Genomic DNA, 451,310 nt, shown 5'->3' on the forward strand with positions numbered 1-451,310 from the left:
CGCCCGCGCTACGCGATACCGCGCCGCCTGATTTCGGCGAGACATAGATCAGGTCCGTAGTCTCGCCGGTCACTGCACAATTGTCCAGCGCCAGCCCAAAGCCCAGCTCGGCGAGCATCGCCAGCTCGAAATGGATCAGGTGCACGGCCGCGCTGCCGATGTCGTCGAAATCGTCGAGCGAATGCTCGAGCAGCGCAAAGATCTCTTCGTGCGGATCGCGCTCCGGCAGCAGCCGCGCGACGGAGGCGAGATGGGTGACGCCATAGACGCCGTGGGACGATGCCAGCAGCGTTGCCGCGCGCAGCTTCAATCCCTCGATTGCGTAGGTGCCCAGATGCTCGTCGAGCCGCGCCCGCCACACCGCACTGACGCTGTTCCCCGGCTGCAGCAGCGGCCGCATCCGCGAGCCGGCGCCACCGCGGACGAGCCCGAGATGCCGGCCATGCGCGCGCGTCAACAGCTCGACAATGGCGCTGGACTCGCCATGCCGCCGCACCCCCAGCACGATGCCTTCGTCGGACCATTCCATAGGGGAAGTGTAGCGGATTCCGGCGTTCAATCGTAGGGCGGATTAGCCGAAGGCGTAACCCGCCAATCGCCCGTGCACGTCAAAGGTGGATTACGCTTCGCTAATCCACCCTACGGCGCCTCACGCGTTGAACCAGTCCCGCGCGTCGCCGCTGAAGGAGAAATACAGGCCCATCGTCGTCAGCGCGCAGGAGACGATCTCGATGGCGCTGTCGAGCTCCAGGCCCTTCTCGCCGATGATCTGGCCGAGCGAGATCACCGACAACACGAGGGCCGCCGCCAGCACCCAGCGTGGCCAGTTCTTGCGATGATGCGCGGCCAGCCGGACGAAATAGAGCAGCAGGAGGATCATGCCGCCGGCGAGCAGCGTCCCGGTCATGATCATCTGCTCGGTCACCGCGGCATTGGGCGTGCGGTCCTGCACGGCGATCGAGACGGCGTCCAGCATCAACGATGCATAGAGCAGCGCTTCGAAGCGCTGGACGTTGGTGGGTAGGCTCATCGAATGCCGATCTTTTCTTGGTTATTCTTTTGGGAAGTCCAGGCCCATCTCGCGATAGCGATCGGGATCGTCGCCCCAGTTCTCGCGCACCTTGACGAACAGGAACAGGTGCACCGGCACGTCCAGAATCTGCATCAGCTCTTTCCGCGAGTCGGCGCCGATCGACTTGATGGTGACGCCGCCCTTGCCGAGCACGATCTTGCGCTGGCTTTCGCGCTCGACGTAGATCGTCTGCTCGATCCGCACAGACTTGTCCTTGCGGTCCTCCCACTTGTCGGTCTCGACCGTGGACTGGTAGGGCAATTCCTGGTGCAGCTTCTGATAGATCTTCTCGCGGGTGATCTCGGCCGCCAGCTGCCGCATCGGCGCGTCCGACATCTGGTCCTCGGGGTAGAGAAACGGACCCGGCGGCACCATGTCCGCGAGCGTCTTGCGGATGTCGTCGACGCCATCGCCCGAGATCGCCGAAATCATGAACGTCCGCACGAAAGTCATGCGCTCGTTGGCGGCCTGCGCCAGCGCCAGCAGCTTCTCGCGCTGGACCAGGTCGACCTTGTTGATGACGAGAATCTTGTCGTGATTGACGCTGGCGGCCTTGGCGAGGATCGCCTCCGCCTCCTCGTCGATGCCCGTTTTGGCATCGAGCAGCACGCAGACCAGATCGGCATCATGCGCCCCGCTCCAGGCGGTCGAGACCATGGCGCGGTCGAGCCGGCGCTTGGGCGAGAAGATGCCGGGCGTGTCGACAAGGATAATTTGCGCGTTGTTCTCGATGACGATACCGCGGATCAGCGCGCGCGTGGTTTGCACCTTGCGCGAGACGATCGTGACCTTGGCGCCGACCAGCGCGTTGACCAGCGTCGACTTGCCGACATTCGGCGCGCCGATCAGCGCGACGAAGCCGCAGCGCGTCGCGCCGGGTGCCCCGCCGCTTGCTTCAACCGTCATTGCTGCCGCCGACGCCTTCGCGTTCGATCATCACTGAGGCTGCCACTTTCTCTGCCGCGCGCTTGCTGCCGCCGATACCCTCGGCCGGGGCCAGGCCCGGCAGATCGACGGCGACACGGAACTGCGGATTGTGATGCGGGCCAGTGCGCTCGACCTCGCGATAGACAGGCGTCGGCAGTCCCTTGCCTTGCGCCCATTCCTGCAGCACGGTCTTGGGATCGCGCAAGGGCCGGCGCGGCTTGTGCATCCGCTCGGTCCAGTTGCGCTTGACGAATTCGGCTGCCGCCGCATGGCCGCCATCGAGGTAGATGGCGCCGATCACGGCCTCGCAGATGTCGCCGAGGATGGATTTGCGCAGGCGGGCATCGGCACTGGAGCCGACCGAGCCCAGCTTGATGTCGTCGACGAGACCGAGCGACTTGGCGACGTCCGCGCAGCTCTCCTTGCGCACGAGCTCGGCGAGCCGCTTGGACAGCTCGCCCTCATCGGCGTTCGGGAAGGCGTGATAGAGCATGTCGGAGACGACGAGCCCGAGCACGTGGTCGCCGAGGAATTCCAGCCGCTGATAGCTGTCGCCTCGCTTGCGCCCGGACTTCAGGGCCGAGACATGCGTGATCGCCTGCATCAGCATATTTGGATCGGCGAAGCTGTGGCCGATCCGCGCCTCGAGCGCCGCGTTGGCATTCGTGCCCTTGGCCTTGCTGCTCCGCGGCCGCTTCTTCTTGGCAGGCGCCTTCGCCGCAGCATCGCCCTCGGGAGCGGCTTGCACCTCGGTCGGTTGGATCGCGATGTCCTTGGCTTCGTCTTTCATCGGACGATTTTGAAGAACCGATTCCAGCGCACCGCCCACGGCCAGCGCCAGAGCATCCAGGCGTGCTCGCCTTCAGCGATGGAGAAGAAGATCATCTGGGCGCGGCCGATCAAGTGCTCCTGCGGGACGTAGCCGACCTGGCCGAGAAAGCGGCTATCGGTGGAGTTGTCGCGGTTGTCACCCATCATGAAGAAGTGGCCGGCCGGGACGGTGTAGACGTTGGTGTTGTCCATGTAGCCGTTGTCGGCGCAGTCCAGCGTCTCATAGGACACGCCGTTCGGCAGCGTCTCCTTCCAGCGCTTCACCCGGGAGATGCCGCCGCCTTCCGAGCCGCAAGGGTCCTCGCCGACATATTCGCTCATGCGCTGCCGCTCGACGGGCGTATCGTTGATGTAGAGCAGCCCGTCCCGCATCTGGACACGGTCGCCGGGAAGGCCGATCACGCGCTTGATGTAGTCGGTGGAATCGTCCTTCGGCAGGCGAAACACGACGATGTCGCCACGAGCGGGGTCCGAGCCCCAGATCCGTCCCGAGAACAGTGGCGGCGAGAATGGAATCGAGTAATGGCTGTAGCCATAGGAATATTTCGAGACGAACAGATAGTCGCCGACCAGCAGCGTCGCCTTCATCGAGCCGGACGGGATGTTGAAAGGCTGAAACAGGAAGGTGCGGATCACGAGCGCGATCAGGAGAGCATGAATGACGACTCGGATCGTTTCGCCGACGCCGCTCTCAGTTTTCGTTCCCGAAGTCACGCTCATTGCTCTCTCAATTCCGGCCGGCGATCATAGAGCGCCCTCCTCCCGCGAACGGCCCACCGGTTCGCGGCGCAAGGAGATTGTCCTGATTCTGATAGTGAGGGCCAATTCCGGCGTAAAGCCGAATTCGCCCAGGCTGATTTGCGTTCGCGGACTTTTAGACGGTTGTCGGAGGCCACGCAATCAAGGATCGCATCAAAACTGATTAAGATATTGATTTATAAAGAAAATCACAAAACGCCCGAGCCGCGATCAAGGTTTCGGCAGCGGGACGGCGGAAATGACGACAAAAGCCTGCGCCAGCGGCCAGTCGTCGGTGATCGAAAGGTCGATCCGCGCCTCGAACCCCTCCGGTGTCAGGGCCTGGAGCCGGGCCAGCGCGCCGCCGGTCAGCTGCATGGTCGGCCGCCCGCCCGGCAGGTTGACCACCCCCATGTCGCGCCACCAGACGCCGCGCCTGATGCCGGTGCCGAGTGCCTTGGAGCAGGCCTCCTTGGCGGCGAAGCGCTTGGCGTAGGTCGCCACCACCATCTTCTCGTTCTTGGCGCGCCGTTCCGCCTTGGCGCGCTCGGCCGCGGTGAAGATGCGGTCGAGAAAACGCTCGCCGTGGCGCTCGATCACCTTGGCGACGCGGGTGATGTCGATCAGGTCGGAGCCGATGCCGATGATCATGCCCGGCTCCGGCCACGATCCATCGCCGCGCGCATGCTGCGCACGGTCTCGGCCAGCCCCACGAACAGCGCCTCGCCGATCATGTAATAGCCGATGTTCAGCTCCATGATTTCGGGCAAGCTCGCGATCTTCTCCGCCGTCGCATAGTCCAGCCCGTGGCCGGCGTGAACCTCGAGTCCCGCGTCCTTCGCCAGCTTCACCCCGGCCACGATCCGCTGCCATTCAGCCTCGGCCTTGTCGGTGTGGCCATCGACGACGGCATCGCACCAGGCACCGGTGTGGATCTCGATCACAGGGGCGCGCAGCCGTGCCGCCATCTCGATCTGGGCGGGATCGGCCGCAATGAACAGCGAGACGCGGATGCCGGCCTCGCTCAGCCGCGCGATATAGGGCGCGAGCGCGCTGCGCTGGCCGACCACGTCCAACCCGCCTTCGGTCGTTACCTCCTGGCGCCGCTCCGGCACCAGGCACACCGCGTGCGGCTTGGTGGCGAGCGAGATCCGCATCATGTCGTCCGTCGCGGCCATCTCGAAATTGAGCGGCTTGGAGATCTCCGCCTTCAGGCGCGCCATGTCCTCGTCGCGGATGTGCCGGCGGTCCTCGCGCAAATGTGCGGTGATGCCGTCGGCGCCGGCCTCGATCGCGAGCAGCGCGGCGCGCACCGGATCGGGATGGCGGCCGCCGCGCGCGTTACGCACGGTTGCGACGTGATCGATATTGACGCCGAGGCGGAGCGGAGGTGCGGGCATTTCAGAACTCGCGAAATCAGAGGGAACGGCGCATGCGAGATGCGCCTATCCATTAACACGTTCGACTTTGGCGACGACCGCCTTCGCGCGCAGCTGGGCCAGGATCGCGCTGAGGTGCTTCAAGTCGTAGACTTCGAGATCGATCGTCGTCTCCGTGAAATCGGGCGAGCGGCGCTGCATGCTGATGTTGTCGATGTTGCCGTCGTGCTCGGCGATCACGGTCGCGATCTGCGCCAGCGCGCCGGGCTCATTGACGTTCTCGACCTTGATGCGGGCCGGGAAGCGCTGCGGCGCGGAATCCTCGATGTCCCAGCGGACGTCGAGCCAGCGCTCCGGCTCCTCCTCGAAATCCTTCAGGGCCGGCGCCTGGATCGGATAGATCGTGATGCCCTCGCCCGGCGTGACGATGCCGACAATGCGATCGCCGGGGACGGCGCCGCCGTTCGGCGCGAACTTCACCGGAAGGTCGGAATTGATGCCGCGGATCGGGATCGCGACCGGGCTGCGCGACTGTTCGGAGACCCCCTTCTCCTTGAGCTTGGCGGCAAGGCCCTTCTTGACGCCGTAGCGCGCGATGCGCTCCTCCTTGTAATCCGGGTACATCGCACGCGCGACATGGGAGGCCTTGATCTCGCCGCGCCCGACCGCCGCCATGACGTCCTCGATCGATGTGCGCGCGAGCCGCGGCAGCGCGCCCTTGAGCTTGTCGTCGGCGTATTCAATCTTGGCGCGCTCGAACAAGCGCTCGACGATGCGCCGGCCGAGCCCGACATATTGGTCGCGCACCGCGGTGCGCGTGGCGCGGCGGATCGCGGCACGCGCCTTGCCGGTGACGGCGAGCGTTTCCCAGGCCGAGGGCGGCGCGGACTGCGCCTCCGAGGTCAGCACCTCGACCTCGTCGCCGTTCTGAAGCTCCGAGGACAGCGGCGCGAATTTGCCGTTGATCTTGCAGCCCACCGCGCTGTTGCCGACGTCGGTATGCACCGCATAGGCGAAGTCGATCACGTTGGCATGGCGCGGCAGCGCGATCAGCTTGCCCTTCGGGGTGAAGCAGAACACCTGGTCGTGGAACAGCTCGAGCTTGGTGTGCTCGAGGAATTCCTCCGGGTTCGCGCTTTCCGAGAGGATGCCGATGGTGTGGCGCAGCCAGGCGAACGCGTTGGACTCGCGCTTGAGGAATTCGGTCGGCGAACCCACGCCCTCCTTGTAGAAAACGTGCGCGGCGATGCCGCGCTCGGCGATCTGGTCCATCGCCTCGGTGCGGATCTGCAGCTCGACGCGCTGGTTGCCGGGGCCGATCACCGTGGTGTGGATCGAGCGGTAGTCGTTCTGCTTCGGCGTCGAGATATAGTCCTTGAAACGTCCGGGCACGACCGGCCAGGTGGTGTGGACGATCCCGAGCGCGCGATAGCAGGCCTCGACGTCGCTGACGACGAGGCGGAAGCCGAAGATGTCGGACAATTGCTCGAAGCCGACCGACTTGCGCTCCATCTTGGTCCAGATCGAGAACGGCTTCTTGCGCCGGCCATAGACCCGCGCCCCCAAGCCCCGGTGGCGCAGATTGTTGGAGAGCTGGTCCTCGATCTCGCCGATCAGGTTGCGATTGCGCTCAGCCAGCGCGTCGAGCCGCTGCATCACCACCGAATAGGCTTCGGGATCGAGGGTGCGGAAGGACAGATCCTCCAGCTCCTCGCGCATTTCCTGCATGCCCATGCGCCCCGCCAGCGGCGCATAGATGTCGAGCGTCTCCTCGGCGATGCGCCGGCGCGATTCCGTCGGCACGAAGTCCAGCGTGCGCATGTTGTGCAGACGGTCGGCGAGCTTGACCAGAAGCACGCGGACATCGTCGGCAATGGCCAGCAACAATTTGCGCAGATTCTCGGCCTGCTTAGCCTCCCGCGAGACCAGCTCGAGCCGCTTCAGCTTGGTCAGGCCATCGACCAGCGCGCCGATCTCCGAGCCGAAGATCTGGTCGATCTCGGCCCGCGTCGCCTCGGTGTCCTCGATCGTGTCGTGCAGCAGCGCCGCCACGATGGTGGCGTCGTCGAGCTTGAGGTCGGTGAGAATCGCAGCCACCTCGAGCGGATGCGAGAAATACGGATCGCCCGAGGCGCGGGTCTGCGAGCCGTGGGCCTTCATGGCGTAGACGTAGGCACGGTTCAGCAGGTCTTCGTTGGTGTTGGGATTGTAGGACCTGACGCGCTCGACGAGGTCATATTGACGCATCATCCGGGCGCGAGGCCTGGCGGGGCGCGCGACCGGCGCAGTCGGGGCCACGGCAACCGATTCGGTTGCGGCCTGCATCTGCGTGGATCTGCGGCGCCGATATACCATGCCGTCCTGCCTTCAAACGGGCTTGAGCCGGCCCGCTGCATACATCCTAACTCCGATCGCGCTCGTGTCCGATCAATTCAGTGACAGGGCCAAGCACCGACCGCAGCGCTATGGTAACCACGAAAAGGTCAACAAAAGCAAAGGCCCGAACGATCGTTCGGGCCTTTGATATGATCACAAGAAGAAGATGATCGCGATGGAGGAATTACTCGTCTTCCTCGGGCTGCTCCTCGGGAGGCGCGAGGCCTTCCAGGCCCTTCAGCAGCTCCTCCTCGGTCATGCGCTCCACGGCGACCTCGGTGTCGTCGGCATCGACGCTTGCCCCCGCGGAACCGATCAGCGGCACTGTATCCGGCTCGGGCTCGTCCACCTCGACGAACTTCTGCAACGAGTGGACCAGCTCCTCGCGGAGGTCCTCCGGCGAGATCGTCGTCTCGGCAATTTCACGCAAAGACACAACAGGGTTCTTGTCGTTATCGCGGTCAACCGTTAGTTGTGAACCGGATGAAATCATGCGGGCACGGTGGGCGGCCAGCAGGACCAAGTCAAACCGGTTGTCGACCTTGTCGATACAATCTTCTACGGTGACGCGAGCCATGGACTGTCGCTCCGTTGTGGGTGGGACGAAATATGTGGATGATTGGGGCTAGTTATAGGGGCCGGGACGGTTTCGCAAGACCATTTTGTGATTTGGCCTCGCCAAACCGCTCTGCTACCCCCACATTGGGGCTGGGACGGGTGGTTTTCCGGGCTGCCGTTGGGGGCGGCCCCGGGGTGTATGCAAGTCCGCCATAACTATACCTTGATTGCCCCGACTTCTCCGGATTTGCGGTTTCGACGGGTTTCTGCGGCACTCTAGAACTGCGCGGCCTGTTGTCGCCGCGCCAACAAAAAACGATCAATCACGAACGCTACGCGAGCAAACTGAATGTCACCTTCTCCTACCAACAAGATCGCGCTCTTCATCGACGGGGCCAATCTCTACGCGACGGCGAAAACCCTCGGCTTCGACATCGACTACAAGCGCCTGCTGAAGGAGTTTCAGAGCCGCGGGACGTTATTGCGGGCGTTCTATTACACCGCCATCATCGAGGACCAGGAATACTCCTCGATCCGCCCGCTGATCGACTGGCTGGACTACAACGGCTACACGGTCGTCACCAAGGCGACCAAGGAATTCATCGACGCCTCCGGGCGCCGCAAGGTGAAGGGCAACATGGACATCGAGCTCGCCGTCGACGCCATGGAGCTCGCCGAGCACATCGACCAGATGGTGCTGTTCTCGGGTGACGGCGACTTCCGCTCCCTGGTCGAGGCCGTCCAGCGCCGCGGCGTGCGGGTCACGGTGGTCTCCACCATCGCCAGCCAGCCGCCGATGATCGCCGACGAGCTGCGCCGCCAGGCCGACGTCTTCACCGACCTCGTCGAGCTGCAATCCAAGCTCGGCCGCGATCCGTCCGAGCGCCCCGCCCCGCGTGACCGCGGCGAGCGTGGTGAACGCCACCACGCCCCGCAATTCCTCCAGCGCGCGACCACGACGGCGCCGAGGGGCGATGACGACTTCGAGGAGTGAGGCGGCCCGGTCAAGCCGCCAGCCTCTCACAATCGTTCCCGACCGTGACTGCCCGCTCTGCCCGCGCCTGGTCGCCTTCCGCGAGGCGAACCGCGCGCGCGAGCCCTCGTGGCACAATGCGCCGGTTGCGCCCTTCGGCGACATCAAGGCCCGCCTCCTGATCGTGGGCCTCGCCCCGGGAATGCAGGGCGCCAACCGCACGGGGCGGCCGTTCACGGGCGATTATGCCGGCGACCTGCTCTATGCCACGCTGATCGAATACGGCTTTGCGAGGGGCACCTATCAGGCGAGTCCCGACGACGGCCTGAAACTCGTCGACTGCCGGATCGCCAATGCCGTGCATTGCGTGCCGCCGCAGAACAAGCCGCTGCCGATCGAGATCAACACCTGCCGCCAGTTTCTCGTGGCCAATCTGGCGACGATGCCGAAGCTGCGCGCGATCGTCGCGCTCGGGCGAATTGCGCACGACAGCGTGCTCAAGCCGCTGAATTTGAAGGCCTCGCAAGCCCCCTTCGGCCACGGCGCGGTGCATCAGGCCGGCGCGTTCAGGCTCTACGACAGCTATCACTGCTCCCGCTACAACACGAACACCGGCGTGCTGACGCCAGACATGTTCAGATCCGTGTTCGCGAAGGTGAAGGCGGATCTCGATTAGCTAGAGCATGATCCGGAAAAGTGCGTAGCGGTTTTCCGAAAAGATCATGCTCAAACAATAAGCTAAAGCGCGATGACGATTCATCCTAATCGCATCGCGCCTTATTGACGGGATTTGCCTTGAGCCAGGCCAGCACGTCGCCGGCGTTCCGGTCGGGCGGAAACACCGGATAGAACACGTGCGTGATCCTGGCGTCGTCGATAACAAGCGCGAGGCGCTTGATCAGCGTCAGGCCCGCGACCTCCATGGTCGGCAAGTTCAAGGCGCGCGTCAGCGCCAGCTTCTCGTCCGAAAGCACCGGGAACGGCAGATGCAGGCGCGACGCCATCTCGATCTGATAGTCGTTGCTCTGGGTCGAGAGGCCGAACACATGCGCGGCGCCGGCGGCCTTCAGCTCGGCGTAGAGATCGCGAAAGGCGCAGGTCTGGGGCGTGCAGCCGCGCGCTCCGGGGATCATGTCCCAATCGTCGACCAGCGCGATCTTGCCGGGCTCGCCGGTGCGGGGATAGGCGAACACCACGGTGCGGCCGCACAAAGCCGACAGGGTGACCGATGTGTCGTCGGTCGCGAGCAGGCCAATCGGCGGCAACGTCATGCCTTCGAGATGCGCGGCGGCGCCATCGTCGGAAGGCGCGGGAATCTGGCTCCAGTCGACCTCGAGCAGGTTCCGTTGATTCATCTCGTCATCCCCTCGCCCGCAGCAGCCTGCCCTTCTCCCGGCTCCAGTCGCGCTTCTTCTCGGACTCGCGCTTGTCGTGCAGCTTCTTGCCCTTCGCAACCGCCAGCTGCAGCTTGGCCCGGCCGCGCTCGTTGAAGTAAAGCTTGAGCGGGATCAGCGTCATGCCCTCGCGGTCGACCGCGCCGATCAGCTTGTTGATCTGCCGGCGGTGGAGCAGCAGCTTTCGCGGCCGCTTGGGCTCGTGGTTGAAGCGGTTGCCCTGCAGGTATTCGGGAATGGTGGCGTTGATCAGCCAGATCTCGCCGTTCTTGGAATCGGCATAGGATTCCGCGATCGTGCTCTTGCCGTTGCGGATCGACTTGACCTCAGTGCCGGTCAGCGCAATGCCCGCCTCGATCGTGTCCTCGATGGCGTAGTTGAAACGCGCCTTGCGATTTTCCGCCATCACCTTGATCGGACGTTCGTTCTTATCGGCCATGACGGGCAAACCTGATCGAGATGCGCTTGGATTCTAACAGTTCGGATGAAGTGGGCGCGTCACTTCTTGAGGAGATCGCGGATCTCGGTCAGCAACTCGACCTCGGCCGTCGGCTTGGGCGGAGCAGCGGGTGCCGCCTCCTCCCTGCGCTTCAAGGTGTTCATGGCGCGGATCACCAGGAACAGCACGAAGGCGACGATGATGAAGTTGATCGTCAGCGTCAGGAAGCTGCCGTAAGCAAGGACGGCGCCTTGCTTTTTGGCATCCGCCAAGTTGGTTGCGGTGACCGCCTTCGACAAGGGGATGAAGTAGTTCGAGAAGTCGAGGCCACCGGTGACCGCGCCGATGATCGGCATGATGACGTCACCGACCAGCGAGGTGACGATGCCGCCGAAGGCCGCGCCGATGATGACGCCGACCGCGAGATCGACGACGTTGCCCTTCATGGCGAACTCGCGGAACTCCTTGAGCATCCGCGCGCCCTTTTCCTCCACGCTCATGAAAGGCTCCCCCGAACGGCTAATGCGTCAGTTGACCAGACCTGCGTGAACCATCGCGCTGCGCACGGCAACCCGCGTCGGCTCGGACACCGGAACCATCGGCAGCCGCAGCGTCTCGTCCAGCTTGCCGAGCAGCGACATCGCGTACTTGATCGGCGCCGGATTGCTCTCGATGAAGAGGTTGTTGTGCAGCGGCATCAGCTTGTCGTGGATCGCGAGCGCCGCCTTGGTGTCGCCCTTCTGCCAGGCGGCGTGGAACTCCGAGCACAGGCGCGGCGCGACGTTCGAGGTCACCGAGATGCAGCCATGGCCGCCATGGGCCATGTAGCCGATGATGGTGGCGTCCTCGCCCGAGAGCTGGTTGAAGTCCTCGCCCATCGCCGCGCGCTGCTGCGACACGCGGACCATGCTGGCGGTGGCGTCCTTGACCCCGGCGATGTTCTTCAGCTCCCACAGCCGCTTCATGGTGTCGACCGACATGTCGATCACCGAGCGCGGTGGGATGTTGTAGATGATGATCGGAATGCCGATCGCATCGTTGATCGCCTTGAAGTGCTGGTACATGCCTTCTTGCGTCGGCTTGTTGTAATAGGGCGTGACGATCAGCACGGCGTCCGCGCCCGCCTTTTCGGCGTGCTGGGAGAGCTCGATCGCCTCCTTGGTCGAGTTGGAGCCGGCGCCGGCGATGACGGGCACGCGGCCCTTGGCTTCAGCGATGCACCATTCCACGACCTTCTTGTGCTCGTCATGGCTGAGCGTCGGGCTCTCGCCCGTAGTGCCGACCGGAACGAGGCCATTGGTGCCCTCGGAGATCTGCCAATTGACCAGGGAGCGGAATGCCGCCTCGTCGAGCGAGCCGTTCTTGAACGGGGTGACCAAGGCGGTGAACGACCCTCGGAATTTCGTCTTGGCTGCCATGGACTTCCTCCGTACGCGGCGATCTCTTGAGCAAGCCCCCTTCATATCGGGTCTATCCGGCCGGTAAAAGACCCGGGGTCGGTGCCAGGCTGGGTTTAGGCCGCGATTTTGCCGCGGTGCTGGTGCAAATCGGCCCGAGGTAAGCGGCTGTTGGTATTTTCTCCGCATATTCAAGCAAATTCAGCTAGGTCTTGAGCCACTTCACTGATTCGGGGCGACGAAACGCCGTGACCTCCTTTGCATCTGCCGCGTGGCGATCCCTGAGTATGGCATTGTGCCTGATGGCCGGGCTGTCGATGGACTGCGCCGCATTCGCCAAGTCCAACGAGACGGCCGCGGAGACCAAGGATCCCGCCAAGCCAGCAGCCAAGGACGCCGCGAATGGCTCGGCCAAAGGATCAACCAAGGAAACGGCGAAGGATACGGCCAAGGGAACCGGCAAGGACGCCGCGAAGGCCGCAAGCAAGGGTACGCCTGGCACCCCCGCCAAGGACGCCGCGAAGAAGCCGGACGCCGGCAAGAACGCCAGCAAGGAACCGGCGAAGGACAAGCCCAAAGACAAACCCAAGCCTGCGGCCACCGCTCCCGTTGCCACGGCACCTGCTTCCGCGCCAAAGGCAGCGCCGACTGCGAGCGGCGCGCCGCCCAAGGCAGCCCCCGCCCCGGCCGTGACTGCCACCGTCAAACCGACTGCGCCGGCCCCGGCCAGACCGGCCGCAGCTCCCATACTGGCGCCTGCAACGCGCCAGCATGCAGCGCCGCGCAAGCCGGTCATCCCGGCCGCCGTCGCTGCGACGTCGTCGACGTCGCAGGCCGACAAGGACACCCTGGAGAGCGTCATCGAGCTCGTGCGCAAGCGCAAGGCCGGCGACGCCACCAATGCCGCGGCCGGCATCTCCGATCCGGTCGCGCGAAAGCTCGCCGAATGGATCATCCTGCGCAGCGAGGACAACGGCGCGACCGTGGAACGCTATCGCGCCTTCCTCTCAGCCAATCCGAGCTGGCCGTCGCAGACCTTCCTGCGCCGGCGGCTCGAGGCCGCGATGTGGGACGACAGGCGCGACGAGTCGGTCGCGTGGTCGTGGTTCGAGAACGAGTCGCCGATCTCCGCCAAGGGACGCTTCACACTCGCCAGGGCGATGCTGGCGCGCGGCGACCGCGCCAATGCCGAGCGGCTGGTGCGGGACGCCTGGCGCGCCGATCCGATGTCGGAGGACACCGAGAACAACGCGCTCGACCAGTTCGGCGCCCTGCTCACGCCGGGCGACCAGAAAGCGCGGATGGACAACCTGCTCTACGGCAGCGAGAACGAGGCGGCGCTACGCGCCGCCAAGCGTCTCGGCGCCGGCTATGTCGCGCTCGCCAAGGCCCGCATCGCCGCGGTCAAGAAAGCGCCGAACGCGCGGGCGCTGCTCGATGCCGTGCCGCGCGAGCTGCACGGCGATCCCGGCTTCATCTTCAGCAAGATCCAGCTGCTGCGCCGCGAGGAGAAGTTCACTGAAGCCGCCCAGCTGATGCTGTCCGCGCCGAAGGATCCGGGTCGCCTCCACAATCTCGATGAATGGTGGATCGAGCGGCGCCTCCTGGCGCGCAAGATGATCGACACCGAGGAATTCCGTAGCGCCTATCTGATCGCGCGCGACGCCGCCCTGCCCTCGCGCGACATCTACAAGACCGAGCAGGAGTTTACCGCCGGCTGGATCGCGCTGCGCTTCCTCAACGATCCCGCGACCGCCGCCCAGCATTTTGCTCGCATCGGCGTCGGCAGCGTCAATCCCACCGCGCTGGCGCGTGCCGGCTATTGGCAGGGCCGCGCTGCCGAGGCGATGGGCCGCCAGCAGGAGGCACGCAATGCCTATGCGCGGGCGGCCGAGCAATCGACCAGCTATTACGGCCAGCTCGCGCGCGCAAAGCTCGGCCTGCCGCAGATCGAGCTCAACAGCCAGCCGCGCGGTCGCGGCGCCGAGCGGCTCGAGATCGTGCGCGCCGCGCAACTGCTCTACGAGCTGGACGAGCGCGAGTTCGCGATACCGCTGCTCGCCGACATGGGCGAGAACGGCGATCCCGAGGCGCTCGCGGGCCTCGGCGAGCTCACCCAGCGCTACAGCGACGCGCGCGGCATGCTGCTGCTCGGCAAGGCCGCGCTCAACCGCGGCCTCCCGTTCGACTTCTACGCCTACCCCGTCAACGGCATCCCTCAGTTCACGCCGATCGGCCCCGAGGTCGAACGCAGCATCATCTATGCGATTGCGCGGCAGGAGAGCGCGTTCAACCCGTCGGTGGTCTCGCCGGCGCAGGCCTACGGGCTGATGCAGGTGACGCCGGATGCCGCCCGCTACGTCTGCAAGCGCCACGGCGCAACCTACGACCTGGGGCGGCTGAAGAACGACTCCGTCTACAACGCCACGCTCGGCTCGGCCGAGCTCGGCGGACTGCTCGAGGATTATCGCGGCTCCTACATCATGACGTTCGCCGCCTACAATGCCGGCCGCGGCAGCGTGAAGAAGTGGGTCGAGCGTTACGGCGATCCGCGCGACCCCAAGGTCGACGCGGTCGACTGGGTCGAGCTGATTCCGTTCTCCGAGACGCGCAACTATGTGCAGCGGATCATGGAAAACCTTCAAGTCTACCGCGCCCGTTTCGGCGGCGGCACCCGCTTGCAGATCGAAGCCGATCTGCGCCGCGGCGCCGTCAGCGTGCAGTAACGGGCGTCGATGGCCCGTTAGAATCAGAGCCTGGTTGCTGGGCAGGGCTCGGCAGGATTCGTCGACGGCACCAGCGACCTGACGATAGAATTGCGCCAAGCGTTCCCACGCACCGGTTAGCTTATGCCTCACAAGGCTGGGAACGTGTCACGCTGCGCGTGGTCGGTGCGTTCCTGTTCGCAGCCGTGATCTCGTCGGGCCTCGCGACCGGCGGCTCCCCCCTTCGGCAAGAACCGCCATCCTGCCCAGCCACAGGTAACCGGCATCCAGGATCGCTATTGCCTGCAAGAACGGCGTTGGGAGAATCCTGGCAACTGCCAGTTGTCCAATTACAGCCAGTGCATGGCGACCGCGTCGGGCACAATCGATGCCTGCGGTCTCAACCCGACCTATGCCTTCAAGGAGTGGAAGGGCCTGAGATGGTAGTTTGATAGCACTTTGCCGACATTCCAGCTTGCGAGCCAACAAGGTCCGCACGTTAGGCGAAGCGCTACGCTCCAAAGAAAAACCCCGGCAGTTTCCTGCCGGGGTTCATGGATCAACCTAGGGCCGATCTTAGAAGTTGCGCTGAGCGCGCAGGAGCATCTGCAGGTTGCCCTGATCCTTCAGCTCGTAGGTGGCTGCGGGCTTGGCAACAGCCAGGTTGGCCGTGTTGGCGCCCGTGACAACGCCAGAGTGCTTCTGGTCGAGCCAGACGTAGCTCACGTCAGCCGTGAAGGCGAGACCCTTGACCGGAGTCCAGACCAAGTTGCCGCCGATAACCGCAAGGTTGAAGTCGGGGTTACAGGTCGAGCCAGCGGCGGGGGCCAGAGCAGCAGCGAAGTTGGCGCAGATCAGAGCCTTGCTTTGATCGCCGTAGCGGAGCGAAGCATAAGCACCGTAGATGCCCGACGCCCAGTTCGGGGACCAGTTGTGGGTATAACCACCGCGGAAGCCCCAGGTCTTGACGGTCTCGATACCGAGACCGGAACCGAACACGCCATCAGCGATACCGGCGAAGCCGATGCTCTGATAAGCGATGCCGCTGCCGCCGTAGATGAAGATGGTCTGCGGGAACAGGCTCTGGAAGTTGTACCGCGAAGCACCGTCGGTGTAGACCGCCTGCAAGTTGATCGAGTCACCCGCACCAGTCGGGATGTTCTTGATCGACAAGGCACCCTGCACCGCCCAGCCCCACTTGTCCGACGGATGACCCGTGAGCTCCGTCGTACCGTAATAAGCCGAGTGGAGTTCGTGCGCCGCCGCCGAGATCTGGAACAGACCCCAAGCCTGATCAACACGGACCTGACCGACGATGTCGGGCATGCGCGTGCCACCCCAATCGTTGACACCGTAGATGCCCTGGATGAAGGCAGCGCCCGCAGCTGCAGTCGTGGCGAAGCCACCCACTGCACCCGCAACGCCGGTCACGCTCGCGTTCCAAAGGTTCGACTGGCCGCCAGCAGCGGTCGTCATATCCTGCAACGCGACCGAACCCGTGATGCCCTGGCCGAAATCAGCCGTGTAGGCGACCTGGTTCACACCGGTGACGTTGTTGCTGCCGCCCGGAAGGAAGTCGGGACCGCCAGCCGGATAGCTCTGCCACGGTGCGTCAAAGATCGAAACCGTGCGGCCGAAGGTGAAACCAGCGAACTGGATGAACGCATGGTAGAGGCCGAGCGAAGCCGAACCGACCGAGAAGGCAGACGGGGCGCTGCCGGTCACCGAGGTGGCATCCCAGCTGAAAACCGTATCGGCGTAGGTGCGAACCACGCCATACTCGGTTGCCGTACGGGTATCGATGGTGAAGTCCAAACGAGCGCGGGTCTGATAGTAGTTGTCCAGACGGTTGTTGGCGCCGCCGGGAGCACCCTGGCCAATGCCGTAGTCGCTGTTCGTGTTAAACAGCATGTCGGCACGCAGATAACCGCCGAACTTGATGCAGGTGTCGGTGCCCGGGATGTAGTAGAATCCAGCACCGTACAGGGAGCAGATCTTCACGTACTCGACCGCCTTGGCCTTCACGGGGAGATCGGCTGCCTGAGCTCCGCCCACGGCGATCAGACCCGCCGCTGAGCCGAGCAAAAGGCTCTTAACCAACTTCATGTTAAACCTCCAAGTTGCTCTTCAGGGAAGGTCACTGACCGGACGGCCAATTCCCCAACCCCCTCTAAATCACCGCTTTCGGCGCCTTCGCGTCTTCGGACACACCCGCATGAACGCGAGGGACTTAAGCGAATGACCTAAACGGGACGACCTCGGGATGCCCCCCTCCGTCGCTCAGTCACAATTACCGAACGTCCTTGCACACACAACAAGAGAACGCTTCGAAACGGGCCGGTGCAGCGTGTTTTCCAACGGGTGTTGCACAAATAACACGCAGATGTGATCAAACCGCTCTCGTAACGCATTGTTTACATTAATGTTTTTGGAGCGGTTCCAAATGCCATCAAAGTTCCGCACATGAGGCGCCGCGCGCGAGAGCTCGGCTTGAGCCAGCTTTGGGGCGCTCGAATCGTGGAATCAGAAGGAGACTCAATGGGCAGGCATCGACCGCCTCCCCGCCGCGCAATCTGACCCAGGCAGCCTGCAAATACCTCCGCCGGCCGGGGCTCGCCATCACTCTTTATATGGAAGTCACGGCTGGCGGGATAATCGGGCCGGACAGCTCGGCGAGCGAGGACGCAGAGGTGCTAGTCCTCCTTTGCACCTTTGAATTTCCTCGAAAATTCAGCGCCACGCCCTGATCCGAGCGCAAACCCGTCTCGTTTCGCAAATCACTGGGAATATTCGAGCGAAAACACGCGCTTCCAAATTGACCAGCCCGAGCAAATAGATGCATAAGGCTCGCACCGGAGAGGTGGCCGAGTGGCTGAAGGCAACGCTTTGCTAAAGCGTCATACGGTCTCAAGCTGTATCGAGGGTTCGAATCCCTCCCTCTCCGCCACCCGGCAGCAGAATCCCCGGAAGCAGAATCAAGGTCCCTGCGCGCGTCCAGCGGAAGGCGATGGGCGACGCCGGTGCGAAAGTTCCGCACAAGGATGAGGGCGGCGAGCCCGCGCGATTCGCGCGCTCCTTATATATGTGAGCCCCCACCTAAATGCCGGATCGCCAGACCCGCCAATGCGAGGGCGCTATCAGCACGGCCTCATCGGCCCAAACATTGAACCAGATGCCGCCCTTACGCCGGCATGGAAAGGACCATGGCACAATACCTGTTTTGTGCAGACGCCCGAGTTCCAGGTCGCACTCGTCGGGAGCGATCTGAATCGGCAGCCATCGTCCATTCGTAGCCTGGTTGCTCATGCCGTCGGATTCTAGGCGACGCCATGAAGAAGAAACTTGCTTCAGCGCAAGCGCGTCCGCCCGTGCGAATGAGCGCAGGCGGCGCGGCCGTTGTTCTCGCCGGCAAAGGTGACTAGAGTTTTTGCACCATTTCGCCCGAGCACAGACCCCCTACGTCGGGTCGAGAACCCATTGCATGTCGCAACAAGGCCGCAACAAGGGAGCCTCGGCCCCCTCCTCACTCCATCCGTCAGCTATTCTGGACCAGGCAATTGCGGCGCACCGTTCGGGCAATCTGTCGGAAGCGGAACGGGCCTACACGACCATCCTGAAGGGGAGCAGAACGCATGCCGTCGCGCTCCATATGCTGGGGCTGCTGCACGCGCAGCGCGGCCGTTTTGCGGACGCCGAGCCTTTGCTGAAGAAGGCTGCACGCGTCGATCCCGGCAATCCCGACGTTCTTTTCAACTATGCCAACGTGCTGCGCGCGCTGAACAAGCCGGACGATGCGCTCGTCTGGCTTGCGAAAGTAATCGCCCTGGCTCCGAACTTCGCGGACGCGCATCTCAATCGCGGAGCGATCCTCATTGCACGGCAGCAGCTTCGCGACGCCATAGCCGAGTTTGATCGCGCCATTGCGATCGCACCGTCGAGCGCCGCGTTCGCCAACCGAGGCAGCGCGTTGCAGCAGCTTGGTCGACTCGAGGAAGCGCGTGACAGCTACGCCCGCGCCATCGAGCTTGCACCGGCCGACCCACAGAACCATTTCGCGTTGTCTGAGGTTCTTGGCCAGCTGGGGCGAGACGACGAAGCGATCGTGGCTCTGGAACGAACGGTCGCACTTGATAAGACGTTCCCGTTTGCGCTGAGCAACCTCGTTGCTTGCAAGCGGAAGCGCGCCGACTGGAGCAGCTTCGAACGTGAACAGGCCACCATGGAAGACGCTGCCGAGGCAGGCGTGCCGGTCGACCCCTTCACCTTCTTTCATGTCTCCTCATCGCCTGCACGCCAATTGACCTGCGCGAAGGCCTATGTCGCCAAGGTGACCCCCGACGGGGGTGCCGCCAGGCCCGGAACGCCGAGACCGGCGTCCCGGCTCCGGGTCGCGTACATGTCGGCCGATTTTCGCAGTCATGCCACCGCGTATTTGATGGCCGGAATCTTCGAGGCGCACGACCGCGAGCGCTTCGACGTCACCGCCATCTCCCACGGGCCCGACGACGACAGCCAGATGCGCAACCGCTTGAGGGCCGCATTCGAACGTTTTGAAGATGTCAGCGATCTCGCCGACGAGGACGTCGTCAAGCTGATCGGCCAGCTCGAGATCGAGGTTCTCGTCGATCTCGGCGGCTTCACCGCCGGTGCACGGCCGAAAATCATTGCGCGCCGGCCGGCTCCTATCCAGGTCAGCTATCTCGGCTTTCCCGGCACGATGGGCGCCCCCTATCTCGACTATCTCATGGCCGACCGGATCGTCATCCCCGAAGCAGAGCAGACTTATTACGCCGAGAAGGTGATCTATCTTCCCAATAGCTACCAGGCGACCGACGCGAAGCGACCGCTCCCGTCAAATCCACCGAGCCGGAGCCAGCTCGGACTGCCGGACGATGCGTTCGTCTACTGCGCGTTCAACAGAAGCCCCAAGATCACGCCCCCGTTGTTCGGCGTCTGGATGCGGCTGCTCGACAAGACCCCCGGAAGCGTCCTTTGGCTGCTAGATGGTGACCCGGTCGCCACGGAGAATCTGAAGCGCGAAGCCGTTGCGCGGGGGATTGTCGCCGAGAGAATCGTGTTCGCTCCGCGCGTCCCTGCTGAGGAGCATTTGGCGCGCCACCAGGTCGCCGATCTGTTCCTGGACACATTGCCCTACAACGCCCACACCGGGGCCAGCGACGCCCTCTGGGCCGGCTTGCCGGTCCTGACGTGCCTTGGGACCACTTTTGCCGGACGCGTTGCAGCCAGTCTCCTGAACGCCGTAGGCCTTCCCGAGCTGGTGACGCGATCACTGGAGGAATATGAGGCTTTGGCACTTCGAATCGCGCACCATTCCGAACTTCGCGTCGCGCTCAGGAGCAAGCTGGCGGCGCGCCGGACCACTTGCCCGCTTTTCGATACTGTCCGCATGACGCGGGATATCGAAAAGGCATTCGACGAAATCTGGCGCAGGCATTGCGCGGGCGAAGCGCCGGCCTCGTTTGCCGTGCAAACCTCGACCTGAAGCCGCCTCGGCGCGGTGGCGCCGCCCGGTCAAGGTCCGGTTCCCAAGCGAAGTGACGCTCAGTGCGCGCAGACCCAGGCTCTCGCCGCGCGCTGCGCGACGGAGATCTCGGCCTCCGACATCTGCCCGGCGATTTCCTGGCGCAGCGCCACGGCGTCCTTGCGGCCCTTCAGCGCGGCGAGATTGAACCATTTGTGCGCGGCGACGAGATCAACGATGCCGGAGCGGCCGCTCGCCCAATAGATCCCGCGCTCGAACAGCACGTCCGAGAGCGCGCTCGCATCGACCGGCGTTGCCGTCTCCAGATCGAAAGTACCCTGAAACATCACGCATCCCCTTTGTTCTTATGCCGCCCCGTCCGCCGAGCGCGGCTCCCGTCCAACCTCTGATGTGCATGACCCTTCCCGGGATCGTGCACTGTTCAACTCTTCCCCATCGCCGTTAGCCGGCTTGTTGAAGGCGATGATGGCGGGCAAATTTGAATGGCAGTTTAAGCATCGCGATGAAGCAGACGTAAACGCGCTCGCGCGCCTCCTGCGCCGAGAATCCAAGAAGTCCTTGATTCGCAGGCGCTTCTGTCATTCGTCAGATTCGGTTTACCTTGGGATTTCAGGACATCGATAACCATCGCGCGCGGTGGCGCGGTCATTGGCTGCTGTTTTTCAATCGGCGTCACCCGCGCCCCCGGCTACGCCATGGCTTCCGCGGTATGCGGTCTCGGGCCGCCGAAGCGGCGAAGGTGGCAGGCGGGTGACCCAGTATTCCAGCGGCCGCAATCGTTCCACGACAAGCCGCGCGTGCTGGATCGGCCCGTCGGAGCCGGGCGGCGACACCGCAGGGCGAAACGGCGCGCGATCACGCCACAGGCCGCCTCGCCTCTCCAAGCCACGCGATCAAGCCGGCATGACAGAAGCGCGCTCGGACGCGACGCGGTCAAATCAACGATGTGAGGGAGAGGAATGCCGGCAATGCCCCGGCTTCAAGGGAACGAGGGCGTCGGCGAACACGTCAGGACCAGATTCCACTTTGGCCCGAAGGCCTGTCGTGAAATTGCGGAGCCCGTTTGAGGAGAACCGCACCGAACGAAGAAAACTCGTTTCTTCTGCCGGACCGCGAAAGAGAACGGTCCGACCGTTGACCTGATGTCTCGCCGACACCCTCTATCGTCGACCAGAACCTTTAGGAGGCGCTGATGACGTGCCGGCTATCTGGAGCCGGCAACTTCAGAAGCGAAGTTACTTCTTCTTCTTCGCGACCTTGCGGGTCTTCTTCGCAGTCTTCTTCACTGCGCTCTTCGCCTTCTTCGCCTTCTTCGCTTTCTTGGCCATGTTGCCCTCCGATGTGTGAGATGGCTTTAATCGCTGCGTGCACTCGGGGATCGAATGCACTTCATCCCGAATACACCAACACGAAGAAAAAAACAGCTTCTCACTTAAAGAAGTGTTGACGCAGCAAGGCGCCTGCGCTTGGCGGGCGCGACGCAGGCGCTTCGTACGACGTGCACTTGCGATGATGCAGAGCGCTCGCATCGCCGACGTTCGCGAACGATGCGATTGCACGAAAACACTATGCAGCAAGTATTTTTTCGCACGCGCGTATCGCGCGCGACCAACGCAGCGATGCGCATCGACAATCGTGCGGTCGCCTCGCAAAGGCGTTTCGCGGACTCTGAGTCGCGATTTTTGGCAACGAAAATATTTTCATGCTTAACGGCGCGGGCGCTCGCCGGAGCGCGTTCAAGCCGCCGTTTCGGGCGAATCGCGCGGCGGCGATTCGCCCCGCCGCATCGCCGTCGATCAGGATGAAGTTTGCCGTCGAGGATGCGCGCGAACGTCGCAGCGAGAACCGAAAGCGAGGTGACGAAACGCGTCCGTCACCTCGTTCGAATGCGTGAGGCTTAGACGCCGAGCTTGGACTTGAGCAGGTCGTTGACGCTCTGCGGGTTGGCCTTGCCGCCGGATGCCTTCATGACCTGGCCGACGAACCAGCCGAGCGATTGCGGCTTGTCCTTCACCTGCGCCGCCTTGTCGGGATTGGCCGCGATGATGTCGTCGACCACCTTTTCGATCGCAGAGAGATCCGTGACCTGCTTCATGCCGCGGCTTTCGACCAGCGCGCGGGGATCGCCACCCTCCTGCCAGACGATTTCGAACAGATCCTTGGCGATCTTGCCCGAGATCGTACCCTCGCCGATCAGGTCGATGATCGCAGCCAGTTGCCCGGCATTGACGGGCGAGGCCGTAATATCCCGGCCTTCTTTGTTGAGACGGCCGAACAGCTCGTTGATCACCCAGTTCGCCGCCATCTTGCCGTCGCGGGCGCGGTTGGCGAGCTTGTCGAGCACCGTCTCGTAGAACAGCGCGCTCTCGCGCTCGGCGACCAGCACGCTCGCATCATAGGCCGAGAGGCCGAAATCGGCGACGAAGCGCGCCTTCTTCTGGTCCGGCAGCTCCGGCAGCTTCGCCTTCAGCGCGTCGACAAAGTCCTGGCTGAACTCCAGCGGCAACAGGTCGGGGTCGGGGAAGTAGCGATAGTCGTGCGCCTCCTCCTTCGACCGCATCGAGCGCGTCTCACCCTTGTTGGGATCGAACCGGCGCGTCTCCTGCTCGATCTCGCCCCCGTCCTCCAGGATCTCAATCTGGCGCCGCGCTTCATACTCGATCGCCTGGCCGATGAAGGCGATCGAGTTCATGTTCTTGATCTCGCAGCGGGTGCCGAGCGGCGCGCCGGGCTTGCGCACGGACACGTTGACGTCGGCGCGCAGGGATCCCTTCTCCATGTCACCGTCGCAGGTGCCGAGGTAGCGCATGATCGAGCGCAGCTTGGTCACATAGGCCTTGGCCTGCTCGGCGTCGCGGATATCAGGCTTCGAGACGATCTCCATCAGCGCCACGCCAGAGCGGTTGAAATCGATGTAGGACAGTGACGGCGACCGGTCGTGCAGCATCTTGCCGGGATCCTGCTCCAGATGCAGCCGCTCGATACCGATGGTGGCCGTCTTGCCGCCGTCGAGATCGATGATCACCTCACCCTCGCCCACGATGGGCGATTTGTACTGGCTGATCTGGTAGCCCTGCGGCAGGTCCGGATAGAAATAGTTCTTGCGGTCGAACACCGAGCGCAGGTTGATCTGCGCGTTGAGGCCGAGCCCGGTCCGGACAGCCTGCCTGACGCATTCCTCGTTGATGACCGGCAGCATGCCCGGCATCGCGACGTCGACCAGCGAGACGTGGCTGTTCGGCTCGCCGCCGAAAGCGGTAGACGCGCCCGAGAACAGTTTGGCGTTCGAGGTCACCTGGGCATGGATCTCCATGCCGATGACCATCTCCCAGTCACCAGTTGAGCCCTTGAGAAGCTTGTGCGTGGCCGTGCTCATGTCCTGCTCCCGAGCAGCGTGGCAGCGATCCGCTCCCACTCCGCTTCCAATGAATCCTTTGCCGCCGGCTGGCCGGCCTGGCGGTACCAATAGCCGGCATTGCCGAGATCGCCTTCGACGCGGTGCAAATAGGCATGCACCCAGGCGGCCTCGCGGCTGCTCTCGTCCTGAACGATCTTGTGCGCGCGGTCCCAGTCGCCCTTCGCCGCCCACCACAGGCCGGCGAGCGGCGCGTTCAGGTCCGGCGCGGGCGCCGAGCCACTGATGCTCGCGATGAAATCGGCGACATTCACCACCACCTCGCGGGCGTGAAGCGGCCGGCGGCCTGCTCGATCACCTCGCCGAGCGAGAACAGCGTCTCCTCGTCGAACGGACGGCCGATCAGTTGCAGTCCGAGCGGCAGGCCCTGCGCGTCCTTGCCGGCGGGAACTGCGATGCCCGGCAGGCCCGCCATGTTCACGGTCACCGTGAAGATGTCGTTGAGATACATCTCGACCGGGTCGGCGCCGCCCTTCTCGCCGATGCCGAAGGCCGCCGACGGCGTCGCCGGGGTGAGGATGGCGTCGACGCCTTTGGCGAAGCAGTCCTCAAAATCCTTCTTGATCAGCGTGCGCACCTTCTGCGCGCGCAGGTAATAGGCATCGTAATAGCCGGCCGAGAGCACGTAAGTGCCGATCATGACGCGGCGGCGCACCTCGGCGCCAAATCCCTCCGCACGGGTGTTCTCGTAGAGCTCGATGATGTTCTTACCCTGCTCGCGCAGGCCGTAGCGCACGCCGTCATAGCGCGCCAGGTTGGACGAGGCCTCTGCCGGCGCCACGATGTAATAGGCCGGCAGCGCGTATTTGGTGTGCGGCAGCGACACCTCGACCAGCTCGGCACCGGCCGCCTTCAGCCACGCCGCGCCCTCACTCCACAGTTTCTCGATCTCGGCCGGCATGCCGTCGAGGCGATACTCCCGGGGGATGCCGATCTTCATGCCCTTCACGGACTTGCCGATCGCCGCCTCGTAGTCCGGCACGGGGATATCGACCGACGTCGTGTCCTTGGGATCGTGGCCGGCCATCGAGCGCAGCAGCATCGCGGCATCGCGTACGCTGCGCGCGATAGGGCCCGCCTGGTCGAGCGAGGAGGCAAAGGCGACGATGCCCCAACGCGAGCAGCGGCCATAGGTCGGCTTGATGCCGACGGTCGCGGTGAACGCGGCCGGCTGGCGGATCGAGCCGCCGGTATCAGTCGCGGTCGCGCCCATGCAGAGCAGCGCCGCCACGGCCGAGGCCGAGCCGCCGGACGAGCCGCCCGGCACCAGCGTGGTGTTGCTGCCCTCGCGCCGCCAGGGATTGCCGACGGGGCCGAAGCACGAGGTCTCGTTCGCCGAGCCCATCGCGAACTCGTCATTGTTGAGCTTGCCGAGCATCACCGCGCCGTCGCGCCAGAGCTGCGAGGTGACGGTGGACTCGTAGGTCGGCACGAAATTGCCGAGGATCTTCGAGCACGCCGTGGTGCGCACGCCCCTGGTCGCGAACAGGTCCTTGATGCCGAGCGGGATGCCGGCGAGCGGGCCCGCATCGCCCTTGGCGATCTTGCTGTCCGCCTCGCGCGCCATGGCGCGCGCCTGGTCCGGCGTCTCTATCACGAAGGCGTTGAGCACGCGCGCTTTCTCGATCGCGGAAAGATGCGCGTCGGTCAGCTCGAGCGACGTGAAATTTTTTGCCGCGAGGCCCTTGCGGGCCTCGGCGAGCGTCAGCGATGTCAAATCGGTCATTTATTGATCGGGCTGCAGAAGAACGGAGACAGGGTCTTGTCGTTGGCCGGGTCCTCCTTTTTGGCGGCGGCTTTCGCGGCCGCCTCGATCTCGTCGAGCACGGCATTGACGGCGACATTGGGGTCGGCAGCCTTGCCCTGCCGCTCCATCTTGTCGAGGTAGTTCATGTAGGCCTGATAGGCCTTCTCATCGTCGCAAAGCAGGCACATCGGACCTAACCTGTCTATTCAACGACCTTCGGCACCAGGAAGAAGTGACCTTCGGTCGCGGGCGCGTTGGCAACGATATCGTCGGCGATCCCGCCGTCGTCGACCACGTCCTGCCGCTTCTTCATCTGCATCGGGGTGACCGAGGTCATCGGCTCCACGCCCTCGACATTGACCTCCGAGAGCTGCTCGACGAAAGCGAGCATGGCGTTGAGCTCGCCCTGCAGATGCGGAACCTCGCCCTCGGAAACCGCAATGCGCGCCAGATGCGCGATGCGGCGGACGGTAGCGGCGTCGACGGACATTATATAAGGCCTCTTACGGCAAAACCTATGTGCCGTATAGCAGAGGCCGGTTTTGCGCCGCAACCGGCGCTTCCCCCTATCCGGCGAGGGCCTTCATGCACCCCAGCGCCGATTTGGCGAGATCCCGGGTCAATTCGGCGGCGGGAAGCTCGCGGCCCAGCGCAACGGCCTGCCCTGCCCAGAGATTGGTGAAATCCACCCTGCCCTGCTTTTCGGCAGCCGCTTTCAGCGGCCCCAGCGCCGTCGCGCCGTGGGGAAACGGCGGCGCATCCGGCGAGATCGGACCGGCCTCGCGCATCAGCCGGTTCTGCACCCCGCGCGCAGGCCGGCCGGTCATGACATTGGTGATGACGGTGGAATCGTCCCGCGCCTCGGCAAGCGCCTTGCGGCCGCCCGCGCTGAGCTTGGATTCCGGGCAGCGCAGATAGGCGCTGCCGATCTGCACGCCGGCGGCACCGAGCGCGAAGGCTGCGGCAATGCCGCGTCCGTCGGCGATGCCGCCCGCCGCGATCACCGGCACCTTCACGGCATCGACGACCTGCGGCACCAGCGCGAAGGTGCCGGGCTGCTCGGCGATCTTGTCGGTCAGGAACATGCCGCGATGGCCGCCCGCCTCGGCACCTTGCGCGATCACGGCATCGACGCCGTGTTCTTCCAGCCAGACCGCCTCCTTCACCGTCGTCGCGGACGAGATGACGAGGCAACCCGCCGCCTTGACGCGCCGCAGCAGCGCTTGCTCCGGCAGGCCGAAATGGAAGCTGACGACCTCCGGCTTCAGCTCCTCGACCACTTCGCAGAACGCTGCATCGAACGGCGCGCGGTTCGCAGCCGCGATCGGCGCGGAGGGATCGAGACCGTGCTCGGAATAGTACCCTGCGAGCCGCTGCTTCCACCGCGCCTCGGCTTCGCGCGTCAGATCGACCGGCGTATGGCAGAAGAAGTTTATGTTGACCGGCGCCTTGACGCGCTGGCGGATGAGACCAACCTGCTCGCGCGCCTTCTCCGGCGAGATCATCGCACACGGCAGCGACCCCAGCGCCCCGCCCTGCGCAGCCGCAATCACCAGCTCCGCATCCATCACGCCAGCCATCGGCGCCAGCACGATCGGAAATTCGGTCTTGAAGAGATCGATCAGTCGACGGTCAGGCCACATGATGCTTGCCTCGCATTCGCTCTTCCCTCTCCCCTTGTGGGAGAGGGTGGATCGCCGCGATAGCGGCGAGACGGGTGAGGGGTTTGCATCCGCGGAAGCAGACCTCTCAGATTTGACTTCACTCTCCGCGGAAAGAACCCCTCATCCGGCGCTGCGCGCCACCTTCTCCCACAAGGGGAGAAGGAAGAACACCTCTCGCTGAATTCCGGCGTCCTGCCAGCAACTGCTCCGCCTCCGCCGCAATCCGCTCGACGATCTCCGCCGCCGGTGGGATATCATGAATCAACCCAACCGCCTCGCCGGCGATCACGGCCGCGACATCGAAATTGCCCGCCGCCCTTGCTGCCGCATACTCGGAAGCGACTGCGGCAACATTCTGCATCAGCTCGACCTCGCGGCCGATCCAGCGCTTGGCATGATCGTTGACCAGGCACCGCCCGGTAAACGGCGCCGGCCAGACATTGTTGCGGGAGAGATCGAAGAGGATGCCGCGCACGGTCGAACCGGAGTTCGCCGCGCAGATGCGGCGCTTGGCCTCCTCCGCACCGTCGGCCTCCTGGCTGGCATAGAAGCGCGTGCCGAGCAGCACGCCGCTCGCGCCCAGCATCATCATGGCCGCGAGGCCGCGCCCATCCGCGATGCCGCCAGCCGCCACCACTGGAACGCGCCCCGCGACGAGATCGACGATGGCGGGCACGAGATCGACAGTGGTGCGCGAAGCGCCATGACCGCCCGCCTCCGTGCCTTGCGCAATCAGGATGTCAGCACCGGCATCGAGCGCCTGCCGCGCCATCGCTTCGTCCTGCACCTGGCAAATCAGGCGCGCGCCGGCGGATTTGATCTTGGGCGCGAACGGCGCGGGATCGCCGAACGACAACATGATCGCAACTGGTTTTGCAGCGAGCGCGACATCGAGAAGCTCGGGCCGCTTGGCGAGGCTCCAGGTGATGAAGCCGATCCCGAACGGTGCACTGAGGTCGGCGAGCTTCGCCGTCTCCTGCTCCAGCCAGACCCGTTCGCCATAGCCGCCGCCAAGAATGCCGAACCCGCCGGCGCGGCTCACCGCCGCGACCAGGCGGCTGCCGGCAATGACATCCATCGGCGCCAACAGGATCGGATGCTCGATTCCCAGCAGCGTGGTCAGCGACGTCGTCATCGGCATGGCTCCTCCCCGATCTGGACAGCGAGACTAGGCGCGACTAGCATTCTCGAAAATTGAATTGTTACGAACGCTGCCATCTCAAAAGCGAAACGACACCATGGAACTCAGCGATATCAAGACCTTCGCCGCCGTCGCCCGCACCGGCGGCATCACCCGCGCCGCCGAAGAGCTCAACACCGTGCAGTCGAACGTCACCCAGCGCGTGAAGGCGCTGGAGGCGGAGATCGGCACGCCGCTGTTCGAGCGGCACTCGCGCGGCATGACGCTGACCGGCGCCGGCAAGCGCCTCCTCCCCTATGCGCAAAAGATGGCGGCGTTGTCGCGCGAAGCCTTGCTCGCCGCGCGCGACGATGGCGAGCCGAAAGGACCGCTCGCGATCGGCTCGATGGAGACCACGGCAGCCGTGCGATTGCCGCCGCTGCTCGCTGATTTCCACCGCCGCTTCCCTGCCGTGCGTCTTTCCTTGCGCACCGCACCGACCGCCGACCTCGTCGCACTCGTGCTCGACGGCACGCTCGACGGCGCCTTCATCGCCGGGCCCATCGCGCATGACGACCTCACCGCGACGAGCGCGTTCGGCGAAGAGCTGGTGCTGGTCAGCGCGCGCCGCTGGGCCTCGCTCGCCGAGCTGCGCGCCGGCACGCCGGAGTCGGGTCCGACCGCGCTGGTGTTCCGCACCGGCTGCACCTATCGCCAGCGGCTCGAACAGATCTTCGTCGAATTCGGCTGGCCGTCGGCGGCACGCTTCGAGCTCGGCACGCTCGACGGCATGATCGGCTGCGTCGCCGCCGACATGGGCGTGACCCTGCTGCCGCGCGCCGTCGTGGAACGCAGCGCGATGAACGGCGCCGTCGCCGTCCACACGCTGAGCCCGTCACATGCACGTGTCGAGACACTCTTCATCCAGCGCCGCGCCGGACATCAATACAGTGCGCTGAGCGGTTTTGCCGATTGCCTGAAGAAGGACGAGGACGTCATCGCAGCATGACGGAGCGCCAACGTTCCACGCTACGAAATTCGTCACAAATCCATCGCGTTTGAATCGATTCGCGCTGCGCCCTGCCATCGCAGCGCAGCACTTCGAAAAGCTTTGAAGCCCGCGCTTCTTCTACGTTAGGATAAGTGACTGGCCAGCGCGAAACCATAAACGAAGCCAAAACATCGGCAGAAAACATCGGGAGGACTATTGATGCGCAATACGCTCGTGTTGTGCTGCGTCGCCGCGTTGTCGGCGATTTCAGGAACTTCAAGCGCACAGGACTGGACCAAATCGAAATGGGGGCCGAACGACGAGATCGGCGCCGCCAACTACATGACGCCCGAGCTCGTGGTGAAGGCGGCATCGCTGGTGAAGACCGGCAAGACCTACGCTCTGGGCATCCCCGTCACGCCGCAGACGCCCGCCTACCCGCCGCGCACCTTCAAGCTCACCATCGTGCAGCCCGGACAGGCCGGCACCCCGGGTCTCGGTCCGAACAAGGCCACTTACAACGACGACATCCTCGACAGCTGGGTCGGCATCGGCAGTCAGCTCGACGGGCTCGGCCATCTCGGCGTCGAGCACGTCTACTACAACGGCAACAAGCTGGCCGATTTCGCCGATCCCAATGGCTTGAAGAAGCTCGGCATCGAGAAGGTGCCGCCGATGGTCGCCCGCGGCGTGCTGCTCGACATGGCCGCCTATTTCAAGACCGACGTGGTGAAGGAAGGCACCGCCTTCAACGTCAAGGAGATCGAGGAAGCCGCCAAGCAGCAGAACGTCGAGATCCGCCAGGGCGATGTCGTCATCTTCCACACCGGCTGGCTCAGCCTGATCGGCAAGGACGACAAGCGCTACTCGGCCGGCGAGCCCGGCCTCGGCGTCGAAGGCGCGAAGTACCTCGCCGGCAAGGGCGTCGTCGCGGTCGGCGCCGACACCTGGGGGCTCGAGGTGTTGCCGTTCGAAGGCAAGACCGTGTTCGAGGTCCACCAGATTCTGCTCGCGATGAACGGCACCTATATCCTCGAGAACATGGACACCGCCGCGCTCGCCCGGGACAAGGGCTACGAATTCCTGTTCGTGCTGGGCCAGCCGCGCTGGACCGGCGCCGTGCAGGCCATGATCAACCCGATCGCGATCCGCTGAGCTGAAAACCGGGCGAGGAGCCGCTTGCCGCGCGGCAGGCCCCTCGCCCACCCCTCCGTCACCGCGGCCTCACCTGCCACCGCCGCAATGCCACGACGGCCCAGATCGCCTCGACCAGGCCGAACGGCCAGGCGCCTTGCAGGAAGCCATAGGCCGACCCCAGCGCGCAGGACGCCGCGAACAGCAGCACGAACCAGTGGCTGCGATCCTCCAGGGCATAGCAGACCAGCATCGCCGTCACGGCAAACAGGCCGAATAGTGTCAGTGCATCCATGGTTATCAGTTCACCCCGCAGCGCGACGCATGATATGCGCTAAAGCCATGCCGGCTCCTATCCTGCCTCTCATCGATGCTGCAACCCACTGGCCCGCGCGCGGCGCGCTGGTCGGACTCGATTTGGGCACCAAGACCATCGGTGTTGCCGTATCCGACCCGGACCGGCGGCTGGCGACCGGAGTCGAGACGATCCAGCGCAAGCAGTTCAAGCAGGATGCCGCCAGGCTGCTGGCCGTCGCCACCGAGCGCAAGGTGGTCGGCTTCGTGCTCGGCCTGCCCATCAACATGGACGGCAGCGAAGGGCCGCGCGCGCAATCGACCCGCGCCTTCGCGCGCAATCTAGCCGGATTGACCGCGCTGCCCATCGGTCTCTGGGACGAACGTCTTTCGACCGCGGCGGTCGAGCGCGAGCTGATCGGCATGGACGTCAGCCGCGCCAAGCGGGCCGAGGTGATCGACGAGCACGCCGCGATCTTCATCCTGCAAGGCGCACTCGATCGCCTTGCCAATCTTCGCACGAGCCCGGGACCGGACTGATCCATGGCCGTCGTCATCGCGGCGCTGCTGCCGGTCTTCATCCTGATCGTGCTCGGCATCGTGCTGAAGCGCAGCCTGATGCGACTCGACACGCAATGGCACGGGTTGGAGCAGCTGACCTATTTCGTGTTGTTTCCGATGCTGCTGATCCAGACCCTGGTAAAAGCCGACCTCTCCAAGGTGCCGGTCGCCGGCGTCGGCGGCGCGCTGCTGCTGTCGGCGCTGGCGATGTCGCTGTTGTGCCTCGCATTGCGCCCCGCCCTGTCGCGGCTCGGCATCGACGGCCCCGCCTTCACCTCGATCTTCCAGGGGGCGACGCGCTGGCAGACCTTCGTTGCGCTGTCGATCGCCGCCAATCTGTTCGGCGATGTCGGGCTGGCGCTCGCCTCCGTTGCGATGGTGGCGATCATCCCGCTCGTCAACGTGTTCAGCGTGTCGGTGCTCGCTCGTTACGCATCGCCGGAAAAGCAATCCGGCCGCGCCATCTTCATGACGTTGGTGCGCAATCCCTTGATCTGGGCCTGCGTCATCGGCCTTACTGTCAATGTCACCCATCTGCCGCTGCCAAGGCTCTGGCACGAGATTGCAGACGCGCTCGGCAGTTCCTCCCTCGCCATCGGCCTGCTCGTCACCGGCGCAGGACTGCATCTCGAAGGGCTCTTCCGTCCAAGCCTCGGCGCAGCCCTCGGCGTCGTGTTCAAGCTCTTGCTGATGCCCGCGCTCGCGATGGGTCTCGGTCTCTGGTTCGGGCTTTCCGGCAACAGCCTGGCGATCGTGGCGATCTGCTCGGCGGTGCCGACCTCGTCCAGCGCCTATGTCCTCGCCCGCCAGATGGGCGGCGACGCCCCGCTGCTGGCGCAGATCATTACGCTGCAGACGATCTTTGCAGCCATCACGATGCCGATCGCAATCGGGCTGGCGGCCTAGCACTCGTCAATTCGAGCGCACCTCTCTGACCTCGTCATTGCGAGGAGCTCTTGCGACGAAGCAATCCAGACTGCCGCGGCGGAGAGATTATGGATTGCTTCGCTGCGCTCGCAATGACGAAGTTGCGGCCTAGCTCCCCAGCCACATCGTCAGCACCACCGCGGTGAGATTGTTCAGCGCATGCAGCACGATCGTGAGCCACAGCGAGCCGGAGCGGTAGCGCATGTAGCCGAACCACAGGCCGATGGCAAAAACTTCGGCGAGGAAGTACATGTCGTACTGCAGATGGACGATTGTCCACACCAGCGACGACATCAGGATCGCGCCGGGTGCGCGCAGGAAGCTCGCCGACCAGCCACGATAGAGGAAGCCTCGCGCCAGAACCTCTTCCGACATCGGCGCCGCCACCGCGAATGCGGCCAGCAGCAGCAGCGCGGCGCCCTTGTCGCGGCCCGTTTTCAACAGATCGGTCATGAAGCCCGGCGTCGCCTCGCGGCCGAGGGCGCGCGACATCGTCTCCCAGAGCAGCACGATCAGGATGAGGCCGACGGCGCCGAACAGCAGCTGCTTCCAGGACGGCCAATGCAGCGCGAGATAATCGATGAACGAAGCTTTCTTGATGCGAATGGCGAGCCAGACCGCGGCCAGTGTCGTCGGCAAGCCCATGATGACCGAGAGCGCAAGCGTCTGGGGCTCGCGGCCGACGACCTGCAGCGAAGCGAGGTCCATGGGTAGACCACGCTGCGCCGCCAGCAGAAGGACGGCGCCGATCTGCCCGACGAACATCGCGGCGAAGATGAAGAGGCCCCACAGCGCCGTGCCCCAAAACTTCCAGACACGCGGTGTCGCCGGCGTCGCGGTCAACGGCGGATGATCGGGATTGAGGGAGTGCATCGGGAGGCTTTCGTTTTGGAGGCTCACGGCAGCGCCCGCTCCAGCAGCGCGCGCACGGCGGCGCTGTCGAGCTCGACCGCGCCGTACATACCGGCATGGTTCGTCGCGAGGCGGGTCGCGGCAAACAATTCGGCCTGGCGCGGCGACACGCCATTGAGCGCGGCCGTCGCGGCCAGCAATGCCAGCTTCTCGACCGCAAGCCGCGCGACGCGCTCGCCGTCGGCGCGCCGAAACGTCTTGCCGATGAAGCTGGCCGCCTCGCCCGCCCCCGGCAGCCCCTTGGTCTCGGCCGCCAGCGCTTGCAGCACCGCCGTCGCCGCCTCGCCCTCGCGCGAGAGCGCGCGGAGCACGTCGAGGCACATCACGTTGCCCGAGCCCTCCCAGATCGCGTTGACCGGCGACTCCCGATAGTGGCGCGCCAGAATGCCGTCCTCGACATAACCGTTGCCGCCGAGGCACTCCATCGCCTCAAACAGGAACGGCGGCGCGCTCTTGCAGGTCCAGTATTTGATCGCGGGCGTGAGCAGCCGCATATAGGCCGCCTCCGCCGCATCGTGCGGCGTGCGGTCGAAGGCGCGGCAGAGCCGCATCACCAGCGCCGTGCTCGCCTCCACATGCAGCGCCATGTCCGACAGCACGGCCTGCATCAGGGGCTGATCGGCCAGATGCTTCTGGAACACGCTGCGATGCCGGGCGTGGTGCAGCGCATGCGCAAGCCCCGAGCGCATCAGGCCGACGGAGGCGATCGCGCAATCCTGGCGCGTCAGCTGCACCATCTGGATGATGGTGCGGATGCCCTTGCCTTCCTCGCCGACCCTTTCGGCATAGGCGCCTGTGAATTCGACCTCGGACGAGGCATTGGAGCGGTTGCCGAGCTTGTCCTTCAGCCGCTGGAACTGAATGGCGTTGACCGATCCGTCCGGCGCGAAGCGCGGCATGAAGAAGCAGGTCAGCCCGCCTTCGGCCTGCGCCAGCACCAGGAACGCATCGCACATCGGCGCCGACATGAACCATTTGTGGCCGGTGATGCGATAGCCGTCCCCGTCGCGCACCGCACGCGTCATGTTGGCGCGCACGTCGGTGCCGCCCTGCTTCTCGGTCATGCCCATGCCGAGCGTCATGCCGCGCTTGCCCCACCACGGCGCAAAGCTCGGATCGTAGCTCTTGGTCGACAGCACCGGCATCACCCGCGCGAGCAAGTCGGGCTGTAGCGCCAGGGCCCCGACGGAAGCGCGCGTCATCGTGATCGGACAAAGGTGGCCGGTCTCGACTTGCGCAGCCATGTAGAACTTTGCGGCGCGAATGACCTCGGCACCATCGCCCGCCGGCTTGCCATCCCCAGTCCAGGTAGAATTGTGCACGCCCGCATGCGCACTGTGCGCCATCAGCTCGTGATAGGCGGGATGAAACTCGACCTGGGCGCGGCGATTGCCTTTGGCATCGAAGCTGCGCAGCTTCGGCGTGTTCTCGTTCGCAAGGCGCCCGCGATCGGCCATTGCTGCCGAGCCCCAATGCCGGCCGAACTCCGACAGTTCCCGCTCCGCCGCTGCGCCGCCATTGGACCTGACCGCCTCGACCAGCGGCCGGTCCACGGCGAAAAGATCGACGTCCTCGAACGGCGGCGACTGGTTGAAGACCTCGTGGGTCGCAAATGTGGGCTGGGTCATTTTGCGTCCTCGGCGCGGAATCAGTTCCGCCGCGGCTGGATCGGGAAATCATAGGCCGCCCCGCCTGCCCCCGGCAGCGAAAAATGCCACCACTCCTTCGAATAGTTCACAAAGCCTTGCCTGGCCATCGCAGCCACCAGCCGCTTGCGCCAGGCGCGCTGCTCCGGAGTGATCGATGGTGCCGCAGTGTGCCCCTTCGGGTCGGTACAGTCGTAGCCTGTGCCCATGTCGACGCTGCCCTCGGGCGCCCGCGCCTCGACCGGCGCCGTGCAATCCGCGTAGGTCTTGGCGGGGTCATATTTGGCGGAATTGTCCGCCTTCAGATCGACCAGCGTGAGATCGAGCGCCGCACCGGTCGAATGCTGCGAACGGCTCGCAATGTAGCCGAGGCGGAACAGCTCGGTCTTCGGGATCTTCGGATTGTAGCGCCGCTCCGACGCGGTCTCGCGGCCGTTCTGCGACCACTTGACCATGTCGAGCGAGGCCCCCGCCGGCCGGTAGCAGTCGAACATCTTGAGCGAGAGATTTTGCGCCGCCAGCTCCTGCTGCACCGCTTTCAGCCGCAGCCCCACCTCGCGCTTCACCACGCATTCGCCGGCATCGTAGCCGGCGAGCGGACGGCCGACGAAATTGTTCGACGTGGCGTAACGGATGTCCTGGATGATGCTGGGATCGATGTCGCGCAGATAGACGAAGTCGCCGGGCAAGGGCTGCGCCCGCACGGGAACGAGAAACGATAGTGCGAGCAGCACGACAAGCGCGGCGCGCGCCGCGGTTCCGGTCCTTGCGGTCATTGCACCGGATCCGAGTTGACCAGAAGCTTCGTGATCGCGGTGTCCGTATATCTGTTGCCGGCCCAGACATCGTCGATGATGAACTGCATCCAATGGGCCGACACCGGCGGCCGCAATGTCAGCAATTGCGCCGACAGCTTGTCGTCGAGAATGAAGGTCTGCGACTCGCCGCCCGAGAACAGCACGCGGATCTGGCGAACCCTGTTGTTCTTGGCGAAGATGTCGGGGCTTTTCTGGTAGCCGTTCTGCACGTGGATCGACTTGACCCGCCGCAGGGTTTCGAACTCGATGGCGATCCATTCGCCGATGCCGTTGCCGGATGCGCCTTCGACCCAGGCCGTCCCCGTCGAGGCGTCGAACAAATTCGCTGCGTCGTACGAATTGCCGAATTGCGGCTTCAGCATCGAGCTGACGCAATAGGTCTCGAAGCCGCTGCGGGCGCAGCTTTCGCCTGCCGCGGAGGGACGCGGCGGACGCATGGTGGCGCGCTCCGCGACCGCAGGCCTTGTCGGCGGCTTCACCAGCATGCCCGCCACTTTCGGCGCCCCGTTCGACGATTCCGCATTCCAGAGAAAGATGCGCCCGCCGAGCGTCTGGTCGTAATAGGCGGGCGTCTGCTCGTGCGGTGCTGCTTGTCCTCCGGCATCCGTCGCCGTCAGCGCCAGCGCCGCCACGCGCTCGCGCACCTCGACCGCGAGGTCGCCGAGATGCAGCTCGGGCCGCTTGAGCTGCTCGACGAATATCCGCGTGAACACCGAATTGTGCGCCGTATCGTTGCTGCCGAGCTGGTCGAGCGCGGTCTGGCCGATGCCTGCGGAATAGAGCGTGAAGATCCCGCGCGCGGGCCGGGCGTCAGCAAGCCCCCGCGTGTTCCCGATCGAACGGCCGGCGGCGCGCGGAAACGGATTGTCACGGCAGGCATCGATGACGACGAAGGCGACCCGCACTGCCTTGGCCTGAAGCTCCGCGATCACGTCGGGCTCGGCGATCGAGGCCCCGCGCACCCGCGCCTCGGCGCCCTCGTTCACGGTGGGAACGTCGCTCGGCACGAGGTAGTTCACGCCTGCGATCGCAACGCCGTGTCCGGCATAGAAAACGGCGGCGGTATCGCCCGGCTCGAGCCGCGACGTGAAATCCGCAAGCCGGTCGATCATGCCCTGGCGGCCAAGATTGGTCCCGAGCACGATGTCGAACCCGAGCGACCTCAGCGCGTCGGCGACGGTCGTTGCGTCATTGGCGGCCTTCTTCAATTGCCGGTCGGCCGGCAGGTTCGGATAGAGATCGTTGCCGATCACGAGTGCGACGCGTTTTTCGGCCCAAGCCGGTGTCGCAAGGCCAGCCATGCACGCGGTCGCGAGCGCAGCAACATTGCGCGCCAGTCGATTAAAATACCGCGTGCCCGTCATGATCCAGCCCGTGACGCAACCAATGTTGCGAGTCTAGCGCAAAGCGGCTGCCCCGAACACCGGCTGGCGGCGCCGCCTCCGCCGCAAAGCGCCGTGGATAAGTCCGGCGGCGGGATTTGAAGCTTGCTCCCCCCGCCGTCCGCCCCTATAGCTCTGCTTTTAATGACATCGAAATCGACCTTCGTCCTCGGCCACCGGCATTTGCTGGGCATCGAGGGCCTTTCCGCGGCCGACATCAGCGGCCTCCTCGACCTGTCCGAAGAATATGTCGAGCTCAACCGCCAGGTTGACAAGAAGCGCACCGTCCTGCGCGGACGGACGCAGGTGAACCTGTTCTTCGAGGCCTCCACCCGGACCCAATCCTCGTTCGAGCTTGCGGGAAAGCGGCTGGGCGCCGACGTCATGAACATGTCGGTCGCCTCCTCGTCCATCAAGAAGGGCGAGACACTGATCGACACCGCGATGACGCTCAATGCGATGCACCCGGACATCCTGGTGATGCGCCATCACGCCTCCGGCGCCGTGGAACTGCTGGCCCGCAAGGTCGACGGTTCCGTGATCAATGCCGGCGACGGCGCGCACGAGCATCCGACCCAGGCGCTGCTCGACGCGCTCACCATCCGCCGCAACAAGGGTCGGATCGAGGGGCTCGTGGTCGCGATCTGCGGCGACGTGATGCATTCGCGCGTCGCCCGCTCCAACATCATCCTGCTTAACACCATGGGCGCCCGCGTCCGCGTCGTCGGGCCCTCCACGCTGCTGCCGCCGGGCATCGAGCGCATGGGCGTCGAGGTCGCGCGCGACATGCGCGAGGGTCTCAACGGCGCCGACATCGTCATGATGCTGCGGCTGCAGCGCGAGCGCATGAACGGCTCCTTCGTGCCCTCGTCGAGCGAATACTTCCACTATTTCGGGCTCGACCAGAAGAAGCTCGCTTACGCCAAGCCGGACGCGCTCGTGATGCATCCCGGCCCCATGAACCGCGGCGTCGAAATCGACACGGCCGTCGCCGACGGTGCGCAATCCCTGATCCGCGAGCAGGTGGAGATGGGCGTCGCCGTGCGCATGGCGGTGCTGGAAGCGCTCGCCCGTAACCTGCCGAACGCGTGATGCCGATGCTGACCGATCGCCGCCCCATCCTGCTGGCCAATGCCCGCGTCGTCGATCCCTCCAGGGATTTCGACGGCGTCGGCGACGTCCTGATCGCGGACGGCAGCATCCGCGAGACCCGCCGCGGCATCGGCGCGGCCGGCGTCCCCGAGGGCACCGACATCGTCAATTGCTCCGGCAAGATCGTCGCACCCGGCCTGATCGACATGCGCGCCTTCGTCGGCGAACCCGGCTTCAGCCACCGCGAGACCTTTGCCACCGCGAGCCAGGCGGCCGCGACCGGCGGCATCACCACCATCATCTGCCAGCCCGACACCTCGCCGGTGATCGACAATTCGGCAACGGTCGACTTCGTGATGCGCCGCGCCCGCGACACCGCGATCGTCAACATCCAGCCGATGGCCGCCCTCACCAAGGGCATGCACGGCCAGGAGATGACCGAGTTCGGCCTGCTCAAAGCCGCTGGCGCCGTCGCCTTCAGCGATGGCGCCAGAAGCGTGACCAATGCGCAGGTGATGCGCCGCGCGCTGACCTATGCGCGCGATTTCGACGCGCTGATCGTGCATTACACCGAGGACCCCGATCTTGTCGGCGAAGGCGTGATGAATGAGGGCGAGTTTGCCTCGCGGCTCGGCCTGATGGGCATCCCGAATGCCGCCGAAGCCGTGATGCTGGAGCGCGATCTGCGCCTCGTCGCCCTCACCGGCGGCCGCTACCACGCGGCGTCGCTGACCTGCATCGATTCCCTCGACATCCTTCAGCGCGCGCGCGATGCCGGGCTCGCCGTCAGCGCCTCGGTCTCGATCAATCATCTGGCGCTGAACGAGAACGACATCGGTCCTTACCGTTCGTTCCTGAAGCTGTCGCCGCCGCTGCGCACCGAGGACGACCGCCGCGCCCTGGTGGCGGCGATCGGCTCCGGTCTGCTCGATGTCATCATGTCCGACCACAATCCGCAGGACGTCGAGGGCAAGCGCCTGCCGTTCGCGGAAGCCGCGCCCGGCGCCGTCGGGCTCGAGACCATGCTGCCGGCCGGCCTGCGGCTGGTGCACAATGGCGAGATCGAGCTGAAGACGCTGATCCGCGCCATGTCGACCCGCCCGGCCGAGCTACTCGGCCTGTCGGGCGGAACCCTGCGCGCCGGCAGCCCCGCGGATGTCATCGTGATCGACCCCGACGTGCCCTGGGTGGTCGATCCCGCCGACCTCAAGTCGCCTTGCAAGAACACCCCGTTCGACGAGGCCCGCTTTACAGGCCGGGTGGTGCGCACCATTGTCGGCGGACGAACGGTATATGAGCATGTCTGACGTGCGGCTTCGTTCGACGTGGAGAATGGGCCTTTGGAGATGCCGCCATGGCACTTGAACCGTTTCTGCCGGTGGCTTTCGTCATCGGCTATCTCCTCGGCTCGATTCCGTTCGGGCTGATCCTGACCAGGCTCGCGGGCACCCAGGATATCCGCTCGATCGGCTCCGGCAGCATCGGCGCCACCAACGTGCTGCGCACCGGACGCAAGAGCCTCGCCGCGGGAACCCTGCTGTTCGACGCGCTCAAGGGCACCGTGGCGGTGGTGATCGCCGGCTACATCGCAGGCCCCTACGCCGCAATGGTAGCCGGGCTCGGCGCTTTCCTCGGCCACCTCTTCCCGGTCTGGCTGAAGTTCAAAGGCGGCAAGGGCGTCGCGGTGTATATCGGCATCCTGCTGGGGCTGTTCTGGCCGGGCGCCGTCGTGTTCTGCCTGCTCTGGCTGGCGACCGCCTTCACCACCCGCTATTCCTCGCTCTCGGCGCTGGTGGCGGCGTTCATCACACCGATGTTCCTCTGGTGGTTCGGTCATCTCGCATTGTCGGCGCTCGCCGCCGTGCTGACCCTGCTGTTGTTCTACGCGCATCGCGAGAACATCAAGCGCCTGCAAGCGGGCAAGGAAAGCCGGATCGGCGAGAAGGCCTAGAGCATGATCCGGAAAAGTGCGAAGCGGTTTTCCGAAAAGATCATGCTCAAACAATAACCTAAAGCGTGATGACGATTCCTAATCGCATCGCGCTTAGAGCGTTTTCGAGCGAATCGGATTCCGGTTCGCGTCGCGACAACGCCTCAAACAAGAATTTGAGGTCGGAAAAAGTACGGATACCGCCGCACCCCTTCCGCATTATATGCCAAATCCTGTTCGCAATTCTCCTGCGAGTCACGGCAGGCTGTAGCGAACTGGTTCCATGCCTGTCATCCTGATACGGGAAACGGCGTTAGGCGGTTGCTCAGAATGAGCGAGAAGATTGTCGGCGTGAATGACGGGATCGGCTCGCTCGGTGCTTCCGGCACTGCAGCAAGCCGGCTGCTCTCGGCGACCAATATCTGGTCCGACGCGCCGCTGCCCGCGCCCGCTGCACGGCCAGCGCCGCAGCCGGAGCCTGCAGTCAAGCCTGACGCTCCGCTCGATGTCGCCGTCGCCAAGGCTGCACCGGTCGCGCCCGCGCGGGCGCGTTCCGAGCAATGGCCGCCGCGAAAGCTTTCGCTGGCGCTGCAGGGCGGCGGCACCTTTGCGGCCTTCACCTGGGGCGTGCTGGAGCGCCTGCTCGAAGAGACCTCCATCGAGATCGACACCGTCAGCGGCGCCAGCGCCGGCGCCATCAATGCGCTGCTCCTCGCTTGCGGCCTGGCCGAAGGCGGCCGTGAAGGCGCACGCTCCCGGCTGAACCGGTTCTGGGTCCGGCTGATGCACGAGGCCTCGTTCCGCTCACTGATGCTGATCGGCGGCTTTTCGCCGGCGGGAAGCTCGGTCGCGTTCGGCCCGACCCTGCGCTCCGGGCAGTTCGATCCGTTCGATCTCGATCCGCTGCGGCAGGCGGTCTCCCGCGACATCAATTTTTCCGTCCTGCGCCATGCGCGGTGCCCAAAACTGCTGATCGCGGCGACGCGGATCCGCGACGGGCAGCAGCAGATTTTCGGCAACGAGGCCATCACCGCCGACGTCGCGCTGGCCTCGACCTGTCCTCCGCTGGTCCATTGTGCGGTCGAGATCGATGGCGAGGCCTATTGGGACGGCGGCTTCGGCGGCAATCCGCCGCTGCTGCGCCTGGTGCAGGACACGGCGGCAACGGATCTGCTGCTGGTCCAGGTCACGCCGACGCGCGACAGCTATGTGCCGATCACGCTCGCCGCGATCGACCGCCGGCTCGACCAGATCGCGGCGAACGCCGCGCTCAATGCCGAGATCTCCGCGATCGAATGGGCGCAGTCGCACATGGCCTCTCCGCTGCGGCTCACCAGGATCGCGGCGGAAGACTCCCTTGACGGCCTGGCGCAGCGCTCATCCACCGATCTCGGCCGCGGCTTCATTCGCCTGCTGCACCGGAGTGGCCGCGCAGCCGCCGAGCAATGGCTCGGGCAAGGTGCAGGAGCCGGCGCAGCGCCCTCAGCGCCCGCTCAGGCCCTCGCTCCTTCCGAACCTGTGCTAGCCTGATTTCGCCAGCGCGTCCTCCAGGAACCAAGCCGCCGCGAGCGCCAGCGGATCGTTGCCGAAGCGTGCGATCACCTGCACGCCAACAGGCAGGCCACCGACCTTGAGCACCGGCACGTTGACGCAAGGATTGCCCATCAGCGTCCACAGCCGGTTGTAGCGGGGATCGCCGGTGGTCGCGAGCTCCTTGGCCGGCGCGGTGCCGGGCGCGGAATAGGTCAGCAGCACGTCGAAGCCTTCGAACAATTCACTGAGCTCGCGGCGGCCGCGACGGCTGATGCGGCGCGCCTCGTCATAGTCTTTCGGCGTCAGCCCGACCGTCGCATCGAGACTGGTGCGCAGCATCGGCGCGATCTCGTCGTGACGTTCCGAAAATTCCCAGGCGAGCGCGCGATGCGCCTCATAGTCCTGGATGATCGGGTGGATGCGCCAGGCCTCCTGCACCGCCTTGGGCAGATCGATGGTCTGCACGCTGGCACCGACGCGCATAGCCGCCTTGATCGCAGCCTGCAGTCCCTCTTCAGCCGCCGGCTCCACGGCGCCTGCGAACTCCTGCCTGACCACGCCGATGCGCGGCGACTTCGCCGGGCTGATGCCGGAGAATTCCGTGCGCCCCGTCATCGCCAGGAGACCGCGCGCAAGATCCTCCGCGCGCGCGCCGAACAGGCCGACCGTGTCGAGCGCCCACGAATAGCACTTGACGCCGACGGTCGGCAGCATCCGGAACGACGGCTTGATCGCCGCCGTCCCGCAATAGGCCGCCGGCCGGATGACCGAGCCGCCGGTCTGAGTACCCAGCGCCAGCGGGATCATGCCGGCGCCGACGGCCGCCGCCGAGCCCGAGGACGAGCCGCCCGGCGAATGCGCCGTATTGTGCGGATTGCGCGTCGGCGTCGGATCGCGCGAGGCGAATGCGGTGGTCGTGGTCTTGCCGATGATGGTGGCCCCGGCCCGCTTCAGCATCATCACCACAGGCGCATCGCTGCGCGGCTGCCAACCGCGGTAGATCTCCGAGCCCATCTCGGTCGGCATGTCAGCGGTGTCGATGATGTCCTTGATGCCGACGGCAATGCCGCGCAGCGGGCCCGCGGCTTGCGCCCTCGCGGATTTATCGTGCCGGACGAAAGCCTGAACGTCCTTCTCCTTGGCTTCGATCGCCGCATGCGACTGGGCGATGGCGGCGTCGGGCGAAAGCTCCCCCGCTTCAATGCGGCGCTGGAGGTCGGCGAGTGAGATCATGACAACATCCTTCTTATTGGCATCGCTTTTAGCATCGCAGCAAGGTCGTGCAAGCGCACGTCCCTGTTGCGCAACGCCCTCAGGTTGTTCCATGCTGTCGCTGCAAGGAGACACCGTGGACGCCATCAACAGAAGCGTGGAGCTGACCGAGGCCGAGCGGATCGACTGCCTGCGGCTGATCCGTTCCGACAATGTCGGGCCGCGCACCTTCCGCTCGCTGGTCGATCATTTCGGCAGCCCGCGCGCCGCGCTGGAGCGGCTGCCCGATCTCGCCCGCCGCGGCGGCGCGGCGCGATCGGCGCGCATCTGCAGCGCGGATGAAGCAAAGGCCGAGCTCGCCGCGAGCCGCAAGTTCGGCATCGCCTGGCGCGCGCCCGGCGAGGACGGCTATCCGGCGCAGCTGGCGATGATCGACGATGCGCCGCCGCTGCTCGCGGTGCGCGGCGACACCAAATCCCTGATGCGGCCGATGATCGCGATCGTCGGCTCACGCAACGCCTCCGGCGCCGGCCTCAAATTTGCCGGCCAGCTCGCGCGCGAGCTCGGCGAAGCCGGCTTCGTGGTCATCTCCGGGCTCGCCCGCGGCGTCGACCAGGCCGCGCATCGCACCAGCGTCGAGAGCGGCACGATCGCGGTGCTCGCCGGCGGCCACGACTGCATCTATCCGCCCGAGCATGGCGACCTGCTCGCCGCGATCCTCGACCACGCCGGCGCTGCGATCTCCGAAATGCCGCTCGGCCATGAGCCGCGCGCCCGCGACTTTCCCCGGCGCAACCGATTGATCTCGGGCGCTTCGCTCGGCGTCGTCGTGGTCGAGGCGGCGCACCGCTCGGGCTCGCTGATCACGGCACGCATGGCGGCCGAACAGGGCCGCGAAGTGTTCGCCGTCCCGGGCTCGCCGCTCGATCCGCGCGCCGCCGGCACCAACGACCTGATCAAGCAGGGCGCAACGCTCGTCACGGAAGCTGCCGACATCGTCAACGCGGTTCAGCCGATCATGGAGCGGCCGCTGATGCATCCCGCGGGCGAGCCCGACAGCGAGCCGTTCGAGAGCGATCCGCAAAGCCATGATCGCGACCAGATCACCGGCCTGCTCGGCCCGGCCCCTGTTACGATCGACGACCTCGTCCGGATGTCCGGCGCGTCGCCCGCGATCGTGCGCACCGTGCTGCTGGAGCTCGAGCTCGCCGGCAAGCTCGAACGCCACGGCGGCGGGATGGTGTCGCTGGTTTAGCCTCCCCAGGTGTCATTCCGGGGCGCGACGAAGTCGCGAGCCCGGAATCCATTCATCCACTTGATCTGTGGCCAAATGGATTCCGAGCTCCCTCGCTTCGCTCAGGCCCCGGAATGACGGGATGAACTATCGAGGCGCAACGCTAGCCGTCGTTGCGCTGGTCGAACTTCGTGCGCGCGGCCTCGATCTGATCCAGATGGTCCTTCGCCCATTTGCCGAGCGCCTCGACGGGGCGCGACAGGCCGCGGCCGAGATCGGTCAGCTCATAGTCCACCCGCGGCGGGATGGTCGGAAAGATCGTGCGCGTAACGAGGCCGTCGCGCTCGAGGCCGCGCAGCGTCAGGGTCAACATCCGCTGCGAGATGCCGTTGATCATGCGCTTGAGCTCGTTGAAGCGCTTTGGCCCGTCGCTCAGCATCATGATGACGAACACGCTCCATTTGTCGCCGACGCGGGACAGCACGGAGGCGACCCCACGGCAATCCGCATGGTTGGGATCCGGCATGGGCCTGGTATCCAGTCTCGGATTTGGCCGCAGCATTGCGGGCAATTCGGTGTGCGCAGGTTTCAATGATGTGCCCATGGCTCAAAAAAGTGCGTTCTTGCGGGGATTTCGATAGTCACACATGTAGCGCTGGTTACAAACTTATACCAGGGTGACCCCACATGAAACTCCTCCATGTCGACTCCAGCGTGCTCGGCCCCCACTCCGTCAGCCGGCAGGTTTCCGCCGCCATCGTCGACCGGCTCCGGCAGGCGGCGCCCTCGCTTCAAGTCGTCTACCGCGACCTGACCCAGACTCCGCTCGCCCACCTCTCCGCCTCGCATCTGGCGGCCGCGCAAGGCGCCCCCGCGCCGGCGGAACTCGGGCCCGACCTTGCCGCAAGCGCGGCGGCGCTGGAGGAGTTCCTGGCCGCCGACATCGTCGTGATCGGCGCGCCCATGTACAATTTCACCATTCCGAGCCAGCTCAAGGCCTGGATCGACCGTATCCTGGTGGCGGGGAAGACTTTTAGGTACGGCGCGGCCGGGCCGGAGGGACTCGCCGGCAGCAAACGCGTGATCGTGGCCATCTCGCGCGGCGGCCACTACGGCGCAGAGACGCCTTACGCAGCCGGCGAGCATCTCGAAACCTACCTGCGCTGGGTGTTCGGCTTCATGGGTATCACCAGCGTCGAATTCATCCCGGCCGACGGTATCCAACTCGGGCCGGAGCACCGCGAGAAGGCGATCGCTGGTGCGCTCCAATCGGCAACAAGCCTGAGCGCAGCCTAGCCGTGGCTAACACTTCGGGCGCAACGCGAATGTTGCGCCCGAGCAAATTCGCTTGATTTGATCAGCCGCGATAGATCGGCGCGCCGCTCGGCGAGGCCACCGCGCCGCCATCGACGAAAATCTCCTGGCCCTGCACATGCGCGGAATCGTCGGAGGCGAGGAACAGCACCGTCTTCGCCACGTGATCCGTTTCACCGAGGCGGCCGAGCGGCGTCATCAGCCCGATCCGCTTCTCGAACGCCTTCTCGGCTTCCGGCGTCGCGGTCGCAGGCCCCCAGATCGGGGTGCGGATCGCACCCGGCGCGACCACGTTGACGCGGATGCCGCGCGGCGACAGTTCTGAAGCCATGATCCGCGCCATCGCCCGCACGCCGGCCTTCGCCGCGCCATAGGCCGAGTAGCCGGGAATGCCGAGCACCGAGATCACCGAGCCGTTGAGGATGATCGAGGAATTGTCGTTGAGATGGGGCAACGCGGATTGAACGGTGAAGAACACGCCTGTCAGATTGGTGCTGATCACCTTCTCGAACACCTCTGGTGTCGCCGATCCCAGCGGAGTGCCGCCGGCGATGCCGGCATTGGCGAACACGATGTCGAACCTGCCGAACTTCTCCGCGCCCTGCTTGATTGCAGCTTCCGTCGCCGCGATGTCCGTCGCGTCGGCTGGCAGCGCGAGCGCGTTCGGCCCGAGCTCCTTGGCGGCCGCCGCCAGCGTCTCCTTGTTGCGCCCGGTGATCACCACCTTGGCGCCTTCGGCCACGAACAGTTTTGCCGTTGCCAGCCCGATGCCGCTATTGCCGCCGGTGATCAGCGCCGTCTTGTCCTTCAGTCTCACGCTCGCCTCCAGTAGTTGCATGATGAAACTTGATTGCCATCTAGGCCAGCCGGTTTTATAATGCAACCACACAAGCGCGTGATCGGCGCTGGAGCCGTGCGAACGCGATAGGACGAGCGAGAATGGTGAAACGGACGAGCTTTGCCGGCGATGCCTGCCCGATCGCGCGGTCGCTGGAGGCGCTCGGCGACTGGTGGTCGCTCTTGATCATCCGCGAGGCGCTGTTCGGCGTCCGCCGCTTCGGCGAGTTTCAGAACAAGCTCGGCATGGCCAAGAACATCCTGGCGGCGCGGCTACGATCGCTGGTCGACCATGGCATTTTGGAAACCGCCCCCGCCTCCGACGGCAGTGCCTATCAGGAATATGTGCTGACGCCGAAGGGCCGCGGCACTTTCCCGATCCTGGTCGCGCTGCGGCAGTGGAGCGAGGAGTTCGACGACCGTCCCGAGGAGATTGCGACGATGCTGGTCGATCGCGAGAAGGGCCGTCCGGTGAAGAAGCTGGAAATGCGCGCCGAGGATGGCCGCCTGCTCACGCCGGCGGAGACCACGCTGAAGCCACGACCGTCGTCGCGACGTCGGTCGGCGTGATTGTGGCGCACCGCCCCACGACGTCATTGCGAGGAGCCCTTGCGACGAAGCAATCCAGAATCCCACCGCGGCAAGACTCTGGATTGCTTCGCTTCGCTCGCAATGACGGGGGAGAGAGCGGCGCTCAAGTCTCTCACGATCACCGGGGAGCCCACTCTCACGACAGCTTGCGCTTGGTCCGTAGCCGCAGGTGCTCGTCGGCCTCGAGCTTGGTCATGCCTAAGAGATAATGCAGCACGTCCAGCTTGTGGCGCTCGGCCAGCTTGCGTAAGGCCCCGGTCTGCTCGGCGATGAAGGCCACGGCCTCATCCGCACCGCCCTCCCCCGGTTCCTCGTGACGCGTGCCCCCCGCCGCACCGGATCCGGCGCGCGCCCGCTTTTTTCCTGGCCTGGTCACCAGTACCCCACCCGAATCCATGCCCCGACAGGACATTACGCCCACATCAACCGCAACTCCAAGGTGGTATTCTGCAACTATTTCGATATGAAACTTTTCCCATTGCGGCGCCTTTCAACACCCCACGAATTGACAGGGGGCCGCTCACCACCCATGTTCGGGTCGAAACGGCCGACCCGAGTCCTTTCGTTTTCGGCCCAAGATTTTCCCGTAAGCCACTGGAACTAAATGAATATCGTCATTGTGGAGTCGCCGGCGAAAGCCAAGACGATCAACAAATATCTGGGCTCGTCCTATGAGGTTCTGGCCTCGTTCGGCCATGTCCGCGATCTCCCGGCTAAGAACGGTTCCGTCGATCCCGACGCCAATTTCAAGATGATCTGGGAGGTCGACCCCAAGGCGGCCGGCCGGCTCAACGATATCGCGAAGTCGCTGAAGGGTGCCGACCGCCTGATTCTCGCCACCGACCCCGATCGCGAGGGCGAAGCCATCTCCTGGCACGTGCTCGAGGTGATGAAGGAGAAGCGCGCGCTGAAGGATCAGAAGATCGAGCGCGTGGTGTTCAACGCCATCACCAAGCAGGCCGTCTCGGAGGCGATGAAGCATCCGCGCGAGATCGACGGCGCCCTGGTCGACGCCTACATGGCGCGCCGTGCGCTCGACTATCTGGTCGGCTTCACCCTCTCCCCCGTGCTCTGGCGCAAGCTGCCGGGCGCCCGCTCGGCCGGCCGCGTGCAGTCGGTGGCGCTGCGCCTCGTCTGCGACCGCGAGCTCGAGATCGAGAAGTTCGTAGCCCGCGAATATTGGTCGCTGATCGCGACCCTGCTCACCCCGCGGGGCGACGCCTTCGAGGCCCGCCTCGTCGGCGCCGACGGCAAGAAGATCCAGCGCCTCGACATCGGCACCGGCGCGGAAGCCGAAGACTTCAAGAAGGCGCTGGAACTGGCGACTTACGCGGTCACCGCGGTCGACGCCAAGCCGGCCCGTCGCAATCCGCAGGCGCCCTTCACCACCTCGACGCTGCAGCAGGAAGCCAGCCGCAAATACGGCTTTGCGCCGGCGCATACGATGCGCATCGCCCAGCGTCTTTATGAAGGCATCGACATCGGTGGCGAGACCACCGGACTCATTACTTATATGCGTACCGACGGCGTGCAGATCGCCCCCGAGGCGATCACCCAGGCGCGCAAGGTGATCGGCGAGGATTACGGCAACGCCTACGTGCCGGATAGCCCGCGCCAGTACCAGGCCAAGGCCAAGAACGCCCAGGAAGCGCACGAAGCGATCCGCCCGACCGACCTCTCCCGCCGCCCCGACAGCATGAGCCGCAAGCTCGATGCCGATCAGGCCAAGCTGTATGAGCTGATCTGGAAGCGCACCATCGCGAGCCAGATGGAATCCGCCGAGCTCGAGCGGACCACCGTCGACATCACGGCGAAGGCGGGCTCTCGTACGCTGGAGCTGCGCGCCACCGGCCAGGTCGTCAAGTTCGACGGCTTCCTCGCGCTCTACCAGGAAGGCCGCGACGACGAGGAGGACGAGGATTCCCGCCGCCTGCCCGCGATGAGCCAGGGCGAGGCCGTGAAACGGCAGAGCCTGTCCGTCACCCAGCATTTCACCGAGCCGCCGCCGCGATTCTCGGAAGCATCGCTCGTCAAGCGCATGGAGGAGCTCGGCATCGGCCGGCCCTCGACCTATGCCTCGATCCTCCAGGTCCTGAAGGACCGCGGCTACGTCAAGCTGGAGAAGAAGCGTCTGCACGGCGAGGACAAGGGCCGCGTCGTGGTCGCCTTCCTCGAAAGCTTCTTTGCCCGCTATGTCGAGTACGACTTTACGGCGAGCCTCGAAGAGCAGCTCGACCGTATCTCCAACAACGAGATCTCCTGGCAGCAGGTTCTGAAGGACTTTTGGACCGGCTTCATCGGCGCCGTCGACGACATCAAGGAGCTGCGCGTCGCCCAGGTGCTCGACGTGCTCGACGACATGCTGGGCCAGCACATCTATCCGCCCCGCGCAGATGGTGGCGATATCAGGCAGTGCCCGAACTGCGGCACCGGCCGGCTGAACCTCAAGGCCGGCAAGTTCGGCGCCTTCGTCGGCTGCTCGAACTATCCGGAATGCCGCTACACCCGTCAGCTCGCCGCCGATGGCGAGGCGACTGCTGACCGTTCGCTCGGCCAGGATCCCGACACGGGTCGCGATGTCTGGGTCAAGGCCGGCCGCTTCGGCCCCTATATCCAGCTCGGCGAGCAGAAGGATTATGAGGAAGGCGAGAAGCCCAAGCGCGCCGGCATTCCGAAGGGCACCTCGCCCAGCGACGTCGATCTCGACCTTGCGCTGAAGCTGCTGTCGCTGCCGCGCGAGATCGGCAAGCATCCGGAGACCGGCCAGCCGATCACCGCGGGCCTCGGCCGCTTCGGACCGTTCGTGAAGCACGAGAAGACCTATGCGAGCTTAGAGGCCGGCGACGAGGTGTTCGACATCGGCCTCAATCGTGCGGTGACGCTGATCGCGGAGAAGGTTGCCAAGGGCCCGAGCCGCCGCTTCGGCGCCGATCCCGGCAAGGCGCTCGGCGATCATCCGACGCTTGGCACCGTCACCGTGAAGAGCGGCCGTTACGGCGCCTATGTCACCGCGGGCGGCGTCAACGCGACGATCCCGGCCGAGTTCGAGAAGGACACCATCACGCTGCCGCAGGCGATCACGCTGATCGACGAGCGCGCCGCCAAGGGTGGCGGCAAGGCCAAGAAGGCGGCGAAGCCGGCCAAGGCGAAGAAAGCGTCAGAGAAGGCTGCGGACGGCGAGGACGCCGCACCGAAGCCGAAGAAGCCGGTTGCGAAGAAAGCCGCGGCCAAATCCAAATCCGAATCCACCAGCAAGGCGCGCGCCGCCGTGCCGTCGACCGCAAAGACGTCGCCGACCAAGGCAGCCGCCACCAAGGCTCCGGCCAAGAAGAGTGCCGGCAAGACCTGAGATCAAGAATTAGAGGTTAAGTGAAACCAAAGAAAGACCGTGGCTTTCCCGACAGGCAAGCCATCGTCGCCTTCATCAAGGCAAATCCAGGAAAGGTCGGGACTCGCGACATAGCGCGCGAGTTCGGCCTGAAGAACGCCGATCGCGCCGAGCTCAGGCGCATGCTGCGCGAGCTCGCCGACGGCGGCATCATCAAGAAGAAGCGCCACAAGGTCTCCGAGCCGGACGCGCTGCCGCCGACGCTGCTCGCCGACATCACCGGCCGCGACTCCGATGGCGAATTGATCGCCTCCCCCGCCGAATGGGACGAGGTCGAGAACGGCGAGCCGCCAAAGATCCTCATCGAGATGCCGCGCCGGCCCAAGCCCGGCACCGCCGCCGGCGTCGGCGACCGCGCGCTGCTGCGCGTCGAACGCAGCGATGACGATGAAGGTCCCGCCTATCGCGGCCGCATCATCAAGGTCATCGACAAGGCCAAGAGCCGCATCCTCGGCGTCTTCCGCAGCCTGCCCGAGGGCGGCGGACGGCTCGTCCCCGTCGACAAGAAGTTCGCCGACCGCGAGCTGAACATCGCGAGGACCGATACGGGCGGCGCTGAGGATGGCGACCTCGTCAGCGTCGACATCGTCCGCACCCGCGGCTTTGGCCTCGCCTCCGGCCGGGTGAAAGAGAAGCTCGGCTCGGTCAAGTCGGAAAAGGCGATCAGCCTGATCGCGATCTACGCCCACGACATCCCCTTGCAATTCTCCTCCGCCGCCGAGCGCGAGGCGGAAGCGGCAGAGCCCGCCAATCTGAAAGGCCGCAAGGACTGGCGCGACGTCCCGCTCGTCACCATCGATCCGCCCGACGCCAAGGATCACGACGACGCGGTGCATGCCGAGCCCGATCCGGATCCCAACAACAAGGGCGGCTTCATCGTCAACGTCGCCATCGCCGATGTCAGCTTCTACGTGCGGCCGGGCACGGCGCTCGACCGCGACGCGCTCGACCGCGGCAACTCGGTCTATTTCCCGGACCGCGTCGTGCCGATGCTGCCCGAGCGCATCTCCAACAATCTCTGCTCGCTGGTGCCCGGCGAGCCGCGCGGCGCGCTGGCGGTGCGCATGGTGCTCGGCCCCGACGGCCGCAAGCGCTCGCACAGTTTTCATCGCATCCTGATGCGGTCGGCCGCCAAGCTCGCTTACGCGCAAGCGCAGGCCGCGATCGACGGCCGGCCTGATGACACCACCGGCCCCCTGCTCGATCCGATCCTGAGGCCGCTCTATGCCGCCTATGCCTGCGCCAAGCGCGCGCGTGACGAGCGTGATCCGCTCAATCTCGATCTGCCCGAGCGCAAGATCCTCCTGAAGAGCGACGGCACCGTGGATCGCGTCGTGGTCCCCGAGCGTCTCGATGCGCACAAGCTGATCGAGGAGTTCATGATCCTCGCCAACGTCGCCGCAGCGGAGACATTGGAGAAGAAATCTCTGCCGCTGATCTACCGCGTGCACGACGAGCCGACCTTGGAGAAGGTTCACGCGCTCGCGGAATTCCTGGAGACGCTGGACGTTCCCTTCGCCAAGTCCGGCGCGCTCCGCCCGACCACGTTCAACCGTGTGCTGGCCCAGCTTGAAGGCCACGACTATTACCCGCTGGTGAGCGAGGTGGTGCTGCGCGCGCAGGCGCAGGCCGAATATTCCTCGGAGAATTACGGTCACTTCGGCCTGAACCTGCGCCGCTATGCGCATTTCACCTCGCCGATCCGCCGCTATGCCGACCTCGTCGTGCACCGCGCGCTGGTACGTGCGCTTGGCCTTGGCGAAGGCGCCCTGCCCGACAGCGAGACGCCGGAAAGCTTGAGCGAAGTCGCCGCGCATATCTCGCTGACCGAGCGGCGCGCCATGAAGGCGGAGCGCGAGACCGTCGACCGCCTGATCGCCCATCACCTCGCCGACCGCATCGGCGCCAGCTTCCAGGGCCGCGTCTCCGGCGTCACCCGCGCCGGCCTGTTCGTGAAGCTCAGCGAGACCGGCGCTGACGGGCTGATCCCGATCCGATCCCTCGGCACGGAATATTTCAACTATGACGAAAGCCGCCATGCCCTCGTCGGCACGCGCAGCGGCACCATGTACCAGCTCGGCGACGTCGTCGACGTCCGCCTGATCGAGGCCGCTCCCATCGCGGGCGCGCTGCGTTTCGAGCTGCTGTCGTCCGAGACCGACAGCGGCCCGCGCCAGCGCAGGCCGCTCCGTCCGCAGCGCAAATCGTCCAAGCCGCAGCCCGGACGCAGCCCGGAGCGAAAACGCAAGCCGGAGAAGAAAAAGTCCGGCAAGGGAAGGAAGGCCAAAGGAAAGAACAAGGGTAAGGGCAAGAAGGGCAAGGCATGGTGACGATGAGCACGGCACCAAAGATCTGGACGCGCGAGAACGGTCTCGTCGAGAAGCGCGACGTCTGGTCAGCAATGAAGCGCGGCTTCCGCGGCCGCTGCCCGCGCTGCGGCGAAGGCAAGCTGTTCCGCGCCTTCCTGAAGACCGCCGACCATTGCGCCAAATGCGGCCTCGACTTCACGCCGCATCGCGCCGACGATCTGCCTGCCTATCTCGTCATCGTCATCGTCGGCCACATCGTGGTGCCGGCCATCCTCTGGATCGAGACCAATTATTCGACGCCGGTCTGGCTCAGCTTCGCAGCCTATCTGCCCTTCACCTTCGTCGCCTCGCTCGCGCTGCTGCAGCCCGTGAAGGGAGCTGTGGTCGGCTTGCAATGGGCTCTGCGCATGCACGGGTTTGACGACAACCCTCCCGATGGTATTCCGCCTGTGTAAACACGTAAAAGAACAGTTCGGGTGAGGACATGACCGATATTTCGCAGGCCGAGGAGAAGACCAGGGTTCACGAGGAGAAGGAAGCCGATCATCATCCTTACTTCCGCCCGAAGGATGCGGCGACGCTGATCCTGGTCGACCGCAGCGGCGCCATTCCGAAAGTGCTGGTCGGCAAGCGCCACGACAAGGTGGTGTTCATGCCGGGAAAATTCGTCTTCCCGGGCGGGCGCGTCGACAAGGCCGATTATCGCGTGCCCTGCGCCGCGCCCATCACCGCCGAACTGGAAGCCAATCTCGCCAAGGGCAGCCCGAAGACGCCGGCCTCGCGCGCGAAATCGCTCGCCATTGCCGCCATCCGCGAAGCCTGCGAGGAGACCGGCCTCTGCCTCGGCCGCAAGGCCGAAGGCAAAGTGCCGAAGCTCGAAGGTCCCTGGCAGCCGTTCGCGGATGCGGGCCTGCTGCCTGATCCCTCCAGCCTGTTCCTGATCGCGCGCGCAATCACCCCGCCCGGCCGCGTCAAGCGCTTCGACACGCGTTTCTTCACCGCCGATGCCTCTGCGATCACCCACCGCGTCGAAGGCGTGATCCATGCCGATGCGGAGCTGGTCGAATTGGTCTGGGTCGAGCTCGGCTCAAAACCGCTCGCCGATCTGCATCCGATGACGCGCAACGTGCTCAACGAGCTCGACACCCGCCTCGCCACCGGCCCGCTCCGTCACGACGCGCCGGTGCCGTTCTTCCACTTCTACGCCGGCAAGATGCAGAAGGACGTTTTGAGCTAGTTGGCGCGCTGGGGCGTAGTTCGATCAAGTCTATCCACCGTCATTCCGGGGTGCGCCTCTTGGCGCGAGCCCGGAATCCATACTCCGGATGGTGGTTATGGATTCCGGGCTCGCCGCTCCGCGTCGCCCCGGAATGACGTGCTGAGAGAGCTACGAAAAACAAAAAATTCTTCCCGTCTCCCCCAATGGCGGAGTTCCCACTCATGCCTATGTCTTTGCGAGCGTCACCAAGAACGGACACCGGGCGATGGCACAAAGGCAACTCAAGCTTGGCGCGTTCATGCGCCCGATCAGCATCCACACCGGCGCCTGGCGCTATCCCGGGGCCTGGCCCGACGCGAATTTCAATTTCGGCCATATCAAGACGCTGATCCGAAAGCTCGAGGCCGGCAAGTTCGACGCCTTCTTCATGGCCGATCACCTCGCCGTCCTGAACATGCCGATCAACGCGCTGAAGCGCAGCCACACCGTAACCTCGTTCGAGCCGTTCACGCTGCTGTCGGCTTTGTCAGCCGTGACCGAGCGCATCGGCCTGATCGCGACCGGCTCGACCACGTTCGACGAGCCCTATCACGTCGCGCGCCGCTTCGCCTCGCTCGACCATCTCAGCGGCGGCCGCGCCGGCTGGAACATCGTCACCACCTCGAACCCGGACGCGGCGCTGAATTTCGGCCTCGACGATCACATGGAGCACGCCGAGCGCTACAAGCGCGCCCGCGAGTTCTACGACGTCGTCACCGGCCTCTGGGACTCCTTCGCCGACGATGCCTTCATGCGCGACGTCGAGAGCGGCCTGTTCTTCGATCCCGCCAGGATGCATACCCTCGACCACAAGGGCAAATACTTCAAAGTGCGCGGCCCCCTCAACATCGCCCGCCCGGTGCAAGGCTGGCCCCTGATCGTGCAGGCCGGCGCCTCCGACGACGGCAAGCAGCTCGCCGCCGAGACCGCGGAAGCGGTGTTCACCGGCGGCGGCAGCCTCGCCGACGGCCAGAAACTCTATGCCGACATCAAAGGCCGCATGGAGAAGATCGGCCGCGACCCCGAGCACCTGAAGATCCTCCCCGGCGCCTTCGTCGTCGTGGGCGACAGCGTGGATGAGGCCAAGGAGAAGCGCGCTTTGCTCGACAGCCGCGTGCATTACGACAGCGCCATTGCCTCGCTCTCCGTCATCCTCGGCACCGATGCCTCCGGCTTCGATCCCGATGGGCCGCTTCCCGAAATCCCCGAGACCAATGCCAGCAAGAGCGGCCGGCAGCGCCTGGTCGATCTCGCCGCCCGTGAGAAGCTCACCGTGCGCCAGCTCGCCCAGCGCGTCGGCGGCTATGGCGGCCTGTCCTTCGTCGGCACCGCCAAGACCATCGCCGACCAGATGGAGGAATGGCTGGTCGGACGCGGCTCCGACGGCTTCAACATCATGTTCCCGTTCCTGCCTGCCGGTCTCGACGATTTCGTCGACAAGGTGGTCCCGGAGCTGCAGAAGCGCGGGATTTTCCGCAAAGAGTACGAAGGACCCACTTTGAGGGAGAATCTGGGCCTGCCGCGGCCGAAAAACCGGTTCTTTGAGGCCTAATGGGCCCGATTTGAGCGGTTTCCGCCGCCTGAAACCTTGACTTCCCGCCGTTTCTGACTAGGTTGCCGGCCAACGCGGGCCGTTTGGCCGGCTCCAGATTCCCCTGATATTCTGAGGTTCAGAACATGGCCAAAGCGGTCACCATCAAGGTCAAGCTCGTGTCCTCGGCCGACACCGGCTTCTACTACGTTGCCAAGAAGAATTCGCGCACCATGACCGACAAGCTGGTCAAGAAGAAGTACGACCCGGTCGCGCGCAAGCACGTCGAATTCCGCGAAGCCAAGATCAAGTAAGATCGCGGCGTAGCGCGCTAAGGTTTTTTTGCGGGGCCCTTGCGGGCCCCGTTGTCGTTTCGGCTCGCATGTCCCTGCTCATGTACCCTGCTACCCAGCGCTGCGCTGCTTAGCGCAGCGAAGCAAATCCGGACCGGCTCTGCGAGATCACACGTGGGACACTCCGGCGTGACGAGAGGAACTCGCTTGAGTCGTGGTTGTTGAGCCAGCATCGTCAAGCGGCTATCTTTCGGAGCGAACCTCTTGCGTTGCCGCTCAACTGACTTGATGGGAGAATCGCATGCGCATCGCTCTGCTCATTGTCGTTATGGTCATCGGATTTTCTTCCGCAGCAAACGCTCAGTATGACTATCCCTGGTGCGTTTTTGGCGGAGGGCTCGGCGCTTCCGGAGACTGCATGTATTCGACGCGGGAACAGTGCCTGGCGTCGGCATCCGGGCGGTCGAACACCTATTGCGATGTGAACCCGCGCGTGAGGTTCAAGCAGCACGCTCCGCAGCGGCCGCGCTGATCATGATGCGCGCGCTTGCCTGTCTGCTCTTCGTCCTGATCACCATGTCCGCGCCCGGTCCAGCGGCAGCGCAGCGGTTCGGCGGCAATTTTCCGGTATGTCTGCAGGAGTGGGAATGGGGCGGCGGCACCTACATCTCTTGCCAGTATCGTTCATTTGACGAATGCAGAGCCAGCGCGGCGGGCCGTTCGGCGATGTGCCTGGGAAACCCATATGTGCAGCGGCCGTCCCCTCCAGGCCGCAGCCCGCGTCCCCGGTAGGGCTAGAGCATGATCGGCCCGTGACGAGCGCCGATCCAGCCATCGTTCCGCGCCTTCCGGCCTGCCCGCAACGTCGACCTTCTCGGTTGAATCCCCTACATGAAACCCGGATTGCGCGGGAAATAGCTACCCCAATCTCCGAATGGTCGATTTGACATCAGCAGCATCGGGAACGTCAGCCGCATCCCGTGGTCGATTGCCGCCTTGAGCGCCGGCTCGCTCGCGCCCGGCACAAAAGCCGAAATGGCCGGACAATCGCTCTGTGCCGCGAACGATAACGCAGCGGCGAAAGCGGACTCAACCAGATCTGGCCTGTGGACTGCAAGCGGACCAATGTGTCCACCCGAAATGTAGACGTACCCGACGCACTCATTGCCGGCGTGGATGGTGAATCCGCGCGTCGTGCTGTCGCCAAGGAGAAATCGATGATGCTTCTCCCTGGAAACGCCGACTGCGCTGACATCGATCTGCGCCAGCCTGTCGTATGGGATCGCGTCGGCCGTGAGAGATTCAAGACGGAGCCGCGGCGCAGCCAACCGTGGCGCCAGGCGGTCACGAGGGACGCTGACCATGTAGATCGGAAAGCGCGGGAACAGTCCGTGGCGGATGTAGAGGCCTTGAGATACGTTGTTGAACGTGAAGGTGATCAGTGCCTTGATGGGTGCTCCGCGCATTTCTGCATGCGCGAATGCCTTGTTGATGAGTTGATTGCCGATGCCGTCGCTCTGACGATCAGGCGCGACGAACAATTGGGCCAGGAACCAAAGCTCGCCACAGACCCAACTCCACGCGAAGCCGACTATTTCTCCGTCGTCATCGGCCACCCATAAGCCCTCGGGATCATCCGCGAGCGAGAAGGCCTGAAAATTCGGCGGACGAGAGGATGCCATCTTCCCGAACCCCCGCCGTTCGGTTAGCTCATTGATGCTGGCGACCACGATGTCATCGGCCTGCTTCAAGTCGTCGATGCGAGCGGGCCTGCACACGACCGCCATTCTCAGTCCCTCCCGGGCGTCAGCTCGCCCCGCCCACGATGCATCGGGTCGCGGCTTAGTTTCTACTCACATCTTGATGAGAGCGAGAAATCGTCAGCCGGCAATCAGGCGAGCGGCCGGATGTTCTGGTTCATCCGGAAGAAGTTCGTAGGGTCGTATTTCGCTTTGATCTGCTGCAGGCGCCTGTAGTTCCGCCCATAAGCAGCGGCAACCGGATCGCCTGTCTCATCGTCGTCGAGATAATTGACATAGCGTCCTGAGGCAAAGAAGGGCCGCATCCTTTCATAGGTTGCGCGTGCCCACGAGATGCTGCGGCTGGTATCGCTGGCCTGCGTCCATTGCGCGAGGATCAGGAAATTGTAGCCCTCCTGCCGGTGCACAAATGCCGTATCCCCGGCACCCACGCGGGCCGCCGCACCGTGGATGTGCTCGAGCAGCAGCTGCCCCATCGGAGTCGGGCAGCGGGCGAAGCATTCGATCATCGTCGCGATCGCACCGTCGCTCAGCTCCGTGAGGAAGTTCGACTTCCAATAGTTGAACGCGCCTTTCGGATAGTTGGCGTCGAGCATGCGGTTGAGCTCGCAATAGGTCATCGGTCCGACCGCATCCAGAATGGGAGGCCCGAACTGTTTCAGCGGCTGCATCGCTCGTTCGGCCTCGGCGACTGGACCGCAGTGGCTGGTAACCAGGGCCGCGACCTCCCTGCCGGACCCGTCGGGCGCATGGGTCAGGGATGCGAACAGCATGTGCTCGTCCGTGAGCGATCGCGTGCTGGTCCGGAAAAATTCCAGCACGTCGCGGGAACGCTCGATAGGGTGAACGATCGGGCCGCCGGTGATGATCGGCCCTACCGTATGGAGGTCGTATTCAAGACTGGTGGCAATCCCGAAGTTTCCGCCGCCGCCGCGCACGGCCCAAAATAGATCGGGCTGCTCTTGCTTGCTGGCCCGCACAACCTTGCCATCGGCGGTGACGAGTTCGACAGCCCGCAGATTATCCAACGCGAGGCCGTACTTGCCCATCAGCCAGCCCAGTCCTCCGCCGAGCGTCAGGCCCGCGATGCCGGTGGTCGAGACCACGCCGCCGGTCACCGCAAGTCCGTGAAGCTGCGTTTCTCGATTGAGCTCGCCCCAGGTGACCCCGCCCTGCGCCCATACGGTCTTGCCGATCGCGTCGACCCGGACCCCCTTCATGGGTGAGAGGTCGATCATGATCCCGCCGTCGATGGTTGCGCGCCCGGCCACATTGTGGCCACCGCCGCGAACCGCGACCTCGAGGCCGAGCTTGGTCGCAAGTGCCACGGCATCCACGACATCAGCCGCACTGCGACATCTGGCAATCAATGCTGGCCGTTTGTCGACCAGCCCATTGTGAACCTTGCGCGCCTCGTCGTAGCCCTCGTCCGCTGGCTTGAGCAGTTCTCCTCCGAAGGAGGCGCTAAGTTCGGCGGCAGCGCTGGCAACAGATGCGATGGACATGACACGAACTCCCTAGCTTGGCCCGCCACATCCTCGATCGCGGGCTGTCTCAGAGCAAATCCGAAGAATTCAGGTGACGATGAACTGATTTCACCTACACTCGCCGCATGCACAAGCTGCCGCCCCTGATCGAGCTCCGCGCTTTTGAGGCTGCCGCGCGTCATCTGAGCTTCAAGAAAGCCGCGGCAGAACTCGGCGTCACGCCGACCGCGATCAGCCACCAGATCGGATTGCTCGAGCAGTATTGCGGCCGCGCCCTATTCCGGCGCAGACCACGCCCTCTTTCGTTGACCGATGCCGGCGCGCGGCTGTTTCCCGCCATTCGCGGCGGACTCGAGGCGTTTGCCGCTGCCATTGCGTCCCTCAAGCAGGAAGGTGACGAGCAGCCGCTCCGGGTTACGACGACCAACGCCTTCGCTAGCCGCTGGCTCGTGCCCCGCCTGCCCCTGTGGCGGAAGTTGCATCCTGACGTGCCATTGGAAGTGATCGGCACTGACACGGTGCTCGATCTGCAGGCCGGAGACAGTGACGTTGCCATCCGTTATGCGACCAGCCGCGTACCGCCGACAGACGGAATCGTCGATGAACTCTTCAGCGATACGTTCTGGCCGATCTGCAATCCGGATTTGCTTTCAACCGGACGGCTGATGAGACCAGTCGACCTCGCAAAGCACGTTCTGATCCACTCCTATTGGTCGCCGGCCGATCGTGAGCCACCGACGTGGCAGAGATGGCTCGGTTTGGCCCAGCGCCGGTGGCGCGAGGTGCCCCAATACAAGGACCTGCAGCACTTGAGTTTCCGGGAAGAACTGCACGCCATCGAGGCGGTGATCAGTGGGCAGGGCGTCGGGATCTTCAGTGATGTGCTCGTGGCACACGACCTCGCCGCCGGCACGCTCGTGAAGGCATTCTCGTTGAACCTACCCGGCTACAGCTTTTATGTGGTCAGCAGGCCAAGCCACCCGCGCGCGCGGACCATTCGGGTCTTTTCGCAGTGGTTGCGGTCGAGTACCTGATCCGGACTGGAAAGGGTCAGCACAAAGTGCGAAGCCGGGAGAGGTCATGCGAATAACCCGAAGCGCGACCAGCAGCGCGGACCAACTCCAGCTGCGAACCGGAGCGACGGGGCCGACCCGAGAATTGACGGCGCCGAGCAGGTCACCGTTGCCCTTACGTGTCTTTAGGGTGCAGCGGAGTCGCGAAAACCGAGAACGTTACGGAGCTCCAATGGAGCGCGCTTACGACAAGCTCCACGTTACACTCAGAGTTCTTCCAGCAGCGCCTTGCTTTCCTTCAAGTCGCGAACGTCGAAGCCCTCGTTGAACCAACCGTAGACCGGCGCGAGAAGACCGCGTGCTTCATCACCCCTGTCCTGATCACGCCAGAGCCGGGCGAGACTGACGGCGGAGCGAAGTTCCCAGAGTTTCGCCTCCTGCTGGTGAGCAATCGCAATGGCGTGGCGAAACTCGGTCTCCGCATCGGCCTCCGCGCCTGGCCGAGCCCTTAGCATCAACTCGCCTCGGCGCCGATGCAGCTCGGCCTCGAACCACCGCACCCCCGATTTCTGGGTTAGTGCCAAGGCGTCGGAGAGTTGGCCGAGCCCCGTTTCATATCGTGCTCTCTTTGCCTCGGCTGCTGCGAGCTGCGCAAGGTAGAACGGAAGAGTCCATGCTGCGCCGGACGCCTGGAATCCCTCGATGCCGCGCCGCAGTAAGTCCACCCCGGCCTCGGGGTCGCCGGCTTCGGCCAGCGTCCAGCCGCGATATGCCGTCCCCATCGCGAGAAAGAAGGCAAAGCGCTGCTCGGTGGTGAGCGCAACCAGCTCGTCCGCCCGTTGCCCAACCATGCCCGCGTCTTCGAGCACGAAATGCAACCGGCAGGCAACGCTCAGCGCGAATGCGAGGCTGATCGGGTGCGACGATTCGCGGGCCTCTGCCAGAGCGTCACTGCTCTGCACGCGCGCCTGATCGGCGAAGCCAAGAAGGCCACACGTAAGCGAAAGGAACGAAAGCATCGCCACGCGGGCGTTTTCTGCGAACAGGGCCGTCAGAGAGCGCTGCTGCGCCGGATCGTAAAGGGCGAGCCCCCGCTCGAGATGGGTGCGCGCCAAGGCCAATTGTCCGCGATGAAGCCAGCTATCGCCGACTGCCCGATGACCGGCGACAAGAATGGCCGCATCGTTCTGTCGCCCGGCCAAATCGAGCAGATTCTCGGCGATGCGATGCGATCGGTCCGTTTCACCACGGACGTGATAATGCACGAACTCGCCCCAGAGTGCCTTGAGCAGATTCGGCGTGTCGTTGAGTGCCTCGCAGAGGCAACGCGCCCGGGCGTAGGCCCTGCCGGTCTCTTCGGCCGCGTGGCCCTTCGCGGCGATCAGTGCACCGCCGAGCGCGAGTTGAAGTTCAGTTTCGGTGCGCTGGCGCCCGGGAGCATCCGGCAGTTGAGATAGCAAATCAAGCGCCTTTCGCATCTGCGCGATTGCTTCTGTCATTGCCGATCGAGCCTTTGAACGCTCACCAGCCTCCTGCCAATAGGAAATCGCCTTTTCGGCCAAGCCCGCATGTCCGCAGTGGTGGGCGAGGATTTCCGGCTGCTCTTGGATGCCTCTAGCGAGCCTCTCCTCGAGTGCGCCAGCGATCCGAGCGTGCAGCTCGCGGCGTTGGCCGCGCAACATTGTGCCGTATGCCGCATCCTGGACCAGTGCATGTTTGAACAAGAAATTGGCGTCGGGCGGCTCGACACTCCCAAACACGAGGCCGGTGTTGATCAGCCGGTCAAGCGCCGCCCGCAACTCGTTGTCGCACCGCTGTGCGACCGAGGCCAGCAGATCATAGGAGAACTCGCGGCCAATAGCTGCGCCGATTTGTGCCACCTCCTTGGCGATCGGCCCAATCCGGTCGAGCCGCGCCATCAACGAAGCATGTAGCGTGGCCGGTACGGCAAGTCCGGGCAGCGGCGCGAAGGAGATCGCTCGCGCGATACTCTGGGGGCTTGTTTCGAGCACCGCTTTGGTCAACTCCTCAACGAACAGCGGCACACCATCCGTACGTTCAGCAATTTCATTGACGATTTCGGTCGGCAGCGTCTGGCCACCTGCCACGCTCCGGATGAGCGCAGCGCCCGCATTCTGGTCGAGCCGGTTCAGCACGAGCAAGCTGACATGCGGCTTTCCGGTCCATACTAACTGGAACTCGGGACGGTAGGTGATCAAGACCAAAACCGGCAGGCTTGCTACGCGATCGACGGTTCGGTCCAGCAGCTCGCGCGAGCTTGGATCGATCCATTGCATGTCCTCGAACACGATCATGATTGGACGTCTTTGCGCGAGAGCTTCAAGCTGGCGAACCAGAGCGGCGAAGCTTCTCTCCTTCTTTTGTTGCGGCGTACTCGTAACCGGTAAGTATAGATTATCGTTGGGGATCGACAGAAACTCGGCCAGGATCGCCGCGTCCTCGTTGGGCGACAATGCAGGCGACAGGAGCGCTCGAAGTTTGTCGAGCTTGGTCGTCGGTGTGTCCTCACGATCGAAGCCAGCCGCTCGCTGGAGTTGTGCGATGAAGGGGTAAAGCGCGCTTTCCTGATGATGAGGCGAGCAGAAGTAGCGCAAGCAGGTGTGCGGCTCTCGCTCGATACGCTCCTGAAGAGCCGCAACGAGGCGCGACTTGCCGATCCCCGCCTCGCCGACAAGCAGCATGACTTGACCGGTACCCGCCCGCGCATGGCGCCAGCTCCGCTCCAACCGCGCGAGGTCTTCCTCACGCCCAACCAGCGGGGCGAGGACCGAAGGGTGCAACGCCTCGAACCGGCTCTCCGCTGTTCCCTCACGAAGCACCCGCCAGGCTTGCACCGGTGCGGCGAAGCCCTTCAGCGTCACGGCGCCGAGATTCTCGTAGTCAAAGAGCCCGCCGATGAGCCGCCGCGTGTCCTCAGGGATGACTACCCCATCCGGTTCGGCGAGCGCTTGCAGTCGAGCGGCAAGGTTCGGCGTCTCGCCAAGCACGGCCTGCGCCTCCGCCGCTTCGCTGCCGATAAGGTCACCTACGACGACGAGGCCAGTCGCGAGCCCAAGACGAACCCGCAGCTCGAACTCGGCTGGGGCTCCCGGCGCGTGCCTGGTCGCGGCGATCTCAAGCGCAGCGCGCACTGCGCGTTCGGCATCGTCCTCATGCGCTGAAGGATGACCGAATAGTATGAGCATGCCATCGCCGATGTAACGGCTGACGGTGCCACCGTATTTGCGGACGACCGCCGCTACGCTATCGCGGTACTCAGCAATTATGTCCCGTAGATCTTCCGGATCGAGCTTTGTCGCAAGTGCCGTCGAGCCGACGAGATCGCAGAACATCACTGTGAGCTGACGACGCTCGGCGGAAGAACTTGGTGCGGCCAACAAGCCTGCGCGCTCCGTGACCGGTGGCACGATGGACGTCGCTGCGCCGGCCCCTCTCGTCATTTGCGGCGGTACGGTCGGCGTGAGCGCGGCACCGCAGTCGCCACAGAAGTTCTTGCCTGTCGGATTGTCGCCCCCGCACGCAGGGCAGCGAAAGAACAGCGGCGCGCCGCAATCGCCGCAGACCTTCGTTCCCTCCGGGTTGACTCTGCCGCAATTCGCGCAATCCATGGCCGCACCCGATCGAATTCCGACCGACATGAGTTCGCGTCGGTCTATGGGCGAATCTTGAAAGCGCGCTCTTTCAAGATTCTCTTCCCTCAGCCGCCTACCAAGCGCCAAGCATGATCAAACTCACAATGACCAGGAAGTAGACACAGGCGATAGTCGCAGGGAAAATGAGCCAGCCGGGCGTCATCGTTGCCTCCCGAGCGGTTGTCTCGAAAGCTTAAGCTGGCCGGCGCGATTAGGATTATGAACTGGCTAACACTCTGCAACTCAAGCCCATTTTCAATCTGAGAAGGCTGACCACAGCCTGACACGACCCAAACGCGAAATTGGCAAGCCCATGAACGACCGCCTGCCGAGTCGACGAAAAGTTCTCTCGCACGTCAGCAACCGAGCGCTTTGAGGCAAATGCAAATTTGTGAGAACGGCAGCGGTGCAAGGCCAAGGAAAACGACCACCCGCCCCGCCCTACGCTGTCCGCAGCACTGGCGTGGGCGGCTGCGACGGCCTGACAAGCGCGAACGCGACCTGCACGATCCCGCCGGCAAGGCCGAGCGCGACGCCGATGCGCCAGGCCATGGTGTAGGAGCCGAGCGCGTCGTAGAGCAGCCCGCCTCCGTAAGCGCCGAGGAAGCTGCCGATCTGGTGGCTCATGAAGGCGAGGCCCTGGATCATCGCCTGCCAGCGCAGGCCGAACATCTCGGCGACCGCGCCCGCGACCAGCGGGCCGACGCCCATCCACAGAAAGCCCATGATCGCGCCGAACAGCAGCGTCGAGAACGGGCTTGCCGGCAGCATGAAGTACCAGGCGAGTGCGAGCGAGCGCAGGATGTAGATCCCGCCCAAGAGCGCCAGCTTGTTCCAGCGTTGGCCGGCCCAGCCGAAGAACAGCGAGCCCAGCACGTTGAAGCCGCCGATCATGCCGAGCGTCTGCGCGCTCAGCATCGGATCGAGGCCGCAGATCGCGAGATATGACGGCAGGTGCGTGGTGAGGAACACGAGCTGCATGCCGCAGACGAGATAGGCGCAGGTCATCACCACGAAGGAGGCATTGCCGAACGCGGTCCTCGCCGCGGCTGCAGCCGTGGCATCATCGATCTCGTCGGCCGCCGGCTTCGGCAACGGAATCTTGTCGACGCGCCCGGCATACCAGGCCGCAGGGATCATCAGCACCGACATGATGACGAAGCCCGCGAGCCCGACGCGCCAGCCAAAGCCCTCGTTGAGCATCTGTCCGATCGGCGCCGAAAGTAGCGCGCCGAGCGAGCCCGCGCCGGAGACGATGCCGAGCACGGTCGAGCGCACCGTCTCCGGCACCGCACGTGCCGCCACCGACATCGCGATCGCCGCCGCGGTGCAGGCGAGCGAGGTCCCGATCAGCACGCCGGCGCCGATCATGATGCTGAGAAGCCCATTCGCCGTTGCCATCAGCGCGAGGCCCGCGATGTACATCAGCGCGCCGGCGACCATGATCGGGCGGAAGCCGTAGCGCACGGTGAGTGCACCGGCGGGCGGCTGCAGGAAGCCCCAGGCGAGGTTTTGCACGGCCAGTGCAAGCGTGAAATCCGAGATCGAAATGTGGATGTCGTGCGTCAGCGGCTGCATGAAGATACCGAGCGACTGCCGCAGCCCCATGCTCAAGGTCAGCATGATCGAGGCGCCGATCAGGATCGGCAACGTCGGACGCAGAACCTGCAGCAGGGGCATTTTTCTTCTCCCTTTTGGGCGCGGCACGCGTGCCGTCGTCTGCTTTTGCCGATGTTTTTGGGTACACAGACCTGTGCACTTAGGCTATAGATGGAAGCGGCTGTCAAGCGAACAGGACGCTTAGCTCCGCATGGCTCCCCCGCCTGCCCCACAGACGATGAAAGAGCGGATCCTTCAGACCGCCGACAAGCTGTTCTATCTGCAAGGCATTCGCGCCATCGGCGTCGATACCATCGCGGCCGAGGTCGGCATCAGTAAGCGCACGCTCTACAATCACTTCCCGTCCAAGGACGCGCTGATCGCGGCCTATCTCGAGCGCCGCTTCGTCAGCGCACGCCTTTCGGACAAGCCGCCCGCCGAGCAGATCCTCGCGACGTTCGATTCGCTGGAGCGGCGCTTCGCGGCGAAAGACTTTCGCGGCTGCCCATTCGTCAATGCGGTCGCCGAGCTCGGCCCCGGCGACCGCGCCGTGAAGAAGATCGCGATCGCCTTCAAGGAAAGCCGCCGCCTCTGGTTTCGCGACCGCCTGACCGAGCTCGGCGTTGCCGAAGCGGACGCGCTCGCGACGCAGCTGGTGCTGCTGGTCGACGGCTCCATCGCGCAGGACCTCGTGCGCGATGATCCGGCGATGGCCAGAGCCGCGAAGGAAGCGGCGAAGGTGTTGTTGCGGAATGCGGGGGTGGATGTGGGCGAGGATGCGAACCCGGCGGAGAAACGGAGCAAGCGCGCTCCAGACTAACCGCTGTCGCCTGATCGCTCGCTGTCATCACCCGCGAAAGCGGGTGATCCAGTATTCCAGAGACAGTGAAGCTAGACCCGAGACGCTGCGGCGCACTGGATTCCCCGCTCCAGTGCGCGACTGCGCACAAGGCGGGGAATGACACCGGGATTTGTGGAGAAAGCGCGGGCGCCTGACTACCCGTCAGGACCATTTCGCGACCCTACCAATATGCTCCTGTTTTGCCCGACGGGTCAAACGACGCCGCTGCCGGCGCAAATTATCTCGCCACCCGCGTAACCCATTGACCCGCTCGCGCCGGCTACTGTGCATGGGGTTGTTTTCGCAACTTTGCGCGGACGGCCCTCACGCCGCCTGCGACACCACGCGATTGCGGCCGTCGTGCTTGGCGCGGTAGAGCGCGGTGTCGGCGCGCTTGAGGACGTCGGCCACCGCCTCGCCCTTTCGCTCCAGCGTGGTCAGCCCGATCGAGATCGTGACCTCGATGCGCTTCGCACCCTTGTGAATCGCGAAGGGCTCGCCCGCGATCGAGCGGCGCAGGCGCTCGGCGACCATGCCGGCGACGTGGAGATCCGTCTCCGGCATCACGATGACGAATTCCTCGCCGCCGTAGCGGCAGGCGAGATCAATGCCGCGGATCGATTTGCGCACCCGCACCGCGAACTCGCGCAGCACGTCGTCGCCGGCATCGTGGCCATAATTGTCGTTGATCGACTTGAAATAGTCGATGTCCAGGATCATCAGCGCCAGCGGCTTGCCGCGGGTCGCGGCCTGTTCGGCGAGCGTTGCCAGATGGCTCTCCATGTAGCGGCGATTGTGCAGGCCGGTGAGCGCGTCGGTGATCGCCATCTCGATCGAGTTCTGCACATTGTCGCGCAAATGATCGGTGTAGCGGCGGCGGCGGATCTGGGTGCGGGCGCGCGCCAAGAGCTCGGTCTTGTCGATCGGGCGCAGCAGGTAGTCGTTGACGCCGATCTCGAGGCCGCGCAGCAGCCGTGTCGAGTTCTCGGGGTCGGCGATCGCCAGGATCGGCACATGGCGCGTGCGCTCCAACGAGCGCGCCTGGCTGCACAGGCGCAGGCCGTCGAAATTGTTGAGGTCGAGCGAGACGATCAGGAGATCGTAGTTGCCCTCGGCGGCGTGGAACAGCGCCTCCGTCGGGTTCGGCTCGACGTCGATGGTGTGCTCGGCAGCGAGGATCGTCGCCAGCCGCTCGTAGGAGGACTGGCGGTCGTCGACCAGGAGGATGCGGCCGCCCTTGCCGGTGTCGGCGATCGCACTGCGCTCGGGCGCCTGCATGCCGATCTCGAGCGAGGTGATGGCGCGCATGCGCAGCTCATCCGTCATCATCTTCAGCCGCGTCAGCGAGCGCACCCGCGCGATCAGCACGACGTCGGAGACGGGTTTGGTCAGGAAGTCGTCGGCACCGGCCTCGAGCCCGCGATTGCGGTCGGCGGGGCTGTCGAGCGCGGTGACCATCACGACGGGAATGTGGTGCGTCGCCGGATCGGTCTTGAGGCGGCGGCAGACCTCGAAGCCGTCCATGTCGGGCATCATCACGTCGAGCAGGATGATGTCGCATTCGGCACGCCTTGAGATCGCGAGCGCCTCGGTGCCGTTCGCGGCGGTCATCACGTCGAAATATTCGGCGGAAAGGCGGGCCTCTAACAGCTTGACGTTGGCGGGAACGTCATCGACGACGAGGATACGCGCGGACACTGTGAACTCACTTCCTATCCGATAAAACGCCGGACCGTCTCAATGAATTTGCCGACCGAGATCGGCTTGGACAAATAGGCTTCGCAGCCGCCCTCGCGGATGCGCTCTTCGTCGCCCTTCATCGCGAACGCCGTGACCGCGACGACTGGAATGGCGCGCAGCTCCGGATCGTCCTTGATCCAGCGCGTCACCTCGAGGCCGGAGACCTGCGGCAGCTGGATGTCCATCAGCACGAGGTCGGGCCGCATCTTGCGCACGAGGTCGAGCGCCTCGTAGCCGTTGCTGGTGCCGGAGGTCTGGTACCCGTGCGCCTCCAACAGGTCGCGGAAGAGCTTCATGTTGAGCTCGTTGTCTTCCACGATCAGGACGGTCTTAGCCATCCCGCCCTCCTGATTGGTCCGAAGGACCGGTACATGTGACGCCTCAGACGCCGCTTCCCGGCGTTTCGAAAACTGGATTCAAACTAGCCTCAGATTCGCTTGAGTTTCGTTAAACCCGAGGGTCCACTTTCTGCGATGTGGTTTCCAGTTGCTTGTCCGGGGCCGGAAGACTTGAGCACGAGACTCGGGCATGATGATTCCAAATTAGAGACCGAAAGTTAACGGAAAGGCAAACCGTCCCCGTGAAAAAGCCTGTTCACAACCCCCGCGAAGTCGCTGAAATCGTTGCGATTCAGGCCCTGTCCTTCGTCGCGGGCGAGCCTGAGCGGCTGGGCCTGTTCCTGGCCGAGACGGGGGTCGGTCCGGAGACCCTGCGCAACGCCGCCGCGGACCCGAATTTCCTCCTCAGCGTGCTCGATTTCGTGATGCGGGACGATGCCACGGTGAAGGCCTTTGCCAAGGTGGCGGAACTGCACCCGACCAACGTTGCCGCGGCGCGGCAGGTCCTCGGCGATGCGCTCGGTGACCCCTCCTGGGAGCGCGACGTGCCGTGAGCGTCCCAGAGCCGGCCGGGCCCCGCTGCTTCTGCCGGGATTGTCTGGCCGATCTGGATATGGGCCTGCGGCGCTGCTCGGCCTGCGGTTCCCCCCGCCTCGTCCGCCACCGCTCGCTCGCCGGCCTGACCATCGCCCATATCGACTGCGACGCCTTCTATGCGACGGTCGAGAAGCGCGACAACCCTGACATCGCCGACAAGCCCGTCATCATCGGCGGGGGCAAGCGCGGCGTGGTGTCGGCGGCCTGCTACATCGCGCGCACCTATGGCGTTCGCTCGGCGATGCCGATGTTCAAGGCATTGGAAGCCTGCCCGCATGCGACCGTGATCCGCCCGGACATGGCAAAGTACGTCCGGGTCGGCCGCGAGGTCCGCCAGGCCATGCAGGCGCTGACGCCGCTGGTCGAGCCGCTCTCGATCGACGAGGCCTTCCTCGATCTCTCCGGCACCGAGCGGGTGCACGGCATGATCCCCGCCAAGGTGCTGGCGCGCTTTGCCCGCGACGTCGAGCGCGACATCGGCATCACCGTCTCGGTCGGCCTGTCCTGCAACAAGTTCCTGGCCAAGATCGCCTCCGACCTCGACAAGCCCAGAGGCTTTGCCGCGCTCGACCAGGAGGAAGCGCGGTTGATGCTGGCGGAAAAGCCGGTCGGCTTCATCTTCGGCGTCGGTCCCGCGACGCAGGAACGCCTGGTGCAGCGCGGCTTCCGCATCATCGCCGATCTGCAGAAGGCCGACGAGATCGAGATGATGCGGCAGTTTCCGAGCGAGGGCCGCAGGCTGTGGCGGCTCGCACGCGGCATCGACGACCGCCGCGTCGAGCCTGACCGCGGCGCCAAGACCATTTCAAGCGAGACGACGTTCGAGACCGACATCCGCGATTTCGCGACGCTGGAGAAGATCCTGTGGCGACTCTGCGAGAAGACGTCGTCGCGCCTGAAGAGCAGCGAACTCGCCGGCTCCACCGTGACGCTGAAGTTGAAGACCGCCGATTTCCGCCAGCGCACGCGCTCGCAATCGATCGCCGCCCCGACGCAGCTGGCCGCGAAGATCTTCTCGATCTGCCGCGAGATGCTGGCCAAGGAAATCGACGGCACCGCCTTCCGCCTGATGGGCGCCGGCGTCAGCGCGCTGCGCGAGGGCTCGGCGATCGACACCGACATGCTCGACCGCCGCGCCGCCCACGCCGAACGCGCGGTCGACAGCCTGCGCAAGAAGTTCGGCAGCGCCGCGGTGATCCGCGGCATTGCCTATGAGGGCCCGGAGAAGGCGCAGGAGTGATGACGGGTGAACGCGATCTCAATGCGCTGCTGAGACTGATGAAGCCGGAGCTGCGACCGGGCACCTTCGTATTTTGCACGATCGCGGCAGACGAGACTATTCCCGCAGCAGTCGATCCGCTCCTGATCTTCCGCGAGCCGGAGGGCACAACGGTCGTAGCACCGCTGGAGGATGCCGAACGCGCAGGACTGCGCTACGAATTCGCCTCACGCCTGATCACGCTCACTGTTCACTCCGCGCTCGATGCGGTCGGCTTCCTGGCGGCAATCACGGCGCGCCTCGCCGACGCCGGCATCAGCGTGAATGCCGTGTCGGCGTTCCACCACGACCATCTCTTCGTATCGTCCGACAGAGCCGACGAAGCGATGGCGGCTCTACAAGAGCTGTCAGAGGCGAAGCACTCATAGCAGCTGTAGCCCGGATGGAGCGGAGCGCAATCCGGGACAGTGCTCCGTGGCGACAGGCTTCCCGGATTACGCTTGCGCTTCATCCGGGCTACAGGAAAACCTCAATCCGCAACCGCGACCGCCTCGATCTCGATCAGCCATTCCGGCGCAGCGAGCGCGGAGACGCCGACGAGCGTCGAGGCCGGCGGCTCCATGCCTTCGAAGAAGGCCGAGCGGGCCTTGCCGATGATGGGCCGCAGCTCCGGCTTGTAGTTCACCACGAAGGTCGTGATCTTGACGATGTTGGAATAGCTCGCCCCCGCGGCCTTCAGCGCGAGGCCGAGATTCTGCATCACCTGGGTGGTCTGCGCAGCGATATCGCCCTCGCCGACGATCCGGCCCTCCTCGTCGGTCGAGACCTGGCCGGAAATGTAGATCGTGCGCGCCCCCGTCGCGGTGACGACGTGGGAATAGGCTGGATTGTGATGCAGGCCGCTGGGGCGGAGATGGTCGAGCTTCGGCATGGGCTGGCTCCCCGAATTTGTGGTTGGGAGGGAGCGTAGCGGGAGAGTGTGACGAGAGCTAGCCCCGTCATTGCGAGGAGCGAAGCGACCAAGAGAGATCTCGTAAGGTGGGCAAAGGCGCACTTGCGCCGTGCCCACCATCTATCAACGATTATCGAGAGAAAGCGTGGGCACGATCCGCTTTGCCCACCCTACGACGCTGCTCGCGACGAGAGACCTAGCCCTCAATTACAGGGCTTGCTGTCCTTCACGTCGAACTTGCCCATGGCGCCGGAGATGACGAAATCGTTGTAGTCGAGCATGAGCTGGCGCGAGACGCCGTTCTCGTAGAGCTCGAACGCCATCGCATAGACCGGCGTCTGCTCGCCCTCCTTCTGCTGGGCCTCGCGGTCGAAATAGCTGACGGTGACTGGCCAGCGCTTGAGCGACTTCATGTGCTCGTCCGCAGTCGACGGATCGGACGAGGTGGCGCGGTCGGCGGGGATCGGCTGACCGATCACGGTCAGCGTGTTGTAGACCTTCTGGCCGTCATCGGAGCCGTCATAGACGGAGAGCTCCAGCAGCGATTTGCCTTCCTTCGCGGCGGCGATGATGCGCTGGATCTGCTCGGTCGGGAACACGATCTTGCCGTCGAGCGTGAACGTCTTCGGCGCCGGCAGCCTGAGCTTGACGTTGATGTGGTCGCCGTCGCGCTCGGCCGAGCCGTCGACGCGGCCGGCATCCGTCTCGTTCATGCGCGTCTCGATCTTGAAACGGTAGCTCTTGCCGGCGGCGTCCTCCCAGGAGTTGGAGCGGAGGTCGCTGAGCGTGACCTTGCCCTCGCCGCTGTCGAGCTCGGAGACCTGGCGGAATTCCGAGGTATAGCCCTCGCAGGCGTTCCCCGTGAAATTGTAGAGGATCCGGCCGCGGGCGCTATTGACCGAATTGGTACGCGATTTGACGAGGCGGAGATCATACAGCGCCTGGTGCGCGAGAAACGGACCGTTGGCGGCCTCGGCTACGCCGCCAAGGCCGACACTGGCCGCGGCAAGCGCCATCACACCGAGCGAAGTCCGGAAAAGATGCACCATGTCTGTTCCCTGAGGAAAGCGCAGATTCGACATTTTAATGACCGTTCCATTGCGCCGCAACTGAGGCCGTCCACGTAAAATTGCCCCTCCACGTTGAACCTGCCGGCCAGCCTCAACAAAATGCAGCCCCTCCGGTTGCTTGCATGTGGCGGCACGATGGGCGAAACAGGGCGCGCCCGGCCATCCAGGGGACGCGCCGGAGCGAAGGATTTTTGGACAACGAGGTCGGACATGGCGGGCACGGTCGAGCAGAAACTGGCGGAGCAAGGCATCAAGCTGCACGAGGCCCCCTCCCCCGTCGCCAACTACGTGCCCTTTGTGCGCACGGGCAACCTCCTTTTCGTCTCCGGCCAGGTCTGCTTCGACCCCGCCGGCAAGCTGATCGCCAAGGGCAAGCTGGGCGCCGGCGTCTCGATCGAGGACGGCGCCGCAGCCGCGCGCGGCTGCGCCGTCAACCTGTTGGCCCAGGTCAAGGCGGCGCTCGGCGATCTCGACAAGGTCGTACGCGTGGTGCGCCTCGGCGGCTTCATCAACTCGGCCCCGGATTTCCTGGATGGGCCGAAGGTGCTCAACGGCGCCTCCGACCTGATGGTTGCCGCCTTCGGGGACAAGGGCCGCCACGCCCGCACCACCGTCGGCGTCGCCTCGCTGCCCGCGGATGCGGCGGTCGAGGTCGAAGGCGTGTTCGAGGTCGCCTGACGCCAAATGCGCGCTCCGGATTGGCTGACAGCGCGGCCGGTCGCCCATCGCGGCCTGCATGACATTTCGCGCGGCATCGTCGAGAACATGCCGGGCGCGGTGCAGGCTGCGATTGCTGGTAGTTTTGCGATCGAGGTCGATATCCAGCTCTCGGCCGACGGCGAGGCCATGGTCCATCACGACCATGCCCTGGGCCGACTCACCGAGGCCACCGGCGAGGTGATCGCAAAGACCGCGACCGAGCTGAAGGCCGTCAGGTTCAAGGACACCGACGAGCGGATGATGTCGCTCGCCGACCTCTGCGCCATGGTCGCCGGACGTGTGCCCCTGGTGATCGAGGTGAAGAGCCATTTCGGTGGCGATCGCAAGCTGGTGAAGCGGATGGCCGAGGTGTTGGCCTCGTATGACGGCCCCGCCGTCGGCATGTCCTTCGATCCCGACCAGGTGCTGGCGCTGCGTGACCTGTTGCCCAACCGTCCGCGCGGCATCGTCGCGCAGCGGAGCTATGAGGACGAGTACTGGGCCAACCTCACCCAAGAGCAGCGTGACAGCATGCTGTACTTGCGCCATGGCTTGCAGACCCAGCCGCATTTCGTCGCCTTCAAGGTCGACCACCTCCCGGCCCCCGCCCCCTGGATTGCCCGCAACCTGTTCGGCTGCGCCCTGCTCGGCTGGACCGTCCGCACCCCGGAGCAGCGGAGCCGGGTCGGGCGGTATGCGGACCAGATGATCTTCGAGGGATTCGTGCCGTAGCACCTCGCGTGTCCCGGACAAGCTGCAACGCTTCAGCGTTGCGGCGCAGAGCCGGGACCCATCTCTCCACGAGCGCGCTGCCACATGGGCCCCGGCTCTGCAGCGCCCGCTGAAGGAGCGCTGCGCTGCGTCCGGGGCACGAGAGCGAGCTTTCTCCACCCCTTGAAGTCGCTGCTGCAATGCACGATCTTGGGCACGATGCCATCATCCGAAATTACGCTCGAGGCCGTCCCGTCCATCGGCGAAGTCTCGCCCGAGGATTGGGACGCCTGCGCGAATCCGGGCAAAGCTTGTAATGGCCATGGCGCGGGAACCTCATCCGCTCTTCCAGGCGATTCCGCCAGCATCTTAAAACTCGCCTATAACCCGTTCGTCTCCCACGCCTTTCTCTCTGCGGCCGAGAAATCGGGTTCGGCCACGATCCGGACTGGCTGGGGACCCCGGCATCTGGTCGCCCGGCTCGGCGGCCGCGTGGCTGGCGTCGTGCCCTGCTATCTGAAATCGCACAGCCAGGGCGAGTACGTCTTCGATCGCGGCTGGGCGGATGCCTATGAGCGCGCCGGCGGGCGCTACTACCCGAAGCTCCAGGTCTCGGTTCCCTTCACGCCGGCCACGGGGCCGCGGCTGCTGGTGCGTGATGGCGTCGATCGCGAGCGTATCACCGAGGCGCTGGCGAGTGGACTCATAGCGCTGTGCGGCGTCAGCAAGGCCTCCTCCGTCCACGTCACCTTCGCGCGGGAGTCAGAATGGAAGCTGCTCGCCGAGCACGGCTTCCTCCAGCGCACCGACCAGCAGTTCCACTGGCACAATGAGGGCTTTGCGAGCTTCGACGACTTCCTGGCGACGCTGAACTCGCGCCACCGCAAATCGATCAAGCGCGAGCGGCGCGATGCACTCGCCGCCGGCGTCACCATTCACTGGCTCACCGGCAAGGACATCACCGAGGATGCCTGGGATGCCTTCTTCGCATTCTACATGGAGACCGGCTCGCGCAAATGGGGCCGGCCGTACCTGACGCGCGAGTTCTTCTCGCTGATCGGCGAGTCCATGAGCGAGGACGTGCTGCTGGTGATGGCCCGCCGAAACGGCCGCTGGATCGCGGGCGCGATCAACTTCATCGGCTCGGACACGCTGTTCGGCCGCAACTGGGGCGCGGTCGAGCATCACCCGTTCCTGCATTTCGAGGTCTGCTACTACCAGGCGATCGATTTCGCGATCAAGCGCGGCCTCAAACACGTCGAGGCCGGCGCGCAGGGCGAGCACAAGATCGCGCGCGGCTACCTGCCGCGCACCACTCATTCCGCCCACTTCATCGCCGATCCCGGCCTGCGCCGCGCCATCGACGATTACCTCAAGCGCGAGCGCGCCTATGTCGCGGAAGCCGGACGAGAGCTCGCCGAGCTCGGCCCGTTCCGCAAAGCGGCCGACGAGGCGCCTTGACGCGTCGCCACGGCTGGTGACAGTAAGCGCAAATCGTTCGAGGAGCCGCCGCCATGACCGCCTACGACACTAACAACATCTTCGCGAAAATCCTGCGCGGCGAGCTGCCCTGCTACAAGGTCTACGAGGATGAGCACGTCTTCGCCTTCCTCGACATCATGCCGCGCGTGCCCGGTCACACGCTGGTGATCCCGAAGGCTCCTGCCCGCAACATCCTCGACATCAAGCCCGACGATTACGCCCATGTCGCCCGAGGCGCGCACAAGATCGCGGCCGCCGCAATGAAGGCGTTCAATGCCGACGGCATCACAGTGCAGCAGTTCAACGAGCCTGCCGGCGGACAGGTGGTGTTTCACCTGCACATGCACGTGATGCCGCGCCACGACGGCGTCGCCATGCTGCCGCCTGCGAGCCGCAAGGAAGACGACAAGGTGCTGCAAGAGCACGCGGCGAAGCTGATGGCGGCGTTGAAGGGGTAGCCGGCGCTGCATCCTCGTCATTGCGAGGAGCTCTTGCGACGAAGCAATCCAGACTGCCTCGGTGGAGGGATCCTGGATTGCTTCGCTGCGCTCGCAATGACGAGGTTGGAGCGGAGGCCCCTCACTCCGTCTCGAAATCGCCCGTCTGCGGCGCGGCCAGCGGCGTGAACTCGCAGCGGTCGGGCTTGATGTCGATCAGCGGCGTGTTGTCGATGCAATCGAGGCCGCGCACCAGGATGGCATTGCCTTCGATGCCGACCAGCTTGACGATCGAGGTGCCGATCGGATTGGGCCGCACCGGCGAGCGCAGCGAAAACGTGCCGCGGGTCTTCTCGTTGTTCTTCGGGCTCTGCAGGACGATGTCGCGGCGCGAGCGGTCGAGCCAATAGAGCACTTCGAGGTTGCTGTAGAAGTCGACGCCCTTGATGGCCGGCACGAACGGCTCGAAGATCTCGAGGCGGCAGATCGGACCGTCGTGACGTCCCTGCCGCGGCGTCTCCAGCCGCGACGACCAGGGCGTGCGGATCCGGCCGATGAAGACGAGGCCGGCATCTTGCGTCGGCGGCAGCTCGATGGCGACCTCGCCCTCGCGGAGCTCCTGTTCGCGAACCATATGTCCTGTTCCCTGGCTGTTCGCTGGCGGTTTTAGCCCAACCACCACTTGCCGGCCAGCATGAAGACTTCGCCCGTGACCACGCCCGCGAAGATCGAACGGCGGGTCAGCAGGAAAACGACGAGCCCGGCACCGACCGCGCCATAGCGCAGGACATCAGGCACGCTGGCCAGCGCGCCCGGTGGCTGGACCACGATCTGGGCGATGACGCCGGCCAGGATCGCGGTGGCGACCGCTCTGACCCAGACCAGCAGCTCCGAGCCCTCGTCGATGCCGCCGCCGAACCACAGGCCCAGCATGCGCCAGATCTGGTTGGGAACGACGCCGGCGACGAACAGGACGGCCAGCGCGTGCCAGTCGCCGATCGCTTGCGCAAAGCTCATGCGCGTACCTCCCGCCACCAGTGCACGCCATAAGCGATCGTCCCGGCGACCACGCCGCTGACGAGGATATCGAGGCCGGAGTTCATCTTCGCCGCCAGCGGATAGAGCACGATGCCCAGCACGAGCGCGACGACGTCGGCGACCTCGCGGCTGTTGCGCGCCGTCGAGAACAGGAACGAAAGCGGCGTCAGCAACAGGATCGCCGCACCAAGCGTCTGCGTCAGGTTGGCGGCGAGGAAATAGCCGACGATATTGGCGACAAGGCACACGGAGACGAGCCCGCAGCCGAGCCCGTGGACGAAGGCGATCCGCCGTTCGCGCGGCACCTGCGGCAGGAAGCGGTGGCATTCGACCCACAGCGTCACTGCGGTGAGATGCGCGGCGAAAATCAGCTCGCGCCGCTTGGTCGTGGGTGTGCGCATCAGCGGCAGCACCGAGACCACCATTGGAAACAGGCGGATGGCGCTGACGGTCACCGCGATCGCCGACTGGATGATGGTGGCGCCCGAGCCGAGCGTGGTGATCAGGATGATCTGCGCCGGACCTGCCCAGACGAACAGCGTCGAGCACAATGCCCAGAGCAGGCTGAAATGGGTGTCGTGAGCGAGCGCACCGATGCCGAGATAGGTCACGAACAGCACGATGGTGAGGATCGTCTGCGTGATCGAGCGCAGTCCCCACCCGAAGGCGCGCCAGGGACTATTCCATTGCGGTGAATCGAGCGGAGGAAGCGCCACGGGAGCTTTGGCCGGTAAGGAATCGTGCCCGCATAACGGGCGAGACGGCGCCTCGCGTCAAGGAACCGCGCGGCGGGGCTGGCATGCGCGGCACATCCACCGCCGTCATTCCGGGGCGCTGCACTTGGCGCGAACCCGGAATGACGGCTCATCCTACCCCGCCACACCCCTGTTCCTCAGCACGAAACACGCCCCGCCCGCCTTGCGGATGCGGTTGCACAGATCATCAGCCTCGGCGCGCGTATCCGCGCCGATGCGGACCTGATAGAACGCGCGCGTGCCACGGCTGCGCATCACCGAGGAGAGCAGGCTCGGATCACGCTCGCCGATCACGGTGCTCAGTTTCGTCACGGCCCGGGAATACATCGCGAGCGCCCTGTTGCGGTCGAAGCCGGCCGCGAGCTGCACGCCCCAGATCTTTGCGGCTGCAAGCTCGACATGCTGCTCGAGCTCGGCGACGAATGGATTGGGAGCACGCTTGAGCAGCGCGATCAGATCACGGCAGCTCGTCGTCGGCGAGCTCGGTGGTCCCTTGCCGGTGCTCCCCGCCTTGGCCCAGGCATCGACGCTGGTGCCGGTGATGGCATACACGTAATTGCGGGTCTGCTCCGGCATCGGCCCGGTGCCGGCGAGCCATTCCTGCACGCGCCGAGGGCCGGCATTGTAGGCGGCCGCGGCAAGGCCGAGATTGCCGAACTGGTTGCGCAGCTCATTCAGGAATTCGGCCGACTTCGGCAAGGCCTGCACTGGATTGAAGGGATCGAGCAGCCCGCGCTCGCTGGCAGTGCCGGGCATGAACTGCGCGATCCCCTGCGCATGCTTGCCGCTGCGCGTCATCGGCCCGACCGCATCGGCCTGGAAGCGGCTTTCCTGCCAGATCACGCGCGCGAAGAATTCCAGCGGCAGGCTGTTGTCGCGCGCGGCTGCCTCCACGATCAGGCAAATTGACTCCCGCGTGTCGCTCGCGGGCGCGTCGTTCGGCTTCTCCGCCGGCTTCTCGGGTTCCGCGGCCTTCGGAGCCGCATCGGGGGACGGCGCCTCCTCTGCAAGCGCCGGCGCCAGCAGGAGGACTTGGGACAAGACAGCAATGACCCGAGCAATTTGCATGGCATTGACGCTATCGGACAAATCGGACCTTGACTTGGAACCAGAGCCAACTAGCAACAGACGGCAGTATCAACACCGGTCATGCCCGATGGTGACAATCTTTTTTGATCTCGACGGCACGCTGACGAACCCGAAGCCCGGGATCACCCGCTCGATCCAATATGCGCTGGAACGGCTCGGCGTTCCCGTGCCGAGCGAGGACGAACTGACCTGGTGCATCGGCCCTCCGCTGCTTGCCAGCCTTCGCAAGCTCACCGGAGCCGATGAGCTCGCCGACCGAGCACTGCTGCTCTATCGCGAGCGCTTTAGCGATATCGGCCTGTTCGAGAACGAGGCTTACAGCGGAATTACGGACACGTTATCTTCGCTCGCAGCGACACGTCAGCGCATGTTCGTGGCGACCAGCAAGCCCGCCGTCTACGCCAGCCGCATCGTCGATCATTTCGGCCTGAAGCCGTATTTCGAACGCGTGTTCGGCTCCGAGCTCGACGGCACGCGTGTCGACAAGCGCGACCTGCTTCGCTACGCGCTCGACGAGACCAGCGTCGATGCGAACAGCGCGCTCATGATCGGCGACCGCAGCCACGACGTGGTCGGCGCCCGCACCAACGGCATGACCGCCATCGGCGTGCTCTACGGCTATGGCAGCGAAAGCGAGCTGCGGGAGGCCGGCGCGCATCACATCTGCGCGGCACATCCCGAGCTGCTCGGCCATTGTGTCGCTTAGGTGCTGACAGTTTCGACCGCCGCTAGCATGCCTGTCTTCGGGTGACAGTTCAGATATTCGAAGAACTGTTCGTCGGCGGCCGCCACCGTCACTTCGTGATAGAGCCGCAGCTTGGCTGACGGCCCGAGCGTCGACAGATATTTCATGGCCGCGCCGAAGATCCTGACATGGGTCGGATGCGACTCCGCCCAGCGTTCGAGCGCGGCGAGGCTCTTCCACCAGCTCTGCCCGTAGGATTTTTCGCTCGCGCTTCCGTCGGCCGCCAGCACCTGCATGTAGCGGTTGGCATAGCAGCCAATCGCGAGGCCATCATCGCGCAGAAAGTCCATGCCTTCGCGTAGCACCGGTTCGACGTCGTCGAGATAGAGCTTTCGCTCGGATCCTTCCGTATCGCTCCAGTCCTGCCCGGACCGGATCAGGCAGAGATTATCGTGCGCCACGACTCTCAGCCGCGGGCCGTCGCAAATCAGCTCAGGCGCGCCACCAGGCGCCATCGCATCAGTCTGCGACAGCGGGATACGGTCGCGCATCCCGCCCCAATAGGCGTGCTCCTGCACCTCGCCGCTCATGCCCTCCGCAACGACGGCGACACCTTCCGGCCGATCGGGCGAGGAGAACAGCGTCTCGTGACGGGCCACAATAGGACGCAGCACCTCGACGAAGGTACCGATGCCTTCGCGTTGCCGCCCGGTCCACATCTCGCGAGCCTGCGCGAACCAGGCATCAAAGCGTGCGAGATCGTCCCAATAAGCGACCGTGACAACATTCTCGCTGCCGGACTGATCTCTATAGCTTGCCCGGTCCCAATGCGACGGACCGCCATCCATTGCGAACAGTCCTGCGAGTTCTTTCAACGCGTCAATTGCTGCCTCCGGTGCCGCACCGCCATACTGAACACCGAAATAGGCCATCACGACCCGGCTGACCGAAGGCTTGTAGCGCGCCACGAAGGACGGATATGGCGGCTGGTAATCGTCCGGCACGCGCTTGTGGCGCGTGCGTGGCGTTTCGAGATGCGCAGGAATTGCGGATTCCATAGCGATGCCCTCCCCGTGATCGCCGCGTTCAGCTTGCCGCCGCCGCAATGTCCATAGGCTCGACAGTGTCGACCGGCAGCGCGAACTGCTCGACCCGCTGGTACCGCTTCTTGTTGAGCAGCAGCCGTGTGACGTCGGGCCGCGAATAATGTCCGGCGGGATCGGCAGCATTCTTGGCAACGCCAATGGCGGCGAGATCGATCTCGGCGATCAGCAGGCCCTCCTGATCGGGCGCCAGCTTCTCCCCGATCTGACTGCCGTCGGGGCCGTAGATGGCCGCAAAGCCGCCGCCCGCATGCAGCAGCGCATTCTTGTCCGGCCGATCGCAGAGCTCGTCGATCATGGCCTGCGAGACGGTGGCGCAAGGCGCGAGCACGAAGCAGGAGCCTTCCACCGCATAGACGCGCGAAGCCGCGTTGTTGACCTCGGCCCCTAATGCCGGCGCGAAGGGATCGTAGAGCGAGAAGCTCGGCCAGGCCGCGACATGGACCTGCTCGTTCTGAGCGTACATCGCGTATTTCGACAGCGGCTGCAGATGCTCCCAGCAGCACAGGGCGCCGAGCCGGCCGATGTCGGGCCGCACATGCACGGCGAGGTCGCTGCCGTCGCCTTCGCCATAGACCGTGCGCTCGGCATGGGTCGGCCGCAGCTTGCGGCGCTTTGCGATGGTCTCGCCATCAGGGCCGATCAGCCATTGCGCGAGGTAGAGGCTGCCGCCGTCGCGCTCGGACAGGCCGACCACGGCGGTGAGCCTTGCCTTGCGCACGGCCTCGCGCAGGCGTTCGGCCTGCGAGCTGTCATAGGACAGCGAATTGTCGAAATAGCGCTGCACGAAGCCCCGCCCGATCGCCCAGGCCGGGGAGTCCAGCCAGATGTGCCAGGGGTAGCCGGGGATGAAAGCTTCAGGAAAGGCGATCAGCTTGGCGCCCTTTTCCGCGGCCTCCCCGATCAGCGCGATCGACTTGTCGATCGAGGCGTCGAGATCGAGCCAGGCCGGTGCCGCCTGCACCACCGCAACCTTGTATTTCGGATGTTCGATGCCCATTGCCGCCTCCATTGCCGGTTGATCGCAAGCCACGTCCGATGCAGTCTATTTGGCCAAGCTGGGCGGCCAGGCGCTCGACCACGGCGGAACAAAAACTCGACTGGAAGGGATCGCCCGGTACGGAATTTGCCTCCGGTCAGGCTCGATCTGCGCCAACATGCGGTTTTGCAGGATGTGAAAGGGAGGCTGTCCTGATGCCAATCCAGTTCACGACAGACGGCAGTCCCGGCTACCGGCGGCTCGCGCTCTGGCAGGACATCGTCTGCGACGTCTTCGTCGGGCTCGACTGCAAGTCCGACCTCGGCAGCGCCTTTCATGGCTCGGTCACGCAGGCCTCGCTCGGCAAGGCCGTGTGCTCCGAGGTCTGCTCGGACCGCCAGCACGTCTTCCGCACACCGTCGCGCATCGCGCGCTCGGATCAGGGTTTCGTCCTAGTCGCACTCGGCAATCGCGGCAACGGTGGCGTTGTACAGGACGGCCGCGAGACCGTGATCCACCCCGGCGAGTTCGCGCTCTACGACACGACGCGCCCGTACGAGCTGAAGTTCAACGACAGATTTACGCAGACCATCTTCAAGGTCCCACGCGAGATGCTGCAGCGGCGGCTCGGCGGCACCGAGACGCTGACAGCAATGTCATTTGGCGCCGACGCACCGCTGGAGCGGCTCGCCTATGATTTCATTGTCCGGCTCTGCCAAAATGCGGATAGCTTGGCTCTGGATACGGCTACGGCGCTGTCGGAGCAGGCAGTTGATCTGCTTGCGATGGCATTGAGCGAGCGGCTCGGCAAGTCATCGCTGCCGTCCTCGACCCACCGCTCGGCCCTGCTCTACCGAGTGAAGGCGCACATCCGCGCGCACCTCGCCGATCCCGATCTCTCGGTCGCTGAAACCGCAGCCGCGCTCGGCATCTCGCCGCGCTATGTCAACGATCTTCTCGCAGACGAGGACACCTCCTTCCAGCGTCATGTCCTTGCCGAACGCCTCGCCCGATGTCGGAGGGATCTCGCCTCGCCTCTGCTCGCCCATCGCCACATCAGCGAGATCGCCTTCGCCTGGGGCTTCAACGACCTCTCGCATTTCGGCCGCGTCTTCCGCGAGCATTTCGGGATGTCGCCGCGCGACTTCCGGCAGAGCCAGTTGCGGCATTGAGGTGCATTCCAGTCGGCTGTCATCTGCACGATCAGGTCATGCCGAGCAGGGCCGGTATGTGAGCAGGTGATAGGACACGGCGCCTGCTTGCAGTATCTTCCGCCGCCAAGGCCGCCACGATCATCAGCGGCCAGCCGAGGAGCAGATCGATGGAATACCGACGCTTGGGCCGGTCCGGCCTTATGGTGCCTGCCTTGAGCCTGGGAACGGGCACGTTCGGCGGCGTCGGCCGCCTTGCGGCATGGGGCACGACGGACGCGACCGAGGCGCGGCGCCTTCTGGACATCTGCCTCGAGGCCGGCGTGTCGATGTTCGATACGGCCAATGTCTATTCGCTCGGCGAGTCCGAGCGGGTGCTCGGTGAGGCCATCAAGGGTCGCCGGGACAAGGTCCTGATCTCGACCAAGGCGACCTTCCGCTTTGGCGACGGTCCCAACGATATCGGCTCGTCGCGTGAGCACCTGCTCAAAGCCATCGACGGTTCGTTGAGCCGGCTCGGCACCGATTATATCGATCTTTTCCAGCTCCACGGCTTCGACGCCTTCACGCCGTCCGAAGAGGTGCTCTCGACTCTCGACGTGCTCGTTCGCGCCGGCAAGATCCGCTATGTCGGCGTCTCGAATTTCTCGGGCTGGCACCTGATGAAGTCGCTCGGCGTCGCCGACAAGCACGGTTTTCCGCGTTACGTCGCCAACCAGACCTACTATTCCCTGATCGGGCGCGACTACGAATGGGAGTTGATGCCGCTCGGCCTCGACCAGGGGTTGGGCGCCGTGGTCTGGTCGCCGCTCGGCTGGGGGCGCCTCACCGGAAAGATCCGCCGCGGTCAGCCGAAACCGGAAGTCAGCCGCCTGCCCAAGACGGCCGAATTCGGACCGCCCGTCTCGGACGAGCACGTCTACCGTGTCGTCGATGCGATCGACGAGATCGCGAAGGAGACCGGCAAGAGCGTCTCGCAGATCGCGCTGAACTGGCTGCTGCAGCGTCCGACGGTCTCGACGCTGATCATCGGCGCACGCAACGAGACCCAGCTGCGCGAAAATCTCGGCGCGGTTGGCTGGTCCTTGACCAAGGACCAGGTCGCAAAGCTCGATGCCGCGAGCACGGTGACGCTGCCCTATCCCTACTGGCACCAGCGCGTGACCTTCAGCGACCGCAATCCACCGGCGGTGTAGGACAGCTGCATCAAGCGCGCTGGGTAAGCCGGCGCGCTGGCGGCCGGTTCCGGAACTATCGCGGCCCTGCCCTGTTGGCGCAATACTTGGCATGTGGCCGAGTCCGATTCGCCAACGATACGCCGCTCACGATGTCGACAGTCACCATTGAGCATGCCGACGGCCTGCCGCAGCCGCAACGCAATCAGGCGGTGCTGACCATTGCGCTCGGCATCGTGATGGCGGTGGTCGACAGCACCATCGTCAATGTGGCGCTGCCGACGATCGCGGCCGATCTCGATGCGACCCCGGCCTTGTCGATCTGGATCGTCAGCGGCTACCAGCTCGCGATCACGATCTCGCTGCTGCCGCTGGCTTCGCTCGGCGAGATCGTCGGCTATCGCCGCGTCTATCTGGTCGGGTTGGCGCTGTTCACGCTGGCCTCGGCCTTCTGTGCGCTGGCCCACACGCTGCCGCTGCTGACGATCGCGCGCATCCTCCAGGGCTTTGGCGCGGCCGGCATCATGAGCGTCAACGCCGCGCTGGTGCGTTTCACCTATCCGCGCAGCCTGCTCGGCCGCGGCATCGGGCTCAACGCGCTCGTCGTCGCCTTCTCGGCCGCGATCGGCCCGACACTCGCCGCCGGCATCCTCGCGGTCGGAAGCTGGCCCTGGTTGTTCGCGATCAACGTGCCGCTCGGCGTGGTGACGCTGGTGCTGGGCCTGCGCAGCCTGCCGCACACCAAGCCCGCGAGCCGCTCCTTCGACTGGCAGAGTGCGGGGCTGTCGGCGATCACGTTCGGCGTCGGCATCGCGGCGGTCGACAACGTCGGTCATGGCGAGGCCGCGATCACCTGTCTCGTGCAGTTTGCCATCGCGATCGCCGCGGGTGCGCTGCTGATCTATCGCGAGACTCACATGACCTCGCCACTCTTGCCAATCGACCTGCTGCGCATCCCCGTGTTCGCGCTGTCGATTGCGACCTCGATCGCATCGTTCTGCGGGCAGATGCTGGCCTTCGTCGCGATCCCCTTCTATCTCCAGAGCCGCTTCGGCTATTCGGCCGTGCATATGGGCCTGTTGATCACGCCATGGCCGATCGCATTGGCGTTTGCGGCCCCTCTCGCCGGCCGCCTGGTCGAGCATTATCCGGCCGGCCTGCTCGGCGGTATTGGGCTCACGCTATTCGCCTGCGGCCTTGGCGCGCTGGCCTTCCTGCCGGCGACGCCAACGCCGCTCGACGTGATCTGGCGGATGGCGCTCGCCGGCGCCGGCTTCGGTCTGTTCCAGACCCCCAATAACCGCACCATGATCGCAGCCGCCCCGCGCGAGCGCGCCGGCGGCGCCAGCGGCATGCTGGGGACGGCGCGCCTGCTCGGCCAGACCACCGGAGCGGCGCTGGTGGCGCTGTTGCTCGGACGGTATCCGCTTGAGGGGACCAGGCTGGCGCTCCTTGTCGGCGTTGGATTTGCGCTGTGCGGCGCGATGCTGAGCATGCTGCGGCTTTCCACAGCCGGCGCGCGCGGTGCCGAGCACGTCCGCGTGCAGGACGATCAGCGCCTGCGGGGTGAATAGCCGGACCCGACCCGGTTCGCGCGTAGTCGTGCACAACCTCCGCGTGGCTTAACTATTCGGAGCAATGGCCTATTGCCCTCCCGCCCCGGTTGCGCATAGTGGCGGTGGGACAAGGGGCATTTCATGCGTTCATTTGGAATTGTGGCGCTCAGCGTCATGCTGGGCGGCTGCGCGTCGGTCACGCGCGGTACGACGGAGAATATCAGCATTTCATCGACACCATCAGGCGTGGAAGCCGTCGTCAGCGGAATGGACGTTCCGACCACCTGCACGACCCCTTGCTCCGTGGTCGTCAAGCGGAACGCCGACATCTCGATCACCTTCCAGAAGGAAGGCTATCAGCCGCAAATCGTTCCGCTCAGCCGGGACGTCCAGACGGGCGGAGCCGCGGGTTTTGCGGGCAATCTCCTGTTGGGCGGTATCGTCGGCATGGGCGTCGACGCAGCGACCGGAGCCGCGACCGATCACAAGCCGAATCCGGTCATCGTGACGATGCAGCCGTCGGTCCCGCACGCAGCACCGCGCGCACCGAGAAAGCCGCGGCCGCCGCGCGAACCGCAGGCCGGAACGTAAGGCCTCCTCGCGCAGACATCGGTGCAAACAAAAAGGCCGGCTTTGCAGCCGGCCTTTTCGATTTCATCACGTGCCGATCAAACCTTGACCAGCGGCCCCTTGGAGGTCGGCCCCTTCGAGCCGCCGGGGCCACCCGGCTTGGATTTGCCCGGCGGGCGCTTGCGGGTGCCGGGCAGCTTCTCCTGCTTCGGCGTGACCGGGCCCTCGACGAATTCGAAGCCGATCTTCTCCTTGGTCTCGTCGGCCTCGTCCTTGACGAGCACGACGCGAACGTGGCCGCCGCTCTTCAGCTTGCCGAACAGCACCTCGTCGGCCAGCGGCTTCTTGATGTGCTCCTGGATCACGCGCGCCATGGGACGTGCGCCCATCTGCTCGTCGTAGCCGTGCTGGACCAGCCAGGCCTTCGCCGGCTCGGACAGCTCGATGGTCACATCGCGGTCGCCGAGCTGCGCCTCGAGCTGAAGCACGAACTTCTCGACCACGGTGCCGATCACCTCGACGCTGAGATGGCCGAACGAGACGATGGCATCGAGACGGTTGCGGAATTCCGGCGCGAACTGCCGGTTGATCGCCTCGTGATCGTCGCCTTCCCGCTTCGACCGGGTGAAGCCGAACGCCTGCTTGGCGAGATCCGCCGCGCCGGCATTCGTGGTCATGATCAGGATCACGTTGCGGAAGTTGACCTGCTTGCCGTTGTGGTCGGTGAGCCGGCCGTGGTCCATGATCTGGAGGAGCACGTTGTAGAGGTCGGGATGCGCCTTCTCGATTTCGTCGAGCAGCACCACGCAATGCGGATGCTGGTCGACGCCGTCGGTGAGCAGGCCGCCCTGGTCGAAGCCGACATAGCCGGGAGGCGCGCCGATCAGGCGCGACACGGTGTGCCGCTCCATGTACTCGGACATGTCGAACCGCAGCAGCTCGACGCCGAGCGTCGCCGCGAGTTGCTTGGCGACCTCGGTCTTGCCGACGCCGGTGGGGCCAGAGAACAGATAACAGCCGATCGGCTTCTCCGGCTCGCGCAGGCCGGCACGCGCCAGCTTGATCGAGGCGGCGAGCGATTCGATCGCCTTGTCCTGCCCGAACACGGTGCGCTTCAAGGTCTGCTCGAGATGCTTGAGCACCTCGGCGTCGTCCTTCGACACGCTCTTCGGCGGGATCCGAGCCATCGAGGCGATCGTGGTCTCGATCTCCTTGATGCCGATGGTCTTCTTGCGCTTGTTCTCGGCGACCAGCATCTGCGCCGCGCCGGACTCGTCGATCACGTCGATCGCCTTGTCGGGCAGCTTGCGGTCGTGGATGTAGCGCGATGAGAGCTGCACCGCCGCCTCGATCGCCTCATTGGTGTACTTCAGCCGGTGATAGTCCTCGAAGTACGGCTTGAGGCCCTTGAGGATCGCGATGGCGTCCTCGACCGTCGGCTCGTTGATGTCGATCTTCTGGAAGCGCCGCACCAGCGCGCGGTCCTTCTCGAAGTGCTGGCGATATTCCTTGTAGGTGGTCGAGCCCATGCAGCGGATCGTGCCCGAGGCGAGCGCGGGCTTGAGCAGGTTCGAGGCATCCATCGCCCCGCCCGACGTCGCGCCCGCACCGATCACGGTGTGGATCTCGTCGATGAACAGGATGGCGTTGGGATGCGCCTCGAGCTCCTTGAGCACCTGCTTCAGGCGCTCCTCGAAGTCGCCCCGATAGCGCGTGCCGGCAAGCAGCGTGCCCATGTCCAGCGAGAACACGGTGGCCGCCGCCAGCACCTCCGGCACTTCGCTGTCGACGATGCGCTTGGCGAGCCCTTCTGCGATCGCGGTCTTGCCGACGCCGGCTTCACCGACGAACAGCGGGTTGTTCTTCTGCCGGCGGCACAGCACCTGGATCGCGCGGTTGATTTCGGAATTGCGTCCAATCACCGGATCGATCTTGCCGTCGCGCGCCTTCTTGTTGAGGTTGACGCAATAGGTCTCGAGCGCCTCGCCCTTCTTCTTGGCGTCCTCGTTGCCCTTGGTCTCGGTCTCCTCGTCGACGCCGCGCACCGGCCGCGCCTCGGAGACGCCCGGCCGCTTGGCAATGCCGTGGCTGATGTAGTTGACGGCGTCGTAACGCGTCATGTCCTGCTCCTGCAGGAAATACGCGGCATGGCTCTCGCGTTCGGCGAAGATTGCGATCAACACGTTGGCGCCGGTCACCTCTTCGCGACCGGACGACTGCACATGGATCACCGCGCGCTGGATCACGCGCTGGAAACCGGCGGTCGGCTTGGCGTCGTCGGCGCCATCCGTCACCAGGTTCTCGAATTCGGTCTCAAGGTAGTTGACGAGGCTCGTACGGAGCTTGTCGAGATCGACGCTACAGGCGCGCATGACCGCGGCTGCATCGGAGTCGTCGATCAAGGAGAGCAAGAGATGCTCAAGCGTCGCGTATTGGTGATGACGCTCATTTGCGATCGCCAGCGCACGATGCAGGGATTGTTCAAGGCTTTGGGAAAAAGTCGGCATTCGCGTCCTCTATGGCCCCCACCATCATGATCGTCATCGCCCGGTCAGGCAACAACAACCTTTGTCACATATAGTTATACAAGACCGCGGCGAAAGACCGGTTCCGCGACTCGGCGGCGACACACTTGCGGTATTTTCGATGCAAAACCCGTTCCGATTTGGGCGGGATCGGCGCCGACGCAGAATTCCGTAGTTCTGCCGGCTGCAGCCCACCGCGCGCAGCCGCAACGCGACAATCACACTGCGGCTTGTACAAGAGCCGGCTTCAAACGCGCCGCAAGCCGTCTTACTTCTTTTCCATCACGCACTGCAGCGGGTGCTGGTGCTTGCGGGCGAAATCCATCACCTGCGTCACCTTGGTCTCGGCGATCTCATAGGTGAACACGCCGCACTCGCCGATCCCGTGATGATGGACGTGCAGCATGATCTTGGTCGCGGCTTCGATGTCCTTGTTGAAGAACTTCTCCAGCACGTGAACGACGAACTCCATCGGCGTGTAGTCGTCGTTGAGGATCAGCACGCGATACAGGTTGGGCCGCTTGGTCTTGGGCTTGACCTTGGTGATGACCGACGTGCTCGGACCCGAGGGAGTACCCGAACGGTTGTCGTCATTGCTCATGCGAGGCGCGTCGGCAGCGGCTGGCGCGGACAGATCGAGGCTGGAAGTCAATTGCAGCATGGCACAGGCGTTCAAATTCCCCACGGAAGCGAATGGCGGTCACCGCGCGACCCCGCCCTTCGGAGCCTGGCGCAGGCGCACCGCCTTGGATCGCCGCTCCCGGCAAATGCGGTCGAGGCCGGATCGCTCGCCAGCAATATGGCCCTGCCCCCGGCCCGCCGCAAGCACGCGGGGGTTCAGCCCATGCGGTCGCAGCAGTCCCGATTCCCGGTCGGGGCGATCCTGATCAGGTTAATCAATCCGGAGCGATTTGACAAAAATTTCCGCCCGGCACGTTTAGAACGTGTTGACCAGGAACCCGGCCGTTAACCCGGCCGCGACGGTTTTCCGCAAAACGCTCCGTTTTTCTACGGTCCAATTTACCTGCCATTCAATGGCATGGCGCGAAATCGGGCAAAACACAGATTTCGGGATCGTCATGTCTGGTCTGCCCCTCGTCAGCCGCCTTGGTCGACAACTCGCCCGTTTCGCAGCGGCCGAGCAAGGCAATATCGCAGTGATCTTCGCCATTGCGCTCGTTCCAGTGCTGAGCTTCGTCGGCGCGGCGATCGACTATAGCCGCGCGGCCCAGGCGCGCACCGCGATGCAGTCGGCCCTCGATTCCACCGCGCTGATGCTGTCACGGGACCTGTCCGCCGGCACCATCTCGACGTCTCAGATCTCCACCAAGGCCCAATCCTATTTCAACGCCCTGTTCACGGACACCAAGACCCTGCCCTCGGTCAGCGTCGGCGCCACCTACAACGCGAGCACCAGTATCGGCTCGACGATCCAGCTGACCGGAACCGGCACCTACACAACGAGCTTCATGAAGATCGCCGGCTTCCCGACCCTCGACGTCGGCACCTCATCCACCAGCGCCTGGGGCCTGACGCGCATGCGCGTGGCCCTGGTGCTCGACGTCACGGGATCGATGGCGTACGACGACAAGATGCCGGCGATGAAAACGGCCGCGAAGAACCTGGTCGACCAGCTCAGCGCGCTCGCGAAGACCAACGGCGACGTCTACATCTCGATCGTGCCGTTCGCCAAGGACGTCAACGTCGGCAGCAGCAACTACACGAAGAGCTGGATCGACTGGTCCGACTGGGAGGCCGTGAACGGGACCTGTAGCAACACATCCTACACGAGACAGTGGACCTGCGTTAACAACGGCAAGATTTGGACACCGAGGAACCACAACACGTGGAACGGGTGCGTCACCGATCGTGACCAGGACTATGACACCAAGAACACGACTCCAGTGAGCAGCAATTCGGCTACGCTTTTCCCGGCCGAGCAATATTCCTACTGCAACTCCAGCAATTCGGCCTACATCCAGCCGGTCATGCCGCTCAGTTACGATTGGACCTCGCTCAAATCTCTGATCGACAAGCTGGTTCCGACCGGCAACACCAACCAGGGCATCGGCCTTGCCTGGGGCTGGATGACGCTGTCGATGGGCGACCCCATGAATGCCCCGGCCAAGGACACGAACTACACCTACAAGGATGCGATCGTCCTGCTCTCCGACGGTCTCAACACGCAAAACCGCTGGTACAGCGGTGCTTCGCAGATCGACGCTCGCCAGAAGGTCCTCTGCGACAACGCCAAGGCCCAGCCCAACAACATCACGATCTATACGGTGCAGGTGAACACCGGCGGCGATCCGACCTCGAGCGTGCTGCAATATTGCGCCAGCGGCAGCGACAAGTTCTATCTGGTCACTTCGGCGAGCCAGACGGTCTCGGTGTTCAAGGATATCGGCACTTCGCTGTCGAAGCTGCGCGTCGCACGCTGACGGTCGCATCGCTCCCCAACAAAAAGCCCGGCTGGTTCAGCCGGGCTTTTCGATTCCAGGATGTCTCGAGACGTTACTGAGCGGCCGGGGTGAACTTCGACACGATGGTCTCGACCGGCTTGAACGCCTGCTTGGCGAGGTCGCTGTAGAGGCCGGCGATCTTCTGCGATTCCGCGACGAAGGTTTCGTAGGCGGAACGGGCAAAATCGGTCTGCGCTTCCATCGCCTTGTCCAGCGACTTCACGCCGGAAAGCTTCTCGACGAAGGACTTGGTGTCTTCGAACGACTTCTTCGTGTAGTCGCCATAGGCGCTGGCGATCGCCTGGAGGCCGTGCTGCACCGAGGTCGCGGAGGCAACGCACTGCTCGAACTGCTCTTTCCCGTAGCTCTGGAAGTCTTCAACCTTGAACATTTCGGAATCCTTTTCCCTGGCTCGCGTCGGGAAGCCCCGGCTCCCTGACTCCGCCCAAAATTAGTGCAACGCACAACAAAGTCAAGAATCTTGTGCGACGCACAAATCCGGCGCAAATCGCAGAGATTCCCGGGGTTTCCCGCAAGGGTTCCTTAAGCTTTTGGAAACCGGGCCACCCTACCTTGATTCCCTAGACGTGGTCACTTCCGCGAGCGGCCAAAAGCCGTTTGAGAACATCACCTTAGCCAGAACAGCGGCTCGGGTCCAACGTCCCCCGCGGCCAACAACCAGCGGAGGGACAGCCTGAGCAGGTAATGATCCCGGGTCCGTCGGGCACAATTTCGCCTCACGAGCCGGTGATCAAGTCAGAAACGGGGACGGGGTTCCATGCTTCGTAAAAACTTGTCTGCCTCGCGCTGGGCGCGGGTTGGCGTTTTCGGGCTTCTTACGGTCACCACCGCAGTCATCTTCACCGTCGACGCAGCCGAGGCGCGGCGCCATCGTCGACATTATGCGCACCACAGGGTGCAGCACGACGTGTCCGAGAGCTCCAGCTCGAAATTCGCGTCCATCATCATCGACGGCAATTCCGGCGCAGTGCTCCAGGCGACGAGCCCTGACGCGATCCGCCATCCGGCCTCGCTGACCAAGATCATGACGCTCTATCTGCTGTTCGAGCGCCTCGAATCCGGCAAGATGAAGCTCGACACCGAAATGCCGGTATCCAAGCACGCCGCCGACCAGGATCCGACCAAGCTGAATCTGCGTGCCGGCCAGACCATCCGCGTCGAGGACGCGATCAAGGGCCTCGTCACCCGTTCGGCCAACGACGCATCCGTGGTGATCGCGGAAGCGATCGCCGGTGACGAGGACGACTTCGCCCGGATGATGACGCGCAAGGCGCGCTCGCTCGGCATGTCCAGGACGGTCTACCGCAATGCCAACGGCCTGCCCAACGACGAGCAGGTCACGACCGCGCGCGACCAGGCCACGCTGGGTCGCGCCATTCAGGAGCGCTTCCCCCGCTATTATCGCTATTTCGCGACCTCGACGTTCAACTGGCGCGGACAGTCGATCCGCAACCACAATCGCCTGCTCGGCAGCGTCGAAGGCGTGGACGGCATCAAGACGGGCTACACCCGCGCCTCCGGCTTCAACCTCGTCAGCTCGATCCGCCGCGGCAACCGCCACCTGATCGGCGTGGTGCTCGGCGGCCGCAGCGGTGGATCGCGCGACGCCATCATGCGCAACCTGCTCGCCGAGAACATCGAAAAGGGTGCGACCGTCCGCACCGTCGCCGCGGTCACGGAGCGCAACGTCGCTGAAGCCAACACCGATGTCGCCGATGCCTCGGATACGCCGGCACGGCCCGTCCTGCCGGTCCAGGCAGCGGCGGCCCCCGCTCCCGAAGCCGCCCCGTCGCGCCTCGCCGCGCGTCTGTCGACGCTGGCCGCAGCGACTGCGGCGATGCCGCCCGCTCACTCCAAACCCGAGGCTCGGCCGACGGAGTCCAAGGTGGAGCCGGCGCCGCTCACCAATGGCGTAATCTCGAGCCAGCCGCTCTCCATCATCCCCGGCTCGTCCGAGCCGATGAAGCCGGTTCGGGTCAAGACCGTTCAGGTCAAGGCCGGCGCCGTGAAGGTCGCCTCTGCAGCTCCGGCCCAGGGTGGTGTCCATGTCGTTGCGCCGCCGGTCACCAGCACCGTCCCGCACCGCTCCGACGTCGCGGAAACCTCCGGTGCCGTCGTCGCCAGGGCAGATCTCATCAACAAGCCGGAGGCGGTGAGCCAGCCCGAAGTGCCGAAGGCCGAGATGGCCCGCACCGAACTGCCGCGGCAGCCGGCGGGCTTCGGTACCGGCAACGGCATCCTTGGCGTGCTGCCGGCCGCAACCCCCGCCGCACCGGCTCCCGCCGCACCCAAGCTCGCCTCGGCCGACCCGGCGCCGCAGCCGATCCAGATGAGCGCCACCACCAAGCCCGCCGTCATCCACAGCGGCTGGATCGTCCAGGTCGGTGCGCTCGAGAGCGAGAACGAAGCTCAGCAGCGCATCGACGCGGCCCGCAACTCGGCCCGCGGCCTGCTCAGCAAGGCGGACCCGTTCACCGAGCCCGTCGTCGCCAAGGATAATCGCAAGCTTTACCGCGCCCGCTTCGCCGGGCTCGAGCGCGATCAGGCCGAAGCCGTCTGCCGCACCTTGAAACGTGCCGAGATCTCCTGCATCACCGTTCGCAACTGATTTTCTTCTCCGCTCCAGACCAAATGCCCGCGCCTTGCGCGGGCATTTTCGTTTTGGTGAGGCGGTGATGCGCAGGCTGTTCCGGACAAGGCTGTTCCACGACAACCTCTCGTCAAGGATTTACGGTTAAAACTTTGCTCAAGGGGATCGACCACGCCGACAAGGGGCGGGCGACGGCAGACAGAGCAAACGGAGCTCACGCGGTACGGGCGTTTGTAGCGTTGGTGCCGGAGTTAGCCGTTATGCGTGCGAAGCAGAGTATCCTTGGCCTCGTTTACCCGGGCAGCGAGATACGTCGAGCCCCCCTGGTCGGGATGGAGTTTCTTCATCAGGGATTTGTGGGCCCGGCTGATGTCGTCGCGCCCCGCTCCCGGCTGCAAGCCAAGGATCTGATAGGCTTCCTCCGCCGTCATTTTGCTGCTCGCCGCCGTGCGGCGCTGCCGCCCTGCCGTATCGCCCTGCGCGTTCTGACGCCAAGCGGGAAACCGGCGGTCCAGATAGCTTTCAAGTAGGGCCACGCTCTCGGCGTCGAACGTCGAGACCATCGCGAGCAAGCCGGCGAGATCGAATTCGTCGAGATTGCGCCCGGCATGAGGCCCCGCAACGATCTGGCCAGAAAGCTGGCCGGAATCGTGGTCGAGCCGCATGTCCAGGAATTGCGAGCGCACCCGCGAGGCCTGCCCGAACGGGCGCGTCGCACCGCCGCCGAACAGCCCGCCGACATTGCCGAAGCCGGCATTCGCGAGTGGTGTCCAGCCGAGCAGGCCCGCGCCGAAAATTCCGAGCGGGATCGCAACCGCCAGCTCGCCGCGCAAGCCGGTGAAGGCCGCAACCACCAGCGCCAGCACGCCGCCGCCGAACTTGAGGGTGCGCGCCAGCACCGCTGGATTGGCGGACCGGAACATCTGGAGCAGCAGGTACAGCGTGATAACGGCGACAGCGCCGGCGATCAGGGTCATGGCCGGAATATAGTCGTGCTGTTGTCAAAAAGCATGGCGCCCAGCGCCGCAAGCCGCACGGGCCGGGCTGCTATTTCATCTGGCTGATCAGCTTCGCCGCGCCACTCACGCTTCCAGCCAGCTTCAACAGCGCCTCACGTCCACCCGCGGCATAGGCCGCAGCTGCCCGCAACAGCTCGCGCAGCTGCGCTGCCGCACCGGGATCGAACCGGCACCAGGCACCGCCAGTCAGCCGCGCCATCTCGCGGAAGGCCTGTTCGGCGACCGCGTCATGGCCCTCCTGAAAGACGAATACGGGCACCTTGAGCATGCCGAGCTCGCCGGCCTTGGCGCAGAGCTCGTCGATGTCTTCCTCCATGGCATCGCCGACGAAGACCACGGCCCGCACGCCGGATGCTACTGCCTCGCGCCTGGCCTCGCTCAGGACCTTGCCGATCTGGGTATCGCCGCCGCGGCAATCGATCTTGCTCATCAGCGTCGCCAGCCTGGCGCTGTCGGAAATCCAAGCCGTGGCTCGGCACTCGTTGAGGCCGCGATAATAGACCAGCCGGATGTCGAGACTGCCGAGCGCTGCGGTCTCGCGAAACATGTCGGCCTGGAGCGCGCAGGCCAAGTCCCAGGTCGGCTGCCGGCTCATGGTCGCATCCAGCGCGAAGATCAGCCGCCCCCTTGCGCCCGGGGCATGCGGCGAGAGGGTCCGCGCCTTGGCAACGAACGCGGCGATGTCTTCCGAGGTCGAGGTTTGCGCTTGCGGCAGCACGCCGTCTGCTCGCGCCGAGACGGCATCGCGGCCGCGCGGTTTGATGGGTTCGCCCGACATCGCAGCTACACCTTGCGTCAGCAGCTAATGTGGTCAGCGCATGCGGCCCGGTCAATGCGCAAAGCCTCCGCGGGCGGGCGCCGGCGGAGGCTTCGACGATTGGTGCAGCCTTGCGACGACGTCAGCTCGGTAAGCTCTTGGACGTCAGCTCTTGGCAGGAGCCATCAGGGCGACCGGGCCCGGCTCCAGGATCTTGGGTGGGGCGGACTGCGTGTCGACCGGTGCGATCTCGCTGTCGGTCGCGCTCAGGAACTTGTCGAGCATGCTCTGGATCGAGCTTTTCGCCACATCCGGACCGGTATCGCGCATGTCGTTGTGCTGGAACTCGGTCTTCACGACCTGAATGCCTGCCTGCTCGCATTCCTCGTCGGTTGGAATCACGCCGGCGTCGGCCTTGAACTGCGGATCCTGGGAGCGGAACGACAGGATCTTGAACTTGCCCGCGGTAACGAAGGGCACGCGCAGATTGTCGAGGGTGACGACCTTCTTGACCTCATCCGGATACTGCTTGGCGAAGTACATGGTGATGTCGCCGCCCATGGAATGGCCGACCATCGTAACCTTGTCGTAATCGGCGTTGGGCTGAACCTTCTTCATCTCGTGCACGGCGAGATGGATGTTGGCGACGCCGCGCAGGATCTGCGGCAGCCGGCCGACATAGAGCTCGCCGGGCTTGGTGACCATCGGAGGATCAGTCGGCAGATCGTGCTGCGGGCTCATGACCATGTAGCCGCGCGCAGCGAAGATGTTGGCGAGGAAGCCGTATTCGGTGTTCTTGACGGTGTTGCCGTGATTGATCACCGCGACGGGCAGCTTGATCATGCCGGCATTGGCCTGCATTTCCTTGTCGCGGCGCACCGCGATGGAAACAGGCACCGGACGGTTATCGCGCGAGGCATCGTAGAATGTGATGGTCTCGTGCTTGATCGCCCACTTGCTCGCCGTGAAATAGGCGATGCCGCAGAGGGCACTGACCGAAACCAGAACGGCAATTCCACGCTTCATTTTCGTCCTCAGCCTCAGGCCTAAGCGGCCTGAATCCCTGTTGAAAATCGTGTTCTCCGGGGCTCTTCGTCCCCTTGTCGCCTATTCCCTAATATATGTCACAGCAGCGTGACAGGAAGGCTAAATGTTGTGAATCGGCAGCCCTTTCATTGTGCGTTGCACTCGTTCGGTGAGCACCCCATTCTCATACCGCTACGTGAGGGTGCTGGTCCCTATTCGACGCAACCGGTCTTGATCGGGTTCGACTCGCGGTAAACGCAGGGTGAAAACGCGCGCGGCGCAGTCCCGGTTCCCGCGCCAGCCGAAGGCCCGGATCGGCCGGGAGTAGGGTTATACCGCGAGGTCAGGCGCCGAGGATATCGTGGACCTCGAGCGGCTTGTCGACTTGGCTGAACCACTCGGCCCGGTTAGCCGCGCGGCGGCGGCCGCGCTCGTCGAGCGGGAGCTTGAGCTGGCGGAGCAGGCTCGTCACCTCCTCCCGCGCAGTGAGATGGCCGAGATTGGGCCGCATGCCGAGCGTGGCCTCGTCGATATCGTCCAGGGCGGTCAGGCCGCGTGGGAAGAATTCGCGGTACACGACGCGCTCGGCGAAGCCGTCGACGTAGCGGAAGCCGAGCCGCAGCGACAGATCCTTCAGGCCCTCGGCGACGAGCTGCTTGTTGCGCGAGCCGAGCATGGAAAGGCGGTTGCGCACGACGATCCAGTCTGTGGTTGCGCCGTCGAGCTGGCGTCGCTTGCGCCTGACGTCACGCACCATCTCGGCGTAGTGGCTCTCGCCCGTCACTGCGTAAGTCGCGGGATCGACGGTGCCGAGCACGTCGAAATCGAGGAAGCTGTCGTTGATCGGCGTGACCAGGGTGTCGGCCATCGAATGCGCGAGCCGCATCAGATAGCTGTCGGTGCCGGGCGTATCGATGACGATGAAGTCGAAGCTGCTCTCGACCGCGGAGACGGCTTCCATGAACTGCTGGAACTCGGAATTCTCGTTCTCGGCAATCTGCATGGTCTCGCCGAGCTTGATGCAGCGATGCACCGGAAGCTCGAGGTCGAGCTTGGTACGTTGCGCCCAGGCGGACCGGTTGCCGATGTAGCGCGTGAAGCTCTGCTGGCGACAATCGAGGTCGATGGTGGCGACGCGCTGGCCGGCCTTCAGAAGTGCAACGGCGATGTGCAAGGCCGTGGTCGATTTGCCGGAGCCGCCCTTCTCGTTGCCGAGCACGACCACGTGCGCCGAGCCGGATTGGCCTTGGCTAGCCTGCACAAGCATGGCGATCCTCAACACCCCTTGCGAATATCTTCGAGTTGACCGCGTCAGCGGTCAAGTGAAATGCGTGACAGGAAATGCAAATTGCAACGCGCCGTTCTCACGATGTGTCGCGGCGCCGTCTTTCGTCTGTGATCCAGCCCACAATGTCGCGACGTTCTACGCCGCCTTGCGCGGGATGCTGTGCCGCATCCGGATGCATGGCGTCCACGATCTCCGCTTGTTAAGGTTAGCCGCCGGGCGCGACGCCCGCACCTGCGCCGCTTCCCAATCGTCGAGTCCCGATGTCAGCAAGCCCATTGATCGCCCGCACGGTCCCCGCCCTGCGACGCGCCGTCGACAATCTCCGCAAGCGAAAGGCCACGATCGCACTGGTCCCGACCATGGGGGCCCTCCATGACGGGCATGTGTCGCTGGTTCGCCTCGCCAAGCGGCGCGCCAGCCGCGTCGTGGTGTCGATCTTCGTCAACCCGACCCAGTTCGCTCCGACCGAAGATTTCGGCGCCTATCCGCGCACCTGGAAGGCCGACATCGCCAAGCTCGCGGCCGAGGACGTCGATATCGTCTGGCACCCGAGCGTCGCGGCCATGTATCCGGAGGGGTTTGCCACCCGCATCGCGCCGGAGGGGCCGGCGCTCGCCGGCCTCGAGGACCGCTTCCGCCCGCACTTCTTCGGCGGTGTCGCCACGGTCGTCGGCAAGCTGTTCACGCAAGTCCGGCCGGATGTCGCGATCTTCGGCGAAAAGGATTTCCAGCAATTGCGCGTGGTGACGCAGATGGCGCGCGACCTCGACCTCGGTGTCAAGGTGATCGGCTCCCGCACCGTGCGCGAGCGCGACGGACTCGCGATGTCCTCGCGCAACGTCTACCTCTCGCCCGAGGAGCGCCAGACCGCCATTGTCCTCTACCGCGCCATGAGAGAGAGCGCCGGGCGCATCCGTGCCGGCGATTCGATCGCGCCGGCGATGGCCGGCGGTGCAGACATGGTCAAGGCGGCCGGCTTGGTGCTCGACTATTACGAGGTCCGCCATGCCGAGACGCTGGCACCGGTCACCTCGCGCAAGGACGGCCCCTTGCGGATCCTGGTCGCAGCCAAGCTCGGCACCACCCGGCTGATCGACAATATGGCTGTTTAGAGCAGTCCGAGGTCACGCAGCTCGCGCCGCATCGGCTCCGGCATCGCCGCAATCGAGCCGGCCGCTGACTTGCCGAGATCGGCCGGCACGGAATCGTCGGTCAGATAGCGCCAGCCCTGGAACGGGCGCATCGGCCGCGGCGAGACCGAGATCACTTTCGGCTGCATCACGATCCGGCAGCGCCCGATGCCGTCCTTGTCGCGGAACGGCTCGATGCCGATGATCTTTTCGCGCGCGGCGATCTCGCCCTTGATCACCCAGTAGAGCGAGCCGCCGGCGAGGATCTCGGCGTCGCGCTTGGGCACCATGCGCGTGATGTGGATGTGATGTTGCGGCAGACCCTTCTTCTTGGCGGTCTGCATCCGTTCGGCCACCCACTCCTTCAATTCCTTGACGGAGTCGCAGCCGACGGCGAGCTTGATCAGATGGAGTGGCATGCCCAAGCATTAGCCGGGCAACCCAGCATTTGGAATGCCGATCTACTCGTTATCCGCAGGCGCGGGCGCGGCGGTCGAGGCCGGCGGCGGCGCGAGCGGAACCGGCGCCGCAGGCGCACGCGCAGCCTTTTGGGGCGGCGGCTTCTTCGCAGCCGGCGGGCTCGATGCCGGAGGCGCTGCGGCCTGTGCGGAGGCCGCGGCCGGCGCACGCGGTGCTGCCGCCGCATTTGCGGCCGGCGCGGCCTGGCGCGTCGCCGCCGTGGGCTCCGGATTCATGATGCTCACCGGCGGCGTCGAGGACGCGCTCGGGAACTCGGCATTGGTCGGCCTGCCCGTCGGCATTGACGGCGGCAGCCCGGCGAGCGCGGCGTTGGCGGGCATCGCCGCTGCGGCTGCTGCGGGCGCGTTCCAGGTCGGCGCATAGCGCGCGACCAGGGTCTCGTAGAGATGGGAGTCCATGTTGGCGGCAACCTGCTGCTGGTCGGTCAGCGAGCGGAACGCGGCGCAATCGAACTGCGTGCAGCCGTCACGCGCCACCAGCACATGTGCAACGAGACCGTAACGATCCCGCTCGAGCGACTTGCGCAGCACCTTCATGTCGAGGGTCAGGCTCTTCTCCGCCGTGGCGACATCGCCGAGCGCGGTCAGGCGGTCGATCCTGGCGGCGGTGTAGGAGACCGCCGCGGCCGCAGCGTCAGGCGCGCCGAACAGCGCCTTCTCGCAGCCGGCGCCAACGGCATCGCCGGCGAGATCGTCGAGACAGGACAGCGCAGGCAGACTCGCGCTCACCACAGCTTGCGCGCGCGCCTCGGCCGGAGCGGACGGCGCGTCCGGTCCATAGAGACGCACCGTGGCTGCGCCGGCGATCGCGATGGATAGCAGGGTAATGACGGTCAGCGCGCCGTTCGCGACCGATCTGTCGGCGCGCAACAGCGTGATCAGCAGAATCAATCCGAAGAATCCGGCAGCCGCCAGCGTCATCCAAATCGGGAAGGCCGGCGAGAGCCAGATTTGGTCGAGCGAAGTGGCCCATGCCCAGTTCATGCGCGACGTCCCCTCACGCGAGCAAAGAGCGGATGGTCAAGCGAGCACCGCGAGTCGGCAACTGCCCCCGCCCACCCTTGTGAAGGTGAAGCGGGCCTTTTGACGGCGGCAGAGTACAATTCCCGGGAGGCGCCTATGCACTGACGGCGTCGGCCTTCAGGAGAGCGCGAGCTGGCTTTCCTTGGCGACGCGCTCGAAGGCTTCGGTCGAGCTTTTGATCCGATACTGGCAGTCGTCGCCTTCGGTCGGGAGCAGACGGATGACCTCATACGCGCCGCTCGCAGCCGGACGCGCGACATTGCTGGCCGTGAATAGGACGCGCGTTCCCACGGGGAATTTGTGCTTCAACACCCTCTCCATTACTCAAACAGCGCCCGCCTCGCCCAGTGTCCCACTGCGAGGGCCGGCCGGAAACCCGGGCGGCTGTATAGCACGCGTCCGATGCTTTTGGCCAGCGCCATGCCGGCATGGCCCGCGCACAATTTTTGCAGTTATTTCAGGATGATAACGGGACAGCCGGTGGGGCGATGGTACCGGCGGAGCTGCTTATTCCGCCGACCTGTCGCAGGCCTGTCGCACCCTCCTCCCGATCGGCTGGCGTCCCCGCCTCCGGCCGGCGCCGGTCGGACTGCCGCTCAGGCGTCCTCGAACTTGGCGATGACGAGCGTTTCGGCCAGTCCATCCCGGGTCCATTCCTGGAACGCCGGCAGCGCCATCATGGTCTCCATGTAGGCCCTGGTGTCCGGCGCCACCTCGATCGCATAGGTGCGGAAGCGGTGCACGACGGGGGCATACATGGCGTCCGCCGCACCGAAGCGGCCGAACAGGAACGGTCCCTGTGCGCCATAGCGGGTGCGGCACTCGCGCCAGATCTCCTCGATGCGCGCGATGTTCGCCTTGGCATCCGCCGACAGCGCCACGGCGCGGATCGGCCGGTGCAGGTTCATGCCGCATTCGTTGCGCAGCGCCACAAAGCTGGAATGCATTTCGGCGCATACCGACCTGGCATGCGCGCGCGCGGCGACGTCGTCAGGCCAGAGCTTCGCTTCCGGATAGCGCTCGGCGACGTACTCGATGATGGCAAGCGAATCCCACACGGTGACGTCGCCGTCGACCAGCACGGGCACCTTGCCGGCGCGGCTGAAGGACAGGATCTGCGCCTTGTCGGCGGGATCGTCGGTGTAGAGCGGGATCAGCGTCTCCACGAACGGGATGTCGTTGGCGCGGAGCGCGAGCCAGGGCCGCATCGACCATGACGAGTAGTTCTTGTTGCCGATCGCGAGTTTCAGCGCAGCCATGTCACTGGTCCTTCGTTGAGTCCTGCAGTTGCAGCCGCTTTTAGCGCCATCGCCTGCCGCCAATCAATCGTTGCTCGCCCGCTTTGTGGGAGCTGAAATGCGTCGGCCTCGTGCTGATTTGCGTCTACGCCTTCTTCAAATTCGCCTGGGCCTATCGCCTGTTCAACTATGTCGCGATCCTGTTCGGCGGTATGCCGCCGGCCTCACAGCGCGACACCCCCGAGGCCGAAGCCCACGTCATCCGCACCTCGCGCCTGTTCGAATCCGCCGGCCGCCACTTCAACCGCGGCCAGCGTGCCTTCTTCTTCGCGCTCGGCTATCTCGGCTGGTTCGTCAGCCCCTGGGTGCTGTTCGTGACCACGGCAGCGGTCGTGGTCGTGACCTGGCGGCGGCAGTTCGCGTCCAGCGCCTGGGCCGCGATGGCACCGGGGCGGTGGATGGTGGTGAGGGGATGAAGCGAGGGCATTGAGCCACGTGTCCCGGACAAGCTGCAACGCGTGAAGCGTTGCGGCGCAGAGCCGGGACCCGCGCCACACGGATTGCTCGGAGGCATGGGCCCCTGCTCTGCAGCGCATCGTCGAACCGGACGATGCTTCGCATCGCCGGGGGGACGCTGCGCTGCGTCCGGGGCACGAGATCGGATCACAGACATGCCTTCGCGATCTCGCGGCTGCTTCGCCCGAGCTTTGCTTCGTCTCGCCGCCCTCATAGCCAAGAGGGCGCAGGGAAGGCCGGGTGCCGGCGGCACCCGCGGTCCGCTGCGCTAGAGCACACGCAGGAAGAACCGCACAGCAGCATACAGGTGAAGCCCAACACACGGCCTTCCCTGCGCGATGGTCGGACGGCTTATGCCGCGCTCTCCCGGGAGCCGAGTTCCCTCTGGCCTCCCTCACTCCCGCGAAAGTCGCCGGCACCGCGCCGGTTGACGCGAGGGCCGCATTCGCCAGAGCTTGGCCGTAGCAACGACGGCCAGGACCACACGGTTTTGCCGTACGCGCGGTTCGTTGGCGCCGCAGGGTTCGACGGCGTTGTGCACGTTGCCATCGAAATGCCGGCGCGACGAACCTGACAGCGCCGCTCGTCCGTACGAAGCCTCGGGGCTCACGGAGAGCAATCCGCCCTGCCCTCAGCTCTCGTACACGACGCTGCCGCGTCCACCGCAAGCCCGGCTCGCGACAATGACGACCTCATGGTCGCCCCTCGAGATTGAGCCGGGATGGGCGACACATACGCCATTTCCGAATTTCGGTAAAGCGGAATATTTTTATGCGGGCAGATTGACAGAGAAGCGAAACACCCTGCTCTCGTAGCCCGGATGGAGCGCGAGCGTAATCCGGGACAATTCGAGCTGCCGGGCGAGCAGCCCCGGATTACGCTTTGCTCCATCCGGGCTACACGACTACACGACGACGCGCTATCCGCCGAAATCCTTCGGGCTGAACGGCAGATCCAGCACCTTCCATTCCCCGTACAGATTGGCCGGCAACATCTTGTAGGGTTGGCAGTTCTGCAGCGCGCTCGTTGCGGACTTGACGATGGCCACGCCCTTGGCGGACGGCGGCGCCTCGATCAGGATGGGCTCGCGCGCCAGCGTGCCGTCGGTGGCGAACACGGTGCGCAGCTTGACATGAACGTTGTCGGTCGGTGCGACGCCGGCCGGAAGCTTGGCGCAGCCGCGCAAGTGACGGCGAAGCTCCGCGATGACCTCGGGCGGAAGCTTCGCAGCGATTGAAACGTTGGCATCCCCGCCGTCGTCCTTGGCGCCTTTCGGCTCGACCGGCAATTCGGGCGGCAAGCCCAGCATGACCCCGTACTTGATGGTGACGTCCGGTTGCGGCGTCTGATAGGCCGGCGGCGGCGCGGCCTGCGGCGGCGGCTGCGCGTTGGCCTCACGCTCCTTCGAGGCCTGCGGCTGCTTCTGCTGCGGCTCAGGCGAGGCCTGCTGTGACGGCGATGGTGCTGCCGCCTGCGGCCTGGCCGCAGGCTTCGATGCTTCCGCCTTGTCGGTGATATCCGGCTTCGGCAGCTTCAGATCGGGGAGCGGCTCTGGCGGCTTCGCCTCTTCCTTCTTCTCCTCGGCCTTGGTTTCCTCCTGCTTCACCTGCTCCGGCGTGACGATGTCGACCGCGACGGTTTCGGGCGGCTGGCTATGAAACGGACGGACCTCGCTGATCACGATGATCAGCGCCACCAGCGTCAGATGGGCGATTGCCGAGGCGGCAATGTCCGTCCGTATGATCTTCCCCAGTTCCATCGACCGATCTTGGGTTGCCGCCGCGGTCCTAGCATACCCCGGGTCCCTCTCAATCCCATTTCGGGGCGAAGCCAAAGTCGGTCAGGCGTCCCTTCGGATTGGCGAGCGCGGCGATCCGGTCCATCTCGTCTTCCGACAGCTCGAAATCGAAGATCTCGATGTTCTCCGACAGGCGCTCGATGCGCGAGGTGCGCGGGATCGCAGCGACATTCTGCTGCACCAGCCAGCGCAGGCAGACCTGCGCCCCCGTCTTGCGGTGGACGCGACCGATCTCGGCCAGCGTCTGGTCGGACTTGATGCGGCCCTTGGCGATCGGGCTGTAGGCGACGAGGGCAAGGCCATGCTGGTCGCAGGCTGCCCTCACCTTCGCCTGATCGAGATAGGGGTGATACTCGACCTGGTTGCAGACCAGCGGCTCCGCCGACAGCGCGACCGCCTGCTCGATCAGTGCCACGGTGAAATTGGAGACGCCGATGTGGCGGGTCAGGCCCATCGTCTTTGCATGCGACAGCGCGCCCAGCGTCTCCGCGAGCGGCACATGAGGATTGGGCCAGTGCAGCAACAACAGATCGACCGAGGGAAGCCGCAGGCGAGCGAGGCTCTCCTTCACCGAGCGTTCGAGATCATGGGGTGCGAAATGGTTGGTCCAGACCTTGGTGGTGAGGAATACGTCGTCGCGGCGCACGCCGGAGGCGCGCAAGCCGTCGCCGACCTCGCGCTCATTGTCGTAGACCTGCGCGGTGTCGATATGGCGATAGCCGAACCGTAGCGCCTGCTCGACCACGCGCGCGGCCGGCCTTCCGCTCAGCTCCCAGGTTCCGAGACCGATCGCCGGAATCCTTGCGCCATTGGCCTCGACGAACAGCATGAGGAATCTCTTCCGTTGCGACAGCCCCAGACGTCATTATGGACCCGGTCGATGATGCTGCCAACGGAAGCCGCGGCAGCCAGGCAGAATATTCGATGCAGGCCTTGCGGGAGGTTGTGCGTCAGGCCTTGGCGTCAGGCCTCGGCGTCAGGCCTTGGCGTCAGGCCTTGGCGTCAGGTCTTGGCGTCAGGTCTTGGCGAGCGCCTGGAACACCGTGTCGGGGGCATGCGCGATCACCGTGAGCAGTGCGCGGGCCGGGCCGCGCGGGGCGCGTTTGCCCTGCTCCCAGTTGCGGATGGTCTCGACGGGTACGCCGAGCCTGGCGGCGAACTCCATCTGGGTCAGGCAGGCGCGCCGGCGCAGATCGCGCACCGCGAGCGGGCCGGTGTCAGACGGCGCCGCATTGGCCGTCGGCTGAACCGAAAGCGGCTGGACCGGAAATTCCTGCCCATTCCGCAATTCGACGATCCGTCCGTCCGCCTTCAGCCGCAACCGCATGCCCATTCCCCCAAGCAAAGGCGATGATGCGGCAGGTCGCTTAAAGTCGGATTAAAGACGGTTGTCGTCATTCCGGGGCGCGCGAAGCGCGAGCCCGGAATCCATTGTGCAGCGTCGACGCGGACAAATGGATTCCGGGTTCGCGCCAAGTGGCGCGCCCCGGAATGACGATGGGGTGAGACCTACTTCAACCCGAACCAGAGCGTCGCAATCCCGAGGAAGGAGAAGAAGCCGACGACGTCGGTCACGGTGGTCACGAACGTGCCCGACGCCACCGCCGGGTCGGCCCGCACGCGATCCAGCGCCATCGGGATCAGGATGCCGCCGAGCGCGCCGGCCACGAGGTTGCAGACGATGGCGAGCCCGATGACGATGCCGAGGCCCGGGATCTTGAACCAGGCCACCGCGGCGATGCCGGTGATCACGGCGAAGGCGAGGCCGTTGACGAGGCCCACCAGGGCCTCGCGCATCACCACGCGCCAGGCGTTGGAGGAACCGAGCTCGCGCGTCGCCAGCGCCCGCACCGCCACCGTCATGGTCTGGGTCGCGGCATTGCCGCCCTGGCTCGCCACGATCGGCGCCAGCACCGCGAGCGCGACCATCTTCTCCAGCTGGCCCTCGAACAGGCCGAGCACGGAGGACGCCAGGAACGCGGTGGCGAGGTTCACCAGCAGCCAGTTGAAGCGGCCGCGGGCGATGGTGAGGAACGTGTCCGACAGCTCTTCGTCGCTGGTGACACCGCCGAGCGCCTTGAGGTCCTCGTCCGCCTCCTCCTCGATGACGTCGACGACGTCGTCGACGGTGATGACGCCGACGAGGCGGTCCTGGGTGTCGAGCACGGGCGCGGCGACGAGATTGTATTTGCCGAACATGCGCGCCACCTCTTCCTGGTCCTCCAGGACGGAGACGCGGCGGCGGTCCTCGTCGGTGAGCTCGGTCAGCGCCACCGGCCGGCGCGTGCGCAGGAGCACGTCGAGCGGCACCGCGCCCTGCCAGTGCTGTTCCTTGTCGACGACGTAGATCTCGTAGAAGCGGTCGGGCAGATCCGGCGTCTCGCGCATGTAGTCGATCGCCTGGCCGACCGTGAAATCCTGGGGCACGGCGATGAACTCGGTCTGCATGCGGCGGCCGGCGGAGTTCTCCGGGTACAGCAGGCTGCGCTCGAGCGCGACGCGCTCCTTGAGCGGCAGCTTCTCCAGGATCTCTTCCTGCTCCTCGGCACCGAGGGTTTCCAAGAGCTCGACCGCATCGTCGGATTCGAGCTCACGGACGCCCTCGGCGACCGTCTCCGGCGGCAGCTCCTCGAGGATCTCCTCGCGGACGGTCTCATCGACCTCGTTCAGCGCCGAGAAATCGAAATCGCGGCCGGTGAGCTCGACCAGGCGGACGCGGTCGTCGGGATCGAGGGCGCCGATCAGATCGCCGAGATCGGCCTCGTGCAGCTCCGCGACGCAGGCACGCAGCGCCGCGCTGTCCCCGGCCTCGATCGCACGGGCGACCTCCTCGACGAATTCGTGCCTGATATCGCCGTCTTCATTGCGCATCGGCACGTGGTCGAGTACCGAATCCGCAGCCGATGGGGCAACGTCCAGATGTTCATCCATGGCGCGCCTCGCCGTTTGACAGGTTGGAACCGGTGGTGTGAGCTGAGGCTTCAGGCAATACCCACAAGGCAAAGCCGAGCGCAATGGCAAAGATGCTGCGACTAAGGTGGACCTCGACCATGGCGGGCGCGCTTGTCGCAACCGTCATCGGCAATGCCGCGACCGTCATCGGCGCCGCCGAGACGGAGGCCGCCGAGTGCCCGCGCAAGGACGCGCTCGGCACCTCGCGCGTCTTCAGCGTCGATCCCAAGACCTATCCGCGCGTGGGCCTGAAGAGCTTTCCGCAGACGCTGCCGCTGGCCGATCGCGAGGTCGTGCTGACCTTCGACGACGGGCCGAACCCGCCGACGACGTCGAAAGTGCTGGCGGCGCTGGCACAGGAATGCGTGCGCGCGACCTTTTTCCTGATCGGCCAGCACGCCTCCGAGCACCCGGACATGGTCAAGCGCATCGCCCGCGAGGGCCACACCGTCGGGCATCACTCCTACTCGCATCCGTTCATGGGGCGTATTCCGTTCGAGAAGGCCATGGCCGACATCGATCGGGGCATTGCCGCAGACGAAATGGCGCTACACGGAGTCTCGACGACGACACCCTCGACGCCGTTCTTCCGCTTTCCCTATTTCGAGTCGACCCAAGCGCAGCTCGACCTGCTCCAGTCGCGCGGCATCATTGTGTTCGGGGCCGATTTATGGGCCAGCGACTGGGAGGAGTTGACGCCGGAGCAGCAATTGAAGCTCGTCACCGAGCGTCTGGCCGCGAGCGGAAAGGGCATCATCCTCTTCCACGACAACGAGGCGCGCACGGCCGCAATGATGCCGGCGTTTCTACGGTATCTGAGGGAGAACGACTATCGGGTGGTCCACATCGTCCCGGCGGGCACATCACAGAAGAGCGCCGATACGCGCTGATGCCGGAATGTCACGCCCGGGCAAAATGGGGTGATTTGGGGCCAATTAACACTCTGTTCATGCTACCCCGTGAAGATGAGAGCGGCTGCGGCTGAACCGTTTTGAGCCATCTCCGACCTATCTAGGGCGCCAAATTGCATGGGGGCAGACGAGGTTCATGATCGGAAGTAGCGTTGTTTTGCGGACGCGATCGTGGATCGTCCTCTGTCTGGGAATGCTCACCGCCGGTTCGCCGGCCGCGCTCGCAGCCGAGTGTCCCGGCCACCCCGACGCCCTCGGCACCTCCCGCACCCTCGTTGTCGATCCGCGCGAACATCCGCTGATCGGCACCATGCAGTACCGCGAGACGCTGCCGCTGAAGGACCATGAGGTCGTCCTGACCTTCGACGACGGTCCGATCCCGAAATATTCCAACCAGGTGCTCAAGATCCTGGCCGACGAATGCATCAAGGCGACCTTCTTCATCGTCGGCAACCAGGCCAAGGCCAATCCGGAAGGCGTGCGCAAGCTGGTCGCGGCGGGCCATACCGTCGGCACGCACAGCATGGACCATCCGCTGACCTTCGACCGGATGCCGATCGAGAAGGCCGAGGCGGAGATCAATGGCGGCATCGAATGGACCGCGGCCGCGATGACCGATCCGTCGCAGCTCGCCCCGTTCTTCCGCATTCCCGGACTGATGCGCGCCGAGGGCATCGAGAACCATCTGATTGCGCGCGGCCTCCAGGTCTGGAGCGCCGACTTCCCGGCCGACGATTGGCGGCACGTGTCGTCCGACCGCGTCTACCAGCTCGCGATCCAGCGGCTGGAGGCCAAGGGCAAGGGCATCCTGCTGCTGCACGACATTCAGGCCCGCACGGTGGCGGCACTGCCCAAGATCATCCGCGACCTCAAGGCGCGCGGCTATCGCATCGTGCATGTGGTGCCCGCCAGTCCCGAGCGGCCGGCGACGCCGACCACGCCGGTCGAATGGCTGATGCATCCGCCATCCGAGACGACGCCGATCGCGCGCTGGCCGCGCGTGCCGCATTTCGTGTTCACGCAGACCAGGACGCTGCCGGCGCCTGCGCTCGCGAACCTCAATGTGCAGGGCGAGCATCAGTCGCTGCTGCCGCGCCGGAGCAAGGGCCAGATCGACCTCGCATCCACCCTGCCCGTCCCGGGTCGCGATCTGTTCGCGATTCCGGAAGGCTCGGTCGAGGTGCTGATGTCGACGACCTTATCGCGGCGCGCCGCGACCCGGCTCGCCATGGCGGCCGAGAGGCCACATCCGGCCAAGGACAAGGCAGCACAGGGCAGAGGCGCGAAGGGCAAGACGGCCAAGCTGCATGGGCGGCGTACCGCCCAGGCGGCGCCGGCTGCAGCGGATCACGCCGCGCAGCCCGTCGACATCGTACCCAAGAGTACCGCGGCGAAGAGCGCCGCGGCCAATGGCGCGGCCTCCAAGGGCGTGCCGCCCCGTCCGACCCGCGTCGCCAGCCTGAAAAAACGCGCCTAAAGCGCGATGAGATTAGGATGAATCATCATCGCGCTTTAGGTTGTTGTTTATGCATGATCTTTTCGGAAGACCGCTTCGCACTTTTCCGGATCATGCTTTAGCTGCTATTGCCGCATGATGGCGGCGACGCAGAGCAGCACGATCAGCGCCAGGAAGAACAGGTCCATGTAGGACTTGAGCTCGCCGTCCCGCCGCAGCCGCGCGACGTCGGTGATCACCTGCTTGCGCGCGGTGGTGCTGCCCGAACCGTCGTTGATCGGAGCCTGAAGGCGCTTGGTCTCGGCCTCCAGCTTCTCGATCTTCTGGAAGAAGTAGAACGCCCGCAGCGTCGAGGCCGCGCGCATGGCGGCATAGACCAGCACCAGGATCGCCAGGATCGCCCGGTTCGGATACTTTTCCATGAAGTTCAAGCTGAAATAGACCACCGCCATGAAGGCGAAATTGGTGAGGAAGCGGTAGACGAAACTGAGAAAAACCATGCTGGCTCGAAACCTTGAGGGGGTCGCAACCCTATGGTGCTGCGAAGTGCGGGATCGGGACCCAGACCGGAACGGCGAGCCTGGATACGGCCCGTCTACGCCAAGTTTGTTTCAACAAAGATACTGCCGCCCCCGCAACTAGCCGCCTTTTAGCCTGACGCGGCCATAAGGCAAGCCGGAGCATGGCCCCTGGCCTCGCGCGCGCGAACGGCCCGCAACGGCTCAATGGCGATTTGGCCGAAGGCGCGGTAAACTGTGACCGCCACCAGATGTGGGGTTCTTCCGATGTCGAAGAAGGGAATCACGGGCCACGACGACTGGGTTCTGACCGAGGCACTCGCGACCGCCCTGGTCGCGCTGGAGCAGCTCGAACCGAAGCACCAGCCGAACGCGCATATGGAGGACATCCGCAAGCTGCTCGCGAACGGCAAGGAGCCGGCAGCGGTGAGCCTGCATCTTGCGCAGGCCAAATGCCGTCTGTTTCCCGAGCTCGACCCGCTGCAGATCTACCGGGAATACGGCATCGGCGAGGAGTATGGCTGAGGCCGCCGGTCGACGATCGAGCTCAAGGCCCGCCGGCGACCGATCCTGCGATCACCATGACAAGCGCGCCGAGGTCGATCTTGCCGTTGACCGTCAGCTCCTCCGAGGCCGCTCCGTCTCCCGCGCCCTGCACCTTCAGCGATTGCGGCCGGTCGGCGGCCTGACGCTGCAATTCGCCGACGATCGCTTCCTTGAGTTTCTCTTCCAGCATGGGCACCTCCTCAAGCCGCCATCGCGCGGCAGGATTGGGCGCAGGAGCGGCACGTCGCGACGCATTCGTCCATGCCGCCGATCCGGGCGCAATCCTCGGCACATTCGGTGCAGATTTCGGCGCACTCACCGCAGGTGTGCTTATGATGCGGCGTGTTGATCAGCATGAAGTGCGCGGCGGTCCGGCAGATCTCGGCGCAGGCCATCATCAGGCGGAAATGTTTCGGCTCAACATGCTTGCCGCCGGTCTCGAGGCAATGGTTCATCGCCGTGCCGAGACATGTCTGGTAGCAGCTCATGCAAAGCGCGATGCAGCGGGTCATGTCTTCGGATTGAGCCATCGGTTGTCTCCAGTTGCGCGCCCCGCTCCGCTCGACCAAAGCGGGGCAACGCGCTTCGTTCCCGGTTCCAGTCGATTGTGAGGCTCACCGCCGTCCCATCACGCAAATCGCGGCGGCAGGCTGTTGTGGATCGTGCAGGCCGCGATGGCCGCGTGGCCGAACGCGACCGAGATCTGGTGCAGGTCGGTGACGACGTCGCCGATTCCGTAAAGCCCGGCGATCGACGTGCGCTGGTGATCGTCGACCTTCAAATGACCGTCCGCAGTGTGGTCGGCGCCCAGCGCCATCGCGAGCTGGGAGCGGACCTCCGCGCCCATCGCAGGATAGACGATGTCGAATTGCGCGGTACGTCCGTCGGCGAAATCCGCTTCAACGCCGCCGCCTCGCCGCGCCAGGCGCAGCTCGGGCGCGAACACGATTCCGACGCCCGCCTCGGACAGCTCCGACGTTGCGGCCTTCGCGTCGTCCGCGCCGGTCGCAAGCAGCGTCACGTCGCGCGCATAGCCACGCAGGAAGAGCGCCTTTGCGGCGGCACGATCCAGCGGCCCGACGACGCCAATGCGGCGGCCGGTGGCCTCGAAGGCGTCGCAGATCGGGCAGTAGCGCAGGAGTCCGTCCGCGACCGCCGCGCGCCACTCCGCGAATGGCGGATGAGTATCGACGATCCCGCAGGCGAGAATGACTGTAGCGGCCGCATGCCCGCGGCCATTCCAGCTCGCTTCAAAACCGTGTTCGTGACGCTGCAACGCCGTGACCTCGGCCTCCACGCGTGTGACGGCGAGCTCGTTCAGCTGGGCCGACATCCGCTCGATCAGTTCCGCGCCGGACAGGCCGTGGACGAAGCCGGGGACATTGTGGCTGCGCGGGATCAGGGCCGCCCGGCTCGCGCCGGCGTCCACGACGCAGACGCGGCGGCGGAAGCGCGCTAGATAGATCGCGGCCATCAGTCCCGCCGGCCCGCCTCCGACGATCAGGCATTCAAGGGGTGGCGCGCCGGTCATTTGGGGTTCGGATCCGCAAGACCGGCGCCGGGCTCATCGAGGCGCCCGCTTCGCGCGAGCCGGACGGCATTGCCGAGCGCGCGCGCCGCATTCTGCACTTCCTGCTGGAATTCGCGGTCCTCGTCGAGCTCACGATGGGATGTGGCGTATGGCTCGTCGTAGCCGACATAACCGTCGAGCTCGGCGTAGCGCCCTGCCGAGATCAGCTGCATGTCGGTCAGCCAGTCGGACAAGGCCCGGCGCACGCCCTCGGCGCCGACAGCATCGCCGTGAACGACGAGGCCGAAATGGCGGCCGGCGAGATGGCGCGGATAGGGCCAGCCCTTCAGCTCGATCGCCTTGGCTTCCGCGGCGTTCTTGCCGTGGGTCGAGGTCGGATCGGGATTGCCGCCATCGGCGCAGACCATGCGGTCCATCATCGCCTTGAGACCGGCGGGCACGTGATACCAGTTCACGGGCGCCACGATCAGAATGCCGTGGGCGGCAACCCAGAGCGGATAGATCTCGTTCATCCAGTCGTGGGTCTGGCCCAGCGAGTAGTTCGGATAGCAGCTGCACGGCCAGTGGCACAGCGGCATGGCGGTGCCGACGCAGGACTTGCAGGGATGAATGGTTTTGCCGAATTCCGAAGCGAGGCGCGACAGATCGAGGATGTCGACGGCAAATCCCATCTCGATGAAGACGGGCTCGGCCAGCTTGACCAGCCGCCAGGTCTTGGACATCTCGCCGGGACAGGTGTGCTCGCTGCGGGCCGAGCCGTTGATGATCAGGATGCGCGGCGTCTCGTCGGCATCGTCGTGGCGACGCTGCGCCTCCAGGATTTTTGAGCGCGCATCGAGCCAGTCGACGGCGAGATCGTAGTCCGGGTCGGAAAAGCCTGCACCGGCCTTCCGCGTCAACGGTGCCTTGCGCGAATGGCTGTAGGCGTCCCAGGCCGCAGCGATGATGGCATCGAGCTCGCGCCCAAGCGGAGCAAAGGCGGGATCGACGAACTGACGCTTGTAGCGCCGCTCGAACTCCTCACGCGACAGCTTGACGGGCGGCATCCCCTTGCGAATGTCGGCGTCCGTCATGCTAGCTCCTGGCGAAGTCGAATCCCTCCGACCCAACCCGGCGCCCAGCGTGCGGTTCCCAAGCCTTACTGGCGAACAAGCTCCTGCGGCGCATCGAATTTGGCGATCCGTTGATCGAGCCGCCACAGCTCGATGCGATGCACCAGGACGAGCGAGGCGGCTTCGCGCTTGGCCTGCTCGTCGTCGTCGCAGACGAGGTTGATGCATCCGAACACGTGCCCGTCCGGATCGATCTGGAACGCGCGGTAGTGCTTGATACTTGCCACTATAGGTGTCCTCGCCTTGGAGCGACGGGTGCGCTGAGCCAATCCGTGAGGTTCGAGGTCACTTCGTTCTGCTTGGCGCGACGCAGCAGCATCTCGCGTTCCCTGCCGGGCGGCAAGTTGCGGGCGCGCTCGCGCGCGCTTTCGGCAAAAGCGGCCAGTCGCTCCTGAAGCGTTTGGGTCTGTTTCCTGCGGTTACGTTTGGCGGTCATTTTTACTTTTGTACTTTCGTGGAGAATTTGGTTGGAAGGGAATCGGCCCCGGCGGGGGATCGGGCGCCGGGGCCCAGGTTCTCTTGTCACTCAAGTCGCTTGCCGGTCGAGGCGGCTCGGCCCGGCAACGATTGTAGCTTCCGTCGCAACAGCCGGTTCCAGCATTTCAATAAGTTAACGCTGCGCGATTTTGCGCAAAGCACAACCGCAGGACCGATCGGTTTGGACCGCGCCGGAACCGAAATGCTGATTCGTATGTTCAAGGACGACTTGAAGGAGGATCATCATGGCAAGAGCAGCATGGAAACGACCGGGCTCACCGATCGGCCGCAAAGGACCGCGCAAGGCAAATCCCGCCTACAAGCGCCGCGCGCGCGAGCCGTGGACAGCGGCGGATGTAAGCAAGCTGAAGCAGCTTGCGAAAGGCAACACGCCGACCGGCGTGATGAGCATCAAGCTGCAGCGCCCCGTCACGGCCATTCGCAGCAAGGCGCAACGCGAAGGAATATCGCTGCGGCCGGTCAACCGCTCCCCGTACAATCGGCGAAGCAAAGCCGCGAAGCGGCGCTGACGACGCGCATCGCGCCGGGCTAGCTTGGCGGCTGCAGGCCCGGCGACCTCAGCCACTCGCTCATCTGAGACCCAGTTTCCGCCTGACGCGCCTTGCGCAGGACTTCGTCGCGCGCCGCGCCGGGCGGAAGCAAGCTGGCCTGTTCGCGTAGCCGCTCCGCCTCGGCGGCGAGCCGCGCTTCCAGAGTGTCGACTTGCTTGAATCGATGTCGCGTCCTCATCAGGCGTCCTCCTGGTGCATGAGGTCGATCGCGCCGTTGCGTTCCGACGGGTATTGATGCCAGGCTGCACAGCCTGGCCAAGGATCTAACGTTCCAGAAAGGGAACGGTTGCCTGTTTGGGGAAAAAGACCGGAGTTACGATTCCTCGTTGTCCCGGCGCGCCCTGATCTCGGAGCGAAGCATGGCGCTGTCCATAATGGCCAAACGTAAATCGTTCACGGTGTCGCCGTAGCGGCCCGCAACTTGTCTATGCTGCTCCCGGAGGGCGCGACTCTCTTCGATAGCGCGTGTTGCGCGGGCAAACAGCGTGTCTGGCATCAGGCATCATGCAACAGAGCTCGCGAGCGCGCACTTGCATAGGTTACTCAAATGGGGCCAACGGCTCAAAAAGCGTCGCCGCTTAACCTGGATCAAGTCGCCACAACCCGCCAGACCGCCCTCAACCACGTACCGGTAGCCCGGAACAGGAATCGGCCGACAGGTCCTCGATTTCCTTAGCTGAAACGCCACAGCGGGTGTACGGTGATCTCATCACTGGCTGTGGCTCTGCCCGTAGGCGCCGGTGGCTGAGAGACCGATGGTGCTCCCGCCTGCATGACCCGGGGGAGCGCCTGATGGCGAAGCCGACTCGTTATCCATTGCAGTCCGATGAGAAGCACGTGGAGCAGGTTCGCAAGGCGATCCGTGAATCGCTGGAGGTATTGACGCTTCCTCGACCGGATACGTTCCTGGGCCGGAAAACTCACGAGCCTTTTCCGAGTGAAGACGATGTTGGTGTGCAGGACGGACAGCGCTCCAAACCGGCGTGATTGCGAGCAGGACGACATCCTGTTCCGGCCCATGTCAGCGAAATGACTCGTCTGGCCGCGACGGAACGGCGTCAACGGACCGCTTCAGTCGCCCGGTAGATCCCGAGATAGCTAGGCGAATACAGCGCCGCATTCTTGAGCGCATCGAGGTCCGGGATGGTCAGCGTCCGCTCGCGCAGCACGATCAGCTTCGCCGCGCGCAGCTCCTGGAGCGTCCGATTGAGGTGAACGACCGAAAGCCCCGTCGCATCGGCGAGATCCGTCTGCGTGACGGGCATGAGGCAGGAATTGCCGTCGACCATTCCCACCGGGCGAAGCCGCTCGAAGATTTCGCAGAACAGGTGCGCCACGCGCTCCAACGCGACGCGACGGCCGAGATTGATCGCCCATTCCCGCTGGATCGCATTGTTGAGCAGCGTCTCGCACCAGAACGCTTCCGAGAGCGTAGGGTTGTTGGCGAGGAGGTTCTCGAAGCGGGCGCGCTTGATTTCGGCATAGACCACGGGCGTCAGCGCCACGATCGAATGATCCATCTCCGACAGCAGGTAAGCATGCGCATCGCAGCTTTCGCCCGGGAAGATGAAATTGACGATCTGGCGCCGGCCGTCATCGAGCGTCTTGTAGCGGCCGAGCCAGCCCGACAACAGGACGCGGACGGCATCGACGGAATCACCCTCGCTGATCAGATCCTCGCCGGATCCGGCGCGCTGGAGGCCCTCGAGCACGGCGTATTCCAGCGATGCGCGAGCCTCGGCCGACAGCGGCCGTAGCGCGCTCAGCCGACGAATGGCCGGCTCCAAAACGCTGCGATCGGCTGTCGACAGCGGCATCAGGCAGCCACCACCGGTGTGTGGAAGGCGCGCTTTGTCAAGGGGATGGTGATGGTGCATTGCAGCCCGGCAGAATTGAATGCCATCGTGGTCTGCCCCTTCAGCTCGAACGCCAGTGTGCGCTCCAGAAGCTCGGTTCCGAATCCTTTTCGCGGCCTTGTCGTGACAGCAGGCCCGCCGCGCTCCCGCCACTCGAACACCAGCTCCGCCGGCTCGGTGCTCTCATCGACGCGCCAGGTGACCTCGATGCGCCCGCTTGGCTGACTGAGTGCCCCGTACTTGAGCGCATTGGTGGCGAGTTCGTGGATCGAGAGCGCGAAGGTTTCGGCGGCCTTGGGCTGGAAACGGATTTTGGGGCCCGAGACCCGCATCTGCTCGCCTTCCCTGGCATTATAGGCGAGCAGCTCCTCGACCACGAGATATTCGAGATCGACGCCGCCTTCGGGATCGCGCGTCACCAGCGCCTGGGTACGGGCGAAGGCGTTGAGACGGCCGTCGAGATGGGAGGCGTATTCCTCCACGGTCGAGCTCGTTTCCGCCGAGCGGCGGGCAATCGAGCGCACCACGCCGAGGGTGTTGCGAACCCGGTGCTGGAGCTCGGCGAGCAGCAGGCGCTGCCGCTCCTCGGCACGGGTGATGGCGGTCACGTCGATGAAGGTGATGACGACACCGGCGATGAAATTGTCGACGCTGCGATATGGCAGGATGCGCACGATGTAACGCGTGCCGCTGTCCGGCGCGCTCAGCTCGCGCTCGACGCTGGCGAGCGTGCGCAGAACGCGGCGGATGTCGTCGTAAAGCTCCTCGATCGGAATGCGCGCCTTGATATGGCTGATCGGCCGGCCCGTATCGGTCTCGACCAGATGCAGCAGCTGGGTGATGGCGGGCGTGAAGTTCATCACGCGCAGATCGTTGTCGAGGAAGACCGTGGCGATCTGCGTGCTTTCGAGGAAATTCTTGAGGTCGCTGGTGGCACGCGTCAGCTCCTGAACGCGGTGTGCCAGCTCACCGTTGACGGTGGTCAGCTCCTCGTTGACCGACTGCAGCTCCTCGCGCGAGGTCTCGAGCTCCTCGTTGGCCGACTGCAGCTCCTCGTTCAGCGATTGATATTCCTCGTTCGACGATTTCAGCTCCTCGTTGGTGCTCTCGAGCTCCTCGATGGTCGCCTGGAGGCGCTCGCGCGTGGCGCGCAGATCATTCTCGAGGCGCTCGACGTGCTCGGTGCGCACCAGCACGTTGGGATTGGCCTGGTCGGATTCGATGGTTCGCGCAGGGCCGTCCTTGAACAGGACGACGAAATTGCGGTGGCCGCCGGCGCCCTCCTGGATCGGCTCGACCGTGATGTCGACGAGGACGCGGTGACCGTTGGCGCCAAGCTGCACCTGATCGGCATGAACCGGCTCGTTGCTATCGGAGGCGCGGCTGAGCGCGGTGCGCAATTCCAGCCGCAGATCGCGGTGCACGAGCTGCAGCAGGTCGAGCGTGGCGGCGCCCGCCGTCGGCTCGATGTAGCGGCCGGTGCGCCCGGAGAAATGTAGAACCTGGAAATTCTCGTCGGTGATGACATAGGCCGGGGCATAGCGCTCCGCGATGCGCTGCGCGCGCCGCTCCAGGCCCACGTCGGGGCCGAACGAGCGCATCGCCGGCACCTCGACCGGCACCCTGCCCGCCGCGGTCGTGATCGGAAATTCCGGCGGCAGCCGCGTCCCGGTCTCGAGCTTCTTGAAGATCCGGGCGCGGCGGTCGACCGGCGCGAACAGCTTCGGATGCCGGGTCACGTTCTCGGAATTGCCGAGGAACAGATACCGCTCCGGCAGCAGCGCGAAATGGAACAGCGGAATCACCCGGTTCTGCAGCTCGGCGTTGAGATAGATCAGCAGATTGCGGCAGGAGACGAGGTCGAGCTTCGAGAACGGCGCATCCTTGATGACGTTGTGCTGCGAGAAGATGCACATCTCGCGCAGCTCCTTCACCACGCAATAGGTATCGCCCTCGCGCACGAACCAGCGCGCCAGCCGCTCGCTGGTCATGTCCGTCTCGATAGTGGTGCGATAGCGGCCGACGCGGGCGGTCGCCAGCGCCCGACCATCGATGTCGGTGGCGAAGATCTGCACCTGCGGCACGGAATCCATCCGTGCCATGTGCTCGCGCAGGAGAATGCCGATCGAATAGGCCTCCTCGCCGGTGGCGCAGCCGAGCACCCAAACCCGGATCTGCTGGCCTGCGCCCTTGCCCTCGAAAATCTTCGGGATGATCTGCATCTCCAGCACCTCGAACTCGCGCTTGTCGCGGAAGAATTCGGTGACGCCGATCAGGAGGTCGTTGAAGAGATACTGGGCCTCGTCCTTGTCGTTGCGAAGGAAATCCACATAGGCGGCAATGTCGTCGATCCGGACCACCTGCATGCGCCGCTGCACACGGCGCAGGAACGTGTTCTGCTTGTAGCCGTGGAAATCGTTGCCGGTCTTGTTTCGCAGGATGTCGGCGATGCGCGACAGCGAACTGGCGGCCGCGGCGAGGACCTCGTCGAAGCCCTGCTTCTCCTCCAGACGCCTGAGATGACGGGCATAGACTTGGATGTGCTCGGGGATGTCCTCGGGCGGCAGCACATAGTCGGCGATGGCGGCGGGCGTGTTGCCGTTGCGCAGATGCTCAGTCTCTTCCCGGCCCGCAACCCTTTCGGCGATGGCGAGACCGCCGTGATCCTTCAGCGTTGCGGTGCCGAGCGTACCATCGCCGCCAGTACCGGCGAGAATGACGCCGATCGACTGCTCGGCGCGCTCTTCCGCCAGCGACACCAGGAAGCTGTCGATCGTGGCACGCTCGCCGGGCCCCTGCTCCGCCTTCCGGATCGCAAACCGAGTGTCCTGGATCGTGGTGATCATCGCTGGCGGACACAAATAGATCGTGCCCCCCTTGATCGGGTGACCGTTGCCGATCTCGGCGACTTTGCCGCCATTCGAGCTCTGCACGATTCCGCGCAGCCTTTGCTGGTCGAACGTCTCATGATGCTGGAGCGCCAACACGACCGCCTGATCGGCCCCGACGGTCAGCTTGGCAAAGAAGCGCTCGATGCTCTCCAGCGCATCGGGCGAGGCGCCCACACCTATGATCAGCGGAGTCCTGGTCTGCCGCTCTCCTTGAACCGGCTGGTCGCCGACGTCGTGCATGCTCTGGTGGCTCTCGTTGGCTCGCCGGGACCGATCAGGCGCCCGGCTCCTGCAAATAGCAGGAATCGATATTATCCCAACAGATTAAACGCAAAAATGTCCCGAAGCCCCGGCGTGACGGCTGGAGGAACTCGTCGTCTTGATCGGGGGCAGGCCCGCACTCCTAACCGGCCTCGACCCCCTGCCGGAGGTATTCGATCCGCTGCGCGATCAGGACGCGGTGGCGCTCCCATTCGATCAATGTCTGCTTGAGCAGGCCGACCAGCCGCTCCGCCTGGCGCGTGTCGTGTCCGCCGGCCATCAGCTCATGCAGCCGATCCTCCTGGTCGCGGATGCGCTGCCATCCCTCCTCGATGTCCTGATCGGCCTTCACCAGCAGGCGTTGCTCGGCAGCGAGCTGTGCGGTGCGTTCGGCAAGGGAGATGGCCATGGCCGTGCCTTCACGCCTCCCGTTTGCCCACGGAAGGATCGAGCGACTTTAGCATGACGCGTCGGATCATGTCGGCATATTCGCGGTATTCGAGCGCCCGAGCCTCGTACATCTCGGCCACGGCGGCCCGGCCGCTACGCCGGCCGTCGGCCGCCATGCGCTGCACCAGTTCCGCGCGCTCCTCGATGATCCGCAGCGCGACGCGCAAGGCTTCATCGACGCGCCCCTCCTGCTCCTTGGCGAGCGCATCGGCGGTGAAACCGTGGCCGACCTGGCAGCGGAAACGCATCGGGCGGGCGTTCTTGACCTCCGAGAGCACCCCGCCGCAGGTCGGACATGTCAGCGCGACAGGGTCAGCCACGGCGGCGAGATTGTCGCTGCCGATCCGCTCACCGGCCGCGATCTCGACCTCAAGCCTGATCTCGGGCGGGATCGGCAGTGCAGCGCCGGCCTGCTCCCTGACCAGTTCGGAGAGCACGTCGCCCATGGTGGCGCCGGGAACGCAGAGGTCGACCGTGGTCGCCTCCATGGCGCGCCGCGGCATCTCGTCGGAGATCGCGTCCGCGGGATCTTGCACCACGGCCATCCCGCCGCAGCGCTTGATGGCGTTGAGGCCGGAAGCGCCGTCCGACAACAGGCCGCTCAGGAGCACGCCAATGACGCGCGGCCCGTGATAGAGGGCGGCCGAGCGGAACAGGGCATCGATCGCCGGCCGCACCATGTTCTCGCGCGGGCCGCGGCCGAGGAAGATGCGGTCCTCCGTGACGAGAAGATGATGGTCCGGCGCACCCAGGTAGATCTGGCCGGGCTCGATCTTCATGCCGTTCTCGGCCTGCCGCACCGGGAGCGGACCGGCACTGCCGGCCACGGTAGAGAGAATGCCGATGCCCTGCGCCGGAATGTGCAGCACGATGAAGACGGCGGCCGGCAGATCCGCCGGCAGACGGCCCAGAATCTGCTTCAATGGAGCGGTCGCTCCGGCCGAGCCCCCGATGACAATGATGTCGCGGTTGCCCATGGAACCCGCCTCCAATTGCATCGTTTGCACTTTGCACCAAGGCGGATCGTCGGCTTATGTTCCTGTGCGTTTGGAGGCCGAGACAGCATGGCGACATCGTCGCATCAGCGCGCAGAGCTCAAGGGGCGCCGCATCTTCGTGGTCGAGGACGAGTATTTTCTCGCCGATGACATCGGCAAGACATTCCGCGCGCTGGGCGCCGAGATCGCCGGTCCCGTCGGCGATCTCGAAGACGCGCTCAAGATCCTGCACGACGGCAGCGTCCTGGACGCTGCCGTGCTCGACGTGAACATCCGCAGCGAAATGATCTTTCCGATCGCCCGCGAGCTGAGAGCGCGCAACGTGCCCTTCCTTTTCACCACCGGGTACGACAAGATCACGCTCAGTCCGGAATTTCAGGACGTGCCGCTCCTGGAAAAGCCGATCGATCTTGCGGCGATGGCACGGAAGCTCACCGGACTCATCGCCGAGCAGCCGGTCTAGTCAAAGCGGTTGAAAGCTCGCAGCCGGACGACGATCAAAATAGATGCGCGAACGCAAGCCACGCGGTCACCGCCAGGCAGAGGATAACTGCGGCGTAAGGTAGCGCGATGCGCAAGACGGCAAGCTCCCCACCTTCAGCTCATCATCATCCAGACGATTGCGACCATCATCACGAGAAAACCCGTAACGGCAGTCGCGATAAAGGCCTGTTCGATGCGATCCATCGCCACAGCGGCCCCCCTCTTGTTTCAGCCCGTACAATTTGACGGTTTGAGGGCCGCGGCGCATTAGGCTATGTGAATCGGGGGTCTGCTTTCTCTTCGCAAGAGGGTTCGCGCGCTTCGCAACATTGCGCGCGCGTCGCTCTAAGACCTTGCGGTACCCGGTTCCGCCATCTTGCGATGCTGCTTGGCCAGCATCTCGTTCGGCGTGACGTTCGCGACCGTCGTCTGGATCTTGTTCTTCAGCCCGGTGACGATGTCGGCGTCTCCGCGCATCATCGCATCGAAGCCAGCCTTGGCGACATCGTAGGCGCCGTCCTTCTTCTCGGTGCCGACCTTGGTGTCCATCATGTCGGCGCGGCGGAAGAACTCGGTCTCGGTCGCACCCGGCATCAGGCAGGTCACGGTGACACCGCTGTCGCGCAGCTCCTCACGCAGCGCGAACGAGAATGAATCCAGGAACGCCTTGCTGGCGTTGTAGGCGGCCTGGAAGCTGCCCGGCATGAAGCCGGCGATCGAGCCGGTGATCAGGATGCGGCCGGCATTGCGGCGGAGCATCTCATTGCCGACGCGGTGGATCAGATACAGCGTGCCGGTGATGTTGGTGTCGATGAGGTGTTTCACCCTGGCAAAGTCCTGGTCGAGGAACGCCTTGCCGAGGCCGATGCCGGCGTTGGCGAGCAACGCGTCAATCGGCCGGTCGCCGACCGCCGCGCACAGCTTGTCGACGCCCTCGGTGGTCGCAAGATCGGTCTCGACCGGCTCCACGCTGCCGCCGAGCCGCCGGAGATCGACGGCCACCTGCTCGATCTGGGACTCGTCGGCCGCGACGACGAGGTTGAATCCGGCCTGCGCGCAGCACCTTGCGAGTTCCAGACCGATACCGGTTGAGGCGCCTGTGACGACGGCGAGCTGATTGGCGGACATGCGGCAAATCCTTGTGATTGAGCCTTTGGAATGAGGTGATCACGCTCAATCGCTGCCCTGCTCTCTCGTTCCTATTTGCGCAGTGCGAAGAATTTGCGCGCGGCGATAGCAACCATCGTTCGTGCCTGGACTTAGATGGCACGTGGTGCAACCGGGAGGACGGACGATGAAGGCGCTGGTCTGGCACGGCAAGGAAGACATCCGGTGCGACACCGTCACCGACCCGGAGATCCAGGATCCGCGTGATGCCATCATCAAGGTGACGAGCTGCGCCATCTGCGGCTCCGACCTGCACCTCTTTCACAATTTCATCCCGGGCATGCTGCCCGGCGACATCATGGGCCACGAGACCATGGGCGAAGTGGTCGAGGTCGGCTCGGGCGTCGACGGCAAGCTGAAGAAGGGCGACCGCATCGTCGTGCCGTTCACGATCATTTGCGGCGAATGCGACCAGTGCAAGCGCGGCAATTTCTCGGTGTGCGAGACCACGAACCGCAAGCGTCATCTGGCCGACAAGGTGTTCGGACACACGACGGCGGGCCTGTTCGGCTACACCCATCTGACCGGCGGCTATCCCGGCGGCCAGGCTGAGTATCTCCGCGTGCCCTTTGCCGACGCCACCCACATCAAGGTGCCCCCTGGCATTCCCGACGAGCAATTGCTGTTCCTCAGCGACATCTTCCCGACCGGCTGGCAGGCCGCCGTGCAATGCGACATCGAGCCGACCGACACGGTCGCGATCTGGGGCTGCGGCCCGGTCGGACAGATGGCGATCCGCAGCGCCATCCTGCTCGGCGCCAACCAGGTGATCGCGATCGACTGCCTGCCGGAGCGGCTCAGCATGGCGGAAGCCGGCGGCGCCACCACGATCAACTTCGAGACCGAGAGCGTGGTGGAGCGGCTCCAGGAGCTGACCGACGGCAAGGGCCCGGAAAAGTGCATCGATTGCGTCGGCATGGAGGCGCATGTGATGCCATCGCTGCCCGACACCCTGCTCGACCGCGCCAAGCAGATGGTGATGGCCGAGAGCGACCGGCCCCACGTGCTGCGCGAGATGATCTATGTCTGCCGTCCCGGCGGCATCATCTCGGTCGCAGGCGTGTACAGCGGCCTGTCCGACATGCTTCCGATGGGCGCCTTCATGAACAAGGGCCTGACGATGCGGACCGGCCAGACCCACGTCAACCGCTGGACCGACGACCTGCTCCGCCGCATCGAAGAGGGCGAGATCGACCCGTCCTTCGTCATCACCCACACGGTCCCGCTCGCCCAGGGACCGGAGATGTACCAGGTGTTTCGCGACAAGCGCGATTCCTGCGTCAAGGTCGTGCTGAAGCCCTGAAGGAGCCAGCCATGTTTCATTTCTCCAACATCGTGCGCACCAAGGGCGACCCCAAGATCGTCGAGGGCGGACCGAGCCTGAAGCAGCCGGCGGACCAGCTCGCGCGCGCACTCGGCTGGTTCAGCATCGGCCTCGGCGTGGTCGAATTGTTCGCGCCGCGGCGCGTTACGCACACGCTGGGCATGGAAGGCCATGAGACGCTGGTCCGCGCCTTCGGCGTGCGCGAGATCCTCGCCGGGATCATGTCGCTCTCCGTCGACAAGAACGCCGGCCTGTGGGCCCGCGTCGGCGGCGACGGCCTCGATGCCGCCGCGCTGCTGTCCGGACTGACGTCGGACAATCCCAAGAAGGGCAATGTCGCGCTCGCATTGCTGATGGTCGGCGGCATCGCCGTGCTCGACTACCGCGCCGCGCAGGACACCAGGCCACGCCGCCCGCCGCGCGATGCACGGCGCAAGCTCTATCCGAACCGCAGCGGATTTCCCAAGGGCATCGAGAGCGTCCGCACTGCCGCGAGACAGATCGCAACGCACGCTGGGCAAAACGAGGTGAAGCAAGGTGATGAGCGACGAGTCCCGTGACGAAGCTGCGTGGTGGGAATCCGCCGTCGTCTACGAGATCGCGCTGATCTCCTTTCAGGACTCGAACGGCGACGGCAAGGGCGACCTTGCCGGATTGATGTCGCGCATCGACTATTTGAAATGGCTCGGCGTCGATGCGGTGTGGCTGACGCCGATCTACAAAAGCTCCTTCCGCGACCTCGGCTACGACATCTCCGACTATTGTTCGATCGATCCCTCCTTCGGCAGCCTCGAGGAATTCGATCGCCTGCTCGAGGCGCTGCACGGTGCGGGCATCCGGCTCGTCCTCGACCTCGTTCCCAATCACACCGCGAACGATCACGCTTGGTTCGTCGAGAGCGCAAGCTCGCGCAACAGCGCGAAAGCCGACTGGTACATCTGGGCCGATCCTGCCGAGAACGGCGGGCCGCCCAACAACTGGCTGAGCCGGTTCGGCGGCAGCGGCTGGGAATGGTGCGAGGCGCGCCGACAATATTACTATCATTCCTTTCTGGTGGAGCAGCCCGACCTCAACTGGCGCAACCCGGACGTGAGGGCCGCCATCGCCGATGCCATGCGGTTCTGGCTCGACCGCGGCGTCGACGGCTTTCGCGTCGACGCCAGTGCGGTCCTGATCAAGGACCGGCTGTTGCGCGACAATCCGGCGAATCCGCAAGCCGAGGGCAAGCCGCCGCCGCAGCGGCACACGACGGTGTTCACCGACGATCGGCCCGAGACGATGGATTGCATCGAGTTCATCCGCGAGGTGATCGACGCCTATCCCGGACGGATGTTGTGCGGCGAGGTCCAGGGCAAGACCGACCGCATCGGCCACTTCTACGGCAACGACCGGCCGCGCCTGCATCTGCCGCTCAATTTCGCCCTGCTCGATTCAAAATGGGACGCCCTCTCGCTGCAGGCCACGGTCGACGCCTATCTCAACGCCATCCCTGACGGTGCCTGGCCGGTCTGGGTCATCGGCGGCCACGACAAGCAGCGGATCGCGAGCAAGATCGGCGAGGCGCAGATGCGCGTGCTGGCGATGCTGCTGATGACGCTGCGGGGAACGCCGTTCTTCTTCATGGGCGACGAGATCGGCCGCAAGCGCGTGCCGATTCCGCAGGGCCGCGTCCGCGATCCCTTCGAGAAGCTCGTGCCCGGCTATGGCCTGTGCCGCGATCCCGAACGCGCACCGATGCGGTGGGATGACAGCCCCGATGGCGGCTTCACGACGGGCCGCCCATGGCTACCGCTCGAGCCGCCCGATGGTGCAGCCAATGTCGCCGCACAGCAGCGCGACGAGCGCTCGATCCTCGCTCTGTTTCGCGCGCTGATGGCGCTGCGGCGCGAGCATGCCGGCCTGCAACGGGGCGGCTACGAGCCGCTGCGCTCGCAGAACGATGTCCTGGCCTTCAAACGGACGGAAGGCCGCAACGAAATTCTGGTCGCGCTCAATCTCGCGGCCGAACCGCGGAAATTCCACTGGCAAGGTCGCGGCCGTCTCTTGATGTCGACGCATCTGGATCGGCCGCCCGAGCCGGTGCCGGATGCGTCCATCCTGCTCCGGGGCAACGAAGGCGTGATCATCGCACTCGAGCCTCGGTGATATCAGGAGGAACCATCCGCGTCGCGAAGAGTCTGATCAACGCTTCCGGCGTCTCCCCCCGCCGCCGGAGGCGATTTGCAAGACCGCAGCCCCGGCGCCCACGCCCCCTTTAGGCGCCGGGGTAGCGGCGTGAGCCACGGCAGGACATATCGGAGGCAGCTCATGGGCAAGACCAAAGGTCTGCAGCAGCGGATCGCCGGCAAGACCAAGCAGGCCGTCGGCGAGATCATCGGCGACCAGGATCTGCACGATGACGGCAAGGCGCAGGCCGAGCGCGGGCGCGACGAACAGGACAAGCCGAGCGAACTCAATCCGCTGAAGAAGCTCAAGCAGCTGACGTGAACGCGGAGCCGCGACCAGCACTCACGAGTGGGGCGCGGCGCACCACCGGCGAGCGGCGGCGTTCGCGCTGGATTGCCGCGGCCGCACTCGGCCTGATCAGCAGCACGTTTTCGACAATCGTCAGCCAGCTCTTCGCTGCCCGAATCGGCCGCGATGCGGCGGTCGATTGGATGACGGTTGCCGCGATTCCTGCGCGCGACTGGGCGATCAGCTCCGAGCCATCCTGGAGCGCGATCCTGGCCGGGATCGCCTTTCACCAATGGGCCGATTTTTCCTGGGCATTGGTTTTCTTCGGCGTGCTCGGACGCTGGACGGCCGACTTGCGGCCGATGACGATCCTGCTGCTGGCGCTGCCCTGGGCCGCGTTCTCTTCAGGCATGGAATGGTTCGTGCTGGTGCCGCTGTTTCCATTCTGGCAGCCGCTGTTCACGCTGCAACAACCCTACTGGATCGGGCTGCTGGTGCATGGCTCCTCCGCCGTGATGTATCCCCTGTTCGCGCGCCTGCGCTGGAGGCGCGGGACTGCGCCTGACAGCGACGTGCGGTTCACCAACATGTGGATGACGGGCGCGCTGGCCTTGATTGCGGTGCTCGGGGCGGTCGCATTGTTCGGCGGTCATGGCTACGAGCTGCCGTGGATGGGCCGCGACAGGGATCAAGACCAGGCCTACATCCGTCACATGACAACGCATCATGCCCAGGGCATCGAGCTGGCGCGGACGGCTGCCGAGCGCGCGCAGGATCCGCATCTGCGCAAGCTCGCGATGCTGATGGTCGCGAGCCAGACCGGAGAGAACCGCATATTCGAGAATTGGTGGCTGAGCTGGTTCGACACGGAGATGCCCGATTGCAGCACCGAGGAGCGGGCGGCGATGCCGGGCTTCCTGACGCCGGCCGAGATGCGCCAGGTCAAGACCGCGCCGCCGGACCAGTTCGACATGCTGTTCATCGAGGCGATGAGCCGGCATCACCGCGGTGCGGTCAGGATGGCCGACCAGATGTGGCACAGCCGCGGCGACCCTCGTCTGCGCATCATGGCGCATGCCATCCGCCACGAGCAGCAGGGCGAGATCGCGCTGATGCACGGCACGCGCGGCCTCGCCGCCGTGACCACAGGCGTCCGCAACATGCTCGGCGACAACGTCAATTGAACGTGAGGATCTTGTATCGGCAAGCGGCCTGCTGCCTCGCCGATACTCCGGACGAACCTATCAAACGTTAATGCTTTCCGCCGTCATTATCGGCCACACTTGGGCCGACGGGGGCCGTCGGAGATCAAATGCAGGCAGGATTTGCTTTCTCGAGGCTGGCCGACCGCCTGACGAGCCTCGTCGAACTGACCCCGGAACATCTCGATCTGCTTGCGGACATGCCGAGCAGCATCGCGCATTTCGGCGCGCATCAGACCATCCTGCGGCACGGTGATGAGGCAACGCAATGCTGCCTGGTGCTCCAGGGATATCTGTCCTGGCAGAATGACGAAAGCGCAGATGGCCAGATCACCGCGATCTGCGTGCCCGGCGACGTCGCCAACCTGCAAAGCCTGTATCGCCCGCGCATCGAGGGCAACCTGACCGCGCTCGGTTCCGCAATCGTCGCGCTCGTGCCGCACCGCTTCTTTCGCGAGCTCGCGGTGCGATCTCCGGCAATGTCGCACGCCTTGCTGTTGATGCTGCTTGCCGATCACGCCATCCAGCGCAACTGGACGGTGAACCTCGGCAGCCGGGACGCGTTGACACGCGTGGCGCACCTGCTCTGCGAGATCACGGTGCGGCTGCAAACCGTCGGGCTTGCCCGGGATTTCAGGTTGTCCTCGCCCTTCACCCAGTCCGACCTCGCCGCAGCCTGCAGCATCTCCCCGGTCCATGCCAACCGCACCATCCAGGAGCTGCGCCGCTGCCATTTGCTGCAATGGCAGGGCAAGACCTTGACCATCACGGACTGGCCGGGCCTGGTCCGGCTCGCCGGCTTCGACCCAACCTACCTGAGCATGCGGTCCGGCGCGGACGATGCTCGGCCGCCGCATGCGAGACCGGTGGCGGCCGACGTCGCGGTCGCTTGATCCGCCTCGTGGGCGCGAGGACCTTGCGCGGCTCAATGACGTCGGACCCTACTCCCGCCAGACCTCGGCCAGCTCTTCCGCTGTCACCAGGTCGACCTGGCCGTGGAAGCGGGTGCGGTACATCGTCATGAGCGCGTCGTGGCCGACGTCGGACGAGCTGCACAGCGCGTCCTCGACAAGGACGATCCTGAAGCCGAGATCGACGGCGCTCAGGACCGTCGAGAGCACGCAGACGTCCGTCTCCGCGCCCGATATCACGACGGTGCCGACGTTCTTCTCGACCAGCAGGCTCGCAAGACCGGGATTGCTGAACGCGGAATAGGCCGGCTTGTCGATCATCGCCGCCGGCGGAACGAAACGTGCCAAGGCCGGCACGAGCTCCAGAGCCGATGACGGCAGATGCCTGCGCGTCGCCTGGCGCCAGCGGCGGAAATAACTCTGCCATTGGCCCGGGCGGTCCTCCGGATCCTGCGGGGTGATGAAGCGTGTGAAGATCGTTCTCTCCGCGTGGCGCGCAACGACCGAGACGACCGTCGGCAGCACCCGCTCCATCCAGGGCGTCGCCCAAAGGCCATCGGGGGCGAAAATGTTCTGCATGTCGATGCACAGGTGAACGGCGCCGCGGATCTCGGCAACATCGGACATAGCGTCCCTCATCGTCCTCCACCTTCAAGCGCATTCGGCGACCAGTTGCGAATGCGGGGCGAGGGCTTTGGTTCCGAATCGCGGCGTGCAGCGCGAACCCCGCCCAGAAAAGCTATAAAAATGAAGGTGGTGCGCTCGGAGGGCGGTCGCATTTTCTGCGATTTCAATGAGTTATCGAGGACTATCGATGCATCAGGGGCATTTCAAGTCTAAGAATATCTTTCAGGAAGGCGACCCAAGGCGCGTCTTGTCGGGTGGCGTTTTTCGAGAGACCGCGCTGTCCCACCGCACGATTGGTCCCACGCCGGCCACTCAAGGATCTAGGCTGCATATCAACCGACCAGTATACGGAGCAGGCTGTTCAACATCGGCCCTGCGTCCTGCTCGCGAGACAATGCAACATTTCAAATCAGCAGGTCATGATGCGCAGCTACAGGGGCGTGATGGGGTCCGTTATTGCCATGGTTGGCCGCGGGATCGTCCAGTGCGTTGGGTAGGATTTTGACGAGGATATCGAGGGTGGCCGCCTGATCGGGCTTGGCGCGTGGATCGAGCGGAATGTGGACCTCTCTAGGTTCAATCCTGACGATGGGAGTGAAAGGAGTTGCGTCGCTGTCGAAGCGGAACACCCGATCTTGATCGGCGCCGCCGGTCTCGAACGCAGCTTTAGCCGGCTGTGCGGCCACCGATGCGATTGCAGCAGGTTGCGTAGCGTGCTGCGAGTTTCCGTTCCCTGCACTATCGCCTTTTGTGGCGCTCGATTCGGCGATCTCGGCTGCTGCTGATGCCTTTGCGGAGGCCGAGTGTGAATTGTATCCTGAATTGCTATGCTGCAGGTCAGCCAGTTTTGTCGTGGCCACTGCTGCCGACGCGCTTGCGTTCGGTGCACGATGATTGTCGCCCTCACCGACACTCTTCTCGGACATGAAGACAGTTTCAGCCAACTCGGTGGTTGTCGCCTTTACAGGCTCCGGCTCCGCCGTTGCAACACTTTCGTCAGCCTTCGGGCCGTGAGCAGAGGTCGAATGCTCCCATTTGTTACTCTGCTCCACGCCGCTGGGCTCTGCCATCTTCGCTGACTCGCGCGTATAGGCTAGAGTCCAGGAATGATGCTCATTGTCATTGCCGAGGCCATTGCCCGGTGTCGCCTTTGCTTCGGCCGTCTCGGTGGCCGCCGTTGCCGACCCTCGCTCCGACGCGTGCGAGTTGCTGTCGTCCAGACCGCCTGGTTCGGCCGCTTTTGATGGCCCTGACGAATCGTCCGAAGCCAGTGGATCATGCGCGTTGTCCTTGCCGGCGCGATTGCCCGGCATGGACTTCACTTCGGCCGTCTCGGTGGCCGCCTTTGCCGACCCTCGCTCCGACGCGTGCGAGTCGCTGTCGTCCAGGCCCCCTGGTTCGGCCGCTGTTGCTGGCCCTGACCAATCGTCCGATGCCGGTGAATCATGTGCGTTGTCCTTGCCGGCGCGATTGCCCGGTACGGACTTTGCTTCGGCCATCTCCATGGCCGCCTTTGCCGACCTTCGCTCCGACGCTTGCGAGTTGCTGTCGTCCAGGCCGCCTGGTTTGGCCGTTCTCGCTGACCCTGACGAACGGTCCGAAGCCGGTGGATCATGCGCGTTGTCCTTGTCGGCGCGATTGTCCGGCATGGACTTCGCTTCGGCCGTCTCCGTGGCCGCCTTTGCCGACCCTTGCTCCGACGCGTGCGAGTTGCTGTCGTCCAGGCCGCCTTGTTCGGCCGTTCTCGCTGACCCTGACGAACGGTCCGAAGCCGGTGGATCATGCGCGTTGTCCTTGCCGGCGCGATTGCCCGGCATGGACTTCGCTTCGGCCGTCTCCGTGGCTGCCTTTGCCGACCCTTGCTCCGACGCGTGCGAGTTGCTGTGGTCCAGGCCGCCTGGTTCGACCGTTTTCGCTGACCCTGACGAACGGTCCGAAGCCGGTGGATCATGCGCGTTGTCCTTGCCGGCGCGATTGCCCGGTATGGACTTCACGTCGGCCGTATCTCTGGCGCCGGCCATTGCAGAGATTTGCTCGGGAGCGTGCTGCGCCCCTTCGCGGTCGTCCCTGTGCGCTGTCGCGAGGCTCGATTCACCAAAATCGGCTGCTTCCGGTGCGTTTTTAGAGGTTGAATGCACCGGCTTGCCATGTTCCGCGCTGCCTGTTTCTGCCGTCTTCCCTGACTTTCCCGAAGGGTCCGAAGCCGGGGATTGATGCTCGTTCTCATCACCGACATCACTCCCAGGTATGAAGCCACCGTCCGTCTGCTCCGCACCTGTTTCCTTTGCAGGCCATGACTCCAGAACATGCTGTGAGTTACTGCCGCCCGCGCTACCGGCCGCTGCGATGCTGGGGCCGGTGCCTGCATCGTTCCGCTGACTCTTCAATGTAAGACTTTCAACTTCCGTTACCGCTGCAGCATGAGCAAGCACGATCGGTGATATGCGAGCCGCCCCCTCGGTCCCATCGACGCTCTCTTCCGTTGTGCGGGCCGGCGCGAATTCAGTCCTCAAGCCGGCATCAGCCAGACTGTCCCAAACTCCAGCGGTCCCGAGCGTGCTCTCTCTCGTCCCGATACTTGCATGGGCACTGTCGGTACTCAGAATAGCTTCGATTGCAATCACGGATGTCAGCGCTTCTTCGAGCTGCTCCAACGTGAGAGCGGCCGCCGCGGCTGTCGGCTGGCCGACAAAATCCGATTCTGCGATGGATACAATTCCCGGCAGATGGATTTCCAACAGGTCGCGGTCTCCGATCTCCAGAACATGATCGGTCGCATTCACATAGACGATCGTTTCATTGGTTGTTGAGTTGAAGATCCAAGCGACGGTGTGTGGCGGTATGGACTTGCTTGCTGCTGTCATATGAAGCCTGGCAAGGGCTCCGAAAGCCGCAAGATTGATCCTGCTCGGCCCAGACGCGAAGTTGAAGACAGAGTCGGAAGAGGTAGAACTGGAATCGGTCGGGTCGCGATGAACAACGTTTTCAGCGACGTTGCCGCCCATCAGCTGATCGTGGCTATATCCGCTACTACCGGCATCGTGACTGAAGTGCACGAGGCCGGCAAGTTTTTGGAGAGTCTCCCCTACGGTACCATCACTCGAGTGGCCCCGAGTGCCTTCTCCGGCGGCGCTTTCATTTTCAACGACCACAAACGCGGAAGGCAGGTGAGAAGCCTGCGCAAGGAAACCCGGGACTGAATCATCTACATGATGATCGTCGGCATTGGTGATCGCAGCCAGTTTGGTGGCCGCATTGTATCCGGTAACGTCCACGAAGCTGTCGAGCGGCGCTTTGGCCGGGTCATGCGACGGCAATGCCAAATGGGGATCGCTGAGTGTGTAGATCAACGCACCGGTGAGAGTGGCGAAAGTACCATACCCTCCGTGAATCAAAGTCGGATTGGATGTCAGCCGCGAGAATAGATGTTCCTCGGTGGAGTCACCTCCAATCTTCGCGTCGTTCATTCCTCGCAGGGAAGGTGTGGCCAAACCGGGCGTGCTTGATCCAACAGAACCGTAGTCCTTCCACGATTTCGAGCCTGCGGATTGCTCAGCGGTGCGAGGCGCTTCCATTGCCGAGGCCGCGGTCGAGATTTGGCTCGCCCCGACAAAAACGCCTCTCTGAGTGAGCGACGGCTTTTCGTCGGAATCCGCGACGATGGCGTGACGGAGGATAGCTCGCTTCCAGAGCTCATATTCGGCATACTCCACCGCGGGGCCGGTGCTGTCGTCATGCGGAAGAATGTCGTTTGCCTCCGACGCCTTGAGTTCGTCCGCAATGGCGACCGCCAGGAGAGCCAGCGAGAGCATTCCGAACCCGGACGGGCGTTGTAGCAATGCGAGAGTGGCGAGCACCGTCCTGTTGGTTATTTCAAGCTTCTGAAATATGTTGTGCAGGTGTACTTTAACAGTTCCATCTGAAACGTTTAGCTGGTGCGCGATCTCCTTGTTCGACATTCCTTCTGACACCAGTCGTACAATTTGACGTTCGCGCGGCGTCAATAGCTCCAGTAGGTTGTCGATTTTGCTGCTGTCGGTTTTCTCGACGGTTGGCGAGAGATCGGACTGCTCCAAAAAGCTACGCTTCGTCATCAGTCGCAGCGATCGCAACACAGCGTCCGGTGCAACATGCTTCGCGATTGCATCACACGCGCCAGCAGCGATGGCCAAGGTTAGATCGTGGTCCGTGTCGGAATCTGTAAAGAACACCAGGCGCGTGGGCAGCCGATCAGCTTTCGCAATGACGAGGATCTCGGATGCCGTTAGATCTGGCAGGGTGTCAGCAAGAAGTGCAACGTCGGGTGTCAAATTCCGCATCGCTTGGATGCAGCTTGTCCCGTCGCTGCACGACGCGATGACGTCGAAGTCCGGCTGTGCCCCGAGTACCGACTCAAGCCCCCGTAGAACCATCGGCTGTCGATCGACGATCACAAGCCGGATGGGCTTGAATATCCGCTCTTTCGCAGACGTGTCTAACATGGACCCTGCCTCGACCCGGCCGTCTATGTCCTTCGGCATATAGCCGAGACCGAGTGAGGTCATTAAAATACAACGAATAGAATAAAGAAAGAGATTTAATCCGGTTTAACCATATCTAAAATCGCGAATTTGACGTGCAAATGTGCCCATTTGCCGTAAGTCCTATCCTTTTGCCGAACAGTACGGCGACGCCAGGCCGTTGGGTGGGCTTCGAGTGGGGCACACGAACGGCTCACGGCCGTCATTCCAACGCTTTTGGTCCCCCGGCGGCCAGAACACCATCTTGGAAATTGGCCCTCCCTGAGACGAGACTTTCAGAGCGCGCTCGCGATGCGCGCCTGCGCGCTTCACAACTCAAGGCCGATCAGCTGTTCGGAGAATGATCGTTGGCTGGGATGCTGTTCAGCCGCAGCGCAGGCTGCCGTCGGCGAGTCGACGACATCAATTGCAGGTCCGCGACAGGTCCGTATAAGCGCAAGCTGGAGTCGCGGGCGCAGGCCGTCCCTTGAATGGCGGACCAGCGCGTGCTGGCCTTCATCGCAGGAACCATATCTGTGGTTGCCAGTTGACTGCTGTTGAGCTGCACGCCGGACAGCAGCTTGACGAGCCGGCATGAGTTCTCGCGCCGAACATCCGTCGGGGGGTTGATCCCATGATGGACCACGCGACCAGGGTTGGTAATCGGTTGTTAGCAGCGTTGCCGCCGGCGGATTTTGCTTTGCTTGCACCTCATCTGCGGAAGATCGGGATCGAGCGCGATACGGTGCTCGTCCGATCAGGCGATCGGATCGAACATCTTCTCTTCCCCCTGAGCGGCGCGATAGCCACTATCATGGAGTTGCCGAACGGGCAGACGGTCGCCACGACGATAGTGGGGCATGAAGGGGCTGTGGGTCTGACGTCAGCGCTTGGCGCATCCCACTCGCCCGTGACGGCCGTTGCTCGCATCGCCGGGACCGCGCTGCAGATCTCGCCCGCGCAATTCCTGACAGCGCAACATTGCAGCCCCGCCGTCGCAGCGATGGTGCAAGTGTTCACGAGATCGTTGCTGACGCAACTCCAGCACGTGGCTGCCTGCAACGCGTTACATTCCGTCGAAGCCCGCTTGGCGCGCTGGCTGCTTCACATTCACGATCGGGCAAATGGCAGCGATCTCCTCCCGCTGACCCAAGAAACGTTGTCGGAATTGCTGGGCGTCCGCCGCACCACCGTCACACATGTCGTGAGCACAATGCGGACATCAAGAGCACTAAGATCCAATCGACGTGGCCAGCTTGAAATCGATCGGCCGCGGCTCGAAGCCATGGCATGCGAATGCTACAAGGTCATGAGCCGCAGAATCGATCGGATCGTCTCGCAGAGCACGGTCGGGCTCGTTCATAGGCCTCCAGCGCGGAGCGCCTCCCGCTCGCCTGGCGGCCGAATAGCCGGGACAGGCTCTTAGAACCAGTTCGTTTTCGCGAACCACCCCGCATTTGCCCGCGCCATTCGGCAAACCGCGCGAGGCTCGGTCGCTGCAAACGTCCGATCCTGCGCGGCATTTTTTTCGACTTTGCGGCCGGCTCCCGGCCGAAGCGAACAATGGACGAAAATTCCTGTCATCCACTCGCCTTGGGACGCTCGTCACAACAGCCCGACTTCTTGCGAATGAGCGGTATGGCCATGAGCTTTGCCTGTGCGAAGCCGGAAGGCCCACCCGCGGTCCGAGCCGGGTTGTTGGCGCTGCCCGCCTTGCGCAGCTTGCGCTGAAGATTCTCCTCTCGACCTACCCGCTCTCTGAGCTTTTCAAGTTCCGCAAGCTCTGCCACCAGCGCCTCGAGACGTTCTCGAAGCAGCGCCGCAGGACTCTCCGCTCGAACGCGGATATTCATGACACGCTCCTGATCGAGGTCTTGAGAAGAAGTCGCATAAGGTCAGGAAAAATATGTAATTCACCACAATCGCATGAACATTTGGCAGTGTTTACACCGCAAATCGCGCTGCGGCGGTGCAACAAGGGACGACTCGGCCGGAGTTTAAGAAAGGTCCAGCCCTGCCAAACCGTACGGCGCCGCAGGCTCACGCATGGGCTGAGAAGACTGCTATCGGCTGGATTCGGCTGCACTCGAAATCCTGGTGTTAGCTCCCGGACACTCGGCCTTGCGCTTTTCCTCGTCTTCTTCTGCGCAATCGAGCCCACCACTTGCGTTTGGAATTCCAGAGCTGCCGCCGGTTGCGAAAGGCCCTTTCGCACTGCCTCCGCCACCGCCAGACCCGCCGCTACCGCCGGATCCGCCACCGGCTGCCCCTCCTCCGGCGCGAGATGATTTAGCAGAGCCCCCGCCAGGGGCTCCCCCGCCCCCTGTTGACCCGCCGCTGGAGCTCCCCGGTCCCGATACGGACGACCGGTCGTTATCGAAGAACGACGATTGCCTCCCATCCTTCTGCGTCACTCCACGCAGGCCCCCCGAGCTTGCAATGGCTCCTGAGGTCAGGGAAGTGGATAGAAGCAGAGTCATCACTGGGGGTGTGACGGCCGCAAATCTTCCGCAGGTTTTCAAGAACGCCCGCCGGTCGTCATCTTCGTTGCCGTCCCGGGTCACAACACGCTCTCCTCAGTTTAAAATATTAATTACGGTATTATACATTAAATGTATTTTCAACCGATAATTTTCTTTATGTGAGTGGTGTTTCTTGACGTGCGCCGTCAATCGATCGTGGGCAATTTCCGTACTCGTTCCTGTACTTCCTGGCCTTCGGGCGCAGCTTCGGAGTTGCGCTCGCCATTTAATACGATTAATTTGCGTTTTAACGGACGTCGAGCGCAGGGCTCGATTGCAACGGATGATGACGATGCCACTGCAATTCCACCGGTCTGTCCGCGACATGGAGATCTGGAGCGCAACCAGCGAGGGCTTCTCGTTCGTGATCAGCTTCGGAAGCCCGAGAGGCCCCGGCTTTCATGGCCGCGCCGGCTATTTGGCGAGTTGGCGTCCGCTCCACAAAAACCAGGCCGCAATCAAGATTGGCGGTTCGCCCTTTCGAACGTTAGCCGAGGCCGAAGGGGCCTGCAGCGACATGGCTGGGCTTCTGGCGCCACGATAACCCCCGCGCACGTTCGGAAGAGCCAGACACTCCCATTATTTCACGCTCGCCGGATCCTGATGCAACAGATCAGGGGGATCCATCTTACGTGACCCGGCATGCAGCTCGTTTCGCGAAATCGCCAATGCCGCGAGAATCGTGCGATTGCTGATGTCCAGCTTTTGGAAGATATGATGAAGGTGGACCTTGATCGTACCGTCGGCAAGGTTCAACCGACGTCCAATCTCCTTGTTCGATAGACCCTCCGACACAAGCCGCATGATTTGCCGCTCCCGGTCCGTCAGTTGTGCCAGGGGCTTCTCATCGGGGCGGGCCTCATCATTGGCTAGCCATGCGCTCGGCGAGGCCGCTGCTTGGCCCTGGGCGGCTTTCCGCAGGGTTGAGACCAGCATCTCGGCATCCGAATCCTTCGAGAGGACGATGCAGGCGCCCTCCAAGGCCAGCCTTTGCAACTCACAATCCGCCGCGACACCGGCGAAAAAGACTACGGCGGGACTTGGGCCTGAAGCGTTTGCGGGAGCGAGGATCTGCTGCCGGCTGACATCAGGCAGTGCAGCATCGACGAGCGCGACGTCCGGCACAAGAAATCGGATTGCCTCATTGCAGCTTGCGCCATCGCTGCAGGACGCAACGATCGTAAAATCACGCTGCGCTGCAAGAACGCTCCTGATCCCTTGCAAAACGATCGGATGTCGATCCGCGATGACAATTCTGGTGCGGTGCATGCTTCCCCTGCCTATCGCTAACAACCCCCCGTGCAGCCGTTTAATCCAACAATTTCTTCGAAACGCGAGGATGACGGGTCCGCTCGGCGACAATGTCACACAGTCTCAAATCCTAGACAGCCGAACGTTCGACGACTGCGCCACGGTAACTTGACCGGCAAGTATGCGCAGCACCGTAAGAATGCGGTGCTCAACATTCGAGGCCGCAAGCTTGTAGACGAAAGCCAAATTTCGACAACGCATGATAGATTCGATCAGAAAATTCTCCCATAGAATGTCTAGGCGCACGGATCGGCTGCTGTGTCATGATGGTCAACATCCAATTAACTTCGTTGGCACCGTTATTACCAACGATATATTGGGTCATTCACGATTCAAATCTAACATTCGACGAAGTTTCGACGAACACGAGATCGTTCAAAAAGCCACGTTATTGAAGGGAGGAAAAGTAATACTATTCATCAAGGCGAAGCTGGTTAGTAAAGCACGAAAACGGCTGCGTCGCGCAGCCAGTGTAGCAACGACGAAATCCGGTCACCCATATTGGAGCTGCATATTCGTCAATTCAGCAACTTCAATGAGCGGTCATGGAGGGCATCGTTGGCAATGAGTAGGTGGTCACATGTATTCTTCAGCAGTTTTGCGTCAAACTCATCAGGCTCTCATCATTCAATTCACTGAATTGCAGAACTTGCGTAGCCGCGTGTCGAAGGCCGAGCAGCGATTGCTTGCGCCGAGGCGACGAGCCCGGGGGCGGAGGGCGAAGCGACCGCTGGTTCGGAGGCACGGGCCCAGCCGGTAACTCCGACCACCACGCACACTGGCGCAGCGGCACGGGTGATCGTGCTTGCCGGACCCCGGTTTGACCTGATAAGCCCCCCTCCTGTTTCGGTTCGGAGGTAGTGGGGACGGCTTCCATGGAGAACGATGACTGGGCATCTATGACCACAGCTGAGCTGTGGCGACTCTACGATGAGGTCACTGCTGTTCTTAGTCGCAGGATGACCGCGGAAAAAGCCAAGCTCGAAGAGCGGCTTCGCAAGATCGAAGGTAAGACCGGGGGGCAGACCGAGGGACGTGCACGCCGCCCCTACCCTCCCGTGCTGCCGAAGTATCAGAACCCTAAGAACCCGTCCGAAACCTGGTCCGGCCGTGGTAAGCAGCCTCGATGGCTGAAGGCGCAGCTTCGCGCCGGCAAGAAGCTAAACGATCTCCTGATCGACCGCCCGTCCGCACAACGGCGCCGCCGGGCCGGCTGAACCTCCGACCGGTCCCCGGGACGGTGGTGTCAGGGCTGGGCCGCCAGGCGCCACTTTAGCGAGTGCTATCTTCTTTCCCGTTAGGACTGCCGTCCCCACCACCGTTGCCCTTGCCATTATTGCCCTGCACAACGTTTCCGCCAGAACTAGCGATGGCGGATGAGGTCAGAGAGGTCGAAAGCAGCAGTGTCATCACGGGAGGAGTGACGGCGGCAAATTTTCCGCAGCTTCTCAAGAACTCACGGCGGTCTTCACTATTGGAGTCAGTCGGGTTCATCGGCGCTCTCCCTGCGATGGTCATAGAAAATAAGCGGTTTTGGATGCGTCGCAAGTTAAATATGTTAATCTCGCCTTTTAAATTGTCTACGCAAATAACACCTTGAGTATATCGCATGCCGACGCTCCCGTCGCGGCGCATCGGTGAACTCCTGCGCAAAGCGAGGTCCAGAGGCAGATTATACCAAACGACTTATATGCACAAAGCGCGTTACTGTTATATTTTAATGTATTAAATGAGGCGGCACATCGCTCTTCAGCGCCGCTTCGGCGCAAAACGGGGCTAGAGCAGTCGCCGCACATGCGCCCAAGCGGCCGCTTTCCCACCTGACGAAACCGAGAGGCGATTTCATGATCGGGACCGAGTCCGGTGTGGCGTTCGGGCAATTGCGGTCTCGCTTCGACACCACCTTACGACCAGGCTTCTCATTGCCACGTCTGGGCGCCCTGATGAGCCGCGCCCTCACCGAAACTCTCTTAGACCTTTCGGAACTAACGGTTCTCACCGAGGCTGCGACCGGGGCGTATGCCGTGACGGCCGTTCTCGCAGCGATGGCCGGAGCCAGGCACGTCTATGCCTTTACGAAAACTACGCGGCACGGCACCTCGGCTGAAGCCATGGACCAGACCCTCAAGCTCGCAGATTCGGTCGGCGTGGCCAATCGCATAGACATCCTGGAGCAGATCACCCCCGATATCATCCATCAGACGGATATCGTAACCAACAGCGGCCATCTTCGGCCTCTGACCGCTGCGCTTATTGATGAGCTACCAAAGGAAGCCGTCATCGCCTTGATGTTCGAGGCCTGGGAATTTCGCTCCGAGGACCTCGACATGGACGCATGCTTGCGGCGCGGAATTCCAATCGTCGGTGTGAACGAACGTCACCCGTCAGTCGATGTCTTCTCGTTTCTCGGTCCACTGTGCGTCAAGCAACTGCACGATAGCGGCTTATCCGCTTACAGGAATCGCATTGCCCTGCTGTGCGACAACGACTTCGTTGGCTCGCTTCGCTCCGGTCTCGTGAGCTCCGGAGCGAGCGTGGACGTCTTCGAGGACGTCCAGACCTTGTATCATGACCAATGGGACGCAATCATCGTTGCGCTGCGACCGGCGGCCAAGCCTCGCATCGGCGCACCGGAAGCAGCTCACCTCGTTGCGTGCGCGCCCCCTGGCGCCATTGTCGTGCAGTTTTGGGGCGACATCGATCGAACCGTATTGTCAGAAAATGGGTTGGGCGTTTGGCCAACAAGGCCTCCTGAATTAGGGCACATGGGCATTCTGCTGTCCGAGCTTGGCCCCGAGCCGGTCGTGAGACTGCAGGCCGGCGGCCTGCGCGCTGCTGAATGGGTTCGGCGCAGCGGAGCTGTGTCGTCTGACGGGCTCGCGCAAATCGTTACCTGGCATCCGGATCAATCGCCAACTCGCGCTAGGCCCTCGCCTCGATGAGCTCAACGAGCGTGAGCGTCGCGGAGGCAAGAAACACTATGCGGCGCATGTCGAACGCGACCGCCGGCGCGGGTGACGATACAGGAAGATATTGCTCCGACCTAAAGCAAGCGATCGCGTCGTCGAAGCGAGCTGCTTCGTAAGCAAGATGATAGAACTTGCTGCCGCGCTTCAAGATACCTGCCACCGGCGATTGTGCGCCGATCGGCTCAATGAGCTCCAGGCGCGGACCGCCGCCTGATACAAACTGAATCCGAACCTGCTGGATGGGGTCCTCGAACATGGGGCCTTCAGGACTGTAGCCAACGACCGCGAGCTCGGACAGCTCCGCCGCGATCTTTCGACACGCCATTCCCACGTGATGAAATTGCAAATCGATGCGCTGCTCCTCCCTTCCCTGGCAGCCTAAGGAGACGAGGCGGCGTCGAACGGAATCTGGCTGGTTGCTCAAACAGTTTAATCCTCTCGTGCATCGAGGAGCAGCGCCGACCAGGCCTGTTTCAGTCGTGGATAGTCTGCGCGCGACATGCGAAACGTAATCACGTCGTCGCCGTTCCACCAAGCTTTCGGCGCAACCTTTTCAATTTGGAAGCCGAGGCGAATATGAAAGTTCTTCGCGGCTTTGTTCCGGCTTTGAACGTTGGCCACGACGGCCGAAAGCCCCAGCTGCTCGAATGCGAATTCGAGTAAAAGGTCGAACATCTCTGCCAGGAAAAGGCGCGCGGCAGGATCGACGATCAACCGCGCAACTTCGCCCTGTCCCGCCGCGAAATCCAAGTTCGCCAGCGCGATGCTGCCAGCCGGCTTCTTCGAGCGCTTGAATTCGGCAATGAAATAGTAATCGTCGACCCTCGCTTGATATTTCCGGAAGAACTCTTCCTGTTGAGCCAAGGTCAGCTTCTCGCGGGTCAGGAACTTACCCAGAACGGGATCATTCCGCCAAGCGATGACTTGCGCGGAGTCATCCAGCCGGAGCTCTCGGAGAAGCAGGTTATTTCCTCCGGGAAGCAGTTTGAGATTCTCGGCTTTCGTGGAAAGCGTGCTTGGGCTCACCGGCTCCGGCCTGATATGCACCATCATCTATTTATTGCGCCTTAATTAGTGATTTAAATACATTTAATTGACCCGAGCCATATCATCATTTAATGTATGAGACAATCACATCATATCGCTGTCCTGACGGAGGCTCGCCATTCTCGCTGGAGTACCCCTGCCGGACCGGCCCATCAATGATGCCGAACTCAAGTCCCTGGCGTTGTCAGGCGATGCCACGTTCTGGGGGCATCTTGTCGCACGCTCGCGGCAAGCGACGAGCTTCTCCGAGCTATTCTTTCTGTCGACGCTTCGAAAAAAGGCGAAGCTTTATGCACCCGGAAGCGTCCAGCCAAGACTCCGCCTCGCCCTCATAGGCGGCTACAACCTTTATCCGTTGCACGAACTGGTTGAACATCTCCTGGCCATTCGTGGGATCGAGTGCGAACGTTTCCTCGGCGAGTACGATAATTTCGTCTCGGAGATCCTTGACGGCTCGAGCTCACTGTACGCCTTCAAGCCGGATCTCGCCTTCATACTGCCGAACGCGAGCCACTGCCGCTTTTCAGGCTCGCTCCTCGATGACGTCGAACATCAGCGCGAAGCCGCAGTCCGCGCCGCTGAGCACCTCCTCAACCTCGCGCAGACTTTCACCGTGCGCTCCGGCGCGGCGGCGATCCTCGCCAATCTTGCGCTGCCCGGCGGCCTCGATCTCGGCTCGTTTCGTTCACGTACGCTTGGCAGCGACTGGAGTTTCCGAAAGGCGGTCAATCTCGAGCTCGGACTTCGGGCCCCAGCTGAGGTGCAAATCTGCGACGTTGAGTTCCTCTCGGCGCGGCGAGGGATCTCAGCCGCGGCGGATGCGCGAGCGTGGTATGAATCGAAGCAGCTCGGCTCACCTGACTTTCTCGTCGACATCGCGCAAGAGCTAAGCCATCTGATCGCCTCCCGGAAGCAGAGCCCCAAGAAGGTCCTGGCGATCGACCTCGATCAAACGCTATGGGGCGGCGTGATCGCGGAGGACGGTATCGAGGGAATCGAACTTGGCGACTCGTCCCCCCGTGGTGAAGCGTTCAAGGCTTTCCAGAGGTACCTGCTTGGACTTTCCCAACGCGGCGTCCTGCTTGCGGTATGCAGCAAGAACGACCATGCACGCGCAATCGAGGTATTCGAGAAACATCCTGAGATGGTTGTCCGGCTGGAGCATTTCGCGGCCTTCAAAGCCAATTGGGACCCGAAGTCGGACAACCTGCAGAGGATCGCGGAGGAACTCCGCCTTGGCCTGGACAGCTTCGTGTTTGCCGACGACAATCCGGCGGAAATCGAGATCGTGCGCCAGTTTCAGCCGTTGGTTACAGGTGTACTCCTCGGGCCGGACCCCGCCGAATTCATCGTTCGCATCCAGGCCGGACGTCATTTCGAGCCACGGACCATCACCGAGGAGGATCTCGAACGGACGGCGCAGTACAGGCAAGAACGGCGACGTACGGAGCTCGCAGCGAGCGTCACCGACATGCCTGCCTACCTCGCCTCACTTGAGATGCGAGGCACGATCAAAGAATTCGACTCGCTCGACGTTCCTCGCATCGCCCAGCTGATCGCGCGCAGCAACCAGTTCAACCTGACGACGGCCCGTCGGTCCGAGACTGAGATTAAGGCGCTCCTGGGAAGGCCGGACTACCGGTGCTTCACGATGCGGCTCGAGGATAGATTCGGTGATTCCGGGCTCATCTCCGTAGTCATTGCAAAGATCGATGGCGGCGTCTTCGTTATCGATACCTGGCTCATGAGTTGCCGCGTGCTGAAGCGCCAGGTCGAGGACGAGATCATGAATGAGATTTTCCGGCTCGCAGCGGCTGCCGGCTGCACGAAAGTGCGCGGCATCTATCTCCCAACGGCCAAAAACGGGATCGTCGCCGGAATCTACGAGGAGTTTGGTTTCGTGCGTACGGAAGACTGCGTCACCCGAAAGGAATTCGAGCTCAGGCTTGAGACGTATCAGATGCGCTTGACAAAGATCCTAGTAGTCCGGAGGGCTTATGAAGCAAGCTGAGATACTGGAGAAGATGCAGGAAGTATTCGACGGCGTCTTCCTCGAGAAGGTCGCGGCCAAGCCCGACCTGTCTGCAGCCGACGTCGAGGAATGGGACTCGCTCATGCAGATCTCGCTGGTTATCGCCATCGAGCAGAAGTTTCGCGTTCGATTCCGTATTGGCGAAGTCGAGGCAGCCCGGAACCTTGGTGAGTTTGCTGATCTGATCGCGAAACGGATGGAGCCTTAATCATCGCGAGCATGTTGGAGGCGGGGCAGACGTGCGCTGCTCGCCCCATTCAAGTCTTGCAATCTCATTTCTCGAAAGATCCATGCACAATTCGCAGGACTTTCGCTATCTTCCAGTTCAAGCGAAATTGACGGACAGTATCCTCTCTAACGGGAAGAAAACATTTTTATTTAATTATTTTTTGTGGTATTTAATTTATTAAAAAGACCGTTATGCCGACCCTCCAGTCTCTCGGTCGGCCGACAAGTTTGTCACGTAGCCGATTATGCTGACTAGTCCAGGAGTGCCATCACCGTGCCGGCCACCCTGTTCACCACCCAGACCCCAACCAATACCAATGCCACCGACGGGACTGGGGCGGACTATGAGCTGGGGATGCGCTTCACTGCTGACGCCTCCGGCGTGATCCAGGCGATCCGGTACTACAAGGCCTCGAACGAGACCGGAACCCATGTCGGCCACATCTGGTCGGCAACGGGCCAGGAGTTGGCGACCGTCACGTTCACCAATGAAGGTGCCTCGGGCTGGCAGCAGGCCACCCTCGCCACACCGCTCACCATCGCCGCCGGCACCACCTACGTGGTTTCCGTCAACATCAACAGCTACTACGTCTCCACCACCCAGGGTTTCGCCTCCGGCATAAGCCATGGTGGCCTGAACGCTTCGGTGGGCGCCGGCGTCTTCGACTACACCGCAGGCGTCTTCCCGACCAACGTCTATCAGAATGCGAATTATTTCCGCGACGTCGTGTTTGCTGCGAGCTCCTCGACGCCCGACAATCACCCTGGCGCGGTGAGCATCAGCGGGACGCCGACACAGAATCAGACCTTGACCGCGACAGTGAGTGATGCCGATGGCGTGCCGGCCACCGTCACCTATCAATGGCAGCAGAGCACGAACGGCACCACATGGAGCAACATCTCCGGCGCGACGGCACGCACGCTCACCCTCGGGCAGGCACAGGTCGGCAGCTTCATACGTGCCACAGCCTTCTACACGGATCAGCTGGGCAGCAGCGAGACCCCGGTGAGCGCCGCGACCGCAACGAAAGTGGCAAATGTCAACGACGTCGGCGTCGTCACGATCAACGGCACGGCGACCCAGAACCAGACGCTGACGGCCAGCGTCACGGATCCTGACGGCGTTCCTGCGAACATCACCTATCGTTGGCAGAGCAGCCCGGACGGCACCACGTGGACCAATCTGTCCGCCACGACCGCGAGCCTCACCCTCGACAGCAGCCTAGTCGGCCAGCGGATCCGGGTGAATGCCACCTATACGGACCTGCTCGGCACCGGCGAGAACGCGACCAGCACGGCCACTTCGATTGTTGCAGCCGCCAGTGCCACCACCACCCTGTTCACGACCCAAACGCCGTTCAACACCAACGCCACTGACGGGACCGGGGCTGATTACGAGCTGGGAATGCGCTTCACCGCTGACGCCTCCGGCGTGATCCAGGCGATCCGCTACTACAAGGCCTCGAACGAGACCGGAACGCATATCGGCCACATCTGGTCGGCAACGGGCCAGGAGCTTGCGACCGTCACGTTCACCAACGAGAGCGCATCGGGCTGGCAGCAGCAGGCGCTGGCCACGCCGCTCACCATCGCTGCCGGCACGACCTACGTGGTCTCGGTCAACATCAACAGCTACTACGTCTCCACCACCCAGGGCTTCGCCTCCGGCATCAGCAATGGCGGCCTGAACGCTCCGGTCGGTGCCGGTGTCTTCGACTACAACAAGGGCGTCTTCCCGACCGCCGTCTATCAGAATGCAAATTACTTCCGCGACGTCGTCTACGCTGCGAGCTCGTCGACGCCCGACAATCGCGCCGGAACAGCGAGCATAAGCGGGTCCCCGACGCAGAACCAGACCTTGACGGCAACAGTGAGCGATGCCGATGGCGTGCCGGCCACCGTTGCCTATCAATGGCAGCAGAGCACGAACGGCTCCGCATGGAGCAACATCGCGGGCGCGACGGCGAGCACGCTGACCCTCGCGCAGGCCCAGGTCGGCAACTTCATACGCGTCACCGCATTCTACACGGATCAGCTGGGCAGCAGCGAGACCCCGGTCAGCGCCGCGACTGCCACGAAAGTGGCCAATGTCAACGACGTCGGCGTCGTCACGATCAACGGCACGGCGACCCAGAACCAGACGCTGACGGCCAGCGTCACGGATCCTGACGGCGTTCCTGCGAACATCACCTATCGTTGGCAGAGCAGCCCGGACGGCACCACCTGGACCAACCTGTCCGCCACGACCGCCAGCCTCACCCTCGACAGCAGCCTGGTCGGCAAGCGGATCCGGGTGAACGCCACCTACACCGACCTGCTCGGTGCCAGCGAGAACGCGACCAGCACGGCCACGCCGACGGTCGGCGCTGCGAGTGGCACCACCCTGTTCACCACCCAGACCCCGACCAATACCAATGCCACCGACGGGGCTGGGGCGGACTATGAGCTGGGGATGCGCTTCACCGCTGACGTCTCCGGCGTGATCCAGGCGATCCGGTACTACAAGGCCTCGAACGAGACCGGAACCCATGTCGGCCACATCTGGTCGGCAACGGGCCAGGAGCTGGCGACCGTCACGTTCACCAACGAAGGTGCCTCGGGCTGGCAGCAGGCCACCCTCGCCACACCGCTCACCATCGCAGCCGGCACCACCTACGTGGTTTCCGTCAACATCAACAGCTACTACGTCTCCACCACCCAGGGCTTCGCCTTCGGCACCAGCAATGGCGGCCTGAACGCTCCGGTCGGCGCCGGCGTCTTCGACTACGACGCAGGCGTCTTTCCCACTGCCGTCTATCAGAATGCAAACTATTTTCGCGACGTCGTGTTCGCCCCGTCTAACGTCATCGCACTCGCCAACACTTCTACGATCTATGTCAGTGAAACGGCCGGCACCGTCACCGTCACCGTCACACGCTCCGGCGACCTCGCCTCTCAAAATACCATTGAATACACGACGAATGAAATCGGCACCGGCGGTACTGCGACGGCGGGATCCGATTTCATCCAGCCCAGCTTCAATGGTCGGACGAACACCGGTCAGGTCGTCTTCGGACCGGGAGAGAGCACTAAGAGCTTCACCATCCAGATCGCCAACGATCAACTCACCGAAAGCAACGAGACGTTCGCCATCGGGCTTCAAAATCCGGGCTCCGGATTCCTCGGAGCTCCACGCACCGTGCTCGTCACCATTGTCGACGACGACTCGCCCGCCACAATCGCAATGGCGGACGTCGTGCTGAGCGTTGCAGAGAGTAGCCCCACCGCGACGATCACGCTGCTCCGCAGCGGGCCCGTCAATCAAGCGGCCACAGTGGGCTTCACGACGAGCAGCGGCAGCGCACTCGCGGGATCCGACTACACGACCACATCAGGTACGGTGACCTTTGCCGCCGGACAGGCGAGCCAGACCGTCTCTGTGCCGATCGTCAATGATACGACTCCGGAGAACGACGAGACCTTCACCGTCACCTTGAGCAACCCGACGGGCGCCACTCTCGGTTCCCAGGTGACGACGACGGTGAATATCCTGGATAACGACAACCCTGCTCTCGGCAACCTGGTGGGCGAGACGGCGGTGACGGGACTGAATCAGCCTGCGGCAATGGACTGGACGCCGGACGGCCGCTACATGCTGATCGCGCAGAAGAACGGCGTGGTGCGCGTGGTGGACAACGGCACATTGCGATCGACCCCGCTCATCGACCTTTCGACCGAGGTGAACGATTTCGGCGATCGCGGGCTGCTGGGGATCGCGGTGAACCCGAATTTCGCAACCAACCACTATGTCTACCTGCTCTACACTTACGATCCGCCCGAGACGGCGACACAAAGCGGACTCGCAGCGGCCGATGGGGGTGGCAACCGACCTAGCCGTCTGGTGAGGGTCACTGTCGACCCCGTCACGATGATTGCCGATCCGTCCAGCGAAGTGGTGCTGGTCGGCAAGAACAGCATCTGGGCCTATACTAGCCGTCCCGACGCGAACAGCGGCGGTGATCCCAGCATCGTTCCTTCCGGGATCGTCAACGGCACTACAATCACCGCTCCTGCGAGCCAGATCGAGACAGGAGCGCAGGACAACGATCCCGACAGGGCCGGCATCCAGAACCAGAACATCCGTGACTATCTTGCGACCGACAGCGATTCGCATTCCATAGGTGCCGTCCATTTCGGACCCGACGGTTATCTCTATCTCACTGTCGGGGATGGCACCTCGTACAACTTCGTCGACCCTCGAGCCGTGCGGGTCCAAGACATCCACAATCTCTCCGGCAAGCTCTTGCGGATCGACCCTGTTACAGGTGAGGGAGCGCCGGACAATCCGTATTATCAGGCCAGCGATCCGAACAGCAATCAGTCAAAAGTGTTCTACTACGGCATCCGCAACGCGTACCGCTTCAGCTTCGATCCCGTTACGAATCTGCCGGTGATTGGAGATGTGGGCTGGAACAATTGGGATGAAATCAACACGGGTCAAGCCGGTTCGAATTTCGGATGGCCCTATCTCGAAGGCCCGGACAGAACCGCCAGCTACCAGAACCTCGCCCAGGCGATCACCTTCTACAATAACGGAAACCGCAACTTTACAACCGACCCGGCTGCCGTATTCCCGATCTTACCTCTGAGCCACGGCGCTCCGGACAATTTCCACGTGATCACCGCGGGAGATTTCTACAATCAGAACACGATGTTCTTCGACGACGTCTACAACGGAACGATCTTCGCAGCGACGTTGGATGCGAGCCGGCAGATAGCAAGCGTCCAGTTGGTGGACAACGTACCAGGCATTGTGGACCTGCAGAAGGGGCCCGACGGCTGGCTCTACGGTGCCGACATATACGAAGGCACGATCCGACGTTGGGTGGACCCCTCGGCCGCCCCCAACGCGCTGGGCCTCGCGGCGTCATGACGGCGGGCGCGGCTTGGCTCAGGCGTCCCGCCGGCGCAGCCCAGGCATGACTCCGGCCGCTCAGTCAGGCGCCCGGGCGGCCAATCGTCGCCCACAGCCGGTTGTCGCTCGGCATCTGCATGCGGACCCAGCCGTATGGCACTTGCGACCAGGACTTGATCTCGGGCGTCAGATTATCGAGGACCAGATCGCCGCTTCTGGCGCGCACCACCAGCACAAGGTGATGATCTCCAGAACTGGTGACCACCTCGCTCAATAACAGGACCCGCGCGGGCCAACCGCGTTGCAGCAGTTCGTGACGCTTGCTCACGGCGTAGTCGTTGCAATCACCGCGATCCGGGTTAACGATCCACGCCTCGCCTGCAAGGCCGAGTTCATTGGGCTGCGGAGCAATGGCACGGTTCACGGCGCGATTGACTGCCTTCAGCTCAGCCCATCGCCCCTTTGTCAACCGGACCGGCCCGCCACGGAAGAAGCGCCGCGGGCGACATTCGGTCTCATAGCGCAGGCAAAACACCGTGTAAGTGAGGGGCGGAAGGGTCGGGCGTCCCAGTTCGATGTGCACAAGGTCAGCTTGGGGTGCTCGCGGCACGGTCGACAATGACGCACGCGCCCATTGAACGCCTCCAATCATGGCAGCTACGGCTGCCGCGATAACTGGGCCCGAGGTTCGCTGCATCTGCCGATCCCGCTCCGAACGCCAAACCGTCGGGTCCGCCGCCAGCGTGGCCACGCGAGACCACGATCTTAATTCCATATTTCAATATTAACTACATTTAATTCAATTGGCAATATATCGATATTAAATAGCGCGGCGATCACTATCACAAAGCACTGCAGCGAACATGCAGAGCAGAATGAGCATGGGAGGGCGCGAGAAGCTTCGCCCGGTTCAGGCTACTCTCGATGCAAAGCGCGAAAGGCGCAGCACGAACGAACGTGCTCCGTGCCCAGCCCAGACGACGATTTACCGCTCCCACGTGGATTTTATTGTTGATTTAATTTTGGACCGGAGCCAAACCGTCTACCAGAGCTTCCTCGGGCAGGACCGATTTCATATGCCAGTTGAGCTACTCGTCATTCTGGGAGCTGAAGCTTCAATACTTGGCTACGTGGCCGCGATGACCTTGCACGCCAAGCGAATGGACGTGCTCAACGGACGATCGTTCGAGCAACCCATAGTCTCACCCGAGCGCAACAAGCACCTTCCATGGTCGCTCCCTCGAAAGGCGCGCGATCATCTATTGCGGTTGAGCAGGAGGTGGCGCGATCTCATCGCGTACGTCCCACCGGATCTCTTGCGGCACGTCGATATCACCAGAATGCGGCGGCGGATCCTTCGAGCCAGACTGCGGACTCCGTTCCGATTCGAGACGAGCTTCCGCCGTCCCCGCAAGCCCGCGGCCGATGGTTCCGGCCCGCCCGTGCTTTCAGAGGCTAGTCGCAAAACCGGCGCCCAAGGGCGCCGGCTCTGACTCCATGCAGTCGAGCACCGCAATCTAGCGCCTGGTCAGCGCTCCTTGAACGCACGCTCCGCCTGATCGTGCAGCGGCTTGAGCAGGTAGGAAAGCGCCGTCCGACCGGCTGTCTTGATGAAGACCTCGACCGGCATGCCGGGCAGCAGCTTGGCCGACCCGAGTTTCGCGAGCTCTTCCGGCTTCAGCAGGACGCGCCCCGTGTAGTAGCTCGTGCCGGCACGCTGATCCTGCGTAATATCTGCCGCGACCATGCTGACCTCCCCGTCGATTTCGGGCGTGGTCTTCTGATTGAACGCTGCGAACCGTATCGTCGCGGTCTGCCCCAGATACACCTGATCGATATCGCGCGGTGCGATCTTGACGTCGATCGCAAGCTGATCCGCATCGGGCACGATCAGCATGATCTGTTCGCCGGGAGAGATCACACCGCCAACGGTGTGGACGCTCAGCTCGTGGACGCGGCCGGATTGCGGCGCTCTGATATCGACTCGGTTCAACTGATCGACCGCCGCAGTCTTGCGCTCGCCCAGCTCGGAGAGTTTGGATCGCGTTTCGATCAGGTCCTTGCCGACCTCCGTCCGCAGATCCTGGTCGATCTGAATGATCTGCAGTCCGATTTCGGAGATCTTGCCTTTCGACTGAGCAATCATTCCTGCGAGCTGGCTGCGTTCACCTTCGATGCGGGCGGAGTCACGCTCGAGCGAATTGAGCCGCGTGATCGGCACCAGATTCTTCTGCCAGAGGCCACGCACGCCCTCCAGCTCCTGGCGGATGAATTCGACTTCCTTCTGCTTGGCCTCGGTCTGCCCCATATAGCCCTTGATCTCGTTCTCCAGCTGCGCGCTCTTCTCCTGCAACTGCGCTTTTTGGCCGCTCCTCGCCTGACGACGCAGGTCGAACAGCTTCCGCTCCGCGGCGATCGCACGATTCGCCTCGGAATTGCTCTCCTTGGCCCGGTCGAGCAGCACCTTGGGAAACACGACCTGCTCGGCACCATCGCGCTCCGCTTCGAGACGAGCCTGCCGCGCCAGCAGCTCATCGATGCTGTTCGTGACGATCGTCGCATTCGCAAGCGTCTGCGTCTCGTCGAGGCGGATCAAAACGTCGCCTGCATTGACCCGATCGCCCTGGCGCACGCGTAGCTCTCCCACGATTCCGCCAGTGGCGTGCTGGACCTTCTTGACGCTGGAATCCACCACGACCACGCCCTGGGCGATCACCGCGCCCGACAACTGGGAAGTCGCCGCCCAGCCGCCGACCCCGAAGGTCACCAAGACGAACAGGATCATACCGACGATCATGTAACGCTGGATGGACTGCAACGCCGGCGCTACCTGACCGTTCATCGGCCGCCTCCTTGAGCTTCCGCGACGACCTTCAGCGGCACCGGATTCCGCAGCACTTTCTTGAGAACCTCCTCTCGCTTGCCGAAGGACTGAACTCTGCCTCCGCCGAGGCACAAGACATGGTCCACACCTTCCAGCGCCTTCGGCCGATGAGCGACAACGGCCACAATCCCTCCGCGGCGTCGCACGTTCATGATCGCCTCGGTCAGGGCCTCCTCGCCCTCCGCATCGAGATTGGAAGAGGGTTCATCAAGCACGACCAGGAAAGGTTTACCGTAAAAGGCGCGCGCAAGCCCGATACGCTGCCGCTGTCCCGCCGACAGCGCCAGCCCTCCCTCGCCGATCTTCGTGCTGTACCCGTCCGGCAGTGAGAGGATGAGGTCATGCGCGCCCGCGGCATGGGCGGCTTCCAGAACAGCGGCGGCGGTCGCGTTCGGGTCGAAGCGCGCAATGTTCATCGCAATGCTGCCGTCGAACAATTCTACATCCTGCGGCAGATAACCGATGTGCTTGCCGAGGGCGTCCGAAGACCAGTGATCGAAGGCGGCGTTGTCGAGCCGGATCCTGCCGCGAATGCACGGCCACACCCCAACCAGCGTACGCGCCAGCGTCGACTTGCCGGATCCGCTCGGACCGATAATTCCGACCGCCTGCCCACTCCGCAGCTGGAATGACACTTCGCTGAGAGTAGGCCTTTCGGAGTTCGGAGCACCGATAGAGACGCTCTCGACGCTCAGGGTTTCGACAGGGGCAGGCAATGCCAACCGCTCCTCCTCCTGAGGAAGAAGTTTCAGCAAGCAATCGAGCCGTTGTCCCGATTGTCGCGCCGCGACGAACCCCTTCCAGTTCGCAATTGCCATCTCGACTGGCGCAAGGGCCCTCGCGGTAAGGATGGATCCCGCAATGATGATGCCGGCCGTTGATTCCTGGTTGATGACGAGAACGGCGCCAACGGCAAGAACTAGCGATTGCAAGATCGCGCGGAAAATCTTCGAGGCACCACCGAGTCCGTTTGCGACATCGCTAGCCCGTTCGTGGGCTGAGAGGTACTTCGCGTTGACATCCCGCCAACGCAAGGCCGCTTGTTGCCGCATACCCATGGCCTGCAGAACTTCGGCATTGCGCCGTCCCTCGAGCGCGAGCGCAGTTCGCGAAACGGCGAGACGCGAGCTCGCCTTAGCCGGACCTCGGGTGCGCGTTTCCGTGAGGATCGTAATGCCGACCAGCACCACCGCACCAACCAGCGCAGTGACACCAATCCAGAAGTGAAAGAGGAAGCAGACGCCGAGATAGATCGGCATCCAGGGCAGATCGAACAGCGCCGTCGGCCCTCCGCTCGACAGGAAACTGCGGACCTGATCGAGGTCCCGCACCGGCTGCAGGCCGTCGCCATCCGCTCTGGTCTTCAAAGGCAGGCGAACCAGGGCGTCGAATATGCGAACCCCGAGACTTTCATCGAAATACCGACCTACCCGGGCGCTGATCCGGCTCCTGACCAGATCAAGCCCGCCCTGGAACAGGTAAAGCACCGTCGCCAGAGTCAACAGGGCGACCAGAGTCGGTATGCTGCGTCCAGGCAGCACCCGATCATAGACTTGCAGCATGAAGAACGAGCCGGTGAGCATGAGTAGATTGCTCATGCCGCTGAAGGCCGCGAGTGCCCAGAAAATCCGGCGGCAAGACCGCAGGAAAGCCGACAACTCTGACTGCGACTCGTCATAGTGATCCACTGGCCGGGGTCGACCAGCGAATATCCGTTGCCGCAGTGCTTCAATCAGACGCTTTGCCCAGCCGATCAGTTGCGACGTCTGCAGCCGAGTGTTTTCCGCAGACTGCCGCCCGGCCGTCCAGAGCCCTGATAGTTGAAGAAGTGGAGTTCGATAGAGATTCGCGGGCGGGGGGAATCCCCCCCGCCGTCCAAAGTCGATCATGGCTTTCTGCCCTTGAACCATGCATTGGAAAATCCCCCAGGAGATCCCCAAGGCAGTTGTTGAAGACTGGTCTGTGTGGATGCCGTCCCCTACGCGAAGTGGAAGTCGTTACTGGTCAACGCGCCGAGCTTGGTGTTCTTCAGCGTGAGGGTATCGCTCCCCGTCGCGATCACGACATCGGTGCCCGATTGCGTCGCGTGGGAGAGAACGCTGGCAAAACTGTCGAACACACTCTTGCTGAACTCGATCGTGTCGTGAGCAGGTCCGCGGGCGACGAAGCCCTTGATGGTGTCGTTGCCGAAGTCTGCGCCAAACACGAAAGTATCAGCCTGGCTGCTGCCAACGAACGTGTCATTGCCGGACGTGCTCGTCAGGGTTGTGTTGCCCGGCGAAGCGATGAACGTACTGCCCGCAATAGCAGCGTTGCCACTGGTTGCATCGGACGAAGTAGCTACGCTGGACGTACCGATCTGCCCGTCGCTGTTCAGATCCTGATGGAAGCTGCTCTCCAGCGTCTTGAGGCCCGAGTCCGTACCCGACACCGAGCCACCCGACGTGGAGCCGGTCAGGGAGCTGACATGGGAGACGTAGTTGCCATTGCTGTCCGTGTTCCACGCCGTGTACTGACCCGTGCTCATCTCCTTCCAAGCAACTTGATAGCCCGTCGCCGTCTTCTCCGCAGCAATGGGAGTCCAGGTGCCATCGGACCCGTTCACGAAATCCACGCCGTTGTCCTTCAGCGTGGGCCCGGTGCCGGTACTGCCGTTGAGGTAGTATTTGCCACCATTCTCAACGAGACTTGTCACACCCGCCGATTCGATGACCTTGCCAGTCGTCGGCGTTGACGGCGTCGGGGTGGATGCAGTGGAAGTACCGGTCTGCCCATCACCGTTCAGATCCTGGTGGAAGGTCGTCTCGAGCGACTTAAGGCCAGAGTCTGTCCCTGACACCGAGCCGCCCGACGTGGAGCCGGTCAGGGAGCTGACATGGGAGACGTAGTTGCCATTGCTGTCAGTGTTCCACGCCGTGTACTGACCCGTGCTGGTCTCCTTCCAGGCAACCGCATAGCCCGTCGCCGTCTTCTCCGCACCGATGGGAGTCCAGGTGCCATCCGACCCGCTCACAAACTCCACACCGTTATCCTTCAGCGTGGGGCCCGATCCGGTGCTGCCATTGAGGTAGTATTTGCCGCCGCTCTCAACGAGAGTCGTCGCGCCAGCCGCCTCGACGACCTTGCCGGCAGTCGGTGACGTCGGCGAGGTCGGTGTGGTTGGCGCCGAGGCGCCGCTGATGCTGGCAGTGAAGGCGGTGGACGCCGCGCCGGTATTGCCTGCTGCGTCCGTTGCCTTCGCGGTAAGGCTGTGCGAACCGGCCGCAAGGGCGCTGGTTGTATAACTCCACCCGCCAGTGCTGTTGGCCGTCACGGTCCCGATCTGGGTCGTGCCGTCGAACACCTTCACGACGCTGCTCGCTTCGGCACTGCCCGACATCACCACTTGATTGGCGGTGTTCACGGTATGGCTGGCAATGGTCGGCGCAATCGGCGCCTTGGTATCGACGGTGATTGCCAACGCAGATGATGCCGCGCTGGTCTGACCCGACGAGCTGGTCGCCGTTGCGGTCAGTGTATGTTTGGCGTCGGTCAGGACCTTGGTGATGTAGTCCCAACTGCCGCCCGAGTCCGTGGTCGTCGAACCAATCTGGGTCGTACCGTCGTAGATCTTGACCGTGCTGCCGGCCGCCGCGGTGCCCTTGAGCTCGATGGTGTTGTCGTTGGTAATCTTGTCGCCCGCGGTGCCGCTGTCGGTCGAGAACGAGGCGATGACGGGAGCATCCGGCACAGTCGGGCCCGAGCCGCTATTCGCCGATGTGTTGAGGGTCGCGATAAGGCTCCCGCTGTCATCCACGTTGCCAGTGTAAACCGGGGAGTTGCCGGTGAATGCGGTCGGGCCCCAATAACCTCCGCCCATGTGATTGTTCGTGATCGAGACTCCCGTGACCGGTCCGCCGTTGAACTGGGCCGAGCTGTAGATGTTGTAGCCACCACCATACAACAGATTATTGTCGACAACGACGTTCGAGACAGGCCCGAAATAATTGTCGATCATGATCGCTGCCGTTTGAGTGTGGTCGTTAATGACCGTGTTATGGCGGATCGTGATGTCGTAGTTGTTCCCGTCAATCGAGATTCCGTCGTAGTGCGGGGATCCCGATGCGATCATATCGTGGATGTAATTGTCCTGAATGAGGGTATTCCCTCCATCCACGCCGATCCCATTCTCCACGTTGTAGATGTTGTTCGCGATGAACGTTCCTTGACCCATGATTCCATAGTCGCCGTCGTTGCCCGAGCCGACGCCATTGATCTCATTGTGCTGGATCACCGCACCCGTAACGCCGGGCGCAACCCTCACGGCGTAGAACGCATTCGTCGTGACCTTGCAGTTCTCCAAGGTGACGTTCGGAGCGTTGATGAAAACCGATCCATGGATGTCGAGGCCGCTGATCACGGCTCCCGCGGTATTGATGACCAGGTCCCCGTAATAAGGAGTGAGGGCCACACCCGCCGACACCCCAGTGTTTGTAGCATCAGGCCACGCAGTCATAGTTGCCAAGATATTTTTCTCCTTCGGTTAAATCCGACGTGCAGGGCGCACGTAGGTGCGCCCTCCCCAAAAAGGCGCGCCACGGCCGGTGTCATGCTCCATCCGCGGGGGCTTTTTTGGGACAAGATGGCGGCGCCACTTGGGTCATTTTTCGGGTACGACGCGCGACCAAATTCAACCGCGATTAAAAAACCCGAAGTAACACCGCCATATAGGCTGCGGCAGATTGCGAGTGTTCGCGCGTTGCCACAAGAGCACACTGCCAACTTATTCACTTTAATCTTCGCAGAGGACAGCGAGCGCCCGGCTTCTCGTCATCGATCGATATTCCGCATATTTAATTGCAATATATAAATCTAAGACCTCACTAAAAAGATCGCCGTCACGATCCCGCCAGACCACGATTGGCATGGAATCGAGTCGCTCGGTTCAACCGACCTCGCACGAACACGTCAGCAGAGGGACTGCGAAATGCCGGCGCTCGGGGTGTGGTGCCGAAGTCAGTCCGGGGCCATTTTGAGCGCGGGCGATTAGATTGCGTAGCCATAGCCTCCCTTGCAGCGCGCGCTGAGCCGTTCATGCTCTGCAATTGATGTTCGCTGAGACCAGGCGCGCCGCATTGCCGCGGCAAGGCACGCTTGAAGATGCAGCCATTTCCACCTGGTAGAGAAGCCGGCTTTCATCGCCATGGACGACCTCACATGCGAGCAGTCTGATCTGGACGGCGGAATGGCAATCGGCCACAATATTCTCGTGCATCGAGGTGGAGCTTTGCTAGGCGGCAGATTGTTTCATTTCTATCGATCGGAAGTGATGACCCATGCATTATGTACGCAAATCCATTTACGGAATACTCGATCTAATTTTGACGCCCGTCGTTTTGCTTTTTGCGCCGCTTGCTGTCCTCCTGGGTCGCCTCCGTGATCGAGCTCCCTTGTCGAGGTCTGTATGCGACAGATTTCAGTTCGCCATTGTGAGGCATCATTACTATGAACCCATCGTTCTCGCGAAAGACCTGAAGCGCGACCTAGATCTTCCGCGAGAAATCACCGGACTGGATTTAAACGAAGCGGCGCAGCTTGAACTGATCGAGCAATTCAACTACCGCGACGAACTGCTCGAAATTCCAACCGTTCAAAAGAGACCCGACGAATTCGGGTACCACAACGGCTCGTTCGAGGCTGGAGACGCCGAATTTCTCTATAACATGATACGTCACTTCAAACCCAAGCGGATCGTCGAGGTCGGGAGCGGCAATTCGACCCTCATGGCCCGCCTCGCGATAGAGGCGAACGGGAGGGACAGCCCGGGCTACCAATGCGAGCAGATCTGTATCGAACCGTTTGAGCAACCGTGGCTCGAATCAGCGGGTGTCACGGTCCTTAGAAGAAAGGTCGAGTGCTGCCCCGACAGCCTGTTTGAGGCGCTGGGCGAGAACGACATCCTCTTCATCGACTCCTCACACATCATTCGCCCGCAGGGCGACGTCCTGCACGAATACCTGCACGTACTCGGCCTCGTCCGTCACAACGTGCTTGTGCATGTCCATGACGTCTTCACGCCGCACGACTACCCTGCTCAATGGCTCCTTCGCGATCGCTGGCTGTGGAATGAGCAATATCTCCTAGAGGCCTTCCTGAGTTTCAACGCACATTTCGAGATCATTGGCGCAGTCAACTGGCTTGCACGCAAACACAAGGCTCGGCTGAACGACGCATGTCCGGTTCTGATGCGCGAACCGTGGCGGCAGCCAGGATCATTCTGGTTCCGGCGTGTGGACAAATAGGCGACCTGTGGCCGCAGATGATTTACCGAGGACCAATGGTGCGGCCAGTCGCGCTATCTACGTTTTCCCGCCAGACCGGAACGTTCTTCACAATCGAACTATAGCCCCACTTCCCTCTGCCCATCCGGTTCTTCGTAAAGGAAACTCCAGCGACCGAGCCGCCATTGAATTGCGCCGAGCTGTAAACCGTATATCCGCCGCCCGTCAGAAGGTTGCCGTCGACCTCGATATTCGAGATCGGTCCGAAATAGTTGTCGATCATGACCGCCGACGTCTGCGTGTGCGCATTGATGACCGTGTTGTGCCTGATAACGATGTTGGAGTTGCCGCCATCGATCGAGATGCCATCATAATGCGGAGAACCGGACGCAAGCAGATCGTGAATGTAGTTGTCCTGGATGAGCGTATCTGACCCGGATACACCAATTCCGTTTTCCACATTGTAGATGTTGTTCGCGACAAACGTACCCTGACCTACTATGCCGTAGGAGCCATCATTGCCCGAGCCGACGCCATTGATCTCACAATTCCGGATCACTGTGCCCGTCACACCCGGTTCAATCCTGACGATGTAGAATGAGGCTGACGTCACCTTGGAGTCTATCAACGTCACGTTCGGCGCCTTGATATAGACGCGGCCTTGAATGTCGAGGCCCGAAATGGTTGCGCCAGCCTGGTCTGCCACGACGTCGCCCGAAGGCGTTAGCTTCACATTCGGACGCACTCCCGTATTCGTTGCGTTGGGCCAACCAGAGTTGGAGATCTGGTCGCCCTCGGCTGCGCGCGCAACAACGCGATCTGCTTCGAGACACACGACGACCAACAATAGAAATGCCTTAAGAATGATCGGCTGCCGCATCTGGAAGTGAACCCCCGACTTGCGTTCGCTATTGTGCCATCCGCTCCTTCGGCCGGCCCATCTCGCCTTTCAACCCCGCGACAAGTCCTTGGACCGCTGCGCGACTGTTGTTTGGCGCGCCCTGCAGCAAGAACCTCAGTGCGTACATCAGGGAAACCGCGACTCGAAGAGGCACCGACCACGGGAAATGTCGTCGCACGAAGCGAACGGAATTGCGGTGCTGCAGATAGACGGAGAGCACCGGGATCGCCGATGAAGCTTCGGCCGATCCCGTCGTCGTGCCTCGTTTGTGAACGACGATCGAATCGGCCGCGTAACCGAGCCCCAAGTGTCTCGCGCGAAGCCCCCAATCCATATCCTCGTAAAACAGAAAATAGCTTTCATCCATGAAACCGATCCGCTCGATGCACCAACGGGTGACGTACATCGATGCCCCCGAAGGGCTATCCATCGCGTCTTCGACGGCGGCGATGTTGCAGGACACGTTGAGAAGTTCTCCCAAGCCGATGGCAACGTCTCTCGCCGCCAGCTTCTGCCAAGAAAGCCCGCCGCGAAATCTCACGTGGGCTGCGTCGAGGCTGTCGAGGATCGTGCTGCCCACCATCGCCTTCCGGCCGGACTCCGCCCGTTCGTGTAGCGCCGCTAACGCGGACTCGGTCGGCTGGGTATCCGGATTGAGAACCCAGATGGCCCGCCAGGAGGGTATCGCGGAGAGCGGGCGCAGCCACGCGTTAATCCCGCCCGCATAGCCCAGGTTATCGGAGGCGCACCCAACCCAGACATTTGACGACCTGGCTCGCAGAGCCAGGCGCTGAACGTTGGTAAACCGGCTGGTGTTGCTGTCTATCTTGATACCAAGGGATTGGCCCCGCAGGCAGGGGCCTCCGTCGCTCGTCAGCGCGGAAACCAGGCGGTGATAAGCATCATGACCACCATTCTCGCAGATGAAGATGTCGAAGGCCGGCGAAGGCGTCGCATGCGATAGCGCCGTTAGGCAATCAACGATGTCCTGTGAGTTGCGATAGCCGACGATGAGCACCGCGACCTCGGACACGAGGCTTTCCGCCGGCCCGGAGGAAGCATCAGTTTCGCTAACCTTCATTCCGGCCGTCATGGAGAACTTTCGACCCGATCATTTAATTTATTATATATTCTCGTAGCTTTAAATGCTCGACATTGCAATCAGATTTATTTTGTTTAATCTGCAGCAATTGAAAGGCGTCTGCCCCGGCAAGGTCCTGTCGTCATGAATTTGAAGCCGTTTGCTCGTTTCGCATATGCGAACATCCCCGGCGTTGCCGCCGCGCGATTTGCATTCAAGGACGCGACGGCCTCATACCTTGCAAAACCGGAGTACGGGGGTGCTATCTGGACCGCCAGGACTGATGGTTTGATTATCGACATCGGGGCGAACCGCGGACAAAGCATCTACGCGTTCAAGAGGTTTCGGCCGAAATCGAGCATCGTCGCGTTCGAACCCGAGCCAGTCTCGGCCGAGCGGCTCAAACTCCGCTTCTCCGGAGATCGATCCGTTTCGATAGCCTCCTGCGCCTTGGGAGCCAAACCGGGCACGATCACGCTCTTCGTTCCTTCATACGGATGGTGGGGCTGCGATGGGATGGCGGCCACCTCCCGCGAGGCGGCGACCGAGTGGCTGAGCGATAGCGGCCGCATGTACCGGTTCGACCAGTCCAAATTGACTGTAGGCGAGCACACAATCGAATGTCGCACGCTCGATTCCTTCTCCTTGTCGCCCTCCCTGATCAAGGTGCACGCTCAGGGCGCCGAGCTGGAGATCCTGCGAGGATCGGAGCACACGCTGAGGCAGCACAAGCCAGCGCTGATGTGCGCCTTTGCATCTGACGATCTTTCGGCATTCGTCGCCGACATTGGTTATCGGCCATACGTCTTCCAGACCGGACGCTTCGTGAGAGGACTAGCGCCGCGTTCGGTCACTTTCACGTGGTATTTGACTGATGCTCACAGCCGTCGCGTCCAGATCGAAGCGGGGTCAGCGGACAAGGCGGTTCTCTCATGAGCGTCACGGCTGCCGGCGGTGAGTTCGGCCTGACGAGTACGGCTTTGCCGAGAGCCCCCGAGCGCTGCAGTACGCTGCCGGCTTGGCTGCTATTGATCGGCGTCATTCTGCCGGCGGCGCAAGTCCAGCTTTACGTCGCCGATGCGAAACTCACGATAGGACGGATCGGTATCTTGCTCCTCATAATACCTGCCGTGGCAAGACTGTTCAGGGCCGGTCGGCACACCCTTGCCTCAGACTATCTTGCATGCGCCGTCGCAGCTTGGATGTTCGCAGCCGCCTACTACACGAGCGGGCCGAGTGCGATCTCGTCGACCGGGGCCGAGAGCCTCGAGTTTTTGGGCGGCTACCTTGTGGCGCGGGGATTTTTCTTCGGCCCGGCGGCCACTTACAGCTTCATTCAGCCATTCAAGCTGGTGACCGCCTGCGTGGTCGTACTGGCGCTTTTCGATAATCTTTCGGGCCGGCTCATCGTTCAAGAAATGTTCTCCGCTGCCTTCGGCAGCTCTACGACGCTCTCGCCCGACTATAGGCTCTATTGGGTAAGAGCCGCCTCGACGTTTGACCACCCAATTCTGTTGGGCACCTACTGCACCGTCGCTTGCGCAATCCTCCTGTTTTCGGAGCAACACCCATTGTCGAAGATGCTTTGGGCGGGTCTTTGTGTTTTCGGCTGCCTCTTGTCGTTGTCCTCCGCGCCCCTATTGTCGTGCTTCATAGTCTTGGCGCTCTACCTTTATGATGCGGGACTGAAACAATATCCAGGCCGATGGCGCGCACTGCAATTGTGTCTTGTCACGATCGTTCTCGTGATCCTGGCAGTTGCCAATCACCCGCTTGGCTGGATCATTTCCCACCTGACCTTCGATCCGGTGTCGGGCTACTTCCGAATGTTGATTTGGGATGCCGCCACACAAAAGATCATGGAGTCTCCTTTCACAGGATATGCGTTCGGCCCGCTTAATCACGACATTCTCGATACCACGGTGGATTCGGTCTGGCTGGTGTTTGCGCTTCGGTTCGGACTTCCTATGATTTTCCTTCTTGTCTTGACGAATATTGCGAGCATCCTCCCCGTAAAAAGTCGCTTCAACGGCGCAGTGGAGTATCCCAGCGCGCCAGATCTACGCATCGCGTTCACCGTCGCGGTGGTGATGCTCATGTTCACCGGGCTGACGGTCCACTACTGGAACTATCTCTGGATATTCTGGGGCGTCTGCAGCGGCATCAGGGCGTCGCTGCGGGAGTTCTCGATGTACAAGGCTTAGCCCCATCAAGCGGTCCAAGCGCAGCAAGCCATTCGGAATCGGGACCGAAACGCCAGCTCTGAAGCCGCCCCGGAGCTGGTCACATCGTCCTTAGCCGGTCGATCGCAGGCCGCAGCAATCGCCACCCGCGCGATCCCAACTGCCGTTTGCAGGCGAGCAGCCACCAACGACGCGATTTCGTGACCGCAGGATCCAGCTTTGACGCAATCGCCGAGAGGCGATCCGATAGTTCAACGTCGCCCTCATTGAAGGCACGGCTCGCACAACTGATTGCGTCGAGCGCCAAGCGGCCCATCAACCAGGACCGGACATCATTGACGTCAGGAAGCACCTCAGAGCAGGTTTCTAGGAAATGCTCAAGCGCCAGCCTGCGTTGAAAGAAGTCCTGCTCGGCCGTATATCCGCCTGACATGTTGGTTGAATGTCGTCGATAAACGGCCTGGATGGCATCGATAAAAGCGACGGAACCATGCGCGGCGAATCGCAACCACATCTCCATGTCGCCGCTGTGCGTCAAATCCGGTAAGTATCCTCCCACTTTCTTCTGAAGGTTCGTTCGCACCACGACGGTCGGAGCCACCACCATGTTTCTGGCGCCCCCGATCCTGATGAAGTCCCGGCCGGATAGTATCTTTGTACCAGACCCGAGTTCCGGAGGCGAAGCCACGACCTCCTCACGCCCCTGATAAAGCGCAACCGCGCCGCCAAACGTGAGGCCGACGGTCGGATGTTCATCCATCAACCTCACCGACCGCTCAATCGCACCGGGCATCAAGTAATCGTCCGCGGAGAGCAGGATCATGTAGTCCGCAGCGGCCCAGGCAATCCCCTCATTGAAGGTGGCGATGTGGCCGCGATTGACGGAATGCCTGCGATACTCGACCCGAGGATCAGCACGAACCAGTTCTTGCGCGACTTGAGGCGTGTTGTCCGTCGACGCATCATCAATGATCAGCAGCCGTAACTCGGATCCGCACTGCTTCAATATGCTGTCGGCGCATTCCTTGAGGAAATGCCCGTACTGGTAACAGGGAATGATCGCATCGACGGAACTCACGGTTTCCACCCCCGCCAGAGGTCTCCGGACCGGACGTTCCACGAAGCTTGAGTTCCGCGTCACGATGTTCCTCACGCGAAGTGACATACTTGATTCTGCACCTTAAGCAGATCGACGAAAATAATACCAGCTATTTAATTGGATTTTATAGTGAGCGCAAATATATGTTTAATTTCTTGGTCGACGTGCTATTTGTCCCATCAGGAAATCGAGACGGGCGGCGTTTGAACCCATGACGGGTCTTAGTCAAAACGACCTTTCCTTAAGGGGACGTGCGACCCTTTGGGCACAGCGAAACTCCTGGCGACTGCCCCGAGGCCTAAGGCGTATCGCAAAAAAACTGTTCATTGGCAGCCAGCTGACGTCCGGAAGCGACGGCCTTGTCGACGACTGGTCGAAACCGCTCGTGCCCTACGACTCGATGGTCGCGCCGAACGCGCCGGCGGTGCCCGCCTCTAACCCGAACAGCGACGTGTCGAAGCCTGGCGACCTTCTTGTTTCACCAGGAAGTGTGCATTGCCTGATTGTCACTCCGGTGCTCGACGCCGGAGGACTCGATGAACTTGTCGCTTTTCTTGCACGGCGCCTCCCTCATTTCGGGTTTCGCGTGACGGTCATGTGCGCACATTCATCGTCAGCGCCGGTCGGCCAATTGTTCACGGCCTTGCAGAAGGAGGGCGCAGCAGTCATTGCCGTCTCGCCGGGCGACGCTTGCCTATGGATCGAAGCGAACCGTCCCGACGTCATCAGCGCGCACGATCCGCCTGGTTGGCTTCTGCAGGCCGCCAATGACGCCCGCGTTCCAATCGTGGAGACGCTCCACGGTATTCCAACGCCCATCAGCACGAATTGGAAGGACGAGGGCCAGCGATCGAAATTCGTCACCTGCTTCGTCGCGGTCAGCGACCTCGTGAGGCGTCAGTACCTGTCGGGCAATCCGTCCTATTCAGATCGCGCGGTTATCACCATCCCCAACGCATTCAACCAGACCCACCGCCCGTTGGTGAACCGGTCGGAAGCCCGGGCCTGGCTCGGCCTCAATGAAGAATTTCTCTTCCTCTCGCTCGGCCGTCACACGATCCAGAAGAATGCATACGGCCTGATCCGGGCATTCTCCGAAGTCGCAGAGCAGGACCACAAGGTCCATCTGCTGATCGCCGGTCGCCTGGACGATGCCGTATACATGCGGCAGGTGCGCACGCTTCGGGACAAGATGCCTTGCAAGCAGCGAATTCACCTCCGGCATTCGTTTCCAGATCCGTCCATCCTGCTTGCCGCCGCCGACTGCTTCGTTCTGAATTCCTTCTTTGAGGGATGGTCATTGGCCTCCATGGAGGCCTTGAGCGCGGGGTTGCCCACGATTGTGAGCGACGTCGGGGGTGCCCGTGAGCAACTCGGCTCGGACGGCAGCCGGGGATTCGTTGTGGCGAACCCGGTTGGCGATCCCGAAAGCGCGAATTGGCATAACTCAAGCCTCATGCGATTTCAGCCGCAGAAGAATAAGGACGAACTCGTCTCGGCTATGAGGTCAGTCGTCGCACTCCGAGATCATTGGTCGGAAATTCGGGGACAACTGTCGGAGGATGCAAAACGCCGGTTCGATCCTCTCACATGTTCCAAACGGCATGCGGAGGTCCTGCTCTCGGTAATTTCACGGTCTGGGATCAAGAGTGAATTCGCTGACTGTGGTCGCCCGTAGTCGATGGCCAGACGCGTATGGCGCGTTTTCGAGACCTCCAGCGGCCCCCTCACCGCCGTTAGCTGATCAACCGGTTCTTCTTCCAATTGATCTTCGGTTGCGCAACAGATCCGCCGGTCGCCTCACCAGCCATGATGTACTGCTTTGCCAAATGATGGCTCAGGACTCCGAGGGTAAGACTATCCAGCAGCTTGGATTTTGGACCTTCAATGCCCGTAATCAGACCATCCTTGACGACCAAATCTGAGTCATTGAGAAGCTCGACCGCGCTGTCTTCGACAAAGAACTTCAAATGAGTCCGGTCAAGGATTCCCGAATCAGCGTACGCAAATCGACGCCGGAAAAGCAGGGGAAGCGTCACGCTCAGATGCGCGATGTTCGGAACGGAAACAATCACGCGCCCACCATCCATGAGAAGGCTTCTGGTGATGGCCTGAAGCGTGCGAGTTGGATCCGGAACGTGTTCAAGGACATCAAGCAACAAGATGAGGTCAAACTTGCTACCCACGCGTGAGATCAAATCGTCGATGTCTCCGATCATCGCGACATCGGCATGCTCTTGCAGGTCAGCCTCGAGCGCTTGATTGAGCTCGACCCCGAATGTCGTAGCGGCGGGGTAGATCGACTTAAGCCACATCAGAGTGAAGCCTGCGCCAGGCCCCACTTCGAGTATGCGAGAGGCGCGGCTCGGCAGTAACGGCCAAATCTCGCGGCGGGAGCGGGTATAGTAGTTCTTTGCATACGAACCCTGCGCTGCATCAGCGTGTCCCCGCATGTTGCCGATTTCGATTCGGTTGGTGGCTTCCAAGCTCATTGGACGGCGCTCCCTCCGGAAACCTCCATTTGCTCCATTCCGCGGGCCTCGCGGGCGGACGGCTTTCGCGATCCACGCCTTGTAGCAGTTGCGACAAGGTCTGACGCAAGTATGGGAGACAGGAATCGGAACGTCGGACTGACTCGATCCGGAGCGCACCGTTCAATCTTCTCGATCGCCAGACCGGCCTGCGCACACCACGTTCGAAGTTTTCCGACCGTCGTGTCGTGGATCCCCACTGAATCGAAGCTGCCCCAACGCCGAAACACGTTGCTGGATCTCGCGCATTCCCAGGCGTAACGGAGCGACGGCCGGTTTGGCGCGCATATGATCACCCGTCCGTCGGGAGCCAAGAGATCAGCAAACAATCTGAGCAGATGTGCCGGATCACGGACGAATTGCAAGACATCGACGAAAAGCAGCCGGTCGAACCGCTCCGTTGCGATTTTTGCTCTGGCCGTGATGACGTCCCCTAACACCACCTCAGCCCCGAGCTCGGCCAAGCCGTTGCCCACAACGGGATCGAGGGGCACCGCCACGACCCGGTTTCCTCTCTGCAGCAGCCGGCGCTCGTTTGCAGCCGAGCAGGATCCAATCGATAATACGGCGGCCTTTTCCGGTACACCGGACAATACTTCGTCCCTGGCCGGCTCGTAGTAGTCCTTCGAGTACATGCTGTGCCAGAGCCTCGTCTCGGCACCGAATAGCGGAATGACGGTGTTTCCCTCACGCGCAATCTGCATCAGGACGGACAGTTGTGCGTCCAATTGCTTGCGATCGACGCCGAGCCGGTTGATATACTTGTTCGGTAAATGGTGGGCAGAAAAGTCGTCGATATGGGAAATCGGTATCAGCTTCTTGAAGCCACACTGGGTGAATGGATCAGTTGCAGCGGTGCAAGGCAGGTCGTACTTGCCTTCGTGGGGCGCGACCAGAAAACCGCCGGACGCAATTGCTCTCGCTAGCTGCTGCTGGGTGAGCATATAGCTGGCAGCATGCTCATTGGTAAAATGAGCGAGAAGGTAAGGTCCCCTGGACCTTACCGACGTACAATCCCAGTGGAAAGAACCGTGGGCCTGCGGATAATTCAATTCGCCGTTTGACGCTCTCTCGACGAGCATCCATCCGGCAACCTCGCCTTCAACCAACACTGCAGTCACGTCGAGAACCGCTCGAATATTCCTTTCAGTGACCAAGATGTCGTCTTCGGAGTAGATGAACAGGTCGTACTGATCAACTCGCGCTGCAAACAACTCTTTGTGCACGAAGGGAAGCGACCAGGGATTCTTGTTGGGAAGGCCAACGATACACTCAATTTCTGCTGCTGGCTTCTTGTCGATGTTGGATATGATCATGATATCCACGTCGAACGACATGGACCGGTATTCCCTGATCACCCGATCCAGGTAAGCATCATTGGCGGTCCCATAGCTCGCAATCACGACTAAAAGTCGCAATGCCTTCCGATCGGCGATCCCCGGGATCATCGTTCCACCTCTGCCCGCACCGCAGCGCTCACCCGCGCAGTATCTTCCGCGCTCATCTGCGCATAGATGGGTAGCAAGATCGATCGATCCTGGGCAAGCTCGGATTGACGTAGATCCTGTCTCCTGTTGAGGCCCGCATAAGGCTGCTCGCGGTGGGCGCACATGATCCCGCGGCGAGTCGCGATGCCCTTGTCGAGGAGATGCTGCATGACGACGCGTTGGTCGAGGCGGTCCGGGAGACGAACGCAATAGCTCTGCCAGTTGGATCTGGCCCACGCCGGTTCGCTTGGTAGCCGCAGTCCTTCCAGATTGCCGAGCTGTTCGGCATATCGAGCGGCAACGGCTCGCCGGCGCGCCACCAGGTCCGGAAGTCGCTCGAGTTGTCTGCGCCCAATGGCGGCCTGCATATCTGTCATTCGGTAATTGTAGCCAACAACGACGTACTCCTCGAAGATCACGCTCGACGAGCTGTGTCGCACCGTATCCGGAACGCTCATGCCGTGCTGGCGCAGCAGCTTACACTTCCGGTCAAGCTCGGCATTCGCAGTGGTGAGCATTCCACCCTCACCCGTCGTGATCACCTTTCGCGGATGAAAGGAAAAGCACGCAATATCTCCGTGCGGCGCGCCGATCGGCGCCCATTCTCCGTTCATCCGGATCTGCGATCCGGCGGCACAGGCCGCGTCCTCGATGACGGCGATGCCACGGCGGCGCGCTATGGCCATCAGCGCTGCCATATCACAAGGCATGCCCATCTGATGGACCACGATGATCGCGCGGGTGCGCTCGGTGACGGCTTCCTCCAGTCGAGCGCAATCCAAATTGTACGTTTCCGGCTCGATATCGACAAAAACCGGAGTGGCGCCCTGATGTCGGATGACGTTTGCGGTCGCGATGAAGGAATGGCTGACCGTGATTACCTCATCGCCGGGACCGATATCGAGCGCTGTCAGGGCGAGTTGCAGGGCGGTCGTACAGTTTGAGACCGCACAGGCGTGCGGCGCGCCAACAAGAGCAGCGAACTCACGCTCGAACGCGGCGACCTGGGGGCCCTGCGAAACCCAACCCGACAGCACGACCGCGCGCGCGGCATCGGCCTCTTCGTCCGCAAGCAACGGGGCGGCGATCGGAATCACGATGCCGCCGCCTGTCGCTGATGGTCCGAACCGAGCTCGCGTTCGGATCGCCACCACTTGACGAGATCGGAAAGCCCCTGCTCGAGCGAAATCGCAGTGCGGAAACCTAGCAAACGCTCCGCCTTGCCCGTCGAGGCCAGCCGTCGCGGCACTGGATTGACCGAGCGCTCCGGCGCGAATTCGGGTGTCAGGCCGCGGCGTCCCATCACGGACGCAAGCGCCATCGCCAGCTCCGTCAGGCTGGTTTCGGTGCCGCTCCCGACGTTGAAGACCTCATCGGTAACCTTTGACCTCGCCGCAAGGATATTCGCCCGTGCGATGTCGCGGACGTGGACGAAGTCCATGGTCTGACGACCATCGCCAAAGATAATGGGAGGCAAACCGGCTTCCAGCCGCTCCATCCAGCGGATCAAGACCTCAGTATACCGTCCGTGGATGTCCATCCGGCTGCCATAGACGTTGAAATACCGGAATGCCACATAGTCGAGGCCCCAGGCATCGTTAAAGGTCCGCAGGAGCCCTTCGTTGAACGCCTTGGCGGCTCCATAGAGAGTTCGATTATTGTAGGCATTCTGCCGCTCTGTCGTCGGAAACTCTTCGGCCATGCCATAGACGGATGCCGAAGACGCCGCGATGATCTTCTCGATGTCATGCTTGATGCACAGCTCCAGCAGGTCGAAAGTGGCATCCACCATGACCTCCTTGGCCAGGCGCGGTTCGGCTGCACAATGGGTGATGCGGAGCGCGGCCTGGTGAAAGACGATGTCAGCCGCCTTGACCAATGCTTCCATCAGTTTGCGATCGCGAATGTCGCCGTGGACTAGTCGTACAGGCCCACGCCCGAGCGCGCGCCGGAGATTCTCCGGCCGGCCTCTGATCATGTTGTCGAGGGCAACAATCTCGATGCAGCCCTCGTCACAAAGCAGGTCGACGATGTGGGAGCCGATGAATCCCGCCCCGCCGGTGATCAGAACGCGTTTACCCTTGAGATCAATCAAGACGCTCTCCTGTTGTGGGACTATGTCAAGACGCTTTGTAGGTGCTCCGCTCGGGTGCTGACGGCTACGCTAGGCTGCAGTCCCGTCGCGCGCCTCAATGTGGCGACAACTTCGCCTGCCTGTTCTGGCAGCAGCTCCGGATAGATGGGAAGAGAAAGGAACTCCCTCGCGAGCATCTCGGTGACAGGGAGATCACCAGCGCGATAACGGAGTTCCGCGTAGGCTCTCTGCAGATGCACCGGAACGGGATAATGAATCCCGGCGCCGATACCGGCATCACGCAACAGCGCCAGCGCCTCATCGCGCCGCTCCGATCTGACCGCATAGACGTGATAGACGTGGCGGGCGTGCGCGGGCGGTCCGGGTCGTGCGAGCGGGAGATCGGCAAGCAGCGCATCGTATCGCTTAGCGAGCGACCGGCGGGCTTCGGTCCAGCGCTCGATGTGGTCCAGCTTGACGTTCAGAACCGCGCTCTGAATTTCGTCCATGCGATAGTTATATCCGGGAATGGCGTGGTCGTATTTTGCCTCCTGCCCCCAATCCCGCAACAGTGACACGCGGCGCGCAAATTCAATCCGGTCGGTGACGAGCGCCCCGCCCTCGCCAAACGCTCCGAGATTCTTGCCGGGGTAAAAGCTGAAGCATCCCAGATCGCCGATCGAGCCCGCGCGGCGCCCGCGGTACTCCGCACCGTGCGCCTGCGCGGCGTCCTCAATGACGGTCAACCCGTGGCGACGCGCGATCGCCATGATCGGATCCATGTCGGCCATCAGCCCGTGGAGGTGAACCGGCAGAATGGCCTTGGTTCGCGGCGTCATCGCAGCTTCGATCAAGCCGGGATCCATCGTCCATGTTACCGGATCGACGTCGACAAATACCGGCCTGGCGCCGCTGTAGAGGATGGCCGCGGTCGTGGCGACGAACGTCATGGATACCGTGATGACTTCGTCGCCGGGCCCGACACCCGCCGCCAGCAGTGCAAGGTGAAGCGCCGAAGTGCCACTGTTCACTGCGCGGCAATGGGCGGTACCGCAATAATCCGCGAAGCGTCCCTCGAAGGCCGTGACCTCGGGCCCGAGCACGAAGTGCCCGCTGCTGACGACCCTCGCCACCGCGGCGTCGATTTCCGGCTTGATCTGGCTGTATTGCGCTTTGAGGTCCAGGAAGGGTATCAAGATTCAGAACCTTGGATTGGGGCTGAATTATATCGAATATTTAAATCTCATTAACAAATATAATCAAGCATTAAATTGCGAGCCGCATATATATTAGCAATAATACTATCTGCGAAGCGCCTCTGATGAGGCGCGAATGCCCGCAACCATGTGTTCAGTGGTGGAGAGAACCCGCGCCGGCACTCCGGCGACGACGGCGCCGGGCGGAACGTCCTTCGTGACCACCGCTCCCGCGCCTACGAAGGCTCCCGCGCCGATCGTCACACCGCACAGAATGGTGGCATTCGAGCCGATGGAAGCGCCCCTGCCGACAAGCGTGCGCTGCAGCGTCCAGTCCGTGGCTTGCTGGGGACGACCACCCACTGTTGTCGCCCTCGGGTGCTTGTCGTTGGTGAACATCACACCGTGTCCGACGAACACCTCGTCCTCGATCGTGACGCCCTCACAGATGAAGCTGTGCGACGATATCTTGCACCGCGCACCTATCTTTGCTCCGGCCTGGATCTCGACGAAGGTTCCGATCCTGCTCTCATCACCGACGGCGCAACCATACAGATTGACCAGATCCGGATGCAGGATACGGACATCACGGCCAAGCTCGGTGTCCTTTATTGGCATGTCAGTGTCCCTGTCTCCACAGTCAAAGAACCCTTTACAGCGCCGAGCGTGACGGGAGCAGCCGGGGCGCCATCTCCGCAAGCCCTGCGGCCGCTTGACGAAGGTGCTGCAGCAGAGGATGCCCTGTCGCCATCAGTCCCCACCACCAGCAAAGCGGGCCAACCACAAACGCTGATGCGAGACCTGCAACGAGATTGAGAGTTCCTGCCTCGATCAACGCCGCACAGGTGGCTGCGCCCAAGGCGGTCGCCACGGTGGCGACACCGCTCGTTACGAGGGCACGGCCAAGTTCGCCCGGCCGCAATGCCAGATGCCGACTGAGATAGTAAATCGCCACTGCCGCCTGGAACGGCAGCGTCAGCAACGCGCACGCCGCTACTGCCTCCACGCCAAAGAAGGACGCACCCAAGAGAGCAAGGAGCGATGGCGGCAACGAGATGAAGGATGAGACGAGCGCGTCGCGCACGCGTCCAACGGCCACGAATATAGGATATGTCAGACACGCAGCGAACAGCGCCAGATTGGCAAGGCAAAGAATGCGCACCAACGGCACGACCTCCAGCCAGGCTCCACCAAGCCAGATCAGAACGATCGGTTTTGCCATGATCGCTACGAACGTGAGAAACGGCCACTGCACGGCGGAAAGCAGTTGGACCGCGTCCAGATAGACCCCCTTCAGATCCGCTCCGGCTGCACGCCTCGACACAATCGCTGGCATGATGATCGGATTCAGCACCTGCGTGACGAGCCTGTCAAAGACCTGGGTCAGGTTTATCGCCCGGCTATAGAGACCTACGGCGGCAAAATCGAGAATCTTCGCGAGAAATAGCTGGGGCGCAAGGTTGTAGAAGATATTGATAACACTGACGCCGCTGGAATACAGACCGAATTTGAGAACATCTCGGTATTCGGACAGCGAAGGACGCAACACACGGAAGTCCCGATACCAGCTCAACAACATGATCATGAGAACGACGCTACCAGCCACACCACCCCAGACCGGAGCCATGTAGCTGAAGTGCAAAAGCGCCAGTCCAATCGAAACCAGCGCTATCGTCACGTTGCTAGCGAGATTGCAGATCGCGAGCGTCCCGAACTGCATGTCACGACGAAACAATGCGGCCAACGTCCCGGAGACCGGCAGGAGAAGAAGGTTTAGCGCAGAAACCTGGATACCTCGCCTTAGGCCCTCCTGCCCAAATATCTGCGATACAACGCCGGCCGAGGCGAGCAGGATCAGTGCAACTACGAGTGAGATCACACAAGTGACCGTGAACGCCGTGCGGATGGTCCCGCGCGACAGCTCATGTTTTTGAAGCAGGTAATTCGCGCCTCCAAACTCCTGAAAAGCGGCTGCGATCACGGCGGCCAGCGCATTGACAACCGCAAAGATCCCGAATTCGCCCGGCGTCAGCAGACGCGACAGCACTGCTGTCGAAAAGAAGAACAGCACAAGGCCCGCATAGCGATCGACAGCGGAGAAAAAGAATGAACGCTGCACTGAACTCATCGCGACTCCGTCGCTGCGGCTCGGCTGGCGAACAGACACGGCCAAACCCGCCAATTATGCCGTGGCTCGGGCCAGCTCCGGCAGCCTGCGCGGCAACTGCCTGATCTCGACCGGTTTGCCATGTTCCGCGATCGATCGCGAGGCTGCCTCAAGCACCTCGACCACGCGTAGCCCAGACATGCCGCTCGAAATCGGCTGCCCTCCGGTACGCACACAGTCGACGAAATGCTCGACCTCCGTTTGCAGCGCCTCCTTGGGCGAGATATGCGGAGCCCACATGTCACCGGCTCGATATCCGATTCGAAACTGGTGCGCGCTTTCGGGAGGGCTGTCGAGCGTAATTCCCTTGTCGTAGACCTTCACCTTCTCGGTCGGCTCGAGATCGTCATAAACGATCATCTTCCTGCTGCCACCAATGAACGTCTGCCGCACCTTGACAGGCGAGAGCCAGTTGACGCTGACATGGGCGACGCATGCGTTGGCGAAGAACAACGTGATGTGGGCCATGTTCTCCGGCGAACCTGCAATATGGCACGAGCCGGTCGCCGAAACCGCGACCGGCTCTTCATCGAGGATATAGTGGATGATCGAGATGTCGTGCACCGCCAGATCCCAGATCACATTTACGTCTTTCTGGAACAGCCCGAGGCTCGAGCGTGTACTATCGTAATAGTAGATGTCGCCGAGCTCTCTCTTCTGCAGGAGCTCACGAATCTTCTGGACTGCCGGCGTGTAGAGAAAGGTGTGATCGACCATCAGCGTCAATCCGCGCCGGTCCGCCTCCTCCATTAGGCGAGATACGAGCCCCGTGCTCGGCGCTAGGGGCTTTTCGACTAGGACATGCTTGCCAGCCCTTAGCGCGCCCATCGCCAACTCATAATGGGTGTGCACTGGCGTCGCGATGGCGATTGCATCGACCGCGGAGTCCTTCAGCAGATCGTCAAATCGGGTGGTGGTTGCCACTCCCGGGTAGAGCTGCGTTATGGCGCTGAGCCTGCCTGCGTCTAGGTCGCTGACGCTGACGACGCGGGCGGCAGGGTTCAGCGAGAAATTGCGAACGAGATTGGGACCCCAATAGCCGTATCCCACGACCCCGATACCAAGCTGGCTATCTCGCATACTGACCTCGATCCATTCGGGGGTTTACGCTTCTACTCGTTACGTCCGCGCCGGCATATCTTGCCATATGCCCCGCGTATCGATGACGTCCAGGTGCCGGCGCTCGGCCAAGGGCACCATTTTGAATTCGTCATGGTCGACGAGGAGAACCGCAATTTCGCAACTGCGCAGCGCTTCCTCGATGTTCACGAATGCAACGCGATAATCGGCCAATTGAGGCGGCAGACGGCGCAGATTCGGCTCAACAACCTTGATACGTTCGCCGTATTTCGCCGCGAGATGCGTAGCAATTTCCAGAGCGGGGCTTTCACGCACGTCGTCGACATTGGCCTTGAACGTCAATCCACAGCAGGCAATGTTCGCATAAGGATGATCGTCGATCAGCGCCTCTGTGCGCTCGATGATCTTCTGCGTTTTGGCGTTGTTCACTTCCCGGCTTGTTCGCATTACCCGCGCGAGATCCGGCACAGAATCGATGATGAACCAGGGGTCGACCGCAATACAGTGCCCCCCGACTCCCGGTCCCGGCCGCAAAATGTTCACGCGAGGATGGCGGTTGGCGATATCGATCACTTCCCAGACGTTGATGTCGAACCTGTCGCAAATCATCGAGAGTTCGTTGGCGAATGCGATGTTGGTATCGCGGAAGGCGTTCTCCGTCAGCTTGACCAACTCGGCCGCACGCGCCGTAGTACCGACGCAGGCGCCGCGAACGAACATCTTGTAGAAGCGCTGAGCACGTCGCGTGCAGGTCGGCGTAATTCCGCCGATGCACCTGTCGTTGTTGATAAGCTCGGTCAGGATCCGTCCCGGCAACACGCGTTCGGGACAGTAAGCGACGTAAATCGCTCCATCCTCCTTGCCGTTGACGCCTATGTGAAGCTCCGGCCTGCGTTCGACGATCCGCTTTGCGATGGCTTCAGTTGTCCCAATCGGCGACGTCGATTCAAGGATGACAAGGTTTCCTGGCGCCAGAAGATCCACGATGTTGTCGACTGCGGCATTCACGCTTGCCAAATCCGGGCGGTTCTCGTGATCGATCGGGGTCGGTACTGCGATGATGAATACGTCCGCCGGCTGCGGTTTCCTGGCCGTCGTGAGCGCACCGCTCGATACGACCTTGGAAACGAGACCATCGAGATCGGGCTCAGCGATATGAATTTTGCCGGATGCAACCGTGTCGACAACGCGTTCGCTGGTATCGATGCCAACCACCTGCAGTCCACGGCTCGCAATCAGAGCCGCTGTCGGCAGCCCGATATAGCCAAGTCCGATGACATTGATTTTCTGGAATTCAGGCATCGAGAAGAACCTTCACGATCCGCTCGCTCGCGTGTCCGTCACCGAACGGATTGTGCGAACGCGCCATGGCAGCGTAAGTCTCGTCATCGTCGAGGAGACGGAATGTTTCCGAAACGATCCTGTCGTAGTCGGCACCGACGAGTCGCGCCGTTCCCGCTTCTACGCCCTCGGGACGCTCGGTCGTCTCGCGCATCACCAGGACCGGCTTCCCGAAAGTGGGCGCCTCCTCCTGGACGCCCCCTGAATCTGTCAGGACCAAATATGACAACGAGAGCAGGCTCACGAAATCCGTGTATTCCTGCGGAGAAATGAGGGCGACCCGCGGATGGTCCGCCAACCGGGACGCAAACAAGTCGCGGACATTCGGATTCGGGTGCACGGGAAGCACCACAGCAACGTCCTCCCTGCGCAGGATGGTCTCGAGCGCGTTCACGATATTTGCAACGCCGCCGCCGAAATTTTCCCTACGATGGCAGGTCACCAGGATGATCCGACGGTTGCCGTGACGTTTCTTGATACCGTCCCACCGACTCGAGAGTCCTGGATCGGATTCGACCATGGCTTTCGCGAGGATGAGAGCGTCCACCACCGTGTTTCCGGTCACGTGGATGCGGTCGCCCGCGACATTTTCGGAGCGCAACGCGCGCGCCGCGCGCTCCGTGGGAGCAAAATGTTGATCGGCGATCGAGCCGACGATCTTGCGGTTCACCTCCTCTGGCCAGGGAGCGAAGATGTCGCCACTGCGCAGACCCGCCTCGATGTGCGAGACCGGTATACGGTGATAGTAGGATGCCAGTGCCCCCGACATGGCTGTCGCCGTGTCGCCTTGGACAATAATCCTGGTGGGCTTCACCTTTTCGAGGAGTTCGCCAATTTGACCGAGCAGCCGGGCGGTCAGATGATCGAGAGACTGATTGGCCGTCATGACGTTCAGATCAAAATCCGGAACCACCTTGGCAAGCTTCAGGACTTGATCAAGCAGGTGCCGATGCTGTGCCGTCGCACAGATCGTCACGGCGATGTCCTTACCCGCCTCGGCCTTGAGCCGATTGATCACCGGAAAGAGCTTGATTGCTTCCGGCCGGGTTCCCAGAAGGATGAAAAAATGCTTGCGCACGCTTCACCCCCCGATCCGGCTCGGACCAGGAGGGACGGCGCTGGCTGCACCGAGCGGGTTCCGAAACGCCTGCCTCATGAGGGCTTGCGCCAGGATGCCTGCAAACCGGGTGTTCGTCGTGGCGTATCGCCACCACATCCGGCCAGGCTCCTGATAAATGCGGTAGAGCCATTCGAGGCCGAGTTTCTGAATCTGCGGCGGCGCGCGCCGAACGGTGCCTGCCAGAATATCGAATGAACCACCTACCCCCATGATAAAGGGAACGCCAAGTTCATCGCGATGGGCGGCGAGGAAGCGCTCCTTCCGGGGTGTCGGCATGCCGATGAAGAGGCAATCGGCCGCGCTGGATTGGATGTCCCTCACCACGTCATTTTCCTGCTCGCGTTTGAAGTAGCCGTCGTGCGAGCCGGCAAACACGAGTGAAGGATGCTTCTTGCGCGCGGCTTGCATCGCCTCGTGCAGCACGGCGTGAGTGGCTCCCAGGAAATACGGCTTGAAGCCTTCCTGCGCACATACCGCGAGCAACTCGGCGAGGAGATCCACCCCCGCGACCCGCGGCGTCGGCGGAAGCCCCAGCACTCGAGCGCCCCAAACAATCCCCATGCCATCGAGGCCGACGACATCGCTGTTGGCGACATCAGCCGCGAGCACCGGATCAGATCTCATATTCACCAATTTCGCGACGTTCAGCGCCACGTGTTGCAGACGTCGCCGACTGCGCATGGCCCCGCGCGCAAGATCGACGGTTTCCGCCATTGTCAGCAGGTCGACAGGGCATCCCAGAAATGAGGCGCGCATCGGAACCTACCTCCCATAAATTCCACTCGTTTAATGTTTGCTTTTAAGATTATTATAGAGATAATACCGATGCAACATTTAATTGCAATGTTTAAATCTGACAATATTCGCCGCATGCGGTGAATACAGGATCTCCGCGTAAGGTCGCGGGTCACAGACGAAGCCGGAATTAAATAGAGGAATTAACTGATGATTTCAGTCGTAATTCCCCACCTCAACCAGCCCGATGCGCTGGAAGCCTGCTTGCGCAGCCTGGATGCACAGACCCTCGCTCGGGACGCGTTCGAGATCATCGTGGTGGACAACGGCTCGGCAACGCCCCCAATGGATGTCGTTGCCGGTCATCCCGGTGTACGGCTGGAGCATGAACCGCGTCCCGGGCCCGGCCCGGCGCGAAACGCAGGCGTCGCCGCTGCCAACGGCGAGATCCTCGCCTTCATCGACGCCGATTGCAGGGCCCATCAAGATTGGCTGAGCAGCGTAATGAAATGGTCTTCCCTGTCTCCAGCTGGCACTGTTCTCGGGGGCGACGTCCGCATCTGGCGGCCGGACGATGCGGAGCTTGACGCCATTGCGGCTTACGAAAGCGTGTTCGCTTACCGCTTTAAGCTCTATATCGAGCGCCACGGATATTCTGGCACTGGCAACATGGCGGTATTTCGCCGCGACTTCGACCGCGTCGGCCCTTTTGCGGGCATTGATGTCGCCGAAGACATGGAATGGGGAGAGCGCGCGTTGCGCGTCGGCCTTCGATTTCGCTACACCCCTGAAATGATCGTCTTCCACCCGGCCCGGGGCTCTCTCCAGGAGCTCTACACCAAATGGGACCGACACATCGCGCACTACCGCAACATGGCGGAAGGCAAACCCATCTGGCGCTTGCGCTGGCTCGCGCAAGCGTTGCTCGTCTTCGCATCACTCGCGCCGAACGCTGTGACCGTGCTGACCAGCGATCGCCTGCACGGTACCGGCGTTCGCCTCAAGGCCATCGCCGTGTTGTGTGCCGTCCGAGCGCACCGCGCCCTCACGATGCTCTCGCACCTGCGAGGCCGAAGGGCGGTCGCCTGGAATCGCTAGCGCAACGCCGATTCCGTCAGGCGCCGAAGGCACCATTGTGGGTCAGCTCCGGCAGGTCGGCACGCCGGCCGAACGACCACAGAATCCAGCCCAGTTCGTAGCTTCGGCACTCGAACCGAACCTCCACGTCAGTGCCGTCGACCAGCCGCTCCTCGCTTCCGAGCAAGGCGTTCCTGAGTGCGCGCGCGACCCGCGGCACCTTGGTCGTCAGTTCACCTTTGCGAACCTGCGAACGGAGGGTCAGGCTCAGTTCGGGCACGAGCATGGCCCGGCCCAGCTGGTTATGGCCAAGCACCCAATTGAATCCCTTGACCAGGGCATCCCGCGCCCCCCGCTGCCCAAAGCGCTCGGCCCATTCCAGCAGTGCCGGAGCCATCCCATACTGATGGACCGAATAGACCTCATAGAAGTCAAGAACGCGACCGCTCTGCGCGTCGAAAAACCAGGGCCACTCGCCCTGTGGGCCTTGAAGCGCAACCAGATTCCGCACACAGGTGTCGGCCATGACAAGCGCGGACGGATCGCCGGCGAATTCGCCAAATTGATAGCAGGCGATTGAGAGATAGGTCTGCGTCGCAAATGTCGAGAAGCGCCGCCGAAAGCCGAGCGGCGCATCGAAGAACAATCCCGATCCACTGTGAAAGCGGTCCTTCAAGAAACGATAGAGCGGCCGCGCATAGCGTGCCCACTCATTCTCGCCCGCTCTCGCCTGGGCCACGACTCCCGTGAGCAGCATGCCCAGATCTTGCGCCCGGAAGCTCCTCCACCGGGCCTCATCGGCAAGGATGGCTCTCAGCTCGGTTTTGACCGGTTCCGGCATTTCGAGGCCGAGCTCGGCGGCGCTCCATAGCGCCATACCGAACGCGTACTTGCGCACCGGAAGCTTCGTGAGCAGCAAAGCGTTGCGATGGAATATTTCGGACAGATCAATCCCATCCGGAATGGCGGCAACGCGCGACATCCCGAGTAGAACGTTGAGGGTATAAAATACGTCGCTGCGTGGGATCGACTCGTTCGGCGAGGTACGTCCATCGAGATGGTAGATATGCGACCACCTGCGGTGTTCGGGTAACCAACAACGTTCCAGCCCGTTGAGTGCATAGTCCACCAGCGGGGAATTGTGCGCGAGCTTACTCGCCGCGGCGGGCACCACGAGCTTCACCCCAAAATTCGGACGAATGATCATGTTAACCGCCCTCCCAAGTCGGATTAATATTCCCGGATGCTTTCATCCAATCCGCGCAGCAATGGATAGAGGAAATAGGAGATCACGGTGCGCTTCCCGACCTTCAATTCGGCCGTCACCGCCATCCCCGGAATCAGTTGAATGCGCTCCGCGGGCAGCCGAAGGTGCGTGTCCGACAAATCGACCAGTACGCGATAATAGGGAGCTGGCGCGCGGCGCGCACCTTCGGCCTTCGTATCCGGGGAGAACGTATCCTGACTGATGACGCGGACTTCTCCCGTTGCAGTTCCATACTTCTGGAAGGGAAACGCTTCGAACTTGATCCGAACCGACTGTCCGAGCGCCACCTGACCGATATCCCGCCCCTCGACGTTGACCTCCGCCTGAAGCGGCACGTCGCGCGGAACCAGAACAAACAACGTTTCGGCCTCGCGAACCACCGAGCCGACTGTCCGGTTCGCGATATCCAGCACCACGGCATCTGCCGGCGCCTGCAGGATGATCAACTGTCGACGAAGCTCGGCCTTCTTCAATTCCTCTGCCGCGCTATTGCGCTTCGGCAGCGTCTCCACCAGTTCCTGATAGGTGGTGCGACGAAACTCCTCGGCGAACACTTTCTGATCAGCGCGGGCCTTTTCGAGCCGATGGGTACTATCGGCGATACTGCCGCGAACACGCGCCAGATTGCTTTCGACCTCGAGCCGAGCATCGCGAGACAGCAGGAAGTTCAGCCTCGAACCGACCTCCTTATCCATCAGCGTGGTCCGCATCGTTTCAATCGAACGCATCGTGTCGAGCCGTTGAAGGAGAACCGCCTCTTCATTCTGTGCCGTCTTGAGATTGGCTTGCGCGGATGCGATCTGTGCGTCGTAGTTCTGAATCTGCGCCTCGTAGGCGGCTCTCCTCTGCAAGAACAACTTGCCTTGCAGGATCTGATCCGCGTTCGTCAGCTCTTTGACGGCATACTCGATTCCGTTCAATTCAGCGCTCAGACGATCGATCGACGCATCGAATCCAGCCACTCTGCCGCGCAGTTGGTCGAAATCCGCCTGCGAAAACGTCGGATCGAGCGTCGCCAGAACGTCGCCGCGGTTGACGCGATCACCGGCCTTGACGTGGATCTCGCGTATGACCGACGTTTCCAACGGCTGCACGACCAGGTTGGGACGCGTCGTGGTAAGTTTTCCCTGCGCCGTGACGATCATCTCGACCTGCGAAACGGAAGCCCAGATGACCACGAAAGCAATTAGTGCAAGTACGCCGTAAAGGATGAAGCGCGCGAGCCACGGTGGCGCTTGCTGCTCGAGTTCGGTCGCATCGGACTGGAACTCGGCGATGACTGGCGCTCGCCTCGGTACTGGCCTGAATAGCTTGCGGCGGCGCTCGACCGATCTGGCCGGAACGAGACCGTTCGGATTCACATCCGCGCGTGATGGACCAGTCTCCCTCATGCAATCTGCTTCATCTGTTGATTCCACAAATGCCTGTAGATAGTGCATTTCGACAGGAGGTGGTCGTGGCGATCCATATCGACGATTCGGCCGCGGTCCATCACCAGGATCTGGCTTGCTTCGGTCAGCATCGACAACCGATGCGAGACGATGATGACGGTACGCCCTGCCGCCAAACGGCGGAGATTGCGCCTGATGATCATTTCGCTTTCGGAATCGAGGGCACTCGTCGCTTCATCGAGAATCAAGATTCGTGGATTGACGATCAGAGCTCTCGCAATCGCGAGCCGCTGCCTCTGCCCGCCGGATAGGTTCGAGGCATCTTCCTCAAGCATGGTGTCGAAGCCACGCGGCAACCGTTCGATGAACTCGTCGGCGCCTGCGAGCTGCGCCGCAGCGACGACCTCGGCAAAGGTGGCATCGCGTTTCACGCAGGCGATATTCTCGCGAACCGTCCCGCGAAACAGGAAATTATCTTGCAGAACGATTCCAAGGTTTCGGCGCAGATGCGCGAGGTCTAACTCCCTCGAGTCATATCCGTCGATGCGCAGCAGGCCCTGCTGCACCGGATACATGCCCGAAATCAACCTTGTGAGAGTCGTCTTGCCGGAGCCACTCCGTCCCACGATCCCGAAGATCGATCCTGGCTCGACGGTGAAGGAGACATCATCAAGCGCCGGCGATCCCTCGGGTCCGTAGCGAAACGAGACACCTTCGAACTCGATTTTTCCGGCAAGGTCAGGCCGTAGCCCATCTTTCCGACCGTCGCGCTCAGGCTTCTGGTTCATCACCTCGCCGAGCATTTTCACGGCAAGAGCTACTTCCTGGTACTCGTGCACCATGGTCACGAGTTGGACCAGGGGTCCGGAGACCCTACCGGCCAACATGTTGAAGGCGACCAACGCGCCGATTGTCATTTGGCCGGCGAAGACATCGAGTGCTCCGATGGAGATGATTCCGAGCGTCATGATCTTCTCGAGAAATCCGGTGAGCGCCTGCGCGCCTGCCGAGATCTTCTCGACACCGAATCGCATCGTCACGGACTGCGCGCAGCGGCTATCCCAAACCCTGCTCTGCGCTGGCTCCATCCCAAGCGATTTCACGGTGCGCATGCCGTGAACCGTTTCGACGAGGAGAGCCTGCCGCGCACCTTCCGCTTGGTATAGATCGTACAGTCGTCGCCGAAATGGACCCATGAGCAGGCCGACGACGGCGCCGCTCGCGGCGGTGAAGGCCAGGACGATCAACGTCAATCTGACGCTATAAAGCGCAAGGACAGGCAGGAAGACGAATAGCGAAAGCGCATCGAGGGTCGTCAGAAACAAGCGCCCGGTCAGAAACTCACGGATCCTCGCCGCCTGCTGCATGTGTTTGACCAGGACCCCCGCCGCCATATGCTCGAAAAACGTGACCGGCAGCCCGAGGAGATGACCGAACGTCTTCGTAGCAACGCGAATGTCGACCCTGTTGGTCGCATATAGCAGCAAGTAGCGCCGCAGAAAGCCGAATATCGCGTCAAAGACGAGCGCTACGGCCGCTCCTGCCGCGAGTACGTAAAGGGTGGTGAAGCTCTCGTGAACCAAAACCTTGTCGATGACGAGCTGGAAGAATATCGGGACGACGAGGCCCAACCCATAGAGCAGGATGGCGGCAATGGCGACGTCCCTGAACAACCGCCATTGAAGAAGCAGTTCCGGCACGAACCACCGAAGGCCGAAACTCCTCCCACCATCCTGCGTCAATTGCGCTCGCTTGATCAGGATCGTTTCACCGGCCCACTGGGCACAGAATCGGTCGCGGTCGACGACCAAGACTTCGTGCTTGCGATCGGCAAGAGGGTCGAAGATGTTGACGACCTCGGTGCCGTCAGCTCGCCGTCCCGCACCAAGGACAACGATCCAGTTGCCATTGGCGAGCCTCACCAGCGCTGGATAGGCCTCTCCGAGACGGATCAGCGCGCCCCAATCCAGCTTCGTGCTCCTCGCGCGCAGCCCTGCATCCTTCGCCATGCGCAACAAGAGATTCAACGAGAGCGGGCCGGCCACCGCATAGGCGTGCTTCAAGCGCTCGACCGGCAGATCTATGCCATGGTGACCGGAAGCCTTGGACAGGCATTCCAATGCAGTCTGCGTTGACAATCCGGGCGCGGGCGCGTCCACAACCTGGTCCTTCGCGCCGCCAGCAGCGTCGATTTCAGCGGAAATTCGAAGAGACATTCAGAGACCGTGTGTTGGGCGCGAGCGCATCACGTACTCCCGACGCACCATTGTGCGATTCAGCTGGCTGATTCCGCCGGACCACGCCCGCATCAACCAGGCCCTGAAGCGCCTTTTGCATCACGTCGACCGAATTGGCGAAGGCTTCGACCGAAAAGATCAGCCGTTGGGAAAACACGCGTTTCGGGGCGTTGTTGGCGTCACGCTCTGTCGGTGAAAGACTGACCAGATCGATGCGGACGATGGTTCCGCTCACGGTAATTTCTTCGATTCCATCGGTATAAAGTTCGGCGTGCATCTTTACGTCTCCTATGCTGCTAGCTGCGGTCTGAAAACAACATCTACGCCATAGCTCGTTGAGTTGTAGGTGTTGGTCGGGAATAGGCTATCTGTCCCGTATGCAAACACACCGTTCCCGCTTATCGATCCCGAGGATGGGGCCGTCAGAGGTCCGTTGGTAATTGCGTTGGCGAGCAGGCCTGGATCGGCTGCGTAGTTCCCGGCAGTGTGATAGGAGGCTATGTATGTGGTTTCCGGCATGATCGTCACGGGCGTCGCGAAATTGACCTGCTGCCAGCCGTCCGCCGTCTCGTTGGTAAAGGCCGCAGTTGCCAGCAACGTCCCTGTGCTGCTCCAAAGATCTGCAACGTGAGCGCCCGTGTTGGTTGGCCCCTTGTAGAAGCGAATGCCGATGATATCGCCCGGTGTCGAGGTCTGGAATTTGAGGCCCAGCTCCACAGACCTAGGATCATTGGCCGCCACAATGCTAGGCTCATGACTTGCGCTAAACAGGCGCACAGTCGTTGAAGACGCAGCATTCACGTCGAGGGCGACGGATGCGCTGGCGGAGCCACCTTGGCCATCGGAGATGCTGTAGTTGAACGATGCCGGCCCCGTGTAACCGGTCGTCGGTGTGAAGATCACACTGTTACTTTGGGCGTTGTAACTGGCGACACCGTTCACACCACCGCTCGCGCCCGTGATCGTAAGCGTATTGCCGTCCGGATCGGTATCGTTGGAAAGCAGTGCCGAGGCCGGGATCCCGAAAGGCACGTTCTGCGTGGCGTCGAAGCCGCTGTCGTTCGCGGCGACGGGTGACCGGTTGGGGCCGCCGCTCGAGCTGTTGAACACGACATCAACCCAGTAATTGCTCGCGTTATAGGTATTGGTCGGGAGCAAATTGCTCGTTCCATAGGTGTAGAGGCCGTTGATGTTCGCGGGAGCCGTGAGCGGCCCATTGGTGCGAGCGGCGGTGAAGTAGCTGGTGGTGGAGGCGTAGTGGCCGTTGCTATGATAGCTTGCGACGTAGGTGGTGCCGGCTGTGATGGACACCGGATTGCTGAACGTGACTGTCTGCCAACCGCTGCTGCTCTCGTTCGTGAAAGTCGCGGTCGCCAGCAGCGCGCCGGTGCTGCTCCACAACGAGCCCGTATGGGTTCCGGGATCATTCGCGCTCTTGTAGTATTTGATTCCGGTAATCGTGCCTGCCACGGACGACGTGAATTGCATTCCGAGGTTGACTTGGGAAGTGTCAGACCCCGATCGGATCGCCGGAGTATCGGTGGTAGAGAATAGGCTCACGGTCGAAGGAACCGCCGAAACTGCGATATTGAATGTCTCGCTGCTCGTGAGGTTACCGAGATCGGCAGCGGACACCGTGACGCTGAACGTGCCAACGTCCGCGGACGTCGGCGTGCCGGTAAAGGTTCGGGTCGATGGAGTGAACGTGAGCCAGGCCGGAAGCCCTGAACTACCAGCGGTTGCGCTGTAGGTGAGCGAGTCGCCGGCATCGACATCGGTAAAGGTGCCGGCGGGTAGCGTTAGCGAAAACGCCGAGCCAACGGTCGCGGCCTGGTTGCCGGTCTGAATTGCCAGGACCGGCACGTCGTTGGAGCCGTGAATGGTGACAGAAAGGGTTGCCGACGACGCCGCGCCCGCGGCGTCGCGCATCGTATAGCTGAAGACGTCGTTCAGCGTATCAGTCGACTGCCGCAAGGCCTGCACGGCTTGATCGTTCTCGTTCACCGTGTAGGTGAAAGCCCCCGAGGCATTGAGCAAGAGCGTGCCGTGCGCGCCCGCGAGAGGCGTCTGGAACGTCCCGCTGGTCGTGCCAAAGCTGAATGCAGTGACGGTCTTGGTGTCGCCAGAATCGGGATCGGTGTCGTTGGCCAGTATGTTGCCGGTGGCGGGTGAACCGCCAGCGCTGTTGTTGGCGCCGCCCTTCTCCGTAGCATTCGCAGAGTCAGCAACAGCGGTGGGGGACGTATTGTTGGCGGCGGAGGATCCGTTGAAGACGACGTCGACCCAATAGTTCGAGGATCTATAGCTGTTCGTCGGGAACGCGCTTCCGGATCCGTAGGCATAAACTCCGTTAGCGCCCGCCGGAGCTGTCAATTGGCCGTTGGCAAGCGACGTCGCGAAATAGTTCTGGGTGCCGGAGTAATTGCCGTTGGTGTGATAGGACGCGACATAGGTGGTGCCTGCCGTGATCGCGACCGGGGTGGAGAAGCTGACCTGTTGCCAGCCGCTGGCTGTCTCGTTCGTGAACGTCGCGGTTGCAAGCAGGGTTCCGGTCGAGCTCCAGAGATCCGCAATATGGGGACCCGTATTCAACGATCCCTTGTAGAAGCGCAGGCCGGTTATTGTCCCGTTCACCGATGCGGTGAACTTGACTCCGACTTCGACGGGGCTGGTATCGCCGGAATTGGGGACGCTTGGCGCATCATTGGTGCCGAACAGGCTCTGCGCCGAGGCCGGATAGTTGACCTTGAGCGACACCTGGCCGGACCCGCTCTGGCCGCTGGTGTCCGTGATCGTGTAGGTGAAGCTCGCCGCGCCGGCATAGCCAGCGGTGGGCGTGAAAGTCACGGTCTGGTTCTGCGAATTGTAGCTTACGCTGCCATTGGAAGCGTTGCTGACGCCGGTAATCGAGAAAGCCAATCCGGACGCGTTGGTGTCGTTCGCGAGCAGCGTTGCAGCTGCAATATTCAGCACCCCATTCTGGCTAACTGTGAAGCCGCTGTCCGCATTGGCTTGGGGCGCACTGGCTGCGGCGGATCCGTTGAAGACGACGTCGACCCAGTAGTTGGAGGATTTAAAGCTATTCGTCGGGAACGCGCTTCCAGATCCATAGGCATAGACCCCGTTGGCGCCAGCCGGTGCCGTCAACTGGCCATTGGCAAGCGACGTCGCGAAATAGTTCTGGGTACCGGAATAATTGCCGTTGGTGTGATAGGACGCGACGTACGTGGTCCCTGCCGTGATCGCGACCGGGGTGGAGAAATTGACCTGCTGCCAGCCGGAGGCGGTCTCGTTCGTGAACGTCGCGGTTGCAAGCAGGGTTCCGGTCGAGCTCCAGAGATCCGCAATATGGGGACCCGTATTCAACGATCCCTTGTAGAAGCGCAGGCCGGTTATTGTCCCGTTCACCGATGCGGTGAACTTAACTCCGACTTCGACGGGGCTGGTATCGCCGGAATTGGGGACGCTTGGCGCATCATTGGTGCCGAACAGGCTCTGCGCCGAGGCCGGATAGTTGACCTTGAGCGACACCTGGCCGGACCCGCTCTGGCCGCTGGTGTCCGTGATCGTGTAGGTGAAGCTCGCCGCGCCGGCATAGCCAGCGGTGGGCGTGAAGGTCACGGTCTGGTTCTGCGAATTGTAGCTTACGCTGCCATTGGAAGCGTTGCTGACGCCGGTGATCGAGAAAGCCAATCCGGATGCGTTGGTGTCGTTCGCGAGCAGAGTTGCAGCTGCAATATTCAGCACCCCATTCTGGCTAACTGTGAAGCCGCTGTCCGCATTGGCTTGGGGCGAGGTTGAGCCTGAATCGTTGAAGACAACGTCCACCCAGTAATTTGCGGCCTTGATATTGGAGGCGTTGCTGGGGAAGACCGGGCTACTGCCATAGGCATAGACGCCGTTGAGGCTGTTTCCGGGGGCGGTGAGCGCGCCTTTGGTAACGCCGTCATAGTCGATGAAGTAGTAGTCCGTCGAGGAATAGTGGCCGGTGTTCGTGTGATAGGAAGCAACATACGTGACACCCGCCTGCACATTGACAGGCGTTGCGAAATCAACCTGCTGCCATCCACTCGCCGTTTCGTTGCTAAACGTGGCGCTCGCAAGCAGCGTCCCGTTGGAGCTCCAGAGGTCACCGATGTGGGTGCCGGTATTATCAGACGCCTTGTAGAAACGAATGCCGGTGATCTTGCCCGACACTGCGGGGATGAATTTGACGCCGACCTCAACTGCGCCGGAATCACTGCTCGAGATCACCGCAGGCGTGTCGGTCGGACTGAAGAGCGTCAGGTTGGAAGACGGCGTAACCGTGTAGGTCGTGCCCGCACCAGGTGTTTCCAGATTCAGGCTGTCGTCGACCGCCCTGGTCTTGAGACGATATGTCCCCTGCGCGCCTGTAACGAACGTATATGACCACGTGACATTCGCCGCGCCGACATTGCTATTCGCTGGATGCCAGCTCGTTCCACCATCCGTGGAAATTTCGACGCCGGCAATCTTTCCACCCGCATCAGTGGCCGCCCCCGTCACCGTAACCGATTGCCCCTCGACAACGCTGGCGGCGGAGAGATTGGCGATACTAGAAGTCGGCGCCGTAATGTCGGTCGACCGAATCGCGGCCGTCAGGTTTGCCTGCAGCGTCCCCGGCTGAACGCCCATGTCGGCGAAAAGGTTAACCATCGCCTGCTGGACATTAGGATCTACCGGGGTCGCTGGTCCGTCGTGGTCGCTAGCAAGCCCCCACGGCCAGTTGATTGAACCGGCCGAGAATATCAGTGCGCCGCTGACGGGATCCCGATGCAAGACCAGATTGTGGGTCGCCGTGCCTGCTCCGAACGTGTTGCCATAGTCAAGCAGATACTTTCCGTCCACATTGATCGTCGAAGATGAGACGCTGATCAATCCAGCCGGGCGAAATCCGTTGTCAGGCGCAATATCCCACTCAACGCCTAACAGGCCCGGCACGAGCGAGGCTGTCTGCCCGGGTGAGGTTTGCGCGACGGTCGTATTGCGCCAGAAGCGCAATTGAGTCATGGGGTACGGTATCGTGATCGTATCGTAGCGAAACGCGTTGACCGCGAACAATGTACCGGTCAGCTGATTCGATGGAAGAGGCGCCCCGAACCGCGGGTCGGAGAAGTTTCCGGTTGCCTGTCCTGACGGATCAATCAGCGCATTTGCGTGCGTGTCCTTGTAGCTAATCAGCGTACGATTGGCTGTCCCGCTGCCGTCGATGCTAGGCGCTAACCTCGTTTTCCAAAAGATCTCGTTGGCTGTGAGAAACGCAAGGTTCACGCCGGCGTGCGCTGCGGCCTCGACGTTGGCGCGCTGAGCTTCGGTCCAATACTCGTCATGCCCCGCGTCCATAAAGACTTTATGATTGAGCAATAACGAGCCGTTCGTCGCAGCATCTATTCCAGAAATGTAAGAGACATCGTACCCGTTCTGCTCGAGCCAATAGATAGCGGCAATCTCGGCCGTGAACGGGGAGTCTCCTCCTTCAGAGAAGGTACCGGTGCCGTCACGCGTTACAAGGGGCCGATTGTAGCTGACGGCGTAGGCCGATCCATTGATTCCCGGGCCGTTCCCGAAATACAGGTTGGCCCCGCCCCAACCATTATAGGCTTGCCAGTCTTGATCACTTGTCTGCAGGACGATATCGCTGTGCGAAGCGTCATCCCTTATGATGAATGGAATCTGGAAAATTTCGGTGCCGTTGATAACGTTGGCGATGTAGACGCCCGAGGTCGCGTCGGTCGGCACGTTCCAGGAATCGGTTACGCTCCAGTTGCCTGCATCTACCAGACCGGTCGAAACATCTCTTATTGGAGCAGGTTGAACGATCGCGGCTGCAGACTGATGTTGCAGGCTCGTGATCAGTCTGGCACCGTTGCCACCGTAGTAGCCCAGCCGGTAAACATCGACGCGGTAATTCGGGTTGCCGGTCAGGTTGTTGATCTTGAATTGGACCGTTCCCCCGACGTTGGTGCTGATTGCTGTCGCAAACCCCTGGGTCAGAGTCGAGTTGTCGCCCGGCTGGATCGCCCAAACGCTTCTCGGCGTGCCTGGCTTCTGATTTTCGAGTACAATGGGGTTCGCGGGCGGATCGGAGACGATGGTGCCTCCCTGCCCGTCGCTCTTGAACTTCCAGTTCAGGTCCATCCCCGAGAACAGCAAGGTGACATTGGCCGCACCGTTGCTGAAATCGACCGTACTGATATTTGAGGTGGTATCGTAGTGGACGCTCGCCGACATCGACGATGTGAAGGTTAGATCCTTCAGGTCGATCAAATTCCCGGGAGAAAGCGATCCTCCCGGCCACGGACCTGTGATCAACCCATCGAAGTTGGCCGAGTCCTCGAGGACAAGCGTGCCAGCTTCCGTGTCAAACGATACGGTTATGCCGGAGAACGATCCATCCAAGAGCTGGCCCGAAACGGAACCTCCGATCTCCATGATCGTTTGGTCGCCGATCTCGAACGACCCAGTGCCGCTGACGTCACCCTTAAAGGCGCCGGTCGCAATGCGATTGCCAAGGAACGCCGCAACTTCGACAGTCCCGTTGTTCAGCACATCGCCCTCGACGATAAACGGCGAGCCAGCCCCCAGCAAAAGCGTCGTACCTTCACCGAGGACCAGGCTCCCAATGTCAACACTGGCCGAGCTCGTGACGACATACGTTCCTGCTGCATCTAGGAAAGCTGCATCGGTGATCCCCGGAAGCCCGGCGCTCCAGTTGGTTGCGACATTCCAGGCTCCGTCAGTCGGGTGAGCCCAGTGAGTGGCGGCAGCGGTGGCAGCCCATTGTGACGTCGGCGTCGCGCTTGCCACAGATGCAGTCGCTGGCGTCAAGCCTTGACCGCTCGTCAAAGACGTCGAAGACAGCAGCGTAGACAATCGCGAGTGGGAAGGTGCGGCGAAGAGACGGGGCGGAACGCGGAGCAAGTCCGACAAATGACCCGCGCTGGCACGAGACGTCCGTTCGAAGAACCAGGCTTCACCGACGCGGGCGGGCAGAGTGGACGGCTCGCTTATTGGCTGATTGAGAGGCGGCGGAGCCGACGGGCCAAGCGGGTCGTAGCTAGCGAAAGCCTTCCAGAACGTTGATTCCTGCCAAGGGGCTGGAATATCTTCCCCCCAGCTGACGGGTCTAGTTCCACAGCTGTAGACACTCGCCTTTCGAATCAGCATGAGCATACCGATTAAATAATAATCGCCTCTAATATTTTAATTGCGTTTTAAACCACGGTCAATTCAATGCACTTTATATTTAACATTGTTTTTGATATCGGTTGAGTAGCGCTAATGCGAGAGAAACTGCGGCAGACGCATGATTTCGCTCAGATATTTGCCATAGCCGCTCTTCTCGAGCGGTTGCGCCAGCGCCAGAAGTTGATCGCGATCAATGAAGCCGAGTCTGAACGCGACCTCCTCCAGACACGCAATCTTCATTCCCTGCCGCTTTTCCAGGGTCTGGACGAACGTCCCTGCATCGATGAGAGATTCGACCGTGCCGGTATCCAGCCACGCAAATCCCCGCCCCATGCGCTCGACGTGCAGCGCATTGGCCGAAAGATAACGCATCTGAAGATCGGTAATCTCGAGCTCGCCGCGCGACGATGGCTCGACGCGGCGAGCGTAGCGGACCACGCGATTGTCGAAGAAATAAAGTCCTGTGATTGCCCAGTTCGAAGCCGGCCGTTTGGGTTTCTCTTCGATCGACACGGGGCGGTCCGCTTCATCAAACGCGACCACGCCGTATCGTTCTGGGTCTCGCACGTGATAGGCAAAGACAGTTGCGCCTTCCGGGCGACCTGCCGCCCTGGCAAGCAACTCACTCAGGCCATCGCCGAAGAAAATATTATCCCCAAGCACCATCGCCACGCGATCGCCACCGATGAAATCGGCCCCGACAATGAACGCGTCCGCGAGACCGGCGGGTCGGGCTTGCTCCGCGTAGCTGAGCCGGATGCCCCATTGGCTTCCGTCGCCCAGCAATCGCTCGAACTGACACCGATCCGAAGGCGTGGTGATGATCAAGATTTCGCGGATCCCTGCCAACATCAGCGTCGACAGCGGATAATAGATCATCGGCTTGTCATAGATCGGGAGCAACTGTTTGCTGACCACGCGCGTGATCGGATATAGACGCGTTCCGCTGCCGCCAGCCAGCACGATTCCCTTCAGCATCGGCGTCTCCTTCTCCGACCAACTGGTCCAGACAAGCTTGGAGTGAATGGCGCCAAGGCGCCAAGCGGATCCCGAACACGCGTTCGGCCTTGGATGAGTCCAGACGCGAGTTCAGAGGCCGGCGCGCAGCGGTCGGAAACTCCTCAGTCGTGATCGCCTCGAGCGCCCGAATCCGCGCTCCACGACGGGAACACTCGTGGAAGATTGCCTGCGCAAAATCGTACCAGCTTGCCTCGCCTTGGCCACCGAGATGAAAGATGCCGGCCGTGGCCCTGCGATCGTCCGTTAGTGATCGTTGAGCGATCCGAAGGACGGCTTCTGCGAGGTCGAAAGCGTAAGTCGGGTTACCATGTTGGTCGCTGACAACCCTTACGACCTGCTGCGTCTCGCATAGCCGCAGCATCGTTCGGACGAAGTTGCTGCCATAGGGACTGTAAAGCCAGGAGCATCTGATCACGGTCGCGAGCGGGTGCGCTGCCAATACGGCAGCCTCCCCGGCAAGCTTGGATGCACCGTAGACGTTCAACGGCGCTGGAATGTCGCTTTCTTCGTACGCATCGGGTTTCGCACCGTCGAATACGTAGTCGGTCGAGAGATGGATGAGCGGAATGTTCATTTGCCACGCGACATCCGCCAGCGCGGCCGCGCCATCGCGATTGATGCTGAAGGCCCTCGCCGCTTCAGATTCGGCCTGATCTACCGCCGTATAGGCGGCCGTGTTGACGATCGCAGACGGCCCGATCGACGCAATGAGCTTGTCGATCCCTTCCCGGTTCTCTAGATCGAGTTCTGGGCGCCCGAGAGCGACCGCAGGCAAACCGCGCGTTGTGGCAAGATCACGAAGGCACATCGCCAGCTGCCCATTCCGTCCGGCAAAGAGGATTGGTCGATCTGTCATCTCCACCTCAGTTTTGGGCGGCCAGAAGACCCAGACGCGAGCCGTCATAGACGCCGCTGCGAGCACGTTCCCACCAGGCGCGGTTCTTGAGATACCATCCGACGGTTTCGAACAGACCCTGTTCGAAGGTTCTGGTCGGTTTCCAGCCGAGCTCGCGATGTGCTTTCGATGCGTCGACTGCATAGCGGGCATCATGCCCGGGACGATCTGGCACGAACGCAATGAGAGAGCGTCTGCACTCGGCGCCCGGAGATATGCGATCCACAACGTCACAGATCCGGGTGACGACCTCCAGGTTGGATCGCTGGGCATCTCCGCCGAAATTGTACTTCTCGCCGGGCCTTCCTTCGTGCAAAAGGCTTATCAAGCCCGCGGCATGATCATCGACGTGAAGCCAGTCGCGGATATTCCTTCCGTCGCCATAGACCGGCAGAGGTTTCCGATCGATCGCATTGAGGATCGTCAGCGGGATGAGCTTTTCCGGAAACTGATACGGCCCGTAGTTGTTGCAGCAGTTCGACACGATCACGGGCAGGCCGTAGGTTCGAAACCACGCGAGCGCGAGGTGGTCCGAGGCGGCCTTGCTCGCCGAGTAGGGCGAGCTCGGTCTATAGGGCGTATCCTCGCGAAACAAGTCGTCTGGTCCCAATGAGCCGTAGACTTCGTCCGTCGAGACATGGATGAATCGGAAGTGCTTCCGCCTCGCGGCCGGTTGACGTTCGTAGTAGGCTCTGGCCGCCTCCAAGAGCGTGTAGGTGCCAACCACATTGGTATTGACGAAGGCTTGAGATCCGTCGATCGAGCGGTCGACGTGGCTTTCCGCGGCCAGATGTATGACTGCATCCGGCTCGTAGTCGGCGAACGCAAAATCCATAGTCTCCCGATCGCAAATGTCGGATTTCAGGAACACATAAGTCTCCAGCCTCTCGATGCTCGCGAGTGACGTCAGGTTGGCTGCGTAAGTCAACTTGTCGATGTTGATCACTGCGGCACCCGCCTGGAGCACCAAACGGCGACAGACCGCAGAACCGATAAAGCCCGCTCCGCCGGTCACCAAGATGCGCATACTACCGCCTCCACTAGTCGAAAACGCAACCGAGCTGGCTGAGCGTAGGAAGAGTCTGGTCCTTGCGCGACAATTGGGCCTCCGAGGGCGTAACGGGCCAATCGATCTCTAATGTTGGATCCGCCCAATAGACTCCGCCATCATGACTCGGGGCATATATCTGGTCGACTTTGTATAAGACGACGGTCTTGGGTTGAAGCGTACAGAAGCCGTGCGCGAATCCCTTCGGAATGAACACCTGCTCACCGCCTTCACTATCCAACCGGATCGCGATGTGCTTGCCGAAGCTGGGCGATGAACGCCGAAGGTCAACTGCAATATCGAGAATCGCCCCGCTCAATACCCGTATCAACTTCGCCTGGGCGAAGGGCGGCCGCTGGAAGTGCAAGCCGCGCACCGTGCCAATCCGATCCGAGCTGGACTGATTGTCTTGAACAAAGTCATGCAGAATTCCCTTCTCTGCAAACGCTGAGCGCTGGAAGGTCTCAGAGAAGTAGCCGCGGGCGTCGGAAAACCGATCTGTGCGAATGACTTTGACATCTGGGATCGCCAAGGATCGCAGTTCCAACATTGGGTACCCTTCTGCCCGAGCTCAATTCAGATCCAGCTTCGATAAGGCGGACCATAATTCCCGTCGAGATTAATTTTCCAGCCTCACAATCCACCACGACAACGGTCGCATGATTTTCGCGGAAGCCAATAGACCAGCTGCAAGTCACGGAAACATCTTGGAATTCGCAAAACGCCTCTTTAAGAAAAACCGCCGCGCCCGCATTTTTCATCCTCGCCTCGATTAATATATTGTTTATTTAATTTGGCAAGCCGGTTTTTATAAGATATATAATTTTTCGATGTCTCGCAGATCGCTTTAAATGCCGCCTGCAGGCGGGCAGCCCCAACGTGACCAATCGTCGGACAGGTAAGTGATGCTTCAGAACAATCTTCAACATGCGGAGAGAATGCGGCTGCCGGTGAACGGACCGGCTCCCCCCGCGCAGACAGACGGCGGAGGGATCACCGACGTCATCAATTTCGGTATCGGGCTGCTACGGCGCCAGTATCTCGTGATCCTTGTTACCGCCGTTCTCGCCACCGCGGCCAGCCTGCTCTATCTCCGGCTGGCTTCTCCGACCTATACCGCGCAGGTTCAGATCCTGTTGGCCAATCCAAGGCCTCAATTCGTCCAGCAGCAATCACTCCTCGCCGAGCCGGCTTTCGATCTCAGTCAAATCGAGACCCAGCTTCAACTCCTGAGATCAAAGGCGGCTGCGGTTGCCGTAATCGACCAGTTGAAACTGGCCGACGATCCGGACTTTAGTGCGTCCGGCCTCTCTTTGCAGGCGCTCTCGCAACGAATTTGGTCATGGGTCTCGACTGGATCGAAGAAGGATGTGCCACTCGAGACGAATGGCGAACCATCGGACACTCTCGTAGACGCGTTCCTCAGTCGGCTTTCCGCTAAACGTGTCGGGTACAGCCACGTCATTGAGATCAGCTTCAGCTCGAGCAACGCAGCCCGAGCCGCGGAGATCGTCAATGCGGTAGCGAGTACCTATGTTGCAGACCAGCTCAATGCAAAATTTGACGCCAATCGCAAGGCAACGAGCTGGCTGCAGGAAAGGTTGCGCGATCTCGGCGACCAAGCCCTCGCCGCGCAGCGCGCCGTCGACGTCTACAAGGCCCAGAACAACATCGTTTCCCTGGATGGAAAGCCCATCGATGAGCAACAGATTACGGAGATCAACAACCGATTGGCCGCCGCACGTACTCAAACATCTGAGGCCACGGCCAAGCTGTCTCGCTATGAAGCTCTCCTTGCCGTTGATCCGAAAAAGCCGTCCTCGATGGACAACCTCGATGCTATCGGGGCCGACGCGCTGAACAGCCAGATCATTACGGGGCTGCGCCAGCAATATCTGGAGCTCACCAGACGTGAGGCCGAGTTGGCGGCTAGGGTCGGCCGCGACCACTTGGCGGTCGTCAATGTCCGGAACCGCGCGCGGGAGTTCCGCGTCTCAATTTTCGACGAGGTCAGGAGGCTTGCCGAGGTCAGCCGAAGCGAATTCGAGCTTGCCAAGCAGCGCCAGGAGGAGATCGAGAAGCAATTATCCAAAGCCGTTTCGCAGTCTCGTTCGGTCAATTCTGCTGAGCTGACCATCAAGGACTTGGAAAGCAGAGCAAAGGGCCTACGCAGCTTGTACGAGACCTTCCTCCAGCGTTACATGGGCTCCGCACAGCAGGAGACGTTTCCCACCTCGGATACGCGGGTAGTCTTTCCTGCTTCGCCGCCGACGAGCAAGAGCAAGCCAAAGACAAGGTTGATCCTGGCGTTTGGCATTCTCGGCGGTCTCGCGCTGGGCATCGGCTTGGCGCTCCTCAGAGACCTCATGGACCGCGTCTTTCGGACCTCTTCACAGGTGGAAACCGTACTGGAGTTGCCTTGTCTATCTTTGGTCCCGTTGTTGCCGGCCCGCAAATCTCCCAAACCACCAATCCGCCTTCAGAAGACCGATGATGATGTTCAGCGACGGATAGCCTCGTCTCCAACCGCAATTCATCAGACCGTGGTCGGGATGCCACTATCTCGATATACGGAGGCCATTCGTTCCATCAAGCTAGCGATCGACCACAACCCGGCGAAAATCTCTTCCCAGGTCGTCGGCATTACCTCTGCGTTACCGAATGAGGGGAAGACCACGATTGCAGCCTCGCTCGCACAGTTGATCGGGCACACCGGCAAAAGAGCTATCATCGTCGATTGCGACCTCAGGAATCCGTCACTAACCGGCATCTTCGCGCCCAAGGCGGCCTGCGGGATCATCGAAGTAGCAAACGGTAGCCGGTCGCTCGCCGAAGCTGTCTGGAGGGACCCGACGACCAATCTTGCATTTCTGCCCGCCGTGCGTCGCGGACCTTTGCTCCACACCAGCGAAATTCTTTGCGCGGACTCGATAAGCAAACTCTTCGACCGTTTACGAGCCGAGTATGACTACATCATCGTCGACCTTCCGCCCTTGACGCCGTTGGTGGATGTTCGAGCCACTTCATCCCTGATTGACTGCTACATTCTCGTTGTTGAATGGGGCCGGACCAAGATTGATGTCGTGCAACACGCACTGCACACGGCACCAAACGTTCACGAATCTCTGATTGGGGCAGTTCTCAGCAAGACCGATACCAAGGCGATGGCTCGATATGACGGTCATCGGAGCTACTATTACCATGATAGCCATTACATCCGTTATGGTCTTTCTGGCTCTTGAGGCTCGCTCATAGCGGCCTGCCCCTTTAGCTGGCCTGAGGGACCAGCGGAGTGACCGCACAACACCACGGGTGTTCACATGATGATCCGGCTTGTCATATTGGCCGAGTTGGTGGCGATTGCCGCGGCGCTTGCAATGCCAGAAAGCCTGCAGGCCTGGGTATTGATATCGGTGGTACTCGCAACAGCGGCGCTAACGGTCGCGATCTTTCTACCTCCCTCCTCCCTCGGGCTTGCTAAACTGCTCCGTCCTAGTCTCGTCGTTGTACTCGCGGCTCCGGCGCTCTGGATGGCTTTGCAGGCGGTGCCGATGCCGATTGGCAAACTCGGCAATCCCATTTGGGCTACTGCATCGGCGACCTTAAACGAGCCCCTCGCCGAAAAAATCACAGTCGACACCACGGCGACCATGTTCTCGCTCGTGCAGTATTGCGCCGTGCTTGCTGCAGGTCTCACTGCAGCAGTCATCGCGCTTGACCGACATCGCGCAGCGCGACTGCTACATATTCTGCTGTCGATAGCCACAATCGTTACCGCCTTGTGGTTCGGCAGGGAAATAACCGGTGTGGCTGGGCCCGATGGCTCAACCGTCGCGGTGCTCGGTGTGTTGCTCTCCTGCGCAACGGCAATTCGTGCGGTCGATCAAATACTCCGACGCAGTCGGCCAGGAACAATTGCGCTAGGCCCTCTCCCTGCGTTGTCCGTCGCGACCATCGCATTGATTGTCTGTATGGCGGCGCTGCTCATTCGGGGCAACTCAACTGCACTCGTCTCGGCCCTCCTCGGCTCAGAAATCTTGCTCTCGGTGTTCGCGGTTCGCAGGTGGTTCCCGGGATTGTGGGGTACCGCTGGCGTCCTTGCGACTGCCACGATTGTCTTCATTGCCACGGCTACGGTCATTCCCTTCAGAACGAACACCGATCTGACGATCGTCTTGTCAATGAGCAGTCAGGCCGCGACAGAACGGATGCTGCAGGACGTCGCGCCGGCAGGATCCGGTGCGGGTGCTTCGACGGTACTTTTGCCGATTTATCAGGACGCCGGAGTTGGCGACTCGCCGGAAAGACCAACCGCCGCCGCCACGATCGTTATAGACATGGGGTGGGCTTTTCTCTGCGCGGTCGTGGTTGCTGCCTTGCTCTGCGCTTCTGTGCTGATCAGACGTGCTCTGTCGCGTGCTTACGATTACGTCTTCCCAGCGCTGGGCGCCGGTGCATTGATTGCAGTGACGATACTCGCGTTTTCCGATCATGGTATTCTGGGTTTAGGAGCATCGCTTCTGGTCGCTGCGCTTTTTGGGCTGGCGTTCGGTCAAAGCCTCTCCGACGCAGGACGTGACGCCATATCTTCTGAGCCGAAAGCGACGTCTGACCAAATTGCAGTTCAAGCACCTGCGCCTCGCCGAACGTTGACCCCAACGGTAGTCGCCATTTGGCCCCGCGTTAGCCTGATGGTACTTGGTATTGTGCTGATCGTGGAGGCAGCGTGGATGGCCCTTCCTGAGCGGTATCTCGGTGCAAGATCGTCTTTGCCGGCAGTTCTGTCGACTGCAGCAGCAGGGCCGAGCGCGATGTCGAAGACGATTTCCCTTGCGGCAGCGCGCAAAGATTTGTTGATCCGAGGGGAATCAACATTCAACCGGGATTCAGCTCTGGCTGCCGACGAACAAAGGACAGCTCCTCCCATGACTTCGGACGAGTTTGCCCGTGCATTGCGCTCTTCGCCACTCCGCGGCGACATTTGGCTCTTGCTCGCGGCGACGTCGAAGCACAGTTCGCCCCAGCCCAACACGGCAGCGATGCTCAGAATGTCATACTATACTGCGCCGAATGATTTGGACCTGCTTCCGTTGCGCGTATCGGTCGCACTCGCCGCAGATGTCATGGTGCGGGAGCCCGACCTGCGGGAATTGATCAAACGGGACGTCAGCCTCGTCGTTAGGCATCGCCCTGCCCTCAAGCCAGCCCTTGTGACCGCGTACCGGTCAGCCTCGGCTGATGGTAAGATCTATTTCGAAGGCCTGATTTCGGAACTCGATCCGACGTTCCTCGACCAGGTGCACGCGCAGAGTTCGCAAAGGGGTTCTCGATAACCTCAAGAGCCGCGCCTCAGCCCACGCCACGATCGCAGATCGGCGACAAAGGGGCGCACGCCATTAAATTTGCGGAACCCGGGTTTTTGCTTGATAAGCGCGATTAATTAATAAATAATTAAATATTAAATCGCAGAGCCCCGGCACATGAATTTCGTGAACCGACATTTCCCCGATCGGGAGGTTACGGATCGCCTCAGTCCCGAACCGACGGTATTCCGCGAGCCCAAATGGCCCCTCCGTTATGACGCGATCGAGCACGTGGTGCTCGGTGCTGATGTTGCGACTATTCTGTTCGCCAGTCTCGTCTCTACATTGCTTTACCAAGCTCAGTATGGGCAAGCCGCGGCCAACTTGGTCAACGCCCTTGGCTTGGCGCTGGTTAGCGCAGCTTGTCTCGTTTGCCTGCTGAAGACCTACGGCCTTTATCAGCCGGTTGAGCTCCTCGTCCTCCGAAACCAGATGCGCGCGGTCTGTTTAGCTTGGATGTCTTCAGTACTTTTCATCTTGGCGGTGTACGGCTTCGCAATTCGCCCGGAGACCTCTCAGCACCCAGGCCTGCTCTTCGCGGTCTTGGGCCTGAGCTTACTTTTGGGCGAACGGTGGGGAGTCAAGGTGCTTCTCGGAAGGGCCCTGAGCGGCAGGAGGTTCGCCACTACAAACATTGTTCTGATCAGCGATCAACCATTGGCGAAGAACGTGGGATTGTCCGAGACCTTGTCGATGCACGGGTATCTCGTCAAGAAACGGTTCAGCTTGCCTCCGTTAGGCTTCGGTCCTGCCTGCCGAAGGCGGCTCACGACGCGCGTCATCGACTACATCCGCACTTGCCATCTTGACCAGGTGGTGGTGGAAGCTGAACCGGAGCGATGGCCCGAACTGCGAGCCTTTGTTGCCGATCTGCGCGTTTTGCCCTTCCCGATTATATTCGTGCCCGTTGGCACGACATCCGAATTGCTTCGACATCCCAAGCGGAGTCTTGGAAGCGCCGTTTGTGTAGAGCTCCAGCGTGGCCCCCTCACACCGCTGGAGTGCGCGATCAAGCGGACGATTGACGTTATCGGTGCGGGCCTCGCATTGGTGATGCTCGCCCCGCTGCTTGCGCTCACCGCGGTGGCGATCAAGTTAGATTCCCCGGGCCCTGTATTCTTTCGGCAGCAACGCTGTGGCTTTAACGGCCGAATCTTCTTGATCCGTAAATTCCGGACCATGCGTGTGCTCGAGGACGGGCCCGTAATCCTTCAGGCCAACCGCGCCGATCGACGCGTTACCCGCGTCGGCAAATGGCTGCGCCGAATGAGCTTCGATGAATTGCCGCAACTGCTAAACGTTCTGGATGGCAGCATGTCGCTCGTGGGCCCGCGCCCTCACGCGGTGGCTCACGACAGTGAATTTGACAAGCTTGTGCGAAACTACGCGCTTCGGCACCGGGTCAGGCCGGGATTGACTGGCTGGGCTCAAGTCCATGGCTGCCGGGGCGCCACTCCCACAGCAGTCATGGTCGAAACACGTGTCCAATATGATCTCTGGTACATCGACAACTGGAGTCTTGGGTTGGATCTCGCAATCCTCCTGCGAACTCCGGTAGAGGTCTTGCGAGGGCGCAATGCCTACTAGAGCACAGATCATGCGAGTAGCGCCTCTTATTGGCCCTTACACTCCCGCCAATTACCGATTAGTCACGCGCGCTGGCGAAGCTTCGGACTTGCTTCGCCAATGCGAAACTCTTCAATTCTCCGGCCAGACTTCATTGCGGCAACCAACCAGCGCGGCCGCTTACCACGTCCCGACCAGGTCTCGGCCGTCTGCGGATTCCGATATTTCGGCAGCACCCGAGGATATTTGCGTCTCGGCTTGCCGGTCGAAGACGCGCCTGCCGGGCTCGAATCCGCCAAAACAGCCATCCCGCCCCCAAGTGCCGCTAAGCGCTTTTCCAGCTCGTTCTTTTCCGCCTTGATCCGGTCAGACAGGATCCCGCTGATTTCCTCATGAAGCGACCAGAGATCGTCAAGGGACATCGCTTCTAACTCAAGTTTCTTAGCCGCCATGATCTCACCGTGTAGTTGCGCCCAACCCAATATTGCCTCTGTCGATATATTAATCAAGACAGAGAGCCCGATTATCCCAGAAGAATGTTTGGAACCGAACTGGAACTCGCGCTCCAGATAACTGGGTCCACGTTAATAATCAAGCCGGGAAAATGAGCGATCCGCACAATTTAACCGCGTACAGGAGATGCGCACATCTATTTGCTTAATCACCGCGCGGGAACTGCTCAAGCCCCATCAGAGATGGCATATGAGCCGATCCCGTCAGGGACCTGCCACGCCGCAGCATTAGATGCTGACGCGCCGGACTGCTTTTGTTAAGCCTCGGTTGGCCTACCGCCTTGCGGCCTCCCCAGAGACGCAAACGGCAGCTAATAATCCCAATATCCTTCAGCGCGCGCCGTCTGAGCTCGATTTGGAAGCTCAGGGCCCGGATATCGGACAACACGGTCGACGGAGCCGCAAACCGGCCGACTGAATCCTGAAGACGTTCAAGAGGATACTCGATCAAACCATGCCTCCTCTACGCATCTTCGCAAGATTCTTTGCCACCAAGATCAATTAATAAAATAATCGTCGCATTAATTATTAAATAATATATAATAGATTTATTGCATGGTCAATTTGAGCACTGATTTGGTCAAACATTCATTTGTCACTCGGACGAAGAATGGCTGGATGACGACGGGTCAGTCGAACGGTGTCGAGAAATGCTAATGCGAAGGCAAGATCTCGAAGCCATGGATTTTGAGGAACTTTGGCTCCTTCACGAGGAGCTGACAAAGATTCTCGCCGAAAAGATCACCGCCGAAAAGCGAGAGCTAGAAAAGCGTCTTGCGCAGCTCAACCAGCCGGATCAACTCGGCGGAGCTGAAAGCGGGGCGACTGAGGCGGGAACAGGCCAGCCGCCTCGTCGCAAATACCCGAAGGTCGTGCCGAAATACTTCAATCCGCTTCAGCCAACAGAGACTTGGTCCGGACGTGGTAAGCAGCCCCGCTGGCTCGTTGCCGCCCTGCAATCGGGCCACACGCTCGAGGAGTTCAAGATCCCCGAGAACGGTGAATCGTCCGAACGGAATGCTGGTGGTCGAGAGCATTCCTAGATGCGCGAAAGTCGGACACACCGCATTGAGCTGGGAATTTCCACCGTGCGTCCCGAGCGGCGAATTCCACCTCGAACAGGCGGCGGATCGAAAACCCGCTTGGCCAACCGACGCCTCAATCGCGAAAGCGATGACGTTCGCTGGCCTTAGACCTTGCCCGCACGAGCTGCGGTCGTCGCGTTCAAAAGAAGTCGTAAGGTGCTAGCTCTTGGCACAGTCCACAATCCCCGTCGGTTCGCCCCTGTTTTTGTCGAGACGATAGTTGCCTCTCTGCGGTAGTTTCTGAAGTCCAGAAGGCTCATCGCCAGGAGAGGCACGCGCGTAGCCGGAAAGCGTGCTTGCATCAACTGACGCATGAACTGCAGGCGAGGAATCAGTCGGGAGCGCAACGCGTGTGGAATATCGACGCCAAGCAGCTCGGCAACGGCGATCAGCTGGGTTTCAACCGCGTTCTTCATCAAGTCGCCCGAGACACGAGAGGTAAGCTTCTCCCAATCGACAGGCTCGGCTGAATGGCTTAGGTCGCGCAATTCAACAAGGTGCCGCAGGTCGAGGTCGCCGAGCCAATAACCATAGTCTTGAAACTGATCATGGATGATCAACATCAGCGCTTGGAAGTTTGGCGTGGGGATATATACGCGCGCCCGTCCGAGCGGCGCAGGAATACAATGGTTCAGCGCATGCCCGAAGTTCTGGTAGAGGTACGCAGGACCTGGAGCTGCCTGCTGCAGGTCGATCGACCCGACATCCTGGGGGCGATTCAGATCGGCATACCATCTATGGCTTTCGGGAGGGGTCTGGTTATGGATATCGTAACCAATTCCAGATAGCGCGGCGACTGCCGTTCTGGCCTCGTCCGGCATGACCATGATATCCAGATCGGACATTATCCGAACACCTCTTCGCGCCTCGGGCGCGGTCGCCAGTGTCGAAGCCCCCTTGAGTAGGACCGGCGTAATGCCATGACCGTTCAGCGCAACGACGGCCTCTTCGAGTTGAGCGACGAGGCGGTTATTGCGCAGCCCGTTTCGGCGGTGGATATGGCGAATATAGGCGCAGACGTCCTCCGGCAGCACCGACGCGAATTTGTCGACAAAGTCGATGAGCGCCGGCGTCGTCAGGGTCTGATTTGCGAGCCCGATGACTGAGGTCCACTCCATGTCGACAGGCGGCATGCCTCGCAAGCAATTGCAGAGGCTCCTGACCGCGCTGCTATGCCTTGCCATTGCACAGATCCACAAGCAGGCGCCGAGCCTCTCCGGCCTCGCAGTAGGTGAGTTGAAGCGATTGCGCACCCGCGACAATCCGCCTTAAAGCAAGAAAGCCAGTCTGCGACAGTCTACCATCGCTGGCGAATGCGTGCTCGATGAGCCGCCTCATCGAAGCCAGACGATCTATTTCGGTTAGTTCGGTCGGACCGCTCGCGACCCGGTTCAAGAAGATGATCCAGCCTGCGGAGAAGCTTTCGTTCTGCGCATCAGGAATGGGTACGTACCGCACCCGAACGCCGTCGGAGCGGCAATGCGTCGCATCGTAGCGGTCGCCATGTAGTCGCGAGAGCAAGTCCCACGATCCTTCCTTGAGGGTGAGCGCAAACGGGACTCCGCAGATCGTTCCGTCACCGCCAACCAGCGCGACGTCATCGCCAGCGTACCGAAATCCGGCGTCCACCAGCTGCAATGTGAGGGTAGACTTTCCTGCTCCCGGATGGCCGCATAACAACAGGCCCATGCCGTCGTTCACGAGAGAAGCGGCATGAAGGGAGAACACCCAGCGAATGTTTCGAATAAGCCGCTCGGTGACGTGAGCTTTGATCGTAGGGGCTAGTGCATCGACTTCGCATCTGGAAATGCTGGAATCTTCTGCGCGCAAGAACACTTGTTCATCCAGCATCATTGCCTCGATCGCGATGTCGCCGCCGCCGCCGGCACTCTGGTCCGACACACTGAATGGCGACAGCAGCCGCCTCAAGAGGTCCGGATTTGCAGCCCGGATGTCTATTCTGTGGCGACCCAGATGAGCTGAGAAGGCGCAATCGGTCGGCATTCGCCAATCGACTTCGAGCAACGCTCGATCGACCCAGACATCTACGACCTGTCGCGTGAACTGGCGTGCCGTGTGCTCGTCAATGCCTTGCGCCGCAAGCCCCCGATAAATGTCTCCAAGCGAGGAGCCTTCCCCTAACTTGCACCAGATGAATGCCCCTACTCGGTCGAGTTCAAAAATCTTCTGCCCCGCTTCGCTGAAGATCATTGGTCGACCATCCAACAGCGCGAATACTGCATCCGGAGCCGGTCTCAATACTATCTCTGCCGACGATCTTTCCAGCACGGCTTCCACCAATGTGAACCATTCTGCCTCGCCTGTACCGGCGGGGCGGCGACAGCCTCCGGGATGCGATGTTGTCGCGGCACCGGACAAGCGGACCCGCCGCCACCTGCGAGACTCAATCTAGCCCGGTCTGCGGCGCCTGCGATTTCGTTCACCCGAACACACGCCACCGGTCCGGCTCGTTTGGACATGTCAATCCGGCTGGTCATGCCGCGAGCTGACCGTCCTTGCCCCCGTCTTGAGGAGAGATGTTCAACCCCTGCTCTCCCATGAGGCTCGGCCTGGCGATCGACCGATGAGCATCCAATAGGTACCGATAAGCTTCGCGATCGGCACTCCGTTCTCTTAGAATGCGTTCCTTCTCGCCAATGCTGACCAATTCTGCGCGCATCTGAGCCAGCTGCAGCGTCTCCGAGGTGAGGTTGTACTCGTTAAGAATTAATTCCCACATTGTCTCCTCCAGCCGAAGAAACCTGGACGAGTGTACCTTACGTGATCGGCAGCAATTAACCAACGAGATTTGCAGATTTTGCTTATAATCAAAATTTGTTTCATATTTGAACCTCGGGCGAGCATTCAATACCGTGACAAAGCGCAACCACGTGCCGAACCGACTTGAGAATGGTGGCCTGCAGAAGCCTACGAGAAAAGCGACTGACGTTTTTGCATCGCGCCGCGCAAAAAAATAAATCAGCCGAGAGTCGTAAATCAGACCGACAAGGCGAGTTTTAATTGTACAAATAATAAAAAAGAGAATAGTTAATTGACTGCACCGAGGGGAGTGACACCAGTGATGCGGTTGGCTGATCTGTCCGTCGAGAGGAAATTGATGGTTTTGTCGCAGGGGGAACGTTCGACACGAAGTCGCGGGTATTTCGACATGACGGTTATTAGGCGCCTCCCAGAAGCGTTCGGTTGAGGTCGGACATTATTCAGAGTTGCGGCGAAAGCCCGCAGCTATCCCAAGAATTCGCCAAGCAGGAATCCGGTCGGTTGGAGAAGCGTCGTCACGAGCAAGCTGCCCTTTTGCTCGAACAACGACCCCAGGTGCGATGCCCCCCAAGTCACCCGCACCGACGAGAGCGCACTCCAGCCGGCCGGCCCTTTTTCTCGACAAATACGTGTTTCAGGGAGGCTCGTATGGGCATGATCATGGTCAAGTGTCCGCAATCCGGCCGCGCGATTCCGACCGGCATCAAATCCGATCGTGAGACTTTCCTGCGAAGCATCGTGTTTTTCGGCAATACTCTTTGTCCGGACTGTCGGGCCAATCACAACTGGTTTGCCCGCGAGGCCTGGGTCGAGGAGCCGATCGTCAGAACAGTAGAGGTAGCTCGTACAGCGCCAACGTGCTGATGCAAATGACGCGCGCGCTTCGGAGAGTGTGTTGATATTCCCCTTCCGATAGCGCGTTGCTGTTGCAATGCATTGCAACCATTTAGAATATTTTCGCGCATTGTCGTAAAACGAACCGACGCCCCCGGTGGCCATCGCTTAGACGTTGTTGGCACGTCGCCACAAATCCGAGCTTCCGTCACGAATTCGGCAAAGGCCTGTTTGGGGGTGTTGTAGTGAGTAGTGGGATTTCCAGCCTGGCTGTTCTGCGTGACACAAGAATCGAGCTCGTCAGCCTGCTGGCCCAATTGAGGCGGCTCCGCGAGAGAGTAAGAAGGGCGGAAGCACGGCGCTCGGGACAAAGACGACGATCATCGTCGGCATCGCGCGCCCGAGGCCGCCGAGCATGAGACATCGCACGCAAGGCATCCGCAGTTCAGGGGCAATTGTGACGACTATGCTCCCTGGAGTTGAAGGCCAGCATGGAATTGCAAGCGCTCTTCTGGATCCCCGTTAGTGTAGGACCGCTTCATCGATGCCCAACGGGCGAGGAGAACGATAACGAGCGACCGTATCGCCTCTTTCGTTCCCATTATGTTCTAGCTGGGTATGTCTGACCGACCCGCGAGCTGGCGCATGCCAAACCCGCAACTGACAACCGTCCTCGACAGGCACCTCCCGAGACCTGAACGTGTGCAACCTCTACTCGATGACGAAGAACGTGGACGCGATCCGCCGCTTGTTTGGCGAGCTCAACAGCAGCGTCGGCAACTGAGCATGCCAGGCATTTTCCCGGATTACCGCCCCCAATCGTCCGCAACGTGCCCGACAGGCGTGGGATCATTGCGGCCGGCTCTCCGCTGAAACTCATCATTACTTGGGATGGGGGGTGAAATCTTGAGGGCAACGAGCAAGCCACACAGTGAGCTTGCGTTCACTTTCGACGGCTCTTGCACACTCGTATTCACCGCCACGGTGGGCAACCCGCCAGCGATTTGCAAATTGTGGTGCGCTCGGAGGGACTCGAACCCCCACGGTGTTACCCACTGCCACCTCAAGGCAGCGCGTCTACCAGTTCCGCCACGAGCGCTAGGAGATGCCGGCCTGAGGTCGTTCGGGCGGCCGGATCAGCGGCGCCGATCTAACAAATCCATCAGGGGGATACAAGCCTGCAAAAGCCCTGAATTCCACAAGCTTGGCAGGAAAAACGCCGCCCTTCCCCAGGAGATCGGCCTTATAGGATACCCAGGCCGCTACCGCTTGCCCGGTCCCGTGTGACCGGGGGCCTACCGCGTCCCCGGCGAGCGCGGCAGCATCTGCTTGACCTCGACCGCGATTCTGTTGCGGTCGACCAGCACAACGCCGGAGGCGACCGGCAGATTATTGGCGAGCACCTTGACTTCGTCGGCCTCAGTTGCGTCCAGCTCGATGATGGCGCCGCGGGAAAGACGTAATACTTGATGGATCGGCATCGTGGTCGTCCCGAGGACGACCATGAGATCCACGGTGACTTTGTCGAGAGTGGGCACTGTCAGGACCGCCGCAACTTGAGACTTGGGACTTGGGACTCTTCATTTGCTCCAGAGATGATCACCACGTTATGGTTAGCCAATGGTTAATTCCCCTGAAAGCCACCGCCAAGACCTCGATTTGACGTCGTTTTCCGCCGCAGGCGGCGAAGTCGTCGAATGGCGGATTTCGGATGCCCCGGTGCCCTATCCGGAGGCCGTGGCCGCCATGGAGGCGCGTGTCGCGGCGATCGCCGCGGGCGAGGCCCCTGAACTGGTCTGGCTGCTGGAACATCCCCCGCTCTACACCTCCGGCACCTCGGGCAAGGAAAGCGACCTGCTCGATTCCCGATTCCCGACCTTCGCGACAGGGCGCGGCGGGCAGCTCACCTATCACGGACCCGGCCAGCGCGTGGCCTACGTCATGCTCGACCTCAAGCGCCGCCGGCCGGACGTGCGGGCCTATGTCGCGAGCCTGGAAGAGCTGATCCTGAAGACGCTCGCCGCCTTCAACGTCCGCGGCGAGCGGCGCGAGGACCGGGTCGGCGTCTGGGTCAGGCGGCCCGACAAGGGACCTGGACACGAAGACAAGATCGCGGCGATCGGCGTCCGCCTGAAGCGCTGGGTCTCGTTTCACGGCATCGCCATTAATGTCGAGCCGGAGCTGTCGCATTTCGCCGGCATCGTGCCCTGCGGCGTCGTCGACCCCCGTTACGGCGTCACCTCGCTGGTCGATCTCGGCCAGCTCGTGACCATGGCCGACGTCGACATCGCGCTCAGGCAGGCGTTCGAAGAGCTGTTCGGACCGACCCGCGCGCTGCTGCCGGAAGCGGCAGTCTAATACTTTTTTTGTTGAGCCGACCGCGCCGCTCTCCGCCCGTCGCGGAATCAGCTACGCTTCATTTCGGTGCCGCCCACGCCTCCTCCCTCCGCCGGGAAAGCAGACCTCATGCCGGGCGAGTTGATCATCGGCCGACTGTTCGAGCGCCAGGCATAAGGAGGGGTTGCGATCCATGCTCGCAATGGGAGGTTTTGACGATGAAACTGTCTGCGCCCATCTACCATCTGAAGCGCAAGGCCAGGCGCCTGTCCCGCGAGGCCGGCATTCCGCTCCACGACGCGCTTGACCGCATCGCTGCGACGGAGGGCTTTTCCGCCTGGAGCATGCTCGCGGCGAAAGCAGCCGCACTGACGCCGGCGAGCAAACTGTTCGCGCAGTTCCGGCCGGGCGATTTGGTGCTGGTCGGGGCCCGTCCCGGCCAGGGCAAGACGTTGATGAGCCTCGAACTTGCCGTCGAAGCCATGAAGTCCGGCCATCGCGCCGCATTCTTCTCACTGGAGTACACCGAGCGAGATGTGTTGGACCGCCTCCGTGCGATCGGCGTGGAGCCCACACAGTTCGACAAGCTGTTCGAGGTGGATTGCTCGGACGCAATCAGCGCCGATTACATCGTCAAGCAGATGGAAGCGGCGCCGCGCGGCACCTTCGTCGTGATCGACTATCTGCAACTGCTCGATCAGAGGCGGGAAAACCCCGACCTGACGGTGCAGGTGCGGGCGCTGAGGTCGTTCGCGCGCGACACGGGGCTGATCGTCGTCTTCATCTCGCAGATCGATCGATCCTATGATCCCGCAGCGAAGCCCTGCCCCGATCTCAGCGATGTCCGCCTGCCCAACCCGCTGGACCTGACGCTGTTCGAAAAAACATGCTTCATCAACAAAGCCGAAGTGCAATTCCGCGCGGCGAGCTGATGGCTGCAGGCCGCGGGTGAGACGGCTCACCCGCGGCCTCTCGCATCACGCCGCCTGCAGCGAGACCTCGAGCTTGCCGGCGATGTAGCGCCGCTCCTGAGACAGGCCGCCAAAGCCGTAGGCATCGCCCTTGACCTCGTCGACATGCAGGTAGGTCTCGGGATGCAGCGGCCCCAGGATCTCGGCCATGCGCTTGAACATGGCGGCGAGATAGGCCGCCTTCTCGTCCTTGGTGTTCGTGCCCTCGGTGACGTGGATGTCGATCCAGTAGCTGGCGAGCTTCTGCTCGGCGAGCGACTCGCCGCCGGCGAACCAGTCGCCCGCATCCACGGACTTCACGATGATGGCGGTGACCTTGGGGTCCTTGTGCAGGATACTTGCGGTCAGCTCGGACACCGCGCTCGCGATATCGGCCTTCAGCGAGGGGGACTGGCGAGACGTGGTGTAGGACACGGTGATCAGGGGCATCGTCGTTCTCCTCGATATGCCGCGCAATGTGTGCGGCGTCGGTAAGAAACTAGACCTGCCGCCATCATTTTGGTATCTTATCACGACTGATACCAATGATAACGATTTGTAATGACAGCCACACTCGACATCGCCACCGTCCAGACCTTCCTTCTGGTCGCCGACCTCCAGAGCTTCACGCGCACCGCCGAAGCGCTCGGCACGACGCAGGCCGCCGTCAGTCTCAAACTGCAGCGGCTGGAGACGTTGCTGGGCAAGCGCCTCGTCGAGCGCTCGCCGCGCGCAGTCCGCCTCACCGCCGATGGCGCCGCGTTCCTCGATCGCGCCCGCGCGCTGATGACGGCGCACGATCTCGCATTGGCGGGTGATGCACCGGCCGCGCAATCGCTCTCGCTCGGCATCTCCGATCACGCCGCTGGCCCCGAATTGGTGCCGCTACTCGAGCGCCTGCACGCGATGTCGTCGAACCTCACCCTCGCCGTCACCATCGGCTTCTCGCGCGAGATGCAGGATGCCTACGATGCGGGCGAGCTCGATGCGGTGATCGTGCGCCAGGAAGGCAGCCGCCGCGGCGGCGAGAAACTCGCTGAGGACGAGTTCGGCTGGTTCGCCGCACGCCGCTTCACGTTGCCGAAGGGCGAACCGTTGCCGCTCGCAACCCTCGCCCCGCCCTGCGGGGTGCGCGCCGTCGCCGTGCGCGCGCTCGACAAGGCCGGCATCTCCTGGCGCGAGCGCTTCGTCGGCGGCGGCGTCACCGCGGTGGTCGCGGCCGCGCTAGCGGGGCTTGCGATCGCGCCGCTGGCGCGGCGTATCGCGCCGCCCGGGCTGATGGACATCGGTCCTGCGCACAAGCTGCCGAAGCTCGGCAGCTCGAAGGTAATGCTGCATTCGAAGGTCAGCGATCCCGCCAAGCTGGCAGCGTTGCGCACGCTGACGGCGACGTTTCGAAGTGTGACGGCGGCCTAGTGCGGAGACCGCAGGCGCTCCTCGCCTGCGTATCGTCCCGCGATTTGCCAGTAAGCCACTCCAGCGAAGCATCCGGCTACGACAAAGAGCCAGCTCGATCCGTCGAACCCGCGGAACAGTACGGTTTGGCTCACGGCGCCGACCAGCCCGCCGGCAAGACCAAAGAATAGCAATGATCGGATGCAGAAACGCTCGCTCAACCAGATTATGGCGGCTGAAGGTATGCCACTGAGCACGCAAACGAAGAACAGGATCGCTGGCACGCCAATCAAGATCGCAAGGACGAAGTCCCACACGGACAGGGCGGCGAAGCGCCTGACGCCGACCAATGCCACCACGAAGAGAAAAAACAATTCAATAACAGCCGTTGCCGTCAGGCATGCGCCGAACCAGCCTCGTCTCACCCGAGAGCAGCTCTCGCAAGACATATCATCACCTCACAGGATCGCCTCGAACGCGCTGCGCAGCGTCTCGTGGCGGAACACGAAGCCGCGGCTCAGCGCCTTGTTCGGCAGCACGCGCTGGCCGCCGAGCAGAAGCTCGTCGGCAAAGCCGCCGCCGATCCGGCGCAGCAGGCGGCCGGGAATGCGGAACACGACGGGCCGGTGCAGGCGGCGGCCGAGCTCTTCGGTGAATTTCGCGTTGGTGACGGGGATCGGCGCCGTGGCGTTGACGGGACCCGACAGATCCGGCGTCGCCATCACATAGGCGATCAGGCGGATCAAATCGTCGCGCTCGATCCAGGACATCCACTGCCGCCCGGTGCCGAGCGGGCCGCCGAGGCCGAACTCGAATGGCGTCAGCATGCGCGTGACGAAGCCGCCTTCCGTACCGAGCACGAGGCCGATGCGCAAATACACCACGCGCACGCCGAGCTCCTCCGCCGGCCGCGCCGCTGTCTCCCAGGCCGCGCACAGCTCGTGGCTGAAGCAGGCATGCGACTTTGCCGATTCCGTCAGCACCTGGTCGGCCCAAAGGCCGTACCAGCCGATCGCCGAGCCGCTGATCAGCACCTCTGGCTTGCGCGCGAGCCGCGCGATCAGCTTGACGGCCTCGGTGGTCGTGTCGATGCGTGAGCCGATGATCTTCGCACGCTTCGCTTCGGTCCAGAGGCCGTTGCCGATCGGCTCACCCGCGAGATTGACGATGGCGTCGATTGGCGTGTCCGCGGCGAGCTGGTCGAGGCTGGTGATCAGCGTCACCGGCGGCGGCAGCATCTCGGCTTTCGCGGGATTGCGGATCAGCGCGATGACGTGATGCCCTGCCCCGCTAAGGCCTGCCGCAAGCCGGCTGCCGATGAAGCCGGTGGCGCCAGTGACTAGCACGGTCTTGCGGCCGGGTAGCTTCTCGACAAGCCCGGCTGCGGGCACGCTCTTCATGCGACCGAGCCGCCGCACCGCCGCGAAATCCCTGAGGCCGCACAGTGCCGCGCCAAATGCGCAGGCGGTCGCGGCGATGCTGAGCAGGCCCTGATAGACGACGATCACGCTGACGGGCTGCATCGCCCAGGCGATTAGCACGGGTATCAACAGCACCAGAATGGCGCCGTAATTGATCGCAAGCAGCGTGTGATTGATGCGCTCGCTCGGCGGCAGCTTGCGGCTGAGGTCCTCCTCGATGAAATCCATCAAGGTGATGACGATCTCGGCGACCAGCACCGCGACGATCAACAGCGCCAGCACGCCGTGAACCTCGAGCCAGCCGAGCACCAGGAACAGCAGCGCATAGAGCATGTTGCGGATGCCGTGCAGCTTCAGCTCGAAGCGCTGCGACGGTCGCCAGGCCAGGCGCTCGGTGAATTCGTGGTGATATAAGGTGTCGAACACGCCCATCACGATCTGGATGGCGATGAGCGTCCACAACAGCGGCGTCATGATACGGCCTCCCTGAACAGGACGGATTGATGGATCAGCGCGCCGCGACGCGGGTGAGTGACATCGAGGGTGAAGCGGAAAGCGCCCTCGCCGAGATCTCGGTGCGTCACGGTGAGCTCGCCCGGCGTCAGCCAGCCCGGCAGCGGAAGCCACAGCCGTCCAAGCTGGAGGCCGTAGCCGGCGCTGCGAAAGGTCAGCACCTGATCCTCGACCGCGATGCGCAGCGCCATCGACACGCCGAAGCCGACATATTCCTCGAGCCCGGTCGGACCGGCAAAACGCTTGGCGGAATGGATCACCTGCGGAAAACCGCGCTTGCGCGCGCAGATGCGCGTCCAGGTCTGGCCGCCGGTCGCGCCGTCCTCGGTGACCGTGACGATCATGGGCACGCCGATGTCGCGGCCGGTCGGCAATGGTCCGCCGATCAGGCGTGCGGCCTGCGCAAACCACCAGCCGAAATCGCTGAAGGCGATCTCGTCGACCACGCCGACATAGACGATACTGTCGCCGTCGGCGACGCGTTTCGAGAAGCGCCGCCATGTCGCGAGCGGCAGGCGGCCCCAATCCTCGTCCGACAGCAGCGCGCGGAAACGCCGGTCGTCGAGCAGTCTTACGTGAGCGGAGGTCGATGCGTTGGAGCCCGATAGTCTTGCCGACGTCATCGCAACCTCCTCGATGCTATTTGACCTTGCCGATCGGCAGCAAGTTGGCGATCTTCTCGCCAAGCCGCATCAAGGCGACCAGACGCGGCCGCGGCACTTTCAGCATCTGCATGAACCAGTGGTCGGCGAGCTCGGTGAACGCCAGCATCTCCTTCAGGCGCTTGGCTGCGACGGGACTGATGCCGGGATCGTCCGTGGCATCGGACACGCAGGCGCGAAGGGCCGCGATCGCCGGGTCGATCTCCCGCTCCTTGCGCCGCGCCGCGATCCTCGCGGCGATCTCCCAGATGTCGGTCTCGGCCTCGTAATGGTCGCGGCGATCGCCCAGGATCGGGACCCGCCGGATCAGGTTCCAGGCGAGCAGCTCCTTCAGCGAGTTGGAGACGTTGGACCGCGCCATGCCGAGCGTGTCGGCGATGTCCTCGGCGGTCATCGGCGCCTCGGCGAGATAAAGCAGCCCGTGAATCTGGCTTACCGAGCGGTTCACGCCCCACTCGTCGCCCATGTCGCCCCAGTGCAGGATGAAGCGCTCGACGGCGGCGGGGAGTTTCTTTTTTCCGGTTATTTCTGTCATGACAGAAATATCTGACGAACTTGCTTTCTTGTCAAGGACCCGCCTTGCATACGGTCCGTAAAGCTTGCCTAGAAATGTCCCACAGGGCGGGAACCATCTCGCGGATGCCGCGTTTGTTCCCGTCGAGGCGGGGTCCGGGAATGGTCGAAAAGTTCAGTCAACAGAGAGACCTGTTCGAGAGCGAGCGCAGTTTCCGGCTGTTGGTTGAGGGGGTTGCCGACTACGCGCTGTACATGCTCGACCCCAACGGGATCATCACTAGCTGGAACATCGGCGGCGAACGCATCAAGGGCTACCCCCCAGAGGAGATCCTCGGCCAGCATTTTTCCCGTTTCTACACCGAGACCGATCGCGCCAATGGCAAGCCAGCCCGGGCGCTCGGAATCGCCCGCGAAAAGGGCCGATACGAGGAGGAAGGCTGGCGCGTGCGCAAGGACGGCACGTTCTTCTGGGCGAGCGTTGTGATCGACCCGATCTACGAGGACGGCAGGCTGATCGGCTTCGCCAAGATCACACGCGACATCACAGAGCGCCGCAATGCGCAGCTCAAGCTCGAGGCGATGCAGAAGCAGTTGGCCGAGTCGCAGAAATTCGATGCGCTGGGGCAGCTCACCGGCGGTGTCGCCCACGACTTCAACAATCTTCTGATGATCATCAGCGGCAGCCTTCACATCCTGAAGAAAGGCGCCGCCGACGACCCCAAGCTCGAGCGCGCCATCTCGGCGATCGACACCGCGACCAAGCGCGGCGCAGCGCTGACCAACCAGCTTCTCACCTTCGCGCGTCGGCAAAGCGTCAACCCGCAGGCGATCGATTTTGCCGACCGTGTCGCGGCGATCCGCGAGGTGCTCGACGCGGGCGTCGGCAGCTCCGTGCGCCTCGCTTTCGACATCCACTCCGACACCTGGCCGATCAGGGCCGACGTCTCCGAGCTCGAGACCGCGCTGCTCAACCTCGTCATCAATGCCCGCGACGCGATGCCGGACGGCGGCACGGTGACGATCGGCGCACGCAACGTCGTGCTGAACGAGGCGCCCCTCGTCGGCGAGTTCGTCGCAATCGACGTCCGCGATACCGGGCTCGGAATTCCTTCCGACGTTCTCGACAAGATCTTCGAGCCGTTCTTCACGACCAAGGCGATCGGAAAGGGGACGGGCCTCGGCCTTTCGCAGGTCCACGGCTTCGCCCACCAGGCCGGCGGCACGGTGAAGGTCGCGAGCGAGCTCGGCAAGGGCACGACATTCACCATCGTCCTGCCGCGCGGCACAGATGTGCCGTCGCGGGAGACGCCGGGAGCGACGTTCCGCGGCAGCGGCACGGTGCTGCTGGTCGAGGACAATCCCGACGTCGCGCTGGTCAGCATCGGTCTTCTGGAGCAGCTCGGCTATCAGGTGCGCCGTGTCGCCGATGCCGAAGCGGCATTGCGCGAGATCGAGAGCGACGGCGTCGACTTCGTGTTCTCGGACATCGTCATGCCCGGCAAGATGGACGGCCTCAGCCTCGCCCATCGACTCCGCCAGATCCGTCCCGGCCTGCCGATCCTGCTCGCCACCGGCTACAGCGAGGTCGCCGCCGGCGTGCGCGGCGATTTCCCGATCCTGCGCAAGCCCTACGAGATCCACGAGCTGAGCGAGGCAATCGCGAAATTGCCGAAGTGACGGCTTCTCTTCGCCTCTCCCCGCGTGCGGGCGCGGGTCTCGATGCACATCACACCGTCGGCAGCACCGAAAACGCTTCCCCTGCCCTGCGCAAATTCAGCTCATCCGCGCTTGCCGTCTCGCTGGTGACAGCGTCGACGCGCGAGGACGGCGGGCCGTGGCGGCACAGTGCGACCATGTCGGCAACGTGCGTCGGCGCGCCAGCGAACAGCGCTTCCACGCTGCCGTCGCGGCGGTTGCGGACCCAGCCTTCGAGGCCATACGCGGTGGCCTGCGACTCCACCCAGGCCCGATAACCGACGCCCTGCACGCGGCCGCGGATCATGACCTGGAGAATCGCCCGGCTCATGTCTTCGATCCCAGCCAATCGGCGCTGCGCGCCTTGACCGCGGCGTCGCGCGTCACGCGGGCCATCAGCTCCGACGATGCCAGGCCCTTGAGGCTTTTTGGCGCCATGCCCTCGCGCAACGCCTTCTGCGTCTCGTAGACGGCTTGCGTCGCGGCGGCGATCGGCGCATGGCCCTGGAGCGCGATACGCACGCGCTGACCCCCGAGATAATCGAGCCCGCTCAATTCCTCCGACGCGCCGCCGAGCACGATCGGCAGACGCGTGGCGGCGGCGAGGGTCTCGAGCTCGGCGCGCGACTTGATGCCGGTGAAAAACAGCGCATCGACGCCGGCCGCCTCATAAGCCTGCGCTCGGCGCACCGCGTCCTCGATCGAGGTGATCGCGGCTGCTCCCGTACGGCCCATGATCACCAGCGAGGGATCGCTGCGGCCGCCAAGCGCCGCCTTCATCTTGCCGACGCCTTCTTCGAGAGAGATCAGCTGCGCCTTGGTCTCGCCGAATGCGGCGGGCAGCAGCGTGTCCTCGATGGTGAGGCCGGCCGCGCCCGACGTCTCCAGCTCCTGCACCGTGCGGCGCACGTTCAGTGCATTGCCATAGCCGTGATCGGCATCGACGAGCACCGGCAGCGTCGAGGCCCGCGACATCCGCCGCATCTGCTCGGCAAGCTCGGTGAGCGTGATCAGCGTGACATCGGGATCGCCGAGCACGGCGAGCGAAGCCACCGATCCGCCGAACATGCCAAGCGGAAAGCCGAGATCCTCGGCAATGCGGATCGAGATCGCGTCATAGACCGAGCCGGGATGGACGCACGTCCCGCCCGACAGGATCGATCGCAGTTTCTCGCGGCGGGAACGAAAGGCCATGGTTGCCCTCCCAATATTGCGACGCAGCCGCAACGTACTCCGTCATTGCGAGCGCAGCGAAGCAATCCAGTGTCTTTCCGCAGAGGCAGTCTGGATTGCTTCGCTGCGCTCGCAATGACGGTGAGCTTGGGGCCCGGCAAGACCCCCACTCACATCTTTTATCTTACGCAAACTCCAGGATCAGCGCGTCCACCGCGAGTGTCGCGCCGGCGCTGGCGTGGATCTTCTTCACGGTTCCGTCCTGTTCGGCGCGCAGCACGTTCTGCATCTTCATGGCTTCGACCACCGCCAGGGTCTCGCCGGCCTTGACCTCCTGCCCCTCGCTAACCGCGATCGAGACGACGAGGCCCGGCATCGGGCAGAGCAGCTTCTTGCCGCTGTCGGACGCCGTCGTCACCGGCATCAGCCGCGCGGAGGCCGCCTCGGCCTCGGTCCAGACATAGACCGGCACCTCGACGCCCTGATGCGCGAGGCGGATGCCGTTCGGAATCGGGCGGGTCTGCACGGCGACGAACTGACCGTCGATGGTGCCCTGCCAGACCGGATCGCCCGGCTTCCACGGCGACTGCAACAGATGCGTGTTGCCGGCCTTGCCGTCGGCGTCGATGAAGCGGATCGCGATCGCCTCGCCTTCGCGGGCGACCTCGAGCAGGATCTCCTGGCGGTCGAGCCAGACCGCGCGACGCCGCTCGCGCTGCACGACGCGGCCGCCCATCTGGCCGGAGATCTGCCGCTTGCGCGCCCCGAGCACGTGATCGATCGCGGCGCCGACCGCGGCGATGCGCCGCGCGACCTCGCCTTCGGGCACGCGCACCGCAAAACCCTTGGGGAATTCCTCGGCGATGAAGCCGGTCGAGAGCCGTCCCTCACGCCAGCGCGGATGATGCATCAGCGCCGACAGGAACGGGATGTTGTGCCTGATACCGTCGACATAGAACGAGTCGAGTGCAGTCGCCTGCGCCTCGATCGCCGCCGCGCGCGAGGGCGCATGGGTGACGAGCTTGGCGATCATCGGATCGTAATGGATCGAGATCTCGCCGCCCTCCTGCACGCCGGTATCGTTGCGGATGGTGATGCCGTCCTTGCTGGCTTCCGCCGGCGGGCGATATTTCACCAGGCGTCCGATCGAGGGCAGGAAGTTGCGGAACGGATCTTCGGCGTAGAGACGCGATTCCACCGCCCAGCCGGTCAGCGTGACGTCCTTCTGCGCGATGGCGAGCTTCTCGCCGCTCGCGACGCGGATCATCTGCTCGACGAGATCGACGCCGGTGACGAGCTCGGTGACGGGATGCTCGACCTGCAGGCGCGTGTTCATCTCCAGGAAGTAGAAGCTCTTGTCCTGTCCGGCGACAAACTCGACCGTGCCGGCGGAATCGTAGTTCACGGCCTTGGCCAGCGCGACCGCCTGCTCGCCCATCTTGCGGCGGGTCGCCTCGTCAAGCAGCGGCGACGGCGCTTCCTCGATGACCTTCTGGTTGCGGCGCTGGATCGAGCATTCGCGTTCGCCGAGATAGATCACGTTGCCGTGCTTGTCGCCCAGCACCTGGATCTCGATGTGGCGGGGATCGACGATGAACTTCTCGACGAAGACGCGGTCGTCGCCGAACGAGGCCTTGGCCTCCGCCTTGGCGAGGTTGAAGCCCTCGGCGACCTCGGCCTTGGAATGGGCGATGCGCATGCCCTTGCCGCCGCCGCCGGCGGAGGCCTTGATCATGACGGGGTAGCCGATCTCGTCGGCGATGCGCACGGCGTGCTTGTCGTCCTCGATGACGCCGAGATAGCCCGGCACGGTCGAGACTTTCGCTTTTGCGGCAGCCTTCTTGGATTCGATCTTGTCGCCCATGGCGGCGATCGCGCCGGGGTTCGGGCCGATGAAAACGATGCCTGCGGCTTCCAGCGCGCGCGGAAACGCCTCGCGCTCGGACAGGAAGCCGTAGCCGGGATGCACGGCCTCGGCCCCCGTCTTGCGGCAGGCCTCCACGATCTTCTCGATCACCAGGTAGCTCTCGGCCGCGGCGGGGGGACCGATCAGCACCGCCTCATCGGCCATCTCGACATGGAGGGCATCGCGGTCGGCCTCGGAATAGACCGCAACCGTCTGAATTCCCATCTTGCGGGCAGTCTTGATGACCCGGCAGGCGATTTCGCCGCGATTGGCGATCAGAATGCGTTTGAACATGCTTTTCTTGAGTCTCGACCTTGGGCGGGACCCTTCCCTGGCCGTTGGAGCCTTTGGGAGGGGCCGTGTGGCTCCCGTGGTACATCAAAATGGGCCGGAGGCAACGGTCTAAATCGGGCCGCCTTTGGCGTACCAGCGCAAGACCGAAATGGGCTCGGCGCGCCGGCCGTGCGGCATCCCTAGGGCTTCCCGGCCTTGGCCGCGTCCCGGACCAGGTCATGAATGAAGCCCAGCTTGCCGACCACCGCGGGCGACAGGATGAAGGGATAGAGGTCGCGCAGGCCCATGGCGCGGTTGACGCTGTTCATGGCGAAGGTGAAGGGCAGCCATGCGTTGACCAGCACCTCGACATCCCTGGCCTCGTACGGGTTGAAGCGGATGCGCGCCGTCAGCTCCCCGTCGCGGTCGACCTTGGGACGCACCTCCATGCCGAACTCGGCGGCCATTTCCAGGGCATCGACGATGTGGAGGTAATGCGCCCATGTCTCGGCAAAATCCTCCCACGGATGCGTCGTGGCATAGGCCGAGACGTAGTTCTGCTGCCAGTCCGGCGGCGCGCCCTCGGCATAATGGCGCTGCAGGGCCTGGCCGTAATCGGCGCTATCGTCGCCGAAGACGGCGCGGCACTGGTCGAGCTTGCCGCCATCGCGCACCAGCACATCCCAGAAGTAATGTCCGACCTCGTGGCGGAAATGCCCGAGCAGCGTCCGATAGGGCTCGCCCATCTCGAGCCGGCGCCGCTCGCGCTCAATGTCGTCGGCCTCGGTCAGCGCGATCGTGATCAGGCCGTTGTCATGGCCGGTCATGACCTTCTCGCCGCTGTGCGGATCGTCGGCGAGGAAGTTGAAGATCAGGCCATGCTCGGGATTGTCCTGGCGGGTCTGGAGCGGCAGCTTCCAGCGGATCAGGGAATAGAACAGCCGGTGCTTGGCCACCTCCAGCTCGCGCCAGCCGGCGAGCTGCGCCGGATCCGAAAGGTTCGGCACGGTCCCGTTGTGGCGGCAGGCGCGGCAATAGCCGGTGCTATCGCCTGCGTCGGTCAGCCAGTTGCAGGCGTCGTACTCGGCATTCCGGCACAGCATCCGGCTCTCACTCTTGTCGGCGAGGATGGTCCAGGCGTCTCCGTCGGCCTCGATCGCCGACATCGTCTCCTTCTCTGGCAGGAAGGCGATCCGATGGCCGCAGCGTTCGCAGGCGCGGTTCTCGAAATAGAGGACGTTGCCGCAGGCCTGGCAGATAAAGAGCTTCAAGATTTAGCCTCGTGGGAAAGGAAAGCCTATGAGCGCGCTGGCACCTCGCGACGACGCCTCAATCCGCCGATCGTTCCAGTATTCGGAACAAATTGCCAGACCGGATGTTACCACCGCGTACTTCTCTGCGTTCAGGCGCGCGCCCCCATTTCCCGGCACCACCTGCCCTCTAAACAATGGCCATCACGCTCCGTCTGTGTGAATATCGGTCCGGCACGTGCGCACCTGCATGACAACGGCCGATGCCTTGAACGAACCCTTGCCCGAGACCATCGCCGCCGAAAGGCTGCGCCAGCACCTCGAAGACGTCGCGCGCGAGCGCGACAATGCCTATCGCGCGCTGCAGGAGCGCGAGGCCGAGCTGGCGCGCATCCAGCGCATCGGCAAGGTCGGCGGCGTCGAGGTCGATTTCCGCGAAGGCTTCAAGAACCGGCGTTCGCCCGAATATCTGATGATCCACGGCCTTCCGCCGGAAGCCGCCGAGGAGTCGCACGAGGATTGGGTCAACCGTATCCATCCCGACGACCGCGACGCCACTGTCAAGCATTTCTTCGAAGCGCTCGCCGGAGCGAGCGAGGACTATAGCGCCGAATACCGCATCATCCGCCCCAGCGACAGCGAGACCCGCTGGATCCGGGTCGTCGCAAAGATCGAGCGCGACAAGGACGGCCGCGCCATCCGGCTCGTCGGCGCTCATATCGACATGACCGATCAGGCGCTGGCGCGCGAGACGCTGCGCGAAAGCGAGGAGCGCTTCCGGCTGATCGCCGACAGCGCGCCGGTGCCGATCTGGGTCACCAAGCTCGACCGCAAGCGGTCCTTCGCCAACCAGGCCTATGTCGATTTCGTCGGCCTGCCCTACGACCAGGCCATCGACTTCGACTGGCGCAAGGTGCTGCATCCCGACGACCTGCCGCACGTGCTGCAGCAATCCGTCCAGGGTGAAGCGTCCCTCAAACCCTTCGTGCTGGAAGCGCGCTACAAGAACGCCAGCGGCGAATGGCGCTGGCTCCGCTCGGAATCGCAGCCGCGCTGGGATGCGACCGGCAAGCATATCGGCTTCATCGGCGTCGCCCACGACGTCACCGTCGCCAAGCAGGCCGAGATCGATCTCCGGCGGCTGAACGAGACGCTGGAAGAGCGCATCGCCGAGCGCACCGCCGAGCTCGAAGCCAACGAGGCGCGGCTGCGCGCGATCCTGGAGACGAGCAATCAGTATCAGGGCCTGGTCAATCTCGAGGGCCAGCTGGTCTACGCCAACAAGACCGCGCTCGCCGGCATCAAGGCGAATTCCGCGGACGTGGTCGGAAAGCCGTTCTGGGACACACCCTGGTTCACCGGCACGGAGGGCATGAGTGCCGCCGTGCGCGAGGCCTTCGACACCGTGCTCAAGGGCGAACCCGTGCGGCTGGAGATGCGCCTGCGCCTTCCGATCGGCGAGCGCGATTTCGACTTCGGCATGCGTCCCGTGCTCGACCGCCAGGGCAACATCACCGGCGCCGTGCCCGAGGCGGTGGACATCACCGAGCGGCGCCGCGGCGAGGAAGCGCTGCGGCAGTCGCAGAAGATGGAGGCGATCGGCCAGCTCACCGGTGGCGTCGCTCACGACTTCAACAATCTTCTCACCATCATCCGCTCTGCGACCGATTTCCTGCGCCGCCGCGAGCTGCCGGAGGAGCGCCGCCGACGCTACGTCGATGCCATCTCAGACACGGTCGAGCGCGCCTCCAAGCTGACCGCGCAGCTTCTGGCCTTCGCGCGCCGGCAACCGCTGAAGCCGCAGATCTTCAACGTCGGCAGCCAGGTCGAGGGCGTGGCGCAGCTGGTGCGGCCGCTGGTCGGCGCCCGCATCGAGATCGCCGTGGAGGTTCGGGACACCGGTTGCTTCACGGTGGCCGACATCGCCCAGTTCGAGACCGCGCTGATCAATCTCGCCATCAACGCCCGCGATGCCATGGACGGCGAAGGCCGCCTCACCATCGCCGTGCGCAAGGTCTCGGGAATACCGAGCCTGCGCGCACAATCGGCGCGCCGCGGCGACTATGTCGCGATCTCCGTTACCGACACCGGCAGCGGCATCGCGCCGGAACATCTCGAACAGATCTTCGAGCCGTTCTTCACCACCAAGGAGGTCGGCAAGGGCACCGGCCTCGGGCTCAGCCAGGCCTTCGGCTTCGCAAAGCAGTCCGAGGGCGACATTGCGGTGACGAGCACGCAAGGTGAAGGTGCCACCTTCACCATCTACCTGCCGCAGGCGCAAAGCCCCACCACGGAGAAGGAAGCAGCGGCCCTGAGCCACGAGGCGGCCACGACCGGGCGTGGTTATCGCGTGCTCGTGGTCGAGGACGACGACGAGGTCGGCCGCTTCTCCACCGAGCTCCTGGAGGATCTCGGCTATGTCGTGCGCCGCGTCGCCAATGCCAACGCGGCGCTGGCGATCCTGGGCGAGAACGAATTTGCCGTCGACCTCGTGTTCTCCGACGTCATCATGCCCGGCATGAACGGGGTCGAGCTCGCCGGCATCATCCGCGAGCGCTATCCGGGCCTGCCCGTGGTGCTCACTTCCGGCTACAGCAACGTGCTGGCCGAGAACGCCCACCGCGGATTCGAGCTGATCCAGAAGCCGTATTCGGTGGAATCGCTCTCGCGCATCCTGCGCAAGGCGATCATGGAGAAGCTGTCGGTGGCAAGGTGAGTGTCACATTCGCGAGAAGCAGCCACGAATTCCAGTCCGTTGCCGCGGCAAGACTCTAGGGGAAGACAGCCGTTCCCGCATCGGTTATCGATGCCGAATGACTGACCGAACCTCAAGGAATGAACGTGCCGTCTGACGCCATCTGGGCCTGGAGCATCATCTTCGTCGCGACCGCCTGCGTCATCATCCGGCCGTTTCGCCTTCCCGAGGCGATCTGGGCCGCGATCGGCGCGAGCGCCCTGGTGCTATCAGGCTTGCTGCCTTGGCAGGACGCGCTTGTCGGCATCGAGAAAGGCCTCGACGTCTATCTCTTCCTGATCGGCATGATGCTGATCGCCGAGCTGGCGCGGCTCGAAGGCCTGTTCGATTATCTGGCCGCGCTCGCGGTGGAATACGCACGCGGCTCGCCGCAGCGGCTGTTTCTTCTTATCTATCTCGTCGGCACGCTCGTGACCGTGCTGCTTTCCAACGATGCTACCGCGATCGTGCTGACGCCGGCCGTCCATGCCGCGACGCGCGCGGCCGGCGCGAAGCCGCTGCCTTATCTGTTCGTCTGCGCCTTCATCGCCAATGCCGCGAGTTTCGTCCTGCCGATCTCCAACCCCGCCAACCTCGTCGTGTTCGGCGCGCGCATGCCGCACCTGACGGAATGGCTACGCCTGTTCGCCTTGCCCTCGGCGGCGTCGATCCTGCTGACCTACATCGTGCTGCGCCTGACCCAGCACCACGCGCTGAAGGAAGAGACGATCGCGCGCAGCGTGCCGCATCCCAAGCTCGGCCGCGGCGGCAAGCTCACCGCAATAGGCATCGTCGCGATCGGCATCGTGCTGGTCACGGCGTCAGCGCTCGACAAGCAGCTCGGCCTGCCGACCTTTATCTGCGGCGGCGTGACGGCCGCGATCGTGCTGCTGCTCAGCCGGCAATCACCCTTGCCCGTGCTGCGCGGGGTGTCCTGGAGCGTGTTGCCGCTCGTCGGCGGGCTCTTCGTCATGGTGGAGGCGTTGATCAAGACCGGCGTGATCGCGCAGCTCAACGCGTTGCTGCACCAGGCGGTAGCTCAATCGGTCCCGCAGGCGGCCTGGAGCGTGGGCATTGCCACCGCGCTCGCCGACAACATCGCCAACAATCTTCCGGTCGGCCTCGTCGCCGGCTCGGTTGCCGCCGGCGATCATCTGCCGGTGCCCGTCGTCAGCGCGATCCTGATTGGCGTCGATCTCGGCCCCAATCTGTCGGTCACCGGCTCGCTCGCCACCATCCTCTGGCTGGTCGCGCTCCGCCGCGAGAAAATCGAGGTCGGCGCCTGGCCGTTCCTCAAGCTCGGCCTGCTGGTGACGCCGCCGGCCCTGATCGCGGCGTTAGCCGCCGCGATCAGATAGCGCTCATCGTCAGTCGTTCTCGTAGCCGTAGACTTCCGGCAGGATGAAGATCGCGGCAAGCAGGCCTACCAGCGGGAAGATCGCGACCATCAGCGTGGCGTTCGCCTGCCCGATCGCGGCAAACACCGTTGGGAACAGGAAGATCGCCAGGAACGACGGCAGCTTCACGAACATGTAGGCGAAGCCGCTTGCGGTGCCCCGATATCGCGGACGGGCGACCATGGTCGGGATCGTCATGCAGTTCGACGCATCCCAATAATGGCCCCAGAGCATGCCGGCGGCGGCGAACGGCAGCAGGATCTTGTTGTCGGTGTAGAGCGCGAAGGCCGCGACCAGCAGCGAAACCAGCACGATGCCGAAGCCGGCGATGGCGATGCCACGATGGCCGATCTTCGGCGTCAGCAAGGGTCCGACCCAGCCCGACAGGGCGGCGAAAGAGAACAGCGCCATCGTCACCACATTGATGCCGAGCACGCTCGATACGCCGACCATCACAAACAGCACCGGCAGATAGAATGCGAAGGTCGAGAACTCGCTCGCCTGGGCGAAACAGGCGATCCAGCCATAAAGGGTGGCGCGCCAGCGAATCGGATCCTTCCTGAGGTCAGCGAGGAATGCGCGCGTGCTGGTCTTGGGAACCTCGACGTCCCGATCCGGCAGCATGTCGAGATTGTCGTTGAACATCTCGCGCGCGACCTGCTTGGCCTCGCGGTAGCGCCCCTTTTGCACCAGCCACACCGCCGTCTCCGGCACGTCGTGACGCATGATCAGGATGATCAGTGCCGGCACCGCACCGAGACCGAGCGTCACGCGCCACAGCATCTCGTGGTTCATGTCGACCAGCAGGAAGATCACGATGACGCCGATGGTGAGAACTTCACCGACGGCGAACATGAACTGCCAGCGGTTGCCCATGACCTCGCGCTCGCCCTTGGCCATGGATTCCATGATGTAGGTGTAGCCGGTCGAGATGTCGGAGCCGAGTGGAATGCCGAGCAGGAAGCGGATCACGACGAGCCAGCCGACGCTGGGTACGAAGGCCTGCGCCAGCGCCAGCACGATGAACAGCACCATCGTCACGAGGAACATCACGCGGCGGCCGATCTTGTCGGACAGCCAACCGCCGAGCAGCGCGCCGATCAGGGCACCGCCCTGCGTGCCCGCGGCGGCGAGGCCGAGCATCAGTGGATCGGGATTGTACTGCTCCTTGATGAAGATCAGCACGAAGGCGATCGAATAGAGGTCCCAGGCCTCGACCAGGATCGAGGCCATCATCAGCCAACCGACCTTGTTGCCTTTGGGACTGTAGTTCGTGATGAGGTAGCGGACCGCGGCTTCGCTCGCGGTCGCCTGTGGCATCGCCATCGTTGACATTCTTCTTCCTTTTCTTCAGAACTCTCTAAAGCGCGATGACATCAGGATCTCATCACGCTTTAGCTTGTTGTCTTGCGCATGATCTCTTCGGAGAACCGTCTCACACTTTTCCGGATCATGCTCTACGCGCCGAGCAGCGGCTCGATGCTGCAATCGAGCAGGCGCGGATCGATCCCCGCCTCCATGCCCGTAAACATCTCGCCCATGTAGTCGATCAACGCGTCGCTCGCCTTCACCGCCTCCTCGACGCGGCGGTTGGCAACGGCTGCAAGAATGGCGAGATGATGATCGATCGTGCCTGACAGATCCGCCTGCCCCGGCATGAAGCGATGATGGATGTAGCCGATGCGCCGATACAGCGTGTGCAGCGGCCGCAGCGTATGCACCAGGAAAGGTTCGCCGGCGGCCTCCAGCACCAGCGCATCGATGCGGCGGTCGATATGATTGAATTCGTCGAGCGTCAGGCTGGCGCGGCGCTCGCGCAGCAGGCGCTCGATGTGCAGCGCCTGATTGCGATGCGACAGGCTGGCACGATCGGCCGCGAGGCGGATCACGAAGCGTTCCATGTCGCGGCGTAAGGCCAGCAGCATGCGCTCGCGCGCCAGATCGATCGGCGCGATGTGCAGGCCGTGACGCGGCCGGATGACGATGAGAGTGTCGGCGGAGAGACGATTGACGGCGTGATGCACCGGCGTGCGGCCGAAACCGGTGATTTGCTGCAATTCCAGCATCGTCATGAATTGTCCGGGCTTGAGCTCGCAATGAACGAGCAGCTCCTCGATCCTCTGATAAGCCAGCTCGAAGAAGTTGAGACGGTTGCGCCGGGAGGGCCTGCCCTCCCCGTCGCCGTGTCTCACCACCGCGAGTGCGCGCTTGCGCCGTGCCATGCCGTCCTCTCCCGTCAGCCCGCGCTCTCGTTGCTGGGTGGCGCCTTGTTTGTGGCACCCTTAAAACATGTTGTGATATATTACAAGCAAGCGTAAGACGTCGGCACGACCTGCAGCATGCTGCAGCGCAAAATGAGACGTCGGGTGCGAAGCGCCGTTCGATGGGAGGATACTTGCCGTGAAGATCACGTCGATCGAGACATTGCGCACCGAGGAATTTTCCAACGTCATCTGGGTCCGCATCCACACCGACACTGGTCTGATCGGTCTCGGCGAAACCTTCTATGGCGCCGGCGCGGTCGAAGCGCAGATCCACGACACCTTTGCCGGCCGCCTGCTCGGCCGCAATCCCCTGCACATCGAAGCGATCCATCGCGACATGCTGAACCTGCCGATGGCGCAGTCCTCGACCGGCGTCGAATACCGCGCGGCATCAGCGATCGACATCGCGCTGTGGGATCTATTCGGCAAGGTCTGCGGTCAGCCGGTGCACCAGATGCTCGGGGGCCTCTGCCGCGACAAGCAGCGCATCTACAACACCTGCGCCGGCACGCAATATGTGCGCTCGACCAATATCAGCCCGGTGGCCAATTGGAATCTCGGCGCCTCCAAGGGGCCCTATGAAGATCTCGACGGCTTCATGAACCATGCCGATGCGCTCGCCGAAAGCCTGCTCGAAAGCGGCATCTCGGCGATGAAGATCTGGCCGTTCGATCCCGCCGCGCAGGAGAACAAGGGCCTCTACATCACTGCCGCACAGATGAAGCAGGCGATCGAGCCGTTCGAGAAGATCCGCAAAGCCGTTGGCGACAAGATGGAGATCATGGTCGAGCTCCATTCGCTCTGGAATCTGCCGACCGCCAAGCAGATCGCCCGTGCGCTCGAGCCCTACAAGCCGACCTGGTATGAAGACCCGATCCGGATGAACTCGCCGCAGGCGTTGGCCGAATATGCCCGTTCGACCGACGTCTGGGTCTGCGCCAGCGAGACGCTGGGCTCGCGCTTCCCTTACAAGGACATGCTCGACCGCGATGCCATGCACGTGGTGATGGCCGATCTGTGCTGGACCGGGGGTCTCACCGAAGGCCGCAAGATCGCGGCCATGGCCGAGACCTATCATCGGCCTTTTGCTCCTCATGACTGTATTGGCCCGATCGGCTTCATCGCGGCCATCCACATGTCGTTCAGCCAGCCCAACACCCTGATCCAGGAATCAGTGCGCGCCTTCTACAAGGGCTGGTACAATGAGCTCGTCACCACGATGCCCACCATCAAGGACGGCTATGTCTTTCCGATGGAAGGCCCCGGCCTGGGCGTCGACCTCCTGCCTGCCGTCTTCGAGCGCACCGATCTCACCGTGCGCCGCTCCAACGTCTGAGGAATTCTTGAGATGAGCACTTCCCTCTTCGATCTCTCCGGCCGCACCGCGCTCGTCACCGGCTCCTCCCGCGGCCTCGGTCGCGCCATTGCGGAGGGCATGGCCAAGGCCGGCGCGAAGATCATCATCAACGGCGTCGATCCCAAGCGAGTCGAGCAGGCCGTCGACGAGTTTCGCGCCGCCGGCCACCAGGCCGAAGGCGCCGCCTTCAACGTCACCGATGAGCCCGCAATCATCGCGGCGTTCAGCGATTTCGATAATAAGGGGATCGCCGTCGATATCCTCGTCAACAATGCCGGCATCCAGCACCGGAAGCCGCTGGTGGAGTTCACCACCGACGAATGGCGCAAGGTGATCGAGACCAACCTCACCAGCGCCTTCGTGATCGGCCGCGAGGCGGCCAAGCGCATGATCCCGCGCAAGCACGGCAAGATCATCAATATCGGCTCGCTCGGCAGCGAGCTCGCCCGCCCCACCATTGCGCCCTACACCGCGGCCAAGGGCGGCATCAAGAACCTGACCCGTTCGATGGCGGTGGAATGGGCCCAGCACGGCATCCAGGCCAATGCGATCGGCCCCGGCTACATGCTCACCGACATGAACGAGGCGCTGGTCAACAATGCCGATTTCAACAATTGGCTGATGGGCCGCATTCCCTCCAAGCGCTGGGGCAAGCCGGATGAGCTGGTGGGCGCCGCGATCTTCCTCGCCTCGGATGCGTCGACCTACGTCAACGGACAGATCATCTATGTCGATGGCGGCATGATCGCCGCGATGTGATCGCCAAGACCACGAAGGAGCAAGCCATGCGCGCCGTCGTCATTCACGCCCCGAAGGACCTGCGGATCGACAATTATGCCGATCCGGCCCCCGGCCCTGGCGAGGTCCGCGTCAAGATCGTCAATGGCGGAATCTGCGGCTCCGATCTGCACTACTATCATCACGGCGGCTTCGGTGTCGTGCGGATCCAGCAACCGATGGCGCTGGGTCACGAGATCGCCGGCGTCGTCGCTGACGTCGGCGGCGGCGTCGCCGGCGTCAAGTCGGGCACGCGCGTTGCGGTCAACCCGAGCAAGCCGTGCGGGGCTTGCCTGCATTGCCAGGAAGGCATGCGCAACCAGTGCCTCGACATGCGCTTCCTCGGCAGCGCGATGCGCTTTCCCCATGTGCAGGGCGGCTTTCGCGAGTTCATCACGGTCGACGCGACGCAGGCCGTGCCGATCTCAGACAAGCTGTCGCTGGCGGAAGCCGCGGTCGCCGAGCCGCTTGCGGTGTGCCTGCATGCCGGCAAGCAGGCCGGTCCCCTGCTCGGCAAGCGCGTGCTGATCACCGGCTGCGGTCCGATCGGCGCGCTGATGATTTTGGTCTCGCGCTTCGGCGGCGCGTCGGAGATCGTTGTCACCGATGTGGCCGACGCTCCGCTCGCGGTCGCGAAAAAGCTCGGCGCCACGCATGCCATCAACGTCGCGACCAATGCCACTGCGCTCGATCCCTGGCGCGCCGGCAAGGGCGTGTTCGACACGCTGTTCGAGGCCTCCGGCAACCAGGCCGCGCTCCGCACCGCGCTCGACGTGCTGAGGCCCGGTGCGACGCTGGTGCAGCTCGGCCTCGGCGGCGAGATGACGCTGCCGATCAATTCCATTGTGGCCAAGGAATTGCAGCTGCGCGGCACATTCCGCTTCGATCCCGAGTTCGAGCTGGCGGTGCGCCTGATGGGCGAAGGCCTGATTGACGTCAAACCGTTGATCACGGCCACCATGCCGTTCGAGAATGCGGTCGCGGCCTTCGAACTCGCCAGCGACCGCGCGCAGTCGATGAAGGTCCAGCTTACCTTCTAGGCGCGTCGTTGGCCTGTTGCCCCTCGATCAGCCGGTCGGTGACCAGCCGCACGGCCCCGCGCTTCCAGGAATAGTCGGCGCCCATGCGTAGTCCGCTGTCGCCGCGCGCCAGCACCGCGCCGGTCTTGGCATCGCGCACCTGGAAGCCGAGCGTGTATTCGGTGCGGCTGACGCGGCGCACCACGCCGATCAGTGATTGGTCGGCGCCGAGCTTGCGCGCAGTAGAGACCTCGCAGCCGCCGCAATCCCGCAACGCGCCGGCCTTCCCCGCCTCTGCGCCGACCTCGACGATGCGGTAACGGCCGGATTGGCCGAGCGCCTCGCGCACACCGCCCGTGACCTCCGCGAGATATGACGCGTCCGACGCAGCGGACGCTCCCGCTGAGGCGGCCGTCATGTCCTCGAGCTCGAAATCGAACACGGCCAGCGCGACCGGCGCAGGCGTGCCGAGCGCGGCGATGACCTCGCGAGACACGAACATCTGGGCGCGCTCCCATGCCTCGTCATTGTCGCCGCGGAAGCTGTAGAGCTTGTCCAGCACAAGCGTCTTGGCGCCGACGTCGATCACGGCGACCTTGGCCCATTGCACCAGCGTACTCGTCTTCTGAATGCCGCCGACCACCTTGAACACCGCTCCATCTTGGGCGGATCGCACCAAGCGGTAGCGCTGGTCTGCCTCGATGTCCCTTCGAAGCGCGGCCATGAACGCCGCCAGCCGCCGCTCGTGGGCCGCGGTCTGGTCGGTCGGCTCGCCCGAAGTGTCGGTGTAGCTGAAATCGTCCATGGCGACGCCGATGGCGGCCTGCGCAGCGAGGGGCGAGCAAGAGAGGACGAGGAGGAGACAGGCGGAGAGAACCAGGCGGCAGCGGTGCATGAACGGACCTCGTGGATGGGACGAAAATCTGGACGGGCCGCCTCAGGCCCCGCACCCGTCACCGTCCCGAGCAGCGCCGGGAAAATTTCACGACGTTGCACTGCGGCAAGTCGGGAACGCTTCCCGCCGCTGGCGTTCTGCCCTTTAATGAGGCGCGACAAGCCCGTTCGCGCCAGGTGCAAGCCGATGTGGAATCGCCCGAGATTCGATCTCAAGGTCCGTCTGACGCTGCGCGTGGCGGCGATATCGGCTGCCTGCTTCGCCGCGATCTCCACCTATTTCCTCATCACCGCCGATAGCGCCGCGCATGCGCGCATCGACGGGATCGCCGCCATCGTGGCCAAGACGCTGGAGCTGCAGCAAGGCAAGGTGCAGTGGGCGGCGAGCCCCCGCTCGGACTTTCCGGACCTCGACCCGGTGTCGGCCCATGTGATGACGCCCGGCCTCTGCCTCGGCTTCCGCAGCGCGAGCGGCGACATGCTGCAGCGCTTCTGTAGCGGCGCGCCTGCCCCGGCGAGCCCGCCGCCGCAAGCCTTCTCCGCCTTCTATCGCAGCCTATTCGACCCCGGCCGCGAGGCGGCGCGCCCCGTGATCGTGCGCGGAACCAAGCTCGGCGAGACCGTGGTCTCTATCGACCCGGCGGTGCAGACGGCGGAGGCCTGGCACGAGGCCGGCCGCTTGATGATCGCGCTTGCGATCGCGCTGCCGCTGCTCTGCGCGCTGGTCTATGCCGCACTGGCCCGCGCCTTGCGGCCCACCCGCATGATCGGCAGCGGCCTCGAACGCATCGCCGCCGGCGACCTCTCCACCCGGCTGCCGCCGTTCGACCTCGCCGAGCTCTCCGCCATCCGCGACGTCTTTAACCATCTCGCGGAAAGCCTCGACACGGCGCTTGCCGAACGCAACGAGCTGACGCGGAAGCTGATCGCGCTCCAGGACGAGGAGCGCCGCCATCTCGCCCGCGAACTGCACGACGAATTCGGCCAGTCCCTCGCCGCGATCCGCGCGCTGGCCGCATCCGCCCGCCAGACTGCGGCGCAGGACTGTCCCGACCTGCTCGGCGAATGCGACAGCATTGCCCGCACCGCGACCGGCATGATGGAGACGCTGCGCGGCGCGTTGTTCCGGCTGCGGCCGCCCGATGTCGAGGAGCTCGGCCTGGTCGCCAGTCTCGAAGGCCTGGTCTCGGGGTGGAACGGCCGCAGCCGCGGCCAGCCGCGCTTCGAGATCCGGTTCGACGGCGCCTTCGACAGCGTGCCCGCCTCTGTCAGTGCCAACCTGTACCGCATCGTGCAGGAGGCACTCACCAACGCGGCCAAGCATGCCGGTGCAACGAAGGTTAGCCTGCATTTGACCATGGCCGACAGCGAGATTGCTCTCGTGGTCGAGGACGACGGCCGCCCGAACGAGGCTTCCGCAAAATCGGGCATGGGCCTGCTGGGCATGCGCGAGCGCGTCGCCGCGCTTCGCGGCCGGATCAGCTTCGAGACCGGCCTTCAGGGCTCCTCGCTGCGCGTATTCATTCCGCTCCCGGCTGCCGCCTCTGAGGCCCTGGAGCACGCTGCATGAGCACGGCGGAAGCGACCATCCTGCTGGTCGACGACCATTCCGTCGTCCGTGAGGGCTATCGCTCGGTGCTGCAGAAGCAGCCGGGCCTGCGCGTTGTCGCCGAGGCGGCCGACGGAGCGGAAGCCTATCGCCTCTACAAATCCGAGACGCCCGACCTCGTCATCATGGACCTCAGCATGCCCGGCATAGGCGGCATCGAGGCCGTCAGGCGGATCAGGCAGTGGGACAAGGCGGCACGGATTCTCGTTTTCACCATGCACGAGAACGCCGGATTTGCCGTGCAGGCGATCCGCGCCGGTGCACGGGGCTACGTCACCAAGACCAGCCCGCCCGAGACCTTGGTGCGCGCGGTCAAGGACGTGCTCGCCGGCAAGATTGCCATCAGCCCCGACATCGACCACGAGCTTGCGCTCAGCCGCATCAGCGGCGAGAGCTCCGCCGCCGACGTGCTGACGCCACGCGAGTTCGAGGTGCTGCGGTTGCTGCTCGCCGAGAACACGACGGAGGAGATCGCCGAGACGCTGCATGTCAGCCCGAAGACGGTGGCGAACCTGCACTCGCTGATCAAGGACAAGCTCGGCGTCGGCTCCGACATCGAGCTGGTCCGGCTGGCGCTGCGCCAGGGCATCTTGACCGAGGTCGATCTCGGCGAAGCCTGATCGCGACGTCGCCGCAGGTCACTCACGCGCGACCACCGAGTCCAGCCACGCGCAATTGAGCGGCGGCACGCGCGGATCGGCGACGCGCACGCCGCGGGCAGCCGCGTCGAGCCGCATGTCGCGCAATCGCGTGCGCTGCTCTTCCGGCATATGCAGCCGCTCGTGGCCCCACAGGGAGGGCCCATCAAAGGTCTCGTGCGGCTGCCAGGTCTCGGGATCGATGACGCGTCCGCCCCAGCCATATTCGATGAAGAAGCCGGATGGCGTATTCACGTAGAACGAGGTCATGTGATCATTGGTGTGCCGGCCCAGCGTGTAGGCGATGCGCCCCTCCTCCATCTGCGCGAGGTCGTAGCCCTGCCCGACATCATCGAGGCAGCCGAGCTCGACCATGAAGTGATGCATCGCCTTTCGCCCTGAGCCGACCATCGCAAAGGAGTGGTGGCGGCCGTTGACGTGGAAGAAATAAAGCCCGTAAGGCTTCAGCCCGAAATCGGAGACGTGAAAGCCGAGCACGTCGCGATAGAACGGCAACAGCGGCTCCACGTCCTCCACATTGAGCACGACATGCCCCATGCCGAGCGCGCCGGTGCGGAAGCCCGAGATCGGGCGACCCGGCCTGAACGGCTCGCTCGCAAGCTCCGGCTTGCAAAAAGCCTCCAGCCGGTTGCCGGCGGGGTCAGTGAACGCGATCAGCTCGGCGACATGCCGCTCGTCAGCGAGTGCGCGCGAGCCCTTCGCCACCTTGATGCCATGGCTTTCGAGCCGTCCTGCCAGCTTATCCAGTTCGACGGTCGAAGGAACTTCCCATCCCATCACCGCAAGGCCAGCATCGCTGCCGCCGTCGACGATCAGCCGCTGCTTGCGGTCGTCCATGCGGAAGGCCCGCATCTTGCCGCCGCGATCGACCTGCTGCATGCCGAGCAGCCCGGTCGCCATCCGGCTCCACTGCTCGAGCTGTGATGAGCTGATTCCGATATAGCCGAGCGCTGCGATTTCCATCGAACTCCTCCCGAAGGCATCGCGGTCGCCGTGTTGCGGCGAGCTTGATACCGGCCGCGCGCGATCCTACGGTGGCGTTCCGCAATCGCCTCGCGTTCGCAGGCGACAATAAGCGCGCCGCGATGTGCCACAAGGGAGGAAATAGGAAGTGTCCAAGGAGCGGACGCGGAACGGCCAGCCCCGGCAGTCTGAGGGCGTCCGCGCCTTCAAGCGCGGACTCGACGTGCTGCAGGAGGTCAACCGCTCCGGCGGCATCCGCGCCGGCGACGTTGCCCGCGCGCTCGACCTGCCTCGACCCACCGTCTACCGCCTCCTCGAAACCCTGGAGGAGCTCGGCTATATCGCCCGCAGCGCCAGCGACGACCGGTTTCGGGTCACCCGGCGTGCCCTAAGCCTCGGCGACGGCTACGATCCCGGCGTGGTGATCTGCCAGGCGGCGGCGCCTTATCTCGCCGATCTCAGCAAGAAGCTGGTCTGGCCGGTCGATCTCTCGACTTACGAGAACGCGGCGATGGTGGTGCAGGAGACCACCCACTCTCGCAGCCCGCTCTCGATCGATCGCGGCATGATCGGCAAGCGCCTGCCGATGCTGCGCACGTCTGCGGGCCGCGCCTATCTCGCCGCCTGCCCTGCGCGCGAACGCTATCTCATCATCAATCATCTCCGCCGCATCGATGAGGTCGACGACCGCCCTTTCCTCGACCAGGGCCGGCTCGACCGCATGATCGCTGAGACCGCCGCGCGAGGCTACGCGATCCGCAGCGAGGGCGAATACAATCCCAAGACGGCTTCGATCGCCGTTGCCATCGTGCGGGACGGGGCCGTATTCGGCTGCATCTCGATCATCTGGATCCGCTCGGCGCTGGGGATCGAGGAAGCGGTCGCGCAGTTTGCGAGCCAGCTGCTGGAAACGGCGTCGGCCATTCCTGTTGCGGAATAGAAGCCGTCCGCTGGGCGGACACTTGGCGCGCCGGCGTTGAAGCGCCAGCCCTGCTTGGGGAAGAGATACCCCATGCAAGATAAATCCACCCCTGAAGAGTTTGACGTCGTGATCGTCGGCCGCGGGCCGGTGGGCGCCACGCTCGCCAACCTGCTCGGCCTGTGCGGCGTGCGGACTCTGGTGCTGGAGCGCGAGGCGCGGACCTATCATCTGCCGCGCGCGGTGCATTTCGACGATGAATGCATGCGCGTGTTCCAGACCATCGGGCTTGCCGAGGCGATCCTGCCGCACGTCATTCTCAGTCCCGGCATGCTGTTTCTCGATGCAGCCGGCCGCATGCTGCTGGACTGGTCCCGTCCGCAAACGCTGACGCCGATGGGCTGGCATCTCAGCTACCGCTTCCACCAGCCGGATCTGGAGGACGCGTTGATCGGTGGCCTCGCCCGCTGGCCGCACGTCACCTTGCGCAACCGCTGCGAGGTGTTCGCGCTCGATCAGGACGAGCACGGCGTGCGCGTCCGCTGCGAAGACCTCTCTAACGGGAGGCTCAGCGAGGTCCGAACCGCCTACGTGATCGGCTGCGACGGCGCCCGCTCCCTAGTGCGCCGCTTCATCGGTTCGGGCATGGACGACCTCGGCTTCCACGAGCGCTGGCTCGTGATCGACGTCCTGCTCAAGCGCGTGCGCGACGACCTCGGTGATTACAGCCTTCAGCACTGCGATCCCAGCCGGCCCGCGACTTACGTGCGCGGCACCGGCACGCGGCGCCGCTGGGAGATCACGGTTCTCCCGGACGAGGATTCGCAGGACGTCGCGCAACCCGCGAAGGTCTGGGAGCTGCTGTCGCGCTGGATCACGCCCGCCGATGCCGAGATCGAGCGCGCCGCGGTCTACACGTTCCATTCGGTCATCGCGCAGCAATGGCGGAACGGGCGATTGCTGCTCGCGGGCGATTCTGCGCACCAGACCCCGCCGTTCCTCGGCCAGGGCATGTGCGCCGGCATTCGCGATGCCGCCAACCTCGCCTGGAAGCTGGCGAGCGTGATCCGCGAAGGCGCCGCGCCCGATCTGCTCGACACCTATCAGAGCGAACGGCTGCCGCATGTGCGCGCGTTCATCGAGCTCGCCATTCGCCTCGGCGGTGTCATCAACACTAAGGCGATCGAGGCCGGCCTTGCCGCCGGCGAATCGCGCGAGAACGCGCCGGTCAAGCTGGACGTGAAGAAGCCCCTGCTCGGCCCCGGACTAGTGTTCGGCGACCTGCCGCTCGCCGGACATCTCGCGCCGCAGTTCACGTTGACCGACGCCAGCCGCAGCGATGACCGGACCGGCTACAACCACGTGCTGCTCGTCGAGACGGCGGCGGCACTCTCATCGCGTCTCGCGCTGTCGCAGACGGGGATCAAGATCCTGACCAGCGACGATGCCAACGATCTTGGGCCCTGGCTGCGCGAGCACGGCATCATCGCCGCACTGGTTCGTCCCGACCGTTACATCCGCGGCTCCGCCCGCAACGAGGCCGAGCTCGACCGCCTCAGCGCCGCCATCGCGCCTCCAACCCAAATTCCTTCAGCCCAAGCGCCCTCCGCGGCCTGACCGAACCCTGTCAAGGACATTTCATGAAGCTGCTTTCTTTCCTCGCCGACGGACGCCCCACCTTCGGCGCCGTCAAGGACAACGGTGTCGTCGATCTCGGCGCGCGGATGGCGGCGTGCACCACGCTGCGGGAGCTGCTCGAAGCCGGTCGGCTCGCCGAGGCGGCAAGGCTGGCCGCCTCCGCGGCCCCTGATCATCCGCTCGACAAGATCAACTTCGCGCCCGTGATTCCCGATCCCGGCAAGATCATCTGCGTCGGCCTCAACTATCGCGACCACGTCGCCGAGGCCGGCCGCACCGTCACCGAAAAGCCGGCGCTGTTTGCGCGCTTTGCCTGTAGCCAGGTCGGCCATCTCCAGCCCATCGTCAAACCTGGGGTGAGCGACGACTTCGACTATGAAGGCGAGCTCGCGCTCGTCATCGGCACGGCGGGCCGTCACATTCCCCCCGGCCGCGCGCTCGACCACGTCGCCGGCTATTCCTGCTACAACGAAGGCAGCATCCGCGACTGGCAGCGCCACACCAGCCAATTCCTCGCCGGGAAGACCTTTGCCGAGAGCGGCAGTTTCGGTCCGTGGCTGGTGACGACCGACGAGATTCCGGATCCGTCAAAGCTCACCTTGCAGACAAGGCTCAACGGCAACGTCGTGCAGGACACCACGACGGATCTCCTGATCACCGCCATCCCCGAGCTGATCGCCTACATCTCCACCATCTGCCCGCTCCTGCCCGGCGACGTCATCGTCACGGGCACGCCAGGCGGTGTCGGCGCCAAGCGCACGCCGCCGCTGTGGATGCGCCCCGGCGACACCGTCGAGGTCGAGATCTCCAGCATCGGCACCCTGCGCAACACGGTGATCGCCGAACTGGCCTGACCGTCAACATCGATCAATCAACGATAACATCAAGGAAACGCCATGGGCACGACCCGCACCACCTCCGTCGCCACCCTCCTGATCGCACTTGCGCTCGCGCCCCTCCCCGCGCGGGCCGAGATCAAAGGCGAGGCCATCCGCATCGGCGTCCTCACCGACATGAACGGCGTGTTCGCGACCGCCATGGGTCCGGGCTCAGTCGAAGCGGCGCGAATGGCCGCCGAGGAGTTCGGCGGCAAGATCAACGGCAAGCCGATCGAGATCTTGCAGGCCGATCACCAGAACAAGCCGGATCTCGCCGCATCGCTGGCGCGAAAATGGTTCAGCGACGGGGTCCAGGCCGTCGCCGATGGCGGCAGCTCCGGTGCAGCGCTGGCGGTGCAGGAGCTGGTGCGCGGCAACGGCAAGATATTCCTCATCTCCGGCGCCGGCGCGAACCAGCTGACCGATGAAGCGTGCGCGCCGACCAGCGTGCAATGGACCCAGGACGCCTATTCCACCGCGACCGCCGTGGTCTCCGGCATCATGCAGACCAGCAAGGAGCCCTGGTTCTTCATCACCGGCGACTACGCCTTCGGCCATTCGATCGAGGTGACCGCACGCGAGCGCATCGCCGCACTCGGCGGCAAGGTCGCCGGCAGCGTCAAGGCGCAGCTCGGCACGCCCGATTACAGCTCATTCCTGCTCCAGGCGCAGTCGTCGGGCGCCAAGATCCTGGCCATCAACGTTGCCGGCGACAACGCGACCGCGATCAAGCAGGCCGAGGAGTTCGGCCTCGCCAGCCAAGGCATGAAGATCGTGCCGATGTCGTTCCAGAACGTCGACATCGAGGCGGTTGGGCTCAAAGCGACGCGCGGTGATCTCATCGTCACCTCCTTCTTCGAGGATGTCTCGCCGGCAGCCCGGAAATTCTCCGATGCGTTCTATGCTCGCCGCAAGGCGATGCCCTCGCAGATTCAGGCCGGCGTCTATTCCGCCGTGCGCCACTATCTGCAGGCCGTGAAGGACACCGGTTCCGATGAGGGCGCCGTCGTGATGGCCAAAATGAAGGCGACGCCGGTGTCGGACGCCTACACCCCCAACGGCCGCATTCGCGAGGACCAACGCATGGTGCACGATCTCTATCTGGTGCAGGTCAAGACACCGGAGGAATCCAAGGGCCCGTGGGACTTCGTCAAGCTGGTCGCGACGATCCCGCCCGACCAGGCCTTCCGCCCGCTCGATCGCAGCAAATGCAGCCTGGTCGGCAAATAAAGCCTCTGAAGCGAAGTGGATACCGCTTCGCTTCAGAGAACGCGTCAAGTTGGAATCTGACCGTCAGGCGAGATAGCGCGTCAGATAGCCTTCCATCGCGTAGAGCGCGCAGAGCGCGAGGCTCGACCACACCGCGGCGCTGAAATACAGGAACATCCAGGTCAGCTCGCCCTTCCAGTGCGCGATGTCATGGGTCACCACCCAGCGCGTCGAGACGTCATGCAGTCCTTCGAGGAAGCCGAGGAATGTGTTGCCCTCTTCATGCCCTGCCCGCCAGCGGCTGAGATACATCGGCACATCGACGGTGATGAGGAAGGCGAGGAAGCAGGCGATGCCGACGATGCCTGACATCAGCGCCCAGCGCACCACGCCCTGGAATTCCGGCATCAGGCGGCACAGCGCGATGCCGGCCAGGAAGAAGGTCACAGCCCACAGCGAATTCTCGATCGCGTTGTAGAGGAAGTTGGTCGTCACCACCGCGTACCAGGAGAAGCATTCCGCGATGATGATGATCGGCACGATCACGAGCGCGATGTTCACCGCGGTCTCCGCGCCCGTCATCTTGCCGAGCTGATGCAGGATGATGGCCCATTGCGCGGCGAAGCAGAGCTCGGCCACCGTCGCCACCGTCCGGCCGACGGCGACGCTGGAGAGCCAGGTGTCGAACAGGCAGATGCGCTGCACGTCGGCGCGCGGCAGCACCGAACGGAAGGCGCAGCCGAACACATAGCCGGCGCACAGCAGGAACATCAGCCCGATGTCCGAGCCGCCACCGAGGCTGGCCGAAGGCGTCGGATAGAACTCACGATAGAGCATGAACCAGACGAGGATATTGGCGCTGCTCACAAGCGTGAGGGATCCCCACCACCACGCCAGGGGATTTGACCGCGCCTGCCACTGCAACATGAACCGCTCCGCAAAAATTATCGATCTGACACGTCGTCGTAATAATCCTGTCACGGAACGACAGGCAATCACGACAAAAATCTGTGTGCCCGGTCGTTCCAGCGGTGCCCGGAAGGCGCAAGAAGCGCTGAGCCGAGTGTCCACATATCGGACAATTTTCCCATGGATGGCGAATCTATTGGACATTTGAAATCCGTCCGTCTGATATTCGGGGATGGCTCCGACTGACTCACCCAAGCCGCAGCGCCCGCTCTCCTCTGCCGCAGCCGTGCTGGCCGAGAGCGCGGATGACGCCGCTTTCGCCACCACTCTGGCCAAGGGGCTCGTCGTGCTCGAGGCGTTCAAGGCCGGGAGCACGCTGCTGGGCAACATGGAGCTGTCGACGCTGACCGGCATCCCGCGCCCGACGGTGGCGAGGCTGACCCATACCTTGGCCGAGCTCGGCTATCTCCGCTACGACGCCGAGCGGTCGAAGTACCGCGTCGGTGCACGGGCGCTGCGGATGGCGCATCCCCTGCTCGCCGGAATGCAATTCCGCCAAGTTGCGCGGCCCATGATGCAGGAGCTGGCGCACAGCGTCCGCGGCACGGTGTCGATCGGCCTGCTCGATGCGACGTCGATGATCTATGTCGAGACCGCGCGCTCCGGCGATGTCGGCCCGCACGTGCCCGACATCGGCATGCCCATTCCCGTCGTGATGACCGCCATGGGCCGCGCCGCGGCGGCGACCTTGCCGCCGGCCGATGCAGACCGGCTGGAACGCAATCTCGCCGCCGAGGATGCCGGATTGTGGTCGGCGCTCCGCGACAAATACCGCGCCGGCATCGCGCAATGCAAAAGCCGCGGCTTCTGCACCTGCTGGGGCGAGTACATGGCCTCGATCCATGCCGTCGCCGCGCCGCTGTTTCATGCGAGCGAATCGAAGCAGTCGTTCTCGATCAATTGCGGCATCCCCGCCTTCCGGCTCCAGCCAGGTCAGCTCGAGAGCGAGATCGGTCCGCGCATCGCGGCGCTCGCCGACAGCATCCGCGCCATCGTCGGGCAGGCCGAGCTTACGACGCCGCCGCGCAAAACCAAGAAAATCACAAGCGCCGGAACATGATATGGCTGGACCGCTCGAAGGATTGAAGGTTCTCGACATCGCGACGATCATCGCCGCGCCGTTCGCCGCCACGCTGCTGGCCGACTACGGCGCGGACGTGCTCAAGATCGAGATGCCCGGGCACGGCGACGGCGTGCGGTCGTTTCCTCCGTTCAAGAACGGCAAGCCGCTGTGGTGGAAGGCCGCCAACCGCAACAAGAAGTTTGCCACGCTCGATCTGCGCACGCCGGAAGGGCTTGCGCTGTTCAAGCAGCTGCTTCCACGCTTCGACGTGCTGATCGAGAATTTTCGTCCGGGAACGCTGGATCGCTGGGGGCTTCCCAAGGAGGTGCTGTGGTCGATCCAGCCGCGTCTCGTGATTCTGCGCGCCACCGCCTTCGGGCAGGATGGTCCCTATCGCGAGCGCCCCGGCTTCGCCCGCATCTTCGAGGCCATGGGCGGACTGACTTACATCACCGGCGAGAGCGGCGGCGAACCGACCCATCCCGGATACCCGATCGGGGATTCGATCGGCGGCCTGTTCGGCGCCGTCGGCGTGCTGGCAGCGCTGTGGAAGCGGGCGCGCGACACGGATGCGCCGGGCGAGGAGATCGATCTCGCGCTGACCGAAGCCACCTTCCGCCTGCTCGACGTCCTCGCCATCGAGCACGACCAGCTCGGCACCGTTCGCAGCCGCATCGGCAACGCCAATGGTTATTCAGCACCGGCCGCGGTGTTTCGCACCCGCGACGGTCACTGGGTCACGCTCGCAGGTTCGACCAACGCGCTCTTTGCAGCGAACTGCCGGGCGATCGGCCGCCCCGATCTGATCGCGGATCCGCGCTTTGCCGGCAATGAGCAGCGCGTCAAGCACGCCGTCGAACTCAACGACATCTTCGCGGCCTGGTGCGCCGCGCATCCCCTCGACGAGGTCCTCGCGAGATTCAATGCCGCGCAGGGAACGCTCGCCCCGATCTATTCGATCGACCAGATCGCCGACGACCCGCAGGTGAAGGCGCGCGAGGTGATCACGCGCGTTGCCGACCGGGATTTCGGCACGGTCGCCATGACCAATGTCGTGCCGCGTTTCACCGTCGATCCCGCGCGCCTGCGCCATGCCGCGGGCGACGTCGGCCAGGACAATGACGAGGTCTACCGGGATTGGCTCGGGCTCTCGGACGCCAGGATCGAGCAGCTCACCCAACGAAAGGTGATCTGAGGTCGTAAGAGCGGCAGATAAAAGAGAAACAAATACAGGGAGGAAGACAACAGTGGCATCGTTCAAGGTGACGCGGCGAGCTCTGCTGGGCACGATCGCGGGCGGGCTCGCGGCCGGCTCAGGCATGAGGGCACATGCCGAGGACGCCTGGCCCTCGCGCATGGTCCGTCTGATCTCGCCTTACGGGCCCGGCGGGTCCAACGACATCTCGCTGCGTCTGCTCGCCGAAGAGTTCGGCCGCAGCCTGCGTCAGCAGTTTATTGTCGAGAACAAGCCGGGCGCCGGCACGCGCATCGCCAACGACATGGTCGCCCATGCGCCGGGCGACGGCTACACCATCCTCTATGTCGCGGCGCCCTACGCCACCGCCGAGGCGCTGTTCGGCAAGCTGACCTATGAGCGCAAGGATCTGGCGCCGGTGGCGATGGTGGTGATCGCGCCGCTGTTCCTCATCATCAGCGCCGACGCGCCGTTCAAGACGCTTCCCGACCTGATCGCCTACGGCAAATCCAAGCCCGACGGCCTCACCTTCGCCTCCCCAGGCGCCGGCTCGCAGCCGCATCTTGCCGGAGAGCTCCTGTTCCGCGACGCCGGCGTCAAGGGTTTGAACATCCCGTTCCGGGGCGATGCGGCCTCCTACACCGAGCTGCTCGCCGGACGCGTCGACGCCACACTGACCGCGCTGCCGACGGCCTTGCCCTACATCCAGAGCGGCAAGTTCACCGTGCTCGGCGTCGCCTCGGCCGAGCGCAGCGCGCTGTATCCGCAGGCACCGACGCTGCGCGAGCAGGGCTTTCCCAATGTGGCTGCGGCCGGCTGGTACGGCTTCATGGTGCCGTCCACGACGCCGCGCGCCATCGTGGACAAATTCCAGGCCGAGGTTCTGCGGGCGCTCGCCGAGCCTGCGATCAAGGACAAGCTGACCGCGCAGGGCCTCGAAGTGCGCCCAGGCACCGCCGCCGAGTTCAGCAAGTTCATCGACGCCGAAACGCAGAAATGGACCAAGCTGATCCGCGACGCCGGCCTCAAGGGCGAATGAGGATTGCTGGAGGAAACCGACATGAAAAACGTCGTCACCAAATTCATCGCAGCCTCCGCCCTTCTCCTCTCGGTCGCGGCAGCGCAGGCACAAAAGAAATACGATCCCGGCGCGTCCGACACCGCGATCAAGGTGGGCCAGACCGTGCCGCTCAGCGGCCCGGCCTCGGCCTACGCGGTGATCGGCAAGACCCAGGCCGCCTATCTGAGGATGATCAACGACCAGGGCGGCGTGAACGGCCGCAAGGTCGAGCTGATCCAGTATGACGATGCCTATTCGCCGCCGAAGACGGTGGAGCAGGTCCGCAAGCTCGTCGAAAGCGACGAAGTGCTTTTGACCTTCCAGATCATCGGCACCGCCCCGAACGTCGCCGTGCAGAAATATCTCAACGCCAAGAAGATCCCGCAGCTCTTCGCCGCCACCGGCGCCGCACGCTTCACCGATCCGAAGAACTTCCCCTGGACCATGGGTTTCAACCCCTCTTACCTCGTCGAGGGCCGGATCTATGCGCAATACCTCCTGAAGAACCATCCGAACGCCAAAATCGGCGTGCTCTACCAGAACGACGATCTCGGCAAGGATTATCTCGCCGGCCTCAAGGCGGGCCTCGGCGACAAGGCGAACATGGTCGTCGCCGAGACCTCCTACGAGATCAACGAGCCGACGATCGACTCGCAGATCCTGCGGTTGAAGGATGCGGGCGCCGACGTGCTGTTCAGCGCGACCACGCCGAAGCAGGCCGCGCAGGCCATCAAGAAGATGGCCGAGATCGGCTGGAAGGCGCTGCACATCATCGACATCAACGCCTCCTCGCTCAGCGCCGTGCTCAAGCCCGCCGGGCTCGACAATTCCAAGGGCATCATCAGCGTCGGATACGTCAAGGATGCCGCGGATCCCGAATGGAAGGACGACCCGGGCATGAAGCGCTACCTCGCCTTCATGGCCAAGTACTATCCCGAGGGCGACAAGGATTCGAACCTGAACGTCTACGGCTACATCACCGCGCAGCTCCTGGTGCAAGTGCTGAAGCAATGCGGCGACGATCTGACCCGCGAGAACGTGATGCGACAGGCGGCCAACCTCAAGAACGTCGAGCTCGACCTGACGCTCCCGGGGATCTCGGTCACGACCACGCCGACGGACTATCGCGTCAACAAGCAGTTCCAGATGGTGCAGTTCGACGGCCAGCGCTGGCAGAAGCTCGGCGACATCGTCACGGACGAAGCCAGGGAGTGAACCCGCTTCGCCGGCGCTCAACGCCTTTCGGCGTAACGGCCGCCGCCACGGATGAGATCGTCGCGTTCCGCGGCATGGCGCTGGTATTCGGAGATCGCGCGGTTGGCCATGCGGATCCGATTCGTGTGTCCCTCCTCGACCATCACGGTGATGCGCTGCGCCAGGAACACGCAGGCGTCGAATTCGTCGCTGATGGCGCCCGTTCGCGTAAGAAAGTCCCAGGCGATCTCGTAGGCCTGCTCCGCCGCGGGATTGCGGTAATCGCTGAAGATGATGTGCGTCATCACTGCCAAAGCCTGATCGCAGCGATCGTTCCTAGGCTCACGCGCAGATGGCAGGGAACCCGGCGGCGCGAAAAAACCACCGGCCGCGGGGCGCGCCGGTGGTTCGCTGTCAGCGAGGAACGCGAAGAACTACGCGGCCTGGCGCTGATGCGTGAGGTACTCCATGGTGACCTTCTCGACATTGGAATCGATCCAGGCCGCCATGCGCTGCTCCTCCTTCAATGACGTCTCGAGCGGCTCCTTCGCCTCCGGCATGCCGGCCGCGCCGCACAGCGCGAGCAGCGACTTGTAGGCGGCGATCTCGAAATTCTCGAAGGCGTTGTTCGCGAAAGTGTTCTTCAGAATCTCGTCGCCGGCAACCGAATGCGCCATGGCCATCATGTTGGCCATCACCGACTGCGCCGTATCCTTCAGGCTCGACGTGCTCTCGCCACAGGCTTCCAGGCACTTTTCGAGGCGACGCAGCTGCTCATTGGTCTCCTGAAGGTGCGCCGTGATCTTCGCCTTGACCTCGGGATATTCGTCCAGCCGCTCCGACTGGCGCTCCATCAACTCTCGCGCCTGCACTTCCATCGCATGCGCATTGCGTAGTCCCACCACGAACGTATCGCGGGCTGCATTGGCCATTTTCCTGTTCTCCATTTGACTGGCTCGTTCGCGCAACCGGGAAGCACGGGCGATTGTTCCTAACACGGCCGCGCTGATTGCCGCAGGGGAGACCATGTCTTCGTTGCCTGTTCCGGCCGAAGGACCCAGCGCTAACCTGCGATAGCCAAACGCAAACGTGGTCTTCGACCGCGGGAACGCCGGCTGCGCCCCGCCGTTCACAGCAGCGCGTGGTCACAGCGCGAAGTTGCGCCCTCACCCAAACGACAATGATGATCTAATGACCGACAGTCCTTCACCCGCCAGCAATTTCCCGGTGCCGCGTCCGGGCCAGGGGCAGCCGGACAACGCCTCAGATCCCTATTTCATGCAGATCCGCGATGACCTCGCGGACAAGGGCTTCTTCACCGCCACCGCCGAGGATTTGATCACCTGGGCGCGGACGGGATCGCTGATGTGGATGACGTTTGGACTCGCCTGCTGCGCCGTCGAGATGATGCAGATGTCGATGCCGCGCTATGACGCCGAGCGGTTCGGCTTTGCGCCGCGGGCCTCACCGCGTCAATCCGACGTGATCATCGTGGCAGGCACCTTGACCAACAAGATGGCCCCGGCCTTCCGCAAGGTCTACGACCAGATGCCCGAGCCGCGTTACGTGATCTCGATGGGATCCTGCGCCAACGGCGGCGGCTATTACCATTACTCCTATTCCGTCGTGCGCGGCTGCGACCGCGTGGTGCCGGTCGACATCTACGTCCCCGGCTGCCCGCCGACCGCGGAAGCGCTGCTCTACGGCGTGATGCTGCTCCAGAAGAAAATCCGGCGGATGGGCACGATAGAACGATGACACATCAGACTGGGTCGACACGGACCGGCATGACGCAAATTCCTCTTTCCCCGGCGGCCGAGGCGGAAAACCCCGAATTCGACCTCGAGCGAAACGACAACACACGACAGATCGTGGCCGACGTTGCCTACCGGCAGCTTGCCATCGTCAACGTGATCTTTGTCGGCCGCGAAGGTGCTGGCGACGGCAACTGGGTACTGGTCGACGCCGGCATCCCCGGAGCGGCACCGGCGATTCGCTCCGCCGCCAAGGCTCGGTTCGGCGGCCACGGCCGCCCGGCCTGCATCATCATGACACACGCTCATTTCGATCACGTCGGTGTGCTCGAGACGCTGGCGAACGAGTGGGACGTCCCGGTTTATGCGCATCACGCCGAGCATCCCTATCTCGACGGCACGCAATCCTATCCGCCAGCCGATCCGAGTGTCGGTGGCGGCTTGCTCGCCCTGCTCTCTCCGCTGTTTCCGACAAGACCCGTCAACGTCGCATCCCGCCTTTATGATCTGCCCTCGGACCACAGCGTGCCCTTCATGCAAGACTGGCAGTGGATCCCGACGCCCGGCCACACGCCCGGTCATGTCTCGCTCTGGCGCGAGCGCGACCGCGTCCTGATCGCCGGCGACGCCTTCATCACCACCCGGCAGGAGTCAGTTTACGCGGCAATGACGCAAACGCCAGAGATGCACGGGCCGCCGATGTATTTCACGCCGGATTGGGCCAGCGCAAAAACCTCGGTGCGCGAACTTGCCGCGCTTGCTCCCGAGATCGTCGTGACCGGCCATGGCGCGGCGATGCAAGGACCGGCGATGCGCGTTGCGCTCGATGCTCTGGCCGAGTTGTTCGACGAGGTCGCCGTACCTTCCCATCGACGCGCATAGGAGTGGTGGTGGGGGACCGCGTCAATTTCGGCTTTGCGGTCCGCGAATTTCGAAGCGATCTGAACCGCGATTGCAGATGATTAGGAACGCAACCCCACGGCCTTCATTGCGCCAATGCGACAGAACAAAAAGGAGTTGCGCATGTACTATTTCGACAAGCGACTGCAATACCCGGTCAGGGTCGAAAAGCCCGACCCGATCTTCGCCCGCCAACTGCAGCAGGCGATCGGCGGCGTGGAAGGCGAGATCCGCGTCTGCCTGCAATATTTCTTCCAGGCCTGGGGCGCGCGCGGTCCGGCCAAATATCGCGACGTGTTGCTCAACACCGCAACCGAGGAGATCAGCCACATCGAGATGCTTTCGACCGCGGTCGCCCTGAACCTGGAAAATGCACCGGCGACGATGCAGGAGAGCAGCATGCAGGGCAATCCGATCGTCGGCGCGGTGATGTCCGGCGGCGAGCGGCCGCGACACGTGATCGAGGGCATGCTGCATCGGCACATCCTGTCGACCGGCATGGCGGCCTTCCCGGCCAACGCCGACGGCGTCCCGTTCGATTGTTCGCACATCTACGCCAGCGGCAATCTCGCCGCCGATATGTATTGCAACGTGGCCGCCGAAGCCACCGGCCGAACGCTGGCGGTGCGCCTCTTCAACTCCACGAGCGATCCGGGCATGCAGGACATGCTCAGCTACCTGATCGCGCGCGACACCATGCATCAACAGCAATGGCTCGCCGTGATCGAGGAACTGGGCGGAGATGCCGCTCTGCCGATTCCGAACAGCTTCGACCGGAGCAAGGAAGCGACCGAATTCAGCTACATGTTCATGGGCACCGAGCGCAACGGAGCGCCGCTCCAGCCGGGCCGTTACAATGAAGGCCCCTCGCTCGACGGCCGCGGCGAATTCAGTTTCCGCCCCGCATTCGAACCGCTCGGCGACGAGCCCGTGCTCGGACCCGCTCGTCCCGACAGCGCCGCGCAGGTGGAGCAGATGCAGGAGCCGCCGGTCACCAACGCGCTGACCTGACCTGTACAAGGCAAGCCGCCATTTCGACGGCGGCTTGATCAGAATGCGTTCGCGCACGCCGTCATTCCCGGCTCGCCATCTCAGGGCCCGGGAATGGCGGGACTGCCTTCACCGCTTCATGCCCGCCACATAGGCCGCGAGCTTGTCGAGCGTCTGGTAGCCGTATTCGACGGCGCCGAAACCGATCATGCCATCGCGCTGCTCGGTGCTCGAGGCCAGCTGCCGCATCATCAGCACGGTCTTGCCGTTGCTCTGCTCGGCAAAGGTGACGGTGAAGCGGAACATGCGGGGATCGTCATCCTGGTCTGTACCGTGATCCATCTCCATCAGCGACGGCCGCTCGATGCGGCGGAAGCGCATCCGGTTCGGATAGACCGTACCGTCGGGCCCGATCATGTTGAAGCGCCAGACGCCGCCGACGCGCACGTCGATCTCGAAGGTCTCGACCTTGAAGCCCTTCGGGCCGAACCATTGCGGCAGATGCTTCGGGTCGGACCATGCCTCGAACACCAGATCGCGCGGCGCGTCGATCACGCGCGACATCACGATCTCGCGGTCGAGCGACCATTGCGACAGAGCGGGGTTGGCAGAACCAGTCATTGTCAGGAACCTTTCCGTTTGGTTGTTCGGGACGGCCGCTTGACGGCCGCCCTTTCTTTCTTGAGCTTCATCACATAGGCCTCGAAGCGGTCGAGCCGCGCTTCCCAGACCGCGCGCTGCTGCTGGAACCAATCCTCGGCGCCGACCAGCGCATCCGCGCTGAGACGGCAGGTGCGCACGCGTCCCGATTTCTCGGACTGAACGAGCCCGCTCGTCTCCAGCACATGGATGTGCTTCATGAAGCTCGGCAGCGCCATGTCGAAGGGACCGGCGAGCTCGCCGACCGACGCCTCGCCCGCGCACAGCCGCATCACGATCGCCCGCCGCGTCGGATCGGCGAGCGCGGCGAAGATCTGGTCGAGGTTGGATAATTGGTTAGCCATGAAGCTAACTATACACGCAGGATCGCGGACGTCAACAATTGTTAGCCGAACGGCTCAGTTTTGTGATCTGGATTGGCGGGAACCCACAACGCGCAATCGTGAGTTGGGACCTCGCGCCCTCCTCACTAAAACCATCCCGGGGGCGCATCAGCATGATCGATCAGAGCACGTGGCGCCCGTTGTCATCTCATCCCCGATCACCCGGCGAGTCTTCGCCCAGGCCGCGTCCATTGCGATGGCGATGGCGCTTTGCCAGCGCCGCGCCTCGGCCGATTCCGATATGATCTGCGCGGCGAGCTGCGGCTCGACGATCGTCTGCCGAAATACCTGCCCGAGCTGAGCGGCAACTACATCCGCAACGTCACTGTGGGCCAGTTGGCGACGCACACGTCGGGCCTGCTGCTGCCGACCGACCATCCGCCCTGGCCGAACGAAGAGTTTACGCGCGAGCAGTTCATCGCCCTGCTGAACGCCTTCACGCCGGCACCCGGCATCGCACCTGGCCGGCAACGCGTCTACACCCATGCCGGCTATGTGCTGCTTCAGCTCGTGCTCGAGCGTTGCTACGGCAAGCCGATCCATGCGCTGATCCAGCACCGCATTCTCCGCCCCCTCGCCATGGGCTCCACCTTCCTCCCCGAGCGCGGTCCGGACCATCGCGCCGTCATGGACGCGGCGGCGATGCAGCGCGTGGTCCAGGGCTATTCCGACCAGGGCATGGCGATCGGGCCGATCGGCAACCAGCAGAGCTACTTCGATTTTCCCGGCACGGGCCAGATGTTCGCCTCCGCCCGCGACCTTGCCGCCTTCGCGGCCGCCTGCGTCGACGGCCGCGCGATCGACCCGCATTTGCGCGAGGCGTTGCGGCTGACGCAGCGCGAGGCCTTCCGCGTCGACGAAAGATTCGGACAGGGCCTGGCCTGGGAGACCGTGCGCCTTCCAGGCGTCACCATCGTCGACAAGCCGGGCGGACTCAACAACGCCTCCGGCTATATCGGCCTGGTGCCGGCGCGGCGGATCGGCATCGTCCTGCTGGCCAATCGCGGCGAGTATCCGCACGAGATCGCCCGCTACAAGATCCTGCCGGAGCTGGCGCAGCTTATCGCCTCACATTGAGGCGGCCGCTCAGACCGAGCGCGTCAGCCCGCCGTCGACGCGGATGTTCTGGCCGGTGATGTAGGCGGCGCCGTCGGAGGCGAGGAACGAGATCGTCGCCGCGACCTCTTCGACCTTGCCGTAGCGCTTCATCGGCACGCTGTCGCGCCGCGCGTCCTGTTGCGGCAGGCTGTCGATCCAGCCCGGCAGCACGTTGTTCATGCGGACATTGTCGGCCGCGTAAGCGTCGGTGAAGATCTTGGTGAAGGCGGCGAGCCCTGCGCGGAACACCGCCGAGGTCGGGAACATCGCGCTGGGCTCGAACGCCCAGGCGGTCGAGATGTTGATGATGGCGCCGCCCTTCTGCGCCTGCATCAGCGGCGTCACCAGTCGGGTCGGACGGATCACGTTCAAGAGATAAGTGTCGAGGCCGGTGTGCCACTGCTCGTCGGTGATCTCGGTGATGGGGGCACGCGGCCCGTGCCCGGCGCTGTTGACGAGCACGTCGATCCGTCCCCACTTCGCCATCGCAGCCTCGACGAGGCGCTTCAGGTCATCGTTCGACTGGTTCGAGCCGGTAACGCCGAGCCCGCCGAGCTCGGCCGCCAGCGCCTCGCCTTTGCCCGAGGACGACAGGATCGCGACCCGAAACCCGTCCGCCGCCAGCCGCCGCGCAGCCCCCGCCCCCATGCCGCTGCCGCCGGCGGTGACGAGCGCAACCTTCTCTACTGCCATGATCCGATGATCCCTTCAGTTGAGGCGAGCCGCAGGCTCGGCCTATCATGAGGCCTTCTACAGCCAGACCCGTCGGCAGGTCCATGGCCGAAGGCATCCATCATGAGGCGCTTGAAATGAGTGATCTGCAGATCCGCAATTTGCGCCCCGACGAAATCGCCCTCGCCGTCGACTGGGCCGCGGCGGAGGGCTGGAATCCGGGGCTGGCGGATGCCGCCTGCTTCGCGATCCCCGATGCCCGAGGCTTCTTCGTCGGCGAGATCGACGGCGAGCCGGTCGCGACCGTCTCCTGCGTCAATTACGACGACCGCTTCGCCTTCCTTGGCTTCTACATCGTGCGCGAGCGCTTTCGCGGCGCGGGCCATGGCCTACGCATGTGGAATGCCGCGATTGCGCATGCAGGCGCGCGCGTGATCGGCCTCGACGGCGTGGTGGCGCAGCAGGAGAATTACAAGAAGTCGGGTTTCCAGCTCGCTTACGCCAATATCCGCTATGGCGGCACCGTTGCGGGATCCGTCAAGCCGTCTGCCGATGTCGTTGCGCTCGACAAGGTCCCGTTTGCGCTGGTGGACGCCGATGACGCCCGTGTATTCCCCGCCGCGCGCAGCGCCTTCCTGCGCGCCTGGATCAACACGCGAGGTCATGTCGGCCGCGCGTTGCTGCGCGAGGGCAGGCTCGCTGCATGGGGTGTGATCCGGACCTGCCGGACGGGCTACAAGATCGGCCCGCTCGTCGCCGACGATCGCGCCGCCGCGGATCAAGTCGTGCAGGCGCTAATGGGAAGCGCGGGCGCCGGCGAGGTCTTCCTCGACGTCCCCGCCGTCAATCCCGTCGCGATCGCGCTCGCCGAGGAGCTCGGCCTCGAGCCGGTGTTCGAGACGGCGCGGATGTATACGGGGCCGATCGCGCCGCTGCGCATCGACCGCGTCTTCGGCGTCACCAGCTTCGAACTCGGCTAGCTCAATAGCAGCGCATGATGTTGACGGTGTGCTCGCTGCCGCCACGGCCGGGCACCGTCACCTGCTCCGTCGGGCAGCTCGGCACGTAGGGCCGATTGGACGGCACGACGTTCGGCGGATAGCGATGCGTCCAGTCCCAGGGCACATCATAGGTGTAGGTGTAGCGCACATCGGCGGAGAGCGACTGGTTCACATCGGCGAAGGGCTGGCTGTAGCCGGCGCCGTCGTAGAAGTAGCTGCCGCCGCCCGGCCAATAGACCCAGGGAGCGCTGCGGCGGTGGAACCTGGCGCCCGGCCCGATCGGCGGACGTGCCGCAGCCGGCGCCGCGGCGGCAGTTGCGACGCCTGACGCAGTGGCGCCGGCGTGTCCGGCAAGACTGTCACTGGAGCTGAACAGCAGCGCAGCTGCGCTGAGCGAGGCGAACAACGCCCCATATGATCTGGCAATCATGATACGCACCACACTCGTTTGGCTTCGCGATAGCGGCTCCCCGAAAGGAGGCTAGGCCGGGCTGTCGCCCACCCGCAAACGTATAATTAATTATTGGTTAAGGCACGCGAATAACCGGGAACAAGGTGCGGCAGAACGCCCGGAATTCCCATCTCATTTCAACGGCTTCGTGCGTCAGCGGCCCTGCAGCTTGCGCAGTCAGTCGAGCACACTGCTCCCGTGTTCGTGTCGCCGATCTGGAGACCGAACTCTATCCGGCCGCGACGAAGCCGGCGCAAGCCCTTGGTCCGAATCCACGGGCGCAGACCGCGCCGGATTGAATAGTTGCGACCACCACTCCCTTGCGTTGCCCGACGGGCAAAACACGCGAGCGCTAGGTCAACGCACGCGGCCCAAAATATTCCGCTTTACCGAAATTCGGAAATCGCGTATGTGTCGCGCAACCCGGCCCAAGGAAGAGGGGCGTATCGCGATCGTCACGAACGCGGGCCGGGGGGCGGTGGACGCTGATGGCGTTGGCGCGAAAGGGTTTGCAGGGCGGAGAGCCGTGAGCAAAGACCTCGCGCATACGACCGGTGTCATCGGCGTACGGCAAAATCGTGTGGTCCTGGCGCCCGGGGTCTGTGCGCCAAGTCTTGCGGTGATGTGGTTGCCCGACCGGGCGATGCGCATCAGCCATCCGCAAGGCGACGGGGGCAATAGTGCATCGCTCCCCGGGGAGAGCACGACATAAGCCGTAAAGCCACTGCGCAGGGAAGGCCGGATGTTTGGCTTCACCTGTATGCCGCTGTGCAAATTCTTCGTTGCCACCTTTCGCACAGTGGACCGTGGGTGCCCGGCCGGCACCCGGTCTTCCCTGCGCCCTCTTTCACTTGAGGGTGGGACGACAAGGCAAAGCTCGGGCGAAATGCGCCGCGAGGATGCGGCAGCGTGCCTGCGAGTCACGCGAATTGGAGAGACGCGGTGTCGCAACTTGCTCCGTCATTGCGAGCGCAGCGAAGCAATCCAGAAATGTATCCGCGGAGGGATTCTGGATTGCTTCGCTGCGCTCGCAATGACGCTGTTGAGACAGCGGTGTCACAATGCGGTAGTCTCGTGCCCCGGACACGAGCGTGACACGAGCTGTGAGCCGCGACCGCGGCCCATTTGCCTTACATCCCGATGTCGAACACGTTCGGCAATTGGCCCGCCAGAGGCAGTGCGGTGGCGCCGAGGAAGGTCGCCACCATCGCCATCAGGCGACGGTTGTTCTGGCGCTTGCCGCGCATCTGGCCGGCGATCCACTCCAGCATCTCGCTGTTGACCTTGGAGGCATAGGACGGCGCCCAGCTCTCGATCTCGGTGTCGGCCGACAGCGCGACGCTGCGCGGCGGCACCTTCAGGCCCGAGGCGCTCGCGGCATAATGGGCGACCGCCTTGGCAAGCAGGTCGTCGAACCGGCCGCCATCGGTGCGCTCGGTCGCGGCCTCGTTGATCTCGAACAGAACTTCGGCCTCGGCGCGGCTGACCGGCTGGTCGTTGACGGCGGTGGCGGTAAGGATGCGCATGCACCAGGCGGTGTCATCGGCGTCGAGCGAGCGGGAGAAATGCACCCGTCCCTTGGTGGTCGGGCCTTCGCCCGTGATCACACCGTCGCGCACGACGGAAAGGGCATAAGCTGCAGTATCACGGCAGGACGGCACGAGGGACGACGACTCGGTGGGCTTAGGCGCGGCGGCGGACATAGTTCACTTCCAGACTTCTTCTGATCGACCAGCATTTCCATGCCGGCGTAAAGGGGTGGTTAACGATTCGATACGGGGATCGCGACTTTTCTAGATGGTTGCCAATTGGTCGCTATCAGGACCAATCTGGTTCTAGAACGCGCCGGGCGAGCGTGATGAAAGTCATAAAAGGCATTATCGGGGCGAGCGAGACCGTGTGACCCCGGGTGGACCTGTTTCGCCGCAGCTGCCGCTGTAACAATAAGTTGCTAGAAAATCGGCTCTTCAAAGAAGGAATTCACATTTTACTTGAGCCGGTTCAGTTGGCGTTCACTTAGGCCGGCGAAGCCCTTATAATGGATGTGACGGCCGGAGACGAATTCTCGATTAGATTCAATGAGATGAGGTAAGATCATGACACTTCCGATCGGCGCCACCGCCCCTGACTTCGAAGCCGAAACCACCGAAGGGAAGATCAAATTCCACGACTGGATCGGCAACAGCTGGGCCCTCTTGTTCTCACACCCGAAAGACTTCACGCCGGTTTGCACCACCGAGCTCGGCGCCCTCGCCAAGCTGAAGCCGGAATTCGACAAGCGCGGGGTCAAGCTGATGGGCCTCTCGGTCGATCCGGTTGACCGTCATGCCAAATGGTCGGAAGACATCATGGAGACCCAAGGCGCCGCGCCGAACTACCCGATGATCGGCGACACCGATTTCAACGTCTCCAAGCTCTACGGCATGCTGCCAGCCTCGACCTCTGGCGATCCCCTCACCCGCACGCCGGCCGACAACCAAACCGTCCGCAACGTCTTCATCATCGGCCCGGACAAGAAGATCAAGCTGGTGCTGGTCTATCCGATGACGACGGGCCGGAACTTCCAGGAGATCCTGCGCGTCATCGACTCGCTCCAGCTCACCGCCAAGCATCGCGTCGCCACCCCGGCCGACTGGTCGCAGGGCGACGACGTCATCATCGCGGGCTCGGTCTCCAACGACGAGGCCAAGACGATCTATCCGCAGGGCTGGAAGGAGCCGAAGCCCTACATCCGCATCGTCCCGCAGCCCAGATGACTTTTGGCGGTCGCGGATAGCGGCCCCAAAAAGTCATCCCGGGGCGATGCGTCAGCATCGAACCCGAGATCTCGAGATCCCGGGGCTGGTCCTTCGGACCATCCCGGGATGATGACCCAGAATCACGCCGCGTGCACGCGGTCGAGGAAGCTCTCGACCTCGGCCTTCAGATGCAGGCTCTCGCCCGACAGCGCCTGGGCGGAAGCAAACATGCGGCTCGACGTTTCGCCCGTCTCGCTGGCGCCCTTGGCGGCGTGACGGACATTGACCGCGACATCGGCCGTGCCTGACACCGCGGCGCGCACGCTGGCCACGATGTTGTGCGTCGCGCTTTTCTGTTGCTCGACCGCCGCCGAGATCGAGCCTGCGATGCCGCTGATGCGCTCGATGGTCTGGCTGATCGCCTTGATGGCTGCGACCGATTCCTCGGTCGCAAGCTGCATGCTCTCGATCTGGTTCGAGATTTCGTCGGTCGCCTTCGCGGTCTGGCCGGCGAGCGTCTTGACCTCCTGAGCCACCACCGCGAAGCCGCGGCCGGCATCGCCCGCGCGTGCAGCCTCGATGGTCGCATTCAGCGCCAGCAGATTGGTCTGCTCGGCGATCGAGGTGATCAGCTTGACGACGTCGCCGATGCGCGAGCCGGCCTCCGAGAGCTGCGCGATGCGCTGGTCCGTCGCTTCGGCCTGCCGCACCGCCTCGGCGGAGATCTCGTTCGATTCCTGCACCCGGCGGGTGATCTCGGAGATGGATTGAGACAGCTCGTCGGAAGCGGACGCCGCCGAACGCACATGCTCGGAGGCGCTTTCGGAAGCTCCCGCCGACTGCGCCGACAGATCTGCCGTGGAGCGCGCGGCGTCGGTGAGTTGTCGCGCGGCGCGCTCGAACTCGCCGGACGATGCCAGCACTTTGTCGAGAATGCCGCCGACGCTGCCGCGGAACCCCTCGACGAAGTTGCGCAGCTCGGCCTTGCGCTGCTCGGCTGCGGCAGCGGTTGCCGCTGCCTGCTCAGTGCGCAGGCGCGCCCGCTCCTGCGAGTTGCTCTTGAACACCGCGACCGTGCGGGCGATTTCGCCGATCTCGTCGGCACGGTCCTCGCATTCGATCGCGACGTCGCTCTGACCGTTGGCAAGCGCGGTGAGCGAATGCGTCACCGAGGTCAGGGGCCGGGTGATGCGCCGGACGACCAGCAGGGTCAGGACCAGCACCAGAAGCGCGGCAAGCCCGGCAGCGGCCGCCATGCTCTCCATCGCCTGGGACAGCATGCCCTCGAACTGCACCATGGGGATGCCGACATAGAGAATGCCGGCGACCTTGCCGGTGCCATCGGCGATCGGGAAATAGGCGGTCATGAACGTCTTGCCGAACAGCGTGGCCGGCCCCTTATAGGCCTCGCCACGGCGCAGCGGGGCCTGCCCCGGATGATCGGCGGCCAGCTGGGTCCCGACGGCGCGGTCGCCGTTTTCCTTTTTCACGTTGGTCGAGCGGCGGATGAACTGTCCGCTCGCCGCGTCGAACACGAACAGGGTCGCGTTGCCGCCGACATAGGACACCGCCCGGTCGACGATGGCGTGATCCCTGAAGTCGGGCATTTTGGGGATCTCGGCGCGGACCACCGCGCCGTCTCGGATCGTGATCTTGGCTTCGGGAACGGTCTCCGCAAAGGCCAGCCCCAGCGTGCGCAGATTGACCTCGATGTCGCGCAGGGCGCGGTCATTGAAGGCGGATGTCAGTGACCAATAGCCGGCGCCGACCACGAGCGCCGTGTTCATTGCGATCAGCAGCACCGCGCACAGGACCGCTTTGGTGCCGAGCTTGAACCGCGGCAGGAACTTCGCCGTTAGAAGATTGGACATGGATGGAATGACCCCCGTAATTCCTGCATATTGGTGCAATTGACTTACAGCCGCATTAACGACGGGTTCCCACCGCCGCACGCCGTACGGTTTCCAATTGGTAAACGAGGCCTTCCCTGACCCCGCCCGTCATCGTCTGGTTTCGCGACGATCTCCGCCTGTCCGACCACCCCGCCCTCCACGCCGCCGCCAAGTCCGGAGCGCCGGTGCTTTGCCTCTACGTACTGGACGAGGCGGCGGGGCGAGCGCCGGGCGGCGCGGCACGCTGGTGGCTGGCGCAGTCGCTGCGGGCGCTCGGAGCCGAGATCGCCGCGCGCGGCGGCTCGCTCGTCCTGCGCAGAGGACCGGCGGCCAAGGTGATCCCTGAGGTGGTGCGACAGAGCGGTGCCCGCGCCGTCTACTGGAACGAGATCGCGCAGGCGCCGCATCAGGCGGTTGAGCGACAGCTCCAAGCGGCCCTTGCGAAGCTCGGCATGCACGCGCAAAGCTTTCCGGGCGACTTGCTGGTCCCGCCCGCGGCGATCCGCACCAAGGACGGCCGGGGCCTGCGCGTGTTCACCCCGTTCTGGCGCCGCGTACTGGCCCTCGGCGACCCGCCAAAGCCCCTGCCCGCGCCGAAGGAGCTGCGCCCTGCACCGAGCATCGCAAGCGATCGACTGGAGAGCTGGACGCTCGAGCCTACCACGCCCGATTGGGCGGGCGGCCTGCGCGAGGCATGGACCCCCGGTGCCGCCTCTGCCCATCTGCGCCTGCGCGACTTCCTCAAGCACACTGTTCGAATGTATGTGGGCGACCGCGACCGTCCGGACCGAGAGGGCACCTCACGGCTGTCGCCGCATCTGCGCTTCGGCGAGCTCAGCCCGCGTCAGTTCTGGCACGCCGCCCGGTTTGCCGCGGCGGAAGATCCAGCACTCGGGCAGGGTGTGGATAAATTCCTGAGCGAGCTCGGCTGGCGCGAATTCTGCCGCCACCTGCTCCACGATCATCCCCAGCTCGCCACCCAAAACCTGCAGACGAACTTCGATGGCTTCCCTTGGCAGCCCGACAAAGAAGCGCTCGCCGCCTGGCAGCGCGGGCGCACCGGATACCCCATCGTCGATGCCGGCCTGCGCGAGCTCTGGCACACCGGCGTGATGCACAACCGGGTGCGGATGGTGGTGGCCTCCTTCCTGGTCAAGCACCTCCTGATCGACTGGCGCGAGGGCGAGGCCTGGTTCTGGGACACGCTGGTCGACGCGGACGCCGGCAGCAATCCTGCCAACTGGCAATGGGTCGCCGGCTGCGGTGCCGACGCTGCGCCCTATTTCCGCATATTCAATCCGCAGCTCCAGGGCGAGAAGTTCGATCCTGATGGAGCCTATGTTCGACGCTGGGTTCCGGAGCTGAAGGCCCTGCCCGCCAAGCTGATCCACCGGCCCTGGCAGGCAACGCCGATCGAGCTTGCGAGCGCGGGCATCACGATCGGCAAGACCTATCCGCAACCGATCGTCGATCATGCCAGGGCACGCGAACGCGCGCTCGCCGCCTACGCAAAGATCCGCAAAGGTTGAGCGTCGCTTTGACACAATTTCGAAACCCGCTATCGTCATCGCTCCATACAAACCGTGGGGGACGATATGGACGACGAGAAGCCGATCACCGAACAGGCGATGGAGACGATCACCACTGCCGTGGAAACGACCAAGGACGCGGCAGTCACCGCAGTCAAGCAGGTGAAGAAAGCCGCCAAGAAGGTCGCGAAGAAAGTAGCGCCGAAGAAGGCGGCCAAGAAGAAAGCCAAGAAGGCTGCGAAGAAGACGACGAAGAAGGCCGCAAAGAAGTCGTCCAAGAAGGCCGCGAAAAAGTCTGCGAAAAAGGCGACCAAGAAAGCCGGCAAGTCGAAGAAGAAGGCCAAGAAGGCCAAGCGCTGATCGCACCGGAAGACGTCTCCGGGTGCGGGCGCGCCCGGAGACAGCCCGCATCTATCCTCGCCGCTTGCTCGGCGTTGAAGCACTTCCGCGTTTCCGGCGAGCCGAACTGCGTGCCGTCAGGACCGCCAATTGACCACAAAGACCGCCGCGGCGCAGAGCGCCATGCCAGCAATGGCAATCGCATCCAGCTTTTCTCCGAACAGCAGATAGGCCATCAGGGCCGTGACGGCCGGAACCAAATAGAACAGGCTCGCGACCGAGGTCGCCGCGGCGTGGCGGATCAGCCAGTACAACAGCCCGATCGATCCGATCGAGAGCGCGACCGCGAGCCAGGCGAGCGCAAGCACAAACTCCCGCGTCCAGTGCACCACGCGATCCTCGAACAGGAAGGCGCCGACCGCGAAGAAGATGGTGACCGCCACGTACTGCACGAGATTGCCGGCGCGCCAGTCGATGTGATTGCAATAGCGGCGCTGATAGAGCGTGCCGAGCGTGATGCTGACCAGCGAGACCACCGAGGCGAGCCAGCCGAGCCCGGCTTCACCGGTCATCGGACGGTTGTGCAGGATCAGCACCACCCCACCGAGGCCGAGCACGAGCCCGGCCCATTGCAGCGGCGTGACCCGTTCGCCGAGCCAGCGATTGGCGATGGTCGAGGTCAGGATCGGCTGCAGACCTGGAATCAGCGCCGACAGGCCGGCCGGAATCGAATGCGCGATCGCAATCGCGGTGCCGCCGAGATAGAAGCCGTGGACGAGGATGCCGGCGACCGCGCTGTGCGCGATGCCGGCGCTATCAGGCCATTTCGGCCGGGCGATTCCCGCGATGATTGCCATCAGCCCGACCACGATCGCCATGCGGATGGCGAGATAGGTCAGGGGATCGGCATTGTTGACGACGTATTTGGTCCCAATGAATCCGGTGCTCCAGAGCAGCACGAACAGGATCGGCGCGGCGCGGGCGGCCAGGGTTTCTTGATTATGGTTCATTGCCGCCCTCATTGCCCGACCCTCGGCCATGCGGCAATGCGAATTTCGTGGTAACGATATGCTGCGCTGCGACGGAGGATCGCGGTCCGTCTCAGCCGCTCACCATTCGTCCGGGCAGGGATTGACGATCTTCCAGAGCTCGACCCCGTTCTTGATCTTCTTCATGTCCGTGGTGAGCCCGCCATTGCGGCGAATCCAGTCCTTCACCGTGTCGGGGTAGTAGGACATGAGATCGGAGGTACCCTCAGCGCTGGTGACCTTGATGCCGAAGGTGAACGCCTTGTCGTAATAGGCCTGGTGGAAGCCGAGGCTCGCGCGCGGCGTCACGCAGATCTTGTTCATCGGCACGATGCCGAGCACGAGCGTGCAGGCCGAATTGCAGATGCCGTCGATGATGACCCGCTCGCCCTTTTCGCGCACCCGCTTGTACTTGGCCTTGTACTCCTCGACATAGCCGCCGTGGTCGCGCGTGATGTGCAGCTCGGCGCGCGCGGGCGTGGCGGCGGCGAGGCAGAGCAACAGCAGACTCGGAAGCGTGATGCGCATGGCGAGATGACGGCGAAGGCCTTCAGGAATGTACCGGACTCGAGGGGCCGGCAAATGCCCCCCGGGGCCGGCGGCAGAATTCTTAACCGAATAGTCTTTGGTCATACTTGTGTGGGGAATTCGTTAAGCATCCCGAAAAGGCCAAAAATGGGCAGCTTTGGCCGCATCTCCGGCAATTCTGTCACACCCACCCGGAAATCTGCGGGATTGGCATTGATTTCGGGCCTCCGGAGCGATGCTTGGCCGCTCGAAATTGCTATAACAGGCTGACCCGTTCGAGCAGGTTCCGGAGAATCGAGATGAGCAAGTTGACTCGTGTCGCCGCGGTTGCGGCCCTGACGGCTGCGGTCCTGGCCCCCGCCCTCGCGGAGGCGAACGGCCGCCACCGGTACCACCGCTCCTACGCGAGCCCGCTGCCCTACCCGATCAGCTACCTGCACAATTACGGCCCGGGTATCACCCCCGGCACCTTCGCCTACTATGACGGCCCGGCGACCAACCACTGCTACCGCAGCGCGGCCGCTTATATTGGTCAGGATGGCCGGCGGCACCCCTGCTACTGAGGCGCCGCGGCGGCTGCGACTCCTCTGTTATTTGGCGGCGCCCGACCGCAGCAATTGCTTCTCGATCTCGTAGACCGGCAGCTTGACGAGGTCCTTGCCGACCTCCCCCTGAAGCGCCTTGCGCAGCCCGTCCGAATAATCGGCGCGGATCATGCCGAGCGCACGTGGCGAGGCCACCATGGTCAGGGCCGTCGTCTCACCGGAGCTGACGGCGGCATCGAGCCGGCCGGCTAGGCTCCGCAGAAAGGCGCGCTCGGCCTCGTCGTGCCAATCGGTCTGCTCGACCGAGCTGCGTGCGCCGCCGACCGCGCCATGCAACCGGCCCGGCGCGTCGGCCCCCTGAGCGGCGGTCGCGGGATTGGGCTGCTCGTGCACCTCCCTGGTGTGGAGGTTCGGAAACATCTCGTCGCCGAGGTTTTCCAGAATGAGCGCCTTGCGCCCGTCGCACACGACCAGCCAGTCACCCTTGTCCATTCTCATCTTGTCCATCGCAACTTCTCCTTCACTTGCATACGCCGCATCCGGCATCAGAGCTGTTCTTCGAATTCCTCGAAGGACTTGCCGAATTGCGTCATCGCCTCCTCCAGATAGTCGGCGAGCATTGGCGTACCGATCAGGTAGGAGGCGGTACGCTGGTTGTGCGCCTGGGCGGCCTGGGCGCGCAGTTGACGCCAATCAGAGAGATCACCGTCACCGCGGCCAAGCCAGGTCAGCGCCACGAGATCGATCTGCTCGTCAACATTGAGAGCGCGGATGAAGCCCGCGAGCTCCGCACGGTCGGTGCTTTCGCCGCGTCCACCGCGGCCGTAGCTCATGTCGTCGTCGCCGAAGTCCAGGACGACGCCACCCCCGCCCGCTTCGCTGTCGGACCGGCGCGATTTCGAGATGACGAAGAACACCTTCTCCGGCGAGATCGACAGATCTGGAATGACTCGCATTCAGCTCACCTTGCCCGGCAGCAGGCACCACGCCGCTGCCATGACGGCGACAGTAAGAGCCAAGGCAAACTTGCGAATTGCGCAGGATCAAGTTCAAGTCACGACATGGCCTGCCCGGCCTGCGGCCCGCTGCCGAGCCGCGACATAAGGGGCAGCTCGCCGAAGGTCTGTTCATCTGTATTACATTTCGGTTCGGCCACAATTTGATCAGAACAACCTCGATATCCTGCATCGCGTAAGCGGAGGAAGACATCATGAACCTCAAGACTGGCCGAATGGCCGCGATCCTGTTCGGCGCCCTCGTTGCATCGTCGACGGCATCCGCCATGCCCATCGCGCCTGCACCTGCGACACCGCAGGTCTCCGGCGTCGAGCAGGTCCGCATGGTCTGCGACGCCTGGGGACGGTGCTGGTGGCGGCCGAACTATTATGGCTACTACTACAGGCCGCGGCCATATTATTACGGCCCGCGGTACTATGGGCCGCCGCGCTATTACGGGCCGCGCCATTATGGGTACTACGGCTATCGCCGCTGGTGACGTTTGAAGGGGCCTTCGGGCCCCTTCGCTTTTGCGAGATCATGTCTTGCGCAGTGGATCACTGGCCCCAAGCCGTTCATGTTTGATCTAGATCAAAGATGAGATCAGCCGAAAAGGTCACTTATGACGATTTAACCGATCGTGTTTCGGTGCTGTCAACATGAAGGTGCAGAGCGTTGAGAAACGGCGATGATCCAACGTACCTCATGGCATGATGTCCGCAATACTACGGCCCTGAAATTCGGTTTACTGAAACTCGATGCTTCGCCATTGATGATGCAGCGATGTTCCTTTGATTGTCTCATTTCAGCGGCCGGCCAGAATCATGTTGTTCGACGACCTCGCTCCCTCCTCTGCCCTTCAACTGATCGGCTTCTCCGATGTCGATGCGTTTCGGCCGATTGAGACGATGGAGGATGCGAGGAGCATTCCGCTCGACATCCCGAACTTCGCGGCGGCCCGAGCCATCGTCTCCCTGCCGGCGTGCCGCATCATCGTGATGAGATCGTTCGCGCGGATCCTAGATACCGCTTATCGCATGCCGAGCGGGATGGTGATCCTGTCGATGAGCGACGATCTTCAGGTCAACTTCAAAGGTGTGGATCTCGACGCCCGCTTCTTCGCTGCCCTCCACGGCAACGATGAGTGCCATTTCGTCGAGCCCCGGACCAATCATCACGCCATGATCATCTTCTCCCCCGAGCTGAGAGACCGGGGCTGGTTCGACCGCGCCGACCATTTGCGCGCCCATGTCGCGAACCGGCCCGCCCTGCTCCACACCCGACAGCTCCTGCTCGATATCCTGCGCACCGCGTCAGTGCAGCCAGACCTGTTCGAGACGACCGAGGTTGCGGCCCATCTGCAGGAAGGCCTGCTGCTCGCGCTCGACGATTTGTTTCGAATCGATTCGACGTCGGATCGGAGCACCTCGGTCCACAGCGAGCGGGCGATCAAGCTCGTGCAGCGCATCGACGACTACGTCGCTACCTATCCGACCGCGCCGATCTATACAGCCGATCTCGCCCGCGAGTTCGACGTCTCGATCCGTACGCTCGGCGGCGCCGTCAGCAAGGTGCGGGGCATGAGCCTGCACCAGTACATTCGCCTGAAGAGGCTGTGGGCGACCCGCGCCCGCCTCCTCAAGGGCGGCGTCACCGTGGCCACCTGCGCACGTGCCCAAGGCTTCCATCATCTCGGCGAATTTGCCGCAGCCTACCGCGCGATCTTCCACGAGGCGCCCTCCGACACGCTGGCACGCGGCCGGCAAAGCGGTGTCCCGGCAGGCTGATGGACGCCGCAGGCCCTCGCGGCGGTGACCCGGCATCCTCGCCGCTTTAGAACATATATGGAACAAAGAGGACTGGCGCGCTCGGAAGGATTCGAACCTCCGACCCTCGGAATCGAAATCCGATGCTCTATCCAGCTGAGCTACGAGCGCCCTGGCCCGAGTAGCGGGCCACCGAGATCCGCCCGCCGGCACTGGCGAGCAGCCAGTACACCCGACGGCGGTCGGATTGGTTCGAATTAGCAGAGAGGCCGGCCAATAAAAAGCCCTTCCCACCTCGATCGAGGCAGCCGAAGGCGCTGTTACCAGGTCGTGTTGAAGAGGCCGAAATGCGGCTGCTGAGCGACCAGCATCATGGGGCGGCCCGGCTGATGCGCCGGTTGCGTCCTGACGATCTTACGCTTGGGCTGAGCCTGGACAGGAGACGCTTGGGCCTGGAACGTCTGGGGCTGGCCCGCGTCGGACTTCCTCGCTGCGGCGGTCCCGGCCCTCGGCTCTGGCGTGAACTGGGCGAAGGTCTCGCGCACCCGCGTCTTGGCAGACATCTCGGCCAAAGCCGGCGACAGGCTCTCCTGTACCGGTGGCTGGGGAGCCGCAACTGCGGCAGTCTGAACCGCGGGTGCGACAATCGTCGGCTGGCTGGTGTCGAGGACGACGCGCTCAGGCAGATGGCGGTCGGACCGGATTCGGATCAGCGGCTGGTCGTTGCTTGCGGTCGCGACGGCCTGCGCTACGGGCGCCGCCGGGAAAACGAAATCCGCCGCGAACAGCAGTGTGAGCAAAGCTCCACCGACAAAGATGAAATACCTAAAGATGGGCATTGGCCGCGCTCCGCCCCCCGCATCCCCGCGTGGGCTCTGCTCGCCTCAACAGGCGATCTTCCAATTGGTTCCTGGCCCAGCCGTTCGGTTCAAATGGTGATGCATAGTTTTCGGCCAAGGACCGCAGAAGGTAACTTTTCAGCTACCGGGACAAGTCGCCTTCAAGCACGGCGTGCTGCAACCGGGGAACATTTTGCCTGATCGGCATTCACGTTAACGAAGCCGATCGGGATACGCACAAAGGTCTTGCGGCTCTTCATGCTGACCGGATCCGCCAGCACGCGGCTGCGGTCGGTCAGATGACTTCCATCGCGCCGCGTGAAGGCGCAGACGATCTCGACATCCTTTACGGCATAGTCGTTGTCGTTTCGCAGCGTGAACGTCACCAGGGCTTTGGAGCCGAGGCCGCCGCGACGCCAGGTCTGTGATGAAATCCTGAGACGACCAAGTTCTGCTGTCGCCGGCACCTGAGCTTCGGACACTGGCGAGGCTACTTTGGACGCATCGCCGGAGGGAGGCGCTTCAACAGCCGCCAGCTCAGGCCTCACCGGCTCAGCACTGTTGCCCTTGGAGAGAGGTAGCAGCATCCAAATGCCGCAACCGACGATGATTGCCGCCAGCAGCCATAGAAGGCTTCGGCCAAATGAGACGCTCGCAATCGTCACCGCCCGCGCCAGTCGTTCGCCGGTGCCGGCCAAGCGCCCCAATCCGAGTCGGTCGAGCCTCGCATTCATGGTTGCACACCGATCGCGACCGCAGCACCATCGAAGATGGATTTAGTCACAGCTTACCTTAATTCGGGCGACGAACTAAGGTTCCCCCAACGTCATGCGAGTCGGCAACGGCGGTGATGGCCACCGGCGATACTGCTAGCATGCGCCATAGCATCGAAAAGACCCGTTGGGAGATTATGAAATGCCGTTCGCCGTCGCTTGGGATCACGTCCATCTGCGCAGCCCCGATCCGGAGGCCACCGCGGCCTGGCTGCAGGACATCCTTGGTGGCGAGATCGTGCGCGCGCCGGGACGAATCGACGTGAACCTCGGCGGAGCCAGGATCTTCATCGCGCCACTCGAGGGCGACAGCGCCGTCAGCCCGCCACCTCCGCACCCGCATCAGGGCCTCGACCATTTCGGCTTGACGGTGAAGGACATCGACGCGGTCGCCGCCGAGATCAAGGCCAAGGGTGTCACGTTCACGCGCGAGCCGACGACCATTCGTCCCGGCGTACGCATCTGCTTCATCCGCGGGCCCGAAGGCATCTCGATCGAGCTGCTCGAGCGCGACAAGAAATATACCTGACGCGACGGGGCGCCCCGCCGTCCAGGCACCGAGCCGGCGACGACGTCACGCCCGAAGGCTAAGTCATGCTACCGGGCATAAAGCAGCGGATGGTGACACCCATGTAGCCGTAGATCGGCCAGACCATGGTGCGTCCCACCCGGTTCGGCTCCGAGATCACGGCCTCCGCGGGCACGTCGACCCAGACGAGCTCCTGCTGCTGGCCATCGAGCGCATAGCCATAGCGCGGGACGCGGACGCGATAATGCCCGTCCTTGCTGTCCCAGTCGGAGTCCGAGAGCGCCGAACCGTCGGCATCGGAACAGCAGGGCCCCTTGCCGCTGCGCAGACTGTCGAACCAAGCCTTCAATTCGGGATTGGTGTTGGCGAACTGCCCGCGGTCGCGCGCGTGCCCCGAGGGGGCTGCGAGCGCGATCAAAGCCAACGCGGGCGCCAGCCTCGTGAGGTTTGCCCGGCGTATCGCATCGCCAATCCGCCGTTGTTCGCTTTTGCAATTCGTGGGACGCGCACCGTACAGACGCGGCTCATCGCCGCCGGAATCGATCCAGTTGGTCACGTTCGTCTTGCTCCAGCACCCCGCGGCCAGTGCAACAATGGTTATGCATTTCGCGGGCCAACTCTGATTCGCAACGTCGGGCCTCGCCTCACCATCAGAGCGTCACGACGGTGTCATGGACAAGCCGGAACAACTACGGCTCGCAGGCCGCCGCGACCGGCCCGGCAAACTGCCTCGTTGCGCGCAGGGATGGGCTTTGGCATAAAAGCGGGACCGGTTGCGCCATTGGGCGATGGCGGCCGGCCTACGGGACGTTATGAAAAACGGCCTCTATTCAATTCACGTCACCCTGCTCGATGGTCGAGTCGGCAAGGGCAGCGGCGTGATTCTCTTCCGCGACGGCCAGATTCTCGGCGGCGATGCCTACCTCTATTACACCGGCAGCTACACGGTGAAGGACAACAACAGCTTCAAGGGCGAGGTGTTGGTGCAACGGCACACCTCGCCTCGAGGCGATGACAATCCGCTGTTCGGCGGCCCTGCCCCGGTCGGCATCGGCGTCACCGGCACGTTCACGGACACGCGCGGACAGATGACCGGCACCGCGCTGGTCGGCAAGGCCAGCCAGATCTTCAGCGCGACGCTGCACAAGCTTGCAGACGTCGATTAGCTATTCCGCGGCCTGTTCGAGCGGCGCCACACGCGGCAGGATCATCTGGATGCGCGTACCGCCACCCGGTTCGGAATCGAGATCGAGCCGGCCACCGAGCCGGTTGGTAACGATGCTGTAGACGATGTGCAGCCCGAGGCCGGTGCCGCCCTGGTCGCGCCGCGTGGTGAAAAACGGATCGAAGGCGCGGCGACGGACGTCGAGCGACATCCCGCAGCCATTGTCGGAGAAGATGATCTCGACGTTGTCCTTGCCGGACTCGCGCACCTGGATCTCGATCGTCCCGGGCCGGCCGTCCGGGAAGGCGTGCGCCACCGAGTTCAGAAACAGATTGGTCAGCACCTGGCCGTAGGGGCCGGGATAGCTGTTCATGGTCAGGTCCGGCTGACACTCGACGTTGAGCGTCAGATTGTGCTTACGCAGGCCCGGCCGCAGGCTCATCACCACCTGCTCGGTGAGGTCGCCGAGATCGAAAGTACGCTGATCCGAATAGTTGCGGTCGGCGGCGACCTGCTTGAACGACTGGATCAGCTCGGCGGCGCGGTTGAGGTTGGAGACGAGCTGCGAGGACGCATCGCGGCTGGTACTGAGGAAATCGTTGAGCGTGGAGCGGCGCAGCTCGCCGCGCTCGACTTCGGCGGTGAACATGGCGGTCTTGCGCTCCAGCGCGGAGGCGACGGTGAGACTGATGCCGACGGGATTGTTGACCTCGTGGGCGACGCCGGCGACGAGGCGCCCGAGCGCGGCCAGCTTCTCGGCCTCGATCAGGGAGGCCTGGGTCTCGCGGAGATTGCGCAGCGCGGTTTCGGCGGCTTCCTTGGCCTTGCGCATCTCCTGCTCGCCCCGCTTGCGCTCGCCGATATCGAGCGCAACGGTCACGATCCGCTCGATCTCGCCCTCGGCGTCGAGCAGCGGCAACTTGTTGACCAGCCATTGCCGCATGTTGCCGGAGGCGTCCTGATACTCCTCCTCGTAGAAACCGAGACCTTTTCGAAGCTTGAGCACCCGCTTGTCGCTCTCGTCGGACTTGGATGCGCCGTAGCGCGACATCAGGTCGGCCGTGGTGCGGCCGAGCGCCTCGCCGGGCTCGATGCCGAAGATGCCGGCCATGTAGCGGTTCATCAGCACGTAGCGTAGATTGCGATCCTTGACGTTGATCACCGCCGGCACGGTGTCGATGACCTGCTGGAGCAGGCGCCGGCCTTCGGCGATGGCTTCCTCCGCCCGCTTCTGGTCGGTGATGTCGCGCAGCGTGCCCTCGTAGCGGATGATGTTGCCCGCTTCGTCTCGCACGCCCGTGGCGCTGTCGGAGAGCCAGAGGATGTCGCCGCTGCGCTGGCGCACCTGATACTCGAACTCGCGCACCATGCCGTCGCGCGCCATCAGCCGCTGGTATTCGGCGCGCGCCTCGGGGTGGACGTAGATCGTGTGGGCGATGTCGCTGATGCTGTCGATCAGCTGCTGCGGGCTGTCGTAGCCCATCATGCGCGCCAGCGCGGGATTGGCGTTGAGGAGGTCACCGGCCGGGGTCGTCACGTAGATGCCGTCGATGGAGCCTTCGAACAGTTTTCGATAGCTCTCCTCGGCGAGCCGCTGCTCGGTGAGCGCGCGCACCGCCGCCTCGCGCGCGGTGTCGGCCTCCTCCAGCGCGCGGCGAAACACTTCGGCCGCCCGCGCAATGTCGCCGATCTCGTTGCCAAGGTCGGCGGACGGAATTGAGACATCTTTCCGGCCGGCGGCAAGCGCGCGAATGGATCGCGCGATCTGGGCGAGCGGACGCACCGTCCTGCGAACCACGAACCAGGCAGCGCCGATGCCGATCAGCACGCCGACCGTGCCGAGCACGATGCTCTGCCATCGCGCCTCGGTCAGTGTCCGGGCGAAGTCGCGCGACAGCACGTGACCGCGTCGGGAGCTGACCTCGCGTAGCAATTCGGTGACGCGGCCGATCAGCCGTCCTTCCGTTCCCAGCACCTCGCGATCGATGTCGGCGATCTGCCGCTCGCGGACGGCGACGGCCATGATCGCCTCGGCATAGTCGTTCACCGCCGACTTCAGCTTGGCATCGGCAATATCGAGCCCCCGCATTCCCTGTGCAGCCTGCTCGGCTGCGGACGGGTTGCGCGCGAGCAGCCCGATCGCGATCCGGCCCTGTGCCTCGGACAGGCGGGACGCCAGCTCGCGGTCCGCGGTGCCTTCAACCGCTGCGTCGAATTGTTCGCGCAGCGGCGGCAGTCCGGCGAGCAGCTGGGCGCGGCGGTCGATCAGCGTGGAGATCCGCTCGAGGCCGGAGCGATAGGTTGCGAGCCGCTCGGTGACCCCGTCGAGCATGTCCTGCTGCTCGGGCGCGAGCTCGATGCGGGTCTTCTTCAGGATGTCGCTGAGCGTCGAGGCCGCCTCGCCGACCTGCTGGAACTGGATGCCGGCACCGGGATCTGTGACGAAGTCGCGCGCGGCAAGACGCAGTTCGTTCATGCGGCGATCGATGTCCTCGGCGAGGTCACCGACGCTCTGCAGCCGCTGCAGCTCGGCGAAGGTTGAATCGATGTGCCGGATCGCAATCACGCTCGCAGTCGAGGTGACAATGATCACCGCCAGCACCAACAGGAAGCTACCGAAGGTGAGCTGGCCGATGGAGAGCGAGAAGGTTCGCCTTTTCTCAGGGGGCGGCGTCAATTCGGCGGACATTGGTGGTTTGAGGACCGGACTGCTGGAGGTCCAATATACGACGTATTCCTGCCCGGGGGGAACATGCCTCGGGACGCGGAATATCGTTAATATCAGGACTTGCCGCCCGCTTCAGCTTTACGACAGTTTGACGCTGGCTGCCCCGCGCGCCGGGATTCATCGATACTTCGCCGCCTGTCGAAGTGTGCTAGCCGACGGGGCCGACCTCGAACACCTCGCCGTCATAGCCGGCCTCGCGGGGGATGCGGAGCTGACGGCCGGTTTCGGTTTTGGTCATCACCGGCATCACCGTAACGATCGAGAGGCCGCGGGCGTGCTCCAGCGCCGCGCTCACGCTTCCCTGCTTGGCGAGCCGGATCAGGTTGCGCGTGGTCGGGAACGGCAGCTTGAAGCGGCCGCTCTCTCCGCCCTCCACCGCCTCGCGCGGCGTGATCCAGATCGAATCAGTGGATTCTCGACCGTCATGGGCGCCGAGCTGGTCGGGCGGTGCGGCGGCGAGGAAGAACCAGGTGTCGAAGCGCTTCGGCATGCCCTCCGGCGTGATCCAGTGCGCGTAGGGCACCAGCGTGTCGAGCGCGAGCTGGAGGCCGTTGTCGTCGAGGATCTTCAGGAAGCTGATCTTGTGCTCGTTGAGGGCGACGCGGTGCGCGTCGGCGATCTCGCCAGCGCGGTTGGCATCGACCGGCTGGCCAGTCTGCTTCGACCGCGCCAGCAGGATGCCGCTTTCCTCAAAAGTCTCGCGGATTGCGGCGATCCGAAAACCGCGGTCCGATTCGCTCAGGCCCTCTCCGCCCGAATACAGATCAGCGCGGGCGACGATCTCCTTGTCGCCGGCATCGACGCTGCCGCCGGGAAACACCAGCGCGCCCGAGTTGAACTCGATCTGATGATGGCGGACCATCATGAAGACTTCGATTTCCTTAGTGCCGTCGCGCAGCAGGAGGATCGTCGAGGCCGGGCGTGATGCTGATGTCTCGGCCATGCAACTAGCCTGCGGCGCTGGATTGCGGGCCGAGATTGGCGCGCTTGTCGAAACGGGCGACCCGCGACAAGAGATAGTCGACCTCGGCCTTCGCCGTCGCCGTCATCGTCGCACCGGGCTTGCGCTGCGCGCTGGAAGCGATGATACCACGCTTCTGGAGCACGTATTTGCGCACGGTGAGGCCGACGCCGGGCTGTTGCTCGTAGCGGATCAGCGGCAGATGCGCGTCGAAGATGTCATGTGTCGCGTCGCGCTTGCCGGCCTTGGAGAGGTTCACGACGTCGATCAGGAGCTCCGGGAAGGCATAGCCGGTCATGGCGCCGTCGGCGCCGCGCTCCATCTCGAAGTCCAGGAAGGTGCCGCCATTGCCGCAGAGGATCGAGAGCGGACGGAGCGAGCCGTCCTTCTGGAAGCCGCGTAGCGTCGAGATCTTCTCCAGGCCCGGCCAGTCCTCGTGCTTGAGCATCACGCAGTTCGGATTGTCCATGACGATCTTGCGGATCACGGCGGGGGTGAACACCACCTGCAAGGTCAGCGGATAGTCCTGCAGCACCCAGGGCACATCAGGGCCGATGGCTTCCGCCGCCTGCTTGAAATAGCCGATGATCTGGTCGTCGGTGCGAAGCGAGGGCGGCGGCGCGATCATGACGCCGGCCGCGCCCGCATCCATCGAAGCCTTGGCCAGCGAACGCATGGTGGCAAAGCCCGGCGCGGAGACGCCGACGATCACCTGCATCTTCTTGGCGCGCTTGACGTAGCGCACCGCGACCTGCTCGGCCTCGACGGCATCAAGCTTGGGGGCTTCACCAAGAATGCCCAGCACCGTGACGCCGTCGCAGCCGACCTCCTCGTAGAAATCGGTCAGGCGGTCGATCGAGCGCTCGTCGATCCGGCCGTCGTCGTGGAACGGCGTCGGCGCGATTGCGAAGGTGCCCTTGGCGTCGGCGGTGAGTTTCATCGGTCCTCGTCTTTCTCTAATCTGTCATTCCGGGGCGCGACGCAATCGCGAGCCCGGAATCCATAACCACGATCCGGAGTATGGATCCCGGGCTCACGCTTCGCGTGCCCCGAGATGACGGCCTTCTAAAACCGCCGTGCCCCCATCTTGATCTGCTCCTCGGAGAAGAAGATCTCCTTGGCATGATCGACAATGTCCTGGGCGTTCCAGCCCGAGTGCGGCGGCTTCCAGCCTTCCATTTCCATCATCCGCATTTCGCGCACGCCGCGGGGCCCGGACACGCCCAGCACCTTGCCGGTCTGGTCGCCCGACAAATCGCTGACCATGTATAGCACGGCCGGCGCGATGCCGTCCGGCCCGAGCGCGGCGCCGGGGTTCTCCTTATAGCGGGGCAGGTCTGCGGTCATGCGGGTCAGGGCGCCCGGGGCCAGCGTCCAGATCCGGATGTTGTACTTGCGGCCCTCGATCGCGAGCACGTTGGACAGGCCCCAGATGCCGCCCTTGGCCGCGCCGTAATTGGTCTGGCCGAAATTGCCGATCAGCCCTGATGTCGAGGAGGTGTTGACGATGACGCCGCCGCCGTTTTCCCGCATCCAGCGAAACACCGGCATGGTGCAACAAAAGGTGCCCTTCAGATGGACCTTGATGACCTTGTCCCAGTCGGCCTCGCTGGCCTTGTGAAAGGTCTGGTCGCGCAAAATGCCGGCATTGTTGACCAGGATGTCGGCGCGGCCAAAGTGCTTGATGGCGTCGTCGAACACCGATTGGCCGCCCTCCATGGTGGAGATGTCGGCGCCGTTGGCGACCGCCTTGCCGCCCTCGGCCTTGATCGCATCCACCACCTGCTGCGCCATGGACACGTCGGCGCCGGAGCCGTCGCGGGGACCGCCGAGGTCGTTGACGACGACCGAGGCCCCTTCCCGCGCAAACAGCTTTGCGTAGGCCTCACCGAGCCCGCCGCCCGCGCCGGTGATCAGCGCGACCTTGCCGTCGAGTAGTCCCATGGTGGCGTCTCCCTGTTTGTTTTTCTTCCACCTCTCCCCGCTTGCGGGGAGAGGTCGATCGCGTAGCGATCGGGTGAGGGGGTACAGGTCTCAATACCGTCCCGACTCGTGGTGAGAGCCCCTCACCCCACCCTCTCCCCGCAAGCGGGGCGAGGGAGTGAAACGCCGGTGCTCACTAACCCAGCACCGTCTTGCCGTTCTTGATCACCGTCACCCCGCGCGACTTCACCTTGGCTTCGAACGAGATCACGTTGCCGTCCTTCCAGAGATCCATGGTCACGGTCTCGCCGGGATAGACCGGCGAGGAGAACCGCGCGACGTGCTGACGGAAGGCGCTCGCATCGTAGTCGGCATAGGTCTGGAGCACGCCGCGGCAGGTGATGCCGTAGGTGCACATGCCGTGCAGGATCGGACGCGGGAAGCCGGCTTTCTTGGCGAACTCGGGATCGGAGTGCAGCGGGTTGCGGTCGCCGCAGAGGCGATAGACCAGCGCCTGGTCGGGGCGCGTGGTGATGTCGATGGTCTTGTCCGGCTCGCGCGATGGGATCTTGTGCGGATCGGGCTGGGTCAGGTTCGGCCCGCCGAAGCCGCCATCGCCGCGGGCAAAGCGCGAGGCGACCAGCGTTGCCAACTTCTCGCCCTTCTCGTTCTTCAGCACGGTCTGGTGAACGATGACCACGCCCTTGTCCTTGCCCTTGTCGTAGACTTCGAGCACCGAGGAGTCGGCGGTGATGTTGGCGGCGACCGGCAGCGGCTGGTGGAAGGTGATGTCCCGTTCGCCGTCGACCACCATGACGCGGTTGAGATTCATCTCGCCCGGGCCCGAGCCCCAGGCCGCGACAGAGGCGAAGGTCGGCACCACCTTCAGCGGCCGCGGCGTGAACGTGCCCTCGTTGACGAAGGCGAGTTCGTTCTCGTCCATGGGATCGGCACCGAGGCCGATGCCGTAGGCGTAGAGCATGACTTCGCGATCGGTGTAGGCGTATTTCTGGCCGAGATTTTTCAGGCCTTTGAGCTCTTCGTATCTGGCGGACATTCTTCTGGTTTCTCCCGGGATTTCACCGGCGCTTACTGATGCGCCCTCTCCCCTTGCGGGAGAGGGCTCCGAGGTGCCGGCCACATACGCGTTTGGGTGAGGGGTTGCTTCCACGTTGAAGATTCTCTCCGTGGAGAGAACCCCTCATCCGGCGCTTCGCGCCACCTTCCCCCGCAAGGGGGGAAGGAAGAAAGCAATCAAGCCACCGTGAAGAACGGCAGCGGGGCGCCGTCGGTCGGCTTGAACACCACCTTCACCTTCTGACCGATCTTGAGCTTCTCCAGATCGCAGTCGACGAAATTGGTCTGCACCGATGGCCCCTCCTTCAGCGTGACGTAGCCGATGGCGTAAGGACCGGTCGGCGATTTCCGCATCAAGCTGTAGGTGTAGATCGTGCCCTCGCCCGAGGCCTGCTCCCACACCGTCTTGTCGGAGTAGCAGAACGGGCAGATCGAGCGCGGGAAGTAATGCGCTTCGCCGCAGGCGGTGCAGCGCTTGATCATGAACTTGCCCTCTTTCGCGGCATCCCAGAACGCTGATGTCTCGGGATTCGTCACCGGGGCCGGATACTTTTTCACTTCGCTCATCACACGCGCTCCAGAATGGCGGTCGAGGCGGCGTGGCGGACGCCGAGGAGGCCGCCGGTGCCGTGGGCGATGGCGAGATCGCAATTCTTGACCTGCACCTTCGGATGCGCCTCGCCGCGCAGCTGCCTGACGGCCTCGAGGATCTTGGTCATGCCGCCGCGGTTGACGGGGTGGTTGCTGCAGAGGCCGCCACCATCGGTGTTGAACGGCAGCTTGCCGACGCCCGAGATCAGGTTGCCGTCGGCGACGAACTTGCCGCCCTCGCCCTTCTTGCAGAAACCGAGGTCTTCGAGCTGCATCAGCACGGTGATGGTGAAGCTGTCATAGATCGAGGCGTATTTGATGTCCTTCGGCGTGATGCCGGCTTCCTCGAACGCACGCGGACCGGACCAGACGCCGGCGGAGTAAGTGAGGTCGAGATCTTTGCCGCCGCGCGGGCCCTTCATCGCCTCGCCATGGCCGATCAGGCGCACCAGCGGCTTCTTCAGGCTCTTGGCAATCTCCGGCGTCGTCACGATCAGCGCGCCGCCGCCGTCGGAGACGACGCAGCAATCCATGCGATGCAGGGGATCGGAGATCATCGGCGAGTTCAGGACGTCCTCGACAGTGACCACGTCCTTGAGCATCGCATGCGGATTGTACTGCGCGTGATGCGAGGCCGCGACCTTGATCCAGGCGAGCTGCTCGGAGGTGGTGCCATAGTCGTGCATGTGGCGCATGGCACACATGCCATAGGCATTGTGCGTGGTCGCCCCGTAAGCGGTTTCGAAATCGACCTCGGCGCCGGAAGCGCGCGGCGGCATCGCGCCGGTGCGCGGCTTGCCGGCGAGCGTCACGAGCGCGATCGAGCATTTGCCCGCGGCGATCGCCTCGGCGGCATGGCCGAGATGGATGATGTAGGAGCAGCCACCGGTCTCGGTGGAATCAATGTGGCGAAGCTTCTTGGTGTTCAGGCCGAGATAATCGACCATCGGCCAGGCGCCGCCGGGCGCGTCGCCCGCACAGAAATAGCCGTCGATATCATCCTTGCTGATCCCGGCATCCTCGATCGCGCCCTTGGCGACCTCGGCGTGGAGCTGGGCGGTGGATTTGTCCGGCGCATGCCGGGTCGGGTGTTCGTAGATCCCGGCAATGTAGGCCTTGCCCTTGATGGTCAAAACTTCAGTCTCCGCTCGCGTCTCGTTCGTGGCTCTTTTTTTGGCTCTTTTTTCTGAACCGCACCGGGCTGATTGGCAAGCGCGGAAATATTCCGCCCCGCGAGAGGGTAGCGGATTGGCGCAAGGGGAGCACATCCGAAAATCCGCCCCAGATAGCAAGCGAACCTGCCCGCCGCGTCGTCATTGCGAGGAGCCCTTGCGACGAAGCAATCCAGAGCCCCCTCCATTGAGGAATTCTGGATTGCTTCGCTACGCTCGCAATGACGGAGTTTGTTGCCACTGATGGCGCTGCTTCAACTCAAGACTCGCTCGCAGACACACGCTCGCATCCTCGCGGCACATCTCGCCCGAGTTTTGCTCCCGTCTTGCTCCCTCCGAAGACAGAGGGCGCAGGGAAGACCGGGTGCCGGCTGGGCACCCACGGTCCGCTGTGCGCGAATTGCGCGAAAAACAGATGCACAGCGGCATACAGGTGAAGCCGAACATCCGGCCTTCCCTGCGCAGTGGCTCTACGGCTTATGTCGCGCTCTCCCCGGGGAGCGATGCACTATTGCCCCCGTCGCCTTGCGAGAGAGACCCGCACGACTTGACGCACAGACCCCGGGCGTCAGGACCACACGATTTTGCCGTACGCGAGACCGCGCCCGTCGTGCGCGCGAAAGACTCGCGCGACGCAGCCCGCGTCCACCGCCGCTCACCCCGCGTTTCGTGACGATCGCGATACGCCCCTCTGAGAGGGATGAGGTGGCGGAGGGATACGACAATTCCGAATTTCGGTAAAGCGGAATGTTTTTACGCGCCCGGATTGACCATGGCTTGGGTGTTTTGCCCGGCGGGCAACGCAACGGATGGTGTCGTAGCCCGGATGGAGCGCAGCGCAATCCGGGGCCGTCACCCGCGGAGGCACTCGTCCCGGATTACGCTGCGCTCCATCCGGGCTACTACGCCTACTCCGCCGCGATCTGCCGGGGCGCCGGCGGCGGGTTGGCCAAATCCGCGGCGAGCTGGGCGTAGCGGGCCTTGGCGTCGTGTACGGCCTTCTCCTTCACGGGGCCGTAGCCGCGAATGCGGTCGGGCAGCGAGAGCAATTCGACCGCGGTGTCGATCGTGAGCGGCGACAACAGGCCGAGCACGGTGGCGACGTCCTTCTCATAGCCGGCGATCAGGTCGCGCTCGAGCTTGCGGTCGGCGCTGCGGCCGAAGATGTCGAACGGCGTGCCGCGCAGGAACTTGAACTTGGCCAGCACGCGGAAGACCTTCAGCATCCACGGGCCGAAGGTGCGCTTCTTGGGGCGCCCCAGCGCATCGACACCGCTGCTGAGGATCGGCGGCGCGAGATTGAATTTGAACTTGAAGTCGCCCTCGAACTGGTCGCGAAGCTGCTGCTCGAAGGCGCCGTCGGTGTAGAGGCGCGCGACTTCGTATTCGTCCTTGTAGGCCAGGAGCTTTGCATAATACACGGCGACCGCGCGCGGCAGCGCATCGCCATAGCCGCCCTTCGCCGCGGCGTCGCGGACCTGGTCGACCAGCTTGCGATAGCGCCTGGCGAGACGGGCGTTCTGGTAGGCGGTCAGATGCTTGGCGCGGTGCTCGACGACCTCGTCCAGCGTCATGGTATCCAGCGCCTTCGGCGCGACCACTTCGTCCCCGCCCTTCAGCATGTCGGCCAGGCGCGCAGGCTCGGCGACTGCGAGGCGGCCGAGGCGGAAGGCTTCCTTGTTCATCTTGATCGAGACGCCATTGACCTCGATCGCCTGCTCGATCGCTTCCGCGGAGAGCGGCAACAGACCCTTCTGATAGGCATAGCCCATCATCATCATGTTGGTGGCGATGGCATCGCCGAGCAGCTGCTCGGCAGGCTTGGTGAAGTCGAAGAACACCGAATCCTTGTGCAGCGCCGTTTCCAGGAGCCCGTTCAGCTTGCGGGTCTGGAAATTGAAATCGCGGTTGAGGATGAAATCGGCCGTGGGAATGACGTGGCTGTTGATGATGCCGTGGGTGCGGCTGGTGTCACAAAGGGTGATCGTGTCCTTGGCGACTGCGACGACTTCGTCGGCGGCGAGCACGAGATCGGCCGTGCCGGTGACGATGCGCGAGCAGGTCACCTCGGCCGGATGATCTGATAGCCGCACATGGCTGAGCACCGCCCCGCCCTTTTGCGCGAGGCCCGACATATCCAGGATCATCGAGGCCTTGCCCTCGATGTGGGCGGCCATGCCGAGCAGCGCGCCGATGGTGAGCACGCCGGTGCCGCCGACGCCGCCGACGGCGATGTTATAGGGCTTGTCGAGCGTCGGACGCGAGGCCGGCTCGGGCAGCGCGCCGATCTCAGCGAGCTCGGCTGGCGCGCGGTGGCGCGGCGCGCCGCCGTCGATGGTGACGAACGACGGACAGAATCCTTTCAGGCAGGAATAGTCCTTGTTGCAGGATGACTGGTTGATAGCGCGCTTGCGGCCGAACTCGGTCTCCAGCGGCTCGACCGAGATGCAGTTCGACTGCACCGAGCAATCGCCGCAGCCTTCGCAGACGGTCGGATTGATCATGACGCGGCGCGCCGGGTCCTCCATCAGGCCGCGCTTGCGGCGACGGCGCTTCTCGGCGGCGCAGGTCTGCACGAACACGATCGCCGAGGTGCCCTTGAACTCGCGGCACATCTTCATGACGTTGTCGAGCTCGTCGCGGTGATACTTCTTCACGCCGGGCGCGATGGTATCGGCCGGGTAAGCGTCTGGGTTTTCCGAGACCAGATAGAGCTCGCGGATGCCTTCGGCGTAAAGCTGCTGGGTGATCTGCTGCGGCGAGAGATCGCCGTCATGACGCTGGCCGCCGGTCATGGCTACCGCATCGTTGTAGAGGATCTTGTAGGTGATGTTGGCCTTGGAGGCGATCGCCTGGCGGATGGCGAGAATGCCGGAGTGGAAGTAGGTGCCGTCGCCGAGATTGGCGAAGATGTGGTTCTCGTTGGTGAAGGGCGCGATGCCGACCCAGGGCACGCCCTCGCCGCCCATATGCGTGAACGTCTCGGTCGAGCGGTCCATCCACAGCGCCATGAAATGGCAGCCGATGCCGGCAAGCGCGCGGCTGCCTTCGGGGACTTTCGTCGACGTGTTGTGGGGGCAGCCGGAGCAAAAATACGGGGTTCGGGAGACAGGGGCGACCGCCTGCATCTGGGTCGCCTGGCGGCCGTTGAACCAGTCGGCCTTGGCGCGGAGCATCTCCGCGATTTCGGGGTTGAGATCAAGTCGAAGCAGGCGTTCGGTCAGCGAGGTCGCGAGCGAGGCGACGCTGAGCTCGGCGGCGAAGGTCAGGAAGCGCTTGTCGTGCTCGTCCATCTTGCCGACGATGCGCGGGCGCACATCGTCGCGCCAGTTGAACAACACCTGCTTGACCTGGTTCTCGACGATCTCGCGCCGCTCCTCGACGATGAAGATCTCCTCCAGGCCGACGGCGAATTCATGCACGCCTTCGGGCTCGAGCGGCCAGGGCATGCCGATCTTGTAGAGACGAAGGCCGATTTTGGCGGCGACCTCCTCGGTGATGCCGAGCTCGCGTAGCGCCTGACGAACGTCCTCGTAGCTCTTGCCAGAGGCCATGATGCCGAAACGGGCGTTCGGCGAATCCATGGTGACGCGGTTGACCTTGTTAGCGCGGGCAAAGGCGATGGCGGCAAAGCCCTTGTAGTCCTGCAGGCGCCGGTCCTGCTCGAAGCGGTCGTCGGGCCAGCGCAGGTTGAGGCCGCCGGGTGGCAGCTCGAAATCGGTGGGAATGATGAACGGCTTCATCTCGTCGGTGAGGTCGATCTCGGCGGTGGTCTCCACCGTCTCCGTGATCACCTTCATGCCGACCCAGCAGCCGGAATAGCGCGACATCGCGATGCCGAGCAGGCCCATCTCGATCATCTCGTGGATGCTCGACGGGTAGAGATACGGCATCAGTGCCGACATGAAAGCATGGTCGGACTGATGCGGGACAGTGGAGGATTTCGCGCCGTGGTCGTCGCCGGCAAGGCACAGCACGCCGCCGTTCTTGGCCGAGCCCGCGGCATTGCCGTGACGGAACACGTCGCCGCAGCGGTCGACGCCCGGGCCCTTGCCGTACCAGATGCCGACCACGCCATCGTATTTGGCGCCGGGCGAGAGGTTGAGCTGCTGCGAGCCCCATACCGCGGTCGCGGCGAGGTCCTCGTTCACGCCGGGTTGGAACTTGATATTGTACTGCTCGAGATGCTTGCGCGCGGCGAACAGCTGCTGGTCGTAGCCGCCGAGCGGCGAGCCGCGATAACCGGAGATGAAGCCCGCGGTGTTGAGGCCGTTGGCGCGGTCGCGCCGGATCTGGGCCATCGGCAAGCGGACCAGGGCCTGGATGCCCGTGGTGAAGACGTGTCCGGTCTGCTGGGTGTACTTTTGATCGAGACTGATCGGACCCTGGTTGATGCCCATACTGTCCTCGCTTCGCGCCCTGTTCAGGTCTTGCTGACTTAAGTCGTTGCCTGCCCGTTGGTTTTAGCTAGGGCGCGCCGACCACCTCCGCCACTCTATGTCGGATATTTCATGCTCCGCATCACAATTCTGGACCAAAGGAGGCCTCGGGTAAAAATCGCAATTTCGTGGCCTGAAACACGTTGGCGATTTTCAGTTTGTGTCACCATACCCCCATCGTTGCGAAATGAATCGACGCTTCCCTTCTCGCAGGTAGGGTCGATGGGTCGCAGGAGAGGCTGTCGATGCGGACGATTCTGACGGGCCTGGCGCTTGTGGGCCTGGCATTGTGCAGTGCGGTTGCAAGTACGGTCACAAGCGCGGCCGGCGCCGCCGGACCATCGCCCGAGCTGATCGCCTATGGCAAGGCGCTGGCCGAGGCCGGCGACTGCGCGGGCTGCCACACTGCCGATCCGGCAAAACCGTTCGCGGGCGGCAAGCGCATCGACACGCCCTTTGGCGCGATCTATGCGCCGAACCTGACGCCGGACCGCGACACCGGCATCGGCGGCTGGACGGATGCCGATTTCACCCGCGCCCTGCGCTATGGCATCGCGCCTGACGGCTCGAATTATTACCCGGCGTTTCCCTACCCCTACTTCACGAAGATGACGAAGGACGACACGCTGGCGATCCGCGCCTATCTCGCCACGCTGGCGCCCGTCACCAGCCGCAACAAGCCGCCGGAGCTGCGCTGGCCATTCGGCTATCGCGGCCTGATGCGGCTTTGGAACACGATGTATTTCAAGCCCGGCCTGTTCGAGCCGGACCAGACCAAGAGCGCGGCCTGGAACAGAGGCGGCTACCTGGTCACCGGGCTCGGCCATTGCGGCGCCTGCCACACGCCCAAGAATTATTTCGGCGCCGACCGGGATGCGCAGGCGCTGTCCGGCAACGCGGTCGGCGGCTGGTTCGCACCGCGGCTCGATGGCGCCGCCCGCACCGGGCTGAAATCCTGGAGCGAGGCCGATATCACGGAGTACCTGCAAAGCGGGCGCAACGCCAAAAGCCACGCCGGCGGGCCGATGGCGGAGGTCGTCGTCAACTCGACCTCGAAGATGAGCGATGCCGACGTGCGCGCGATCGCGATCTATCTGAAGAGCCTGCCGCCGGCCCGGCGCGAGACCATTGTGGCGCCGCCGGACGCAGCCGAGATGAAGGCCGGCCAGGCAGTCTACGCAAAGCTCTGCATCGCCTGCCACGAGGCCGACGGCACAGGCAGCCCGCGCATCTACCCGCCGCTGCCGGGCAATGCGCTGCTGCAATCGATCAATCCGTCCTCGACCTTGCGCATCATCCTCGACGGTGCCCACACCGTGACGACGCCGCGCGCGCCGAACACCGGCGAGATGCCGGCTTACGCCAAGCAGCTGTCCGACGCCGAGATCGCCGCGGTGACGAACTACATCCGCAATTCCTGGGGCAATGCAGGCCCGCTGGTGACACCGGCACAGGTGGCAAAAGCAAGGAAGCGAGAGGCGAATGGGGAATAGCGAGTGGCGAATGGCCCAGAACCATTCGCTATTCGCCATTCGCGCGCGACAGCGCTCACCGCTCTTCATCCCCCGTGAACACGAATTTCGGCATCTCCCATTTGTAGCGCACCGCAAGCAGGCGGAAGCTGATGCCGAGGACAAATGTCAAAATGGTCCAGAGCTCCGCGTTGAGCTTGAGACCGAACGCGGTCGCATAGAACAACCCCGTCACCACCGAGACGCTGGCATAGAGCTCGGAGCGAAACAGCAGCGGCACGTCGTTGCAGAGCACGTCGCGCAGCACGCCGCCGGCGCAGCCCGTCACCATGCCCGAGACGATGACGATCGGCAGCGAAGCATCCATCTGCCAGGCTACGTCGCAGCCGGTCATGGTGAAGACGACGAGACCGATGGCATCGAGCACGATGAAGGCGACCTTCAGCCGGTGCACGAGGCGCGCAAACAGGATGGTGAGGAAGGCGGCGCCGCCGGCGAGCGCGAGATAGATCGGGTTCTGCACCCAGGCCAGCGGATAATGTCCGAGGAAGAGATCGCGCAACGTGCCGCCGCCGAGCGCGGTGATGCAGCCGAGGAAGCAGACGCCCAGCCAATCCATGCTGCGGCGTCCGGCAGCGAGCGCAGCCGTCATGCCCTGCGCGGCCACCGCAGCCAGGGACAGGAAATGCAGCACGCTATCGGTAGGCGGCAGGCTCCACATCGCGTGTTCCCTCTCTGTGGCCTCGAACTCAGGCGCGGGTTCCCATGGAACAGGTTCCCGATTCCCCACACCGAGGCAACATGCGACGAAAGCATCAAGGCGGCGGAACAGAATCTCGCACCTGAGGGTTGTCCCGGGGTCATAACCGAGGAGACCAAATCGATGGCAGACGACCGTTTTCCCAACGATCCGTACCGCCCGAACCTCGCCGACGATGAGTACTCTCGCGCGGCGCGCCGGGATGCCGACCTGCAGGCCGATCCCGAGCTCGGGGAAGGCCCCGCCTCCAGCGGCAAGATCGCGCTGTTTGCGGTCGCTGTCGCCCTGGTGCTGGGCGCAGTGTTCTACGGCTTGAACAATTCCAGCACCACCAACGAGGCCAGCAACACACCGGCCTCGCAGACTGCGCAGACGCAGACGACCAATCCGGCCGCACCTCCCGGCATGCGTGACGTGACGCCGCGCAGCAACACCGAGCCGGGCGTGACCACGGGTGCAGCGCCGAACAGGCCGGCCCCGAATACGCCAGCTCCGTCTGACGGCGCGAAGTAACATTGCGCAATGAAGCGCGAGAGCGGCGGGATGCAACATCCCGCCGCTTTTCGTTTGCCTAAAGCACGATGAGATTTGGACGAATCGTCATCGCGCTTTAGGTCTTTGTTTGAGCATGATCGTTTCGGAAAACCGCTTCACACTTTTCCTGATCATGCTCTAGCCGAACATCTTGTTGAGCTCGCCGCCGGGATAGCCGCCGCCGAGCTCGGTGAAGGTCCCCTTCTCCGCCATCTCCTTGGCCGCGCGCATGAAGCCGCCCCAGGCGGCGCGGGCGAGCGAGCCGCCGACGCTGATGCGGCGCACGCCGAGATCCTGGGCTTCCTGCAGCGACAGGCCGGAGCCGCCGATCAGAAGATTGAACGGCTTCGGTGCGACCGCCTTGACCACCGCGGCGATGTCCTCGCGGCTCTTCAGACCCGGCGCATAGAGGCAGTCGGCGCCAGCATCGGCATAGGCGGTGAGCCGGTCGATGACGAGCTTGAGATCGGTCACGCCCCACAGATAGGCCTCGCAGCGGCCGACCAGCAGCGTGCCGCTGTCGCCGATCGCCTTGCGCGAGGCCTTGATGCGCTCGACGGCCAGCGCGCGATCGTAGAGCGGCTTGTCCTTGTCGCCGGTGGAATCCTCGATCGAGAGGCCCGCAACGCCGGTGCGCACACCGCGCTCGACATTGTCCGCGACCTTGTCGGGCTCGACCGCAAAGCCACCCTCGAAATCGGCGTTCACGGGGATGTCGACAGCCGAGCTCAATGCTGCCAGATGCTGACAGACGTCCTCGACGGTGACGTGGTTGTCGGCCTTGCCGATGGTCCAGGCAAAGCCCGCGCTCGATGACGCGATCGCCTTGAAGCCGAGATGCTGCAAGGCTTTCGCGCTGCCGACATCGACCGGATTGGGCAGGATGAAGCAGCCGCTCTCGTGCATTTTCCTGAACGTCGCGCGCTTGTCAGCGGTCGTCACGTGCATGTTTCTCTCCCTTGTTAGCCGCGCAGAGATAAGGCTGCGTTTTCGAGTCCGCTAGTGCGCGTCATGCACGGCGCGGCTGTCCTTCGGCGCCTCGTCGCGATCGTTCATGCCGTAGTCGCGGATGACGCTGGCGATGCGCAAGTGATAGTCGGCGAAGATCTGCGCCCTGCCCCTGGCCTGGGTGCGGCGGTGCTCCATCGTGTTGCGCCAGGCCTGGACGGCCGCTTCATCCCGCCAGAACGACACCGACAGGATCTTGCCCTTCTCGGTCAGGCTCTCGAATCGCTCGACCGAGATGAAGCCGTCGATGGTCTGCAGCAGCGGCTTCAGATCGGCTGCAAGGTCGAAATAGGTCTGGCGGTGTTCCGGCTTGGGCCAGACCTCGAAGATCACGGCGATCATGGGCGTCTCCTGCTGTTGGTGGGCCTACAATACCACCTTGCGCAGGAAGGTGCGTTCTTCGGCGAGGATGAATTTCTCCGCCTCGGCAAAGTTGAAGTTTGCCATACCGTCGAGATCGGCGCGCAGCCGTTTGCGATAGGCTTCATAGGCGGCCAGGCTCTCGAACGAGATCAGGGCGGACGCAATGTTGTTGGTACCCTCATGCGGCATGAAGTAGCCAATCAACTCGCCGCCACATCTCGGGATGATGGTGAGCCAGCGCTTCGAATATTCCTCGAACTGCGCGCGCTTGAAGGGATCGAGCTGATAGCGGATGAAGACGGTGACGGACATGATGGGCTCCTTTGTTTTCGCCGTCATTGCGAGCGTAGCGAAGCAATCCAGGAGTCCCTCCGCGGACGCAGTCTGGATTGCTTCGCTTCGCTCGCAATGACGTGTTCGTGACAACACGCTACGCCCTTGCCCGACACCAACGCTTCGGTTACCATCGAAGCATGAAATCAGGACCCGACATCGCCATGGTCGCCTCGCTGGTCGGTGATCCCGCCCGCGCCAACATGCTCACTGCGCTGATGAACGGCCGTGCGCTCACGGCGAGCGAGCTGGCTCAGGAGGCCGGCATCACGCCGCAGACCGCAAGCTCGCATCTGTCGAAGCTCGAGGCCGGCGGCCTGATCGAGCCGGAGAAACAGGGCCGCCACCGCTATTACCGCCTCACCGACGACGACGTCGCCGGCGTGCTCGAGGGGCTCGCCGGCCTTGCCGCGCGGACCGGCCATATGCGCGTGCGCACCGGGCCGAAGGACCCTGCGCTGCGGCGCGCGCGGATCTGCTACGACCATCTCGCCGGCGACCTCGGCGTGCAGATGCTGGACTCCTTGCGCGAGCGGCATCTGGTCAGGCAGAAGAAGCAGGAGATCGAGCTGACCGCCGAGGGCGAGCGCTTTCTTGTGAAGCACCTGCAGATCTCGCCCGACATGCTCAGCCATCCGCGCCGCCCGGTCTGCAAGGCCTGCCTCGACTGGAGCGAGCGGCGGCACCATCTCGCCGGCACGTTGGGCGCGGCCATGATGCAACGGTTCGCCGAGTTGAAATGGGCCGCGCGCGATCCCACGCCCGGCAGCCGTATCGTGAATTTCACCCGTACCGGCGAGAAGCAGTTCGCTGCGCTGTTCGCGAATGGGAAGGACTGATCACACAAGCTCTGTGAGATCGCACGTTTGCGTGTGAATGTGCACTCTCGTCATGGCCGGGCTTGACCCGGCCATCCACGTCTTTATTGCGGCTGGCACGTGGATGCCCTGGACAAGCCCGGGCATGACGGAGACTGTGATGAACCGCATCTTCCTGGCCGCGCTCGCCGCCGCCCTTCTTACTTTCCAACTCACATCGACCTACGCCGCCGATGCCACGTCCCGCGAGCCCTATGGCATCGCGCTCGAAGGCTTTGCCTATCCTTACCCCGTGCACTTGCTCCCCGTCGTCAACGACGGCGAGCAGCTCAGCATGGCCTATATGGATGTCGCCGCGGCACGGCCGAACGGCCGCACCGTCGTGCTGCTGCACGGGCGCAATTTTCCGTCGAGCTATTGGGCGCCCGTGATCAAGATGCTGAGCGAGGCCGGCTTTCGTGTCGTGGTGCCGGACCAGGTCGGTTTCGGCAAGTCTTCCAAGCCGGCGGGCGAGCTGCATTTCGACAATCTGGCGCGCAACACCATTGCGCTGCTCGATCACCTCAAAATCGACAAGGCCGAGATCGTCGCGCATTCGCTCGGCGGCATGTTAGGGGTGCGCATCGCCCGCGCCTATCCGGACCGCCTCGCCCATCTGCTGCTGACCGCTCCGATCGGGCTCGAGGACTACCGCTTCTACGTGCCGCCGACGCCGACCGAGAAGATGATCGAGACCGAGGACAAGCTCACCGCCGACGGCTATCGCAAGCAGCTCCAGACCAATTACGCAATCAAGCTGCCGGCCGAGGCGATCACGCCGTTCATCGAGGCCCGCTTCAACACCAAGGGCAGCCCGGACTATCCGCGCTGGCTGCGCGCCTTCGTCTCTTCCGGCCAGATGATCTATCGTGAGCCGGTGGCGCACGAGATCCCGCTGATCGCGACACCGACCCTGTTCGTCATGGGCGCAGACGACCACAACGCGCCGGGCCGGCCGCTCGCGCCGGAGGCGCTGCGGGCCAAGATGGGGCAAAACGCAGAGCTTGCGAAGCAGCTCGCCGCCAAGATGCCGAACGCGCGGGCCGAGGTGATCCCCGACACCGGCCATCTCGTCTTCCTGGAGGCGCCGGAGAGGTACAAGGAACTGGTGCTGAGCTTTCTCGGCCGCTAGCGACAGCTGCATGTCTTCCGAGGCCAAATGCGGGGAACGTTCATGCCGCATTCAGGTCATGATTGGCAGGTTTGGATCGCGACGTGCCGGCACGTCCGAGATTTAACGTGTCGAATCGAGTCTCTTGATTCATTGTGCGCCACAAGCGCTATCCCCGCAGCCTGCTCCCCAGAGGACAAGAAGGAAGATCAAAAATGAAGTACCTGTTAGCCGCCGTCATGCTCGCCAGCGCGGTCGTCGGTTTCAGCGAGGTGGCCAGCGCCGCCGGCGGTTGCGGCCCGGGCTGGTATCGCGGCCCCTATGGCAGCTGCCGTCCGATGCGCGCCCCTGTCGTGGTTCGCCCGGCCCCCGTGGTGGTCGCCCCGGCGCCGGTCGTTGTCGTGCCCCGTGCGCGCGTGTGCCCCTACGGCTTCCGCTGGTACGCCGGCCGCTGCCGCCCGTACTGATCTTCTTCATTCCGTTGCAAAATGGCCGCGCGGCGAAAGCCAGCGCGGCCATTTTCGTTGCCGACGATCTGTCCGCAGCGGAATCGGAGCACGCTCCAAATCGAAACGGGGACCGCCAGCGGCGATCCCCGTCGAGTCCGCGAATGGTCGCGAGCTTACCAATAATGGCGGCGGTGCCAGCGCCGGCGATGCCGGCGCCAATGGCGGCGGTGCCAGCCCCAGTGGCGGCCGCGCCCACGCCAGTGAACCTGCTCGGGAGCGAGTTGTGCAGCTTCCTCGCTGGTGGTGACGGCGGGATGAGCGTCGGGATTGCCTTGCGGCGTGCGGGCGCGATCAGCGAGCGGCTGCGGTGACAGCGGCGCAGCCTGTGCGGCAGTCGCGGCGAAGGCGGCGGCGCCCGCCGTCAATCCCAAAGCAAGTTCCAAAAAGTTCCGGCGCTCCATGGCTTCTTCCTTCTTGGATCATCGTACCTGTGATGCAGAAGGAATGTCGCTGCAACGCCATGAACCGAAGCTGAAGCCAGCGTTCAGATTCATGCGAGCCGAGATGAAGAATCCGTAACTCAGTCCGGGTTACAGGACATCGCTACGCCGCGAACTCCTGCGCCAGCACCAGCGTCTCGCGCGAGCGCTTCACGTCGGGCCAGTCGCGGTTGAAATCGGCGACGAGCTTCTTGAGCGCGTCACCTTGCAGCATCCCATTCAGCTTGGCCTCGTCATCGAACTGATACATCGCCTGGTGCAGCGAGGGATCGTCGAGGCTCCAGAATCGCCACGCCTTGCTCACGCCGAAGGCCTGCACCGCGTCGGGCAAATGTTCCGTCTCGTACCAACGGTCGAAAGCAGCGCGCTTGGCGGCGTCGGACACGACGGCGCGAACGACGAAGAAGGCTGCTGGCATCGGATTTCCTCCTGTTGTTTGGGGCGAGCCTAGCCGGTTAAGCCGCCGGCGACAAAAGGAGTCGCCGCCGGTGTCGGAATGGGCGCCCTTCGTTCGTCCTTTGCGTTGAACCGGCACACGGAGACAGCAAATGGCCGACCTCACCCTGACCACCTTCGATTGGGTTCCCGCAGCGCCGCGAGGCTTCGTGCGCGACTTCCGCGTGCGCTGGGCCCTCGAAGAAGCCGCCTTGCCCTATCGCGTCGCCAGCGTGCCATTCGACGACCGCGGGCCCGCGCACTTCGCCCACCAGCCGTTCGGCCAGGTTCCGTGGCTGACCGACGGCGACCTCTCGATTTTCGAGACCGGCGCGATCCTGCTGCATCTCGGCGGCCTCAGCGAGAGGCTGATGCCAAAGGACCCGCGCGGCCGCACTGAAGCGGCGGAGTGGGTGTTCGCGGCGCTCAATTCGGTGGAGATGGCCAGCCTGCCCTGGGGCATGTCCAAATTCATGGGACATCCGACCGACACGGCAGCATGGAAGTTCGTGGATGACTTCCTCAAGCTTCGGCTCAAGCATCTCGAGCCGGTGCTGGCCAGCCGCGAATGGCTGGCGGGCTCCTTCTCCGTCGCCGACATCCTGATGGCGGACGTGCTGCGCGTCATCGATGGATTCAACGGGCTGACGGACAGTCCTGCCTGCCGCGCTTACGTCGCGCGCGCCACCGGACGTCCGGCGTTCGCCAAGGCCCACGCCGACCAGCTGGCGCATTTCGCCGCGGCGGATAAGGCGCGTGGGGCGTGATGCACCTCACATAATCGATGCTGTGCTTGGCATAGAGTCGCCGGCATCGGAACGATTCAATTCGACAGGTGACCCATGGTCCGCATCGAATATCTCAAGCGACAGATCGCCCGCGCCGAGCGGTTGGCCAAGGCCATCCTCGACCGGCAGACCGCCGACCGGCTCCAGGCCTACGCCGCCGAATGCCGCGCCGAATTGTCGGAGCTGACAGTCAAGCAGGCCGCGTGAGGCTTGCTGGCGCTGGAGGCGTCTGATGCGTAGGGCGGATTAGCGATAGCGTAATCCGCCACTTCTCCATCCGATGACGCACACCTTGGTGGATTACGCTTCGCTAATCCACCCTACACCTCACACCAGCTTCAGCGGCGCATCGGCAACGACCCTGAGGTCAATGCTGCCGATCAACGCCGCACGCCGCGCCTCCGCAGCACTGATGGCCTCGTCCGTCTGCCGCAACGTCGAGACATTCGAGCCGAGCGAGACGATCCCGCCGAGCACCAGCGCAATCGATCCGAGCGCGGCAGTCTGACCAAATCCGAACAGACCGAGGATCGTCACCAGCAGCAGCGCCGCCCCGCCACCGATCGCGATCTTGGACGCCAGGATGTACTTGCGGCACCGCTCAGCGATCTCGGCGAGCTCTTCGATGCGATCTTCGATGTCGGAGATTTCGTCGGAAGGATCGTCTTCGGTCATTGGATTGAGCGTGCCAAATCAGAAGGAGCCTGTCGCCCGCATGAGCAAAGCGACATGCGGGACCTCGGCAAAGGGCCGGATGTCGCTTTCGCTCATCCGGGCTACCTCCTATTACAACGGCAAGTTGTCGTGCTTCTTCGCCGGCATTTCCGTCTTCTTGTCCTTCAGCATCGCCAGCGCCCGCGCGATGCGCTTTCTTGTCGAGTGCGGCATGATGACGTCGTCGATATAGCCGCGCTCGGCGGCGATGAACGGCGACAGGAAGCGGTCCTCGTATTCCTTGGTCCGGGCGGCGATCTTGTCGGGGTCGCCGATATCGCTGCGGAAGATGATCTCGACCGCGCCCTTGGCGCCCATCACCGCGATCTGGGCGGTCGGCCAGGCGTAGTTCATGTCGGCGCCGATCTCCTTGGAGGCCATGACGTCGAAGGCGCCGCCATAGGCCTTGCGGGTGATGATGGTGACGAGCGGCACGGTGCACTGCGAATAGGCGAACAGGAGCTTCGCGCCGTGCTTGATCAGGCCGCCATATTCCTGCGCGGTGCCGGGCAGGAAGCCCGGCACGTCGACGAAGGTGACGATCGGGATGTTGAAGGCGTCGCAGAAGCGGACGAAGCGTGCCGCCTTGCGCGATGCGTCGCTGTCGAGCACGCCGGCCAGCACCATCGGCTGGTTGGCGACGAAGCCGACGGTGCGGCCCGCAATGCGGCCAAACCCGGTGACGATGTTCTTGGCGAAGGCATCCGCGATCTCGAAGAAGTCGCCCTCGTCCACGACCTTCAGGATCAGCTCCTTCATGTCGTAGGGCTTGTTCGGATTGTCGGGGATCAGCGTGTCGAGCGACATGTCGACCCGCTCGATGTCATCGAAGCTCGGCCATTCCGGCACGCCGTCGGTGTTGTTGGAGGGCAGGAAGTCGATCAGGCGACGCATCTGCAAGAGCGTCTCGACGTCGTTCTCGAAGGCGCCGTCGGCGATCGAGGAACGCGTCGCATGCACCGAGGCGCCGCCGAGCTCCTCGGCGGTGACGACCTCGTTGGTCACGGTCTTCACCACGTCGGGACCGGTGACGAACATGTAGCTGGTGTTCTTCACCATGAAGATGAAGTCGGTCATCGCAGGCGAATAGACGTCGCCGCCGGCGCAGGGGCCCATGATGACGGAGATCTGCGGGATCACGCCCGAGGCAAGCACGTTGCGGCGGAACACGTAGGAATAACCGGCGAGCGCGGCGACGCCTTCCTGGATGCGGGCGCCGCCGGCGTCATAGAGGCCGATGATGGGCGCCCTCGCCTTCATCGCCATGTCCTGGAGCTTCGTGATCTTCAGCGCATGCGTTTCCGAGAGTGAGCCGCCGAACACCGTGAAGTCTTTGGCAAACACAAAAGTCTTGCGGCCGTTGACGGTGCCCCAGCCGGTGACGACGCCGTCGCCCGGCACCTTGCTCTTCTCCATGCCGAACTCGGTGGAGCGGTGCTCGACGAACATGTCGAACTCCTCGAACGATCCCTTGTCGAGCAGAAGCTCGATGCGCTCGCGGGCCGTCAGCTTGCCGCGGGCGTGCTGCGCCTCGATGCGCTTCTCCCCGCCGCCGAGCTTTGCGCCGGCACGACGATCTTCAAGGGCGTCCAGGATGTGTTTCATTTGCTCCCGCCAGTTCTTAAGTGATGGGCGGGTTCTAACACGGCATTTTGCGGCCCGGAAAGCCGCTTTCGCCGTCGCAGGGCTGCCCTGCCGTAGCGGGAAAGCGCAAGGAATTACAAAGTTTTGCCCGGGAGGCGAGCGTGAGCGAAGGAACGGCCGAGACGGGCGCTGCAACAGGCGGCGTCAACATCCTGCTGCGGCTGGAGGGCCTCACCTTGTTTGCAGGAATGGTGACGCTCTATGCGGCCTGGGACGGGTCGTGGCTGGTGTTTGCGCTGCTGTTCTTCGTACCCGATCTGAGTTTCCTGGCCTACCTGTCCGACGCTAGGTTCGGTGCGATGGTCTACAACGCCGCCCACAGCTACTTGGTGCCGGTGGCGCTGCTGACGCTGGGCTTCGCCCTCGCCTCGCCCCTCACCCTCTCCATCGCCTTGATCTGGCTTGCCCATATCGGCATCGACCGGGCGCTCGGCTACGGCCTGAAATATTCCGCCGGGTTCGGCTTCACCCACCTGGGGCGGATTGGGCGGAGGGACTCCTGATCTCCCTTCCGGCTGAGTGCGTAGCCCGGATGGAGCGGAGCGTAATCCGGGACGGTGCAGCGCGGGCGCGATTCCCCCGGATTTCGCTGCGCTCCATCCGGGCTACAGGACCGCATTTGTCGCACCAGCGGGTTGACCGGGCCGACCGATTCAGGCTTGCTCCGAGTCAGATCAGGCGCCGAATGTTGCGTGAGCCCAATCGGTACGGCGGTGATCATCATGCCCTAGCTCCAGCGTCTACCTACTGGCATCACCGAGATGTCCGCGACGGTCGTCCCCTTGCCGCCGAACCCAGCGTCCGAAACGATCGACTTCCTGCGCCGCATGGCCGGCATGGTGTCGGGGCGGAACGGCGAGATGCTGCTGCGCGCAGCCAGCATGATCGAGACGCTGAGCCAGCGGGCGATGTCGGCCGAGCGGCTCTATCATCAGGCGCAGGAAGAGAGCACGCGCAACGCCGAGCTGCGCGAGTCCGCCGAACTCGCCTCCGACGCCATGGTCGGCCAGATCGCGGCGCTGCGGGCACCGCTCGCCGAGCTCACCGCCGCGACCGCAGCCGAGCGCGCCGCCTTCGATGCCGAGCGCGGCAAGCTGCTCGAGCTGATGCAGCATGCCGAGAGACATATCGGCAAGCTCACGACGGAGCTCGACAGCTTGCGCGCCTCCGTCGACAGCTTCAACGAGACCGCGGTCTCGGTGCCGATCGAAGTGCTGCGGCTGGCGCGGACGCAGTTCGATTATCTCTCCAGCGGCTTTGCCCGGCGCGGCGATCCGATCTCGCAGGCCATGAGCGAGATCGGCGGCTTCGCCATCGACCGGGCGCTGACGGCGAAGCCTGACAACGCCTGAACTCCGTCCCCGAAATCGTCGACTTTCAGCTCGAGCTGGACCGCCGGGCTGGCGCTCAGAATTGCCGAGGAGTTGCCGATGGCTGCGTGGTGTTGCCATGGCGTCATCATAGCAGTGACACCGAAACCACTACAGGCCGGGCGTTCGAAGGCGATATCAGCGCAGCAAGCACCCACGACCGGAGAGAGCAATGTTCGTCGATATCGATAATGCATCACTCGAAACGGCAGGCTCGAGCCTGCCCGGAGATCAACCCATCTTCATGCTCAATCTTCTACGCTATCGGGATGAGGCCTTGTACCCAGACAAATCCGAGCTTCCAGCCTGTAGCGGCCGCGAAGCCTATTTCACGCGCTATGTCCCCGCATTTCGCAAGGTCGCGATTCCGCAAGGGGTCAGGCCAACTTGGCTAGGATCCGTCGGAGCTCTGCTGGTGGCGGCGCAAGGCGACGCCTGGCACGACGCCGCAATCGTGCGCTACCCGGACTTCGCGACCTTTCGAGTCATCGTCTCGAGCTCCGATTACCGGCGTGAGGCCGAACCCCACCGCTTTGCCGCGCTCGCCGATTGGCGTCTGATTGCGACGACTGAGGTTCAGGTGCCGGCTTGACGTGCAACCGCACGCATTGACCGTGTGCGAACAGGTTGCTTCTAAACCTCACGGTCTCGCTAGAGCGCGCCGATCTCGGCAAGGCAGGCTTGGGTCAGCGTCATGCGAGCCTCGATGTGGCGCGGCTCCTTGCAATCCATGTTGAGCGCGAACACGGTATGGGCTTCGCCCTTCTCGGCCCAGCCGACCATCCAACCGAGCGACGGATCGCCGCGCTCGGCGCCCAGGAGACCGGACTTGGCGCGAATGACGGCGTCGCCGACCTTCGTCGCCGGCAGGATATCGGCAACGAGATCCTGGCTGCGCTTCGAGATCGGCAGCGCGCGGCGGCGCAGCCGGTCGACGAAATCGACTTGCTCGACCGGATCGATGCGCAACGCCCCTGTGAGCCAGAACTGGTCGATGCCGCCGCCGATGTCGCGATTGCCATAGTCGAACGCGTCGACATATTGCTGCATGCGCACCTCGCCGATGCGGCGCGCGATCTCCTGATAGACCGGCACCGCGCTCACCGCGATTGCGCTGCGCAGCGTGTGATCCTTGTTCCAGGCCTCGATCGGCCGCTTGACGCCGTCCCAGGCAAACACGTCCTTGTCGGGGTCAGTGACGACACCGGCCTCGAGCGCAATCAGCGAGTTGGGAATCTTGAAGGTCGAGGCCGGCAACTTGCCCTCGCCCGAGCGCTCCTTGTCGCTGGCGACGATCAGATAGTCCTCGACCTTGTAGCCGACGAAGGTGCCCGACGTGCCGAGATCGGTGAAGCGCTTTGCAAGAGCGTCGCGGATTTCATTGCGCGGCGGCGCGACATGGGCGCGCGCGCGTCGAGGCAGGATCACGGTTGCGGCGAGGAGGCCGAGGGTGGAACGGCGGGTCAGCAAGGGCGGGTCCATTGAGCGGCGGAAAAACCGGTGCGACCATGCAGCCGCTAAGTGTTGAAACGATGACAGGTTGTTTTTACCGTCCCCGGCCCGACAGCCGCAGCACGAACACCAGCACCTCGGCGACGGCCTTGTAGAGATCCGGCGGGATCTCGTCGCCGAGCTCGACCTTCGACAGCGCGCCGGCCAAGACCTCGTTCTCCTCGATCGGAATGTCGTGGGCCTTGGCGATCTCGACGATCTTCTCACCGATCGTGCCCTTGCCCTTGGCGACGACGACGGGCGCGCCAGATCCCTTCTCGTAATGCAGCGCGATCGCGAGCTTGGAGGGATCGCTCATGTGGCGCGATCCAGGAAGTGGCCGGCGCGAGCCGGCGCCGGTGGCGGCGGCGTGCCGTCGCGGACCACGATATCGCCGGGCTTGAGCTCGGCCTTCGTCAAGGCCTGGCTGAGCTCACCGATGCCGGCGCGGAGCTGCTGCGCCGTGGCCGGCCGCTCCGCCCACATCCGAACGAAGGTCTTGTCGCCGTTCAGCGTGATCAGCGCATGCACGGGTCCGGCCGGCTCGACATCGAGCGAGAAGCGCGCGCGCCAGGCGCGCTTGGCGGGGTCGTCCGACTCATTGCCGCCATCGCGCGAGATCTCGAACTGCGCCATCGCGGTACCTTGCGGGGTCGCGAACGGAATTTCGAAATTCCACTGCGGCGCGGCCGGATCGATGCGGTGGCCGCTGGCGTCGGTGCGATCGGGGAGCGAGGCAATTTGCAACAACGTCTGGCGGGCGATCGCGGCATCGGTCTCGTCGAGCAGACGATGCACGGTTGCAGCCAGCGGCGTATCCGGCGCGAGCGACGGCATGGCAATGGACTGAGGCGCCGGCAGCGCGCCCCGGACCGGCGGAGGTGTCGGATGCGCGGCCGCCTCGAAGATATGGGCATCCGGCACGGACTTGTTGGAGCCCGGCACGTTGCCGGTCAGGCGCGGCAGGTTTTCCGTGACCTCCTGCAGCAGGCTCGTGGCAAGGCCCCCGGACATGGTGCGCGACACCAAAGCTTGCGGATTGTTGCCCGCCACATCGGCCAGCAGAGCGGCAGCAAACGCACCGCGCGACGCTTGCGCCGGGCGGGCGCGTTCCGGCAACGCCGCTTGTGCCGTTTCGCCCGCCAGCGCGGAGGCTGCGGTCTGCGTCGTGGCCGCAGCACTCGCCGGCAGCGCCACACCTTGCGCAGTTGCCTGCGGCGCGCCGAAGGTCGATGCCAGGGTCTGGCGCAACACCAGCAGAGCGGCCTTCAAGTCCGGGATCGCGCCGGAGGACGGCGTCGTGCCTGCGGCCAATGAGGCCTCGAGAAACAGTCCGGACTTCTGGAACGCGGATTCGATATCGCCGCCGTCGAGGGCGGTGTTGAGCGGCGTCTGCTGCGCCAGCACGTCGAGCACCGCCTGCTTCAGCCTAGCGGGCAGATTGCTGCTCGTCACAACAGAGGCCAGGTTGGCGAACAGCGGCGCCTGGCTGCCCTGTTTGGTCACGGCCCCGGCAGAGGCCGTTTGAACGGCCACCTGCTCGGACGGAGTGAGGGTGTTCCGTGCCGTGGCCACCGACGGCGCCAGCGGCGGGCTCTCCACCAGCGAGGCCGTGCGCGGCGTCAGCGTGACCTGATCTCCCGCCGCCTCGCCTGCCCCGCCCATGACCGCGAGGCGAATGGTGCCGTTGCTCTGCGAGACCGCGAGCTGGAGATTCTGCCCTGGCGTCAGAGCCACCTCAGACATCACGTCCATCGCCAGGTTGGCGATCGCGATCCGCACCAGATTGTCGGCGAGCACGCTGACCACCCTGGCATCGACGACACTGCCGGCTTGAAGCATGAGATCCGGCGTCGCCGCATCAGCCGGGCGGCTGGCGGCGTTGACGGGAGCGATGGGGGTGACCGGCGTCGGCATCTCGGCAGCCCTAGGGGAATGCCGGCTACCGTAACCGCCGCCTCGTAAACCTCTCGTTAAGGACCTCAGATGGCCGGCTGCTTCACCGCCGCCAGAACCGTCACAGCGGCCTGGAAATCCTTCAGGCGGGCGGCGCGGCGGGCGGCCGCCTCCTCGTCCACGCCCCATTGCTCCACGTTCCAGTCCTCGTCGACATGGGCGGCGGCCCAGACCTGGTCGGCATCGCGCACGCCTTGGTCCAGCGCCAGCGCAAGCAGTGCCGAGCCGGTCAGGGTGGTCACCATGTGGAGCGCGGCGACCGACCAGGGATCGCCGGGCAGCGCCGCCCGTGCGGCCTTCACCGCCTCGTCCGGCTGCTTCACGTGCATGACGCCTTCGGACAGGATGAAATGCGCACCCAGTGTCTGCGCCGCCCAGGACAGCACGGGATCCCAATGCGCAGCCTCCCGGGCGACCAGTCCCTCGGGATGGCCGGCGCGATAGAACAGCAGGTCAGATTCGAAATATTTGGCGAGGTCGTCGCTGACGAGCTCGACGCGATCGATAACGCCCTCGACCACGCTGTTGGCGATGCGCGTCAAAGGCATGGTCACGGGATCGATCGCCTCGCCTTGGGCGGCCCATTCCGCGGCGACGCTATCTGCGAGCGCGCGCGTCGGGATCACCAATTGGCGGCCGGAGGGCGTACGGATCGGCTTGCCGTCGAGAGTGATGGCGAAGCCGCCCTCGGCATCGACGACGCCGGCCTCCTTGTAGAAGCGCTTGCGCATTGGCGTGCGCGCGGACGCGCGCGCCGATTCCCGGGGATCCGGCGCAGGCTGCCTTGCTGCTTCCTCGAACAATTCGCGCATGTCGGTTTTTCCGATCCTATCGTCTGTCAAATTACCTGTGTCGTCATGGCCCCGCTTGGACGCCGATGAGGCGGCTAGTTCGCGCAGCTACGCGCATAAGTGCCGCGATCGGCCGGGCCCAGTCCTGCGGCTGCAGCGTCGTGGAGGCACTTCGTGACGCGATCGCCGAAGGAATTGCGCGGCAGCGGCTGGTAATTGTAGCGCGGCGGCGCGTCAAACTGCGGAACCTTGGGCACCTCGATCTTCGGCGGCGGTGGCGGCGCAGGCAGCGGTGGAGCGAGCCGCGCGGCGTCCGGCGAGACATATTGCGCGCGGACGGCCGGCCCTACCAACAGAGTAGCCAAGAGCGCCAAGCAGATCGACAGTCGTCTCATGGGGAAACATGTCGTGCGTCAGTCGCCCCTATTCAACCTCACTATTCTTCAGGCGCGTTCTCGATCGGATCAAATCTGGTTGCGTCCAGCCCCAGCAGGTTCCACGACTGCTGCATGTGCGGCGGCAACGGCGCGGTGGCGTCGATCACGCCGCCGCGCGGATGCGGAATGACGATGCGGCGTGCGAGCAGATGCAGCCGGTTCTGCAGGCCGCCCGGCAGCTGCCAGTTCTCGATGTTGAAATATTTGGGATCGCCGACGATGGGATGGCCGATATGGGCCATGTGGGCGCGCAGCTGGTGGGTGCGGCCCGTCACCGGCTTCAGCGACACCCAGGTCAGCTTGTTGCCGGCGGTCTCGACCACGGCGTAGTACGTCACCGCGTGACTGGCGCCCTCATCGCCATGCTGGGCGATGCGCATGATGGTGTCGTCCTCGCCCTCCTCCTTTGCAAGGAAGGTCGAGATGCGGCCCTGCTTCGGCTTCGGCAGGCCCGGCACCAATGCCCAATAGACCTTGCGCGCCGACCGCGAGCGGAACGCGCCGGTCAGGTGTGAGGCAGCGAAGCGCGTCTTGGCGATCAGGAGACAGCCCGAGGTCTCGCGATCGATGCGGTGCACGAGGCGGGGCTTCTGGCCTTTGGCATCGCGCATCACTTCAAGCATCTGGTCGATGTGCCGCGTCATGCCCGAGCCACCCTGCACGGCAAGGCCGGCCGGCTTGTTCAGGACGAGGACGTCGTCGTCCTCCCAGATCGTCATCTCCTTCAGCGCCTTCAGCGTCTTCTGCGCGGCCTCCGAGAGCTCGCCGACGACCTTCGGCGCATCGAGCTTGAGCGGCGGGATGCGGACGCTCTGTCCCTCCTCCAGCCGGTCTTTGCTGTCGACGCGCTTGCCGTCGACGCGCAGCTCGCCTTTGCGTACGACGCGCTGGATGTGGGAGAACGACAGGCCGGGAAAGCGCGCCTCGAGGAATCGATCCACGCGCATGTTGTTCTCGTCGGCCGTGACCGTGACGGTCTGCACCTTGGTCGGTAGCAGCGCCTCGACGGACTTTTCAGGCGCAGGCCTCTCCTGGACCGCTTTGGGCGGACGCCGCTCGGCGCGCTCGCCGGCAAAGCGCGGCGGCTTACCGCCGGGCTTGCCACCCGGACGCGGCCCGGCCTTCTTCGCGCTACGCGCCTGATGCGCCCGCGAGTCGTCGCGTTCGTCACGCGACCGTGGCTTCGGGTTCATTCTCTTGATACGGCGGCTCATGGTTGCCTGCGTACCCCAAAAGCGGCCTTCCGTCACGACGAAATGGCCGCTTCTAGCGGGAGTCGCCCCGCTCCTTGCGCAGCTTGGCCCAGTAATCCAGCCGCTTCCTGATCTCGCGTTCAAAACCCCGGTCGGGCGGGTCGTAGAAGGTCTGGCGGCCCAGGGCCTCCGGGAAGTAGTCCTGGCCGGAGAAGGCATCCGGCGCATCGTGGTCGTATGCGTAGCCGGAGCCGTAGCCTTCCGACTTCATCAGCTTGGTCGGGGAATTGAGGATGTGCTTTGGCGGCAGCAGCGAGCCGGCCTGCTTGGCGACCTGCATCGCGGTGCCGAAGGCGGTGTAGACCGCGTTCGATTTCGGCGCGGTGGCGAGATAGACCACGGCCTGGGCGATGGCGAGCTCGCCCTCGGGATGGCCGAGGAAGTCGAAGGCGTCCTTGGCGGCATTGGCGATGACGAGCGCCTGCGGATCGGCCAGCCCGATGTCCTCGACCGCCATGCGCACGACGCGGCGGGCCAGGAACAGCGGGTCCTCGCCAGCGTCCAGCATGCGCGCGAGGTAATACAGCGCGGCATCGGGATCGGAGCCGCGCACCGATTTATGCAGCGCCGAGATGAGATTGTAGTGGCCGTCGGCCGATTTGTCGTAGATCGGCGCGCGGCGCTGCAGAATCTCCTGCAGCTGCGCGGCATTGAAAATCTCGTCCGCCCGCGCCGAACGCCAGACTTCTTCGGCGAGCGTCAACGACGCACGGCCATCGCCGTCGGCCATGCGCACCAGCACCGCGCGCGCCTCCGCATCGAGTGGCAGCTTCCTGCCCTCGACGGCTTCGGCATGCACGAACAGCTTTTCGATCGCGGCGGCATCGAGCGAGCGAAACACCAGCACGCGCGCACGCGAGAGCAACGCCGCATTGAGCTCAAAGGACGGGTTCTCGGTGGTGGCGCCGACCATGACGACAGTGCCGTCTTCCATCACCGGCAGAAAGGAGTCCTGCTGGGCGCGGTTGAATCTGTGCACCTCATCGACGAAGAGCAGCGTGCCCTTGCCCATCTCGCGACGGGCGCGCGCGGCATCGAACGCTTTCTTGAGGTCGGCGACGCCAGAGAACACCGCAGAGATCTGCTCAAAATGCAGATCCGTCGCGTCCGCCAGGAGCCGCGCCACCGTGGTCTTGCCGGTGCCGGGCGGGCCCCAGAACACCAGCGAGCCGAGCGTGCGCGTTTCCAGCATGCGCGTCAGCGCACCATCGGGGCCGAGGATGTGATCCTGGCCGACGACCTCCGACAGCGCACGCGGGCGCAGCCGGTCCGGCAGCGGATGCGGAGCATCGTGATCGAGCCCCGCCGCAGCAAAGAGAGTCGGTGTCTCCGTTGGTCGCTTCGGACTCATCCGCCCAGCGTGACGTTGATCTGCTGGCCACCACGCACCAGCGTGATGCGCCAGATCCGTGCCCGTTCACCTGCAGCCTTCTCGAGGTCGCCGGTCTTGCTGATCTTCTGATTGTTGACGGCCAGGATGATGTCGCCCTTCTGGAAGCCGACACTCGCAGCCGCGGTATCGCCGCCGATATCGGTGATCACGACGCCTTCGGTGTCGGCATCCAGACGCAGCTCATCGGCGACGGCCGGCGTGATGGTCGAAACCTTCGCGCCCTGGAACGGCGAACGCGCGGTGACGACGAGCTCGTTGCGCCCGGTGTCGGGCGCGGTCTCCAGCGCTACCGTGAGCTTCACCGACTTGCCGCCGCGCTGCACGTCGAGCTGCGCGGTGCCGCCGAGCGGACGGGTTGCGAAGCGATAGTCGAAGGCGTTGGGATCATCCACGATCTGGCCGTCGATCCCGGTGATGAGGTCGGAGGATTTCAGGCCGGCTTTCGCCGCCGGACCGTTCGACACCACGCTCGCGACCAGCGCACCGGTCGGCGAGCGCAAGCCGAGGCTCTCGGCGATGTCGGGCGTCACCGCCTGCAATTTCGCACCGAGCCAGGGCCGCTTCACCGCCTTGCCGCCGCTCTTGGCGGAGGCGACGACGACGCGCACCATGTTGGCGGGAATCGCAAAGCCGATGCCTTGCGAGCCGCCGGAGCGCGAATAGATCGCGGTATTGATGCCGGCGAGCTTGCCACCCATGTCGACCAGCGCGCCGCCGGAATTGCCCGGGTTGATCGCCGCATCGGTCTGAATGAAGAACTGATAGTCGGTGATGCCCACTTGCGTGCGCGCCAGCGCCGAAATGATACCCTGGGTCACGGTCTGGCCGACGCCGAACGGATTGCCGATCGCGAGCACGACGTCGCCGACCAAGAGCTCATCGGAATTGGTGAAGTCCAGCGTCGGGAACTTCTCCTTGCTGTCCTTCAGGCGCAGCACGGCGAGATCGGTCCGGGAATCCTTGAGCAGGATCTCGGCCTCGAACTCGCGCTTGTCCGACAGCGACACCTTCACCTGGTCAGCGCCCTCGATGACGTGGACGTTGGTGACGACGAGGCCGGAGGCATCGACGATGACGCCGGAGCCGAGCGAGCGCTGCATCTGCTCGGGCTGCTGGCCCGGCACGCCGAAGAAGCGGCGGAAGATCGGATCGTCCAGTAGCGGATTGCGGTTCTGCACCACCTTGGCGGCATAGACGTTGACGACCGCCGGCTGCACCCGCTGCACGATCGGCGCATAGGACATCCGCAGCTCGGCCGGCGACGACGGGACCCGACGGTCCTGCGCAGCAGTCGGATTGAAGGTGGCCGAAAAGGCTACGCACAGCGCCGTAAGGGCGGCAGTCCAGGTCGCTCGAAACATTCCTACCTCTTGGAAAAGACGCCGGAATATAGGCGCGTTCGCCTCCCAATAGAAGGCCGCCGGCGGGCAATATTCGGTCCCTTCGCAGCCGTGTCCGGCATGCAAGGGTGCCGTGCGAATCGGCCATTTGCCCGGCGGCGGATTGGCATGATGTGCGTCATCTTGCATGGTGGTGTGAAGCGGATTCGGTTGCGGCGAATTTGCATCAGTGGGAACCCACGCAACCGCTCGCAGCGTCGCGGGGCAGTCATCGATCACACCTAGGCTCTCCCTTCGCGACTTGGGGAAAACAGTCAGATGATGGAGCGTAACGTGAGCAGAACAAGAATTGCGGCCACCGCGATTGGTCTCGCCGGCGCGCTGGCGGCCTCGCAGGCCCAGGCCCAGTCGGCAAGCAGCAGTGAGCAGGAGATCGCGCTGTTGAAGCAGCAGTTGAAGATGCTCGAACAGAAGCTCGACAAGCTGCAGAGCCAGACCGCGGCGAACACGGCAGCCGCAGCAAAGGCGAAAGTCGAAGCCAAAGCAGAGGCAAAGGCCGAGGCGCGCGCGGAGGCAAAGGCCGCGGTGGCCAATGCCAACGCGGCAATTCCCGTCAAGGGGCCGGCGCCGGCGTCCGGCGTCGTCGTGACGATGCCGAACAACCGGCCGACGATCTGCACCGCCGACCAGGCCAATTGCGTCGCCATCACCAGCCGCCTGCATTGGGATGTCGGCGGCTATGACTATCGTCCCAACACCGCGGCCACCGTGCCGCAAAAGCTCGATAGCGGCCAGAACGTCCGCCGCGCGCGCATCGGTGTCACCGGCAAGTTCTTCCACGATTGGAATTTCGCACTGGTCTACGATTTCGGCGGCTCGTCCGACGGATTTGGCGGCGCCGCGCCGGGATCGCTGCCGGGCGGCGGCGTCTCCGGCGTCGAGAACGCCTATATCAGCTATACCGGCCTGAAGCCGTTCGGCGGCAAGATGGCGATCGAGGCCGGCATCATGGACCTGCCCTACACCATGGATGAAGCCACGAGCTCGAACGACATCATGTTCATGGAGCTCGCCTCGCCCGGCGTGATCGCGACCAACATCGCTGCCGGTGACTTCCGTTCCGCAGCCGGTGCGCGCTGGTTCAACGACCAGCTCTGGATCGGCGGCTATGTCACGGGACCGACGACCGGTGCGATCCATTCCGCCTCGAGCGCGGCGCCGCCCGGCACCAGCGAGCAATATGGTGCCGTGGCGCGCGTCGCCGGCAATCCGATCAGCACCAAGGACTACTCGGTGCATATCGGCGCCAATGCGCAATGGCTGATCCAGCCGCCGCGCAATCTCATCGCCAACACCCAGACGGTCACGCTCAGCGATCGTCCGGAATTGCGGCTCGACCCGACCACGCTGATCTCGACCGGCGCTATCGCCAATGCCTCGGGCGCGCAGGTCTACAGCGTCGAGGCGGCGGCGACCTACGGTCCGTTCATCGTCCAGGGCGAGTATTTCTGGTACAATGTCGATCGCACCGCCAACACGGCCGTGCCGCTGACGGGTGCACCGAGCCTGAAATTCCAAGGCGGCTACGCGCAGGCCGGCTATGTGCTGACCGGCGAAGGCCGCTCATACAATGCGGCGAACGCGGCCTATAGCGGCGTCAAGCCGGCACATCCGTTCTCGCTCGACGGCGGCGGCTGGGGCGCGTGGGAGATCGCAGGACGGTTCTCGACGATCGACCTCAACGATCAGCTCGCGACCGCGAGCGGCGTCGCAGGCGGCCGGCAGACCGTCTATACGCTCGCGCTCAACTGGTACGTCAACGGCAACGTGCGCTTCATGCTCGATTATCTGCACGGCACGGTGTCGCGACAGGCCTCGCCGATCTCGACCGCCGACGTCGGCTCGAAGTTCGACGCGGTCGCGATGCGCACGCAGTTCGCGTTCTAGAGCATGATCCGGAAAAGTGTGAAGCGGTTTTCCGAAAAGATCATGCTTAAACAAAACCTAAAGCGCGATCGCGCTTTAGAACGCGCTCGTTCGGGAGCGGCAGCGTCCGCTCCCGAACGATCACGCCGCGCGCTTCTTCTTCACGACCACGGGCGGCGGCGCGCAGGACAACCGCTCCTGGTGGCTCTCGCCCCAGGCCTTCAGGATGTCGATCACGGGCCTCAGGCTCTCGCCCAGTTCGGACAGGCAATACTCCACCCGCGGCGGCACCTCGGCATAGACCTTGCGGATGACGAGCCGGTCTTCCTCCAGCGCGCGCAGCTGCTTCGTCAGCATGCGCTGGGTGATGCCAGGCATCCGGCGGCGCAATTCGCCGAAGCGCTGGGTGCCGCTCTGCAGGTGGTAGAGGATCACGCCCTTCCACTTGCCGTCGATCAGGTCCAGCGTCGCCTCGACCGAGCAGCCTGGACGGCGGGCGAAGTTACGGCGTTTCATGCGGCTTTTTCCCAATAGTATCCAAACAGGGACTATATCCCCAAATTTACAGTACTTGCCAAATCGGAGCCAGAGCGACAGTTAAGGCAGCGGGCGAACAAAGCCATCTGATGGAGACACGCCATGAAAGCCGTCGGCTACAAGAAATCGCTTCCGATCGAGGACGCGGAATCACTGTTCGATTTCGAGACCGCTAAACCCGACCCCAAAGGGCGCGACATCCGCGTCGCGGTGAAAGCGATCTCGGCCAATCCGGTCGACTACAAAGTGCGCAAGCGCGCCGCCCCGCCCGAGGGCGAGACCAAGATCCTCGGCTATGACGCGGCCGGCGTGGTCGATGCGGTCGGGTCTGAGGTCACGCTGTTCAAGCCAGGGGACGAAGTGTTCTACGCGGGCTCGATCCTGCGCCAGGGCACCAACGCCGAATTCCATCTGGTCGACGAGCGCATCGTCGGCGCCAAACCGAAGAGCCTGTCGTTCGCCCAAGCCGCCGCTCTTCCCCTCACCTCGATCACCGCCTGGGAGCTGCTGTTCGACCGGCTCGGTGCGGTGCCGGGCAAGAGCGTCGATCCGCGCACGCTGTTGATCACCGGCGGCGCCGGCGGCGTCGGCTCGATCCTGATCCAGCTCGCCCGCCGCCTCACCGGGCTGACGGTGCTCGCCACCGCGACACGGCCGGAGTCGCAGAAATGGTGCCTCGATCTCGGCGCGCATGCGGTGATCGACCATGGCAAGCCGATGAAGGAGCAGATCGAGAAATTGAAGCTGCCGCCGGTTGCGCTGGTGGCCAGCCTCACCTTTACCGACCAGCACTACAAGGCGATCGCGGAATTCATGGCACCACAGGGCAAGTTCGGCCTGATCGACGATCCCCCGGAGTTCACGATTGCCGCATTCAAGGGCAAGGCAATCTCGGTGCATTGGGAATCGATGTTCACGCGCTCCTCGTTCCAGACGCCTGACATGATCGCGCAGCATCATCTGCTCAATGACGTGGCCGACCTCATCGACAAGGGCGTGTTGCGCACCACACTCGACCAGACCTTCGGCACAATCAACGCAGCCAACCTGAAGCGCGCGCACGCGCTGTTGGAGAGCGGCAAGTCGCGCGGCAAGATCGTGCTGGAGGGGTGGTAGGCTAAGGCTTCGTCGGGTGGGCAAGGCGCGCTTGCGCAGTGCCCACCATCTCTCTCTAGTCGCGACAATGGTGGCACGCTTCGCTTTGCCCACCCTACGGCACCGGTGTCCCTTCAACGAACAACAGCCGCCGCTCCAGCGCCGTCTGCCGCAACTTGAGCGCTTCGGCATATTCCGGCGAGGCGTACCATTCCTTCAGCCGCGCCATCGACGCGAATTCGACGATGATAATGGCCTTCGGCGGCAAATTGCCTTCGGCAAGCTCGGCCTTGCCGCCGCGGACGAGATAGCGCCCGCCGTACTGCGCGACCGTCCTGGCGGCAAGTGCGCGATAGGTTTTTGAAGTCCTCGGGGGTCGCGCAGTACGACCTCGGAGATCACATAGGCCGCCATGCGCCTCGCCTCAGGCGATGGTGTTGACGATGCCGCCCTCGGCGCGCAGCGCTGCGCCGTTGGTGGCGGATGCCTCCTTCGAGGCGACATAGACCACCATATTGGCGATCTCGTCGACGCTGGCGAAGCGCTGCAGCAGCGAGCTCGGGCGATGCTGCTTGACGAAGTTGGCGGCGGCTTCATCCACGGACTGGCCGTTCTGCTTCGCGAGATCCTTGACGAACGTCTCGACGCCTTCCGACATGGTCGGGCCCGGCAGCACGGAATTGACGGTGACGCCGGAGCCAGCGGTGAGCTGCGCCAGGCCGCGCGCGACCGAAAGCTGGGCCGTCTTGGTCATGCCGTAGTGGATCATCTCGACGGGAATGTTGAGCCCGGATTCCGAGGAGATGAAGACGATGCGGCCCCAGTTGCGCGCGAGCATGCCCTTCATGTAGGCGCGCGACAGGCGCACGCCGCTCATCACATTCACCTCGAAGAATCGGCTCCAGTCCTCGTCGGGGATGTCGAAGAAATCCTTGGGCTCGAAGATGCCGGCATTGTTGATGAGGATGTCGACCTCGGGCAGCGCCGCAACGAGTGCCTTGCAGCCTGCCGCGGTCGAGACGTCGGCCGCGATGCCGCGGACCTTGGCGCCCGTCCCTTCCAGCCTGCGCACCGCCGCATCGACTTTGTCCTGGCCGCGGCCGTTGATCACGACGCTGGCGCCGGAGCCGGCGAGCCCCCTGGCGATGGCGTGGCCGATGCCGGCGGTCGAGCCGGTCACGAGGGCGGTTTTTCCGGAAAGGTCGATCTTCATGCGATATCTCCATGGATGCGGATGGAGATATCGGAAGCGGCTCCCTCAGCTGCAATCGGGGCTCACCGACGCGTGAGGAGCGTGAATGGTGGGCACGGCGCGCCAAGAGCGCGCCTTTGTCCACCCGACCGTTCCAACAAAAAAGCGGCGCCAAAGGCGCCGCTCTTGAAACGGCATGCCGATCGGGCTTTACGCCGCCTCGGCTTCCTTCTCCTGCACCGGGCCGGAATCCTGGCCCTTGGCATCGACATCGCGATCGACGAACTCGATCACGGCCATCGCGGCGTTGTCGCCATAGCGGAAGCCGGCCTTGATGATGCGGGTGTAGCCGCCCTGGCGGTCCTTGTAGCGGGTCGCGAGCGTATCGAAGAGCTTCTTGACCATATCGACGTCGCGCAGCTCGGAGATGGCCTGACGGCGCAGCGACAGGCCGCCCTTCTTGCCGAGGGTGACGAGCTTCTCGACGATCGGGCGAAGCTCCTTGGCCTTGGGCAGCGTGGTGACGATCTGCTCGTGCTTGATCAGCGCGGCCGCCATGTTGGCGAACATCGCCTTGCGGTGCTCGGCCGTGCGGTTGAGCTTCCGATGAACCTTGCCGTGACGCATGTGTGTAGTCCTTCTTCGATTGTGTCGCGGTGGTTCAGCGACTGGTTTTCAGGTGGGCTTCCTGCGTTCGCCCTAGGCCGCGAGTGGCGAATGGTGAGTAGCGAATAGATCTTCTTCCCCTATTCGCCACTCCTTACTCGCCATTCGCTCAGTAATGATCCTCGAAGCGCTTGGCGAGCTCGTCGATGTTCTCCGGCGGCCAGCCCGGCACTTCCATGCCGAGGTGCAGACCCATCTGGGCCAGCACTTCCTTGATCTCGTTCAGCGACTTGCGGCCGAAGTTCGGGGTGCGGAGCATTTCCGCCTCGCTCTTCTGCACGAGGTCGCCGATGTAGACGATGTTGTCGTTCTTCAGGCAGTTGGCCGAACGCACCGACAGCTCGAGCTCGTCCACCTTCTTGAGGAAGGCCGGGTTGAAGGCGAGGTCCGGGATGATCTCCTGGGCGACTTCCTTGCGCGGCTCTTCGAAGTTGACGAACACGTTGAGCTGATCCTGCAGGATGCGGGCGGCGTAGGCCACCGAGTCATCCGGCGTGATCGCGCCGTTGGTCTCGATCGTCATGGTCAGCTTGTCGTAGTCGAGGATCTGGCCCTCGCGGGTGTTCTCGACCTTGTAGGAGACCTTGCGGACCGGCGAGTACAGGCTGTCGACCGGGATCAGGCCGATCGGCGCATCCTCGGGACGGTTGCGCTCGGCGGGCACGTAGCCCTTGCCGGTCGAGACCGTGAACTCCATGCGGATCTCGGCGCCCTCGTCGAGCGTGCAGATCTGCAGATCGGGGTTGAGCACGACCACATCGCCGACCGTCTGAATGTCGCCCGCGGTGACGACACCCGGGCCCTGCTTCTTCACGACCATGCGCTTGGGGCCCTCGCCCTGCATCTTGATCGAGATGTCCTTGATGTTGAGCACGATGTCGGTGACGTCCTCACGGACGCCCGCGATCGAGGAGAACTCGTGCAGCACGCCGTCGATGTGCACCGACTGCACCGCCGCGCCCTGGAGCGAGGAGAGCAGGATGCGGCGCAGCGCATTGCCGAGGGTCTGGCCGAAGCCACGCTCGAGAGGCTCGGCGACGATGGTCGCGAAACGCGAGGAATCGCTGCCGGGCGTGACCTGGAGCTTGTTCGGCCGAATCAGTTCTTGCCAATTTTTCTGGATCGTCACTGTTTCACCCATACAGGCCAGTCAATTTGACGGTGCAAATACTGGCGTTGGAGAAAGGCCGCAGATCATTCCCGCGGCTTCTTGCAAAGTCGCCGCGGGCGCCGACGCGCCCGCAGCTCGTCAAAATCAAACGCGCCGACGCTTGCGGGGACGGCAGCCGTTGTGCGGGATCGTGGTCACGTCGCGGATCGAGGTGACGGTGAAGCCGGCAGCCTGGAGCGCGCGGAGCGCCGATTCGCGGCCCGAACCGGGACCGGCGACCTCGACTTCCAGCGTGCGCATGCCGTGCTCCTGCGCCTTCTTGGACACGTCCTCGGCGGCAACCTGCGCGGCATACGGGGTCGACTTGCGCGAGCCCTTGAAGCCCATCGTGCCGGCCGAGGACCAGGCGATCGTATTGCCCTGCGCGTCGGTGATGGTGATGGTCGTGTTGTTGAACGACGAGTTCACATGCGCGACGCCGGAGGCGATGTTCTTGCGCTCACGACGACGAACGCGGGTGGCTTCCTTGCCCATTGAGTCCCTTTCCTGAAGATCTCAAACGCCGCCGTAATGCCAGCGGCTACACCTATGGAAGCGAATAGCGAGTAGCGAGTGGCGAATAGGGAAGCCCCCTACTCGCCACTCGCCACGTCCAATTCGCCAGTTTACTTCTTCTTGCCGGCGATGGCCTTGGCCGGGCCCTTGCGCGTGCGCGCATTGGTGTGGGTCCGCTGACCGCGCACCGGCAGACCGCGACGATGACGCAGGCCGCGATAGCAGCCGAGGTCCATCAGACGCTTGATGTTGATGCCGACCTCACGACGCAGGTCGCCCTCGACGAGATAGTCGCGGTCGATCACTTCGCGGATCTGGAGCACTTCGGCGTCGCTGAGCTGATTGACGCGACGATCCACGGGGATCTTCACCTTCTCGAGGATCTCACCAGCGATCTTCTGGCCGATGCCATGGATGTACTGGAGCGCGATCAGCACGCGCTTGTTGGTGGGAATGTTCACGCCGGCAATACGGGCCACGGCCTTCTCTCCTGTTGCCGATCCCTCGTCAGGGATCGGGCTTTAAGTGCTTGCTTTCTCGGGCAGGTGTTCACAAACGCGAACACGACGCCCACCCCCGGTCTTCCTGGGGCCCGGCATCGTCTGAAACTATCCGACTTGGATGCGGGGCTTATTAAGGGATTCCGGGGGCTTTCGTCAACCGCTGCTAGCGCTTGGCTCGCTTTTTCGTGACCTTTTTTGCGGCCTTTTTGGCACCCTTTTTGACCGACTTCTTGGCTGCTTTCTTGACGGCTTTCTTGGAGGCTTTCTTGGCCGCCTTCTTTGGGCCTTTCACCGCCGATTTGGCGGCCTTTTTAGCCGATTTGACGCCCTTTTTGACCGTTTTTGCCGGCCTTGCCGCCGCCTTCTTCCCCGCCTGGGCCTTTTTAGCCGGCGCCGCCTTGGCGGCGCTCCGGGCATGCGTCTTGGGCTCGACCGCCCCCAGAGCCAGCAGCTGGCGATGGATGGCGCGGGTGACCTCGTCGATGGTCATCATGCCGTCGATGGTCGAGAGCTTCCGCCGCTCGGAATAGTAGTGAATCAGCGGTTCCGTCTGGCTGCGATAGCTGGCCAGCCGCTTGGTCAGGACCTCCGGGGTATCGTCGAGCCGGACCTCCTCGCCGCGCTCCCGCATTTGGGCGACGCGGGTCTCGACGCGGCTCAGAAGCGCGCTCTCATTGACCCGGAGCTCGATCACGGCGTCCAGCTTGAGGTGCTTGCGCTTGAGCAGCTCGTCCAGCGCCTCGGCCTGCGGCACGGTGCGGGGGAAACCGTCGAGGATGAAACCGCTCTTGGCGTCCGGCTGCTCGATGCGGTCGGAAATGATTCCCACCACGACGTCATCGGGCACGAGGCCGCCGCTCGCCATGATCTCCTTGGCCTTCAACCCGACCGGGGTGCCGGCCGCAACCGCGGCACGCAGCATCTCGCCAGTCGAGAGCTGGACGATGCCATAGCGCTGCACCAGGAGCTGGGCCTGGGTCCCCTTGCCCGACCCCGGCGGTCCCAGAAGTATAATTCTCATCGGCGTACGCCCCCCGGATTGGTGAGCGACACCTCGCGCACCTGCGTTTTGATATCAAGAACGGTGCAAACCACAACCAGCACTGCACCACCATTGACGACCATACTATAAGGCAGCCCGATCCCGTAAAGCTCGAACACCTCCGGAATCAACTGCAACGCCGTCAGGTAGACGGCTCCGACGACTGTCGTCAATGACACGACGCGATCGAGATAGTCCGCGGTGGCCTCGCCGGGAGCGACACCGGGAATTGCACCATCGTGGCGGGTCAGGGATTTGGCGGTGTATTCGGGATCGAGCACATAAGCAGTGTAGACGAAGGCGAGCACGAACACGGCGATCGACACGAGGATGAGGTGCGCCGGCTGCCCCAGCTGGAGATGCCGGTAGGTTGCGGCAACCATGGGATGATCGCCTCCCAGGATGAAGCCCGCAAAGGCAAGCGGCAGATAGAATATCCACGGCGCTACGGTGACCGGAATCAGAAACCCGGCGCTGTTGAGCTTGATCGGCAGCATTGCATCGCGCACAGGCAGTTGCCGCGTACCGACGCTTTGTGCTGCGTACTGGACCCGGATATTTCGCCGCGCACCTTCGACAAGCACGATCACGACGACGATCGCGATCCAAAACACGACATGGCCGAGCACAAGATTGCCCGAGATCGTCCCGCTCCGCACGAGATCCGCGATACCGGCAATGTTTTGCGGAACGGCGACGATGAAGCCGGCACTCAAGATCAGCGCCAAGCCATTGCCGATGCCGTAGCGGGTCATCTGTTCGCTGAGCCACACCAGCACGACGACGCCGCCGACCATCGAGGCCGTAGCCGTCGTCACGAACCAGCCGTCGGGATTTTTGACGAGGCCCGGGATCGACGTCAGTGCCGAGGCGATGCCGTAGGCCTGAAAGGCCGCAAGTCCGAGTGTGAGCCCGAGCGTGGCACGTGCGATCTTACGCCGTCCGCCCTCACCGGATCGTTCGAGCGAACTCAGGCCGCGCCACACCATGGACAGCAGCCGGATCAAGATTGCGGCAGTCAGATAGGGAATGAGGCCGAGCGCAAAGATCGAAAGCCGGGAGACGAGATCCAGCGCCGGCGAGACGTCGGAGAGATTCAGCCCCGCAATCGGGATCTGCGTGCCGAGCCTGAAAAGGAGCAGCGCGCCGATCGTGAAAGCGATTCGGCGCGCGAGCTCCCTGCTCATCTACGGCGGCCCCGCAGCTTGGACTTGCGGATCAGACCTTCATACTGGTGCGCCAGCAGATAGCCCTGGACCTGCGCCACCGTGTCCATGGTGACGCTGACGACGATCAGCAGCGAGGTGCCGCCGAAATAGAACGGCACCGAAGCGTAGGAGATCAGGATTTCCGGGATCAAGCAGACGATGGCGAGATAAATCGCACCCAGCACGGTGATGCGCGACAGCACGTAGTCGATGTATTCCGCGGTGCGTTCGCCCGGGCGAATGCCGGGAATGAAACCGCCGTGCTTCTTCAGATTGTCCGCGGTCTCGGTCGGGTTGAACACGATCGCGGTGTAAAAGAAGGCGAAGAACACGATCAGCGCCAGATACATGATCAGGAACAGCGGACGGCCATGGCCGAGCTGTGTGGTGATCCACTGGAACCATTCCGGCCCGCTACCCGTGTTGAAGTTCGCAACCGTCGTCGGCAAGAGGAGCAGCGAGGATGCGAAGATCGGCGGGATCACGCCGGAGGTGTTGAGCTTGAGCGGCAGATGCGAGGACTGGCCCTCGAACATCTTGTTGCCGACCTGGCGCTTCGGATACTGGATCAAGAGGCGGCGCTGGGCGCGCTCCATGAAGACGATGAAGGCGATCACGACGACGGCCATGATGATGACGACCAGGATCAGGCCGGTCGACATCGCGCCCTGACGGCCGAGCTCGAGCATGCCGGCGAGTGCCGCGGGCAACTCGGCGACGATGCCGGCCAGAATGATCAGCGAAATGCCGTTGCCGATGCCGCGCGAGGTGATCTGCTCGCCGAGCCACATCAGGAACATGGTGCCGCCGGTCAGCGTGATAGAGGTCGAGAGCAGGAAAAACAGTCCAGGTTCGCTGACGACATTGCCGGCGCCCTGAAGTCCTACCGCGATGCCGTAGGACTGGAACGCGGCCAGGATCACCGTGAGATAGCGGGTATACTGATTCAGCGTCTTGCGGCCGGCTTCGCCTTCCTTTTTCAGCGCTTCGAGCTGCGGCGACACCGTGGTCAACAGCTGGATGATGATGGAGGCCGAGATATACGGCATGATGTTCAGCGCGAAGATCGCCATGCGGTTGATGCCGCCGCCGGCGAACATGTTGAACATGCCGAGGATGCCGCCGGCCTGCGAGCGGAACACCTGTTCCCAGGCGCTCGGGTCGATGCCGGGCAGCGGAATGTAGGTCCCGAGCCGATAAACGAGCAGCGCACCCAGGGTGAACCAGATGCGCTTCTTCAGTTCGTCGGCCTTGGCAAACGCGCCGAAATTGAGATTGGCTGCCAGTTGTTCCGCTGCAGAGACCATCTTGGACTTTCTCCCGCCGCCTATTGCGCCGTTGATGCCCGCGGCCGGGCTGAATTAGCGGACGCCGGACACTATCTGGGGCTCGGCTTCGATAAGTCCACGTCCCGCATGCGTAAAGGCCCGCGCGCCGCGGGCCAATGACGCAGTTGTTACGCCGCCTCGCCTTCTTCCTTGGGCTGGGCGAGGATCTTCACCGAACCGCCGGCCTTCTCGACCGCGGCGATCGCGGTCTTGCTGGCGCCGTGCACTTCGATGTTGAGCTTGGACTTGACCTCGCCTCGGCCGAGCAGCCGCAGGCCGCCCTTGGCGCGGCGCAGCACGCCGCCTTTCACCAGGGCCTCGACGTTGACGACGCTGCCGGCGTCGATCTTCTTGGCGTCGACGGCTTCCTGGAGCCGGTCGAGATTGATCTCGGCGAACTCGACGCGGAAGATGTTGTTGAAGCCGCGCTTGGGCAGACGGCGATGCATCGGCATCTGGCCGCCTTCGAAACCCTTGATGCGCACGCCCGAACGCGCGGTCTGGCCCTTGCCGCCGCGGCCGGACTGCTTGCCCTTGCCGGAACCGATGCCGCGGCCGACGCGCATACGCTTCTTGCGCGAGCCGGCGTTGTCGGCGATATCGCTGAGCTTCATCGCCCTTCTCCTTGTGTCTTGCGCACGATCTTCACCGAAAACGGCTTCCCGCTCTCCGGGACCGTGCGCCTTTGCTTACTTCTCGTCGATGATGCGGACGAGATGGTGAACCTTCTCGATCATGCCGCGGACCGCCGGGGTATCCGGCAGTTCGCTGGTGCGGCCGATCTTGTTGAGCTTGAGCCCGATCAGGGTCGAACGCTGCGAGTGGTGGCGGCGGATCGCGCTGCCGGTCTGCTCGACCTTGATCGTCTTTGCGGCCTTGGCCATGGGAGTCTACTCCGAAAAGCTTCCGTTAGTCGGCGGCCGCCTCGGCATCGCCGCCGATACGACGGGACTGGAGGGTGGACACCTTGATGTTGCGGCGGGCTGCGACCGAACGCGGCGAATCCTGGTGCTTGAGCGCGTCGAAGGTCGCGCGCACCATGTTGTACGGGTTCGACGAGCCGATCGACTTCGCCACCACGTCCTGGACGCCGAGCGTCTCGAACACGGCGCGCATCGGGCCGCCGGCGATAATGCCGGTACCGGCCGGAGCTGCACGCAGATAGACACGGCCCGCGCCATGACGGCCGGCGATGTCGTGATGGAGCGTGCGGCCCTCGCGCAGCGACACCCGCGTCAGGTTGCGCTTGGCGGACTCGGTCGCCTTGCGGATCGCCTCGGGCACTTCGCGCGCCTTGCCGTGACCGAAGCCGGCGCGGCCCTTCTGGTCGCCGATCACGACCAGCGCTGCGAAACCGAAGCGCTTGCCGCCCTTGACGACCTTGGCCACGCGGTTGATGTGGACGAGCTTGTCGACGAACTCGCTGTCGCGCTCCTCGCGCTCCCTGCGTTCACGTCCGCCGCCGCGTTGATCGCGTCCACCACGTTGTTCGCGTTCTGCCATTTTTCTAATCCTTCAGAGACTTACGCCTCAATCCTCAAATTCTGTTAGAAGCTCAGCCCACTCTCACGCGCTGCATCGGCAAGAGCCTTGACGCGCCCGTGATAGAGATAGCTGCCGCGATCGAACACGACTTCCTTGACACCCTTCTCTGCAGCGCGCTCGGCCAGCAGCTTGCCGACCGCCTTCGCCGCATCGATGTCGGCGCCGGTCTTGCCGCCGTCGCGCATCGACTTCTCGAGCGACGAAGCAGAGGCCAGCGTCTCGCCCTTCAGGTCATCGATGACCTGGGCGTAGATGTGCTTGGACGAGCGGAACACCGACAGGCGCGGACGGCCGCCGGCGGAACGGCGCAGCTTCAGCCGCACACTCCGCTTGCGCCGGGCATTCGTAACCTTGGCTTTCGACATGACCGGCTCCGTTACTTCTTCTTGCCTTCCTTGCGGAAGATGAATTCGCCCACATACTTCACGCCCTTGCCCTTGTAGGGCTCCGGCGGACGATAGGAGCGGATCTCGGCGGCGACCTGGCCGACGCGCTGGACGTCGCTGCCCGCCACCGTGATCTCGGTCGGCTTCGGCACGGTGATCGTGATCCCCTCGGGGATCGGGTAGATCACGTCATGGCTGTAGCCGAGCGCGAGCTGCAGGTTCTTGCCCTGCATCGCGGCGCGATAGCCGACGCCGGTGATCTCGAGCTTCTTCTCGAAACCCTTGGTGACGCCTTCGACCAGATTCGCGACCTGGGCGCGAGCGGTGCCGTAGAGGGCCCGCGCGCGGTTGGTCTCGGTCCGCGGCTTGACCTTGACCTGGCCGTTCTCGAGCTTCACCTCGACGTCGTCGTGGACGACGAACTGAAGCTGGCCCTTCGGCCCCTTCATCTTGACGGTTTGCCCATCGACGGTCGCGGTCACACCCGACGGAACCGCCACAGGCCTTTTGCCAACTCGTGACATGGATGAAAAATCCTTCTCAGAACACCGTGAAGAGGACTTCACCGCCCACATTCGCGTCGCGCGCGCTGTGGTCGGCCATGATCCCCTTCGGCGTCGACAACACCGAAATGCCGAGACCGTTGTTCACCCGCGGCAGGTTCTTCACCGAGGCGTAGACTCTGCGCCCGGGCTTGGAAACGCGCTCAATCTCGCGGATGACGGGCTCGCCGTCGAAATACTTCAGCTCGATCTCGATCTCGCTGCGGCCCGAGGAGTGCTCGAGCGTGGCGTAACCGCGGATGTAGCCCTCGGCCTTCAGAACCTCGAGCACGTTCTCGCGCATCTTCGAGCCGGGCGTGGACACCTTGGTCTTCGAACGCATCTGCGCGTTGCGGATACGGGTGATCAGATCGCTGATTGGATCGTGCGTAGACATCTAAACGACCCTCCTTACCAGCTGGACTTCACGAGGCCCGGGACCATGCCCTTGGAGCCAAGTTCGCGCAGCGCGATACGGGACAGCTTGTTCTTGCGATAGTTCGAGCGCGGACGGCCCGACAGCTCGCAACGCAGGCGGATGCGGGTCGCCGACGAGTTGCGCGGCATTTCCGCCAGCTTCAGGGTCGCGGCGAACCGCTCCTCCATCGGCAGCGTCTTGTCGGCGATGATCGCCTTCAACCGCTCGCGCTTGGCGGCGGCGTTCTTCACCATCCGCTTGCGCCGGTTGTTCTTCTCGACTGAACTCTTCTTTGCCATGCTTGGCTCCTGGGTATCCGCGTTTGAGAGGCTCTAAGTCAGCGTCTCACTGCCGGAACGGGAAATTGAAAGCGGTCAACAAGGCCCTCGCCTCTTCGTCGGTCTTGGCCGTGGTGCAGACGGTGATGTCCATACCGCGGGCTTCCGTGACCTTGTCGAAGTCGATCTCGGGGAAAATGATGTGCTCCTTGATGCCGAGCGAGTAGTTGCCGCGGCCGTCGAAGCTCTTCGGGTTCAGGCCGCGGAAGTCGCGCACGCGCGGCAGCGCGACGTTCACCAGGCGATCGATGAACTCGTACATGCGGGCCTTGCGCAGCGTAACCTTGCAGCCGATCGGCTGGTTCTCACGCAGCTTGAAGGTCGCGATCGCGATGCGCGAATAGGTGACGATCGCCTTCTGGCCGGCGATCTGGGTCAATTCGGCAGCGGCGGTCTCGGCCTTCTTGCGGTCGTTGACGGAATCGCCAACGCCCATGTTCAGCACAACCTTGTCCAGGCGCGGAACCTGCATGACGTTCTCGTAACCGAACTTCTCGGTCAGAGCCGTGCGGATCTTCGCGTCATATTCCGCGCGCAGGCGCGGCGTGTAAGCGGCCTCAGCCATCGATCTCAGCTCCCGAGCTCTTGGCGATGCGGACCTTCTTGCCGTCCGCCAGAATCTTGAATCCGACGCGGGTCGGCTTTCCGTCCTTGCCGACATACGCGATGTTGGACAGTTGGATCGGCGCCTCTTTCGAGATGATGCCGCCCTCCTGGGCCTGCGTCTGCTTCTGGTGACGCTTGACCATGTTGATGCCGCGCACCAGCGCGGTGCCGGCGTCGGGGCGAACCTCGAACACTTCGCCGGTGCGGCCCTTGTCGCGGCCGGTCAGCACGACGACCTTGTCGCCCTTGCGGATCTTCGCAGCCATCACAGCACCTCCGGCGCGAGCGAGATGATCTTCATGTGGTTCTTGGCGCGCAGCTCGCGCGGCACGGGCCCGAAGATACGGGTGCCGACCGGCTCGGACTGGTTGTTGATCAGCACGGCGGCGTTGCGGTCGAAACGGATGACCGAGCCGTCGGCGCGGCGGATGTCCTTGCGGACGCGCACCACGACGGCCTTCATCACGTCGCCCTTCTTCACCTTGCCACGCGGAATGGCTTCCTTGATCGACACGACGATGATGTCGCCGATCGTGGCGTAGCGGCGCTTGGAGCCTCCGAGCACCTTGATACACATGACACGGCGTGCGCCAGAATTGTCGGCCACGTCGAGGTTGGTCTGCATCTGAATCATTGATGCACCTCGTCCTCTTTCTCTTTGCGCCAGCCCAGCCGGCGCTCAACATTTCCCTGAAGTCAGTCGGCTAAAGCCAAAAGATCAGGCGCTTTTCTTGTGTTCGCCCCGGATCACGACCCAGCGCTTCAACTTCGAAATCGGCTTCGTTTCCTCGATCCACACCATGTCGCCCGGCTTGAACTGGTTGCTCTCGTCGTGCGCGTGGTAGTTCTTCGAACGGCGGATCGTCTTCTTGTAGATCGGGTGCGTGAAGCGGCGGTCGACGCGCACCACGATGGTCTTGGCTTGCTTGTCGCTGACGACCACGCCCTGCAAAGTACGTTTCGGCATCTTCGTAAGCCTCTTACTTCTTCTTCGCGCGCGTCTGCGCGGCGATGGTCTTGATCCGGGCGATGTCGCGGCGGGCCTCGCGCAGGCGCGAGGTGTTCTCGAGCTGCCCGGTGGCGCGCTGGAAGCGCAGGTTGAAGCGCTCCTTCTTCAGGTTCAGGATGGCCTCATCCTGCTGGTCGGGGCTCATCGCGCGGATGTCTTCGATCTTCATCTGTGCCATGGCCATTACTCCGCAATGCGCTCGACGAAGCGCGTCTTGATCGGCAGCTTGGCGGCCGCCAGGGTCAGCGCCTCACGCGCCGTCTGGGTATTGACGCCGTCGATCTCGAACAGCACCCGGCCCGGCTTGACGCGCGCGACCCACAATTCCGGCGAACCCTTGCCGGAGCCCATGCGGACTTCGGCCGGCTTCTTCGACACCGGAACGTCGGGGAACACGCGGATCCAGACGCGGCCGGCGCGCTTCATGTGGCGGGTCAGCGCGCGGCGGGCGGCTTCGATCTGGCGCGCGGTGACGCGCTCAGGCTCGGTCGCCTTCAGGCCGAACTGGCCGAACGCCAACGTCGCGCCCGAAGACGCAACGCCGTGGATGCGGCCCTTATGCGCCTTCCGGAACTTCGTTTTCTTAGGTTGCATCATGGCTTTAAGCCCTCAAATTCCTGTCTGGCCTTAGGCAGCGGCCGTCTCGCGGCGCTGACGGCCACCGCGATCGCCACTGCCGCCGGTCTCGCCTTCGGCCATTCTCTTGTCCTGAGCCATCGGATCGTGCTCGAGGATCTCGCCCTTGAAGATCCAGACCTTGACGCCGCAGGTGCCGAAGGTCGTGAACGCGGTCGCAACGCCGTAGTCGATGTCGGCACGCAGCGTGTGCAGCGGCACGCGGCCTTCGCGGTACCACTCCATGCGCGCGATTTCCGCACCGCCCAGACGTCCCGAGCAGTTGATGCGGATGCCCTCCGCGCCGAGACGCATTGCCGACTGCACGGCGCGCTTCATGGCACGGCGGAACGCCACGCGGCGCTCGAGCTGCTGCGCGATCGATTCGGCCACCAGCGTCGCATCGAGCTCCGGCTTGCGGATCTCGACGATGTTGATGACGACGTCGGACGAGGTGATGTCCGCGACCCTCTTGCGCAGCTTGTCGATGTCGGCGCCCTTCTTGCCGATCACCACGCCCGGACGGGCCGAGTGGATGGTGACGCGGCACTTCTTGTGCGGACGCTCGATCACGATGCGGGCGACGGCCGCCTGCTTGAGCTCCTTGTGCAGGATCTCGCGGATCTTGACGTCCTCGTGCAGCAGCTTGCCGTATTCCTGCTTGCCGGCGAACCAGCGGGAATCCCAGGTCCGGTTGATGCCGAGACGCAGACCGATCGGATTGATCTTTTGACCCATCGTGTTCTCCTGCGCCCTTAAGCGGCGGCTTCAGCTTCGACCTGACGAACGATGATCGTCAGCTGCGAAAACGGTTTGTAGACACGGCCCGAGCGGCCGCGGCCGCGGGCGGCGAAGCGCTTCATCACGAGGCCATTGCCGACGAAGGCCTGCGCCACGACGAGATCGTCGACGTCGAGGTCGTGGTTGTTCTCGGCGTTGGCGATCGCCGATTCCAGGCACTTCTTCACGTCGACCGCGATCCGCTTGCGCGAAAACTGCAGGTCGGCGAGCGCGGCAGACGCCTTCCGGCCGCGAATGAGCTGGGCGACCAGGTTGAGCTTCTGCGGGCTCACCCGCAGCATCCGGGCGACCGCCTTGGCCTCGTTGTCGGCGAGGCTCCGTTCGCGCTTAGGTTTGCTCATCGTTTAATCCTCAAGCCTTCTTGGCTTTCTTGTCGCCGGAGTGGCCATGGAAGGTCCGGGTCGGCGAGAACTCGCCGAACTTGTGACCGACCATTTCCTCGTTCACGGCCACCGGCACGTGCTTCTGACCGTTGTAGACGCCGAAGGTCAGGCCGACGAATTGCGGCAGGATCGTCGAGCGACGGCTCCAGATCTTGATGACGTCGTGACGGCCGGACGCGCGCGCGGCATCTGCCTTCTTGAGCAGAGAACCCTCGACGAACGGGCCTTTCCAGACTGAACGAACCATGTCCGGCGTTCCTTACTTCTTCCGCTTGTGGCGGCTTAGGAGAATGAATTTGTTGGTCGACTTGTTGGTGCGGGTCTTCTTGCCCTTGGTCGGCTTGCCCCACGGGGTGACCGGGTGGCGGCCGCCCGAGGTACGACCTTCACCACCGCCGTGCGGATGGTCGATCGGGTTCATCGCGACACCGCGGTTGTGCGGCCTGCGGCCCATCCAACGCTTGCGACCGGCCTTGCCGATCGAGGTGTTCATGTGATCCGGGTTCGACACCGCGCCGATCGTGCCGCGGCAACGACCGTGCACCAGGCGCTGCTCGCCCGAGTTCAGGCGGATGATGACGTAATCCTGGTCACGGCCGACGAGCTGGGCGTAGGTACCGGCGGAACGCGCCAGCTGGCCGCCCTTGCCGATCTTGACCTCGATGTTGTGGATGATCGTGCCGACCGGCATGTTGCCGAGCGGCATGACGTTGCCCGGCTTCACGTCGACGTAATTGCCGGCGATGATCGTGTCACCCACCGCCAGGCGCTGCGGCGCCAGGATGTAGGCCTGCTCGCCGTCCTGATACTTGATCAGGGCGATGAAACCGGTGCGATTGGGATCATACTCGAGACGCTCGACGGTCGCGGGCACGTCGATCTTCTCACGCTTGAAGTCGACGGTACGCAGTGTCTGCTTGTGACCACCGCCGCGGAAGCGCACGGTGATGCGGCCGGTGTTGTTGCGGCCGCCCGAGGACTTCTTGCCTTCGGTGAGCGCCTTGACCGGCTTGCCCTTGTAGAGGGCCGAACGATCGACCATGACCAGCTGGCGCTGGCCCGGCGTCGTGGGATTGAATGTCTTCAGTGCCATCGTCGTACGACCTTACAGACCGGTGGTGACGTCGATCCGGTGACCCTCTTCGAGGGTCACGATCGCGCGTTTGCTGTTCGACTGCGAGCCGATGGTGCCGCGGAAGGCCTTGACCTTGCCCTTGCGGACCAGCGTGTTGACGCTCTTGACCTTGACGTCGAACAGCTTCTCGATCGCTTCCTTGATCTGCGGCTTGGTCGCCTTGGCGGCCACCTTGAACAGCACCTTGTTGTGCTCCGAGGCGATCGTCGCCTTTTCGGTCACGACCGGCGACAGGATCACGTCGTAGTGGCGAGGCTCGATGTTCTTGCTCATTTGAAGCGCGCCTCCAGCGCATCGATGGCGGCCTTGGTCAGAACGAGCTTCTGACGGCGCAGGATGTCATAGACGTTGATGCCCTGGATCGGCAGCACGTCCATGTTCGGGATGTTGCGAGCCGCAGCGGCGAAGCCGTTGTTGAGCTCGGCACCGTCGATGATCAGCGCGTTGGTGAGGCCGAGGCCCGAGAAGTGGCCGAGCAGCGCCTTGGTCTTGGCGGCTTCCAGCGCGGCCTTCTCGATCACGACGAGATCGCCGTCCTTGGCCTTGGCCGAGAGCGCATGCTTCAGAGCGAGCGCACGGACCTTCTTCGGCAGGTCGGTGGCGTGCGAACGCACCACCGGACCGAAGGCACGACCGCCGCCGCGGAACTGCGGCACGCGGGCCGAGCCGTGACGAGCACCGCCGGTGCCCTTCTGCTTGTACATCTTCTTGCCGGTGCGCCAGATCTCGGCGCGGCCCTTGGCCTTGTGCGTGCCGGCCTGGCGCTTGTTGAGCTGCCACTGCACGCAGCGCGCGATGATGTCCTCGCGCGGCTCGAGGCCGAAAATGGCGTCGGACAGCTGGACGGAGCCGGCTTCCTTACCTTCGAGGGTGGTGACCTTCAATTCCATCTCACGCCTCCTGCGCAGCCGGAGCGGCTTCCGCGTCGCCAGCAACCTTGAACTTGCCGGGCTTTGGGGCTTCCTTCGGCAGCGGCTTCTTGACGGCGTCGCGCACGCGGATCCAGCCGCCCTTGGAGCCGGGAACGGCGCCTTCGACGAGGATCAGGCCGCGCTCGACATCGGTCTGGACGACGCGAAGGTTGAGCGTGGTGATGCGGTCGACACCCATGTGGCCGGGCATCTTCTTGTTCTTCCAGGTCTTGCCGGGGTCCTGACGGCCACCGGTCGAACCGATCGAGCGGTGCGAGATCGACACACCGTGCGTGGCGCGCAGACCGCCGAAGTTCCAGCGCTTCATGCCGCCGGCGAAGCCCTTACCGACCGAAGTGCCGGTGACGTCGACGAACTGGCCGACGACGAAGTGGTCGGCCTGGATCTCGGCGCCGACCGGGATCATGGCGTCCGCGGTGACGCGGAATTCCTCGACCCGGCGCTTCGGCTCGACCTTGGCGACCGCGAACTGGCCGCGCTCGGCCTTCGGCATGTAAACGGTCTTGCGGCTGCCCGAACCGAGCTGGAGCGCGACGTAACCGTTCTTCTCTTCGGTGCGGTGGCCTACGACCTGGCAATTGCCGAGCTTCAGCACGGTCACGGGGATATGTTCGCCGGCCTCCGTGAAGACCCGCGTCATCCCGACCTTTTGTGCGATCACTCCGGAGCGCATCGGCTTGCTTCCTGTTCTCTTTGTCCGCTTTTGGCGAACGGGATCCAAAATCTTAGAGCTTGATCTCGACGTCGACACCGGCGGCCAGGTCGAGCTTCATCAAAGCATCGACGGTCTGCGGGGTCGGATCGACGATGTCGAGCAGGCGCTTGTGAGTGCGCATCTCGAACTGTTCGCGGCTCTTCTTGTCGACGTGGGGCGAACGGTTAACGGTGAACTTCTCGATGCGGGTGGGCAGCGGAATGGGTCCGCGGACCTGCGCGCCGGTGCGCTTCGCCGTGTTCACGATCTCACGGGTCGACGTATCGAGGATACGATGGTCGAACGCCTTGAGACGGATACGAATGTTTTGGCCGTTCATTGCCGAATCTTTCTTAGTGAGTGGCGAGTAGCGAATAGCGAATAGAAACTATTCGCCACTCGCCATTCCCTATTCGCGTTGTTACTCGATGATCGAGGCGACGACGCCGGCGCCGACGGTGCGGCCGCCTTCGCGGATCGCGAAGCGGAGCTTCTCTTCCATCGCGATCGGCACGATCAGGTGCACTTCCATCGCGATGTTGTCGCCCGGCATCACCATCTCGGTGCCTTCCGGCAGGTGCACGACACCGGTCACGTCGGTGGTGCGGAAGTAGAACTGCGGACGGTAGTTGGTGAAGAACGGGGTGTGGCGACCGCCCTCTTCCTTGGTGAGGATGTAGGCCTCGGCCTTGAACTTGGTGTGCGGCTTGACCGAACCCGGCTTGGCCAGAACCTGGCCGCGCTCGACGTCTTCGCGCTTGGTGCCGCGGAGCAGCGCGCCGATGTTGTCGCCGGCCTGACCCTGATCGAGCAGCTTGCGGAACATTTCGACGCCGGTGACGGTGGTCTTCTGGGTGGCGCGGAGACCGACGATCTCGATTTCCTCGCCGACCTTGACGACGCCGCGCTCGACACGGCCGGTCACGACGGTGCCGCGGCCCGAGATCGAGAACACGTCTTCAACCGGCATCAGGAACGGCTGGTCGATCGGACGCTCCGGCTGCGGGATGTACTCGTCGACGTTCTTCATCAGCTCGAGGATGGCGTCGTGGCCGAGCTTCTTGTCGGAGTCTTCGAGAGCGGCGAGCGCCGAACCCTTGATGATCGGAATCTTGTCGCCGGGGAATTCGTACTTGGAAAGCAGCTCGCGGACTTCGAGCTCGACGAGCTCGAGCAGCTCCGGATCGTCGACCATGTCGCACTTGTTGAGGAACACGACGAGCGCGGGCACACCGACCTGGCGGGCGAGCAGGATGTGCTCGCGGGTCTGCGGCATCGGGCCGTCAGCGGCCGACACAACCAGGATCGCGCCGTCCATCTGGGCAGCGCCGGTGATCATGTTCTTGACGTAGTCGGCGTGGCCGGGGCAGTCGACGTGGGCGTAGTGGCGGTTCGGCGTCTCGTACTCGACGTGCGCGGTCGAGATGGTGATGCCGCGGGCCTTCTCTTCCGGCGCCTTGTCGATCTGGTCGTACGCGGTGAACGTCGCACCGCCGGCTTCGGCGAGAACCTTGGTGATCGCCGCGGTCAGCGACGTCTTGCCATGGTCGACGTGACCGATGGTGCCGATGTTGCAGTGCGGCTTGGTACGTTCAAACTTTGCTTTGGCCATTTGACTCTCCGTTCAATCGTCAGCTTTCAACCGACGACAATCAGGCAAACTTCTTCTGGACTTCTGCCGACACGTTGGCCGGCGCTTCTGCGTAGTGATCGAACTGCATGGTGAAGGTCGCGCGACCCTGGCTCATCGAGCGCAGATTGTTCACGTAACCGAACATGTTCATGAGCGGCACCATCGCGTTGATGACGTTGGCGTTGCCGCGCATGTCCTGCCCCTGGATCTGACCGCGCCGGGAATTCAGGTCGCCGATGACCGAGCCGGTGTAGTCTTCCGGGGTCACCACCTCGACCTTCATGATCGGCTCGAGCAGGACCGACTTGCCCATCTGCAGCGCTTCGCGGAAGCAGGCGCGCGAGGCGATTTCGAAGGCGAGCGCCGACGAGTCGACGTCGTGATACTTGCCGTCGACGAGCTGCACCTTGACGTCGACCACGGGGAAGCCCGCGACCACGCCGGACGACAGCACGCTCTCCAGGCCCTTCTCGACGCCCGGGATGTATTCCTTCGGCACCGCGCCACCGACGATCTTCGATTCGAACTCGAAGCCCTTGCCGGCTTCGTTCGGCTCGACGATGAACGACACGGCCGCGAACTGGCCGGTACCGCCGGTCTGCTTCTTGTGGGTATAGCTGTGCTCCACCCGCTTGGTGATGCGCTCACGGAACGCCACCTGCGGCGCGCCGATGTTGGCGTCGACCTTGTAGGTGCGCTTGAGGATGTCGACCTTGATGTCGAGGTGGAGTTCGCCCATGCCCTTGAGGATGGTCTGGCCGGACTCGTGGTCGGTCGACACGCGGAAGGACGGATCCTCCGCGGCGAGCTTGGCCAGCGCCACGCCCAGCTTCTCCTGGTCGGCCTTGGACTTCGGCTCGATCGCGATCTCGATGACCGGCTCGGGGAACTCCATCTTCTCCAGGATCACCTGCTTGTCGGGATCGCACAGCGTGTCACCGGTGCGCGCTTCCTTCAGACCGGCCAGCGCGACGATGTCGCCGGCATAGGCTTCCTTGATGTCCTCGCGGTTGTTCGCATGCATCAACAGCATGCGCCCGATCCGCTCCTTCTTCTCGCGGGTCGAGTTCACGACGCCGGTGCCGCTCTGCAGGATGCCGGAATAGATGCGGCAGAAGGTGATGGTGCCGACGAACGGGTCGTCCATGATCTTGAACGCGAGCAGCGCCAGCGGCTCCTTGTCGTCCGCCTTGCGCACGACCTCGTTGCCCTTGTCGTCGGTGCCCTTGATCGCGGGCACGTCGAGCGGCGACGGCAGATAGTCGACCACGGCGTCGAGCAGCGGCTGCACGCCCTTGTTCTTGAAGGCCGAGCCGCACAGCACGGGATAAAACGCGCCGGTCAGCACCGCCTTGCGGATCAGGCGCTTCAGGGTCGCCTCGTCCGGCTCCTTGCCGTCGAGATAGGCGGCCATGGCATCGTCGTCGAGCTCGACGGCGGCTTCCACCATCTTCTCGCGGTATTCCTTGGCCTGGTCGGCAAGGTCTTCCGGAATATCGACATAATCGAACTTGGCGCCGAGCGATTCATCGTTCCAGACGACGCCCTTCATCTTCACGAGGTCGACGAGACCCTTGAAGTTGTTCTCGGCACCGATCGGAAGCTGGATCGCGACGGGCTTGGCGCCCAGACGGTCGACGATGTCCGCCAGACACTTGAAGAAGTCGGCACCGATCTTGTCCATCTTGTTGGCGAAGACGATGCGCGGAACCTTGTACTTGTCGCCCTGGCGCCAGACGGTCTCGGTCTGAGGCTCGACGCCCTGGTTGGAGTCGAGCACGCAGACGGCACCGTCGAGCACGCGGAGTGAACGCTCGACTTCGATGGTGAAGTCGACGTGACCGGGAGTGTCGATGATGTTCAGGCGCTTGCCGTTCCAGAACGCGGTGGTCGCAGCCGAGGTGATCGTGATGCCACGCTCCTGCTCCTGCTCCATCCAGTCCATCGTCGCGGCACCTTCGTGCACTTCGCCGATCTTGTGGCTCTTGCCGGTGTAATAGAGGATGCGCTCGGTCGTCGTGGTCTTGCCGGCGTCGATATGCGCCATGATACCGAAGTTACGGTAGTCCTCGATGGCATGTTGGCGGGGCATAGGGTGTTCCTTGCGAGTCCGTTTGTTTCGCCGTTACCAGCGATAGTGCGAGAAGGCGCGGTTGGCTTCCGCCATCCGGTGCACGTCTTCGCGCTTCTTGACGGCGTTCCCCCGGTTGTTCGATGCGTCCAAAAGCTCCGCCGAGAGCCGCTCGGTCATCGTCTTCTCGTTGCGCTCGCGCGCAGCCGCGATCAGCCAGCGAATGCCGAGCGCCTGCCGGCGGGTCGAGCGGACCTCGACCGGAACCTGGTAGGTCGCGCCGCCGACGCGGCGGGAGCGGACCTCGATGGTCGGCATGACGTTCTCGAGCGCCTGCTCGAACACGCCGAGCGGGTTCTGCTTGGTCTTGGATTCGATGATGCCGAACGCACCATAGACGATGCCTTCCGCAACCGACTTCTTGCCGGCGTACATCACCGAGTTCATGAACTTCGTGACGATGATGTTCCCGAACTTCGGATCCGGAAGAACTTCGCGCTTTTCCGCAGAGTGGCGACGAGACATAGGCTTGGTTCCCGCTTACTTCGGACGCTTGGCGCCGTACTTCGAACGACGCTGCTTACGGTTCTTGACGCCCTGGGTGTCCAGAACGCCGCGGAGGATGTGATAGCGCACGCCCGGCAAGTCCTTGACGCGGCCGCCGCGGATCATGACCACCGAGTGCTCCTGGAGGTTATGGCCCTCGCCAGGGATGTAGCCGATCACCTCGAAGCCGTTGGTCAGGCGCACCTTGGCAACCTTACGAAGCGCCGAGTTCGGCTTCTTCGGGGTCGTGGTGTAGACGCGCGTGCAAACACCACGCTTCTGCGGCGACTGCTGCAGCGCCGGCACCTTCTTGCGCGACTTCTGCACTTCCCGCGGTTGAGCGATCAGCTGGTTGATCGTCGGCATACTGGCCTTCACCCTTTTTCTGCCGCGGCCCCTCTCGGGTCCGCTGTCTTGCCGCGGCCCGTCACCGGGTCCGCAAATTCTGCTCGAGCTACCCGCCCGAACGGGCCGCCTGGCGCGAATGATCCGCGCAAAGCGAAATTGCGCCAACCGCTCCATCAACGAGCGGAAAGCGCTTCGACGCCACAGAGGACCGCAGTCTCGAAGCCGTTCAGCGTAACGCCGCGGCCCGCGCACTGAGGTCATGCATCCGAATTCGATCTCAAGAGAACGTGCTCGAGAGAACTAAAGTCGCACTGGCATTGCCTAGCTATGATCGACAGCGTTTGAGCGGCATTCGTCGAGGTTGGTGCCCGTCTTTGCGACCCCTGGCAGATCTAGTCTTTGGGGATCAACGGGTGGCCCGTTCCGACGCTGGCGATGCTCACCGCCTGTCGTTAAGTGAGGCGCTTTCTATAAGTGAGAATCGGTCAAGTCAAGGTGAAACGACAGTCACAAAGCGCTTCATGCGCCTGCAAAAAATCGCCTCTTCGCCGCCTCCCCGCGCCTGCCTGATATAGGACCGAGGCGACTGACTTGCCAGATCTGAGAACAATTTTACCCGGGCTTAATGTAGTTTTATTACCAAACTGAGGGGCTTTTTTCCTGCCTGCGCTCAGTTTGTTGGCTGGTGGCCGGTCTACCAGCTTTTCCCGGCCCGCCGCGATGCCCGGTGTGACGCGGCTTCAGCCCGGACTGGTCGATCCGCGAATGGCTCTTGCCCCAAACCATCCGTGCGAAAAAACGCGGCGCGCGGCGGCCGAACGCCTTGCATCAGAGAATCGACGAGTCGACGCTGAACCGCGCATTGCCGTGAGACGAGACGATCAGACGCGGCCGCTCGAAGCTCACCGCCCGCGGTTACTCCTCCTCGTCGTCCTCATCGTCATCGAGGTCTTCGTCCTCGTCGTCATCATTGCGGTCGGCGTCGGCATGAGCTGCCGCGCCATGGGGCTGGTGGATCTGGTCGTTCCACAGCTTGCGATAGGTGCCATTCTTGGCGAGCAACTCGGCATGGGAACCGCGCTCGATCGCCCTGCCCCCTGAAATCACGATGATCTCGTCCATCTCGACCACCGAGGTCAGGCGGTGGGTCGACCAGATCATGGTGCGGCCCTTGGCGACCCTGAGCAGCGTGCGGTTGATCGCGGCCTCGGTGGTCTGGTCCAGCGCTGAGGTGGCTTCGTCCAGCAGCAGCACGGAGGGGTTGCGGATGATCGCGCGCGCGATCGCAATGCGCTGGCGTTGGCCGCCCGACAGCGTGTCGCCGCGCTCGCCGACCGGCGTGTCGTAGCGCTGCGGCAGGCTCATGATGTAGCGGTGGATCTCGGCCTTCTTGGCCGCCTCCTCCACCTCCTCGTCGGTTGCGCCCTCCTTGCCGAGCCGGATGTTCTCGCGGATCGACATGTTGAACAGCATGTTCTCCTGGAACACCACCGCCATGCTCCGGCGCAGCGAGTCCAGCGTCACCTTGCGGACGTCGACGCCGTCGATGGTGACGCGGCCTTCGTCGGGCACGTAGAGCCGCAGGATCAGATTGAGCAGCGTGCTCTTGCCGGAGCCGCTCGGACCGACGATCGCGATGCGCTTGCCGGCGTCGAGCTTGAGGCTGAGATTGTCCAGCACCGGCGTCTGACCACCCTCGTACTGGAAGGTGACGTGATCGAATGTAATGTCGTGGGTGATGCGCGGCAGATCGGGTGCGCCCGGGCGATCGGCGCTGCGGGTCGGCTCGTCGAGCAATTCCTGAATGTGGCGGATCGCGGCGGCCGAGGAGATCGACACCGGGATGAAATGCATCACATGGGCGATGTTGTAGGAGACCTCCCAGAACGCGCTCTCGAAAGTGACGAAGGTGCCGATGGTGATATGGCCCTTGGTCGCCAGATACGCGCCGATCGCGAGCACCACAAGGTGCAGGAGGAGCACCGAGATGGTGACTGTCCGCTCCACCATGGTCGAGAGGAATGTGGCCGAGGCCATCTTGTTGCGGGTCTCGTCGTTGCGCAACCGGAAGAAGCCGAACATCTTGCGTTGCAGGCTGAACGCCTTGATGACCGCCTGGGCGGCCACGTTCTCCTGGACTTGGCCCAGCAACGCCGATTCATTGAGCTTCTGTTCGTAATTGGCCTGCACCGCCTTCGGCGTCAGGATCCGCGGGCCGATCAGCGTGATCGGGAACACCAGCAGCGCGACGACGGCGAGCTGCCAGTTGAGGAACAGCATCAGGATGATGCCGGCGATCAGCTCCAGGAACGGCAGCGCGGCACTGTTGGCGAACGTCTTGACCGAGCCTTCGAAGGCCGAGAGATCGACCGAGAAGCGCGACAGGATCTCGCCGCGCCTGGTGCGGCCGAAATAGGCGGCGGGCAGGTCCTGGACGTGCTCGAACAGGCGTGTGCGGACATCGGAGATGATGCAAGCGGCAAGTCGCGCGTCCCAGCGTTCGTACCAGACTGCAACGATCGAGGTGAAAATGCCGGCGACGGCGAGCACGCCGAGGATCTTGTAGAGCGCCTGAAAATCCTCCTCGCCGAGCGCATCGTCGATCAGGAACTTGAGGCTGAGCGGCATGATGACGTTGAACAACGTCTCGACCACGACGCCGAATGCCACGAATGACAGCATCCGCTTGTAGTTGGAGAGATAGGGCTTGACGAACCCGACAATGGTCGCAAGGGCCCCGGCGGCTTCGCGCGCGGTAAAGACGACGAGGTCCTCGTCCTCATCGTCCTCGTCGAGCTCCAGCTCGTCATCCCCCTCGTCTTCGGCGTCCTCGTCGTCCTCGAGATCCGGCTTGGCAGCGTCGGCGAGCTTGCCATCGAGCCCGGCCGCCTCCTCCGCGGCGAGCTTCTGTTGATCGGGAGATCGAGGCTTGTCGCCAGGCAAGAAAGGCTTGGATGCCATGAAACCAACCGATGCTGACGGCCGGCATGACCGCAGAGAACGCAGGAAATAGCGGCAACCGCTATTGCACCGATTCTATGCGATCAAGATGAATTCGGCAAAACAATTGGCGAATTCGGTTGGCGTCCCCCAGGCTAGTCCTCGTCCTCGACCTTGTCGAAGAAGGAATAGCGCAAGCTGTCCGCGTCGGCGTACCACTGCCCCGGCCCCTTGTTGGCGGCGAGCGTCGCCTCCCACAGCGCATCGGTGCAATCCTTGCGGTGCATCGATAGGTCGAAGCCGTTGCCGAAGAACAGTTCGGACCATTCCCACCAGGTGCCGAGCTTCTTGACTCCGCGCAGGAGGTCGTAGCGGTCGATCAATGCCGGCGCCATGTCCGAGGTGATGGAGCCGAACACGAGCCCGGTCTTGACCACGCGGTTGAGCTCGCGGATCGCGCGGACCACTTGCTTGGGGGAAACGTGGCAGAGGCTGGTCTCGAACACGAAGTCGAACGTGCCGTCCTTGAACGGCATGTCGGTGATCGTGCCGAGCTTGTTGTACTTCTTCAGCGATTTCGGCGTCCTGGCGTGGATCGCGCGGTTGTTCTCGATTCCCCATGCATCGATGCCGCGATCGCGCAGGGCGCCGACCAGTTCGCCGCTGGCGGAGCCCGCGACCAGCAGCTTGGCGCCCGCCGCCCCGCCCCAGACGATGCCGATCAGCTTCGTCAGGTAGTCGGGATCGGTGAAGTGCCGCCATGCCTGATGATAGGGGCCGAGACCGCGATAATTCTCGAAATATTTGCGATCGATCTTGTCCGAGAGCGGCTTGTCGTCCTGCGCGCGCTGGCGGCGCAGGCGCATCATCTCGGTCAGGATGATGTCGGTCGCCGCGTCCGAGGAATCCAGTAGGCCGTTCAGCGTCGAATCGAACAGATAGTCGCCGACCACCACGATGCCGGGGTGCTCCTTCGGCTCGGGCCGGTGATTGGTCATGACGTCGCGCGCGGGCAAACCACCAGGCAGCGCGTTCACCGAGGACAGCCAGCGGTGGATCTTGCCTTCCATAAAGTGCAGACGCGCATCGCCGAGAGAAGCCGGCAGCGATTTCAGGGCGGCCTCGATCAGCTCCTGGTCCGACAGATTGGCAAAAGCCAGCGCATCGGAGCCGGGAATGAGCCAATTCAGAACACCATGCTTGCCGACGTCGTGACGTGCGCCCTCGTTGTAGACGCAGCAGCCGCCGAAGGCTTCCGACATGAACCAGGCACCCGGAATCTTGTCGCCCCAGAACGGCTCGTCGAACAGGATCGAGACGCGCAGATAGTGCGCGGGACGGTCGAAATAGGCCACGTGCTTGACCATCGACCTGCGCAGCTGCTCGCCCTCCCAGCCGAGAGTGGCGAGCCAGGAATGCGGCAGGCAGACCAGCACGAGATCGAAGTCACGGGTCTCCGGCCCCTTGCCGTTCATCATCTTGAGCTGATACCGGCCGGTCGGCGCCTTGCCGACGGTGAGCACGCGGTGATTGAGCTGGATGTCGGCATTGACCTCCGACTGCAGGCATTCGATCAGCTGCTCGTTGCCGTTCTGGATGGAATAGAGGCCGATATAGCCGTCGACGTCCATCAGATAGTTCTTGAGCGCGTTGAGCCCGTTGGTGTTGTGGCTCTCGGTCGCGATGTCGGAACGCGCCATCACCTTGAAGAAGCGCTTTGCGGTGACGTCCTCGACCTCCTCGTCGAGCACCTGCTCGGCGGTCTTGTAGGCCCAGGGATGTTCGTTGTCGTGCGCGCCGACGCCCTCGTAATATTCCACCGGCGACATCACCTCGGCGCAGCGCTTGCGGAAGGCTTCGATCGCGGCGGCAGTCCTGGCGCCGTATTTGCGGCGCATGCCGGGAACGTCGTTGAGCAGCTCACCGCCGAACTGCACCTGCTCGGCATCCATCGGAATGGTCTGAAGGCCGAAATGCTGGATCAGCTCGCGCAGAGGATCCGGGCCTGTCATGGAGTAGTCGTAGATCTCGGCAACGCCGGCCTCGTACATCGCGGGCGCCGAATCGAACTTGCGGGTGACGATCTTGCCGCCGAGCCTGTCGGAGGCCTCGTAGATGGTGACGCGGCAGAGGTCGCCGAGCTTGCGCTTCAGGTACCAGGCGCTCATCAGCCCGCCGGGGCCGCCGCCTACGATTGCGAGATCAAGCATGAGAGTTCCGTGGTCTTCCGGCCCTGCCCCCTTGGCGGGACCACCGGTCTAAGGCGCCATAGCACAAGCGCTTTTGCGGCTGAAGGAAAGATGAACAAAGGTTGATCCCGCATCGCAACAAAGCAGCAAAAAGGCCGGCAAAAGCCGGCCTTTTCATTGTCCTCGGTATTCCTACGGATGAACGATCATTCCGCGGGCGGCAGCGCAGGAAGCTCGGCTTCCGGCGCCGGCGACACGACGGCGGCCTGCTTCTCGCGCTCGTCCAGGATCAGCTTGTCGCGCTTCATGGCGACTTCGCGGATCTTGGCCATGGAGGCGCCGGTGCCCGCCGGGATCAGCCGGCCGACGATGACGTTCTCCTTGAGGCCTTCGAGCGGATCGATCTTGCCGTTGACCGCCGCCTCGGTGAGGACGCGGGTGGTCTCCTGGAACGATGCCGCCGAGAAGAAGGAGCGGGTCTGGAGGCTCGCCTTGGTGATGCCGAGCAGAACCGGCGTTCCCGTGGCGGGCTTCTTGCCCTCTTCCTTGGCCTTCACGTTCAGCGCGTCGAACTCGATCTTGTCGACCTGCTCGCCGGAGATCATGTCCGTGTCGCCCTGGTCGGTGATTTCCACCTTCTGGAGCATCTGACGGACAATCACCTCGATGTGCTTGTCGTTGATGAGCACGCCCTGCAGCCGGTAGACCTCCTGGATCTCGTTGACCAGATAGGCAGCGAGCTCCTCGATGCCCTTGACCGCGAGGATGTCGTGCGGCGCCGGGTTGCCTTCCACGATGAAGTCGCCCTTTTCGACGACGTCGCCGTCCTGAAGGTGGATGTGCTTGCCCTTCGGGATCAGGTACTCGCGCGGCTCGTCGGTCTTGTCCATCGGCTCGATCGAGATGCGACGCTTGTTCTTGTAGTCGCGCCCGAACCGGATGGTGCCCGCGATTTCGGCGATGATCGCCGCATCCTTCGGGCGCCGAGCCTCGAACAGTTCCGCCACCCGCGGCAGACCGCCGGTGATGTCACGCGTCTTGGCGCTTTCGGTCGACACACGGGCGAGGATGTCGCCCGGCTGGACCTTGGCTCCGATGTCGACCGAGAGAATGGCGTCGACCGACAGCATGTAGCGGGCATCGCCGCCACGGGCGAGCTTGAGCACCTTGCCGTCCTTGCCCTTCACCACGATGGCCGGACGCAGGTCCGAGCCGCCGCGCGTCGAACGCCAGTCGATGACCACGCGCTTGGCGATACCGGTGGCCTCGTCGAGCGTTTCCGAGATCGACTGCCCCTCGACCAGATCCTCGAAGCCGATGGTTCCTTCGACCTCGGTGAGCAGCGGACGGGTGTAGGGATCCCATTCGACGATGCGCTGGCCGCGCTTGACCATGTCGCCCTCGTCGACGTGCAGACGCGAACCGTACTGGATACGGTGCGTCGCACGCTCGGTGCCATCGGCATCGACGATCGCGACAACCATGTTGCGCACCATCGCGATAAGGTGACCTTCGCTGTTGCGGGCGATGGCCTTGTTCCTGATCACGATCTTGCCGTCGAAGTTGGCTTCGACGAAGGACTGCTCGTTGAGCTGCGCCGCACCGCCGATGTGGAAGGTGCGCATGGTGAGCTGGGTGCCCGGCTCGCCGATCGACTGCGCCGCGATCACGCCAACCGCTTCGCCATGGTTGACCGGCGTGCCGCGGGCGAGGTCGCGGCCGTAGCACTTGCCGCAGATGCCGTTGACGAGCTCGCAGGTCAGCGCCGAGCGGATCTTCACCTCCTGGATGCCGGCCTGATGGATGGCATCCACGTGGCTCTCTTCCATCAGCGTATCGCGCTTGACGATCACCTGGCCCGAGCTGTCACGCACGTCTTCGCAGGCCGTGCGTCCGAGGATGCGCGAGCCGAGCGAGGCGACCACGGTACCGGCGTCGACGATGGCGCGCATCTTGATGCCGAGCTTGGTGCCGCAGTCGCTCTGCGTGATGATGCAGTCCTGCGCCACGTCGACGAGACGACGGGTCAGGTAGCCGGAGTTCGCGGTCTTCAAAGCGGTGTCCGCGAGGCCCTTGCGGGCGCCGTGGGTCGAGTTGAAGTACTCGAGCACCGAGAGGCCTTCCTTGAAGTTCGAGATGATCGGCGTCTCGATGATCTCGCCCGACGGCTTGGCCATCAGGCCGCGCATGCCGGCGAGCTGGCGCATCTGGGCCGGCGAACCGCGGGCACCGGAGTGAGCCATCATGTAGATCGAGTTGATGTCGGCGTCGGCTCCGCTCGCCGTCTTCTTGGTGGCGGAGATCTCCTTCATCATCGCCTTGGCGATTTCTTCCGTGGCCTTCGACCAGGCGTCGACGACCTTGTTGTACTTCTCGCCATGGGTGATCAGGCCGTCGTTGTACTGCTGCTCGAAATCCTTCGCCAGCGTACGGGTGGTGTCGACGATCTTCCACTTGCCGTGCGGCACGACCATGTCGTCCTTGCCGAACGAGATGCCGGCCTTGAACGCGTTGTAGAAGCCGAGCGCCATGATGCGGTCGCAGAAGATCACCGTCTCCTTCTGGCCGCAGTGGCGGTAGACCTGGTCGATGACGCCGGAGATCTCGCGCTTGGTCATCAGCTTGTTGATGATCTCGTAGGAGATGCGCGGGTTCTTCGGCAGCAGATTGCCGAGCATGACGCGGCCGGCGGTGGTCTCGATCCAGCGCTTGGAGACCTTGCCGGTCTCGTCCATGCCTTCCCACCGGTACTTGATCTTGGTGTGGAGGTGGATGACCTTCGCGTGCAGCGCATGCTCGAGCTCGGCCATGTCGCCGAACACCTTGCCCTCGCCGGGCAGGCCTTCGCGCATGATCGAGACGTAGTACAGACCGAGCACGATGTCCTGCGACGGCACGATGATCGGCTGGCCGTTCGCGGGATGCAGGATGTTGTTGGTCGACATCATCAGGACGCGCGCTTCCAGCTGCGCTTCGAGCGACAGCGGAACGTGCACGGCCATCTGGTCGCCGTCGAAGTCGGCGTTGAACGCGGAGCAGACCAGCGGGTGAAGCTGGATCGCCTTGCCCTCGATCAGCACGGGCTCGAATGCCTGAATGCCGAGGCGGTGCAGCGTCGGGGCGCGGTTGAGCAGCACCGGATGCTCGCGGATCACCTCGTCCAGGATGTCCCAGACCTCGGGCCGTTCCTTCTCGACCAGCTTCTTGGCCTGCTTCACGGTGGTGGACAGGCCCTTGGCGTCGAGCCGCGAATAGATGAACGGCTTGAACAGCTCGAGCGCCATCTTCTTCGGCAGGCCGCACTGATGCAGGCGCAGCTCGGGACCGACCACGATCACCGAACGGCCCGAATAGTCGACGCGCTTGCCGAGCAGGTTCTGGCGGAAGCGGCCCTGCTTGCCCTTGAGCATGTCGGCGAGCGACTTCAGCGGACGCTTGTTGGCGCCGGTGATGACGCGGCCGCGGCGGCCGTTGTCGAACAGCGCATCGACCGCTTCCTGAAGCATGCGCTTCTCGTTGCGGATGATGATGTCGGGCGCGCGCAGCTCCATCAGCCGCTTCAAGCGGTTGTTGCGGTTGATGACGCGGCGATAGAGGTCGTTGAGATCAGAGGTCGCGAAACGGCCGCCGTCCAGCGGCACCAGCGGACGCAGGTCCGGCGGAATCACCGGGATCACGGTCATGATCATCCATTCCGGCTTGTTGCCGGAATGGCGGAACGCTTCCACGATCTTCAGACGCTTGGCGAGCTTCTTGTGCTTGATGTCGGAGTCGGTCTCCTGCATCTCGGCACGCAGCGAGGCCTCGAGCTTCTCGAGGTCCATGCCCTTGAGCAGCTCGCGGATCGCCTCGGCGCCGATCATGGCGGTGAAGCTGTCCTGGCCGTACTCGTCCTGCGCCTTCAGATACTCGTCTTCCGACAGCAGCTGACGGTCCTTCAGCGCGGTGAGGCCCGGCTCGAGCACGACGTAATATTCGAAGTAGAGGATCCGCTCGAGATCCTTCAGCGTCATGTCGAGCAGGAGGCCGATGCGCGAGGGCAGCGACTTCAGGAACCAGATGTGCGCGACGGGGGCTGCGAGCTCGATATGACCCATGCGCTCGCGCCGGACGCGCGACAGCGTGACCTCGACCGAGCACTTCTCGCAGATGATGCCCTTGTACTTCATGCGCTTGTACTTGCCGCACAAGCACTCGTAGTCCTTGATCGGCCCGAAGATGCGGGCGCAGAACAGGCCGTCGCGCTCGGGCTTGAAGGTACGATAGTTGATGGTCTCCGGCTTCTTGATCTCGCCGTAGGACCAGGACAGAATCTTCTCTGGAGACGCGATCGAGATCCGGATCTGGTCGAAGACCTGAGCCGGCGTCGTCGGGTTGAAGAGATTCATAATTTCTTGGTTCATCGTCTTCTCCTCGCGTGCCGGTCGCCTCCGGCCGCAAATTCGAAAATCACTTCTGCATGGCGCCCTGCCCTCAAGGCCTCGGGCGGGGCGCCGATGCCCGGCCGCGAAGGCCGGGCATGACAGGTCGAATTACTCGGCCGCTTCCGACGTCGGCGCCGGTCCCATCTTGGAGTTGTGCAGGTCGACGTTGAGGCCGAGCGAGCGCATTTCCTTGACCAGCACGTTGAACGATTCCGGAATACCGGCCTCGAACGTGTCGTCGCCGCGCACGATCGCCTCGTACACCTTGGTACGGCCGGCGACGTCGTCCGACTTCACCGTCAGCATCTCCTGGAGCGTGTACGCCGCGCCGTAAGCCTCGAGCGCCCACACCTCCATTTCGCCGAAGCGCTGGCCGCCGAACTGCGCCTTGCCGCCCAGCGGCTGCTGGGTGACGAGCGAGTACGGACCGATCGAACGCGCATGGATCTTGTCGTCGACCAGATGGTGCAGCTTGAGCATGTAGATGTAGCCCACCGTCACCTTGCGATCGAACGGATCGCCGGTGCGGCCGTCATAGACGGTCGACTGACCCGAAGCGTCGAGACCAGCAAGCTTCAGCATCTCCTCGATATCGGCTTCCTTGGCGCCGTCGAACACCGGGGTTGCGATCGGCACGCCGCGGCTGAGGTTATGGCCGAGTTCGAGCAGCTCGTTGTCGTTGAGCGACTTGATCGTCTCGTCCTCGCCGTAGACCTTCTTCAAGGTCTCCTTCAGCGGCTTGATGTCCTGCTTCGACAGGTACGCATCGACGGTCTGGCCGATACGCTTGCCGAGGCCGGCGCAGGCCCAGCCGAGATGGGTCTCGAGGATCTGTCCGACGTTCATGCGCGAAGGCACGCCGAGCGGATTGAGCACGATGTCGGCATGCGTGCCGTCTTCGAGGAACGGCATGTCCTCGATCGGCACGATCTTCGACACCACGCCCTTGTTGCCGTGGCGGCCGGCCATCTTGTCGCCGGGCTGGATCTTGCGCTTCACCGCGACGAAGACCTTGACCATCTTCATCACGCCGGGCGGCAATTCGTCACCGCGCTGAAGCTTCTCGACCTTGTCGAGGAAGCGCTGTTCCAGTCCCTTCTTCGACTCGTCGTACTGCTTCCGCATGGCCTCGATCTCGGCCATCAGCTTGTCGTTCGGCGAAGCGAACAGCCACCATTGCGACTTCGGATACTCCTCGAGCACCGCACGGGTGATCTTGGTGTCCTTCTTGAAGCCCTTGGGACCTGCAATGCCCTGCCGTCCCTCGAGCAGCTCGGCAAGACGGTTGTAGACGTTGCGGTCCAGGATCGCCTGCTCGTCGTCGCGGTCCTTGGCGAGGCGCTCGATCTCCTCCCGCTCGATCGCCAGCGCACGCTCGTCCTTGTCGACGCCGTGGCGGTTGAACACGCGCACTTCGACGATGGTGCCCTGCACGCCCGGGGGAACGCGCAGCGAGGTGTCGCGGACGTCGGAGGCCTTCTCGCCGAAGATGGCGCGCAGCAGCTTCTCTTCCGGCGTCATCGGGCTTTCGCCCTTCGGCGTGATCTTGCCGACCAGGATGTCGCCGGCGCGCACTTCCGCGCCGATGTAGACGATACCGGCTTCGTCGAGGTTCTTCAGCGCTTCTTCCGAGACGTTCGGAATGTCGCGGGTGATTTCCTCGGGTCCGAGCTTGGTGTCGCGGGCCATCACCTCGAACTCCTCGATGTGGATCGAGGTGAAGACGTCCTCCTTCACGATCCGCTCGGAGAGCAGGATCGAGTCTTCGAAGTTGTAGCCGTTCCACGGCATGAACGCGACCAGCACGTTGCGGCCGAGCGCGAGCTCGCCGAGATCGGTCGAAGGACCGTCGGCGATGATGTCGCCCTTCCTGACGACGTCGCCGACCTTCACCAGCGGACGCTGGTTGATGCAGGTCGACTGGTTCGAGCGCTGGTACTTCATCAGGCGGTAGATATCGACGCCCGACTTGGTCGGATCGAGATCTTCCGTGGCGCGGATGACGACGCGGGTCGCATCGATCTGGTCGATCACGCCCGAACGGCGCGCCGCGATCGCAGCGCCCGAGTCACGGGCAACCACGCCCTCCATGCCGGTGCCGACGAACGGCGCCTCGGCGCGAACCAGCGGCACCGCCTGGCGCTGCATGTTCGAGCCCATCAGCGCGCGGTTGGCGTCGTCGTTCTCGAGGAACGGGATCAGCGCCGCGGCGACCGAAACGAGCTGCTTCGGCGACACGTCCATGTAGTCGACCTTGTCGGGCGTCATCGGCACGACGTCGCGGGTGCCGCTCGAACGGCAGACCACGAGGTCTTCGGTGAAGCGGCCCTTGGCGTCGACCGGCACGTTGGCCTGGGCCACGGAATAGCGCCCTTCCTCCATCGCCGACAGGTACACGACCTCGTCGGTGACACGGCCATCCTTGACCTTGCGATACGGCGTCTCGACGAAGCCGTACTTGTTCACGCGCGCGAAGGTCGCGAGCGAGTTGATCAGGCCGATGTTCGGACCTTCCGGCGTCTCGATCGGGCAGATGCGGCCGTAATGCGTCGGGTGCACGTCGCGCACCTCGAAGCCAGCGCGCTCGCGGGTGAGACCGCCCGGTCCGAGCGCCGAGAGACGGCGCTTGTGGGTGATCTCGCTGAGCGGGTTGGTCTGGTCCATGAACTGCGAGAGCTGCGAGGAGCCGAAGAACTCGCGCACCGCGGCGGCGGCCGGCTTGGCGTTGATCAGGTCCTGCGGCATGACCGTGTCGATGTCGACCGAGGACATGCGCTCCTTGATCGCGCGCTCCATGCGCAACAGGCCGATGCGGTACTGGTTCTCCATGAGCTCGCCGACCGAACGCACGCGGCGGTTGCCGAGATGGTCGATGTCGTCGATCTCGCCCTTGCCGTCGCGCAGATCCACCAGCGTCTTGATGACGGAGAGGATGTCCTCCTTGCGCAGCGTGCGCTGGGTGTCGGGCGCATCGAGGTCGAGGCGCATGTTCATCTTGACGCGGCCGACCGCGGAGAGGTCGTAGCGCTCGGCGTCGAAGAACAGCGACTGGAACATGGCCTGCGCCGATTCCAGCGTCGGCGGCTCGCCCGGACGCATCACGCGGTAGATGTCGAACAGCGCGTCCTCGCGCGTCATGTTCTTGTCGGCCGAGAGCGTGTTGCGGATGTAGGGGCCGACATTGACGTGGTCGATGTCGAGCAGCGGCAGCTCTTTGTAGCCCTGCTCGTTGAGCGCCTTCATCAGCTTGTCGGTGATCTCCTCACCGGCCTCGGCGTGGATCTCACCGGTCTTGGGGTTGACGAGATCCTCGGCGACGTAGTTGCCGACCAGCTCCTCGTCGGCCATGCGCAGCGCCTTCAGCCCCTTCTCCTGGAGCTGGCGGGCGGCGCGGACGGTGAGCTTCTTGCCGGCCTCGAGCACAACCTTGCCGGTGTCGGCATCGATCAGGTCGTTGACCGTGGAGTAGCCGCGGAAGCGGTTGGCGTCGAACGGAACGCGCCAGCCTTCCTTGGTCCGCTTGTAGAGAATCTTCTTGTAGAACGTTGAGAGGATCGCCTCGCCGTCGAGGCCGAGGGCGAACATCAGCGACGTCACCGGAATCTTGCGGCGACGGTCGATACGCGCATAGACGATGTCCTTGGCGTCGAACTCGATGTCGAGCCAGGAGCCGCGATACGGGATGACGCGGGCGGCGAACAGCAGCTTGCCCGAGGAATGGGTCTTGCCCTTGTCGTGGTCGAAGAACACGCCGGGCGAACGGTGCATCTGCGAGACGATGACGCGCTCGGTGCCGTTGACGATGAAGGTGCCGTTCATCGTCATGAGCGGGATGTCGCCCATGTAGACGTCCTGCTCCTTGATGTCCTTCACCGACTTCGCGCCGGTTTCCTCGTCGATATCGAACACGATGAGGCGCAGCGTCACCTTGAGGGGCGCAGCGAAGGTCATGCCGCGCTGGCGGCACTCGTCGACGTCGTATTTCGGCTGCTCGAACTCGTAGCGGACGAATTCCAGCATCGAGGTGCCGGAGAAGTCGGAGATCGGAAACACCGAGCGGAACACCGCCTGCAGACCCTCGTCGAGACGTCCGCCCTGGGGTTCGTCCACCATCAGGAACTGGTCATAGGACGCCTTCTGAACCTCGATGAGGTTCGGCATCTCGGCGACTTCCTTGATGTGTCCGAAGAACTTGCGAACGCGTTTGCGACCGGTGAATGTCTGCTGCGCCATCGTGGCCTCTCATTTTCGTCGCCCGCCCTGGGCGCACCGTCCGGACCGCGGCTGCCACCGCTTTCCGGGTTGAATTTTCGAACCCGTCTTGGGGGGCCGGAGACGCAGTTTCAGGCGCCGATGTCCTGAATCTGTTCTTCAGACCTTCAAAACGCAAAACGACGCGCGGGGCGCAGATGCGCGCCCGCCCGTCACAACGATCATCTTCACGGACTGCAAAAGCCCGAAATAGCCTGCTCTCCCAACGGCTTACAGGGAAATCCGGCATCCCTGCCCACCGCGCTTTCGTGCTGCCGACCCGATATGGGGCGACAATAGTGCAGATTCGAGGGTCAAACCCTCAAATCCCCACACTTTTTCGTGTTTGGCCTGCGTCGGATCGTTCCGTCGCACGCCTTTTGCATTCCGGTCCACCCTCTCGAAGGGGGACCAGGATCCCGGGCAGAGCCGTTGCCCGCCCGGGATCCCGCCAGTAAGCAGTGCTTACTTGAGCTCGACCTTGGCGCCAGCCTTCTCGAGCTGGGCCTTGATCTTGTCGGCTTCGTCCTTGTTCACGCCTTCCTTCAGCGGCTTCGGAGCACCCTCGACGAGGTCCTTTGCTTCCTTCAGGCCGAGACCGGTGATGGCGCGGACTTCCTTGATGACCTCGATCTTCTTGTCGCCGGCGCTGGCGAGAACGACCGTGAACTCGGTCTTCTCTTCCGCCGGAGCGGCAGCACCGCCGCCGCCAGCGGCCGGGCCGGCCACGGCGACAGCCGCGGCAGCCGAAACGCCCCACTTCTCTTCGAGGAGCTTCGCGAGTTCGGCAGCTTCGAGCACGGTCAGGCTCGAGAGGTCGTCAACGATCTTCTGCAGGTCAGCCATTGTTCAGTTTCCTTAACTGTAAGTCTGGTTCGGGTTTGAGTTTTGCGAAGGGCGTCAGGCCGCTTCGCCCTTTGAGGCATGAGCCTGGATGACGCGCGCGAGCTTGCCCGCGGGCGCGTTGGCGAGCTGGGCCAGCTTGGTCGCCGGGGCCACGATGAGGCCGACGATCTTGCCGCGCAGTTCGTCAAGCGACGGCAGCGAGGCAAGCGCCTTCACGCCATCGACATTCAGGACGGTCTTCCCCATCGATCCGCCGACGATGACGAACTTTTCGTTCGCCTTGGCGAATTCGATGGCGACCTTTGGCGCCGCAACCGGATCGTTCGAAGTCGCGATCACGGTCGGCCCCTTCAGCATGGGGCCGATGGCAACGACGTCAGTGCCTTCAAGAGCAATTTTGGCGAGACGGTTCTTCGAGACCTTCACCGCGGCACCCGCCTGCTTCATCTGCTGGCGCAGCTTCTGCATCTGGGCGACGGTGAGGCCGGAATATTGAGCAACGATCGCGACGCTCGTCGTCTTGAAGACCTCGTTGAGCTGTTCGACCGCTTCTTTTTTTGCCGCTCGTTCCACAGCAAGCTCTCTCCGGTTGGCGGTCATCGCGAGAAGCGGGACCGCCGGGTTGCACCCATCGTCCCGCCCAAACCTGAACCTCCGGGTCAAAAACCCATCGGACACGCCGGGCAAGACGACAATTCAAAGCCTGCCCTCCGGGAGCCCAAGGGCCCACGGCGTGTCGAGGTCCGAACCAGACCCGTTTCGCAAAACCAGCCCTTAAAGCTGGATGCGAAGTGAAATCCGGTCTTCACCCGTCTATGCAGGCCATGCGATTAAGCCGTTGAGGAATCGAGATTCCCCGCGGGCGCCTGCAGTCTTGGACAGGACGAGGTCAGCCGGCGAACCGCCCGACCTCTGCCCGCATCCCTGCCAAAAGACGGATCTTCCTTCCTTTTCGGGCAAATCCTCACGGACGTCCTGAAAAGGAATGATCTCCTGTCGTGTCGGGTTTTCGGAATGCGTGCACGAACGCGCCAGCCGAGGCCGGCACGTCCGGAGGCGGTTCTTTAACCGCTCGGAGCCTGCTTGCCAAGAGCAAAATTCACACCAGTTCCAATCGATTGGCGGTTGGGCTTGAGATGGCCCAACAAGGGCCGATTCAGGCCGATTTGACCCGATACGGCAGCGGTTTGCCCTCGAAGAACGCGGTCAGGTTGGCCAGCACGCAGTTCTGCATCGCGACGTGCGAATCCAGGGTGTGGCCGCCGATATGCGGGGCGAACACCACGTTGGGGAGTTCGGTCAGGGCGTCAGGCGCGTGCGGTTCCTTCTCGAAGACGTCGAGGCCCGCCCCCGCGATCGTCTTGTCGGTGAGCGCCGCGACCAGCGCCTTCTCGTCGATGACGGAGCCGCGGGAGATGTTGACGACGTAGCCCTCCGCCCCGAGGCGCCTGAGGATATCGGCGTTGACGGCATGTTGGGTCTCGGCCCCTGCCCGCACCGCGATCATCAGGACGCTGCACCAATCGGCGAGCGCCTCCAGGGTCTGAAAGTACTGATAGGGCAGATCATACCGGGTGCGGCTGAAATAGCCGACCTCGCTCTCGAAAGCAGCACAGCGCGCGGCGATTTTGCGGCCGATCTCACCCATGCCGTAGATGCCGATGCGGCGGCCGGGCATGCCGGCCTGGGGACGCATCATCGGCGACTGTTTCGAGGCCGCCCAATCGCCGCTGCGGACATATTGGTCGGCCGCCAAAATCCGCCGCGTCGTCGCCAGCATCAAGGTCATCGCGATGTCGGCGACAGAAGCCGCATTGGCACCTGGGCTGTGACCGACCGCGATGTTCCGGCTGGCCGCCGCCTTCAAGTCGACGCCATCATAGCCAGTCCCATAGCAGACGATGGCGCCGAGCTTCGGAAACAGGTCCATCGCCTCCGCACCGAGTGGCGAGCCGCCAGCAGTCAGCAGTGCGCGGATGCCGCCCAGCTCCTCCGCCGGAAACACCTCCCGCACGGGCTTGCCGCCGGTGTCGAGCAGCTCGAACCGCTCGGCGAAGCGCGCCATCATCGACTTGGGAAAGCGCGAGTAGATCAGGACCTTGTCAGCCATTGTTGTTGTTTCCGAAGAGCGCCGCCACAAACGACGAGGGGCGGAATCGGTCGCCCGATCCCGCCCCTCGCCTCATGCAATTTCCAAACCTCAGCCGAGAATGGTGCCCGGCTCGACCTTCACGCCGGGGCCCATCGTCGAGGACACCGCAACGCGCTGGATGTAAGTGCCCTTGGAACCGGCCGGCTTCGCCTTGGAGACCGCGTCAGCCAGAGCCTTGATGTTCTCGACCAGCTTCTCCTCGGAGAACGAGGCCTTGCCGACGCCGGCCTGCAGGATGCCGGCCTTCTCGACGCGGAACTCGACCGAGCCGCCCTTGGCGCCCTTCACCGCACCGGTGACGTCCATGGTCACGGTACCGATCTTCGGGTTCGGCATCAGGCCGCGCGGGCCGAGCACCTTACCGAGGCGGCCGACCAGCGGCATCATGTCGGGGGTGGCGATACAGCGGTCGAAATCGATCGTGCCGTTCTGCACCTTCTCGACCAGGTCCTCGGCGCCGACGACGTCCGCACCGGCGGCCTTGGCTTCATCGGCCTTGGCGCCGCGGGCGAACACGCCGACGCGGAGCGTACGGCCGGTGCCGTTTGGCAGGGTCACGACACCGCGGACCATCTGGTCGGCGTGGCGCGGATCGACGCCGAGATTGATCGCGACCTCGATGGTCTCGTCGAACTTCGCTTTCGCGCGTTCCTTGACCATCTTGATGGCGTCCGCGAGCGGGTAAAGCTTTTCGCGGTCAATGCCTTCGCGGGCTTTGTTCAAACGCTTTCCGATTGCCATGGCCGCTTACCCCGCAACTTCCAGACCCATCGAACGGGCCGAGCCCTCGACCATCTTCATGGCCGATTCGATGGTGTCGCAATTCAAGTCCTTCATCTTCTTCTCGGCGATCTCGCGCACCTGCGCCTTGGTCACCTTGCCGGCCTTGTCACGGCCCGGCGCCTTCGAACCGGACTGGATTTTTGCAGCCTGCTTGAGGAAGTAGGACATCGGCGGCGTCTTCATCTCGAAGGTGAAGGAACGGTCCGCATAGATGGTGATGATCACCGGGATCGGGGTGTTCTTCTCTTCCTTCTGGGTCTGGGCGTTGAACGCCTTGCAGAACTCCATGATGTTGAGACCGCGCTGACCGAGCGCGGGACCGATCGGGGGCGAGGGATTCGCCGCGCCGGCCGGGACCTGAAGCTTCAGGTATCCGGTCACTTTCTTTGCCATGTATCACTCCTGTTGTGCCGGCAGGACCGGCGGTTTCAGGTTCGTGGTCTGGGTCGGATGCGGCTGGCAACCGCCCCTCCCTCCCACGGCCTCTTGTTGCGCGAGACCGAAGCCTCCCGCGTTACCCGATCAGACCTTCTCGACCTGACCGAATTCCAGCTCGACCGGCGTCGCGCGGCCGAAGATCGACACGGCGACCTTCACGCGCGAGCGCGCCTCATCGATCTCCTCGACCACACCCGAGAACGAGGCGAACGGGCCGTCGGCCACGCGCACGTTCTCGCCGATCTCGAACGACACCGACGCCTTCGGCCGTTCCACGCCCTCCTGCACCTGGTGCAGGATGCGCATGGCCTCGGCTTCCGAGATCGGCATCGGCTTGTTCTCGGCGCCGAGGAAGCCCGTGACCTTCGGCGTGTTCTTGATCAGATGGAACGCCTCGTCGGTCAGCTTCATCTTCACCAGCACGTAGCCGGGGAAGAACTTGCGCTCGGCGTCGATCTTGCGGCCGCGGCGCACTTCCGTGACCTTCTCGGTCGGAACCAGCACCAGCTCGAACAGCTCCTCGAGCCCGCGCTGCTTGGCCTGCTCGCGGATCGATTCGGCGACCTTCTTCTCGAAGTTCGAATAGGCGTGGACGATGTACCAGCGCTTGTCGGACACTTGAGCGGTTGCTGTTGCCATCATTGAATGCCCAGGAGGAAGGTGACGAGGTAGCGAATGATCAGGTCGGCGGCGAAGAAGAAGATCGAAGCCACCGCGACCATGACGAACACCATGATGGTGGTGATCGTGGTCTCACGGCGGGTCGGCCAGGTGACCTTGGCAGTCTCCGAGCGCACTTCCTGCAAGAACTTGAACGGGCTGACTGCCATCGCTTGAGGTCCAGCGTCCGTCGACAGACGCAAATGAATTTCAGGGATCCGAACAGCCGCCGTTGGCCCAGCCCTCTGTCTCGAAGGATGAGCCGGAAACCGGGCTCGATTGTTCGGGGATTTCAAGGCCGCGCCGGAAATCCGCGTCTAACGGGCCGGCTGCGAGTGCCGGGTATCTACTGCGGATGCGGCCAAAGGTCAAGGTAGAGAGAGTTCGCCCGGGCAGGCCGCCCTCCCCCCGAGGGTCGTGCAGAGGCCATGTGGATCAAGGACTTGTCGACCGCCCGGAACGCGCCATCCCATCCCCGGCAAGGCTATCGGGAGCCGTCAGTCGGCCCGGTCGACCATGGAAATCCCCGGCAGCGGCACCACGAACTTCCCGCCTTCGGCGAAATAGCGGGCGTGCTTGGCCCGGATCGGGTCGACATAGCGCCAGGCGAAGACCACGACGAACGCGGGTTTGCGCTCGTAGAGAGCGGCAGGCGGCAGGATCGGGATGTCATAGCCGGGGCCCGCCATCACCTTCCCCTTGTTGGGATCGTCGTCCACGAGGAAGTCGATCTTGTTCTCCAGGCCGAACTGCGGCAGCAGCGTCGTGGTGCCCACCGAGACGCCATAGCCGGCGACCAGCTCACCGCGCGCATGGGCGGCATCGGCCATCGCGACCAATTCGTCACGGATGGCGGCGATCCTCTTCACGTACGGCACATAATAGGCCGGCTGATCGACGCCGAGCCGGTCTTCCTCGGCAACGAAACGCGCGACCTCGGCCGACGGTTTCTTGGCGCCGCCGGCGCGCTGCACGGTCACGCGGATCGAACCGCCCTTGGTCCAGATGTGCTGGACGTCGATCAGCTCCATGCCCAGCCGGGCGAAGAAACGGATCAGCGGCTTGATGTTAAAATACGACAGATGCTCGTGATAGACGGTATCGAGCAGGTTCTTCTCGGTGACGTCGACGCCGTATTGCGTTTCGAAGACGAACAATCCGTCCGGCGCGAGCACGTCGCGAACCCCGATCACCAGCGGATCCAGATTGTCGACATTGGCGATCATGTTGTTGGCGATCACGACGCTCGCCGCGCCATGGCTCTGCAGGATGCGGCGACCGACGGCATCGGTGAAGAAATCGCCGATGGTCTCGATGCCCGCCTCCGTGGCGCGCCGCGCGATGTCGACGGCGGGATCAACACCCAGCACCCGCATCCCCCGCTCCTTGAAGAAGCCGAGCAGCGATCCGTCATTGCTGCCGAGCTCGACCACCAGCGAACCCGGCGCAATGCCGAAACGGCTGACGACGTCGTCGGCATAGGTAGCGAAATGCTCGCGCAGGCCGAGCGAGAGCGAGGTGGTATAGACATAGTTTCGGTACTGGATCTCCGGATTGCCGACATGGAGGATCTGGAGGTGGCCGCAGTCCCGGCACAGATGCAGCGCCATCGGCACCGCAGCGCGGAACACGGGATCGTCGACGCTGGCGTTTGGCACCTGGAAGTTCGGCGTGCCGATCGGCATGCCTGCCATCGGAACGACCAGCTCTTGCTTGTCGGAATGACAGAGGCGGCAAGTATTGCGGACGTAGAACAGGTTTTTCATCGTGCAACCGAAGAATGAGATACGCGCGCGAGTGGGATAGTCCCACCCTGTGAAGACCAGATCGGCAACGGGCTCAAGCGGGTCATGGGTGGCTCGAGGCCTCGTTGCCCAGCCCGTAGCCGGGCGCGTCCTCCGCTGCCTTGGCCACCTTGTCGGCCGAATACGAGCCGCGCTCCGGACTTGCCAGCCAGATTACGCCACCGACGAGCCCGATGATCACGCTAATGGCGCCCAGCAGGAGCGATACCGACAGCGCCTGCTCGGACGACACACCCGCCAGACCCAGGCAGGCGACCATCGCTCCCTCGCGAACGCCCCAGCCGCTGATCGAGATGGGGACCGCCGTCAACAGCACCACCGGCGGAATCAGAATGCCGGCGTCGAGGACAGAGAGCTGCGCTCCGACGCCGCGCGCCAAGGTGTAGCAGGCCGCGGCGGTGACGAGATGGATGAGGAGCGCCGATCCGAACAGCAGCGCACGGCGCTCGGACTGCAGGAGCAAAAACCTGACCAGCGTTCCGAACCGCACGAAGCTCGCGATCGCGGGAAGCGCAGTGAAGCGTTTCGGCAGACGGTCGAGCGTCAACAGGACCAGCGTGCCGGCGACGCCGGCCACCGTCAGTCCGCCGATCGCCAGGATCGCAGCGTGATTCGACACGCGCGACAACAGAAACGGCAATCCGGCCACCATCAGCACGACCAGTCCGATCAATGCCGTGAAGCGGTCGGCTGCAACGCCCTTGACCGCCTCCGGCCACTGCACGCTGCGTTGACGCAGCAGCCAGATCCGCACCGCGTCACCGCCGACCGATGACGGCAACACCTGATTGAACCAGAGGCTGGTCATCAGTATCCGCCAGCCGGCGAGCCAATCCAGCGACACGCCGAGCGCGCGCATGATCAGCTCCCACCGGCCGTTGAGCACGAAGGTCTGGACGAAGATCAGCGCAAGCGCGACGACGAACAGGACCGGATCGACCGAGACGAGATGGTCGCGCAGCTGGCGCAGGTCGAGACCGCGCGCGATGTAGACCAGCACGGCGATCGACAGCAGCAGCTTCACCGAAAACAGGGCCGCATGCTTGAATCGCGACTGCATCGGATGCCGCCTCAGGACGCCGGATATTCCGCACGACCGATGACGAGGTCGATTGCGGCCATCATCCAGAACTGGTGCGTGGTCTCGACAATGTTGTAGCTGCGGCTGTCGACCCAGAAATTGACGTCGCCGAGATTGCGCAGCGGATTGTCCGCGTTCATGCCCGACAACGTGATCACGTCGAGCTTCATCTTGCGCGCCTGCGTGACCGCGTTGAGGATGTTCTTCGAACGCCCCGACGAGCTGATCGCGACGAGGCAATCGCCGGCGCGCGCATTCAGCCGCACGGCGTGCGCGATCCAGTCCTCGAACCCGTAATCGTTGGCAAGGCACGACATCATGCTCGCATCGCTGAAGCAGAGAGCGGGCACTGACGCATTCTTCGCCAGATCGATCGCCAAATGCGAAGCGATGCCGGCCGACCCGCCGTTGCCGATGAAGATGACGCGACCGCCCTGCTCGCGCGTGCGTAACCAGGACGCGCGCGTCGCGGAGATCCTCGCAAAAATACCGTCGTCGACCGCCGTCGCGCGATGCAGGCGCCCCACGTAATCGTCGAGGAAAGCCTTGTGGTCGGGATCGACGGATTCGGCAGGCATGGGCTGACGGCTCGATTGCAACATTACCGGGTGATACCGGCTATTACCAAGGATTGCAAAGGTATAATACTTGCAAAGTTTGCGGGCGGCTGATAGTCGGCTTTTCGGGTTTCACTCAACATTGGCGAGCCTATTTCGCTGGGCATTCGCGTCACGGATGTTCCCTATGAAATGCATTGTTACTGGCGGCGCCGGGTTCATTGGAAGTCACCTCGTCGATCGCCTGCTCGATGACGGCCATGAGGTCATTGCGCTCGATAATTTCGTGATCGGACGCGCTGAAAACCTCGCCGCACGCGCCGGTTCGAGCCAGTTGAAGGTCGTGCGGGCTGACGTCACCGACATCGACGCGATCAAACCGTATTTCCACGGGGTGGATTGGGTCTTCCATCTCGCCGCGCTGGCGGACATCGTACCCTCGATCGAATCGCCGATCCCCTATCATCGCGCCAATGTCGACGGCACGGTCAACGTTCTCGAAGCGGCGCGGCACGCGGGCGCCAGCCGCTTCATCTATGCGGCTTCCTCCTCCTGCTACGGCATTCCGGATGTCTATCCCACGCCGGAGAGTTCCGAGATCCGGCCGATGTATCCCTACGCGCTCACCAAGAATCTCGGTGAGCAATGCGTCATGCACTGGTGCCAGGTCTACAAGCTGCCCGCCGTGGCGCTGCGCCTGTTCAACGTGTTCGGACCGCGCCATCGCACCACCGGCACCTACGGCGCCGTGTTCGGCGTGTTCATGGCACAGAAGCTGGCGGGCAAGCCCTTCACGGTGGTCGGCGACGGCGAGCAGACGCGCGACTTCACCTTCGTCAGCGACGTCGCCGATGCCTTCGTGAACGCCGCGCGCTCCGACGTCTCGCACGAGATCTTCAATGTCGGCTCGGACAACACCTACAGCGTGAACCGCCTGGTCGAGCTCCTCGGCGGCGACAAGGTCCACATTCCCAAGCGCCCGGGCGAGCCCGACTGCACCTACGCCGACATCAGCAAGATCAAGCGGGTCCTGAAATGGGCGCCGAAGGTGAAGTTCGAGGACGGCGTTGCGACGATGTTGAGGTCGATGGACCAGTACAAGGACGCTCCGCTCTGGACGGTGGACAAGATCGCCGACGCCACCAAGGACTGGTTCAAATATCTCGGTGACGACAAGGTCACCCCGCAGAAGGCAAGCCGTTGAGCAGATTCGTTCACCCCCCAATTTTGCCGCCAGCCGATCACGTCCGGGCCGGCCAACTGAGACCGACCGGCGCCTTGGGTCATTCACATGGGTAATGCTGCGACAGACAGGCCGGCCGGCCATCCGGCACCGCACGAGAAGATCAAGACGATCGAGGAGCTCGGCGAGATCGCGCGCGCCGCGCAGGCTGAGGGCCTGACCGTTGCGCTCTGCCACGGCGTGTTCGATCTGGTGCATCTCGGTCACGTCCGGCACATCCTGGCAGCCCGCAACGAGGCCGACGTCGTCGTGGTGACCATCACCGCGGACCGTTACGTCAACAAGGGCCCGGGACGGCCGATCTTTCCGGAGAACATGCGCGCCGAGATGCTGGCCGCGCTCGGCACGGTCGACTGGGTCGGCATCAATCAGACCTCCAGCGCCGAGCCGGTCCTCGATACCGTGCGCCCCGACATCTACGTGAAGGGCTCGGACTACGAGAATCCCGAGGATGACGTGACCGGCAAGATCGCAGTGGAGCGCGAGGCGGTCGAGCGTCACGGCGGGCGCATCGTCTTCACGCGGGACGTGACGTTCAGCTCGTCGTCGCTGCTGAACCGTTATTTCGACATCTACGATCCGCCGCTGCGCGACTACCTCCAGAAGGTGCGCGATGGCGGCGGCGCCGAACGCCTGCTGAAGCTGATCGACAAGATCCAGGACATGCACGTCGTGCTGGTCGGCGACACCATCATCGACGAATACCAATACGTCACGGCGCTCGGGAAGGCCTCCAAGGAGAACATCGTCGCGACCCTGCTCAAGAACGGCGAGCAGTTTGCCGGCGGCGTCATTGCCGCGGCAAATCACGTCGCGAGCTTCTGCAAGTCGGTCGAGATCGTCACGACGCTGGGTGGCAACGACTACCCCGAAGAGTTCATTCGGGCGCATGTCCGCCCGAACGTAAAGCTCACGCCGATCCGCGTTCAGGGCCGTCCGACCACTCGCAAGCTGCGGTACGTCGAGATGGGCTATCTGCACAAGCTGTTCGAAGTCTATACGATGGACGACACGCCGCTCGACGAGGCCGCGCGCACGGAGATCGATCGCGTCACCGCCGAGCGCGTCCGCGGGGCCGACGTCGTCATCGTCACCGATTTCGGACACGGCATGATCGCATCCAGCACGATCGACGCCTTGATCGCGAATTCCAAGTTCCTGGCCGTCAACGCCCAGAGCAACAGCGGCAACCACGGCTACAACCTGATCACGAAGTATCCGCGGGCCGACTACATCTGCATCGACGCACCGGAAGCGCGCCTGGCCGCCACCGACAAGTTCAACGACATCGCATCGGTGATCGAGGGCGGCCTGCATCGCAAGATCGATTGCGACAACATGATCATCACGCACGGCTCCTTCGGCTGCTACCCCTTCTCGTCGAAGACCGGCGTTGCGCGCGTCCCTGCTTTCACCAAGACCGTCGTCGACACCGTCGGTGCGGGCGATGCCTTCCTGACAATCACGGCGCCGCTGGTGGCGGCCGGCGGCAACATCGAGGACGTCGCCTTCATCGGCAATGCGGCGGGCGCGATTAAGGTCGGCATCGTCGGTCACCGCAACTCGGTCGAGAAGGCGCCGCTGGTCAAGTTCGTCACCGCGTTGTTGAAGTAGCGCGATCGAAGAATCCGGAGAACGACAGTGATTGATCGGAAATGGAATGTGATGGTCACCGGTGGCGCCGGCTACGTCGGCAGCGTGCTGGTTCCGCAATTGCTTGCCGCGGGCCACAAGGTCACCGTGCTCGACTTGTTCATGTATGGCGAGGACGTCTTCGACGCCGTTCGTGACAATCCGAACCTCCGCCTGATCAAGGGCGACATCCGCGATGAGGCCGCGGTCAACGAGGCCCTGCGCGGCAACAACGCGGTGATCCACCTCGCCTGCATCTCCAACGATCCCTCGTTCGAGCTAGACCCGGCACTCGGCAAGTCCATCAACTACGACTGCTTCCGTCCGATGGTGCGCGCCGCGAAGAAGGCGGGTATCAAGCGCTTCATCTACGCCTCCTCCTCGAGCGTCTACGGCATCAAGGACGAGGCCGAGGTGACCGAGGAGCTGTCCTGCGAGCCGCTCACCGACTACTCCAAGTTCAAGGCGATGTGCGAGACCGATCTTGCCGACGAGGCCGCGTCCGGCTTCGTCACCTGCACGGTTCGCCCTGCCACCGTCTGCGGCTACGCTCCGCGGCAGCGGCTCGACGTCGTCGTCAACATCCTGACCAATCTGGCCGTCAACACCGGCCGCATCCGCGTGTTCGGCGGAACGCAGAAGCGGCCCAATCTGCACATCCAGGACATGACGGCGGCCTATCTGTTCCTGCTGCAGCAGGACGATGCGAAGATCGACGGCAAGACCTACAACATCGGCTACGAAAACCACTCGCTGATGAAGATCGCCGACATCGTCAAATCGGTGGTCGGCAACAATGTCGACGTGGCCGTCGAGCCGACCGACGATCTCCGTTCCTACCACGTGTCGTCGGAGAAGATCCGCCGCGAGCTCGGCTTTGCGCCGACGCACACGATCGAGCAGGCCGTGTCAGGGCTCGTGGACGCCTTCAGGGCGGGCCGTCTGCCGAACTCACTCAACGATCCCAGGTATTTCAACATCAAGATGATGCAGAACATCAGCCTGAAGTGAGCGGCGTGCGGATCGGCATCGATTTCGACAACACGATCATCTGCTACGACAAGGTCTTTGCCGCCGCCGCGCGCCAACGCGGGCTGGTGCCGGAGGGCTGGGACGGGCTGAAGACCGACGTGCGGGATTTCTTGCGATCCCGCGCCGGCGGCGAGCTTGCCTGGCAGGGGCTGCAGGGCTTCGTCTACGGCAAGGGAATCGGCGGCGCCGAGATCAACCCTGGCGTCCGCGAGTTCCTTGCCGCGTGCCGCAAGGCCGGCGCGAGCGTCCATATCGTCAGCCACAAGACGCAGTTCGGCCATCAGGATCCCGATCGGGTCGACTTGCGCGAGGCTGCGCGTGGCTGGCTGAAGAGCGCGGGCCTCATCGACACCGCCGACGCGGCGATCTCGGCGGGCAATGTCTATTTCGAGGACACGCTGGCGGCCAAGGTCGAGCGGTTGGCAAGCCTGCAGCTCGACATCTTCATTGACGATCTCGTCGACGTCTTCGAGCAGCCGCATTTTCCGAAGGCGACGCGATCGATCCTGTTCACGCAGTCGCGGCCGCCGCATCCCGCGCATTGCGAGCCGCTCGCGACCTGGGCCGATATCCACCGCGGAGTGTTCGGAGCATGAGCCAGTCGGACCTCAGCGCACAGGATGCGGTCTCGATCGGCAGCCGCCTCTCCGGGGCGCGGGTCGCGGCGGCGCAACCGGCGCGGGCCGGCGGCAACAACCGGGTGTTTCGGCTGGAGATGGCGGAAGGCCCGCCCCTCGCCCTCAAGCACTATCCGTCCGACGGGCGCGATCGGCTGGGACAGGAATATGACGCGCTCTCGTTTCTCTCGCGCCACGGCATCAATGCGACGCCGCGGCCGATCGCGAAGGATCCGGCCGCGTTCTGTGCGCTGTATCAATGGTTAGACGGTGAACCCGCGGTCCTGCATCCGCAGCCCGACGACGCCGACCAGTTGGCCGATTTCCTGATCGAGCTGCAAAAGCTGCACGACGCTGAAGGCGCGCAGACTCTGCGGAATGCGTCGGCCAGCATCTTCTCGGCCGAGGCGGCCATCGCCCAGTACGAGCAACGCCTCGACGACCTGAGGCGGACTTCGGATGATCATCCGGATCTGCGCGCGTTCATGGACGGCAGCCTGGTTCCCACCGCTGCCGTCGCGATCCGGCAACTCCGTCGGCGCTATGCGGAACGGGGCCTGGATCCCGCCGCGGACCTTGCGCCCGCCCAACGTGCATTGAGCCCGTCGGATTGCGGACTACACAACGCACTGCGCACCGACGACGGCAAATTGCGCTTCATCGACTTCGAGTATTTCGGCTGGGACGACCCGGTCAAGCTCGTGTCCGACACCGCGATTCACCCCGGCAGCGGTCTGCCCGTGGCCGATGCGAACCGATTGATCGAGCGGCTCTCGCGCGCTTTCGCGGCTGGGGATGACGCGTTTGCGGTCCGCCTTGACGTACTGTATCCTGTGTTCGGGGCGATTTGGTGCCTGATTGTCCTGAATGCCTATTTGCCGGAAAGCCGCTCCCGGCGTGCCCTGGCTGCGCAAGGTGGCGATCTGACGGTCCGCCTTGCCGGCCAGCTCGACAAAGCCCGTCGGCTCCACCAAACGATTTGCCAACGTGATCCAGATCTCACCCCACGCTGAAGCTGCTCTCACCTGCACGCTGGACGAGCGGAGCCTCTATTTGCGCCGCCTGGTCCTCGGTTCTGTCCGCTCCGCGGGACGCGGCCATGTCGGGCCTGCCCTGTCGCTGATCGAGATGGTCCGCGTGCTCTACGACGACGTACTGCGGATCGACCCGAAGAACCCGGGCGATCCCGATCGCGACCGCGCCATCCTCAGCAAGGGACACGGATGTCTGGCGCTCTATGCGCTTTTGGCCGACCGCGGCTTCTTCCCGCTGTCGGAGCTGGACGGCTTTTGCGGTCCCGACAGCATTCTGGGCGGACATCCCGAATACGGCATGGTGCCCGGCGTCGAGGCCTCGACCGGCGCGCTCGGACATGGCCTCTCGATCGGCGTCGGCCTTGCGCTCGCCGCCCGCATGCGCGAGCGCAGCTACCGCACCTTCGTGCTGCTCGGCGACGGCGAGATCAACGAGGGATCGGTGTGGGAAGCGGCGATGGGCGCGACCAAGCACGGCCTCGACAACCTCGTCGCGCTGATCGATTACAACAAGCTGCAGAGCTACGGCCCAACCGACTACGTGCTGCCGCTGGAGCCGCTCGCGGACAAATGGCGCAGCTTCGGCTTCGCCGTGCAGGAGGTCAACGGCCACGACGTCGGCGCACTGCGCACGGTCCTGAAGCAGCTCCCGGCCGTTGCCGGCAAGCCCACCGCCATCATCTGCCATACCGTCAAGGGCAAGGGTCTTCCGGCTGCGGAATCCAATGCCGATTGGCATCACAAGAACAAGCTGACCGACAGCGAGCTCGACGCCATTCGCGTCGCCGTCGGCGATTTTTGATCGGCTCCCCATGCGCAACACCGCGATGAACATGGTCCACAAGCTCGCCGCGCGCGACGAGCGTGTGCTTTACATCGGCTCCGATCCGGGTGCCGGCACGCTGCGCGCGATGAGCAAGGAGTTTCCCAAGCGCCACCTGATCGAGGGCATCTCGGAAGCGCATATCATCGGCATGTCGGCCGGTCTCGCGATGGAGGGCTTCGTGCCTTACGTCAACACCATCGCGACCTTCCTCACCCGCCGCTGCTACGAGCAGGTCGCGGTCGATCTCTGCCTGCACAATCTGCCGGTACGGCTGATCGCCAATGGCGGCGGCCTCGTCTATGCGCCGCTCGGTCCCACGCACCAGGCGATCGAGGACATCGCCATCATGCGGGCGCTGCCCAACATGACGGTGATCTGCCCGTGCGACGCCGACGAGGCTGCGCGCATGATGGAGCAGACGCTGGATTGGAAGGGCCCGATCTACATCCGGCTCGGCAAGGGCGGCGATGCCATCGTGTCCAAGGCCGAGCACGGCTTCGAGATCGGCAAAGCCATCCTGATGCGGCCGCCCGGCGACGTCCTCATGGTGACCACCGGCATCATGCTCCAGCGCGCCCTCGCCGCAGCCGACCTGCTGGCCGCGCAAGGCATTCGCGCCGGCATCCTGCACATGCATACCGTGAAGCCGCTCGATACCGCAGCGCTGCTGCAGGCGATCCGCGGCACCAGGCTCGTGGCCACGCTGGAGGAGCACGTGCCCTCCGGCGGCCTCGGCAGCGCGGTCGCGGAGGCGCTGATCGACAAGCTCGGCTCCGGTTTCCCTGCGATGCTGCGGCTGTCGCTGCCCGACCGCTTCATGCACAATTACGGCTCTCAGGACTCGCTGCTGAAGAAGCACGGGCTCTCCGCCGGCGCCATTGCGACCTCGATCGAGCATGCGCTCGCGGCGTCGCACACCCCCTCACCTCAACTTCATTCCACCTGACGGGTCACATGTACGACGTTCGATATTCCTATCTGCTCGAGCAATTCGCGGATCCCGCACCGATACTCGCCGAGATTGGCCGGCTGGTTGCGACCGGTGACTTCACCCTTGGCAAGCCCGTCGCCGAGTTCGAGAAGCGCTTCGCCGAATTGATCGGCGTCCGGCACGCCATCGGCGTCGGATCCGGCACCGACGCGCTCAAGCTGCCGCTCAAGGCGCTCGGCATCGGTCATGGCGACGAGGTCATCACCGCCGCGAACACCTTCATCGCCACGGTCGGCGCGATCGCGGAAACCGGCGCGACGCCGGTTCTTGTCGATTGCGACGATTCCTTCTGCATGAACGTGGACCAGGTCGAGGCTGCCATCAACGGGAAGACCAAGGCGATCATGCCGGTCCAGTTGACCGGCGAGGTCACCGACATGGGCAAGCTGATGCCGATCGCGCAGCGCCACAACCTGCCTGTGGTCGAGGACGCCTGCCAGGGCATCCTGTCGGAGTTCGCGGGAAAACGCTCCGGCACCCACGGCATCGCGGCCGGCTTCTCGCTGCATCCGCTCAAGAACCTCAACGTCTGGGGCGATGCCGGCGTCGTCGTCACCAATGACGACGGCATGAACGAAAAGCTCCGCCTGATCCGCAACCACGGCATGAAGAACCGCGACGAGATCGCGATCCTCGGCTGCAACTCGCGGCTCGATTCCCTGCAGGCCGTGGTCGGCAACTGGCTGATCGGCCAGACCAGCGAGATCACGCGCCGCAGAATCGAAAATGCGGCCTACTACGATGCGGGTCTCGCCGGCCTGCCCGGCCTGCGCGTCCCGCCGCGCCGTCCCAACGTGAAGCACGTCTACCATCTCTACATGGTGTTCGCCGAACGTCGCGACGAGCTCTACAAATATTGCCTGGACAACGGCATCGAGGCCAAGATCCACTATCCGATCCCGCTGTATCAGCAGGAAGGCCTGAAGCATCTCGGCTACGCGCCGGGCACGTTTCCGGTCACCGACCGCCACGCCAAGGAAGTCATCAGCTTCCCGGTCGACCAGCACCTGACGCGCGCCCAGCAGGACCGCGTCATTGAGACCGTCAGGAAGTTCTGCCATGGACGCTGACACCGGCCGCCGGCGCATCGGCTACGTCAATCTTCCTGCGCAGTTCGAGGAAGAGCGCGCCGAGATCCTGCAGGCGGTCGAGGGCGTGTTCCAGCGCGGCGACTTCATCGGCGGGGCGGCGGTCGGAAGGCTCGAGGAGGAATTGTCCGCCTATCTCGGCTCGCCGCATGTGGTGACGCTGAATTCGGGCACCGACGCGCTGATCCTCGCCATGCGGGCGCTCGACATCGGTCCCGGCGACGAGGTGATCACGCCGCCGAATTCGTTCGTGGCATCGACCGCCGCGATCATCGCGGTCGGCGCCACGCCGGTGTTTGCGGACGTGCTGCCGGACCAGAACATCGATCCGGCCGCGGTCGAGGCCGCCGTCACGCCGCGGACCAAGGCGATCATGCCGGTGCATCTGACCGGACGCATGGCCGACATGGCTCCGCTGATGGCGATCGCTGCCAAGCACGCGCTCGCCGTGATCGAGGACAGCGCCCAGGCGGTCGGTTCGACCTATGACGGCCGGATGAGCGGCACCATCGGCACCTTCGGCTGCTTCTCCGCCCACCCCTTGAAGAATCTCAATGCCGCCGGAGATGCCGGCTTCCTCGTCACTGCCGACGCCGAGCTTGCCGCAAGAATCCGACGGCTGCGCAATCACGGCCTGATCAACCGCAGCGACGTCCAGGAATGGGGGATCGTGTCGCGGCTCGACACGCTCCAGGCCGAGGTGCTGCGCATCCGCCTGCGCCACCTTCCTTCCGTGATCGAACGCCGGCGGCGCAACGCCGCGCAATACCGCGCCGAGCTCGCCGGCCTGCCCCTGTTCATTCCGCCCTGCCGGAACATCGAGTTCAACACCTTCCACACTTTCGTGGTGCAGACCGAGCGTCGCAACGACTTCCAGAAATATCTTGCCGACAAAGGCATCGAGACCGCGATCCATTATCCGGTCCCGATCCACCTGCAGCCGGCAGCAGCGCATCTCGGCCATGGCCGCGGCGCGTTCCCGGTGACGGAACGGCAGGCGGACCAGATCCTCACGCTTCCCATCAACCAGTTCCTGTCGGCCGCCGACATCAGCTATATTTGCGCGACCGCCCGGGAGTATTTTGCATGACGGACACGGACTTCCTGCACGCCGACGAGCAGGCGCTGGCGCAGCGTTTCATCGACGATGGCTTCGTCACCACCCCGGCCGACGATCGCGCCGGGCTCGACCGGATCCAGCGCCGTGCTGCCGAGCTCGCGGCGGACTATCTGAAGCTGCCGCACAGCAACGATCCCTACGCGATGCTCGACACCATCCACACGCGGGTGAGCGTCGATGATCTCAACGGCCTGCGGCTGCACGTCTTCAACGGCCTCAACGCCGAGCCCTGGTTCCGGCCGACCTATTTCCGCCTGGCGCGCTCGACGATCGAGACCATCGTCGGCAACGAGCTCTGCATGCAGCGCCGCGTCAATCTCAGCATCCAGCTTCCCGGCGACAGCTCCTCGCTGCTCGCCACCCATTCCGACGTCTGGTCGGGCGACTCGCCGTTCGAGGTCGTGGTGTGGGTGCCCCTGGTCGATGTCCACCGCACCAAGTCGATGTATCTGCTGCCGCCGTCCCTGAACGGCGAGATGCAGGACCGGATGGCGGCCTTGCGCAGCGCCGAAGAGCTCTACAAGACCATCAAGCCGCACGCGACCTTCATCGAGATTCCCTACGGTCACGTCATGCTGTTCAACCAGACCCTGATGCACGGCAATCGCGTCAACGAGGAAGCCGGCACGCGCTGGAGCATGAACTGCCGCTTCAAGAGCATCATGTCGCCCTACGCGGACAAGCGCTTCGGCGAGTTCTTCGAGCCGATCCTGCTGCGCCCCGCAACCCGGGTCGGGATGCAGTACAAGCTGCCGGGAGGCTTCCATGGCTGAGCGAGCCGGCCATCGCGGCTATATCGGCGCCAGGCCGCTGAACGGCAGCCGCACCCCGCAGCACGTCCAGAACATCGTGATCCGCGACTATGCGCGGCGCAAGAACCTGCACTATCTGTTGAGCGCCGCCGAGCACACCATGCCCGGCAGCTACATGGTGCTGGAAGACATCCTGGACGAGCTGCCGCAGCTGCGTGGCCTGATCCTCTACAGCATCTTCATGCTGCCGCCCGACGAGGCTCGGCGGCGGCAGATCTACGACCGCGTGCTGCGCGAGGGCTGCGATCTCCATGCAGCGGTCGAGGAGATCACGCTGGCGTCTCAGAAGGACATCCAGGCCGTCGAGGACATCCTGCTCGTCAACAGGTTCGCGACTATCCTGTGATGATGCCGCGGACCGGTTGGCCCCCATGACCGAGATCAACCTGCTCCAGCCGATGCACGCATCGACGAGGCGGGACTACGTCCAGCGCGTGGTCGAGCACGACAAGGCGGAATCCGCCACTGTGGCGCGGCAATGGGGACGCGACTATTGGGACGGCGACCGGCGCTACGGCTACGGCGGCTATCGCTATGACGGACGGTGGCGCCCGCTCGCCCAGACCCTGATCGATCGCTACGGCATCAAACCGGGCATGAGCGTACTCGACGTCGGCTGCGGCAAGGGCTACCTGCTCTATGAGTTCACCCAGCTCGTCCCCGATCTCAGGATCGCCGGCATCGACATCTCCGAGTATGGCATCGCCAACGCCAAGGAGGAGGTGCGGCCGCATTTGAAGGTCGGCAGCGCCGTCGAGCTCCCCTACCCCGACCACAGCTTCGACCTCGTCGTTTCGCTCGGCGTGCTGCACAACCTTCCGCTCGAGGACGTGTTCCGCGCGGTGCCCGAGATCGAGCGCGTCGGACGCGGCACCTCGAAATATCTGATGGTCGAATCCTTCCGCAACGAGCGCGAGAAGGCCAATCTGCTTTACTGGCAGCTCACCTGCCTGAGCTTCCACGGCCCGCAAACATGGGCCTGGATCTACGACAAATGCGGGTATCGGGGCGACCATGGGTTCATCTTCTTCGAATGAGGCAGGCCTGCACCGGCCGACCTCGTTGCGCGCGCAAAATCCGGAAGTGTACTATTCGGACGATGCCATCGTCACCGCGGACGATGCCACGATCGCGGAGCTGAAGCGCATCGCCGCCGGCAACCCGCGCCTGCGCAGTCGGCTGTGCACGCATCCCGATCCTTCGTCCGGACTGCACGAGATGCTGATCGTGCACCATCGCGAAGCCTATGTGCGGCCGCACAAGCACCTTGGCAAACCTGAATCGTTCCACGTGATCGAGGGGACCGCGCAGGTCGTGATCTTCGAGGACGACGGCGGCATTCGCGAGGTGCTCGAGATGGCGCCCTACGGTCAGGGCAAACGCTGCTATTATCGCATGCCGGAACAGGTCTTCCACTCGATCCTGATCACCTCGGAATGGCTGGTATTTCACGAAACCACCGCCGGCCCGTTCGATCCTTCGCGCACGGCATTTCCCGACTGGGCGCCTGATGGCAGCGACGCTGCCGCGGTGCAGGACTACGTCACAAGAATTGGTAGGCTCGCCGCGGAGCATCTGAACAAACGAGGCAAAGCCTAGGACCATGGTCACCCCCGTCGGTTTCGACGATGCTCGCACGAATGTAGATCCGAAAGCTGCGGCTCTCCGACAACGGGAGCGGGCGGGCATTGGATACGTCTACGTCGCTCTGGTTCTCGCCTTTGTTACGGCCGTGCCCGCGCTGTTCGCGCGTGAGGTCTTCGGCGACGATTGGACGGTGTACTACATCTATTGGACTCAAGGTGCCGCTGGCGTCGCTCGCGTGCTGTGGGAGTCGGCACACGCCGGCTTCGCAATCCCGATGACGCTGTTTGTGGCGCTTTTGAACGATACTCCCGATGTCTCTGCGCGGCTCGCGGGACTAGCCTGCCATCTGGTCAACGGCGTGTTGCTTCACTCCGTCCTGTCGCGATCATCCTATACGAGACGGATCGCCGGTCTTGTCACGGCTCTGTTCCTGCTCAGCCCGTTCTATGCAATTCGCCTGACACTCAACGCGGTCTACGACTTCTTCCTGCTCTTCTATCTGCTGTCCTACGAGCTGTCCTATTCGAAGGTGCGGGCGCTTCGATGGAGCGCACCTTTTTGTCTGTTATTCGCGTTGTCGCTCGAGACTCTGATCGCCCTCGAACCGGTTCGCGTCGTGCTCACCTGGTCTGGTCCCGAGCGGTGGAGGCAGAAACTCGCGCGTCTTGTACCGTTCTGGCTGGCCGTTGCAGCCATGATCGTTCTGCGACTGACAATTCTGGGGAAGAGCGGCCACTACGCCGGACAATACAGTTTCGCGAACGATTTCTCGATCATAGCCAATGCGCTCTATGCGCACCTCATGGCCTTCCCGAGCGGCCTGAGCTACGCATATTCTCACGGGGTTGCGCTGCTGGGGCTTCCTGTTTCCGCGGCAGTGACATTGGCCACGATCGCCGTCTTTGCCCGGTTCTCATCGACAGCATTGTGGACGCCCTGGCTGCTGAACGGCCGCTCGACCACGAATGCGATGCTTCTGCTGCTGGTGCTGGGAGCCGCGATTGCCCTCATCGGCGCGCTGCCCTACGCTCTTACCGGAATTTATGGCGACGTGACGCGGGGCGAGTCCAGGCTACTCTTTCCCTCGCAGTTCGGCGTCTTGATCCTGATGGCGACCGTTGTGCAGGCGATTCCGGGATCGCGCGTCCGCGCAGCCGTCGCGGGGGGCTTGGTCGCGATCTTCGCCTTGTCGTCGGCTCACGATTCCAAATGGCTGCTCTACGACGGGTTGCTCAGCAGCGACATGCTGCGGCAAGTCCGAGCAGCCTTGCTCGCGGACCCCGAGCCAAAGGTCGTTAAGCTCCAGTTCGAGAACTCGCACGTCTTCTCGTTCCGCTCACGATGCCTCGGCGGCAATGACATGAACGTGGCACAGACGATCCTGCGGGATGAAAATCGCGAGCGGTCGTTTATCTACACGGACTACTGCGGGGATTTTACTGATCCTCATTTCGTTGTGAACGGCAACTGCCCGGTTTCCTACCTCGAGACCTTTCCTTGCCCACCCCGTCGCGAGACCTGGCGCTATCGCGCCGCCCCGGGAATTCCACGACCCGACGACATTGGATTCATCGAGCTTCTGACGGCGACCCTCGGAAATAACTCCTCGGCCACGGAGGGCCGCGGTGAACTGATGCAGTTGAAGAATGGAGAGCCGGCCCCTGTGGCGAGAGCCGAGTATCGGCCGCCTTGCAATCGGCCTGGCGTCCGAGGCGCAGCCTGGTTGCTGGCGCTGCCGGCCCCGGCATGTGAAGGTGCTGCCTCTGGAGTTCGCTAGAGCATGCGTCAGCCATGGAGGGTTCCAGCGCCCATCGTCCAGACACAAACATTGCCATGCCGGAGGCAACCACGGGCTTCGCGGGATTGTTCAGGGAACGCTGTGGTGGTAGAAGCGCCTCGCAACGGGAAGTTCAGGCAATTGGGGACTGGACGTGATTTCAGAGAAAGTTAGATTTTCCGCTGTGTTCGACGCAGCCTCCTCCCCGACTTCGATCGTAGCTAGCCTCGAGACCTCCTAGTGGAGTACACAAGGGAATTCTCGATCGCCGCCAGAGCTGTTGTGGCCGCCCTGCTGGGATGCGCCGTCGCCTACGTGGTGCTGCTGCTGGTGAAAAATCACCTTCCGTCATTTCAATCAAATTTCGTCGAAGGCTTCGACATGGCCTTGGCAGACAGGAATTGCGATTTCTGCAAGAAGGCGTTCTACGGCTCGTTCTTCCTGTCCGGGCCGATTGCGGCAGCAGCGGCATTGTACGCGACGTATCGATCATCGGGCTCGCTCGCACTGAGCGCCATCACGGCGAGCTTCGTCTATCTTGCCCTCGGCGCTGCCAACGATTGGAGGAGCCCCGGGATCGCGATCGCCCTGCTGGCGGTCGCCGCTATCACCGTCGCGCTCAATCGAGACGCCAACAATTACCTTCCTGCTGCAAAACCCTCGACCGACACCCGGTTCAGCGTGGGGTCCGGCGATCTGCTCGCGATCATATTCCTCGCTCTGCTGCTGATCCCCTCCGACCTCGAAGGCCTGACCGCGGCCGTGAGGGACGAAGCGCACAAGGTAAGTTACTTCATCGGTCCCGCGCTTTATGGCTACGCCCCCGGGCTCGTTCCCGGATTGGACTTCCATTCGCATTACGGCCCTGCGCTCGGCTGGTTCTTTCATCTCATCATGGGAGATGGCTGGAAATCGGCGGCGATGCGAGCGGTCGGATTGAACATCGCGGTCACGCTCGCGACCTACGTCCAGGCCTACTTTCTTCTGTATTACTTGATCCGCTCGAAGCTTGCCGCGATCGCCGTCATCACGGCGCTCGCCGTGCTGGCTTTCTCTACGACCGGCCAGTTCTACTCGCCATCTGCCTACCCGACGCGATTTCCGCTCTTGATCGTCTTTGCGCTCGCGATCAGCCTGCACTGCACCGCTCCCGGGCGCCTGACATGGCTAATCCTATCGGCCATCATGTGCGCCGTCTCGCTGCTCTGGCAGACCGAGATCGGGCTGTTCTTCCTTGTGACGGGTACCTTCGTCGCGGCGATCGCCGGAGGGTTTCCGAACTATCGCAATGCCCTCGTGTTCGCAGTCACATCGATAGGTGCCGCAATCCTGATGTGCCTGGTGCTGTTCGGCACGAGAGCCTTCTCCCTGGAGTTTCTGATCGAATGCTTTCGCCCGCTCGTACTCTACGGGACCGGGTGGGGAAGCACGCCCATCAAATGGGACTTGGGCTGGGGCATCATCTACAATCTGCCGCTCCAGATCGTCGGATGCATCACCGTCGGCTGGGCCGCGATCCGGCTGTCACGGCCCTCCGATTCTTGGCATGACCGGTTCGTGACCGGGATTCTGCTGACGCTGTCGATGATTGGCATGGCGCTGATGATCAAATGGGTCAACCGGACGCTGGACGCTGTCTGGCACCAGAACGCGTTGCCGCTGGTGATGGTCTCGGCCTGGTGGATCCGCCAGTTTTCAACGGGGTGGCAACCGTCGTTCCGAAGAACCGCCGGCGCCATAACGGCCGCTGCGACCGTTCTTGCGCTGCTGTTCGTCCAGGACAAGAACAATCCCCACCTCTACGGCCTGAGATCGTATGCAACTTATCCCAGCCTTCTGCGGTGGCCGTTCGTCTCGAGCCCGGCGGTCACGTGGCAGGAGGACCTGGATCAGATCACAGAGGCCGATGCGAAGTTCATCCAGGATAAAACCAGGCCAGACGAGAGGGTTCTGGTCATCGCCCTCAGGGATTGGGCCTATCTAGCCCAGGCCCATCGGGCGCCGATGGCCTATTTCATGCCGTTCCTGGTGTCCTTTGACGCGCGGTTCCTGGATCGCTCGATGAACCCGGCGGACCGGCTGTTCTACGACAGCATGGTTGAGCGCAGGCCGGAGTACCACCATGTTCAAGAGGTCATGAAGCGGATCAAGCGGGATTTCGTGGCCGTGGAGACCCGGGGTAATTTGACACTCTACGAGCGGCGGCGGCCTTGACGTCGACCGTGCTCGCAGCCGTCGCGCGCGTACATGGCCGGCCGCATCCACCTCCAATTGAGGGACGGCGGCACGTCTTGCAAGACCTATCCACGGCTGCTACCTGCTTTGGCCGAGAACGCACAGGCCGGAGGAATGCCCCGCGTAACCCGGTTATGATGTATCCGGGAACGTCTCGTTGCCGGCCACGCCGGTTTCCATTGAAGGTCGCCTCGTCAGACCTGCTCAAATGCGAGAATAATCAGTGACCGATCATTGCCGCCTCTGCCATTCGACCAACCTGCGACCGGTCATCGACCTCGGGCAAATGCCAATCGCGCATCGACTTCGGCGCAGCCGGAACGAGCAGGAGGAGCGGTATCCGTTCGAGGTCCTCGCCTGCGGCGACTGCGGCCTGCCGCAGATCGTCAAGCCGATTGATCCAGACATCCTCTATCGCCAGTTCAACTACAATTTCAGCAGCTGGAAGCCGGAGCCGCACCAGGTCGACGAGCTCGACACCATCGCGAAATTCTCGAAGCACCAATCCGTGTTCGAGATTGGATGCAACGACGGCCTGTTCATGGATAAGTTGCGCGAACGCGGCGCGAAGGTCTTGGTGGGTGTGGAGCCCAACCCCGTGTCGGGCAAGATCGCCCGCGAACGCGGCATCAAGGTCTATTCCGACATGATCAGCCCGGCCCTGTGTCACGACGCGGTCGCCCAGTCCGGCAAGTTCGATCTCGTGGTCTCGCGCCAGGTGCTGGAGCACATCGTCGATTTCGAGAACTTCTTCGACTGCGTGAAGATCGCGCTCAGCGACGACGGACTGCTGTTCATCGACGTGCCCGACTTTGATCCCGGTTCGACGGCGGGCGACCTCTCCGTGCTGTGGGAGGAGCACGTCAGCTACTTCACCGAGCCGACGCTACTCGCGCTCTTGGTCCGCCACGGCTTCGAGGCCGTCTCGGTGAAGAAATACAATTTCAGCGGCGGCAGCCTCGCGATCGCCGCCCGTCGTGCAACCCGCGACGTGACGCCGCCGCCTGCGCCCTCCGGCGTCGGCGAGAAATTCGGCCAGCGCGCAAGGGAGTACGGCGCGCGCCTGCGGCCGATCCTCGCCAAGGCCCGTGCGAACGGCGCCGAGATTGCCATCTACGGCGCGGGCTGCCGCGCCTGCACCTTCACCAACGCGCATGAGCTGGCGGAGCTCGTCGATCTCTCCGTAGACGACCAGAAGGAGCGCCAGGGGCTGTTCCTGCCCGGCACCGGCATACCGATCCGTTCGCCGGACGAACTCGCCGGCAAGTCGGAGCCGCTCGTCTGCCTTCTCGCCGTGAACCAGGAAAACGAAGCCAAGGTCAGCAGCCGGCTGCGCGAGAACGTGAAGCGGCCGCTGCACATCGTTTCGATTTTCGCGCCCTCCGACATCTGGAGCGAGCTCGACCGGCTCGAGGCGGCCTTGGGTTAGGGACGCGGCATGGCTGACGAGAAGCTCTTCAATTACTACGAACGTCAGGACGTCCTACCGACGTTCGGGAATTTCAAATCGGCCGCCGAACTCGATGCATATGCCAGCCAGCGGCGCGAGCTGTTTTCAGACAAGCTCGTGCTGCCGCCGCGGCTGTTCCGCGATGCGGAGTTGCTCGAATTCGGTCCAGATTCCGGTGAGAATGCGCTGGTGTTTGCCGGCTGGGGCGCGAACATGGCGCTCGCCGAACCGAACCGGCATGCGCATCCGAAAATTGAGGCCTATTTCGCGCATTTTGGCCTGAGCGAGCGCCTGCGCGAACTCGCGTTGGCCGATGTCGAGGGATTTCGCAGCGAGCGCCGCTACGACATCATCGATGCCGAAGGTTTCATTTACACCGTGCAGCCGACCGAAAATTGGCTCGGCGTTTTCCATCGGCTGCTCAATCCGGACGGTTTCGCCGTCGTGTCCTATTACGAGCGCTATGGCGGCTTCTTCGAGCTCGCGCTCAAGGCAATCCATGCCGCCGGCAAGGCTTTGTCAGGCCGTCCCGCACTCGAAACCGCGAAGACGCTTTTCGACGCGAAATGGAACAGCATTCCGCACACCCGCAGCTTCGAATCCTGGCTGATGGACGTGCTCGAGAACCCGTTCGTCCGGCATCGGTACTTCCTCGACGCAGCCGCCTTGTGCACGGCAGCGCATGAGCAGGGATTCGACATCCATTCGGCGTGGCCAGCCTATCGCGACAGCCTGGACGTCTACTGGCACAAGAAGGTTCTCTCCGCCGACGAGAAGCTGCGGCGTGCGGCGCGCCATCTCCACCGCAGCCGCCTCAGCTTCCTCGGCGGACGCAAGCTCTACCTGGTCGGCAAGGCCGATGCCGTGGCGGCGATTTCGGCATCGATCGAGACGCTGGTTCTCGACGTCGACGCGATGATCGACGCCCCCTTCGGCGAGAGCCTGCCGCGCGTGATCGCAAGCCTTGCGTCCTTACGCGAGGCGATCCGAACGACGGACATTCTCGCGGACGATGCTTCCGACATCGAAACCATCGTTGCGACGCTCGACAGTTTCCACCGCATCTTCGCCGCGATCGGGCGACGCGATGCGCCTGCGGTCACGGCCCTGACCCAGACAGATCCGGCATTCATCAACACCTGGGGACAGCCGGCGCATTTCCTCGTCATCCGGAAGCGCTTCAAGGGATCATAGCCAGTGAGGCCAGGCATTGGCATCATCGGAACGGGGATGGTCGGCCAGATGTGCCACCTCGCCAATTTCGTGGCCAATCCCGCCTGCCGCGTCGTCGCCATCGCCGATCTCCGGCCGGATCTCGCTGCCGCCGCAGCGCAGAAGTTCGGCATCTCGCAGGTCTACGGCACGCATCGGGAGCTGCTCGCGGACGCTGCGGTGTCCGCTGTCGTGGTCGTGACAAAGCGGCGAGCCACCGGTCCGATCGTGCTGGACGCGTTGAACAGCGGCCGCCACGTGCTGTCGGAGAAACCGATGGCCTATACGACGGCTCAGGCGACGTTGCTGGTCGAAGCGGCGCGGCAGCGAAACCTCGTCTACAGCGTCGGCTACATGAAGCGTCACGATGCCGGTGTGGCGCGCGCGCTCGATGTGCTGACGCGCTTGCGCAACGACCGATCGCTCGGACGCGTGGTCCGCGCCAAGGGCTGGTGCTTCGGCGGCGACACCGGCCGGTCGCGCGACAATTTCGTGATGACCGGCGAAACACGGCCGGACGGGATCGAACTCTGGAAGGACGGTCCCGACTGGATGCCGAGCACGATGCGGGCCGGCTACGACAACTTTCTGAACGTCTTCAGCCATATCATCAATCTGACGCGCTACCTGCTCGGATCATCGCCAACGCTCGCCGACAGCTCCGTCGAAACTTCGGGAGCCGCGCGCATCACCCTCGACTTCGACAGCATCGCTTGTACGCTGGATCTCGTGAACGGGTCCGAGGGAGCCTGGCGCGAGGGTCTGACGATCGATTTCGAGCGCGGCGCGGTGACCTTGAAACTGCCCCCGCCCTTTGCCGAGCAAGAGGCGGAGGTCATCGTCGAGCACGATGGTCAAAGCACGCATCTGACGGGTGAAAAGAGCTGGGCATTTCGGCGCCAGGCCGACGCCTTCGTTTCCGATATCGCCGAGGGACGCCCCCCCCTGGCCTCCGGCGCGGACTCGGTGACCGACATCTCACTGGCGGAGATGGTCTACAAGCGGCGGGCTGACGGCATCGCATGATGCGGAAGTTTGCGCAGCCAGCCGTTTCCATCGCGACACACGCGAGTCCGCGTGACAATCGCCAGTCAAAGGCGCCGGGCTGCCTTGACCTGAAAAATACGACCCCCTATAGACTTTCGCTCTGACTGGCCTGAGAGGCGTCCGGGACGATTTTCCGCAATGAACCTGCTACCGGGCCCGGCGCAAGCTGCTGCGATTGGTGTCAGCCTCGCCTTTCCACTGTTGTTGCTGCTTTACGCGCGCATCGCCGCCACCGGCGGAGCCGGCCGTCGCTTCCGGCTGGGCTGCATCAGCGTCGTCATCCTTTACGCCGTCGCCTGTATCGCCCTTCCAGGTCAGCGCCACGTCGGCGATGTGCTTGGCGGTCTCTTCCTGCTCGGGACCGCAATGATGCTCTGCTACATCCTGTTCAGCCTGCTGGCCTGGGGCTTCACGCTGACGCTGCTCACCGCACTCGTTCAGGCTGGACATCCTCTCACCCTGGAGCAATGGGCGAGAGCCTACATGCAAGGTGGAGATCTCGGCACCTTCACGCACAACCGCCTGAAGCTCCTGATCGGGGCCGGGATGGTCATCACGGCGGACGGCCGGCTTGCCCCCACCTCCAAGGGGGTTGCGGTAGCGCATCTCGTCAAGCTCGTTCGTCTGTCGACAGGCCTTGGGTGAGTCGATGTCCTTTGCTGTCGGACTTGCCGCCGTCGCCGTGTTCGCCCTGCTGGCGCCTGCCCTGCAATTCATGGCCCGCGCACGCGCTTGGCCGCTCGGACCCGTGACCCTGCTGGCGATTGCCACGGTTGTCTCGCACGGTCTCGGGGTGATGCTCGGAATTCTCTTCGTCCCGCAGCTTCAGTACTGGGACGCCGCGTCGATTTTCGGATTTTGCGTCATGGCTTACGTGTTCGCCTTTGGCGCCGTGTATAAATCGGTTTCGCTGGGCATCCTGCTCAGCCTCGTCGATCGCCCCGATCGCAGGGCACCGCTATCGGAGATCGCTGACGGGCAGGTTCCAGATCTGTTCCGCGGACGAATTGGGAACTTGGTCGATGGCGGCTTGGTGGAACGGACCGATTCGCACTTCGCGGCGACGGCGGCGGGCCGGAATATGGCAGGCCACGTCGGACGGCTGCGCCGCGCCTTCGGCATTGGCGACACCAGCCTCTATGATTTTTCCGACTAGTTGCGCGGAACACACACATCATAGGTTTCGCGCCGGTCTTGTGGGCATACCGGCGAGCCGCATTGTTCGCCCGGTTCAGATGACCTAGACTTGCATGGGGTCACCGGGACAGAGTGGCCCCGCCAACGGGCGCATACAATGACACCTTCCAGGGCGGCAAAAAGGCTTACGATCGTCATTCCTGCACTGAACGAGCAGGACAAGATCGCCGACACGATCGACGGCGTGCTGCCGCTCGCCCGCGACCTGCTCGACGATTTCGAGATCTTCCTGATCGACGACGGCAGCACCGATGCCACCGGCGCGATCATGGACGAGTTCGCAGCCGGCGAGCCGCGCATCATCGTGCATCACAATGCCGAACCGCGGGGTGTCGGTGCCGGCTTCGAATATGCGCTGTCGCGCGCGAAATTCGATGCCATCACGCTCATCCCCGGCGATCACGCCTTCCAGAACGAGGGTGTTGCCCGGATGTTCAAAGCGGCGGGCGCCGCCGACCTCGTCATCACCTATCGCGACAACCAGTCGGACCGCTCCGTCAACCGCTCGCTGCAGTCGCATTCGTTGCGGTTCATCCTGAACTGCCTGTTCGGCTTCTGGCTGTCCGACTATCACAGCATGATCGTCTATCCCGTGAAATGGCTGCGCCAGATCGCGGTCAAGGCCGACGGCTACGGCTACCAGATCTGTGCGCTGATCTCCCTGCTCCAGCTCGGCCTCACCTACGTCCAGGTTCCGGTGAGCCTGAACGCGGAGCTGAAGGGCTCGTCGCGCGCGCTGCGGCTGCGCACCTATCTCGAGCTCGGCGGGACCATCCTTTCCCTGCTGCGCCGCGTTCCCATCCGGAACGTCAACCTCAGGCAGATTCCCGCCGACGCGGAACGGACCCCGGCGCGCTAGGCCTCGCCGGACCACGACACGGCACCTCCAGCACAGCGGCTGCGAGAGCACGGGCGCGCGCGGGACGCCCTCCCGCCGCAATCTAGTCTAAGTGATTGATTTGGCTGGCAGGAGTGGCAGGGCTCGAACCTGCGACCCCCGGTTTTGGAGACCGGTGCTCTACCAATTGAGCTACACTCCTACGAACCCGCGTCGCCGCGGATCAGGGGCGCTTTCAAGCACAGAGAGCGGCCGGTTTGCAAGGGTGAACCGCGCCGGCTTCGCTTGTTTGTGCCGGGGGTTCTGGGCCACAGTCCATCGGCCATAACGAAAAACAATCGGGAGTGCCCATGACCGCTACAGCGACCGCCACTGCCGCCCCGCAGGCCGCAAACGCGCCCCACACCCCAGCTTTGCCGGAAGCGCGCCCAGAGACGCTCGGGCTGTCGCGGCCGCGGCTCCAGGCCATGTCGGACACCTTCAAGCGCGAAATCGACAAGGGAACCGTTCCCGGGGTCACCGTGCTGGTGGCGAGGCGCGGCCAAATCGGCTGGTTCGAGGCGCTCGGCAAGCAGAGCCCGGCAGGCGCGGCGCCCATGGCGCGCGATTCGATCTTCCGCATCTTCTCGATGACCAAGCCGATCGTCTCGGTCGGCATCATGACGTTGGTCGAGGACGGACAGCTCCTGCTCAGCGATGCCGTCGCAAAGTTCATACCGGAGTTCGCGAGCCAGCAGGTCGGCGCCGTCAAGGACGGCCGGTTGGAGCTGGTACCGCCGGCGCGGCCCATGACCGTGCAGGACCTGCTCCGCCACACCTCCGGCCTCACCTACGAGCACCAGGGCGACGGCCCCGTGCACAAGCTCTACCAGGAGTCCCGCGTCCGCAGCCGCAAGATCACCAACGCCGAACATGCCGCGCTGGTGGCGAGCTTCCCGCTCGTCTGCCAGCCCGGCGCGGAGTTCAACTACAGCCGCTCCACAGATATTTTGGGCCGCATCATCGAAGTCGTCAGCGGCAAATCGCTCGGCGCGTTCCTTACCGAGCGCGTGCTTGCGCCGCTCCAGATGGCCGAAACCGGCTTCTCGACAAGCCAAGCCAATGCCGGCCGCCTTGCCGAGCCGTTCGCGGCCGACCCGTGGACCGGCGACAAGGTCGCGCTGTTCAACATGCTCGAGCAGCCCGTGATGGAGTCCGGCGGCGGCGGCCTGGTCTCTACCACGATGGACTACGCCCGCTTCTGCCTCATGCTGCGCAATGGCGGCACGCTCGACGGCAACAGGATCATCGGCCGCAAGACCCTGGAGCTGATGGCCTCCGATCACCTCGGGCCAGGCGTGCCGACCAACGGCACGCTGCTATCGCCGGGTCATGGCTTCGGCCTCGGCTTTGCCGTGCGCCGCGAGGCCGGCATCGCGCCCTTCCCAGGCAGCGTCGGCCAGTATTTCTGGAGCGGCATTGCCGGCACGTTCTTCTGGATCGATCCGAAGGAGGATCTGTTCGCAGTGTTCATGAGCCAGGGGCCGGGACAGCGCGACCACACGCGGACCCTGGTGCGAGATCTGGTTTACGCGGCGGTGGAGTGAGGCCCTGCGCTTACGCGCGACGCCGTATCATCATCCGCACTGTCATGCCCCCGCGAAGGCGGGGCATCCAGTACGCCGCGGCGGTCATTCGTTCACACAACTGCGGCTGCGGGTACTGGATCGTCCGCCTTCGCGGGCGATGACCGCTGTGTATGGGTGGACTACGTGCCCTTTCCCTTCCGACAAACGCATCAACTGATCGTCGCGCCGCCGTCGATCACCATGGTCTGGCCGGTCATGAAGTCGCCGGCCTTCGAGCCCAGGAACACGGCAGCGCCGGCGATCTCGTCGGGGATGCCGATGCGCAACAGCGGCGAGCGCGAGGTCGAGGCTTTCAGGTTCTCCGGATTGTCCCACAGCGCCTTGGCGAAATCGGTCTTGATCAGGCCCGGCGCGATGCAGTTCACGCGAATGTTGTGCTGGCCGTATTCGCAGGCGAGATTGCGCGCGAGCTGCATGTCGGCGGCTTTCGAGATGGCGTAAGCGCCGAGGATGGTCGAGCCCTTGAGGCCGCCGATCGAGGAGACGATGATGATCGATCCGTCCTTGCGCTCGATCATCTGCGGCACCACCATCGAGATCAGCCAATTGTTGGCGACGATGTTGTTGTCGAGGATCTTCCTGAACTGATCGTCGGAGATGCCGGCGAGCGGGCCGTAATACGGATTCGATGCGGCGTTGCAGACCAGCACGTCGATCTTGCCGAAGGCGCGGTTGCTCTCGTCGACGAGGTTCTGCAGATTCTCTTTCGAGGAGATGTTGGCGGCGACCGCGACCGCGGTGCCCTTGCCGAATCTGTCGTTGATGCCTTTCGCCACCTGCTCGCACACGTCGGCCTTGCGCGAGGAGATCACCACCTTGGCGCCGTGCTCGGCCATGCGCTCGGCGATCGCAAGCCCGATGCCGCGCGTCGAGCCCGTGATGACGGCGACTTTCCCCTTCATGTCGAACAAGGTCATGTTTCTCTCCCAGATTTGATTTTCGTATTCATTATCAGGCCAGCTTCTTGACTTCCGGTCCCGCCGGCTGATGCATCGCCGCGTGCGCTGGATCGGCGATCCAAGGCTGCTGATTGACCATCGGCAGCCGCCAGACCGTGCGATCGGGACTCGCAAAATAATCCAGCCGCGTCACCGAGCAATTGTCGATGTCGAACGACAGCCCGCGTTCCGGCTGCCCGCCGAGCGCGAACCCCACTGCCGCCCTGATAGTGCCGCCATGCGCGACTGCGATGATGTCCTTCCCGGCCGCCTCGGCGTTGATCCGCTCGATGGTGCGGCGCGTGCGGTTGTACAGGTCCATGAAGCTTTCACCGCCGGGCGCGGGCTCGTTGATGTCGGCGAACCAGCTCGCACCGACGGGGCGGTTGGCAATGAACTGGGCGCGGTTCATGCCCTGCCAGCGGCCGAGGTTCTGCTCGGCGAGATCCGCCTCCCATTTCAGCGCTGCCGGCCTTGGAAAACCCGCAGCCCAGATCGCCTCGGCGGTCTGATGGGTGCGCATCAGATTGCTCGAATACCAGACCGCCTGGCGTGGCAGCACCTTGGCAACAGCATTGAACACATAAGTATCGCTGGTATCGCAGGCGATGTCGCTCTGCCCGTAGATGTTGCCGCCGTCGTTGCGCACCGGCGCGTGACGGACCCACCACCACCGCGTGATGACCACGTTCGGCTTGTCTGCACCTGCCATCGAAACCCTTCCATCCCGTCTATTGTCGCTGTACGTGAGTAGTGAACGCGTCTCAAGACACTTTGCCGTTTGAAATCTTGTTTGAAATTCCGTCGCGCGGCAAGCGTCGTGCACGAGCAAAAGGGAGAAACGCATGGGTCGCCTGCAAGGCAAATCCGTCATCATCACCGGCGCCGGCAGCGGCATCGGCCGCGCGGCTGCGCTGCTGTTCACCAAGGAGGGCGGCAAGTTGATCGCGGTCGATCGCACCGAGGCGGTGAAGGAGACGGTCGAGGAGATCAAGAAGGCCGGCGGCGTCGCGGAAGCGATGGTTGCGGATGCCGGTTCCGAACGAGACGTCATCGCTGTGATCGACAAGGCGGTGAAGACGCACGGCCGGCTCGACGTGATCTGGGCCAATGCCGGCGTCTCCGGCGGACTCGTTCCGCTCGCCGAGCAGACCGTCGAGCATTGGCAGGAAATCCTGCGCGTCAACCTGATCGGGCCGTTCCTCGCGGTGAAGTACGCAATGCCGCACATGGTCAAGCAGCAGTCCGGCGCGATCGTGCTGACCGCCTCTGTCGCCGGCCTCAAGGCCGGCGCGAGCGGGCATCCCTATGCCGCGAGCAAGGCCGGCGTGATCAGCCTGGTGCAGACCACGGCGTATTCGCTCACCGGCACCGGCGTGCGCATCAATGCGGTCTGCCCCGGCCTGATCGAAACAGGCATGACCAAGCCGATCTTCGACCGCGCCAAGGAGCGCGGCACCCAAGACAAGATCGGCCAGCTCAACCCGCTCAAGCGGCCGGGACAGCCGCACGAGCTCGCGGCGATGGGACTGTTCCTGGCGAGCGACGAGGCTTCGTATGTGAACGGCCAGGCGTTCCCGGTCGACGGCGGCTTGACGGCATCGATGCCGTATACGGGCAAGCCGGTTTAGTTCGCAGGTCGTGTCCCGGACGCGACGCAGCGCGCAAGCGGTGCGGCGCAGAGCCGGGACCCAGCAGGCTACGTCGCTCGCTGCTGCACGGGCCCCGGCTCTGCAGCGCATCGTCGAACCGGACGATGCTTCGCATCGCCGGGGAGACGCTGCGCAGCGTCCGGGCCACGAGACGTGAGTTTCAGGTACACAGCTGCCTCAACCCGTCATTGCGAGCGCAGCGAAGCAATCCAGAATCCCTCCGCGGAAAGACTATGGATTGCTTCGCTGCGCTCGCAATGACGGTCGTGTGGTGGGCAGCATCCGGGCTGCGGGGCTGTGTTGATTTGCTCGACCGGGGCTCACGTTGGTATGGTTCCTGCAGGCAACTCAGCCTCCATTCCCTGACAAGACCGAGACAATGCCAAGCTCAAGACCCGACCGTATCCGAAAACTCCTCGCCGACCTCGTCTCGTTCGACACCGTCAGCGACCGCACCAACCTGCCCCTGATTGCCCATATCGAGAGCTATCTCGCCGCGTTCGGCCTCAAGGGTGAGCGCATCGTCGACGAGACCGGCGAGAAGGCTTCGCTCTGGGTCACGATCGGGCCGGAGGATCGGCCGGGCTTCGTGCTGTCGGGCCATACCGATGTGGTGCCTGTCGTGGGCCAGGACTGGAGCCATGATCCGTTCAAGCTGGTGGAGCGTGACGGCAAGCTGTACGGCCGCGGCACCACGGACATGAAGGGCTATGTGGCGGTGTGCCTCGCCATGGTGCCGGAGATGGTGGAGGCGAGACTCAAGACGCCGATTCATCTGGCGATCTCCTATGACGAGGAGATCGGCTGCGTCGGCGTGCGGCCGATGCTGCACGAGGTCGCGAAGAAGAGGGTCCGGCCGCTCGGCGCATTCATCGGCGAGCCCACCCAGATGCAGGTCATCATCGGCCACAAGGGCAAGCACGGCGTGCGCGCCACATTCCACGGGCTTGCACGTCATTCCTCGATCGCGCCCGACGGCGTCAATGCGATCGAATATGCCGCCGAGCTGATCGTCGAGATCCGCCGCCGCGCAGTGGCGCTGGCGGCCGTGCGGTTGACGGACAGCCTCTACGACGTCCCGCATTCGACGCTGCTCACCAGCATCGTGCACGGCGGCGCAGCGCTGAACATCGTGCCTGATACCTGCACCGTGGATTTCGAATGCCGCGGCATCGGGATCACCGAGTCCAAGGAGGTGACCGATGCGATCGTCGCCTGGGCCAAGGCCGAGATTGAGCCGGCGATGAAGGCGAGACATCCCGATTGCGGCATCGATTTCGAGGAGATCCTCGACTATCCCGCGCTCGACACCGCCGCCGACGCCGCCATCGTCACGCTGGCCAAGAGCCTCGCAGGACGCAACGACCACGCCAAGGTCGCGTTCGGCACCGAGGCGAGCTTGTTCGCCGACATCGCCGACATTCCCTCCGTGGTGATCGGCCCGGGCTCGATCGCACAAGCGCATACGCCTGATGAGTTCGTGGAGATGGCGGAGCTGGAGAAATGCGCGGGGTTCGTGGAGCGGCTGATCGCGCATTGTGCGAAGGGGTAGCTCGTCATTGCGAGGAGCAAAGCGACGAAGCAATCCAGACTGCGACCGCGGAAGGATTTCTGGATTGCTTCGCTTCGCTCGCAATGACGGGCGTGTAGGAACCTCCTGCCCGGATATCGCTGTACTCATCCACTGCGGGCTCACCGCTCCTGCAGCGCCAGCCGCAAACCGACGGCACAGTAGATCGTCCCGACCACCTTGCCCTGCCACTTCACCACCGCCGGATGGCGGCGCAGTAGGTTGCCGAGACGACCCGCGCCGACGGCGAACACGACAGTGCTGACGAGACCGAGCAGCACGAAGACGACACCGAGAACGGCAAGCTGAAGTGCAGGCGCGCCGTGCTCCGGCTTCACGAATTGTGGCAGGAACGCCAGGAAGAACAGTGCGGTCTTGGGATTGAGCACCTCGGTCAGCACGGCCTCGCGAAAGGCACGGCCCGCGCCGATCGGAGGGGCGCCGCCGTTCAGCGCGATCGGCGCCTTGTCCAGCATGGCCCGAATGCCGAGATAGATCAGGAAGCCAGCGCCGGCATATTTGACGATACTGAACAGCAGCGCCGAGGTCGCGATGATCGCCGAGAGTCCGACAATCGCCATCCCCGTATGTACCAGGTCTCCAGCGGCGATTCCCGCACCCGTGGCGATGCCGACCTTCGTTCCCGAGCTTGCCGCCCGCGCCATCGTGAGCAGCGTCGCTGGTCCCGGGATGAAGACGAAACCGAGCACGATGAGGACGTAGGTGATGAGGGTAGTGTGGTCGATCATGCGCGGGTCTCCCGGGGCGGATTGGGCAAAGGGATACAAGGACTCGGTCGCTGCGAAAGGCACTTGCGCGGTGTGAATTGCGAGTCTTGGATTCCGCCTCCTCGTCATTGCGAGCGCAGCGAAGCAATCCAGGGGGCCACCGCGGAAAGAATCTGGATTGCTTCGCTGCGCTCGCAATGACGGCGCGTGTGGAGCAGCGCCTTACCAAAACAAAAAAGGGCGCGGCCATCAGCCGCGCCTTTGTTCTTCCTACACCGCCCCCGCCTTCTGCGCGTATTCCCAGGAAGCCTTCGACAGCGGCACGGTGCGCTTGGCGGATTCGAGCGCCTTGGCGTTGGCGGCAGTGCCGTCGCGGACGCGGCCGGCGATGCCCTGGGTGATGCCGGCGAGACGGAACAAATTGTAGGCGAAGTACCAGTTGAGATCGGGCACCGTCATCTCTGTGACGTTGCAATAGATCTGCGCGGCCTCTTCGAGGCTCGGGATATTGAGCGCCTTGAGGTCGGCACCGTCGAGGCCCGGCATGATCCATTGCATCAAGAGATAGGTGAAATCGGCCATGGGATCGCCGAGCGTCGACAGCTCCCAGTCCAGCACCGCCTGCACGCGCGGTTCCGTCGCGTGGAAAATCATGTTGTCGAGGCGATAGTCGCCATGGACGATGGAGACGCGCGCCTGCTCCGGCACCGTCTTCGGCAGCCATTCGGCGACTTTCTCGAATTCGGGGATGTGCTGGGTCTCGGAGGCGCGATATTGCTTGGTCCAGCGGTCGATCTGGCGGGCAAAGTAGTTGCCGGGCTTGCCGAAATCGCCGAGCCCGATGGCAACAGGGTCGAACATGTGGAGCTTGGCCAGCGTCTCGATCTTGCTGGTGAAGATCTTTCGGCGTGCATCGTTGTCCTGGCTCGGCAGCGTCGGATCCCAGAACACGCGCCCCTCCTCCATCGACATGATGTAGAAGGCCGCGCCGATGACGCCGTCGTCCTGGCACAGCGCATAGGCGCGCGCGACCGGAAAGCCCTGCTTGCCAAGCGCCGCGATGACGCGATACTCGCGGTCGACTGCATGCGCCGAGGGCAGCAGCTTGCCGAATGGCTTGCGGCGCATCACGTAGGAGCGGTTCGGTGTGTTGAGGCGATAGGTCGGGTTGGACTGCCCGCCCTTGAACTGCAGCACCACAAGCGGGCCTTCGAAGCCTTCGACGTGCTCGCGCATCCAGGCCTCGAGCCGCATCTCGTCGAAGCGATGCCGCTCCTCGACCGGCTTGGTGCCCGAAAACTCCTCGTCTTTCCTGACGCCGTCAGCCACGGTCACGCTCCCTCTTCAGTCCGAACATGATCCTAATCGGTAACCGCTAACGCACTTGCGTCAAGCGGTTACCGCAATTGGATCATGTCCCGTCGTTTCTTCAAGTCGGGAGCGCCGCAGGGCTCCCCCGCTTAGTGATTGGGAGAGTTTGCATACTTCCGAAGTTCGAGCCTGGCAATGGCGCGGTTGTGCACCTCGTCCGGGCCGTCGGCGAGGCGGAGCGTGCGGATGTGCGCATAGTCCTTGGCAAGGCCGGCTTCGTCCGAGACGCCCGCACCGCCGAAGGCCTGGATCGCCTCGTCGATGATCTTCAGCGCCATGTTGGGCGCGGCGACCTTGATCATGGCGATCTCGGCCTGCGCGGTCTTGTTGCCGACCTTATCCATCATGTCGGCCGCCTTGAGACACAGAAGACGCGTCATCTCGATGTTGGTGCGGGCCTCGCCGATGCGCTGCTCCCACACGCTGTGCTCGACGATTTTCTTGCCGAACGCGGTGCGCGAGGCAAGCCGCTTCACCATTTTCTCCAGCGCCTCCTCGGCCTTGCCGATGGTTCGCATGCAGTGATGGATACGGCCTGGGCCGAGGCGGCCCTGCGCGATCTCGAAGCCGCGGCCTTCGCCGAGCAGGATGTTCTCCTTCGGCACGCGCACGTTCTCGAGCAGCACCTGGGCATGGCCGTGCGGGGCGTCGTCGAAGCCGAACACCGGCAGCATCTTCTCGACCTTGATGCCTGGCGTGTCGAGCGGAACCAGGATCTGCGACTGCTGCTGGTGCTTGGCCGCCTTGAAATCGGTCTTGCCCATCAGGATCGCGATCTTGCAGCGGGGATCGCCGACGCCGGACGACCACCATTTGCGGCCGTTGATGACGTAATGGTCGCCGTCGCGCTCGATGCGGGTCTCGATGTTGGTGGCGTCGGACGAGGCCACCGCCGGCTCCGTCATCAGGAAGGCGGAGCGGATCTCACCGTCCATCAGCGGCCGCAGCCATTTCCGCTTCTGCTCCTTGGTGCCGTAGCGGATGAACACTTCCATGTTGCCGGTGTCGGGCGCGGAACAATTGAACACTTCCGAGGCCCAGGTGATGCGGCCCATTTCTTCCGACAAAAGCGCGTATTCGAGATTGGTCAGTCCCGCGCCGCGGAATTCATCGTCCTCATGCTCGCTCGGCGGCATGAACATGTTCCAGAGGCCTTCGGCCTTCGCCTTCTTCTTGAGGTCCTCGAGAACAGGGATCACCTTCCAGCGGTCGCCGCTCTTGTCCTGCTGATCGTAGATCGGCACCGCCGGGCGCACGTGCTTGGCCATGAAGGACCGCACGCGGTCGAGCCATTCCTTTTGCTTGGGCGACATATCGAAGTCCATGCGACGCTCCTCTCTCTCACTGGTCCTTTTGCGCCGGACTGTCCTCCCGCTTTGCGCGGCCCGCAAGCGCGAATGCGCGTCCTTGCGGACCTGTCGAAACCCGGCTGCAGTTGCGAACGAGTCCCGATTGCGGATTGACTTTTCCCGACCTTCAAACGATAGTTTCATACAACTGTTTGAATTGCAACTCCCCTCCCCGAGGGCATCCATGGCCAGCGATCATACGAGGTCTGCCATTCTCGCCGCCGCCGAGCGGCTCTATGCCGATCGCGGCTTCGGCGACGTGACGCTGCGCGACATCGTCGCGGAGGCGGGCGTCAACCTCGCCGCGGTGAACTATCATTTCGGCTCAAAGGACGAGCTGATCGCGGAACTATTCGTCACACGCTCGATCGCCACCAACCGCGAGCGCCTGCACGAGTTGAAGGCGGCGGAGGAGCAAGGCGGCGGCCGCGCGCCGATCGAGGTCATCCTGCGCGCGTTGGTCGGGCCGACCTTGCGCGGCTGCCTGGGGCCGGAGAACCAACGCTCGACCGCGGCGCGCTTCATGATCCGCGCCTCGATCGAATCCGTGCCGCCGATCCGGCGCATCAAAAACCGCGAGATCGACCATTTGCGCAAATTCGTCGGCGCGATGCGGCGGTCCCTGCCCGACCGCAGTGACGTCGATATCTATTGGGGCCTCAACTTCGCGCTCGCCATGGCGCATCACACCATCCGTGAGAGCGAGCGGCTGACCAAGCTTTCGGAGGGCAAATGCGACCTCGACGACGTCGAGGATGTGGTCACGCGCGTCGTCAGCGTGGCGACGATGGCGCTGACGGCGGGACGGATGGAGCCGAAGGTCTCTTCAAAGGTGGCGGCGCGTTAGCGCGGATGGGCGTTGACGGTACGGAGCTGGAAGCTGCATTCGCGGTGCGCTCCCTCGCCCCGTTCTTACGGAGCCGCGACGAGCTTTGCTCGCGCTGAGAGGGTTGGGGTGAGGGGCCTCTCTCCACACGTGCGGTCTTCGGGAGACCTGTACCCCCTCACCCGGATCGCAAGAGCGATCCGACCTCTCCCCGCAAGCGGGGCGAGGTGAAGTAAGCGCCTCACAACGGGCGATGCAGATCTGATCGGAGAATGCTGGGCGGGACTACGCCCGCTGCGGCATCTCCTCGGCCTCTTCCTTGGCGAGCAACAGCAGCATCTCGATGCCCATCTCGCCTTCCTGCGGCGAGCGGATGAACTTGATCTCGTCAGCGCTCTGCCGCAGCGCGGCAATGATGGCGACGGCCTGATTGGCGGTGGCCGCCTCGGTCGCCAGAATGGCCTTCTGGTCCTTGGCCTGGAACCCGATCGTGTAGGACATTCACTTCCCTCCCCGAACTCAAGTGGAGAGATCGAATCAGAGTCGGAGGCAAAGCGGAAGCCTGTGCGACTACGGACCGGGATTACTTGGGGATTGCGGGCAAGCTTCACGCAAGCCCCGGCATGGCGCGCGCGTCCACGGCTGTCACAATATAGTCGCGCTGCGCATGAATCCCGGCCTCTTGGCCCCAGGCGCGGAACAGAGCGTCAGATAATCCCCTGCTGCTTCAGCTGCTCGATCTTGCCGGCATCATAGCCGAGCTTGCCGCCGAGGACCTCCTGGGTGTGCTCGCCCAGAAGCGGCGGGGCGCGGTAGTCCTTGATCGGTGTCTCCGAGAGCGTCAGCGCGTTGCGGACCAGCGACAGATCGGGCTCGAAGGGATGGTTGACCTTCACGCGCATGCCGCGCGACTGGACGTGCGGGTCGGAGAACACCTGCTCGAAATTGTTGATCGGCCCTGAGGGCACCCCCGCCTCCTCCAGCTTCTCCAGCCAGTAGGCTACCTTTTGCTTCAGGAACAGGCCGGCGAAGATCGCCATGATCTCCCTGCCGTGCACGACGCGGTCGTTGTTCTTGACGAAGCGCGGATCGTTCGCGAGCTCGGGCTCGCCGAGCACGGCGCAGGTGCGCTGAAACTGGCCGTCATTGCCGACCACCAGCATCAGCTCGCCGTCGGCGCAGCGGAACACGCCGGCGGGCATGCCGCCATTGCCCCAGGTGCCGCGGCGCGGCGGCGTCTTGCCGTTGACAAGGTAAATTTGGAGCCAGTGCGACAGCGATGCGATCACGGTATCGAACAGACAGACGTCGATGTGCTGTCCCTGCCCGCCATTGGCATCGCGATGGTAGAGCGCCGAGAGAATGCCGATCGAGGCGTTCATGCCGGTCATGTAGTCGACGATCGAGGGGCCGACCTTCATCGGGCCCTCGCCGGGCTCGCCGTCGATATGGCCGGTGACGCTCATCAGGCCGCCCATCGCCTGCAGGATGGCGTCGTAGCCGGCGCGCGGCGCGTAAGGTCCGGTCTGGCCGAAGCCGGTCACCGAGCAATAGATGATGCGGGGATTGATCGCCTTGATGGTCTCGTAGTCGAGACCGTAGCGCTTGAGATCGCCGACCTTGTAGTTCTCCATGAAGACGTCGGCGTCCTTGGCGAGCTCGCGGACGATCGCCTGCCCTTCGGGCTTGGCGATGTTGACGGTGACCGACTTCTTGTTGCGGTTGGCACAGAGATAGAACGAATTGTTGTTGTTGGCCTTGCCCTCGGGGTCGGCGAGGTAAGGCGGACCGAAAGCGCGCGCGTCGTCGCCGGTGCCCGGCCGCTCGATCTTGATCACCTCCGCGCCGAGATCGCCCAGCATCTGGGCCGACAGCGGCCCGGCCAGCACGCGGGTGAGGTCAAGGATCTTGATGCCTGAGAGCGGCAGGGCCGACATGTCGATTTCCTCCGGGGAACTAACCTTGGCGCGGCGGCGGGATCGCGAGGCTGCGCTCCCTGCCGATACCACCATTTTCGCACGCTGAGCACTGCACTGGCGGCATACGGCTATCTCCTGCCGGGCCGGAGGTGATCGCCGTCCGCAAACTTTCCGCGCCGCGAATATTGCGTGATCGGCTCAGGTCACGACCGCCGGCTGTCGCGGCCGGCGGCGAGCGAGCAGAACGAGGATCAGCACCGTCGCGCAGGAGAACACCAGCGTGAGACCGAGCGCAGCACGGCTGCCGAACTCCGTCAGCAGGCCCGCGAGCAGCGGCGGTGAGATCGCGGAGGCGAGGTTGAGCGGCAGCGAGATCATCGACATCGCCTTGGCGAACTCGGCCTGGTCATAGAACACCAGCGGGATGGTCGCCCGCGCCACCGCCATTGCGCCGCTGCCGGCGCCATAGAGCAGGATGAAGACCGCGACCGCCCACGTGGCGCCCTCGCTCGACATCAGCAGCAGCATGGCGACCGGCAATGCGCTGCCCGCGACGAGCCCGGTCGTGATGCCGTCCCATCGTCCGCCGCCGAGAAAATCCAGCCCGCGGGCGCTGACCTGGATCACGCCCAGCATCGAGCCGAACACCAGCGCCTGAGCCGGCGCCAGCCCCTCCGCCCGCAACAGCTCGATCAGGATCGCACTGACGCCGAAATTGACGAAGGCGTTCAGCGTGATCGCGGCGACGACGAGGCCGAACGTGCTCCGTGCAATGGCAGGCGGCGGCGACCGCTTCGCCGGCGCGGTGCCCTCGTCCTGGGCGATCTTTCGGCGCGGCGCGCCGAACGCATAGAGCGGGAGGCTGACGAGGAGCATCATCGCGGCGTAGACCAGGCACGTCCCCCGCCAGCCGAGGTGACCGCTCAGGAACGAGGTCGTCGGCCAGAAGATGCTGCTGGACAGGCCCGTCACCAGCATCAGCGCGCCGATCGCGTTCTTGGCCTGCCGCCCCGCGATCTCGTTCAGCATGATATAGGCGCCGGTCGACAGCGTGGCGCTGCCGGCGATGCCAAGCACGATCCACGCGGCGAAATAGAGCATCGGCTCGCGCGCCAGCGACAGCAGCACGAAGCCTGGCGCCGTGACGATTGTGCCGACCATCATCACCGTCCGCGCGCCATGCCGCGCAAACGACTTGGCGAGCAACGGACCGCACAGCCCCATCGAGACGTAGAGAACGGACGTGCCGGCGAACACCGCCGGCAGGCTCATGCCGAGATCGGCGGCGAGATCGCGCCCGACGATGGCGGGAAGCCCGATCGTGCCCCATCCGACCAGCTGCGTGGTGGCGAGCATCAGCAGGACCCCGATGAGCCTGCCGTCATATTTCAAGAACTGCATTCCAAACGTCGCCTGCCCGGCAGGCGCAGATTGCGCCTGTAGCACCTGTCTACTCGGAGAAACGGCGCACGGGAACGCCAGCCGCCGAATGGCAGGCGGCAGCCGGGAGCATGTGAGGACGAGGAAGTCGCCCTACCCTGCCATGGCGAGCAGCGATCGCGCCTCAGCCGCGGTCGCAACGCGCCGGCCGTGGCGCGCGACCGCCTCGCAGGCCAAGGTCACGAGCTCGGCGTTGCTGGCAGCAAGGCGCGTCTTGTCGATGCGGATATTGTCCTCGAGCCCGGTGCGGACCGCGTCCGCCCCTCGGGCGAGCGCCCACCCCATGACCTCGGCCTGATGACGGCCGATTCCGGCTGCGGTCCAGGTTGCCTTCGGGATCAGCCGCCTGAGCTCGCCCAGGAGAATGTCGAGCACATGCTCGTCCGCCGGCATCGCGTTCTTGACGCCCATGACGAACTGCACGTGCGGACGCGCGTCGATGAGGCCCGCATCGATCAGGCGGCGGGCGCCATGCAGATGCGACAGATCGAAGATCTCGATTTCCGGCCGGATGCCGTTCGTCTTCATGCTAGTGGCGAGCGTCTCGACCAGCGCGGCGCTGTTCTCGTAGACGATGGTCGGAAAGTTCACCGATCCCGTGGAGAGCGAGGCCATGTCGGGCTTGAGGTAGAGCGCCGATCCGCGCGCCGAGGGATCGCGGCCACGCCCGCCGGTCGAGAACTGGACGATCATATCAGGACAATGCTTTTTGATCCCCTCCTGCACCTGGGCAAAACGCTCGGGATCGGAGGACGGCGTCTCGTCGTCGTTGCGGACGTGGATATGCGCAAGCGTGGCGCCCGCCTCGAAGGCCTGGTGCGTCGATTCGATCTGCTCCGAGGGCAGGATCGGCACCGCCGGATTGTCCTTCTTGCGCGGAACGGAGCCGGTGATGGCGACGGCAATGACAGCGGGGTTCATCCAGCGACCTCATGATCTTTGCGCTCGCGCGCATAACGTTCGGCCAGCCTTGCTACAAGTGAAACCCTGTCGCGGCAACATTCGTCGATCGCAGCGACAGGGCCTTTTCGTCCGAATCAGGTCGGAAGTGCGGTCGCCCGGCCTGCTGTGGCCGTGCGGCTGGCGGCGGCGCGCGCGATGACCTCGAGGCGACTACCTCGATGAGGCGACTACCTGCTACGGAAATGACGGAGGGGTGCCGCCCGCCGCGGGCGATTGATCGTCTGGTCGGTTGGCCGCAGCGGAGCCCCCTCACGCGGTGTGGCCGGGATCCACGTGCTTCGGCGTCTTCTTCTCGCGCTGCGGCGTCATCTTGGCCGGATCGGGCGCGCCCGGCACGCCGCGCGGGCCGAGCTGGTCGCGCTGGATGTCGTCCTCGGAGCGGGATGGCTCGACGCCGTTGGGCTCACGGGGCTTGGTCATCGCGTCTTCCTTCTCAAGCGTTGTCCCGGACGCCGAGCGCGTTGCCTCCCGCCTCGCGGCCGGGCACGCTGACCTGAACTTCATGTCCCTCACGCAGCGCGAGGGATGCGGCGGCGACTGCGGACTCGAACGCGGCTTCCTTGGTGGCGTAGGTGTTCTTGACGTCGCCGTCGTGCAGCACGCCCCATTCGTCCCGCACCGGCACGATGGCATATTGCGCAAGGCCCATTGTCCAAACTCCTGGCTCTAGATCTCAGAAAAAAGGTCTGCACGACAACGCGCCTGCGCGCTTAACGTTGCGTCAGCTGCAGATGGGTCGCGCTCACTCGCCAGACCGTGTTGCCGCTGTCGTCCGCAACCAGAAGCGCGCCGGTCTTGTCGATGGCAACACCAACGGGGCGGCCGCGCGCCTTATTGTCGCTGTTGAGGAACCCGGTGACGACGTCCTGCGGCGGGCCGCTCGGCTTGCCGTCCGTGAACGGCACGAACACGACCTTGTAGCCGCTCAGCACCTGCCTGTTCCAACTGCCGTGCTCGCCAACGAAGGCGCCGCCGCGATAGGCGGCCGGCAGGCTGGTGCCGGTGTTGAAGGCGAGCCCGAGCGGGGCGACATGCGAGCTCAGCGCGTAGTCAGGCACGATCGCCCTGGCGACGAGATCCGGCCGCTCCGGCTTGACGCGGGGATCGACGTGCTGGCCGAAATAGCTGTAGGGCCAGCCGTAGAAGTCCTTCACCGAGGTCATGTAATCGGGCACGAGATCAGGACCGAGCTCGTCGCGCTCGTTGACCACCGCCCAGAGTGCACCGGTCTGCGGCTCGAAGCTGAGGCCGTTGGGATTACGCAGGCCGCTTGCGAACACGCGCCAGCGGCCGCTGGCGCGATCGACCTCGAGGATGGCGGCGCGATTGTGCTCGGCCTCCATGCCCCTCTCGGCGGCGTTGCTGTTGGAGCCGACGCCGGCATAGAGCTTCGAGCCGTCGGGGCTGGCGACCAGGCTCTTGGTCCAGTGATGGTTGATCGGACCGCCCGGCAGTGGCGTCAGCACCGTGCCCGGCGCGGTGATCTTCGTGTCCCCTTCGGTGTAGGGATATCTGAGGATGGCGTCGGTGTTGGCGACATAGAGATCGTTGCCGACCAGCGCGACGCCGAACGGCGAGTTGAGATGGTCGAGGAAGACGCTTTGCGTCTCCGGCACGCCATCCCCGTTGCTGTCGCGCAGCAGCGTGATGCGGTTGCTCGCGCCGCTGTCGCCGCCGGAGGTCGCCCAGGACTGGATGACGCCCATCACGAGTTCCTTGGGCCGCTTGATCGGAGCGCCTTTCGGCGCCTTGGATTCCACCACCAGCACGTCGCCATTGGGGAGAACGTAGAGCGAGCGCGGGTGCTGCAGGCCGGTGGCGAAGGCCTTGGCCTGCAGGCCCTGCGCGACCGTCGGCGTCTCGTCCTTCTTCCAGCCGACGATGCGGGCAATGTGGACCGGCGGCAGCAGATATTGCTGGATTTCGGGAAGTGCCGGATTGGCGCCGACCTGCGCGTTGGGATCGCCGCTGCCGTCATTGCAGCCGGCCAGCCCCAGCAGCGACGCGCACAACAGCGCGCGGATCATCGCAGACGTCATCGTGCAACTCCCACGCCGTGGCGATAGACGAGAGCCCAGCCGAGCCACCCCGTGATCGGCAGGATCAGCACTGTGAGCGCGGACAAGGCGAGCCCGCTCGGCCACACGGAAGTCCAGCCATCGCGCATGTGGATCATCAGATTGACGATCGAAAGGATCAGCACCACGGCATTGCCGATCAGATGCGGCCAGGCCGGCGCCTGCGCCCGCACCAGCCGATTGCCGAGGAAGTCGATCAGGCCCGCGATCGCCGCCAGCACGCCGAAGACGATTCCGGCGAGCAGCAGCCAGGCCGAAAAATTCGCCCACATGATCTCGGCACTGGCGACATAGGCGATGTCGGTCAGCAGCGCCCCGACGAAACACGTAATCGGGATCGGCACCAGCATCGGATGAATCGGATGACCCGCGATCTGCGCGGTGGAACGCACGCGCACGTCGTCTTGCACGGTTGGCCTCGTGACTTTCACCCTTGCCCCCACGGCGAACTCCTGCTCATGACGAAGGTTCCTCCGCGTGCTGCACCGCGCCTGGAGCGAGGCTGCACCGCGCAAGGGGAACTGAATGGGACATCCGGAAGTCTTGACTGGATCAGCCTTTCGGAGACCGCAGCGTGGATCAGTCTGGCGACGGCGCCTCATTCAACCCAGCATCCAAGCTCGACGGCGTGTCGCGGCGCCAGACCAGGCAGATCGAATCCCAGAGCAGGCCAAGCGCCGCGCTGATCCATGAGACGATCCGCGCCGAAGGCGAGCAGGAGCTGGAGCGGCGATGGTGGGCCATCGTGCTGTCCGGTTTTGCTGCCGGCCTTTCGATAAGCCTGTCGCTAATCGTTCAGGGCGAGTTGCATGCGCTGATCTCGGATGAGGCGACCCGCCGCCTGGTTGCTCCGCTCGGCTACACCGTCGGCTTCCTGGTCGTCGTGCTGGGACGACAACAGCTCTTTACCGAGAACACGCTGACACCGATCCTGCCGCTGTTGCACAACAGGGATCTCGGCACCTTGGCGAGCGTGCTCAAGCTCTGGATCCTGGTTCTCGCCTCGAATATCGCAGGGACCTGGGCAGCCGCCTCCGTGCTCGCTCGCACCAGCATCTTCGAACCTCGCATCGTGGACGCCTTCATCGATCTCAGCCGGCCGACGATCGAGGGGACGTTCTCGAGCACCTTCGTCAGGGCCATCTTCGCCGGCTGGCTGATCGCCTCGATGGCCTGGCTTCTTCCGGCTGCCAAAGGCTCGCGCGCACACATCATCGTAGTGATGACCTATGTGGTCGCACTCGGCCAGTTCTTGCACATCGTCGCGGGTTCGATCGAGTGCGCCTTTCTGGTGCAGAGCGGCCTGGCCTCGTTCAGCCAATATGCCTCCGACTTCTTCATACCCACGCTACTCGGCAATATTATCGGCGGAACGACCCTGGTTGCGCTGCTGAACTACGGACAGGTCGCCGCCGAAATCGATAACCACAGGGGATAGAGCCTGCACGAAGCGGCTGCTTTGGACAGGAACGATAGCGCAGAGCTGGGTTTGCCCTAGCAATCAACGCGGTCAAGCAGGATCATTCATGAGCATCGAGAGCAAGAGCCCATTCGACAGGAACCGGCCGAAGGATCACGCGACATCATTGATCGCGAACTTCAGCGCGGCGACGAGGCCGACAAGGTCGATCATCTCCCCGGCGTGAAGGTCAGCGGACAGCCTCAAGGCGGCGCGCTCGATCGCGCACGGAAGGAACGCGAGCGACGGGACGAGGAATAGCTGATCGGCCGTCAAGCCACGGGCGGCTATCGAGGAAACGCCCTGCTGGGATATCGCGTCCAACAGGTTCTGGAGCGGGTGAAGGGAATCGAACCCTCGTATTCAGCTTGGAAGGACGAATCCTACGCACCCCCCGCGCGCCTCCGACCATGTTAATAAGTTATTGATATTACTGGATATAGTGCAATAATAGGGCTTGCGAACACACCAAGAACGCGGGGTGGACTTTTGATGGCTGTTTTGTATGAGCGTTGTACAAGGTTGGCCCTCCCCACTCCAGCCCCGAAATTCTGGCGCAAATCACTGCGGCTGACGGAAGACCATCTCTACGATGCGGTCGCAATGAGCGAAGACGAGTTGCTGGCCCGCACCGTCGTGGAGCTGGGAGACGACAAGGCTAAGGGTCTCACGATCCGCATCACCCCGAACAAGCCGATCTGGTACGTCCGCAGAAAGGAAAAGACGCTTCGCCTCAAGGATGTTCGCGAGCTCTCGCTGGAAGACGCCCGATACATTGCGGAACAGATCGCACTTGCCGCCAAGCGCAATCGAAACCTTGGCGATCTGGTGCACATTCTTTTGGAATACGCCCCTCGCCCCAGCGACGGCAGCATTTTCCGCGAGCATGATGTCGAGGCCAAGTTGGACCACATGCTGGCCTGCCGGGATAACGCGAAGGCTATACCTGCGCCACCTGCGCCGCAATTTTGGACGTGGCAGCAACTGACCGACGAGTTCCTGAAGGACAAGCAGCCGGACCTCAAGGCCAATTATCGCGGGGCGCACGCGCACTACCTGAGGCTCAAGGAATTCGAACCGATCAACAACAAGATGGTGCGCGAGATCGAGCTCAGCGATCTGGAAAGAGTGCGGAACGCAATCCACGTCAATCACGCCCCATCGGCCGTAAAGCGTGCGCTACAGCAATCCAAAGAGATGTTGACGTGGGCCTGGAAGAACCATGCGACCGCTTCCGGATTGGACAAGGTGCAATACCAATGGTGGGACCGATGGTCTTACCAATACAAGCCCAAAAAACGGCCGCCCCGCAATCCTACCATCGAGGAAATCGCCCGGACCCTTGTCATAGCCGAGCGCTACAGACATTTGGTCGACGGCGAACATGACATCTATCCAGGAACGCTCGGCGCACTTTGGGGGGTAGCGCTGACGGGCCAGCGAGCTGGCGCGCTAACGAAGCTCCGGACAAACCGTCTCTTCCCAACTGATAAGCAGTACCGCAAACTCAAAGCATGGAAGATCGCCAACTGGACTTCAGAGGAGATGAAGGGAGGTCGCGACGGTGGCAGACCTCATTCACTTCCAATTCCACCCGAGGCGCTCAAGATCGTGTACCGGTACCACAGAGAAGCTGGCGCAGAATCCCCGTGGATGTTTCCTGCACGCTCCCCCGACAAACATGTGGGCAAATCTTCGCTCGATCAGTTGATCTACCGGCTCCAAGGGAAAGTCTTTGACCACACCGTGAGGCAGAAGCCTGATCGCGAGGGAAAGCCTGGACCAAAGCCACGGCCGCTGAAGATCAGGCCGAACCTGTTCGAACAATTCGGGATCCGTCCATGGACTCCGCACGACTGCCGGGACACCATCACGACGTTCCTTGACGACCGCAAGTTGGGAGGAGCTGCCAGCGCGATACTTGGCCACAAGCAACCCAAGCAACGCAACTCGGATTCCAGCCGGGAGGAGCGCGAGAGACTCGCTCCGGTCACGGAGCAGCACTATAATCATTCGCAACGCATTCGATTAAAGGCTGAAGGAATGGCCCCATGGGTGAAGACGCTTCTTAGTGCCTATAATCGAGAGCAGAGGCGCTTCCAAGCTGCCTCGCGTCGCGCGGCCGCGTAGCAAGGCCTCCCCTCGAACCAGCCGCGCCCCGATTGAGCCCCGTACTGTTCGGTTCACTACGCTCGAGCAAGACCGCGCTCACGCGGTTAATCCCTCATCCAATGCTTCCCTCACGGATCGAGCGATACGTGATGTCGCTGGCACCGTCGCTGCTAAACTCTCCTAAGGGGTCGCCAATCGGATTCCGGTTGGACAGTGGCAATGGCACGAACTCGTTGGCGAGGGGCGTGCGCGACAGGCTGGCAGACAGGACGCGCAGCAGAAGCTGATCTGGAATCGTGGCCGTGACTTCCCGGCAGATCCAGCCTTACGTGAAGCTCCACGGCTCGGTGAATTGGATCGAATCGTCTGTCGGGCAGCGCATGCTTATCATGGGCGGCCAGAAAGCGGTCAGCATTGGCCGTTATCCCCTGCTGACGTGATGCCGAGTTCCGCAAAATGCTGCTACGGCCGTCAGCCCGGCTGATGGCGATCGGCTATAGCTTCGGCGACGCTCACATCAATGACGCCGTCACCGAGGCGCTGAAGGAAGGCCTCAAACTCTTCATACTCGCCCCTTATGCGTTGGACGTTCTTAAGAATGATCCCCGGATCGCAGCGGCCGCAAAATCACAGCTCATCGGCTTCACGTCGCGGCCGCTCAGCAAGCCCTTTGGCGGGGACCGAGTAGCCCACGCCGAGCTTATGAAATTTTCGACTTATCAGCGCGCCGCTGACTGATCTGCTGCGCCGATTCCAAGCGAGAGCGCCCACGGATAGCTTCGGCGCCAGCCGTCAGGGTTTCGGCCAGAGGCGATCACCGATTGTGCAACTCTCATCTCAGGTGCCGAAGCCTCCGTGACGATCCTTATGTGGCTCGTTTAGGACGCCGGCGAGCCGAAGCCCTTCAAGTATACCTTCAATCCGCTGCTCCCGCAGCGTCGCGGCAAGCAGCGCAACAGCCTCGGCTTGGTCAACCGTGAAACAAACATCCTGCGAGCGTTGCAGCAAGGCGTCGAAAAAGGAGGGAGCGTCTGCAGTGTGATGGCGAAGTATCGACCCGGCCTCATCCGCCAGGTACGTCGCCAAATCTTCACCGGGGGCTGAACTTGGATTGAGTTCGACGGCCACACGTCGATTTATCGCCTCTCGCAGCAGCGCACTCTGCCGCTTCGCGTCCATTGCGAGCATGAATACTGCATCTGCCAGCTGATCGCGCGGCAGACCTCTCAAGCCCGCAATGCGGTGCCGAATGTCCTCGCCTGGACCAGTTTCGCGCTGACTCGCCTGCCGCCGCTGCCGAGGGGATCCGCTCGTTTGCTTTTGCGCCATCGTCTACTCTCCGGCGGAGCGATATAGCCCTCAGGAGCCTCAAGCGAAAGCGTAAACTCAGGCAGCTACCAAGTCGCCAGACTCCAAGTTCTCGCCGGCATCGCGACGTCAGAACGCGTGAATTTCATGATCCGATCGCGCCTGCGCATCATAGACGCGGACCTGCAACATCGGAAATCGTCGCTTCAGATCTCGTGCGCCGTGTTCGACGCCATCTTTCGTCTCGAACTCCGTCTTCACGCAACCGTCAACCACGATCGCATAACCACTCGTCGGCAGATCTCGCGTAGAATTTGGCATCTTTGGGATCCAAGTCCTGGAAGTGAGTTTCGTCAGATGGTTTAGGGTGAGTCTGGCCGCGGCAACAAGGAGCGCTGCAGACTGCAGGGCTTGTCAGCCGCAGTTTTGAAGCAAGGTGGGCACCGCCCGGAACAAGAGAACCGCCATGCTCGCCAGCGTCGAACCCGTAACGACTAAGTAAGCGATGAGCCTTCCACCGGCTGAGCAAGCCTCGCTTCCATTGCCGCCTGACATTGCGACCGTCCTCTGTTTTCAACAGCTGGACGAGACATAACCTGAGTCGCCAAGTCGTAAGCGGAGCAAATGTTTCGCCCGGTTTACCTCTGATTAACGACTCGGGAAGGGTCACTTGGCGGCCAGTTCGAGGCCGCCATTCGAAGGCCGATTCGCGCGCATTGGTCTACCCGTTTGAATGCGGTCTCGATGACGCAAACGCGACGCGCTCAACCCTAAGATTACGCGCTGGGCCTCAGTATATGATGCCAAGCTTGAACCCGATCGCCTGTTTATAGGGAGTCGACAGACCGCCGCGCCGGAAAGTGTCAATGGAAGTCGCGTGACAACTCAAGGACTCGATTGCCGAGTGGAGCTCCTCCGGTGCCTTTGGCCGACAGGAGGCCGCCGGCACTTTGCGATCATCGAAGCCGGACGTTCCGATCCACGCGACTTACCGTTTTCCCGGTGTTTCTCGGCCCATCACGTCGACCGTTGATCTAAGCACCCTTGCTGGCGGGCCTAGCCGAGCCGCCGCAGCGCGGTGGTGAGGCGCTCACGTGCCCATGCGACAGCATCTGACTTTGCTCCGTCCTGGTCATCCGCAACACCCTGCGCTTCTATGTAGTCCGTTCCGGACAGCACGCACCATCGCCACGCGCTTTCGTAGAAGAACGTCTCGAGCCGAAAGATTCCGGTGTCGGAGGGAAATGGCCTGCTGGGCCTACCTTCCATTCAGCCAGCATCTGCATATCCATCAGCAGTTTTGAAACGTGATCGGTCGTTGCGGCGCATCACGCGATTTACCTGGTCGACTTCCTGCAAATCGGCTTTTTTGCCGCTGCCGATGGCCCTGGACCTTGCGAGTTCGAATCCTTGCAAGTCGCGATGGTATCCTTCCGCTTCAAATGGCAAACTAGGCTCTGGCTGCTCATGGCCTGAGCCCTGGGCAGAACGGTTCGGAGCGGACGGTGGCACCATCTGAGTCCTTTCTTGAGAACCAATCCTTGCTCCGCGACAACCTGGCCCGCAGGATCAGACAGTTGCGTCTGTCCCTGCGGCTGAGTCAGCGTGACCTCGCCGATCGTGCCGGCGTGCGGCAGGCGCTGATTAGCCAGATCGAGCTCGGCGAGGCCAATGTGACGCTGGATTCACTGTTGAAGATCGCAATCGCCCTTCATGTTGACTTCGACGCCCTGTTCGCGGCCGGCGCTGACACAAGGCCGCTTGCGGCGGCCGAGGTCCAGCGGCGTCATTTACCATGACCGGATCCCTCGCCGGTTCCGGATATTGATACTTTATACCGTATCTATATGTTTTGCGTTGTGAGACAGTGGGAACCATTGGGGCCAGGTCGTGCAGTCAGGCTGGTCCGTCAGCCTCCCCGGAGAGCGCTGTGATTGAGGTTGTCGTCAGTGAAAACGGCCACGTTGCGTCCAGGAGACTGGAAAACTTCGCCTTTGCGCGGCGTCGACGTGCCGCCTCCTCCCTGAGCCAGGTCTCCCGAGGGACGCAGCTTAGGCCGCCGGTCGAGATCGAGGACGACGATCTCTACCGCCTGCAGCGCGACCGGAATGAGTGCGAAGCCGACTACCGCGCTCGCTGCGAGATGCTCGGTTGCGACCAGAAGGGCTTTGTCCGGCTAGCCCGCCGGACTTAGGCGCGACGTACTTGCGCGGCCCGATCGACGCACGTGGCGTATTCTTTTTGCCACGTGCGCCGGTTCGCCATATCTTTGGCGTATTTTTTTTGGATACTATATAACGTATCTTATTGCCCTCGCCATCGGGCTGCCGCCCGAAGTTCTGGCGCCCCGCAATAGCGGCGAGCGGATCGACCTTTCGCCGCGCAAACGTCATCAATCGTCTTGCCTTTATCACTCTGGCCGCGACGCTCACTTCGAGCGATCGCGGCAAGTTTCGTCTTCTGTCAATAGCCTCCGCACGCCTTCGCCCGTTTACGCTTAACGAACAGCAGGAGCGCCCATGTTCATCGATCATCACCGTCCCGAACGCAGCCGCCTCTTCCCGCAACGTGTTCAGGATACTGCGTCATGCATGGCCAAGCTCTCCATAAACAATTCCTCCACAACGCTCCACCTCTCTTCCTCAGTCCGAAATGCACGGTCGCCATTCCCCTCGAAAACTTCCTGCAACGTGACGCGCTCAGGGAGGCGAGCCTTGATCCGGCGGTTTGCGCGATCCACTATCGGACGGCTCCGAACCCTTATGGTGCGCCGCCCGAGCTGAAGGGCGTCGTGCTGCGACGAACCGATGGTGACTTCCTGCTCGACGTTTGCCGGGTCCGGCCGCACAGGTCTTTAGCTGCGAGCGCGCGCCTTGCCGAACAACTGGCGGCGTCGGGACTACGACTGCTGGAGCGGGATGCGGCCGACATACGGCGCGAGCCAATTTATTCGAACGTGAACGAGGTCTGGTCCCACGAGCATTATCCGGTCTCGATCCTTGATCGATTGCGGATCGGGTCGACCCTTTGCGAAAACGGCCCGCAAACTATCCAGGAGCTGGGTCAGCGGGCGCGTCCAGACTGCAATCCCCTGTCGGCCGTTTGCGCCTTGAGTTGCGAAGGCCTCCTCACGGTCGATGTGCATGAAGGCGCCTTCGGGAAGCGAACCATGGTGCGGCCGATCTAGGACGGGCCGGTCAATCAACGAACGTTTCGAACACGGCGGGCCGGATGCCGGTCCGCCGCGAAACTCTTGTACCCCCGCTGGCCGCCGCTGGGGACGCCCATCCATTTGAGAAACCGGAGGATCGATGAACCTGCATCTACAGCGCCCACGCGACCTGCTCGGCCGTGCGTACCTGGACATGTTGGCCACCGAAGCTGGCGCTGCGTCGCGGCCGCTTCTGCGCAGCGGCGACCCCGACGATCCGATCGAGCGGCTGATCGACGAACTCGCGACCAAACCGGCCTCGGACCCGGGGTCGTCGATCCGGGCCGATCTGGCGGCCGCTGCCATCCTTGTCGCGCGCGCCATCGAGCCGATCCAGGAGCTGACCCTGGAGCTGCGGCGCGGTTCGCCGGTCGTATCGCTGGCGGTTCTGGGAGCTGAAACCGTTGCGCTCGTCCAGCGTGTCCTGGGAACCTGTGCGTTTGGAACAAGCGCAAGGGTGCTGGACGAGCGGACTTTCAATGACCGTCATACGCGTCCGGTCCTGCTGATCGCCAGGGACGGGACGGCAAAGGATCACAAGGCCGAACACGGCAACGATATCGTCGCCGACGCCCTGCACGCGCGCGTCCCCGTGTTCGGGGTTGCTCCCGACCCGCGCCGCCATCTGCCGCGCGATCTGCTTCGTGCGTCCGACCATCATCTCTGTCTGCCAGCGCTTGACGCTTCCGCTATCGCGCTGGTGATCGAGGCCGTGACCGGACGTCCTCCCGCAGCGCCCATTGACGAGCAACTCGTACGAGCCCTCGAATTCTCGGACCTCACGTTGGCGATCCGTGCCGACCGTGATCCGGACGAATGCATCAAGCGGCTGAAGAGGACCATCGCCACCAAATCGTATTTTGACCACCGCGGTCCAAGCCTCGAGGCGCTTCCAGGTTATGGCAGTGCGCGCGAATGGGGGCTCAATCTCGTCGCCGACCTGCGTGAGTACAAGGCCGGTCGGCTTTCCTGGGACTGCGTCGAAAAGGGGCTGCTTCTGGTCGGGCCTCCAGGCGTCGGCAAGACGCAATTCGCCCGGGCGCTGGCAAACTCTGCGAACGTCGCCTTGGTCGCGACCTCGGTCGCGGACTGGAACGCGTCCGCCTACCTTTCGGGAACGCTGGCCGCGATTAAGACTTCGTTTGAGCAGGCAAGACGGCTCGCCCCCTGCATCTTATTCATCGATGAGATAGACGGAATCTCTAATCGCGCAACGCTCGGTTCCGAATACAGGGAGTACTGGACCCAGATCGTGAATCTGTTGCTAGAGATGCTGTCCGGCATCGAGGACAGGCCTGGTGTCGTGGTGATCGCGGCGACCAACCACGCCGAGCACATTGACCCGGCAGTCAAACGCGCCGGCCGGCTCGATCAAACCGCCGAGATCGAGCTACCCGATATCGAAACGCTGGCGCAGATATTTCGCTTTCATCTCGGCGACGAGACCCCTACAGGGGTAAACCTCATGCCCGCTGCACTACTTGCGGCAGGCAAGGCCGGAGCGGACGTCGAGGCCTGGGTTCGGCGTGCTAAGTCACGCGCGCGACGTGCCGGACGCGATCTAACGCTCGATGATTTGATGCTCGAGATCCGGTCGGGTCGCGAAGTCATGCCGGACACAACGCGCCTCGTGTGTGCGGTTCACGAGGCCGGCCATTTCGTGGTGGGACATGCGCTTTCCGTGTTTGAGGCCAGGATGCTGGCAATCCTCGATCACGGGGGCGCCACCGGCATCAAACTCTTGCGGGCCAACGCGCTGACCGAAGCCGGAATTGAGAACTACATCACCGCATTGCTGGCGGGGCGCGCCGCCGAGGAGATCGTTTTGGGACCGTCCGCCGTCACAGCCGGCAGTGGCATCGGCGAGGACTGCGATTTCGCTCGCGCCACACAAGCTGCAATTGACCTGGAGCTACGCTTCGGGTTTGGCACGCTCGGTGTGATGCATTTTCCAAAAAGCGTGACCGAGATTCTTCCGCACGACATCGCCATGACCGGCTTGATCAGGCCGCGCCTCGACCGCTGCATGGCGCGGGCACGCGATCTGATCACTGAGAATCGCGATACCGTGCAAGCCGTGGCGGACCGGCTTCGCACCACAGGATATGTCGATCGCGCGGCAATCGATGAGCTTCTGGCAGCTCATCCGATCCGAACGACCGTCGGCGCGAGCAGCGGTACTGAGCGCTGAGCCGTTCAATGGATTATGTCGCCTACATCACGAGCGCCGCCTGGCGCAACAATCCGGCTCGCCTGCGCGAACTGGCGACGGCAAATTTCGCATGCCGCCTGTGTCCAAATGCGGCCGCGACTGGAGCGCGGATCGAGATCCATCACCGCACTTACGAGCGTCTAGGCCATGAGCTCGACGGCGACCTCATCGCGCTCTGCAGCGAATGCCATCTCGTTGTGACCTCGATGCTGCGGGCACGCCGTTACGCGGCCAGCTCGATGGCCAACGAGAAGAAGGATCCGACGAGCCTGCGCAACGAGATCTCGGCGGGTTCCGTGGCGTTCCTGCGCGCGGCCTACGGCTCCGGCAAGAAAGCAACGCCGACCGACCTGATCACCGCCGGCGCCGCCTCGATCGCGGCGATCTGCCAAGCGATGCAGAAGCAGACTTTCGCGACCAGCATTGCCTGCCCAGCGGGACGAGCTTCAGATCGCACTGCTGCGTGCAGCACGCCGTCGCCGCGATTGGCCGGCGTTTGAAGTACTTGCCACGGCCATGGAAAAGTCATCCCGGACGAAGGAAGCGCTCGCCTACGAGCGCGCGCTGCGCTGCCGTGATGAGCTGGATTTTGCCGGCCTTGCTGCGGCGGTCGGCGCGGTTGCGGGCGACGATCCGGCTTGGGGCATTCGCAGGGCCGCGCTGCTCTGTGAGCTTTGCCAGGACGACAAAGCTGCGCAGGCAATCTTTGACGCATGGAAGAACATAAAAGAACGCCGGGCTCAGGATCGCCGGTCGATCTGGCTCTTGTCGCGCGAAGCGTGGGCAGCATGGCTGATGAAGCGCGTGCGTTTCACCATGCGCGACAATCCGGAATTCAAGAAGGTCCGCGACGATGAGTATGAGCGCTGGCCGGTCAAATACAAAGCGGCGAACTGCGACCCATGGGATGAAACGACCTATTTCGATCATGAGATAGGCAAGGAATTTGATCGTCGCCTCAAGGAAGCTGAAACAATACAGCTTCGTTTTGATGCGGGTACGTACCGGGACCAGTCGAAGACCATCCGCTTCGTCGCAGGCGCTGCTCCATCCTTCTATGAGATCTTTGCGCTTGCTGATCATGCCGGACTGTCGTCATCGATCGATCACTTCGATGTTCTGGGCACGCGCTTCGTCAGAAGCCTGGAAGTCACCCGCACAACGTCCGATGTTGCCATATGGGCAGCCGTGCTTCGGCTGCCCAATGGCTCGGATGGATTCATCGATCAGTACTTCAGCCGGGTAAAAGTGGCGCAGATGCCTGCCGATGTGGTGAAAGCCATCATCGACCGGCTGAAGCAGGCGGTTGACTAGTCCTGAACGTCGAACTTGGTTGTCTTAAGTGGCATATCAAACCTCCTTCGCCATCCGCTTGGCGGTCCTGATGTCCTTGTTCTGGGTCCGCTTGTCGCCGCCGCAAAGCAGGCTAACCCGCCTTCGGCCTATATCGCTCGGCGTACGATGAACGGATCATCGTCATCCTTGGATTCATCCGCGGTGATGACCTTCAAGATTGCCTGCCAGGCGTGCTCGGCCTCCGCGATTCCAAAGTGCGCGTATAGTGCCTCGACGAACGCGCGGGTACCGAACACATCGAGGTTGATCCGGCGCATTCCCTTCAATGCGTCTCGCCCATCGGACTCGTCCATAAGGACGATGATTGTCTGCCGCGGCAGCACCTTGCCACGAAAGCTCTTCAGCGTCTGGATAATGCTGGCTTCGCCTAGATCGCGGGAATTGGGCTTCCTCTCGGGATCCGAGCCCTGAGCCCTCCAGCCGTCCAACGCAAGTTGGTACGTTCTGTAGGTGTCGGTTTCCACGCGGCGAATGCGGAATTTGTTCGCGGCGATCCACGAACGCGTGTAGGCAAGCCAGCGGCTCCGCGGATCCTTACCCGAGTCCGGATCGCGCGCGACTTCCTCCATGACCATGTCGGTCATCCAGATCGTGCCGCAGGGCTCCATCAGCCAATCCAGGCGCTCGATCGCTGACAGCATCACAATCGGCGACGCATCCATGATGAGGAATATCGGATCTTTATCGCTGAACTCCTGAGCGTTCACTTGGCGCCTCGAACAAAGTGTTTTGCAAACCTTTCGGCTTCTCGGCGCACCAGGTCCTGGTTGATGCCAGCAGCGGCATCCTTTGCCATGTGATGGACGGCCTCGACCGGGTCGTGCTCGGGATAGCCAAGCACATCGTCGGGTTCGGGGCCGAACACTGTCGGCTGCCGTGCAATCGCTTCGAGCGGGATTTCTTCGCGAGCCAGGGTCTTCAATCTGCGGAATTCCTCGACCGACATCATTACAGCGCGCGGCTTACCGTGGCTGGTGATAACGACCGGCGCTTGAGCAGCAGCTCGCTGGATTTCACCGGACTGCTGCTGGAGGTCCAAAGAAGAAAATAGACGCATGGACATAATACGTAAAATACGTGTTTTCACCCGAATGTCAACGGCCCAGCTCTAGCCGACCCGGACTCAAATCGAATGCGAAACGACAGGGGGTGAGGCGTGGAGGACCAAGCTTGATTAGTCGCGACATGTGACGTATACTCAGCGACACGTGACGCGAGGGCTACCGTGACCGCCACAGCCGAGAAGCCGGCTCCAAAGGGGCCGGGCAATGATCTGCAGAAGGTGGCCGATTTGCTCGGCGGGCCACGCATCTTGTCGCGCCGCATCACAAGCGCCCTCGACGCCCACGAACTGCTGCTGGACGGACTGCCAGGCTCTGCGTTGACCCACTTCGTCCGTCACCTCCTTATCATTCAAACGGACTCGTTGGAAAAAGCCTTCGGAATGAGCCTTCGCACCTTTCAGCGACGCAAGGACGCTCCGGACAAGCCGCTCAGCCAGGAGCAAAGTGGGCGGACCTGGAAGTTTGCCGAAATCCTGGCCAAGGCCACCGACGTGTTCGGTTCGCAGGAAGAAGCCGAGCAGTGGCTCGAGCGTCCGGCCATCGGTCTTGACCAGCGTCGTCCGATCGACCTGCTTGCCACTCCGGCCGGCATCGAGCTCGTTGAACAGTACCTCACACGCCTCGCATACGGCGTCTATGCATGACGCCTTCTGTAGGGCCATTGGGAGGCGGCAAGCTCATCGCTTGGCGCCTCGATCAGGCGCGCTTTGCGTCGACCTGGGATAGTGGCGAAGGCGCATTCCAGGTCGGCGGCCGGTGGAACAGCAAAGGCGTTCGCGTTGTGTATTGCGCGCTTGATCCAGCGACCGCGATACTCGAAGTGGCGGTTCACAAAGGCTTCAAAGCGCTCGACACTCTCCCGCACGTGTTGACCGCGCTTCATATCGCCGACGTGTCTGACGTTCATATTGTTCGCCCTGCCGACGTTCCGAACGCCAATTGGCTGCGACCGGGAATCCCGGGCGCAGGCCAGCAGGCGTTCGGGGATGCGCTCCTGGCCAAGCACAAATTCGTCGTGATCCCAAGTGCGGTGTCCAATCACAGCTGGAATCTGATCTTCGACCCGACCAGGGCGAAAGGCGCGTACCAGCAGCACCTTCAGGAAGCGTTCGCGCTAGATACGCGCCTGCATCCTTCGACATCACCGCCCTAATTCTTCGCCGTAGCAGTACGATCTCGCCTGACCGACCAAGCGACTCCAATGGAACCCTAATTCTGGCTACCTGACTCCGATTGAACGAGAATAGACTCCGAAGGAGCCATAATCCCCAGACTGAAATTAATGGATTTTCTCGCTCCGTGACTCAGGTCGAACGCGAAACGACACTTCTGTCGTTTCGGGTTCGATCTGAGTCTCTCTGCTTCAATCGGAGTCTGCCGCCGCGGGAAATGTCGGCTATTCGGACTACAATGTTGAACTCGCAATCAACTGGTGGGTTTGCGAAACATCTCGCTAACGGAGTTTTTTCCTGCAATTCCCCGCGGTTTGTGCCGTCGCGGTTCATTTGCAAACGAGCCGGCATCAGAGTGGCCTATTGCGCGGAGCAATTCGACAACGACGGAAGTATGCTCGCCAGCATCGTCAAGAACATCAAAAGAGTCATGGCGGCCGAGTACAGCCGAGAACTTTCGGCCAAGGTCTATGCTGGCCAATGCCGATTTGCTCGACTGGGTTACAAACCTTGCGGCAAAGTTGGTTATGGTCTGGTGCGAGAGCTCGTTGACGAGAAGGACCAATCAAAAGGCATCCTGAAGAATGGGGACCGCAAGTATCTCACCACCGATCACATTCGGGTTCGCCCCGGCGACCCGCGCGAAGTCGCAATCGTGAGATGGATATTCACTCGCTTCTTAGAGGTGAAATGTGAAACCGTGGTGGCATGGGAGCTCAATAAGAATGCGGTGCCGACCAGAACAGGAAAACCTTGGACGCGTGTTATGGTCGGAGCCATTCTCAGGGACGAGACTTACATAGGCAATCTTGTTTTCAATCGGCGTTCGTGGAAGTTGCGTCAAATCCGCAAGTATAATCCTCCTGAGGAATGGATCCGCGCAGAGGGTTGCCTTGAGCCGATCGTCGATCGGGACATCTTCTTGCAAGCGAACAAATTCATCGGCGAACGGCGAGTTGATCTGTCCGAAGAGGAAATGATCTTTCGCTTGCGTCGAGCTCTGCTCGAAAATGGCCGCCTGAGTATAACCATCATCGATCGCACGCCTGGCCTGCCCTGTGTTGCAACATGTCAGACCCACTTTGGCAGCATTCGAAATCTTTACCGGCTGCTTGGTTACCGATGGGAGGGTGAAACGAACCATAAGGTTCACGGATTCGGCTCGCAAGCGGCACGATATCGCTTGTTTTGAAACAGCTGATGCCCTGGTCAGAGCGATCATAAGGCGGCTAGCCAAGAGAGTGCCTTCCCGAGCCAAGCCCACGCCGACGAGCAGAGAAGCGAGAAAACGGCAGCCAGAATCCACGAGCGGCCTCGGGCGGCGCTGATCGACCGCAGATACAGGAACGCGCCTAAGAGCGGGCCGTAGTTCCTCCTGAAGTCTCCGTTGAGCCTTGCGATCTTTGAAAGTTCAGAAGTTTCGACCTCGTCGGCCATGGCGCTGGTCCTCTCTTGGTTGGAGCCAGCGCCCTATAAACTCCTGTTTTGCCCGACGGAGCAAGCGAAATTCGGTATTTCGAAAACATTCCTCACGCTCGCGCGTTAGCCCTTGACCAACCTATTCGACCCGACGGCCGGGGGCACCGCTAGCGGCTTGTCTCTTGCTCCGTTCGTCGGAATCTATTCGCATGGGCAACAAGTCACGCGAAGTAGTCTGGGGCGGCCGGATCATGGAAGCGAAGATCCACGCTCAGGGAGCCGGGAGCGGCGCCGACCAGGCCGCTCGCCAGCCGGTAGCGCTCCCATTGAGCGCATCGTTTCACAGACGTTGCGGGATGATGCCGGGCTCGTGCCCCTCAAGGCGAATGAACTCGCGGCGCAGATCTGCATCCGGCTTAGTGTGTCCATGGCTATGCCGACCAATCCTCACCTGAGCGGCTATCGGATTATTCGCAGCACGCCGCCTTCGGACGGCACGTTTCGAAAAGCGGTGTCAGCCAAGATTGCCGACGTCAATGACGCGGTCGCGTGGGAGCTATGGGAGCTAGTGTACGAGCGGGGGCAGGATCTGACCCCTGCGATCGCGGACAAGCCATCGTGGATGAGGTAGAGCCGCCAACTGAGGCGGCCTTAATTCATCTTGCGCCGTCGTAGCTGCTTGATGATCTCGCGGAGGTCGGCGGCGTACTCCTCGATGACGCGTCGCGCCTCCTCCAGCCGGGCGGGCTTGGATTCCCTGGCATCAGTCTGGTTGTTAGGCTCGGCCATAGTCAATCGTTGCCCCAGCGCAGGCTGGACCATTGCGTTAGATCAATCGTCCCAAATGCGCTCGCCGCACTGGCACTGATAGAGCCGCACGGTGCGGCCCTTAATTGGGTCCAAGAGTGATTGCGCCAATCTCGGGAAGGCTGCGCAGGTTGGGCAGCGTCGGCCATGGTCCTGCGTCTGTTGCTTGGGAAGATCGGCTTCCTTCTCGTCTGTCATGACTCACCCAGCCAAAGGTGAGTTCCTAAGTACCAAAGTGGACAGTGGTTCCTACCTCAAAAGCTAATTAGGACACTCCAAATCTAAGTTAGGACACTGGGGGGTCAAATACGGACAGTACCCGATGTTGGGTACTGTCCTAGTCAGGACCACCCGCTCTGGCAGATTAGGACAGTGAAAATATTCCTATGTGGGCCGCACAGCGGCGGATCGGAAAGGGGAGAAATTGCCACAGGGTAGGGAAAAATTGCCCATCTCAGCCGTTATCCGCGACATCAGCTGGGAGTTTTGAATTGTGTTCTCAAGGATTCGTGAGATGCTGGAACCCCGAAAAAGAACGTCAATGGGGGGAATTTGTGCGCTTACAAGACGCCGCCAAAAGCGTTGCCTGGCTTCCCCAAGGCGATAGCGGCCAAACCAAAGACGCCCATCACCAAGAATGGAAATAAACTGCGGAAGCGATGGAAAGACCCAGATGGCACACTTTATGAATGGGATTACCAGCACGGCACCGTAGAGAAGTACGACAAGCAAGGAAGACATCAGGGCGAGTATCGGCCCGATGGTAGGAAAATAGGACCACCCCGGTATCAACCGAAGGATTCGGCCATGAAAGCATCGCACCGTTTAGTTGGGTACGATCGTCGGACCGAACTAGAAAAATTCGAATTGCCAATTTCCGAGCGTCTGTTTGGAGAGGTCCGAACGGTTGTCAAAATTGATGACGACGATCCAGAAGCTGTAGGCTGCTATGAGCTAACAAGCGATCAGGCAAATCTGATCGCTTCAATTGTGCATCGGAGAAATCCACCTACTGGCCTCGATTTCTTTCTTGAGGCTTACGCAGATTAGCTTTTCCCGCCGCTGATTACGGTGAAGTTGCGGCTTACACGCACCGGCTTGTTCGGCTCCAGCGGCAACACCGCAGCCGATCCGCCCCCTATGGCCTCCTCTTGACCGAGGTGAAGCGCATGCCTCGCCCACCGCTCCAAGATGTAGCGGCTTGCCTGAGAGCGATCCCTGCGGAATCAGTAGGGGCGTGGCCACCGCCAAAGGTCTCGGTCGCATGCCCCGCCCGCGCAACGCCATACGCCCACCCACCACGACGGCCGGCCGATGAAAATTACCTTCGGCCAGATGCGCGCGATGGGCTTGCGCGGCATCCTGGTCTACTACCACTGCGGCCATCACATTGCCTTGGACGCAGATCAGTGGCTGGACGAGGTGCGGCTTTCGGATATTGAGCCGCGCTTTGTCTGTCAGGGCTGCGGCGCTCGCGGCGCCGATGTCAGGCCCGACTTTGAGGCGGCAATCCCCGGCTTGCCATCTTGGGGTCGCCGAAGTTGGGATCCAAGAGGCCGCCCAACTGAGGCGGCCTTGCGCCCTCGCGGCCGGGCTCGGCACGGACAGTACCACTGAGGCACTCTGTCACACTTCCTGATTGAACATTTTGCTCATTTAATTATTAAAGATTTAATAACAGATATATAATTTGATCTATGTCCCGCGGAGAGTGCAATGGCTAGTCGAGAAGATGATGACCGCCGCGAATTTCTGAAGACCTGCGGCAAGTTCGCCGCCGTGACGCCCCCGGCCATGACGCTCCTGCTGTCAACGTCCCTCACGTCGGATGCAATTGCCAAGTCCGGCGCTGGATCGGTCAATGGCAACAATGGCAAAGGCAACGGCGGCGGTGACGGCAGCCCCAACGGCAAACCCGACAAGGACCGCTGACCGAAGGACGGTCGCGGCCGGAACCATTCACCATTTGCCAAGTTTTCCCGGTGCCCTTCCCCAAGGATACCCAAAGTGACGCGGCCCCAGCTCACCGCCCCCTGCGAGCTGGGGCCTTTTTGCTGCGAAGACCTCAGCTCATTCCCATTGCTGAGGTCTTTTCCCCGCGGCGCAGCGCACACTCGATAGGAACGTGCACCCGTCCCGTCGATTAATCCGCCAACACCTGCCGGACAACAGGTGGTCTCTGCGAGTGCCCCAGCCGTCCCAGACAGCGGCTGGGGCTTTTTCTTTTCGCATCTGGCCCGTTGCTTCGCGCGGCCAAGTTTAGCAAAGCCCACGAGATAGGAACTCCCTTCATTGGCCGACTTTGATTCCACGTGCGCCCAGGCGCATCAGGCTAGGCTATCTCCCTTAGCCCGAGCGGCCCCAGCCCTGGGTCACTGATCCAGGCCTGGGGTCGTTCTTTGTCGGGGGCCCGCGGTGCGAACGACGCTTTCAACCTTACGGGTCAGACAGGTCGCACACCTTTCATGCGGCGGAGGAGCTGCGGAGCGCTTCGTCTCTCCCACAGTCCGGAAAAGACTGTCTTCGAACGCGGAGCAAGGGATTTGCTTGCCGCACACGCTAGTTTGCGCTGGCCAGCATGAGCGACTGACCACCTCAATCCGCATTCCCGCTTTCGGCCCGCCTGTGAAGTTGCGCCCAGGTTGGGAAGGTCGCTGATCGTGCGGCAGTGGACAAGATTTGCTCGACCTGAGTTCTTCGCAGGTTGGCCTGAAGCGCACATAGGCTGTGACAAGGCAAACCACGTTTCAACAGGTAGGAACGACTCCGCAAAGCAAAGATTGAGAAGTTGGTCTGTGCCGTGATCTAGACACGGCACCCACCCGTGACGACCCGTCGTCAGACGCGCGTTTGGCGACGGGCCGGTTCTCGCCTACCGGCAATCGCGCCACATTTAACAGGTAGGAACGTTCTAACTTTCGTGTATTATACGTCCAACTCTCTTAGTGGCGGACTGCTCCCCTCCGCTAGGACCGGTCTACGTCGTCGATCTGGCGTCTGCCGCACGATGCGGCCTTTCGGCGACTTAGGTTCGTCGCTCCGAGGTTTTTCAACCCAGCCTCAAGTCGATGGTCTTGGACTTCGCCATCGCGCGTGCATCATGCATCCCACCGAAATGCTGACCCGCAGATTGCGGGTTGATAGCCGTCTTAGCAACGATGAAGCAACCGCACTCCGTTCTCTACCTTTGGAGATCAAAACCCTTCCCCCAGACACCTATCTCGTGTTGGAGGGAGATCGTCCCAACCATTCCTGCTTGATCATCGAGGGGTTCGCTTCCCGGTCCAAGGTCGCGACTAACGGAAAGCGGCAAATCCTTTCCTTCCACATCCCGGGCGACATTCCAGATCTTCAGAGTCTGTTCTTGAAGACCATGGATCATGACCTCGTTACGATGTCCCCGGCAACCGTCGGCTACATCGCGCATTCTGCTCTCGAACGTCTGATCGGGACACATCCGGCCGTTGCTCGCGCCCTCTGGCGGGAGACGCTCATTGACGCTGCCATCTTCCGTGAGTGGATCGTCAACATGGGGGTCCGACCGGCCGCCGCACGCATGGCGCATCTTCTTGCGGAGCTGCGGCAGCGCATGGCCGCGGTCGGCCTATCAAACGGAGAAGAGTTCGAGTTTCCGGTCACGCAATCAGAGCTCGGGGAGGCGCTTGGGCTGAGCACTGTCCACGTCAACCGAGTCTTGCAAGCCTTCCGCGCAGGGCGGGTTCTTGACCTTCAAAAGAATTTCGTAACGATTGAGAATTATGAGAAGGTCGTTGAGGCATCCGGCTTCGATGACAGCTACCTGCACTTGGCTAGGAACCCTCCATCATCCTGAGCCGCGATGCGCTTCTATTTCACTCAACCCGGAGACCTTCCGGATGACGAAGGTGTGGAGTTCGCCGACCAGGAGTCGGCGCTGCAAGAAGCCGCCAGGACAGCGCTGCTATTGGCGCGCGACCAAAAGAACATCACGGAAGAACTCACTTTGACGGTTTCATCGGACGAAGGCCCGATTGGCTGCGCGACCGTTAGAGTATCGGTTCGACTAGCTACTTAGGCGGATGACCTTGTGCCCACCCCTCTGGCTCGGGCGGCGAAGCCTAATACGGAGAAAGACTCCTTCGGTTGGACTGGAAACGCGCTTCTCATTGCACATCAACGAAGAGCGTTTGAACGCACATCGGAACGTGGGTGAGCTCATGGGACACGCGTGTTCGGCCGCACGTTGAGCCGTGCGAGCTCTCGACGCTCATCATCCGACAATTGCCAGTCTTCGCATTGACTATAGAGCTGCTTGAAAGCGTCGTGCAGCTTGCTTCGGGCGACCTTTACCATCTCGGTGTCGTCAAACTCGCGAGAGTTGAGGAAGATGGGTAAGGTAAAACTGGTTTGATCGCGGTCAAATCGAAACGTCAAACCCATGTCCTCGCCTCGCTCATTCGGCGAAATCATCTCGATGCGTGCGAGTGTAATTTTAAAGTTAGCCATTGATTCAACTTGCGGAAGCCGCGCCACGGTTGGCTTATTGTTCATCAGGCCACTTTTGAGAATTGGCTGGCGACCAGATCATAAGAGCCCCTGCTGCCGCGCACATAGACCTTTGCGGCTGTGGCGCAGATCACATCGCGATTGCGGTCGAACGCATTCAGGAAGTCCGCTTCGTGACAGGCGCCCGGCTGAAGTCGCTTCAGGGCGTCTTCCTCAATGAAGAATGATGCCTCAATCGCACTGTCCGAGCCCCAAAAATGCACAGCACGTCTCGTCCGGTCATATGAGCGGCTTTGATTTGGAAACTTGATCATACGGCAATCCAATCCAGGTTAGCAGGCGCCTTGTCGTGCGATGTTCGAAAAGGCAGCTGCTCGTCTGTTGTCCCCTTCCTCAGGGGAGTGGCAGACCGAACCTTGCTCCAGCACGGTGGCACCGGGGGCGATCTGCCCGACGATAGCGCACACTCAGCTGCCCTAATACAATTGGCTTTCGACCAAGAAGTTGCTCGATCGCGAGCTATGACGTGACCAGAACCTCAACCGACATACCAGCGAAGGCATCGGTGCTGCCGATGTAGCTGCCCGACACGGGCGCAATCCGTCGGATGTCGCGAGCCACCGCGATGGGAACCAAATTGAAGCCGCCTAAGCTGCGGTTCGTCGGGTCAAACGTGATCCAGCCCGCTCCCGGTACGAAGATCTCGGCCCACGCATGCGTTGACCCTGCTCCGCCGGAGCCAGCACTTTGCTGGTTCGGGTTGTACAGATAGCCGGAAACTATCCTCGCTCCGAAACCCAACACGCGGGCCGCCTCGGCAAACAACACCGCCAGATCCCGGCATGAACCCCAGCCACGGCTCAAGGTCTCCAGTGGCGTTTGTGTCCCTTCTTCCTCACGGCTCTGATATCGAGCCGCTGCTGAGACCCCGACGCTCAGGTCTTTGAGCAGCGCTAATGTGTCAGTCTGGCTTCCGCGAACAAACATCTGTGCCCATCTGCGCAACGTCCCATCGGCGTCCGCAAACTGCGGAGTGGCCAAAGCGCCAAGATCAGTCCAATCGTGATCGGAATAGAGAAAGGGGTAGGATATTGCCGAGGCTGCGATGTCGAAAATCGGCCATTCAACCGAGGCGAGTTGAAGCTTGGCAACGCTGGAGATCACCAAAGTGCTGGCCTTCATGGGAAACGTGGCAGTCGTGACTGCATTGCCGAACACGTCGCTGGCCCAGCTTAAGACCGCATCAGGCGCCGTCGAGATGCGGTTGGATAGCAAGCGAACATCTCGGCCCTCGCGCGGACGAAGCATAAGGCGATGAGGAAGAAGGCTCACCGGCTCGTTGAAGCGATAAGTCGTCGTATGCTGAATGTGTAGGGTGATCAACGGCAACTCCCGCCGGCAGCCGCGCTGGCGTCTCGGTCGGCCCATTCCGACGATGGCGCCAGGTCGCTGGCTTCAGCTGGCCTGTCTCGGTTCCGAACGTTCGACCTGACGTCACGGCGGTGTTGACTGAGGAACGAAGTGGGGCCCTGTCGGTTCACTCCACCTGCAACATTTCTCACTGCCTGAGGCATCGTGCAGACCCACCGAGGTACTGCCAATGACCTTCCCGCATGCGCATTTTCCCAAGTTCCTGTCCACCTGTCTGGTCGCGCTCCAGCGTCACCCTGCGCTTGCCACCGTTGCTGGCGCAGCTACTCTCATGGCGGGCGCCGCGCTCATCACTCGACAGCGTGCGCAGAAGGCGCAGCGCGATAATCCTCCACAAGGGCGATTTATCGAGGTCAGCGGCGTCCAGTTGTACTATGTTGAACGCGGCAGTGGTCGGCCTCTCGTTCTCTTTCACGGGAACGGCAGCATGATCCAGGATTTCCAGTCGAGTGGCCTGATTGATCGCGCCGCTGAAAATTATCGGGTGCGCGAAGTGGCAGGAGGGAGTGCATCGGAGAGGTCGATGTCGTGCAAGGAACCTCTTGGCTCTGTCACGCATCGAGAATCGGACGATGATCCGGCATGCTCGTGTTTGACAAGTAATCACTGGTCAACGCGACCGCACTCCATTCTGTGTTATTTGCCTCAGCCCTCTCCGCCGAGCCGGATAAAATCATCGAACAGCGCCGATACCAGGGCGCGGTGGCGCGTGTCCTCGGCGGGTAGGCTCGCAACGTAAAGGTTGAGCAGATAGCGCGCCTTCACCGCCGCCTCCGGCCATGAGGTGGCGGGCACCGTCATCAGGCGGTTTTCGAGATCGGACTCGCGTTGGCGCAGCTCCCTGACATTGTTCTCGACCTCGGCCAGCGCGCGGCGCAAATCGGTGGCCTTCTGAGCGGCCATGCCGCGGTGCTTGTCGAGATCGACCGTCTGGTCAGTCATTGGCGGCGCTCGCGTCCGCCGCTTGCGCGTTCGCAAGATCGACCGAGCCGATCGACAGCATCTCCGTGACGCCGCAAACGCCTCCGGCGGGCACGGTGATCATCGTGGCAACGCGGCGATAGGCCGAGAAGGTCAGGCCCTCGATCGTCTCCTCGTCCGTGACGACCTCGTAGGCGCCGGCCGGCAACAGGCGCTCGATGCCGCGGATACGGAACGGGCGCTTGAAGTGGACGGTTTCTCGCCGCGAGCGGATGGTCATGCACGCCTGCCTTTCGCAAGTGAAGCCCCAACCGATGCTGGCGGTCGCGACCATGCGCCCTTCGCGCCGCAATAGCCAGTACTATCGGGCCCCGCTGGCAAACAAAGATGTCACAGCGGAGCCATCGCCCGCCCGGCATTTAACGCTCGCTATTGGCTCGGCACGGGCTTAGGCTCGCTGCCATCACCGCGCATCTCAACGGCTTCGACCGGTGACTGAGGGTCACGTGTGCTCCCGCCGAAGGCCCCGCAGGAGCATTTGATGTCGCGTGTTCGTATCTCCGAATGGATCGTGCCGCCGGTGATCGTTCCGTTGTTTCTACTGCTTCTCGTGTGCGGAGCCGCCATCCTCAATGGCTAGAGGAACCCGGGTGCCGTATCTGGTCAGTGGGACCAACGAATACGGAAGCTCCAATCTCGGCCGCGGCAGTGCGGCAGTCGCGCTGCGGTTCGCACGGAAGCTGCTGCGCGAAGGCTACATGGACGTCAGGGTCTGCACCCCGCGTGGACGGGTTCTGCAGCCGGACGAACTCGACGAACTCAAACCGCAAAAGGAGAGCGACATGGCGAAGGGCCAGCAACGTGGCAATCGCGAAGCCAAGAAGCCGAAGAAGGAAAAGGCCAAGGTGATCGCGGCGGCGCCGAGCCGCAAGGAAGCCGTTTGGCAGCCGGATTTCGGGCCCGCAAAGAAGGCAGGGAACTGACACCCGGCAATGGAGTGTAGTGGTCCTAGCCCCCTTTCTACCCCCCTTTCGGAACATGGCCCGGCAGATCCTCTCGAGGACGAATCAAATAGGAAGGACGTTCAGCATGACAATGGCTAGAACAGGTACATGGAAGGCCGCGCTTTTCCTTACATCAGTGGTCGGTGCAGCACCGGCGGCTTTCGCCGCGGAGCCGAACTGCCGTTCAATCGAAAGCACCAGCGCGCGCCTCTCCTGTTACGACGCAGCCTTTCCTCCAAAAGCGAGGAAGCCCTCCGGGACCAGTGCCGACTCATCGTCGGTCGAAAAGGACCCTTTCCTTGCGGAAGAAGCTCGCACCTCAGCGAAGTTAAAAAATATTTGCCGTGGTTGCTGAGGTTGGATCGGCTTCAAGGCGACAATAGTAATCGCGCCCAGCTTGAAGCGAGAGCAGTTAGCCAGCCAGTGACCTCAAGCAGCCTGCAGATAGTTCCTGCAGAATCGAAACAAAGTGCTCGCTATTGGGCAAATAAAGGCGCACTGTCTCACCACCATCGAGCGGCCCTCAGCATCTATCGGTGGCGTGAACGCAAAATGCGCTCCCGCTCAACCCCAAGCGGAGCGTCAAACATGCCGACTCAACGGTCCCCAGGACAATCCTCGACATTCGAATACCGCCTCGCGCAGGAGGCGATCAACCTCCGCCTACAGGCGAAGGGGATGCCCGCTGGCGTCCGCCGCACGGAGCTTCTGCGAAAGGCCAGGCAGATCGATGCTGCCGGAGAGGTCAACAAGTGGCTGACCTCGCCGGGACTACAGCCGCCATCTTGAATTTAGGTCTCGCTTTTGTCCGACCTGATGAACTTCAGCATGCCACGAGAAGACCCACCTTTATCGGGATTTTACTCTCACCCTCCCGAGGCTGGAAATCCGCCGCCTGCGCTTTTATTTAAGCGGGCGGCGTTTTTCTTGAGCTGGAAAGCCGTTGCACGCACCGTCAAGCGGCTGATCCCGATTCCTTTGGCTTCTAGGTACGCCGCTGGGAGAATAGCTTTAAGCTTAATCACCTTTTCGGATCCTTAGGTTACTATCGGTGACTGAGAGCTGGTTGCTCCCGCCTGCAAGCCGCGGGTGCGCCTGTGCAAAAAGTGCGACCAGATAAACAACGAGATTGAACAGTTCCGCAGGTTGATAGCACCGGGAATGGACGCGCTTAGCTTGGCGATGATCCGATGCGCAATCGAATTGCTCGAAGATGATAAGGCGGCCTTTAAGTGCCGCGGGAGCGCGCGCAACTAGGTGCGCCCTCCGTTCGCAATCTTAGTCGATGTCGCCTCTTGGCCCTTCGCGGCCGTGCTCGCGCGTTTCGTCGGCGTCCGCTTCTAGCGGCTAAGCGGACCTACTTTTCCCTACGCGGCGAATAGGTCTGGGCCGGGAGCCGGCCTTGGTCATCTGATGAACGTCCCGGTCTCGTGCAGCTCGACCTCACCCGCACTGTTTCGCAACTGCGATGCCGAAACGAAACTCCTCGCCCGTGCCGCCCGTCTTCCCATCTTGATGAAAGTCTTGTTGACCAGCTCGAAGCGGCCGCCCTGCACGGGCTCGATGCTAGCGGCGATCTCCACCACCTTTCGAACCGCGGCCTCGGAGGTGCCGACGGAGAGATTCAAGTCGCAGTGACGGGCACCTAGGCTGCGAGATCGAACGTCGCAATCAGAGCACGGACCTCACCCGCCAATTGGCGATAGTGCTCGCTCGCTCGCAAATAAAAGCCCCGATTGCTCTCATTTGCTCTCTTGGCAATCAATTCGCATTCAGCAGCAAGGCTCTCATAACGCTCTAACTTGGCTTGAAAATCCCTCATCGAGCCGCCCAACTATTTACAAATAAGGGAGCTGACGTTATTCGCGGATTTGTGGTGCGGCAAGAGGGTTGGACTATGCTGCGTTGCAAATTCGAATGCTCTGCCCGCGCCGGTGGGGCCGGCCAGCATCATTCTGCCGCGTGCAGACCTTGCTCCGTGGGCTCATAACGAAGCCCGCGCTTCACGAGCCAGCCACCCTCGACCATTCTCTGTGCTAAGGGCATGGAGCACACGGGCTGATTGCCGCCGGGATGATAAAGACCGTCATTGCGCTCGACGAGAAAGCCGTAAACGCGCGCGAGCCGCAAGGGCTTGAGCATTCCGGGGAATAGAACAACTGGCTCGTCCTTCATGCCTCAGGCAAGTGGCTGGATGGGCAGTCGTTCCCGAACTCCTCGTATAACGGCTCTGCCTATCTCGAGCCCCGCCGCTAAAAGCGCACGGGAGCATCTCCTCAAACCGGCGAACGTCAGTGCAACACACGAGCGGCTTCTGCTAGCCGGACCTTCTCTCGTAAATCCTCGAGCTCCCGGAGCATTTTCACGAGATCGGGCATAACGTGTGCCCGCTCCGAATTTTGTGTCTTTTGTCCCATCGTTACACGCTTCCCATGGCACGTTGACGACGAGCCACATCAAAGGCGCCCACCCGCAAATTTTCTCCTGCAGGCGGAATTGCATTTTTAACGAATTAGCTGAGCGGCGTTGGCGCGGTGGCACTCACTGGGTGTAGTGCGTGCGGCCTTTCCCGGTTGTCTCATATCGGTTTACACAACTTATTTTAGAAATCTGCATTTGGAGCGACCGATTGGGAATAAGCATAGATCGATCGTTTCGGCTTGTGGGCGTCTGAAGAACCGGATGGCCTTGGAGAATATGCGAGACCTTCGGCGCCAATTGCTCGAACAGTTACAGTCCACATAGGTATTAACCTGACCGACTCTCGTGACGCTCTACTTGAGGACCTCCGAGTGATCGAGGATGGACTGGAGCAGCTCCAGCCGAGGCAGTGACAAGCAGTCGGCCATGCTGGGGCCTGAAAGCGAGGATGCCGGTCACGCACGCACCATTGCGACGACGTTATTCCCACTGAAGGCGGAGTGGTTCTCTCTTAGTCGGTCACATTCATCCGCGAACCATTGCGCCAGCTTAAGTCGCTTCTCTTCATCTATTGCAGACCCGTGTGTCCCGTGCGACCCGCCAAGGCACAGAACGTGACATTTTATCTTTCGGCAGCTGCGGCGGAGCAGGACGGATTTCGACCCTGCCTCAGATGCCGCCCCGAAACCGCACCGTTCTCTCCTGCGTGGAAAGGCTCGCGGACCACAGTGGAGCGCGCAACAACGATCCCAAATGGTTCGACCATCTGTTCGGGCTCTGGCGGCAGATGATCAGGATCTTCATCGAAGCCGAGCAAAAACGAGGGCGGCTGCGATGAAGGCGAACGGGATAGCGCCGTTAGTCACGTCCGTTTGCTACGTCCGCCACTCGGTGGATGAACCGCAGACCTGCGCGCGCTTTGTCTCCGATATCTTCGGACTGCAACAGGTCGCGAGCCGGGACGGCGAGCTTGCCTTTCGCGCGGACGATCGCTTCCGCACCGTGAGCCTCAGCCGCGATCATGACGACGGCACCAGCATCGGCATTGAGGCCTGGGACGATGCAGCGCTTCAGGAGATCGGCGAACGGCTGCGCGCGCGTGGCTTTAGCGCTAGATCGGCCAGTCCGGAGGAATGCCAGCGACGGTATGTGCAATCAGCCCTGCTGACGGAGGACGCCTCCGGAAACCGGATCGATCTCGTAACCCGCCCCACACGAAGCGGGCGACGCTTTTTTCCACCCCGCGATGCCGGCATCGTGCAATTCCATGGCATCGGCCTGCGCAGCATCGATCACGAGCGCGATCTCGCCTTCTGGCGCCTGCTCGGCGCCGAGGTGACTGATTGGGTCGGTGACATCGCATATCTGCGTATCGACCGCCTGCATCATCGCATCGCGCTCTATCCGTCGCAGCGCCGCGGACTGCTCTACGCCGCCTTCGAGGTCGAGGCGCTCGATCAGATCATGCAAAACAGCTACTTCATGGAGGACAATCAGGTGCGAATCGTGCAAGGCCCCGGCCGGCAGCCCGCCTCGCAGCAGATCTTCCTTCATGTCGAAGGACCGGACGGGCTGATCCTGTCCTATGTCACCGGCACGGCCAAGATCGGCGATAGACCACGCCCTGCCCGGCAATTTCCGCTCACCGCAACCTCGCTCTGTAATTGGGGCAGCGAGAGCAAGGGGGTTCCCGAGTTGAGCGCCAAGCGCTAACTGAACAGGAGAGAGGCATGATCCAATTGAAGGATGTGAGCTATGTCCGCCTGGGATCGCCGGATCTCGAGCAGGCCGCGCAATTCGCCACCACTTGCCTCGGCCTGCAGATCGCCGAACGCGGCAAGGCCGATCTCTACCTTAGGTCGGACGAGCGCGCGCATACACTGTGCTACTTCGAAGGCGATCCGAAGCAGCAGACGGTCGGCTTCGAGGTCGAGGACGAAGCAAGTCTCCAGGATGCGGCTGCCACGCTCGAGAAGCTCGGCCACGCCGTCCACGCCGGGACCAACGGCGAGGCCGAGCGGCGCAAGGTGAAGGCATTCATCGGCTTCAGTGACCCCACCGGCAACCATATCGAGCTGGTGGTGCGGCCTGAGCGCAGCGGGCGCCGCTATTTCGCCAGCCGCGACGCGGGCATCACAGGCTTCAGCCACGTCGGGCTCAACTCAACCGATCCCGCGCGCGACGAGCGGTTCTGGACCCAGGTCTGCAACGCCCGCGTCAGCGATCGCATCGGCGACATCCCGCTGATGCGCGTCAACGCCATCCATCACACCATCGCGCTCGTCCGCGCGCCACAGGCCGGCATCCAGCACATCAATCACCAGGTCGAGGACAGCGACGATGTGCTGCGCTCCTACTACTTCCTGAACGAACAGCGCGTGCCGATCGTGTTCGGTCCGGGGCGCCATCCGACGTCGGGGGCCCGCTTCCTCTACTTCAAAGGACCCGATGGAATGATCTTCGAATACTCGGTGGGCGTCGATGAAATCGAGGACGAGGCAACGCACCGCCCGCGGCAATTCGGCTTCGAGCCAACGAGCTTCTGCATGTGGGGCTCTAAACCAGCTGGCATGACACTTCCCATCAAGTAGCAAGTCACCCTGCAGTCGGGGCAGCATCCGACGAGGACACATGGATCTGGGATTGTCGCGCATCTTTCATTATCGAAGCCATTGAGATTGACCGAGAACAATTTGCATGGTCGCGCATTTCGATGTCGTCGCAACGCGCAGGTCCACCTTGAGACTGAGATCTGCCTGAGGTGATGGCCTGGGTAGTCAGCGACCCTACGTAGCTACGAAACAAGATCATCGATCGGTATCAGGCGTCGTTGGTGAAGGACGAGGAGTATTTTGTGCAGCGTTCGGCACCTTTCCCCGACGCATTTCGTAAAGGCGCGACGTCCAACTCGTCGCATGCTGCCACGGTACGGGCGGAGTCGCAGCAATGCCACAGTAGCGGCAAGACGCATATTCTTTAGACGCATTCAACGCTTCTCGGTCTGCATGTGCCCATAAGTCTGCGTCTGAAATTGTTTCTTACCGGGGATTGGAATGCTGGGTTGGGATGCCGTGAGGCGTGGTTTTCTGGCGACCTGCAGATTGTTCGTGTTGGATGCAAGACTTGACGGCAAGAGTTACGCTCAAGCCCAGCTGCCTCCAGTGACAGTCGAGGCTCCAAGGCAGGAGCAAGCGCGCCGAGCGCAGAGCGCGCGGCGTGGTGCCGCGGGTGATCAGCGACGATCGGTGCGGAGTCCGAATCCGCGCAGGGCGGCGCAGGTTGCCGGTGTCGAGCACGACACTCCAGAGTGCGACCGGTCCGGTCCAGGGCTTCGTCGCAACGCGTAGCGCCACCGGCACCAAGACGAACACGCCTCTGATCGAGACGCCGCAGTCGGTCTCGGTGGTGACGCAGGACCAGATCCGCGATACCGGTGCGCGAACCGTCGGCGAGGCGTTGGCCTACACCGCCGGCGTGCAGACGCAGCCATACGGCTTCAACCCGCGCTATGACCAGTTTCTAATCCGGGGATTTGCCGCCAACCAGTACGGCAATTATCGGGACGGCTTGCGGCAGGGCAACGGCTCGTTCGCCTATTTCCGCAACGAACCCTATTGCGCCGAGCGCATCGAGGTGCTGCGCGGACCAAGGTCGGTGCTGTACGGCGCCAATGAGGCCGGCGGCATGGTGAACTATGTGAGCAAGATGCCGCTCGATAAGCGCCTCAACGAGGTTAGTCTCGATATCGGCAATTTCGATCGCTATCAGGGACGTTTCGACTTTAGCGGGCCGACCCGATGTGGCGGTATTATCTGCGCAACCCGGTGACGTGCGTGGTCACCAATAATCGTCTCGGCGATCCCGCCTTCGACGAGCTGACGCAATGGCAGGCCTCGTTCGGTTACAGGCTCGACCATCGTGTCAACGAGGCACTGGCGTTTCGGCAGCATGTCCGGATCGGGCATGTGTCGTTCGAGGGCAACATGGTCGATGCCCTCAGCCTGTCTCCCGACGGCCGCACGCTCAACCGCTATGGCGCGACATACCGCGAATGGCTGAATACCTTCAATGTCGACAACCAGATTGAGGCCAAGCTGGTCACGGGTCCCGTCAAGCATACGGTCCTGGCCGGCGTTGACTATTTCCGGCAAGGCGCGACAGCGGCTTGTGTTTGACGAACCCCCCAGCTCACGCAGGTCGGGCGCTATGTAGCAAGCCAAGCCATAGCAGCGTAATAAACGCGAAAATCGAGATAAAGAACGCCAACCAGAGAGCGGCTTGTGGTCCCGCCGATGTCACGATCGCGGCAAATGCCGGCGGCGCAGCGGCAAATGTAAAGTTCAAGAGGACAGCCATCCGCGCAGATGCACGCGCATAAGCACCAGGAGGGAATAGCTGGAGAGGCAGTGTTGCGCGGGCAACAGCGGTAATACCACTGGCGACACCATAGAGGGTGGCGAAGGCGATAGCACTGCCGAAGCTGCTACTTAGCAGCAGAACTACAAAGCTCAGCGGGAACAGAGCCGAGCCCACCAGGCTAACCGTGGGTCTGACCAGCGTCCTCCAATGAAGAAGTCCACCATGCGCCCGGCCCACTGGGCGACACCGATGAAGGCTGCCGCCGTGAGGGCGGTGGCGTGATCAAGACCCTTGACCTCGAACAGAATGATGATCGTCAGCGCAAATCCCCACGTAACAAAGCCGTTGGCGGCAAAGCTCGTCGCGAGCAGCACGAAACGGGCCGAGTCAATGGATAGTCGAGTTGGAGTCACGTCATCTTTTGCCGGGCTCCTTCGCCGTCGCGCCAGAGCGAACCAATGCAAGGGCATGCACACGATAAGCAGAAGGGCGGCATAGACCATCGTTGTCGTGCGCCAGCCCCATTGCGCTCGTAGGACAGCCGTTAGCGGCCACATGATCGTCGATGTAAGGCCGCCAACAATAATCAGCACGCTGAGTGTCTGTCGGGATTTCTCGCCGGCTACTTCCGTTACCGCAATCTGCGCTGGAGTGGTCAACATGCAGGCACCAGCACAGCCAAGAACGACCCACGAGAGGAAATATGTCACCGGACCGGTTGCTGCGCTCATGATCAGAAGGCCGGCTGCACCAACAGGCGATCCCAACGTCATGATCGGCCGAGCACCATAGCGTTCAAGCATGTTGCCGAGCGGCCAGGATATGATGCCCATCACCACCAGCATGGCTGTCGGGCCGGCCATTATGGCGGAAAGAGGAAGGTCGAGATCAACTGCCATGAGAGGGCCCGTCACGGCGGGCAGCCAGAACGTGGCCCCCCAGCCCAGAAGCTGAGTGAGCGAAAGAGCAACTATAACGGCGGCCGTGCGTGAGATGGCGGGCATTCGATAGGGCGATCGATCTTGATCAACAGCATGATGCTGCAGATAAATCAATCGACCTACGACTTGTTTGTAACCGGGGGATGACTTTCCAATAGCGTGCTCTTAACCCGCGCCATTGGTCCTGATCAGATAGTGGACCTCACCGCACCGACCGTGAGATCAACGCCAGAGACCCCCGTCAAGTCGCTGAAGCGCTTCGATACACCTTTTCCGATCAGTTGAGGCCGAGCCGCTGACTAGATCAAAGATTCCCGGGACACCGCCCCATGTTCAGCGGCTGAAACACAAGAGAACGGGAACCTGTATGGCAAGGGGCACCGCGGCGGCAATCTTTGGACGGTCGGCGCGTGTCACTGGAGGGTGACATAGGCGACAATGGCCGCCGTGGTCAGAGCAATAGCTATGATGAATTCACCGAGCGCGCCCCTCACTGAATACCTCTCCTCGGCGTCGATAAGTCTTCCGATTCGAATATAGCGCCCGGTCGCCAGTCCGATTAGGGCAACGCCTACGAAGATCAGCCCGGCTCCGTCATAGTGCCCCAGGAATCCCGAGACGCTACGTTGTGTCAGGCCGGCGATGGCAAGTGCGGTTCCGGCTCGCGCCTCCAGTGCCCCCATGAATAGGTTGAGCTTCTCAATAGCGAGACCAAATCCGATGGTCGCAATGCCCGTCCTTAGCCAGGCGAGAAAGGTTCTCTCATTGGCGGAGTGGTCCGAATATCTGTCGATCATCGCAGGGATCTCCGATGGATGCTTCGAACACTAGGTGCAAGGTAGTCGACCGACCTCAGTGACGACGAACCACCTTCGAGGGCCACTTGTCACTGATCTGATCTGCCCCACCATCTGATGCTCCTTATCGACGATCCGCATGAAGACGCCCATCTAGGGCGCTGTTGTGGCTTTGACGGCGATCTCCTTGAGCGCACTGCTCATAGCCTCAACGACAGGTTTTCCGCCGCCCCCGATCACATGCCTGTCGGCAAGGTAGCCCGGGTCGTTGTAGGAAAGATGTGTAATGCCGCTATCATCCTGCCAGACCAGCACCTTTAACGGCAGATCGATTCCGATCGTCTGCGCCAACATCATCAATGGCGTCCCGCCCTTGGCGGCACCGAAAATCAAGAGATCCGTTGGCCGCAGGGGGAGGCCGACTGCGGCTGCGCCGGCAGCATGATCGACGTGGGCAAATACAGTCATACCTTTCGATTGAACCTCGGCTTCGAGCCGCCTCATTGTCTCTTCCGGTCCGAACGCACTGCGCAGAGTGATCAACCCGTCGGCGGACATTGCGTGATCTCCAATCAACGTTGTTATGACCATGCCAAGGACGACCGTCTTCCACAGCTTCTTCTTCATCGTTTTATGAAAAGCTTGGCAGGGTCAAACGCGGGATCCGGCACGAAGCCATTTCTGTTAGGCATCTTGACGCTCGGCAGGGTGTTGCGATCGAGTTTGCTACCCGGCGGCACAATGCCGTTCAGGCTCAGGATGTATGCTGCGACTGCATATACGTCGTCGTTGTTGAGTGACCCCGGCGCCTGGTAGGGCATGGCACGGTGAATATAGTCGAACAAAGTCGTTGCGTATGGCCAATAACTACCGACGGTCTTGACCGGGGCTTGCGAGGAGAGCGTTCCCTGTCCTCCTACCAGTTGGTCCTTGATACCTCCGACGCCGTTCTCGCCGTGGCAAGCGGCACAGTTTTCTGCGAAGACAATCTTTCCTCGCTTGACGGTACCCGCTCCTGGAGGCAATCCCTTTCCGTCCGGTCTGACATCGATATCCCACAGCGCGATTTCGTCCGCGGTCGCCTGACGCCCGAAATCGTAAGCGAAAACGGGGGAAGCGAGAGCGAGTGCTGCCACCGGGGCAACCCACGCCATTCTAGTCGAGCACATTGCGTACCTTCCCGTTCTTGTCGATGCTCCAGGTCTGCTGGGCGTTATAGTGGAACAGCGCGTTAGTCCCGACGGCTGCGATGAAAGATTTTCGGGTTGGTTGGACATTGCCCTTGTCGTCGGTGGAGCGGCTTACAATGTTCGTCGGCTTCCCGTCCCAGACCCAATCCATCTGGAACCGGACTTGCGCCTTGGGCAGCGCCGGGCGATTGAGCTGAGCATTCATCCAGGTCTTCGCCCCATCAGTTGAGACTTCTACCCTCGTGATACTTCCGTGGCCGCTCCAAGCCAGCCCTGTAATCCGCTGATAGCCAGGCTTTATCGTCATCGTTCCAGAAGGTGATGCGATGACAGAGTTGGTGTCCATCCTAAGCTGAAACTGGGTTGCCTTGCCGTCCGCGTGAAGCTGCGTATATCGAGCGGTTTCCCATCTTGTCATCCAAGGCTGGTCACCGAACTTAAGGCGTCGCAACCATTTGATGTTGAGATTGCCTTCGAAGCCTGGCATCACAAGGCGCATCGGAAAGCCGTGCGCCGGCCTTAACGGCTCCCCATTTTGGCCGTATGCCACGAACGCTTCGTTCAGAATCTCATCGGTGAGCGGGATGCTCCGCGCAACGCCGGCCGCGTCGCCTCCCTCAGCCAGCATCCAAGTCGAATTCTTGTCTTTACCCACAAGGTCGACCAGAAACTTCAAAGGTACACCAGTCCATTCATTGGTGCTGACAAGCCCGTGAGTGTTTTGGACCGTGAGATTTTCGTCCGCTTTGTGCCAGTTCTCCCATCCATTTCCGGTGCATTCGATGAACGCCGCACGAGACATCGACGGCATCGACTGGAGATCGTCGACGCTGAAAACCAGCTGCTTTCTTGCCATTCCGTGTAGGAGCAGCCGATGCTTGGCGGGATCCAAGTCCGGAGCTCCCGAATGGCTTCGCTCGTAGTGAAGATCTGTGGGTGTGATGCTCCCGAACAGCTTGTGGAGTGGCACCTTCGAATTGATGGCATCGCTCGGATCGACGTTACGTTTGCCTGGACCGGCCTCCGGAATCCTTCCGATCTTAACGAACTTCGATCGTTCGCTGCGCGCACCAAGGTCGGCACCGACTTCCCGCGGCGGCACGTCCGCGAGGGACTCGCCGAACGCTTGGCCGGCTATTAAACTTCCTGCCAATCCTCCGGAGGCTGCGATAAGGCTTCGGCGCGACACGGGCTCAATCTCGTGCGGCCGGTCGGTCGTCAAATCGCGCTGTTTCCTCATCATACATCTTGCTCCTGGACCCTCGGCCGGACTCCGTCCGGGTCCGAGAGTTGTACGCCGTCGGCCTGGCGAACTCGCCGAAGACCCCGTGAATGCGCCTGGCCGCCGCCTCCAGCGGATGCAGGCCGAAAGCGCCCTAGGCACCGCGCATAAGCGCGATGAGTCCCATCAATGATAAGCAAGAATGCCGGAGAGCTTCTGTCCAAGCGGGGTCCGCCAATCAACCGCAAGCTCTGAGATCAGCTGATCATGGGTAATGATGGTAGCCCCGGCCCTTTCCATGCGGCGCAAAGCAATATCGTCACCATACTTCGTATACGAAGCCGAAGCATCCGCCGCGACCTGCACCTCATATCCCTCATCGATCATCTGCAGCACCGGGAAGAGAACGCAAATCTCCGTGGTGATCCCAGCCACGATCAGCTGCTTGCGTCCTAGCGCCTTGACGGCCTTGTTGAACTCATCGTGGTGCATTGCATTGACGATTCCGGGCCGTTTGATTCGCCTCTCATACGCCTCAGGCAGGATCTCCTTGAGTTCAGGAATTAGTGGGCCTTGGACATGATCTTCCATGCTTACCGTGAGGAGAACCGGGATGCCTGATCCTGCGGCGATCTTGGCGAGCTTGACGGCATTCGCCTTGACGAGATTGATGTCATGAGAGTGCGTCCAGGACATTGTGCCGATCTGATGGTCGATCAACAGCATCGCCGCATTTTCGGAGGTGAAGACGTTCTTGTGCATCGCTAAGGCCTCTTTCTTTTTTCACTGGTTCGAAGTCCCGGGAATATTGTTTCCCTCGATTATACGGATCTCGGGGCTCCCGCCGTCCTGTGCACTTCAAAGGAAACGAAGTTGGGCGGTCACGGCAAGCATCCGTAGGTATGATTGAGAACGATGCTGAACCGCCGATCGCTTGTTCGCTCATCGCGGCCCAAGGGTCTCTTGAGCAGATCCTGCTCGGCGGCAAACGGCAATCGCTTTAGTCGGCTTCCCTCTCGGAGGTCTCAAGCAGAAACCACGTGCGGCGCTCCGCCTCGTCTATAAAAGTCTCCAGCACGCTGGCTGTCGCAACGTCCCCCATTTCGTCCACGGCTTTATGAGCTTTGCGCATCGCAGCGGCGAACACCTTGTTGTCGTTCATCAATTCGCAGAGCATGGCAGATGACGAGACGTATGGCTCATCATTGTCCTTGATTGTCTGCAACTTCGAGATATGGCCGATTGAGCGCAATGTAGTGCCGCCCACTTTTCGTACGCGCTCCGCCAATACGTCCGTCGTGGCGAAGATCTGCTGGGCTTGATCGTCAAGCAGGAGGTGATAGTCACGAAAGTGTCGGCCACCGACATGCCAATGAAAGTTCTTGGTCTTCAGATATAGCGCATATGCGTTCGCCAGCAGCACGTTGATCGCCTTCGCGATACTTTTGATGTCATTCTTCGAGTAGTCGGTCGGGGTATCGCGTTCGTTCAGTTGACTATTGAGTGCAGCCATTGCGAGGACCTTTCCATCGTGTACGTTTCACAAAAGCGATGAACCCTTCCTCTTCAGCAAGCATCCCTAAGTATGATTGGGCAGTGTATCCAGTCGAGCCGCTGGCAGCCGGCGACGAGACTGTATCGGCCCACGACGTTCCGCGTTGGAGGACAGTGAGTTGCGCGACGGCTGGCTAGTGCCGGGGCCACCCGGTCGGCATCTTCCCCCAAGAGGAATGCGGATGATCCGCATCCATTCTCAAAGGAACAGGCCATGTCGTACGACCGCCTTACAGCAGATAACGCCGCCGTCCTCTTCGTCGATCACCAGACCGGGTTGGCTAACGGCGTCCAGACCCAGAGCCCTCCGGAGTTCATCAACAATGTGAAGGCGCTTGCCACGATCGCGGAGATCTACAAATTGCCGGCAGTGATCACGACGAGTGCCGCCGACGGGCCGAACGGTCCGATCATGCCGGTAGTTTCGGAAGGCCTTCCGAAAGCGGCCTTTGTTCATCGTCCTGGTCAGATCAATGCAATTTGACAATCCGGAGTTCGCTGCTGCGGTGAAGAAGACTGGGCGCAAGAAGCTTCTGATCGCAGGCATCTCGACGGACGTGTGCGTTGCTTTTGCCGCTCTATCCGCCCGCAAGGAAGGCTATGACGTTTATGCCGTGCTGGACGCGTCGGGCACTTGGAGCAAGCTAGTTGAGGACGCCGCCGTCGTGCGCATGGTGCAGGCGGGCGTCGTTCCGATCACCTGGGTGGCGGTGGGCGCGGAACTTCTAGGGACCTGGCAGTCGTCGACGGGCGAAGCACATGCCAAGCTGATGAGTGATCACCTGCCGTTCGCTGCAAACAACATGTCCGGATATCTCGCGGCTAAGGCCAAGTGACCCTGGACAGCAAGAGGCGCTCGAAAACGCCATCCGCCGGCCGCAGAGGCGGTCGGCGGATATGTTGCATAACAATGTTCGACCGAGATTTAGCTTTTCGAAGCGATGGCATTCAGTCCGACAGGAGGACGATCTGAATCAAATTTTTCCGCGAGCAGTTCGATAAGAACTCTCACCTTTCGAGCGAGATACCGGCCCGGCGGACGGACCACGAAAATCCCAACCGAGGGCACCCCATAGCTCGTCATGATCGGCACGAGACGCCCCGATGCCACGTAGGCTTCCGCTATGACATCGGGCAAGGCGGCAATGCCAATCCGCCGTGCCGTCGCTTCGGCGATAGGATGACGCTGTCAGCCTTGAACCTTCCGTGCGGACGGATCGGAATGATTTTCTTACCGTCACCGAACTTCCAGCTTTCCGTGCCGATCATGACCGCTTGGTGCTGGAGAACCTGCTCGGGCTCTTCTGGCGCGCCGTGCTCGCTGACATAATCGGGATTCGCAAAAAGCCGGACCGAGAACGAGCCGATGCGACGCGCAACCAGGTTGGAGTCCGGCAGGTAGCCGACCCGAATGCCACAATCGAACCCTTCTCCGACTAGATCGGCGTAGCGATCATTATAGTGCGTGTGGACCTGCAGTAATGGATGACGGGCTGCGAGTTCGGCAAGCGCTGACGCGAAATGCGTCGGGCCGAACGAGGACGGCGCGGCGACCCGCAAGAGACCCCGCAGATTGCCGGAGGGGAACATTTCCTCGCGCGCAGTATCGATCTCCGCGCAGACGCGTGCAGCGTGGTCCCGGAACGTTATGCCAGCTTCGGTCAAAGCCGCGCCACGTGTGGTCCGAGCCAGCAGTTGAACGCCGAGGTCGGTCTCCAATCGGAACAGCCGGCGGCTAACGACGGACTTCGCAAGCCCCAGACGGCGCGCGGCAGACGAGACGCCCCCCGAATCGGCGACCACGACGAAAGTTCGCAAATCTTCAAGCTCCATGACGTCGCCCCCTAACGTTCCGATCCTGGCGACGCAGCTTACCTCATCGTATAGCTATCGCACCTCAAATGGCCACGCTATCTCCGGCTCCGGAAGGCTCCGTTCGTCACAATCAAAGCCACAATCGTACCTCGTGGCTCCGAATGGACCAGTCTTGAAAAGGAGAGATGTCATGCAGCCGCTGAAAATCAAACACGGCAGCAAGCGCGGCGATTGGAATGGTGGCTTTGGGGTCGAGATTCTTTACCCCGGCCTGGCTCTGAATGCCGGTGACAGCGGGATCGGCGCCATCGGTCGCATAGACCGGGCACGCGTCTCGGCCGGGCATGTTATAGCGATGCATCCGCATCGTGACGATGAAATCCTGACTTATATGCGGGCCGGGGCGATGCTCCATCGGGACAGCATGCGGAACGAGGAAAGCATTACCAACACTCGCCTGATGATGATGAACGCAGGCCACACATTCCAGCATGAGGAGGAAATGCTTGGCCCCGGAGCAACCGAGGCGCTCCAGATTTTCCTGCGCCCTCGCGCGCCGGATCTGACACCAGAGGTGCAGTTTCACGATTTCGGCGAAGCCCTGAGTCGCGATGCCTGGCGATTGCTCGCAGGCCCCGACGGTGCTCCCTTGCAGGTACGCGCTCAAGCTTGGGTTCAGGATGTTCGTCTGTCCGCAGGAACGAGCCTTGCGCTTCCAAGACCTCAGGCAAGCGGCGCGGTTCGCCTGATCTACACCTTTGGCGGCGTCGTCGGCATCGAAAGTATCGTGCTTCATGCGGGCGAAAGCGCCTATCTTGCCGACGGTCAGGGGACTGTTTCTGCACAGTCCGAGGCCGACGTCGTGCTTTTCACGACGGATCCTGGTGCGGCGGTATTCAAAGGGGGCATGTTCAGCGGTAACGTCTTTGCGTCGTGACCTGAACAGCGCCAGTACCTAAGCCATCGGAATCCGAGAGCTAGCAAAGGGGCCTCGGGTTCCGCTGGAGAGCAGCCGCATTGTTTCGCTCTCTGCATGGATGAAGTGTCAAAATCGGCCGTTCTGCCAAACCCGACCGAGGCGCATATTCGATTGCAGGAACCGGGTCGATGCGGCCCTCGCAGCAGAGCTTCCCAAGCAGACGAGATGGAAAACCATGTCACATCCTGAAAGCGTATCGAATCACCCGATCGGGGCAGGCGGCGTCGCCGTACTCGCAGTGCTCTTCGCGGCCCTGCTGCTCACCGTGGTCCTTGCCATCGTGGGATGGACCTCAGCCGGGGATACACAGATGTCCATTCACGGCTGGATTGCTCTTGGACTCGGAACGATCTTCTCCTTGGCCATCGGATCCGGTCTCATGGCGCTGATGTTCTACAGCAGTCGGAGCGGGTACGACGAGGTTGCTGCCGTCCACATTCAGGAGTCCCGGGGCGGCGAGCTTGAAAAGCCGTGAGGCATCAATTGAGCAAGTGGTTCGCGCGCAGGCGCGGCACGGCGAGGTCGATAAAGGCCCTGACTTTTGCAGGCGCGTGGCGACCTTCCGGATGTAGGATATGAATTGGCAAAGGCGGCTCTTCGTAGTCGTCCAGGACAATTTGCAGTTGGCCTCCGTCCAGGGCCGCCCCGACCTGGTAATGTAAAACTCTCGTCAAACCCCATCCCGAGAGCGCCGCCGAAATTGCAGCTTCGTTGGTATTGCATTGCAGAGTGGGACGCAAAGTGATGCGTTCGTCTCGCGCGAAACGCCATTCGGGTGATGCCCAGGCGCTTGTCGAGGCAACAATTCGATGATCCGCCAGATCCGTCGGCGTAGACGGGATGCCGTGCTTGTCGAAATACGACGGTGCCCCGCAGAGGACGCGCCGAACCTCGCCGACCTTTATTGCGGTGAAGCCGGAATCCGGCAATCTGCCGATGCGGATGGCAATGTCGAGGCCCTCTTCGATGACGTTCACGGGCCGATCTATAAAGAGCGTCTTCGCCGACATATTGGGGTAGACATCGAGATATTCAGTTAGGATCGGGAGTACGTGCATCTGGCCGAAAAGAGTCGAGGCAGTCAGCGCCAGCGTCCCGGACGGTTTGGCATATGCGCCCGCAGCTGCGGCTTCGGCCTCGACGATGTCCGACAGAATGCGGCGACAATCGTCGAAGTAGCGCCCTCCCGCCTCGGTCAGCTTCACCGATCGCGTCGTTCTGACAAAAAGTCGCGCACCGATCACCTCTTCGAGCGCAGCGACGGCACGTGTTACGGCTGGCGCGCTCATATGCATGTAGCGCGCCGCCTCGGCGAAGCTTTCGGTCTCCGCAACTTTCGTGAAGATGCGCATCGCCTGCCAGCGATCCATTTGTCCTCCTGAAGCTTCAACGTTGTAAGGCGGGCGATCTTCGTAAAGAACCACCTGGGCCCATAACCGAGCGAACAACGAAATAAAAGCCCCCCACCACACTTTCTGCCACAAGCGGCGGCAGCTGCACCTGACCGCCGGCCGGGCTTTCGAGCTACGGCCAGGCACCCTGCTCCGCAAATTTCCCAATCGGCTGACAGATGTTCTCGGAAACGCGAAGCCCAAGCTTGATGCGTCCATGCGCCGACATAACTGCCCTCTTTCGGCTAGAAACCGAAATGGCTCAGTCCCGGATGGTCGTCAGGACGACGACCGAGCGGCCAGCGAAATTTCCGATCGGCTTCGGCGATCGGGTGCTCATTAATGCTCGCATGGCGTGCCCGCATCAGCCCGTCGTCAGCAAACTCCCAGTTCTCGTTGCCGTAGGCGCGAAACCATTGACCGCTATCATCGTGATACTCGTAGGCAAATCGCACCGCGATGCGATTTCCCGCAAACGTCCAGAGCTCCTTGATCAATCGATAGTCCAGCTCCTTATTCCATTTGCGGGTAAGAAAAGCCTGAGCTTCCTGGCGGCCGTTGGCGAATTCCGCGCGATTGCGCCAACGGGTGTCGACGGTATAAGCTAGAGCGACCTTGGCGGGATCGCGGCTATTCCAACCGTCCTCAGCCAACCGAACCTTCTCGACGGCGGTCTGTTCGTTGAACGGCGGGATCGGGGGACGAGACATCAAATTCTCCTTCGTGTCGGTCGGTGCAGTAACATTAGAGTTGTCGGTGTAGCCCATACCGTTGGCAGGGCCGTGTCGTTTTCGGCTTCGAAGTCTGCCCCTGTCAAAGATCGAGCTGAATGCGATCTTCTGCGCCTGCCGTTTGGGCTGCAGGCACTGCAGAACAGATCAGCACCTCGCCGTCCGCAATTTTTGCGGTTGGCTCGTTCACATAAGCGACGGCGCCAGCAAGGAGCTTCGTCTTGCACGTGCCGCAAGTGCCGGTGCGGCAGCTGAAGTCGGGTGACAGTCCGCGTGCTTCCGCTAAATCAAGCAGAGTCCCCGATTGAGGTGTCCAGCGTGCTTCCTTTAACGAGCTCATGAAAGCGACGGGGACGGGTTTCAAGGAGGGCGCCTGGCGCGGGGGCGCCGCTCCGCTCACAGCGATCGTTCGCTTCAAAGAGGAGGGGCCAAACGCCTCCGCATGGATCCTGCCGTCCGCGATGTTATATCCCCGCAGTCCGTCGTAGAGCCCTTGCGTGAACTGGGCCGGGCCACACAGGTAGAATTCGTAATCGTTGAACTGCAGATATCGCGTGAGAAGCTCCATGTCGATGCGGCCGGACGCATCATAGTCGACGCCCTGCTGGGCGTCGGCGACACCACTGAGTATCCGAATGAGCTTCACCGCGCCTTGCGCCGCTTCGACGAGCTCAGCCAGTTCGCGGTCGAAGGGGCGGTCCCGCTTCGAGCGCGCGGCGTAAAAGAAAATCGTCGGGCGAACGCGCTGCTTGCGAAGCCCCTCGTAGACGATGTGGCGCAGCATCGCGAGCATCGGCGTAACGCCGACGCCGCCGGCCAGTAGGACCGCAGGGTGCGTGGAGCGCGCATCGATCACGAACGCCCCGGCCGGGGCTCGCGCCTCAATGATGTCTCCGACGCCCACATTTTCGTGAAGATGTTTCGAAACGGTGCCGTCACGCTTGACGCTGATGCGGTACATGCCGTCCGAGGGAGCCACAGATAAGGTATAAGTCCGTAGCACAGGCTTGTCGGCGCCCGGAGTCCGAACCCGGATCGGCAGGTGCTGACCAGCGAGGTGCGGAAGCAACCCTGCGCCATCGTTCGGCTGCAGGTGAAACGAGCGGATCGACTGGCTTTCATCGACGATCCTGGTGACCTTAAAAGGCCGCCAGCGTGTTGCAAGCTCGGCTGCCCGAAGCCGATCGCTTGCCTGAGCCCAGTCTCCCGTCATCAGTGAGCTCGGAGACCAGCCGTCTTTCTGGAACGTCCAGCGCAAGGCAAGGGCACCGCGCCTGCGCACCAGCCTGCGCGCTCGGAATGTCCATAGCCGTTCCGCGCCCTGAAATGCTGCGATCTCGGGCGACTCCAGCACAAGTTCGGCGTCGCCGGTCATCTGCAGCATCTCGCCGGTCTTGAAGTCGACGAAGAGAAGCCCGGCTTTGCCATTCAGCAGGATATTGCCGAGCGTCGCGAAGAAGAGGTTTCCGTCGAAATCGGGGATGGTCAGGCTTCCATCTTCGGCCACGCGGACAAAGCCCGCCTTGCCACCGCGGTGAGAGACGTCAACTTGGCGCCGGTCCTCACGATCGGCATAGGATGCTACGAAGAATGCGTCCGCGGCCTGGATCACTGCACGCGAGGCGGAATCCAGCTCCGTCATGTCCTCGATAGTCCCCCCATACGTCCTGCCGGGCTCGTGGTCGAAGGCAAAATCCCGCAGCTGGATGTAGCGGGGGCAATTCCCAAAACTCTGATCGACCTCGACCCTGAACCTGTCGCCCGCGACGCCGAGAAAGCCGTTCAAGCGATTTCGGCGCCTCGTATGCATCTCAATGCCGAGCAGGCCCACTGGGCTGCCCTCAGTCATTCCCATGCTCGCTGGATCGGTGTCGTCGGGTCGCACGGCGATATCGAGGGCTCTCGGGCCGGGCGACGTCATGAAGCCCGGCCTTCCCTCAAGAAAGGTGGCCCATGCATCTCCTTTTGGATCGACGCTGCCGAGAACGACGAACGGTAGCTGGGCGTAGAACTCTCGATGCTGATCGGGCATGTAGTCTCGGACCACGCGCCTGCCGACTACCGCCATCCTGTCTTCGACACCGACTTTTGCTTGGATGGCCTTTTCGCCCGCGTGCCAGACCTCGGTATCCTTGGAAGGCCGATTGCCCATTTTGCCGCTCCTGCTGCGTCGAAACGGGCGTGCCTTTCGACGCGCCCGCGGCGCGTCCTATGCCGCGGCCGAAAGGCCGACTGGTGTCTCGACGAAGGGAACGAAGCCCTGTAGCGCCTCGATGCGGCGCAGAAAGGCATTCACATTGGGGTAGCCGGACAGATCGACGTTGCCCTCCGGTGCGCGCGCGATATAGCTGTACAGCGCCACATCCGCGATCGTCGGTCGTTTGCCGACGAGCCAGTCGTTGTCGGTTAGGTGGCTTTCGAGCCGCTTCAGCAGAACATGAGCCCGACCGATGACGTCCTCAGCATTGTACTTTGCCCCGAACACCGTGATGAGCCGCGCGGCAGCGGGACCGTAGGCGACTTCGCCGGCCGCGACTGAAAGCCAACGTTGAACTTCCGCGGCTGTCTTCGCATCGTCCGGAAGCCAGTCCTTCCGATCAAACTTCTTGGCGAGGTAGACAAGGATGGCATTCGAATCGGATACGACGATTCCGTCGTCCTCGAGCACAGGCACCTGCCCGAACGGATTGAGTGCAAGAAATTCAGGCTTCTTGTGCGCACCGGACCTCAGATCAACCTCGATCAACTCGAAGGGCTCTCCGAGCAAAGAGACGAACAACCGTGCGCGGTGCGAATGACCAGACAAGGGGTGATAGTAGAGTCTCATGTTGTATCCACATCCATGATAGGGACTGTCTCAGGGTCGGAAAGAACATTGACCGAAAGCTCTATTCAGGAGAACAGTGCGGCTCGACATTTCATTATTGCGGCAGGCGCAATTATCCGCCGGCACCTGTGATCAGGGCAACGATTGGGCCGCGAGTATGCGGTCCTACCGAGCTTCTCGTTGTGGGCCCTTCTTTTCGCGAATCATCGCCAGGACCCCGTCGGTTTTGATCAGCGCGTTTGCTAACCACCTGAAATTCACCAACGCGGCTGCATACCCATCGCCCTCCGGAATATTGCTGCCGGCAGTCGCATCGCGCACGACGGCGACCTCGAACCCGTGCTCGACGAAATCACGCAGGTGCGATTCGACACAGAAGTTTGCAGCCATGCCCGCAAGAATGACTTGATCCACCTTGAGTTTGCGCAACTGAAAGATCGCATCGTTAGTCTGCGGACCCGCAATCTTGTGAGGCGAGCAGAGAACGGTCCGCCCGTCCTCTATGAGGTCCTTCAGTTCGGGGAGCCAATCCGCGCCAGAACAAGCGAAGCCATCGATGGTCAACGGGCCCGGGCGATGGAACATCCGCAGCTTGTGCATAAGCGCTTCGCCGGGTGCGGCAAAGCGCCAGCGATGATCGTGGGGATAGTAGTAGTGGGGAGATATTACGATCGGGATGCCCGCTTCCTTTGCCGCGATGAAAAGCCGCCGCAAGTTAGCTACCGTATCCAGTTCTGTGATACTATCCTTGAAAACTTCCCAAGCTGCCCCCTTGGAGCTCAGGAAGTCGATCTGCGGATCTGTAACCACAAGGGCCACGCGCGCGAGATCCAGATCAAACGGTACGGAGGGTAAGGCCGGGTTTGACGGATCGGCGTGACCGCCACTATAAGATTTGTGTCGCCCGCTCCTATTATCGGTCATGATCGGCCCACCTCACTTCCGAACGAATGCGAGTATGTCCGCATTCAATACGTCAGCGTGGGTCGTCAACATTCCGTGAGGATAGCCCCCGTAAACCTTCAACTCTCCTTCCTTCAGGAGTTTGACTGCTCGCTTGGCGGAGTTCTCAATCGGGACAACCTGATCATCGTCTCCATGCATGACCAGCACTGGTTGTTCGATCCTCAACAGATCTTCGGTAAAATCCGTTTCCGACCACACAGCGATGCAATCATAGTGTGCCTTGGTCGCCCCCATCATCGCCTGACGCCACCAATTCCAGGCCGTTGCGTCACTGATTTTTGCCGACGGGCGGTTGAACCCGTAGAACGGTCCTCGCGCGATATCAAAATATAACTCTGCGCGACTTGCGATGAACGCTCGGCGGAGCCCATCGAATACGTCAATCGGTAAGCCGTCAGGATTGTTCTCTTTCTTGATCATCACCGGCGGTACGGCCCCGACCAACACGGCCTTTTTGACGCGGCCGGGCTTCGCCCTCGCGACATATCGCGTCGCCTCGCCGCCGCCGGTCGAGTGACCGATATGCACGGCTCCCTTCAGATCGAGATGATCCGTAACTGCAGCAACGTCTGCTGCATAGGTGTCCATATCCGTTCCAACGTCGGTTTGCGACGAACGCCCATGGCCGCGGCGGTCGTGCGCGATCACCCGGTAACCCTTGTCCAGGAAAAACAGCATCTGGGGATCCCACTCGTCAGAACTTAGCGGCCATCCATGATGAAAGAATATTGGGGCGGCGTCCTTTGGACCCCAGTCCTTGTAAAAGATAGCAGTGCCGTCGCTCGTGTTCACTGTATTCATTGATGGTCTCCTGTTCTCGCCGCAAGCACTGGATGCGACTATGGGGCAGGATGCGCCAAGCTCCCAATCATACCTAGGCATGCTTGCGACAGCGCCAGGACTCCCGTGTTCTTTGGCGAGGGATATCACCCTGCGAAAGGAACAATGATGAAAACACTTCTGCTCTTGCTACAACTGGCGGCCATGGCGTTGGTAACGTCAGTCGATATCAATCCGGTTGTCGCTAAGGAATCCCCCGCTGCGACCGCCACACCGATCACAGTCTACTATCGCTCTAAGACGATCGACGGCATCAACATGTTTTACCGCGAGGCTGGCCCTTCGAATGCCCCTGTTGTGCTTCTATTGCACGGCTTCCCAACCTCGTCGCACATGTTCCGCAACCTAATTCCTCTACTCGCCGACCGTTACCGCGTGATTGCGCCGGACTACCCCGGCTTCGGCGAGAGCGACGCTCCCGATCACAAGAAGTTCGAATACACATTCGGTCACTTCGCGGACATGGTGAACACGCTGTTGGAGCAACTCGGCGCCCCAACTTACACTATGTACGTCATGGATTATGGCGCACCTGTCGGCTACCGACTTGCCCTCAAGCATCCAGAGCGGGTGAGCGCCCTCATCGTTCAGAATGGCAATGCCTATGAGGAAGGCTTGCGCGAATTCTGGAACCCGATAAAAGCCTACTGGGCAGACAATTCGGAAAAGAACAGGGAGGCACTCGCCGGACTTGTCAAATTAGAGACGACAAAATTCCAGTACACCGATGGGGTCAAGGATCTGGCGCGCATCAGTCCTGATAATTGGGTTCAGGACCAGGCGAAACTCGATCGGCCTGGCAACAAGGACATCCAACTGGATTTATTCCTGGACTACGGCACCAACGTGCCTCTCTACCCGAAATTCCAGGCATTCTTCCGCGATCGCGCCCCTCCGACTTTGATTGTCTGGGGCAAGAACGACAAGATCTTCCCGGAGCAAGGTGCGCACCCTTATCTTCGTGATCTCCCCAAAGCAGAGCTGCACATCCTGGAGACCGGCCATTTCGCGTTGGAGGACAAACTGGACCTGATAGCGCCGCTGATTCACAATTTCCTCGACCGCACTGTCGCGAGGCATCGATGAGGCATTAGCTCGGCCGCGCAATTTCCTTGGGCGCAACTGCTGCGCCCAAGGTCCTGCATCCCGTATTCGCAGTTCCTCAGCCCGCTCACATGGGCACGGCGCCACGGTGCGACCAGCCTGCCGCGGCTCTACTTAGACTGGGAATGATTCCTGAGCACTTCCGTCATCCTCACAAGAGCGGCAAACGTCCTGGCCCCCATTTTTCTCATCACGTTGCCCCGGTGAATCTTGACCGTGACTTCGCTGATCGAGAGTTTGAACGCGATTTGCTTGTTCATCTGGCCCTCTACGACGTTGGTTAGAACCTCCCGCTCGCGCGACGACAAGCTATCGAAACGCTCCCGCAAACCAGCCATTTCATCATGCTTCATCCGGGTATCTGCGTCCCGCAAGAGTGCTGCGGCGACGGCTGCCAAGATGGCGCTGTCCTCGAAGGGCTTAGGTAGGAAGTCAATCGCACCCGCCTTCATGCCTCGCACCGACATTGGAATGTCGCCCTGACCGCTCATCAGGATAACAGGCATATGGATGCCGGATTTCGACAGCTGGGCCTGAAAATCAAGCCCGTTTAAGTGCGGCAGTTGGATGTCAAGCACGAGGCACCCGGGCGACGTCGCTTTGCCTGACGCCATGAAAGCATTCGCATCGCCAAATTGACGAACCTCGTGCCCGGCCGATCGAAACAATTCGCTCAGAGCGATTCGAAAGCCGACATCGTCCTCGACAATGTTTATCGTCGGCAGTTCCGATGGCCGTCGAGCGGCTGCTGCGGCTGTCGCGCTCCTTCTCGGATCAACCTGGGATCGGCTTAAGTTCATGGCGGCCATTCTTGTGTAGATTGAGAGGGGTCAAATTCCAGTCCCCAGCACGTAACGGTCGGCGACTATGCTTGCCTCCGAATAGGCTGAGGTTTGTGCAACAGTGTCCGTGCTAAGCTGACTACCAGCCTTTGATGTTGACTGCACTTCTCGTTCCATGCTCCCGACGCACAGAGGCAACCTGCACTCAAAGATCGCGCCGCCGCCCTGCCGATTACGTGCCTTCAATGTGCCGCCATGGGCTTCGACGGCTGATCGGCTGATCGAAAGCCCCATGCCCGTGCCATTTTCTTTTGTGGTGTAAAAAGCATCGAAGATGCGCTCTAGAGCATCATCGTCTATACCCCTTCCGGAGTCACAAACGCTGATAACCACCTGTTCATGTTCGAGCATCAATCCGATCACCAGTTCCCGCGTTCCGAAATGGGCCGCAACCGCATGCAGTGCATTTGAAATGAGATTCATCAGAGCCTGCTGGATAGCTACTCGATCTCCGAGTATCCATGCTTCGCTCGTTGGGATTTGCAAATGCAACTCGACCTCTGCCTGTTCTATGTCGTGGCGACTGAACTCCAAGACTTCCCTGATCAACGCCGCGATATCAAGCGCCTCGTGCCGGTTGCGACGTTTCATAACCAAGTCCCGCGTTTCGCGGACGATCTGGGCCGCACGATTACCGTCGCGGACTACTCTTTCGGCCGCGGAGAGAGCCGCTCCTATCTCCGGTGATCCTCGCCGCAGATATCGCAGACAGGTCTGGGCGTTCAGAAGGATCGCGCCGATCGGCTGATTGAGCTCATGTGCAATTGAGGCAGAGACAGCACCTACCGCCGCTACCCGCGTCGCGCGAGCCAATTCCGTGCGCGCGGCAATCAGCGCATTGTTCGCCTCCTCCCGTTCGCGGACATCGATTAACGTACCAATGACACAGCCGGAGCGTGCTGCCCGCAGGTCAATCGATACACCGAAAACGTCGTTGGGCGTGGCGTCGAGCCGCGCCTCGCGTGCCCCGGCGCCATAGTGATCACTGCCGTCCATTATCGCCTGTAAGACCTGTAGGAGCCGATCATCGTCGATTTTCATCGAGGCGAGGTTTGCGGGTATCTCATCCACACCCGGCGTCATGCCCAGATGGGCGAACATCGCGTCGTTCATCGCCACAAAGCAGATGTGCTTCTTTTGCCGCGCCAGGAATCCGGGCGTTGTGCGACTATGCTCTGATATGTCGACGATGCCGTGGGCTTTCAGGCCGTCCAGTTCTGCCAGCGTGCGGGAAAAGTTGAGCTCCCAAAGGGCAAGTCCGCTGCGTCTCAAAACCGTCTGCGACCGAAAGTGGAGAGCCTGCCGCTCCCTGGAGTTCTTTGCAAGTAGGACGGTGGCGACGCAGATGGCGACCACGTCTCCTAGCAAACGAGCAATCTTCGGCCCGCTGGGTGGGTTATCTTGGACGATGCTGAAGGCAATAATGCCAGAAATCGCGATTGCGCCGAGAACAGCGACTTCGTGATCGTCTGCTTTCCGCGCAACGACCATTAGAGCAATTAGGCCTACGGTCACGCTCGGAACCAGGGTCATCTGTGCGCTAGCGAGGAGTAAAGAGGCCACGATCGTCGCTCGGACGACAAACGACTTGGATCGAGGCAATTGGGCCCACAGCAAGCGCAAAAAGTTGCCTCTCCCTGACCATTTGCGCGAGAATCGGGGGGAGAAAGGGGGCTTCGTCAGCGGGGCTACGTTTATCCCATCCGAAACACTTGACATGTCCAGGCTCGCGGCACCACAAAGTTGAACCTTGACTATGGACCGAAATGCGCCTCCGCCGCTTGGCTGGGTCGGAAGGCGATTGGTCTGGGACAGAAGTAATGGATTCAGCCGACGACAGCCGCCAACGGAGTTGGACGACCAACCAAATCAGGCCCACCGAGCGCTTCGACTACTATCGCGAAGTGATCTGTCAAGCCTTCATGAAAATGACCCCGGAGCCTCCTGCGGAGCCGGGCTTCTCGGCGAATGGCCAAAGTATCGCTCTCGGCCCCGGTGCGCTAAATAGGGTAGCTGTCTTTTCTCCTCACAGGAATGAACGCACGCTTGCCGATGTTAAGGCGGCGGAGAGGCGCGGCTTCTACCTGAATTACAGGCTCGCCGGGCGGAGCCAGGTCCAGCAGGCTGGCCTGGACATGGGGGTCTCCCCAGGACAGGCCTGCATTATCGACACCGATCGTCCCTTTTCGACGGTGCCCCACGCCGCACCATTGACAAGTGTCGCCTCCTTCTGGATGCCAGCAGAGTCACTGTGCGAGCGGCTCGGACCATCATTCGACATCAAACCAGCACGACTTTCGGACGACCCATACGTTGGTCCGCTGATTACCGAGACGGCGCGCACATTGAATGCGAATGCTCTTCGGATGCCATCGGACGAGGCTGAACGATTGTTCGGGGTGCTGCTTGACTTGGTCGCCCTCGGTGTCTCCCGAACGAGCCGCTCTGGCGTAAGCGAGTCATCATCGGTGGCCGACGCAACGACTCTCGCCGTTAAACGCGCGATCGAAGTACGGCTCGACCAGCCGGGCCTAAAGGTGGCCGACCTCGCAGCTGCAGTAGGCGTCAGCGAACGCTACGTGCATATGCTTTTGGCGCGATCCGGTACGACCTTTCGCGAATACATTATGCAGCGGCGCCTGGATGGCGTGGCTGCGAACCTGCGAGATCCCGCATTCGCGAGTCGCGATATCGGCGTCGTTGCATTTTCGTGGGGATTTGCTGATCTGTCCCATTTCTCGCGCAGCTTCAAGAAGCGATTTGGAATGCGGCCGCGCGATTGGCGTGCCCTGTAATGCGTAAGTAGCCTTAAGCTTTGATTCACTTGGCCTGGGGGGCGCAAGAGAGTTCGCTTGCGAACCCAACCCCATCGGCAGTTTAACCTTGCGATCGAACTTTCCGCATTTCTCTCACGAGCAGCGATCGATACGCACTGCATAGGATGGAAGCAGTTTCTGACCTAGCCACACTTATGTATGGGTGAATTCTGGTCACGCCCCTTTATGTCGTAGAGGACGGATCCGAACACCAACCCAGCGAGGCGCGGATCGTGGGTCAACCCGCAAAAATAGCCGTTATAGATGACGATCAGGGGTTCCGCGAAGCTCTGGAAGGCCTGATCGCGTCGCTTGGATACTCCGCGGTTACATTTGGGTCTGCACAGTCTTTCCTGGACTGGTCCGAGCGCAGGAGTGTAGTCTGTATCGTTCTCGACGTGCGCATGCCGACGATCGACGGTCTGGAGCTGCAGGCCAAACTGAACGCCGAACCGCCAACTCCCCCGATCATTTTCGTGACGTCCTATGTCGACGAACGCTTGCGACGCAAGGCTCTTCACGCAGGTGCTGACGGCTTCTTTGGTAAGCCGGTCGACCATACGGCGTTGATCGATTGCATCCGTTCCGCGCTATTGAAGGCTAACGGCTCCGAAACGTAGGAATGTCTGTTCGACAGCGGCGAACGATATCGACGATGCCGACCTTAAGTCCGATCATGGTCTCACGTTGGCGTGAATTTGATCCCGCCGTCGGTGACGACGTCTCCTTGAAACGGGGAAGTGTCCAGAAAGCGGTACTCGTAGTAACGTCGCTCGAATCGCCAGCCGTCGATATTACGTACGTACTGGTCATGGTACACTGCGAGATTGTCATAGTAGTCATTTTGTCCTTTGCCACGCTCCCTCTCGGTAAAGCGACCCACTGCGGTGTTCTCGCCGGTGAGCGTTAGAACACCGGAATGGGTGAGCTGCACGAACAATACCTTGGGATTGAACAACTCTTCGAGCATACTGACAATGGCCTCCACTCCTCTAGCCTTTTTCGAGAACGGCGCCCCAATTTCCCACGTCGCCTCATCACTCCAGAGTTGCCGGAACGCATTGGCATCTCGCTCGTTGACTGCATCCGTGAAGCGAGCCACGAGACTCCGGATCGAGAGTTCGTCTTCCAGTGCACGCAGACGTTGCTCTAGATCCCACACATCGGACTTGCTCATCCAGCATTTCCCTAACACGGCTCACCAAAGCCAACCACCTGGCGACATAAGGCATCGAATGCAACGCGCGGAGCGCCGCCGTCAGATGAATACACCCGTACTCCTCGAAGGCGTCGATCAGCGAAGCAGTCAAAATCAATATCTCCACCAGGATGCTCGCCAATCATACCTGCAGATACTTGCCAACACGGCACCGAACCGTTTCGGTGGAGCAAACAAGACGAAGTTCGAGACCAACGTGAGGTCATGGCAGCGGCACACTCGAGTGCCAAAGCCGTCGCGTTAGGAAAGTACGGGAACGATGATCCGGCGAGCTTCGGCGCAGTTGGCGAAGGATCTATGGCAACGATCGATTACAATGGTATTATGGGGGATAACCTAATTCGTGTCTTCAGCGAACGTGATCCGGCAAAGCGAATGATAGCTATTCGTGAGCTCTATTCGGACGATGCGGTACTTTACGAGCCGGAAGGTCACGCAAAGGGAGGACCCTCCATTTGCGAGGCCGTCACCAGCTTGCTTGCAAGCCTGCCCAGAGAATTTGTTTTCACGCAAATTGGACCTGCGCAGGGGCATCATGGAGTTGCTCGACTGCGGTGGCGCGTTGGCCCGCTTGGTGGACCGACTGCAGCGTCCGGAACCGACGTCGCTCAATTCGAAGCCAACCGCATCCAATCGCTTCATGTATTCCTAGATCCGGTACCATCGAAGGATTAGAGTCGATCCGCAGAGCCTGCCGCAAAGGCGAGGGTCCGTTCTGAATCTCGTGGCGCTCGAGGCAGCAAATTGGACCTTCGTCAGCGAGGATTCAACAGAATGACAATCCCTCCGAAGTCGATTTAGCTCTTGGGGGACATCGAGCATTTCTTCAAGAAGCACCTTCCCGGAGCCGCTTTGAGATTATGCTGCATACCTTGCCGTCTGGTCGCAAGGGTCCGATCAGGTAGCTCCGTTCGATTGTCGGACCTGTCGGCGAACTTGGTCGATCTCGATCGTGCGCGTCGATCAACGCGATCTCCTCAGGCTCTTCCGCGGTGACCTCTATGTACTGACCTTGTCGAGCTCGTAGCCTTGAGGATGTCCTCGTTCGGCACCTCGTCGCCGTTTCGGGGTATCTTGAGGTACTTGATGCGATGCCGGTCTGCCGGTTGAGCTGATTAAACGAGATCTTCTCGGTCTCTGAAGTCGACGGGTAGAGAGCGACGGGACAGGTCACGACTTGGAAGCCTTTGCCATGAGGTCGCGATCGCGGTAAGCCAGACAACGTGAGATTGCTCTCGCTGTTCATCACCGAGCTCATCGCGGCAGACAACACCCAGGTCTTGCTGTCAAATGAGGCAGTCTGGGGCCAAGCGATCCTGAACCAAAGCGCCTGCCCTGCGGCGGTCGACCTCAAGATCGCCTTTCCGGTGATGGCGGGCGCTCCGGCGGACACGATCGCCGAGACCGTGCCGCAGGAGCTGCGGAGCGATGCCAGACGGGATCGGCGGGCTCAGCCGGCCGCGCACGTCTCGCAGTGGCCAGTCATCAATGAGTACAACCCTTCCGGGCTGCGACTCGTTGATCGAACAAACAATTCGCCAGCAAGCGATACCATTCTGCTATGACAAGGAGCCTGAAGAAAGCTTCTCGCTTTCTGTCTAAGTTACCGTAGGGCGCATCAATCCCAATATTAGCTCTCTTAAGCAATCAACCCGCGGTCCTCTAGTACAGTGTCCAGCGAGATTGGATGCCTATCGACAAATGACAAGTGGTCCTGCGGACGCTCACAGTTGAGGTGCCGGCGACCCAAGTGTCACGATAGACCTGCCACGAGTGGACGTTGCAGATGTTTTGCCATCAGGTCCGCTGCCTCAGCATAGCGCCGCGCTTCCAGAACGTCGAGGAGGCGCAGATGCTCGCGCACGTGCCGCCTCATGCCGTCACGATCGGCGAAGCTGCGATAGGCGAACAAACGCCTGATCGAGTTCACGCGCTTGAGTGCTTCGAGGAAGAATGGATTGCCTGCTCCGCGGATGATCTCCTCGTGGAATTCGCAGCCGGAGTGAAAGATCTCGCCAATCGTCATCTTCTCGATTTCGCCGTCGAAGACCCGCTGTTGGCGCTCACGCAGGCGTGTGATCACCTCCTGGGGCAGCGCAAAGCCGGGCTGTGCGATCGCCGCCGGCTCGATCACTGCGCGAAACGCCTTGGCCTGCGCCTGCGCTTCGGGGCTCGAGACCGTCTCCGCGAAACGCCAGCCATAGGCCGTATAAACCTGCTCGCCGCGCCTGACGGCCGCGAGCGCCGGATGGGCGGCGCTCGGCGAGCGGGATTGCGGCCGGCCTGGTGCTCGGCCGTTCCGATTTCCTCTCTCGCGTGTTCAGCCCCTACATCGTGGCGCTCAACTCCATACCGCGCATTGCGCTGGTCCCGCTCGTCATCCTGATTTTCGGCCTCGGTGACCTCTCCAAGATCGCAACCGCCTGGCTCGTCGTGTTCTTCGTGGTGTTCTTCGATACCTTCGAAGGAACGCGTGCGGTCGACCGTGACCAGATCGCTGCCGCCCGCCTGCTCGGCGCCAGCGAATTCACGGTGCTGCGCACGGTCGTGATCCCATCCGCGCTCGCCTGGGTGTTTGCCTCGCTCTTGCCGGCCGTCTCTTTCGCGCTGATCGGCGTCATTGTCGGCGAGTTCATCGGTGCCGAACGCGGTCTCGGCAAGCTCATCATCGAAGCTAAGGCGCGGGCCAATGCCAGCGAGATGATGGTGGCCATCTTGGTCACGATGTTCGTCGGCATCCTGCTGGCGATCGCAGTGCGCTCGCTGCAGTCCTACCTCTTGCGATGGCAGCCGCAATTCGAGCAATCAGCATAGGCCTGCAAAAATGGACACCGATGAGGGTGAACAAATTGCAAGCCGAATGACAGGACCTATGGTCGCGCGCGCGCATCGCAATTGCATCGATCGCGATCCACTTGCCTGTGACGACACCATGCAGGCTCTATTGCCAAGGCGCCAATTGCCGCCAGCGGTCCGGAATGGATCTGGGCGCGAAACTGTTCAACATGTTCTTCACTAAGCCGCACGCTTCGGTCTGCTCGGGCGAGAGGCGGTGGCCGGTCCCCCCACATCGAGCTCCTGGACTACGAGATCGAACTCGCGCTCGTGTTTCGCCGCCCGATCTCGTCGGCTGTCACGGCGACGCGCAAAACCCTGCCTGGCTAAGTCTTTGGGATCATCATCGCCAACGATCTAAGCGCCGTGACATGCAGCTGCCCCAGACCCAGTTCTTCAAGGGCAAGAATTACCGCGGCTTTTGCCCGATCGGCCCATGGCTCACGGTGCTCGAGCGTGACGAATTACCCTGCATGGATGAACTCGCGCTCGAGCTCGACGACAACGGCGCGGCGGCAGAGCGACACCACGGCCAACCTGGTGTTCAAGCCGGCAAAAACGATCACCGAGCTCTTCACCTTCCCGAACGTCGCTCCCGGAAATGTCCTGCTTACCGGGGGCCCCAAGCGGCTGTGCACTAAGAGTGCCGCCGTCACCGCTGCGCCGGCTGTTGCAAGTTGATGTTTGCTGCATCCACGGCTTTCGTGCCATTCATCTTAATGGCGTTGGCGTCACCGAAGTCGAATTACATGCGACGGTGGCGCCCCGCGGTCGAACCCGCCCCGCTTCTGCACTCTTGATCTCCTCCCACTCATTGGGACTGATTGACCACGGTCCGGGTCAGGGGGAACCACGGCCAGTTCCTTGACTTTGACAGCAAACTCCAGATGCCTCCTGGCGAAAACAGCGCCATAGCGAGGGTCAGGAGGCCGAGGGCGACAAGGTAGGTTGCCCCGAACTGCCCAAAAAAGCGTGTGGCGAAGAAGTACAGCAGCGCACCAATGACAGGTCCTTCCAGCCTGCCGACGCCTCCGACCATCACACTGAAAATGCAAATCGAGGACCAGTAGGGATCGAAGCCTGCGTCGGGCGTGATCCGCAATTGGGCCATGTAGTACAATGCTCCGGCCATTCCTGTTCCGGCCGCCGCCATTATCCAGATCATCAAGCGGATTCTCTTGACGTTGACGCCTTGGCTCGCGGCCGCGACGGGCTCGTCTCGAACCGCCGTGAGAGCGAGCCCGAAGCGCGAGCGAAGAAGCACATACGAACCGCCGACCGTCAACAGCAGCAGGAGCGAACTCACTATCGTGAGCCCCAAAGCCCGTTGATCGGGCGTGTACTGCGCCATCGCGCGCAGTGACATTCCCGACCCGCCATTCACATAGGAGATATTCGCCGTCAGGAGCCTGAGCGCTTCCGCAAAGACCCAGGTCCCGATGGCGAAATAAGGGCCCTCGAGCCGACGCAGCAGCATATATGCCGGGATCGAAACTGCGGCTGCCGCGAACGCGCTGAGCGGTACCGTCCAAAACGGATTGAAACCCATGTTATTCGCAAATACGAAAAGAACGTAGCCGCCGACGCCGATAAATGCCTGCTGGCCTACAGATACAAGACCTGCATATCCCGCAAGCAAGTTCCACATCTGCGCGATCGCAATGAGGCAGCTCAGTTCGATGACCCATCGAATGTGACCGTTGCTGGCCCAGTACGGCATCGTCGGGATGGCCATGACGATCAGCACGCTGGCTACGAGCGCAATGATGCTCGAGGTCGTCTGCCGCCGCACAATTACGTTGGAATGAGACATTGATCTGCGCTGCTCAGGTGCGGGACATCAGGCCCTGCGGACGCAAGGCAAGCACGAGTAGAAAGACGATATGACCGGTAAGGATGCCCCATCCCGGATCGGCACGAGAACCCACCACTTGTGCGATGCCCACGATCATCGCACCAAGAAATGCCCCGCTGATATGGCCCATCCCCCCTATGATGACTGCTTCGAAGGCGTAGATGAGCTGAGCGCCACCATCCGCCGGCGCCACGGTCGTGCGGGTCGCTTGGCAAAAAGCTGCAGCCCCAAGAATGCCGACGGCGATGGCGGTGGCGAGTGCGTAGACCCTTTTGGTGTCTACTCCCGATAAAGTCGCAGCATCGCTGTCAGCCGCAGCAGCCCGCAAGGCACGTCCGAACTTCGTGAACTTGAGCGCCAGATGAAGCCAGGTCGTTAGTGCGACCGCGAAGGCAAACACGGCGAGGGGCAGAACTCCCACATAGATCGAACCGAGTTCAATCGACATGGACGAGAGCGCGCCCAGTGAGAGCGACCTAGTGTCGGCCGACCAGATCTGCAGCATGAGGTTCTGCAAAGCGATTGACAAGCCGAACGTCGCCACGAGGGATGGTAGCGGATCGGCCTTGACGACTCTGTTCAACACTGCTCGCTGAAGAACCCACCCGATGAGAACGCCGGCCGGCACCAGCAGGAGGGGAGCCGCGAGCGGCGTAATTCCGAGGGCGGCGACAAGAGATATCCCAAGAAGGGACAGCAGAATGACGAGATCGCCATGCGCGATGTTGACGATTCGCATCACTCCGAACATCAGGGCCATTCCCAGCGCGTACTGGGCATAGAGCCCGCCGAGAAGGATACCTTGGACGAGCGCGTCCAGCCACTTCATGAATGTGCTCCAAAGTAAGCGCGTGAAATATCCTCCTGAGCAATTTCGCCGGACGGGCCGGACAGCGTCACTCGCCCTTCCAGCATGCAATACAGGCGATCACTCGAGGATCTCGCCCGAGACACGTCTTGCTCGACGATCACGATCGAGGTGCCGCTCGCACGAATCTCGGGAAGCTTCTGGTAAATCTCCTTGACGACCTTCGGTGCGAGCCCCAGTGAGATCTCGTCGCATAGGAGCAAGCGAGGCTGCGCCAGCAGGGCGCGGCCTATTGCGACCATCTGCTGCTGTCCCCCTGACAGCCTTTCGACCAGTTCGCGACGCCGCTCCTTCAAGACAGGGAGCAGGTCATACAGTCGCGAGAGCGTCCATCGTGATGCGGGTTCGACGTCAGCTCGTGCCCGATCGAGGCAGACGCGCAGATTGTCCTCTACGGTCATTCCCTTGAATAATCTGCGTCCTTCAGGAACCATCGCCAGTCCTTTGCGCACCAGGGCATGCGCCGGAGTTCTCGAAGTGGCTTCGCCCGCAAACGAGATCGTACCCGCGGTCGGGGACATGAGGCCTGTGATGGCCTTCAAGAGCGTGCTCTTGCCCGCGCCATTCGACCCGATAAGCGCAACAATCTCACCGGCTGCAATCTCGAAATCCACGTTGAAGAGCGCTTGAAAATCGCCGTAGGCCGCACATAGACGCCTCACCTCCAGGATCGCGGTCATGCCTCGATCCCCATGTACGCCCGACGAACATCGGGATCGACCATAACGTCGTTTGGCCGGCCATCGGCGATCTTGGAGCCGAAATCGAGAACCATCAGGCGGTCTGCGACTGCCATCAAGGCATGGACGACGTGCTCGATCCAGATGATCGTCACGCCGCTGCATCGGATTTTCTGGATCAGCGAGACCAGGTCGGCAGCCTCTTGATCAGTCAAACCGCCGGCAATCTCGTCAAGCAGCAACAGCTTCGGCTCCCCTGCCAAGGCCCGGGCCAGTTCAAGCCGCTTCCGGTTGAGAAGGGTCAGCGAGCCTGCCGGGCCGTTGGCCCGGTCAGCCAGACCGCAATCCTCGAGGATTGTCAGGCAAGCTCGATACGAGTCACGCTCCGATTTCCCGGCCGCGAACATCGCCGAAACCAGAAGGTTCTCGAACGTCGTCATCGCTCCATAGGGGCGCGGGATTTGATAGGTCCTCCCGATCCCGAGCGCGGCCCGTCTGTGAGCGGGCAGCTGCGAAAGTGGCTGGCCGGCGAGTGTGATCTCACCCGAGCTCAATCCGAGATCGCCGCTGATCAGATTGAACAGCGTGGTCTTGCCTGCTCCATTGGGACCGAGCACGCCCAGCACCTCGCCTACTCCGACATCGAAGTCGACGTTCTTGACGACATGCAACCCGGCAAACGACTTTGAAACGCCGCGAGCGGACAGCAGGATCGCGCCCGAAGCGCGATCCTTCGATACAACGGACATTGGAGTTCACCAGGACATAGGTTTGAGTTTACCCTCGGGCTCCATGATCGGATAAAGCGAGGTCTCCACGATCTTAAGATCGAAGGGGCGCTTCTCGCCTTTAACCCACTGGCCCCCGAGGATCGGCGTCTTGGAAACGTTCGGGTGCACGCCACCGAACTTCACCTGACCAACCAGAGTGTGCAAATTTGTAGTCTTGAGCGCATCCCGGATCGCCCCGCGATCGAGCGGATCGCGGCTCCGCCGCAGTGTGTCGATGATGACCTCCCAAATGGCATGCGAGTATCCGAGGGGCTGCGTCCATTGCTTGCCGGTTGAGCTTTCCCATTTTGCCGCAAGCTCCGCGGATGTCTCGCCGGTCAGCGATGATTTGTAGGGGAAAGAGGGTGTCCACCACACCTCGGTGCTCATTCCCATCCCCAGCGGACCGATCGCTTCGACCGCAGATGGGAAGAGCAGCCCCGCTGCAGCCGTGACGACGCGCGGCTTGTAGTTTTGCTGCGCCGATTGAAGCACGTAGGTCTTCAGGTCACCCGGATAAACTAGGCCTCCGAGAATATCGCAGCCCGCCTTCTTGAATTCCGCGATCTGCGCCGAAAAATCGTTGGTGCGAGGTTGAAACTTGCTTGGCGCCGTGACGTCGAAGCCGGCCTTACGCATCGATGGCGGTAGTCCGATCTTCTCGTCGCCCCACACCTCGCCATCCGCATTCCTGGGAAGAAGCAAGCCGACTTTGTGATTGCTTTCGGTCGATCGCCAGATGTTGACGTAGGTGGTGATGATGTCTTCAAGGCCCCAGAAGAAATGGTACGTCCATTGAAACTGGCCGCCGCCGCGTGGCATGATCACGGCTTGCCATGGCGCTGTCGATGACACGCAGGGAACGCCGTAGAGCTCGGATTGCTCGGACACCGGGAGCGTCACGTCCGTTGTCGAGGCCGGCACCATCAGATGGACCTCGCCATTCTGGATCAATTCGCCCGCGAGCTCGGATGCGCGATTGGGGTTCGACTGTGCGTCACGGTCGAGGATCTCGATGGAATACTTCTTGCCCCTTATATCGAGACCGCCCGCGAGGAATTTACGGATCCAATTGAGAGCGTACTCGTCGGTCTCGCCGAATTGGCTGAGTTGCCCGGTCCGTGGACTTACAAATCCGATCTTGATCGTGCTGGATGACTTCGCCCTCGAGACCGCGGGGGCTGCAAGCGCCGCCACACCCGCCGCTAAGATCGACCGACGCGTCATACCGTCGAGACGCTTCCTGTCCATATTCCCCTCCTCTGTTTCCTCTGGCCACGCCTCTTCAAGCGCATTGCCCGCCGTATCCGCGTTCGCGATACGCCTGGACTCGGCCGGCGCGCTGAAGCAGTGGCTCGGTTTCATAGCCGAGGCTACCCGCATTGTCCCGAGCCAGAACTCGCCATGTCGCTGTGAGCGAAACGATCGGCCGCTCTGGATCAAGCCGCCCTGCAACAGCCTTCGCGACGTTCGTGTAACAGTGCCCGTCTCAATTCAAGCGGAGGATTCCTATGCCCGAAGCGGCCACAACCGAGTTCTGGAAGAACATCAAGCCGATTGAGAAGATCTTCCAGCCGGATGCGCAACCTGAAGTCTATATTCCGAACGCGCCCATCGACGACGAGCGCTATTACGTCCCGCTCACGGAGACGGTTTCAACTCGTCCCCTCTGGATCTCGCCGTCGCAAAACCGATGGTGCGATATCCTGATGGCCAAGAAGGCTGGGTTGGTAAATCGCCACTACCATCCTCACCAGGTTTTCGCCTACACGATCTCCGGCAAATGGGGGTATCTCGAGCACGATTGGACAGCGACTGCAGGCGATTTCGTCTACGAGACCCCCGGCGAAGGTCATACGCTGGTCGCGTATGAGAGTGACGAGCCCATGCGCGTTCAGTTCAACGTGACCGGGCCTCTCATCTGGCTGAACGAAAAAGGCGAGCCGGACGGATATTTCGACGTGCATATGTACATCGATTTGGCGCGCAAACATTACGACAAGGTCGGCATCGGCGCGGCTTACATCGACAAGTTGTTCCGCTGAGGTCTGCCGTGCACAATCGCCAGTTTACCGCCGCCGTCTGGCATGGCGCGCGCGATGTCAGAGTCGAACTTCGGCAGACCTCCCCGCTCTCGGCAAATGACCTGCGTATCAAAGTCGCAAAATGTGGGATTTGTGGAAGCGATCTCCACGAATACGTCAACGGCCCTCACGCGATTCCGGTGTTGCAGGAACACCCGCTGTCGCGGCGCAAGGCACCAATCGTCCTGGGTCACGAGTTCTGCGGGACTGTGAGCGAGGTGGGCAGCGGTGTGACCGAGTTCCGAGAGGGGCAGCGGGTTGTCATTGAGCCGGAGTATCGATGCGGAAGCTGCAGCGCTTGCCAACGCGGGGAGTACAATCTTTGCGAGTCGATGGGCTTCGCCGGGCTCATGGGCGATGGCGGCATGGCTGACGAGGCCACGATTCCGGCCTATATGGCCCACGCGCTTCCCGATGAGGTGTCCTTTACCCAGGCTGCAGTTCTCGAACCAGCAGCCGTCGCCCTGCATGCCGTCCGGCGGAGCGGCTTGGTCGCTGGAATGCGCTGTGCCGTGGTGGGCGCCGGGCCCATTGGACTGTTGATTGTTCAATTGGCCAGGTTCGCAGGTGCGCGCGAGATCGTGGTCAGCGACCTCTCCGACGCGCGCCTGCAAATGGCTACTCGGCTCGGCGCCACGATCGCGGTGAACACCAGCCGCGATTCTCTTTCCGACCATGCCCGCGACGTCGACATCTCTTTCGAAGCCGTCGGCGTTCAGTCCGCCCTCACAAGCGCGTTCAATGTGTTGCGGAAGGGCGGGCGCCTCGTCCTCGTCGGGCTCTTCGGCCAGCCACCCACCATGGACGCCTTTGGCCTGGTCAATCGGGAGATTGATCTGATTTCAAGTGTCGGCTACCGGCATGTCTACTCGGACCTCATCGCCCTCGTCGCTGCGGGTCTGTTCGATCCGTCGCGCATTGTGACCCGAGAGATCCGGCTGGGGGAAGTGGTCCGGGATGGCTTCGAGCGTCTGCTATCCAACCCCGCGGATCTGAAAATCCTGGTAAGTCCCGAGTGAGGTCGACTCGAGTCAGGAGAACGGACCAATTTGCGGCCCCGGTGCAGGTGTTTCAGGTTTCTGAGCGCCTGTTTCGAAGGCCGGCTAACGGCCTTATTGCCGTTGAAGCAGTTCGGCCAACCGGTTAGCATAATGCAAAAATATGCACATATGACCGGGAGGGGACATGCAAGCAGCTTGCCTTGCCGAGCAGGGCCGTGCGGCACGGCCTATCAAATTCGACACAGCGGCCGTTCCACCGCTCCGACGCATCAGCTTTTGGGAAGAGAAATGCGCTGATAGGGTCGTGGGACTTCGGTGCACGTCGCTCGAGCCAACCGGGCTTCAAGCCCAGTTTCAGTACGTCGATTTTGGCGCAATGAAACTGATCGATATCGCAGGTGGACAGCACGTCGTCGAGCGCACTCCCGACCTGATCCGCAGGATCGAGAAAGATGCGGTTTTCCTGACTCTGCTGAGCCGGGGCAAGGCGTTCGTCAACAGGGCCAACGACTGTCTAGTACTCAACGAGGGAGACTGCGTCCTCTATGACACCAATCAACCCTATATGCACGGTTTCCCGGGGGACATGCGGCACGTCATATTCGAGCTTCGCGGTGAAGACTTTCGACAACGTTTCCCCGACTGGAATCTCGGCAAGACAATCTGTTTCGATGGTGCGCTTGGCGCCGGTCGATATGTATCAGAGAGTCTGCGGAAAATTCTGCGACGGCATCATCCGTTTAGTGAGCACTGCGATCTGGACCAGACAATAGAAGAGGAGGTTTGGAGAGGATTGGAACTTGCCCATGAGACGATCAGAGGCAGCCGCACCAACTATCAGTTGTTAATGATCGAGCGGATCAAGCAGCTTATTATTGCCAATCTTCGCAATCCAAGGCTGGGGCCGCAATTCATAGCCGAAGAGATGGGGCTCGGCGCACGCCAACTCCACCGGCTTTTTGGAGACGAGCCAGAGTCCCTTTCTGAAACGATCATGCGGTTGCGGCTCGAACGGTGCAAGGAGGATCTTCTCAGGCGCGATCGCCTGAAGGCATCGGTTTCGGAGATTGCTTATTATTGGGGATTTACCAATCTCCCGCACTTCTCTCGGAGATTTAGTGAGGAGTTTGGGTGCGCTCCGTCGAAGATTCGACCCTATTGCTCGGGCCAAACGCCAGGATCTTGAACACGTTCGAACGCCGAAGAGGACCGGGACGTGCCCATCAGCTCGGCGCACATTTCCTCCTCTCGCTCAAACACGGGTATCGACACCGTGAAAGCCGTCTCAGGCGGTTTCGGGTTGTACCGTTTTCCAACAACGGCGGCGCGCCGGGAGGCGGTCAATAGCCAATTGTAGCGCCGTCGCTAGGCGGGTCCGCCCCTCCATTCAGGATCCCACTTTGCGGATCGATCGTTATTCCATGGCCGCGGCCGGCCATCTCGTTCCAGGCCTTCCAGCGGTTCATGATGTGCCCTCTGTGCGCCAGCTCGCCCACGGCGGTGTCGGGGGAGCGACCCTCCAAGTGCAGGGTGTCCCGAGCCTCGCCCAGGCCGAAACTGGGCCGACAAGAAGCGCGACAACTCGATGGCTTCCTGGATATCGAGGCCATGATCTATCATCGCCGAATATAGCTGCAACTGGATCTGCGGTTGTCCGTCTGCCCCCATGCAGCCGAGCACGCTCCACAATCTGCCGTCGCGCTTGGCAATGGAGGCGATCAGGTGTGTAGGGGCACTTTTCCGGGTTCGAGGCGATTGGGATGGTTGGGATCGAGCGAGAAGTAGGCGCTGCGGTTCTGGAGCACGGCGCCTGTGCGGCCCGCTACCAAGCAGGAGCCGAACGCGCCATACAGACTCTGGATTAGCGAGACGGCATTTTCCTCCCCGTCGATCGCCGCGACATCGACTGTGTCGCCGGCTAAGAATCTGGTCCCATCGTAGGACCGAGAGGGTGTCGAAAGGTATCGACGGGCTACGCCCGGGGACGGCTGCCAAGAGCGCGGGCGCAACGGAGCGGGCCAGATGACTGACCTGACGTACTATGTAGCCCTACCCTTCGTTTTCTCCGACGTCGGCCTGGCCGTCGACGAGCGGCGGAGTGCGCGCCACGCCGCGGTGATGCGGGCCGAGGCGTGTCCCGAAGCCCGATTACGCGGGCGCCATCGCGATGGGCCGAACTGGCGATCCGTCCAGCGGCGACTTCAGCCATTCCCATTTGGCCGGAAGTTCCGCGAGGTGCCGGACCATCTCAGCACCTTGTGATGGCGGACGTCCGGCTCGTCCACCGTTGCGAAGCTCGCGCTTCAGCAGATCTTGATGATATAGATTTGGATCATCCTTCACTTCCATTCGAAAGAGGAACAACGTGGCAAAGACCCAGCCCGAACCCGTCCGCGATCCGAAGGCCGATCATCTTCTGACCTCGCAAAACTGCGTTCTGGTCCTGATCGACTACCAGCCTGAGCAGTATTCCAGCGTGACTTCATCCTCCCGTGAGGAGATCACCCTCAACGCGATTGCGCTGTGCAAACTCGCTCAAGCCTATGGCATCCCTGTGGTACTCTCGACGGTGGCGGTCGACATGGGCGTGAACGAAGGCACAATTCCGGAGATCCGCGCGGCTCTGCCGGGAGTGGAAGAAATCGACCGCACGGGCGTCAATGCCTGGGAAGACGATGACTTCCGCAAGGCGGTCCAGGACACGGGGCGACGCAAGGTGGTCATCGGGGCGCTCTGGACCGAGGTCTGCCTAGCCTTTCCGACCCTCGACATGTTGGCCGAAGGCTACGAGGTCTATCCGGTCGCCGACGCCGTGGGCGGCATCTCGCCGGCCGCGCACGAACGCGCATTAGACCGAATGATCCAGGCCGGGGCAAGGCCAATCACGGCGATCTCCTTCGGTTGCGAGATCATGCGCAACTGGGCACGCGGAGATTCCGACAAGCTGCGGGAAGTCATGCGGTGGTATTTCCCTCAGCATCGCCGTCTGCACAAGTCAGCTTGAAGGACAACGTCGATGCTTTTCGTGGTCGGCCACGGAAAATTCAGATGCCTCAAAGCGAACCGCGTTCGAAGGCGTAGAGTTGGGTTCGTACCGAGCGGCATGCGCGCGCCGGTGCTGTTACGGTTCCGGAGACCCGGACTCCTAGGCACTCCGGGCTCCGCCCACAGTTTGCGACCGCCGATACGCGCCGGCTCCGAGAGCGACATGCGGGCACGTTCGACGGATCGAAGTCCGGACCTGCGGGTTGGACGGCGAAAGCATTTGATCAGTTTGAGAGCGCGATCGGCCTCTGCAGCAATACGGCTGCCGGGGCCGATCTGCTCTGCGATGTCGGGGGTGGCGGCACCGGCCATCAAGCACAAGGCGGCTGGCCCGGCAGCGCCACGATGCGCCTTCTGCTCGGCCCTTGACCTCTTCGCACGTCACCTAGCAGACCCTTACTTCCCGCCGAAGGCGGGCTTTCTCTACTTCACGACAGATCCCGCTATCTGAAAGAGCGTTCCGATGACGACAAGACCGAGCCTAACATAGCCAATCGCCTTGTATCGGGCATCGATCTTTACTCCTTCGGGATCGGGCTGCTCCGTGATGATGTAATCCCCTTCGGGAGCGGCAATGCGGAACGGCATCCCGTAGCGAAATAGCAAGAGTACCCCGATCAAACTAAGCACTAAACCGATGACACTATAGACGGCCGCCATGTTGGTCCCCCTTCCCACTCCCGTGAGCATTACCACAACCTAAGCGTGACACGGAAGGTTTGACCTGTCCCGAGTGCGCCCGTGACACCGTAACGAGACCGGCGTAACGTAACGGCATGCTGCTCCCCCTCGTTCAATCGTGGACCGTCCGCTGTTGCCACTGCGGCCACACCGCTGTCATCGCCGCAGCCGTCGCTGACCTGGCGGCGAGGCATCTGCGCTGCGGTTCGTGCGGGACGCGACAAGCGTTCGTTCCTGACAGCGTGGTGCGCGCGCCGCGCCGCCCGCACGGACGCAGGGCGAGAGCGGAACGGCGGGCAGCGGCTGTCAAATCCGGCAAATTGTCGGAATTGCCGACTGATCGGCCGCTCGACGATGTGGCGTGGGCGGGCTGATCGACCGAATGTTCAACATCGAATAGCAGACGGCGGGCACGACGCGGTTGGCACCTGGCACATCCCGACGTCACCCAAGATTGGAGGAGGCACCCAGGAGATCCTGACCGGCGCACCGAATGTCGACAGTGTGATCCACTCTGACGAGGGCTTCCAGTTGGATCGGGCTAACGGGGATGGCGATGTGCACACGGCGATCTACACCAAGCCCTTGATAGCTCACGGCTCGATTGGGCCGTCTTGCGGGGTGGCGGTAGTCACGGAGGCTCGCGTCGAGGTGTGGACCCATTCGCAAAACGTCTTCGCTCTTCGCGCGCAAATAGCCCGCGTTTTGAACGTGTCGTCGGAAATTGTCCGGGTGCGGCACATGCTTGCAGCAGGCTGTTACGGCCATAACGGTGCCGACGATGCGGCGATGGGATGCGGTGCTGCTTGCCAGCCGTCTGCCGGGCCGCCCTGTCAGGGTCCAATGGACCCGCAAGGACGAGCTGACTTTAGAGCCGCTCGGCTCGCCAATGCGGATCGAAATTGCCGCCCAACTGTCGGGTTCACGGATTTCTGCTTGGCGGCTGTCCACACGATCCGGCACGCACATCCAGCGGCCGGGCTGGAACGGCGCCGTCAATTTGCTTGCGCCGGCCGCGCTAGATGACGCGTTCGCACTTTGCTCGGATACGGATCTGCCGTTTCACAACGGTGGCTCGAAGAACGCGGTCGCACTGTATAATTTTCCTCAGCAAGTGACCTACCAATTCGTCCCGAATCTCCCGTTTCGGCTCTCCGCACTCCGCTCCTTGGGTGCATTCGCCAACGTGTTCGCAATCGAGAGTTTCATGGACGAACTAGCCGAGATCGCAGATGTTGATCCAGTCGATTTCCGGCTTGCGCACTTGCCCGACGAACGAGCCCGCACAGTCATTCGACGTGTTTCCGAGTTGGCGAATTGGCCTTCGCCCCCTGAGTCTGGATTTGCGCGTGGACTGGGTTTCGCCCGATTCAAGAACACGGGAACATACTGCGCCGTTGTCGCACTTGTCGCGGTTGAGGAGAGCGTCGAACTCCATAAAATGTGGGCCGCAGTCGATGCAGGTCTTGTCATCAATCCGGCTGGGATCGTGTCTCAGATCGAAGGCGGCATGGTGCAGGCCGCCAGTTGGACTCTCAAGGAGGAGGTTCCAACGGACGATGCGCGCCTGACGGCCGAGAGCTGGAAGGACTACCCAATTTTGACATCACGGAGGTCCCAGAGATCACCGTTGAAGTCCATATCGCGGCCGGACTGCGCCTCGACCGGAGTCGGCGAAGCGTCCCTAGGACCCACCGCCGCTGCGATCGCCAATGCGGTCGCTAGAGCTCTAGGCATACGCGTGCGGGACCTGCCCCTCACTCGCGACCGTCTCATCACCGCCATGATGGGCGCCGAAGCTTGACTATTGCTCCTCTGGGCGTCGTGGCCGATTTAGCCTAGTGTCCGTGATGGCGATATGGATTGCGAAGCCACGCAAGATTCGACCTGTCCCAGGCTCGTGAGGCGGTCCAATCTCGACCTCGCAGTCTTGAACTGGGTTCGGGGCGCACCGGCGTCTCCGCCAAGAACTCAGATATCGCTCGCGGCAGATACAGAGCGCCAGCGATGGAGGCGTGATCTCTGTCGAAGCTCTTGCCAGCTAGGCTTC

At 62.9% G+C, this 451,310-nt stretch carries 441 protein-coding genes, 4 tRNA genes and 9 pseudogenes (1 of these 454 running past the window's edge); 183 read left to right on the forward strand and 271 right to left on the reverse strand.

Going from position 1 to position 451,310, the window contains the following annotated elements:
• From recO to rpoZ, 9 genes are all read right to left on the reverse strand, one after another.
• Positions 1–529, reverse strand: the 5' portion of a protein-coding gene (gene recO / locus I6F37_RS01880) for a DNA repair protein RecO (RefSeq protein ID WP_225150121.1). 224 nt of this gene lie to the left of the window's left edge; only the first 529 of its 753 coding nucleotides appear in the window; the start codon lies at positions 527–529; the stop codon falls past the left edge of the window.
• A gap of 120 nt (positions 530–649) precedes the next feature.
• A complete protein-coding gene (locus I6F37_RS01885) occupies positions 650–1,030 on the reverse strand; it encodes a hypothetical protein (RefSeq protein ID WP_036015023.1) in 381 nt (126 codons plus the stop codon).
• 21 nt (positions 1,031–1,051) lie between these two features.
• Complete coding sequence (era, locus tag I6F37_RS01890; RefSeq protein WP_225144647.1) at positions 1,052–1,978, reverse strand: GTPase Era; 927 nt, start codon at positions 1,976–1,978, stop codon at positions 1,052–1,054.
• The gene (gene rnc / locus I6F37_RS01895) at positions 1,968–2,789 is read right to left on the reverse strand and encodes a ribonuclease III (RefSeq protein ID WP_225150122.1); all 822 of its coding nucleotides are present in this window, start codon (positions 2,787–2,789) and stop codon (positions 1,968–1,970) included. The genes era and rnc overlap by 11 nt, the downstream gene beginning before the upstream one ends.
• A complete protein-coding gene (lepB, locus tag I6F37_RS01900; protein ID WP_036015031.1) occupies positions 2,786–3,550 on the reverse strand; it encodes a signal peptidase I in 765 nt (254 codons plus the stop codon). Before lepB ends, rnc begins: the two co-directional genes overlap by 4 nt.
• 249 nt (positions 3,551–3,799) lie before the next feature.
• Entirely contained in the window at positions 3,800–4,219 is a 420-nt protein-coding gene (gene acpS / locus I6F37_RS01905) for a holo-ACP synthase (protein WP_025036721.1), read from the reverse strand.
• A complete protein-coding gene (locus I6F37_RS01910) occupies positions 4,216–4,968 on the reverse strand; it encodes a pyridoxine 5'-phosphate synthase (protein ID WP_057029760.1) in 753 nt (250 codons plus the stop codon). The genes acpS and I6F37_RS01910 overlap by 4 nt, the downstream gene beginning before the upstream one ends.
• A 45-nt stretch (positions 4,969–5,013) precedes the next feature.
• Positions 5,014–7,302, reverse strand: a complete 2,289-nt coding sequence (locus I6F37_RS01915) for a bifunctional (p)ppGpp synthetase/guanosine-3',5'-bis(diphosphate) 3'-pyrophosphohydrolase (protein ID WP_036015037.1) — start codon at positions 7,300–7,302, stop codon at positions 5,014–5,016.
• A 205-nt stretch (positions 7,303–7,507) separates the two neighbouring features.
• Positions 7,508–7,900: a DNA-directed RNA polymerase subunit omega gene (gene rpoZ / locus I6F37_RS01920; RefSeq protein ID WP_007603391.1), complete on the reverse strand. Its 393-nt coding sequence runs from the start codon at positions 7,898–7,900 to the stop codon at positions 7,508–7,510.
• A 330-nt stretch (positions 7,901–8,230) separates the two neighbouring features.
• Here rpoZ and I6F37_RS01925 point away from each other — a divergent pair, with 330 nt between their 5' ends.
• On the forward strand, positions 8,231–8,875 hold the full coding sequence (locus I6F37_RS01925; protein WP_036015038.1) for an NYN domain-containing protein: 645 nt from the start codon (positions 8,231–8,233) through the stop codon (positions 8,873–8,875).
• Complete coding sequence (locus I6F37_RS01930; RefSeq protein ID WP_036015041.1) at positions 8,856–9,530, forward strand: uracil-DNA glycosylase; 675 nt, start codon at positions 8,856–8,858, stop codon at positions 9,528–9,530. The genes I6F37_RS01925 and I6F37_RS01930 overlap by 20 nt, the downstream gene beginning before the upstream one ends.
• A gap of 85 nt (positions 9,531–9,615) precedes the next feature.
• Here the strand turns inward: I6F37_RS01930 and I6F37_RS01935 are convergent, their stop codons facing one another.
• Genes I6F37_RS01935 through dapA form a run of 4 tightly spaced genes read right to left on the reverse strand, consistent with a single transcriptional unit; the run spans position 9,616 to position 12,105 of the window.
• The gene (locus tag I6F37_RS01935) at positions 9,616–10,209 is read right to left on the reverse strand and encodes a peroxiredoxin (RefSeq protein ID WP_225144646.1); all 594 of its coding nucleotides are present in this window, start codon (positions 10,207–10,209) and stop codon (positions 9,616–9,618) included.
• Positions 10,210–10,213: 4 nt separating this feature from the next.
• Entirely contained in the window at positions 10,214–10,687 is a 474-nt protein-coding gene (gene smpB, locus I6F37_RS01940) for an SsrA-binding protein SmpB (RefSeq protein ID WP_025036727.1), read from the reverse strand.
• A 59-nt stretch (positions 10,688–10,746) separates the two neighbouring features.
• Positions 10,747–11,160 carry a large conductance mechanosensitive channel protein MscL gene (gene mscL / locus I6F37_RS01945; protein WP_036015122.1) on the reverse strand — a complete coding sequence of 138 codons (414 nt, stop codon included), beginning with the start codon at positions 11,158–11,160 and terminating at the stop codon, positions 10,747–10,749.
• Between the two features lie 54 nt (positions 11,161–11,214).
• The gene (dapA, locus tag I6F37_RS01950) at positions 11,215–12,105 is read right to left on the reverse strand and encodes a 4-hydroxy-tetrahydrodipicolinate synthase (RefSeq protein ID WP_036015047.1); all 891 of its coding nucleotides are present in this window, start codon (positions 12,103–12,105) and stop codon (positions 11,215–11,217) included.
• A gap of 281 nt (positions 12,106–12,386) precedes the next feature.
• Here dapA and I6F37_RS01955 point away from each other — a divergent pair, with 281 nt between their 5' ends.
• On the forward strand, positions 12,387–14,810 hold the full coding sequence (locus I6F37_RS01955; RefSeq protein ID WP_225144659.1) for a lytic transglycosylase domain-containing protein: 2,424 nt from the start codon (positions 12,387–12,389) through the stop codon (positions 14,808–14,810).
• Between the two features lie 264 nt (positions 14,811–15,074).
• The gene (locus I6F37_RS01960; RefSeq protein WP_109143524.1) at positions 15,075–15,236 is read left to right on the forward strand and encodes a DUF3551 domain-containing protein; all 162 of its coding nucleotides are present in this window, start codon (positions 15,075–15,077) and stop codon (positions 15,234–15,236) included.
• A 129-nt stretch (positions 15,237–15,365) separates the two neighbouring features.
• Here the strand turns inward: I6F37_RS01960 and I6F37_RS01965 are convergent, their stop codons facing one another.
• Positions 15,366–16,895, reverse strand: coding sequence for a porin (locus I6F37_RS01965; RefSeq protein WP_225113869.1), 1,530 nt, complete (start codon positions 16,893–16,895; stop codon positions 15,366–15,368).
• Between the two features lie 748 nt (positions 16,896–17,643).
• Here I6F37_RS01965 and I6F37_RS01970 point away from each other — a divergent pair.
• Together I6F37_RS01970 and I6F37_RS01975 are read left to right on the forward strand one after the other, a co-directional pair.
• Positions 17,644–17,736 (forward strand) — tRNA-Ser (locus tag I6F37_RS01970).
• A 480-nt stretch (positions 17,737–18,216) separates the two neighbouring features.
• Positions 18,217–20,292: a tetratricopeptide repeat protein gene (locus I6F37_RS01975; RefSeq protein ID WP_225150124.1), complete on the forward strand. Its 2,076-nt coding sequence runs from the start codon at positions 18,217–18,219 to the stop codon at positions 20,290–20,292.
• A gap of 59 nt (positions 20,293–20,351) precedes the next feature.
• Here the strand turns inward: I6F37_RS01975 and I6F37_RS01980 are convergent, their stop codons facing one another.
• The 8 genes from I6F37_RS01980 to I6F37_RS02015 all read right to left on the reverse strand — a co-directional run bounded on the left by I6F37_RS01980 (position 20,352) and on the right by I6F37_RS02015 (position 28,259).
• Entirely contained in the window at positions 20,352–20,618 is a 267-nt protein-coding gene (locus I6F37_RS01980; RefSeq protein WP_225150126.1) for a hypothetical protein, read from the reverse strand.
• 1,571 nt (positions 20,619–22,189) lie between these two features.
• The gene (gene gatB, locus I6F37_RS01985; RefSeq protein WP_036025527.1) at positions 22,190–23,668 is read right to left on the reverse strand and encodes an Asp-tRNA(Asn)/Glu-tRNA(Gln) amidotransferase subunit GatB; all 1,479 of its coding nucleotides are present in this window, start codon (positions 23,666–23,668) and stop codon (positions 22,190–22,192) included.
• Positions 23,665–23,967 carry a hypothetical protein gene (locus tag I6F37_RS01990; RefSeq protein WP_225150128.1) on the reverse strand — a complete coding sequence of 101 codons (303 nt, stop codon included), beginning with the start codon at positions 23,965–23,967 and terminating at the stop codon, positions 23,665–23,667. The genes gatB and I6F37_RS01990 overlap by 4 nt, the downstream gene beginning before the upstream one ends.
• Complete coding sequence (gene gatA, locus I6F37_RS01995; RefSeq protein WP_057029766.1) at positions 23,958–25,433, reverse strand: Asp-tRNA(Asn)/Glu-tRNA(Gln) amidotransferase subunit GatA; 1,476 nt, start codon at positions 25,431–25,433, stop codon at positions 23,958–23,960. The genes I6F37_RS01990 and gatA overlap by 10 nt, the downstream gene beginning before the upstream one ends.
• A complete protein-coding gene (locus I6F37_RS02000) occupies positions 25,430–25,642 on the reverse strand; it encodes a hypothetical protein (RefSeq protein WP_225150130.1) in 213 nt (70 codons plus the stop codon). Before I6F37_RS02000 ends, gatA begins: the two co-directional genes overlap by 4 nt.
• 14 nt (positions 25,643–25,656) lie before the next feature.
• On the reverse strand, positions 25,657–25,944 hold the full coding sequence (gene gatC, locus I6F37_RS02005; RefSeq protein WP_036025530.1) for an Asp-tRNA(Asn)/Glu-tRNA(Gln) amidotransferase subunit GatC: 288 nt from the start codon (positions 25,942–25,944) through the stop codon (positions 25,657–25,659).
• Positions 25,945–26,020: 76 nt separating this feature from the next.
• Positions 26,021–27,097: a nitronate monooxygenase family protein gene (locus I6F37_RS02010; protein WP_225150131.1), complete on the reverse strand. Its 1,077-nt coding sequence runs from the start codon at positions 27,095–27,097 to the stop codon at positions 26,021–26,023.
• A 118-nt stretch (positions 27,098–27,215) separates the two neighbouring features.
• On the reverse strand, positions 27,216–28,259 hold the full coding sequence (locus I6F37_RS02015) for a nitronate monooxygenase family protein (RefSeq protein WP_225148414.1): 1,044 nt from the start codon (positions 28,257–28,259) through the stop codon (positions 27,216–27,218).
• Positions 28,260–28,356: 97 nt separating this feature from the next.
• Here I6F37_RS02015 and I6F37_RS02020 point away from each other — a divergent pair, with 97 nt between their 5' ends.
• Together I6F37_RS02020 and I6F37_RS02025 are read left to right on the forward strand one after the other, a co-directional pair.
• Positions 28,357–29,247: a LysR family transcriptional regulator gene (locus tag I6F37_RS02020; protein WP_036015074.1), complete on the forward strand. Its 891-nt coding sequence runs from the start codon at positions 28,357–28,359 to the stop codon at positions 29,245–29,247.
• Positions 29,248–29,448: 201 nt separating this feature from the next.
• Complete coding sequence (locus tag I6F37_RS02025) at positions 29,449–30,384, forward strand: cyclase family protein (RefSeq protein ID WP_036015077.1); 936 nt, start codon at positions 29,449–29,451, stop codon at positions 30,382–30,384.
• A gap of 58 nt (positions 30,385–30,442) precedes the next feature.
• Here the strand turns inward: I6F37_RS02025 and I6F37_RS02030 are convergent, their stop codons facing one another.
• Positions 30,443–30,658: a hypothetical protein gene (locus I6F37_RS02030; RefSeq protein ID WP_036015080.1), complete on the reverse strand. Its 216-nt coding sequence runs from the start codon at positions 30,656–30,658 to the stop codon at positions 30,443–30,445.
• A 47-nt stretch (positions 30,659–30,705) separates the two neighbouring features.
• Here I6F37_RS02030 and ruvX point away from each other — a divergent pair, with 47 nt between their 5' ends.
• Positions 30,706–31,197 (forward strand): Holliday junction resolvase RuvX, encoded by a 492-nt coding sequence (gene ruvX, locus I6F37_RS02035; RefSeq protein ID WP_036015081.1) that lies wholly within the window; start codon positions 30,706–30,708, stop codon positions 31,195–31,197.
• Positions 31,198–31,200: 3 nt separating this feature from the next.
• Positions 31,201–32,124 (forward strand): AEC family transporter, encoded by a 924-nt coding sequence (locus tag I6F37_RS02040; RefSeq protein ID WP_036015084.1) that lies wholly within the window; start codon positions 31,201–31,203, stop codon positions 32,122–32,124.
• Between the two features lie 129 nt (positions 32,125–32,253).
• Here I6F37_RS02040 and I6F37_RS02045 read toward each other — a convergent pair whose 3' ends face one another.
• The 4 genes from I6F37_RS02045 to I6F37_RS02060 are packed head-to-tail and all read right to left on the reverse strand — an operon-like array spanning position 32,254 to position 36,822.
• The gene (locus I6F37_RS02045) at positions 32,254–33,018 is read right to left on the reverse strand and encodes a CPBP family intramembrane glutamic endopeptidase (protein WP_036015087.1); all 765 of its coding nucleotides are present in this window, start codon (positions 33,016–33,018) and stop codon (positions 32,254–32,256) included.
• A 23-nt stretch (positions 33,019–33,041) separates the two neighbouring features.
• Positions 33,042–34,685, reverse strand: a complete 1,644-nt coding sequence (locus I6F37_RS02050; RefSeq protein ID WP_225150132.1) for an acyl-CoA dehydrogenase family protein — start codon at positions 34,683–34,685, stop codon at positions 33,042–33,044.
• 20 nt (positions 34,686–34,705) lie between these two features.
• Positions 34,706–35,479 carry a M15 family metallopeptidase gene (locus I6F37_RS02055; RefSeq protein ID WP_036015090.1) on the reverse strand — a complete coding sequence of 258 codons (774 nt, stop codon included), beginning with the start codon at positions 35,477–35,479 and terminating at the stop codon, positions 34,706–34,708.
• On the reverse strand, positions 35,476–36,822 hold the full coding sequence (locus tag I6F37_RS02060; protein WP_225144638.1) for a caspase family protein: 1,347 nt from the start codon (positions 36,820–36,822) through the stop codon (positions 35,476–35,478). The genes I6F37_RS02055 and I6F37_RS02060 overlap by 4 nt, the downstream gene beginning before the upstream one ends.
• A gap of 225 nt (positions 36,823–37,047) precedes the next feature.
• Here I6F37_RS02060 and I6F37_RS02065 point away from each other — a divergent pair, with 225 nt between their 5' ends.
• The 4 genes from I6F37_RS02065 (at position 37,048) to I6F37_RS02080 (ending at position 41,455) form a co-directional block, all read left to right on the forward strand.
• On the forward strand, positions 37,048–37,995 hold the full coding sequence (locus I6F37_RS02065; protein WP_036015092.1) for an aspartate carbamoyltransferase catalytic subunit: 948 nt from the start codon (positions 37,048–37,050) through the stop codon (positions 37,993–37,995).
• 5 nt (positions 37,996–38,000) lie between these two features.
• Complete coding sequence (locus I6F37_RS02070; protein ID WP_036015131.1) at positions 38,001–39,302, forward strand: dihydroorotase; 1,302 nt, start codon at positions 38,001–38,003, stop codon at positions 39,300–39,302.
• 47 nt (positions 39,303–39,349) lie between these two features.
• A complete protein-coding gene (gene plsY / locus I6F37_RS02075) occupies positions 39,350–39,946 on the forward strand; it encodes a glycerol-3-phosphate 1-O-acyltransferase PlsY (RefSeq protein ID WP_036015094.1) in 597 nt (198 codons plus the stop codon).
• Between the two features lie 309 nt (positions 39,947–40,255).
• On the forward strand, positions 40,256–41,455 hold the full coding sequence (locus I6F37_RS02080; RefSeq protein WP_036015096.1) for a patatin-like phospholipase family protein: 1,200 nt from the start codon (positions 40,256–40,258) through the stop codon (positions 41,453–41,455).
• On the opposite strand, the gene I6F37_RS02085 is transcribed toward I6F37_RS02080, so the two are convergent.
• Positions 41,447–42,691 carry an amidase gene (locus tag I6F37_RS02085; protein ID WP_036015098.1) on the reverse strand — a complete coding sequence of 415 codons (1,245 nt, stop codon included), beginning with the start codon at positions 42,689–42,691 and terminating at the stop codon, positions 41,447–41,449. The genes I6F37_RS02080 and I6F37_RS02085 overlap by 9 nt on opposite strands.
• Before the next feature lie 91 nt (positions 42,692–42,782).
• On the opposite strand from I6F37_RS02085, the gene dprA reads away from it, so the two are divergent.
• Positions 42,783–43,925 (forward strand): DNA-processing protein DprA, encoded by a 1,143-nt coding sequence (gene dprA, locus I6F37_RS02090; RefSeq protein WP_036015100.1) that lies wholly within the window; start codon positions 42,783–42,785, stop codon positions 43,923–43,925.
• Positions 43,926–44,067: 142 nt separating this feature from the next.
• Here dprA and I6F37_RS02095 read toward each other — a convergent pair whose 3' ends face one another.
• On the reverse strand, positions 44,068–44,508 hold the full coding sequence (locus I6F37_RS02095; protein ID WP_036015102.1) for a helix-turn-helix domain-containing protein: 441 nt from the start codon (positions 44,506–44,508) through the stop codon (positions 44,068–44,070).
• An 83-nt stretch (positions 44,509–44,591) separates the two neighbouring features.
• Between I6F37_RS02095 and I6F37_RS02100 the strand changes: the two genes are divergently transcribed.
• Positions 44,592–45,200 carry an FMN-dependent NADH-azoreductase gene (locus I6F37_RS02100; RefSeq protein WP_036015105.1) on the forward strand — a complete coding sequence of 203 codons (609 nt, stop codon included), beginning with the start codon at positions 44,592–44,594 and terminating at the stop codon, positions 45,198–45,200.
• A gap of 61 nt (positions 45,201–45,261) precedes the next feature.
• On the opposite strand, the gene I6F37_RS02105 is transcribed toward I6F37_RS02100, so the two are convergent.
• Positions 45,262–46,035, reverse strand: coding sequence for an SDR family oxidoreductase (locus I6F37_RS02105; RefSeq protein ID WP_036015133.1), 774 nt, complete (start codon positions 46,033–46,035; stop codon positions 45,262–45,264).
• 122 nt (positions 46,036–46,157) lie between these two features.
• On the opposite strand from I6F37_RS02105, the gene I6F37_RS02110 reads away from it, so the two are divergent.
• A complete protein-coding gene (locus tag I6F37_RS02110; RefSeq protein ID WP_036015109.1) occupies positions 46,158–46,625 on the forward strand; it encodes a helix-turn-helix domain-containing protein in 468 nt (155 codons plus the stop codon).
• A gap of 157 nt (positions 46,626–46,782) precedes the next feature.
• Here the strand turns inward: I6F37_RS02110 and I6F37_RS02115 are convergent, their stop codons facing one another.
• Positions 46,783–46,926: a hypothetical protein gene (locus I6F37_RS02115; protein ID WP_225150133.1), complete on the reverse strand. Its 144-nt coding sequence runs from the start codon at positions 46,924–46,926 to the stop codon at positions 46,783–46,785.
• 324 nt (positions 46,927–47,250) lie between these two features.
• On the opposite strand from I6F37_RS02115, the gene topA reads away from it, so the two are divergent.
• The 8 genes from topA (at position 47,251) to I6F37_RS02155 (ending at position 56,217) form a co-directional block, all read left to right on the forward strand.
• Positions 47,251–49,995, forward strand: coding sequence for a type I DNA topoisomerase (gene topA, locus I6F37_RS02120; protein ID WP_225150134.1), 2,745 nt, complete (start codon positions 47,251–47,253; stop codon positions 49,993–49,995).
• A gap of 20 nt (positions 49,996–50,015) precedes the next feature.
• Positions 50,016–52,364 (forward strand): ribonuclease R, encoded by a 2,349-nt coding sequence (rnr, locus tag I6F37_RS02125; protein WP_225150135.1) that lies wholly within the window; start codon positions 50,016–50,018, stop codon positions 52,362–52,364.
• Positions 52,358–52,798 carry a DUF983 domain-containing protein gene (locus I6F37_RS02130; RefSeq protein WP_036015117.1) on the forward strand — a complete coding sequence of 147 codons (441 nt, stop codon included), beginning with the start codon at positions 52,358–52,360 and terminating at the stop codon, positions 52,796–52,798. Before rnr ends, I6F37_RS02130 begins: the two co-directional genes overlap by 7 nt.
• Positions 52,799–52,827: 29 nt before the next feature.
• The gene (locus I6F37_RS02135) at positions 52,828–53,580 is read left to right on the forward strand and encodes an NUDIX domain-containing protein (protein WP_036015119.1); all 753 of its coding nucleotides are present in this window, start codon (positions 52,828–52,830) and stop codon (positions 53,578–53,580) included.
• 247 nt (positions 53,581–53,827) lie between these two features.
• Positions 53,828–55,153 carry an LLM class flavin-dependent oxidoreductase gene (locus I6F37_RS02140; protein ID WP_225150136.1) on the forward strand — a complete coding sequence of 442 codons (1,326 nt, stop codon included), beginning with the start codon at positions 53,828–53,830 and terminating at the stop codon, positions 55,151–55,153.
• Between the two features lie 125 nt (positions 55,154–55,278).
• Positions 55,279–55,446 (forward strand): 50S ribosomal protein L33, encoded by a 168-nt coding sequence (rpmG, locus tag I6F37_RS02145; protein WP_007603295.1) that lies wholly within the window; start codon positions 55,279–55,281, stop codon positions 55,444–55,446.
• A 280-nt stretch (positions 55,447–55,726) separates the two neighbouring features.
• Positions 55,727–55,957: a DUF3551 domain-containing protein gene (locus I6F37_RS02150; protein WP_074448008.1), complete on the forward strand. Its 231-nt coding sequence runs from the start codon at positions 55,727–55,729 to the stop codon at positions 55,955–55,957.
• 5 nt (positions 55,958–55,962) lie between these two features.
• The gene (locus tag I6F37_RS02155; protein ID WP_225150580.1) at positions 55,963–56,217 is read left to right on the forward strand and encodes a DUF3551 domain-containing protein; all 255 of its coding nucleotides are present in this window, start codon (positions 55,963–55,965) and stop codon (positions 56,215–56,217) included.
• 95 nt (positions 56,218–56,312) lie between these two features.
• Here I6F37_RS02155 and I6F37_RS02160 read toward each other — a convergent pair whose 3' ends face one another.
• Together I6F37_RS02160 and I6F37_RS02165 are read right to left on the reverse strand one after the other, a co-directional pair.
• Entirely contained in the window at positions 56,313–57,212 is a 900-nt protein-coding gene (locus tag I6F37_RS02160; RefSeq protein WP_036015145.1) for a GNAT family N-acetyltransferase, read from the reverse strand.
• Positions 57,213–57,316: 104 nt separating this feature from the next.
• On the reverse strand, positions 57,317–58,690 hold the full coding sequence (locus tag I6F37_RS02165) for an FAD-binding oxidoreductase (RefSeq protein WP_036015146.1): 1,374 nt from the start codon (positions 58,688–58,690) through the stop codon (positions 57,317–57,319).
• Positions 58,691–58,797: 107 nt separating this feature from the next.
• Here I6F37_RS02165 and I6F37_RS02170 point away from each other — a divergent pair, with 107 nt between their 5' ends.
• A complete protein-coding gene (locus I6F37_RS02170; RefSeq protein WP_225150137.1) occupies positions 58,798–59,706 on the forward strand; it encodes a LysR substrate-binding domain-containing protein in 909 nt (302 codons plus the stop codon).
• A gap of 245 nt (positions 59,707–59,951) precedes the next feature.
• Here the strand turns inward: I6F37_RS02170 and I6F37_RS02175 are convergent, their stop codons facing one another.
• The gene (locus tag I6F37_RS02175) at positions 59,952–63,344 is read right to left on the reverse strand and encodes an adenylate/guanylate cyclase domain-containing protein (RefSeq protein WP_225150138.1); all 3,393 of its coding nucleotides are present in this window, start codon (positions 63,342–63,344) and stop codon (positions 59,952–59,954) included.
• A gap of 435 nt (positions 63,345–63,779) precedes the next feature.
• A complete protein-coding gene (locus I6F37_RS02180; protein WP_057029789.1) occupies positions 63,780–65,018 on the reverse strand; it encodes an MFS transporter in 1,239 nt (412 codons plus the stop codon).
• 130 nt (positions 65,019–65,148) lie between these two features.
• On the opposite strand from I6F37_RS02180, the gene I6F37_RS02185 reads away from it, so the two are divergent.
• Positions 65,149–65,757: a TetR/AcrR family transcriptional regulator gene (locus tag I6F37_RS02185; RefSeq protein ID WP_057029790.1), complete on the forward strand. Its 609-nt coding sequence runs from the start codon at positions 65,149–65,151 to the stop codon at positions 65,755–65,757.
• Between the two features lie 345 nt (positions 65,758–66,102).
• Here I6F37_RS02185 and I6F37_RS02190 read toward each other — a convergent pair whose 3' ends face one another.
• Together I6F37_RS02190 and I6F37_RS02195 are read right to left on the reverse strand one after the other, a co-directional pair.
• On the reverse strand, positions 66,103–67,476 hold the full coding sequence (locus I6F37_RS02190) for a PleD family two-component system response regulator (protein WP_036025582.1): 1,374 nt from the start codon (positions 67,474–67,476) through the stop codon (positions 66,103–66,105).
• 14 nt (positions 67,477–67,490) lie between these two features.
• The gene (locus tag I6F37_RS02195) at positions 67,491–67,856 is read right to left on the reverse strand and encodes a response regulator (RefSeq protein ID WP_008566616.1); all 366 of its coding nucleotides are present in this window, start codon (positions 67,854–67,856) and stop codon (positions 67,491–67,493) included.
• Between the two features lie 242 nt (positions 67,857–68,098).
• Between I6F37_RS02195 and I6F37_RS02200 the strand changes: the two genes are divergently transcribed.
• The 3 genes from I6F37_RS02200 to I6F37_RS02210 are packed head-to-tail and all read left to right on the forward strand — an operon-like array spanning position 68,099 to position 70,100.
• A complete protein-coding gene (locus I6F37_RS02200; protein ID WP_036015155.1) occupies positions 68,099–68,410 on the forward strand; it encodes a DUF3572 domain-containing protein in 312 nt (103 codons plus the stop codon).
• Positions 68,407–69,693: a DNA polymerase IV gene (locus I6F37_RS02205; protein ID WP_225150140.1), complete on the forward strand. Its 1,287-nt coding sequence runs from the start codon at positions 68,407–68,409 to the stop codon at positions 69,691–69,693. The genes I6F37_RS02200 and I6F37_RS02205 overlap by 4 nt, the downstream gene beginning before the upstream one ends.
• On the forward strand, positions 69,693–70,100 hold the full coding sequence (locus I6F37_RS02210; RefSeq protein WP_225150142.1) for an ACT domain-containing protein: 408 nt from the start codon (positions 69,693–69,695) through the stop codon (positions 70,098–70,100). The genes I6F37_RS02205 and I6F37_RS02210 overlap by 1 nt, the downstream gene beginning before the upstream one ends.
• Positions 70,101–70,201: 101 nt before the next feature.
• On the opposite strand, the gene I6F37_RS02215 is transcribed toward I6F37_RS02210, so the two are convergent.
• Positions 70,202–70,603 carry a RidA family protein gene (locus tag I6F37_RS02215; RefSeq protein WP_018646938.1) on the reverse strand — a complete coding sequence of 134 codons (402 nt, stop codon included), beginning with the start codon at positions 70,601–70,603 and terminating at the stop codon, positions 70,202–70,204.
• Between the two features lie 224 nt (positions 70,604–70,827).
• Positions 70,828–71,673 carry a cell envelope integrity EipB family protein gene (locus I6F37_RS02220; RefSeq protein WP_225150144.1) on the reverse strand — a complete coding sequence of 282 codons (846 nt, stop codon included), beginning with the start codon at positions 71,671–71,673 and terminating at the stop codon, positions 70,828–70,830.
• A 231-nt stretch (positions 71,674–71,904) separates the two neighbouring features.
• On the opposite strand from I6F37_RS02220, the gene I6F37_RS02225 reads away from it, so the two are divergent.
• The 4 genes from I6F37_RS02225 to I6F37_RS02240 all read left to right on the forward strand — a co-directional run bounded on the left by I6F37_RS02225 (position 71,905) and on the right by I6F37_RS02240 (position 75,044).
• Positions 71,905–72,372, forward strand: a complete 468-nt coding sequence (locus tag I6F37_RS02225; protein WP_036015166.1) for a RidA family protein — start codon at positions 71,905–71,907, stop codon at positions 72,370–72,372.
• A 6-nt stretch (positions 72,373–72,378) separates the two neighbouring features.
• A complete protein-coding gene (locus tag I6F37_RS02230; RefSeq protein WP_225113840.1) occupies positions 72,379–73,125 on the forward strand; it encodes a glycerophosphodiester phosphodiesterase in 747 nt (248 codons plus the stop codon).
• A 198-nt stretch (positions 73,126–73,323) separates the two neighbouring features.
• The gene (locus tag I6F37_RS02235; protein WP_225150146.1) at positions 73,324–74,565 is read left to right on the forward strand and encodes a GNAT family N-acetyltransferase; all 1,242 of its coding nucleotides are present in this window, start codon (positions 73,324–73,326) and stop codon (positions 74,563–74,565) included.
• Between the two features lie 53 nt (positions 74,566–74,618).
• Positions 74,619–75,044: an HIT family protein gene (locus I6F37_RS02240; RefSeq protein WP_057029794.1), complete on the forward strand. Its 426-nt coding sequence runs from the start codon at positions 74,619–74,621 to the stop codon at positions 75,042–75,044.
• Between the two features lie 121 nt (positions 75,045–75,165).
• On the opposite strand, the gene tsaA is transcribed toward I6F37_RS02240, so the two are convergent.
• From tsaA to I6F37_RS02260, 4 genes are all read right to left on the reverse strand, one after another.
• Positions 75,166–75,657, reverse strand: coding sequence for a tRNA (N6-threonylcarbamoyladenosine(37)-N6)-methyltransferase TrmO (tsaA, locus tag I6F37_RS02245; protein ID WP_036025594.1), 492 nt, complete (start codon positions 75,655–75,657; stop codon positions 75,166–75,168).
• A 32-nt stretch (positions 75,658–75,689) separates the two neighbouring features.
• Positions 75,690–76,040 carry an AzlD domain-containing protein gene (locus I6F37_RS02250; RefSeq protein ID WP_036015173.1) on the reverse strand — a complete coding sequence of 117 codons (351 nt, stop codon included), beginning with the start codon at positions 76,038–76,040 and terminating at the stop codon, positions 75,690–75,692.
• Complete coding sequence (locus I6F37_RS02255) at positions 76,037–76,777, reverse strand: AzlC family ABC transporter permease (RefSeq protein ID WP_074448010.1); 741 nt, start codon at positions 76,775–76,777, stop codon at positions 76,037–76,039. Before I6F37_RS02255 ends, I6F37_RS02250 begins: the two co-directional genes overlap by 4 nt.
• Positions 76,778–76,930: 153 nt before the next feature.
• Positions 76,931–77,884 carry a lytic transglycosylase domain-containing protein gene (locus I6F37_RS02260; protein WP_225150148.1) on the reverse strand — a complete coding sequence of 318 codons (954 nt, stop codon included), beginning with the start codon at positions 77,882–77,884 and terminating at the stop codon, positions 76,931–76,933.
• 88 nt (positions 77,885–77,972) lie between these two features.
• Between I6F37_RS02260 and I6F37_RS02265 the strand changes: the two genes are divergently transcribed.
• Positions 77,973–78,611 carry an HAD family hydrolase gene (locus tag I6F37_RS02265; RefSeq protein ID WP_225148399.1) on the forward strand — a complete coding sequence of 213 codons (639 nt, stop codon included), beginning with the start codon at positions 77,973–77,975 and terminating at the stop codon, positions 78,609–78,611.
• Here I6F37_RS02265 and I6F37_RS02270 read toward each other — a convergent pair.
• Together I6F37_RS02270 and I6F37_RS02275 are read right to left on the reverse strand one after the other, a co-directional pair.
• A complete protein-coding gene (locus tag I6F37_RS02270; protein ID WP_225150150.1) occupies positions 78,608–79,648 on the reverse strand; it encodes a phenylacetaldoxime dehydratase family protein in 1,041 nt (346 codons plus the stop codon). The two genes, I6F37_RS02265 and I6F37_RS02270, sit on opposite strands and share 4 nt — an antisense overlap.
• Before the next feature lie 28 nt (positions 79,649–79,676).
• Positions 79,677–80,693 carry a carbon-nitrogen hydrolase family protein gene (locus I6F37_RS02275; RefSeq protein WP_225150152.1) on the reverse strand — a complete coding sequence of 339 codons (1,017 nt, stop codon included), beginning with the start codon at positions 80,691–80,693 and terminating at the stop codon, positions 79,677–79,679.
• A gap of 194 nt (positions 80,694–80,887) precedes the next feature.
• Here I6F37_RS02275 and I6F37_RS02280 point away from each other — a divergent pair, with 194 nt between their 5' ends.
• The 4 genes from I6F37_RS02280 (at position 80,888) to I6F37_RS02295 (ending at position 85,145) form a co-directional block, all read left to right on the forward strand.
• Positions 80,888–81,844 carry a helix-turn-helix domain-containing protein gene (locus I6F37_RS02280; protein WP_036015180.1) on the forward strand — a complete coding sequence of 319 codons (957 nt, stop codon included), beginning with the start codon at positions 80,888–80,890 and terminating at the stop codon, positions 81,842–81,844.
• 149 nt (positions 81,845–81,993) lie between these two features.
• On the forward strand, positions 81,994–83,019 hold the full coding sequence (locus I6F37_RS02285) for an aldo/keto reductase (RefSeq protein WP_036015181.1): 1,026 nt from the start codon (positions 81,994–81,996) through the stop codon (positions 83,017–83,019).
• Positions 83,020–83,150: 131 nt separating this feature from the next.
• On the forward strand, positions 83,151–84,572 hold the full coding sequence (locus tag I6F37_RS02290) for an MFS transporter (protein WP_051057186.1): 1,422 nt from the start codon (positions 83,151–83,153) through the stop codon (positions 84,570–84,572).
• Between the two features lie 123 nt (positions 84,573–84,695).
• Positions 84,696–85,145 carry a PEGA domain-containing protein gene (locus I6F37_RS02295; RefSeq protein WP_036025610.1) on the forward strand — a complete coding sequence of 150 codons (450 nt, stop codon included), beginning with the start codon at positions 84,696–84,698 and terminating at the stop codon, positions 85,143–85,145.
• A 77-nt stretch (positions 85,146–85,222) separates the two neighbouring features.
• Here I6F37_RS02295 and clpA read toward each other — a convergent pair whose 3' ends face one another.
• Both clpA and clpS read right to left on the reverse strand, forming a co-directional pair.
• A complete protein-coding gene (clpA, locus tag I6F37_RS02300) occupies positions 85,223–87,631 on the reverse strand; it encodes an ATP-dependent Clp protease ATP-binding subunit ClpA (RefSeq protein ID WP_057029801.1) in 2,409 nt (802 codons plus the stop codon).
• A gap of 286 nt (positions 87,632–87,917) precedes the next feature.
• Entirely contained in the window at positions 87,918–88,250 is a 333-nt protein-coding gene (gene clpS, locus I6F37_RS02305; RefSeq protein WP_036015195.1) for an ATP-dependent Clp protease adapter ClpS, read from the reverse strand.
• A 478-nt stretch (positions 88,251–88,728) separates the two neighbouring features.
• On the opposite strand from clpS, the gene I6F37_RS02310 reads away from it, so the two are divergent.
• Positions 88,729–90,090 carry a TadE/TadG family type IV pilus assembly protein gene (locus tag I6F37_RS02310; RefSeq protein ID WP_074448011.1) on the forward strand — a complete coding sequence of 454 codons (1,362 nt, stop codon included), beginning with the start codon at positions 88,729–88,731 and terminating at the stop codon, positions 90,088–90,090.
• 73 nt (positions 90,091–90,163) lie between these two features.
• Here the strand turns inward: I6F37_RS02310 and I6F37_RS02315 are convergent, their stop codons facing one another.
• Positions 90,164–90,502, reverse strand: coding sequence for a phasin family protein (locus tag I6F37_RS02315; protein WP_028135884.1), 339 nt, complete (start codon positions 90,500–90,502; stop codon positions 90,164–90,166).
• Positions 90,503–90,889: 387 nt separating this feature from the next.
• Here I6F37_RS02315 and I6F37_RS02320 point away from each other — a divergent pair, with 387 nt between their 5' ends.
• Complete coding sequence (locus tag I6F37_RS02320; RefSeq protein WP_225150154.1) at positions 90,890–92,740, forward strand: D-alanyl-D-alanine carboxypeptidase; 1,851 nt, start codon at positions 90,890–90,892, stop codon at positions 92,738–92,740.
• A 233-nt stretch (positions 92,741–92,973) separates the two neighbouring features.
• On the opposite strand, the gene I6F37_RS02325 is transcribed toward I6F37_RS02320, so the two are convergent.
• From I6F37_RS02325 to I6F37_RS02340, 4 genes are all read right to left on the reverse strand, one after another.
• Positions 92,974–93,699, reverse strand: a complete 726-nt coding sequence (locus I6F37_RS02325) for a DnaJ domain-containing protein (RefSeq protein WP_225150156.1) — start codon at positions 93,697–93,699, stop codon at positions 92,974–92,976.
• A 70-nt stretch (positions 93,700–93,769) separates the two neighbouring features.
• Positions 93,770–94,519, reverse strand: coding sequence for a hypothetical protein (locus tag I6F37_RS02330; RefSeq protein WP_036015211.1), 750 nt, complete (start codon positions 94,517–94,519; stop codon positions 93,770–93,772).
• Between the two features lie 144 nt (positions 94,520–94,663).
• On the reverse strand, positions 94,664–95,524 hold the full coding sequence (locus tag I6F37_RS02335) for an alpha/beta fold hydrolase (protein WP_036015213.1): 861 nt from the start codon (positions 95,522–95,524) through the stop codon (positions 94,664–94,666).
• A gap of 343 nt (positions 95,525–95,867) precedes the next feature.
• On the reverse strand, positions 95,868–96,791 hold the full coding sequence (locus tag I6F37_RS02340) for a division plane positioning ATPase MipZ (RefSeq protein ID WP_036015216.1): 924 nt from the start codon (positions 96,789–96,791) through the stop codon (positions 95,868–95,870).
• A 281-nt stretch (positions 96,792–97,072) separates the two neighbouring features.
• On the opposite strand from I6F37_RS02340, the gene panC reads away from it, so the two are divergent.
• Entirely contained in the window at positions 97,073–97,924 is an 852-nt protein-coding gene (gene panC, locus I6F37_RS02345) for a pantoate--beta-alanine ligase (protein ID WP_036015217.1), read from the forward strand.
• On the opposite strand, the gene I6F37_RS02350 is transcribed toward panC, so the two are convergent.
• The 4 genes from I6F37_RS02350 to I6F37_RS02365 form a co-directional block, all read right to left on the reverse strand.
• Positions 97,921–98,361 carry a DUF1489 family protein gene (locus I6F37_RS02350; RefSeq protein WP_036015220.1) on the reverse strand — a complete coding sequence of 147 codons (441 nt, stop codon included), beginning with the start codon at positions 98,359–98,361 and terminating at the stop codon, positions 97,921–97,923. The genes panC and I6F37_RS02350 overlap by 4 nt on opposite strands.
• 42 nt (positions 98,362–98,403) lie before the next feature.
• A complete protein-coding gene (locus tag I6F37_RS02355; RefSeq protein ID WP_036025621.1) occupies positions 98,404–99,405 on the reverse strand; it encodes a hypothetical protein in 1,002 nt (333 codons plus the stop codon).
• A gap of 156 nt (positions 99,406–99,561) precedes the next feature.
• Positions 99,562–99,765, reverse strand: coding sequence for a hypothetical protein (locus I6F37_RS02360; RefSeq protein WP_085969273.1), 204 nt, complete (start codon positions 99,763–99,765; stop codon positions 99,562–99,564).
• 275 nt (positions 99,766–100,040) lie between these two features.
• Entirely contained in the window at positions 100,041–100,703 is a 663-nt protein-coding gene (locus I6F37_RS02365) for a glutathione S-transferase family protein (RefSeq protein ID WP_225150157.1), read from the reverse strand.
• Positions 100,704–100,777: 74 nt separating this feature from the next.
• Between I6F37_RS02365 and I6F37_RS02370 the strand changes: the two are divergent.
• Positions 100,778–101,172 (forward strand): annotated as a pseudogene (locus I6F37_RS02370) (DUF599 domain-containing protein); the annotation flags it as partial.
• Positions 101,173–102,117: 945 nt separating this feature from the next.
• On the opposite strand, the gene I6F37_RS02375 reads toward I6F37_RS02370, so the two are convergent.
• The 4 genes from I6F37_RS02375 to mgtE all read right to left on the reverse strand — a co-directional run bounded on the left by I6F37_RS02375 (position 102,118) and on the right by mgtE (position 105,927).
• Positions 102,118–102,957 (reverse strand): hypothetical protein, encoded by an 840-nt coding sequence (locus tag I6F37_RS02375; RefSeq protein WP_225150159.1) that lies wholly within the window; start codon positions 102,955–102,957, stop codon positions 102,118–102,120.
• A gap of 49 nt (positions 102,958–103,006) precedes the next feature.
• Positions 103,007–103,825, reverse strand: coding sequence for an aldo/keto reductase (locus tag I6F37_RS02380; RefSeq protein ID WP_225150160.1), 819 nt, complete (start codon positions 103,823–103,825; stop codon positions 103,007–103,009).
• 186 nt (positions 103,826–104,011) lie between these two features.
• Positions 104,012–104,329 carry a DNA-binding transcriptional regulator gene (locus I6F37_RS02385; RefSeq protein WP_036013755.1) on the reverse strand — a complete coding sequence of 106 codons (318 nt, stop codon included), beginning with the start codon at positions 104,327–104,329 and terminating at the stop codon, positions 104,012–104,014.
• A gap of 176 nt (positions 104,330–104,505) precedes the next feature.
• Complete coding sequence (gene mgtE / locus I6F37_RS02390; protein WP_225114942.1) at positions 104,506–105,927, reverse strand: magnesium transporter; 1,422 nt, start codon at positions 105,925–105,927, stop codon at positions 104,506–104,508.
• A gap of 83 nt (positions 105,928–106,010) precedes the next feature.
• Between mgtE and I6F37_RS02395 the strand changes: the two genes are divergently transcribed.
• A complete protein-coding gene (locus tag I6F37_RS02395) occupies positions 106,011–106,838 on the forward strand; it encodes a polysaccharide deacetylase family protein (protein WP_225150161.1) in 828 nt (275 codons plus the stop codon).
• 157 nt (positions 106,839–106,995) lie between these two features.
• A complete protein-coding gene (locus I6F37_RS02400) occupies positions 106,996–108,336 on the forward strand; it encodes a polysaccharide deacetylase family protein (protein WP_225114943.1) in 1,341 nt (446 codons plus the stop codon).
• 104 nt (positions 108,337–108,440) lie between these two features.
• Here I6F37_RS02400 and I6F37_RS02405 read toward each other — a convergent pair whose 3' ends face one another.
• The gene (locus tag I6F37_RS02405) at positions 108,441–108,815 is read right to left on the reverse strand and encodes a hypothetical protein (RefSeq protein WP_036013747.1); all 375 of its coding nucleotides are present in this window, start codon (positions 108,813–108,815) and stop codon (positions 108,441–108,443) included.
• Between the two features lie 285 nt (positions 108,816–109,100).
• On the opposite strand from I6F37_RS02405, the gene I6F37_RS02410 reads away from it, so the two are divergent.
• Positions 109,101–109,358 carry a hypothetical protein gene (locus I6F37_RS02410; protein WP_036013744.1) on the forward strand — a complete coding sequence of 86 codons (258 nt, stop codon included), beginning with the start codon at positions 109,101–109,103 and terminating at the stop codon, positions 109,356–109,358.
• A 22-nt stretch (positions 109,359–109,380) separates the two neighbouring features.
• Here I6F37_RS02410 and I6F37_RS02415 read toward each other — a convergent pair whose 3' ends face one another.
• From I6F37_RS02415 to I6F37_RS02440, 6 genes are all read right to left on the reverse strand, one after another.
• Entirely contained in the window at positions 109,381–109,569 is a 189-nt protein-coding gene (locus I6F37_RS02415) for a hypothetical protein (RefSeq protein ID WP_225114944.1), read from the reverse strand.
• 10 nt (positions 109,570–109,579) lie between these two features.
• Positions 109,580–109,909: a four-helix bundle copper-binding protein gene (locus I6F37_RS02420; protein ID WP_036013740.1), complete on the reverse strand. Its 330-nt coding sequence runs from the start codon at positions 109,907–109,909 to the stop codon at positions 109,580–109,582.
• Positions 109,910–110,007: 98 nt separating this feature from the next.
• Positions 110,008–110,910, reverse strand: a complete 903-nt coding sequence (locus tag I6F37_RS02425) for an NAD(P)/FAD-dependent oxidoreductase (protein WP_036025632.1) — start codon at positions 110,908–110,910, stop codon at positions 110,008–110,010.
• Complete coding sequence (locus tag I6F37_RS02430; RefSeq protein ID WP_225114945.1) at positions 110,907–111,983, reverse strand: flavodoxin family protein; 1,077 nt, start codon at positions 111,981–111,983, stop codon at positions 110,907–110,909. Before I6F37_RS02430 ends, I6F37_RS02425 begins: the two co-directional genes overlap by 4 nt.
• 65 nt (positions 111,984–112,048) lie before the next feature.
• The gene (locus I6F37_RS02435; protein ID WP_036013732.1) at positions 112,049–112,249 is read right to left on the reverse strand and encodes a hypothetical protein; all 201 of its coding nucleotides are present in this window, start codon (positions 112,247–112,249) and stop codon (positions 112,049–112,051) included.
• Positions 112,249–112,458, reverse strand: coding sequence for a hypothetical protein (locus I6F37_RS02440; protein ID WP_036025634.1), 210 nt, complete (start codon positions 112,456–112,458; stop codon positions 112,249–112,251). The genes I6F37_RS02435 and I6F37_RS02440 overlap by 1 nt, the downstream gene beginning before the upstream one ends.
• 99 nt (positions 112,459–112,557) lie before the next feature.
• Between I6F37_RS02440 and I6F37_RS02445 the strand changes: the two genes are divergently transcribed.
• Positions 112,558–113,052 (forward strand): hypothetical protein, encoded by a 495-nt coding sequence (locus I6F37_RS02445; protein WP_225150162.1) that lies wholly within the window; start codon positions 112,558–112,560, stop codon positions 113,050–113,052.
• Here the strand turns inward: I6F37_RS02445 and I6F37_RS02450 are convergent.
• Positions 113,049–113,249 carry a hypothetical protein gene (locus tag I6F37_RS02450; protein WP_036025636.1) on the reverse strand — a complete coding sequence of 67 codons (201 nt, stop codon included), beginning with the start codon at positions 113,247–113,249 and terminating at the stop codon, positions 113,049–113,051. The two genes, I6F37_RS02445 and I6F37_RS02450, sit on opposite strands and share 4 nt — an antisense overlap.
• 614 nt (positions 113,250–113,863) lie before the next feature.
• On the opposite strand from I6F37_RS02450, the gene I6F37_RS02455 reads away from it, so the two are divergent.
• A complete protein-coding gene (locus tag I6F37_RS02455) occupies positions 113,864–114,058 on the forward strand; it encodes a hypothetical protein (protein WP_225114947.1) in 195 nt (64 codons plus the stop codon).
• A gap of 71 nt (positions 114,059–114,129) precedes the next feature.
• On the opposite strand, the gene I6F37_RS02460 is transcribed toward I6F37_RS02455, so the two are convergent.
• The 4 genes from I6F37_RS02460 to I6F37_RS02475 all read right to left on the reverse strand — a co-directional run bounded on the left by I6F37_RS02460 (position 114,130) and on the right by I6F37_RS02475 (position 119,506).
• Complete coding sequence (locus I6F37_RS02460) at positions 114,130–114,888, reverse strand: Crp/Fnr family transcriptional regulator (RefSeq protein ID WP_225114948.1); 759 nt, start codon at positions 114,886–114,888, stop codon at positions 114,130–114,132.
• Positions 114,888–118,058: a CheR family methyltransferase gene (locus tag I6F37_RS02465; RefSeq protein WP_225150163.1), complete on the reverse strand. Its 3,171-nt coding sequence runs from the start codon at positions 118,056–118,058 to the stop codon at positions 114,888–114,890. Before I6F37_RS02465 ends, I6F37_RS02460 begins: the two co-directional genes overlap by 1 nt.
• Positions 118,059–118,221: 163 nt before the next feature.
• On the reverse strand, positions 118,222–118,488 hold the full coding sequence (locus tag I6F37_RS02470) for a hypothetical protein (RefSeq protein ID WP_225150164.1): 267 nt from the start codon (positions 118,486–118,488) through the stop codon (positions 118,222–118,224).
• Between the two features lie 10 nt (positions 118,489–118,498).
• Positions 118,499–119,506 (reverse strand): chemotaxis protein CheB, encoded by a 1,008-nt coding sequence (locus I6F37_RS02475; RefSeq protein WP_225150165.1) that lies wholly within the window; start codon positions 119,504–119,506, stop codon positions 118,499–118,501.
• A gap of 87 nt (positions 119,507–119,593) precedes the next feature.
• Between I6F37_RS02475 and I6F37_RS02480 the strand changes: the two genes are divergently transcribed.
• Entirely contained in the window at positions 119,594–119,989 is a 396-nt protein-coding gene (locus tag I6F37_RS02480) for a response regulator (RefSeq protein WP_225140145.1), read from the forward strand.
• Positions 119,990–120,354: 365 nt separating this feature from the next.
• Here I6F37_RS02480 and I6F37_RS02485 read toward each other — a convergent pair whose 3' ends face one another.
• Positions 120,355–121,137 carry an SDR family oxidoreductase gene (locus I6F37_RS02485; RefSeq protein WP_109143431.1) on the reverse strand — a complete coding sequence of 261 codons (783 nt, stop codon included), beginning with the start codon at positions 121,135–121,137 and terminating at the stop codon, positions 120,355–120,357.
• Positions 121,138–121,303: 166 nt separating this feature from the next.
• Here I6F37_RS02485 and I6F37_RS02490 point away from each other — a divergent pair, with 166 nt between their 5' ends.
• The 6 genes from I6F37_RS02490 to I6F37_RS02515 all read left to right on the forward strand — a co-directional run bounded on the left by I6F37_RS02490 (position 121,304) and on the right by I6F37_RS02515 (position 127,049).
• Positions 121,304–122,479, forward strand: a complete 1,176-nt coding sequence (locus I6F37_RS02490) for a zinc-dependent alcohol dehydrogenase (RefSeq protein WP_036045784.1) — start codon at positions 121,304–121,306, stop codon at positions 122,477–122,479.
• A gap of 11 nt (positions 122,480–122,490) precedes the next feature.
• The gene (locus I6F37_RS02495) at positions 122,491–123,060 is read left to right on the forward strand and encodes a hypothetical protein (RefSeq protein ID WP_225150166.1); all 570 of its coding nucleotides are present in this window, start codon (positions 122,491–122,493) and stop codon (positions 123,058–123,060) included.
• Positions 123,041–124,645 carry an alpha-amylase family glycosyl hydrolase gene (locus I6F37_RS02500; RefSeq protein WP_225150167.1) on the forward strand — a complete coding sequence of 535 codons (1,605 nt, stop codon included), beginning with the start codon at positions 123,041–123,043 and terminating at the stop codon, positions 124,643–124,645. The genes I6F37_RS02495 and I6F37_RS02500 overlap by 20 nt, the downstream gene beginning before the upstream one ends.
• Before the next feature lie 162 nt (positions 124,646–124,807).
• On the forward strand, positions 124,808–124,987 hold the full coding sequence (locus I6F37_RS02505) for a hypothetical protein (protein ID WP_027575113.1): 180 nt from the start codon (positions 124,808–124,810) through the stop codon (positions 124,985–124,987).
• Positions 124,984–126,138, forward strand: coding sequence for a DUF305 domain-containing protein (locus I6F37_RS02510; RefSeq protein WP_225150169.1), 1,155 nt, complete (start codon positions 124,984–124,986; stop codon positions 126,136–126,138). The genes I6F37_RS02505 and I6F37_RS02510 overlap by 4 nt, the downstream gene beginning before the upstream one ends.
• Positions 126,139–126,266: 128 nt before the next feature.
• Positions 126,267–127,049, forward strand: a complete 783-nt coding sequence (locus I6F37_RS02515) for a Crp/Fnr family transcriptional regulator (protein WP_225150171.1) — start codon at positions 126,267–126,269, stop codon at positions 127,047–127,049.
• Positions 127,050–127,097: 48 nt separating this feature from the next.
• Here I6F37_RS02515 and I6F37_RS02520 read toward each other — a convergent pair whose 3' ends face one another.
• Together I6F37_RS02520 and I6F37_RS02525 are read right to left on the reverse strand one after the other, a co-directional pair.
• Entirely contained in the window at positions 127,098–127,706 is a 609-nt protein-coding gene (locus tag I6F37_RS02520; RefSeq protein WP_036013669.1) for a cysteine hydrolase family protein, read from the reverse strand.
• 392 nt (positions 127,707–128,098) lie between these two features.
• Positions 128,099–132,175, reverse strand: a complete 4,077-nt coding sequence (locus I6F37_RS02525) for a response regulator transcription factor (RefSeq protein ID WP_225150173.1) — start codon at positions 132,173–132,175, stop codon at positions 128,099–128,101.
• A 652-nt stretch (positions 132,176–132,827) separates the two neighbouring features.
• On the opposite strand from I6F37_RS02525, the gene I6F37_RS02530 reads away from it, so the two are divergent.
• Positions 132,828–133,619: a Crp/Fnr family transcriptional regulator gene (locus I6F37_RS02530; RefSeq protein ID WP_036025682.1), complete on the forward strand. Its 792-nt coding sequence runs from the start codon at positions 132,828–132,830 to the stop codon at positions 133,617–133,619.
• 154 nt (positions 133,620–133,773) lie between these two features.
• On the opposite strand, the gene I6F37_RS02535 is transcribed toward I6F37_RS02530, so the two are convergent.
• The 3 genes and pseudogenes from I6F37_RS02535 to I6F37_RS02550 form a co-directional block, all read right to left on the reverse strand.
• Entirely contained in the window at positions 133,774–134,046 is a 273-nt protein-coding gene (locus I6F37_RS02535) for a hypothetical protein (RefSeq protein ID WP_036013665.1), read from the reverse strand.
• 351 nt (positions 134,047–134,397) lie between these two features.
• Positions 134,398–134,757: pseudogene (locus I6F37_RS02540) on the reverse strand (hypothetical protein); the annotation flags it as partial.
• A gap of 537 nt (positions 134,758–135,294) precedes the next feature.
• Positions 135,295–135,984, reverse strand: a complete 690-nt coding sequence (locus tag I6F37_RS02550; RefSeq protein ID WP_225150175.1) for a response regulator transcription factor — start codon at positions 135,982–135,984, stop codon at positions 135,295–135,297.
• Between the two features lie 917 nt (positions 135,985–136,901).
• Between I6F37_RS02550 and I6F37_RS02555 the strand changes: the two genes are divergently transcribed.
• Positions 136,902–137,243: an H-NS family nucleoid-associated regulatory protein gene (locus I6F37_RS02555; protein WP_036025684.1), complete on the forward strand. Its 342-nt coding sequence runs from the start codon at positions 136,902–136,904 to the stop codon at positions 137,241–137,243.
• A 55-nt stretch (positions 137,244–137,298) separates the two neighbouring features.
• On the opposite strand, the gene I6F37_RS02560 is transcribed toward I6F37_RS02555, so the two are convergent.
• On the reverse strand, positions 137,299–137,520 hold the full coding sequence (locus I6F37_RS02560; protein WP_081493985.1) for a hypothetical protein: 222 nt from the start codon (positions 137,518–137,520) through the stop codon (positions 137,299–137,301).
• Positions 137,521–137,870: 350 nt separating this feature from the next.
• On the opposite strand from I6F37_RS02560, the gene I6F37_RS02565 reads away from it, so the two are divergent.
• On the forward strand, positions 137,871–138,968 hold the full coding sequence (locus I6F37_RS02565; protein WP_225150177.1) for a hypothetical protein: 1,098 nt from the start codon (positions 137,871–137,873) through the stop codon (positions 138,966–138,968).
• Here the strand turns inward: I6F37_RS02565 and I6F37_RS02570 are convergent.
• Positions 138,949–139,419 (reverse strand): VOC family protein, encoded by a 471-nt coding sequence (locus I6F37_RS02570; RefSeq protein ID WP_225150179.1) that lies wholly within the window; start codon positions 139,417–139,419, stop codon positions 138,949–138,951. The two genes, I6F37_RS02565 and I6F37_RS02570, sit on opposite strands and share 20 nt — an antisense overlap.
• A 5-nt stretch (positions 139,420–139,424) precedes the next feature.
• Positions 139,425–140,048: a GNAT family N-acetyltransferase gene (locus tag I6F37_RS02575; RefSeq protein WP_225150181.1), complete on the reverse strand. Its 624-nt coding sequence runs from the start codon at positions 140,046–140,048 to the stop codon at positions 139,425–139,427.
• 175 nt (positions 140,049–140,223) lie between these two features.
• Here I6F37_RS02575 and I6F37_RS02580 point away from each other — a divergent pair, with 175 nt between their 5' ends.
• The 3 genes from I6F37_RS02580 (at position 140,224) to I6F37_RS02590 (ending at position 147,214) form a co-directional block, all read left to right on the forward strand.
• Positions 140,224–142,053 carry an HAD family hydrolase gene (locus I6F37_RS02580; RefSeq protein WP_225150183.1) on the forward strand — a complete coding sequence of 610 codons (1,830 nt, stop codon included), beginning with the start codon at positions 140,224–140,226 and terminating at the stop codon, positions 142,051–142,053.
• Complete coding sequence (locus tag I6F37_RS02585; protein WP_036013658.1) at positions 142,040–142,282, forward strand: acyl carrier protein; 243 nt, start codon at positions 142,040–142,042, stop codon at positions 142,280–142,282. Before I6F37_RS02580 ends, I6F37_RS02585 begins: the two co-directional genes overlap by 14 nt.
• 294 nt (positions 142,283–142,576) lie before the next feature.
• Positions 142,577–147,214: a DUF4082 domain-containing protein gene (locus I6F37_RS02590; protein ID WP_225150185.1), complete on the forward strand. Its 4,638-nt coding sequence runs from the start codon at positions 142,577–142,579 to the stop codon at positions 147,212–147,214.
• A gap of 64 nt (positions 147,215–147,278) precedes the next feature.
• On the opposite strand, the gene I6F37_RS02595 is transcribed toward I6F37_RS02590, so the two are convergent.
• The 4 genes from I6F37_RS02595 to I6F37_RS02610 form a co-directional block, all read right to left on the reverse strand.
• A complete protein-coding gene (locus tag I6F37_RS02595) occupies positions 147,279–147,779 on the reverse strand; it encodes a transglutaminase-like cysteine peptidase (protein ID WP_225125022.1) in 501 nt (166 codons plus the stop codon).
• A 945-nt stretch (positions 147,780–148,724) separates the two neighbouring features.
• On the reverse strand, positions 148,725–150,038 hold the full coding sequence (locus I6F37_RS02600) for an HlyD family type I secretion periplasmic adaptor subunit (protein WP_225150187.1): 1,314 nt from the start codon (positions 150,036–150,038) through the stop codon (positions 148,725–148,727).
• Positions 150,035–151,969, reverse strand: coding sequence for a type I secretion system permease/ATPase (locus I6F37_RS02605; RefSeq protein ID WP_225125021.1), 1,935 nt, complete (start codon positions 151,967–151,969; stop codon positions 150,035–150,037). Before I6F37_RS02605 ends, I6F37_RS02600 begins: the two co-directional genes overlap by 4 nt.
• Positions 151,970–152,058: 89 nt before the next feature.
• A complete protein-coding gene (locus I6F37_RS02610) occupies positions 152,059–154,530 on the reverse strand; it encodes an Ig-like domain-containing protein (RefSeq protein ID WP_157784093.1) in 2,472 nt (823 codons plus the stop codon).
• Positions 154,531–155,395: 865 nt separating this feature from the next.
• Between I6F37_RS02610 and I6F37_RS02615 the strand changes: the two genes are divergently transcribed.
• Complete coding sequence (locus I6F37_RS02615; RefSeq protein WP_036013634.1) at positions 155,396–156,361, forward strand: class I SAM-dependent methyltransferase; 966 nt, start codon at positions 155,396–155,398, stop codon at positions 156,359–156,361.
• Positions 156,362–156,383: 22 nt separating this feature from the next.
• Here I6F37_RS02615 and I6F37_RS02620 read toward each other — a convergent pair whose 3' ends face one another.
• Both I6F37_RS02620 and I6F37_RS02625 read right to left on the reverse strand, forming a co-directional pair.
• Positions 156,384–157,220: a right-handed parallel beta-helix repeat-containing protein gene (locus I6F37_RS02620; protein WP_157784092.1), complete on the reverse strand. Its 837-nt coding sequence runs from the start codon at positions 157,218–157,220 to the stop codon at positions 156,384–156,386.
• A gap of 28 nt (positions 157,221–157,248) precedes the next feature.
• Positions 157,249–158,334: a glycosyltransferase family 2 protein gene (locus I6F37_RS02625; protein WP_225150189.1), complete on the reverse strand. Its 1,086-nt coding sequence runs from the start codon at positions 158,332–158,334 to the stop codon at positions 157,249–157,251.
• Positions 158,335–158,466: 132 nt separating this feature from the next.
• On the opposite strand from I6F37_RS02625, the gene I6F37_RS02630 reads away from it, so the two are divergent.
• Positions 158,467–159,258 carry an FkbM family methyltransferase gene (locus tag I6F37_RS02630; RefSeq protein ID WP_036013630.1) on the forward strand — a complete coding sequence of 264 codons (792 nt, stop codon included), beginning with the start codon at positions 158,467–158,469 and terminating at the stop codon, positions 159,256–159,258.
• Positions 159,255–160,526: a hypothetical protein gene (locus tag I6F37_RS02635; protein WP_036013628.1), complete on the forward strand. Its 1,272-nt coding sequence runs from the start codon at positions 159,255–159,257 to the stop codon at positions 160,524–160,526. Before I6F37_RS02630 ends, I6F37_RS02635 begins: the two co-directional genes overlap by 4 nt.
• A gap of 79 nt (positions 160,527–160,605) precedes the next feature.
• Here the strand turns inward: I6F37_RS02635 and I6F37_RS02640 are convergent, their stop codons facing one another.
• Entirely contained in the window at positions 160,606–161,583 is a 978-nt protein-coding gene (locus tag I6F37_RS02640) for a glycosyltransferase family 2 protein (protein WP_036013650.1), read from the reverse strand.
• Positions 161,584–161,989: 406 nt separating this feature from the next.
• Here I6F37_RS02640 and I6F37_RS02645 point away from each other — a divergent pair, with 406 nt between their 5' ends.
• A complete protein-coding gene (locus I6F37_RS02645; RefSeq protein WP_225125020.1) occupies positions 161,990–163,282 on the forward strand; it encodes a glycosyltransferase family 4 protein in 1,293 nt (430 codons plus the stop codon).
• 58 nt (positions 163,283–163,340) lie between these two features.
• Here the strand turns inward: I6F37_RS02645 and I6F37_RS02650 are convergent, their stop codons facing one another.
• The 11 genes from I6F37_RS02650 to I6F37_RS02700 all read right to left on the reverse strand — a co-directional run bounded on the left by I6F37_RS02650 (position 163,341) and on the right by I6F37_RS02700 (position 175,356).
• Positions 163,341–164,096 (reverse strand): bifunctional 2-polyprenyl-6-hydroxyphenol methylase/3-demethylubiquinol 3-O-methyltransferase UbiG, encoded by a 756-nt coding sequence (locus I6F37_RS02650; protein ID WP_225150191.1) that lies wholly within the window; start codon positions 164,094–164,096, stop codon positions 163,341–163,343.
• Entirely contained in the window at positions 164,093–165,583 is a 1,491-nt protein-coding gene (locus tag I6F37_RS02655; RefSeq protein ID WP_036013625.1) for a bifunctional 2-polyprenyl-6-hydroxyphenol methylase/3-demethylubiquinol 3-O-methyltransferase UbiG, read from the reverse strand. Before I6F37_RS02655 ends, I6F37_RS02650 begins: the two co-directional genes overlap by 4 nt.
• Positions 165,580–166,719 carry a DegT/DnrJ/EryC1/StrS aminotransferase family protein gene (locus I6F37_RS02660; protein ID WP_036013624.1) on the reverse strand — a complete coding sequence of 380 codons (1,140 nt, stop codon included), beginning with the start codon at positions 166,717–166,719 and terminating at the stop codon, positions 165,580–165,582. Before I6F37_RS02660 ends, I6F37_RS02655 begins: the two co-directional genes overlap by 4 nt.
• Complete coding sequence (locus I6F37_RS02665) at positions 166,716–167,717, reverse strand: NAD-dependent epimerase/dehydratase family protein (RefSeq protein ID WP_051057145.1); 1,002 nt, start codon at positions 167,715–167,717, stop codon at positions 166,716–166,718. The genes I6F37_RS02660 and I6F37_RS02665 overlap by 4 nt, the downstream gene beginning before the upstream one ends.
• A gap of 20 nt (positions 167,718–167,737) precedes the next feature.
• Positions 167,738–168,892, reverse strand: a complete 1,155-nt coding sequence (locus tag I6F37_RS02670; protein WP_225150193.1) for a DegT/DnrJ/EryC1/StrS aminotransferase family protein — start codon at positions 168,890–168,892, stop codon at positions 167,738–167,740.
• A 105-nt stretch (positions 168,893–168,997) separates the two neighbouring features.
• Entirely contained in the window at positions 168,998–169,510 is a 513-nt protein-coding gene (locus I6F37_RS02675) for an acyltransferase (protein ID WP_036013618.1), read from the reverse strand.
• 34 nt (positions 169,511–169,544) lie between these two features.
• Entirely contained in the window at positions 169,545–171,020 is a 1,476-nt protein-coding gene (locus tag I6F37_RS02680; RefSeq protein WP_036013617.1) for an oligosaccharide flippase family protein, read from the reverse strand.
• Positions 171,021–171,074: 54 nt separating this feature from the next.
• On the reverse strand, positions 171,075–172,139 hold the full coding sequence (locus I6F37_RS02685) for a Gfo/Idh/MocA family protein (protein ID WP_036013615.1): 1,065 nt from the start codon (positions 172,137–172,139) through the stop codon (positions 171,075–171,077).
• A 39-nt stretch (positions 172,140–172,178) separates the two neighbouring features.
• Positions 172,179–173,441: a UDP-N-acetyl-D-mannosamine dehydrogenase gene (wecC, locus tag I6F37_RS02690; protein WP_036013614.1), complete on the reverse strand. Its 1,263-nt coding sequence runs from the start codon at positions 173,439–173,441 to the stop codon at positions 172,179–172,181.
• A complete protein-coding gene (wecB, locus tag I6F37_RS02695; RefSeq protein WP_036013612.1) occupies positions 173,434–174,558 on the reverse strand; it encodes a non-hydrolyzing UDP-N-acetylglucosamine 2-epimerase in 1,125 nt (374 codons plus the stop codon). The genes wecC and wecB overlap by 8 nt, the downstream gene beginning before the upstream one ends.
• A 3-nt stretch (positions 174,559–174,561) precedes the next feature.
• A complete protein-coding gene (locus tag I6F37_RS02700; RefSeq protein ID WP_036013611.1) occupies positions 174,562–175,356 on the reverse strand; it encodes a WecB/TagA/CpsF family glycosyltransferase in 795 nt (264 codons plus the stop codon).
• Positions 175,357–175,545: 189 nt separating this feature from the next.
• Between I6F37_RS02700 and I6F37_RS02705 the strand changes: the two genes are divergently transcribed.
• A complete protein-coding gene (locus I6F37_RS02705; protein WP_036013610.1) occupies positions 175,546–176,433 on the forward strand; it encodes a glycosyltransferase family 2 protein in 888 nt (295 codons plus the stop codon).
• 16 nt (positions 176,434–176,449) lie between these two features.
• Here the strand turns inward: I6F37_RS02705 and I6F37_RS02710 are convergent, their stop codons facing one another.
• The 9 genes from I6F37_RS02710 to rfbC form a co-directional block, all read right to left on the reverse strand.
• A complete protein-coding gene (locus I6F37_RS02710; protein ID WP_225150195.1) occupies positions 176,450–177,619 on the reverse strand; it encodes a hypothetical protein in 1,170 nt (389 codons plus the stop codon).
• Between the two features lie 23 nt (positions 177,620–177,642).
• Positions 177,643–179,070 (reverse strand): HlyD family type I secretion periplasmic adaptor subunit, encoded by a 1,428-nt coding sequence (locus I6F37_RS02715; RefSeq protein ID WP_225150197.1) that lies wholly within the window; start codon positions 179,068–179,070, stop codon positions 177,643–177,645.
• Positions 179,067–181,286 carry a peptidase domain-containing ABC transporter gene (locus tag I6F37_RS02720; RefSeq protein WP_225150199.1) on the reverse strand — a complete coding sequence of 740 codons (2,220 nt, stop codon included), beginning with the start codon at positions 181,284–181,286 and terminating at the stop codon, positions 179,067–179,069. The genes I6F37_RS02715 and I6F37_RS02720 overlap by 4 nt, the downstream gene beginning before the upstream one ends.
• Entirely contained in the window at positions 181,264–181,584 is a 321-nt protein-coding gene (locus I6F37_RS02725; RefSeq protein WP_036013607.1) for a hypothetical protein, read from the reverse strand. The genes I6F37_RS02720 and I6F37_RS02725 overlap by 23 nt, the downstream gene beginning before the upstream one ends.
• An 11-nt stretch (positions 181,585–181,595) precedes the next feature.
• Complete coding sequence (locus I6F37_RS02730) at positions 181,596–188,135, reverse strand: DUF4082 domain-containing protein (protein WP_225125003.1); 6,540 nt, start codon at positions 188,133–188,135, stop codon at positions 181,596–181,598.
• Between the two features lie 471 nt (positions 188,136–188,606).
• Positions 188,607–189,494 (reverse strand): glucose-1-phosphate thymidylyltransferase RfbA, encoded by an 888-nt coding sequence (rfbA, locus tag I6F37_RS02735; protein ID WP_036013583.1) that lies wholly within the window; start codon positions 189,492–189,494, stop codon positions 188,607–188,609.
• Positions 189,403–190,392 carry a dTDP-4-dehydrorhamnose reductase gene (gene rfbD / locus I6F37_RS02740; RefSeq protein WP_225125001.1) on the reverse strand — a complete coding sequence of 330 codons (990 nt, stop codon included), beginning with the start codon at positions 190,390–190,392 and terminating at the stop codon, positions 189,403–189,405. Before rfbD ends, rfbA begins: the two co-directional genes overlap by 92 nt.
• A gap of 7 nt (positions 190,393–190,399) precedes the next feature.
• The gene (gene rfbB, locus I6F37_RS02745) at positions 190,400–191,458 is read right to left on the reverse strand and encodes a dTDP-glucose 4,6-dehydratase (protein WP_036013580.1); all 1,059 of its coding nucleotides are present in this window, start codon (positions 191,456–191,458) and stop codon (positions 190,400–190,402) included.
• A gap of 13 nt (positions 191,459–191,471) precedes the next feature.
• On the reverse strand, positions 191,472–192,029 hold the full coding sequence (rfbC, locus tag I6F37_RS02750; protein WP_036013577.1) for a dTDP-4-dehydrorhamnose 3,5-epimerase: 558 nt from the start codon (positions 192,027–192,029) through the stop codon (positions 191,472–191,474).
• Between the two features lie 355 nt (positions 192,030–192,384).
• On the opposite strand from rfbC, the gene I6F37_RS02755 reads away from it, so the two are divergent.
• The 3 genes from I6F37_RS02755 to I6F37_RS02765 all read left to right on the forward strand — a co-directional run bounded on the left by I6F37_RS02755 (position 192,385) and on the right by I6F37_RS02765 (position 198,429).
• Positions 192,385–194,721 (forward strand): AAA family ATPase, encoded by a 2,337-nt coding sequence (locus I6F37_RS02755; RefSeq protein WP_225150581.1) that lies wholly within the window; start codon positions 192,385–192,387, stop codon positions 194,719–194,721.
• 78 nt (positions 194,722–194,799) lie between these two features.
• On the forward strand, positions 194,800–196,812 hold the full coding sequence (locus I6F37_RS02760) for a hypothetical protein (protein WP_036013574.1): 2,013 nt from the start codon (positions 194,800–194,802) through the stop codon (positions 196,810–196,812).
• 147 nt (positions 196,813–196,959) lie between these two features.
• Positions 196,960–198,429: an exopolysaccharide biosynthesis polyprenyl glycosylphosphotransferase gene (locus I6F37_RS02765; RefSeq protein ID WP_225150201.1), complete on the forward strand. Its 1,470-nt coding sequence runs from the start codon at positions 196,960–196,962 to the stop codon at positions 198,427–198,429.
• Between the two features lie 62 nt (positions 198,430–198,491).
• Here I6F37_RS02765 and I6F37_RS02770 read toward each other — a convergent pair whose 3' ends face one another.
• Positions 198,492–198,860 (reverse strand): H-NS family nucleoid-associated regulatory protein, encoded by a 369-nt coding sequence (locus I6F37_RS02770; protein ID WP_036013596.1) that lies wholly within the window; start codon positions 198,858–198,860, stop codon positions 198,492–198,494.
• 716 nt (positions 198,861–199,576) lie between these two features.
• Here I6F37_RS02770 and I6F37_RS02775 point away from each other — a divergent pair.
• Complete coding sequence (locus I6F37_RS02775; protein WP_081493007.1) at positions 199,577–199,963, forward strand: H-NS family nucleoid-associated regulatory protein; 387 nt, start codon at positions 199,577–199,579, stop codon at positions 199,961–199,963.
• Positions 199,964–200,109: 146 nt separating this feature from the next.
• On the opposite strand, the gene I6F37_RS02780 is transcribed toward I6F37_RS02775, so the two are convergent.
• The 3 genes from I6F37_RS02780 to I6F37_RS02790 all read right to left on the reverse strand — a co-directional run bounded on the left by I6F37_RS02780 (position 200,110) and on the right by I6F37_RS02790 (position 202,745).
• Positions 200,110–201,138: a nucleotidyltransferase family protein gene (locus tag I6F37_RS02780; RefSeq protein WP_051057144.1), complete on the reverse strand. Its 1,029-nt coding sequence runs from the start codon at positions 201,136–201,138 to the stop codon at positions 200,110–200,112.
• Positions 201,139–201,175: 37 nt separating this feature from the next.
• Positions 201,176–202,216 (reverse strand): PqqD family peptide modification chaperone, encoded by a 1,041-nt coding sequence (locus I6F37_RS02785; RefSeq protein WP_225150203.1) that lies wholly within the window; start codon positions 202,214–202,216, stop codon positions 201,176–201,178.
• Positions 202,217–202,499: 283 nt separating this feature from the next.
• Positions 202,500–202,745 carry a hypothetical protein gene (locus I6F37_RS02790; RefSeq protein ID WP_036013565.1) on the reverse strand — a complete coding sequence of 82 codons (246 nt, stop codon included), beginning with the start codon at positions 202,743–202,745 and terminating at the stop codon, positions 202,500–202,502.
• A gap of 689 nt (positions 202,746–203,434) precedes the next feature.
• On the opposite strand from I6F37_RS02790, the gene I6F37_RS02795 reads away from it, so the two are divergent.
• A complete protein-coding gene (locus tag I6F37_RS02795) occupies positions 203,435–203,650 on the forward strand; it encodes a hypothetical protein (RefSeq protein WP_074448160.1) in 216 nt (71 codons plus the stop codon).
• Positions 203,651–204,634: 984 nt separating this feature from the next.
• Here I6F37_RS02795 and I6F37_RS02800 read toward each other — a convergent pair.
• Both I6F37_RS02800 and I6F37_RS02805 read right to left on the reverse strand, forming a co-directional pair.
• A tRNA-Leu gene (locus tag I6F37_RS02800) sits at positions 204,635–204,719 on the reverse strand.
• 196 nt (positions 204,720–204,915) lie between these two features.
• Positions 204,916–205,158 (reverse strand): FliM/FliN family flagellar motor switch protein, encoded by a 243-nt coding sequence (locus I6F37_RS02805; protein WP_018647371.1) that lies wholly within the window; start codon positions 205,156–205,158, stop codon positions 204,916–204,918.
• A gap of 82 nt (positions 205,159–205,240) precedes the next feature.
• On the opposite strand from I6F37_RS02805, the gene lipB reads away from it, so the two are divergent.
• Positions 205,241–205,978, forward strand: a complete 738-nt coding sequence (gene lipB / locus I6F37_RS02810) for a lipoyl(octanoyl) transferase LipB (protein WP_036013562.1) — start codon at positions 205,241–205,243, stop codon at positions 205,976–205,978.
• A gap of 197 nt (positions 205,979–206,175) precedes the next feature.
• Positions 206,176–206,889 carry a DNA helicase gene (locus tag I6F37_RS02815; RefSeq protein ID WP_036013559.1) on the forward strand — a complete coding sequence of 238 codons (714 nt, stop codon included), beginning with the start codon at positions 206,176–206,178 and terminating at the stop codon, positions 206,887–206,889.
• 45 nt (positions 206,890–206,934) lie between these two features.
• On the opposite strand, the gene I6F37_RS02820 is transcribed toward I6F37_RS02815, so the two are convergent.
• Positions 206,935–207,357: a 4-oxalocrotonate tautomerase family protein gene (locus I6F37_RS02820; RefSeq protein WP_036013556.1), complete on the reverse strand. Its 423-nt coding sequence runs from the start codon at positions 207,355–207,357 to the stop codon at positions 206,935–206,937.
• Between the two features lie 111 nt (positions 207,358–207,468).
• On the opposite strand from I6F37_RS02820, the gene I6F37_RS02825 reads away from it, so the two are divergent.
• The gene (locus I6F37_RS02825; protein WP_036013554.1) at positions 207,469–208,323 is read left to right on the forward strand and encodes a LysR substrate-binding domain-containing protein; all 855 of its coding nucleotides are present in this window, start codon (positions 207,469–207,471) and stop codon (positions 208,321–208,323) included.
• On the opposite strand, the gene I6F37_RS02830 is transcribed toward I6F37_RS02825, so the two are convergent.
• From I6F37_RS02830 to I6F37_RS02845, 4 genes are read right to left on the reverse strand one after another with little or no spacing between them, the layout of a single operon-like run.
• Complete coding sequence (locus I6F37_RS02830; RefSeq protein ID WP_157784091.1) at positions 208,320–208,727, reverse strand: hypothetical protein; 408 nt, start codon at positions 208,725–208,727, stop codon at positions 208,320–208,322. The genes I6F37_RS02825 and I6F37_RS02830 overlap by 4 nt on opposite strands.
• Positions 208,728–208,760: 33 nt before the next feature.
• The gene (locus I6F37_RS02835; RefSeq protein ID WP_225150205.1) at positions 208,761–210,197 is read right to left on the reverse strand and encodes a TIGR01777 family oxidoreductase; all 1,437 of its coding nucleotides are present in this window, start codon (positions 210,195–210,197) and stop codon (positions 208,761–208,763) included.
• A complete protein-coding gene (locus tag I6F37_RS02840) occupies positions 210,194–210,859 on the reverse strand; it encodes a DUF4166 domain-containing protein (RefSeq protein ID WP_036013550.1) in 666 nt (221 codons plus the stop codon). The genes I6F37_RS02835 and I6F37_RS02840 overlap by 4 nt, the downstream gene beginning before the upstream one ends.
• Before the next feature lie 16 nt (positions 210,860–210,875).
• A complete protein-coding gene (locus I6F37_RS02845; RefSeq protein ID WP_036029135.1) occupies positions 210,876–211,433 on the reverse strand; it encodes a GbsR/MarR family transcriptional regulator in 558 nt (185 codons plus the stop codon).
• A gap of 140 nt (positions 211,434–211,573) precedes the next feature.
• Here I6F37_RS02845 and I6F37_RS02850 point away from each other — a divergent pair, with 140 nt between their 5' ends.
• Positions 211,574–213,091, forward strand: coding sequence for a PAS domain-containing sensor histidine kinase (locus I6F37_RS02850; protein ID WP_036013543.1), 1,518 nt, complete (start codon positions 211,574–211,576; stop codon positions 213,089–213,091).
• Positions 213,092–213,140: 49 nt separating this feature from the next.
• Here I6F37_RS02850 and I6F37_RS02855 read toward each other — a convergent pair whose 3' ends face one another.
• From I6F37_RS02855 to I6F37_RS02870, 4 genes are all read right to left on the reverse strand, one after another.
• Positions 213,141–213,440 (reverse strand): acylphosphatase, encoded by a 300-nt coding sequence (locus tag I6F37_RS02855; RefSeq protein WP_036013541.1) that lies wholly within the window; start codon positions 213,438–213,440, stop codon positions 213,141–213,143.
• Entirely contained in the window at positions 213,437–214,303 is an 867-nt protein-coding gene (locus I6F37_RS02860) for an oxaloacetate decarboxylase (RefSeq protein ID WP_036013540.1), read from the reverse strand. The genes I6F37_RS02855 and I6F37_RS02860 overlap by 4 nt, the downstream gene beginning before the upstream one ends.
• Positions 214,304–214,466: 163 nt before the next feature.
• The gene (locus tag I6F37_RS02865; RefSeq protein ID WP_036013538.1) at positions 214,467–216,482 is read right to left on the reverse strand and encodes an acetyl/propionyl/methylcrotonyl-CoA carboxylase subunit alpha; all 2,016 of its coding nucleotides are present in this window, start codon (positions 216,480–216,482) and stop codon (positions 214,467–214,469) included.
• A gap of 179 nt (positions 216,483–216,661) precedes the next feature.
• Positions 216,662–217,732 carry a putative zinc-binding metallopeptidase gene (locus I6F37_RS02870; RefSeq protein ID WP_036013535.1) on the reverse strand — a complete coding sequence of 357 codons (1,071 nt, stop codon included), beginning with the start codon at positions 217,730–217,732 and terminating at the stop codon, positions 216,662–216,664.
• 217 nt (positions 217,733–217,949) lie between these two features.
• Between I6F37_RS02870 and I6F37_RS02875 the strand changes: the two genes are divergently transcribed.
• Complete coding sequence (locus tag I6F37_RS02875) at positions 217,950–220,427, forward strand: PAS domain-containing sensor histidine kinase (protein WP_036013532.1); 2,478 nt, start codon at positions 217,950–217,952, stop codon at positions 220,425–220,427.
• 125 nt (positions 220,428–220,552) lie between these two features.
• Complete coding sequence (locus I6F37_RS02880; protein WP_036013591.1) at positions 220,553–221,803, forward strand: arsenic transporter; 1,251 nt, start codon at positions 220,553–220,555, stop codon at positions 221,801–221,803.
• A 9-nt stretch (positions 221,804–221,812) separates the two neighbouring features.
• Here the strand turns inward: I6F37_RS02880 and I6F37_RS02885 are convergent, their stop codons facing one another.
• Positions 221,813–223,177 (reverse strand): MFS transporter, encoded by a 1,365-nt coding sequence (locus I6F37_RS02885; protein ID WP_057029694.1) that lies wholly within the window; start codon positions 223,175–223,177, stop codon positions 221,813–221,815.
• Between the two features lie 122 nt (positions 223,178–223,299).
• The gene (locus tag I6F37_RS02890) at positions 223,300–224,064 is read right to left on the reverse strand and encodes a GntR family transcriptional regulator (RefSeq protein WP_036013530.1); all 765 of its coding nucleotides are present in this window, start codon (positions 224,062–224,064) and stop codon (positions 223,300–223,302) included.
• Between the two features lie 178 nt (positions 224,065–224,242).
• Here I6F37_RS02890 and I6F37_RS02895 point away from each other — a divergent pair, with 178 nt between their 5' ends.
• The 3 genes from I6F37_RS02895 to I6F37_RS02905 are packed head-to-tail and all read left to right on the forward strand — an operon-like array spanning position 224,243 to position 227,280.
• On the forward strand, positions 224,243–225,442 hold the full coding sequence (locus I6F37_RS02895) for a mandelate racemase/muconate lactonizing enzyme family protein (RefSeq protein ID WP_225114304.1): 1,200 nt from the start codon (positions 224,243–224,245) through the stop codon (positions 225,440–225,442).
• A gap of 12 nt (positions 225,443–225,454) precedes the next feature.
• Positions 225,455–226,222, forward strand: a complete 768-nt coding sequence (locus I6F37_RS02900) for a glucose 1-dehydrogenase (protein WP_036013524.1) — start codon at positions 225,455–225,457, stop codon at positions 226,220–226,222.
• 26 nt (positions 226,223–226,248) lie between these two features.
• Positions 226,249–227,280: an L-idonate 5-dehydrogenase gene (locus I6F37_RS02905; RefSeq protein WP_036013589.1), complete on the forward strand. Its 1,032-nt coding sequence runs from the start codon at positions 226,249–226,251 to the stop codon at positions 227,278–227,280.
• Here the strand turns inward: I6F37_RS02905 and I6F37_RS02910 are convergent.
• Positions 227,270–228,154, reverse strand: coding sequence for a DUF3280 domain-containing protein (locus I6F37_RS02910; protein ID WP_036013522.1), 885 nt, complete (start codon positions 228,152–228,154; stop codon positions 227,270–227,272). The genes I6F37_RS02905 and I6F37_RS02910 overlap by 11 nt on opposite strands.
• 186 nt (positions 228,155–228,340) lie before the next feature.
• Here I6F37_RS02910 and I6F37_RS02915 point away from each other — a divergent pair, with 186 nt between their 5' ends.
• Together I6F37_RS02915 and I6F37_RS02920 are read left to right on the forward strand one after the other, a co-directional pair.
• Complete coding sequence (locus tag I6F37_RS02915; RefSeq protein WP_036013520.1) at positions 228,341–229,723, forward strand: sensor histidine kinase; 1,383 nt, start codon at positions 228,341–228,343, stop codon at positions 229,721–229,723.
• Entirely contained in the window at positions 229,720–230,382 is a 663-nt protein-coding gene (locus I6F37_RS02920) for a response regulator transcription factor (RefSeq protein ID WP_036029111.1), read from the forward strand. The genes I6F37_RS02915 and I6F37_RS02920 overlap by 4 nt, the downstream gene beginning before the upstream one ends.
• Positions 230,383–230,400: 18 nt before the next feature.
• On the opposite strand, the gene I6F37_RS02925 is transcribed toward I6F37_RS02920, so the two are convergent.
• Entirely contained in the window at positions 230,401–231,384 is a 984-nt protein-coding gene (locus tag I6F37_RS02925; RefSeq protein WP_036013516.1) for a VOC family protein, read from the reverse strand.
• A 148-nt stretch (positions 231,385–231,532) separates the two neighbouring features.
• Between I6F37_RS02925 and I6F37_RS02930 the strand changes: the two genes are divergently transcribed.
• The 4 genes from I6F37_RS02930 to I6F37_RS02945 all read left to right on the forward strand — a co-directional run bounded on the left by I6F37_RS02930 (position 231,533) and on the right by I6F37_RS02945 (position 236,049).
• Entirely contained in the window at positions 231,533–232,324 is a 792-nt protein-coding gene (locus I6F37_RS02930) for a DNA-binding transcriptional regulator (RefSeq protein WP_225150206.1), read from the forward strand.
• 72 nt (positions 232,325–232,396) lie between these two features.
• Entirely contained in the window at positions 232,397–233,920 is a 1,524-nt protein-coding gene (locus I6F37_RS02935) for a bifunctional 3-(3-hydroxy-phenyl)propionate/3-hydroxycinnamic acid hydroxylase (RefSeq protein ID WP_225150207.1), read from the forward strand.
• A gap of 23 nt (positions 233,921–233,943) precedes the next feature.
• Entirely contained in the window at positions 233,944–234,795 is an 852-nt protein-coding gene (locus I6F37_RS02940) for a fumarylacetoacetate hydrolase family protein (RefSeq protein ID WP_225150208.1), read from the forward strand.
• A gap of 42 nt (positions 234,796–234,837) precedes the next feature.
• Positions 234,838–236,049, forward strand: coding sequence for an ABC transporter substrate-binding protein (locus tag I6F37_RS02945; protein WP_036013507.1), 1,212 nt, complete (start codon positions 234,838–234,840; stop codon positions 236,047–236,049).
• A gap of 63 nt (positions 236,050–236,112) precedes the next feature.
• On the opposite strand, the gene I6F37_RS02950 is transcribed toward I6F37_RS02945, so the two are convergent.
• Positions 236,113–236,955, reverse strand: a complete 843-nt coding sequence (locus tag I6F37_RS02950; RefSeq protein WP_036013504.1) for a hypothetical protein — start codon at positions 236,953–236,955, stop codon at positions 236,113–236,115.
• Positions 236,956–237,169: 214 nt separating this feature from the next.
• On the opposite strand from I6F37_RS02950, the gene I6F37_RS02955 reads away from it, so the two are divergent.
• From I6F37_RS02955 to I6F37_RS02970, 4 genes are read left to right on the forward strand one after another with little or no spacing between them, the layout of a single operon-like run.
• Positions 237,170–238,057: an IclR family transcriptional regulator gene (locus I6F37_RS02955; protein ID WP_036013501.1), complete on the forward strand. Its 888-nt coding sequence runs from the start codon at positions 237,170–237,172 to the stop codon at positions 238,055–238,057.
• 1 nt (position 238,058) lies between these two features.
• Complete coding sequence (locus I6F37_RS02960) at positions 238,059–239,255, forward strand: CaiB/BaiF CoA-transferase family protein (RefSeq protein ID WP_225114978.1); 1,197 nt, start codon at positions 238,059–238,061, stop codon at positions 239,253–239,255.
• Between the two features lie 52 nt (positions 239,256–239,307).
• Positions 239,308–240,294 (forward strand): tripartite tricarboxylate transporter substrate binding protein, encoded by a 987-nt coding sequence (locus tag I6F37_RS02965; protein WP_036013495.1) that lies wholly within the window; start codon positions 239,308–239,310, stop codon positions 240,292–240,294.
• A 21-nt stretch (positions 240,295–240,315) separates the two neighbouring features.
• On the forward strand, positions 240,316–241,530 hold the full coding sequence (locus I6F37_RS02970) for an ABC transporter substrate-binding protein (protein WP_057029683.1): 1,215 nt from the start codon (positions 240,316–240,318) through the stop codon (positions 241,528–241,530).
• 17 nt (positions 241,531–241,547) lie between these two features.
• On the opposite strand, the gene I6F37_RS02975 is transcribed toward I6F37_RS02970, so the two are convergent.
• Together I6F37_RS02975 and I6F37_RS02980 are read right to left on the reverse strand one after the other, a co-directional pair.
• Positions 241,548–241,814 carry a hypothetical protein gene (locus I6F37_RS02975; RefSeq protein WP_081493004.1) on the reverse strand — a complete coding sequence of 89 codons (267 nt, stop codon included), beginning with the start codon at positions 241,812–241,814 and terminating at the stop codon, positions 241,548–241,550.
• Positions 241,815–241,943: 129 nt separating this feature from the next.
• A complete protein-coding gene (locus I6F37_RS02980) occupies positions 241,944–242,441 on the reverse strand; it encodes a ferritin-like domain-containing protein (protein WP_036013491.1) in 498 nt (165 codons plus the stop codon).
• A gap of 259 nt (positions 242,442–242,700) precedes the next feature.
• Between I6F37_RS02980 and I6F37_RS02985 the strand changes: the two genes are divergently transcribed.
• The 3 genes from I6F37_RS02985 (at position 242,701) to I6F37_RS02995 (ending at position 245,174) form a co-directional block, all read left to right on the forward strand.
• The gene (locus I6F37_RS02985; RefSeq protein ID WP_225124950.1) at positions 242,701–243,267 is read left to right on the forward strand and encodes an NADH-quinone oxidoreductase subunit B family protein; all 567 of its coding nucleotides are present in this window, start codon (positions 242,701–242,703) and stop codon (positions 243,265–243,267) included.
• Between the two features lie 29 nt (positions 243,268–243,296).
• Positions 243,297–244,145: an MBL fold metallo-hydrolase gene (locus I6F37_RS02990; RefSeq protein WP_225150582.1), complete on the forward strand. Its 849-nt coding sequence runs from the start codon at positions 243,297–243,299 to the stop codon at positions 244,143–244,145.
• Positions 244,146–244,286: 141 nt separating this feature from the next.
• Entirely contained in the window at positions 244,287–245,174 is an 888-nt protein-coding gene (locus I6F37_RS02995) for a manganese catalase family protein (RefSeq protein ID WP_057029680.1), read from the forward strand.
• Between the two features lie 108 nt (positions 245,175–245,282).
• Here the strand turns inward: I6F37_RS02995 and I6F37_RS03000 are convergent, their stop codons facing one another.
• Complete coding sequence (locus I6F37_RS03000; protein WP_225124945.1) at positions 245,283–245,774, reverse strand: SRPBCC family protein; 492 nt, start codon at positions 245,772–245,774, stop codon at positions 245,283–245,285.
• A 2-nt stretch (positions 245,775–245,776) separates the two neighbouring features.
• Positions 245,777–246,157 carry a helix-turn-helix transcriptional regulator gene (locus I6F37_RS03005; RefSeq protein ID WP_225124943.1) on the reverse strand — a complete coding sequence of 127 codons (381 nt, stop codon included), beginning with the start codon at positions 246,155–246,157 and terminating at the stop codon, positions 245,777–245,779.
• 249 nt (positions 246,158–246,406) lie between these two features.
• Here I6F37_RS03005 and I6F37_RS03010 point away from each other — a divergent pair, with 249 nt between their 5' ends.
• Positions 246,407–247,273, forward strand: a complete 867-nt coding sequence (locus tag I6F37_RS03010) for a serine hydrolase (protein ID WP_225150209.1) — start codon at positions 246,407–246,409, stop codon at positions 247,271–247,273.
• A 9-nt stretch (positions 247,274–247,282) separates the two neighbouring features.
• Here I6F37_RS03010 and I6F37_RS03015 read toward each other — a convergent pair whose 3' ends face one another.
• Positions 247,283–247,987, reverse strand: a complete 705-nt coding sequence (locus I6F37_RS03015; protein WP_225150210.1) for an SDR family oxidoreductase — start codon at positions 247,985–247,987, stop codon at positions 247,283–247,285.
• 116 nt (positions 247,988–248,103) lie between these two features.
• On the opposite strand from I6F37_RS03015, the gene I6F37_RS03020 reads away from it, so the two are divergent.
• A complete protein-coding gene (locus I6F37_RS03020) occupies positions 248,104–248,946 on the forward strand; it encodes a GNAT family N-acetyltransferase (protein ID WP_225150211.1) in 843 nt (280 codons plus the stop codon).
• 1 nt (position 248,947) lies between these two features.
• On the opposite strand, the gene I6F37_RS03025 is transcribed toward I6F37_RS03020, so the two are convergent.
• Together I6F37_RS03025 and I6F37_RS03030 are read right to left on the reverse strand one after the other, a co-directional pair.
• Entirely contained in the window at positions 248,948–249,397 is a 450-nt protein-coding gene (locus tag I6F37_RS03025) for a hypothetical protein (protein ID WP_225150212.1), read from the reverse strand.
• 1,151 nt (positions 249,398–250,548) lie between these two features.
• Positions 250,549–251,121 carry a hypothetical protein gene (locus I6F37_RS03030; protein ID WP_036041420.1) on the reverse strand — a complete coding sequence of 191 codons (573 nt, stop codon included), beginning with the start codon at positions 251,119–251,121 and terminating at the stop codon, positions 250,549–250,551.
• Between the two features lie 393 nt (positions 251,122–251,514).
• Here I6F37_RS03030 and I6F37_RS03035 point away from each other — a divergent pair, with 393 nt between their 5' ends.
• The gene (locus tag I6F37_RS03035; RefSeq protein ID WP_036011192.1) at positions 251,515–252,174 is read left to right on the forward strand and encodes a peroxiredoxin; all 660 of its coding nucleotides are present in this window, start codon (positions 251,515–251,517) and stop codon (positions 252,172–252,174) included.
• Positions 252,175–252,296: 122 nt separating this feature from the next.
• Here the strand turns inward: I6F37_RS03035 and I6F37_RS03040 are convergent, their stop codons facing one another.
• Positions 252,297–254,027: a methyl-accepting chemotaxis protein gene (locus tag I6F37_RS03040; protein ID WP_057029674.1), complete on the reverse strand. Its 1,731-nt coding sequence runs from the start codon at positions 254,025–254,027 to the stop codon at positions 252,297–252,299.
• Positions 254,028–254,185: 158 nt separating this feature from the next.
• Between I6F37_RS03040 and I6F37_RS03045 the strand changes: the two genes are divergently transcribed.
• Positions 254,186–255,577, forward strand: a complete 1,392-nt coding sequence (locus I6F37_RS03045) for a deoxyribodipyrimidine photo-lyase (RefSeq protein ID WP_249795204.1) — start codon at positions 254,186–254,188, stop codon at positions 255,575–255,577.
• A gap of 66 nt (positions 255,578–255,643) precedes the next feature.
• Complete coding sequence (locus I6F37_RS03050; RefSeq protein WP_036011186.1) at positions 255,644–255,937, forward strand: hypothetical protein; 294 nt, start codon at positions 255,644–255,646, stop codon at positions 255,935–255,937.
• A gap of 116 nt (positions 255,938–256,053) precedes the next feature.
• On the opposite strand, the gene I6F37_RS03055 is transcribed toward I6F37_RS03050, so the two are convergent.
• Together I6F37_RS03055 and I6F37_RS03060 are read right to left on the reverse strand one after the other, a co-directional pair.
• On the reverse strand, positions 256,054–256,926 hold the full coding sequence (locus I6F37_RS03055) for a DMT family transporter (protein WP_036011183.1): 873 nt from the start codon (positions 256,924–256,926) through the stop codon (positions 256,054–256,056).
• A 99-nt stretch (positions 256,927–257,025) separates the two neighbouring features.
• Positions 257,026–257,472: a hypothetical protein gene (locus I6F37_RS03060; RefSeq protein ID WP_036011182.1), complete on the reverse strand. Its 447-nt coding sequence runs from the start codon at positions 257,470–257,472 to the stop codon at positions 257,026–257,028.
• A 299-nt stretch (positions 257,473–257,771) separates the two neighbouring features.
• On the opposite strand from I6F37_RS03060, the gene I6F37_RS03065 reads away from it, so the two are divergent.
• Positions 257,772–258,035, forward strand: coding sequence for a hypothetical protein (locus tag I6F37_RS03065; protein ID WP_225113203.1), 264 nt, complete (start codon positions 257,772–257,774; stop codon positions 258,033–258,035).
• Positions 258,036–258,062: 27 nt separating this feature from the next.
• Here the strand turns inward: I6F37_RS03065 and I6F37_RS03070 are convergent, their stop codons facing one another.
• Positions 258,063–258,524, reverse strand: a complete 462-nt coding sequence (locus tag I6F37_RS03070) for a host attachment protein (protein WP_036011176.1) — start codon at positions 258,522–258,524, stop codon at positions 258,063–258,065.
• A gap of 38 nt (positions 258,525–258,562) precedes the next feature.
• Positions 258,563–258,973 carry a DUF3775 domain-containing protein gene (locus I6F37_RS03075; protein ID WP_036011173.1) on the reverse strand — a complete coding sequence of 137 codons (411 nt, stop codon included), beginning with the start codon at positions 258,971–258,973 and terminating at the stop codon, positions 258,563–258,565.
• Between the two features lie 254 nt (positions 258,974–259,227).
• Here I6F37_RS03075 and I6F37_RS03080 point away from each other — a divergent pair, with 254 nt between their 5' ends.
• A complete protein-coding gene (locus tag I6F37_RS03080) occupies positions 259,228–259,512 on the forward strand; it encodes a hypothetical protein (RefSeq protein WP_036011170.1) in 285 nt (94 codons plus the stop codon).
• A gap of 325 nt (positions 259,513–259,837) precedes the next feature.
• Entirely contained in the window at positions 259,838–260,800 is a 963-nt protein-coding gene (locus I6F37_RS03085; protein ID WP_036011167.1) for an AraC family transcriptional regulator, read from the forward strand.
• Between the two features lie 73 nt (positions 260,801–260,873).
• Here I6F37_RS03085 and I6F37_RS03090 read toward each other — a convergent pair.
• The 3 genes from I6F37_RS03090 to I6F37_RS03100 all read right to left on the reverse strand — a co-directional run bounded on the left by I6F37_RS03090 (position 260,874) and on the right by I6F37_RS03100 (position 262,352).
• Positions 260,874–260,950, reverse strand: a tRNA-Arg gene (locus tag I6F37_RS03090).
• A 149-nt stretch (positions 260,951–261,099) separates the two neighbouring features.
• Positions 261,100–261,618 (reverse strand): hypothetical protein, encoded by a 519-nt coding sequence (locus tag I6F37_RS03095; RefSeq protein WP_036011164.1) that lies wholly within the window; start codon positions 261,616–261,618, stop codon positions 261,100–261,102.
• Between the two features lie 161 nt (positions 261,619–261,779).
• A complete protein-coding gene (locus tag I6F37_RS03100) occupies positions 261,780–262,352 on the reverse strand; it encodes a hypothetical protein (protein ID WP_036011161.1) in 573 nt (190 codons plus the stop codon).
• A 181-nt stretch (positions 262,353–262,533) separates the two neighbouring features.
• Here I6F37_RS03100 and I6F37_RS03105 point away from each other — a divergent pair, with 181 nt between their 5' ends.
• Positions 262,534–262,920: a VOC family protein gene (locus I6F37_RS03105; protein ID WP_036011159.1), complete on the forward strand. Its 387-nt coding sequence runs from the start codon at positions 262,534–262,536 to the stop codon at positions 262,918–262,920.
• Between the two features lie 58 nt (positions 262,921–262,978).
• On the opposite strand, the gene I6F37_RS03110 is transcribed toward I6F37_RS03105, so the two are convergent.
• The gene (locus I6F37_RS03110; RefSeq protein WP_225142820.1) at positions 262,979–263,476 is read right to left on the reverse strand and encodes a hypothetical protein; all 498 of its coding nucleotides are present in this window, start codon (positions 263,474–263,476) and stop codon (positions 262,979–262,981) included.
• A 256-nt stretch (positions 263,477–263,732) separates the two neighbouring features.
• On the opposite strand from I6F37_RS03110, the gene I6F37_RS03115 reads away from it, so the two are divergent.
• Entirely contained in the window at positions 263,733–264,086 is a 354-nt protein-coding gene (locus tag I6F37_RS03115) for a GrlR family regulatory protein (protein ID WP_225150213.1), read from the forward strand.
• Here I6F37_RS03115 and I6F37_RS03120 read toward each other — a convergent pair whose 3' ends face one another.
• The 8 genes from I6F37_RS03120 to I6F37_RS03155 form a co-directional block, all read right to left on the reverse strand.
• On the reverse strand, positions 264,087–266,774 hold the full coding sequence (locus I6F37_RS03120; RefSeq protein WP_036027531.1) for a PAS domain S-box protein: 2,688 nt from the start codon (positions 266,772–266,774) through the stop codon (positions 264,087–264,089).
• A 187-nt stretch (positions 266,775–266,961) separates the two neighbouring features.
• On the reverse strand, positions 266,962–267,756 hold the full coding sequence (locus I6F37_RS03125; protein WP_225124931.1) for an NUDIX domain-containing protein: 795 nt from the start codon (positions 267,754–267,756) through the stop codon (positions 266,962–266,964).
• Between the two features lie 4 nt (positions 267,757–267,760).
• Positions 267,761–268,714 carry a dihydrodipicolinate synthase family protein gene (locus tag I6F37_RS03130; protein ID WP_225150214.1) on the reverse strand — a complete coding sequence of 318 codons (954 nt, stop codon included), beginning with the start codon at positions 268,712–268,714 and terminating at the stop codon, positions 267,761–267,763.
• Positions 268,715–268,839: 125 nt separating this feature from the next.
• Positions 268,840–269,718: an SDR family oxidoreductase gene (locus tag I6F37_RS03135; RefSeq protein ID WP_036027537.1), complete on the reverse strand. Its 879-nt coding sequence runs from the start codon at positions 269,716–269,718 to the stop codon at positions 268,840–268,842.
• Positions 269,719–269,893: 175 nt separating this feature from the next.
• Positions 269,894–270,754, reverse strand: coding sequence for a MaoC family dehydratase (locus I6F37_RS03140; protein ID WP_036011141.1), 861 nt, complete (start codon positions 270,752–270,754; stop codon positions 269,894–269,896).
• Between the two features lie 197 nt (positions 270,755–270,951).
• Entirely contained in the window at positions 270,952–271,341 is a 390-nt protein-coding gene (locus tag I6F37_RS03145) for a Zn-ribbon domain-containing OB-fold protein (RefSeq protein WP_036011139.1), read from the reverse strand.
• Positions 271,341–272,498, reverse strand: coding sequence for a thiolase domain-containing protein (locus I6F37_RS03150; protein ID WP_036011137.1), 1,158 nt, complete (start codon positions 272,496–272,498; stop codon positions 271,341–271,343). The genes I6F37_RS03145 and I6F37_RS03150 overlap by 1 nt, the downstream gene beginning before the upstream one ends.
• Positions 272,499–273,445: 947 nt before the next feature.
• Positions 273,446–276,937 (reverse strand): indolepyruvate ferredoxin oxidoreductase family protein, encoded by a 3,492-nt coding sequence (locus I6F37_RS03155; RefSeq protein ID WP_225150216.1) that lies wholly within the window; start codon positions 276,935–276,937, stop codon positions 273,446–273,448.
• Between the two features lie 284 nt (positions 276,938–277,221).
• On the opposite strand from I6F37_RS03155, the gene I6F37_RS03160 reads away from it, so the two are divergent.
• Entirely contained in the window at positions 277,222–278,469 is a 1,248-nt protein-coding gene (locus I6F37_RS03160) for a cytochrome c (RefSeq protein ID WP_225150218.1), read from the forward strand.
• A gap of 55 nt (positions 278,470–278,524) precedes the next feature.
• Here I6F37_RS03160 and I6F37_RS03165 read toward each other — a convergent pair whose 3' ends face one another.
• Positions 278,525–279,169, reverse strand: coding sequence for a trimeric intracellular cation channel family protein (locus tag I6F37_RS03165; RefSeq protein ID WP_225150220.1), 645 nt, complete (start codon positions 279,167–279,169; stop codon positions 278,525–278,527).
• Between the two features lie 162 nt (positions 279,170–279,331).
• Between I6F37_RS03165 and I6F37_RS03170 the strand changes: the two genes are divergently transcribed.
• Complete coding sequence (locus I6F37_RS03170) at positions 279,332–279,721, forward strand: hypothetical protein (RefSeq protein ID WP_225150222.1); 390 nt, start codon at positions 279,332–279,334, stop codon at positions 279,719–279,721.
• A 159-nt stretch (positions 279,722–279,880) separates the two neighbouring features.
• On the opposite strand, the gene I6F37_RS03175 is transcribed toward I6F37_RS03170, so the two are convergent.
• The 3 genes from I6F37_RS03175 to I6F37_RS03185 are packed head-to-tail and all read right to left on the reverse strand — an operon-like array spanning position 279,881 to position 281,425.
• Entirely contained in the window at positions 279,881–280,690 is an 810-nt protein-coding gene (locus I6F37_RS03175) for an oxaloacetate decarboxylase (RefSeq protein ID WP_057029659.1), read from the reverse strand.
• Positions 280,691–280,741: 51 nt separating this feature from the next.
• Complete coding sequence (locus I6F37_RS03180; protein WP_036011104.1) at positions 280,742–281,092, reverse strand: antibiotic biosynthesis monooxygenase; 351 nt, start codon at positions 281,090–281,092, stop codon at positions 280,742–280,744.
• 24 nt (positions 281,093–281,116) lie between these two features.
• Positions 281,117–281,425, reverse strand: a complete 309-nt coding sequence (locus I6F37_RS03185; RefSeq protein ID WP_036011128.1) for an NIPSNAP family protein — start codon at positions 281,423–281,425, stop codon at positions 281,117–281,119.
• A gap of 161 nt (positions 281,426–281,586) precedes the next feature.
• On the opposite strand from I6F37_RS03185, the gene I6F37_RS03190 reads away from it, so the two are divergent.
• The 3 genes from I6F37_RS03190 to I6F37_RS03200 all read left to right on the forward strand — a co-directional run bounded on the left by I6F37_RS03190 (position 281,587) and on the right by I6F37_RS03200 (position 283,881).
• Positions 281,587–282,285, forward strand: a complete 699-nt coding sequence (locus I6F37_RS03190; protein ID WP_192893176.1) for a winged helix-turn-helix domain-containing protein — start codon at positions 281,587–281,589, stop codon at positions 282,283–282,285.
• Positions 282,286–282,424: 139 nt separating this feature from the next.
• Positions 282,425–283,435 (forward strand): alpha/beta fold hydrolase, encoded by a 1,011-nt coding sequence (locus tag I6F37_RS03195; RefSeq protein WP_225150224.1) that lies wholly within the window; start codon positions 282,425–282,427, stop codon positions 283,433–283,435.
• A 194-nt stretch (positions 283,436–283,629) separates the two neighbouring features.
• Positions 283,630–283,881, forward strand: a complete 252-nt coding sequence (locus tag I6F37_RS03200) for a hypothetical protein (protein ID WP_225150226.1) — start codon at positions 283,630–283,632, stop codon at positions 283,879–283,881.
• A gap of 155 nt (positions 283,882–284,036) precedes the next feature.
• On the opposite strand, the gene I6F37_RS03205 is transcribed toward I6F37_RS03200, so the two are convergent.
• Positions 284,037–284,324 carry a twin-arginine translocation (Tat) gene (locus I6F37_RS03205; protein ID WP_225150228.1) on the reverse strand — a complete coding sequence of 96 codons (288 nt, stop codon included), beginning with the start codon at positions 284,322–284,324 and terminating at the stop codon, positions 284,037–284,039.
• A 142-nt stretch (positions 284,325–284,466) separates the two neighbouring features.
• Positions 284,467–284,781: a hypothetical protein gene (locus I6F37_RS03210; RefSeq protein WP_225150230.1), complete on the reverse strand. Its 315-nt coding sequence runs from the start codon at positions 284,779–284,781 to the stop codon at positions 284,467–284,469.
• Positions 284,782–284,911: 130 nt separating this feature from the next.
• Between I6F37_RS03210 and I6F37_RS03215 the strand changes: the two genes are divergently transcribed.
• Positions 284,912–285,565: a glutathione S-transferase family protein gene (locus I6F37_RS03215; protein ID WP_225113215.1), complete on the forward strand. Its 654-nt coding sequence runs from the start codon at positions 284,912–284,914 to the stop codon at positions 285,563–285,565.
• A 75-nt stretch (positions 285,566–285,640) separates the two neighbouring features.
• On the forward strand, positions 285,641–285,793 hold the full coding sequence (locus I6F37_RS03220) for a hypothetical protein (protein WP_193374987.1): 153 nt from the start codon (positions 285,641–285,643) through the stop codon (positions 285,791–285,793).
• Between the two features lie 120 nt (positions 285,794–285,913).
• Here I6F37_RS03220 and I6F37_RS03225 read toward each other — a convergent pair whose 3' ends face one another.
• Positions 285,914–286,261: a hypothetical protein gene (locus I6F37_RS03225; RefSeq protein WP_225124914.1), complete on the reverse strand. Its 348-nt coding sequence runs from the start codon at positions 286,259–286,261 to the stop codon at positions 285,914–285,916.
• A gap of 111 nt (positions 286,262–286,372) precedes the next feature.
• Complete coding sequence (locus tag I6F37_RS03230; RefSeq protein ID WP_225124913.1) at positions 286,373–287,905, reverse strand: acyl-CoA carboxylase subunit beta; 1,533 nt, start codon at positions 287,903–287,905, stop codon at positions 286,373–286,375.
• A 140-nt stretch (positions 287,906–288,045) separates the two neighbouring features.
• Between I6F37_RS03230 and I6F37_RS03235 the strand changes: the two genes are divergently transcribed.
• The 3 genes from I6F37_RS03235 (at position 288,046) to I6F37_RS03245 (ending at position 289,906) form a co-directional block, all read left to right on the forward strand.
• On the forward strand, positions 288,046–288,447 hold the full coding sequence (locus I6F37_RS03235; RefSeq protein ID WP_036011080.1) for a DUF4260 domain-containing protein: 402 nt from the start codon (positions 288,046–288,048) through the stop codon (positions 288,445–288,447).
• A gap of 258 nt (positions 288,448–288,705) precedes the next feature.
• A complete protein-coding gene (locus I6F37_RS03240; RefSeq protein ID WP_036011077.1) occupies positions 288,706–289,296 on the forward strand; it encodes a hypothetical protein in 591 nt (196 codons plus the stop codon).
• A gap of 190 nt (positions 289,297–289,486) precedes the next feature.
• Positions 289,487–289,906 (forward strand): hypothetical protein, encoded by a 420-nt coding sequence (locus tag I6F37_RS03245; protein WP_036011074.1) that lies wholly within the window; start codon positions 289,487–289,489, stop codon positions 289,904–289,906.
• A 59-nt stretch (positions 289,907–289,965) separates the two neighbouring features.
• Here I6F37_RS03245 and blaOXA read toward each other — a convergent pair whose 3' ends face one another.
• From blaOXA to I6F37_RS03285, 8 genes are all read right to left on the reverse strand, one after another.
• A complete protein-coding gene (blaOXA, locus tag I6F37_RS03250; RefSeq protein WP_036011124.1) occupies positions 289,966–290,784 on the reverse strand; it encodes a class D beta-lactamase in 819 nt (272 codons plus the stop codon).
• 76 nt (positions 290,785–290,860) lie between these two features.
• Positions 290,861–291,124 carry an EscU/YscU/HrcU family type III secretion system export apparatus switch protein gene (locus I6F37_RS03255; RefSeq protein ID WP_025036968.1) on the reverse strand — a complete coding sequence of 88 codons (264 nt, stop codon included), beginning with the start codon at positions 291,122–291,124 and terminating at the stop codon, positions 290,861–290,863.
• Positions 291,121–292,722, reverse strand: coding sequence for a flagellar hook-length control protein FliK (locus I6F37_RS03260; RefSeq protein ID WP_036011072.1), 1,602 nt, complete (start codon positions 292,720–292,722; stop codon positions 291,121–291,123). Before I6F37_RS03260 ends, I6F37_RS03255 begins: the two co-directional genes overlap by 4 nt.
• A gap of 65 nt (positions 292,723–292,787) precedes the next feature.
• Positions 292,788–293,573, reverse strand: coding sequence for an ATP12 family chaperone protein (locus I6F37_RS03265; RefSeq protein WP_036011070.1), 786 nt, complete (start codon positions 293,571–293,573; stop codon positions 292,788–292,790).
• Positions 293,574–293,647: 74 nt separating this feature from the next.
• Positions 293,648–293,905, reverse strand: coding sequence for a hypothetical protein (locus tag I6F37_RS03270; RefSeq protein WP_225139879.1), 258 nt, complete (start codon positions 293,903–293,905; stop codon positions 293,648–293,650).
• Between the two features lie 83 nt (positions 293,906–293,988).
• On the reverse strand, positions 293,989–295,203 hold the full coding sequence (locus I6F37_RS03275) for an RluA family pseudouridine synthase (protein WP_036011066.1): 1,215 nt from the start codon (positions 295,201–295,203) through the stop codon (positions 293,989–293,991).
• A gap of 52 nt (positions 295,204–295,255) precedes the next feature.
• A complete protein-coding gene (locus I6F37_RS03280; RefSeq protein ID WP_036011063.1) occupies positions 295,256–296,593 on the reverse strand; it encodes a replication-associated recombination protein A in 1,338 nt (445 codons plus the stop codon).
• Positions 296,590–297,996, reverse strand: coding sequence for a DegQ family serine endoprotease (locus I6F37_RS03285; RefSeq protein ID WP_036011123.1), 1,407 nt, complete (start codon positions 297,994–297,996; stop codon positions 296,590–296,592). The genes I6F37_RS03280 and I6F37_RS03285 overlap by 4 nt, the downstream gene beginning before the upstream one ends.
• Before the next feature lie 312 nt (positions 297,997–298,308).
• Between I6F37_RS03285 and I6F37_RS03290 the strand changes: the two genes are divergently transcribed.
• Positions 298,309–299,922, forward strand: coding sequence for an OprO/OprP family phosphate-selective porin (locus tag I6F37_RS03290; RefSeq protein WP_225150232.1), 1,614 nt, complete (start codon positions 298,309–298,311; stop codon positions 299,920–299,922).
• 120 nt (positions 299,923–300,042) lie between these two features.
• Here I6F37_RS03290 and I6F37_RS03295 read toward each other — a convergent pair whose 3' ends face one another.
• Positions 300,043–300,417 (reverse strand): helix-turn-helix domain-containing protein, encoded by a 375-nt coding sequence (locus I6F37_RS03295; RefSeq protein WP_036011060.1) that lies wholly within the window; start codon positions 300,415–300,417, stop codon positions 300,043–300,045.
• A gap of 123 nt (positions 300,418–300,540) precedes the next feature.
• Here I6F37_RS03295 and I6F37_RS03300 point away from each other — a divergent pair, with 123 nt between their 5' ends.
• Complete coding sequence (locus I6F37_RS03300; RefSeq protein WP_036011057.1) at positions 300,541–301,554, forward strand: zinc-binding alcohol dehydrogenase family protein; 1,014 nt, start codon at positions 300,541–300,543, stop codon at positions 301,552–301,554.
• 94 nt (positions 301,555–301,648) lie between these two features.
• Here the strand turns inward: I6F37_RS03300 and I6F37_RS03305 are convergent.
• The 48 genes and pseudogenes from I6F37_RS03305 to I6F37_RS03540 form a co-directional block, all read right to left on the reverse strand.
• Positions 301,649–301,947: pseudogene (locus I6F37_RS03305) on the reverse strand (DUF1330 domain-containing protein).
• A 10-nt stretch (positions 301,948–301,957) separates the two neighbouring features.
• A complete protein-coding gene (locus I6F37_RS03310; RefSeq protein ID WP_036011054.1) occupies positions 301,958–302,746 on the reverse strand; it encodes an SDR family NAD(P)-dependent oxidoreductase in 789 nt (262 codons plus the stop codon).
• Positions 302,747–302,935: 189 nt separating this feature from the next.
• On the reverse strand, positions 302,936–303,352 hold the full coding sequence (rplQ, locus tag I6F37_RS03315) for a 50S ribosomal protein L17 (RefSeq protein ID WP_025036979.1): 417 nt from the start codon (positions 303,350–303,352) through the stop codon (positions 302,936–302,938).
• A 148-nt stretch (positions 303,353–303,500) separates the two neighbouring features.
• A complete protein-coding gene (locus I6F37_RS03320) occupies positions 303,501–304,532 on the reverse strand; it encodes a DNA-directed RNA polymerase subunit alpha (RefSeq protein WP_036011050.1) in 1,032 nt (343 codons plus the stop codon).
• A 114-nt stretch (positions 304,533–304,646) separates the two neighbouring features.
• Positions 304,647–305,036, reverse strand: coding sequence for a 30S ribosomal protein S11 (gene rpsK, locus I6F37_RS03325; protein ID WP_007603045.1), 390 nt, complete (start codon positions 305,034–305,036; stop codon positions 304,647–304,649).
• A 131-nt stretch (positions 305,037–305,167) separates the two neighbouring features.
• Positions 305,168–305,536: a 30S ribosomal protein S13 gene (gene rpsM, locus I6F37_RS03330; protein WP_008549231.1), complete on the reverse strand. Its 369-nt coding sequence runs from the start codon at positions 305,534–305,536 to the stop codon at positions 305,168–305,170.
• A 187-nt stretch (positions 305,537–305,723) separates the two neighbouring features.
• Positions 305,724–306,581 carry an adenylate kinase gene (locus tag I6F37_RS03335; protein ID WP_036011049.1) on the reverse strand — a complete coding sequence of 286 codons (858 nt, stop codon included), beginning with the start codon at positions 306,579–306,581 and terminating at the stop codon, positions 305,724–305,726.
• Entirely contained in the window at positions 306,578–307,789 is a 1,212-nt protein-coding gene (locus I6F37_RS03340) for a preprotein translocase subunit SecY (RefSeq protein WP_225150234.1), read from the reverse strand. The genes I6F37_RS03335 and I6F37_RS03340 overlap by 4 nt, the downstream gene beginning before the upstream one ends.
• A complete protein-coding gene (secY, locus tag I6F37_RS03345) occupies positions 307,786–309,117 on the reverse strand; it encodes a preprotein translocase subunit SecY (RefSeq protein WP_036011045.1) in 1,332 nt (443 codons plus the stop codon). Before secY ends, I6F37_RS03340 begins: the two co-directional genes overlap by 4 nt.
• A gap of 149 nt (positions 309,118–309,266) precedes the next feature.
• On the reverse strand, positions 309,267–309,752 hold the full coding sequence (gene rplO / locus I6F37_RS03350; RefSeq protein ID WP_225150237.1) for a 50S ribosomal protein L15: 486 nt from the start codon (positions 309,750–309,752) through the stop codon (positions 309,267–309,269).
• 75 nt (positions 309,753–309,827) lie between these two features.
• Positions 309,828–310,022, reverse strand: a complete 195-nt coding sequence (gene rpmD / locus I6F37_RS03355; protein WP_025036984.1) for a 50S ribosomal protein L30 — start codon at positions 310,020–310,022, stop codon at positions 309,828–309,830.
• 25 nt (positions 310,023–310,047) lie between these two features.
• Complete coding sequence (rpsE, locus tag I6F37_RS03360) at positions 310,048–310,641, reverse strand: 30S ribosomal protein S5 (protein ID WP_025036985.1); 594 nt, start codon at positions 310,639–310,641, stop codon at positions 310,048–310,050.
• Positions 310,642–310,685: 44 nt separating this feature from the next.
• Complete coding sequence (gene rplR, locus I6F37_RS03365; RefSeq protein WP_024342458.1) at positions 310,686–311,048, reverse strand: 50S ribosomal protein L18; 363 nt, start codon at positions 311,046–311,048, stop codon at positions 310,686–310,688.
• 11 nt (positions 311,049–311,059) lie between these two features.
• Complete coding sequence (gene rplF, locus I6F37_RS03370) at positions 311,060–311,593, reverse strand: 50S ribosomal protein L6 (RefSeq protein ID WP_036011036.1); 534 nt, start codon at positions 311,591–311,593, stop codon at positions 311,060–311,062.
• A 16-nt stretch (positions 311,594–311,609) separates the two neighbouring features.
• The gene (gene rpsH / locus I6F37_RS03375; RefSeq protein ID WP_024342456.1) at positions 311,610–312,008 is read right to left on the reverse strand and encodes a 30S ribosomal protein S8; all 399 of its coding nucleotides are present in this window, start codon (positions 312,006–312,008) and stop codon (positions 311,610–311,612) included.
• Between the two features lie 14 nt (positions 312,009–312,022).
• Positions 312,023–312,328 (reverse strand): 30S ribosomal protein S14, encoded by a 306-nt coding sequence (gene rpsN, locus I6F37_RS03380; RefSeq protein WP_028137018.1) that lies wholly within the window; start codon positions 312,326–312,328, stop codon positions 312,023–312,025.
• A 46-nt stretch (positions 312,329–312,374) separates the two neighbouring features.
• The gene (gene rplE, locus I6F37_RS03385; protein WP_025036988.1) at positions 312,375–312,932 is read right to left on the reverse strand and encodes a 50S ribosomal protein L5; all 558 of its coding nucleotides are present in this window, start codon (positions 312,930–312,932) and stop codon (positions 312,375–312,377) included.
• Entirely contained in the window at positions 312,925–313,239 is a 315-nt protein-coding gene (gene rplX / locus I6F37_RS03390) for a 50S ribosomal protein L24 (RefSeq protein WP_011088142.1), read from the reverse strand. The genes rplE and rplX overlap by 8 nt, the downstream gene beginning before the upstream one ends.
• Positions 313,239–313,607, reverse strand: a complete 369-nt coding sequence (gene rplN / locus I6F37_RS03395) for a 50S ribosomal protein L14 (RefSeq protein ID WP_007603030.1) — start codon at positions 313,605–313,607, stop codon at positions 313,239–313,241. The genes rplX and rplN overlap by 1 nt, the downstream gene beginning before the upstream one ends.
• Before the next feature lie 84 nt (positions 313,608–313,691).
• The gene (gene rpsQ / locus I6F37_RS03400) at positions 313,692–313,940 is read right to left on the reverse strand and encodes a 30S ribosomal protein S17 (protein ID WP_024342452.1); all 249 of its coding nucleotides are present in this window, start codon (positions 313,938–313,940) and stop codon (positions 313,692–313,694) included.
• Between the two features lie 13 nt (positions 313,941–313,953).
• Entirely contained in the window at positions 313,954–314,160 is a 207-nt protein-coding gene (gene rpmC / locus I6F37_RS03405) for a 50S ribosomal protein L29 (RefSeq protein ID WP_025036989.1), read from the reverse strand.
• A 5-nt stretch (positions 314,161–314,165) separates the two neighbouring features.
• The gene (gene rplP, locus I6F37_RS03410; RefSeq protein WP_008136349.1) at positions 314,166–314,579 is read right to left on the reverse strand and encodes a 50S ribosomal protein L16; all 414 of its coding nucleotides are present in this window, start codon (positions 314,577–314,579) and stop codon (positions 314,166–314,168) included.
• A gap of 30 nt (positions 314,580–314,609) precedes the next feature.
• Positions 314,610–315,335 (reverse strand): 30S ribosomal protein S3, encoded by a 726-nt coding sequence (gene rpsC, locus I6F37_RS03415; RefSeq protein WP_036011029.1) that lies wholly within the window; start codon positions 315,333–315,335, stop codon positions 314,610–314,612.
• A gap of 17 nt (positions 315,336–315,352) precedes the next feature.
• A complete protein-coding gene (gene rplV, locus I6F37_RS03420) occupies positions 315,353–315,739 on the reverse strand; it encodes a 50S ribosomal protein L22 (protein ID WP_008549264.1) in 387 nt (128 codons plus the stop codon).
• Positions 315,740–315,749: 10 nt separating this feature from the next.
• Positions 315,750–316,028, reverse strand: a complete 279-nt coding sequence (gene rpsS, locus I6F37_RS03425) for a 30S ribosomal protein S19 (RefSeq protein ID WP_008136357.1) — start codon at positions 316,026–316,028, stop codon at positions 315,750–315,752.
• A gap of 12 nt (positions 316,029–316,040) precedes the next feature.
• The gene (gene rplB / locus I6F37_RS03430; RefSeq protein ID WP_024342450.1) at positions 316,041–316,874 is read right to left on the reverse strand and encodes a 50S ribosomal protein L2; all 834 of its coding nucleotides are present in this window, start codon (positions 316,872–316,874) and stop codon (positions 316,041–316,043) included.
• Between the two features lie 12 nt (positions 316,875–316,886).
• Positions 316,887–317,189: a 50S ribosomal protein L23 gene (locus I6F37_RS03435; RefSeq protein ID WP_025036992.1), complete on the reverse strand. Its 303-nt coding sequence runs from the start codon at positions 317,187–317,189 to the stop codon at positions 316,887–316,889.
• Entirely contained in the window at positions 317,186–317,806 is a 621-nt protein-coding gene (gene rplD / locus I6F37_RS03440; RefSeq protein ID WP_018647243.1) for a 50S ribosomal protein L4, read from the reverse strand. Before rplD ends, I6F37_RS03435 begins: the two co-directional genes overlap by 4 nt.
• Position 317,807: 1 nt before the next feature.
• Positions 317,808–318,521, reverse strand: coding sequence for a 50S ribosomal protein L3 (rplC, locus tag I6F37_RS03445; protein WP_025036993.1), 714 nt, complete (start codon positions 318,519–318,521; stop codon positions 317,808–317,810).
• A gap of 52 nt (positions 318,522–318,573) precedes the next feature.
• Entirely contained in the window at positions 318,574–318,882 is a 309-nt protein-coding gene (gene rpsJ / locus I6F37_RS03450) for a 30S ribosomal protein S10 (RefSeq protein ID WP_002712302.1), read from the reverse strand.
• Positions 318,883–318,963: 81 nt separating this feature from the next.
• On the reverse strand, positions 318,964–320,154 hold the full coding sequence (tuf, locus tag I6F37_RS03455; protein ID WP_025036994.1) for an elongation factor Tu: 1,191 nt from the start codon (positions 320,152–320,154) through the stop codon (positions 318,964–318,966).
• Between the two features lie 40 nt (positions 320,155–320,194).
• On the reverse strand, positions 320,195–322,267 hold the full coding sequence (fusA, locus tag I6F37_RS03460) for an elongation factor G (protein WP_036027596.1): 2,073 nt from the start codon (positions 322,265–322,267) through the stop codon (positions 320,195–320,197).
• A gap of 33 nt (positions 322,268–322,300) precedes the next feature.
• The gene (gene rpsG, locus I6F37_RS03465; RefSeq protein ID WP_018647239.1) at positions 322,301–322,771 is read right to left on the reverse strand and encodes a 30S ribosomal protein S7; all 471 of its coding nucleotides are present in this window, start codon (positions 322,769–322,771) and stop codon (positions 322,301–322,303) included.
• A gap of 15 nt (positions 322,772–322,786) precedes the next feature.
• Positions 322,787–323,158: a 30S ribosomal protein S12 gene (gene rpsL, locus I6F37_RS03470; protein WP_007603006.1), complete on the reverse strand. Its 372-nt coding sequence runs from the start codon at positions 323,156–323,158 to the stop codon at positions 322,787–322,789.
• An 897-nt stretch (positions 323,159–324,055) separates the two neighbouring features.
• Positions 324,056–326,101 (reverse strand): ABC transporter ATP-binding protein, encoded by a 2,046-nt coding sequence (locus I6F37_RS03475; RefSeq protein ID WP_225113227.1) that lies wholly within the window; start codon positions 326,099–326,101, stop codon positions 324,056–324,058.
• Between the two features lie 134 nt (positions 326,102–326,235).
• A complete protein-coding gene (locus tag I6F37_RS03480) occupies positions 326,236–328,290 on the reverse strand; it encodes an FAD-dependent oxidoreductase (protein WP_225113228.1) in 2,055 nt (684 codons plus the stop codon).
• A 185-nt stretch (positions 328,291–328,475) separates the two neighbouring features.
• Positions 328,476–332,672, reverse strand: coding sequence for a DNA-directed RNA polymerase subunit beta' (gene rpoC, locus I6F37_RS03485; protein WP_036011015.1), 4,197 nt, complete (start codon positions 332,670–332,672; stop codon positions 328,476–328,478).
• A gap of 129 nt (positions 332,673–332,801) precedes the next feature.
• Positions 332,802–336,926 (reverse strand): DNA-directed RNA polymerase subunit beta, encoded by a 4,125-nt coding sequence (rpoB, locus tag I6F37_RS03490; protein ID WP_036027612.1) that lies wholly within the window; start codon positions 336,924–336,926, stop codon positions 332,802–332,804.
• A 483-nt stretch (positions 336,927–337,409) separates the two neighbouring features.
• Complete coding sequence (rplL, locus tag I6F37_RS03495) at positions 337,410–337,790, reverse strand: 50S ribosomal protein L7/L12 (protein WP_036027614.1); 381 nt, start codon at positions 337,788–337,790, stop codon at positions 337,410–337,412.
• Positions 337,791–337,844: 54 nt separating this feature from the next.
• On the reverse strand, positions 337,845–338,363 hold the full coding sequence (gene rplJ, locus I6F37_RS03500; protein WP_036010998.1) for a 50S ribosomal protein L10: 519 nt from the start codon (positions 338,361–338,363) through the stop codon (positions 337,845–337,847).
• 583 nt (positions 338,364–338,946) lie between these two features.
• Positions 338,947–339,900: a 2-hydroxyacid dehydrogenase gene (locus I6F37_RS03505; RefSeq protein WP_036010996.1), complete on the reverse strand. Its 954-nt coding sequence runs from the start codon at positions 339,898–339,900 to the stop codon at positions 338,947–338,949.
• A 90-nt stretch (positions 339,901–339,990) separates the two neighbouring features.
• The gene (gene rplA, locus I6F37_RS03510; protein WP_025037003.1) at positions 339,991–340,683 is read right to left on the reverse strand and encodes a 50S ribosomal protein L1; all 693 of its coding nucleotides are present in this window, start codon (positions 340,681–340,683) and stop codon (positions 339,991–339,993) included.
• A gap of 6 nt (positions 340,684–340,689) precedes the next feature.
• A complete protein-coding gene (gene rplK, locus I6F37_RS03515) occupies positions 340,690–341,118 on the reverse strand; it encodes a 50S ribosomal protein L11 (protein WP_011088164.1) in 429 nt (142 codons plus the stop codon).
• Positions 341,119–341,247: 129 nt separating this feature from the next.
• On the reverse strand, positions 341,248–341,802 hold the full coding sequence (nusG, locus tag I6F37_RS03520; protein WP_018647229.1) for a transcription termination/antitermination protein NusG: 555 nt from the start codon (positions 341,800–341,802) through the stop codon (positions 341,248–341,250).
• Positions 341,802–341,993, reverse strand: coding sequence for a preprotein translocase subunit SecE (gene secE / locus I6F37_RS03525; protein ID WP_036010992.1), 192 nt, complete (start codon positions 341,991–341,993; stop codon positions 341,802–341,804). Before secE ends, nusG begins: the two co-directional genes overlap by 1 nt.
• Before the next feature lie 327 nt (positions 341,994–342,320).
• Complete coding sequence (locus tag I6F37_RS03530) at positions 342,321–343,589, reverse strand: class I SAM-dependent methyltransferase (protein WP_036010990.1); 1,269 nt, start codon at positions 343,587–343,589, stop codon at positions 342,321–342,323.
• Positions 343,590–343,671: 82 nt separating this feature from the next.
• Positions 343,672–344,688, reverse strand: a complete 1,017-nt coding sequence (locus I6F37_RS03535) for a lysylphosphatidylglycerol synthase transmembrane domain-containing protein (RefSeq protein ID WP_036010988.1) — start codon at positions 344,686–344,688, stop codon at positions 343,672–343,674.
• Positions 344,689–344,699: 11 nt separating this feature from the next.
• A complete protein-coding gene (locus I6F37_RS03540; RefSeq protein WP_225113231.1) occupies positions 344,700–345,287 on the reverse strand; it encodes an SIS domain-containing protein in 588 nt (195 codons plus the stop codon).
• 166 nt (positions 345,288–345,453) lie between these two features.
• Here I6F37_RS03540 and I6F37_RS03545 point away from each other — a divergent pair, with 166 nt between their 5' ends.
• The 21 genes from I6F37_RS03545 (at position 345,454) to I6F37_RS03645 (ending at position 367,025) form a co-directional block, all read left to right on the forward strand.
• Complete coding sequence (locus I6F37_RS03545; RefSeq protein ID WP_036010981.1) at positions 345,454–346,470, forward strand: SDR family oxidoreductase; 1,017 nt, start codon at positions 345,454–345,456, stop codon at positions 346,468–346,470.
• A gap of 87 nt (positions 346,471–346,557) precedes the next feature.
• Positions 346,558–348,123: a PfkB family carbohydrate kinase gene (locus I6F37_RS03550; RefSeq protein WP_050991860.1), complete on the forward strand. Its 1,566-nt coding sequence runs from the start codon at positions 346,558–346,560 to the stop codon at positions 348,121–348,123.
• Between the two features lie 27 nt (positions 348,124–348,150).
• Complete coding sequence (locus I6F37_RS03555; RefSeq protein ID WP_036010979.1) at positions 348,151–349,152, forward strand: NAD(P)-dependent oxidoreductase; 1,002 nt, start codon at positions 348,151–348,153, stop codon at positions 349,150–349,152.
• Between the two features lie 5 nt (positions 349,153–349,157).
• Positions 349,158–349,769 (forward strand): hypothetical protein, encoded by a 612-nt coding sequence (locus I6F37_RS03560; protein WP_225113233.1) that lies wholly within the window; start codon positions 349,158–349,160, stop codon positions 349,767–349,769.
• Complete coding sequence (locus I6F37_RS03565) at positions 349,766–350,803, forward strand: aminoglycoside phosphotransferase family protein (protein WP_225113234.1); 1,038 nt, start codon at positions 349,766–349,768, stop codon at positions 350,801–350,803. The genes I6F37_RS03560 and I6F37_RS03565 overlap by 4 nt, the downstream gene beginning before the upstream one ends.
• Positions 350,778–351,626, forward strand: coding sequence for a transketolase (locus tag I6F37_RS03570; RefSeq protein WP_081493800.1), 849 nt, complete (start codon positions 350,778–350,780; stop codon positions 351,624–351,626). Before I6F37_RS03565 ends, I6F37_RS03570 begins: the two co-directional genes overlap by 26 nt.
• Before the next feature lie 10 nt (positions 351,627–351,636).
• Complete coding sequence (locus I6F37_RS03575) at positions 351,637–352,596, forward strand: transketolase family protein (protein ID WP_036010951.1); 960 nt, start codon at positions 351,637–351,639, stop codon at positions 352,594–352,596.
• A gap of 8 nt (positions 352,597–352,604) precedes the next feature.
• The gene (locus I6F37_RS03580) at positions 352,605–353,711 is read left to right on the forward strand and encodes a DegT/DnrJ/EryC1/StrS aminotransferase family protein (protein WP_036010948.1); all 1,107 of its coding nucleotides are present in this window, start codon (positions 352,605–352,607) and stop codon (positions 353,709–353,711) included.
• Positions 353,701–354,819: a DegT/DnrJ/EryC1/StrS aminotransferase family protein gene (locus tag I6F37_RS03585; RefSeq protein WP_036010945.1), complete on the forward strand. Its 1,119-nt coding sequence runs from the start codon at positions 353,701–353,703 to the stop codon at positions 354,817–354,819. Before I6F37_RS03580 ends, I6F37_RS03585 begins: the two co-directional genes overlap by 11 nt.
• A complete protein-coding gene (locus I6F37_RS03590; RefSeq protein WP_025037016.1) occupies positions 354,816–355,622 on the forward strand; it encodes a sporadic carbohydrate cluster 2OG-Fe(II) oxygenase in 807 nt (268 codons plus the stop codon). The genes I6F37_RS03585 and I6F37_RS03590 overlap by 4 nt, the downstream gene beginning before the upstream one ends.
• Entirely contained in the window at positions 355,615–356,007 is a 393-nt protein-coding gene (locus I6F37_RS03595) for an LIC12192 family sporadic carbohydrate cluster protein (RefSeq protein WP_036010940.1), read from the forward strand. The genes I6F37_RS03590 and I6F37_RS03595 overlap by 8 nt, the downstream gene beginning before the upstream one ends.
• 25 nt (positions 356,008–356,032) lie before the next feature.
• Positions 356,033–356,698 carry a class I SAM-dependent methyltransferase gene (locus tag I6F37_RS03600; protein ID WP_036027638.1) on the forward strand — a complete coding sequence of 222 codons (666 nt, stop codon included), beginning with the start codon at positions 356,033–356,035 and terminating at the stop codon, positions 356,696–356,698.
• Positions 356,676–357,260 carry a WbuC family cupin fold metalloprotein gene (locus I6F37_RS03605; protein WP_050996026.1) on the forward strand — a complete coding sequence of 195 codons (585 nt, stop codon included), beginning with the start codon at positions 356,676–356,678 and terminating at the stop codon, positions 357,258–357,260. Before I6F37_RS03600 ends, I6F37_RS03605 begins: the two co-directional genes overlap by 23 nt.
• A gap of 4 nt (positions 357,261–357,264) precedes the next feature.
• A complete protein-coding gene (locus I6F37_RS03610) occupies positions 357,265–359,025 on the forward strand; it encodes a hypothetical protein (protein ID WP_225150239.1) in 1,761 nt (586 codons plus the stop codon).
• A gap of 240 nt (positions 359,026–359,265) precedes the next feature.
• Entirely contained in the window at positions 359,266–361,239 is a 1,974-nt protein-coding gene (locus I6F37_RS03615) for a hypothetical protein (RefSeq protein ID WP_225150241.1), read from the forward strand.
• A 244-nt stretch (positions 361,240–361,483) separates the two neighbouring features.
• On the forward strand, positions 361,484–362,689 hold the full coding sequence (locus I6F37_RS45845) for a class I SAM-dependent methyltransferase (protein WP_036010928.1): 1,206 nt from the start codon (positions 361,484–361,486) through the stop codon (positions 362,687–362,689).
• Between the two features lie 9 nt (positions 362,690–362,698).
• Positions 362,699–363,904, forward strand: a complete 1,206-nt coding sequence (locus I6F37_RS03625) for a class I SAM-dependent methyltransferase (RefSeq protein WP_225139864.1) — start codon at positions 362,699–362,701, stop codon at positions 363,902–363,904.
• Positions 363,905–363,907: 3 nt separating this feature from the next.
• Positions 363,908–364,948, forward strand: coding sequence for a Gfo/Idh/MocA family protein (locus tag I6F37_RS03630; RefSeq protein WP_225139863.1), 1,041 nt, complete (start codon positions 363,908–363,910; stop codon positions 364,946–364,948).
• Positions 364,949–365,107: 159 nt separating this feature from the next.
• A complete protein-coding gene (locus I6F37_RS03635) occupies positions 365,108–365,614 on the forward strand; it encodes a hypothetical protein (RefSeq protein ID WP_109143344.1) in 507 nt (168 codons plus the stop codon).
• 4 nt (positions 365,615–365,618) lie between these two features.
• Positions 365,619–366,125: a hypothetical protein gene (locus I6F37_RS03640; RefSeq protein WP_109143343.1), complete on the forward strand. Its 507-nt coding sequence runs from the start codon at positions 365,619–365,621 to the stop codon at positions 366,123–366,125.
• A gap of 138 nt (positions 366,126–366,263) precedes the next feature.
• A complete protein-coding gene (locus I6F37_RS03645; RefSeq protein ID WP_036010911.1) occupies positions 366,264–367,025 on the forward strand; it encodes a glycosyltransferase family 2 protein in 762 nt (253 codons plus the stop codon).
• A 105-nt stretch (positions 367,026–367,130) separates the two neighbouring features.
• Here I6F37_RS03645 and I6F37_RS03650 read toward each other — a convergent pair.
• A tRNA-Trp gene (locus I6F37_RS03650) sits at positions 367,131–367,206 on the reverse strand.
• 148 nt (positions 367,207–367,354) lie between these two features.
• On the opposite strand from I6F37_RS03650, the gene I6F37_RS03655 reads away from it, so the two are divergent.
• Positions 367,355–368,590 (forward strand): serine hydrolase, encoded by a 1,236-nt coding sequence (locus I6F37_RS03655; RefSeq protein WP_225150243.1) that lies wholly within the window; start codon positions 367,355–367,357, stop codon positions 368,588–368,590.
• Positions 368,591–368,781: 191 nt separating this feature from the next.
• Here the strand turns inward: I6F37_RS03655 and I6F37_RS03660 are convergent, their stop codons facing one another.
• Positions 368,782–369,549 carry an SDR family NAD(P)-dependent oxidoreductase gene (locus tag I6F37_RS03660; RefSeq protein WP_036010906.1) on the reverse strand — a complete coding sequence of 256 codons (768 nt, stop codon included), beginning with the start codon at positions 369,547–369,549 and terminating at the stop codon, positions 368,782–368,784.
• 34 nt (positions 369,550–369,583) lie between these two features.
• Entirely contained in the window at positions 369,584–370,282 is a 699-nt protein-coding gene (locus I6F37_RS03665; protein ID WP_225150245.1) for a histidine phosphatase family protein, read from the reverse strand.
• A 133-nt stretch (positions 370,283–370,415) separates the two neighbouring features.
• Here I6F37_RS03665 and I6F37_RS03670 point away from each other — a divergent pair, with 133 nt between their 5' ends.
• Both I6F37_RS03670 and argE read left to right on the forward strand, forming a co-directional pair.
• Positions 370,416–371,201: an SDR family NAD(P)-dependent oxidoreductase gene (locus I6F37_RS03670; protein ID WP_036027664.1), complete on the forward strand. Its 786-nt coding sequence runs from the start codon at positions 370,416–370,418 to the stop codon at positions 371,199–371,201.
• 400 nt (positions 371,202–371,601) lie between these two features.
• Positions 371,602–372,774, forward strand: a complete 1,173-nt coding sequence (gene argE / locus I6F37_RS03675) for an acetylornithine deacetylase (RefSeq protein ID WP_225150247.1) — start codon at positions 371,602–371,604, stop codon at positions 372,772–372,774.
• 140 nt (positions 372,775–372,914) lie between these two features.
• On the opposite strand, the gene I6F37_RS03680 is transcribed toward argE, so the two are convergent.
• The 3 genes from I6F37_RS03680 to I6F37_RS03690 all read right to left on the reverse strand — a co-directional run bounded on the left by I6F37_RS03680 (position 372,915) and on the right by I6F37_RS03690 (position 376,216).
• On the reverse strand, positions 372,915–373,541 hold the full coding sequence (locus I6F37_RS03680; RefSeq protein WP_225150248.1) for a LysE family translocator: 627 nt from the start codon (positions 373,539–373,541) through the stop codon (positions 372,915–372,917).
• 249 nt (positions 373,542–373,790) lie between these two features.
• A complete protein-coding gene (locus I6F37_RS03685; RefSeq protein ID WP_225150249.1) occupies positions 373,791–374,849 on the reverse strand; it encodes a phosphotransferase family protein in 1,059 nt (352 codons plus the stop codon).
• 131 nt (positions 374,850–374,980) lie between these two features.
• A complete protein-coding gene (locus tag I6F37_RS03690; RefSeq protein WP_057029608.1) occupies positions 374,981–376,216 on the reverse strand; it encodes an acyl-CoA dehydrogenase family protein in 1,236 nt (411 codons plus the stop codon).
• 208 nt (positions 376,217–376,424) lie between these two features.
• Between I6F37_RS03690 and I6F37_RS03695 the strand changes: the two genes are divergently transcribed.
• Positions 376,425–377,087, forward strand: a complete 663-nt coding sequence (locus tag I6F37_RS03695; protein WP_036027671.1) for a TetR/AcrR family transcriptional regulator — start codon at positions 376,425–376,427, stop codon at positions 377,085–377,087.
• A gap of 264 nt (positions 377,088–377,351) precedes the next feature.
• On the opposite strand, the gene I6F37_RS03700 is transcribed toward I6F37_RS03695, so the two are convergent.
• The 8 genes from I6F37_RS03700 to I6F37_RS03735 all read right to left on the reverse strand — a co-directional run bounded on the left by I6F37_RS03700 (position 377,352) and on the right by I6F37_RS03735 (position 383,876).
• Positions 377,352–377,567, reverse strand: coding sequence for a hypothetical protein (locus tag I6F37_RS03700; protein ID WP_036010888.1), 216 nt, complete (start codon positions 377,565–377,567; stop codon positions 377,352–377,354).
• Positions 377,568–377,773: 206 nt separating this feature from the next.
• Entirely contained in the window at positions 377,774–379,003 is a 1,230-nt protein-coding gene (locus I6F37_RS03705) for a CaiB/BaiF CoA-transferase family protein (protein WP_225150250.1), read from the reverse strand.
• 180 nt (positions 379,004–379,183) lie between these two features.
• A complete protein-coding gene (locus I6F37_RS03710; RefSeq protein WP_225113251.1) occupies positions 379,184–380,386 on the reverse strand; it encodes an MFS transporter in 1,203 nt (400 codons plus the stop codon).
• 132 nt (positions 380,387–380,518) lie between these two features.
• On the reverse strand, positions 380,519–381,346 hold the full coding sequence (locus I6F37_RS03715) for a 3-keto-5-aminohexanoate cleavage protein (protein ID WP_057029603.1): 828 nt from the start codon (positions 381,344–381,346) through the stop codon (positions 380,519–380,521).
• A gap of 291 nt (positions 381,347–381,637) precedes the next feature.
• Positions 381,638–381,808 carry a hypothetical protein gene (locus I6F37_RS03720; RefSeq protein WP_167361681.1) on the reverse strand — a complete coding sequence of 57 codons (171 nt, stop codon included), beginning with the start codon at positions 381,806–381,808 and terminating at the stop codon, positions 381,638–381,640.
• Between the two features lie 13 nt (positions 381,809–381,821).
• Positions 381,822–382,037 carry a hypothetical protein gene (locus I6F37_RS03725; RefSeq protein ID WP_036010879.1) on the reverse strand — a complete coding sequence of 72 codons (216 nt, stop codon included), beginning with the start codon at positions 382,035–382,037 and terminating at the stop codon, positions 381,822–381,824.
• A gap of 61 nt (positions 382,038–382,098) precedes the next feature.
• Positions 382,099–383,427: a sorbosone dehydrogenase family protein gene (locus I6F37_RS03730; protein WP_225150251.1), complete on the reverse strand. Its 1,329-nt coding sequence runs from the start codon at positions 383,425–383,427 to the stop codon at positions 382,099–382,101.
• Positions 383,424–383,876, reverse strand: a complete 453-nt coding sequence (locus I6F37_RS03735; RefSeq protein ID WP_036010873.1) for a DUF2231 domain-containing protein — start codon at positions 383,874–383,876, stop codon at positions 383,424–383,426. Before I6F37_RS03735 ends, I6F37_RS03730 begins: the two co-directional genes overlap by 4 nt.
• Positions 383,877–384,040: 164 nt before the next feature.
• Here I6F37_RS03735 and I6F37_RS03740 point away from each other — a divergent pair, with 164 nt between their 5' ends.
• A complete protein-coding gene (locus tag I6F37_RS03740) occupies positions 384,041–384,904 on the forward strand; it encodes a formate/nitrite transporter family protein (RefSeq protein WP_036010870.1) in 864 nt (287 codons plus the stop codon).
• Between the two features lie 135 nt (positions 384,905–385,039).
• Here the strand turns inward: I6F37_RS03740 and I6F37_RS03745 are convergent, their stop codons facing one another.
• Positions 385,040–385,201, reverse strand: coding sequence for a hypothetical protein (locus I6F37_RS03745; protein WP_157784055.1), 162 nt, complete (start codon positions 385,199–385,201; stop codon positions 385,040–385,042).
• Between the two features lie 216 nt (positions 385,202–385,417).
• Between I6F37_RS03745 and I6F37_RS03750 the strand changes: the two genes are divergently transcribed.
• The 3 genes from I6F37_RS03750 to I6F37_RS03760 all read left to right on the forward strand — a co-directional run bounded on the left by I6F37_RS03750 (position 385,418) and on the right by I6F37_RS03760 (position 387,775).
• Positions 385,418–387,055 (forward strand): hypothetical protein, encoded by a 1,638-nt coding sequence (locus I6F37_RS03750; protein WP_225150252.1) that lies wholly within the window; start codon positions 385,418–385,420, stop codon positions 387,053–387,055.
• A 278-nt stretch (positions 387,056–387,333) separates the two neighbouring features.
• Entirely contained in the window at positions 387,334–387,477 is a 144-nt protein-coding gene (locus I6F37_RS03755) for a hypothetical protein (protein WP_225150253.1), read from the forward strand.
• Between the two features lie 43 nt (positions 387,478–387,520).
• Complete coding sequence (locus I6F37_RS03760; RefSeq protein WP_225150254.1) at positions 387,521–387,775, forward strand: hypothetical protein; 255 nt, start codon at positions 387,521–387,523, stop codon at positions 387,773–387,775.
• 99 nt (positions 387,776–387,874) lie between these two features.
• Here I6F37_RS03760 and I6F37_RS03765 read toward each other — a convergent pair whose 3' ends face one another.
• Together I6F37_RS03765 and I6F37_RS03770 are read right to left on the reverse strand one after the other, a co-directional pair.
• Positions 387,875–388,366 (reverse strand): hypothetical protein, encoded by a 492-nt coding sequence (locus I6F37_RS03765; RefSeq protein ID WP_225150255.1) that lies wholly within the window; start codon positions 388,364–388,366, stop codon positions 387,875–387,877.
• 1,248 nt (positions 388,367–389,614) lie between these two features.
• Positions 389,615–389,794, reverse strand: coding sequence for a hypothetical protein (locus I6F37_RS03770; RefSeq protein WP_225150256.1), 180 nt, complete (start codon positions 389,792–389,794; stop codon positions 389,615–389,617).
• Positions 389,795–389,886: 92 nt separating this feature from the next.
• On the opposite strand from I6F37_RS03770, the gene I6F37_RS03775 reads away from it, so the two are divergent.
• The 6 genes from I6F37_RS03775 to I6F37_RS03800 all read left to right on the forward strand — a co-directional run bounded on the left by I6F37_RS03775 (position 389,887) and on the right by I6F37_RS03800 (position 395,082).
• Entirely contained in the window at positions 389,887–390,144 is a 258-nt protein-coding gene (locus I6F37_RS03775) for a helix-turn-helix domain-containing protein (protein ID WP_225150258.1), read from the forward strand.
• Positions 390,145–390,275: 131 nt separating this feature from the next.
• Positions 390,276–390,539, forward strand: coding sequence for a hypothetical protein (locus tag I6F37_RS03780; RefSeq protein WP_225150260.1), 264 nt, complete (start codon positions 390,276–390,278; stop codon positions 390,537–390,539).
• 393 nt (positions 390,540–390,932) lie between these two features.
• On the forward strand, positions 390,933–391,532 hold the full coding sequence (locus I6F37_RS03785; protein ID WP_225150262.1) for a hypothetical protein: 600 nt from the start codon (positions 390,933–390,935) through the stop codon (positions 391,530–391,532).
• A gap of 124 nt (positions 391,533–391,656) precedes the next feature.
• Positions 391,657–393,747, forward strand: coding sequence for an AAA family ATPase (locus I6F37_RS03790; protein WP_225150264.1), 2,091 nt, complete (start codon positions 391,657–391,659; stop codon positions 393,745–393,747).
• An 8-nt stretch (positions 393,748–393,755) separates the two neighbouring features.
• A complete protein-coding gene (locus I6F37_RS03795) occupies positions 393,756–394,268 on the forward strand; it encodes a hypothetical protein (protein ID WP_225150266.1) in 513 nt (170 codons plus the stop codon).
• Between the two features lie 16 nt (positions 394,269–394,284).
• A complete protein-coding gene (locus I6F37_RS03800; protein WP_225150268.1) occupies positions 394,285–395,082 on the forward strand; it encodes a hypothetical protein in 798 nt (265 codons plus the stop codon).
• Between the two features lie 128 nt (positions 395,083–395,210).
• On the opposite strand, the gene I6F37_RS03805 is transcribed toward I6F37_RS03800, so the two are convergent.
• Both I6F37_RS03805 and I6F37_RS03810 read right to left on the reverse strand, forming a co-directional pair.
• On the reverse strand, positions 395,211–395,831 hold the full coding sequence (locus I6F37_RS03805) for a hypothetical protein (RefSeq protein WP_225150270.1): 621 nt from the start codon (positions 395,829–395,831) through the stop codon (positions 395,211–395,213).
• Complete coding sequence (locus I6F37_RS03810; protein WP_225150272.1) at positions 395,828–396,211, reverse strand: type II toxin-antitoxin system Phd/YefM family antitoxin; 384 nt, start codon at positions 396,209–396,211, stop codon at positions 395,828–395,830. The genes I6F37_RS03805 and I6F37_RS03810 overlap by 4 nt, the downstream gene beginning before the upstream one ends.
• 138 nt (positions 396,212–396,349) lie before the next feature.
• On the opposite strand from I6F37_RS03810, the gene I6F37_RS03815 reads away from it, so the two are divergent.
• From I6F37_RS03815 to I6F37_RS03825, 3 genes are all read left to right on the forward strand, one after another.
• Complete coding sequence (locus tag I6F37_RS03815; RefSeq protein WP_057198597.1) at positions 396,350–396,832, forward strand: antitoxin Xre/MbcA/ParS toxin-binding domain-containing protein; 483 nt, start codon at positions 396,350–396,352, stop codon at positions 396,830–396,832.
• Positions 396,829–397,341 (forward strand): RES family NAD+ phosphorylase, encoded by a 513-nt coding sequence (locus I6F37_RS03820; protein WP_057198595.1) that lies wholly within the window; start codon positions 396,829–396,831, stop codon positions 397,339–397,341. The genes I6F37_RS03815 and I6F37_RS03820 overlap by 4 nt, the downstream gene beginning before the upstream one ends.
• Before the next feature lie 413 nt (positions 397,342–397,754).
• Positions 397,755–398,552, forward strand: coding sequence for a recombinase family protein (locus I6F37_RS03825; protein WP_225150274.1), 798 nt, complete (start codon positions 397,755–397,757; stop codon positions 398,550–398,552).
• A 26-nt stretch (positions 398,553–398,578) separates the two neighbouring features.
• Here the strand turns inward: I6F37_RS03825 and I6F37_RS03830 are convergent, their stop codons facing one another.
• Positions 398,579–398,797: a hypothetical protein gene (locus I6F37_RS03830; RefSeq protein ID WP_225150276.1), complete on the reverse strand. Its 219-nt coding sequence runs from the start codon at positions 398,795–398,797 to the stop codon at positions 398,579–398,581.
• 352 nt (positions 398,798–399,149) lie between these two features.
• On the opposite strand from I6F37_RS03830, the gene I6F37_RS03835 reads away from it, so the two are divergent.
• On the forward strand, positions 399,150–399,410 hold the full coding sequence (locus I6F37_RS03835) for a hypothetical protein (protein WP_225150278.1): 261 nt from the start codon (positions 399,150–399,152) through the stop codon (positions 399,408–399,410).
• Between the two features lie 20 nt (positions 399,411–399,430).
• On the opposite strand, the gene I6F37_RS03840 is transcribed toward I6F37_RS03835, so the two are convergent.
• Positions 399,431–399,568, reverse strand: coding sequence for a hypothetical protein (locus tag I6F37_RS03840; RefSeq protein ID WP_225150280.1), 138 nt, complete (start codon positions 399,566–399,568; stop codon positions 399,431–399,433).
• Between the two features lie 570 nt (positions 399,569–400,138).
• Here I6F37_RS03840 and I6F37_RS03845 point away from each other — a divergent pair.
• The 4 genes from I6F37_RS03845 to I6F37_RS03865 all read left to right on the forward strand — a co-directional run bounded on the left by I6F37_RS03845 (position 400,139) and on the right by I6F37_RS03865 (position 403,640).
• Positions 400,139–400,636 (forward strand): colicin E3/pyocin S6 family cytotoxin, encoded by a 498-nt coding sequence (locus I6F37_RS03845; protein WP_225150283.1) that lies wholly within the window; start codon positions 400,139–400,141, stop codon positions 400,634–400,636.
• 666 nt (positions 400,637–401,302) lie between these two features.
• Positions 401,303–401,518, forward strand: coding sequence for a hypothetical protein (locus I6F37_RS03855; RefSeq protein WP_225150285.1), 216 nt, complete (start codon positions 401,303–401,305; stop codon positions 401,516–401,518).
• 1,168 nt (positions 401,519–402,686) lie between these two features.
• A complete protein-coding gene (locus tag I6F37_RS03860) occupies positions 402,687–403,418 on the forward strand; it encodes a Crp/Fnr family transcriptional regulator (protein ID WP_225150287.1) in 732 nt (243 codons plus the stop codon).
• A gap of 6 nt (positions 403,419–403,424) precedes the next feature.
• A complete protein-coding gene (locus I6F37_RS03865) occupies positions 403,425–403,640 on the forward strand; it encodes a hypothetical protein (RefSeq protein ID WP_225150289.1) in 216 nt (71 codons plus the stop codon).
• 140 nt (positions 403,641–403,780) lie between these two features.
• Here I6F37_RS03865 and I6F37_RS03870 read toward each other — a convergent pair whose 3' ends face one another.
• The 3 genes from I6F37_RS03870 to I6F37_RS03880 all read right to left on the reverse strand — a co-directional run bounded on the left by I6F37_RS03870 (position 403,781) and on the right by I6F37_RS03880 (position 405,454).
• On the reverse strand, positions 403,781–404,116 hold the full coding sequence (locus I6F37_RS03870; protein ID WP_225150292.1) for a hypothetical protein: 336 nt from the start codon (positions 404,114–404,116) through the stop codon (positions 403,781–403,783).
• Positions 404,116–404,385: a DUF1488 domain-containing protein gene (locus tag I6F37_RS03875; protein ID WP_225150294.1), complete on the reverse strand. Its 270-nt coding sequence runs from the start codon at positions 404,383–404,385 to the stop codon at positions 404,116–404,118. The genes I6F37_RS03870 and I6F37_RS03875 overlap by 1 nt, the downstream gene beginning before the upstream one ends.
• A 205-nt stretch (positions 404,386–404,590) precedes the next feature.
• A complete protein-coding gene (locus I6F37_RS03880; protein ID WP_225150297.1) occupies positions 404,591–405,454 on the reverse strand; it encodes a transglutaminase family protein in 864 nt (287 codons plus the stop codon).
• A 319-nt stretch (positions 405,455–405,773) separates the two neighbouring features.
• On the opposite strand from I6F37_RS03880, the pseudogene I6F37_RS03885 reads away from it, so the two are divergent.
• Positions 405,774–405,989 (forward strand): annotated as a pseudogene (locus tag I6F37_RS03885) (alpha/beta fold hydrolase); the annotation flags it as partial.
• Positions 405,990–406,147: 158 nt separating this feature from the next.
• Here the strand turns inward: I6F37_RS03885 and I6F37_RS03890 are convergent.
• Positions 406,148–406,444, reverse strand: coding sequence for a hypothetical protein (locus I6F37_RS03890; RefSeq protein ID WP_225150299.1), 297 nt, complete (start codon positions 406,442–406,444; stop codon positions 406,148–406,150).
• A complete protein-coding gene (locus I6F37_RS03895; RefSeq protein WP_225150301.1) occupies positions 406,437–406,703 on the reverse strand; it encodes a hypothetical protein in 267 nt (88 codons plus the stop codon). Before I6F37_RS03895 ends, I6F37_RS03890 begins: the two co-directional genes overlap by 8 nt.
• A 352-nt stretch (positions 406,704–407,055) precedes the next feature.
• On the opposite strand from I6F37_RS03895, the gene I6F37_RS03900 reads away from it, so the two are divergent.
• Positions 407,056–407,406 carry a hypothetical protein gene (locus I6F37_RS03900; protein ID WP_225150303.1) on the forward strand — a complete coding sequence of 117 codons (351 nt, stop codon included), beginning with the start codon at positions 407,056–407,058 and terminating at the stop codon, positions 407,404–407,406.
• Between the two features lie 1,427 nt (positions 407,407–408,833).
• Here I6F37_RS03900 and I6F37_RS03905 read toward each other — a convergent pair.
• Positions 408,834–409,013: a hypothetical protein gene (locus I6F37_RS03905; protein ID WP_225150305.1), complete on the reverse strand. Its 180-nt coding sequence runs from the start codon at positions 409,011–409,013 to the stop codon at positions 408,834–408,836.
• 364 nt (positions 409,014–409,377) lie between these two features.
• A complete protein-coding gene (locus I6F37_RS03910; RefSeq protein WP_225150307.1) occupies positions 409,378–409,602 on the reverse strand; it encodes a hypothetical protein in 225 nt (74 codons plus the stop codon).
• A gap of 812 nt (positions 409,603–410,414) precedes the next feature.
• On the opposite strand from I6F37_RS03910, the pseudogene I6F37_RS03915 reads away from it, so the two are divergent.
• The 5 genes and pseudogenes from I6F37_RS03915 to I6F37_RS03935 form a co-directional block, all read left to right on the forward strand.
• A pseudogene (locus I6F37_RS03915) lies at positions 410,415–410,588 on the forward strand (Ada metal-binding domain-containing protein); the annotation flags it as partial.
• Positions 410,589–410,739: 151 nt separating this feature from the next.
• Entirely contained in the window at positions 410,740–411,561 is an 822-nt protein-coding gene (locus tag I6F37_RS03920) for a VOC family protein (protein WP_225150309.1), read from the forward strand.
• A gap of 17 nt (positions 411,562–411,578) precedes the next feature.
• Positions 411,579–412,439 carry a VOC family protein gene (locus I6F37_RS03925; protein ID WP_225150311.1) on the forward strand — a complete coding sequence of 287 codons (861 nt, stop codon included), beginning with the start codon at positions 411,579–411,581 and terminating at the stop codon, positions 412,437–412,439.
• Between the two features lie 694 nt (positions 412,440–413,133).
• Positions 413,134–413,676 (forward strand): TonB-dependent receptor plug domain-containing protein, encoded by a 543-nt coding sequence (locus tag I6F37_RS03930; protein WP_225150313.1) that lies wholly within the window; start codon positions 413,134–413,136, stop codon positions 413,674–413,676.
• 5 nt (positions 413,677–413,681) lie between these two features.
• On the forward strand, positions 413,682–414,023 hold the full coding sequence (locus I6F37_RS03935) for a hypothetical protein (RefSeq protein ID WP_225150315.1): 342 nt from the start codon (positions 413,682–413,684) through the stop codon (positions 414,021–414,023).
• A 13-nt stretch (positions 414,024–414,036) separates the two neighbouring features.
• Here I6F37_RS03935 and I6F37_RS03940 read toward each other — a convergent pair whose 3' ends face one another.
• The 8 genes from I6F37_RS03940 to I6F37_RS03975 form a co-directional block, all read right to left on the reverse strand.
• A complete protein-coding gene (locus tag I6F37_RS03940) occupies positions 414,037–414,381 on the reverse strand; it encodes a hypothetical protein (protein WP_225150596.1) in 345 nt (114 codons plus the stop codon).
• Entirely contained in the window at positions 414,357–415,106 is a 750-nt protein-coding gene (locus I6F37_RS03945) for an MFS transporter (protein ID WP_249795192.1), read from the reverse strand. The genes I6F37_RS03940 and I6F37_RS03945 overlap by 25 nt, the downstream gene beginning before the upstream one ends.
• Before the next feature lie 455 nt (positions 415,107–415,561).
• Positions 415,562–415,945, reverse strand: a complete 384-nt coding sequence (locus I6F37_RS03950; protein ID WP_225150317.1) for a YidH family protein — start codon at positions 415,943–415,945, stop codon at positions 415,562–415,564.
• A 153-nt stretch (positions 415,946–416,098) separates the two neighbouring features.
• Positions 416,099–416,536 (reverse strand): DUF302 domain-containing protein, encoded by a 438-nt coding sequence (locus I6F37_RS03955; RefSeq protein WP_306469103.1) that lies wholly within the window; start codon positions 416,534–416,536, stop codon positions 416,099–416,101.
• A 32-nt stretch (positions 416,537–416,568) separates the two neighbouring features.
• Complete coding sequence (locus I6F37_RS03960; RefSeq protein ID WP_225150319.1) at positions 416,569–417,099, reverse strand: c-type cytochrome; 531 nt, start codon at positions 417,097–417,099, stop codon at positions 416,569–416,571.
• A gap of 1 nt (position 417,100) precedes the next feature.
• Positions 417,101–418,378 (reverse strand): sulfite dehydrogenase, encoded by a 1,278-nt coding sequence (gene soxC, locus I6F37_RS03965; RefSeq protein WP_225150321.1) that lies wholly within the window; start codon positions 418,376–418,378, stop codon positions 417,101–417,103.
• A 165-nt stretch (positions 418,379–418,543) separates the two neighbouring features.
• Entirely contained in the window at positions 418,544–419,119 is a 576-nt protein-coding gene (locus tag I6F37_RS03970) for an isochorismatase family protein (protein WP_225150323.1), read from the reverse strand.
• A gap of 238 nt (positions 419,120–419,357) precedes the next feature.
• On the reverse strand, positions 419,358–419,870 hold the full coding sequence (locus I6F37_RS03975) for a Dps family protein (RefSeq protein WP_225150325.1): 513 nt from the start codon (positions 419,868–419,870) through the stop codon (positions 419,358–419,360).
• 255 nt (positions 419,871–420,125) lie between these two features.
• Here I6F37_RS03975 and I6F37_RS03980 point away from each other — a divergent pair, with 255 nt between their 5' ends.
• Positions 420,126–420,395, forward strand: coding sequence for a hypothetical protein (locus tag I6F37_RS03980; RefSeq protein WP_225150327.1), 270 nt, complete (start codon positions 420,126–420,128; stop codon positions 420,393–420,395).
• Complete coding sequence (locus I6F37_RS03985; protein ID WP_225150329.1) at positions 420,361–420,747, forward strand: isochorismatase family protein; 387 nt, start codon at positions 420,361–420,363, stop codon at positions 420,745–420,747. Before I6F37_RS03980 ends, I6F37_RS03985 begins: the two co-directional genes overlap by 35 nt.
• Positions 420,748–420,836: 89 nt before the next feature.
• Here the strand turns inward: I6F37_RS03985 and I6F37_RS03990 are convergent.
• Positions 420,837–421,744 (reverse strand): annotated as a pseudogene (locus I6F37_RS03990) (LysR family transcriptional regulator).
• A gap of 172 nt (positions 421,745–421,916) precedes the next feature.
• Here I6F37_RS03990 and I6F37_RS03995 point away from each other — a divergent pair.
• Together I6F37_RS03995 and I6F37_RS04000 are read left to right on the forward strand one after the other, a co-directional pair.
• Complete coding sequence (locus tag I6F37_RS03995; protein WP_225150330.1) at positions 421,917–422,663, forward strand: pirin family protein; 747 nt, start codon at positions 421,917–421,919, stop codon at positions 422,661–422,663.
• Positions 422,664–422,880: 217 nt separating this feature from the next.
• Entirely contained in the window at positions 422,881–423,180 is a 300-nt protein-coding gene (locus I6F37_RS04000) for a hypothetical protein (RefSeq protein ID WP_225150332.1), read from the forward strand.
• Between the two features lie 4 nt (positions 423,181–423,184).
• Here the strand turns inward: I6F37_RS04000 and I6F37_RS04005 are convergent, their stop codons facing one another.
• The 6 genes from I6F37_RS04005 to I6F37_RS04030 form a co-directional block, all read right to left on the reverse strand.
• Positions 423,185–424,075, reverse strand: coding sequence for a LysR family transcriptional regulator (locus I6F37_RS04005; protein ID WP_225150333.1), 891 nt, complete (start codon positions 424,073–424,075; stop codon positions 423,185–423,187).
• A gap of 266 nt (positions 424,076–424,341) precedes the next feature.
• Positions 424,342–424,806, reverse strand: coding sequence for a DUF1348 family protein (locus I6F37_RS04010; RefSeq protein ID WP_225150586.1), 465 nt, complete (start codon positions 424,804–424,806; stop codon positions 424,342–424,344).
• 103 nt (positions 424,807–424,909) lie between these two features.
• Positions 424,910–426,979 (reverse strand): pyridoxamine 5'-phosphate oxidase family protein, encoded by a 2,070-nt coding sequence (locus tag I6F37_RS04015; RefSeq protein WP_225150335.1) that lies wholly within the window; start codon positions 426,977–426,979, stop codon positions 424,910–424,912.
• Between the two features lie 57 nt (positions 426,980–427,036).
• Entirely contained in the window at positions 427,037–427,654 is a 618-nt protein-coding gene (locus tag I6F37_RS04020) for a glutathione S-transferase family protein (RefSeq protein WP_225150337.1), read from the reverse strand.
• A gap of 165 nt (positions 427,655–427,819) precedes the next feature.
• Positions 427,820–428,578, reverse strand: coding sequence for a cysteine hydrolase (locus I6F37_RS04025; protein WP_225150339.1), 759 nt, complete (start codon positions 428,576–428,578; stop codon positions 427,820–427,822).
• A 12-nt stretch (positions 428,579–428,590) separates the two neighbouring features.
• Positions 428,591–429,421, reverse strand: a complete 831-nt coding sequence (locus I6F37_RS04030) for an alpha/beta fold hydrolase (RefSeq protein ID WP_225150341.1) — start codon at positions 429,419–429,421, stop codon at positions 428,591–428,593.
• A 147-nt stretch (positions 429,422–429,568) separates the two neighbouring features.
• Between I6F37_RS04030 and I6F37_RS04035 the strand changes: the two genes are divergently transcribed.
• A complete protein-coding gene (locus tag I6F37_RS04035) occupies positions 429,569–430,546 on the forward strand; it encodes an alpha/beta fold hydrolase (protein WP_225150587.1) in 978 nt (325 codons plus the stop codon).
• A gap of 128 nt (positions 430,547–430,674) precedes the next feature.
• Here the strand turns inward: I6F37_RS04035 and I6F37_RS04040 are convergent, their stop codons facing one another.
• Both I6F37_RS04040 and I6F37_RS04045 read right to left on the reverse strand, forming a co-directional pair.
• The gene (locus tag I6F37_RS04040) at positions 430,675–431,373 is read right to left on the reverse strand and encodes a response regulator transcription factor (protein ID WP_306469084.1); all 699 of its coding nucleotides are present in this window, start codon (positions 431,371–431,373) and stop codon (positions 430,675–430,677) included.
• 21 nt (positions 431,374–431,394) lie between these two features.
• Positions 431,395–432,939, reverse strand: coding sequence for a sensor histidine kinase (locus tag I6F37_RS04045; protein WP_225150343.1), 1,545 nt, complete (start codon positions 432,937–432,939; stop codon positions 431,395–431,397).
• Between the two features lie 287 nt (positions 432,940–433,226).
• On the opposite strand from I6F37_RS04045, the gene I6F37_RS04050 reads away from it, so the two are divergent.
• Together I6F37_RS04050 and I6F37_RS04055 are read left to right on the forward strand one after the other, a co-directional pair.
• On the forward strand, positions 433,227–434,201 hold the full coding sequence (locus I6F37_RS04050; RefSeq protein WP_225150344.1) for a helix-turn-helix domain-containing protein: 975 nt from the start codon (positions 433,227–433,229) through the stop codon (positions 434,199–434,201).
• A gap of 254 nt (positions 434,202–434,455) precedes the next feature.
• Positions 434,456–434,842, forward strand: coding sequence for a response regulator (locus I6F37_RS04055; protein WP_225150345.1), 387 nt, complete (start codon positions 434,456–434,458; stop codon positions 434,840–434,842).
• Positions 434,843–434,904: 62 nt separating this feature from the next.
• Here I6F37_RS04055 and I6F37_RS04060 read toward each other — a convergent pair whose 3' ends face one another.
• On the reverse strand, positions 434,905–435,399 hold the full coding sequence (locus tag I6F37_RS04060) for a nuclear transport factor 2 family protein (protein ID WP_225150346.1): 495 nt from the start codon (positions 435,397–435,399) through the stop codon (positions 434,905–434,907).
• Positions 435,400–435,738: 339 nt separating this feature from the next.
• Here I6F37_RS04060 and I6F37_RS04065 point away from each other — a divergent pair, with 339 nt between their 5' ends.
• A complete protein-coding gene (locus I6F37_RS04065) occupies positions 435,739–436,116 on the forward strand; it encodes a nuclear transport factor 2 family protein (RefSeq protein WP_225150347.1) in 378 nt (125 codons plus the stop codon).
• Positions 436,117–436,670: 554 nt separating this feature from the next.
• Positions 436,671–437,006: a hypothetical protein gene (locus I6F37_RS04070; RefSeq protein WP_225150348.1), complete on the forward strand. Its 336-nt coding sequence runs from the start codon at positions 436,671–436,673 to the stop codon at positions 437,004–437,006.
• Between the two features lie 188 nt (positions 437,007–437,194).
• Here the strand turns inward: I6F37_RS04070 and I6F37_RS04075 are convergent, their stop codons facing one another.
• The gene (locus I6F37_RS04075; protein ID WP_225150349.1) at positions 437,195–437,575 is read right to left on the reverse strand and encodes an FCD domain-containing protein; all 381 of its coding nucleotides are present in this window, start codon (positions 437,573–437,575) and stop codon (positions 437,195–437,197) included.
• A gap of 152 nt (positions 437,576–437,727) precedes the next feature.
• On the opposite strand from I6F37_RS04075, the gene I6F37_RS04080 reads away from it, so the two are divergent.
• From I6F37_RS04080 to I6F37_RS45855, 3 genes and pseudogenes are all read left to right on the forward strand, one after another.
• Positions 437,728–438,255: an ABC transporter permease gene (locus tag I6F37_RS04080; RefSeq protein WP_368736713.1), complete on the forward strand. Its 528-nt coding sequence runs from the start codon at positions 437,728–437,730 to the stop codon at positions 438,253–438,255.
• Between the two features lie 191 nt (positions 438,256–438,446).
• Positions 438,447–438,740, forward strand: a pseudogene (locus I6F37_RS45850) (hypothetical protein); the annotation flags it as partial.
• The gene (locus tag I6F37_RS45855; protein ID WP_368736728.1) at positions 438,643–438,957 is read left to right on the forward strand and encodes a hypothetical protein; all 315 of its coding nucleotides are present in this window, start codon (positions 438,643–438,645) and stop codon (positions 438,955–438,957) included. The pseudogene I6F37_RS45850 and the gene I6F37_RS45855, both read left to right, overlap by 98 nt.
• Positions 438,958–439,087: 130 nt before the next feature.
• Here the strand turns inward: I6F37_RS45855 and I6F37_RS04090 are convergent, their stop codons facing one another.
• The 5 genes from I6F37_RS04090 to I6F37_RS04110 are packed head-to-tail and all read right to left on the reverse strand — an operon-like array spanning position 439,088 to position 443,700.
• Positions 439,088–440,089, reverse strand: a complete 1,002-nt coding sequence (locus I6F37_RS04090; RefSeq protein ID WP_225150350.1) for a branched-chain amino acid ABC transporter permease — start codon at positions 440,087–440,089, stop codon at positions 439,088–439,090.
• A 13-nt stretch (positions 440,090–440,102) separates the two neighbouring features.
• Positions 440,103–440,960 carry a branched-chain amino acid ABC transporter permease gene (locus I6F37_RS04095; protein WP_225150351.1) on the reverse strand — a complete coding sequence of 286 codons (858 nt, stop codon included), beginning with the start codon at positions 440,958–440,960 and terminating at the stop codon, positions 440,103–440,105.
• Entirely contained in the window at positions 440,957–441,679 is a 723-nt protein-coding gene (locus I6F37_RS04100; protein WP_225150352.1) for an ABC transporter ATP-binding protein, read from the reverse strand. Before I6F37_RS04100 ends, I6F37_RS04095 begins: the two co-directional genes overlap by 4 nt.
• On the reverse strand, positions 441,676–442,428 hold the full coding sequence (locus tag I6F37_RS04105; RefSeq protein ID WP_225150354.1) for an ABC transporter ATP-binding protein: 753 nt from the start codon (positions 442,426–442,428) through the stop codon (positions 441,676–441,678). The genes I6F37_RS04100 and I6F37_RS04105 overlap by 4 nt, the downstream gene beginning before the upstream one ends.
• Positions 442,429–442,434: 6 nt before the next feature.
• Positions 442,435–443,700 (reverse strand): ABC transporter substrate-binding protein, encoded by a 1,266-nt coding sequence (locus I6F37_RS04110; RefSeq protein WP_225150357.1) that lies wholly within the window; start codon positions 443,698–443,700, stop codon positions 442,435–442,437.
• Positions 443,701–443,960: 260 nt separating this feature from the next.
• Between I6F37_RS04110 and I6F37_RS04115 the strand changes: the two genes are divergently transcribed.
• The 3 genes from I6F37_RS04115 to I6F37_RS04125 all read left to right on the forward strand — a co-directional run bounded on the left by I6F37_RS04115 (position 443,961) and on the right by I6F37_RS04125 (position 446,720).
• Complete coding sequence (locus I6F37_RS04115; RefSeq protein WP_225150359.1) at positions 443,961–444,494, forward strand: 2,4'-dihydroxyacetophenone dioxygenase family protein; 534 nt, start codon at positions 443,961–443,963, stop codon at positions 444,492–444,494.
• A gap of 8 nt (positions 444,495–444,502) precedes the next feature.
• Positions 444,503–445,552, forward strand: coding sequence for a 2,3-butanediol dehydrogenase (locus I6F37_RS04120; protein WP_225150360.1), 1,050 nt, complete (start codon positions 444,503–444,505; stop codon positions 445,550–445,552).
• Positions 445,553–445,718: 166 nt separating this feature from the next.
• Positions 445,719–446,720: a helix-turn-helix domain-containing protein gene (locus I6F37_RS04125; protein WP_225150362.1), complete on the forward strand. Its 1,002-nt coding sequence runs from the start codon at positions 445,719–445,721 to the stop codon at positions 446,718–446,720.
• 179 nt (positions 446,721–446,899) lie between these two features.
• Here I6F37_RS04125 and I6F37_RS45860 read toward each other — a convergent pair.
• Positions 446,900–447,543, reverse strand: a pseudogene (locus I6F37_RS45860) (gamma-glutamyltransferase).
• 356 nt (positions 447,544–447,899) lie between these two features.
• On the opposite strand from I6F37_RS45860, the gene I6F37_RS04140 reads away from it, so the two are divergent.
• Positions 447,900–448,538 carry a hydrolase gene (locus I6F37_RS04140; RefSeq protein ID WP_225150364.1) on the forward strand — a complete coding sequence of 213 codons (639 nt, stop codon included), beginning with the start codon at positions 447,900–447,902 and terminating at the stop codon, positions 448,536–448,538.
• Between the two features lie 464 nt (positions 448,539–449,002).
• Here I6F37_RS04140 and I6F37_RS04145 read toward each other — a convergent pair whose 3' ends face one another.
• On the reverse strand, positions 449,003–449,239 hold the full coding sequence (locus tag I6F37_RS04145) for a hypothetical protein (protein WP_225150366.1): 237 nt from the start codon (positions 449,237–449,239) through the stop codon (positions 449,003–449,005).
• Positions 449,240–449,614: 375 nt separating this feature from the next.
• On the opposite strand from I6F37_RS04145, the pseudogene I6F37_RS45865 reads away from it, so the two are divergent.
• Both I6F37_RS45865 and I6F37_RS45510 read left to right on the forward strand, forming a co-directional pair.
• Positions 449,615–449,995 (forward strand): annotated as a pseudogene (locus I6F37_RS45865) (hypothetical protein); the annotation flags it as partial.
• 10 nt (positions 449,996–450,005) lie between these two features.
• A complete protein-coding gene (locus I6F37_RS45510; protein WP_276573770.1) occupies positions 450,006–451,064 on the forward strand; it encodes a molybdopterin cofactor-binding domain-containing protein in 1,059 nt (352 codons plus the stop codon).
• The last annotated feature ends 246 nt before the right edge of the window (positions 451,065–451,310 follow it).

The organism is Bradyrhizobium sp. NBAIM08 (genome assembly GCF_020193935.1).
Taxonomy (GTDB): Bacteria; Pseudomonadota; Alphaproteobacteria; order Rhizobiales; family Xanthobacteraceae; genus Bradyrhizobium; species Bradyrhizobium yuanmingense.

Bases quoted from the DNA above. Each gene is read 5' to 3' on its own strand.
- I6F37_RS01885 (WP_036015023.1), bottom strand. From the start codon at position 1,030: ATGAGCCTACCCACCAACGTCCAGCGCTTCGAAGCGCTGCTCTATGCA.
- era (WP_225144647.1), bottom strand. From the start codon at position 1,978: ATGACGGTTGAAGCAAGCGGCGGGGCACCCGGCGCGACGCGCTGCGGC.
- rnc (WP_225150122.1), bottom strand. From the start codon at position 2,789: ATGAAAGACGAAGCCAAGGACATCGCGATCCAACCGACCGAGGTGCAA.
- lepB (WP_036015031.1), bottom strand. From the start codon at position 3,550: ATGAGCGTGACTTCGGGAACGAAAACTGAGAGCGGCGTCGGCGAAACG.
- acpS (WP_025036721.1), bottom strand. From the start codon at position 4,219: ATGATCATCGGCATCGGCTCCGACCTGATCGACATCACCCGCGTCGCC.
- I6F37_RS01910 (WP_057029760.1), bottom strand. From the start codon at position 4,968: ATGCCCGCACCTCCGCTCCGCCTCGGCGTCAATATCGATCACGTCGCA.
- I6F37_RS01915 (WP_036015037.1), bottom strand. From the start codon at position 7,302: ATGGTATATCGGCGCCGCAGATCCACGCAGATGCAGGCCGCAACCGAA.
- rpoZ (WP_007603391.1), bottom strand. From the start codon at position 7,900: ATGGCTCGCGTCACCGTAGAAGATTGTATCGACAAGGTCGACAACCGG.
- I6F37_RS01925 (WP_036015038.1), top strand. From the start codon at position 8,231: ATGTCACCTTCTCCTACCAACAAGATCGCGCTCTTCATCGACGGGGCC.
- I6F37_RS01930 (WP_036015041.1), top strand. From the start codon at position 8,856: ATGACGACTTCGAGGAGTGAGGCGGCCCGGTCAAGCCGCCAGCCTCTC.
- I6F37_RS01935 (WP_225144646.1), bottom strand. From the start codon at position 10,209: ATGAATCAACGGAACCTGCTCGAGGTCGACTGGAGCCAGATTCCCGCG.
- smpB (WP_025036727.1), bottom strand. From the start codon at position 10,687: ATGGCCGATAAGAACGAACGTCCGATCAAGGTGATGGCGGAAAATCGC.
- mscL (WP_036015122.1), bottom strand. From the start codon at position 11,160: ATGCTCAAGGAGTTCCGCGAGTTCGCCATGAAGGGCAACGTCGTCGAT.
- dapA (WP_036015047.1), bottom strand. From the start codon at position 12,105: ATGGCAGCCAAGACGAAATTCCGAGGGTCGTTCACCGCCTTGGTCACC.
- I6F37_RS01955 (WP_225144659.1), top strand. From the start codon at position 12,387: ATGGCCGGGCTGTCGATGGACTGCGCCGCATTCGCCAAGTCCAACGAG.
- I6F37_RS01965 (WP_225113869.1), bottom strand. From the start codon at position 16,895: ATGAAGTTGGTTAAGAGCCTTTTGCTCGGCTCAGCGGCGGGTCTGATC.
- I6F37_RS01980 (WP_225150126.1), bottom strand. From the start codon at position 20,618: ATGTTTCAGGGTACTTTCGATCTGGAGACGGCAACGCCGGTCGATGCG.
- gatB (WP_036025527.1), bottom strand. From the start codon at position 23,668: ATGAGCACGGCCACGCACAAGCTTCTCAAGGGCTCAACTGGTGACTGG.
- gatA (WP_057029766.1), bottom strand. From the start codon at position 25,433: ATGACCGATTTGACATCGCTGACGCTCGCCGAGGCCCGCAAGGGCCTC.
- I6F37_RS02000 (WP_225150130.1), bottom strand. From the start codon at position 25,642: ATGTGCCTGCTTTGCGACGATGAGAAGGCCTATCAGGCCTACATGAAC.
- gatC (WP_036025530.1), bottom strand. From the start codon at position 25,944: ATGTCCGTCGACGCCGCTACCGTCCGCCGCATCGCGCATCTGGCGCGC.
- I6F37_RS02010 (WP_225150131.1), bottom strand. From the start codon at position 27,097: ATGTGGCCTGACCGTCGACTGATCGATCTCTTCAAGACCGAATTTCCG.
- I6F37_RS02015 (WP_225148414.1), bottom strand. From the start codon at position 28,259: ATGCCGATGACGACGTCGCTGACCACGCTGCTGGGAATCGAGCATCCG.
- I6F37_RS02020 (WP_036015074.1), top strand. From the start codon at position 28,357: ATGGAACTCAGCGATATCAAGACCTTCGCCGCCGTCGCCCGCACCGGC.
- I6F37_RS02025 (WP_036015077.1), top strand. From the start codon at position 29,449: ATGCGCAATACGCTCGTGTTGTGCTGCGTCGCCGCGTTGTCGGCGATT.
- I6F37_RS02030 (WP_036015080.1), bottom strand. From the start codon at position 30,658: ATGGATGCACTGACACTATTCGGCCTGTTTGCCGTGACGGCGATGCTG.
- ruvX (WP_036015081.1), top strand. From the start codon at position 30,706: ATGCCGGCTCCTATCCTGCCTCTCATCGATGCTGCAACCCACTGGCCC.
- I6F37_RS02040 (WP_036015084.1), top strand. From the start codon at position 31,201: ATGGCCGTCGTCATCGCGGCGCTGCTGCCGGTCTTCATCCTGATCGTG.
- I6F37_RS02045 (WP_036015087.1), bottom strand. From the start codon at position 33,018: ATGCACTCCCTCAATCCCGATCATCCGCCGTTGACCGCGACGCCGGCG.
- I6F37_RS02050 (WP_225150132.1), bottom strand. From the start codon at position 34,685: ATGACCCAGCCCACATTTGCGACCCACGAGGTCTTCAACCAGTCGCCG.
- I6F37_RS02055 (WP_036015090.1), bottom strand. From the start codon at position 35,479: ATGACCGCAAGGACCGGAACCGCGGCGCGCGCCGCGCTTGTCGTGCTG.
- I6F37_RS02060 (WP_225144638.1), bottom strand. From the start codon at position 36,822: ATGGCTGGCCTTGCGACACCGGCTTGGGCCGAAAAACGCGTCGCACTC.
- I6F37_RS02065 (WP_036015092.1), top strand. From the start codon at position 37,048: ATGACATCGAAATCGACCTTCGTCCTCGGCCACCGGCATTTGCTGGGC.
- I6F37_RS02070 (WP_036015131.1), top strand. From the start codon at position 38,001: ATGCTGACCGATCGCCGCCCCATCCTGCTGGCCAATGCCCGCGTCGTC.
- plsY (WP_036015094.1), top strand. From the start codon at position 39,350: ATGGCACTTGAACCGTTTCTGCCGGTGGCTTTCGTCATCGGCTATCTC.
- I6F37_RS02080 (WP_036015096.1), top strand. From the start codon at position 40,256: ATGAGCGAGAAGATTGTCGGCGTGAATGACGGGATCGGCTCGCTCGGT.
- I6F37_RS02085 (WP_036015098.1), bottom strand. From the start codon at position 42,691: ATGATCTCACTCGCCGACCTCCAGCGCCGCATTGAAGCGGGGGAGCTT.
- dprA (WP_036015100.1), top strand. From the start codon at position 42,783: ATGCTGTCGCTGCAAGGAGACACCGTGGACGCCATCAACAGAAGCGTG.
- I6F37_RS02095 (WP_036015102.1), bottom strand. From the start codon at position 44,508: ATGGGCACATCATTGAAACCTGCGCACACCGAATTGCCCGCAATGCTG.
- I6F37_RS02100 (WP_036015105.1), top strand. From the start codon at position 44,592: ATGAAACTCCTCCATGTCGACTCCAGCGTGCTCGGCCCCCACTCCGTC.
- I6F37_RS02110 (WP_036015109.1), top strand. From the start codon at position 46,158: ATGGTGAAACGGACGAGCTTTGCCGGCGATGCCTGCCCGATCGCGCGG.
- topA (WP_225150134.1), top strand. From the start codon at position 47,251: ATGAATATCGTCATTGTGGAGTCGCCGGCGAAAGCCAAGACGATCAAC.
- I6F37_RS02130 (WP_036015117.1), top strand. From the start codon at position 52,358: ATGGTGACGATGAGCACGGCACCAAAGATCTGGACGCGCGAGAACGGT.
- I6F37_RS02135 (WP_036015119.1), top strand. From the start codon at position 52,828: ATGACCGATATTTCGCAGGCCGAGGAGAAGACCAGGGTTCACGAGGAG.
- I6F37_RS02140 (WP_225150136.1), top strand. From the start codon at position 53,828: ATGGCACAAAGGCAACTCAAGCTTGGCGCGTTCATGCGCCCGATCAGC.
- rpmG (WP_007603295.1), top strand. From the start codon at position 55,279: ATGGCCAAAGCGGTCACCATCAAGGTCAAGCTCGTGTCCTCGGCCGAC.
- I6F37_RS02150 (WP_074448008.1), top strand. From the start codon at position 55,727: ATGCGCATCGCTCTGCTCATTGTCGTTATGGTCATCGGATTTTCTTCC.
- I6F37_RS02155 (WP_225150580.1), top strand. From the start codon at position 55,963: ATGCGCGCGCTTGCCTGTCTGCTCTTCGTCCTGATCACCATGTCCGCG.
- I6F37_RS02160 (WP_036015145.1), bottom strand. From the start codon at position 57,212: ATGGCGGTCGTGTGCAGGCCCGCTCGCATCGACGACTTGAAGCAGGCC.
- I6F37_RS02165 (WP_036015146.1), bottom strand. From the start codon at position 58,690: ATGTCCATCGCATCTGTTGCCAGCGCTGCCGCCGAACTTAGCGCCTCC.
- I6F37_RS02170 (WP_225150137.1), top strand. From the start codon at position 58,798: ATGCACAAGCTGCCGCCCCTGATCGAGCTCCGCGCTTTTGAGGCTGCC.
- I6F37_RS02175 (WP_225150138.1), bottom strand. From the start codon at position 63,344: ATGTCGGTCGGAATTCGATCGGGTGCGGCCATGGATTGCGCGAATTGC.
- I6F37_RS02180 (WP_057029789.1), bottom strand. From the start codon at position 65,018: ATGCCCCTGCTGCAGGTTCTGCGTCCGACGTTGCCGATCCTGATCGGC.
- I6F37_RS02185 (WP_057029790.1), top strand. From the start codon at position 65,149: ATGGCTCCCCCGCCTGCCCCACAGACGATGAAAGAGCGGATCCTTCAG.
- I6F37_RS02195 (WP_008566616.1), bottom strand. From the start codon at position 67,856: ATGGCTAAGACCGTCCTGATCGTGGAAGACAACGAGCTCAACATGAAG.
- I6F37_RS02210 (WP_225150142.1), top strand. From the start codon at position 69,693: ATGACGGGTGAACGCGATCTCAATGCGCTGCTGAGACTGATGAAGCCG.
- I6F37_RS02215 (WP_018646938.1), bottom strand. From the start codon at position 70,603: ATGCCGAAGCTCGACCATCTCCGCCCCAGCGGCCTGCATCACAATCCA.
- I6F37_RS02220 (WP_225150144.1), bottom strand. From the start codon at position 71,673: ATGGTGCATCTTTTCCGGACTTCGCTCGGTGTGATGGCGCTTGCCGCG.
- I6F37_RS02225 (WP_036015166.1), top strand. From the start codon at position 71,905: ATGGCGGGCACGGTCGAGCAGAAACTGGCGGAGCAAGGCATCAAGCTG.
- I6F37_RS02230 (WP_225113840.1), top strand. From the start codon at position 72,379: ATGCGCGCTCCGGATTGGCTGACAGCGCGGCCGGTCGCCCATCGCGGC.
- I6F37_RS02235 (WP_225150146.1), top strand. From the start codon at position 73,324: ATGCCATCATCCGAAATTACGCTCGAGGCCGTCCCGTCCATCGGCGAA.
- I6F37_RS02240 (WP_057029794.1), top strand. From the start codon at position 74,619: ATGACCGCCTACGACACTAACAACATCTTCGCGAAAATCCTGCGCGGC.
- tsaA (WP_036025594.1), bottom strand. From the start codon at position 75,657: ATGGTTCGCGAACAGGAGCTCCGCGAGGGCGAGGTCGCCATCGAGCTG.
- I6F37_RS02250 (WP_036015173.1), bottom strand. From the start codon at position 76,040: ATGAGCTTTGCGCAAGCGATCGGCGACTGGCACGCGCTGGCCGTCCTG.
- I6F37_RS02260 (WP_225150148.1), bottom strand. From the start codon at position 77,884: ATGCAAATTGCTCGGGTCATTGCTGTCTTGTCCCAAGTCCTCCTGCTG.
- I6F37_RS02265 (WP_225148399.1), top strand. From the start codon at position 77,973: ATGGTGACAATCTTTTTTGATCTCGACGGCACGCTGACGAACCCGAAG.
- I6F37_RS02270 (WP_225150150.1), bottom strand. From the start codon at position 79,648: ATGGAATCCGCAATTCCTGCGCATCTCGAAACGCCACGCACGCGCCAC.
- I6F37_RS02275 (WP_225150152.1), bottom strand. From the start codon at position 80,693: ATGGGCATCGAACATCCGAAATACAAGGTTGCGGTGGTGCAGGCGGCA.
- I6F37_RS02280 (WP_036015180.1), top strand. From the start codon at position 80,888: ATGCCAATCCAGTTCACGACAGACGGCAGTCCCGGCTACCGGCGGCTC.
- I6F37_RS02285 (WP_036015181.1), top strand. From the start codon at position 81,994: ATGGAATACCGACGCTTGGGCCGGTCCGGCCTTATGGTGCCTGCCTTG.
- I6F37_RS02290 (WP_051057186.1), top strand. From the start codon at position 83,151: ATGTCGACAGTCACCATTGAGCATGCCGACGGCCTGCCGCAGCCGCAA.
- I6F37_RS02295 (WP_036025610.1), top strand. From the start codon at position 84,696: ATGCGTTCATTTGGAATTGTGGCGCTCAGCGTCATGCTGGGCGGCTGC.
- clpA (WP_057029801.1), bottom strand. From the start codon at position 87,631: ATGCCGACTTTTTCCCAAAGCCTTGAACAATCCCTGCATCGTGCGCTG.
- clpS (WP_036015195.1), bottom strand. From the start codon at position 88,250: ATGAGCAATGACGACAACCGTTCGGGTACTCCCTCGGGTCCGAGCACG.
- I6F37_RS02310 (WP_074448011.1), top strand. From the start codon at position 88,729: ATGTCTGGTCTGCCCCTCGTCAGCCGCCTTGGTCGACAACTCGCCCGT.
- I6F37_RS02315 (WP_028135884.1), bottom strand. From the start codon at position 90,502: ATGTTCAAGGTTGAAGACTTCCAGAGCTACGGGAAAGAGCAGTTCGAG.
- I6F37_RS02320 (WP_225150154.1), top strand. From the start codon at position 90,890: ATGCTTCGTAAAAACTTGTCTGCCTCGCGCTGGGCGCGGGTTGGCGTT.
- I6F37_RS02325 (WP_225150156.1), bottom strand. From the start codon at position 93,699: ATGACCCTGATCGCCGGCGCTGTCGCCGTTATCACGCTGTACCTGCTG.
- I6F37_RS02330 (WP_036015211.1), bottom strand. From the start codon at position 94,519: ATGTCGGGCGAACCCATCAAACCGCGCGGCCGCGATGCCGTCTCGGCG.
- I6F37_RS02335 (WP_036015213.1), bottom strand. From the start codon at position 95,524: ATGAAGCGTGGAATTGCCGTTCTGGTTTCGGTCAGTGCCCTCTGCGGC.
- I6F37_RS02340 (WP_036015216.1), bottom strand. From the start codon at position 96,791: ATGCTTGTGCAGGCTAGCCAAGGCCAATCCGGCTCGGCGCACGTGGTC.
- panC (WP_036015217.1), top strand. From the start codon at position 97,073: ATGTCAGCAAGCCCATTGATCGCCCGCACGGTCCCCGCCCTGCGACGC.
- I6F37_RS02350 (WP_036015220.1), bottom strand. From the start codon at position 98,361: ATGCCACTCCATCTGATCAAGCTCGCCGTCGGCTGCGACTCCGTCAAG.
- I6F37_RS02355 (WP_036025621.1), bottom strand. From the start codon at position 99,405: ATGAACTGGGCATGGGCCACTTCGCTCGACCAAATCTGGCTCTCGCCG.
- I6F37_RS02360 (WP_085969273.1), bottom strand. From the start codon at position 99,765: ATGGAGAGGGTGTTGAAGCACAAATTCCCCGTGGGAACGCGCGTCCTA.
- I6F37_RS02365 (WP_225150157.1), bottom strand. From the start codon at position 100,703: ATGGCTGCGCTGAAACTCGCGATCGGCAACAAGAACTACTCGTCATGG.
- I6F37_RS02375 (WP_225150159.1), bottom strand. From the start codon at position 102,957: ATGGAACTGGGGAAGATCATACGGACGGACATTGCCGCCTCGGCAATC.
- I6F37_RS02380 (WP_225150160.1), bottom strand. From the start codon at position 103,825: ATGCTGTTCGTCGAGGCCAATGGCGCAAGGATTCCGGCGATCGGTCTC.
- I6F37_RS02385 (WP_036013755.1), bottom strand. From the start codon at position 104,329: ATGGGCATGCGGTTGCGGCTGAAGGCGGACGGACGGATCGTCGAATTG.
- mgtE (WP_225114942.1), bottom strand. From the start codon at position 105,927: ATGGATGAACATCTGGACGTTGCCCCATCGGCTGCGGATTCGGTACTC.
- I6F37_RS02395 (WP_225150161.1), top strand. From the start codon at position 106,011: ATGGCAAAGATGCTGCGACTAAGGTGGACCTCGACCATGGCGGGCGCG.
- I6F37_RS02400 (WP_225114943.1), top strand. From the start codon at position 106,996: ATGATCGGAAGTAGCGTTGTTTTGCGGACGCGATCGTGGATCGTCCTC.
- I6F37_RS02405 (WP_036013747.1), bottom strand. From the start codon at position 108,815: ATGGTTTTTCTCAGTTTCGTCTACCGCTTCCTCACCAATTTCGCCTTC.
- I6F37_RS02410 (WP_036013744.1), top strand. From the start codon at position 109,101: ATGTCGAAGAAGGGAATCACGGGCCACGACGACTGGGTTCTGACCGAG.
- I6F37_RS02415 (WP_225114944.1), bottom strand. From the start codon at position 109,569: ATGCTGGAAGAGAAACTCAAGGAAGCGATCGTCGGCGAATTGCAGCGT.
- I6F37_RS02420 (WP_036013740.1), bottom strand. From the start codon at position 109,909: ATGGCTCAATCCGAAGACATGACCCGCTGCATCGCGCTTTGCATGAGC.
- I6F37_RS02425 (WP_036025632.1), bottom strand. From the start codon at position 110,910: ATGACCGGCGCGCCACCCCTTGAATGCCTGATCGTCGGAGGCGGGCCG.
- I6F37_RS02430 (WP_225114945.1), bottom strand. From the start codon at position 111,983: ATGACGGACGCCGACATTCGCAAGGGGATGCCGCCCGTCAAGCTGTCG.
- I6F37_RS02440 (WP_036025634.1), bottom strand. From the start codon at position 112,458: ATGACCGCCAAACGTAACCGCAGGAAACAGACCCAAACGCTTCAGGAG.
- I6F37_RS02450 (WP_036025636.1), bottom strand. From the start codon at position 113,249: ATGAGGACGCGACATCGATTCAAGCAAGTCGACACTCTGGAAGCGCGG.
- I6F37_RS02455 (WP_225114947.1), top strand. From the start codon at position 113,864: ATGGCGAAGCCGACTCGTTATCCATTGCAGTCCGATGAGAAGCACGTG.
- I6F37_RS02460 (WP_225114948.1), bottom strand. From the start codon at position 114,888: ATGCCGCTGTCGACAGCCGATCGCAGCGTTTTGGAGCCGGCCATTCGT.
- I6F37_RS02465 (WP_225150163.1), bottom strand. From the start codon at position 118,058: ATGCACGACGTCGGCGACCAGCCGGTTCAAGGAGAGCGGCAGACCAGG.
- I6F37_RS02470 (WP_225150164.1), bottom strand. From the start codon at position 118,488: ATGGCCATCTCCCTTGCCGAACGCACCGCACAGCTCGCTGCCGAGCAA.
- I6F37_RS02475 (WP_225150165.1), bottom strand. From the start codon at position 119,506: ATGGGCAACCGCGACATCATTGTCATCGGGGGCTCGGCCGGAGCGACC.
- I6F37_RS02480 (WP_225140145.1), top strand. From the start codon at position 119,594: ATGGCGACATCGTCGCATCAGCGCGCAGAGCTCAAGGGGCGCCGCATC.
- I6F37_RS02485 (WP_109143431.1), bottom strand. From the start codon at position 121,137: ATGTCCGCCAATCAGCTCGCCGTCGTCACAGGCGCCTCAACCGGTATC.
- I6F37_RS02490 (WP_036045784.1), top strand. From the start codon at position 121,304: ATGAAGGCGCTGGTCTGGCACGGCAAGGAAGACATCCGGTGCGACACC.
- I6F37_RS02495 (WP_225150166.1), top strand. From the start codon at position 122,491: ATGTTTCATTTCTCCAACATCGTGCGCACCAAGGGCGACCCCAAGATC.
- I6F37_RS02500 (WP_225150167.1), top strand. From the start codon at position 123,041: ATGAGCGACGAGTCCCGTGACGAAGCTGCGTGGTGGGAATCCGCCGTC.
- I6F37_RS02505 (WP_027575113.1), top strand. From the start codon at position 124,808: ATGGGCAAGACCAAAGGTCTGCAGCAGCGGATCGCCGGCAAGACCAAG.
- I6F37_RS02515 (WP_225150171.1), top strand. From the start codon at position 126,267: ATGCAGGCAGGATTTGCTTTCTCGAGGCTGGCCGACCGCCTGACGAGC.
- I6F37_RS02520 (WP_036013669.1), bottom strand. From the start codon at position 127,706: ATGAGGGACGCTATGTCCGATGTTGCCGAGATCCGCGGCGCCGTTCAC.
- I6F37_RS02525 (WP_225150173.1), bottom strand. From the start codon at position 132,175: ATGTTAGACACGTCTGCGAAAGAGCGGATATTCAAGCCCATCCGGCTT.
- I6F37_RS02530 (WP_036025682.1), top strand. From the start codon at position 132,828: ATGATGGACCACGCGACCAGGGTTGGTAATCGGTTGTTAGCAGCGTTG.
- I6F37_RS02535 (WP_036013665.1), bottom strand. From the start codon at position 134,046: ATGAATATCCGCGTTCGAGCGGAGAGTCCTGCGGCGCTGCTTCGAGAA.
- I6F37_RS02550 (WP_225150175.1), bottom strand. From the start codon at position 135,984: ATGCACCGCACCAGAATTGTCATCGCGGATCGACATCCGATCGTTTTG.
- I6F37_RS02555 (WP_036025684.1), top strand. From the start codon at position 136,902: ATGGAGAACGATGACTGGGCATCTATGACCACAGCTGAGCTGTGGCGA.
- I6F37_RS02560 (WP_081493985.1), bottom strand. From the start codon at position 137,520: ATGAACCCGACTGACTCCAATAGTGAAGACCGCCGTGAGTTCTTGAGA.
- I6F37_RS02565 (WP_225150177.1), top strand. From the start codon at position 137,871: ATGATCGGGACCGAGTCCGGTGTGGCGTTCGGGCAATTGCGGTCTCGC.
- I6F37_RS02575 (WP_225150181.1), bottom strand. From the start codon at position 140,048: ATGATGGTGCATATCAGGCCGGAGCCGGTGAGCCCAAGCACGCTTTCC.
- I6F37_RS02585 (WP_036013658.1), top strand. From the start codon at position 142,040: ATGAAGCAAGCTGAGATACTGGAGAAGATGCAGGAAGTATTCGACGGC.
- I6F37_RS02600 (WP_225150187.1), bottom strand. From the start codon at position 150,038: ATGAACGGTCAGGTAGCGCCGGCGTTGCAGTCCATCCAGCGTTACATG.
- I6F37_RS02605 (WP_225125021.1), bottom strand. From the start codon at position 151,969: ATGATCGACTTTGGACGGCGGGGGGGATTCCCCCCGCCCGCGAATCTC.
- I6F37_RS02615 (WP_036013634.1), top strand. From the start codon at position 155,396: ATGCATTATGTACGCAAATCCATTTACGGAATACTCGATCTAATTTTG.
- I6F37_RS02620 (WP_157784092.1), bottom strand. From the start codon at position 157,220: ATGCGGCAGCCGATCATTCTTAAGGCATTTCTATTGTTGGTCGTCGTG.
- I6F37_RS02625 (WP_225150189.1), bottom strand. From the start codon at position 158,334: ATGACGGCCGGAATGAAGGTTAGCGAAACTGATGCTTCCTCCGGGCCG.
- I6F37_RS02630 (WP_036013630.1), top strand. From the start codon at position 158,467: ATGAATTTGAAGCCGTTTGCTCGTTTCGCATATGCGAACATCCCCGGC.
- I6F37_RS02635 (WP_036013628.1), top strand. From the start codon at position 159,255: ATGAGCGTCACGGCTGCCGGCGGTGAGTTCGGCCTGACGAGTACGGCT.
- I6F37_RS02650 (WP_225150191.1), bottom strand. From the start codon at position 164,096: ATGAGCTTGGAAGCCACCAACCGAATCGAAATCGGCAACATGCGGGGA.
- I6F37_RS02655 (WP_036013625.1), bottom strand. From the start codon at position 165,583: ATGATCCCGGGGATCGCCGATCGGAAGGCATTGCGACTTTTAGTCGTG.
- I6F37_RS02675 (WP_036013618.1), bottom strand. From the start codon at position 169,510: ATGCCAATAAAGGACACCGAGCTTGGCCGTGATGTCCGTATCCTGCAT.
- I6F37_RS02680 (WP_036013617.1), bottom strand. From the start codon at position 171,020: ATGAGTTCAGTGCAGCGTTCATTCTTTTTCTCCGCTGTCGATCGCTAT.
- I6F37_RS02685 (WP_036013615.1), bottom strand. From the start codon at position 172,139: ATGCGAGATAGCCAGCTTGGTATCGGGGTCGTGGGATACGGCTATTGG.
- wecC (WP_036013614.1), bottom strand. From the start codon at position 173,441: ATGCCTGAATTCCAGAAAATCAATGTCATCGGACTTGGCTATATCGGG.
- I6F37_RS02700 (WP_036013611.1), bottom strand. From the start codon at position 175,356: ATGCGCGCCTCATTTCTGGGATGCCCTGTCGACCTGCTGACAATGGCG.
- I6F37_RS02705 (WP_036013610.1), top strand. From the start codon at position 175,546: ATGATTTCAGTCGTAATTCCCCACCTCAACCAGCCCGATGCGCTGGAA.
- I6F37_RS02710 (WP_225150195.1), bottom strand. From the start codon at position 177,619: ATGATCATTCGTCCGAATTTTGGGGTGAAGCTCGTGGTGCCCGCCGCG.
- I6F37_RS02715 (WP_225150197.1), bottom strand. From the start codon at position 179,070: ATGAGGGAGACTGGTCCATCACGCGCGGATGTGAATCCGAACGGTCTC.
- I6F37_RS02720 (WP_225150199.1), bottom strand. From the start codon at position 181,286: ATGTCTCTTCGAATTTCCGCTGAAATCGACGCTGCTGGCGGCGCGAAG.
- I6F37_RS02725 (WP_036013607.1), bottom strand. From the start codon at position 181,584: ATGCACGCCGAACTTTATACCGATGGAATCGAAGAAATTACCGTGAGC.
- rfbA (WP_036013583.1), bottom strand. From the start codon at position 189,494: ATGCTGAAGGGAATCGTGCTGGCTGGCGGCAGCGGAACGCGTCTATAT.
- rfbD (WP_225125001.1), bottom strand. From the start codon at position 190,392: ATGACAGATCGACCAATCCTCTTTGCCGGACGGAATGGGCAGCTGGCG.
- rfbB (WP_036013580.1), bottom strand. From the start codon at position 191,458: ATGCGCATCTTGGTGACCGGCGGAGCGGGCTTTATCGGTTCTGCGGTC.
- rfbC (WP_036013577.1), bottom strand. From the start codon at position 192,029: ATGTTGGAACTGCGATCCTTGGCGATCCCAGATGTCAAAGTCATTCGC.
- I6F37_RS02755 (WP_225150581.1), top strand. From the start codon at position 192,385: ATGCTTCAGAACAATCTTCAACATGCGGAGAGAATGCGGCTGCCGGTG.
- I6F37_RS02760 (WP_036013574.1), top strand. From the start codon at position 194,800: ATGATGATCCGGCTTGTCATATTGGCCGAGTTGGTGGCGATTGCCGCG.
- I6F37_RS02765 (WP_225150201.1), top strand. From the start codon at position 196,960: ATGAATTTCGTGAACCGACATTTCCCCGATCGGGAGGTTACGGATCGC.
- I6F37_RS02770 (WP_036013596.1), bottom strand. From the start codon at position 198,860: ATGGCGGCTAAGAAACTTGAGTTAGAAGCGATGTCCCTTGACGATCTC.
- I6F37_RS02775 (WP_081493007.1), top strand. From the start codon at position 199,577: ATGCGAAGGCAAGATCTCGAAGCCATGGATTTTGAGGAACTTTGGCTC.
- I6F37_RS02780 (WP_051057144.1), bottom strand. From the start codon at position 201,138: ATGCCGCCTGTCGACATGGAGTGGACCTCAGTCATCGGGCTCGCAAAT.
- I6F37_RS02785 (WP_225150203.1), bottom strand. From the start codon at position 202,216: ATGATCTTCAGCGAAGCGGGGCAGAAGATTTTTGAACTCGACCGAGTA.
- I6F37_RS02790 (WP_036013565.1), bottom strand. From the start codon at position 202,745: ATGTGGGAATTAATTCTTAACGAGTACAACCTCACCTCGGAGACGCTG.
- I6F37_RS02795 (WP_074448160.1), top strand. From the start codon at position 203,435: ATGGGCATGATCATGGTCAAGTGTCCGCAATCCGGCCGCGCGATTCCG.
- lipB (WP_036013562.1), top strand. From the start codon at position 205,241: ATGGTTAATTCCCCTGAAAGCCACCGCCAAGACCTCGATTTGACGTCG.
- I6F37_RS02815 (WP_036013559.1), top strand. From the start codon at position 206,176: ATGAAACTGTCTGCGCCCATCTACCATCTGAAGCGCAAGGCCAGGCGC.
- I6F37_RS02820 (WP_036013556.1), bottom strand. From the start codon at position 207,357: ATGCCCCTGATCACCGTGTCCTACACCACGTCTCGCCAGTCCCCCTCG.
- I6F37_RS02825 (WP_036013554.1), top strand. From the start codon at position 207,469: ATGACAGCCACACTCGACATCGCCACCGTCCAGACCTTCCTTCTGGTC.
- I6F37_RS02835 (WP_225150205.1), bottom strand. From the start codon at position 210,197: ATGACGCCGCTGTTGTGGACGCTCATCGCCATCCAGATCGTGATGGGC.
- I6F37_RS02840 (WP_036013550.1), bottom strand. From the start codon at position 210,859: ATGACGTCGGCAAGACTATCGGGCTCCAACGCATCGACCTCCGCTCAC.
- I6F37_RS02845 (WP_036029135.1), bottom strand. From the start codon at position 211,433: ATGACAGAAATAACCGGAAAAAAGAAACTCCCCGCCGCCGTCGAGCGC.
- I6F37_RS02850 (WP_036013543.1), top strand. From the start codon at position 211,574: ATGGTCGAAAAGTTCAGTCAACAGAGAGACCTGTTCGAGAGCGAGCGC.
- I6F37_RS02855 (WP_036013541.1), bottom strand. From the start codon at position 213,440: ATGAGCCGGGCGATTCTCCAGGTCATGATCCGCGGCCGCGTGCAGGGC.
- I6F37_RS02860 (WP_036013540.1), bottom strand. From the start codon at position 214,303: ATGGCCTTTCGTTCCCGCCGCGAGAAACTGCGATCGATCCTGTCGGGC.
- I6F37_RS02865 (WP_036013538.1), bottom strand. From the start codon at position 216,482: ATGTTCAAACGCATTCTGATCGCCAATCGCGGCGAAATCGCCTGCCGG.
- I6F37_RS02885 (WP_057029694.1), bottom strand. From the start codon at position 223,177: ATGTCAACGATGGCGATGCCACAGGCGACCGCGAGCGAAGCCGCGGTC.
- I6F37_RS02890 (WP_036013530.1), bottom strand. From the start codon at position 224,064: ATGGCACGGCGCAAGCGCGCACTCGCGGTGGTGAGACACGGCGACGGG.
- I6F37_RS02900 (WP_036013524.1), top strand. From the start codon at position 225,455: ATGAGCACTTCCCTCTTCGATCTCTCCGGCCGCACCGCGCTCGTCACC.
- I6F37_RS02905 (WP_036013589.1), top strand. From the start codon at position 226,249: ATGCGCGCCGTCGTCATTCACGCCCCGAAGGACCTGCGGATCGACAAT.
- I6F37_RS02910 (WP_036013522.1), bottom strand. From the start codon at position 228,154: ATGCACCGCTGCCGCCTGGTTCTCTCCGCCTGTCTCCTCCTCGTCCTC.
- I6F37_RS02915 (WP_036013520.1), top strand. From the start codon at position 228,341: ATGTGGAATCGCCCGAGATTCGATCTCAAGGTCCGTCTGACGCTGCGC.
- I6F37_RS02920 (WP_036029111.1), top strand. From the start codon at position 229,720: ATGAGCACGGCGGAAGCGACCATCCTGCTGGTCGACGACCATTCCGTC.
- I6F37_RS02925 (WP_036013516.1), bottom strand. From the start codon at position 231,384: ATGGAAATCGCAGCGCTCGGCTATATCGGAATCAGCTCATCACAGCTC.
- I6F37_RS02935 (WP_225150207.1), top strand. From the start codon at position 232,397: ATGCAAGATAAATCCACCCCTGAAGAGTTTGACGTCGTGATCGTCGGC.
- I6F37_RS02940 (WP_225150208.1), top strand. From the start codon at position 233,944: ATGAAGCTGCTTTCTTTCCTCGCCGACGGACGCCCCACCTTCGGCGCC.
- I6F37_RS02945 (WP_036013507.1), top strand. From the start codon at position 234,838: ATGGGCACGACCCGCACCACCTCCGTCGCCACCCTCCTGATCGCACTT.
- I6F37_RS02950 (WP_036013504.1), bottom strand. From the start codon at position 236,955: ATGTTGCAGTGGCAGGCGCGGTCAAATCCCCTGGCGTGGTGGTGGGGA.
- I6F37_RS02955 (WP_036013501.1), top strand. From the start codon at position 237,170: ATGGCTCCGACTGACTCACCCAAGCCGCAGCGCCCGCTCTCCTCTGCC.
- I6F37_RS02960 (WP_225114978.1), top strand. From the start codon at position 238,059: ATGGCTGGACCGCTCGAAGGATTGAAGGTTCTCGACATCGCGACGATC.
- I6F37_RS02970 (WP_057029683.1), top strand. From the start codon at position 240,316: ATGAAAAACGTCGTCACCAAATTCATCGCAGCCTCCGCCCTTCTCCTC.
- I6F37_RS02975 (WP_081493004.1), bottom strand. From the start codon at position 241,814: ATGACGCACATCATCTTCAGCGATTACCGCAATCCCGCGGCGGAGCAG.
- I6F37_RS02980 (WP_036013491.1), bottom strand. From the start codon at position 242,441: ATGGCCAATGCAGCCCGCGATACGTTCGTGGTGGGACTACGCAATGCG.
- I6F37_RS02985 (WP_225124950.1), top strand. From the start codon at position 242,701: ATGACCGACAGTCCTTCACCCGCCAGCAATTTCCCGGTGCCGCGTCCG.
- I6F37_RS02990 (WP_225150582.1), top strand. From the start codon at position 243,297: ATGACGCAAATTCCTCTTTCCCCGGCGGCCGAGGCGGAAAACCCCGAA.
- I6F37_RS02995 (WP_057029680.1), top strand. From the start codon at position 244,287: ATGTACTATTTCGACAAGCGACTGCAATACCCGGTCAGGGTCGAAAAG.
- I6F37_RS03000 (WP_225124945.1), bottom strand. From the start codon at position 245,774: ATGACTGGTTCTGCCAACCCCGCTCTGTCGCAATGGTCGCTCGACCGC.
- I6F37_RS03005 (WP_225124943.1), bottom strand. From the start codon at position 246,157: ATGGCTAACCAATTATCCAACCTCGACCAGATCTTCGCCGCGCTCGCC.
- I6F37_RS03015 (WP_225150210.1), bottom strand. From the start codon at position 247,987: ATGGCAGTAGAGAAGGTTGCGCTCGTCACCGCCGGCGGCAGCGGCATG.
- I6F37_RS03020 (WP_225150211.1), top strand. From the start codon at position 248,104: ATGAGTGATCTGCAGATCCGCAATTTGCGCCCCGACGAAATCGCCCTC.
- I6F37_RS03025 (WP_225150212.1), bottom strand. From the start codon at position 249,397: ATGATTGCCAGATCATATGGGGCGTTGTTCGCCTCGCTCAGCGCAGCT.
- I6F37_RS03030 (WP_036041420.1), bottom strand. From the start codon at position 251,121: ATGTCCGCCGCCGCGCCTAAGCCCACCGAGTCGTCGTCCCTCGTGCCG.
- I6F37_RS03035 (WP_036011192.1), top strand. From the start codon at position 251,515: ATGACACTTCCGATCGGCGCCACCGCCCCTGACTTCGAAGCCGAAACC.
- I6F37_RS03040 (WP_057029674.1), bottom strand. From the start codon at position 254,027: ATGTCCAATCTTCTAACGGCGAAGTTCCTGCCGCGGTTCAAGCTCGGC.
- I6F37_RS03050 (WP_036011186.1), top strand. From the start codon at position 255,644: ATGGACGACGAGAAGCCGATCACCGAACAGGCGATGGAGACGATCACC.
- I6F37_RS03055 (WP_036011183.1), bottom strand. From the start codon at position 256,926: ATGAACCATAATCAAGAAACCCTGGCCGCCCGCGCCGCGCCGATCCTG.
- I6F37_RS03060 (WP_036011182.1), bottom strand. From the start codon at position 257,472: ATGCGCATCACGCTTCCGAGTCTGCTGTTGCTCTGCCTCGCCGCCGCC.
- I6F37_RS03065 (WP_225113203.1), top strand. From the start codon at position 257,772: ATGAGCAAGTTGACTCGTGTCGCCGCGGTTGCGGCCCTGACGGCTGCG.
- I6F37_RS03070 (WP_036011176.1), bottom strand. From the start codon at position 258,524: ATGGACAAGATGAGAATGGACAAGGGTGACTGGCTGGTCGTGTGCGAC.
- I6F37_RS03075 (WP_036011173.1), bottom strand. From the start codon at position 258,973: ATGCGAGTCATTCCAGATCTGTCGATCTCGCCGGAGAAGGTGTTCTTC.
- I6F37_RS03080 (WP_036011170.1), top strand. From the start codon at position 259,228: ATGAACCTCAAGACTGGCCGAATGGCCGCGATCCTGTTCGGCGCCCTC.
- I6F37_RS03085 (WP_036011167.1), top strand. From the start codon at position 259,838: ATGTTGTTCGACGACCTCGCTCCCTCCTCTGCCCTTCAACTGATCGGC.
- I6F37_RS03095 (WP_036011164.1), bottom strand. From the start codon at position 261,618: ATGCCCATCTTTAGGTATTTCATCTTTGTCGGTGGAGCTTTGCTCACA.
- I6F37_RS03100 (WP_036011161.1), bottom strand. From the start codon at position 262,352: ATGAATGCGAGGCTCGACCGACTCGGATTGGGGCGCTTGGCCGGCACC.
- I6F37_RS03105 (WP_036011159.1), top strand. From the start codon at position 262,534: ATGCCGTTCGCCGTCGCTTGGGATCACGTCCATCTGCGCAGCCCCGAT.
- I6F37_RS03115 (WP_225150213.1), top strand. From the start codon at position 263,733: ATGAAAAACGGCCTCTATTCAATTCACGTCACCCTGCTCGATGGTCGA.
- I6F37_RS03120 (WP_036027531.1), bottom strand. From the start codon at position 266,774: ATGTCCGCCGAATTGACGCCGCCCCCTGAGAAAAGGCGAACCTTCTCG.
- I6F37_RS03125 (WP_225124931.1), bottom strand. From the start codon at position 267,756: ATGGCCGAGACATCAGCATCACGCCCGGCCTCGACGATCCTCCTGCTG.
- I6F37_RS03130 (WP_225150214.1), bottom strand. From the start codon at position 268,714: ATGAAACTCACCGCCGACGCCAAGGGCACCTTCGCAATCGCGCCGACG.
- I6F37_RS03135 (WP_036027537.1), bottom strand. From the start codon at position 269,718: ATGGGACTACTCGACGGCAAGGTCGCGCTGATCACCGGCGCGGGCGGC.
- I6F37_RS03140 (WP_036011141.1), bottom strand. From the start codon at position 270,754: ATGTCCGCCAGATACGAAGAGCTCAAAGGCCTGAAAAATCTCGGCCAG.
- I6F37_RS03145 (WP_036011139.1), bottom strand. From the start codon at position 271,341: ATGAGCGAAGTGAAAAAGTATCCGGCCCCGGTGACGAATCCCGAGACA.
- I6F37_RS03155 (WP_225150216.1), bottom strand. From the start codon at position 276,937: ATGGGCATCAACCAGGGTCCGATCAGTCTCGATCAAAAGTACACCCAG.
- I6F37_RS03160 (WP_225150218.1), top strand. From the start codon at position 277,222: ATGCGGACGATTCTGACGGGCCTGGCGCTTGTGGGCCTGGCATTGTGC.
- I6F37_RS03165 (WP_225150220.1), bottom strand. From the start codon at position 279,169: ATGTGGAGCCTGCCGCCTACCGATAGCGTGCTGCATTTCCTGTCCCTG.
- I6F37_RS03170 (WP_225150222.1), top strand. From the start codon at position 279,332: ATGGCAGACGACCGTTTTCCCAACGATCCGTACCGCCCGAACCTCGCC.
- I6F37_RS03175 (WP_057029659.1), bottom strand. From the start codon at position 280,690: ATGCACGTGACGACCGCTGACAAGCGCGCGACGTTCAGGAAAATGCAC.
- I6F37_RS03180 (WP_036011104.1), bottom strand. From the start codon at position 281,092: ATGATCGCCGTGATCTTCGAGGTCTGGCCCAAGCCGGAACACCGCCAG.
- I6F37_RS03185 (WP_036011128.1), bottom strand. From the start codon at position 281,425: ATGTCCGTCACCGTCTTCATCCGCTATCAGCTCGATCCCTTCAAGCGC.
- I6F37_RS03190 (WP_192893176.1), top strand. From the start codon at position 281,587: ATGAAATCAGGACCCGACATCGCCATGGTCGCCTCGCTGGTCGGTGAT.
- I6F37_RS03195 (WP_225150224.1), top strand. From the start codon at position 282,425: ATGAACCGCATCTTCCTGGCCGCGCTCGCCGCCGCCCTTCTTACTTTC.
- I6F37_RS03200 (WP_225150226.1), top strand. From the start codon at position 283,630: ATGAAGTACCTGTTAGCCGCCGTCATGCTCGCCAGCGCGGTCGTCGGT.
- I6F37_RS03205 (WP_225150228.1), bottom strand. From the start codon at position 284,324: ATGGAGCGCCGGAACTTTTTGGAACTTGCTTTGGGATTGACGGCGGGC.
- I6F37_RS03210 (WP_225150230.1), bottom strand. From the start codon at position 284,781: ATGCCAGCAGCCTTCTTCGTCGTTCGCGCCGTCGTGTCCGACGCCGCC.
- I6F37_RS03215 (WP_225113215.1), top strand. From the start codon at position 284,912: ATGGCCGACCTCACCCTGACCACCTTCGATTGGGTTCCCGCAGCGCCG.
- I6F37_RS03220 (WP_193374987.1), top strand. From the start codon at position 285,641: ATGGTCCGCATCGAATATCTCAAGCGACAGATCGCCCGCGCCGAGCGG.
- I6F37_RS03225 (WP_225124914.1), bottom strand. From the start codon at position 286,261: ATGACCGAAGACGATCCTTCCGACGAAATCTCCGACATCGAAGATCGC.
- I6F37_RS03230 (WP_225124913.1), bottom strand. From the start codon at position 287,905: ATGAAACACATCCTGGACGCCCTTGAAGATCGTCGTGCCGGCGCAAAG.
- I6F37_RS03240 (WP_036011077.1), top strand. From the start codon at position 288,706: ATGTCCGCGACGGTCGTCCCCTTGCCGCCGAACCCAGCGTCCGAAACG.
- I6F37_RS03245 (WP_036011074.1), top strand. From the start codon at position 289,487: ATGTTCGTCGATATCGATAATGCATCACTCGAAACGGCAGGCTCGAGC.
- I6F37_RS03255 (WP_025036968.1), bottom strand. From the start codon at position 291,124: ATGAGCGATCCCTCCAAGCTCGCGATCGCGCTGCATTACGAGAAGGGA.
- I6F37_RS03260 (WP_036011072.1), bottom strand. From the start codon at position 292,722: ATGCCGACGCCGGTCACCCCCATCGCTCCCGTCAACGCCGCCAGCCGC.
- I6F37_RS03265 (WP_036011070.1), bottom strand. From the start codon at position 293,573: ATGCGCGAATTGTTCGAGGAAGCAGCAAGGCAGCCTGCGCCGGATCCC.
- I6F37_RS03275 (WP_036011066.1), bottom strand. From the start codon at position 295,203: ATGAGCCGCCGTATCAAGAGAATGAACCCGAAGCCACGGTCGCGTGAC.
- I6F37_RS03280 (WP_036011063.1), bottom strand. From the start codon at position 296,593: ATGAGTCCGAAGCGACCAACGGAGACACCGACTCTCTTTGCTGCGGCG.
- I6F37_RS03285 (WP_036011123.1), bottom strand. From the start codon at position 297,996: ATGTTTCGAGCGACCTGGACTGCCGCCCTTACGGCGCTGTGCGTAGCC.
- I6F37_RS03295 (WP_036011060.1), bottom strand. From the start codon at position 300,417: ATGAAACGCCGTAACTTCGCCCGCCGTCCAGGCTGCTCGGTCGAGGCG.
- I6F37_RS03300 (WP_036011057.1), top strand. From the start codon at position 300,541: ATGAAAGCCGTCGGCTACAAGAAATCGCTTCCGATCGAGGACGCGGAA.
- I6F37_RS03310 (WP_036011054.1), bottom strand. From the start codon at position 302,746: ATGAAGATCGACCTTTCCGGAAAAACCGCCCTCGTGACCGGCTCGACC.
- rplQ (WP_025036979.1), bottom strand. From the start codon at position 303,352: ATGCGTCACGGCAAGGTTCATCGGAAGCTCAACCGCACGGCCGAGCAC.
- I6F37_RS03320 (WP_036011050.1), bottom strand. From the start codon at position 304,532: ATGGGTGAAACAGTGACGATCCAGAAAAATTGGCAAGAACTGATTCGG.
- rpsK (WP_007603045.1), bottom strand. From the start codon at position 305,036: ATGGGCAAGGAAGCCACCCGCGTTCGTCGTCGTGAGCGCAAGAACATC.
- I6F37_RS03335 (WP_036011049.1), bottom strand. From the start codon at position 306,581: ATGAGAATTATACTTCTGGGACCGCCGGGGTCGGGCAAGGGGACCCAG.
- I6F37_RS03340 (WP_225150234.1), bottom strand. From the start codon at position 307,789: ATGAGCAGGGAGCTCGCGCGCCGAATCGCTTTCACGATCGGCGCGCTG.
- secY (WP_036011045.1), bottom strand. From the start codon at position 309,117: ATGGTCTCTGCAGCGGAACAACTGGCAGCCAATCTCAATTTCGGCGCG.
- rplO (WP_225150237.1), bottom strand. From the start codon at position 309,752: ATGAAGCTCAGCGATATCGCCGACAACGCCGGCTCGCGCAAGAAGCGT.
- rpmD (WP_025036984.1), bottom strand. From the start codon at position 310,022: ATGGCCAAGGCCGCAAAGACGATCAAGGTCGAGCAGACCGGCAGCGCG.
- rpsE (WP_025036985.1), bottom strand. From the start codon at position 310,641: ATGGCAGAACGCGAACAACGTGGTGGACGCGATCAACGCGGCGGCGGA.
- rplR (WP_024342458.1), bottom strand. From the start codon at position 311,048: ATGTCGAAAGCCAAGGTTACGAATGCCCGGCGCAAGCGGAGTGTGCGG.
- rplF (WP_036011036.1), bottom strand. From the start codon at position 311,593: ATGTCACGAGTTGGCAAAAGGCCTGTGGCGGTTCCGTCGGGTGTGACC.
- rpsH (WP_024342456.1), bottom strand. From the start codon at position 312,008: ATGTCTACGCACGATCCAATCAGCGATCTGATCACCCGTATCCGCAAC.
- rpsN (WP_028137018.1), bottom strand. From the start codon at position 312,328: ATGGCAAAGAAGAGTTCAGTCGAGAAGAACAACCGGCGCAAGCGGATG.
- rplE (WP_025036988.1), bottom strand. From the start codon at position 312,932: ATGGCTGAGGCCGCTTACACGCCGCGCCTGCGCGCGGAATATGACGCG.
- rplX (WP_011088142.1), bottom strand. From the start codon at position 313,239: ATGGCTGCGAAGATCCGCAAGGGCGACAAGGTCGTCGTGCTGACCGGC.
- rplN (WP_007603030.1), bottom strand. From the start codon at position 313,607: ATGATTCAGATGCAGACCAACCTCGACGTGGCCGACAATTCTGGCGCA.
- rpsQ (WP_024342452.1), bottom strand. From the start codon at position 313,940: ATGCCGAAACGTACTTTGCAGGGCGTGGTCGTCAGCGACAAGCAAGCC.
- rpmC (WP_025036989.1), bottom strand. From the start codon at position 314,160: ATGGCACAGATGAAGATCGAAGACATCCGCGCGATGAGCCCCGACCAG.
- rplP (WP_008136349.1), bottom strand. From the start codon at position 314,579: ATGATGCAACCTAAGAAAACGAAGTTCCGGAAGGCGCATAAGGGCCGC.
- rpsC (WP_036011029.1), bottom strand. From the start codon at position 315,335: ATGGGTCAAAAGATCAATCCGATCGGTCTGCGTCTCGGCATCAACCGG.
- rplV (WP_008549264.1), bottom strand. From the start codon at position 315,739: ATGAGCAAACCTAAGCGCGAACGGAGCCTCGCCGACAACGAGGCCAAG.
- rpsS (WP_008136357.1), bottom strand. From the start codon at position 316,028: ATGGTTCGTTCAGTCTGGAAAGGCCCGTTCGTCGAGGGTTCTCTGCTC.
- rplB (WP_024342450.1), bottom strand. From the start codon at position 316,874: ATGGCACTGAAGACATTCAATCCCACGACGCCGGGCCAGCGCCAGCTG.
- I6F37_RS03435 (WP_025036992.1), bottom strand. From the start codon at position 317,189: ATGAGCAAGAACATCGAGCCTCGCCACTACGACGTGATCCTGTCGCCG.
- rplD (WP_018647243.1), bottom strand. From the start codon at position 317,806: ATGGAATTGAAGGTCACCACCCTCGAAGGTAAGGAAGCCGGCTCCGTC.
- rplC (WP_025036993.1), bottom strand. From the start codon at position 318,521: ATGCGCTCCGGAGTGATCGCACAAAAGGTCGGGATGACGCGGGTCTTC.
- rpsJ (WP_002712302.1), bottom strand. From the start codon at position 318,882: ATGAACGGCCAAAACATTCGTATCCGTCTCAAGGCGTTCGACCATCGT.
- tuf (WP_025036994.1), bottom strand. From the start codon at position 320,154: ATGGCCAAAGCAAAGTTTGAACGTACCAAGCCGCACTGCAACATCGGC.
- fusA (WP_036027596.1), bottom strand. From the start codon at position 322,267: ATGCCCCGCCAACATGCCATCGAGGACTACCGTAACTTCGGTATCATG.
- rpsG (WP_018647239.1), bottom strand. From the start codon at position 322,771: ATGTCTCGTCGCCACTCTGCGGAAAAGCGCGAAGTTCTTCCGGATCCG.
- rpsL (WP_007603006.1), bottom strand. From the start codon at position 323,158: ATGCCGACGATCAACCAGCTGATCGCTCAACCGCGGGAAGTGCAGAAG.
- I6F37_RS03475 (WP_225113227.1), bottom strand. From the start codon at position 326,101: ATGGCATCCAAGCCTTTCTTGCCTGGCGACAAGCCTCGATCTCCCGAT.
- I6F37_RS03480 (WP_225113228.1), bottom strand. From the start codon at position 328,290: ATGCTTGATCTCGCAATCGTAGGCGGCGGCCCCGGCGGGCTGATGAGC.
- rpoC (WP_036011015.1), bottom strand. From the start codon at position 332,672: ATGAACCAAGAAATTATGAATCTCTTCAACCCGACGACGCCGGCTCAG.
- rpoB (WP_036027612.1), bottom strand. From the start codon at position 336,926: ATGGCGCAGCAGACATTCACCGGTCGCAAACGCGTTCGCAAGTTCTTC.
- rplL (WP_036027614.1), bottom strand. From the start codon at position 337,790: ATGGCTGACCTGCAGAAGATCGTTGACGACCTCTCGAGCCTGACCGTG.
- I6F37_RS03505 (WP_036010996.1), bottom strand. From the start codon at position 339,900: ATGGCTGACAAGGTCCTGATCTACTCGCGCTTTCCCAAGTCGATGATG.
- rplA (WP_025037003.1), bottom strand. From the start codon at position 340,683: ATGGCAATCGGAAAGCGTTTGAACAAAGCCCGCGAAGGCATTGACCGC.
- rplK (WP_011088164.1), bottom strand. From the start codon at position 341,118: ATGGCAAAGAAAGTGACCGGATACCTGAAGCTTCAGGTCCCGGCCGGC.
- nusG (WP_018647229.1), bottom strand. From the start codon at position 341,802: ATGGCAACAGCAACCGCTCAAGTGTCCGACAAGCGCTGGTACATCGTC.
- secE (WP_036010992.1), bottom strand. From the start codon at position 341,993: ATGGCAGTCAGCCCGTTCAAGTTCTTGCAGGAAGTGCGCTCGGAGACT.
- I6F37_RS03530 (WP_036010990.1), bottom strand. From the start codon at position 343,589: ATGAAAAACCTGTTCTACGTCCGCAATACTTGCCGCCTCTGTCATTCC.
- I6F37_RS03535 (WP_036010988.1), bottom strand. From the start codon at position 344,688: ATGCAGTCGCGATTCAAGCATGCGGCCCTGTTTTCGGTGAAGCTGCTG.
- I6F37_RS03540 (WP_225113231.1), bottom strand. From the start codon at position 345,287: ATGCCTGCCGAATCCGTCGATCCCGACCACAAGGCTTTCCTCGACGAT.
- I6F37_RS03545 (WP_036010981.1), top strand. From the start codon at position 345,454: ATGAAATGCATTGTTACTGGCGGCGCCGGGTTCATTGGAAGTCACCTC.
- I6F37_RS03550 (WP_050991860.1), top strand. From the start codon at position 346,558: ATGGGTAATGCTGCGACAGACAGGCCGGCCGGCCATCCGGCACCGCAC.
- I6F37_RS03565 (WP_225113234.1), top strand. From the start codon at position 349,766: ATGAGCCAGTCGGACCTCAGCGCACAGGATGCGGTCTCGATCGGCAGC.
- I6F37_RS03575 (WP_036010951.1), top strand. From the start codon at position 351,637: ATGCGCAACACCGCGATGAACATGGTCCACAAGCTCGCCGCGCGCGAC.
- I6F37_RS03580 (WP_036010948.1), top strand. From the start codon at position 352,605: ATGTACGACGTTCGATATTCCTATCTGCTCGAGCAATTCGCGGATCCC.
- I6F37_RS03585 (WP_036010945.1), top strand. From the start codon at position 353,701: ATGGACGCTGACACCGGCCGCCGGCGCATCGGCTACGTCAATCTTCCT.
- I6F37_RS03590 (WP_025037016.1), top strand. From the start codon at position 354,816: ATGACGGACACGGACTTCCTGCACGCCGACGAGCAGGCGCTGGCGCAG.
- I6F37_RS03595 (WP_036010940.1), top strand. From the start codon at position 355,615: ATGGCTGAGCGAGCCGGCCATCGCGGCTATATCGGCGCCAGGCCGCTG.
- I6F37_RS03600 (WP_036027638.1), top strand. From the start codon at position 356,033: ATGACCGAGATCAACCTGCTCCAGCCGATGCACGCATCGACGAGGCGG.
- I6F37_RS03605 (WP_050996026.1), top strand. From the start codon at position 356,676: ATGGGTTCATCTTCTTCGAATGAGGCAGGCCTGCACCGGCCGACCTCG.
- I6F37_RS03610 (WP_225150239.1), top strand. From the start codon at position 357,265: ATGGTCACCCCCGTCGGTTTCGACGATGCTCGCACGAATGTAGATCCG.
- I6F37_RS03625 (WP_225139864.1), top strand. From the start codon at position 362,699: ATGGCTGACGAGAAGCTCTTCAATTACTACGAACGTCAGGACGTCCTA.
- I6F37_RS03635 (WP_109143344.1), top strand. From the start codon at position 365,108: ATGAACCTGCTACCGGGCCCGGCGCAAGCTGCTGCGATTGGTGTCAGC.
- I6F37_RS03640 (WP_109143343.1), top strand. From the start codon at position 365,619: ATGTCCTTTGCTGTCGGACTTGCCGCCGTCGCCGTGTTCGCCCTGCTG.
- I6F37_RS03645 (WP_036010911.1), top strand. From the start codon at position 366,264: ATGACACCTTCCAGGGCGGCAAAAAGGCTTACGATCGTCATTCCTGCA.
- I6F37_RS03655 (WP_225150243.1), top strand. From the start codon at position 367,355: ATGACCGCTACAGCGACCGCCACTGCCGCCCCGCAGGCCGCAAACGCG.
- I6F37_RS03660 (WP_036010906.1), bottom strand. From the start codon at position 369,549: ATGACCTTGTTCGACATGAAGGGGAAAGTCGCCGTCATCACGGGCTCG.
- I6F37_RS03665 (WP_225150245.1), bottom strand. From the start codon at position 370,282: ATGGCAGGTGCAGACAAGCCGAACGTGGTCATCACGCGGTGGTGGTGG.
- I6F37_RS03670 (WP_036027664.1), top strand. From the start codon at position 370,416: ATGGGTCGCCTGCAAGGCAAATCCGTCATCATCACCGGCGCCGGCAGC.
- argE (WP_225150247.1), top strand. From the start codon at position 371,602: ATGCCAAGCTCAAGACCCGACCGTATCCGAAAACTCCTCGCCGACCTC.
- I6F37_RS03680 (WP_225150248.1), bottom strand. From the start codon at position 373,541: ATGATCGACCACACTACCCTCATCACCTACGTCCTCATCGTGCTCGGT.
- I6F37_RS03690 (WP_057029608.1), bottom strand. From the start codon at position 376,216: ATGGACTTCGATATGTCGCCCAAGCAAAAGGAATGGCTCGACCGCGTG.
- I6F37_RS03695 (WP_036027671.1), top strand. From the start codon at position 376,425: ATGGCCAGCGATCATACGAGGTCTGCCATTCTCGCCGCCGCCGAGCGG.
- I6F37_RS03700 (WP_036010888.1), bottom strand. From the start codon at position 377,567: ATGTCCTACACGATCGGGTTCCAGGCCAAGGACCAGAAGGCCATTCTG.
- I6F37_RS03705 (WP_225150250.1), bottom strand. From the start codon at position 379,003: ATGTCGGCCCTGCCGCTCTCAGGCATCAAGATCCTTGACCTCACCCGC.
- I6F37_RS03710 (WP_225113251.1), bottom strand. From the start codon at position 380,386: ATGCAGTTCTTGAAATATGACGGCAGGCTCATCGGGGTCCTGCTGATG.
- I6F37_RS03715 (WP_057029603.1), bottom strand. From the start codon at position 381,346: ATGAACCCCGCTGTCATTGCCGTCGCCATCACCGGCTCCGTTCCGCGC.
- I6F37_RS03720 (WP_167361681.1), bottom strand. From the start codon at position 381,808: ATGACCAAGCCCCGTGAGCCCAACGGCGTCGAGCCATCCCGCTCCGAG.
- I6F37_RS03725 (WP_036010879.1), bottom strand. From the start codon at position 382,037: ATGGGCCTTGCGCAATATGCCATCGTGCCGGTGCGGGACGAATGGGGC.
- I6F37_RS03730 (WP_225150251.1), bottom strand. From the start codon at position 383,427: ATGACGTCTGCGATGATCCGCGCGCTGTTGTGCGCGTCGCTGCTGGGG.
- I6F37_RS03750 (WP_225150252.1), top strand. From the start codon at position 385,418: ATGGCTGTTTTGTATGAGCGTTGTACAAGGTTGGCCCTCCCCACTCCA.
- I6F37_RS03760 (WP_225150254.1), top strand. From the start codon at position 387,521: ATGGCGATCGGCTATAGCTTCGGCGACGCTCACATCAATGACGCCGTC.
- I6F37_RS03765 (WP_225150255.1), bottom strand. From the start codon at position 388,366: ATGGCGCAAAAGCAAACGAGCGGATCCCCTCGGCAGCGGCGGCAGGCG.
- I6F37_RS03785 (WP_225150262.1), top strand. From the start codon at position 390,933: ATGCATGGCCAAGCTCTCCATAAACAATTCCTCCACAACGCTCCACCT.
- I6F37_RS03790 (WP_225150264.1), top strand. From the start codon at position 391,657: ATGAACCTGCATCTACAGCGCCCACGCGACCTGCTCGGCCGTGCGTAC.
- I6F37_RS03795 (WP_225150266.1), top strand. From the start codon at position 393,756: ATGGATTATGTCGCCTACATCACGAGCGCCGCCTGGCGCAACAATCCG.
- I6F37_RS03800 (WP_225150268.1), top strand. From the start codon at position 394,285: ATGGAAAAGTCATCCCGGACGAAGGAAGCGCTCGCCTACGAGCGCGCG.
- I6F37_RS03820 (WP_057198595.1), top strand. From the start codon at position 396,829: ATGACGCCTTCTGTAGGGCCATTGGGAGGCGGCAAGCTCATCGCTTGG.
- I6F37_RS03825 (WP_225150274.1), top strand. From the start codon at position 397,755: ATGCTCGCCAGCATCGTCAAGAACATCAAAAGAGTCATGGCGGCCGAG.
- I6F37_RS03830 (WP_225150276.1), bottom strand. From the start codon at position 398,797: ATGGCCGACGAGGTCGAAACTTCTGAACTTTCAAAGATCGCAAGGCTC.
- I6F37_RS03840 (WP_225150280.1), bottom strand. From the start codon at position 399,568: ATGGCCGAGCCTAACAACCAGACTGATGCCAGGGAATCCAAGCCCGCC.
- I6F37_RS03855 (WP_225150285.1), top strand. From the start codon at position 401,303: ATGGCTAGTCGAGAAGATGATGACCGCCGCGAATTTCTGAAGACCTGC.
- I6F37_RS03860 (WP_225150287.1), top strand. From the start codon at position 402,687: ATGCATCCCACCGAAATGCTGACCCGCAGATTGCGGGTTGATAGCCGT.
- I6F37_RS03865 (WP_225150289.1), top strand. From the start codon at position 403,425: ATGCGCTTCTATTTCACTCAACCCGGAGACCTTCCGGATGACGAAGGT.
- I6F37_RS03870 (WP_225150292.1), bottom strand. From the start codon at position 404,116: ATGAACAATAAGCCAACCGTGGCGCGGCTTCCGCAAGTTGAATCAATG.
- I6F37_RS03875 (WP_225150294.1), bottom strand. From the start codon at position 404,385: ATGATCAAGTTTCCAAATCAAAGCCGCTCATATGACCGGACGAGACGT.
- I6F37_RS03890 (WP_225150299.1), bottom strand. From the start codon at position 406,444: ATGACTGACCAGACGGTCGATCTCGACAAGCACCGCGGCATGGCCGCT.
- I6F37_RS03895 (WP_225150301.1), bottom strand. From the start codon at position 406,703: ATGACCATCCGCTCGCGGCGAGAAACCGTCCACTTCAAGCGCCCGTTC.
- I6F37_RS03900 (WP_225150303.1), top strand. From the start codon at position 407,056: ATGGCTAGAGGAACCCGGGTGCCGTATCTGGTCAGTGGGACCAACGAA.
- I6F37_RS03910 (WP_225150307.1), bottom strand. From the start codon at position 409,602: ATGAAGGACGAGCCAGTTGTTCTATTCCCCGGAATGCTCAAGCCCTTG.
- I6F37_RS03925 (WP_225150311.1), top strand. From the start codon at position 411,579: ATGATCCAATTGAAGGATGTGAGCTATGTCCGCCTGGGATCGCCGGAT.
- I6F37_RS03945 (WP_249795192.1), bottom strand. From the start codon at position 415,106: ATGGCAGTTGATCTCGACCTTCCTCTTTCCGCCATAATGGCCGGCCCG.
- I6F37_RS03950 (WP_225150317.1), bottom strand. From the start codon at position 415,945: ATGATCGACAGATATTCGGACCACTCCGCCAATGAGAGAACCTTTCTC.
- I6F37_RS03955 (WP_306469103.1), bottom strand. From the start codon at position 416,536: ATGGTCATAACAACGTTGATTGGAGATCACGCAATGTCCGCCGACGGG.
- I6F37_RS03960 (WP_225150319.1), bottom strand. From the start codon at position 417,099: ATGGCGTGGGTTGCCCCGGTGGCAGCACTCGCTCTCGCTTCCCCCGTT.
- soxC (WP_225150321.1), bottom strand. From the start codon at position 418,378: ATGATGAGGAAACAGCGCGATTTGACGACCGACCGGCCGCACGAGATT.
- I6F37_RS03970 (WP_225150323.1), bottom strand. From the start codon at position 419,119: ATGCACAAGAACGTCTTCACCTCCGAAAATGCGGCGATGCTGTTGATC.
- I6F37_RS03975 (WP_225150325.1), bottom strand. From the start codon at position 419,870: ATGGCTGCACTCAATAGTCAACTGAACGAACGCGATACCCCGACCGAC.
- I6F37_RS03980 (WP_225150327.1), top strand. From the start codon at position 420,126: ATGTCGTACGACCGCCTTACAGCAGATAACGCCGCCGTCCTCTTCGTC.
- I6F37_RS03995 (WP_225150330.1), top strand. From the start codon at position 421,917: ATGCAGCCGCTGAAAATCAAACACGGCAGCAAGCGCGGCGATTGGAAT.
- I6F37_RS04000 (WP_225150332.1), top strand. From the start codon at position 422,881: ATGTCACATCCTGAAAGCGTATCGAATCACCCGATCGGGGCAGGCGGC.
- I6F37_RS04005 (WP_225150333.1), bottom strand. From the start codon at position 424,075: ATGGATCGCTGGCAGGCGATGCGCATCTTCACGAAAGTTGCGGAGACC.
- I6F37_RS04010 (WP_225150586.1), bottom strand. From the start codon at position 424,806: ATGTCTCGTCCCCCGATCCCGCCGTTCAACGAACAGACCGCCGTCGAG.
- I6F37_RS04015 (WP_225150335.1), bottom strand. From the start codon at position 426,979: ATGGGCAATCGGCCTTCCAAGGATACCGAGGTCTGGCACGCGGGCGAA.
- I6F37_RS04020 (WP_225150337.1), bottom strand. From the start codon at position 427,654: ATGAGACTCTACTATCACCCCTTGTCTGGTCATTCGCACCGCGCACGG.
- I6F37_RS04025 (WP_225150339.1), bottom strand. From the start codon at position 428,578: ATGACCGATAATAGGAGCGGGCGACACAAATCTTATAGTGGCGGTCAC.
- I6F37_RS04030 (WP_225150341.1), bottom strand. From the start codon at position 429,421: ATGAATACAGTGAACACGAGCGACGGCACTGCTATCTTTTACAAGGAC.
- I6F37_RS04035 (WP_225150587.1), top strand. From the start codon at position 429,569: ATGAAAACACTTCTGCTCTTGCTACAACTGGCGGCCATGGCGTTGGTA.
- I6F37_RS04040 (WP_306469084.1), bottom strand. From the start codon at position 431,373: ATGGCCGCCATGAACTTAAGCCGATCCCAGGTTGATCCGAGAAGGAGC.
- I6F37_RS04045 (WP_225150343.1), bottom strand. From the start codon at position 432,939: ATGACCCTGGTTCCGAGCGTGACCGTAGGCCTAATTGCTCTAATGGTC.
- I6F37_RS04050 (WP_225150344.1), top strand. From the start codon at position 433,227: ATGGATTCAGCCGACGACAGCCGCCAACGGAGTTGGACGACCAACCAA.
- I6F37_RS04060 (WP_225150346.1), bottom strand. From the start codon at position 435,399: ATGAGCAAGTCCGATGTGTGGGATCTAGAGCAACGTCTGCGTGCACTG.
- I6F37_RS04065 (WP_225150347.1), top strand. From the start codon at position 435,739: ATGGCAACGATCGATTACAATGGTATTATGGGGGATAACCTAATTCGT.
- I6F37_RS04090 (WP_225150350.1), bottom strand. From the start codon at position 440,089: ATGTCTCATTCCAACGTAATTGTGCGGCGGCAGACGACCTCGAGCATC.
- I6F37_RS04095 (WP_225150351.1), bottom strand. From the start codon at position 440,960: ATGAAGTGGCTGGACGCGCTCGTCCAAGGTATCCTTCTCGGCGGGCTC.
- I6F37_RS04100 (WP_225150352.1), bottom strand. From the start codon at position 441,679: ATGACCGCGATCCTGGAGGTGAGGCGTCTATGTGCGGCCTACGGCGAT.
- I6F37_RS04105 (WP_225150354.1), bottom strand. From the start codon at position 442,428: ATGTCCGTTGTATCGAAGGATCGCGCTTCGGGCGCGATCCTGCTGTCC.
- I6F37_RS04110 (WP_225150357.1), bottom strand. From the start codon at position 443,700: ATGGACAGGAAGCGTCTCGACGGTATGACGCGTCGGTCGATCTTAGCG.
- I6F37_RS04115 (WP_225150359.1), top strand. From the start codon at position 443,961: ATGCCCGAAGCGGCCACAACCGAGTTCTGGAAGAACATCAAGCCGATT.
- I6F37_RS04125 (WP_225150362.1), top strand. From the start codon at position 445,719: ATGCAAGCAGCTTGCCTTGCCGAGCAGGGCCGTGCGGCACGGCCTATC.
- I6F37_RS04145 (WP_225150366.1), bottom strand. From the start codon at position 449,239: ATGGCGGCCGTCTATAGTGTCATCGGTTTAGTGCTTAGTTTGATCGGG.